The 461373-nt window shown below is 62.9% G+C and carries 399 protein-coding genes, 5 tRNA genes and 3 pseudogenes (1 of these 407 only partly in view); 219 read left to right on the top strand and 188 right to left on the bottom strand.

Annotated features, from left to right (window positions below):
• Window positions 1-10: 10 nt before the first annotated feature.
• Window positions 11-667 carry a peptide-methionine (S)-S-oxide reductase MsrA gene (msrA, locus tag ACSQ84_RS23510; RefSeq protein WP_436214102.1) on the bottom strand — a complete coding sequence of 219 codons (657 nt, stop codon included), beginning with the start codon at window positions 665-667 and terminating at the stop codon, window positions 11-13.
• Between the two features lie 151 nt (window positions 668-818).
• Window positions 819-1136 (bottom strand): hypothetical protein, encoded by a 318-nt coding sequence (locus ACSQ84_RS23515; RefSeq protein ID WP_436214103.1) that lies wholly within the window; start codon window positions 1134-1136, stop codon window positions 819-821.
• Window positions 1137-1480: 344 nt separating this feature from the next.
• Between ACSQ84_RS23515 and rpsT the strand changes: the two genes are divergently transcribed.
• The 7 genes from rpsT to ACSQ84_RS23550 all read left to right on the top strand — a co-directional run bounded on the left by rpsT (window position 1481) and on the right by ACSQ84_RS23550 (window position 11856).
• Window positions 1481-1747 (top strand): 30S ribosomal protein S20, encoded by a 267-nt coding sequence (gene rpsT / locus ACSQ84_RS23520; protein WP_436214104.1) that lies wholly within the window; start codon window positions 1481-1483, stop codon window positions 1745-1747.
• A gap of 1247 nt (window positions 1748-2994) precedes the next feature.
• Window positions 2995-4425: a chromosomal replication initiator protein DnaA gene (gene dnaA, locus ACSQ84_RS23525; RefSeq protein WP_436214105.1), complete on the top strand. Its 1431-nt coding sequence runs from the start codon at window positions 2995-2997 to the stop codon at window positions 4423-4425.
• Window positions 4426-4664: 239 nt separating this feature from the next.
• A complete protein-coding gene (gene dnaN, locus ACSQ84_RS23530; RefSeq protein ID WP_436214106.1) occupies window positions 4665-5783 on the top strand; it encodes a DNA polymerase III subunit beta in 1119 nt (372 codons plus the stop codon).
• A gap of 51 nt (window positions 5784-5834) precedes the next feature.
• Window positions 5835-6122, top strand: a complete 288-nt coding sequence (locus tag ACSQ84_RS23535; RefSeq protein WP_436214107.1) for a GIY-YIG nuclease family protein — start codon at window positions 5835-5837, stop codon at window positions 6120-6122.
• An 85-nt stretch (window positions 6123-6207) separates the two neighbouring features.
• Entirely contained in the window at window positions 6208-7347 is a 1140-nt protein-coding gene (gene recF, locus ACSQ84_RS23540; RefSeq protein WP_436214108.1) for a DNA replication/repair protein RecF, read from the top strand.
• A gap of 112 nt (window positions 7348-7459) precedes the next feature.
• Window positions 7460-9664: a hypothetical protein gene (locus ACSQ84_RS23545; RefSeq protein WP_436214109.1), complete on the top strand. Its 2205-nt coding sequence runs from the start codon at window positions 7460-7462 to the stop codon at window positions 9662-9664.
• 32 nt (window positions 9665-9696) lie between these two features.
• Window positions 9697-11856 (top strand): hypothetical protein, encoded by a 2160-nt coding sequence (locus tag ACSQ84_RS23550; RefSeq protein WP_436214110.1) that lies wholly within the window; start codon window positions 9697-9699, stop codon window positions 11854-11856.
• Between the two features lie 6 nt (window positions 11857-11862).
• On the opposite strand, the gene ACSQ84_RS23555 is transcribed toward ACSQ84_RS23550, so the two are convergent.
• The gene (locus tag ACSQ84_RS23555) at window positions 11863-13758 is read right to left on the bottom strand and encodes an acyltransferase family protein (RefSeq protein WP_436214111.1); all 1896 of its coding nucleotides are present in this window, start codon (window positions 13756-13758) and stop codon (window positions 11863-11865) included.
• Between the two features lie 332 nt (window positions 13759-14090).
• Between ACSQ84_RS23555 and gyrB the strand changes: the two genes are divergently transcribed.
• From gyrB to ACSQ84_RS23580, 5 genes are all read left to right on the top strand, one after another.
• The gene (gyrB, locus tag ACSQ84_RS23560; RefSeq protein WP_436214112.1) at window positions 14091-16526 is read left to right on the top strand and encodes a DNA topoisomerase (ATP-hydrolyzing) subunit B; all 2436 of its coding nucleotides are present in this window, start codon (window positions 14091-14093) and stop codon (window positions 16524-16526) included.
• Window positions 16527-16540: 14 nt separating this feature from the next.
• Entirely contained in the window at window positions 16541-17839 is a 1299-nt protein-coding gene (murA, locus tag ACSQ84_RS23565; protein ID WP_436214113.1) for a UDP-N-acetylglucosamine 1-carboxyvinyltransferase, read from the top strand.
• Window positions 17840-17988: 149 nt separating this feature from the next.
• Window positions 17989-19392 (top strand): MATE family efflux transporter, encoded by a 1404-nt coding sequence (locus ACSQ84_RS23570; RefSeq protein WP_436214114.1) that lies wholly within the window; start codon window positions 17989-17991, stop codon window positions 19390-19392.
• Window positions 19389-19862 carry a DUF2867 domain-containing protein gene (locus ACSQ84_RS23575; protein ID WP_436214115.1) on the top strand — a complete coding sequence of 158 codons (474 nt, stop codon included), beginning with the start codon at window positions 19389-19391 and terminating at the stop codon, window positions 19860-19862. Before ACSQ84_RS23570 ends, ACSQ84_RS23575 begins: the two co-directional genes overlap by 4 nt.
• Window positions 19863-19945: 83 nt before the next feature.
• A complete protein-coding gene (locus tag ACSQ84_RS23580; protein WP_436214116.1) occupies window positions 19946-21265 on the top strand; it encodes an SMI1/KNR4 family protein in 1320 nt (439 codons plus the stop codon).
• Here ACSQ84_RS23580 and ACSQ84_RS23585 read toward each other — a convergent pair.
• Window positions 21237-22361, bottom strand: a complete 1125-nt coding sequence (locus ACSQ84_RS23585) for an FUSC family protein (protein WP_436214117.1) — start codon at window positions 22359-22361, stop codon at window positions 21237-21239. The two genes, ACSQ84_RS23580 and ACSQ84_RS23585, sit on opposite strands and share 29 nt — an antisense overlap.
• A gap of 131 nt (window positions 22362-22492) precedes the next feature.
• Here ACSQ84_RS23585 and ACSQ84_RS23590 point away from each other — a divergent pair, with 131 nt between their 5' ends.
• Window positions 22493-23863, top strand: coding sequence for an MmgE/PrpD family protein (locus tag ACSQ84_RS23590; protein WP_436214118.1), 1371 nt, complete (start codon window positions 22493-22495; stop codon window positions 23861-23863).
• A 12-nt stretch (window positions 23864-23875) separates the two neighbouring features.
• Here the strand turns inward: ACSQ84_RS23590 and ACSQ84_RS23595 are convergent.
• Window positions 23876-24107 (bottom strand): annotated as a pseudogene (locus ACSQ84_RS23595) (hypothetical protein); the annotation flags it as partial.
• Between the two features lie 150 nt (window positions 24108-24257).
• The gene (locus ACSQ84_RS23600; protein ID WP_436214119.1) at window positions 24258-26006 is read right to left on the bottom strand and encodes an ATP-binding protein; all 1749 of its coding nucleotides are present in this window, start codon (window positions 26004-26006) and stop codon (window positions 24258-24260) included.
• Between the two features lie 456 nt (window positions 26007-26462).
• Between ACSQ84_RS23600 and ACSQ84_RS23605 the strand changes: the two genes are divergently transcribed.
• The 6 genes from ACSQ84_RS23605 to ACSQ84_RS23630 all read left to right on the top strand — a co-directional run bounded on the left by ACSQ84_RS23605 (window position 26463) and on the right by ACSQ84_RS23630 (window position 33524).
• Complete coding sequence (locus ACSQ84_RS23605; protein WP_436214120.1) at window positions 26463-27380, top strand: pirin family protein; 918 nt, start codon at window positions 26463-26465, stop codon at window positions 27378-27380.
• A 70-nt stretch (window positions 27381-27450) separates the two neighbouring features.
• Window positions 27451-28365 (top strand): phosphoribosylaminoimidazolesuccinocarboxamide synthase, encoded by a 915-nt coding sequence (locus ACSQ84_RS23610; protein WP_436214121.1) that lies wholly within the window; start codon window positions 27451-27453, stop codon window positions 28363-28365.
• 178 nt (window positions 28366-28543) lie between these two features.
• Window positions 28544-29350: a crotonase/enoyl-CoA hydratase family protein gene (locus tag ACSQ84_RS23615; protein WP_436214122.1), complete on the top strand. Its 807-nt coding sequence runs from the start codon at window positions 28544-28546 to the stop codon at window positions 29348-29350.
• Window positions 29351-29449: 99 nt separating this feature from the next.
• On the top strand, window positions 29450-31651 hold the full coding sequence (locus tag ACSQ84_RS23620; protein ID WP_436214123.1) for an SLC26A/SulP transporter family protein: 2202 nt from the start codon (window positions 29450-29452) through the stop codon (window positions 31649-31651).
• Between the two features lie 43 nt (window positions 31652-31694).
• Window positions 31695-32729, top strand: a complete 1035-nt coding sequence (locus tag ACSQ84_RS23625) for an alpha/beta fold hydrolase (protein WP_436214124.1) — start codon at window positions 31695-31697, stop codon at window positions 32727-32729.
• A 456-nt stretch (window positions 32730-33185) separates the two neighbouring features.
• Window positions 33186-33524 carry a hypothetical protein gene (locus ACSQ84_RS23630; protein ID WP_436214125.1) on the top strand — a complete coding sequence of 113 codons (339 nt, stop codon included), beginning with the start codon at window positions 33186-33188 and terminating at the stop codon, window positions 33522-33524.
• A gap of 101 nt (window positions 33525-33625) precedes the next feature.
• On the opposite strand, the gene ACSQ84_RS23635 is transcribed toward ACSQ84_RS23630, so the two are convergent.
• On the bottom strand, window positions 33626-34117 hold the full coding sequence (locus ACSQ84_RS23635) for a winged helix-turn-helix transcriptional regulator (protein ID WP_436214126.1): 492 nt from the start codon (window positions 34115-34117) through the stop codon (window positions 33626-33628).
• 125 nt (window positions 34118-34242) lie between these two features.
• Here ACSQ84_RS23635 and ACSQ84_RS23640 point away from each other — a divergent pair, with 125 nt between their 5' ends.
• From ACSQ84_RS23640 to ACSQ84_RS23655, 4 genes are read left to right on the top strand one after another with little or no spacing between them, the layout of a single operon-like run.
• Window positions 34243-34959: a hypothetical protein gene (locus tag ACSQ84_RS23640; RefSeq protein ID WP_436214127.1), complete on the top strand. Its 717-nt coding sequence runs from the start codon at window positions 34243-34245 to the stop codon at window positions 34957-34959.
• A 40-nt stretch (window positions 34960-34999) separates the two neighbouring features.
• The gene (locus ACSQ84_RS23645) at window positions 35000-35491 is read left to right on the top strand and encodes a (2Fe-2S)-binding protein (RefSeq protein ID WP_436214128.1); all 492 of its coding nucleotides are present in this window, start codon (window positions 35000-35002) and stop codon (window positions 35489-35491) included.
• Complete coding sequence (locus ACSQ84_RS23650; RefSeq protein ID WP_436214129.1) at window positions 35488-37860, top strand: xanthine dehydrogenase family protein molybdopterin-binding subunit; 2373 nt, start codon at window positions 35488-35490, stop codon at window positions 37858-37860. The genes ACSQ84_RS23645 and ACSQ84_RS23650 overlap by 4 nt, the downstream gene beginning before the upstream one ends.
• Window positions 37857-38711: an FAD binding domain-containing protein gene (locus tag ACSQ84_RS23655; RefSeq protein ID WP_436214130.1), complete on the top strand. Its 855-nt coding sequence runs from the start codon at window positions 37857-37859 to the stop codon at window positions 38709-38711. The genes ACSQ84_RS23650 and ACSQ84_RS23655 overlap by 4 nt, the downstream gene beginning before the upstream one ends.
• On the opposite strand, the gene ACSQ84_RS23660 is transcribed toward ACSQ84_RS23655, so the two are convergent.
• From ACSQ84_RS23660 to ACSQ84_RS23685, 6 genes are all read right to left on the bottom strand, one after another.
• Window positions 38691-39239, bottom strand: a complete 549-nt coding sequence (locus ACSQ84_RS23660) for a winged helix-turn-helix transcriptional regulator (protein WP_436214131.1) — start codon at window positions 39237-39239, stop codon at window positions 38691-38693. The two genes, ACSQ84_RS23655 and ACSQ84_RS23660, sit on opposite strands and share 21 nt — an antisense overlap.
• A 616-nt stretch (window positions 39240-39855) precedes the next feature.
• Window positions 39856-39996, bottom strand: a complete 141-nt coding sequence (locus tag ACSQ84_RS23665) for a hypothetical protein (protein ID WP_436214132.1) — start codon at window positions 39994-39996, stop codon at window positions 39856-39858.
• A 163-nt stretch (window positions 39997-40159) separates the two neighbouring features.
• Entirely contained in the window at window positions 40160-41155 is a 996-nt protein-coding gene (locus ACSQ84_RS23670; RefSeq protein ID WP_436214133.1) for a tripartite tricarboxylate transporter substrate binding protein, read from the bottom strand.
• A 230-nt stretch (window positions 41156-41385) separates the two neighbouring features.
• Window positions 41386-42678, bottom strand: a complete 1293-nt coding sequence (locus ACSQ84_RS23675) for a CaiB/BaiF CoA transferase family protein (RefSeq protein WP_436214134.1) — start codon at window positions 42676-42678, stop codon at window positions 41386-41388.
• Window position 42679: 1 nt separating this feature from the next.
• Window positions 42680-43477, bottom strand: a complete 798-nt coding sequence (locus tag ACSQ84_RS23680; RefSeq protein WP_436214135.1) for an enoyl-CoA hydratase/isomerase family protein — start codon at window positions 43475-43477, stop codon at window positions 42680-42682.
• Between the two features lie 100 nt (window positions 43478-43577).
• On the bottom strand, window positions 43578-44567 hold the full coding sequence (locus ACSQ84_RS23685) for a fumarylacetoacetate hydrolase family protein (RefSeq protein ID WP_436214136.1): 990 nt from the start codon (window positions 44565-44567) through the stop codon (window positions 43578-43580).
• A 525-nt stretch (window positions 44568-45092) separates the two neighbouring features.
• Here ACSQ84_RS23685 and ACSQ84_RS23690 point away from each other — a divergent pair.
• Both ACSQ84_RS23690 and ACSQ84_RS23695 read left to right on the top strand, forming a co-directional pair.
• Window positions 45093-45551 (top strand): (2Fe-2S)-binding protein, encoded by a 459-nt coding sequence (locus ACSQ84_RS23690; RefSeq protein WP_436214137.1) that lies wholly within the window; start codon window positions 45093-45095, stop codon window positions 45549-45551.
• Between the two features lies 1 nt (window position 45552).
• Window positions 45553-47802, top strand: coding sequence for a molybdopterin cofactor-binding domain-containing protein (locus ACSQ84_RS23695; protein ID WP_436214138.1), 2250 nt, complete (start codon window positions 45553-45555; stop codon window positions 47800-47802).
• A gap of 1092 nt (window positions 47803-48894) precedes the next feature.
• Here ACSQ84_RS23695 and phaC read toward each other — a convergent pair.
• From phaC to aceE, 16 genes are all read right to left on the bottom strand, one after another.
• Entirely contained in the window at window positions 48895-50613 is a 1719-nt protein-coding gene (gene phaC / locus ACSQ84_RS23700; protein ID WP_436214139.1) for a class I poly(R)-hydroxyalkanoic acid synthase, read from the bottom strand.
• A 156-nt stretch (window positions 50614-50769) separates the two neighbouring features.
• Window positions 50770-52146, bottom strand: coding sequence for a sigma-54-dependent transcriptional regulator (locus ACSQ84_RS23705; RefSeq protein ID WP_436214140.1), 1377 nt, complete (start codon window positions 52144-52146; stop codon window positions 50770-50772).
• The gene (locus tag ACSQ84_RS23710) at window positions 52136-53974 is read right to left on the bottom strand and encodes a sensor histidine kinase (RefSeq protein WP_436214141.1); all 1839 of its coding nucleotides are present in this window, start codon (window positions 53972-53974) and stop codon (window positions 52136-52138) included. Before ACSQ84_RS23710 ends, ACSQ84_RS23705 begins: the two co-directional genes overlap by 11 nt.
• A 49-nt stretch (window positions 53975-54023) precedes the next feature.
• Window positions 54024-55028 (bottom strand): cytochrome d ubiquinol oxidase subunit II, encoded by a 1005-nt coding sequence (locus tag ACSQ84_RS23715; RefSeq protein ID WP_436214142.1) that lies wholly within the window; start codon window positions 55026-55028, stop codon window positions 54024-54026.
• Complete coding sequence (locus tag ACSQ84_RS23720) at window positions 55025-56416, bottom strand: cytochrome ubiquinol oxidase subunit I (RefSeq protein ID WP_436214143.1); 1392 nt, start codon at window positions 56414-56416, stop codon at window positions 55025-55027. Before ACSQ84_RS23720 ends, ACSQ84_RS23715 begins: the two co-directional genes overlap by 4 nt.
• A gap of 89 nt (window positions 56417-56505) precedes the next feature.
• Window positions 56506-57828: an NAD(P)/FAD-dependent oxidoreductase gene (locus tag ACSQ84_RS23725; protein ID WP_436214144.1), complete on the bottom strand. Its 1323-nt coding sequence runs from the start codon at window positions 57826-57828 to the stop codon at window positions 56506-56508.
• Window positions 57829-57878: 50 nt separating this feature from the next.
• A complete protein-coding gene (locus ACSQ84_RS23730; protein ID WP_436214145.1) occupies window positions 57879-60161 on the bottom strand; it encodes an NADP-dependent malic enzyme in 2283 nt (760 codons plus the stop codon).
• Window positions 60162-60234: 73 nt separating this feature from the next.
• Complete coding sequence (gene phaP / locus ACSQ84_RS23735) at window positions 60235-60657, bottom strand: TIGR01841 family phasin (protein WP_436214146.1); 423 nt, start codon at window positions 60655-60657, stop codon at window positions 60235-60237.
• A gap of 11 nt (window positions 60658-60668) precedes the next feature.
• On the bottom strand, window positions 60669-61091 hold the full coding sequence (locus ACSQ84_RS23740) for an acyl-CoA thioesterase (protein WP_436214147.1): 423 nt from the start codon (window positions 61089-61091) through the stop codon (window positions 60669-60671).
• Between the two features lie 9 nt (window positions 61092-61100).
• Window positions 61101-61826 (bottom strand): acetoacetyl-CoA reductase, encoded by a 726-nt coding sequence (phbB, locus tag ACSQ84_RS23745; protein WP_436214148.1) that lies wholly within the window; start codon window positions 61824-61826, stop codon window positions 61101-61103.
• 126 nt (window positions 61827-61952) lie between these two features.
• Window positions 61953-63125 carry an acetyl-CoA C-acetyltransferase gene (locus ACSQ84_RS23750; protein ID WP_436214149.1) on the bottom strand — a complete coding sequence of 391 codons (1173 nt, stop codon included), beginning with the start codon at window positions 63123-63125 and terminating at the stop codon, window positions 61953-61955.
• Window positions 63126-63169: 44 nt separating this feature from the next.
• On the bottom strand, window positions 63170-64537 hold the full coding sequence (locus ACSQ84_RS23755) for a dicarboxylate/amino acid:cation symporter (protein WP_436214150.1): 1368 nt from the start codon (window positions 64535-64537) through the stop codon (window positions 63170-63172).
• A gap of 28 nt (window positions 64538-64565) precedes the next feature.
• The gene (locus ACSQ84_RS23760; protein WP_436214493.1) at window positions 64566-65540 is read right to left on the bottom strand and encodes a TAXI family TRAP transporter solute-binding subunit; all 975 of its coding nucleotides are present in this window, start codon (window positions 65538-65540) and stop codon (window positions 64566-64568) included.
• Between the two features lie 17 nt (window positions 65541-65557).
• Window positions 65558-67306, bottom strand: a complete 1749-nt coding sequence (lpdA, locus tag ACSQ84_RS23765; RefSeq protein WP_436214151.1) for a dihydrolipoyl dehydrogenase — start codon at window positions 67304-67306, stop codon at window positions 65558-65560.
• Between the two features lie 16 nt (window positions 67307-67322).
• The gene (locus ACSQ84_RS23770) at window positions 67323-68888 is read right to left on the bottom strand and encodes a dihydrolipoyllysine-residue acetyltransferase (RefSeq protein ID WP_436214152.1); all 1566 of its coding nucleotides are present in this window, start codon (window positions 68886-68888) and stop codon (window positions 67323-67325) included.
• Between the two features lie 24 nt (window positions 68889-68912).
• Window positions 68913-71600 carry a pyruvate dehydrogenase (acetyl-transferring), homodimeric type gene (aceE, locus tag ACSQ84_RS23775; RefSeq protein WP_436214153.1) on the bottom strand — a complete coding sequence of 896 codons (2688 nt, stop codon included), beginning with the start codon at window positions 71598-71600 and terminating at the stop codon, window positions 68913-68915.
• A 557-nt stretch (window positions 71601-72157) separates the two neighbouring features.
• Here aceE and lipA point away from each other — a divergent pair.
• Complete coding sequence (lipA, locus tag ACSQ84_RS23780) at window positions 72158-73174, top strand: lipoyl synthase (RefSeq protein ID WP_436214154.1); 1017 nt, start codon at window positions 72158-72160, stop codon at window positions 73172-73174.
• 163 nt (window positions 73175-73337) lie between these two features.
• On the opposite strand, the gene ACSQ84_RS23785 is transcribed toward lipA, so the two are convergent.
• From ACSQ84_RS23785 to ACSQ84_RS23805, 5 genes are all read right to left on the bottom strand, one after another.
• Window positions 73338-74306 (bottom strand): Bug family tripartite tricarboxylate transporter substrate binding protein, encoded by a 969-nt coding sequence (locus ACSQ84_RS23785; RefSeq protein ID WP_436214155.1) that lies wholly within the window; start codon window positions 74304-74306, stop codon window positions 73338-73340.
• A 61-nt stretch (window positions 74307-74367) separates the two neighbouring features.
• Window positions 74368-75573: a CaiB/BaiF CoA transferase family protein gene (locus ACSQ84_RS23790; RefSeq protein WP_436214156.1), complete on the bottom strand. Its 1206-nt coding sequence runs from the start codon at window positions 75571-75573 to the stop codon at window positions 74368-74370.
• A gap of 12 nt (window positions 75574-75585) precedes the next feature.
• Window positions 75586-77784 carry an acyl-CoA dehydrogenase family protein gene (locus tag ACSQ84_RS23795; RefSeq protein WP_436214157.1) on the bottom strand — a complete coding sequence of 733 codons (2199 nt, stop codon included), beginning with the start codon at window positions 77782-77784 and terminating at the stop codon, window positions 75586-75588.
• A gap of 44 nt (window positions 77785-77828) precedes the next feature.
• A complete protein-coding gene (locus tag ACSQ84_RS23800) occupies window positions 77829-78611 on the bottom strand; it encodes an enoyl-CoA hydratase/isomerase family protein (RefSeq protein WP_436214158.1) in 783 nt (260 codons plus the stop codon).
• Window positions 78612-78688: 77 nt separating this feature from the next.
• Window positions 78689-79555 (bottom strand): FadR/GntR family transcriptional regulator, encoded by an 867-nt coding sequence (locus tag ACSQ84_RS23805; RefSeq protein WP_436214159.1) that lies wholly within the window; start codon window positions 79553-79555, stop codon window positions 78689-78691.
• 81 nt (window positions 79556-79636) lie between these two features.
• On the opposite strand from ACSQ84_RS23805, the gene ACSQ84_RS23810 reads away from it, so the two are divergent.
• Window positions 79637-80776 carry an acyl-CoA dehydrogenase family protein gene (locus tag ACSQ84_RS23810; protein WP_436214160.1) on the top strand — a complete coding sequence of 380 codons (1140 nt, stop codon included), beginning with the start codon at window positions 79637-79639 and terminating at the stop codon, window positions 80774-80776.
• 50 nt (window positions 80777-80826) lie between these two features.
• Here the strand turns inward: ACSQ84_RS23810 and ACSQ84_RS23815 are convergent, their stop codons facing one another.
• Window positions 80827-81462 (bottom strand): TetR family transcriptional regulator, encoded by a 636-nt coding sequence (locus ACSQ84_RS23815; RefSeq protein WP_436214161.1) that lies wholly within the window; start codon window positions 81460-81462, stop codon window positions 80827-80829.
• 239 nt (window positions 81463-81701) lie between these two features.
• Here ACSQ84_RS23815 and ACSQ84_RS23820 point away from each other — a divergent pair, with 239 nt between their 5' ends.
• The 7 genes from ACSQ84_RS23820 to ACSQ84_RS23850 are packed head-to-tail and all read left to right on the top strand — an operon-like array spanning window position 81702 to window position 89713.
• Complete coding sequence (locus ACSQ84_RS23820; protein ID WP_436214162.1) at window positions 81702-83015, top strand: phytoene desaturase family protein; 1314 nt, start codon at window positions 81702-81704, stop codon at window positions 83013-83015.
• 2 nt (window positions 83016-83017) lie between these two features.
• The gene (locus ACSQ84_RS23825; protein WP_436214163.1) at window positions 83018-83872 is read left to right on the top strand and encodes an ABC transporter ATP-binding protein; all 855 of its coding nucleotides are present in this window, start codon (window positions 83018-83020) and stop codon (window positions 83870-83872) included.
• Window positions 83869-84663: an ABC transporter ATP-binding protein gene (locus tag ACSQ84_RS23830; protein WP_436214164.1), complete on the top strand. Its 795-nt coding sequence runs from the start codon at window positions 83869-83871 to the stop codon at window positions 84661-84663. Before ACSQ84_RS23825 ends, ACSQ84_RS23830 begins: the two co-directional genes overlap by 4 nt.
• Complete coding sequence (locus ACSQ84_RS23835; RefSeq protein WP_436214165.1) at window positions 84663-86597, top strand: AMP-dependent synthetase/ligase; 1935 nt, start codon at window positions 84663-84665, stop codon at window positions 86595-86597. Before ACSQ84_RS23830 ends, ACSQ84_RS23835 begins: the two co-directional genes overlap by 1 nt.
• Window positions 86597-87469: a branched-chain amino acid ABC transporter permease gene (locus ACSQ84_RS23840; protein ID WP_436214166.1), complete on the top strand. Its 873-nt coding sequence runs from the start codon at window positions 86597-86599 to the stop codon at window positions 87467-87469. Before ACSQ84_RS23835 ends, ACSQ84_RS23840 begins: the two co-directional genes overlap by 1 nt.
• Before the next feature lie 4 nt (window positions 87470-87473).
• Window positions 87474-88520, top strand: coding sequence for a branched-chain amino acid ABC transporter permease (locus tag ACSQ84_RS23845; RefSeq protein WP_436214167.1), 1047 nt, complete (start codon window positions 87474-87476; stop codon window positions 88518-88520).
• Between the two features lie 32 nt (window positions 88521-88552).
• On the top strand, window positions 88553-89713 hold the full coding sequence (locus ACSQ84_RS23850) for an ABC transporter substrate-binding protein (protein ID WP_436214168.1): 1161 nt from the start codon (window positions 88553-88555) through the stop codon (window positions 89711-89713).
• Window positions 89714-89921: 208 nt separating this feature from the next.
• On the opposite strand, the gene ACSQ84_RS23855 is transcribed toward ACSQ84_RS23850, so the two are convergent.
• From ACSQ84_RS23855 to ACSQ84_RS23880, 6 genes are all read right to left on the bottom strand, one after another.
• Window positions 89922-91115: an acyl-CoA dehydrogenase family protein gene (locus ACSQ84_RS23855; protein WP_436214169.1), complete on the bottom strand. Its 1194-nt coding sequence runs from the start codon at window positions 91113-91115 to the stop codon at window positions 89922-89924.
• Window positions 91112-92050, bottom strand: coding sequence for an alpha/beta hydrolase (locus ACSQ84_RS23860; protein WP_436214170.1), 939 nt, complete (start codon window positions 92048-92050; stop codon window positions 91112-91114). The genes ACSQ84_RS23855 and ACSQ84_RS23860 overlap by 4 nt, the downstream gene beginning before the upstream one ends.
• Before the next feature lies 1 nt (window position 92051).
• The gene (locus ACSQ84_RS23865; RefSeq protein WP_436214171.1) at window positions 92052-92810 is read right to left on the bottom strand and encodes an SDR family NAD(P)-dependent oxidoreductase; all 759 of its coding nucleotides are present in this window, start codon (window positions 92808-92810) and stop codon (window positions 92052-92054) included.
• 3 nt (window positions 92811-92813) lie between these two features.
• Window positions 92814-93608, bottom strand: a complete 795-nt coding sequence (locus ACSQ84_RS23870) for an enoyl-CoA hydratase/isomerase family protein (RefSeq protein WP_436214172.1) — start codon at window positions 93606-93608, stop codon at window positions 92814-92816.
• A 79-nt stretch (window positions 93609-93687) separates the two neighbouring features.
• Window positions 93688-94182, bottom strand: coding sequence for an aromatic-ring-hydroxylating dioxygenase subunit beta (locus ACSQ84_RS23875; protein ID WP_436214173.1), 495 nt, complete (start codon window positions 94180-94182; stop codon window positions 93688-93690).
• Complete coding sequence (locus ACSQ84_RS23880) at window positions 94182-95441, bottom strand: aromatic ring-hydroxylating oxygenase subunit alpha (protein WP_436214174.1); 1260 nt, start codon at window positions 95439-95441, stop codon at window positions 94182-94184. The genes ACSQ84_RS23875 and ACSQ84_RS23880 overlap by 1 nt, the downstream gene beginning before the upstream one ends.
• Window positions 95442-95618: 177 nt before the next feature.
• Here ACSQ84_RS23880 and ACSQ84_RS23885 point away from each other — a divergent pair, with 177 nt between their 5' ends.
• Window positions 95619-96806: an enoyl-CoA hydratase-related protein gene (locus ACSQ84_RS23885; protein ID WP_436214175.1), complete on the top strand. Its 1188-nt coding sequence runs from the start codon at window positions 95619-95621 to the stop codon at window positions 96804-96806.
• Between the two features lie 436 nt (window positions 96807-97242).
• On the opposite strand, the gene ACSQ84_RS23890 is transcribed toward ACSQ84_RS23885, so the two are convergent.
• Entirely contained in the window at window positions 97243-112611 is a 15369-nt protein-coding gene (locus tag ACSQ84_RS23890; RefSeq protein ID WP_436214176.1) for a cadherin domain-containing protein, read from the bottom strand.
• Between ACSQ84_RS23890 and ACSQ84_RS23895 the strand changes: the two genes are divergently transcribed.
• Window positions 112606-112989, top strand: coding sequence for a hypothetical protein (locus ACSQ84_RS23895; protein ID WP_436214177.1), 384 nt, complete (start codon window positions 112606-112608; stop codon window positions 112987-112989). The two genes, ACSQ84_RS23890 and ACSQ84_RS23895, sit on opposite strands and share 6 nt — an antisense overlap.
• 1130 nt (window positions 112990-114119) lie before the next feature.
• On the opposite strand, the gene ACSQ84_RS23900 is transcribed toward ACSQ84_RS23895, so the two are convergent.
• The 4 genes from ACSQ84_RS23900 to ACSQ84_RS23915 all read right to left on the bottom strand — a co-directional run bounded on the left by ACSQ84_RS23900 (window position 114120) and on the right by ACSQ84_RS23915 (window position 119604).
• Window positions 114120-115463, bottom strand: coding sequence for a hypothetical protein (locus tag ACSQ84_RS23900; protein WP_436214178.1), 1344 nt, complete (start codon window positions 115461-115463; stop codon window positions 114120-114122).
• A 291-nt stretch (window positions 115464-115754) separates the two neighbouring features.
• Window positions 115755-117356, bottom strand: coding sequence for a toll/interleukin-1 receptor domain-containing protein (locus ACSQ84_RS23905; protein ID WP_436214179.1), 1602 nt, complete (start codon window positions 117354-117356; stop codon window positions 115755-115757).
• A gap of 237 nt (window positions 117357-117593) precedes the next feature.
• Window positions 117594-119087, bottom strand: coding sequence for an NAD-dependent succinate-semialdehyde dehydrogenase (locus ACSQ84_RS23910; protein ID WP_436214180.1), 1494 nt, complete (start codon window positions 119085-119087; stop codon window positions 117594-117596).
• 196 nt (window positions 119088-119283) lie between these two features.
• On the bottom strand, window positions 119284-119604 hold the full coding sequence (locus ACSQ84_RS23915) for a hypothetical protein (RefSeq protein WP_436214181.1): 321 nt from the start codon (window positions 119602-119604) through the stop codon (window positions 119284-119286).
• 334 nt (window positions 119605-119938) lie between these two features.
• Between ACSQ84_RS23915 and ACSQ84_RS23920 the strand changes: the two genes are divergently transcribed.
• On the top strand, window positions 119939-121132 hold the full coding sequence (locus ACSQ84_RS23920) for a serine hydrolase domain-containing protein (protein WP_436214182.1): 1194 nt from the start codon (window positions 119939-119941) through the stop codon (window positions 121130-121132).
• 160 nt (window positions 121133-121292) lie between these two features.
• The gene (locus tag ACSQ84_RS23925; RefSeq protein WP_436214183.1) at window positions 121293-122987 is read left to right on the top strand and encodes an AMP-binding protein; all 1695 of its coding nucleotides are present in this window, start codon (window positions 121293-121295) and stop codon (window positions 122985-122987) included.
• A gap of 166 nt (window positions 122988-123153) precedes the next feature.
• Here the strand turns inward: ACSQ84_RS23925 and ACSQ84_RS23930 are convergent, their stop codons facing one another.
• Complete coding sequence (locus ACSQ84_RS23930; RefSeq protein WP_436214184.1) at window positions 123154-125208, bottom strand: tetratricopeptide repeat protein; 2055 nt, start codon at window positions 125206-125208, stop codon at window positions 123154-123156.
• 1121 nt (window positions 125209-126329) lie between these two features.
• Window positions 126330-127331 (bottom strand): adenosine kinase, encoded by a 1002-nt coding sequence (locus ACSQ84_RS23935; protein WP_436214185.1) that lies wholly within the window; start codon window positions 127329-127331, stop codon window positions 126330-126332.
• Between the two features lie 238 nt (window positions 127332-127569).
• Here ACSQ84_RS23935 and ACSQ84_RS23940 point away from each other — a divergent pair, with 238 nt between their 5' ends.
• The 3 genes from ACSQ84_RS23940 to ACSQ84_RS23950 all read left to right on the top strand — a co-directional run bounded on the left by ACSQ84_RS23940 (window position 127570) and on the right by ACSQ84_RS23950 (window position 131321).
• Window positions 127570-128046: a cupin domain-containing protein gene (locus tag ACSQ84_RS23940; RefSeq protein WP_436214186.1), complete on the top strand. Its 477-nt coding sequence runs from the start codon at window positions 127570-127572 to the stop codon at window positions 128044-128046.
• Window positions 128047-128190: 144 nt separating this feature from the next.
• The gene (locus ACSQ84_RS23945) at window positions 128191-128958 is read left to right on the top strand and encodes a Crp/Fnr family transcriptional regulator (protein ID WP_436214187.1); all 768 of its coding nucleotides are present in this window, start codon (window positions 128191-128193) and stop codon (window positions 128956-128958) included.
• A gap of 566 nt (window positions 128959-129524) precedes the next feature.
• Entirely contained in the window at window positions 129525-131321 is a 1797-nt protein-coding gene (locus ACSQ84_RS23950) for a cation:proton antiporter domain-containing protein (protein ID WP_436214188.1), read from the top strand.
• A gap of 53 nt (window positions 131322-131374) precedes the next feature.
• On the opposite strand, the gene ACSQ84_RS23955 is transcribed toward ACSQ84_RS23950, so the two are convergent.
• Window positions 131375-131800: a YybH family protein gene (locus ACSQ84_RS23955; protein WP_436214189.1), complete on the bottom strand. Its 426-nt coding sequence runs from the start codon at window positions 131798-131800 to the stop codon at window positions 131375-131377.
• Between the two features lie 132 nt (window positions 131801-131932).
• On the opposite strand from ACSQ84_RS23955, the gene ACSQ84_RS23960 reads away from it, so the two are divergent.
• From ACSQ84_RS23960 to ACSQ84_RS24045, 18 genes are all read left to right on the top strand, one after another.
• Entirely contained in the window at window positions 131933-132841 is a 909-nt protein-coding gene (locus ACSQ84_RS23960) for a LysR family transcriptional regulator (RefSeq protein ID WP_436214190.1), read from the top strand.
• A gap of 117 nt (window positions 132842-132958) precedes the next feature.
• Entirely contained in the window at window positions 132959-134518 is a 1560-nt protein-coding gene (murJ, locus tag ACSQ84_RS23965; protein ID WP_436214191.1) for a murein biosynthesis integral membrane protein MurJ, read from the top strand.
• Between the two features lie 53 nt (window positions 134519-134571).
• Window positions 134572-135624, top strand: coding sequence for a tryptophan--tRNA ligase (gene trpS / locus ACSQ84_RS23970; protein ID WP_436214192.1), 1053 nt, complete (start codon window positions 134572-134574; stop codon window positions 135622-135624).
• A 124-nt stretch (window positions 135625-135748) separates the two neighbouring features.
• Window positions 135749-136243, top strand: coding sequence for a universal stress protein (locus tag ACSQ84_RS23975; RefSeq protein ID WP_436214193.1), 495 nt, complete (start codon window positions 135749-135751; stop codon window positions 136241-136243).
• Between the two features lie 146 nt (window positions 136244-136389).
• On the top strand, window positions 136390-138039 hold the full coding sequence (locus tag ACSQ84_RS23980; protein WP_436214194.1) for a patatin-like phospholipase family protein: 1650 nt from the start codon (window positions 136390-136392) through the stop codon (window positions 138037-138039).
• A 409-nt stretch (window positions 138040-138448) separates the two neighbouring features.
• Complete coding sequence (locus ACSQ84_RS23985; RefSeq protein WP_436214195.1) at window positions 138449-139018, top strand: NifU family protein; 570 nt, start codon at window positions 138449-138451, stop codon at window positions 139016-139018.
• 223 nt (window positions 139019-139241) lie between these two features.
• Entirely contained in the window at window positions 139242-139937 is a 696-nt protein-coding gene (tsaB, locus tag ACSQ84_RS23990; protein ID WP_436214196.1) for a tRNA (adenosine(37)-N6)-threonylcarbamoyltransferase complex dimerization subunit type 1 TsaB, read from the top strand.
• The gene (gene rimI, locus ACSQ84_RS23995; protein ID WP_436214197.1) at window positions 139937-140428 is read left to right on the top strand and encodes a ribosomal protein S18-alanine N-acetyltransferase; all 492 of its coding nucleotides are present in this window, start codon (window positions 139937-139939) and stop codon (window positions 140426-140428) included. The genes tsaB and rimI overlap by 1 nt, the downstream gene beginning before the upstream one ends.
• A 50-nt stretch (window positions 140429-140478) precedes the next feature.
• Window positions 140479-140928 carry a Fur family transcriptional regulator gene (locus ACSQ84_RS24000; RefSeq protein WP_436214198.1) on the top strand — a complete coding sequence of 150 codons (450 nt, stop codon included), beginning with the start codon at window positions 140479-140481 and terminating at the stop codon, window positions 140926-140928.
• 5 nt (window positions 140929-140933) lie between these two features.
• Window positions 140934-141602, top strand: a complete 669-nt coding sequence (locus ACSQ84_RS24005) for an HAD family hydrolase (protein WP_436214199.1) — start codon at window positions 140934-140936, stop codon at window positions 141600-141602.
• A 105-nt stretch (window positions 141603-141707) separates the two neighbouring features.
• Window positions 141708-143126, top strand: a complete 1419-nt coding sequence (gene miaB, locus ACSQ84_RS24010) for a tRNA (N6-isopentenyl adenosine(37)-C2)-methylthiotransferase MiaB (RefSeq protein ID WP_436214200.1) — start codon at window positions 141708-141710, stop codon at window positions 143124-143126.
• A 64-nt stretch (window positions 143127-143190) separates the two neighbouring features.
• Complete coding sequence (locus tag ACSQ84_RS24015) at window positions 143191-144186, top strand: PhoH family protein (protein ID WP_436214201.1); 996 nt, start codon at window positions 143191-143193, stop codon at window positions 144184-144186.
• An 83-nt stretch (window positions 144187-144269) separates the two neighbouring features.
• The gene (ybeY, locus tag ACSQ84_RS24020) at window positions 144270-144794 is read left to right on the top strand and encodes an rRNA maturation RNase YbeY (protein WP_436214202.1); all 525 of its coding nucleotides are present in this window, start codon (window positions 144270-144272) and stop codon (window positions 144792-144794) included.
• 1 nt (window position 144795) lies between these two features.
• On the top strand, window positions 144796-145914 hold the full coding sequence (locus tag ACSQ84_RS24025) for a hemolysin family protein (protein WP_436214203.1): 1119 nt from the start codon (window positions 144796-144798) through the stop codon (window positions 145912-145914).
• The gene (gene lnt, locus ACSQ84_RS24030; RefSeq protein WP_436214204.1) at window positions 145911-147521 is read left to right on the top strand and encodes an apolipoprotein N-acyltransferase; all 1611 of its coding nucleotides are present in this window, start codon (window positions 145911-145913) and stop codon (window positions 147519-147521) included. The genes ACSQ84_RS24025 and lnt overlap by 4 nt, the downstream gene beginning before the upstream one ends.
• Before the next feature lie 244 nt (window positions 147522-147765).
• Window positions 147766-148182 (top strand): helix-turn-helix domain-containing protein, encoded by a 417-nt coding sequence (locus ACSQ84_RS24035; protein WP_436214205.1) that lies wholly within the window; start codon window positions 147766-147768, stop codon window positions 148180-148182.
• Window positions 148183-148275: 93 nt separating this feature from the next.
• Window positions 148276-149406 carry a M20 family metallopeptidase gene (locus tag ACSQ84_RS24040; protein WP_436214206.1) on the top strand — a complete coding sequence of 377 codons (1131 nt, stop codon included), beginning with the start codon at window positions 148276-148278 and terminating at the stop codon, window positions 149404-149406.
• The gene (locus ACSQ84_RS24045) at window positions 149403-150143 is read left to right on the top strand and encodes a tRNA (guanine(46)-N(7))-methyltransferase TrmB (protein ID WP_436214207.1); all 741 of its coding nucleotides are present in this window, start codon (window positions 149403-149405) and stop codon (window positions 150141-150143) included. Before ACSQ84_RS24040 ends, ACSQ84_RS24045 begins: the two co-directional genes overlap by 4 nt.
• A 30-nt stretch (window positions 150144-150173) precedes the next feature.
• Here ACSQ84_RS24045 and ACSQ84_RS24050 read toward each other — a convergent pair whose 3' ends face one another.
• Complete coding sequence (locus ACSQ84_RS24050) at window positions 150174-151256, bottom strand: DUF2336 domain-containing protein (RefSeq protein ID WP_436214208.1); 1083 nt, start codon at window positions 151254-151256, stop codon at window positions 150174-150176.
• Between the two features lie 335 nt (window positions 151257-151591).
• Between ACSQ84_RS24050 and rimP the strand changes: the two genes are divergently transcribed.
• The 9 genes from rimP to ACSQ84_RS24095 all read left to right on the top strand — a co-directional run bounded on the left by rimP (window position 151592) and on the right by ACSQ84_RS24095 (window position 162788).
• Entirely contained in the window at window positions 151592-152356 is a 765-nt protein-coding gene (rimP, locus tag ACSQ84_RS24055; protein ID WP_436214209.1) for a ribosome maturation factor RimP, read from the top strand.
• 3 nt (window positions 152357-152359) lie between these two features.
• The gene (nusA, locus tag ACSQ84_RS24060; RefSeq protein ID WP_436214210.1) at window positions 152360-153973 is read left to right on the top strand and encodes a transcription termination factor NusA; all 1614 of its coding nucleotides are present in this window, start codon (window positions 152360-152362) and stop codon (window positions 153971-153973) included.
• 15 nt (window positions 153974-153988) lie between these two features.
• On the top strand, window positions 153989-154672 hold the full coding sequence (locus ACSQ84_RS24065) for an RNA-binding protein (RefSeq protein ID WP_436214211.1): 684 nt from the start codon (window positions 153989-153991) through the stop codon (window positions 154670-154672).
• Between the two features lie 72 nt (window positions 154673-154744).
• On the top strand, window positions 154745-157384 hold the full coding sequence (gene infB, locus ACSQ84_RS24070) for a translation initiation factor IF-2 (protein WP_436214212.1): 2640 nt from the start codon (window positions 154745-154747) through the stop codon (window positions 157382-157384).
• A gap of 145 nt (window positions 157385-157529) precedes the next feature.
• Entirely contained in the window at window positions 157530-157943 is a 414-nt protein-coding gene (gene rbfA / locus ACSQ84_RS24075) for a 30S ribosome-binding factor RbfA (protein ID WP_436214213.1), read from the top strand.
• Between the two features lie 107 nt (window positions 157944-158050).
• Window positions 158051-159094, top strand: coding sequence for a tRNA pseudouridine(55) synthase TruB (gene truB / locus ACSQ84_RS24080; protein ID WP_436214494.1), 1044 nt, complete (start codon window positions 158051-158053; stop codon window positions 159092-159094).
• Window positions 159095-159096: 2 nt separating this feature from the next.
• The gene (rpsO, locus tag ACSQ84_RS24085) at window positions 159097-159366 is read left to right on the top strand and encodes a 30S ribosomal protein S15 (protein WP_074272228.1); all 270 of its coding nucleotides are present in this window, start codon (window positions 159097-159099) and stop codon (window positions 159364-159366) included.
• 317 nt (window positions 159367-159683) lie between these two features.
• The gene (gene pnp / locus ACSQ84_RS24090; protein ID WP_436214214.1) at window positions 159684-161843 is read left to right on the top strand and encodes a polyribonucleotide nucleotidyltransferase; all 2160 of its coding nucleotides are present in this window, start codon (window positions 159684-159686) and stop codon (window positions 161841-161843) included.
• Window positions 161844-162041: 198 nt separating this feature from the next.
• On the top strand, window positions 162042-162788 hold the full coding sequence (locus ACSQ84_RS24095) for a superoxide dismutase (RefSeq protein WP_436214215.1): 747 nt from the start codon (window positions 162042-162044) through the stop codon (window positions 162786-162788).
• Between the two features lie 76 nt (window positions 162789-162864).
• On the opposite strand, the gene katG is transcribed toward ACSQ84_RS24095, so the two are convergent.
• A complete protein-coding gene (katG, locus tag ACSQ84_RS24100) occupies window positions 162865-165003 on the bottom strand; it encodes a catalase/peroxidase HPI (protein WP_436214216.1) in 2139 nt (712 codons plus the stop codon).
• A 99-nt stretch (window positions 165004-165102) separates the two neighbouring features.
• On the opposite strand from katG, the gene ACSQ84_RS24105 reads away from it, so the two are divergent.
• The 4 genes from ACSQ84_RS24105 to ACSQ84_RS24120 all read left to right on the top strand — a co-directional run bounded on the left by ACSQ84_RS24105 (window position 165103) and on the right by ACSQ84_RS24120 (window position 168102).
• Window positions 165103-166050: a LysR substrate-binding domain-containing protein gene (locus tag ACSQ84_RS24105; protein WP_436214217.1), complete on the top strand. Its 948-nt coding sequence runs from the start codon at window positions 165103-165105 to the stop codon at window positions 166048-166050.
• Window positions 166047-166508 (top strand): GNAT family N-acetyltransferase, encoded by a 462-nt coding sequence (locus ACSQ84_RS24110; protein WP_436214218.1) that lies wholly within the window; start codon window positions 166047-166049, stop codon window positions 166506-166508. The genes ACSQ84_RS24105 and ACSQ84_RS24110 overlap by 4 nt, the downstream gene beginning before the upstream one ends.
• Before the next feature lie 89 nt (window positions 166509-166597).
• Window positions 166598-167437 carry a hypothetical protein gene (locus ACSQ84_RS24115; protein ID WP_436214219.1) on the top strand — a complete coding sequence of 280 codons (840 nt, stop codon included), beginning with the start codon at window positions 166598-166600 and terminating at the stop codon, window positions 167435-167437.
• Between the two features lie 68 nt (window positions 167438-167505).
• A complete protein-coding gene (locus ACSQ84_RS24120) occupies window positions 167506-168102 on the top strand; it encodes a glutathione S-transferase family protein (RefSeq protein WP_436214220.1) in 597 nt (198 codons plus the stop codon).
• Window positions 168103-168212: 110 nt separating this feature from the next.
• Here ACSQ84_RS24120 and fabB read toward each other — a convergent pair whose 3' ends face one another.
• Together fabB and fabA are read right to left on the bottom strand one after the other, a co-directional pair.
• The gene (gene fabB / locus ACSQ84_RS24125; RefSeq protein ID WP_436214221.1) at window positions 168213-169436 is read right to left on the bottom strand and encodes a beta-ketoacyl-ACP synthase I; all 1224 of its coding nucleotides are present in this window, start codon (window positions 169434-169436) and stop codon (window positions 168213-168215) included.
• Window positions 169437-169513: 77 nt separating this feature from the next.
• On the bottom strand, window positions 169514-170041 hold the full coding sequence (fabA, locus tag ACSQ84_RS24130) for a 3-hydroxyacyl-[acyl-carrier-protein] dehydratase FabA (RefSeq protein WP_436214222.1): 528 nt from the start codon (window positions 170039-170041) through the stop codon (window positions 169514-169516).
• Window positions 170042-170382: 341 nt separating this feature from the next.
• On the opposite strand from fabA, the gene irrA reads away from it, so the two are divergent.
• Window positions 170383-170874 (top strand): iron response transcriptional regulator IrrA, encoded by a 492-nt coding sequence (gene irrA / locus ACSQ84_RS24135; RefSeq protein WP_436214223.1) that lies wholly within the window; start codon window positions 170383-170385, stop codon window positions 170872-170874.
• A gap of 166 nt (window positions 170875-171040) precedes the next feature.
• On the opposite strand, the gene ACSQ84_RS24140 is transcribed toward irrA, so the two are convergent.
• Entirely contained in the window at window positions 171041-171568 is a 528-nt protein-coding gene (locus ACSQ84_RS24140) for an SH3 domain-containing protein (protein WP_436214224.1), read from the bottom strand.
• 447 nt (window positions 171569-172015) lie between these two features.
• Between ACSQ84_RS24140 and ACSQ84_RS24145 the strand changes: the two genes are divergently transcribed.
• Both ACSQ84_RS24145 and ACSQ84_RS24150 read left to right on the top strand, forming a co-directional pair.
• Window positions 172016-173017 (top strand): 2-hydroxyacid dehydrogenase, encoded by a 1002-nt coding sequence (locus tag ACSQ84_RS24145; protein ID WP_436214225.1) that lies wholly within the window; start codon window positions 172016-172018, stop codon window positions 173015-173017.
• A gap of 19 nt (window positions 173018-173036) precedes the next feature.
• Window positions 173037-173717 (top strand): uridine kinase, encoded by a 681-nt coding sequence (locus tag ACSQ84_RS24150; protein ID WP_436214226.1) that lies wholly within the window; start codon window positions 173037-173039, stop codon window positions 173715-173717.
• A gap of 120 nt (window positions 173718-173837) precedes the next feature.
• Here the strand turns inward: ACSQ84_RS24150 and ACSQ84_RS24155 are convergent, their stop codons facing one another.
• Complete coding sequence (locus ACSQ84_RS24155) at window positions 173838-174767, bottom strand: LysR family transcriptional regulator (RefSeq protein WP_436214227.1); 930 nt, start codon at window positions 174765-174767, stop codon at window positions 173838-173840.
• Between the two features lie 123 nt (window positions 174768-174890).
• On the opposite strand from ACSQ84_RS24155, the gene ACSQ84_RS24160 reads away from it, so the two are divergent.
• The 3 genes from ACSQ84_RS24160 (at window position 174891) to ACSQ84_RS24170 (ending at window position 176793) form a co-directional block, all read left to right on the top strand.
• On the top strand, window positions 174891-175883 hold the full coding sequence (locus ACSQ84_RS24160; protein ID WP_436214228.1) for an aldo/keto reductase: 993 nt from the start codon (window positions 174891-174893) through the stop codon (window positions 175881-175883).
• A gap of 153 nt (window positions 175884-176036) precedes the next feature.
• The gene (locus tag ACSQ84_RS24165; protein ID WP_436214229.1) at window positions 176037-176243 is read left to right on the top strand and encodes a hypothetical protein; all 207 of its coding nucleotides are present in this window, start codon (window positions 176037-176039) and stop codon (window positions 176241-176243) included.
• Window positions 176244-176319: 76 nt separating this feature from the next.
• Window positions 176320-176793: a hypothetical protein gene (locus ACSQ84_RS24170; protein ID WP_436214230.1), complete on the top strand. Its 474-nt coding sequence runs from the start codon at window positions 176320-176322 to the stop codon at window positions 176791-176793.
• Between the two features lie 18 nt (window positions 176794-176811).
• Here the strand turns inward: ACSQ84_RS24170 and ACSQ84_RS24175 are convergent, their stop codons facing one another.
• Window positions 176812-177612 (bottom strand): HesA/MoeB/ThiF family protein, encoded by an 801-nt coding sequence (locus ACSQ84_RS24175; RefSeq protein ID WP_436214231.1) that lies wholly within the window; start codon window positions 177610-177612, stop codon window positions 176812-176814.
• Window positions 177613-177854: 242 nt separating this feature from the next.
• Here ACSQ84_RS24175 and ACSQ84_RS24180 point away from each other — a divergent pair, with 242 nt between their 5' ends.
• The gene (locus tag ACSQ84_RS24180; RefSeq protein ID WP_436214232.1) at window positions 177855-179228 is read left to right on the top strand and encodes a serine protease; all 1374 of its coding nucleotides are present in this window, start codon (window positions 177855-177857) and stop codon (window positions 179226-179228) included.
• Between the two features lie 43 nt (window positions 179229-179271).
• Here the strand turns inward: ACSQ84_RS24180 and ACSQ84_RS24185 are convergent, their stop codons facing one another.
• Window positions 179272-181374 (bottom strand): HAMP domain-containing methyl-accepting chemotaxis protein, encoded by a 2103-nt coding sequence (locus tag ACSQ84_RS24185; RefSeq protein ID WP_436214233.1) that lies wholly within the window; start codon window positions 181372-181374, stop codon window positions 179272-179274.
• 483 nt (window positions 181375-181857) lie between these two features.
• Between ACSQ84_RS24185 and ACSQ84_RS24190 the strand changes: the two genes are divergently transcribed.
• A complete protein-coding gene (locus tag ACSQ84_RS24190; RefSeq protein WP_436214234.1) occupies window positions 181858-182595 on the top strand; it encodes an AAA family ATPase in 738 nt (245 codons plus the stop codon).
• A 160-nt stretch (window positions 182596-182755) separates the two neighbouring features.
• On the opposite strand, the gene mutM is transcribed toward ACSQ84_RS24190, so the two are convergent.
• On the bottom strand, window positions 182756-183649 hold the full coding sequence (gene mutM / locus ACSQ84_RS24195) for a bifunctional DNA-formamidopyrimidine glycosylase/DNA-(apurinic or apyrimidinic site) lyase (protein WP_436214235.1): 894 nt from the start codon (window positions 183647-183649) through the stop codon (window positions 182756-182758).
• Between the two features lie 79 nt (window positions 183650-183728).
• Between mutM and ubiE the strand changes: the two genes are divergently transcribed.
• From ubiE to trxA (ACSQ84_RS24250), 11 genes are all read left to right on the top strand, one after another.
• The gene (gene ubiE, locus ACSQ84_RS24200; protein ID WP_436214236.1) at window positions 183729-184490 is read left to right on the top strand and encodes a bifunctional demethylmenaquinone methyltransferase/2-methoxy-6-polyprenyl-1,4-benzoquinol methylase UbiE; all 762 of its coding nucleotides are present in this window, start codon (window positions 183729-183731) and stop codon (window positions 184488-184490) included.
• Entirely contained in the window at window positions 184487-186061 is a 1575-nt protein-coding gene (gene ubiB / locus ACSQ84_RS24205; protein ID WP_436214237.1) for a 2-polyprenylphenol 6-hydroxylase, read from the top strand. Before ubiE ends, ubiB begins: the two co-directional genes overlap by 4 nt.
• Before the next feature lie 55 nt (window positions 186062-186116).
• Window positions 186117-187565, top strand: a complete 1449-nt coding sequence (coaBC, locus tag ACSQ84_RS24210) for a bifunctional phosphopantothenoylcysteine decarboxylase/phosphopantothenate--cysteine ligase CoaBC (RefSeq protein ID WP_436214238.1) — start codon at window positions 186117-186119, stop codon at window positions 187563-187565.
• The gene (gene dut, locus ACSQ84_RS24215; RefSeq protein WP_436214239.1) at window positions 187562-188020 is read left to right on the top strand and encodes a dUTP diphosphatase; all 459 of its coding nucleotides are present in this window, start codon (window positions 187562-187564) and stop codon (window positions 188018-188020) included. Before coaBC ends, dut begins: the two co-directional genes overlap by 4 nt.
• Window positions 188021-188172: 152 nt before the next feature.
• Entirely contained in the window at window positions 188173-190689 is a 2517-nt protein-coding gene (locus ACSQ84_RS24220) for an ATP-binding protein (protein ID WP_436214240.1), read from the top strand.
• A complete protein-coding gene (gene tsaE, locus ACSQ84_RS24225) occupies window positions 190686-192206 on the top strand; it encodes a tRNA (adenosine(37)-N6)-threonylcarbamoyltransferase complex ATPase subunit type 1 TsaE (protein WP_436214241.1) in 1521 nt (506 codons plus the stop codon). The genes ACSQ84_RS24220 and tsaE overlap by 4 nt, the downstream gene beginning before the upstream one ends.
• An 87-nt stretch (window positions 192207-192293) precedes the next feature.
• The gene (locus tag ACSQ84_RS24230) at window positions 192294-192617 is read left to right on the top strand and encodes a PilZ domain-containing protein (RefSeq protein WP_436214242.1); all 324 of its coding nucleotides are present in this window, start codon (window positions 192294-192296) and stop codon (window positions 192615-192617) included.
• 124 nt (window positions 192618-192741) lie between these two features.
• Window positions 192742-193464 (top strand): nucleotidyltransferase family protein, encoded by a 723-nt coding sequence (locus ACSQ84_RS24235; RefSeq protein WP_436214243.1) that lies wholly within the window; start codon window positions 192742-192744, stop codon window positions 193462-193464.
• A 187-nt stretch (window positions 193465-193651) separates the two neighbouring features.
• On the top strand, window positions 193652-196792 hold the full coding sequence (gene addB / locus ACSQ84_RS24240) for a double-strand break repair protein AddB (RefSeq protein WP_436214244.1): 3141 nt from the start codon (window positions 193652-193654) through the stop codon (window positions 196790-196792).
• Complete coding sequence (addA, locus tag ACSQ84_RS24245; protein ID WP_436214245.1) at window positions 196786-200298, top strand: double-strand break repair helicase AddA; 3513 nt, start codon at window positions 196786-196788, stop codon at window positions 200296-200298. Before addB ends, addA begins: the two co-directional genes overlap by 7 nt.
• 68 nt (window positions 200299-200366) lie before the next feature.
• Window positions 200367-200687 carry a thioredoxin gene (trxA, locus tag ACSQ84_RS24250; RefSeq protein WP_436214246.1) on the top strand — a complete coding sequence of 107 codons (321 nt, stop codon included), beginning with the start codon at window positions 200367-200369 and terminating at the stop codon, window positions 200685-200687.
• 161 nt (window positions 200688-200848) lie between these two features.
• Here trxA (ACSQ84_RS24250) and ACSQ84_RS24255 read toward each other — a convergent pair whose 3' ends face one another.
• From ACSQ84_RS24255 to cmk, 11 genes are all read right to left on the bottom strand, one after another.
• Entirely contained in the window at window positions 200849-201589 is a 741-nt protein-coding gene (locus ACSQ84_RS24255) for a metallophosphoesterase family protein (protein WP_436214247.1), read from the bottom strand.
• Window positions 201590-201597: 8 nt separating this feature from the next.
• The gene (locus tag ACSQ84_RS24260; protein WP_436214248.1) at window positions 201598-202959 is read right to left on the bottom strand and encodes a bifunctional folylpolyglutamate synthase/dihydrofolate synthase; all 1362 of its coding nucleotides are present in this window, start codon (window positions 202957-202959) and stop codon (window positions 201598-201600) included.
• Entirely contained in the window at window positions 202956-203897 is a 942-nt protein-coding gene (gene accD, locus ACSQ84_RS24265) for an acetyl-CoA carboxylase, carboxyltransferase subunit beta (RefSeq protein WP_436214249.1), read from the bottom strand. Before accD ends, ACSQ84_RS24260 begins: the two co-directional genes overlap by 4 nt.
• A 102-nt stretch (window positions 203898-203999) precedes the next feature.
• Window positions 204000-204836: a tryptophan synthase subunit alpha gene (gene trpA / locus ACSQ84_RS24270; RefSeq protein ID WP_436214250.1), complete on the bottom strand. Its 837-nt coding sequence runs from the start codon at window positions 204834-204836 to the stop codon at window positions 204000-204002.
• A gap of 226 nt (window positions 204837-205062) precedes the next feature.
• Window positions 205063-206292, bottom strand: coding sequence for a tryptophan synthase subunit beta (gene trpB, locus ACSQ84_RS24275; protein ID WP_436214251.1), 1230 nt, complete (start codon window positions 206290-206292; stop codon window positions 205063-205065).
• Window positions 206289-206948, bottom strand: a complete 660-nt coding sequence (locus ACSQ84_RS24280) for a phosphoribosylanthranilate isomerase (protein WP_436214252.1) — start codon at window positions 206946-206948, stop codon at window positions 206289-206291. The genes trpB and ACSQ84_RS24280 overlap by 4 nt, the downstream gene beginning before the upstream one ends.
• A gap of 64 nt (window positions 206949-207012) precedes the next feature.
• Window positions 207013-207405, bottom strand: a complete 393-nt coding sequence (locus ACSQ84_RS24285) for a lipopolysaccharide assembly protein LapA domain-containing protein (protein ID WP_436214253.1) — start codon at window positions 207403-207405, stop codon at window positions 207013-207015.
• 193 nt (window positions 207406-207598) lie between these two features.
• Entirely contained in the window at window positions 207599-207904 is a 306-nt protein-coding gene (locus tag ACSQ84_RS24290; protein ID WP_074820867.1) for an integration host factor subunit beta, read from the bottom strand.
• Between the two features lie 171 nt (window positions 207905-208075).
• Window positions 208076-209056 (bottom strand): signal peptide peptidase SppA, encoded by a 981-nt coding sequence (gene sppA / locus ACSQ84_RS24295; protein WP_436214254.1) that lies wholly within the window; start codon window positions 209054-209056, stop codon window positions 208076-208078.
• A gap of 294 nt (window positions 209057-209350) precedes the next feature.
• Window positions 209351-211051 (bottom strand): 30S ribosomal protein S1, encoded by a 1701-nt coding sequence (gene rpsA / locus ACSQ84_RS24300; RefSeq protein ID WP_192736228.1) that lies wholly within the window; start codon window positions 211049-211051, stop codon window positions 209351-209353.
• 458 nt (window positions 211052-211509) lie between these two features.
• A complete protein-coding gene (cmk, locus tag ACSQ84_RS24305; RefSeq protein ID WP_436214495.1) occupies window positions 211510-212139 on the bottom strand; it encodes a (d)CMP kinase in 630 nt (209 codons plus the stop codon).
• A gap of 251 nt (window positions 212140-212390) precedes the next feature.
• On the opposite strand from cmk, the gene ACSQ84_RS24310 reads away from it, so the two are divergent.
• Window positions 212391-213380 (top strand): Bug family tripartite tricarboxylate transporter substrate binding protein, encoded by a 990-nt coding sequence (locus tag ACSQ84_RS24310; protein ID WP_436214255.1) that lies wholly within the window; start codon window positions 212391-212393, stop codon window positions 213378-213380.
• A gap of 18 nt (window positions 213381-213398) precedes the next feature.
• Here the strand turns inward: ACSQ84_RS24310 and aroA are convergent, their stop codons facing one another.
• Window positions 213399-214736 carry a 3-phosphoshikimate 1-carboxyvinyltransferase gene (aroA, locus tag ACSQ84_RS24315; RefSeq protein WP_436214256.1) on the bottom strand — a complete coding sequence of 446 codons (1338 nt, stop codon included), beginning with the start codon at window positions 214734-214736 and terminating at the stop codon, window positions 213399-213401.
• A gap of 146 nt (window positions 214737-214882) precedes the next feature.
• On the opposite strand from aroA, the gene ACSQ84_RS24320 reads away from it, so the two are divergent.
• From ACSQ84_RS24320 to ACSQ84_RS24330, 3 genes are all read left to right on the top strand, one after another.
• Window positions 214883-215302, top strand: coding sequence for a TIGR02300 family protein (locus ACSQ84_RS24320; RefSeq protein ID WP_436214257.1), 420 nt, complete (start codon window positions 214883-214885; stop codon window positions 215300-215302).
• 65 nt (window positions 215303-215367) lie between these two features.
• A tRNA-Ala gene (locus ACSQ84_RS24325) sits at window positions 215368-215443 on the top strand.
• A 149-nt stretch (window positions 215444-215592) separates the two neighbouring features.
• Entirely contained in the window at window positions 215593-215832 is a 240-nt protein-coding gene (locus ACSQ84_RS24330) for a GIY-YIG nuclease family protein (protein ID WP_436214258.1), read from the top strand.
• A gap of 11 nt (window positions 215833-215843) precedes the next feature.
• On the opposite strand, the gene ACSQ84_RS24335 is transcribed toward ACSQ84_RS24330, so the two are convergent.
• Window positions 215844-216299, bottom strand: a complete 456-nt coding sequence (locus tag ACSQ84_RS24335; RefSeq protein ID WP_436214259.1) for a MarR family winged helix-turn-helix transcriptional regulator — start codon at window positions 216297-216299, stop codon at window positions 215844-215846.
• A gap of 167 nt (window positions 216300-216466) precedes the next feature.
• Between ACSQ84_RS24335 and ACSQ84_RS24340 the strand changes: the two genes are divergently transcribed.
• The 8 genes from ACSQ84_RS24340 to ACSQ84_RS24375 all read left to right on the top strand — a co-directional run bounded on the left by ACSQ84_RS24340 (window position 216467) and on the right by ACSQ84_RS24375 (window position 223775).
• The gene (locus ACSQ84_RS24340; RefSeq protein WP_436214260.1) at window positions 216467-216892 is read left to right on the top strand and encodes an organic hydroperoxide resistance protein; all 426 of its coding nucleotides are present in this window, start codon (window positions 216467-216469) and stop codon (window positions 216890-216892) included.
• Window positions 216893-217057: 165 nt separating this feature from the next.
• Window positions 217058-218263, top strand: coding sequence for a CaiB/BaiF CoA transferase family protein (locus tag ACSQ84_RS24345; RefSeq protein ID WP_436214261.1), 1206 nt, complete (start codon window positions 217058-217060; stop codon window positions 218261-218263).
• A gap of 246 nt (window positions 218264-218509) precedes the next feature.
• Window positions 218510-219823 carry a sn-glycerol-3-phosphate ABC transporter substrate-binding protein UgpB gene (gene ugpB / locus ACSQ84_RS24350; RefSeq protein ID WP_436214262.1) on the top strand — a complete coding sequence of 438 codons (1314 nt, stop codon included), beginning with the start codon at window positions 218510-218512 and terminating at the stop codon, window positions 219821-219823.
• A 139-nt stretch (window positions 219824-219962) separates the two neighbouring features.
• Complete coding sequence (gene ugpA, locus ACSQ84_RS24355) at window positions 219963-220847, top strand: sn-glycerol-3-phosphate ABC transporter permease UgpA (RefSeq protein WP_436214263.1); 885 nt, start codon at window positions 219963-219965, stop codon at window positions 220845-220847.
• A complete protein-coding gene (gene ugpE / locus ACSQ84_RS24360; RefSeq protein WP_436214264.1) occupies window positions 220847-221695 on the top strand; it encodes a sn-glycerol-3-phosphate ABC transporter permease UgpE in 849 nt (282 codons plus the stop codon). Before ugpA ends, ugpE begins: the two co-directional genes overlap by 1 nt.
• 7 nt (window positions 221696-221702) lie before the next feature.
• Window positions 221703-222794 carry a sn-glycerol-3-phosphate import ATP-binding protein UgpC gene (locus ACSQ84_RS24365; RefSeq protein ID WP_436214265.1) on the top strand — a complete coding sequence of 364 codons (1092 nt, stop codon included), beginning with the start codon at window positions 221703-221705 and terminating at the stop codon, window positions 222792-222794.
• A 238-nt stretch (window positions 222795-223032) separates the two neighbouring features.
• Window positions 223033-223458 (top strand): Hsp20 family protein, encoded by a 426-nt coding sequence (locus tag ACSQ84_RS24370; protein WP_436214266.1) that lies wholly within the window; start codon window positions 223033-223035, stop codon window positions 223456-223458.
• Window positions 223459-223508: 50 nt separating this feature from the next.
• Window positions 223509-223775, top strand: coding sequence for a DUF1150 family protein (locus ACSQ84_RS24375; protein ID WP_436214267.1), 267 nt, complete (start codon window positions 223509-223511; stop codon window positions 223773-223775).
• A gap of 195 nt (window positions 223776-223970) precedes the next feature.
• Here the strand turns inward: ACSQ84_RS24375 and ACSQ84_RS24380 are convergent, their stop codons facing one another.
• Window positions 223971-225698 carry a tetratricopeptide repeat protein gene (locus tag ACSQ84_RS24380; protein WP_436214268.1) on the bottom strand — a complete coding sequence of 576 codons (1728 nt, stop codon included), beginning with the start codon at window positions 225696-225698 and terminating at the stop codon, window positions 223971-223973.
• Window positions 225699-225812: 114 nt separating this feature from the next.
• Between ACSQ84_RS24380 and ACSQ84_RS24385 the strand changes: the two genes are divergently transcribed.
• Window positions 225813-226349, top strand: a complete 537-nt coding sequence (locus ACSQ84_RS24385; protein ID WP_436214269.1) for a GNAT family N-acetyltransferase — start codon at window positions 225813-225815, stop codon at window positions 226347-226349.
• 16 nt (window positions 226350-226365) lie between these two features.
• On the opposite strand, the gene ptsN is transcribed toward ACSQ84_RS24385, so the two are convergent.
• The 8 genes from ptsN to ACSQ84_RS24425 form a co-directional block, all read right to left on the bottom strand.
• Window positions 226366-226827 (bottom strand): PTS IIA-like nitrogen regulatory protein PtsN, encoded by a 462-nt coding sequence (ptsN, locus tag ACSQ84_RS24390; protein WP_436214270.1) that lies wholly within the window; start codon window positions 226825-226827, stop codon window positions 226366-226368.
• 230 nt (window positions 226828-227057) lie between these two features.
• Window positions 227058-227660, bottom strand: coding sequence for a ribosome hibernation-promoting factor, HPF/YfiA family (gene hpf / locus ACSQ84_RS24395; RefSeq protein ID WP_436214271.1), 603 nt, complete (start codon window positions 227658-227660; stop codon window positions 227058-227060).
• Window positions 227661-227731: 71 nt separating this feature from the next.
• Window positions 227732-229405: an RNA polymerase factor sigma-54 gene (gene rpoN / locus ACSQ84_RS24400; protein ID WP_436214272.1), complete on the bottom strand. Its 1674-nt coding sequence runs from the start codon at window positions 229403-229405 to the stop codon at window positions 227732-227734.
• A gap of 93 nt (window positions 229406-229498) precedes the next feature.
• On the bottom strand, window positions 229499-230527 hold the full coding sequence (gene lptB, locus ACSQ84_RS24405) for an LPS export ABC transporter ATP-binding protein (protein ID WP_436214273.1): 1029 nt from the start codon (window positions 230525-230527) through the stop codon (window positions 229499-229501).
• A gap of 190 nt (window positions 230528-230717) precedes the next feature.
• Window positions 230718-231365: an LptA/OstA family protein gene (locus tag ACSQ84_RS24410; RefSeq protein WP_436214274.1), complete on the bottom strand. Its 648-nt coding sequence runs from the start codon at window positions 231363-231365 to the stop codon at window positions 230718-230720.
• Window positions 231366-231490: 125 nt separating this feature from the next.
• On the bottom strand, window positions 231491-232192 hold the full coding sequence (locus ACSQ84_RS24415) for an LptA/OstA family protein (protein ID WP_436214275.1): 702 nt from the start codon (window positions 232190-232192) through the stop codon (window positions 231491-231493).
• The gene (gene lptC / locus ACSQ84_RS24420) at window positions 232189-232929 is read right to left on the bottom strand and encodes an LPS export ABC transporter periplasmic protein LptC (RefSeq protein WP_436214276.1); all 741 of its coding nucleotides are present in this window, start codon (window positions 232927-232929) and stop codon (window positions 232189-232191) included. The genes ACSQ84_RS24415 and lptC overlap by 4 nt, the downstream gene beginning before the upstream one ends.
• Before the next feature lie 166 nt (window positions 232930-233095).
• Window positions 233096-233710 (bottom strand): ribonuclease D, encoded by a 615-nt coding sequence (locus ACSQ84_RS24425; protein WP_436214277.1) that lies wholly within the window; start codon window positions 233708-233710, stop codon window positions 233096-233098.
• A gap of 165 nt (window positions 233711-233875) precedes the next feature.
• Between ACSQ84_RS24425 and ACSQ84_RS24430 the strand changes: the two genes are divergently transcribed.
• Window positions 233876-234634: an NYN domain-containing protein gene (locus ACSQ84_RS24430; RefSeq protein ID WP_436214278.1), complete on the top strand. Its 759-nt coding sequence runs from the start codon at window positions 233876-233878 to the stop codon at window positions 234632-234634.
• A gap of 220 nt (window positions 234635-234854) precedes the next feature.
• Here ACSQ84_RS24430 and ACSQ84_RS24435 read toward each other — a convergent pair whose 3' ends face one another.
• From ACSQ84_RS24435 to ACSQ84_RS24455, 5 genes are all read right to left on the bottom strand, one after another.
• On the bottom strand, window positions 234855-235706 hold the full coding sequence (locus tag ACSQ84_RS24435) for an ABC transporter permease (protein ID WP_436214279.1): 852 nt from the start codon (window positions 235704-235706) through the stop codon (window positions 234855-234857).
• Complete coding sequence (locus tag ACSQ84_RS24440) at window positions 235699-236589, bottom strand: ABC transporter permease (RefSeq protein WP_436214280.1); 891 nt, start codon at window positions 236587-236589, stop codon at window positions 235699-235701. The genes ACSQ84_RS24435 and ACSQ84_RS24440 overlap by 8 nt, the downstream gene beginning before the upstream one ends.
• 27 nt (window positions 236590-236616) lie before the next feature.
• On the bottom strand, window positions 236617-237678 hold the full coding sequence (locus ACSQ84_RS24445) for an extracellular solute-binding protein (protein ID WP_436214281.1): 1062 nt from the start codon (window positions 237676-237678) through the stop codon (window positions 236617-236619).
• Between the two features lie 21 nt (window positions 237679-237699).
• Window positions 237700-238812, bottom strand: a complete 1113-nt coding sequence (locus tag ACSQ84_RS24450) for an ABC transporter ATP-binding protein (RefSeq protein WP_436214282.1) — start codon at window positions 238810-238812, stop codon at window positions 237700-237702.
• 128 nt (window positions 238813-238940) lie between these two features.
• Complete coding sequence (locus ACSQ84_RS24455) at window positions 238941-239699, bottom strand: GntR family transcriptional regulator (protein ID WP_436214283.1); 759 nt, start codon at window positions 239697-239699, stop codon at window positions 238941-238943.
• A 150-nt stretch (window positions 239700-239849) separates the two neighbouring features.
• On the opposite strand from ACSQ84_RS24455, the gene ACSQ84_RS24460 reads away from it, so the two are divergent.
• Together ACSQ84_RS24460 and ACSQ84_RS24465 are read left to right on the top strand one after the other, a co-directional pair.
• A complete protein-coding gene (locus tag ACSQ84_RS24460) occupies window positions 239850-240794 on the top strand; it encodes a polysaccharide deacetylase family protein (protein WP_436214284.1) in 945 nt (314 codons plus the stop codon).
• Complete coding sequence (locus ACSQ84_RS24465) at window positions 240791-241528, top strand: maleate cis-trans isomerase family protein (protein WP_436214285.1); 738 nt, start codon at window positions 240791-240793, stop codon at window positions 241526-241528. The genes ACSQ84_RS24460 and ACSQ84_RS24465 overlap by 4 nt, the downstream gene beginning before the upstream one ends.
• 135 nt (window positions 241529-241663) lie before the next feature.
• Here ACSQ84_RS24465 and ACSQ84_RS24470 read toward each other — a convergent pair whose 3' ends face one another.
• From ACSQ84_RS24470 to ACSQ84_RS24500, 7 genes are all read right to left on the bottom strand, one after another.
• Window positions 241664-241960 carry a copper-binding protein gene (locus ACSQ84_RS24470; protein ID WP_436214496.1) on the bottom strand — a complete coding sequence of 99 codons (297 nt, stop codon included), beginning with the start codon at window positions 241958-241960 and terminating at the stop codon, window positions 241664-241666.
• A gap of 46 nt (window positions 241961-242006) precedes the next feature.
• Complete coding sequence (locus ACSQ84_RS24475; RefSeq protein ID WP_436214286.1) at window positions 242007-242465, bottom strand: cupredoxin domain-containing protein; 459 nt, start codon at window positions 242463-242465, stop codon at window positions 242007-242009.
• A gap of 35 nt (window positions 242466-242500) precedes the next feature.
• On the bottom strand, window positions 242501-243862 hold the full coding sequence (locus ACSQ84_RS24480) for a multicopper oxidase domain-containing protein (RefSeq protein WP_436214287.1): 1362 nt from the start codon (window positions 243860-243862) through the stop codon (window positions 242501-242503).
• Between the two features lie 12 nt (window positions 243863-243874).
• Window positions 243875-245311 carry a TolC family protein gene (locus ACSQ84_RS24485; RefSeq protein WP_436214288.1) on the bottom strand — a complete coding sequence of 479 codons (1437 nt, stop codon included), beginning with the start codon at window positions 245309-245311 and terminating at the stop codon, window positions 243875-243877.
• Complete coding sequence (locus tag ACSQ84_RS24490; RefSeq protein ID WP_436214289.1) at window positions 245308-245601, bottom strand: hypothetical protein; 294 nt, start codon at window positions 245599-245601, stop codon at window positions 245308-245310. The genes ACSQ84_RS24485 and ACSQ84_RS24490 overlap by 4 nt, the downstream gene beginning before the upstream one ends.
• A 76-nt stretch (window positions 245602-245677) precedes the next feature.
• Window positions 245678-246070 carry a hypothetical protein gene (locus ACSQ84_RS24495; protein ID WP_436214290.1) on the bottom strand — a complete coding sequence of 131 codons (393 nt, stop codon included), beginning with the start codon at window positions 246068-246070 and terminating at the stop codon, window positions 245678-245680.
• Window positions 246071-246300: 230 nt separating this feature from the next.
• A tRNA-Leu gene (locus ACSQ84_RS24500) sits at window positions 246301-246387 on the bottom strand.
• Between the two features lie 148 nt (window positions 246388-246535).
• Between ACSQ84_RS24500 and ACSQ84_RS24505 the strand changes: the two genes are divergently transcribed.
• Window positions 246536-247504, top strand: coding sequence for a complex I NDUFA9 subunit family protein (locus tag ACSQ84_RS24505; protein WP_436214291.1), 969 nt, complete (start codon window positions 246536-246538; stop codon window positions 247502-247504).
• Between the two features lie 138 nt (window positions 247505-247642).
• Here ACSQ84_RS24505 and ACSQ84_RS24510 read toward each other — a convergent pair whose 3' ends face one another.
• On the bottom strand, window positions 247643-248449 hold the full coding sequence (locus tag ACSQ84_RS24510) for an undecaprenyl-diphosphate phosphatase (RefSeq protein WP_436214292.1): 807 nt from the start codon (window positions 248447-248449) through the stop codon (window positions 247643-247645).
• Between the two features lie 373 nt (window positions 248450-248822).
• Between ACSQ84_RS24510 and ACSQ84_RS24515 the strand changes: the two genes are divergently transcribed.
• From ACSQ84_RS24515 to ACSQ84_RS24525, 3 genes and pseudogenes are all read left to right on the top strand, one after another.
• Entirely contained in the window at window positions 248823-249515 is a 693-nt protein-coding gene (locus ACSQ84_RS24515) for a glutathione S-transferase family protein (RefSeq protein ID WP_436214293.1), read from the top strand.
• Window positions 249464-250648: a tRNA epoxyqueuosine(34) reductase QueG gene (gene queG / locus ACSQ84_RS24520; RefSeq protein ID WP_436214294.1), complete on the top strand. Its 1185-nt coding sequence runs from the start codon at window positions 249464-249466 to the stop codon at window positions 250646-250648. Before ACSQ84_RS24515 ends, queG begins: the two co-directional genes overlap by 52 nt.
• A 181-nt stretch (window positions 250649-250829) precedes the next feature.
• Window positions 250830-251024, top strand: a pseudogene (locus ACSQ84_RS24525) (acyl-CoA thioesterase domain-containing protein); the annotation flags it as partial.
• A 120-nt stretch (window positions 251025-251144) separates the two neighbouring features.
• Here ACSQ84_RS24525 and ACSQ84_RS24530 read toward each other — a convergent pair.
• Both ACSQ84_RS24530 and ACSQ84_RS24535 read right to left on the bottom strand, forming a co-directional pair.
• On the bottom strand, window positions 251145-251615 hold the full coding sequence (locus ACSQ84_RS24530) for a nuclear transport factor 2 family protein (RefSeq protein WP_436214295.1): 471 nt from the start codon (window positions 251613-251615) through the stop codon (window positions 251145-251147).
• 137 nt (window positions 251616-251752) lie between these two features.
• The gene (locus tag ACSQ84_RS24535; protein ID WP_436214296.1) at window positions 251753-252544 is read right to left on the bottom strand and encodes an alpha/beta hydrolase; all 792 of its coding nucleotides are present in this window, start codon (window positions 252542-252544) and stop codon (window positions 251753-251755) included.
• Between the two features lie 241 nt (window positions 252545-252785).
• Here ACSQ84_RS24535 and infC point away from each other — a divergent pair, with 241 nt between their 5' ends.
• Complete coding sequence (gene infC, locus ACSQ84_RS24540; RefSeq protein ID WP_436214497.1) at window positions 252786-253325, top strand: translation initiation factor IF-3; 540 nt, start codon at window positions 252786-252788, stop codon at window positions 253323-253325.
• Window positions 253326-253441: 116 nt separating this feature from the next.
• Here the strand turns inward: infC and ACSQ84_RS24545 are convergent, their stop codons facing one another.
• Entirely contained in the window at window positions 253442-254431 is a 990-nt protein-coding gene (locus tag ACSQ84_RS24545; RefSeq protein ID WP_436214297.1) for a Gfo/Idh/MocA family protein, read from the bottom strand.
• Between the two features lie 76 nt (window positions 254432-254507).
• The gene (locus tag ACSQ84_RS24550; protein WP_436214298.1) at window positions 254508-254927 is read right to left on the bottom strand and encodes a hypothetical protein; all 420 of its coding nucleotides are present in this window, start codon (window positions 254925-254927) and stop codon (window positions 254508-254510) included.
• 267 nt (window positions 254928-255194) lie between these two features.
• On the opposite strand from ACSQ84_RS24550, the gene rpmI reads away from it, so the two are divergent.
• Both rpmI and rplT read left to right on the top strand, forming a co-directional pair.
• The gene (gene rpmI, locus ACSQ84_RS24555) at window positions 255195-255395 is read left to right on the top strand and encodes a 50S ribosomal protein L35 (protein ID WP_213735776.1); all 201 of its coding nucleotides are present in this window, start codon (window positions 255195-255197) and stop codon (window positions 255393-255395) included.
• A gap of 80 nt (window positions 255396-255475) precedes the next feature.
• A complete protein-coding gene (rplT, locus tag ACSQ84_RS24560) occupies window positions 255476-255835 on the top strand; it encodes a 50S ribosomal protein L20 (RefSeq protein WP_192736192.1) in 360 nt (119 codons plus the stop codon).
• A gap of 25 nt (window positions 255836-255860) precedes the next feature.
• Here the strand turns inward: rplT and ACSQ84_RS24565 are convergent, their stop codons facing one another.
• Window positions 255861-256157, bottom strand: coding sequence for a hypothetical protein (locus tag ACSQ84_RS24565; RefSeq protein WP_436214498.1), 297 nt, complete (start codon window positions 256155-256157; stop codon window positions 255861-255863).
• A gap of 250 nt (window positions 256158-256407) precedes the next feature.
• Here ACSQ84_RS24565 and pheS point away from each other — a divergent pair, with 250 nt between their 5' ends.
• From pheS to ACSQ84_RS24585, 4 genes are all read left to right on the top strand, one after another.
• Complete coding sequence (gene pheS, locus ACSQ84_RS24570; RefSeq protein ID WP_436214299.1) at window positions 256408-257490, top strand: phenylalanine--tRNA ligase subunit alpha; 1083 nt, start codon at window positions 256408-256410, stop codon at window positions 257488-257490.
• Window positions 257491-257663: 173 nt separating this feature from the next.
• Window positions 257664-258110 carry an endonuclease domain-containing protein gene (locus tag ACSQ84_RS24575; protein ID WP_436214300.1) on the top strand — a complete coding sequence of 149 codons (447 nt, stop codon included), beginning with the start codon at window positions 257664-257666 and terminating at the stop codon, window positions 258108-258110.
• A complete protein-coding gene (gene pheT, locus ACSQ84_RS24580) occupies window positions 258107-260515 on the top strand; it encodes a phenylalanine--tRNA ligase subunit beta (RefSeq protein WP_436214301.1) in 2409 nt (802 codons plus the stop codon). Before ACSQ84_RS24575 ends, pheT begins: the two co-directional genes overlap by 4 nt.
• 73 nt (window positions 260516-260588) lie before the next feature.
• Window positions 260589-261359, top strand: a complete 771-nt coding sequence (locus tag ACSQ84_RS24585; protein WP_436214302.1) for a sulfite exporter TauE/SafE family protein — start codon at window positions 260589-260591, stop codon at window positions 261357-261359.
• A gap of 131 nt (window positions 261360-261490) precedes the next feature.
• On the opposite strand, the gene ACSQ84_RS24590 is transcribed toward ACSQ84_RS24585, so the two are convergent.
• Both ACSQ84_RS24590 and ACSQ84_RS24595 read right to left on the bottom strand, forming a co-directional pair.
• On the bottom strand, window positions 261491-262165 hold the full coding sequence (locus tag ACSQ84_RS24590; protein WP_436214303.1) for an ATP-binding protein: 675 nt from the start codon (window positions 262163-262165) through the stop codon (window positions 261491-261493).
• Window positions 262165-263574, bottom strand: a complete 1410-nt coding sequence (locus ACSQ84_RS24595; RefSeq protein ID WP_436214304.1) for a flavin monoamine oxidase family protein — start codon at window positions 263572-263574, stop codon at window positions 262165-262167. The genes ACSQ84_RS24590 and ACSQ84_RS24595 overlap by 1 nt, the downstream gene beginning before the upstream one ends.
• A gap of 185 nt (window positions 263575-263759) precedes the next feature.
• Here ACSQ84_RS24595 and ACSQ84_RS24600 point away from each other — a divergent pair, with 185 nt between their 5' ends.
• Window positions 263760-264755, top strand: a complete 996-nt coding sequence (locus ACSQ84_RS24600; RefSeq protein ID WP_436214305.1) for a YiiX/YebB-like N1pC/P60 family cysteine hydrolase — start codon at window positions 263760-263762, stop codon at window positions 264753-264755.
• A gap of 3 nt (window positions 264756-264758) precedes the next feature.
• On the opposite strand, the gene ACSQ84_RS24605 is transcribed toward ACSQ84_RS24600, so the two are convergent.
• Window positions 264759-266825: a TonB-dependent receptor gene (locus ACSQ84_RS24605; RefSeq protein WP_436214306.1), complete on the bottom strand. Its 2067-nt coding sequence runs from the start codon at window positions 266823-266825 to the stop codon at window positions 264759-264761.
• 279 nt (window positions 266826-267104) lie between these two features.
• Between ACSQ84_RS24605 and nikR the strand changes: the two genes are divergently transcribed.
• A complete protein-coding gene (nikR, locus tag ACSQ84_RS24610) occupies window positions 267105-267545 on the top strand; it encodes a nickel-responsive transcriptional regulator NikR (protein ID WP_436214307.1) in 441 nt (146 codons plus the stop codon).
• A gap of 151 nt (window positions 267546-267696) precedes the next feature.
• Here the strand turns inward: nikR and ACSQ84_RS24615 are convergent, their stop codons facing one another.
• Entirely contained in the window at window positions 267697-268644 is a 948-nt protein-coding gene (locus ACSQ84_RS24615) for a hydroxymethylglutaryl-CoA lyase (RefSeq protein ID WP_436214308.1), read from the bottom strand.
• A 7-nt stretch (window positions 268645-268651) separates the two neighbouring features.
• Window positions 268652-269815 carry a CaiB/BaiF CoA transferase family protein gene (locus ACSQ84_RS24620; protein WP_436214309.1) on the bottom strand — a complete coding sequence of 388 codons (1164 nt, stop codon included), beginning with the start codon at window positions 269813-269815 and terminating at the stop codon, window positions 268652-268654.
• A gap of 207 nt (window positions 269816-270022) precedes the next feature.
• Between ACSQ84_RS24620 and ACSQ84_RS24625 the strand changes: the two genes are divergently transcribed.
• Window positions 270023-270775 carry a sulfate transporter family protein gene (locus ACSQ84_RS24625; protein WP_436214310.1) on the top strand — a complete coding sequence of 251 codons (753 nt, stop codon included), beginning with the start codon at window positions 270023-270025 and terminating at the stop codon, window positions 270773-270775.
• Window positions 270776-270928: 153 nt separating this feature from the next.
• On the opposite strand, the gene nth is transcribed toward ACSQ84_RS24625, so the two are convergent.
• Entirely contained in the window at window positions 270929-271717 is a 789-nt protein-coding gene (nth, locus tag ACSQ84_RS24630; RefSeq protein WP_436214311.1) for an endonuclease III, read from the bottom strand.
• 22 nt (window positions 271718-271739) lie between these two features.
• Between nth and ACSQ84_RS24635 the strand changes: the two genes are divergently transcribed.
• From ACSQ84_RS24635 to gpmI, 4 genes are all read left to right on the top strand, one after another.
• Entirely contained in the window at window positions 271740-272261 is a 522-nt protein-coding gene (locus ACSQ84_RS24635; RefSeq protein WP_436214312.1) for a DUF2244 domain-containing protein, read from the top strand.
• A 55-nt stretch (window positions 272262-272316) separates the two neighbouring features.
• On the top strand, window positions 272317-273213 hold the full coding sequence (locus ACSQ84_RS24640) for a methylated-DNA--[protein]-cysteine S-methyltransferase (RefSeq protein ID WP_436214499.1): 897 nt from the start codon (window positions 272317-272319) through the stop codon (window positions 273211-273213).
• A 63-nt stretch (window positions 273214-273276) separates the two neighbouring features.
• Window positions 273277-273900, top strand: coding sequence for a DUF1772 domain-containing protein (locus tag ACSQ84_RS24645; protein ID WP_436214313.1), 624 nt, complete (start codon window positions 273277-273279; stop codon window positions 273898-273900).
• An 18-nt stretch (window positions 273901-273918) separates the two neighbouring features.
• Window positions 273919-275451 (top strand): 2,3-bisphosphoglycerate-independent phosphoglycerate mutase, encoded by a 1533-nt coding sequence (gene gpmI, locus ACSQ84_RS24650; protein WP_436214314.1) that lies wholly within the window; start codon window positions 273919-273921, stop codon window positions 275449-275451.
• 198 nt (window positions 275452-275649) lie between these two features.
• Here the strand turns inward: gpmI and ACSQ84_RS24655 are convergent, their stop codons facing one another.
• The 8 genes from ACSQ84_RS24655 to dnaK all read right to left on the bottom strand — a co-directional run bounded on the left by ACSQ84_RS24655 (window position 275650) and on the right by dnaK (window position 282529).
• Window positions 275650-276054, bottom strand: a complete 405-nt coding sequence (locus ACSQ84_RS24655; RefSeq protein ID WP_436214315.1) for a barstar family protein — start codon at window positions 276052-276054, stop codon at window positions 275650-275652.
• A gap of 21 nt (window positions 276055-276075) precedes the next feature.
• A complete protein-coding gene (gene dapB / locus ACSQ84_RS24660) occupies window positions 276076-276891 on the bottom strand; it encodes a 4-hydroxy-tetrahydrodipicolinate reductase (RefSeq protein ID WP_436214316.1) in 816 nt (271 codons plus the stop codon).
• Between the two features lie 64 nt (window positions 276892-276955).
• Window positions 276956-277261, bottom strand: a complete 306-nt coding sequence (locus ACSQ84_RS24665) for a DUF1330 domain-containing protein (RefSeq protein ID WP_436214317.1) — start codon at window positions 277259-277261, stop codon at window positions 276956-276958.
• Between the two features lie 39 nt (window positions 277262-277300).
• Complete coding sequence (gene pyrF / locus ACSQ84_RS24670; protein WP_436214318.1) at window positions 277301-278011, bottom strand: orotidine-5'-phosphate decarboxylase; 711 nt, start codon at window positions 278009-278011, stop codon at window positions 277301-277303.
• A gap of 6 nt (window positions 278012-278017) precedes the next feature.
• On the bottom strand, window positions 278018-278596 hold the full coding sequence (locus ACSQ84_RS24675) for an NADPH-dependent FMN reductase (RefSeq protein WP_436214319.1): 579 nt from the start codon (window positions 278594-278596) through the stop codon (window positions 278018-278020).
• Window positions 278597-278650: 54 nt separating this feature from the next.
• Window positions 278651-279253, bottom strand: a complete 603-nt coding sequence (locus ACSQ84_RS24680; RefSeq protein WP_436214320.1) for a class I SAM-dependent methyltransferase — start codon at window positions 279251-279253, stop codon at window positions 278651-278653.
• 94 nt (window positions 279254-279347) lie between these two features.
• Entirely contained in the window at window positions 279348-280487 is a 1140-nt protein-coding gene (gene dnaJ / locus ACSQ84_RS24685) for a molecular chaperone DnaJ (protein ID WP_436214321.1), read from the bottom strand.
• Between the two features lie 140 nt (window positions 280488-280627).
• Window positions 280628-282529, bottom strand: coding sequence for a molecular chaperone DnaK (gene dnaK, locus ACSQ84_RS24690; RefSeq protein WP_436214322.1), 1902 nt, complete (start codon window positions 282527-282529; stop codon window positions 280628-280630).
• Between the two features lie 568 nt (window positions 282530-283097).
• Between dnaK and ACSQ84_RS24695 the strand changes: the two genes are divergently transcribed.
• The 4 genes from ACSQ84_RS24695 to ACSQ84_RS24710 all read left to right on the top strand — a co-directional run bounded on the left by ACSQ84_RS24695 (window position 283098) and on the right by ACSQ84_RS24710 (window position 286482).
• Window positions 283098-284033, top strand: a complete 936-nt coding sequence (locus ACSQ84_RS24695; RefSeq protein ID WP_436214323.1) for a hypothetical protein — start codon at window positions 283098-283100, stop codon at window positions 284031-284033.
• Between the two features lie 344 nt (window positions 284034-284377).
• Window positions 284378-285103, top strand: coding sequence for a bifunctional nicotinamidase/pyrazinamidase (gene pncA, locus ACSQ84_RS24700; protein ID WP_436214324.1), 726 nt, complete (start codon window positions 284378-284380; stop codon window positions 285101-285103).
• A 25-nt stretch (window positions 285104-285128) separates the two neighbouring features.
• Complete coding sequence (locus ACSQ84_RS24705; protein WP_436214325.1) at window positions 285129-285983, top strand: helix-turn-helix domain-containing protein; 855 nt, start codon at window positions 285129-285131, stop codon at window positions 285981-285983.
• A gap of 70 nt (window positions 285984-286053) precedes the next feature.
• Window positions 286054-286482 carry a VOC family protein gene (locus ACSQ84_RS24710; protein WP_436214326.1) on the top strand — a complete coding sequence of 143 codons (429 nt, stop codon included), beginning with the start codon at window positions 286054-286056 and terminating at the stop codon, window positions 286480-286482.
• A 21-nt stretch (window positions 286483-286503) separates the two neighbouring features.
• On the opposite strand, the gene grpE is transcribed toward ACSQ84_RS24710, so the two are convergent.
• A complete protein-coding gene (grpE, locus tag ACSQ84_RS24715) occupies window positions 286504-287103 on the bottom strand; it encodes a nucleotide exchange factor GrpE (protein WP_436214327.1) in 600 nt (199 codons plus the stop codon).
• Between the two features lie 191 nt (window positions 287104-287294).
• Window positions 287295-288383 (bottom strand): heat-inducible transcriptional repressor HrcA, encoded by a 1089-nt coding sequence (hrcA, locus tag ACSQ84_RS24720; RefSeq protein WP_436214328.1) that lies wholly within the window; start codon window positions 288381-288383, stop codon window positions 287295-287297.
• A 159-nt stretch (window positions 288384-288542) separates the two neighbouring features.
• Between hrcA and rph the strand changes: the two genes are divergently transcribed.
• Genes rph through hemW form a run of 3 tightly spaced genes read left to right on the top strand, consistent with a single transcriptional unit; the run spans window position 288543 to window position 291059 of the window.
• Window positions 288543-289256: a ribonuclease PH gene (gene rph / locus ACSQ84_RS24725; RefSeq protein ID WP_436214329.1), complete on the top strand. Its 714-nt coding sequence runs from the start codon at window positions 288543-288545 to the stop codon at window positions 289254-289256.
• An 11-nt stretch (window positions 289257-289267) separates the two neighbouring features.
• The gene (rdgB, locus tag ACSQ84_RS24730; RefSeq protein ID WP_436214330.1) at window positions 289268-289897 is read left to right on the top strand and encodes an RdgB/HAM1 family non-canonical purine NTP pyrophosphatase; all 630 of its coding nucleotides are present in this window, start codon (window positions 289268-289270) and stop codon (window positions 289895-289897) included.
• Window positions 289890-291059 carry a radical SAM family heme chaperone HemW gene (gene hemW / locus ACSQ84_RS24735; protein ID WP_436214331.1) on the top strand — a complete coding sequence of 390 codons (1170 nt, stop codon included), beginning with the start codon at window positions 289890-289892 and terminating at the stop codon, window positions 291057-291059. Before rdgB ends, hemW begins: the two co-directional genes overlap by 8 nt.
• Window positions 291060-291202: 143 nt before the next feature.
• On the opposite strand, the gene ACSQ84_RS24740 is transcribed toward hemW, so the two are convergent.
• Window positions 291203-292417, bottom strand: coding sequence for a penicillin-binding protein activator (locus ACSQ84_RS24740; RefSeq protein ID WP_436214332.1), 1215 nt, complete (start codon window positions 292415-292417; stop codon window positions 291203-291205).
• Between the two features lie 232 nt (window positions 292418-292649).
• On the opposite strand from ACSQ84_RS24740, the gene rsmI reads away from it, so the two are divergent.
• The 4 genes from rsmI to ACSQ84_RS24760 all read left to right on the top strand — a co-directional run bounded on the left by rsmI (window position 292650) and on the right by ACSQ84_RS24760 (window position 296023).
• Window positions 292650-293609: a 16S rRNA (cytidine(1402)-2'-O)-methyltransferase gene (rsmI, locus tag ACSQ84_RS24745; protein WP_436214333.1), complete on the top strand. Its 960-nt coding sequence runs from the start codon at window positions 292650-292652 to the stop codon at window positions 293607-293609.
• The gene (locus tag ACSQ84_RS24750) at window positions 293596-294009 is read left to right on the top strand and encodes a YraN family protein (RefSeq protein ID WP_436214334.1); all 414 of its coding nucleotides are present in this window, start codon (window positions 293596-293598) and stop codon (window positions 294007-294009) included. Before rsmI ends, ACSQ84_RS24750 begins: the two co-directional genes overlap by 14 nt.
• Window positions 294010-294103: 94 nt before the next feature.
• Window positions 294104-295048, top strand: a complete 945-nt coding sequence (gshB, locus tag ACSQ84_RS24755) for a glutathione synthase (RefSeq protein WP_436214335.1) — start codon at window positions 294104-294106, stop codon at window positions 295046-295048.
• Between the two features lie 33 nt (window positions 295049-295081).
• Window positions 295082-296023, top strand: coding sequence for a patatin-like phospholipase family protein (locus ACSQ84_RS24760; RefSeq protein ID WP_436214500.1), 942 nt, complete (start codon window positions 295082-295084; stop codon window positions 296021-296023).
• 45 nt (window positions 296024-296068) lie between these two features.
• Here ACSQ84_RS24760 and ACSQ84_RS24765 read toward each other — a convergent pair whose 3' ends face one another.
• The gene (locus ACSQ84_RS24765) at window positions 296069-296530 is read right to left on the bottom strand and encodes a hypothetical protein (protein ID WP_436214336.1); all 462 of its coding nucleotides are present in this window, start codon (window positions 296528-296530) and stop codon (window positions 296069-296071) included.
• Between the two features lie 262 nt (window positions 296531-296792).
• Here ACSQ84_RS24765 and ACSQ84_RS24770 point away from each other — a divergent pair.
• The 4 genes and pseudogenes from ACSQ84_RS24770 to ACSQ84_RS24785 all read left to right on the top strand — a co-directional run.
• Window positions 296793-297032: pseudogene (locus ACSQ84_RS24770) on the top strand (glutathione synthase); the annotation flags it as partial.
• Between the two features lie 169 nt (window positions 297033-297201).
• Window positions 297202-298185, top strand: a complete 984-nt coding sequence (locus ACSQ84_RS24775) for an MBL fold metallo-hydrolase (protein WP_436214337.1) — start codon at window positions 297202-297204, stop codon at window positions 298183-298185.
• 153 nt (window positions 298186-298338) lie between these two features.
• Window positions 298339-298839, top strand: a complete 501-nt coding sequence (locus tag ACSQ84_RS24780; protein WP_436214338.1) for a hypothetical protein — start codon at window positions 298339-298341, stop codon at window positions 298837-298839.
• 179 nt (window positions 298840-299018) lie between these two features.
• Window positions 299019-299330 (top strand): hypothetical protein, encoded by a 312-nt coding sequence (locus ACSQ84_RS24785; protein WP_436214339.1) that lies wholly within the window; start codon window positions 299019-299021, stop codon window positions 299328-299330.
• A gap of 117 nt (window positions 299331-299447) precedes the next feature.
• Here the strand turns inward: ACSQ84_RS24785 and rhuM are convergent, their stop codons facing one another.
• Window positions 299448-300497 (bottom strand): RhuM family protein, encoded by a 1050-nt coding sequence (gene rhuM, locus ACSQ84_RS24790; protein WP_436214340.1) that lies wholly within the window; start codon window positions 300495-300497, stop codon window positions 299448-299450.
• Between the two features lie 158 nt (window positions 300498-300655).
• Between rhuM and ACSQ84_RS24795 the strand changes: the two genes are divergently transcribed.
• The 3 genes from ACSQ84_RS24795 to ACSQ84_RS24805 all read left to right on the top strand — a co-directional run bounded on the left by ACSQ84_RS24795 (window position 300656) and on the right by ACSQ84_RS24805 (window position 306125).
• The gene (locus tag ACSQ84_RS24795) at window positions 300656-302194 is read left to right on the top strand and encodes a YifB family Mg chelatase-like AAA ATPase (RefSeq protein ID WP_436214341.1); all 1539 of its coding nucleotides are present in this window, start codon (window positions 300656-300658) and stop codon (window positions 302192-302194) included.
• A 1006-nt stretch (window positions 302195-303200) separates the two neighbouring features.
• Window positions 303201-303668: a hypothetical protein gene (locus tag ACSQ84_RS24800; protein WP_436214342.1), complete on the top strand. Its 468-nt coding sequence runs from the start codon at window positions 303201-303203 to the stop codon at window positions 303666-303668.
• A gap of 207 nt (window positions 303669-303875) precedes the next feature.
• Complete coding sequence (locus ACSQ84_RS24805) at window positions 303876-306125, top strand: ATP-binding protein (protein WP_436214343.1); 2250 nt, start codon at window positions 303876-303878, stop codon at window positions 306123-306125.
• Window positions 306126-306262: 137 nt separating this feature from the next.
• Here ACSQ84_RS24805 and coaA read toward each other — a convergent pair whose 3' ends face one another.
• The 7 genes from coaA to hisB all read right to left on the bottom strand — a co-directional run bounded on the left by coaA (window position 306263) and on the right by hisB (window position 311155).
• Complete coding sequence (gene coaA / locus ACSQ84_RS24810; protein WP_436214344.1) at window positions 306263-307219, bottom strand: type I pantothenate kinase; 957 nt, start codon at window positions 307217-307219, stop codon at window positions 306263-306265.
• A gap of 15 nt (window positions 307220-307234) precedes the next feature.
• A complete protein-coding gene (locus tag ACSQ84_RS24815; protein ID WP_436214345.1) occupies window positions 307235-307558 on the bottom strand; it encodes a phosphoribosyl-ATP diphosphatase in 324 nt (107 codons plus the stop codon).
• A 95-nt stretch (window positions 307559-307653) separates the two neighbouring features.
• Window positions 307654-308430 (bottom strand): imidazole glycerol phosphate synthase subunit HisF, encoded by a 777-nt coding sequence (gene hisF, locus ACSQ84_RS24820; RefSeq protein WP_212207580.1) that lies wholly within the window; start codon window positions 308428-308430, stop codon window positions 307654-307656.
• A 99-nt stretch (window positions 308431-308529) separates the two neighbouring features.
• The gene (gene hisA / locus ACSQ84_RS24825) at window positions 308530-309279 is read right to left on the bottom strand and encodes a 1-(5-phosphoribosyl)-5-[(5-phosphoribosylamino)methylideneamino]imidazole-4-carboxamide isomerase (RefSeq protein ID WP_436214346.1); all 750 of its coding nucleotides are present in this window, start codon (window positions 309277-309279) and stop codon (window positions 308530-308532) included.
• Complete coding sequence (gene hisH, locus ACSQ84_RS24830) at window positions 309267-309917, bottom strand: imidazole glycerol phosphate synthase subunit HisH (RefSeq protein WP_436214347.1); 651 nt, start codon at window positions 309915-309917, stop codon at window positions 309267-309269. Before hisH ends, hisA begins: the two co-directional genes overlap by 13 nt.
• Window positions 309914-310444, bottom strand: coding sequence for a DUF2628 domain-containing protein (locus ACSQ84_RS24835; protein WP_436214348.1), 531 nt, complete (start codon window positions 310442-310444; stop codon window positions 309914-309916). Before ACSQ84_RS24835 ends, hisH begins: the two co-directional genes overlap by 4 nt.
• Window positions 310445-310561: 117 nt before the next feature.
• Entirely contained in the window at window positions 310562-311155 is a 594-nt protein-coding gene (gene hisB, locus ACSQ84_RS24840) for an imidazoleglycerol-phosphate dehydratase HisB (protein ID WP_436214349.1), read from the bottom strand.
• Window positions 311156-311333: 178 nt separating this feature from the next.
• On the opposite strand from hisB, the gene hslV reads away from it, so the two are divergent.
• From hslV to ACSQ84_RS24865, 5 genes are all read left to right on the top strand, one after another.
• Window positions 311334-311891 carry an ATP-dependent protease subunit HslV gene (gene hslV / locus ACSQ84_RS24845; protein ID WP_211995304.1) on the top strand — a complete coding sequence of 186 codons (558 nt, stop codon included), beginning with the start codon at window positions 311334-311336 and terminating at the stop codon, window positions 311889-311891.
• A gap of 3 nt (window positions 311892-311894) precedes the next feature.
• Window positions 311895-312377 carry a GNAT family N-acetyltransferase gene (locus ACSQ84_RS24850; protein WP_436214350.1) on the top strand — a complete coding sequence of 161 codons (483 nt, stop codon included), beginning with the start codon at window positions 311895-311897 and terminating at the stop codon, window positions 312375-312377.
• Window positions 312374-312985 carry a DUF2585 domain-containing protein gene (locus ACSQ84_RS24855; protein ID WP_436214351.1) on the top strand — a complete coding sequence of 204 codons (612 nt, stop codon included), beginning with the start codon at window positions 312374-312376 and terminating at the stop codon, window positions 312983-312985. Before ACSQ84_RS24850 ends, ACSQ84_RS24855 begins: the two co-directional genes overlap by 4 nt.
• Window positions 312986-313034: 49 nt before the next feature.
• Complete coding sequence (hslU, locus tag ACSQ84_RS24860; RefSeq protein WP_436214352.1) at window positions 313035-314336, top strand: ATP-dependent protease ATPase subunit HslU; 1302 nt, start codon at window positions 313035-313037, stop codon at window positions 314334-314336.
• A 144-nt stretch (window positions 314337-314480) separates the two neighbouring features.
• Entirely contained in the window at window positions 314481-315602 is a 1122-nt protein-coding gene (locus tag ACSQ84_RS24865; RefSeq protein WP_436214353.1) for a hypothetical protein, read from the top strand.
• On the opposite strand, the gene ACSQ84_RS24870 is transcribed toward ACSQ84_RS24865, so the two are convergent.
• Genes ACSQ84_RS24870 through ACSQ84_RS24880 form a run of 3 tightly spaced genes read right to left on the bottom strand, consistent with a single transcriptional unit; the run spans window position 315599 to window position 318424 of the window.
• The gene (locus ACSQ84_RS24870; RefSeq protein ID WP_436214354.1) at window positions 315599-316159 is read right to left on the bottom strand and encodes a Smr/MutS family protein; all 561 of its coding nucleotides are present in this window, start codon (window positions 316157-316159) and stop codon (window positions 315599-315601) included. The two genes, ACSQ84_RS24865 and ACSQ84_RS24870, sit on opposite strands and share 4 nt — an antisense overlap.
• Before the next feature lie 35 nt (window positions 316160-316194).
• The gene (gene mltA / locus ACSQ84_RS24875) at window positions 316195-317742 is read right to left on the bottom strand and encodes a murein transglycosylase A (RefSeq protein WP_436214355.1); all 1548 of its coding nucleotides are present in this window, start codon (window positions 317740-317742) and stop codon (window positions 316195-316197) included.
• Window positions 317720-318424 carry a Tim44/TimA family putative adaptor protein gene (locus ACSQ84_RS24880; protein ID WP_436214356.1) on the bottom strand — a complete coding sequence of 235 codons (705 nt, stop codon included), beginning with the start codon at window positions 318422-318424 and terminating at the stop codon, window positions 317720-317722. Before ACSQ84_RS24880 ends, mltA begins: the two co-directional genes overlap by 23 nt.
• A 448-nt stretch (window positions 318425-318872) precedes the next feature.
• Between ACSQ84_RS24880 and secB the strand changes: the two genes are divergently transcribed.
• Both secB and ACSQ84_RS24890 read left to right on the top strand, forming a co-directional pair.
• Window positions 318873-319361: a protein-export chaperone SecB gene (gene secB / locus ACSQ84_RS24885; RefSeq protein ID WP_436214357.1), complete on the top strand. Its 489-nt coding sequence runs from the start codon at window positions 318873-318875 to the stop codon at window positions 319359-319361.
• A gap of 303 nt (window positions 319362-319664) precedes the next feature.
• A complete protein-coding gene (locus ACSQ84_RS24890) occupies window positions 319665-319832 on the top strand; it encodes a class IIb bacteriocin, lactobin A/cerein 7B family (protein WP_436214358.1) in 168 nt (55 codons plus the stop codon).
• A gap of 67 nt (window positions 319833-319899) precedes the next feature.
• Here the strand turns inward: ACSQ84_RS24890 and dnaQ are convergent, their stop codons facing one another.
• The 4 genes from dnaQ to ACSQ84_RS24910 all read right to left on the bottom strand — a co-directional run bounded on the left by dnaQ (window position 319900) and on the right by ACSQ84_RS24910 (window position 322778).
• On the bottom strand, window positions 319900-320598 hold the full coding sequence (gene dnaQ, locus ACSQ84_RS24895) for a DNA polymerase III subunit epsilon (protein ID WP_436214359.1): 699 nt from the start codon (window positions 320596-320598) through the stop codon (window positions 319900-319902).
• 93 nt (window positions 320599-320691) lie between these two features.
• Window positions 320692-321291: a dephospho-CoA kinase gene (coaE, locus tag ACSQ84_RS24900; RefSeq protein ID WP_436214360.1), complete on the bottom strand. Its 600-nt coding sequence runs from the start codon at window positions 321289-321291 to the stop codon at window positions 320692-320694.
• A gap of 27 nt (window positions 321292-321318) precedes the next feature.
• Window positions 321319-321927 carry a Maf family protein gene (locus tag ACSQ84_RS24905; RefSeq protein WP_436214501.1) on the bottom strand — a complete coding sequence of 203 codons (609 nt, stop codon included), beginning with the start codon at window positions 321925-321927 and terminating at the stop codon, window positions 321319-321321.
• A gap of 11 nt (window positions 321928-321938) precedes the next feature.
• Window positions 321939-322778, bottom strand: coding sequence for a pyruvate, water dikinase regulatory protein (locus ACSQ84_RS24910; RefSeq protein ID WP_436214361.1), 840 nt, complete (start codon window positions 322776-322778; stop codon window positions 321939-321941).
• A gap of 445 nt (window positions 322779-323223) precedes the next feature.
• Between ACSQ84_RS24910 and hemJ the strand changes: the two genes are divergently transcribed.
• From hemJ to ACSQ84_RS24945, 7 genes are all read left to right on the top strand, one after another.
• On the top strand, window positions 323224-323646 hold the full coding sequence (hemJ, locus tag ACSQ84_RS24915) for a protoporphyrinogen oxidase HemJ (RefSeq protein WP_436214362.1): 423 nt from the start codon (window positions 323224-323226) through the stop codon (window positions 323644-323646).
• Between the two features lie 253 nt (window positions 323647-323899).
• Entirely contained in the window at window positions 323900-325165 is a 1266-nt protein-coding gene (rho, locus tag ACSQ84_RS24920; RefSeq protein WP_074821153.1) for a transcription termination factor Rho, read from the top strand.
• A gap of 323 nt (window positions 325166-325488) precedes the next feature.
• The gene (gene mnmE / locus ACSQ84_RS24925; RefSeq protein ID WP_436214363.1) at window positions 325489-326820 is read left to right on the top strand and encodes a tRNA uridine-5-carboxymethylaminomethyl(34) synthesis GTPase MnmE; all 1332 of its coding nucleotides are present in this window, start codon (window positions 325489-325491) and stop codon (window positions 326818-326820) included.
• Window positions 326821-326976: 156 nt separating this feature from the next.
• On the top strand, window positions 326977-328860 hold the full coding sequence (gene mnmG / locus ACSQ84_RS24930) for a tRNA uridine-5-carboxymethylaminomethyl(34) synthesis enzyme MnmG (RefSeq protein ID WP_436214364.1): 1884 nt from the start codon (window positions 326977-326979) through the stop codon (window positions 328858-328860).
• A 520-nt stretch (window positions 328861-329380) separates the two neighbouring features.
• Window positions 329381-330049 carry a 16S rRNA (guanine(527)-N(7))-methyltransferase RsmG gene (gene rsmG, locus ACSQ84_RS24935; RefSeq protein ID WP_436214365.1) on the top strand — a complete coding sequence of 223 codons (669 nt, stop codon included), beginning with the start codon at window positions 329381-329383 and terminating at the stop codon, window positions 330047-330049.
• A complete protein-coding gene (locus tag ACSQ84_RS24940) occupies window positions 330036-330887 on the top strand; it encodes a ParA family protein (protein ID WP_436214366.1) in 852 nt (283 codons plus the stop codon). Before rsmG ends, ACSQ84_RS24940 begins: the two co-directional genes overlap by 14 nt.
• Before the next feature lie 145 nt (window positions 330888-331032).
• A complete protein-coding gene (locus ACSQ84_RS24945) occupies window positions 331033-331914 on the top strand; it encodes a ParB/RepB/Spo0J family partition protein (RefSeq protein WP_436214367.1) in 882 nt (293 codons plus the stop codon).
• 150 nt (window positions 331915-332064) lie between these two features.
• Here the strand turns inward: ACSQ84_RS24945 and holA are convergent, their stop codons facing one another.
• From holA to leuS, 3 genes are all read right to left on the bottom strand, one after another.
• Window positions 332065-333093 (bottom strand): DNA polymerase III subunit delta, encoded by a 1029-nt coding sequence (gene holA, locus ACSQ84_RS24950; protein ID WP_436214368.1) that lies wholly within the window; start codon window positions 333091-333093, stop codon window positions 332065-332067.
• Window positions 333094-333267: 174 nt separating this feature from the next.
• A complete protein-coding gene (lptE, locus tag ACSQ84_RS24955; RefSeq protein WP_436214369.1) occupies window positions 333268-333819 on the bottom strand; it encodes an LPS assembly lipoprotein LptE in 552 nt (183 codons plus the stop codon).
• The gene (gene leuS / locus ACSQ84_RS24960) at window positions 333806-336445 is read right to left on the bottom strand and encodes a leucine--tRNA ligase (RefSeq protein WP_436214370.1); all 2640 of its coding nucleotides are present in this window, start codon (window positions 336443-336445) and stop codon (window positions 333806-333808) included. Before leuS ends, lptE begins: the two co-directional genes overlap by 14 nt.
• 287 nt (window positions 336446-336732) lie before the next feature.
• Here leuS and ACSQ84_RS24965 point away from each other — a divergent pair, with 287 nt between their 5' ends.
• Entirely contained in the window at window positions 336733-337722 is a 990-nt protein-coding gene (locus ACSQ84_RS24965; protein WP_436214502.1) for a GGDEF domain-containing protein, read from the top strand.
• Window positions 337723-337935: 213 nt separating this feature from the next.
• On the opposite strand, the gene ACSQ84_RS24970 is transcribed toward ACSQ84_RS24965, so the two are convergent.
• A complete protein-coding gene (locus ACSQ84_RS24970; protein ID WP_436214371.1) occupies window positions 337936-339627 on the bottom strand; it encodes a diguanylate cyclase domain-containing protein in 1692 nt (563 codons plus the stop codon).
• 106 nt (window positions 339628-339733) lie between these two features.
• On the opposite strand from ACSQ84_RS24970, the gene ACSQ84_RS24975 reads away from it, so the two are divergent.
• The gene (locus ACSQ84_RS24975; protein ID WP_436214503.1) at window positions 339734-340423 is read left to right on the top strand and encodes a YggS family pyridoxal phosphate-dependent enzyme; all 690 of its coding nucleotides are present in this window, start codon (window positions 339734-339736) and stop codon (window positions 340421-340423) included.
• 157 nt (window positions 340424-340580) lie between these two features.
• On the opposite strand, the gene ACSQ84_RS24980 is transcribed toward ACSQ84_RS24975, so the two are convergent.
• Both ACSQ84_RS24980 and ACSQ84_RS24985 read right to left on the bottom strand, forming a co-directional pair.
• The gene (locus ACSQ84_RS24980; protein WP_436214372.1) at window positions 340581-341366 is read right to left on the bottom strand and encodes a 2-keto-4-pentenoate hydratase; all 786 of its coding nucleotides are present in this window, start codon (window positions 341364-341366) and stop codon (window positions 340581-340583) included.
• 24 nt (window positions 341367-341390) lie between these two features.
• Complete coding sequence (locus ACSQ84_RS24985; RefSeq protein WP_436214373.1) at window positions 341391-341960, bottom strand: L,D-transpeptidase family protein; 570 nt, start codon at window positions 341958-341960, stop codon at window positions 341391-341393.
• 270 nt (window positions 341961-342230) lie between these two features.
• Here ACSQ84_RS24985 and ACSQ84_RS24990 point away from each other — a divergent pair, with 270 nt between their 5' ends.
• Both ACSQ84_RS24990 and ACSQ84_RS24995 read left to right on the top strand, forming a co-directional pair.
• Window positions 342231-342917 carry a response regulator transcription factor gene (locus ACSQ84_RS24990; RefSeq protein WP_436214374.1) on the top strand — a complete coding sequence of 229 codons (687 nt, stop codon included), beginning with the start codon at window positions 342231-342233 and terminating at the stop codon, window positions 342915-342917.
• A gap of 48 nt (window positions 342918-342965) precedes the next feature.
• Complete coding sequence (locus ACSQ84_RS24995) at window positions 342966-343406, top strand: Crp/Fnr family transcriptional regulator (RefSeq protein ID WP_436214375.1); 441 nt, start codon at window positions 342966-342968, stop codon at window positions 343404-343406.
• A gap of 110 nt (window positions 343407-343516) precedes the next feature.
• Here the strand turns inward: ACSQ84_RS24995 and ACSQ84_RS25000 are convergent, their stop codons facing one another.
• The 5 genes from ACSQ84_RS25000 to ACSQ84_RS25020 all read right to left on the bottom strand — a co-directional run bounded on the left by ACSQ84_RS25000 (window position 343517) and on the right by ACSQ84_RS25020 (window position 350045).
• Entirely contained in the window at window positions 343517-344332 is an 816-nt protein-coding gene (locus ACSQ84_RS25000) for an exodeoxyribonuclease III (RefSeq protein WP_436214504.1), read from the bottom strand.
• A gap of 123 nt (window positions 344333-344455) precedes the next feature.
• Complete coding sequence (locus ACSQ84_RS25005) at window positions 344456-345289, bottom strand: outer membrane lipoprotein carrier protein LolA (protein WP_436214376.1); 834 nt, start codon at window positions 345287-345289, stop codon at window positions 344456-344458.
• A gap of 174 nt (window positions 345290-345463) precedes the next feature.
• Complete coding sequence (locus tag ACSQ84_RS25010; protein ID WP_436214377.1) at window positions 345464-347914, bottom strand: DNA translocase FtsK; 2451 nt, start codon at window positions 347912-347914, stop codon at window positions 345464-345466.
• 12 nt (window positions 347915-347926) lie between these two features.
• Complete coding sequence (locus ACSQ84_RS25015) at window positions 347927-349153, bottom strand: aminotransferase class I/II-fold pyridoxal phosphate-dependent enzyme (protein WP_436214378.1); 1227 nt, start codon at window positions 349151-349153, stop codon at window positions 347927-347929.
• 484 nt (window positions 349154-349637) lie between these two features.
• Window positions 349638-350045, bottom strand: coding sequence for a GFA family protein (locus tag ACSQ84_RS25020; protein WP_436214379.1), 408 nt, complete (start codon window positions 350043-350045; stop codon window positions 349638-349640).
• Window positions 350046-350200: 155 nt separating this feature from the next.
• Between ACSQ84_RS25020 and ACSQ84_RS25025 the strand changes: the two genes are divergently transcribed.
• A complete protein-coding gene (locus ACSQ84_RS25025) occupies window positions 350201-350686 on the top strand; it encodes a DUF4240 domain-containing protein (protein WP_436214380.1) in 486 nt (161 codons plus the stop codon).
• Window positions 350687-350752: 66 nt separating this feature from the next.
• On the opposite strand, the gene ACSQ84_RS25030 is transcribed toward ACSQ84_RS25025, so the two are convergent.
• From ACSQ84_RS25030 to ACSQ84_RS25050, 5 genes are all read right to left on the bottom strand, one after another.
• A complete protein-coding gene (locus tag ACSQ84_RS25030; protein WP_436214381.1) occupies window positions 350753-351568 on the bottom strand; it encodes a DUF3658 domain-containing protein in 816 nt (271 codons plus the stop codon).
• A gap of 188 nt (window positions 351569-351756) precedes the next feature.
• Entirely contained in the window at window positions 351757-353217 is a 1461-nt protein-coding gene (locus tag ACSQ84_RS25035; protein WP_436214382.1) for an ammonium transporter, read from the bottom strand.
• Between the two features lie 36 nt (window positions 353218-353253).
• The gene (locus ACSQ84_RS25040) at window positions 353254-353592 is read right to left on the bottom strand and encodes a P-II family nitrogen regulator (protein ID WP_007598642.1); all 339 of its coding nucleotides are present in this window, start codon (window positions 353590-353592) and stop codon (window positions 353254-353256) included.
• A gap of 312 nt (window positions 353593-353904) precedes the next feature.
• Complete coding sequence (locus ACSQ84_RS25045; RefSeq protein WP_436214505.1) at window positions 353905-355158, bottom strand: ammonium transporter; 1254 nt, start codon at window positions 355156-355158, stop codon at window positions 353905-353907.
• A gap of 144 nt (window positions 355159-355302) precedes the next feature.
• Entirely contained in the window at window positions 355303-355641 is a 339-nt protein-coding gene (locus tag ACSQ84_RS25050; protein ID WP_436214383.1) for a P-II family nitrogen regulator, read from the bottom strand.
• Window positions 355642-355941: 300 nt separating this feature from the next.
• Here ACSQ84_RS25050 and ACSQ84_RS25055 point away from each other — a divergent pair, with 300 nt between their 5' ends.
• A complete protein-coding gene (locus ACSQ84_RS25055) occupies window positions 355942-356850 on the top strand; it encodes a DUF4339 domain-containing protein (RefSeq protein ID WP_436214384.1) in 909 nt (302 codons plus the stop codon).
• 25 nt (window positions 356851-356875) lie between these two features.
• Here the strand turns inward: ACSQ84_RS25055 and tesB are convergent, their stop codons facing one another.
• Entirely contained in the window at window positions 356876-357739 is an 864-nt protein-coding gene (gene tesB, locus ACSQ84_RS25060) for an acyl-CoA thioesterase II (protein WP_436214385.1), read from the bottom strand.
• A 180-nt stretch (window positions 357740-357919) separates the two neighbouring features.
• Here tesB and ACSQ84_RS25065 point away from each other — a divergent pair, with 180 nt between their 5' ends.
• Window positions 357920-359140 (top strand): ubiquinone biosynthesis hydroxylase, encoded by a 1221-nt coding sequence (locus ACSQ84_RS25065; protein WP_436214386.1) that lies wholly within the window; start codon window positions 357920-357922, stop codon window positions 359138-359140.
• Between the two features lie 149 nt (window positions 359141-359289).
• Here the strand turns inward: ACSQ84_RS25065 and ACSQ84_RS25070 are convergent, their stop codons facing one another.
• Together ACSQ84_RS25070 and ACSQ84_RS25075 are read right to left on the bottom strand one after the other, a co-directional pair.
• Entirely contained in the window at window positions 359290-359484 is a 195-nt protein-coding gene (locus ACSQ84_RS25070) for a Trm112 family protein (RefSeq protein WP_192740625.1), read from the bottom strand.
• A 43-nt stretch (window positions 359485-359527) separates the two neighbouring features.
• Window positions 359528-360067: a TetR/AcrR family transcriptional regulator gene (locus ACSQ84_RS25075; protein ID WP_436214387.1), complete on the bottom strand. Its 540-nt coding sequence runs from the start codon at window positions 360065-360067 to the stop codon at window positions 359528-359530.
• A gap of 92 nt (window positions 360068-360159) precedes the next feature.
• Between ACSQ84_RS25075 and ACSQ84_RS25080 the strand changes: the two genes are divergently transcribed.
• On the top strand, window positions 360160-360510 hold the full coding sequence (locus ACSQ84_RS25080) for a hypothetical protein (RefSeq protein WP_436214388.1): 351 nt from the start codon (window positions 360160-360162) through the stop codon (window positions 360508-360510).
• Between the two features lie 296 nt (window positions 360511-360806).
• Complete coding sequence (locus ACSQ84_RS25085; RefSeq protein WP_436214389.1) at window positions 360807-363308, top strand: bifunctional diguanylate cyclase/phosphodiesterase; 2502 nt, start codon at window positions 360807-360809, stop codon at window positions 363306-363308.
• 53 nt (window positions 363309-363361) lie between these two features.
• On the opposite strand, the gene ACSQ84_RS25090 is transcribed toward ACSQ84_RS25085, so the two are convergent.
• Window positions 363362-364036 carry an LON peptidase substrate-binding domain-containing protein gene (locus tag ACSQ84_RS25090; RefSeq protein ID WP_436214390.1) on the bottom strand — a complete coding sequence of 225 codons (675 nt, stop codon included), beginning with the start codon at window positions 364034-364036 and terminating at the stop codon, window positions 363362-363364.
• Between the two features lie 30 nt (window positions 364037-364066).
• On the bottom strand, window positions 364067-364990 hold the full coding sequence (trxA, locus tag ACSQ84_RS25095) for a thioredoxin (RefSeq protein ID WP_436214391.1): 924 nt from the start codon (window positions 364988-364990) through the stop codon (window positions 364067-364069).
• Between the two features lie 454 nt (window positions 364991-365444).
• On the opposite strand from trxA (ACSQ84_RS25095), the gene ACSQ84_RS25100 reads away from it, so the two are divergent.
• The 8 genes from ACSQ84_RS25100 (at window position 365445) to ACSQ84_RS25135 (ending at window position 376531) form a co-directional block, all read left to right on the top strand.
• Window positions 365445-365519 (top strand) — tRNA-Gly (locus ACSQ84_RS25100).
• A gap of 403 nt (window positions 365520-365922) precedes the next feature.
• Window positions 365923-367707 (top strand): restriction endonuclease subunit S, encoded by a 1785-nt coding sequence (locus tag ACSQ84_RS25105; protein WP_436214392.1) that lies wholly within the window; start codon window positions 365923-365925, stop codon window positions 367705-367707.
• Complete coding sequence (locus tag ACSQ84_RS25110) at window positions 367694-369376, top strand: AAA family ATPase (RefSeq protein ID WP_436214393.1); 1683 nt, start codon at window positions 367694-367696, stop codon at window positions 369374-369376. The genes ACSQ84_RS25105 and ACSQ84_RS25110 overlap by 14 nt, the downstream gene beginning before the upstream one ends.
• The gene (locus tag ACSQ84_RS25115) at window positions 369373-370185 is read left to right on the top strand and encodes a hypothetical protein (RefSeq protein WP_436214394.1); all 813 of its coding nucleotides are present in this window, start codon (window positions 369373-369375) and stop codon (window positions 370183-370185) included. Before ACSQ84_RS25110 ends, ACSQ84_RS25115 begins: the two co-directional genes overlap by 4 nt.
• Window positions 370182-371651: an N-6 DNA methylase gene (locus tag ACSQ84_RS25120; protein WP_436214395.1), complete on the top strand. Its 1470-nt coding sequence runs from the start codon at window positions 370182-370184 to the stop codon at window positions 371649-371651. The genes ACSQ84_RS25115 and ACSQ84_RS25120 overlap by 4 nt, the downstream gene beginning before the upstream one ends.
• 551 nt (window positions 371652-372202) lie before the next feature.
• Complete coding sequence (locus ACSQ84_RS25125) at window positions 372203-373489, top strand: DUF2157 domain-containing protein (RefSeq protein ID WP_436214396.1); 1287 nt, start codon at window positions 372203-372205, stop codon at window positions 373487-373489.
• Window positions 373489-374100 (top strand): GDYXXLXY domain-containing protein, encoded by a 612-nt coding sequence (locus tag ACSQ84_RS25130; protein WP_436214397.1) that lies wholly within the window; start codon window positions 373489-373491, stop codon window positions 374098-374100. Before ACSQ84_RS25125 ends, ACSQ84_RS25130 begins: the two co-directional genes overlap by 1 nt.
• Before the next feature lie 103 nt (window positions 374101-374203).
• A complete protein-coding gene (locus ACSQ84_RS25135; protein ID WP_436214398.1) occupies window positions 374204-376531 on the top strand; it encodes a DUF2235 domain-containing protein in 2328 nt (775 codons plus the stop codon).
• A 5-nt stretch (window positions 376532-376536) separates the two neighbouring features.
• On the opposite strand, the gene ACSQ84_RS25140 is transcribed toward ACSQ84_RS25135, so the two are convergent.
• Window positions 376537-376773, bottom strand: a complete 237-nt coding sequence (locus ACSQ84_RS25140; RefSeq protein ID WP_436214399.1) for a hypothetical protein — start codon at window positions 376771-376773, stop codon at window positions 376537-376539.
• A gap of 129 nt (window positions 376774-376902) precedes the next feature.
• Here ACSQ84_RS25140 and ACSQ84_RS25145 point away from each other — a divergent pair, with 129 nt between their 5' ends.
• Together ACSQ84_RS25145 and ACSQ84_RS25150 are read left to right on the top strand one after the other, a co-directional pair.
• Window positions 376903-378165 carry a PQQ-dependent sugar dehydrogenase gene (locus ACSQ84_RS25145; protein ID WP_436214400.1) on the top strand — a complete coding sequence of 421 codons (1263 nt, stop codon included), beginning with the start codon at window positions 376903-376905 and terminating at the stop codon, window positions 378163-378165.
• A 266-nt stretch (window positions 378166-378431) separates the two neighbouring features.
• Window positions 378432-378983, top strand: a complete 552-nt coding sequence (locus tag ACSQ84_RS25150; RefSeq protein WP_436214401.1) for a c-type cytochrome — start codon at window positions 378432-378434, stop codon at window positions 378981-378983.
• Between the two features lie 195 nt (window positions 378984-379178).
• Here the strand turns inward: ACSQ84_RS25150 and panE are convergent, their stop codons facing one another.
• The 3 genes from panE to ACSQ84_RS25165 all read right to left on the bottom strand — a co-directional run bounded on the left by panE (window position 379179) and on the right by ACSQ84_RS25165 (window position 381573).
• Window positions 379179-380099: a 2-dehydropantoate 2-reductase gene (gene panE, locus ACSQ84_RS25155; protein WP_436214402.1), complete on the bottom strand. Its 921-nt coding sequence runs from the start codon at window positions 380097-380099 to the stop codon at window positions 379179-379181.
• Between the two features lie 132 nt (window positions 380100-380231).
• Window positions 380232-380837, bottom strand: a complete 606-nt coding sequence (locus tag ACSQ84_RS25160) for a 2-hydroxychromene-2-carboxylate isomerase (RefSeq protein WP_436214403.1) — start codon at window positions 380835-380837, stop codon at window positions 380232-380234.
• Window positions 380838-380964: 127 nt separating this feature from the next.
• A complete protein-coding gene (locus tag ACSQ84_RS25165) occupies window positions 380965-381573 on the bottom strand; it encodes a DUF2239 family protein (RefSeq protein ID WP_436214404.1) in 609 nt (202 codons plus the stop codon).
• Window positions 381574-381725: 152 nt separating this feature from the next.
• Here ACSQ84_RS25165 and ACSQ84_RS25170 point away from each other — a divergent pair, with 152 nt between their 5' ends.
• A complete protein-coding gene (locus ACSQ84_RS25170) occupies window positions 381726-382391 on the top strand; it encodes a glutathione S-transferase family protein (protein WP_436214405.1) in 666 nt (221 codons plus the stop codon).
• Between the two features lie 190 nt (window positions 382392-382581).
• Here ACSQ84_RS25170 and ACSQ84_RS25175 read toward each other — a convergent pair whose 3' ends face one another.
• The 3 genes from ACSQ84_RS25175 to ggt form a co-directional block, all read right to left on the bottom strand.
• Complete coding sequence (locus ACSQ84_RS25175) at window positions 382582-383925, bottom strand: serine hydrolase domain-containing protein (protein ID WP_436214406.1); 1344 nt, start codon at window positions 383923-383925, stop codon at window positions 382582-382584.
• Between the two features lie 72 nt (window positions 383926-383997).
• A complete protein-coding gene (locus ACSQ84_RS25180) occupies window positions 383998-384894 on the bottom strand; it encodes an SDR family oxidoreductase (protein WP_436214407.1) in 897 nt (298 codons plus the stop codon).
• A gap of 137 nt (window positions 384895-385031) precedes the next feature.
• Window positions 385032-386777: a gamma-glutamyltransferase gene (gene ggt, locus ACSQ84_RS25185; RefSeq protein WP_436214408.1), complete on the bottom strand. Its 1746-nt coding sequence runs from the start codon at window positions 386775-386777 to the stop codon at window positions 385032-385034.
• A 129-nt stretch (window positions 386778-386906) separates the two neighbouring features.
• Here ggt and ACSQ84_RS25190 point away from each other — a divergent pair, with 129 nt between their 5' ends.
• Window positions 386907-388325 carry an MFS transporter gene (locus ACSQ84_RS25190; RefSeq protein ID WP_436214409.1) on the top strand — a complete coding sequence of 473 codons (1419 nt, stop codon included), beginning with the start codon at window positions 386907-386909 and terminating at the stop codon, window positions 388323-388325.
• A 132-nt stretch (window positions 388326-388457) separates the two neighbouring features.
• Here the strand turns inward: ACSQ84_RS25190 and purH are convergent, their stop codons facing one another.
• The 3 genes from purH to ACSQ84_RS25205 all read right to left on the bottom strand — a co-directional run bounded on the left by purH (window position 388458) and on the right by ACSQ84_RS25205 (window position 393483).
• On the bottom strand, window positions 388458-390050 hold the full coding sequence (gene purH, locus ACSQ84_RS25195; protein ID WP_436214410.1) for a bifunctional phosphoribosylaminoimidazolecarboxamide formyltransferase/IMP cyclohydrolase: 1593 nt from the start codon (window positions 390048-390050) through the stop codon (window positions 388458-388460).
• 215 nt (window positions 390051-390265) lie between these two features.
• A complete protein-coding gene (locus ACSQ84_RS25200) occupies window positions 390266-392020 on the bottom strand; it encodes a heparinase II/III family protein (RefSeq protein ID WP_436214411.1) in 1755 nt (584 codons plus the stop codon).
• 116 nt (window positions 392021-392136) lie between these two features.
• Window positions 392137-393483 (bottom strand): RsmB/NOP family class I SAM-dependent RNA methyltransferase, encoded by a 1347-nt coding sequence (locus ACSQ84_RS25205; protein WP_436214412.1) that lies wholly within the window; start codon window positions 393481-393483, stop codon window positions 392137-392139.
• A gap of 231 nt (window positions 393484-393714) precedes the next feature.
• On the opposite strand from ACSQ84_RS25205, the gene ACSQ84_RS25210 reads away from it, so the two are divergent.
• The gene (locus ACSQ84_RS25210; protein WP_436214413.1) at window positions 393715-393918 is read left to right on the top strand and encodes a DUF1674 domain-containing protein; all 204 of its coding nucleotides are present in this window, start codon (window positions 393715-393717) and stop codon (window positions 393916-393918) included.
• Window positions 393919-393962: 44 nt separating this feature from the next.
• A complete protein-coding gene (locus tag ACSQ84_RS25215; RefSeq protein WP_436214414.1) occupies window positions 393963-394562 on the top strand; it encodes a thermonuclease family protein in 600 nt (199 codons plus the stop codon).
• Between the two features lie 146 nt (window positions 394563-394708).
• On the opposite strand, the gene ACSQ84_RS25220 is transcribed toward ACSQ84_RS25215, so the two are convergent.
• The gene (locus ACSQ84_RS25220; RefSeq protein WP_436214415.1) at window positions 394709-395221 is read right to left on the bottom strand and encodes a L,D-transpeptidase; all 513 of its coding nucleotides are present in this window, start codon (window positions 395219-395221) and stop codon (window positions 394709-394711) included.
• Window positions 395222-395655: 434 nt separating this feature from the next.
• Here ACSQ84_RS25220 and ACSQ84_RS25225 point away from each other — a divergent pair, with 434 nt between their 5' ends.
• Both ACSQ84_RS25225 and ACSQ84_RS25230 read left to right on the top strand, forming a co-directional pair.
• Window positions 395656-396486 carry a DUF6600 domain-containing protein gene (locus ACSQ84_RS25225; protein ID WP_436214416.1) on the top strand — a complete coding sequence of 277 codons (831 nt, stop codon included), beginning with the start codon at window positions 395656-395658 and terminating at the stop codon, window positions 396484-396486.
• A 13-nt stretch (window positions 396487-396499) separates the two neighbouring features.
• Complete coding sequence (locus ACSQ84_RS25230; protein WP_436214417.1) at window positions 396500-397987, top strand: DUF6600 domain-containing protein; 1488 nt, start codon at window positions 396500-396502, stop codon at window positions 397985-397987.
• Between the two features lie 261 nt (window positions 397988-398248).
• Here the strand turns inward: ACSQ84_RS25230 and acs are convergent, their stop codons facing one another.
• Window positions 398249-400201 carry an acetate--CoA ligase gene (acs, locus tag ACSQ84_RS25235; protein WP_436214418.1) on the bottom strand — a complete coding sequence of 651 codons (1953 nt, stop codon included), beginning with the start codon at window positions 400199-400201 and terminating at the stop codon, window positions 398249-398251.
• A 382-nt stretch (window positions 400202-400583) separates the two neighbouring features.
• Here acs and ACSQ84_RS25240 point away from each other — a divergent pair, with 382 nt between their 5' ends.
• Window positions 400584-401771, top strand: a complete 1188-nt coding sequence (locus ACSQ84_RS25240; RefSeq protein ID WP_436214419.1) for a DNA topoisomerase IB — start codon at window positions 400584-400586, stop codon at window positions 401769-401771.
• 144 nt (window positions 401772-401915) lie between these two features.
• Here ACSQ84_RS25240 and ACSQ84_RS25245 read toward each other — a convergent pair whose 3' ends face one another.
• The 4 genes from ACSQ84_RS25245 to tsaD all read right to left on the bottom strand — a co-directional run bounded on the left by ACSQ84_RS25245 (window position 401916) and on the right by tsaD (window position 405948).
• A complete protein-coding gene (locus ACSQ84_RS25245; protein WP_436214420.1) occupies window positions 401916-403253 on the bottom strand; it encodes a GGDEF domain-containing protein in 1338 nt (445 codons plus the stop codon).
• 221 nt (window positions 403254-403474) lie between these two features.
• Window positions 403475-403888, bottom strand: coding sequence for an EVE domain-containing protein (locus ACSQ84_RS25250; protein WP_436214421.1), 414 nt, complete (start codon window positions 403886-403888; stop codon window positions 403475-403477).
• 2 nt (window positions 403889-403890) lie between these two features.
• Window positions 403891-404871 (bottom strand): NAD(P)H-dependent glycerol-3-phosphate dehydrogenase, encoded by a 981-nt coding sequence (locus ACSQ84_RS25255; RefSeq protein WP_436214422.1) that lies wholly within the window; start codon window positions 404869-404871, stop codon window positions 403891-403893.
• A gap of 3 nt (window positions 404872-404874) precedes the next feature.
• Window positions 404875-405948: a tRNA (adenosine(37)-N6)-threonylcarbamoyltransferase complex transferase subunit TsaD gene (tsaD, locus tag ACSQ84_RS25260; protein ID WP_436214506.1), complete on the bottom strand. Its 1074-nt coding sequence runs from the start codon at window positions 405946-405948 to the stop codon at window positions 404875-404877.
• A gap of 144 nt (window positions 405949-406092) precedes the next feature.
• Here tsaD and ACSQ84_RS25265 point away from each other — a divergent pair, with 144 nt between their 5' ends.
• From ACSQ84_RS25265 to ACSQ84_RS25290, 6 genes are all read left to right on the top strand, one after another.
• Window positions 406093-406839: a uroporphyrinogen-III synthase gene (locus ACSQ84_RS25265; protein WP_436214423.1), complete on the top strand. Its 747-nt coding sequence runs from the start codon at window positions 406093-406095 to the stop codon at window positions 406837-406839.
• Window positions 406840-406893: 54 nt separating this feature from the next.
• Window positions 406894-408132, top strand: coding sequence for a COG4223 family protein (locus tag ACSQ84_RS25270; protein ID WP_436214424.1), 1239 nt, complete (start codon window positions 406894-406896; stop codon window positions 408130-408132).
• An 8-nt stretch (window positions 408133-408140) separates the two neighbouring features.
• Window positions 408141-409898, top strand: coding sequence for a heme biosynthesis protein HemY (locus ACSQ84_RS25275; RefSeq protein ID WP_436214425.1), 1758 nt, complete (start codon window positions 408141-408143; stop codon window positions 409896-409898).
• Window positions 409899-409993: 95 nt separating this feature from the next.
• Window positions 409994-410069: transfer RNA gene (locus ACSQ84_RS25280), tRNA-Thr, on the top strand.
• A gap of 353 nt (window positions 410070-410422) precedes the next feature.
• Window positions 410423-411163: a hypothetical protein gene (locus ACSQ84_RS25285; protein WP_436214426.1), complete on the top strand. Its 741-nt coding sequence runs from the start codon at window positions 410423-410425 to the stop codon at window positions 411161-411163.
• A 91-nt stretch (window positions 411164-411254) separates the two neighbouring features.
• The gene (locus ACSQ84_RS25290; RefSeq protein ID WP_436214427.1) at window positions 411255-411728 is read left to right on the top strand and encodes a hypothetical protein; all 474 of its coding nucleotides are present in this window, start codon (window positions 411255-411257) and stop codon (window positions 411726-411728) included.
• A 93-nt stretch (window positions 411729-411821) separates the two neighbouring features.
• Here the strand turns inward: ACSQ84_RS25290 and ACSQ84_RS25295 are convergent, their stop codons facing one another.
• Window positions 411822-412379, bottom strand: a complete 558-nt coding sequence (locus tag ACSQ84_RS25295) for a hypothetical protein (protein ID WP_436214428.1) — start codon at window positions 412377-412379, stop codon at window positions 411822-411824.
• Here ACSQ84_RS25295 and ACSQ84_RS25300 point away from each other — a divergent pair.
• Window positions 412366-412581 (top strand): hypothetical protein, encoded by a 216-nt coding sequence (locus ACSQ84_RS25300; protein WP_436214429.1) that lies wholly within the window; start codon window positions 412366-412368, stop codon window positions 412579-412581. The genes ACSQ84_RS25295 and ACSQ84_RS25300 overlap by 14 nt on opposite strands.
• On the opposite strand, the gene ACSQ84_RS25305 is transcribed toward ACSQ84_RS25300, so the two are convergent.
• A complete protein-coding gene (locus tag ACSQ84_RS25305) occupies window positions 412572-413594 on the bottom strand; it encodes a polysaccharide deacetylase family protein (protein WP_436214430.1) in 1023 nt (340 codons plus the stop codon). The two genes, ACSQ84_RS25300 and ACSQ84_RS25305, sit on opposite strands and share 10 nt — an antisense overlap.
• A gap of 211 nt (window positions 413595-413805) precedes the next feature.
• On the opposite strand from ACSQ84_RS25305, the gene ACSQ84_RS25310 reads away from it, so the two are divergent.
• On the top strand, window positions 413806-414087 hold the full coding sequence (locus ACSQ84_RS25310; protein ID WP_436214431.1) for a hypothetical protein: 282 nt from the start codon (window positions 413806-413808) through the stop codon (window positions 414085-414087).
• Between the two features lie 185 nt (window positions 414088-414272).
• The gene (locus tag ACSQ84_RS25315; protein ID WP_436214432.1) at window positions 414273-414488 is read left to right on the top strand and encodes a hypothetical protein; all 216 of its coding nucleotides are present in this window, start codon (window positions 414273-414275) and stop codon (window positions 414486-414488) included.
• A 122-nt stretch (window positions 414489-414610) separates the two neighbouring features.
• On the opposite strand, the gene ACSQ84_RS25320 is transcribed toward ACSQ84_RS25315, so the two are convergent.
• Complete coding sequence (locus ACSQ84_RS25320; RefSeq protein ID WP_436214433.1) at window positions 414611-416299, bottom strand: MFS transporter; 1689 nt, start codon at window positions 416297-416299, stop codon at window positions 414611-414613.
• A 150-nt stretch (window positions 416300-416449) separates the two neighbouring features.
• On the opposite strand from ACSQ84_RS25320, the gene ACSQ84_RS25325 reads away from it, so the two are divergent.
• From ACSQ84_RS25325 to ACSQ84_RS25355, 7 genes are all read left to right on the top strand, one after another.
• Window positions 416450-417823 carry a hydrolase gene (locus tag ACSQ84_RS25325; protein ID WP_436214434.1) on the top strand — a complete coding sequence of 458 codons (1374 nt, stop codon included), beginning with the start codon at window positions 416450-416452 and terminating at the stop codon, window positions 417821-417823.
• 140 nt (window positions 417824-417963) lie between these two features.
• Entirely contained in the window at window positions 417964-419364 is a 1401-nt protein-coding gene (locus ACSQ84_RS25330; protein WP_436214435.1) for a cytochrome P450, read from the top strand.
• Between the two features lie 54 nt (window positions 419365-419418).
• Window positions 419419-420831 carry an adenylate/guanylate cyclase domain-containing protein gene (locus ACSQ84_RS25335; RefSeq protein WP_436214436.1) on the top strand — a complete coding sequence of 471 codons (1413 nt, stop codon included), beginning with the start codon at window positions 419419-419421 and terminating at the stop codon, window positions 420829-420831.
• Window positions 420832-421057: 226 nt separating this feature from the next.
• Complete coding sequence (locus tag ACSQ84_RS25340) at window positions 421058-421585, top strand: TerB family tellurite resistance protein (protein ID WP_436214437.1); 528 nt, start codon at window positions 421058-421060, stop codon at window positions 421583-421585.
• A gap of 219 nt (window positions 421586-421804) precedes the next feature.
• Complete coding sequence (locus ACSQ84_RS25345; RefSeq protein ID WP_436214438.1) at window positions 421805-422584, top strand: SDR family NAD(P)-dependent oxidoreductase; 780 nt, start codon at window positions 421805-421807, stop codon at window positions 422582-422584.
• 142 nt (window positions 422585-422726) lie between these two features.
• Window positions 422727-423530, top strand: a complete 804-nt coding sequence (locus ACSQ84_RS25350) for a glutamine amidotransferase (protein WP_436214439.1) — start codon at window positions 422727-422729, stop codon at window positions 423528-423530.
• Window positions 423531-423634: 104 nt separating this feature from the next.
• Window positions 423635-424444: an enoyl-CoA hydratase gene (locus tag ACSQ84_RS25355; RefSeq protein ID WP_436214440.1), complete on the top strand. Its 810-nt coding sequence runs from the start codon at window positions 423635-423637 to the stop codon at window positions 424442-424444.
• 203 nt (window positions 424445-424647) lie between these two features.
• Here ACSQ84_RS25355 and ACSQ84_RS25360 read toward each other — a convergent pair.
• Window positions 424648-424723, bottom strand: a tRNA-Ala gene (locus ACSQ84_RS25360).
• 247 nt (window positions 424724-424970) lie between these two features.
• Here ACSQ84_RS25360 and ACSQ84_RS25365 point away from each other — a divergent pair.
• From ACSQ84_RS25365 to folD, 3 genes are read left to right on the top strand one after another with little or no spacing between them, the layout of a single operon-like run.
• Window positions 424971-425261, top strand: a complete 291-nt coding sequence (locus tag ACSQ84_RS25365; RefSeq protein WP_436214441.1) for a YggT family protein — start codon at window positions 424971-424973, stop codon at window positions 425259-425261.
• A gap of 19 nt (window positions 425262-425280) precedes the next feature.
• The gene (locus ACSQ84_RS25370; protein ID WP_436214507.1) at window positions 425281-425622 is read left to right on the top strand and encodes a DUF167 domain-containing protein; all 342 of its coding nucleotides are present in this window, start codon (window positions 425281-425283) and stop codon (window positions 425620-425622) included.
• A gap of 1 nt (window position 425623) precedes the next feature.
• Window positions 425624-426508 (top strand): bifunctional methylenetetrahydrofolate dehydrogenase/methenyltetrahydrofolate cyclohydrolase FolD, encoded by an 885-nt coding sequence (gene folD, locus ACSQ84_RS25375; protein WP_436214442.1) that lies wholly within the window; start codon window positions 425624-425626, stop codon window positions 426506-426508.
• 205 nt (window positions 426509-426713) lie between these two features.
• On the opposite strand, the gene ppa is transcribed toward folD, so the two are convergent.
• Both ppa and ACSQ84_RS25385 read right to left on the bottom strand, forming a co-directional pair.
• On the bottom strand, window positions 426714-427244 hold the full coding sequence (ppa, locus tag ACSQ84_RS25380) for an inorganic diphosphatase (protein ID WP_436214443.1): 531 nt from the start codon (window positions 427242-427244) through the stop codon (window positions 426714-426716).
• A 249-nt stretch (window positions 427245-427493) separates the two neighbouring features.
• Complete coding sequence (locus ACSQ84_RS25385; RefSeq protein ID WP_192739389.1) at window positions 427494-428003, bottom strand: GNAT family N-acetyltransferase; 510 nt, start codon at window positions 428001-428003, stop codon at window positions 427494-427496.
• A gap of 312 nt (window positions 428004-428315) precedes the next feature.
• Between ACSQ84_RS25385 and ACSQ84_RS25390 the strand changes: the two genes are divergently transcribed.
• From ACSQ84_RS25390 to ACSQ84_RS25410, 5 genes are read left to right on the top strand one after another with little or no spacing between them, the layout of a single operon-like run.
• Window positions 428316-429215 (top strand): dienelactone hydrolase family protein, encoded by a 900-nt coding sequence (locus tag ACSQ84_RS25390; protein WP_436214444.1) that lies wholly within the window; start codon window positions 428316-428318, stop codon window positions 429213-429215.
• Window positions 429212-429679, top strand: a complete 468-nt coding sequence (locus tag ACSQ84_RS25395) for a DUF2269 family protein (RefSeq protein ID WP_436214445.1) — start codon at window positions 429212-429214, stop codon at window positions 429677-429679. Before ACSQ84_RS25390 ends, ACSQ84_RS25395 begins: the two co-directional genes overlap by 4 nt.
• Before the next feature lie 8 nt (window positions 429680-429687).
• Complete coding sequence (locus ACSQ84_RS25400; protein WP_436214446.1) at window positions 429688-431019, top strand: SDR family oxidoreductase; 1332 nt, start codon at window positions 429688-429690, stop codon at window positions 431017-431019.
• The gene (locus ACSQ84_RS25405) at window positions 431016-431423 is read left to right on the top strand and encodes a thiol-disulfide oxidoreductase DCC family protein (protein WP_436214447.1); all 408 of its coding nucleotides are present in this window, start codon (window positions 431016-431018) and stop codon (window positions 431421-431423) included. Before ACSQ84_RS25400 ends, ACSQ84_RS25405 begins: the two co-directional genes overlap by 4 nt.
• A 6-nt stretch (window positions 431424-431429) precedes the next feature.
• A complete protein-coding gene (locus tag ACSQ84_RS25410) occupies window positions 431430-432584 on the top strand; it encodes a serine hydrolase domain-containing protein (protein ID WP_436214448.1) in 1155 nt (384 codons plus the stop codon).
• A 125-nt stretch (window positions 432585-432709) separates the two neighbouring features.
• On the opposite strand, the gene ACSQ84_RS25415 is transcribed toward ACSQ84_RS25410, so the two are convergent.
• Window positions 432710-433957: a flavin monoamine oxidase family protein gene (locus ACSQ84_RS25415; RefSeq protein ID WP_436214449.1), complete on the bottom strand. Its 1248-nt coding sequence runs from the start codon at window positions 433955-433957 to the stop codon at window positions 432710-432712.
• Window positions 433958-434175: 218 nt separating this feature from the next.
• Here ACSQ84_RS25415 and ACSQ84_RS25420 point away from each other — a divergent pair, with 218 nt between their 5' ends.
• The gene (locus ACSQ84_RS25420; RefSeq protein ID WP_436214450.1) at window positions 434176-436056 is read left to right on the top strand and encodes a hypothetical protein; all 1881 of its coding nucleotides are present in this window, start codon (window positions 434176-434178) and stop codon (window positions 436054-436056) included.
• A 34-nt stretch (window positions 436057-436090) separates the two neighbouring features.
• On the opposite strand, the gene typA is transcribed toward ACSQ84_RS25420, so the two are convergent.
• The 4 genes from typA to ACSQ84_RS25440 form a co-directional block, all read right to left on the bottom strand.
• Window positions 436091-437914 (bottom strand): translational GTPase TypA, encoded by a 1824-nt coding sequence (gene typA / locus ACSQ84_RS25425; protein WP_436214451.1) that lies wholly within the window; start codon window positions 437912-437914, stop codon window positions 436091-436093.
• A 220-nt stretch (window positions 437915-438134) separates the two neighbouring features.
• Window positions 438135-438383, bottom strand: coding sequence for a hypothetical protein (locus tag ACSQ84_RS25430; protein WP_436214452.1), 249 nt, complete (start codon window positions 438381-438383; stop codon window positions 438135-438137).
• Between the two features lie 29 nt (window positions 438384-438412).
• Complete coding sequence (locus tag ACSQ84_RS25435; RefSeq protein WP_436214453.1) at window positions 438413-439963, bottom strand: alkaline phosphatase D family protein; 1551 nt, start codon at window positions 439961-439963, stop codon at window positions 438413-438415.
• Between the two features lie 86 nt (window positions 439964-440049).
• Window positions 440050-441465 (bottom strand): TAXI family TRAP transporter solute-binding subunit, encoded by a 1416-nt coding sequence (locus tag ACSQ84_RS25440; protein ID WP_436214508.1) that lies wholly within the window; start codon window positions 441463-441465, stop codon window positions 440050-440052.
• A gap of 216 nt (window positions 441466-441681) precedes the next feature.
• Here ACSQ84_RS25440 and ACSQ84_RS25445 point away from each other — a divergent pair, with 216 nt between their 5' ends.
• Together ACSQ84_RS25445 and ACSQ84_RS25450 are read left to right on the top strand one after the other, a co-directional pair.
• Entirely contained in the window at window positions 441682-441987 is a 306-nt protein-coding gene (locus ACSQ84_RS25445) for a 4a-hydroxytetrahydrobiopterin dehydratase (protein ID WP_436214454.1), read from the top strand.
• Window positions 441988-442137: 150 nt separating this feature from the next.
• Window positions 442138-442518 (top strand): YkvA family protein, encoded by a 381-nt coding sequence (locus ACSQ84_RS25450; RefSeq protein ID WP_436214455.1) that lies wholly within the window; start codon window positions 442138-442140, stop codon window positions 442516-442518.
• A gap of 63 nt (window positions 442519-442581) precedes the next feature.
• Here ACSQ84_RS25450 and ACSQ84_RS25455 read toward each other — a convergent pair whose 3' ends face one another.
• The 3 genes from ACSQ84_RS25455 to ACSQ84_RS25465 all read right to left on the bottom strand — a co-directional run bounded on the left by ACSQ84_RS25455 (window position 442582) and on the right by ACSQ84_RS25465 (window position 446136).
• Complete coding sequence (locus ACSQ84_RS25455) at window positions 442582-443757, bottom strand: TAXI family TRAP transporter solute-binding subunit (protein ID WP_436214456.1); 1176 nt, start codon at window positions 443755-443757, stop codon at window positions 442582-442584.
• Between the two features lie 85 nt (window positions 443758-443842).
• Complete coding sequence (locus tag ACSQ84_RS25460) at window positions 443843-444784, bottom strand: hypothetical protein (protein ID WP_436214457.1); 942 nt, start codon at window positions 444782-444784, stop codon at window positions 443843-443845.
• Window positions 444785-445161: 377 nt separating this feature from the next.
• Window positions 445162-446136 carry an NADPH:quinone oxidoreductase family protein gene (locus tag ACSQ84_RS25465; protein ID WP_436214458.1) on the bottom strand — a complete coding sequence of 325 codons (975 nt, stop codon included), beginning with the start codon at window positions 446134-446136 and terminating at the stop codon, window positions 445162-445164.
• Window positions 446137-446301: 165 nt separating this feature from the next.
• Between ACSQ84_RS25465 and ACSQ84_RS25470 the strand changes: the two genes are divergently transcribed.
• From ACSQ84_RS25470 to ACSQ84_RS25500, 7 genes are all read left to right on the top strand, one after another.
• Window positions 446302-447141 carry an SDR family oxidoreductase gene (locus tag ACSQ84_RS25470; RefSeq protein WP_436214459.1) on the top strand — a complete coding sequence of 280 codons (840 nt, stop codon included), beginning with the start codon at window positions 446302-446304 and terminating at the stop codon, window positions 447139-447141.
• Between the two features lie 161 nt (window positions 447142-447302).
• Entirely contained in the window at window positions 447303-447959 is a 657-nt protein-coding gene (locus ACSQ84_RS25475) for an invasion associated locus B family protein (protein WP_436214460.1), read from the top strand.
• A gap of 275 nt (window positions 447960-448234) precedes the next feature.
• Window positions 448235-449452 (top strand): 23S rRNA (adenine(2503)-C(2))-methyltransferase RlmN, encoded by a 1218-nt coding sequence (rlmN, locus tag ACSQ84_RS25480; RefSeq protein WP_436214461.1) that lies wholly within the window; start codon window positions 448235-448237, stop codon window positions 449450-449452.
• 145 nt (window positions 449453-449597) lie between these two features.
• The gene (locus ACSQ84_RS25485; protein ID WP_436214462.1) at window positions 449598-450089 is read left to right on the top strand and encodes a hypothetical protein; all 492 of its coding nucleotides are present in this window, start codon (window positions 449598-449600) and stop codon (window positions 450087-450089) included.
• 39 nt (window positions 450090-450128) lie between these two features.
• Window positions 450129-450884 (top strand): phosphatase PAP2 family protein, encoded by a 756-nt coding sequence (locus tag ACSQ84_RS25490; RefSeq protein ID WP_436214463.1) that lies wholly within the window; start codon window positions 450129-450131, stop codon window positions 450882-450884.
• A 118-nt stretch (window positions 450885-451002) separates the two neighbouring features.
• Entirely contained in the window at window positions 451003-452340 is a 1338-nt protein-coding gene (argG, locus tag ACSQ84_RS25495) for an argininosuccinate synthase (RefSeq protein ID WP_436214464.1), read from the top strand.
• 150 nt (window positions 452341-452490) lie between these two features.
• The gene (locus ACSQ84_RS25500) at window positions 452491-454251 is read left to right on the top strand and encodes an alkaline phosphatase (protein ID WP_436214509.1); all 1761 of its coding nucleotides are present in this window, start codon (window positions 452491-452493) and stop codon (window positions 454249-454251) included.
• A 20-nt stretch (window positions 454252-454271) separates the two neighbouring features.
• Here ACSQ84_RS25500 and ACSQ84_RS25505 read toward each other — a convergent pair whose 3' ends face one another.
• Window positions 454272-454892 (bottom strand): TetR/AcrR family transcriptional regulator, encoded by a 621-nt coding sequence (locus ACSQ84_RS25505; protein WP_436214465.1) that lies wholly within the window; start codon window positions 454890-454892, stop codon window positions 454272-454274.
• A 233-nt stretch (window positions 454893-455125) separates the two neighbouring features.
• Between ACSQ84_RS25505 and ACSQ84_RS25510 the strand changes: the two genes are divergently transcribed.
• The gene (locus ACSQ84_RS25510; RefSeq protein ID WP_436214466.1) at window positions 455126-456082 is read left to right on the top strand and encodes a homocysteine S-methyltransferase family protein; all 957 of its coding nucleotides are present in this window, start codon (window positions 455126-455128) and stop codon (window positions 456080-456082) included.
• Window positions 456083-456139: 57 nt separating this feature from the next.
• Here the strand turns inward: ACSQ84_RS25510 and ACSQ84_RS25515 are convergent, their stop codons facing one another.
• Window positions 456140-457129, bottom strand: coding sequence for an OmpA family protein (locus ACSQ84_RS25515; protein ID WP_436214467.1), 990 nt, complete (start codon window positions 457127-457129; stop codon window positions 456140-456142).
• Window positions 457130-457491: 362 nt separating this feature from the next.
• Between ACSQ84_RS25515 and ACSQ84_RS25520 the strand changes: the two genes are divergently transcribed.
• Complete coding sequence (locus ACSQ84_RS25520; protein WP_436214468.1) at window positions 457492-458337, top strand: hypothetical protein; 846 nt, start codon at window positions 457492-457494, stop codon at window positions 458335-458337.
• A gap of 183 nt (window positions 458338-458520) precedes the next feature.
• On the opposite strand, the gene ACSQ84_RS25525 is transcribed toward ACSQ84_RS25520, so the two are convergent.
• From ACSQ84_RS25525 to ACSQ84_RS25540, 4 genes are all read right to left on the bottom strand, one after another.
• The gene (locus tag ACSQ84_RS25525) at window positions 458521-458757 is read right to left on the bottom strand and encodes a hypothetical protein (protein WP_436214469.1); all 237 of its coding nucleotides are present in this window, start codon (window positions 458755-458757) and stop codon (window positions 458521-458523) included.
• A 55-nt stretch (window positions 458758-458812) separates the two neighbouring features.
• Entirely contained in the window at window positions 458813-459199 is a 387-nt protein-coding gene (locus ACSQ84_RS25530) for a VOC family protein (RefSeq protein ID WP_436214470.1), read from the bottom strand.
• A 32-nt stretch (window positions 459200-459231) separates the two neighbouring features.
• Window positions 459232-460059: an FkbM family methyltransferase gene (locus ACSQ84_RS25535; protein WP_436214471.1), complete on the bottom strand. Its 828-nt coding sequence runs from the start codon at window positions 460057-460059 to the stop codon at window positions 459232-459234.
• Window positions 460060-460263: 204 nt separating this feature from the next.
• Window positions 460264-461373 carry the 3' portion of an ABC transporter ATP-binding protein/permease gene (locus ACSQ84_RS25540; protein ID WP_436214472.1) on the bottom strand. 906 nt of this gene lie beyond the right edge of the window, so the window shows 1110 of its 2016 coding nt (coding positions 907-2016); its start codon lies beyond the right edge, outside the window; the stop codon is at window positions 460264-460266.

Genomic DNA, 461373 nt, shown 5'->3' on the forward strand with positions numbered 1-461373 from the left:
TAAGAAAGAATCAGGCGCTCACGCCGACGCCGATCGGGCACGACACGCCGGTGCCGCCGAGCCCGCAATAGCCGGCCGGATTCTTGGCGAGGTATTGCTGGTGATAGTCCTCGGCGAAATAGAATTCGCCTGATGGTGCGATCTCGGTGGTGATGGCGCCAAGACCCTTGGCGGCGAGCGCCTTCTGGTACACCGCCTTCGACGCATCGGCGGCTTTGCGCTGCGCGTCGCTGAGCGTGTAGATCGCGGAGCGATACTGGGTGCCGACATCGTTGCCCTGGCGCATGCCCTGCGTCGGGTTGTGACTTTCCCAGAACGTCTTCAGCAGCGCGTCGTAGGAAATCTTGTTCGGATCGAACACGACCAGCACCACTTCGGTGTGACCGGTGCGGCCCGAGCAAACTTCCTCGTAGGTCGGATTGGGCGTGTGGCCGCCGGCGTAACCGACCGCGGTTGAAAAGATGCCCTCGCCGAGTTCCCAGAACTTGCGCTCGGCGCCCCAGAAACAGCCGAGCGCGAACACCGCTTGCTCGAGCCCTGCGGGAAAAGGCGGCTGCAGCCTGCGGCCGTTGACGAAATGAATGGTGGCGGTCGGGATCGGCGCGGCGCGGCCCGGCAGCGCTTCGGCGGCGCTCGGCAGCGCGGTGGTCTTGCGCATGAACAACATGGATGACCTCCAGGCGAACATCGGCAGACGCGCCAACAGTGGCGGCCGGCTGACTGCAGTATAGGGCCTTACGCCGGTTGAAGCAGCCCCGTTACGCGAGCTCTCGTTCGCAAGCATTGATTGCGTAAGCCGGCCTTACCGGATCCGCCTGTCAGTCCCGCGAATAGCCGATCAGCGGTTTGCGCGGCCGGAACAGGATCATCAACAGAATGCCCACCACGCCCAGCACTGCGAAAACCGGCTGGTCCAGCAAAACCTTGATGACGCTGTTCCAGAGCCAGGGTGCGGCGCCCTCCACCGAGGTGCGAAACGCCAGCTGGCTGGACTGGTGGATGTCGTTCCAGAACTGCCCGAACCGGGTGAAACGCAGGGTCTGGTCGGCCACGTAGCGCGCGCCGTCATAGACCATGAAGATGAATCCGCCGGCCAGGAGCAGCAGGCCGATAAGCCGGAACAAACCGCGGATCATGCGTCACCTTATATCTGTCGCGCCCGAAAGACCGTCAGCCCAATACCGGGGCCCTCCAATAAATTCAACCTCATCAGCACCTTATGCGCCATTTTTGGCCGGATTCTCCGATTTCTGGAGGGTCCGGAAAGCGTTGACGGTACCGGACTCGCCCTCTATAAGACCCCCAATGGCGGCGGGCGCAATCCCGCCGCCGCTGTTCTTTGAGCCGCGCCGCGGTGGGAGCATTGGCTCCCGAGCATGGCGACCTCAAGGACACCCTGAAACACACCAGCGCAATTTGAACGGCCGGCGCGCTCAAGCCCGACCACCCGAGCGATGACAGCCGAAGGATAGTTGAGAACATGGCCAATACCACTTCCGCCAAAAAGGCGACCCGCAAGATTGCCCGCCGCACCATCATCAACAAGTCGCGCCGCACCCAGATGCGCGGTGCGGTTCGCACCGTCGAGGAAGCCATCAAGAGCGGCGACCGCGATGCGGCGCTGAAGGCGATGAAGAACGCCGAGCCGGAACTGATGCAAGCCGCCCAGCGCAATATCATTCACAAGAACAACGCGAGCCGGAAGGTGTCACGCCTGACGCACCAGATCGCCAAGCTTGCGAAATGAACTGACGGCAAAAGCAATTCGTCAAGAAAGCCCGGCCCTGGCCGGGCTTTTTCTTTTTCCAAGTTCAATTGTCCCGTTGCTGCACAGCTGAGCGCGTGTCATATTTCCTCGCGCCCCGTACTTTTACGTGGTGAAGCTTGTTGCACCGGCAATGCTGTGCGCACACGCGAGACGCGCAGACGTACAGCTGTGTAAACCGGCGGAGACGCGCGTCTTCAAGCTGCAAGCGCGTCGCGAGAGTTACCCTGAAAAACAATCGCAAAAAACTTCGCTTCGCTAATCACTTATCAACATAGCGAGCGCAAGCGGTTCGAAAATCGGTCCGCTAACGAAGATAAGTAAAAATTTTATGAAAATTTTTTAAGCGCGTGACGCGAATTGTCACGATCGCCGGCGCGCGCGAATCTGTACACGGATTCAGACGCTTGCTTTCGAGCTAGGCGATGGCAGCGTTGCAACACCAGCGAAGACTCGTTCATTCACGTTGATTCAACGGATTGTCAGAAACTGCGCTTGGTGTACATCTAAGTGCGTTCGCGACACCCGAGGCTCTCCAGATCAGCGCGGTTTGAGACCCAAGGGTGGACGTGCAAATCGGCGGCGGTGTGCGCGTTAGCGACGCTTTCCAAGCGATGCTGGGTTGGTAGCTCATAGCAATATGAGAACGGTCGTTCTGTGTCTAAATTTCTCAGGCGTGGCGTGCGGGTTTCGCGTGTTGACGACTAGAGAGATAAGGCAAGTTTCGGCAACCGACTTTCGGCAACCGCAGGCTGGAACGCGTAGCTCGTGAACGTGTTGATGACGACAGACTTGGGTTGACAGAACTGGGTTACGCGGCGGCGCAGGCGCCGGGCATTCGATGTCCGGTAGCGGCAGACTGACTTTGAAAACACTTGCGACATGACAACTCGCCGCGCGTTCTCGCGGCGGGAGGGGGAGGCTGTATGCTTTACGGAATCATCGCGGCAATCGACGTGAGCATCTCACGTGAGATCGTATCGGTTACTCTGGAAATCATTTCCAACCACTCCATTGTGCGAACTCCGGACAGACCGTCGAGTACGCGCTGACCTCACAGGAACCTTCTTCTCCAGCTGAAATCTGACCAGCGGTGTTCGCGCCGAACGGTTGATCTATGCTCGGAGTTGAAGCCCCGTTTGAGGTCGCGCTTTGCAGCACCCCTGTTGGCAGGAACCCTGCAAAGCGATTCCACGGAAACATAACTCTTTCAGAAAAGTTCTCAGGCAATGACAAATACGGAACAGGATCGCTGGTCGCGCGTGAAGGGACGGTTGCGGACGACGGTGGGCGAGGACGTCTATACGAGCTGGTTCGCGCGCATGGACCTGGAAGGCGTGCAGGACGAAAGCGTCCATCTGTCGGTTCCAACCCGGTTCCTCAAGAGCTGGATCCAGGCGCATTACGCCGATCGCGTGCTCACCTGCTGGCAAGCCGAGATGCCGGAAGTGCACCGCATCGACCTCACCGTGCGCTCGGCCATGCGCTGCGCGGCACCGGTCAAGGAGACGCCGGTGCCCGCCGATCAGCGCCGCGCCGAGCGCGCCGATGGCCGCCCCGCGCCCGAACTGCGCGCCACCGCGACAGCGCCGGTGTCGGCGAGCCATGATGCGCTCGGCGGCTCGCCGCTCGACCCGCGCCTCACCTTTGCAAGCTTCGTCATCGGCCGCTCCAACACGCTGGCGCATGCGGCGGCGCGCCAGGTCGCCGAAGGACGCCGCGGCGATGCCGTGATGTTCAACCCGCTTTATATTCACGCCGGCGTCGGCCTCGGCAAAACCCATCTGCTGCAGGCCGTCACATGGGCCGGCAATTCGGGCAACGAGCGCAAGGTGCTCTATCTCACCGCCGAGAAGTTCATGTACGGCTTCGTCGCGGCATTGAAGACGCAGACGGCGCTGGCCTTCAAGGAAGCGCTGCGCGGCATCGACGTGCTTGTCATCGACGATCTGCAGTTCCTACAGGGCAAATCGACCCAGGCCGAGTTCTGCCACACGCTGAACGCGCTGATCGATGCCGGCCGCCAGGTCGTGATCGCCGCCGATCGCCCGCCCTCCGATCTCGAGAGCCTCGACGATCGCGTGCGCTCGCGGCTGGCCGGCGGCCTCGTCGTGGAGATGGGTTCGCTCGGCGAAGAGCTGCGGCTTGGCATCCTCAAATCGCGCGTCGCCGCGGCCCGCGCCCACCATGCGAGCTTCGACGTACCGGAGCCGGTGCTGGATTATCTCGCCCGCACCATCACCCATAATGGCAGGGATCTCGAAGGCGCCATCAACCGGCTGCTCGCGCACTCCAAGCTCAACGCCCAGCCGGTGACGCTGGAAATGGCCGAGCGCGAAGTCCGCGACCTGATCCGCCCGCAGGAACCGAAGCGGATCAAGATCGAGGACATCCAGCGGGTGGTCGCCCGGCAATACAATGTCAGCCGCTCGGACTTGCTGTCCTCCCGGCGTACCGCCAATGTGGTTCGCCCGCGCCAGGTCGCGATGTACCTGGCCAAGACGCTGACGCTGCGGTCGCTGCCCGAGATCGGCCGCCGGTTCGGCGGACGCGACCACACCACGGTACTGCACGCCGTGCGCAAGATCGAGGCACTGGTGTCCCGGGATACCGCGCTGTCGGAAGAGGTCGAATCGCTGAAGCGCCAATTACAGGAATGAATTCTTCTTCTCCCTGCCTTCTGAGGGGGTAGGGAGAAAGTTTTCCTCCCGCAATAAATGGGGAACGCCGCCGCGCTCCCTGCCACTTCCCCTTGCACTTGGGCCCCATCCGCGCCACCTTGCGGTCCCCCCGAGGGTTTGATCAAGTCCATCTTGAGCCGGCTTTTCGGGTTCAATTGCCGCGGCGCGCCTTCTGGGCCGCCCGGCTTTTCCATCTTAGGGATCAGGCGGGTATTGCAATGAAGGTCACCGTCGAACGCGCGCAACTCCTGAAATCGCTGGGCCACGTCCATCGCGTGGTCGAGCGCCGCAACACCATCCCGATCCTCGGCAACGTGCTGATCCGCGCCGAAAACGCCAAGCTGTCGCTGAAGGCGACCGACCTCGATCTCGAGGTGACCGAGACGCTGGCGGCGGAAACCGGAACCGCTGGCTCGACCACCGTGCCGGCCCACATGTTCTACGACATCGTCCGCAAATTGCCCGATGGCGCGCAGATCGTGCTGGAGGCCGACGGCGACCGTTCGGTGCTGGCGATCCGCGCCGGCCGTTCGCGCTTCACCCTGCAGACGCTGCCGGAAAGCGACTTTCCCGATCTGGCCGCCGGCGACATGACGCACGCGTTCTCGCTGCCCGCGGCCGACGTCAAGCGCCTGATCGACCGCACCCAGTTTGCGATCTCGACCGAAGAGACCCGCTATTACCTCAACGGCATCTATCTGCACTCGGCCGGCACCGCCAAAGCCGCGACCTTGCGCGGGGTGGCGACCGACGGACACCGGCTGGCGCAGATCGATCTGGCGTTGCCGAGCGGCGCCGTCGGCATGCCCGGCGTGATCGTGCCGCGCAAGACCGTCGGCGAGGTGCAGCGGCTGATCGAGGACAATGAAGCCGAAGTCTCGATCGAATTGTCACAGGGCAAGATCCGCTTCACGCTCGGCAATGTGGTGCTGACCTCGAAACTGATCGACGGCACCTTCCCGGATTACGGCCGCGTCATTCCGCAGAACAACGACAAGGAACTGATCGTCGACAAGAAGGATTTCGAGGCCGCGGTCGACCGCGTCTCGACCATTTCGAGCGAGCGCGGCCGCGCGGTGAAGCTGGCGTTGTCGGCCGGCAAGCTGGTGCTGTCGGTCACCAACCCGGATTCCGGCAGCGCCACCGAAGAGCTCGAAGTCGAATACGCCTCCGACGCGCTCGATATCGGATTCAACTCGCGCTATCTGCTGGATATCGCCGCCCAGATCGAGGGCGAAGTCGCCGTGCTCCGCCTCGCCGACCCCGGTTCCCCGACGCTGGTGCAGGACAAGGACAACAAGGGCGCGCTCTACGTGCTGATGCCGATGCGGGTGTGAGGAATTAGCTGTCATTGCCGGGCTTGACCCGGCAATCCATCGACTTCGAAAATGACCTATTGGGTGTACATTCTCGCAAGTAAGCCCGGTGGAACGCTATATGTTGGCGTGACAAATAATCTAGTGCGGCGCGCTTACGAGCATCGAGAGAGCTTGGCAGATGGCTTCACCAAGAAGTACGGCATCAAAACATTGGTATATTTTGAGCCGCACGAAGCAATTGCCACCGCACTTCAGCGCGAGAAGAACATCAAACATTGGTCGCGCGAGTGGAAAATCGACCTGATCATCGCGAGCAATCCCGACTGGCGAGACCTGTACGAGGATATTGTCCGCTAGCGCGGATGATGGATTGCCGGGAGCGCAGACAAGTTTACGTAGTCTGCGCCAGGCAGACTACTACGCCCGGCAATGACAGCGGAACATGACCCCTTCCCGCATCCACAAGCTGACGCTGACGCATTTTCGCAATTATCGGGCGGGAAGTGTGCAGACGCGCGGTGACGTCGTGGTGCTGGTGGGGCCGAACGGTGCCGGCAAGACCAATTGCCTCGAGGCGATCTCGTTTCTGTCGCCAGGACGCGGCTTGCGGCGCGCCACGCTGGAGGATGTCGCCGACAACCAGGGCGACGGTTCCTGGGCCGTCTCCGCCGAAGTCGAAGGTGCACTCGGGCTTGCCACCCTCGGCACCGGGATCGACGCGCCGGGAAATGAAAACAGCGCGAGCGGCCGGCGCTGCCGGATCGACCGCGAACCGGTCAGCTCGGCGACGGCGTTCGGCGATCACTTGCGCATGGTGTGGCTGACGCCGGCGATGGACGGGCTGTTTCTGGGAGCGGCCTCCGAACGGCGGCGCTTCTTCGACCGGCTGGTGCTGGCGATTGACAGCGAGCATTCCAGCCGGGTGTCGGCGCTGGAGCGTTCGCTGCGCTCGCGCAACCGGCTGCTCGAAGTGCGCAACTACGACGACCATTGGTGCGATGCCATCGAGCGCGAAACCGCCGAACTTGCGGTCGCGGTCGCCGCCACCCGCGGCCAGACCGTGACCAAGCTGGCGGCGATGCTGCGCGCGCGCGGCGCAGCTTCCGCGTTTCCGTCGGCGCAGATCATGCTCGACGGCTGGATGGAAAATGCGCTGGTCAATGAACCCGCCACGGCCGTGGAGGACCGCTACCGCGAGATCCTGCGCGCGAGCCGCCCGCGTGACGCCGCGGCCGGCCGCACGCTGGACGGGCCGCACCTCACCGACCTGCAGGTGGTCTACGCGCCGAAAAACATGCCGGCGCGCGATGCCTCCACCGGCGAGCAGAAGGCGCTGCTGATCGGACTGGTGCTGGCGCATGCCACGCTGGTCGCCGAGATGACCGGCATCGTGCCGCTGTTGCTGCTCGACGAGGTCATTGCGCATCTCGATCCCGCCAGGCGCAAGGCGCTGTTCGACGAGCTGGCAAAACTCGGCGCCCAGGTTTGGATGACCGGCGCCGATCCGGCGGCATTCGCCGATATCGGCGCATCCGGCGAGGTTTTCGACGTGGATTCCGGCCACGTCACCCGCCGCGCCTGAGCGCCGGTTGAACCTCAACGCCCACCCGCGCGACTAGACTCCAGCAATCGCGCCATCGGCGCGGCCATCGCTGCTGCGCGAATCGAGCGTCGGCAAATACCCGGAGATAGCCATGTTTGGAATGACGCGCGGGACGCTGGTCCCGGCACGGAAACATCTGTTTGCCCTCACCCTCGCGGTGATCGCCAGCGTGCCGGTCGCGGCCAGCGCCGATGACGCCGATGACGTCATCGTCGATATCCGCGCGCTGCCGCCGCTCGAAGGCGCCGTGGAACAACCGGCCGAGACCAAAACCCATCACGGCATAACCTATCGATTGACCTACGACGTTCCGGCATCCGTCGCGGTCACGGCGGCGGCGACGAAGAAATCGCTGGCCGCCGACGGCTGGGTGCAATATGCGCGCCCGCTCGAAAAGAGCTCCTCGTTAACCTTCAAGAAGGGACGGCACGGACTGGGTGTGCAGGTCTCATCAGGCAAGCCCAATCAATCCAGCATCTCCTATGATGGCTTCCTCAAAATTTATGCGAACGTGCCGTTCCCGCCGGATGCTGTCGACATCTTCTACGACGAGCGGCGGCCCTATCTCGGCTGCATCGCTCCGACCGGGTTCGACGCAACGCTCGACTTCTTCCGCAAGGAGATGGCAGCGATCGGCTGGAGGCCGCTTGAAGCCGCGGAGGCAGCCGAGCGCTGGCCGAACGCGCAGCTCAGCGAGACGGTCGAGAATGGCGTGCGCGCCTATTACACCCACGACGACGGCAATGGCTTCCGTCAGCAGCGGCCGGTCATGCTGACACTGCAGCGCCGCGATGACGGACGGACCGGCGTGGAGATCCGGGTCGCGCCATTTGCGATGCCGGAAAGGCTCGAAGCCGCTGACGACATGGCCGGCCTGCCGAAACCGAAGGCAACCCAGACCGCGCGCGGCTCCGGCGATTCCAACTGGCCCGTTCGCAGCCTGGACGTCGCCGTCATTGGCGAGCTTCCCGCAACGCTGGCCTTTTATCGTGGTGTATTCGCGGCGCGGAACTGGACGGAAGAGACGCGCGGCGCCGTCATCACCCCAGACAACGTCACGCTGAATTTTTCCTCCGACTATCTGACAGGCACGCTGAAGCTCAGCCGCAAATTCGATCTGACGATGGTCAGCCTCAATGCGCGAATGACGGAAGCCGCGGTGGCGGCGCAGGCCAAGGCCCAGAAGGAAGCCAGCGCGAAGTTTTCCAGCGATGCGGCGGCAATGGCAAAAGCGTTCATCGCGGCCGGAGAAGCGCGGATCGCGGCCCAGGCCGCCAAGCTGTCCGATGCGCCGCTGCGCGCCGCTGCCGACAATTCGAAGCCCGTGCCGCTGCCCGAGAACGCCGAAGAGGTGAGATTCGAAGGCGCCGACGGCCGGCTCGATTTCTACTCCGCCTCGACGGTGAGAGCGGTCGCAGCGTTCTATCGTGACGCGCTGAAGGCCCAGGATTGGAAAGAACGGCCCTCGATCATCAACGGTCCGCGCATGGTCGTGATGGACTTTTCCAAAGGCGGCAAGGCGATGTCGCTCACCGTCATGCAGATGGGCCCGAGCGTAAAGGTCATGGCCTCCGGAACGGCTCTGATGATGGCCGACGCCAAGATGGCCGCCAAGCCAGGCGCGGCAACCGCCGCTCAGGCCCTCAATGCACCGTCGGCCAAAACGACCGATCGACCCCTCGAGGCCGACCCGGACTCCGCCTTGCCGCTGCCAAAGGACCGCTCGATGACATCGATGGGAACCGGCAAGATGCCCGGCAGCGATGCGCCGTTCCGCCGCGACCTCGAAGCCAGCATTCCTGCCGAACTCGGGTCGGTGCTCGCCTTCTATCGCAGCGAACTCGGCAAGCGTGGCTGGAAGGAACAGGCCGAAGGGGCGGTCGTCAAACCGGACCAGGTGCGGCTGGCGTTTGCCTCCTCCGACGGACCCGCGACGCTGAAGCTCGGCCGCCGCAATGGCGAGACCTCCGTCAATCTCTCGCAGAAATATCCGGCCGCGGCCGCCAAAGCCGAAATCATCCCGAAGCCGGGGCAGGCCAAACTGGTGTTCGGCAACATGGGCGACGGCGAAGCCACCGTCACGATCAACAAGCGGACCATCAAGGTCGCCGGTGGCGCCGGTGGACCGCAATCGCCGAGCCGGCCGATGCTCGAACTGCCGCCGGGCAAATACCAATATTCGGTGAAGCTCGCCGGCCGTCTGGCCAGGAGCGAAAGCGTCGAAGTCACCGCGAACGATGCCTGGGGCTTCATGATTGCGCCGAGCGGCGAGGCACTGTCGCTGCAGATCTATTGATCAAAGCATTTTAGAAGGAAGTGGAGATCGCCATGTTTGGAGCGACGCGCGGGATGCTGGTCCCGGCACGGAAACACCTGTTTGCTTTCACCCTCGCGGTGATCGCCAGCGTGCCGGTTGCTGCCGGTGCCAATCCCGAGATGGTCGATGTCCGCACCCTGCCGCGGCTCGAGGGCGCCGTGGAACAAACGGCCCTTGCCGTGACCCATCTTACCAAAGCCTATCAAGTGACCTACGACGTTCCGATCGGCTTCGCGGCGGCCGCCGCTGCGGCGACGCAATTGCTGGCCGCGGACGGCTGGGTGCAATATGCGCGCCCGCTCGAGAACGACAAGTTCTCGTCGAAGTTCAAGAAGGGACGGCAAGGACTGGTTGTGTCGGTCCCGCCAAGCCAGCAGCCCAATCAATCCAGCGTGATTTATAGCGCCAACACAGCTCATGTGAACGTGCCGTTCCCGCCCGATGCTACCGACATCATGTTTGACGAGTGGCGGCCTTATCTCGGCTGCATCGCCCCGACTGCGCTGGACGCCACGCTCAGCTTCTTCCGCAAGGAGATGGCAGCGAGCGGCTGGAAGCCGCTCAAAGCTGCGGAGGCTGCCGCGCGCTGGCCGAACGCGCAGCTCAGCGAGACGATCGAGAATGGCGTGCGCGTCTATTACAGCCATGATTTCGACAATGGCTTCCATCGGCAGCCGCCGGTCATGCTGACGCTGCTGCGCCGCGACGACGGCAAAACCGGCGTGGAGATCCGGGTCGCACCATTTGCGATGCCGGAAACGATTGAAGCCGGTGACGATGCGGCCGACCTGCCGATGCCGAAGAACGTCATGGCAGCGCGGAGTTCGGGCGATTCCAATTCGGCCCGGCGAGAGCTGGACGTGGCGGTGGTTGCTGAAATTCCTGCAATGGTGGCCTTCTATCGTCGCGAACTTGCGGCGCGAAACTGGACCGAAACCAGCGGCGCTGTCGTCACGGCTGCTAGCGCTATGCTGCACTTTTTCTCGGCCGAGCAAACCGCCACGCTGGATTTCAGCCGCCGATATGATCTGACGGTGATCAATTTCGTGACCCACATGACGGGAAGCGTCCTCGCCGCGCGCGCCAAGGCCAAAAAGGAAGCCAGCGGTGCGGCGGAAAAAGAAATCATCGCGGCCGGCGAAGCACGGCGCGTGGCCCAGGCCGCCAGACTGTCGGATGCGCCGCTGCAGGCACTGGCCGACAATTCAAAGCCCATGCCGCTGCCGGAGAACGCCGAGAAGATCGAGTTCGACGGCGACATCGGCAGGCTGACATTCGAGTCGAGCTCCAGCGTCAAGGTGCTCGCGGCGTTCCACAGCGACTCGCTGAAGTCGCAGGGCTGGAAGGAAGGGCATTCGGTCATCCACCAGCCCATGATGGCCGTGATGGAATTTTCCAAGGGCGCCAAGTCAATTTCATTCACCGTCCTACGGATGGGTCTGAAGGTGAGGGTTGACGCCTATGGAACCGGCCTTGAGATGGCAAACGCCAAACCCGGCGCGGGCGGTCGGGTCACTGGCGGCGCAGTCACCAAGGCGGCTGTGCAGGATCTCGAAAATGACCCTGACGCGCCCTTTCCTGTGCCAAAGCAGCACAGCGCGATGAACACATCGGCGAGCGGAAAGCTGCCGGGCAGCGACGCCGTGTACCGCAGGCAACTTGACGCCAGCATTCCCGCGGAACTGAGTACCGTGCTCGCCTTCTACCGTAGCGAGCTCCGCAAGCGCGGATGGAAGGAACTGGCAGCGCGCGCCGTGGTGCAGGCGGACCGCGTCGAGCTGGCATTCACCTCTCCCGACGGGCCGGCGTTGTTGAAGCTTGGCCGCAGCAACGACGAGACGTCGGTCATCCTCGCGCAGAAATATCCGGCCGTCGCCGCGAAAGCGGACTTTGTACCGAAGCCGGGTCAGGCCAAGCTGATGCTCGGCAATGTGGGTGAGAGCGAAGCGGCCGTCACCATCAACAAGCAGACGATCAAGCTCGCCGCCGGCGCAGGTGGACTGCAATCGCCCAGGCCCCCGGTCCTCGAACTGCCGCCCGGCAAGTACCGATATTCGATGAAGGTCGCGGGTCGCCCCGCCCGAAACGATACGATCGAGGTGACCGCCGACGACGGCTGGGGCCTGATCATTCTCCCGAGCGGTGAGGCAATGTCGATGCAGATGTATTGATACGACCTAATGCGGCGGGCTCGCGGGCGCTTGCGCCCCGAGCACGCGGTCGATGACGGACTCGATCAGGTAGGCGGAGCCCTTCTCGGTGAGGTGGATCTGATCGCTCGCCGAAATATCCCCGGCGCTGTCGCCGACGCGCGTCAGGCACCCCTGCGCGTTGCACATGGCATCCCTGGCGGAGATGAATTCCACGCCCGCCGGGACAAGCGTTTCGCGCAATGCCGCCGCACTGCGGTCGGGCTCGGCGCGATCCGAGCGCTCCGGAATGAGCTGGCGCTGCAGCATGAAATGGCGAAGCACTTCATTGGGCAGGCCGCGTTTCCACCACGGCACCGAACCAAGCACGACCACGCGCGCGCCGGTTTGCTGCTTCAGTGCCCTCGCGGTTGCCGCAACCTTGTCGAGATGCACCTCCCAGGCGCCGTGCAGCACCACGACATCGGGCCTGATCTGGCGGGCAAGCCCGATCACCTTGTCGTTGATGGCGCGGCAGTTCGGCGTGCTCGCGATATCGGCGTTGAGAACGGGAATGCAGGAGCTCGAGGTGAACTGCGCGATGGCGAAATTCCTGGTCTCCTGCGCCTTGCGCAGGCCCGGAATCAGCGCCGCCGCGGTCGAGTCACCCCAAACCATCACGAGCGGCCGGCGATCGCCGTCGACGCAGGCCTCGGCAAACGCCATCTCGCGGCTGAGGTCGAGCAGGCACTGGTGGAGCCGCCAGCGCGCATTCTGCCTCGGCACATCGGCCATGGCCCGGATTTCCGCCGGCAACCGAAAATCGAAGCCGCGCCCCTGAACGATGATCGCACCCGCCGCGGCGACCACCGCCATCGCGGCGCTGAGGCCAACCACCTTGCCGATCATCCTGCCATGACCCGCCCGGCCGAAGCGCAACGGGATCTCGACGAACCGGTAAGTGGCCCACGCCAGCACAAAACTCAGCCCAACGATCAGGCCGCGTTCCAGCAATGTCAGCGGCGCGAATTTGATGATGGCGAAGAACACCAGCAGCGGCCAATGCCAGAGATAGAGCGGGTAGCTGATCAGGCCGATCCAGACCGGCATTCGGTGGGCGAGCACGACGCGATTAACCCAGGCGGCGGGCGCGGACAGGAGCAGCGCCGCGCCGGCGACCGGCAACACCGCCCACCAGCCGGGAAAGGCGCTGGCGCTGTCGAGGACGCCGGCCGCCACCACAATCAGCACGACGCCGATGCCGGCGCGCAGATTACTCGGCCCGCCGGCCTGGCTGATCCGGCTCCACCCGCACGCCAGCGCCGCACCGGTGAGCAATTCAAAAGCCCGGGTAAACGGCAAATAGAAGGTCACAACCGGATCGGCGCCGATCAGCGCCACATTGAGCAGGAACGAACCGATGCCGAGCACGGACGCCACAGCCAGCAGGTTCAGCCGCAGCCGGGCGGCAAGCATCAGGAGCAGCGGCCAGGCCAGGTAGAACTGCTCCTCGATGCCGAGCGACCACAGGTGCAGCAGCGGTTTCCTGGCGGATTCGACGTCGAAATAGCCGGACTGCAGCAGCAGCGCGATGTTGGCTGAGAACGCCGCGCTGGCAAACGCATCGCTGCCGAGTTGCGCAAACGCCGCCGGCAACATCCAGAACCAGCCGAGAACCAGCGTGGCGCCGAGCACGACGATGAGCGCCGGGAAGATGCGCCGGATCCGCCTGTTGTAGAAGCCGAGCAGGCTGAAACGCTCGAGCGCGAGTTCGCGCGTGATAATGCCGGTGATCAGAAAGCCCGAGATCACGAAGAAGACGTCGACGCCGATGAATCCGCCCGGCAACGCCCGCGGAAAGGCGTGAAAGATCAGAACCAGCATCACGGCGACGGCGCGGAGGCCGTCGATATCGGGCCGATATTGAGACGAAGGCAGGGACAAGGGCGGGACAATCCGGGAATCGCGACGAACGGCCGGCCACGAACGCGCCGGCTTTCGTCCTTCTCTAGCAGGTCCGTCGCAACCTGCCATTTCGCCGCCACGGCGTCTCAAAAACGGGCACCTCGAAGGCCGGAATCATCCCTCGAATCGCCCTTTTCGGGCGCCTTGGAATCGGCCTTCCAGCGCCTTGAAAGAGCGCTAAAAAACACCATTTATTCAATAGCTTGTGGACCGAGACTTTGCGCTAGGCGCATGGCCTCTTTCATGGCACAAATAGATCAATCAGCGCCTCATATTGCGCAGCTGATTCGGGACACCCTCGAAGGCCTCACATGACCGAACCTGCCCGGCAGACACCTGCCGACACTGAGCATCCCATTCCCATCGAATATGGCGCGGAATCGATCCGGGTTTTGAAGGGCCTCGACGCCGTCCGCAAGCGGCCGGGCATGTATATCGGCGACACCGATGACGGTTCCGGCCTGCATCACATGGTGTACGAGGTCGTCGACAATGCGATCGACGAAGCGCTTGCCGGTCATGCCAGCGCGGTCGAAGTCGTGCTCAACGCCGACGGCTCGGTGACGGTGCGCGACGACGGCCGCGGCATTCCGGTCGACATCCACAAGGGCGAAGGCATTTCCGCGGCCGAGGTCATCATGACCCAGTTGCACGCCGGCGGAAAATTCGACCAGAACTCCTACAAGGTTTCCGGCGGCCTGCACGGCGTCGGCGTCTCCGTGGTCAACGCGCTGTCGAGCAAGCTGCAGCTGCGGGTCTGGCGCGACGGCAAGGAACACTACATCGAATTCGCCCATGGCGACGCGGTTGCGCCGCTCGCAATCGTCGGCGAGGCCAACGGCAAGCGCGGCACCGAGGTGACGTTCTTTGCGTCATCCGAAACCTTCACCAATGTCGAATATGATTTCCCGACGCTGGAGCATCGCCTGCGCGAGCTCGCGTTCCTGAATTCCGGCGTCAATATCGTGCTGTCCGACATGCGTCACGCGGTCGAAAAGCGCGAGGTGATGCAATATATCGGCGGCGTCGAGGAATTCGTCAAATATCTCGACCGCAACAAGAAGGCGATCGTGCCCGCCCCGATCATGGTGCGCGCGGAATTGAACGACATCGGCGTCGAGGCCGCGCTGTGGTGGAACGACAGCTACCACGAGAACGTCCTGTGCTTCACCAACAACATCCCGCAGCGTGACGGCGGCACCCATCTGGCCGGCTTCCGCGGCGCGCTGACGCGCCAGGTCAACGGCTATGCCGAGGCCAATGCGAAGAAGGAAAAGATCGCGCTGACCGGCGACGATTGCCGCGAGGGCCTCACCGCGGTGCTGTCGGTGAAAGTGCCGGATCCGAAATTCTCGTCGCAGACCAAGGACAAGCTGGTGTCCTCGGAAGTGCGCCCGGTGGTCGAGAACGTGCTCAACGAAGCGCTGGCGGCATGGTTCGAGGAACACCCGTCCGAAGCCAAGGTCATCGTCGGCAAGGTGATCCAGGCCGCCGCCGCGCGCGAAGCCGCGCGCAAGGCACGCGAACTGACCCGAAAGAGTCCGCTCGGCAATTCTTCGTTGCCCGGCAAGCTCTCCGACTGCCAGGAAAAGGACCCCGCCAAATCAGAACTGTTCATCGTCGAGGGCGACTCGGCCGGCGGCAGCGCCAAGATGGGCCGCAACCGCGAATTCCAGGCGGTTTTGCCGCTGCGCGGCAAGATCCTCAACGTCGAGCGCGTTCGCATGGACAAGATGCTGTCCAGCGAACAGATCGGGATACTGATTGCAGCGCTCGGCACCGGTATCAGTGACGATTTCAGCGCCGACAAGCTGCGCTACCACAAGATCATCCTGATGACGGACGCCGACGTCGACGGCTCGCATATCCGCACCCTGCTGCTGACTTTCTTCTATCGCCAGATGCGCGAGTTGATCGACCGCGGCCACCTCTATATTGCACAGCCGCCGCTCTACAAGGTAACGCGCGGCAAGTCCGAGCAGTATCTAAAGGACGAGCGCGCGCTGGAGGATTATCTGATCTCAACCGGCCTCGACGATTGCGTCTTCAAGCCGGCCGCGGGCTCGGAACGCGCCGGCCGCGACCTGCTGTCATTGGTGGAGGACGCCCGCGTCATCCGCGGCGTCCTGCACAATCTGCACAGCCGCTACAACCGCAAGGTGATCGAGCAAGCCGCGATCGCCGGCGTTTTGAGCCCGAAGATCACAAGCGACATCGGCACCGCCAATGCCGCCGCCGATTACATCGCCAAGCGGCTCGATGCCCTGGCCGACGAAGTCGAGCGCGGCTGGAGTGGGCGTTTCACGGAAGGTGAAGGGTTCCTGTTCGAACGCACTATCCGCGGCGTCAAGGACGTCGCCATCATCGACGACGCGCTGCTCGGCTCCGCCGACGCCCGCAAGCTCGACGATTACGCGGCACGGCTGCAGGAGGCCTATCCGAAGCCGGGCCTATTGCGCCGCAAGGATGCCGAGATCGCGATTCACGGGCCGGTCAGCCTGTTCGAGGCGGTGACCGACGGCGGCCGCAAGGGCGTGGCACTGCAGCGCTACAAAGGCCTCGGCGAGATGAACCCGGAACAGCTCTGGGAAACCACGCTCGATGCCAACGAGCGCTCGCTGCTGCAGGTCAAGGTCAAGGAGGTCGACGAGGCCGACGACATCTTCACCAAGCTGATGGGCGACGTGGTCGAACCGCGCCGCGAATTCATCCAGGATAATTCGCTCAGCGCCAACGTTGACGTCTAGGACACGGAGTTCCAGTGGCGCCGATTCAATACATCGTTGAAGGCGGCCACCGGCTTGCGGGCACGATCGAGCCGTCCGGCAACAAGAATGCCGCGCTGCCGATCATCGCGGCGGCGCTGCTGACCGACCACCCGGTCACGCTGGAGAATGTTCCCCGGATTCGCGACACCGAGACGCTGGTCGAATTGATCCGCTCGGTCGGCGCCTCGGCCGAATGGGAGCAGCGCAACACGCTGAAGATCCACGCCAGGGAAATTCGCGCCGCCGATCTCGATCCCGAGCTTTGCGCGCGGATCCGCGCCTCGATCCTGCTCGCAGGCCCGCTGCTCGCCCGTTGCGGCGAGGTGGCGCTGCCGCCGCCCGGCGGCGACGTCATCGGCCGCCGCCGCCTTGACACGCATTTTCTGGCCTTCGAACAGCTTGGTGCCACCGTCACGGCGACGCACCGGCTGGAGTTCCGCGCCTCGCGGCTGAAGGGCGCCGACGTCTTCCTCGACGAGCCCAGCGTCACCGCGACCGAAAACGCATTGGTCGCCGCGGTTGCCGCCCATGGCACCACGTACCTGCGCAACGCCGCCTCCGAGCCGCATGTGCAGGACCTCGCCAATTTCCTGGTCGCGCTCGGCGCCAGGATCGAGGGCATCGGCACCAACACCATCATCATCCACGGACCGGCGACGCTGGGCGGGACCAGCTACGCGATCCAGCCCGACCATATCGAGGTCGGCTCGCTGATCGGGCTCGCCGCCGTGACGCGCTCGCCGTTGCGGATCGCGCGCGCCGGCGTCGAGCACCTGCGCTCGATCCGGATGGGCTTTGAGCGGCTCGGCATCGTCTGCGGCGTCGAGGGCGACGATCTCGTGGTGCCGTCCGGCCAGACCATGAAGATCCACGACGATTTCGGCGGCCATGTGCCGAAGCTCGAAGACCAGCCCTGGCCGGCCTTTCCCGCCGACCTGATGTCGATCGCCATCGTCACCGCCACGCAATGCGACGGCGTGATCCTGATGTTCGAGAAGATGTTCGAATCGCGGATGTTCTTTGTCGACAAGCTGATCTCGATGGGCGCCCGTATCGTGCTGTGCGATCCGCACCGGGCCATCGTGGCGGGCCCGAGCCGGCTGCGCGGCGCGTTGATGACGTCGCCCGATATCCGCGCCGGCATGGCGATGCTGCTGGCCGCAGTGGCCGCGGAAGGCACCTCCACCATCAACAATGCCGACCAGATCGAACGCGGCTATGAGCGGATCGAGGAACGGCTCAATGCGCTCGGTGCCAAAATTACGCGGGTGCCCGCGCGCGACAGCGGTTAGTTAGAGCGTTTTCGAGCGAAGTGGACACCGGTTCGCGTCAAGAAAACGCGTCAGAACAGGAATCTAGAGCAACGGCTCCGATTCAATCAGAACGGTTGCTCTAGGCCACCGTCGCTTTTTCGGCCCCTCGCCGGTGTTAGTCTCAATTCATGACCTCGTGCGACAAAATCGACGCAAACCAGCTCGCGCCCGCCTCGGCTGCGCGGACGCGCAGCCATCTGGCTGAAGAGTTCGCCGAAACGCTGAAGCTCGCGGTTCCGCTGGCGTTGACCCAGCTCGGGCAGATCGCGATGATGACGACCGATCTGGCGTATATCGGCCGGCTCGGTGGCGAAACGGTCGCGGCGGCCGCCCTCGCGCATACGGTCTTCTTCGTGATCTTCACGTTCGGCCTCGGCCTGGTGTCGGCGGTCTCACCGCTGGCCGCGCAGGCGTTCGGCGCGCGCGACCCGCGCATGGTACGGCGCGCGCTGCGCGTCGGCCTGTGGGCGGCGGTGTTGATCTCGGCGCCGCTGATGATCTTGCCATTGCGCGGCGAGGCGATCCTGATTGCGCTTGGCCAGGCGCCGGCCGCCGCAAAGCTTGCGCAACAATATCTGTTCGGCCTCGCCTGGGGCATTCTGCCGGCGCTGTGGTTTATCGCGATACGCGGCTTCATGAGTGCCGTGAACCGGCCGGAGCCGGTGCTGTGGATCACGCTGGCGGCGATCCCGGCCAATGCGCTGCTGGTCTATCCGCTGCTCTACGGGAAATGGGGCTTGCCCGAACTCGGGCTGTTCGGCGCAGGCCTTGCGACCAGCCTCGTCAACCTCGGAACGTTCCTCGCCGGGCTGTGGTTCACCGCGCGCCGCCGGCCGTTCCGAAAATATCACGTGCTCGGCCGCATCTGGCGGATCGACTGGCCGTTGATGGGCAAGCTCATCGTCATCGGCGCGCCGATCTCGATGGCGTTTCTGCTCGAATACGGATTGTTCGGCGCGGCCGGCCTGCTGATGGGCCTGATCAGCACCACGGCGCTCGCCGCGCACCAGATCGCCCTGCAGATCGCGGCGATCCTCTACATGGTGCCGTTCGGGATCAGCATGGCCGCCACCGTCCGGGTCGGTCATGCGGTCGGACGCCGCGACAGCGACGCCGTCAGGCGCGCAGGCTATGTCGCGTTACTGCTCGGCACGGCATTCATGGCGGCGATGACGCTCGCCGTGATCATGGGCCGGTTCACGATCGCCGAATTGTTCCTCGGCGAGGCCCATGATGCCACGGCGACGCTGACGGCAACGCTGCTGCTGGTCGGGACCACCTTTTTCGTCACCGACGGCATTCAGACCGTCGCCAACGGCGCGCTGCGCGGGATGAACGACACGCGCATACCACTGTTGTTCGCGACCATCAGCTACTGGCTGGTCGGCTTTACCTGCGCCTGGGCGCTCGGGTTTCGGACATCGCTCGGAGCCGGCGGCGTCTGGGTCGGATTGTCTGTTGGCACCGTCGTGTTCGCGGTTCTGCTGATCTTGCGCTTCCGCCTGCTGGCGAACAGACTGGCGGAGCGATGACCGTCCGTGAAGTTGCCCCCGCCATCGACCCGAGCACGCTGCTGGCCGGCGCGCAGTTCATCGACGCCTTCCGTATTGAAGTGAACGATCGCTCTCTCAATGCGCGGCAGGCAGCCGAGCGCATGATGGCGCGGCAACCGCGATGGGCCGACGCGCTGCTGGCCCTTCGCAATATTCTGATGTCGCCATTTGGTCTCAAGACGTCAGGCGCGGGATCGGCCGCGCCCGGCCAGATGATCGGGATATTCCCGATCGTGAGCGAAGGGCCCGACCGGCTGGTTGCCGGCTTCAACGACAAGCACCTGGATTTTCGCGTCGTCGTCGATGTCGCGACGTCAGGCGCCGCGAAGGAGGTCACCGCGACGACGCTGGTGCTGACGCATAACTGGCTGGGGCGGACCTATCTGGCCGTCATCATGCCGTTTCACCGGCTGATCGTCCGCAGCCTGCTGCGCCAGGTCGCGGCCTGAGGCTGCCCCACAGTTTTTCATGAACCCGTTTCCTGGAGTGTGCGACTGAGCCGTAGGGCCCATTCCTGCGTTTCGGAGATCCGATGTATCTTGCAAAGTTCTTCCATCGCCCACCCGGTGATGACGACCGCGAGCTGCTGCTGATTCCCGGCAACGAGCCGATCGTGATCGGCATTTATATGGACGAGAAGCGCGAGATCCAGCGCGACGATTTTCTGCGCGAAGAATTTTCCAACCTCCAAACCGCCATTACGGCGTTCCGCCGCCATGCCGCCGAGCTCGTCGCATCCGGCTATGTCGAGACCACGCACACGAAATATACGCTGCGCAATCTGCTGCCGGACCCGCAACCCAAGCCCAATTGGCAAAAGGGCCTCGACGATCTGATGCTGGCGGCGCTCAGCGCGCCGCTCGAAGCGCAGGAAAAGCTGCTTGAGGCGCTTGGTGACACACAAGCGGCGGACCAGCCGCTTTATCTCTGGCTCGCCGCCCATCATGGCTATGCTGACGATCGGAACAATGACGATGTCATTGCGCTGGCCGAATGCGGCCGCGACACGCTCGCGGCCCACCGCGCCGCCAAGACGGCGCATTACGCCTGGTCGATCTACGAACCCGAACTCACCGCGCGGATATTTGAAGTGCTGAGCTGGGCTCAGCTGCGCGCCGACAATCCTGCCGCTGCGCTGGAAGCCATCGAAGAGGCCTGCAAGGCATCGACAAGCCAGGACCGCGGCGTGCTGCGTGCGACGATCCTGTGCGATGATTTCCCGGAACGGCAGGAAGAAGCCTTCGATGCCGCCTACAAATGTCACGCATACGGCGGCTACGAAGAAATCATCGAGATGCCGGCCTATGCCGACTACGTCGCGCGGCGAAAGCGCATATCGACATCCGACAAGGCCTGGCGCTGGCACACCAAAAACCCCGCGAGCGAAGACGATCTGCGCAAAGTGGAGGAAGCGCTTGGCACCAGGCTGCCCAAGGATTATCGCGAATTCCTCGCGAAACGCGGCGAGAGCGAATTGCAGGTCCGGCTGCCGAAAGATTCAGCCGAATTGTGCTTCTACCGGCCGGCGGAACTGGCGACCCAGCGCGAGAATCTGTTCGACTTCATCGCGCGCGACGAGAAGGACGAGGCCGACGCCTACTTCCGCGAGGCGTACGGCGTGGCCGCGAGCGACCTGCTGCCGATCGCCGAACCCGCGCATTACAGCCGCTGCCTCGTAATCAACCTTGGGCAGGGTGAGCGCTTTGGCTGGTGCTTCCAGTGGGACCATGACGGCGCCTGGGAGCTGGAGCACGCCGCACCCAGCTTCGACGCTGCATTAAAGGCGCTGACCGACGGCATCGCGAAGCGCGATGCGACCGTACTCAAATTTCTGGGCGTGTATCTCGATTGACCACCGGCGGTGTGGCGGACCACTCCGCGACGCAGCGATCGAGATCGCCGAGGTTTTGGCGCATCTGTTCCAGCGAAAATCCGAGTGCGAAGAAGCGCTCGGCGGAGTCCCCCGGCAGGGTACGGGTCAGGCCATCGCGGCGCACGGCGGCGACTTCCTCCGCGTAGCCCTGCAGCGCAAATTGCACCGGATCGATCACCGGCGGGCTGGCGCCGCTCTGCAACGCGGCCGCCGACGCGCGCAAATGGGCAACGATCGCCTCGCGCACGCCGGACAATGGCGTATCCAGCCGCGCCTGCACGTTCGCAGGCAATGCCACCAAACACTCCCGTCCGATCATCACGACGTCATGACGCAGCCGCAGGATGGTCCGCAGCAGCGGGCCGGTGTCCGGTCCTGATGACAAACGCGCGGCGCGTTCGCGCTCGGCTTCCTGCCCCATCGCGTGCAGGGCCGTCACCGCAGCACCGATGCCGTCCTGAATCCGGTGCGAGGCCTCGTTGTCGAGGCCATGCGTCAGCCCAGCCAGCAATTCAGAGAATGCGCCCGCGATCAGTTCGATCAGTCGCGCCGCATTGGCGCGGATCTGATGATGGGCCCGCGACGGCAATACCAGAAAGGAAGCGGCCAGCCCGGTCGACGCGCCGACGGCGACCTCGATCAGGCGATCGATCACGGAATTGAGCGGACTGGTGTGGTGCATCTCCGGAATCAGCAAAACGATCACGCCCGTCACGGTCGCCGCGGTCAAAGTGGGATTGAGCGATCCGAGATAGGCCAGCGGCGCCACCGTCAGCACCAGCAACCCCAGCAGGGCAGCTTCGCTCGAATGCGGAATCAGCACCGCGATGGCTCCGCCATATACGGCGCCGCCGATCGTCCCCAGCATATAGTCCGTGGTCGCCTTCAGCGACCGGCCGACGCTCATCTGGGTGACGATGAGCGACGTCAGAACGGCCCATAGCGGCAGCGTCAGATGCAAGGCGGTTGCGATGGCGTAAGCGGCAACCGCCGCGACCGTTACCCGGACGGCGAGCGCCAGCTGCGGTCGCCGTGACCGCAAACGGCCGGCCATGCGCTTCAGGAAACCCGCCATGCGCTCCATTCCGCAACCTGCAGACGATACCGCCGATAAATGAGTTTTGGCATAGCTGTTGCCCGCGACCCGAGACGGCTTGAAACGCCGATACAGCCCGCCTACCCTGCGCGCCAAATCGAGGAAACACGATGGCCAACGAAACCGCAACGCTCGCCGCCTATGTCGCCAATCTGAAATTCGAGGATATCCCGCCAGAGGTATTGGCGCGCGCCAAGGTGCTGACGCTCGACTTCCTCGGCAGCGCGATCCGGGCGCGGCGCGATGCGGAATCCACCCCCTCGCTGCTCAAGATGCTGGAAGCGCTGGCGCTGGACGGCAAGGGCGAATCTACCGTGTTCGGCGACAGCAAGACCTGGACCCCCGCGGTCGCCGCTTTGCTCAACGGCGCGCTCGGCCACTCCCTCGACTTCGATGATACCCATGCGGATTCCTCGCTGCATCCGAGCGCGCCCGTGGTGCCGGCGGCGTTTGCGGTCGGCGAGATGGTCGGCGCTTCCGGCCGCGACGTACTCACCGCAATCGTGGCCGGCTATGAAGTGTGCTGCCGGCTCGGCAACGCGCTCGATCCCACTTCGCATTACGCCCGCGGCTTCCATCCGACCGCGACCGCAGGCACCTACGGCGCGGCGGCCGCCGCCGGAAAACTGTTCGGCCTGTCGCGAGACCAGATCGTGTCGGCGTTCGGCGTCTCCGGCAGCCAGGCCGCGGGCTCGCTGCAGTTTCTGGTCAATGGCGCCTGGAACAAGCGCTATCAGGTCGGCGCCGCCGCGATGAACGGCGTGATCGCGGCGACCCTGGCGCGCAATGATTTCGTCGGCTCCAGCGAATCGGTCGAAGGCAAGCACGGGCTGCTCGTCGGCTACAGCGACAACGCGCATCCGGACAAGGCGATCGCCGGGCTCGGCAAGACCTATGAGACGCTCAGGATCGGCGTAAAACCCTATCCGAGCTGCCGCTACACCCATGCCGCACTCGATGCGCTGATCGCGATGCGCAGGGAGCACAATCTGACGCCGGACCAGATCAAGCGCGTCGAGATCGGCCTGCACCGCAACGGCATCACGCTGACCGGCGATGCCGCCACCAAGCGGCACCCGACCTCGATCGTCGGCGGGCAATTCTCGATGTTCTTCACCGGCGCGCTGGCGCTCGACCAGGGCCGTTTCGGCTGGGACGACTATGAGCGGCTCGGCGACGCCGCGGTCAATGCGCTGGCCGACAAGTTCGACGTGGTGCAGGACGACCGCCTCGAGATCGGCCGCACCCATCCGTTCGGCGCGCGCGTCTCGATCACCACCGACGATGCCGTGCATGAGCGGCTCTATGCCGATCCCTCCGGAGAGCCGGATTCATTCCCCGACGCGCAAGCGATGCAGCAAAAATTCCTCACGCTGGCCCGCCCGGTGCTGAATGGCCGCGCGGATCAGCTCGCCGATGCGATCCTCTCGCTGGAGCGATTCGACCGCGTCGCGAAGGCCACGCAGTTGGGAAGGCAATAGGACGCGCCGGCTTCAATTGCCGCCCGCCAGTCGCGCCTGGTCGCCGGTCGCCGCTACGACATCGGCGGCGAGCCTGAACACACCGTCAGCCTCCGGCAGCCAATTCGGCGACCGGCCGAGCCGCACGATGACGAGCTTTTCGCGCGCTCGCCAACATCTGGCGCGATCCCTCCGCATTGCCTGACGCGTCGAACTCGATGGTGACGTTGCGCATGCCGAGGGGTGCGAACAATTCCAGACGCGCCGCGCAAGGCGATGTCGAGGGTAGAAAGCAGCATCGGCCGGCCCGGAAGCGCGGTCAGCCGCGCATGCTGCTTTTAGTGCAGATCGCCGCGCGATTCTATTTTTGTAGACTAACCGTCGCCACACCATTAGCGCAGCCGCAAGCCCCAGCTCAGGCGGCGAGTGCCGCGCGTATCATGTGGGCAAGATCTGACTTCCGATATGGCTTGACCAGCAACAGCACGCCGGCGTCGAGATGGCCATGGTGGATGATGGACTCGTTTGAATAGCCCGATGTATACAACACCTTCAGCGAAGCCCTTCGTTGCAACGCGGCGTTCGCGAGTTGCCGGCCGTTCATCAAACCCGGCATGATCAAGTCGGTAAACAACAAATCGATTTTTTGAGAACTGTCGATAACGACCAGCGCCTCTGCCGCATTGACTGCGGCCACCGTGAGGTATCCGAGACTCTTGATCTGGCCCACGACGAACGTTCGCACCAGATTGTCGTCCTCGACAACCAGGATGGTCTCGTGGCCGCCTTCGATACTTGAAACGCTGACCGGCTCGACGGCCTTTGCGACGCCTATCACCGGAGGCAGATAGATCTTCACCGTCGTGCCGTGGCTCTCTTCGCTGTAGATGCCGATATGGCCATTGGATTGTTTGACGAACCCGTAGACCATGCTGAGTCCGAGGCCAGACCCCTTGTCGACATCCTTGGTGGTGAAAAAGGGTTCGAACACATTGTTCAGAATATCGGCGGGAATGCCGTGCCCTGAATCGGTCACCGCGATCATGACGTATGCACCGGCCGCGACATCGCCGTTGATGCTGGCGTAATCCTCGTCGAGGACGACATTGCTGGTCTCGATGGTGAGCTTGCCGCCATCCGGCATCGCGTCGCGCGCATTGAGCGCAAGGTTGAGGATCGCATTGGTGAGCTGACTTGGATCGATCAGCGCATGCGCGGCATCGCCCGCCAGCGTCATGGAAACCTCGACATGCTCGCCCAGCGTCGGTCGCAGCAAATTGGTTGCTTCCATCACCAGTTTGTTGACGTCGATCTCCCGGGGATGCAGCGGCTGCTTGCGCGCGAATGCCAGCAGGCGCTGGGTCAGATCAGCGCCGCGCGCCGTGGCATCATCAATCATTTTCGTGATGGCCAGGAGTTCCGGCCGATCCGCGACGCCTTCCGCCAGGATTTCGACGGTTCCGGTAATGACGGTGAGGATGTTGTTCAGGTCATGCGCGACGCCGCCGGTCAATTGACCAACCGCCTCCATTTTCTGGGCCTGGCGGAGCTGCAGGTCCGCGACGTTCTTATCGCGGAATAGACGATCCTTTTCCTCGACGAGGACCTTCATCCGGTCGACGCTGACCTGCAGCGCGGCGCCTCTGGCGGCGGTTGAGACCGCCTCGGCCAGCACGTTGGCGAAACCAGTCAGGAAATTGATGTCATACTGGTCGTAATCGTGCTGCCGATTGTTGTCGATCTCCAGGACACCGTAAGGCCCGCCGTCGCTACCCTTGATAATGACGTCCAGGGTCGAAACGATGCCGTGGGCGGCATAGAACGGCGGCAGGTCGAAACCGAGGTCCTTTTGCAAATCGTCGCAAATTGACGGCTCACCGGTGGAGAAGGCCCGTCCCTGCGGTGAACTCATGTCGGCGCGACAAGCGGCACAGCCGACAACGCCATCCTGCCAGCCATAGCCGGCAACGATGAGAAGATCGTTCTGCTCAACGCGGTAACGACACACCTTGCTGAAGGGCACGCTGAGGCCCTCGGCGGAGACCCGCGCCGCTTCCGTCAAAATCTTCATCAGATCGCGCTCGCGAAGCGCGAAGCTGCCAAATTGCGCAATCGCCGCCTGCTGACGAAGCAGCTTCTCGACTTGTGCGGCGGTGCCGGTCACCGGCGCATCGCCCAGCACTCCGGGATGAAACCGGCAATCTTCTGGCAGGCGGGGATTGCTTCCAATTCGGTTATCGTCATGTTTCCAGCAATCGAGGTCCTCTCAACACGCAAATGCCATCCGGCGCGGAGACTGCGACCCAGCCGAAGCGTTGAATAGAGGGAAAGTCCACCGAAAAGCACTCTGGCGAAATCGCAACGAAAGCAACCGACCTTGGAATCGCCGCCTGAGGTTGCACCATTGATCGAGTTCGTGTCTGGTCAATTTTGACCACAAATGGACAATCCGTACCCCGGCGCAGTAGCTACACGCGCCAAGACGGCGTGGAAGGGTGACGATCTTCGTCAACCCGGTCTCGTGCCCAATTGCGCACGCGGGACCCGGACCACGCCAGTGTGTTTGGACGACGTGCGATAATTGCTATTATATCGCCTTCAAAACCCGCGGAGTTTTTCCATGAGCTGGCAACCCTCCAACGATCCCGTGCTCGGCGACGCCGGATCCTGCGACGCGCTTGAACTGATCATCGTGCCGCGCACCCGCGATCTCGGCGATGGATTCGCGGTGCGGCGCGCGTTGCCGCATGGCAAGCGGCAGATGGTCGGTCCCTTTATCTTCTTCGATCATTTCGGCCCGATGCAGTTCATGTCAGGCAAGGGCATGGACGTGCGCCCGCATCCGCATATCGGGCTTGCGACCGTCACCTATCTTTTCGACGGCAGCATCATGCACCGCGACAGCGAGGGCAACATTCAGGAAATCCAGCCCGGCGCGATGAACCTGATGACCGCCGGCCGCGGCATCGCGCATTCCGAACGCACGCCGGACGTGCAGCGGCGCGACGGCCAGAAGATGCTGGGCCTGCAAAGCTGGATCGCGCTGCCGGCGGGCTCGGAGGAAATCGCGCCCTCGTTCCAGCACTACGCCGCCGAAAACCTGCCGACCGTGAGCGACGGCGGCTTCACCGCGCGCATCATTGCGGGCAGCGGCTTTGGCGTGAAATCGCCGGTCACGATGGTATCGCCGTGGTTCTATACCGAGGTGACGGCCACCGCCGGCACCAGCGTGCCACTCGATCCTGACCATGAAGAGCGCGCGATCTATCTGGTCGACGGCGAAATCGAAATCGCCAACGAGCGCTATGAAGCGCCGCGCCTCCTGATCTTCCGGCCCGGCGACCGCATCACCGTGAAAGCGATCCAGCCGACGCGGATGATGTTCCTCGGCGGCGACGCGCTGGAAGGCCCGCGCCATATCTGGTGGAATTTCGTCTCCTCCAGCAAGGAGCGGATCGAACAGGCCAAACAGGACTGGAAAACCGGCCGTTTTGCCCATGTTCCCGAGGAACACGAGTTCATTCCGCTGCCGGAGTGAGCTATCCCTGCGGTACCAAAGTTCTGCCGCACGCGTTTCACCCGCGGGCGCTTATTGAAAGCATGACACCATGAACGCGATGCTGGCCAGCGACTTGCCCCTGCCACGGATCGGGCGCGGCAAAGTGCGCGATATCTACGCCGTCGGCGACGACCGCGTGCTGCTGCTCACCACCGACCGCATCAGCGCGTTCGACGTCGTGATGGCCGAAACCATTCCGATGAAGGGCGCGGTGCTGACCCAGATCAGCGCCTGGTGGTTTCGGCAGCTCGCTGACGTGGTGCCGCATCACATGATCAGCGCCGATGCCGATGAGATCATCGCGCAGGTGCCGGCGCTGAAAGCCCACCGCGCCGACATCGCGGGCCGCGCGATGCTGTGCCGGCGCACCACCGTCTTCCCGGTCGAATGCGTGATCCGCGGCTACATCTCCGGCTCGGCCTGGAAGGAATATGCTTCGTCCGGCACGCTGGCCGGCGAGAAGCTCGCGGCAGGCCTGGTCGAAAGCCAGAAGCTGGAACCTGCGATTTTCAGCCCCGCCACCAAGGCCGAGACCGGTCATGACGAGAACATCACGGTGGCGCGCGTGCGCGAAATTCTGGGCGCCGACGTCGCGCAGACGCTGGAGCGCATGGCGCGCACGGTCTACGATTTCGGCGAGCAGGTCAGCCGCAAGCAGGGCATCATCATCGCCGATACCAAATTCGAATTCGGCCGCGACGGCGACGGCCGCATCATCCTGATCGACGAGGTGATGACGCCCGATAGTTCGCGGTTCTGGGCCGTGGACGTCTACAAACCCGGCCAGCCGCAGCCGAGCTTCGACAAGCAGCCGCTGCGCGACTACCTCGACGCCGAGCGCCGCGCCGGCCGCTGGAACGGCGACGCCCCGCCCCCGCCGCTGCCGGCGAGCGTGGTGGATGCCACCAGCAAGAGGTACCTTGAAGCGTATCGGCGCGTGACCGGTACTGAGCTGAAGATCTGATGACCACTCGTAGGGTGGGCAAAGCGCAGCGTGCCCACCATTCAGCGCAGCGATCGTGGATGCATGGTGGGCACGGCGCAAGCGCGCCTTTGCCCACCCTCACTACGCACCATTGGTGCGGCAATAGTCCGGCAATGCTAGGCTCGTCCCATAAAATCAACATGGGAGGACGCCTGACATGACCGAGACCGATAGCGTGCTGGTCGAACGCGATGGGCCGGTGACCATCGTTTCCATCAACCGTCCGCATTGCCGCAACGCCGTCGACGGCGCGACCGCGCGCAGGCTCTACGATGCGTTTCTGGCATTCGACGCCGACGAAGCGGCGTCGGTTGCGGTGTTCGCCGGCACCGGCGGCTACTTCTGCGCCGGCGCCGACCTCAAGGCGGTCGCGGCGGGCGATCCCAACAAGAAGCGCGAGATCGGCGGCCATGGTTCGATTGCCCCGATGGGCCCGAGCCGGCTGCGGCTGTCGAAACCCGTGATCGCCGCGGTCGAGGGTTTTGCGGTCGCCGGCGGCATGGAACTGGCGCTGTGGGCGGACATGCGGGTGGTCGCCGAGGACGCCACCTTCGGCGTCTTCTGCCGCCGTTTCGGCGTGCCGCTGATCGACCTCGGCACCATCCGCCTGCCGCGGCTGATCGGGCATTCCCAGGCCATCGACCTGATCCTGACCGGGCGCCCGGTCGGCGGGCCGGAGGCGCTGCGCATGGGTCTTGCCAATCGTCTGGTGCGAAGAGGCGAAGCCGTTGCGCAGGCCATTGCGCTGGCCAGGGAAATCGCGGCCTTCCCGCAGACCTGCATGCGCGCCGACCGGCTGTCGGCGCTGCGGCAATGGGACCTTGAAGAGGAAGAAGCCATCGCCAACGAGATGCGCGGCGGGCTGCAGGTGATCGCCTCGGGCGAGACACTCTCAGGCGCTGCACGATTTGCGTCCGGCGCCGGCCGCCATGGCGCATTCGGCGGCGATTTGGGCAACGACTGACTTCCGCACCACGCCGCCGCGCGCCCCGTCACAAAATTGATGTTGTCGTTCCGCGCGGCGGTCTCTACCACTGGCAGGGGTGCCGGGGGTAAGTGGGGCGTGGTCAGTCGATCTCTAGGAGTCGAGCCGAAGTTCATTCGGAAGGTCTTCAATGACATTCTCGGCGGCAGCGCCGCCAGTGTCCTGACGATTACGTTTGGCCTGTCGTACGCGCTGCTGATTTTTACCGGCCCGCTGGCGCCATACCTGGCCTACGGCCTTGCCGCAACCTTCATTTCCTCGGCTATCCTCGCCGCCGTTATCGCATGGGGAAGCTCATTCCCGTTCGCGATCGCGGCCCCCGAAAGTTCGACGGCGGCGATGACCGGAATATTGGCCGCGTCGCTGGTCGAACACATCGTCGCAAGCGACCCCTCGGCATCGCTGCTGGCCCCGGCGCTGATGACGCTTGGCCTTTCAGCCATTGTCACCGGCATCGTGCTGTGCGGCTTCGGGGTGACGCGGATGGGCCGCGCGATCCGCTACGTGCCCTATCCCGTCGTGGGCGGATTCCTCGGCGCGACGGCCTGCCTCATCATATTGGGAGCGATCCGCGTCATCACCGGCCATCGCCTTCAACTGACGACGCTCGATCAGTTCGCCAACATCCTGAACCTGTCCGAGCTGGCGGCGGCCTGCGCGATGGCGCTGGCCCTGTATCTGACCTGGCATCGCACCCGCACATCGTTTGGCCTGCCGGCCATTCTGGTCGGAGGCGTGATCGCCGGGCATATCGCTTTCTGGCTGGCTGGCTTCACCACGGCACAGGCCCAGGCCTCGGGATGGACATTTCAACCGCCGCCTGACATCAGCATCATGTTGCCGTGGAACACGGCCGATATCGCCCGCTATCCCTGGCATGCCGTGCCGGATCTGCTCGGCAACCTGGTCGCGGTCATTTTCGTCACGGCATCGAGTACGCTGTTCAACACCGCGGGTATCGAGGTTGCGGCGCATCGCGAAGCCAATCTCGAGCGGGAATTGAACGTCACCGGCCTTGCCAACATCCTGTCGGGCGCATTCGGCGGTTATACCGGCTGCATCTCGGTCAGCCGCACGATCCTCAATTTCAATGGTGGCGGGACCGGCCGGCTTTCCGGCCTGACGGTGGCCGCGATCTCGGCATCGATGCTCGCCGTTGCTCCAATGCTGCTCGGCTATATGCCGAAATTCGTGCTCGGCGGTCTGCTGATCTATCTGGGCGCCGATCAGCTGCACAAGTGGATCATCGAATCGCGGCGGCGTCTGACCAAGACCGAGTATGTGTCGTTGCTGGCGATCATTGTCATCATCCTGCAGTGGGGTTTTGTCGCCGGCGTTCTGATCGGCGTCGTGATCGGCTGCGCGACGTTCGCGTTCACGGCCGCACGAATCGATTCGATCAAGTTCAGCTTTGACGGCTCCGAGTATCGCAGTTCGCTGGACCGCTCGCGAAACGATCAGGCGGTTCTGATGGCGCATGGCGGACAAATCCAGGGCCTCAACCTGCAAAGCTATCTGTTCTTTGGCTCCGCCAACCGGCTTTACCAGCACGTCAAGGAGTTGCTCGCGCGGCGTCCGGAATGCCGCTATCTGGTGTTCGATTTCAAGCTGGTCACCGGGTTCGATTCATCGGCGGCCTACAGCTTTGCCCAAATCAAGCGCAGCGCCGACGAACGGCACATCGAACTGGTGCTGGTTCATCTGCCCAGGCTTGCCGAGAAGGCGCTGCGGTCCAGCGGCTTCATCTCCGGCCGGGTCCGTATCGTGCCCGAACTCGATCATGCGCTGGAGCAATGCGAGAACGAGATCATTGCGAAGCACCAGGGCCACGAGCAGGAGGAAGCCAACTTGCGTGACTGGTTCACGCAGATTCTCGGAACCCCGCGCGATGCTGTCGCGCTGATGCATCGCTGCGAACGTGTCGAGATCGATGCCGGAGAGATCATTGTCAGCGCGGGTGACGCCGCCGATTCCATGCATTTCATCCTGGACGGACGCGTTGGCGTCATGATTCCGGCGGAGGAAGGCCGTACCACGCGGGTACGAAGTCTTGGCCGCTACACGACGATCGGCGAAATGGGCCTTGTGTCGCAGGCGCAACGCAGCGCTACGATTCAGGCCGAGGTCGCGAGTGTCCTGTACGTCCTGAGCGCGCATCAGTTCGAGGCACTCAAGATCGACGATCCCTCGCTCAGCCAGAAGCTGCTGACCTATTTCGTGTCGGTCATGGCCGAACGGCTTACTTTTGCCAACCGCACCATTGCAGTGTTACGGCGATAGGACGCTGCATTTTGCAGCTCCCTTTACTTCCGGATTAGCGCATATGACCGCACAGGCTGACGCGAAGACGTTCTCCACCACCAACTACCGCCTGCAAAGCGGCGTCGTGATGCCTGAGGTCACGATCGCCTATGCGACGCTTGGCACGCTGGCGCCCGATCGCAGCAATGCCGTGCTGATCACGCACGGCAACACCAGCGGCCCGCAGATCATCGATCCCGGCGGCTCGACCGGCGAAGGCAGCTGGAACGAGTTGGTTGGCCCCGGCAAGGCGGTCGATACCAACCGCTACTTCGTGATCTGCCCGAACATGCTGGGCTCGTCCTACGGCTCGACCAATGCCAGGAGTATCGACCCCGCAACCGGCAAGCCTTACGGGCCGCGATTTCCCGACATCAATGTCAGCGACATCGTCGGCACGCAGCGGCTGCTGCTCGACCATCTCGGCATCGATAGACTGGTTGCGATCGTCGGGCCGTCCTATGGCGGCTTCCAGGCCCTGCAATGGGCCGTCAACTATCCCGGTGCGATGAAGGGCATCGCCGCCGTCGTGACCTCGCCGCTGGTGCCGCGCGAGCGATCCGAGGGGAACGTCGCGCGCCTGCTCGGAACGCTGTCAAAGGATCCGAACTGGAACGGCGGCGACTATTACGATCGTGGCGGCGTGCTGGAAACGATGACCCAGATCCGCATGGCGACGCTGAAGACGTATGGCATCGAGTCCCGTCTGAAGTTGACGATGTCCGACGCTGCGGAGATCGAGGCCGCGATCCGCGACGAGGCGGCGCGATGGGCTGACGGATTCGACGCCAATTCGCTGATCATACTTGCAAAAGCGCTGCGCGGCTTCGACGTGACGGCGCAATTCGGCCGGATCAAATCGAAGGTTCTCTTTGTGCTGTCGCGGACAGACAAATTGTTTCCGCCTGATATCGCGCCCGGTGTGATGCAGGGGCTGCAGGCGGCCGGCGTCGATGCCGATTATTTCTTGCTCGACAGCGAACTCGGCCATTCGGCTTCAGGCCTAGACGCCGATAAATGGGCGCCGCGGCTGAAGCAGTTCATGGAGAGCCTCTGATTGTCACAGAGCTGACCATCGTCGTCCCGGCCTCCGAGCCGGGACCCATACGCCGTGCCGTTGATGGTTACGGGAAGTGCAAGCAGCCTTTGTTGAAACGTTCCGCTCCTGCAACAGACGACCGGGATTATGAGCCCCGGCGTTCGCCGGGGCTCTAACGATGAGGGGTCACCGCCCGTCTCAAGAGGAAACAGGAAAATCGATCTGAGAACGACCACGTGTCGCAGTTGTTGCGTTTTACCGTTGCATGACCAATTGCCCGCTCCGCAGATCAGCACTGGCGCACTTGCCCTTGGCTGGACAAGTGATGGTCGTCCGCGCGTTTTCCTACCTGCCTCATCACCGCGACGATATCATCGGTTGGTAATCTACAGTCCCGCATCCAGCGAACCAAGCTGCGATTAAGCGAGATAGAAACTAGAGATTGGGGACTCGAAATATAGATCAATTGCGGTCATGCAGGTCACGGTCCTGATCGTATTCGCGGCCGGCATGCTGGCGACGAGATTAGCACCACGCCACGAGCTCGACCGCTCGATCCATGCCGGTTTGTTGGCTACGGCCGCGAGCAGCGTTACGATCTTGTTCGTCTCGCTGTTCAGCCCGACTTTCTTGCCGTTTCTCTGCGCGATGAGCGTGTTCCTCCTCGGCATGGGCATTGTCAGTCCCCTCGTGCACTGCCCAGGCGCTCTCTCCGTTCGGCGAGAACGCCGGTGCGGCCTCGGCACTGCTCGGTTTTTGGCAGATGATAAACGCCGCCGCCGGTGTTTGGCTGGCCGCCACGGTGTCGCATGAGGCAATGTTCGCGCTAGGCGTAGCGTTGACGATCTTCTCGCTGGCTGCTCTTGACCTGTACGCGCTGAACCCGCGTCTTGATTAGCAGCAAATCGAAATCATCATTTGTCGAACTTGGTCACTCGCCATCTCACCAGGTCGTCTGCGCCAGGGCCGGCCTGCGGTCGGACATCCCGCAGCCGAACCGCTTCGCCTGACTTCTCCTCGACCAGCGCGAGTTTCACCATCCGTCCGCTGTTCTTGTTGATAAATTTGAGTGGCGGTCCCGCGTCACCCGTAATCGCCCACTTGTCCCCCACCTGAGCAAGCGCCTGGATCACTAGGATGATGTCCGTGCCCTTGCGCGTCAGGATGTATTCGTAGCGATCGGGCCCGGTCTGGTACTTCCGCCGCTCGATCAGGCCGTTCTCTTCCAGATGCCTGAGGCGGTCGGACAGCGTGGCATGGGTGACGCTGGTCGACTTGCGCAATTCTTCATATTTGCTCAGGCCCAACCCGAGATCGCGCAGGATCAACACGGCCCAGCGGTCGCCGATGGCGTGCAGCACGCCAGCGATCGAGCACACCATACCGTCAAAACCCTTGGACCGCATAGGCTTCGTCCTTGCAACTCACTCTAATTATTAGAGTAAATCGATCGTGCGCGCAAATCAACACGAAGTGCTTGCTTTGTCGTAACTCTTATTATTAGAGTGACTACATAACAGGGGAAATGGCCATGACACAACTGCTCGATCTCGTCCTTCATGCCCATGGCCACGCACAATGGAAAACGGCCAGGACGATCGAAGGCGATATGTCGATCACCGGCCTGCTATGGACAAGAAAAGGCTGGCCCGATGCGCTCAAGCAGGTCCGCGTTACGGCTGATACCGGTAGCCAGCGGACTTACTATCAGCCGTTTACGAATCCGGACTGGCGCAGCGTCTATGGACCCGAGGCTGTCGCAATCGAGACGTCGGACGGCAAGTCAATCAAGAGCAGGGTAAATCCGCGCGCTTCGTTTCAAGGCCACGCGGCTGAGACGGCCTGGGACGATCTGCATCTCGCCTATTTCAGCGGCTACGCGATCTGGAATTATCTCAATACCCCGTTTCTCTTCTTGTTACCGGGCTTCAAGACCGAAGAGATCGAGCCATGGGACGAACACGGCGAGTTGCGACGGCGGCTAAAGGTGACATTTCCGGATTCAGTCGCGACGCATTGCCCCGAACAGGTGTTTCATATCAACGGTGAAGGGCTGATCTCGAGGCTTGACTATAGCGGGGTCGTATCCGGCGGAATCCCGATCGCGCACTACACCTCCGAATATCAGGATTTTGATGGCGTCAGGATCGCGACCAAGCGGCGCGCCTATCGTCGGCGAGCGGATGGCACCGCGATCACCGAGGGCGTTGTGGTCGCGATCGATATTGCCGACATCCGGTTCTCATAAAGAAGTACGGCGGCCAACGTGCCGTAATCAGGAGGAATGCATGCCCGAACCCGACAGCCGTCACGCGGTAACCCTGGAGATCAACGGCACCCGCAAGACCGTCGTCGTGGAAGCGCGAAAATTGCTGGTCCACCTTATCAGGGAGGATCTTGGCCTCACCGGGACGCATGTCGGTTGCGATACTTCGCAGTGCGGCGCCTGCACCGTGGAGATCGACGGACAGGCAATCAAATCCTGCACCGTGCTGGCCGTGATGGCAGACGGTGCGTCGATCACGACGATCGAGGGCCTGACCGGCGCAGGGGCCGAACTCAGCCCGGTCCAGGCGGCGTTCCATGAGCATCACGCGCTGCAATGCGGCTTCTGCACGCCGGGTATGGTGATGAGCGTGCGCCAGCTATTGAAGGATCAGCCCAATCCGAGCGAGCACGATATCCGCCACGGCCTTGCCGGCAACATCTGCCGCTGCACCGGCTATCACAACATCGTGCGCGCCGTCGAAAGCCTGGCATCGAAAGGCGACCAGCCATGAACGATACGTCTGCGATCCGCCATATCGGCCAGCCGCTCAGGCGACGCGAGGATCTCAAGTTTCTCGCCGGCAAGGGTCGATACGTTGATGACGTCAGGTTGCCGGACATGCTGCATATGGCGGTCCTGCGGTCGCCACACGCCCACGCCGAGATCAGAAGCATTGATCTGTCGGCAGCTAAAGTCGCGCCGGGTGTTCGCCTCGTCCTGTCCGGAGAGGCACTCGCCGGCAAGATCGGCCCGATCGTGCCGAACTGGGTCATTCCTGGCAGCAAGGTGCCATTTCGCCCCGTAGTCGCGACTGAACGCGTTCGCTTTGTGGGCGAGTGCGTGGCGCTGGTGGTGGCGGAGACGCTGGCCGAAGCCTACGACGCCATCGGCCTGATCGAGGTCGATTACGAGGTGCTGCCCGCGGTGACCGACGAAGAGGTTGCGATCAGAGAAGACGCGCCGCAGCTACATGATAACGTGCCCGGCAACATCACGACGATCTACAAGGTGCGCGGCGGCGACTACCAGAACGCCGCCCGCGAGGCCGATCATGTCATCGGCCTGCGCGTCGTCAACAACCGCCTGATCCCCACCTGCATGGAAACGCGCGCGATCGTTGCCTCGCCGGAGCCGGACGGCACCTTGACGGTTTATATCGGCAGTCAGGTTCCCCACATGCACCGGCGCTGGATCGCCGAGACGGTCGGCATTCCCGAGCATCAATTGCGGGTGGTCGCACCTGATATCGGGGGCGGTTTTGGCGCCAAGATGCATCTGTATCCGGAGGACCTGCTCTGCCCCTATCTCGCGCGCGAACTCGACGCACCGGTCAAATGGTGGGAAAGCCGCTCCGAGAGCCATCAATCGACCAGCCATGGTCGCGCCCATACAGAAAGCATCGAGGTCGCGTTCAGGAACGACGGCAAGATCCTCGGCCTGAAGGTCGACACGCTAGGCAATGTCGGCGCCTATCTCTCCAACATGGCAAGCGGCGGTCCGACCGTGAATACGATCAACTTCGGGACCGGCACTTACAAGATCGACAATTATGAAGCGACTTCCCGCGTCGTCGTTACCAATACTGTACCGGTTGATGCCTATCGCGGTTACGGCCGGCCGGAAGGCGCTTACATCGCCGAGCGCGCGATCGATGCGGTGGCCCGCCATCTCAAACTCGACCAGGTCGAAGTGCGGCGGAAGAATTTCGTTCAACCAGCAGAATTTCCCTATCGGCCTTACGGCAGCATGGGCGTGATGTACGACAGCGGCAACTATCAGGGACTGCTTGAAAAGGCGCTCGCGGCATTCGACTATGACGGACGCCGCAGCGAATGCGAAGCCTTGCGCGGAAGCGGCATCTACCGAGGCGTTGGAGTCGCCGCTTATACGCATATGTGCGGGATGGCACCTTCGCGCCGATTGGCCCTCAGCGGATTTGACCGCGGCGGCTGGGAAAGCGCGCGGGTCAGCATCGATTCCAGCGGACGAGCCACGATCTATTCGGGCTCGATGAGCCAGGGACAAGGCCATATCACGTCGTTGTCGCAGATCGCTGCCGACGTGTTGCAGATTCCAATTGAAAGCATCGACATCGTACAGGGCGACACGCGCCAAGTACAGGCCGGCCATGGCACCTTCAATTCCCGCTCGATGGCGGTCGGCGGATCCAGTGTGCACGTGTCCTCGCAGCGCATCGTCGCCAAGGCTAGGAAGATCGCGGCGGGCATGTTGGAGGTGGACGAAAAGGACGTTTCCTATACGGCCGGCGCGTTCAGCGTGCCCGGCACCGATATCGCGCCGGTGACCTTCTCGAAGGTGGCCCGCATGGCGTATGTCGGGCATAAGCTGCCCGATGGCGTAGCGCCGGGCCTCGATGAGACGGTATTTTACGATCCGACCGGCATGGGTTCGCCGTCAGGCATCCATCTCGCCTATGTCGAGGTCGATCCGGAGACCGGGATCGTCGACATCCTCGACTATGTCGCAGTCGATGACGTCGGCACGCTGATCAACCCTCGCCTTGCGGCCGGCCAGATCCATGGCGGCGTCGTGCAGGGCATCGCGCAGGCGCTCTATGAAGAAGTCAGCTACGATCTCGACAACGGGCAGCTTCTCACCGGCTCGCTGCTCGATTATGCCGTTCCGCGCGCCGAGCATGTGCCGAACATCCGATCGCTATTCCAGGAAACCCCCTCGCCGACCAACCCAATCGGCGTCAAGGGCATCGGCGAGAGTGGCTCGATTGCCGCCCCGCCCTGCATGGTTCACGCCGTGCTCGACGCGCTGTCACCGTTCGGTATCAAACATCTGGACATGCCGCTGACGCCGCCACGCGTCTGGGCGGCGGTGCAACAAGCACGCACGGGAGCCTCCCAATGATCCCGGCAGCCTTCGATTATGTCCGCGCGTCTTCGCTCGCCCAGGCGATCGATCTGTTGCGCGACGATCCAGACGGAGCAAAGCTCCTGGCCGGTGGCCATACCTTGCTGCCGGCGCTGAAGCTGCGGCTGGCATCGCCCGAACTCCTGATCGATATCGGCGGCATCGCCGAGCTCAAGGGAATCGAAATCAGCGAGACCGGCATCAGGATCGGCGCACTGACGACACATACCGAACTGTTTGCTTCCGAGCCGCTGAACAGGGAGTTGCCGGTCTTTCGCCAAGCGGCCAGCCTCATTGCCGATCCCCAGGTACGTAACCGCGGCACGATCGGCGGCTCGCTCGCCAACGCCGATCCCGCGGCTGACTGGCCGGCGGTTGTGGTGGCGCTGCAGGCAGAGATCGAGATCGCAGGCCCGAATGGCCTCCGAAGGGTGGCGGCACGAGACTTCTTCGTCGAAATCTTTTCGACCGTGCTGGAACCAGACGAAATTCTCGCCGGCATCAACATTTCAAGGCCGAAGCCCGGCATGCGCTTCATCTACCGAAAGATCCGACATCCCGCGAGCGGTTTTGCCGTCGTGGGAATCGCGGTCGGGGTGCGGTTGCAGCGGGGTGTGGTTGCCGAGATTTCCATCGGCGTTACTGGTGCAGCGAACCACGCCTTCGCCGACCAGCACGCCTCCAGTTTCCTGACCGGCAAGACGCTTACGCGGGACACTATCGACCAAGCGGCAAAATTGCTGAGTGAAACCACAGAGTGCCTCTCGGATCGCTACGCTTCGGCGGAATACCGCGCGAATCTGATCCGGGTCGAGATCAGGAGAGCGCTATTTGCGCTTTCGTCGTGAGACGTGGGCCCTCGCATTGGCCCCCGTACGCTCGGCAGTATCGCCCCCAAATCGCTTGCGATTGAACGGAACAGCACCTGCGCCAGCAACGATCTCCACGTCCTCGAGCCGCAACGGCTTGCCGCCGCTCGTCCGCAACTTCGGATATACGATCGGGCGCCCGGCAGTGCGGTCGCGGAACACAACCTGCGGCCCGCCCGGCTCCGCGAGCCAGTCGTCACCCCATTTCTTCAATGCGAGATAGGCCGGAAAGAAATCACGTCCCTTCTCGGTCAGAAGGTACTCATAACGACCGGCGTGCTCGGGCAGCGGCACCCGCGTCATGATACCTGCATCGACGAATCTCTTCAGCCGAGTGCTCAAAATGTTGGGCGCCACGCCGACGTAGTACTCGAACTCGTCAAAGCGCTTCACTCCGTAATACGCTTCGCGCAGGATAAGGATCGACCAGCGGTCGCCCACAACCTCCATGGCTCGTGCCATGGAGCATTCCTTGTTTGCGAGACGACTTTGCTTCACATCGGACATAGCTACCTTTCTGCTCCGAAATCTGCTCATACCATATTGCGCTGGATTCGTGCATGTCCAGCATCACCATCCGGTGGCCAAAAAACAACGTGGTCAGGGGCCACGGCGGCCTCGATCGCGGGTCCAAAGGGCCGCCAACGCTCGCCCACCAGTCAGCGAAGTTGGATCGATTTTGCAGGTGCCGAGCCGTGCCGGCTGGTATTGACCTTGATACCCGGCCTGAGCATGTCGATCTCCAGATCAATGATGTTGGCCGCCTGACGCATGATGTTCCCTCGGTCCGATCTTCACCTGCCTGTTTCAAGACCGGCACCAGCGCTTGGGCCAATACATAGCCCTGGGTGCTGCCGCCGGAAGTAACATCTGCACGGGCAGCACTTCTCCAGGAACGCACGGCAGTTCCTGACGCAGAGATCGTTGGCCAAGGCGGGATCAGTAGCGTCCTTTGGGAAGCCGCCTGTAAAATATCGAACCCCGCCCGCCTGATGATGCTTCGAATAGAGGCCGCCGGATATTGCGGATATGGACCGGTGCCTCCGGTCGAGTTCCGCTATCCGGATCGCCTGAGCCGCAAACTTGGCCCGGCAAACTTATGAAGGTATCGCGCCGCTTGCCTTCAGCTGAAGGGCCGCGAATCGATCGTTCGTACGGAGAGTTCGTAACTTGCATCGACGACAATCATCGAGGCTTTCGCGCCGAGGCCCTGCTTGAGACCGTTGAGGAAATGCTTATCGTGTTCATCGTGCTTGTACAGCACCGCAATTTTCCGTTTGGGCGGTGGGCGACAGATTGTGGCTGTAAACCCTTCCTTCGTTGGGAATATCCCATGGTCCAGTGAAGGTTCTTCAGATCGTTCCGTTTTCGAGTCACCCGCCAGAGCGCTCATTGTGAGACATGGTCGTGCTTTCGAAGGCGCTACTCTACTGCGGCTTAAGCGATAGCGATCCAAGGACGGTCAGGTACTTCTTGTGTTCGCTTTTGAAGAATAGCATTGCTTGAGAAACGTCCATCGGCGCGACACGCCGCGACGCGTTTGCTTTGACCCTCGCGAGATTTTCGTCACTCGCGCTCCAAACGTTTAACGAATCGTTCAAGCGCGCGACGACATCGTCCGGAGTACCCGGCGGCGCAAACAACGCCGACCAGACACTGTATTCGAACTTACCGACTTTCGCACTATCGCCAATAATCGGAACGGTCGGTAAAGCCGGATTGCGCTCCGCGCTCGCGATGCCGATCGCGTTGACCTGCCCTGTCTGAATGAGACTTAGCGTACCCCCGCCAAGCGGCGCAAACGCGAGGTCGATGTGACCGCCTAGCATGTCTGCAAGCACGGGCGCGGCACCCTTGTACGGTACCTCCAGAAATTTTGTCCCCGTCCGCGCCTGGAAATCTGCGCCCACGACCTGTGGCGAAGACCCGGCGCCCCAATGCGCAAGAACCAATTCCTTGCTGCCCGGCTTAAGCGCATAGTCGACTAACTCGTCGATCGTTTTGAACGGATGCGCCTTGCTCGACAACAGGACGAAGTCAGACTCGCCGACGACGCCTATTAGCTTAAATTTCTCGGGTTCGTACTTCGCGGATGAAATGGTAGCAGGCGCTGTCATGAAGTCCGAGCCCGTGGTACCGAGCAGCGTATAGCCATCCGCCGGAGCCTTTAGCACAGCCGTTACGGCAATCGAACCGTTGGCTCCGGGGATATTTTCAGTGACTATTGTTTTGCCGAGATGCCGCTCCAGTACCACATTCGCAGCGCGAATCGAAACATCAGCTGGACCGCCAGCCGGAAATGCTACCTTCACAGTGAGGAGCTTTGTCGGGTAGCTTTGTGCAATCGACGGTTCTGTCGTCAAAGATAAAAGCAGCGCCTGCCACAATAATATACAAGCGGTGTTCCGAAATTGTATTGTCATGTGAGTTCCCAGATTTCTCAACTGCCTCATGAAATTGCGGGCCCGCTTTGTCAATTCAGTGGGCTATGAAACCGCAATGAAGAATGCAACGAACGTGATGACAGTTATGCTCCAGCCGACAATTATAATTGTCCACGATTGCGGCGCGATCTGATCGTGTTTGAGTTCTGAGATTTCATCCATATACTTGTGAACCTTATCCAACGAACCGCCACTTTTCGAAAAACGTCTTAGGTTTTACTCCTGCCTGGTGCTGCCTGTTCATCCTTTTTTGGCACCGCGGCTACGACCGATGTTTCCGGAGAGAGGGCGGCGCGCGGATGCGAAACAAGGACTCCAGCATCACTCAGGCGCTTCAATTCCGCGTCGCTGACGCCGAGCTCACCGAATACCGCCTTGTTATGCTCGCCCTGGAAAGCGGGTGCACCGATCGGCGTCAACTCTTCCGCCGAAAAATGCCATGGCCGGCCCGGCAACCGATATTCGCCACCGCAGCGGTCCGGGACCCGTTGGACGGCACCCCAATAATCGCTCCATTCGGACGCCGTGAGCTCTTTGATTGAACGGATCTCGCCCATGGCGATCTTGGCCTCGTCGAATTGGGCGTCGAGGGTCGCCATATCAGAGAAGGTCAGGATCCAGGACTGGATGATCTGGTGCAGCACGCCGAAATTCAGGCGGCGCGCGGCCGCAGTGGAGAACCGTGGATCGTCCATCAGATCGACGCGGCGCATGGCGCGCAGCCACGACGGAAAGGTCCGGCTGCCGATTATGCTGGTCGCGACCGTGAAATGTTCACCTTGCGGCCCGGTAAAGAACGGGCAATCGGTTGCTCCGAGCACCGCGGGCTCCGCCCCGATATCGTCATCGGAGAGATCGACATGCGCGCGTTCGTTGACCGCGAGCAGCGTCGCTGCCATCGCGACATCGATATACTGGCCTTGCCCCGTCTTTTGCCGGCTGTTGAGGGCCGCGAGGATCGCGATCACAGCCTGCAATCCGGCGTAAACGTCGGCATGCGACAGGCTGTCGGTACGCGGCTCCGTCAGCGCGCTGCCATAATGATGGACGCTATTTGCGGTAAAACCCGCCTCGGCCTGCACGGTTGGTGCATAGGCCATCCGGCTGCGCCAAGGACCGCCTTGGCCATAGCCGGTGATCGAAGCGTAGATCAGACGCGGGTTGCGCTTCGACAGCGTTGCGTAATCCAGCCCGAAGAAACCCAGCGTGCCCGCCCGAAAGTTTTCGACCACAATATCGGCACTGTCGCAGAGCTTCAGCGCCAGCTCATAGGCGCCGGGGATATTGAGGTTGATGCTAACGTTGCGTTTGCCGGCATTTTGCTGGGCGTAGTAACCCGACATGCCGTCGGTCGATGGAAACGCGAAGCGCGAAACATCAGGGCTTGGCGGTTCGATCTTGATGACCTCGGCTCCGAGGTCCTGCAAGGTCCGTGCGCACAGCGGACCAGCCAGCACGCGGGAGAAATCGACGACGCGAATTCCACTCAAGGGCCCGCTCATGTCAGCGCCCCGCGAACTTCGCGAGACCCGGGCCGTTCTTGCGGAATGACGCAAGACCGGTCTTGAGATCTTCCGACGCCCAAATCGGCGCCTGTACTCTTGCCATCGCCTCGTCCGCGGCCACCACGCCTTGGTTGACGGCGATATGCGCGAGCTCCTTGGTCGCGGCATGCGCCACCGTCGGTCCCTGCGCAAACTCCTCCGCGATGGCCATCGTGGCCGTCTCCAGCGACTCTTCCGGAACTGTGAGATTGATCAATCCCCACTTCTCCAGCGTCGGCGCATCGTAGCGCCGCGCCAGCATCGACATTTCCTTGGCACGCTGTGCGCCGATCCGCTGCACCTGCCGCTGGATCCCACCCAGCAACGGATGTAGCCCAAGCGTCGCCTCGACCGAGCCGATCTTCGCCGAAGCGGCCGCGATGATGTAATCGCACGATAGCGCAAGCTCGAGACCGCCACCCAGGCAAACGCCGTGAACACTGGCGATTAACGGGATTGGCAGCAGCTCCATGAAGCGCAGGAACTCGACACCGTTCAGCCGCCGATTTTCATTGCTCTGATCTGCGCTGTCCGCCTCCACCCGCTTCTCGAAGATGTCCAGATCTGCGCCGGCGGAGAAATGCCGCAGTCCGCTACGGATGACGATGGCGCGGCTGCCCGCCTTTTGCGCTGCCTCCACCTGCTCCACGATCGCGTTGAGGAGTTTGGGGCCGAGCAGGTTGTACGGCCGATAAACCATTGTCAAAACGGAAATATTGCCGCGCTGTTCGCGCGTCACCAATGCATCCTCGGACAAAGCTGCCTCCTCTTTTTCCAGCGGCTCTTGCGACCGCATCATCTGATTTACGAAACGCAGGCTACACCATGGCTTGCGTTTCGCAAGTCATAGATTTGCGTCAAGAAGTTTGACGCTCGACCCAGTTCTTCAAGACGCCTATATTCTCGACTTCGAGCTCGACGCTATCCCCGTTCTCGAGATACCAGCCAAGTTCGAGGCCGCAGCCATTGCCCACGGTACCGGAGCCGATGAACTCACCCGGCATCAACGTCTCATCCCGGGAGATATGGGCGATGATTTCCTCGAACGAAAACAGCATGCCTTCGCTCGTGCCCTGCGAACGAATCTCGCCGTTGACGCGGGCTTCCATCTTGAGCTTGTAGGGATCGCCGATTTCGTCGGGTGTTACGATCCAGGGCCCGAGCACGTTGCCGCCATCAAAGCTCTTGCCTTTGGCGGGTCCCAACCGGCCTTCCATCTCCATGCGCTGGGCATCGCGGGCCGAAAAATCGTTGAAAATCGTGTAGCCGAATATGTGGTCGCTCGCCTTCGCTACCGGAATATTTGAACCCCTCCTCCTGGTGACGATGCCGTATTCCAGTTCGTAGTCCATCACCTGGCTGTAACGCGGCCATTTGACCGTCGTGTTGGGACCCTTCACGCTGAAACGATTGGTAATGTAGTAGATCGGTTGCTTGCGATACACCTCGGGCAGCTCGGGCAGCGGTGCCGCCTGCAGGCGCGCGAGCTCAGCCGCATCGCCGGCATTTCGCGCCTTTAGCTTGAGATGCCCGATCGGGCCTTGAACGATATGCACCGGAAACGACATGCCGTCGCGCATCTGGCGCGGCTCCGGCAACGGCGCGAGAATTTCGGATTCCGCAACTGCGGACCACAAATCCTGATCTTTCCCATAGCGATCAAACAGGTTGGATGCTTCGTCGAGCGCAGCGTCGCCGTGATCCACAAGGTCAAGCATCGAGCTGAACGCCGGATTTTGTTTGCCGGCCCGCTGCGATGCGGTAGCGAGATCAAACAACAAGCGGCCGCCGCCATGAACTAGCGCGATCTTATTTTGACCACCGGAACGATAGGTAGCTAGTTTCAAGGCCCGCCTCCCACGCCAAATGAGCATCTGACCGGAGCATAGACAATAACTTGTGTTTTGCAAGTCATCATTCTGCCCGGTGCTTGTATGCCGCTTGCTGACGATCTCTCGAACCACGTCGTCTGTCTTGTGAATGACGTGGTGAAACATCGACATTTGCGATGGACCGCATTGGAGTTCGGACGTTCTCGCGATTCATGCGGCACAGAATACCCATGATAGAGTTTGTGCGGGGGAAAAGGCCGATGATATCTGCATGGTGCGCGGCGAGATCTTCGCGATCGACTTCGACGAGGCCCACGTCGTCCGCCCAAACCAGCTCCGATCTCGATAAATCCAGAATGTCAGAACGTTAATGACTAGCAAAACAATAGTCATATCTGGTAATAGCCGAAGAAGCGAAGAACGACTCACAGGGAAATGACCGCGCGTCATTCCAGCGGGACTTCTGCCGACAGTGTTGGGGACTTCTGAAGAGCAGAACTGGCGCCAATCGTCCCTTTCACAACTGCTGGAGCATTCGCAATGCAATTGACTGTCAATGGCAAGCAATATGATTTGGACATCGAGCCGGATATTCCGCTTCTTTGGGTGCTTCGTGATGAACTTGGCATTACGGGACCGAAGTATGGTTGCGGCGCCGGCCTGTGCGGTGCGTGCACCGTGCACGTCGACGGCACCGCGGTCCGCTCCTGCTCTATCGGCGCTGGAGAGGTTCGTGGCAGCGTGACGACAATCGAGGGGCTCGGAACACCGAAAACGCCGCATGTAGTTCAGCAGGCCTGGATCGGGCACCAGGTTGCGCAGTGCGGCTATTGTCAGCCCGGCCAAATGATGACCGCAGCTGCCTTTCTCTCAAAGAATCCCACTCCGACCGATTCCGACATTGCCGATGCGATGAGTGGAAATCTATGTCGATGCGGCACCTACACCCGCATCGGGCTCGCCGTCAAAACCGCAGCTCAAATGATGAAGGGGAAATGACGTGGCTCGGATCGCAAAGATTGCACGACGCACATTTCTGATCGGATCCGCGGCTATCGCTGGTGGCATTGCATTCGGCTACTACCGCTTCCGCAAGGAGCCTCCTAATCCGTTGCTGAAAGGTCTTGAGCCGGGCGAAGCCGCCATCACGCCCTACGTCCGGGTAGATGCAAAAGGCGTCACTCTCATTACTCCGCGAGCCGACAAGGGCCAGGGATCTTATTCCATGCAAGCCCATCTGCTTGCCGAAGAACTCGATGTGGATCCGAATGCGGTCCGCATCGATCCTGGTCCGCCAAGTGCCGTCTACTTTAACTCTCGAATCATGGACGACGGTCTGCCCTTTGCGGCACTCGATGATGGTTTCCTGGCACGCAGTGCGCGTAGTGGCGGAGAAGTATTAAGCCGTATGCTAGGTATGCAGATTACGGGCGGTTCCTCCACTGTACCCGACGGCTTTCATAAACTCCGCATGGCGGGGGCCGTTGCGCGCGAGACCTTGAAGGAAGTAGCCGCCAAGAGATCGGGAACAAGCCGGTCGCAACTGCAAACGAAGAACGGGCGGGTCATCCTGCCCAATGGGAAATCGTTTGCTTACGCGGAACTAGCCGTGGAGGCAGCTCAGCTTGAGCCTATTACTGATGTCACGCTCCGATCGGAGCAGGAGTGGCGCTACATCGGCAAGAGCATGCGCAGGATCGACATCGTAGCGAAGTCTACTGGGACGCAGCAGTATGGGATTGACATTCGTTTGGAGCGGATGCTGTACGCAACCGTGCGCGCAAATCCCGGTATGGGAGGCACGATCAAGCGATATGATGCCTTTACAGCGGAAAAGATGAGGGGCGTGAAGAAGATCGTCCCAGTCACAGATGGCGTAGGCGTCATCGCCGACAATACGTGGAGAGCCTTTCAGGCCGCGGCAGCGATCAAGATCGAGTGGAACGATCCCGCTTATCCAGCCAACTCGCCTGAAATGTGGAAGGCTCTGGAGGGATCGTTCGCCAAAGACATGCAGGACAGCAGGCTTCGTAACGACGGAGACGTCGAGAAAGCATTGACTGCCGCATCCAAGCCGATAGAGGCAGAGTATCGAACACCGTATGTAGCTCACGCACCGCTCGAACCCATGAATGCGGTCGTGCTCTATACGAAGGAGCGGATCGACATCTGGACTGGAACGCAGATCCCGCTATTCCTCCAGATGCATGCTTCAAAGCTCGCCCAGCTGCCGGAAGACAAGGTTTATGTGCACGTTCAGGCGATTGGCGGAAGCTTTGGAGCACGGCTCGACGATACGTATGCACTGCAGGCCATTGAGCTTGCGGTTGCGATGCAAGGCGTTCCAGTCAAAATGACTTGGGGCCGCGAAGAAAACATGACGCATGAATATCCACGTCCGATGCAGCTCTCGCGCGCAAGGGGAACGGTTCGCGACGGTAAGGTCGAGAGCATGAGTGTGGACATCGCGGGCCAATCGGTGGTGGCCTCCTGGTTCAACCGCCTCCAATCGCCTGTCCCTCCCGGTCCCGATCCTACGATGGTCAATGGCGTTTGGGATCAACCTTTCGCAATACCGAACTATCGGGTGACAAGTTACCGCGCGAAAGAAATGGTACCCGTCAGCCCCTGGCGGTCTGTTGGAGCCTCGGCGAATGGGTTCCACCATGCTTCCTTCTTGGACGAATTGATCCACGCCGCCGGCGCTGACCCGATGTCAGAACTTGTTCGCCTCTGCAATCATGAGACCTCGAAGGCGGTCCTGGAGACTTTGCGGAATATTTCCTCATGGAAAGGGCCGCGAATCGATAGCAGGCGCGCTCGCGGGGTAGCCCTGACGTTATCATTTGGCGTACCGATGGCCCAAGTCATTGAAGTGAGCGATACGGCGCAAGGCATCGGCATCGACAAAGTATACGCCGTTTGCGACGTGGGGCGTGTTCTCGATCCGATCAATTTCGAGGCGCAAATCCAGGGAGGCATCATCTGGGGCCTGGGCCACGCAATGAATTGCGAGCTGACCTACGACAAGTTCGCGCTGGTCCAGACGAACTTTCACATGTTCGAGGGAATGAGATTCCATCAGGCACCGGAAATCATCGTCAAGGGATTGCAGCTTGGCAATGAAGTGCGCGGAATTGGCGAACCTCCCGTTCCGCCTGCAGCACCGGCGCTCGCGAACGCCATTTTTGCTCTCACAGGAAAGCGCGTGCGCGAACTGCCCTTGAACAAGAGCGTCAAATTCGCGTGACAAAATAGTAGGAGAAAGCCTCTCGGCTGTACTCACCGGATCGCTGGAGGCAGTTAACGGCCTCCAACCCCCACAGAGCATAGCCTGCGGTTTCCGGCAATACACTCGTCGACAGAAGGTTCGGTGATCACGCAGTCACGGCTCGGCTGCGGGCGACGATTTCGTCATGCGTCAGCTGCTGCCGGCTGTCATGAATTCCCTGAGGAGCGCGTCGCGATTGCCCGGCGCGCGGGACTCCGAGCCGGGCTGGAGAAAATTGCGATGCAGCTTACGGAATTCTCGCAATCCGAACCGTGGTCTTTTTTGGCGTCGACATAGGGCTTGAGGTCTCGCCGGCGGCAAGCCGGCGTGCAATGTCTTTGGATGTAGTGAACGCAACGCGGGACGATGACGTACTTGTGTGCACGACAGGGGCCAACGAGGATTCACTCAAAGTGCACCCTCCGCTCTTTTGCCAAGCCGAACGTGTTGACCTCTTCCTTGCGTCCCTTGAGCGCGCGCTCATCAGGATCGCAGGCTAGATCGCCTACCTGCGAGCAGGTGGCCAAGCCTAAGTATATTGCCACCAATCGGTGAGGCGTCACTGACATACGCGATGGACCTTTGTGAGGACCGAAAGAGGATCTGAAAATCTGACGTCGGTGCGGGGCCGGCACCCAACTCAAATCATGTGCGACGTCGGCACGCCGGTCTTTGTGTAACTGCTGACACGGTGGCAGTCGGGTATTGTCGAAGTATCGTTGCATGGCCGCTTTGCGCCACGAGCGGCCGTTCCGCAACTACTGATTTTTCGATTCTCCACTCGCCGGCATCGCCAATAATGGCTTGCTGAGCTGCAATCACATCACCTGAAACGCCGGCCCGCCGCTAACACCGCAGCGCGCTCAGTTCGCCCGGTCAAGCTGGATGCTGCTAGATTGTCTTCGATCGCCAGGTGCACACGTCGTGTACACGCCGCCTTCTAACGCTTTGAAAAACTTTAATTCTCGCTCCAATCAATCATGGGCCAGTTTGGGCAAACTGCAGCCAGCTAGACGCAAGCCGATAAAAACTATTTGGTTACGCGAATATCCACGCTCAGTATTGATCCTGTCAGTCGGCCTTTTCCCTCACATATCGGCCGGGCGCAGATTCACCGGGAGGGTAGAGGTTGCTGCCGAGTTGCGCGCGCGCCGGCAGTTGCTCTTCCGCCCGCGGCTTGAGCCAGCCGATCCAGTCGTTCCACCAGCTGCCGGGCTTTTCATCGGCACCGGCCAGCCATGTCGCCGGGTCGTCGCACCGATCGGTCGATACCCAATAGCTTCGCTTGTTCTTCGACGCCGGATTGATCACACCGGCGATATGTCCGCTCGCGCCGAGAACAAAGCGAGTGTCACCGCGGAACAGGCCCGTCGTCCGATAGGCGGACCGCCACGGCACGATATGGTCCTCGACGGTCGCCAGAACATAGGCAGGCAGGTCGACCCGCCCCAAATCGACTGACGTGTTGCACACCGTCAACCTGTTCGGGTGCCGGAGATTGTTCTCCAGGTACATGTTCCTGATGTACCAGCAGTACATCGGTCCCGGCAGATTCGTCACGTCGGCATTCCAGAACAGGAGATCGAAACGCTCGGGCGACTTCCCCTTCAGGTAATTGTTGACCACGTTCGGCCATATCAGCTCTTTCGAGCGCAGGGTCTGGAAGACGAACCCGAGTTCAGAACCGCGGTAGATGCCTCCATTCCCAATGGTCTGCTCACGCTGTCGCACGCTATCCTCGTCCACAAATACGCCGAGGTCACCCGGCTCGCGGAAATCGAGCATGGTCGTCAGCAGTGTCACGCTGGCGACCGATTCGTCACCTCGCGTCCGCAGGATAGCGAGGGCAGACGACAGGATCGTTCCGCCAACGCACCAACCGACCACGTTGACCTTGTCAGCACCGGAAACCGATCGGGCGATCTCGACGGCGCGCATGGCGCCATGCTCGACGTAATCATCCCATCCAAAATGCCCGCAAGAGGCATCCGGGTTGCGCCAGGAAACGATGAAGACCGTCATGCCGTTCTCGACCGCGAACCGGACAAAGGAATTGGCCGGCTGAAGGTCAAGAATATAGAACTTGTTGATGCAGGGCGGCACGATCAGCAATGGCCGCACGGCCACCTGCTCGGTCGCCGGTTCATATTGAATCAGTTGAAACAGGTCGTTCTCGAATACGACGGCGCCCCTGGACGTCGCGACGTCTTTCCCGACCTCGAAAGCGCCCTCGTCCGTGATCGTCAGGCTGCCCCTGCCCAGATCCGACATCAAATTGTCCAGGCCTGCCTTGAGGCTTTGGCCTTCGGTGTCCGTCGCGAGCTTGATGACGTCGGGATTGGTGGCAAGAAAATTGGTCGGACTCATCGCTTCGACGAGTTGGCGCGTGAAGAAACGCAGCCGATGCTTCTCCTTTTCGTCCAGATCCAGCGCTTCGACGAAGTCGGTGCAATAGCGCGAATTCAGCAGATAGCATTGCTTCAGCAGACTATGGAGCGGATTGTCCCGCCATTCCGTGGCGTTGAACCTGCGATCGCCGCGCGCCGGCTCGACGCTGCCTTCGCCCTGCACGCCTGCAGCCGATTTGATGACCTGTTCCGTGAGTTGGTACAGGCGCATCAGGTGGTCAGCCTGCAATTCGGCGATGCGCCCCGATGAATTCAGCGTTGCGCCGAGGCCCGCGCCGTCACGATCGCCATTCGGTGTCCATCCTAGCGACCGCCACAGGCTCGCACCCGCTTTCATGAATCCTTCGACAAACTCGTCAGGCATATTGAATGGCCGATTCATCGCTTCCCTCGCAAGATTGAATGGTTCGTTCGTTTCCGGTTGCGGGCCGCTTCTATCCGGCGCCCTTTTGTTCTCGTGCCATCGCCGCTCGCCATGTCAGGCCAAAGGCACGGGTTCGGTCAGCGTGCTCGCCCGTCGCAATGGTTCGCCGGGGTCTCAGGATCCAGCGCGAACGGTTGAGCCTTCCCTGATCCCGTCAACGTTGACGGAAAGGCGTTTGATCTTGTCGTACAACGTCTGCTTCGGGATGCCCAAAAGCGTTGCCGTCGCCTGAACGTCGCCCTGCTTGCGCCGCAGCGCGTCCTCGATGATCGACCGCTCGATGTTCTCCAACTGTCGAGGCAGCGACACATCCGATGCACCCAACCCGGGCTTGTTGATGACCTTGCCGTCGAGCACGCCAAGTACGAAGCGATCGGCGACGTTACGGAGCTCCCGTACGTTTCCCGGCCACGAATAGGCCAGCAAGACGGACAGCGTCTGCTCGTCCAGTATCGGCGCGTCGCGCTCGAACCGTCTGGCGGCGTCCAGCGTGAAGTGCTCGAACAGCAGGGGAATGTCTTCGCGGCGCTCGCGAAGCGGCGGCAGTTCGATGAATGCGACGCCAAGGCGATAGTAGAGATCGGCGCGAAACAACCGCTTCTCGCTCAACTCGAGTAAATTCGTCTTGCTCGCCGCAACGACGCGGCAATCCACCGAGATCGGCTTGTTCGTTCCGACGCGTTCGATCGATCGATCCTGCAGCGACCTCAGCAACTTCACCTGCACGCTCAGCGGCATGCTCTCGATTTCGTCGAGGAACAGCGTTCCGCCATTCGCATATTCGATCTTTCCGATACGCTGACGGGTGGCGCCGGTGAACGCTCCTACCTCATGGCCGAACAACTCACTCTCGACCAGCGATTCGGGGAGGCCGCCGCAGTTCACCGCGACATAATGGCCGCCGCGTCGCCCGCTGTGATTGTGGAGACAGCGCGCAACCACATCCTTTCCGGTTCCAGTTTCGCCATAGATCGTGACGTCGACATTGGTCGCGGCCAATGTGGATACAAGCCTGCGCACTTCCAATATCTGCGGCGACCGGCCCAGCAGGCTCGCCTCGATGCCCTGGCGATCCGCAAGGACGGATCGCAACGCGCGCACTTCCAGGGTCAACCGTCTCTTTTCGACCGCCCTGCGCACCACGGAGACGAGCTGCTCCGACGAGCACGGCTTCTCGATGAAGTCGTAGGCGCCGTTTCGCATCGCCTGCACGGCCATGGAAATATCGCCGTGGCCGGTGATCAGGATCACCGGCAGATCCTGATCCAACCTGTGCAGATCGGATTGCCATTCAAGGCCGCTCTTGCCACGCAGACGTACGTCGCAGACCACGACGAACGGCATGTCGGCACGGACCGACACGCTGGCGGCCTCGACCGAGGCGAACCCCGAGACGGAAAACCCGGCAAGTTCAAGCGCCTGAACGCCGCCGATCCGGACATCGTTGTCGTCTTCGACGTAGATCACGCCGATCGATTGGTCATCGCTCATGCGAAACCTCTGATGTGCCAGCCAATGGAAGGGTCACTACAAATTCGGCGCCGCATGGCGTCAGGTTTCGTGCGCGCAGTTCGCCGCCAAAGGAGTGCGCGATGTGGTTGGAGAGCATAAGACCAAGACCGAGCCCTTTGCCCGCAGGCTTGGTCGTCACAAACGGTTCGAACATGCGCTGCAGGACATCGGGCGCGATTGCAGGACCGCTGTTGCTGATAACGATGCGGCAGCGCGCGGTCTGCCCCTCTTCCCGGCGCGCACGGATCAGGATCGACTTCCGGTCCGTGCTCTCCACGGCGTCCAGCGCATTCGCCACGATGTTGCACAACAGCTGCTCAAGCCGCGTCTGATCGGCGACGACGCAGATAGTCGCGTCAACGTCGGTCACGACGGTCACTCCCCCTTCCTTGACGCGCCCGGCGAGTATCTTGAGCGATTCGGCCACGGCATGTTCGACGGAGACCGCGTCAAGCGGGCTGCTTGACTTGTATGCGAAGACCCGCAGTTGGCCGGTCAAACGTCCGAGCCGGCGTATCAATTCGCCAATTCGAGTGAGATTTCCGCGGGCATCGCCGATCGACCCGCGGTCGACGAGCAGAACGGCATTGTCGGCGGCCGTCTGCAGGGCGGCCAGAGGCTGGTTGAGTTCATGCACGATTCCGGCCGACATCTGGCCGAGGGCGGCGAGCTTGCCGGCATGGACCAAATCATCCTGCGCGGCCCGCAGTTCGGCGGTTCGTTCCTGCACCCTGATCTCGAGCATGTCGTTTGCCGCCTGCAACGCCGCCTGGTTGGCCAGGCGTTGCTTGATCGCTCGCCTGCGCTGCTCGACCAGACCGGCCGCCAGCAACGCAACGATGCAGGCGAGGCCCGACATCGCGCCGATGATCAGCGCGGTCTGCCGCGTCGGCGCCTCATCGTCGAGCAGGACCAGCTTCCACAGACCGCGGTTGATTGGCCGTTCGCTGAGGGTGTAGGCCGCGCCGTTTTCTGCGGCGATGCGTGCAGCGCCATCCGAGAACTGGGCGACGAAGGTCCATCCGAGCGGCGTCAGTTCGTGGTTGCCGTACGGTTTGGATCGCGAAATCTCATCGCGCATCTGATGCGACACCGGCGCCATCGGACGAAAGCGCCACGCGTCGCGGGACGAGAGTATCGCGACCCGGCGTTCGTCGAGCAAAAGGATATCGCTCTCAACGTCGCGCCATCCATGCTCGAACGATTCCAGGTTGACCTTGACGGTGGCAACACCCCTCGTCTCCCCGCCGTCCTTCAGGGCATAGGAGAGATAGTAGCCGGCGCGCGCGCTGGTAATGCCGACGCCGAAGAACGTCCCTCGACCTTTCGAAAGAGCCTCGCTGACATAGGGACGGTACGACAGGTTTTGGCCAAACGGCGTGCCCGGCTGCTCGAAATCAGCCGCGGCCAGCGTATCGCCGGAGACGCCGAGGACGTAGAGATTTTCGGCTCCCGCAAGCAGATTGATCGACTTCAAGTACTGGCTGACGGTTTGCCGCAGTGCGGGATCGCCGGGCGCGCCGAGCAGCCGGAAGACACTGGGGGACGTCTCGAGCAAGGACGGCAGGTATTCAAATCTTGAAAGATGACCGTCGAGCCGGACGGCCTCCACGGCCAGCCGCTGCTGGGCGGCGGCGCGCAAATACTCCAGTCCGCGCTGAAAAGCCACTGCATATCCGAGCCACGAAGCGGCCATGACCAGCGCGACTGCAATTGCTCCGCGCACAAGCCAACGCGTCGAACCAGGCGCCACCGAACTGATTTCGGAACTCCCCTTGATGTTCACCAGCGATGGAAGGTCCGTCATCTCGGCAACCAGACAAATCCGAGGAGCGCCAGCCACGACGGACGACCGCTCATGCATAGTCTAACTCTATGGTCTTGCCCCGGAATACGCGATAGGAAAATCCGGTGTAGGCGATAATGACAGGCAACGTGACGCAAACCCCGATCAGGATAATTTTGAGCGACTCGGGGCTGCTGGCGGCTTGCCAGACGGTGAGCCTGTCGATCACCACGAAGGGATAGATGCTGTAGCTGAGGCCGAGGAAGCTCAGGAAGAAGACCAGCACCAGCAATGCGAAGGGCAGCCAGCACAGGCTGCCGCGCACGGCCGGCGACCCGAGCAGGAGGCGCGCCGCCAACAGTGCAATGCCCGTCGTGATCGGGATCGACACCACCGCAATCATCGCCGGCAATGTAAACCATCTGACACGAACGGTCTCGCTGATCCACGGCGTTGCCATCGAGATCAGTATCAAGCCCACGACCATCGGCGGCCAGGCAATCTTGCTCCACTCGATCGCCTTTTCCTGAAGTTCGCCGTCCGTCTTCATCACCAGCCATGTCGCGCCGAGCAGCGCGTATGCCATCGGCAGCGCCACCGCAATGGCGCCCGCAAAGATCGGATAGTTCCAGCCCTCGCCGAAGCCGCTGATGTAGCGGCCGAGCATCCAGCCCTGACACACGGACGCGAGCATCGATCCGGCGATGAACAGGCGATCCCACATCGCCTTCCGGCTGGCCTTGCCCTTGACCCTGAAATCAAAGGCCGCGCCGCGCAGGATCAGGCCAACCAGCATGAGGGCTGTCGGCAGATACAGTTCGGACAGCACCAATCCATGCGCCTTGGGGAAGGCAATCAGGAGCAGGCCGACGCCAAGAACCAGCCAGGTTTCGTTGGCATCCCAGAACGGACCGATGGATGCAACCATGGTATTCCGCTCTTCGGGCGTCGCCCGATGCATCAGCATGCCGACCCCGAGATCGTATCCGTCGCTCACGACGTAGATGAGCAGCGACATCCCCATCAGGCCGATGAAGATCAGCGGGAGCAGTTCGTCGAACGACATTGAGATCATACGAATTCCTCCTGGCGCTGATACTCCCGCGGGCCCTCCGCCAAGCCCTCCGATGCGAACATGCCCGGCTTCTTTTCTGACGTTTCCGACATGTGCTTCAGTACGCCGACATAAGCGACGAGCAGCGCCAGATAGACCGCAATGTAGATGCTGAGCGTCACGGCAATGCTCGACGAAGGCACACGAGAGGCGACGTCGCTGGTTCGAATGAGGCCGGCAACGATGAAGGGCTGGCGCCCGATCTCCGTGACGTACCATCCCGCGATGGTCGCGACCCAACCTGAAAAGGTCATCGCGGCAAACAGCTTGAGCATTGGCCGTGGCATTCGGGCGAAATCCCATCGATCGCGCCAATGCCTCCACAGACCGATCCAGGCGACAAGCAGCATCAGGATGCCGGTCCCGACCATGATCCGGAAACACCAGAACACCGGAAAGACCGGCGGATGAGCCGATGGAAACTCGTTCAGTCCCTTGATCTCGCCGTCAGCATCATGCCGCAGGATCAGGCTCGCAAGTTTCGGCACGCCCAGCTCGAATCGGTTCGATCTCGTCGCATCGTCTGGGATCGCGAACAGAAGAAGCGGCGCCCCGCGCGTTGTTTCCCAAACGCCTTCCATCGCCGCGACCTTCTGCGGCTGATGCTTGAGCGTATTGAGCCCGTGAAGATCACCCGCCACTATTTGCGCCGGCATAGCCAGGGAGGCGAGTATCAGCCCGGTCCGCAATACGCGTGACGCGCTGGCCATCGCGACCCCCTTGAGAATTTGCCAGGCGCTGATCCCGATGAGCAGGAACGCGCAGGTCAGCGCGGATGCCAGCATCATGTGGACGAAGCGATACGGGAAGGACGGATTGAAGATGATTTCCAGCCAGTTTCGCGCGTGAAACTGGCCATCGATTATTTCGTATCCCGCCGGCGTCTGCATCCAGGAATTGAGAGCAAGGATCCAGAATGCGCTCAGCATCGTACCGAAGGCGACCAGAAAGGTCGATCCAAGGTGAATCATCTCACCGACCCGACGGTGGCCGAACAGCATCACGCCGAGAAAGCCAGCTTCCAGAAAGAAGGCGGTCAGCACTTCATAGCCGAGCAGCGGGCCGGCGATATTGCCGACGCGCTCCATGTAGCCCGGCCAGTTGGTGCCGAACTGGAAGCTCATGGTGACGCCGCTGACGACCCCGAGCGCGAATGTCAGGGCGAATATCTTGGTCCAGAGCCGGTAGGCGCGCAGCCAATCCACTTTCTGCTGCGGGTCGGTCGCGCGCAGGTGCTTTAGCCGAAAGAACAGCAGAACCCAGCCCAGCGCGATCGAAATCGAGGGAAACAGAATGTGGAACGTGATATTGGCGGCGAACTGGATGCGCGCAAGGACCACGACGTCCATCAGCTTTCCCTCCAGGTTCGGCGCAGTGCCTCACCGCCAAACAAGTGCACAACGGCCGACAAAGCATCCATCCCAATCATGCCCTGCAATCAATGGAGCTTCACGTGCGGCTCGGTGCGGCGGGTAATCAGGCGGGCCAGCGTGTCGAGCGCAACCTTCACCGAACCATGCAGCGCGTGCTCGTGCATCTTGTAGAGCGACAGGTACATCATCCTTGCGAAGATGCCTGCGAATACAAGGTTGCCGCCAACGAGCGCCCCCATCATCGAGCCGACAGTGCTGAATTCGCCGAGCGACACCAGTGATCCGAAGTCCCGATACCGATAGTCCTTGAGCGGTTTGCCCTGCAGATATTGCGGAATCTGTGAATAGAGGTGGGAGGCCTGCTGATGAGCCGCCTGTGCGCGAGGCGGTACATTGCCGCGCTTGCCCCATGAGCAGGCCGCGCAGTCGCCGATTGCAAAGATGCCGTCGTCGCGCGTTGTTTGCAGCGTCGGCCGAACGACGAGCTGATTGATGCGGTTGGTTTCGAGTCCGGCGATATCCTTCAGAACGTCGGGCGCCTTGACTCCCGCAGCCCAGACGATCAATTCGGCGGGGATCGTCCGGCCGTCCGTCAGGTTCACACGGTCGGCGCCGACCTCGGAGACCTTGGCGCCCACCAGCAGATTGACACCGAGCCTGACGAGCAACTTTTCCGTCTCTTTCGAAACCCGTTCGGGCAAGGCGGGCAGCACCCGTTCGGCGGCTTCAATCAGCGTAATCCTGATGTCCTTCTGGGGATCGACCTGATCGAGGCCATACGCCACCACTTCACGCGTCGTTCTGTGGAGCTCGGCCGCAAGTTCAACGCCGGTCGCGCCGGCGCCGATGATTGCGACTTTCAACTGGTGCGCTCCCAGCGGCGACGATTGGGCGTGCGCACGGATGCACGCATTGACCATTCTTTCGTGGAATCGACGTGCGTCCGACTGCGATTCGAGCTTGATCGCATGCTCGACGACGCCAGGCGTGCCAAAGTCGTTGTTCTGGCTTCCGACTGCGATGACAAGGACATCATAGCCAAAGGTCCGCTTCGGCGTGACCTCGCGGCCCTCAGCGTCGAAATACGGCGCCACCTGCACCTGACGGCGATCCCGATCGATCCCGGTCATCTCCCCGATCCGGTAACGAAAGCCGTGCCAGTAGGATTGCGCAAGATAGTCGACCTCGTGAGCTGATATATCCATGCTCCCCGCGGCAATCTCGTGGAGCTTCGGCTTCCACACATGCGTGCGGTTTCGCTCGATCAGCGTGATGTCCAGCTTTCCCTTGCGCCCGTATTTGTCGCCGAGACGCGTCGCCAGCTCCAATCCGCCGGCTCCGCCTCCGACGATCACGATTCGGGATTTTCCCAACTGCGGTTCGCTCATGATGGCCTCAACCGATCGAGTTCACAGCTCGTCTAACCGCGTCTTGCCGATCAAGCCCGCTCCGAAACGGCGTCTGCGACCGCGACGGCAGCCATGTTCACGATGCGCCGCACCGTGGACGATGGTGTGAGGATATGGGCCGGCTTTGCTGCCCCGAGCAGAATGCCTCCTACGGTCAGCCCCTGTCCCGCCGCCATCCGCAACAAATTGTAGGAGATATTGGCGGCATCGAGATTCGGCATCACCAGCACATTCGCCGGACCCACGAAGCCGGAATCGGAAAACTCGTGATCAAGTACCGACTGCGACAGCGCGGCATCCCCGCGCATCTCGCCTTCCACCGCCAGGTCGGGCGATCGCTCGCGAATGATCGCACGTGCCTCCCGCATCTTGTGCGCTTCCGGGACCGCGGAGCTTCCGAAGCTCGAATGCGACAACAGCGCCACCCTCGGCGTGATGCCGAACCGCCTGACCTCGGCCGCCGCCAGCAATGCAATATCGGCCACCTGCTCGGCGGTCGGATTGAGATTGCAGTGCGTGTCGCAAATGAACAGCTGATGCTTTGGGAGAATGAGCATCTGCATCACGGCGAGCGTGCGCACGCCGTCCCGGGTCCCGATCACGTGGCGAATGGCGGTGAGGTGACTGGCGGTCCTTCCGATGACCCCGCACAGCATCGCATCGCCGATACCCCTCTCGAGCAGGATCGACGCGAGCACCGTCGCGTCGCTTCGCGTTTCCGAGAGGGCCAGCGCGGCCGACACGCCATCGCGCTTTCTGCGCGCATGATACACTTCCGCGCACTTGGAATAGACCTGCGTGTCGTGCGGATCGATGATCTCGCAGTCGCTGCCTGGCTTGAGCCGGAGACCGAAGGCCTTGATCCGCTCCTCGATCGTCGAAGGCCGGCCGAGAAGCAGCGGTCTGCCAATCTGCTCATCGACGATAACTTGTGCTGCGCGCAGCACACGCTCGTCCTCGCCTTCGGCCAGAAGCAGGGACTTGCCGCTTCCCTTCGCCACCGAGAAGACCGGCTGCATCGCGTTGCCGGACTGGTAGACGAACCGGCCGAGCTTCTGACGATAGGCCTCCATATCGGCGATCGGACGCCTGGCGACACCGGTGTCGGCTGCGGCCTTGGCCACCGCCGGCGCGATCACTTCGATCAGCCGCGGGTCGAACGGCTTGGGAATGAGATAGTCGCGGCCAAAACGCAACCCTTCTCCCTTATAAGCGACGGCGACCACCTCGGGCACCTCCGTCATCGCCAGATCCGCGAGTGCGCGCACCGTCGCGAGCTTCATCTCCTCATTGATCGTGGTCGCCCCGCAATCCAGCGCGCCCCTGAAGATGAACGGAAAGCACAGCACATTGTTGATCTGGTTGGGGTAGTCCGAACGTCCCGTCCCGATGATCGCATCGGGACGGACCGCCAGCGCGTCCTCCGGCATGATTTCGGGTATCGGGTTGGCCATGGCGAAGATCAGGGGATCTCGCGCCATCTTCTTGACCATGTCAGGCGTGAGCACGTTGCCGGCCGACAAACCGAGGAAAATGTCCGCATACTGGATGATCTGGTCCAGCTTTCGCGCGTCCGTCGTTACGGCGTAGCGCGCCTTATTGTCGTCCATGCCTTCGGTGCGACCGGCATACACCACGCCCTTCGCATCGGTCACGATGATATTATCGTGTCGCAGCCCGAGACTGACAATGAGATCGAGACACGCAAGCGCCGCTGCACCGGCGCCGGAGCAAACCAGCTTGACGTCAGCGATGTCCTTTTTCACCAGCTTCAGCCCGTTGAGGATCGCCGCCGCTGCGATGATCGCGGTACCATGCTGGTCGTCGTGAAAGACGGGAATTTTCATTCGGGCGCGGAGCTTCTGTTCGATGTAGAAGCATTCCGGCGCCTTGATGTCCTCCAGGTTGATGCCGCCGAAGGTCGGCTCCATCCTGACGATCGTTTCGATCAGCGCGTCAGGATCGTTCTCGGCGAGTTCGATATCAAATACGTCGATTCCGGCGAACTTCTTGAACAGGCACGCCTTGCCTTCCATGACCGGCTTGCTCGCCAGCGGGCCAATATTGCCGAGACCAAGCACGGCGGTACCGTTGGTGATGACGGCCACGAGGTTGCTGCGCGCCGTCAGTTCATCGGCCTGCAAGGGATCCTTGGCGATGACCAGGCAAGGTTCCGCCACGCCGGGTGAATACGCCAGCGCCAGATCGCGCTGCGTTGCCATGGACGTCGTGGGCACGACGGAGATCTTCCCCGGCGTCGGCAGGCGATGATATTCGAGTGCGGCTTCCCTCAGTCCCTGATCCTGATCCATCATATTCCCCGATTCTACCCTTGGTTAGAGAGGCGGATGCGCCCCTCTCCTGCTCTTGCTCGGCCGGCGGCCTTCAGGTGCTTCCGCCACGGGTGCGCATCGCGGCCATCCCTTCCTCGAAGCGCCGGCGCATGATTTCGATTGTCTGCTTCTGAGACTCGGTCGCGGTCTCGGCGAGCTGGCGCATGTTGGCGAGAGCCTTCTCGAATCCCTGCCGGGCGATTTCAGCGCGCCGCCCCGCAACGGTTTCGTTGCCTGCCTCGGCGGCGATCGCCTTCATGGTTTCCTGGAAGACCTCCGTCTGCCGCGCCATCAGGTTTCGCCAGCTCTCATACGCCGAACGATTGACCTCGGTGAGCGCGTCGATGTTCTTCTTCTCCATGTCGATCAACGACATCATGTCGACGCCGCTGATCTGGCAGGATTCGATGAGCTTGGCGAAATCGAACCCGGGGAGGCCCCAATCTGCGTTCGGCGTTGATTTGTTGTTAGACATGTCCGTCTCCTTCATGAGTGAGTGGTGCGGTGTTGATTTGTGGCAGCGGCGTCGGTCACGTCTGCGATCGGCGCAGGTCGTCCTTCGGCATCGAGCGCGACGAACGTAAAGATGCCTTCGGTCACCTTCACACGGTCCCCCAGGCGGCGGCGCAGCGCCCAGGCTTCCAGGCGGATCGCCAGCGATGTCCGCCCCACACGCTCGGCCGCGGCGTAAACGCAGAGAACGTCTCCGACATGGACCGGCTTGATGAAATGCATCGCCTCGATCGCAACCGTCGCGACACGCCCCTGCGCACGCTGGCCGGCATGGATGCCACCCGCGATATCCATTTGGGAAAGCACCCAGCCGCCGAAGATATCGCCACTCGGATTTGCATCCGCAGGCATGGCGAGCGTTCGCGTCGTCAGATCCCCTTGTGGCTGCGTCGACATGGCAGTGCCTCAGACCATGCTCTGGCCGCCGTTTGCGGATATCGTCGAGCCCGTGATGAAGCCGGCATCGTCCGATGCCAGGAACAGCACCGTTCGCGCGATCTCGTGCGGCTCGCCCAAACGGCCGACCGGGATCAGGGGAAGAATGTTCTTGGCCACGACCTCGGGGTTGATCGCCTTGACCATCTCGGTGGCGATGTACCCGGGACAGATGGTGTTGACGGTGATGCCGGAGCGAGCTCCCTCCTGGGCCAGTGCCTTCACGAAGCCCATGTCACCCGCCTTGGCGGCGGAGTAGTTGACCTGGCCCATCTGGCCCTTCTGGCCGTTGATCGAGGAGATGCAGATCACGCGGCCGAACTTGCGCTCGCGCATTCCTTCCCACACCGGCCTCGTCATGTTGAACAGCGAGTTGAGGTTGGTGTTGATGACCGCATACCATTGGTCCGGCGTCATCTTGTGGAACATGCCGTCCTTGGTGATACCGGCGTTGTTGACCAGTACATCCACCGGGCCCAGATCGGCCTCGACCTGCCTGAGCCCTGCGACACAGGCGTCGTAGCTCGACACGTCCCATTTGTAGACGTTGATGCCGGTCTCGCTCTTGAACTTCGCAGCCGCCTCATCGTTGCCGGCATAGCTCGCCGCCACCTTGTAGCCGGCCGCCTTGAGCGCGATCGAGATCGCCTCACCTATGCCTCGTGTACCGCCCGTCACCACCGCAACTCTGGACATGGTCTCCTCCTGATTTTGATCGATTGAACTTGTATTTGCCGGCTCTCGGGGAGCCGTTGTCGTTCGCGGGCGGCCCGGTGCCGTCCGCGCCTCGCTCCGGCCGGAACGACCGGCCCGTCCGCCGGTCTAGCGCTCGACCGTCAGGGCGACGCCCATGCCGCCGCCGATGCACAGCGTGGCAAGCCCCTTCTTCGCGCCGCGCTTCTGCATCTCGAACAGCAGCGTCGTCAGAACGCGCGCGCCGGATGCGCCGATCGGATGCCCGATCGCGATGGCGCCACCGTTCACGTTCACGATCGACGGATCCCAACCCATGTCCTTATTGACCGCGAGGGCCTGCGCCGCGAAAGCCTCGTTGGCCTCGACGAGATCGAGATCCCTGACTTTCCAGCCGGCCTTTTCCAGCGCCTTGCGCGACGCCGGAATTGGGCCGGACCCCATCACCGCGGGATCGACGCCCGCGGTCGCCCAGGAGACGATCTTCGCAAGCGGCGTGAGGCCGCGTTTGCTGGCTTCGTCGGCGCTCATCAACACCAGCGCGGCCGCGCCGTCGTTGAGACCGGAGGCGTTGCCGGCAGTTACCGTGCCCTCCTTGTTGAAGGCGGGTTTCAGTTTCGCCAGCGCGTCCTGGGTCGTGCCCGGGCGGATATACTCGTCCTGATCGACGACGACGTCGCCCTTCCTGGTCTTGACGGTGACGGGAATGATCTCGTCCTTGAACCGGCCGGCCTTCTGCGCGTCCTCGGCCTTGTTCTGCGAACTGGTGGCGAACGCGTCCTGCTCCTCCCGGGAGATCTGCCACTTGGCAGCGATGTTCTCCGCGGTGACTCCCATGTGATAACCGTGGAATGCATCCAGCAGGCCGTCCTTCAGCATGGAGTCGACGAACTTGATGTCGCCCATCTTGGTGCCATTGCGCATGTGCGACAGATGCGGCGCCATCGACATGGACTCCATGCCGCCGGCGACGATGATTTTCGCATCGTCGTTGGCGATCTGCTGCAAGCCGAGCGCCACCGAGCGCAGGCCCGAACCGCAAAGCTGATTCATGCCCCAAGCCGTCTTCTCCTGCGGAATACCGGCCGCCATGGCGGCCTGCCGCGCAGGATTTTGCCCCTCACCGCCAGATAGTACCTGGCCCAGGATCACTTCATCGACATCTTCCGGGGCGACCTTGGCTCGTTCGAGCGCGCCTTTGATGGCAATGGCCCCCAATTCATGGGCAGAGATCGAGCCGAGCGCTCCGTTGAACGCACCGACCGGCGTTCGGGCAGCAGACACAATTACTACTTCAGTCATGATCAACTCCTCGTTTAGCGTTTCCTGCGCTTCCGTTTTCAAGGTCAAGCGACGACCGGTCGAGGCGCGCCTGCCTCCATCTCGTCATCGGCAATCTTCACGGACTCCGGATCGTCCGCTTCTGCATCGCGCTCCTGGTTTAGACGTTGATGGAGCACCTTTTCATCGAGCGCTCCTTCCCATTTGGCGACAACGACTGTCGCAACGCCATTTCCTATGAGATTGGTGAGCGCGCGCGCCTCCGACATGAAGCGGTCAATGCCAAGGATCAAGGCGATGCTCGCGACCGGAATCGTCCCGACGGATGCAAGTGTTGCGGCCAGAACGATGAAGCCGGATCCCGTGACACCGGCGGCGCCCTTGGATGTCAGGAGCAGAACACCGATGATGCCGAGCTCTTGCCAGATCGTCAGGTCCGTACCGGTCGCCTGCGCCAGGAAGATCGCGGCCATCGTCAAGTAAATACAAGTGCCATCGAGATTGAACGAATAGCCGGTCGGAATGACTAAACCGACGACCGACTTTTCACAGCCAAGATTTTCCATCTTGGCGATCATGCGCGGCAGCACTGTTTCCGACGACGAAGTGCCAAGCACGATCAGCAATTCTTCCTTGATATAACGGATGAACTTGAAGATCGAAAAGTTGCAAAGGGCAGCAACTGCGCCGAGCACGACGAAGACGAACAATAAGCATGTTGCGTAAAACGCTAACATGAAGTTCCCTAGGGAAATCAGCGTCGCAACACCATACTTGCCGATCGTGAACGCCATTGCGCCGAACGCTCCGATCGGCGCCACTTTCATGATGTAGCCCACGATCTTGAAGAACACATGGCTCACGACGTCGATCAGCCGCAGCACGCCCTCGCCGTGTTGACCGAGAGCCTGCAGCCCAAATGCAAACAGGATCGCAAAGAACAACACCTGCAAGATTTCGCCCTGGGCAAAAGCGCCGACGACCGTCGACGGGATAATGGCCATCAGAAACTGGATCGTGCCCTGCTCCTGCGCCCTCGCGGTGAAGGCTGCGATCGATTTTGTGTCAACGGTCGACAGATCGATGTTCATCCCGACGCCAGGCTTCCACAAATTGATCACCACAAGTCCGATGATCAGCGCAGCCGTCGTCAGCACTTCAAAATAGATCAATGCCTTCAAACCAACACGTCCGACCTTCTTCATGTCGCGCATGCTCGCAATTCCATGCACAACCGTGAAGAAGATGATCGGGGCGATGATCATCTTGATGCATTTGATGAACGCATCGCCGAGCGGCTTCATCTGTTCGCCGATCTGAGGATAAAAATGCCCCAGCAATATGCCAACGGTGATTGCGGCCAGAACCTGCACATAGAGGTGCTGATACCATTTTACGGAATGGTGACCGTCCGTCGTTGTTGCTGTTGCCATGTCTGATTCCCTCCCTAGAAACTGTTTCTCAGTCCGACTGCACGACCCCGGGCGTAACCCTGCTGCGATACCAACTGACCGCGCCACCATGTAGCGGAATGAAATTGTTGCGCGCGATGTTCGAGGGGATCGTTTCCGCCGCCGCCGGATGAAATTCGATCATCCGCTCGTTATTGGCGAACACCGTGTCGACGATGGCCGTGACCAGATCGTTCGGCAGATCCTTGTGCGCAACGGCAAAGTTGAACAGACCGACTGTGTCGTACCGGCGCCGCAAAGTAGGATACGAACCCGCCGCGACGACGGATGCGGAGAGTTCCGGCATCGCCAGGCGCAGCGTTGCGATCTCCTGCCGCGTGAGAGGGAGATAACGCACCTTCGCCTTTCGCTCGATATCGATAAGGAACGGAGCCGGCACGCCGGCGCCAACCGCGAGCGCATCGATGCTTCGCGCCAACGACTTCTCCGCGAGCTCCGTCCAATCGCCGTGAACTAAGGTGGCCTCGATCTTCAGCGCCTTGAGGAACTCGGGAAAGTAGGTGGCGGTGGTGCCGCCCTCGGGTCCGACACCGATACGCTTGCCGGCGAAATCGGCAAACGATTGAATCCGCGAGTCACTGAGCACCTGAAACTGAAACGGTGTGTCATACATCGCGAACATGGCGCGCATGTTTCGGTATTGCCGCCCATCGGTCCAGGCAGCGCCGGCGTTCCAGGCTTGCAACGCCACGCCTTGTGTGACGAAGGCCAGCTGAATTTCACCGGTCTCGAGCAGCTTGATATTCTCAATCGGGCCACCGGTCGGCCGTGCCACTACCGCGATGCCGAGTTCTTGCGTGAGCAATCGGGCCAGCCCTTCGCCATAGGCGTAATAGGTGCCGCCTTCCGACGCGGTGCCGAGAGTCAGCACCTGGGGCCAATGAGCCTCCGTCGCCGACGCCAACTTGGGCGTAAGCAGAACAAATGCGAGAAGGATGAGAATTCGCCACGCTCTTGAAACCATGACTGTCTTCCTCAGCGTTACTTTTTCTTTTGTGGCGGAAGGTCCGTGCAATGACCCTCGAACATCTCGGCCGCCATACCGATGGACTCTCCGAGTGTCGGGTGTGGATGAATTGTCTTGCCGATATCCGCCGGCTCGCAGCCCATCTCGATGGCGAGGCAGATTTCGCTGATCAGGTCGCCGGCATGCGTCCCGACGATGCCGCCGCCGATGATGCGGTGCGTCGTGGCGTCGAACAGCAGCTTCGTAAACCCCTCGTCGCGGCCGTTGGCGATGGCGCGACCGGAGGCCGCCCATGGAAACACCGCCTTGCCGACCTTGATGCCCTCCGCCTTGCACTGCTCCTCGGTCTTGCCGGCCCAGGCAACTTCGGGATCGGTGTAGGCGACGGAAGGAATTTGCCGCGCGTCGAAATACGACTTCTCGCCATGCGCGACTTCTGCGGCCACATGGGCTTCATGCACGGCCTTGTGCGCCAGCATCGGCTGGCCAACGACGTCTCCGATCGCGAAGATATGTGCCACGTTGGTGCGCATCTGCTTGTCGACATCGATGAAACCTCGCTCGGTCACCGCGATACCGGCTTTTTCAGCGCCGATCTTCTTGCCATTCGGACTTCGACCGACCGACACGAGAACGAGGTCATAGAGCTGCGGCTCAGCAGGCGCCTGCTCGCATTCGAACTTCACCTCGATCCCGGCGTCCGTCGCCTTCGCGCCCACCGTCCTGGTCTTCAACATGACCTTGTCGAAACGGCCCGCGTTCATCTTCTCCCAGACCTTGACCAGATCGCGGTCGGCGCCCTGCATCAGGCCGTCGAGCATCTCGACGACGTCGATACGTGTGCCGAGCGTCGAATAGACCGTCGCCATTTCGAGACCGATGATGCCGCCGCCGATCACCAGCATGCGCTTGGGGATCGACTTCAGCTGCAGCGCGCCGGTCGAATCGACGATGCGCGGATCGTCGGGCAGGAACGGCAGTTTCACGGCCTGGCTGCCGGCAGCAATGATGGCGTTGGCGAACTTGACCGTCTTCTTGCCCGCGGCCGAGACTATCTCGAGATGGTGCGGGTCGAGGAAGGCGCCGACGCCGGTCACGACCTCGACCTTGCGGGCCTTCGCCATGCCGGCAAGGCCGCCCGTCAGCTTCTTGACCACACCGTCCTTGAACGCGCGCAGCTTGCCGAGGTCGATCTGCGGCGCGCCAAAGGAAATGCCGTGATCGGGAAGATGTTTGACCTCGTCGACCACGGAGGCCGTGTGCAGCAGCGCCTTGCTCGGGATGCAGCCGACGTTGAGGCACACGCCTCCGAGCGTATCGTAGCGCTCGACCAGCACCGTCTTCATGCCGAGATCGGCGGCGCGGAAGGCGGCCGAATAGCCACCGGGACCGGCGCCCAGCACCAGCACGTCGCATTCGATGTCGGCTTTGCCGGAATGGGATGCCGCGGCAGGCGCAACTGGTGGCGTTGCGGCCGCGGACGGCTGCGATGCCGGCGCGGGCGTCGGCGCAGCGGCGGCGCCTGTGGCCTCCAGCACGAGGATGGTCGAGCCTTCGCTCACCTTGTCGTCGACCTTGACCTTGACCTCCTTCACGACTCCGGCGTGAGACGATGGAATCTCCATCGACGCCTTGTCGGACTCGACCATGATCAGGCTGGTGTCGACCGCGACGGTCTCGCCGAGCTTCACCAAGACCTCGATGACAGCGACGTCCTTGAAGTCACCGATATCGGGGACCTTCACTTCGATTTTCTGAGCCATGCTGCTTCCCCCGATCTCAGAACAGCACGCGCCGCAAGTCGGCGAGCACGCTGGCGAAGTAGACGTTGAAGCGCGCGGCCGCCGCTCCGTCGATGACACGGTGGTCCCAGGACAGCGACAGCGGCAGCGTCAGCCGCCAGTTGGCTGCCTTGCCGTCGGAGGAATGCTGCTTCCAGTAACCTTTGCAGACGCCCATGATGGCGACTTCGGGTGCGTTGATGATCGGCGTGAAATAGATACCGCCGATGCCGCCGAGCGAGGAGATCGAAAAGGTCCCACCCTGCATCTGGTCGGGCTTGATCTTGCCTTCGCGCGCGACCTTGGCGAGGGCGTTCATCTCCTTGGCGATTTCCGGCAGCGATTTCTTGTCGGCGTCGCGGATCACAGGCACCATCAGGCCGTTCGGCGTGTCCGCGGCAAAGCCGATGTGCCAGTAATTCTTGTAGACGAGCGCGTCGCCGTCGAGGCTCGCATTGAATTCCGGGAATTTTTGCAGCGTCGCTACCGCCGCCTTCACCATGAACGGCAAGAGCGAGAGTTTTACGCCACTCTTCTCCAGCTCCTTGTTCATCGTCACTCGGAATTGTTCGAGATCGGTGATGTCAGCCTCGTCGTGGGTCGTTACGTGCGGGATGACGACCCAGTTGCGATGCAGATTGGCCGCGGAGATCTTCTTGATGCGGCCGAGCTCCTTGCGCTCGATCGGCCCATACTTCGCAAAATCGACCTTGGGCCAGGGCAGAAGGTCGATGCCGCCGACGCCGCCTCCGCTTGCGGCCGCTGCTTGCGGTTTGGCCGACGCCGCTCCGCCTTTGGCAAAGGCCTCGACGTCTTCGCGCAGAATACGGCCGTGATTGCCCGAGCCCTTGACCTTGCCGAGATCGACAACCAGTTCGCGCGCCAGCTTGCGCACGGCCGGACCGGCATAGGCGAGCGCGAAGCTTCTTTCGTCAAGGGCGCCGACCACCGCCGCTCCAGCGGCGGTGGCCGACGAGGACGCAGGCGGCGACACGGGAGAAATGCCGGCCTGCAAGGGTGTTGCTCCAGTTGCGAGCGATAGGATGATCGCGCCCTCGCTGACCTTGTCGCCAGTCTTGACCTTGATCTCGCGCACGGTGCCCGAGAGAGGCGCCGGCACTTCCATCGTCGCCTTGTCCGACTCCAGCGCGATCAGCGGATCCTCGGCCTTCACGCTGTCGCCGGCCTTCACGAAGATTTCGATGACCGGAACGTCCTTGAAGTCGCCGATATCGGGGACTCGCACCTCGGCAACACCCGCCGGTGCGTTGACCGGCGACGGCGGAGCGCTGACGACCGGGCGCGCCTCGGCCAGTTCAGCACCGGCGCCGTCAAATTGCACAACCACCGTGCCTTCGCTGACCTTGTCGCCAACCTTCACGACCACCGACTTCACCACACCATCGCGCGGCGACGGCACTTCCATGGTCGCCTTGTCAGACTCGAGCGCAACCAGCGGATCTTCGGCCTTCACCTTGTCGCCCGGCTTGATGAAGACCTCGATCACCGGGACGTCCTTGAAGTCACCGATATCGGGAACCTTGATGTCGATCAGACCACTCATCGCTCTGTCCTCGGCTCCACTCGCTCACACGGTCCAGGGCGCAGCACGCCCGGCGTCGATTTTGTATTTGGCGATGGCTTCGGCCACGATCGCAGGCTTGATCACGCCTTCGTCGGCCAGTGCCTTGAGTGCCGCGACGGCGACGTAATGCCGGTCGACCTCGAAGAATTCTCGCAGCTTCACGCGATAGTCGCTGCGGCCAAAACCGTCCGTGCCCAGCACGACGTAGCGACGGCCGGCCGCCTGGACATATTCCCGGATCTGATCGGGGTAATTGCGCATGTAGTCGGTAGAGACCACGACCGGCCCTGGATGTCCGTCCAGCTGCGTCTCGACCCAGCTCTTGCGGCGCGGTTCGGTCGGGTGCAGCAGGTTCCAGCGTTCCGACGCCATGCCGTCACGGCGCAGCTCGTTGAAGCTGGTCGCGCTCCAGATGTCGGCGGTGACGCCGAAGTCCGCCTTGAGCAGATCGGCGGCCGCGATCACCTCGCGCAGGATCGTGCCTGAGCCGACGAGCTGGACGCGAAGTCCCTTCTTCGCCGTCTCGCCACCGCTCTTCAGCAGATAGAGCCCCTTGAGAATCCCCTCCTCCGCCCCCTTGCCGGCGTCGGCGAGCGAGGGATGCTGATAATTCTCGTTCATCAGGGTAATGTAGTAATAGACGTCCTCCTGCACCTCGTACATGCGCCGCATGCCTTCGCGGACGATCGTCACGACCTCATAGGCAAAGGTCGGGTCGTACGACACACAGTTCGGGATCGTGGCGGCGAGGACGTGGCTGTGACCATCCTCGTGCTGCAACCCTTCGCCGTTCAGCGTGGTGCGGCCGGCGGTGCCACCGAGCAGGAAGCCGCGGGCACGCATATCGCCGGCGAGCCAGGCGAGGTCGCCGACGCGCTGCAGGCCGAACATCGAATAGTAGATGTAGAACGGAATCATCGGCACGTTGTTCGTACTGTAAGACGTCGCCGCGACGATCCAGCTCGACATCGCGCCGCCTTCGTTGATGCCCTCCTGCAGCACCTGCCCGGTTTTGTCCTCGCGGTAGTACATCAGCTGATCGGCATCCTGCGGCCGGTAGAGCTGGCCGACCGATGAATAGATGCCGAGCTGGCGGAACATGCCCTCCATGCCGAAGGTACGGGATTCGTCCGGCACGATCGGCACAATGTGCTTGCCGATCGCCTTGTCGCGCACGAGGGTACCGAGCATCTGCACGAACGCCATCGTCGTCGAGATTTCGCGGTCGCCCGTCGCATCGAGCAGCCGCTGGAACGTGGACAGCGGCGGAATTGGCAGAGATGCTGACTTGCGCCGGCGCTGCGGCAGGCTTCCGCCGAGCTTTTCGCGCTGCGCGCGGAAATACTTCATCTCCGGGCTGTCTTCCGGCAGGCGAAGGAAAGGCACCTTCGCCAGTTCATCGTCGGCGACCGGCACCTGGAAGCGATCACGGAAGCCGCGCAGCGCATCCTGCGTCATCTTCTTGGCCTGATGCGCGATCATCTGGCCTTCGCCGGACTCGCCCATGCCATAGCCCTTGACGGTCTTCGGCAGGATCACCGTCGGTTGGCCCTTGTGGTTCACCGCCGCTGCGTAGGCCGCGAACACTTTTTCCGGATCATGGCCGCCCCGCGCGAGCTTCCAGATCTCGTCGTCGCTCATATCGGCGACGAGCTGCTTCAACTCATCGTACTTGCCGAAGAAATGTTCGCGGATGTAGGCGCCGCTCTTGCTCTTGTAATCCTGGTACTCGCCGTCAACGCACTCCTCCATGCGCTTCAGCAGCAATCCGCTCTTGTCCTTTTCGAGCAGCCGATCCCAGCCCGAGCCCCACAGCACCTTGATGACGTTCCAGCCCGCGCCGCGGAAAACGCTTTCGAGTTCCTGGACGATCTTGCCGTTACCGCGAACGGGCCCGTCGAGCCGCTGGAGGTTGCAGTTGATGACGAAGATCAGATTGTCGAGATTTTCACGGCCGGCGAGCGAAATCGCGCCGAGCGATTCCGGCTCGTCCGTTTCGCCGTCGCCCATGAAGGCCCAGACCTTGCGATTCGATGTCTCCGCCAGCTTGTGGTTCTGGAGATACTTCAGGAACCGCGCCTGATAGATCGCCACCAAGGGCCCCAGTCCCATCGACACTGTCGGGAACTGCCAGAAGTCCGGCATCAGCCACGGGTGAGGATAGCTCGACAAGCCCTTGCCGCCGGTCTCCTGCCTGAAACCGAGAAGTTGCTCCTCGCTCAGCCGTCCTTCGAGAAAGGCGCGCGCGTAGATGCCGGGAGAGCAATGACCCTGCACGAAGATCAGATCGCCGCCATGGCTATCCGTCGGTGCATGCCAGAAGTGGCCGAAGCCGATATCGTAGAGCGTGGCAGCCGACTGGAAACTTGCGATATGTCCGCCTAGCTCCGAGCTGTCCTTGTTGGCGCGCAGCACGATCGCAAGAGCGTTCCACCGGATGATCGAGCGAAGCTTGTGCTCGATCGCACGATCGCCCGGAAGCGCCGGCTGCTGATCCGGCGGGATCGTGTTGCAATAGGGCGTCGTCAGCGATTGCGCTATCTGAAGCTTGGCACGGCGCGCGGCATCAATAACCGCGTTGACGACGAACTCGGCCCGGTCATTGCCGCGATGGCCCCGGACTGCCGACAAGGCATCCAGCCACTCCCGGGTTTCCAGCGGATCCAGATCATGCGCGTCCGCAACCTTCATTACGCTCTCCATTGCATGCCAAGCCGAAGACAGGCGTCCACGTTCATTGCGCTCCGCGTGCTGCGGAAAACGCGCAATGCCACACAAGCGATATCGCCCGCGGCTCTAGGTGATGAGTTGAATACTGGCTGGCATCTGAACGTCCCTCACGTCGTCTGTTCTTGAGCTGTCGCTTGCTTTGCGGATAGCTGCTTTTGCAGATACCCGTGCAGCATTCGTGCCAGACCACGAAGGCCAAGACGGTTCGCGCGCATGTCGTTCATTTTGCTGGAAATTGCGATGCAAGCCGTCGCATCGCGCGATGCGATCGGTCCGGATTTGTCTGACGCTCCGGAAAACCGGCCTAACGGGTTACCCGAAATGTCGGACCGGTGCGGCGGCTGATGCCAATGCAAGGCTCGAAGTCGGAACCTGCCGATGCGCGCGCGGCGAGAGCGCCCGCACAACGCCGCGCCCGATCACGAAGGGGTCGCTGCTCGAGGAAAAAGAATCGAATTGACGAAGTTCGCTTGGATAGCTGAATGTCCGCGACTTGGCGCATTCACGAGGCTGACCAAATGACAGTCGTGCTTGATCTCCTCAACAACGATCCGAGAACGAAGTTGCGGCCCGACATGCCGCGTCACCCGGAAAAGGCCAATCGTCCCGACACGCCCATGCAGAGCAAGCCTGCGTGGATCCGCGTGAAGGCTCCCGGCTCCGCCGAATGGGCCGAGACGAGGCGGATCGTGCGCGAGAACAAACTCGTGACCGTCTGCGAGGAAGCCCGCTGTCCCAACATTGGCGAGTGCTGGGCGAAGAAGCACGCGACATTCATGATCATGGGCGATACGTGCACGCGCGCCTGCGCGTTCTGCAACGTGCGCACCGGCCTGCCCGGACCGCTCGACGCCCATGAACCGGTCAAGGTCGCCGAAGCGGTGGCCAAGCTCGGACTGGAGCATGTGGCCATCACCTCGGTCGATCGCGACGACCTTTCCGACGGCGGCGCGGCGCATTTCGCTGCGACGATTGCGGCCATCCGCGCGACAAGTCCGGCTACGACGATCGAGATCCTGACCCCGGATTTTCTGCGCAAAACGGGCGCGCTCGAAACCGTCATTGCGGCGAAGCCCGACGTGTTCAACCACAATCTGGAGACGGTGCCGTCGAAGTATCTGACAGTGCGGCCCGGCGCGCGCTATTTCCATTCTGTGCGGCTGCTGCAGCGCGTGAAGGAACTCGACGCACAGATATTCACCAAGTCCGGAATCATGGTCGGCCTCGGCGAAGAGCGCAGCGAAGTCCAGCAATTGATGGACGACCTTCGTTCCGCCGACGTCGACTTCCTGACCATCGGCCAGTATCTCCAGCCCACGCGCAAGCACCACGCTGTCATGCGCTTCGTGCCCCCTGACGAATTCGAGGCCTATGAGAAGGTCGCTTACGCCAAGGGCTTTCTGCTGGTGTCAGCCACGCCGCTGACACGCTCCTCGCACCACGCCGGAGACGACTTCCGCAAGCTACGCGAGCGCGGACGGGGATTGGCTCCAGCCGGCGCCGCAGCCCCTCTAGGTCCAGTCAGCGAAAGGTAACTCGATCTAAGATCGCGCATCTCAACGGCCGCTTTGCGCCACAAGCGGCCAGTCCCCGTCTTTGATTTTCGCGTTATAGCTGAAAGGAGCAAGTTGCCCAGTTGCGCTTTGGACGGCAGATCTGTGGTATCTGAGAATGGTTAGAGGCCGCGCGTTCCAGCAGTTACTCGGTCTTGACATTGCGCTCCTCGATCACCTTGCGCCAAGCGGGAATTTCAGCTGCTATGATGGCGGACAGTTCGGCTGGAGTACTGGTCGCGGCCTCGACGCCGTAGGCCAAAAAGCGGTCGCGCAATTGCGGCATCGCCAGCGTCGTCTTGATGGCAGCATTGAGTTTGCCGACGATCTCGGGCGGCGTGCCGGCGGGAGCCAACAGCCCGAACCAGGTTTCGACTGAATACCCTTTCAAGACGTTCCCGATGGGCGCGGCATCAGGAGCAACGGCGGAGCGCTCAGGCGACGAGACGCCGAGCAGCTTCACCTTGCCGGAGCGGATATGCTCGTTCAGCGTATCGGATGTTGTCGTGAGCAGAATGTCGACCTCACCGACGAAGATCGCGAGTGTCGTCGGTGCCTGGCCGCGGTACGGGACGTGGACCATCTGCAGTCCGGCCTGATTGAGGAAGCGCTCGGTGCTGAGATGTCCGAGCGAACCGGGTCCAGCGGTTGCATACAGCATCGGCTTGCCCTGCGCCTTGGCGTAGGCGATCAGGCCAGCGGCATCGTTCACCGGCACTTTTTCACTCGCAACCAGAACCAGCGGCGCCTTGGAGACGAGCGAGACCGGTGCAAAGCTCCTCAACGGATCGAAATCGACACCCTTCTGAAGCAGTGGGGCGATTGAGATCGGGCCGTTGTTTGCAAACAAAAGCGTGTAGCCGTCCGGATCCGCCCGGGCAGCTTCGTTAGCGCCAGTCGTACCCGCCGCGCCCCCGCGATTGTCGATGATGAGCGGCTGGCCGAGAATCTTCGCCATCGGCTCCTGCAGCGCGCGCGCCATAATGTCGGTCGAACCGCCGGCGGGATATGGCACGATGAGCCGGATCGGCCGCGACGGGTAATTGTCCGCGGCGGCAGTTCCGGCAAGGACCACAAGCCCGAGCGCAAGAGCGAAGAAATGAAATCGTTTCACGTCGATCCTCCCATCAGGTCGTCTTTTTTGCCTTCAGTGCAGTCTTTTTCTCCGGCCGGCTCTATTCCGCTGCCGACCTAGCGATTTTTCCGAACGCGCCGGAAACAGTCAGTTTTGCGATTTCATCCGCGGACAGTCCGAGCACGCGTGCGAGCACGTCGTCGCGGTGCGACCCTATGGACGGAATTTGCCGCCCGATCGCACTATGCGCACCCGACATTCGCCACGGGGCGTTGACGCCCTTGAATTCGCCGGCAGCATCGGCGATCGGCGCGAATGTGCCGCGACCAGCGAGATCGGGATCGTCCAACGCTTCGGCCGGGTCGCGAAAGCGCGCGCAGGGAATGCCAGCCCGATCGAGCATGGCAAGGCATTCGTCCATCGTGTGCTGCAGGGTCCATTTTTCGATGACCTGCATCATTGCGGTCCAGTTCGCGCCGCGCGCCGGCACCGATGCGAAACGAGGGTCGGATGAAAGCTCCGGCAGGCCGGTCAGGTCGCGAAGGGCCGCGAAGTTGCGCGCCGACACCGGCGCGATCAGGATGTCGCCATCCCCAGTGCGCACGGGCCCATAAGTCGGACGCGGCATCGGCTTGGAGAATTGCGCTTCCTGCAGCTCATACACCAGGAGATTCAGCATGCAGTCCATCAGGGTGACATCGATGCGCTGCCCTTCGCCGGTGCGCGAGCGCTGCACCATTGCCGTCTGAATTGCCGAGAAGCCGAAAATGCCGCCGAGAATATCGGCGACGAACACCGCCCCCGCCGCCGGCCGGTCGCGGTCGCCGGCGTATCGCATCAGCGCGCGGTCGAAGCCGCTCTCGGCATGAACGATCATCGCATAGGCGGCGCGCTCGGCCTGCGGGCCGGTCTGGCCGTAGCCGGAGATCGAGCAGTAGATCAGTCTCGGATTGATCTTTCGCAGCGTCTCATATCCGAGACCCAGACGCTCCATCACACCGGGTCGAAAATTCTCGACCAGGATGTCGGTGCTTTCGACCATGCGATGTACGAGCTTGATCGCATCCGGCGACTTCAGGTCGAGCGCGATGCTCCGCTTGCCGGCATTGAGCTGGCCGAAATAGGTGCTGTGACCCTCACGCACGGGCGCGCGCAGGCGCATCTCGTCGCCTTCCGGCGGCTCGATCTTGATCACTTCCGCGCCGACATCGGCCAGCAGCCGCGCGCAATAGGGCCCGGCCAGCATGATGGAGAAATCCAGCACCCGCACGCCCTCGAGGGGCGATGTCGATGTTCGGTCCTGCATAGTGCCTACCTCCTATCGCGGCAGCCCGAGCCCGCGCTGGGCGATCAGGCTGCGCTGTATCTCGTTGGTCCCGATGCTGATCACCCACATCAGCGAATGCCGCAGGTTCTGCTCGAACCTGCCATTGTCGATCGCGCCCGGCATCTGCTCGGAAACGGCGGCGCGCATCCCGAGAATGTCGAGGGCCGCTTCGCCAAAACGTTCCATCAGTTCACCGGAATAGACCTTGCTGATCGCGCCATATTCCGGCGGCGTCACACCATCTGCCGCAAGTTCGGCGCAGCGCATCATCAGTTGCCGGCCCACCTCGATTTCGCAGGCCAGCGTCGCCATCTTATCGCGCACGATCGGATCCTGAGCGGGCGGCGGCCGATCGCCCTCGGTCGTCATCACATGCCGGCGTAGTTGTTCGAAGGCGCGGGCCACCTTCAGCACGATGCCACCTCCGACCAGACCGCGCTCAAAGGCGAGCGCGCCCGTCAGGACTTTCCAGCCGCCATTGACTTCGCCGACGATGTTTTCCAGGGGAATGCGAACGTCGTCGTAGAAGATGTTGGCAAACGTGCCGTCATACATCGTGCGCGACGGCTGGACCGTAATGCCCGGCGCATTCATCGGAACGATGAACATGCTGACGCCGGCGTGCGGCGGCTTGGCATTCTTGTCGGTTCGCGCCGCGAGGAACATGTATTTGCCCCACCAGGTCGTGGTCCAGATCTTCTGGCCGTTGATGACCCAGTGCTCGCCGTCCCGCACCGCGCTGGTACGCAGCGCGGCGAGGTCGGAGCCGGCCTGGGGCTCGCTGTAGCCCATGCCGTGCATGGCCTCACCCCGCAGGATTTCCGGCAGATATTTTTGCTGCTGCTCACGCGTGCCGAATATCATCAAGGCGTTGGCCTGGATCGACGCGCCGATCCGCGGTGCCTCGGCCTGCTCCATCGTCTCCATGAATGCGACCTGCTCCAACGGAGAACGGCCCTGCCCGCCAAATCGCTTCGGCCATGCGAGGCCGATCCATCCGGTCTTGCCGATACCGCGCGCGAAGTCAGCATCGAACTCACGCTTTTCGAATGGCTGCTCGTCGAACCGGGCCTTCCTGTCTCCTGACCAGTTCTGATCGAGCCATCGCCGCACCTCCGCGCGCAACTCATTTCCGGACGGACCGAGATCGTATTGCGGCAACGGCGCGCCGCCGCGATCAAGCAAATACGAAGCCAGCAGCCGCCGCGCCTCAGGCGCCCCGCCGAGTGCGATCGTGTCGAGGTGCACGCGCTTGAAATGGTGCGAGGCCTCGTGATCTTCGGCATAGCCGATGGCGCCGAAAATATGCTGGGTCTCCAGCGACACGCGCCGCAGCGCGTCACCACCGAAGGCAGCCGCGCAGTCGGCGAAATAGCGCCAGTTGCCGTCGCCAGTGTCATGCAGCCTGGCCGCATGATCCAGGATGAGGCTGACACCTTCAAGCGCAATGACGCAGTTCGCGAGCTTGTGCTGGATGGCCTGGAATTTTCCGATCGGTTGTCCGAACTGGTGACGCTCCTTGGCGTAATCCACGGCCAGATCGAACGCGCGCCGCGCGGCGCCGTGTGCCCTCGCCAGCAATGCGATCTGGGCCTTGAGACGGAGATCGCCGAGGTCGATCGCCTCCAGCGGAAGCAGCGTCAGCGGCGCCGAGTCCAGCTTCACCTCACAGAGACCCCAGGCGCCAATGGCACGCGTCGGCGCGATGGCAATGCCTGAAGCATCCAGTTGAATGAGGGCAAGTTGGAATTCGTCGACGGCGACAAGAAGATGTGTGGCACTGGCAGCCTCGACGAAACGAAGCACACCTGTTCCGCACGAGCCGTCAATTCGGATCGATCCTGCACCCGCATCAGGATCGCGGGCGCCGAAGGAGAAAGCAGCCACCGCTGTGCCGACATGCAGCTTTTCCAACAGATCCACCGCGGCGTCGGCCCGCGAGCCCGAGAGCGCTAGGTTGGCCAGCGCGGTGGGCCACATCGGCGCCGGACATGCGGCGCGGCCAATTTCCGCCATCGCGACCAGGATTTCGCGAAGGCCGCCCTCGTCACGCCCAGAGCCAAGCGCAGCCACCCCCTGCCCGACGAGCTTGCGCCAGATTGCAGAGATATTGTCCGGAGACGGCCGTTTCTCGCCGCCGCCTCCGGCCCAATGCGCCTCGAGAAACCCGCGCAGGGAATCCCGAAGCATCGCGGCGGTATCGTCGCTCGGAGGCCCGTTCGCATCCATGAGAACTATGCCTGACCGAATTTCGGCTTGCGCTTCTCCTTGAACGACATGGTCGCCTCTTTGTGGTCGGCGGTCGCGAACGTCACCTGTTCGAGCGCCATCGAGGCCTCGAGCATCATGTTCACGCGGTCCTTGACGATCTGGTTGATCGACAGCTTCGTCCAGCGAATGGCCCAGGTCGGACCGTTGGCGAGCTCAATCGCGATTTCACGCGCCATATTCAGCACCTCCGCGCGCGGCACGACATGATTGACCAGCCCGATCCGCTCGGCCTCCTTGCCTTTCATCAAGGTGCCGCGGATCAGATACTCCTTGGCCTTGTTGATGCCGATCAGCAGCGGCCAGATCACGGTGCCGCCGTCGCCGGCGACCAATCCGACGCGCGAGACGTGGGTGTCGCCGATGCGGGCGTCTTCCGCCATCACCGTGATGTCGCAAAGCAACGCGTGGGTTGCGGCGAGGCCGATGGCATCGCCGTTGATCGCCGCGATGATCGGCTTGTCGAGTTCGAGCTGGCGGGTCACGCCACGGCGGCTGATCATGGGGTCGTGGACCTCCCCCTCCTCGAGGACGTCGCCGCCCGGCCGCTCCGACATCGCCTTCACGTCACCACCGACGCTGAAGAAGTCGCCCGCGCCGGTCAGCACCACGACGTTGACGGCATGATCGTCGGCCAAATCGTCCCAGATGGTCCGCAATTCACGGATCAGCTTCTGATTGATCGCGTTGCGTGCTTGCGGCCGGTTCAAAGTCACGGTCGCGACCTTGTCCGCGACCTCGACCGTCATGCATTCGTATCTGGCGTATTGGGACACATTTTCCTCCGTTGTTATAATTGTTCGAGCGTGGATCGAGCCACCCTCTGCTATCTGCGCATACCGGGCTGCACCTCCGCCAACGCGACGTGAAGCGCCATCGCGCCGGGATCCTGCTCCAGCATCCGCTGCACGGCTTCCAGATGGGTACGCATCAGGCGCGTCGCCGTCGCAACGTTCCGTTCACCCAGCGCCGCCAGGAATTGCCGTCGCTTTTCCGCCAGCCGTGCCATCGCGACGCCGCTCGACGAGACCTTGGCGTAGACGAACCGCATGTGAATCTCCGTGACCGAATCCATGATCATGGCGATCACCTTGTTTCCGGTCGACGCCGCGAGCAGCTTGTAGAATTCGCGCGAGCATTCGACGCGGTCCAGCAGCCGCCCTTCCCGCGTCGCATCCTCGGTGCGCCGAATGTTGGCCTCGAGCGCGTCGAGATCAGCCTTGCGCGCGTTGGCACAGGCCAGCCGCACCACGAGATCGAGAACGTGAACGCGTGCTTCCGACAATTCCCGGACGGAAATCGTGCCGAGCGACAGCATATCCCGCATGACGCCGTTCATGCGGCTGGTATCGCCCTCCTGAATAAAGGCTCCGCCCTTGACGCCCTTCTGCAGCCGAAGCACGCCCGCCATCTCGAGGCTGCGCAAGGCCTCGCGCAGGACGTTACGGCTGACGCCGAGTTGCTGAGCCAGATCGCGTTCGGGCGGAAGCTTGTCGCCGGGCTTGAGGACGCCGAGCGCGAGTTGCTCGCGGATTCGCTCGCAGATTTCCTCGAACGCACGTCGTGTGTGGATCGGGCGAAATGTCGGCGCAGGCGGCGCTCCAGCCGCGCGGTGATCGGGAACCCTGTCGCGCCGGGTGGGCGATGGGAGTCTGGGGCGGGTGGGCGTGCGAGGGCTTGACTTGGTGCTCATGTGGTGAATTATTAAATGGATCACCCATTCAATGGAAGCCCCTTTTTAGGCTTCCGGCAAAAAAGATGACCAAGGATCAACATGAGCTTCACCGGGGAGCAGATCGCGTTCCGCGACACCGTGCGGAAGATGGTCGCCAAGCACGTCGCACCGGTCGCGGCCGAGATCGACGAGACTGACCGCTTCCCGCTCGAACTCGTGAAGTTGTTCGGTGAGATGGGGTTGATGCAGCTCTGGGTGCCGGAACGCTACGGCGGTCCGAACGGCAACCTGACCTTGGCCTGCATCGCACGTGAGGAGATTTCCAGGGTCTCGCCGGCCTGCGCCTCGATCGCGGCCCTCAACACCATGTTCATCATGCCGCTGCTTCACTTCGGCTCCGAGGAGCAGCGCACCAAATACCTCCCGATCATCGCCAAAGGCGGGGTCGTCACGGCGATCGCGATATCCGAGCCTCAGGCCGGCTCCGACGTCACCGCGATCAACACGCGCGCACGAAAGGACGGCGACAGCTACGTCCTCAACGGCCGCAAGCAATGGTGCAGCTACGGCGTTGTCGCCGACTACATCGTGGTCATGGCCCGGACCAGCGACTCCCCGGGCGCCGACGGGATCAGCGCCTTCATCGTCGAGCCGAAGACGATGTCAGGGATCTCGTTCGGACGCCACGAGCGCAAGATGGGATTCCGCGGCGCGCCGAACACGCCGATCTTCTTCGACAATGTCCGCGTGCCTGCGGAGAATTTGGTCGGGGAAGAAAGCAAGGGTTTCCGGGCGTCGATGCGCGCGCTCGACCTCAATCGTCCGACCATCGGCGCCCAGTCCGTCGGCCTGGCGCAGGGGGCGCTCGACGCGTGCGTCGCCTACGCCAAGGAACGCAAGCAGTTCAAGAAGTCGATCTCGGAGTTCCAGGGCGTGCAGTTCATGCTGGCCGACATGGCCATGCAGATCGAGGCTGCGCGTGCCCTCGTCTATGAATGCGCCCGGGCCGGGGATGCCGGCGACTGGAAACGCCTCAACGTGCTCGCCAGCATGGCCAAATGCGTCGGCAGCGACATGGCCATGAAGGTGACAACCGACGCCGTCCAGATCTTCGGCGGCTACGGCTACACCATGGACTATCCGGTCGAGCGCATGATGCGCGACGCCAAGCTGACCCAGATCTTCGAAGGCACCAACCAGATCCAGCGCGTGGTCATCGCGCGCGAGCTGCTTCGATAAGCCGTCAAATGACCGACCAGACCAAAACTCATGCAACTACGCCGCTGCGGTCAGACCTTCTCGCGCCGGTGCGCTGCGGCGGGATTCGTCGCGGTACCGGACACAAACCCGTGCAAAAATAACTCGACCGCCATGTCGGCGAATTCCTGCGGCCCAATCCCTCCTTTGGGATCGTACCAGGTGTAGGTGTAGTTGATGATGCCGAACAGGATCATCGTGTAGATCTTCTTGGTGCGTTTGACGATCTTGCCTTCGGCATCGAGCCTGACCAAAAGATCGGTGACGATGTCGACGAGCTGGCGCTCGAGGTCCTTGATGGCCCGCTGCTCGTCCTCGTTCAGGAATGAGAGATCGTGAATTAGCACGCGCTGCTCATGCGGCGATTTCGCATTGACCTCGACGATCGCGCGGATGACGTTTTGAAATTGCGTCAGCGTCGGACCGCCGCCCGCCACGGCGGTTTCGACATGCTCGATCATTTCCCGAATATGGGCATCCAGGATCGCGAACAGGATCGCTTCCTTGGAGTCGAAATAATGATAGAGCGCACCGCGCGACAGCTTGCAGGCGTCCGCAAGGTCGGCGATCGAGGCGCGCATATAGCCCTGCGCCGAAAACAGCCGGGCGGCATTGGTCAATATGCCGAGGTGGATGCCGTCGTAATTCTCAGAGCGTGTTCGCGCCATCGGATGTTGTCCGCTTCAATCCAGCTTAGCTCGTATTCCCAAGGGCATGCTTAGCTGATTCAGCAGCCTTTTTTCAGATATCTGGCCTTCGATCCCGCCGTGGTTCGGCCAAGGAGCCCCAAATCCATCCGTCCGCCCTTATCGCAAAAAATTGTTTGAACGGCCAGTCGGATTATAATAGGATGATCCAAATCAAGGACAGCCCGGATCAACCGGGCAGCGCGCTTTTGGGAGGTGAAATGACGGTCGTTCGTGCTGATGCTGTCGTGATCGGGGCCGGTGCCGGTGGGCTTTGCGCCGCGGCGCGGCTCGCCCATGCCGGGCTCCATACCATCGTGGTAGACGACAAGGAGCGGATCGGCGGACGGGCCTCAACCGAACAGATCGACGGCTTTACGGTCAATATCGGCGCGATCGCGATCGAACTCGGCGGTGTCTTCGAGGAGACCTTCAACACCGTCGGCGCGCCGCTCGATATCCGCACCCCCGAACCCGCCAGTTCCTTCTTTATCGACGGCAAGCTGATCGACGTCGGCCGCGGCGGCTGGTCGCTGCTGCTGGGGCAACTGACCAAGCAAGCCTCGCGCATCCTGGAGAAGTTCGCCGACGCCCGCTCCGGCAACCTTCCCGACGGGCGGCAATCGACCGAGGACTGGCTCAAGACCTACACCAGCAATGCCTCGGTGCACGCCATCTTCCGCAATCTCTGCGCGGCGATCTTCGCCTGCAACGCCAATGAGCTGCCGGCGCGCGCCTTCCTGACCTATTTCACCAGCAAGGGCGCATTCAAGCGCTTCGGCTTCTGTCCGCAGGGCACGATCGGCGTCTGGAATGCGCTCGGAACAGCCATCAAACGCAACGGCGATATCTGGCTGTCGACGCCGGCGGTGCAGATACACACGACCGGAGGCCGCGTCGACGGCGTCACCGTCATGCGCGACGGCCAAAGGGTACGGATCGAGACCGACCTCGTCATCAGCAATGCCGGTCCCAAGACCACCGTTGCGCTCGGCGGCGAAGCCGCCTTCCCGCCCGCCTATGTCGAGCAGGTGCGCACGCGGCTACGTCCCGCCGCCAACATCGTTATCAATATCGCAAGCCGCGAGCCGCTGATCTCTCATCCCGGCATCGTGACCTTCGGCAAGACCCGCCGGCTCTGCAACATGGCGAACCTCACCGCGACCTGTCCCGAACTGGCGCCATCCGGCTGGCATCTCTATGTCGCCTATGCCGTCCCAATCCCGGCGCTCGGCGATTTCGACAGCGATGCCGAGGTCGAGCTGGCGCTGACCGACCTGCGCGAGCAATTCCCGAATTTTGCGCAAGCCAAAATCCTGTCGATCCGGGTCATGCGCGACGACTGGCCGGCACAACGCAGCTGCGCCGGCTACGACCTGCCGCGCGAGACCGGCATCGATGGCCTGTGGTGCGTCGGCGACGCCGTCAAGCAATATGGCAATGGCGGCACGCAAGCCTGCGCCGAAACCGCGAAAATCGTCACCGACGCGATCCTGGCGCAGCGGCAGCGCATGCCGCAGCCCAGCCGGGCCTGAAGATGCCGACAACGATCCCGACGCAGGCGAATACCAGCGGCGCGCAGGCAGCACCCGATCCGTCATGCCTGCTCGAATTCCGCAACATCCGCATCGTCTACGACAACGCCATCGAGGCGATCCGCGACGTCAGCATTGCGGTTCCCGAAGGCGGCATCGTCGCCCTGCTCGGCTCCAATGGCGCCGGCAAATCGACATTGCTGAAGGCGATGTCCGGCATTCTCTACACCGAGGAAGGCGTGATCGAGAACGGCACCATCCGCTTCCGAAACGAGGAAGTCCATCGCCTCGCGCCCGATGAGCTGGTACGGCGCGGCATCGTGCAGGTTCCCGAAGGCCGCCGGGTGTTTCCGGCGCTGACCATCGACGAAAATCTGCAGATGGGCGGCTACACCAAAACCGCAGCGGAAGCGCGCGACCGCCGTGAAAAAGTGTTCGCGCTGTTCCCGCGCCTGTTCGAACGGCGCGACCAGATCGCCGGCTACATGTCCGGCGGCGAGCAGCAGATGCTGGCGATCGGCCGCGCCCTGATGACGGATCCCGTGCTGCTGGCGCTCGACGAGCCGTCCTTGGGCCTCGCGCCGCTGATCATCGACCGCATCTATGAGGTGATCGCAAAACTGCGCGACGAGATGAAGATGACGGTGCTGCTGGTCGAGCAGAACGCGCAGCGCGCGCTCGATATCGCCGACTACGCCTACATCCTTGAGACCGGGCGCGTCGTGCTCGACGGCACGGCGCAGAAGCTGGCGTCGAACGAGGACGTGCAGGAATTCTATCTCGGCATCTCAAATTCGGGGCGCAAGAGCCTGCGCGACGTCAAGCACTACAAGCGGCGCAAGCGGTGGCTGTCATGACCGCCCTGCTCAGTGTCGAACATCTCAGCAAGCGTTTTGGCGGCTTGCAGGCCGTCGCCGATGTCTGCCTCGATGTGACCTCAGGCGAAATCTGCAGTGTGATCGGCCCCAACGGCGCCGGCAAGACCACGCTGTTCAACATGATATCCGGCGTGCTGCGGCCGAGCGGCGGCCGCATCCTGTTCGACGGCGTCGATCTCGCAACCGTCTCCCCCTCGCGCTTCGCCGCAATCGGGATCGGGCGGACCTTTCAGAATCTCGCGCTGTTCAAGCATGGCACCGTGGTCGAGAACATCCTGACCGGCCGGCACACCCATCTGCGCTCCAACGTGCTCGATGCCGTGATCTTCTTCGGCCGCACCCGCCGTGAGGAGATCGAGGCCCGCCAACGGGTCGAGCACATCGTTGAATTCCTCGAAATCGAGCACATCCGCGACGCCGTCGTCGGCACGCTGTCCTACGGCCAGCAAAAGCGCGTCGAACTGGCGCGGGCATTGGCTTGCGAGCCGAAACTGCTGCTGCTCGATGAAATGGTCTCGGGAATGAACCAGGAAGAGACCGAGGACATCGCCCGCTTTGTGCTCGATATCCGCGACGACCTCGGCATCACCGTATTGATGATCGAGCACGAGATGCGGATCGTGATGGATATTTCCGACCGCGTCCATGTGCTGAATTTCGGCCGCAAGATCGCCGAGGGAACGCCCGCCGAAGTGCGGCGCGATCCGGCCGTCACGGAAGCCTATCTTGGCGGCCACCGCACTGACGCCGCTGCACAGGTGGGCGCGTAATGTCGGTGATCGAAAGCCTGCGAACCGAACATGCCGCGACGCCATCAAGTCCGGCACGAGAGTCATCCGCACACGATGCCGGATCGCTGCGGACCGTCCTGAAGACTGCCGCGATCACCATCCCGCAGCTGCTGCGGCAGCGCGCCCTGATGCACGGCGATGCGCTCGCGCTGCGCGAAAAGGAATACGGCATCTGGAATCCCTATTCCTGGAGCCATTACTACGAAACGTCGCGCGCGGTGGCGCTTGGCCTGCTCGCGCTCGGTATCAAGCCGGGCGACCGTGTCGCCATCGCCGGAGAGAACACGCCGGAATGGTTCTACGCCGATCTCGGCGTTCAGATGATCGGCGCGGTCGCGGTCGGCATCTATCCGACCAACCCCTGGGTCGAGCTGCAATATATCGTCCGCCACTCCGGCGCGCGGGTCGTCGTTACCGGCGATCAGGAACAGACCGACAAGGTGCTGGACGCGCTGGCCAACAATGACTGCCTGCCGGCGCTGGAGGCCGTCGTTTGCATCGACATGAAGGGCCTTCGGCAATACCGGCAATCGCAGCTGATGTCGTTCGAAGCGCTTTGCCAACGTGGCAGGGCCTACGCGCAGGAAATCCCCGACGCCAACGCGACGCTCGATCGCCTGATTTCACAGGCCTCGCCCGACGACGTCTCGATCCTGGTCTATACGTCGGGCACCACAGGCCCGCCCAAGGGCGCGATGCTGACACACCGCAACCTGGTCTATGCCGCCTACATCTACGCCGAAGCCGTCGAGGTCGCCGACAAGCCGTTCGAGGCGGTGAGCTATTTGCCGCTATGCCACGTGGCCGAGCGCTGCTATGGCGAGGTAACGCATCTGGTGCTCGGCGGCGCCGTCAGCTTTGCCGAATCGATCGACACCGTAGCCCTCAATATCCGCGAGATCGCGCCCACGTTCTTCGTCGGCGTTCCCCGGATCTACGAAAAGCTGCAGCAGGGTTTCCTATTCCGGCTCGGCGAGAGCGGCCAGCTACGCCAGCGCTTCGTCAAAGCCTGCATGGCCTGGGGCCGCAAACTGTCGGACCGTCGGCAGAACGGGACCGCGAACTTGTTCGATCGCCTCAGCTACGCGCTGCTCTACATCCTGCTGTTCCGCAACATCCAGCGCCATCTCGGGCTCGCCCGCAGCCGTCACCGCCTCTGTGCCGGCGCATCGATTTCGCCGGAGACGCTGCGCTTCTTCGACATCGTCGGCCGCCCGGTCTCGCAGGGCTATGGATTGACCGAAAGCGGCGGCGTCGCCTTCATCCAGACCGAAAGCCATCACCGGCTCGGCGGCTGCGGCCTGCCGCTACCCCACACCGAATGGAAGCTCGACAGCGACGGCGAGATCCTGCTGCGCAATCCCGGCGTCTTCAAAGGCTATTTCCTCGACGAAAAGGCTTCCACCGCAACCCTCGATGCTGCCGGCTGGCTGCGCTCCGGCGACATCGTCGAAATCATGGACAATGGCGAAATCACCGTGGTCGATCGCAAGAAGGCGATCATCATCACTGCCGGCGGCAAGAACATCGCGCCCTCGGAGATCGAGAACGCGCTCAAGGATAGCGAGTTCATCAAGGAAGCCATCGTCGTCGGTGAGGCCAAGAAATATCTCGGCGCCATCATCCAGGTCGACTTCGACAATGTCGGGCGCTGGGCCCGCGACAAGGCCCTGCCCTACACCAATTACAAGTCGCTGTCGCAACTCCCCGAAGTGCATGACCTCGTCGAACGCATCGTGGGCGAGACCAACAAGCGTTTTGCGCGCGTCGAGAATATCCGTCGCTTCGCCATCCTGGAGAAAGAGCTCGACCACGACGACGGCGAGCTGACGGCCACCCAAAAGGTTCGCCGCACCATGATCGAGAAGAAGTTCGCGCGGGAACTTTCCATCATCTACCAGGCGGAGGGCTGATGCAGTATCTGATCCAGCTGCTGATATCCGGCCTAGCGATCGGCGCCATCTATGGCCTGATCGCGATGGGCTTTGCGGTGATCTACAAATCCACCGGCCTGGTCAATTTCGCGCAGGGCGAAATGACCATGATCACGGCCTATATCGCCTGGACCATTTCGACCACGGTCAGCGGCAATGTCTTCGTGGTTGCCGTCTGCGCCATCCTCGCCGCCGTCGTGCTCGGCCTCGTGATCGAGCGCGTGGTGATGCGGCCGATGCTGGGCGAACCGGTGTTCGCCACCGTCATGGTGACGATCGGTCTTGCCGTGATCCTGCGCTCGTCGATCAATTTCATCTGGGACGCCTATCCGCACGATCTCGACATCGGCGTTGGCCGCACCATCCTTCGGATCGGCTCGATCGGCGTCCGCACCGGGCAGATCGCCGTCATCGTCACGCTTCTGGCCCTGCTCGCCGCGATCTGGGCGTTCTTTCGCTACAGCAAGATCGGGGTCGCAATGCGCGCGGTGGCCGCCGACGACCGCACAGCGCTCCTGATGGGCATCAGCGCCACCAGAGTCCATGCAATGGCCTGGGCCGCCTCCTCCGTGATCGCAGGAATCGGCGGTGTGTTCTTTGCGCTGTCCTATGATCTTTCGCCGGCGATGTTCCAGCTCGGCCTGAAGGCGTTTCCGGCCACCATCCTGGGCGGCCTCGACGCCGTCCTTGGATCCGGCCTTGGCGGCCTTCTGATCGGCATCACCGAAAATCTCGCGGGTGGCTATATCGGCTCCGGCATGAAGGAAGTCGCGGGCTTTGCGATGATCATCGTGGTGCTGATGGTCCGCCCGTTCGGCATCTTCGGCGATCGCGACATCGAGAGGGTCTGAGGCGATGCGCACCGGCGATTTCAAGCAGACCTATGGCGAACTCGTCACCCTCGTCGATTCCCCGCCGGTATGGCTGTGGTCGGCGGTTCTGGTCACGGGCCTGATCGCTGCACCCTTCGTACTGAACTCCTACGCGCTGTCCTTTCTGATCATCATTTTGATCACGGTGGTCGGCACGCTCGGACTGAACATCCTGACCGGCTATACCGGGCTGATCTCGCTCGGCCATGTCGGCTTCCTCGTTACCGGCGCCTATGCCTATGCGGTGCTGGTTTCCAAATATCAAATGCACCCGCTGGTCGGCTTTCTTGGCGCCGGGGTGGTGCCGGCGCTCGCCAGCCTCATCGTCGGAGCGCCGTCGCTGCGGCTGAAGGGACTTTATCTCGCGATCACCACGCTGGCGTTCTCCTTCATCATCAACACCGTGATCCTGGAAGCGCGCTGGCTGACCAACGGCGCCCGCGGCATATCGGTGCAGCGGCCGGAGATCTTTGGCCTCAGCTTCGACAGCGACGCCGCCTTCACCTGGCTCTGCCTCGGCTTTGCGATTCTCACGCTGCTGGCCACGCTCAACATCCGCCGCAGCCGCGTCGGCCGTGCCTTTGTCGCGATCCGCGATAACGACACCGCAGCCCGGGTCATGGGCATCAATCTGCACGCCTACAAGCTGTTCGCCTTTGTCACCTCGGCCTTCATCACTGGCCTGTCGGGCGCGCTGTACGGCATTTATCTGTCGTTCGTCAGCGTCGAAGGCTTTCCGTTCCTGCTCTCGATCGAGGCGTTGGCGATCCTGATCGTCGGCGGGCTCGGCTCGGCGCTCGGCGCCGTGCTCGGTACCGTCCTGATCGTGCTGCTGCCGGAAGTGACGCGGCTCTTGTTCAGCCTGTTCAGCGCCCAGATGGACGCGATGTTTACGACCGGCGCGCAGGAACTCAAGAGCATGCTCTACGGGCTCGTCATCATCCTGTTCCTGCGCTTCCAGCCGCGCGGCCTCGTCGGCGCCTGGCACGACATCCGGCGGATGTGGGTGAACTGGCCGCTTCGTTACTAACCAGAAAAGCAATCGAACAGGAGGAGGAAATCATGATCAAATATCTGGCGACGGCTTCGCTGTTGCTCGCGGGGGCGTATCTCACGGGTGGCCATGCCCTGGCTGCAGACCCCGGCGTCACCGATACCGAGATCGTCATCGGTGACGTCGAACCCCTGACGGGACCGCCCGCCTTGCTTGGCGTGGCTCACACCATCGGAGTAAAGATTGCCATTGGCGAAATCAATGCCGCCGGCGGTATCAACGGTCGCAAGATAAAGTACATTCTCGAAGACGACGGTTACGTCACCGCACGAACGATTCAAGGACTCCGCAAAGTTATCGACGTCGACAAGGCCTTCGCGCTGCTCGGGATCTCCGGTTCCGGGCAGTCGATTGCGGCGATGCCGGTGCTCGAAAAGTCGGGAATTCCGACGGTCATCAGCGTCGGGCCGGTCAAGCCCCTTTGGGAACCACCGCGCAAGAATGTCTTCATCGTCGGACAGGCCTATGAAGAAGGCATCCAGGCACTGGTCAAATACCTTGCGCAGAAGAATAGCGGCAAGAAATGGGGTCTCATCACCCAGGATGACGACTACGGAATTGCCGTTCGCGACGGCTTTGACGCCGTCGTCAAAGACAAGAAATTAAACGTCGTTTACAGCGGCAACTACAAGAAAGGACAGCAGGACTTTTCCTCTGAAATGCTCCGGCTGAAGGATTCCGGCGCCGAGGTGTTTCTTGCCGGCGGAATCATTGGCGAAAACGTGGCCATGATCAAGGAAATGGAGAAACTCGGCGTGAAGCCGACCGTCGGCATCTTCTGGCCAGGCCGCGTCGAGGTCGTGCTCAAATTGATGGGGCCCGCCAGCGATGGAATTTATGCCGTCGATTACGTCGAGCCGTTCGCCGGTCCCGCTGGAAAGGCCTTCCTCGAAAAGGCAAAGCCTCTGCTCCAGGAGGCCGAATTCAAGGGCATCAACCGTTACACGATGGCGGGCTACGGCGCGGCCCGGACACTGTTCGGTGCGATCGGCCGCTGTGGCAAGGACGTCAGCTGGGCCTGCACCATTGCCGAGCTTGAGAAAACCAAGAACCTCGAGACCGGCGTTATGGCGCCGATCAGCTTCGGCCCCGGCGTCCGTTTCTCGAACCAGAAGCTGCAAATCATGCAGGCCGAATTCTCGACGCTGAGCTTCAAGCCGGTGGACTAGCGATGGCAGTGGCACTTCCCCCCTCCCCTTGTGGCAGAGGGTGGCACGGACGCGCGCAGCGCGCTTCGTGACGGGTGAGGGGTATGTCTCCGCGGATACAAATCTCTCGGCGGATAGATACCCCTCATCCGCCTTCGCTGTGCGAAGGCACCTTCTCCCACAAGGGGAGAAGGAAGAAGCGAGCGCAGCTCGCCGTTCCGAACCTGCCTCACATCCTTTTAGCAACCTCTTCCAGCATCACCTCAGTCGCCCCGCCGCCGATGGTCAGCACCCGCGCATCGCGCACCATCCGCTCGATCGGGGTACCGCGCATGAAGCCGGTGCCGCCATGCAGTTGCAGGCAGCCATGCACGACCTCGTGCAGCACTTCCGGCGACAGCGCCTTCACCATCGACACTTCGCGCGGACAGGGCTTACCGGCCTCCACAAGTTCCGCCGCGTGATAGGCCAGCGCCCGGGCCGCCGCGGCCTTGGTCGCGAGCGAGGCGAGCTTGAGCCGCACCGCCTGCTGGTTCCACAAGGGACCGCCGAACGCCTGACGCGTCTTCACATAATTGGTCGTGAGTTCGATCGCCTTGGCGGATTCGCCGGCGCAGATGCCGCCGATGCAGATCCGCTCATTCTCGAAGGTTTCCATGATGCCGTAGAAGCCACGATTCTCCTCACCGAGCAGGTTTGCGGCGGGGATGCGAACATCCTGAAAACCGATCTCGGCGGTGTCCGAGCAAAGCCAGCCGTGCTTGTCGAGTTTTGTCACGGAAATACCCGGCGTCGTCCGCTCGACGATGAACAGCGAAATGCCGCGGCTGCCCTTGGCCGCTGGATCGGTGCGCGCGGCGACGATCAGGATGTCGCCATAGACCGCATTGGTGATGAACATCTTTGAGCCGTTGATCACCCAGCTATCGCCGTCGCGGCGAGCCCGCGTCTTCAGCCCGGCAACATCGGACCCCGCATCGGGCTCGGTCACCGCGATCGAACAGATCGTCTCGCCGCGGATGATCGCGGGAAGATATTTCTGCTTTTGCTCCGGCGTGCCGCGCAGGGTGATGTGGACCGCCGACATGTCGGTATGAACAAGCACCGAGGAAGTGAATCCGCCAAAGGTCGAACGTCCGAGTTCTTCGGCCCACACCATCGACGCCAGCGGGCCCATATCGGTGCCACCATATTCGGCCGCGTGGCGCATGCCGAGAAAGCCGAGCGCGCCCATGCGGCGATAGATTTCGCGCGGGATCTTGCCGTCGCGCTCCCATTGCTCGCCGTACGGCACCACTTCCTTCTCGACAAAGCGGCGAACCTGCTCGCGCAGCATTCGCAGCTCATCTGACAGTTGCGGCTGTTCCGAAAAATGGAATCCGCTGTCGGAGTGGCTGCGCGGATCGGCGGGCCTGACGTTCATGATGATGCCCTCTCGGTCTTGATATGAAGGTGTAGATTAAGAAATCCGGCGATCGATGCGATGGCTCGATGCGCCTCGGGAAGCTCGGCTCCGAACATCTGGAAGACATGGATCATACCGTCCCAGACCTCCAGATGAACATCGACACCTGCGGCGCGCGCCAGATCCGCCAGCATGACGGAATCGTCCAGCACCGTTTCGCGGTCGCCGACCTGGATCAATAGCGGCGGCAAGCCCTTGAGGTCGGCATAGAGCGGCGATACCAGGGGATCACAGGGATCGGCCTGCCCGCCCAGATAATTTTTTGCCAGCGCCAGGATCATCGGACGCTGATGGATCGGGTCGGCTTCGGCCCGGCTGACGTAACTCGCGCCGGTGGCCGCCAGATCGGTCCATGGCGACATCAGCACCGCCGATACCGGCAACGGGAGGCCGCGTTCGCGCAAGGCCAGCATGGCTGCGAGCACGAGATTGCCGCCGGCGGAATCTCCGGCAAAGACGACGCTATCTGGTTTCAGCCCTTGATCAAGCATCCAGCCATAGGCCGCAAGCGCATCGTCCAGCGCGGCTGGAAAGCGGTGTTCCGGCGCAAGGCGATAGTTGATGGCGAGCACGCGGCAGCCGCCGGCGAGTGCGATCTGCGCCAGCAGCTCGCGATGCGAGGCCACCGAACCGATGCGAAAGCCGCCGCCATGGAAATAGAGAATGGCCTTGTCTTCTGGTGCATCGGCCGGAATAATCCATTCGCCGTCGACGCCACCGGCGGAGACGCGTTCGTATTTCACGGGTGCGGTGCTGCCTCCGAAGGCCGCATCCCAATCGCTGCGCATCCGGGCCACGGTCGTATCACGGTTCCAGTTTCGGTAGACCGCACGGATACGCGCGATCGCAAGATCGATCGGCGCCGTCGCGATATCGTCGCCTGCGCGCGTCATCTCAGCCGCCCACTCCCATGCCGCCCGATACGCCGATGGTCTCGCCGGTGATGTACGCTGCCTGGTCGGACGCCAGGAACAAGACGGCGGCAGCTATTTCTTCGGGCTCGCCAAGCCGCCGCAACAGCGTGGCGTCAGTCATCGCGCGCAAGATCTTGTCGCCGCCTTGGGCGACGGCCGCCTCCAGCATCGGCGTGCGGATCGGTCCCGGCGCAATGGCATTGGCGGTAATTCCGAAGCGCGCATTCTCGCGCGCAATGCTTTTGGTGAAGGCGATCACGCCGCCCTTGGCGGCGGAATAGACCGCGCCACCTTTGGAGCCTAGCCGGCCCGCTTCCGAGGTGACGTTGATGATGCGCCCGAACCCGACCGTCTGCATCGCCGGCAACGCGGCGTGGGTGCAGGCAAAGGCCGAGACCAGATTGACCGCGAGCAACCTCGCCCAATCTTCCGGCGTCGTATCGGTGAAGAACGCATGCTGGTCGACGCCGGCATTGTTGACGACGATATCGAACGGCCCGCGCTGCGCCACGATCGCCTGCACCATGCCGGTGTCGCCGACATCAAGGCGGACCGCGGTCGCGCCGACCTGCCCGGCAAGACCGGATGCCGTTTCGATATCGAGGTCAGCGATCACAACGTGAGCACCGGCATCGGCAAAACCTCGCACGATCGCCGCACCAATACCCTTCGCGCCGCCCGAGACGAAGGCGCGGCGGCCATCGAGCCGCCCGAAAGCGCGCGTGGCTGTGGCCGACACTGACTAGCGTCCCGTGAAGACGGGCTTGCGCCGTTCGATGACGGCGGCGAGCCCTTCGCGCGCATCGGCCATCCCTGACAGTTCGGACACGGTTCGTGCTTCCTCCGACAGGCACTGCTCGATGCTGGTACCGGTCCCGGCCCAGACCAGCCGCTTGGTCGCGGCCAGCGCCTTCGGTGCACCGGCTGCCAGTTCCCGCGCCATGGCGAGCGAGGCCTCGGCCAGTTCGGCATCCGGAACGACTTTGGTGACGATGCCCATGGACAGCGCCTCGGGCGCCGAAATCACCGGATTGGTGAGAAGGATCGACATCGCCCGGCGCAAGCCGACCAAGCGCGACAGCGTCACGGATACCCCCGCATCAGGCGCCATCGCGACCCGCGTCGCGCCCGCGAGGAATTTTGCGGATTCGCCGGCAATAACGATATCGGAGGCACAGACGAGACCGAAGCCACCGCCGCCTGCGGCAAAGCCCTGCACGGAGGTAATCACCGGCGCTTCCAGCCGCAGCAACCCCGTCACCGCGTTCTGCAGATACGCCGTGGCCTGCCTGATATAGTCGGGCAGCTTTTCGCCCTTCGATGCAAACGCTCTGATATCGCCGCCCGCGCAAAAATTCGTGCCCTCGCCGCTCAGCAGAAGCACGCGCAGATCGGCCTGGCCGTGGCAGACCATGATGGCGTCGCACAGCGCGCTGAGAAGTTCGGCGCTCATACCGTTGGCGGCGTCGGGACGGTTGAGGCGCAGCCGCGCGATGCCGTCGGCGATATCAAGCAGAACAGGACCTTTATCGATCATGGCAAGTTTCCGCCTCTAGATTCTTGTTTTGACGCGTTTTCTTCACGCGAACCGGGAGTCCACTTCGCTTGAAAACGCTCTAGATCAGGAACGAAAGCGTAAACAGCGCTTTCTCATTGTTGACCAGGATCACCTTCTTGTAGGCCATTCGCAGTTCGCCATCGACATAGCGCAGCCGGTATTCGTTGCGGGCGGCCCAAACTGTGTCGTCACGCAGGCTGGATTCGAACACCATGCTGTTGCTGGCGACCGCGATATCGCCGCCGGGTTGGTCGTCCAGCAGTTCGATGTTGGACACCAACCGCCGCAGCCGCGATTGCGGCGTCTGGGTGTGGCGTTTTCCCGTCAGCAATTGCTTGATGCGCAGCGAAATGCGCGAACGGTTGTCGTAAATGATCGACATTTCCTTTTCGGGATCGACGTCGTCGCCGTTGGCCGGCACCCAGTAGACGCCGTCGTCGGTCCACAGCGCCTCCCAGGCTTCATACTGGTGCTCGTCCTGTAGCCGCGCTTCCTTGTAGATGAAGGCCGTTACGGCTGATATCAACGTGGCACTGCTTTCGCGCGACAGCATCACACCGCCTCCATCAGGCTGCGATAGTGGCGCCAGATGCCGCGCGACGGGATTTCATCGGTGACGTGACCGACCTTGAAGCCGAGATCGTCCAGGCGTTCGCGCTTCTCGCCTCGGCCGAGGAAAATCCATTCGGGATTGCGCGCCAGCACGCCGCGATGGCAGCGCTCGTACATTTCGGAATCATCCGCGAGCAGCAACCCGGCCGGGCCGACCGAGCCCATGGTTTGCTGGCGCAGACGGCGGTTCATGTCGGGCGCGCCCTTGAACTGCAAGGCCGTGACATGCTGCACGCTGTCATCGACCGCCAGCGGCTGGATTACGAACATCTGGATCTCGGCAATGAACAGGTTCGGGAAGATCATCACATGCGGTGTGCCGTCGATCATGATCTCGCGCGCTTTCTTGTCGCCATGGGCGGCCTTCATCCGCGCCGTGTAATCCGGCAGCCGTTCCTCCGTCGTGCCAAACCAGCTCATCGGCGCGTCGCGCTTGCGGAATTCCGGACGCAGATCGATCTCGGTATGACCGTTGCCATAGTCGCGCGTCACCGCGGTCGAGGCGCCGCCATAGAGCTTGCCGATCGCGCTGTCGGCGACACCGAAGATCGAGGAATGCACGAAGGCTGGATGATAGCCGTCGCATTCATTTTCCAGAATGAATTTCCAGTTGGCTTTTACGCGGTGCTTGAGGAAGCCCGCGGTGACCTCGACCTCGCCCTCCGGCGAGAAGCGGACCAGGCGGTCGATGGTCTCGGCCGCACCGCCGAGATGCTCTTCCAGCGTCGGGCCTTCGGCCGCGAACGAGCCGAACACGAAACCGCGATAGGACTGCACCCGCGTCACGCGGCCGAGCGCAAGCTTCGATTTGTCCTGTCCTTCATAGCCGTCGGGGAAAGCGTAACCGACCAGACGGCCGTCATTGGCGAAGGTCCAGGAATGGAACGGGCATGTAAAGGAGCGCGCGTTGCCCTTGGCATACGAGCAGACCTGGTTGCCGCGGTGCGAGCAGCGATTGAGCAGCAGGTTGATCTTGCCCCGCTCGTCGCGGGTCATGATCACGGATTGCGGACCGATCGACTTGACGACGTAGTCGTTCGCGTTCGGCACCTCGCTCTCGTGCCCGACATAGACCCAGGTGCAATACCAGATGTTCTGCAATTCGGCTTCGAAGACGGTGGGATCGGTGTAGAGCGAGCCGTGCACCCGGTCGGGACGGATCAATTCGCCCCACTGTGACGCGCGCCGCACCACGTTCATCGCTGCATCTCCCATTGCATCTTTCGCGGCCGGCCCGGGCTCTCTTGCGGAGACGGACGGCTTCGGCTAAAAATAATCCGACTGACCGTTCTAATAATAGCATCGGCTGTGGGAGGCTTCAAGCGGATTTTCCGATTCAGCCGCCAAAACAGCGAATTCGATAGGAGGATCATCGGGATGGACGAAGTCACCCCTGCCGGTCTCGCCCGCGCGCTCTACGCAGCACTTGCCGCCGGCGACCGCGCGCAGCTCGACGCGCTGCTGCATCCGGAGTTCACCGGCCGTACCGCCGAGGGCATGCCGTTCGGCATCGGCGGCGATCATGACGGACCCGCCGCGATACCGCGAAACGGCTGGGGCGCGATCGCCCGGCATTTCGAAGCGCGCGCCGAGCCGGAACGATTTCTCGATCTCGCCGACGGCCGCCTGCTGGTAACCGGCCGATATCGCGGCCGCGGCAAGCAAGGTGGCGCCGCGCTCGATGCTGCCTTCGCGCATCTGATTGCAATCGATCAGGGACGGATCAAGTCGCTTGAGCAATATACCGACACCGCGCGCTGGCATGACGCCGCCAGCCGGCTCCGAACCGTGCTGCTCGATTTCACAGAAGGTGTCGCGACCTTGCGGCTGAACCGTCCTGACAACGGCAACGCGATCGACGAAAACATGGCCGCCGATCTCGCCGAGGTTGCAACGCAGATTGCGGAAAGGCCAGATGTCCGCGCCGTCCTGATCGCCGGCAACGGGCCGAACTTTACTGTCGGTGGCGACCTTGGCCTGTTCGCAGGAACGGCGCGCGACCAACTGCCGAACCGGCTGCGGCGCATGATCGACAGCTACCACCTGGCAATCGAGAGGCTGAGCAGCATCGACGCGCCGGTGGTCGCCGCGGTGCGCGGCGGCACTGGTGGCGGTGGATTGGGGCTGCTTTATGCCGCGGACATTGTCGTGGCGGCCGACGATGCGCGGTTCGCGCTCGGCTATGGCGCGCTCGGCCTGACGGCCGATGGTGGCAATACCTGGTTCTTGCCGCGCATGGTCGGGATGCGGCGCGCGCAAGAACTCTTCCTGTTGAACCGCCGCCTCACCGCGCAGGAAGCCCTCGACTTCGGATTGGTGTCGCGTCTGGCGCCCGACGATCAAGTGGAGAACGAGGCTGCCTCCCTGGCCACAAGGCTTGCGGCCGGCCCGACCCGGGCGTTCGGCGCCGTACGCCGGATGCTGCGTCAGTCGTTCGAGACGGGACTGGCCGATCAGCTCGACGCCGAAAAGAATTCGATCGTCATCGCCAGCAATACCGACGACGCGCAGGAAGGAATTTCCGCCTTCGTAGCCAAGCGACGGCCGAATTTTCGTGGCGGTTGAACCAATCAAGCTGACGCAAACTCATTCTCACGGCGGTCGTTCAGGCCTCTCCGCCAAGCCCCATAACTGGCCATCTCGCGACCGGCCGCTTTGCGCCAGAAGCGGCCGTTCCGTAACCACTGCTTCTGCGATTCCCCTCGCCGGCCTCGCCAATAGTGTGGCTTGCTGAGATGCAATCGCATCACCCGAAATATCGGGCCGCCGCGGACGCTGCGCCGCGTTCAGTTCGGCCTGCCCAAGCTGGTTGTCGCTAGATTTTCTTTGATCTCCGGGTGCTCACATCGGGCACACGCCGTCCTCTAACCAATTGAAAAGCTTAAACTCTCGCTCCAATCCATCATGGGCGAGCTTGAGCCAACTCCAGCCTACACCTTCCAATGAAATCCACGATCGTGCGTTTCGAAGCAACCGCGATGTACGAGGAACTGCTCAGCGATCAATTGAGAAGGAAGTCGCTCGCAAACGTAATGTGGCCTGGCATGATGCCTTCGAGCCAGACCTCGGAAGTACCGAACTGTACCAGCACGCCGCCCTCGGTATATTCTGTGATCGTGATGTTTTGCGCGGCGTTCGCCGCGGTAATGCCGGTACCTCGCATGTCGATCAGATCGCTGCCATCGGTGAAGTCGTCGACCTGAAGGTTACCGCTGGCAGCATTGAAGATCAGCGTATCCTGGCCTGCCCCCGTCGTGATCCAGTTGGTTCCGCCCTGACCGTCGAAGATATCGTTGCCGTCCTCGCCCTGGAGCACATCATCCCCGGCGCCGCCAAGCAGCGTATCGTTGCCGGCGCCACCGAACAGCACATCATTGCCGCTGTTGCCGGTGATGACATTGTTCAGACCATTGCCGCTGGCGGTTAACGCAGCCGCAGTCGTCGCCTTTACATTCTCGACATCGGCTCCGAGCGTGTAGCTTGCGAGTGACGTTCGTACTTCGTCGACCCCCTCGCTGAGGCCTTCGTTGACAACGTCGCTGGCTGAATCGACGATGTAGATATCGTTGCCGGTTCCACCGGCCATGGTGTCGTTGCCGGTACCGCCATCCAAGGTATCGTTACCGCCAAGGCCATTCAGCGTATCGTTGCCGCCAAGACCGTTCAGGATGTCTTCCTCGCTGCTGCCGTTCAACGTGTTTGCCGAGGAGGTGCCGTTCAGGGTGCTTCCGAAGACGTTGGTTAGGTTCAATGTGAAAGCCTTGTCAAAAGTCAGCCCGCCCTGGTCGGTAACCCGTACCGTCACGCCATGCGATGTCGCGGCCTCGTAGTCGAGCAGCGCGTCATTGACGACCGTGATCTGGCCCGAGGTCGCATTGATCGCGAACCGTCCACCGGCAGTGTCGGTCAGCGAGTAGCTCAGAATCGCCCCCGTATCCGGATCGACGCCGCTTACCGTGCCCACAACCGCACCGTTCGTCGCGGTCTCCGCGATTGTGCCGCCCGTCAGCGTCGCGTTGGTCGGGGCGTTGTTGGCCGTGTCGGCCACGTCGATCACTGCGATCGCAAATGCCTTGTCGAAGGTCAGCCCAGCCTGATCGGCGGTGCGCACCGTCACGCCGTACGATGTGGCAGTCTCGTAGTCGAGCAGCGTGCCGTTGGCCACTGAGATCTGGCCCGTACTCGTGTTGATCGCGAACCGTCCGCCGGCGTTGTCGGTCAGAGAGTACGTGAAGGTCGCCCCGGCATCTGGATCGATCCCCGCTACCGTTCCGACCACCGTGCCATTGGCCGAATTCTCCGCAACCGAACCGCCTGTCAGCGTGGCGTTGCTCGGGGCTTCGTTGACGTCGGTGAGGTTCAGGGTGAAGACCCTGTCGAAGGTCAATCCGCCCTGGTCGGTAACGCGAACCGTCACTCCATGCGACGTGGCAGCCTCGTAGTTGAGCAGCGCGCCGTTCGCCACCGTGATCTGTCCGGTGGTCGCGTTGATCGCGAACCGCCCACCGGCATTGTCGGTCAGCGAGTAGCCGAGCACCGCGCCCGCATCCGGATCGACACCGGTGACGGTACCGACCGACGTTCCGTTCGCCGCGTTCTCCGCAATCGATCCGCCGCTCAGCGTCGCGTTGGTGGGCGCGTTGTTGCCGGCCGACGGATCGAAAATGAAGTCGTCAGCGAAGGTGATATTGCCAGGCATGATTCCCGCGAGCCAGACCTCGGAGGTGCCGAATTGTACCAGCACGCCGCCCTCGGCAAACTCCGTGAGCGTGATGTTTTGCGCGGCGGTCGCGAGGGTGATGCCGGTGCCGCGCATGTCGATCTTGTCGCTGCTGTTGCTGAAATCATCGACTTGCAGGCTGCCGCTGCCGGCCTTGAAGATGATTGTATCCAGACCGGTTCCGGTCGTGATCCAGTTGGTTCCGCCTTGACCGTCGAAGATATCGTTGCCGCCCTCGCCCTGGAGCACGTCATCCCCGACGCCGCCAAGCAGCGTATCGTTGCCGGCGCCGCCGAACAGCACGTCGTTGCCGCTGTTGCCGGTGATGATGTTGTCCAGGCCATTGCCATTGCCGGTCAACGCCGTCGCCGTGGTCGCCGTGAGGTTCTCGACATTGGCCGCGAGCGTGATGCTCGCCAGCGCGGTGCGCACCTCGTCGATGCCCTGGTTGAGGGCTTCAGTAACGACGTCGCTGGCGGAGTCGACGATGTAGATGTCGTTGCCGGCGCCGCCGGCCATGGTGTCGTTGCCCGTGCCGCCGTCCAGGGTATCGTTGCCCGCAAGACCGTTCAGGGTATCGTTGCCGCCGAGGCCATTGAGGATGTCCTCCTCGGCGCTGCCGTTCAGGGTGTTCGCCGAGGAAGTCCCGTTCTGCGTGCTGCCGGCGACGTTGGTCAGGTTCAGGGTGAACGCCTTGTCGAAGGTCAGCGTGCCCTGGTCGGTAACGCGCACCGTCACGCCATGCGACGTCGCTGTCTCGTAGTCGAGCAGCGCGCCGTTGGCGACCGTGATCTGGCCCGTGGTCGAATTGATGGCAAACCGGCCGCCGGCATTGTTTGTCAGCGAATAGGTCATGGTCGCACTGGCATCGGGATCGGTTCCCGCGATCGTCCCGACAACCGTGCCGTTCGCCGCATTCTCGGCGACGGAGCCGCCGGTCAACGTCGCATTGCTCGGCGCTTCGTTGACGTTGGTGACACCAAGCGTGAAGGCCTTGTCAAAGGTCAGGCCGCTCTGGTCCGTGACCCGCACGGTCACACCATGCGAGGTGGCGCTCTCGAAGTTCAGCAGCGTACCGTTCGCCACCGTGATTTGACCGCTGGTCGAATTGATCGCGAACCGCCCACCGGCGTCGTTGGTCATTGAGTACGTCAAGGTAGCACCGGCGTCGGGATCGACACCCGCCACCGTTCCGACCGCCGCGCCGTTGGCGGCGTTCTCGGCGATCGTGCCGCCAGTCAACGTCGCGTTGGTCGGGGCTTGATTGACAGCGTCGGCTACATCGGTCACCGCAATCGTGAGTGCCTTGCCGAAGGTCAACCCGGCCTGGTCGGTGACGCGCACCGTCACACCATGCGAGGTCGCAGTCTCGAAGTCGAGCAGCGCGCCGTTCGCCACCGTGATTTGACCGGTGGTCGAATTGACTGCGAACCGCCCACCGGCGTTGTCGGTCAGGGAGTACGTCAAGGTCGAACCCGCGTCGGCATCGACACCCGCCACCGTTCCGACCACCGCTCCGTTCGCCGAATTCTCGGCGATCGTGCCACCCGTCAGTGTCGCGTCGGTTGGCGCCTCGTTGTCGTTGATGACGCTGAGCGCGAAGGCCTTGTCAAGGGTCAACCCGGCCTGGTCGGTGACGCGCACCGTCACACCATGTGACGTTGCGCTCTCGAAATTCAGCAGCGTCCCATCCGCCACCGTGATTTGGCCAGTGGTCGAATTGACCGCGAACCGCCCACCGGCGTTGTCGGTCAGGGAGTACGTCAGGCTCGAACCCGCATCGGGATCAACACCCGCCACCGTTCCGACCACCGCGCCGTTCGCCGAATTCTCGGCGATCGAACCGCCCGTCAGGGTCGCGTTGGTCGGGGTTTCGTTGATGTTGGTAACGGCAAGCGTGATGACCTTGTCGAACGTCAGCCCGGCCTGGTCGGTGACGCGCACGGTCACATCGTGCGTGGTGGCGCTCTCGTAGTTCAGCAACGTGCCGTTCGCGACCGTGATCTGGCCGGTGGTCGCGTTGACGGCGAACCGGCCGCCGGCATTGTCGGTCAGGGAGTACGTCAAGGTTGCGCCGGCGTCGGGATCGACACCGGTCACGGTTCCGACCACCGCACCGTTGGCCGCGTTCTCGGCGATCGTGCCGCCCGTCAGCGTCGCATTGGTCGGGGTTTCGTTGACATTGGTAAGGTTCAGCGTGAAGGCCTTGTCGAAGGTCAGGCCGCCCTGATCCGTGACCCGCACCGTCACCCCATGTGAGGTCGCGCCCTCGTAATTCAGCAGCGTGCCATTCGCCACCGTAATCTGGCCAGTGGTTGCATTGATCGCGAACCGGCCACCGGCATTGTCGGTCAGCGAATAGCTCAGAACAGCCCCCGCATCCGGATCGATACCCGTGACCGTACCGACCGATGTTCCGTTCGCCGCGTTCTCCACAGTCGAACCGCCGCTCAACGTCGCGTTGGTCGGGGCGTTATTGACCGCATCGGCTACGTCAGTCACCGCGATCGTAAATGCCTTGTCGAAGGTCAACCCGGCCTGGTCAGTGACGCGCACTGTTACGCCGTGCGAAGTCGCGGTCTCGAAGTCGAGCAGCGTGCCGTTCGCCACCGTGATCTGCCCGGTGGTCGCGTTGACGGCGAACCGGCCGCCGGCATTGTCAGTCAGGGAGTATGTCAGCGTCGCGCCCACGTCGGGATCGACGCCCGCCACCGTTCCGACCACTGAACCATTCGCCGAATTCTCGGCGATCGTTCCGCCCGCCAGCGTGGCATTGCTCGGCGCCTCGTTGACGTTGGTCACGTTCAGGGTAAAGGCCTTGTCAAAGGTCAGCCCAGCCTGATCGGTGACCCGCACCGTCACGTCATGCGTGGCGGCGCTCTCGTAGTTCAGCAACGTGCCGTTCGCCACGGTGATTTGACCGGTGGTCGAATTGACCGCAAACCGTCCGCCGGCGTTGTCGGTCAGGGAATACGTCAAGGTCGCGCCTGTGTCGGGATCTACGCCCGCAACAGTTCCGACCACGGCGCCATTCGCCGTGTTCTCGGCGATCGTACCGCCTGTCAAAGTGCTGTTACCTGGCGCCTCGTTAACGTTGGTCAGGTTCAGGGTCAAAGCCTTGTCGAAGGTGAGCCCGCCCTGGTCGGTAACCCGCACCGTTACACCATGCGAGGCAGCGCCCTCGTAGTTCAGCAGGGTGCCGTTAGCCACCGTGATCTGGCCCGTGGTCGAATTGATCGCGAACCGCCCCCCGGCATTGTCGGTCAGTGCGTAAGTTAGGACCGCTCCTGCGTCGGGATCGACACCCGTCACCGTGCCAACCACTGCGCCATTCGCTGAATTCTCGGCGATGGTGCCGCCGGTCAACGTTGCATTGGTCGGCGCTTGATTGCCGGCCTCGTTAACGTCGGTCACCGGGACCGTGAACGTCTTGTCGAAGCTGAGCCCGTCCTGATCGACCACACGGACGGTCACGCCATGCGAAGTCGCCGCCTCGTAGTCGAGCAGCGTCCCATTGGCCACGGTGAGTTGACCTGTGGTCGAGTTGATCGCGAAGCGTCCCCCCGCATTGTCGGTCAGCGAATAGGTCAGCGCCGCACCGGCATCCGGATCGACGCCGGTCACTGTTCCGACCACCGCGCCGTTCGCCGAATTTTCCGCGATCGATCCGCCGACCAGCGTTGCGTTGGTTGGGGCTTCGTTGATGTTGTAAACGGCCAGACTGAAGGTTTTATCGAAGCTGAGATCGCCCGGATCGGTGACGCGCACCGTCACATTATGTGAGGTGGCGCTTTCGTAGTTGAACAACGCTGCGTTTGCGACCGTGATCTGGCCCGTGGTGGCGTTGATCCCGAACCGGCCGCCGGCATTATCGATCAGCGAATAGGTGAACGTCCCGGTGCCGTCAGGATCGACACCGGTGATCGTACCTACCCACGTTCCATTGACGGTAGTCTCTTCAATCCCGCCGCCAAGCAAGGTTGCGTTGGTGGGGGCCTGGTTGCTGGTCCGATTGCCGATTGCCGTCCGGTTCCAGACCGTCCGATCGCTGAAAACAATTTCCTCGATACCGTAAGTGCCGCTGGAACTGAACTGGTCCGTGACCGTGATGTCCGCGCCGGTGGCGTTCACATGAATCACGAGATTGTTGCCGGATTTCAGCAACGTGATCTGCGATGGGGTCAGGTCGCGCAGTTTTAGCGTGTCGATTTCGTTCCAGCTATCGACCTCGTTGATGACGTCGTTGCCGTCGCCGGTGTGGTAAATGTAGATGTCGTCGCCGAAACCGCCGGCGATGGTGTCATTACCGGCCTTGGAATCCAAGGTCTCGGCAAGAGAGGTTCCCGTGATGGTCTCCGCTGCGGCCGTCCCGTTGATCAAGTGGGCATCGGCAGCGGCGGCCTGGGCGTGCGACAGGATCGCGGCATAGTTCCAGACGCTATTGTCCGAGAAACGGATCTGGTCCGCGCTGTACTCGGCGCCGATCAGCCGGCCCTGAAGCACGACTGTGCCGTCACTGCTGGGATCGTTGGTGGTAATAATCAGATCGTTCTCGTTAGCCGCCCTGGTTACCCGCACATCGGCAGCGAGAATATTGGCAAGATGCAGCGTATCGACATCCTCGACCAGGCCGCCATCCTGAATGATCTTGGTCTCCGGCGCACGCCAGAACGCATAGGTGTCGTTTCCGGCGCCACCGATCAGGGTATCGTTGCCACGGCCGCCGTCGAGGGTATCGTCGCCGAGACCCGTACTGATGACTTCATTTGCCTGGAAGCCAATAACGGTATCGTTTCCATTCGTCGAGTTCTGCGCCAGATACCGGGTGCCCAGGCTGCCGCCCTGCCAGGATCCGGAGTCACCGCCGAAAGTTATGGAAGTGAACGCGACCGCCTCGAAACCATAGGCCGCACCGGCGACAACCAGCTTGTCCGTCGTTCCGGCAATCGAGAATACCGTGTCGATGACCCGCTGATTATTGACGTCGAGATGGCTGGTCCGGGACAGAACGATATCCGTCGACGAGACCGTGTTGTTGAACTGAATGCGATCGACGATATTCTGGAAAATTCCGTCGAACGCATCATAGATCGTGTCGATACCATAACCACGCCCGAACACATAGATATCCGCGCCGGTATGGCCATGAAGCTCGTCATTGCCGGCGCCGCCATCCATCAAATCCGCTCGGTTCGGAAAGCCGTGGATAATGTCGTTGCCGGAGGTCGATGCCAGAAATCCGGCGATGAGCGACGTCGGAGTCCAGACCGTGCCGTCCACGAACCGAAATTCGTCGATCGTGTTTGTGACATCGAATTCCCAATTGATGGTCAGACGTTCCCCAGTTGGGACGTACGTCATGAAAAGCTGATAGCCTGCAGCTTCGTTGCCATAGGGCCCGATATGTGAAAGCGCGAAGTCCTGCGAGCTTATGCCGATCCCGAACTCAACGGTGTCGAAGCTGGTGATAGAGTATTCCGAGATGGTGTCGTTGCCATCTCCCACGTTCCAGACGTAGGTATCGTTGCCGCTATTTCCCATCAGAAGGTCGTCACCCTTCTTACCCAGGATGCGTTCGTCGTTTGCCGTACCGGTCAACGTCTCCGCGGCATCGGTTCCCTGGATCAGGTTACCGGGATTGACCAGTTGATCGATTTGCGCGCGGTTCAGTACCGTGCCATCGGCAAATTCAAACCGGTCAATGCCCTGTGAAACGTCGTCGCGGATCGCGTATTGGCGGTAGATCCTGATGCTGTCGGAGGTTCCTGCGATTTCCACCAGCAGGCTGCCAGCCTGTGGCGGCGGCACCAGCACATCGGGATTCTCCGTGTTGCGCGTAAACACCAGATCAACCGGCCTGATGCCCGCACCAAAACGCAGCGTATCAACGCCGTTACTGCCGTATATATAGCTGTAGCTGTCGATGATCCGGTCATCACCGTCGCCGAGATTGAAAACGTAGGTATCATCACCGGCCTCGCCATAGAGATCGTCATTGCCGGTTCCGCCGATCAGGGTGTCATCGCCTTCCCGCGCGAACAGCCGATCGTTGCCGGCACCTCCCGACACAACATTTCCTGAATTGTCGCCGGAGAGAACGTCATTGCCGTTGCCACCGGTGGCAACGCGGGCGGCGAGATCCGCAGCCGTCCAAACGGTGCCATCGGCGAACCGCACCTGCTCGATCACGTGCTCAAAATTGTCCCACCTGTCGTTCGCCAGCTGGTTCTGAATGCGTACGGAATCGCCGGTCGACCCGACCGTGAGAATGATGTCGGATTCGTAAAAGTCGGTGGCCAGCGTCGGATCACTTGAATCGAAACGTATCCCGTTATTGCTGAAGGGATCCTCAAGAACAACGCTCACATCCGAGGCGGCAATGCCGACGCCAAAGCTGATCGCGTCGCCGACGGCATTGACCTCCACGCTCGGCGCGGTCGCATACCGGCTGGTTATCGTGTCATGACCGAAGCCGCCGCTGAAGAAATAGGTGTCCGGACCTTCGCGACCCTGGAACGTGTCGTTGCCGCCAAATCCAATGAGGATGTCGGGACCGAGCGCTCCAGTCAAACTATCGCTACCCTCGGTGCCCAGAACGATCGTTCCGGGATTCGGACCGCGAATGGCCAGGTTCAGGATCGTCGTGGTGGCCGCACCCTGCGCATCGGTTGCGGTCAGCGCAACGCGATAGACGTGGACCCCCTCATTGTCGCCGACTGAACCATAATCCGGCGTTCCCGAAAACGTTCGCGTCCGCGGATCGAAGGAGAGCCATGACGGAAAAGCGGCACCGTCCGCCATCTGCGCCGTGAGGCTCACCCCGCCACCGTCATCGGCGAAGGTGTCGGATGGAACGGTGAAGCTGAAGAAATCTTCGCGATCAACAGCTACCCCGGCGAGCGCGTGCATGATAACCGGCGCGTCGTTGACGCCGTTGATGAGGACGAACATGTCACGATAGACGCTGGCGCCCGAATTATCGGTAGCGACAATGCGAATAGCGATCATCCCGACGTCCTTGCCATCGGGCGTACCGGACAAAGTTCGCGTTGCCGGATTGAACACAAGCCAATCCGGAAGGGCCGAGCCGTCGCTCATCTGGGCAACCAGGGTCAATGCGCCGCCCGCGTCGACGTCGGTAAACAGTCCCGCTGGAATCGCGTAGCTGAACACGCTGTCTTCGTTGGTGACGAAGCTCTCCAGCGCGTCGTTGGCGACCGGCGCATCGTTGACGTTGTTGACCTTCAACGTGAAGTTTGCCGCGGCCGTCAGACCGCGGATGTCGGTTGCGGTGACGCGGACCGTGAGCTGGGCCACGTTCGCGTTCGCCGGTGTACCCGAGAACACGCCAGTGACCGGATCGAGCGTAAGCCAGCTTGGCAACGCGGCGCCGCTGGAAAGCTTGGCCGTATAACGCAAGTGGTCGCCGGCCGTGTCGCTGAAGGCGTTCACCGGTATCTGGAACGAGTATGCCAGATCCTCGGTCGCATTCTGGATGCCTATCGCGGTACCTACAGTCGGCGCGGTATTCCCTGTCGTTCCGACGAAAATGCCGAAATGCGTCGTGGTGGATGCTGTTCCATCCGACGCCGTAATCACGACATCGAGCGGTCCCCTGTTGGCGGTAGAGGGAGTACCGGAAAAGGTACGGGTCGCGGCATTGAAGGTAAGCCAGGACGGCAGGGCTGCACCGCTGCCGAGCGCGGCCGTATAGGTCAACGTCTGCGTCGTAACGCCTGGCAAGCCGTTATCCGGATCGATAAACTGGTTGGCCGCGAACTGGTACGAGAAGGCCGATCCGACCGTCGCCGCCCTGTTGGGGATCAGCGTGGCCAGGATCGGAGCGTCGTTGACGTTGGTCACGTTGATCGTGAAGTCGCTATTGACGCTGTCACCGGATGCATCGAACGCGGTGAGCCGCACCTGAACCGGTGTACCGACATCGGCATTGGCCGGCGTTCCCGAGAACGCAAAGCCGTCGAAGCGAAGCCAGGCCGGCAACGCCGCGCCGCTGACCTGTGTCGCCTTCAACGTGATGGTGTCGCCGACATCGCTGTCCGCGAACATGTTGGCGGGAACCACAAAATTGAACGCAGCATTCTGCGCCACGGTTTTCGTGGTGACCGGCGTCACCACGGTCGGTGCGTGATTACCCGCAGCCGCCGCGATATCGGCCGTAAACAGAACCGTGCCATCGGCAAGCTGAACCTGGCCGATCTTGGCGCCGCCGCCGGCGAAGTGGTTCTGAACCGTAATCTTGTCGGTCGTGCCCCGAATCGAGATGACGAGATCGTTGGGGTTGGTTCCGCGCGCCAGATCAATATCCGCGGCCCCGATCCCGGCGCCGAACTCGATCCGATCAAGCCCCACTGCCGTGCCGCTGTCGGCTATCGTGTCCTGGCCATCCCCACGATTGAAGACATAGACATCGGCGCCGTCGCGGCCGTCGATGGTATCGTTTCCGGTGCCGCCGGTGATTCGGTCGGCCACCGTCGAACCCTTGATCGTATCGGCCCCCGACGTCTGCGCCAGTGCCATCAGCTTCTGGTCGAAATCGACACGGCCCCAAACGGTGCCATCGGCGAACGTCACGGATTCGATGCCGGTTGTGCCGCCGGCGGCAAGTTGCGCCTTGATGGTGACGGTTTCTCCGCCGCCGATATCGACGACAAGGTCGGTCGGGTCGACCGATCCCTCGCGCAGCGTCACCTGAGCTGTCGTGATGCCGCTGCCAAGCACAAGGCGATCATTGCCATTGTTCGCGAGCTCGACGATCGTGTCCTGGCCGTCCCCGCGATTGAACAGATAGCTGTCGCCACCCGCACCGCCCGTCAGCGTATCATTGCCAAGACCGCCGGCCAGCGTCTCACCGAAGATGGTGCCGGTGATCGCGTCGGCTCCGGTCGTCGTCTTCGCGGCAAGGAACGCGTTGGCGAGATCGGTCTTCGACCATACCGTGCCATCCGCGAACACGACCTTGTCGACGCCGCTGGTCGCATCCGAGAACACGCCCTTGAGCGTCACGATGTCGCCCGCCGATAGCGTCAGAATGGCATCGTTGGCGTCGACCGCCGAGCGGGTGACGGCAACGTTGCCGGTCCGGATGCCCGTGCCGAATTCGAGGCGATCGTTGCTGCCGCCGGAATCGGTGAGGGTATCCTGACCACCGCCCGTGCTGAACGAATACCGGTCGTTGCCGCTGCCACCGGCCAGCGCATCGTTGCCCGCTCCGCCATTGACGATATCGTCGCTGCCGTCGAAGCCATTGATGGTGTCGTTGCCGCTGGTTGCGGCCTGCGACATGACCCGCGCCCTGATGTCGGCGGTCGACCAGACGGTGCCGTCCTCGAATTGAACCGTGTCGATACCTTGAAAGCCGTTGCCGAACTGGCCCGTGACATCCAGGCGATCGGTCCCCGATGTAAAGGTGATGCCGAGATCGAGACCGCCGGCGCCGGCGCGCGAAAACACGACCTCTGCCGGCGTATAGCCGTTGAGAACGAGATCGTCGCTCCCGGAATGGAAAAACGGGCGCGGGCTGGTGACGCGATCCTGTCCGTCTCCCTTCAGGAAGACATAGGTATTGCCCTGATCGTCGCCGGTCAGGGTGTCGTTGCCGCGCCCGCCGTAGACCAGGCTGGTGCCGCCGCTGGCCGCGGTCGGGCCTGCATTATCAGTGCCGCTGGTCGCGCCGGACAACGCATCCAGAATCTGTGTCGCCGATACCGCGACCCCGTCGATCACAACGCTGGACAGCATTCCCGAACCGAGGAAATCTTTGACCGTGATCTGATCGGCCGGATTGACGGTAAAGCCAACGACGAGATCGCGCCCGTTAAGCGCGTAATGCACGTCGCTCTGGGTAATTCCGCCGCCGAGAACCAGCGTTTCGACTTCACCCAGGGTTCGTTCGCTCGCCGCCTGAATGGTATCCTGGCCATCTCCGCGGTTGAATACATAGGTGTCGTTGCCGGCGCCCCCGGTCAGCGCGTCGTCGCCGGTGCCACCGGTCAGCGTATCGTTGCCGGCGTGGCCGTACAGCCGGTCATTGTCGGCGCCGCCATTGAGCTGGTCGTTGCCGCCCTCGCCGTACAGGATATCCGCGCCCGCATCGCCGGTGACGACGTCGTTGCCGGTCCCGGCGTATATGATGTCGTTGCCGATGCCGCCGCCGATGGTATCGATCCCGGCGCCGCCGAGCAGGATGTCATTGCCGGCGTCGCCGGTCACGAGATCATCGCCATCGCCGGCATTGACGAGATCGTCGCCGTCGTTGCCATGCACTGTATCGGCGCCGGCGTCCGCCGTGATCGTGTCCGCGGCTGTCGTACCGGTCAGGGTCTCCGCCGCGGTGGTGCCATTGACCGCATTCGTCGCCGTCTGCGCGCGATTGGCGATCGCGTTGATCTGGTTAAACGCCAGCAGCGTTCCATCCCCGAATGCGAAATTCTCGATGGAGGCAAGGTTGGCGTCGTAAAGATCGCGATGGTTCTGGATGGTGATTTTGTCGGTGGATCCAAGCCGCGACAGAATCAGATCGTAGGTGCCGGGAGCCGACCAGGCAATCGAGAAATCCGCGAGGTTATAGCTCGAGAAGGCAAGCCTATCGCGATGCGAATCGCCATCGGGAGTGGGATAGCTCGGGATAATGAAGGTCGTATCCCTCACGACGTCCTGTCCGAACGACGCCCCGAACTGATAGGTGACTTGACCGCTGCCGAACAGCGTATCGTTGCCCGCACCACCATCCAGAACGTCGGCGCCACGATTGCCTATGATCGTGTCGTTGCCCATCCCGCCGTTGATGGTGTCGGCGCCGGCGGTTCCGATGACCACATCGTCACCACCGGTGGAGAGCGCAGCCAGATAGCGCTGGTCGATATCCGTGCGGGTCCACACGGTCCCGTCGGTAAATGCTAATCTATCCAACCCTAGATTGCTTTCGGAGGCAGCAAAATACGAGTCGACCGTGATAGTGCCGCCATTCGTTCCGGCAACGTTAACGACCAGTTGCCCTTGGGCGTTCATCGAGAAAGTGACGTCCGACGCTGTGATACCTGTCCCGAACGCAATCCGGGTGAGATCGCCGTCTTTCTCGAACGCGCTGGAAGTTATGCGATCGTTGCCGTCACCGCGATTCCAGACGTAACCATCGTTGCCCGAATTGGCGTGGAAGATATCGTTGCCGGCGCCGCCCCGCATGATCTCGTCGTTCGGCGATCCCAGGATCACGTCGTCACCGGGCGTACTGGCATGATCGATATAGAATTTGAGCAGGTCTTCGCGGCTCCACACCACGCCGTTGTCAAACACCAGTTGCTGCGGTCCGATCGTGTCGGCGTTGGCGAAGGGATCGCCGAACGATGCATAGGCGGACGCATTGCGGAACGTGATCTGATCGAGGGTGCCGGCGATCTTGATCACCAGGTCGCCATAGAGATTGCCGGCCTCGGGGTCGTTGTAGACCACGCGCTGGATGACGATATCGGAGGGCAGGATTCCGGACCCGAGCTTCAACGTATCGGTATTGGATGCGGCTTCGATGATGTCCTGGCCGTCGCCGCGATCGAAAATGTAGGTGTCGTTGCCGTTGATGAGGTTGTCGATCACGATGTGATCGTTGCCGCGGCCACCGGTGATGACGTCGTCGCCGGCATCGTTGAGAATGGCATCGTCGCCGTCGCCGCCGTTCAGCCAGTCATTGCCGCCGCCGCCGAGAATCGTATCGTTGCCGGCTCCGCCATTCAGGATGTCGTTGCCCTCGCCGCCGCTGACGACGTCGACGCCGCCGCCGGCATTGATGACGTCGTCCCCGTCCAGCCCGTAGATATCCTCGTCGATGTCGATGCCGTCGAGGGTATCGGCATCGGCCGTACCCGTGATGGTGGTCGCAGCGGTTCCACCAGCTTCCTCCGGCACCACCGAGATATCGGGCTCATCGGCGGAGTTTTCCGGCGTAAACGTTCCGCTGACGCTCTCGAAGGTCCAGAGCGCCTGCTCTTCGGCTGACAGCGTGGACCAGTTCTTGATCAGGATCGTATCGCCATCGCCATAGGTGACGAGCAGATCATAGTTGCCGCCGTCGCCGGCCACCTGCTGCTTGCTGATCGACGAGACATCGAGGCCGTCGACGAAGCGGATCACCGCTCCTTCGGGTGACAGATCCTCGATGACGTCGTGACCGTCGCCGACGGCGAAGACATAGGTGTCGCGACCTTCGCCGCCCAGCAGATCGTCGTTGCCCTGATAACCGCGAATGAGGTCCTTGCCGCCGCCGCCCGCGAGATCATTGTCCTCGGAATTGCCGGCACGTACCAGTGGCGCCTCTTCGTCATCGCCGGCCATCGCTCTGGCAGTATTCTGATTCGCTTCGGGAGGCGCGACGATTCCGATTTCGGCCAGCCGCGTGCGAACGGTATCCAGCGACACGCCTTGCCAGGAATCCAGTTGGCCGTTCTTGTTGGTGCCGCTATCCAATCCGCGCCCGTAGCTGAAATGCTGGATCCGGATGCCATAATCGCCCTGCTTCCAGTTGTTGATGACGATGGTCTGGTCGTAGCCATCGGTCAGGGGATTGAGCGTGATCGTAAGGGTCCGGGTACCGTCCGCCGCGAGACTGCCGAGATCGTAGCGTTCGCCATAGACACCGATGATCGTCTGGTTGTAACCGGTGTTCCAACTTCCAGCGAACTTGCCGAGCGCGCCGAAAACGATCGGCGCGAAACTGGCTCCCACCACCGGGCCCATCGGGACCGCGTTCACCCCCGGGGCACTGCCGGTAAGTCCGGTCAAATATTTCACCGCAACGCCAACTTGACCGCCATACCAGACATTCACCCGATCATCGGTCGCAACCGCCGGGTACGTCTGGCTGCTGTTCATCAGATAGATTGGCTTGACGTTGCCATTGCTGACGAGATCGAACTTGTCGAAGTCGAACGACGCTCCCCCGGATAGTTGATGACCGTTGACTTTAATGATGGTGTTGGGACGCTCCTTTTCTTCGAAATCGGAGACTGTGCTCAGCGTTTGCCGCTGCGGTCCGGTCGCGCCTTCCGTCAAAAACTCGACTGTCATGAAGGCGCCCTTGTCCGTCACTTCCGGAAGTTCGGGCGCTGCTGCGGTATCCTTGATGCGATAAACTTCGTTGGAGCCCAGCTTCATTGCCAGGGTTATTCCAAGTTTCTGTGCGACCGCTGTATACTTGGCGACATCGTCCGCTTTGGCGAACTCGATGCGCTCCACACCGATCAGGGTATCGACAACCGTACTTCCGATGTGCACTTCGGCAACGGTCTGACCGGCAAGCACGGGGACGCGTTTTGCGACTAGCTCGAGCCGATAGCCTTCAAACTCGTCACCATATACCGCCGTGTCCTTGTCCGGACCGCCAATAAACGTAACGTTGCCCTGAAGCTGAACCGTCAATGGTTTGGCGATGTAGCGGTCTTCGCCAATCCCGCCAACGATCACGTCGTTACCGCCGCCCGACATCAGTATGTCGCCGCCGTCGCCACCGATGATGTAGTCCTTCACCGTCGATCCGGTGAGTGTATCGACACCCTCTCCGCCGACGATCACATGGGACTTATCGGCAAGATCGCCCGAGGCCGTGTAAGTCAAGCCGCCATTTACTGAACCCGCTTGCACGACAAGCACCTGCCAAGAAGGCAACGTAAGGGTACCGTTCGTGAGTGCAGCGACTGGGTCCTGGTCTCCTGGAATCCCAAGTGCTTTTCTAACAACAAGATCGGCGGCGGCCGGCACAAGCGCGGTCGACGGCTGAAAGCGCGCGGCCTTCCAGATTGCCACGTCAATCTCGCGTACTCCGAACGCTTGCCCCGTTATCGGATCCTTGAGAGCTGCCGGAGCGTTGGGATCGAGGTCGCCGCGATTTACAAGAATGCGTCCCGACGTCGCGGGATCTTCACCAAATACGTTGAGACCCTTGCTTCCAACGACGGGACCGCTCCCGGCTTTCGTCAAGGCGTCGCGAACGACCTGAAGGCCAAGCTTGACGACGCCTGAATGAAACGAAAAGCTATCTGCTGTGCCCGAAATGTCTTTCCCAACGGCACCGGCGGACAGCCAGGAACCAAACCGGGTGTGAAACTGAGTATAAAAATTCAGATCGGACACCAGCGCACGAAGCATGATTCCAGGATCGGGATCCGTGGAGGTATTGTCACGAGTCTGAGTGTTAAGTGGACCCGTGATTGCGGGAGTATTCAAGAACGCGCCACGCAATGATGCGTCCTTCGTAAGAAGGCCGTCGACGCCTCCGATCGGTCGGGAAATCCAACCAGTCTCATCATTCGTGGCAATAGTCCCGGAGTTAGTTCGGAGCAGGAGCGCGTGAAGGCTCATACTATGCTTCGCGAGGGCCTCAGCCCAGACGGACCCTCCACCTACATTGAAGGATACATCCAGAGGTTCGAAATGGTTTATCCCGTACTTCCCGGCCATCCAGCCAAAAGGTCCATCCTGTAGAAATGCGCGAAGCACCTCATCGACCAATCCGTACGACTTAATGTTTTGATAATTGTTACCAACCTGAGTATCCCGCGCTGCCTTGGCTGCGTCATAACGCGCTTTATCTGCCACGTAGGTGGGATCACTTAGATCAGGACCATTTGGACCGCTGGGTGGAACTGGCGGGCCCCCCTGCAATAACGTGACCTGGGCAGCAGTAAGGGAACTCGGAATGAACGTCGCCAACTCGCTGGTCGCTTTGAACGGCGCTGGTGCGTATACGAAGGCAGGCTGCCCATATTTTGCCGCCATCAGTCCGGCAAGACCACCGCCCAGCGAATGACCGGTGAATACGAGTTTTGAAACATCGAATCCGGGGCGGCTCATGATCTGATCTACGAACGCGATCGCAGCACTCAGTTGGGCAGATGGGGCATTTGCTTGCGCCAACGGGTAATTAGCGTCGTCAAAATCGCCGTTAAGCGGCGCTGCGAAATCCGTTCCTCGGAAAGCGATGACGGTCTTCCCATCAACGGTCCATTCCTCGGCATAAAAGCCGTTGGATGGGATGTCGGAGACGGCTCCGCGGCTCGCGCCCGGGACGATGCTCGGAATGTTCAGCGCCGAGTTCGCCGGCCCGCGCTGGTAGACGGCGTCACTGATCAACGCATATTTGGTTTCGTCTTTCATTGCATCCTCGCAAGTTCATGCGTCAGGGGGAAATCGTTCTTGAGCCAGAGATATTCGTCGCGTTCGACGATCACGGCGCCAGGAGCCATGCTTTTTGCTCCCGGCCAGATTCCGATCAATTTGCCGTCGATAAAGATGCGATGATCAGACGCCCGTATTTCTCCAATCGGCGGTTGGAAGTAGTAGCCAAACATGTCGCGGTAGCAGTAAGCAAATCCCTGGTCAGCGCCGTTCGCCGTGTCGGCATGAAGGTCGAACGAGCCTTGAATCTTCATTCGGTCGGTTGCCCACGGAAAACCTGTCTCAACGCGAACCGGGATTCGCAACCCCTGACCGGACGCCAACAATTCCGGATTGCGCTCGATATGGCCCACCCCTGAATTGCGGTTAACCCCCTTGCCTTCATAGAAGGTTGCGAGACCGCGCGGCTCCTCGCGATCAAGGACTCCCCGCCGCCTGGCCTCGGCTAGAAATCTTTTCCAGTATTGCGTGGCGTCCGGATTTTCCTCGAACACGATCGGTCGCACGGTCGACCACGCAAGCAGCCAGTAATGGGGACGGCCCGGCGGCCATTGCGCGCGGATCAATTCTTGCAGATCGGAGGGGATGGGGACCCGGAGAAAGGAATAACAAGACATGCGCAACAACAGTTTGCTGCGCGGATCTTCCTTTGGGAAAAACCCTTCCCCGCGGAAATAGCTCCATCCGTTGATGTGATCGTCCCGCCGATCTCCGATCGGGACAATGTTGTCCTTCCACCTGGTTTCGCGCCACGCCTTGTAATCGGCTTCGGTTGCTTCGGTAATAGTCGCGCGATGGAATTTCAGTTTTGAGACCGGCTGCTCGTAGGCGCGCTCGTGCAGATAGGCGACCAGAAACTCGAGATTGCCGGCATCCGGCGCCCAGAACACGACGGGAAGAAAATCGGCAGGAACCGGCTCCTTGACGATATCGCGGTCGCAAACGTTAGGGCTTTGAACCAGCACGCCCTCTCCGTTCTTTGTACGGACACCATAAATATAGGGCGCCCAGATCGCTTGGGCGCTACGCCCCTCCCCTGGAATCCGCCTCGTCTGCGAGCCGCAGGCGATGATGATTTCGATGTTGATCGGCTCATCACCGTGGGAAAGCTCAACATTAAAGCGGTAAAACCAACTGAACTTGATGCCTTCAGACGTAGCAGGCTGGCAGCTTGCCAGGGCCGTCGCCAAGACCAGCGTCACGATGACAAGCATCGCGCGCTTACACGTCGATTCCACGGTATGCAGAAATCCGCAACGATTGCTGCCCCGCAGCGCCCGGCGCCACGCTGCAATCAAGATGCCGCCCACCATCGCCATTGAGGAACCGCCTCAAGGGAAGCCTCAGTAACTGCCCACCAGTCAACTCAGCACCCAAGCGCAAACTTTGGCCGCTCGTATCAAAGTTGTAAAGTGATATCCCACATCCAGCACAAGAATCATGTGAGGATTGAAACCTGTCGCAAAAACGTAATCGATTTGGAACAAAAACTGTCTTTCATCGAATTCGAAGGATTCTATTTCTCATCAACGCAAGAGAAATCCCCGGAACCATTGTTCGAGTATGACGAAGAGCGTCGACAGATGAGCTTTCACGTAGACGAAGATCCTTCACGCCCTCCGCCCGCGGTCCTTCAAAGCGCTGCCGAAAAGTAACGAAAACCGCCGCATCACGCTTGACCACGTATGAAGGCCGAGACAGTGCAGGCGCCTATTGGCGGAGTTCTTTGACGACGATGTCATCCAGCTGAATACATGGCGCCCCGTCACCCAGGCAGGGGTCATCGCTCCGGATTTTGTATTCAAGCACATAGCGGCGGTTCTGGCAGGTTGCGAAAACCATTCAGGGCACCATCCCGGCACTCCAGCTTCAGCGCATACGTGTCCGGCGCCGGAATCGAGAACGCCGAGATCAAGCGGCATGCGCATCGCACTGACCAGTTTCAGCCCGTCCCCGGCGACGGCCCAGCTTCGGTGCTCGCCGAGGTCGATCCGGACCGCGTCGGCGCGGTCGCCGAAGAATTCGTAGAATGCCTGAAACAGCGGCCGCCAAACGTGATTGAACCAGCTCTTGCAGAAGCGCCGGCGCAGCCTGGTCATTTCGGCGGCGTCCTTCAGCGGCTCCTTGCCGTCGCGCGTGAACACGACGAACGGGCGCAGGCGGACGGATGCAGCATCGTCGAGCCTGACCACGGCACGCATCGCGAGATGCCAATGCGCGTTGAGCACCTTGCTGAAACCGACCACCTGCTTATAGGTCTGGCGGCCCTTGGCGTTGGTGTAGATCACGCGGTCGTCCGGAAGCAAATCCTTCGGGAAGAACATCACTGTCCCGGCTGACGCTTCGTACCGAAGCAGGCCGCGGGCGGCCAAATGCCCCTCGAACGCCTCGCGCAGCATCCGGACGGCTGCGTTGCTGGCGTCGCGCCGGTGCGGGCCGATAGGGTCGGTAAGTGCCCCTTGCAGAAAATCGGAAAACGGGACGCTCGCGCGCAGCGTCAAGGTGAATTCTGCGGGCAGATGCTCCTGAAGCTCGTGAGCAGCCGCGAAGCCTAGCAGGAGGCGATTGTGCCATGCGACCGGGTGCGGAACGCTCTTGACCGCCTCCTCGAATTTCCGGTTCTCGCCCTCGTATTCGTAGAACGAGATCTCCTCCGGAAGCCGCACGATCGGCGGGATGCTGGTGAGCAGCGATTCTTCGCCGCGTTCGACTACGACGTCGGAGCGGATGGACGCCTGCCGCCAGCGATCGAACTCGGGAGTTAGATCGGTGACGACGCGGGGGACGCCAACCTTCGTCAGGGTGTCGACCAGGTCGGCGAGCTTGGCACCCCACCCGCTGGTGAAGTCGATGGTGTTGAGCTGGTGGATCTGGATCGGCAGATCGCCGAACGCGACGTCGTCGATCCTCACCGGAATGATGAACTCGGGATCGTTCAGCAGTTTCCTGACGGTGTCGGCCACGGATATCTCGTTTCGGACCCCGCTGCGGTCGGGATGGCAGCTTGCCTTTGAGACCACGAAAACGACCTTGAGGGCCTTTTTGCGGATCGCGTCCTCAATGCTGATCCAGAACGGCGTTCCGCCAGCGAGGTCGAAGATGTCGGCCCAGACCTTGTAGCCGTATCCGGTCAGCCTCGTTCCCAGCCAGCGGACGAACTCGTTGTCGTCTGGCGTCGCGTGGCTGATGAAGATGACGTCACGCTCGGACATGGCTGGAACTTCCGTTTTCAGGCTCAAGTCCGGGCAACCGGCGTTTCGGGACCGCCGACGGCGCGCATGGTCAAAAGAGGAAGAATCTGTCGAATCAGGTCCCGCGATTGGCTCGCAATAGAAAACAATTCTCAGCGAACCGCAACGTTCGGTAGCAATATTGGCCAAAGACCCACCGACTCACTCTTAGACCGCCATCGACTCGGTGTTAATGTGCCGGCATAAGGGGCGAAGTGATCAAATCCCCGCCATCATCACGTATTTGATCTCGACATATTCTTCCATGCCGTGATGCGAGCCTTCGCGGCCGAGGCCCGACTCCTTGACGCCGCCGAAGGGGGCGACTTCGGTGGTGATGAGCCCGGTGTTGACGCCGACCATGCCGGACTCCAGCGCTTCGGCGACCCGCCAGACCCGGCCGAGGTCGCGCGAATAGAAGTATGACGCGAGACCGAACGGCGAGGCGTTGCACATCGCGATCACGTCGGCCTCGTCCTTGAAGCGGAACACCGGCGCCAGCGGGCCAAACGTTTCTTCATGAGCCACCAGCGCGTTGGGCTGGACGTTGGCGAGCACGGTCGGCTCGAAGAAGCTGCCGCCGAGCGCATGGCGCTTGCCGCCGGTGACGATTTTGGCGCCGCCCTTGACCGCATCCGCGATGTGCTTTTCGACCTTGTCGATCGCCGCCATGTTGATCAGCGGGCCCTGCACCACGCCTTGCTCGGTGCCGTCGCCGATCTTCATCGCCGCGACCTTGGCCGAGAGCTTTTCGACGAACTGGTCGTAGATCTTGTCCTGGGCGTAGATGCGGTTGGCGCAGACGCAGGTCTGGCCCATGTTGCGGTATTTCGAGACCATGGCGCCTTCGACGGCGGCATCGATATCGGCGTCGTCGAACACCACGAATGGCGCGTTGCCGCCGAGCTCCAGCCCGAGCTTCTTCACGCCGACCGCGGCCTGCTGATACAGGATCTTGCCGACTTCGGTCGACCCGGTGAAGCCGATGAAGCGCACCGCGGGGTGCTCGCACAGCACCTTGCCGATCGCCGAGGAGTTGCCGGTGAGAATATTGAACACCCCCTTCGGCACGCCGGCCTTCTCGGCCAGCGCCACCAGTGCCAGCGCCGTCAGCGGCGTTTCATTGGCGGGCTTGAGGACGACCGTGCAGCCGGCGGCCAGCGCCGGCGAGACTTTGCGGGTGATCATCGAGCACGGGAAATTCCAAGGCGTGATCGCGCCGCAGACGCCGATCGGCTGCTTGATCGCGAGCAGCCGCGCATCCGCGCGCTGGGTCGGGATGGTTTCGCCATAGACGCGGCGGGCTTCCTCGGCGAAGAATTCGACGTAAGCGCCGCCGATATCGACTTCGCCCAGCGCTTCCGCCAGCGGCTTGCCCTGCTCCGAGGTCAGGATCAGCGCAAGGTCCTCGCGGTTGGCGACGATCAGGTCGAACCATTTGCGCAGGATGTTGGAACGCGCCTTGGCGGTGAGTTTGGCCCAGGCCGGGAACGCGCGCTCGGCGGCTTCGACGGCTTGCGTTGTCTCCGCGGTGCTCATGACCGGTATTTTTGCCAGCTCAACGCCGTTGACTGGGTTGGTCACCGGCTTTGACGCCGTCCCGGTCCAGGCACCATCGATGTAGCACTGCTCGCGCAGCAGCGAGGGGTCCTTCAGGCGGTCGCGCAGAGAGGGGGCGGATTGCGAAGCGCGTGCGGCGACGGGCGGGTTCATGGCGTACTCCTCGGATTTTTTGGGGTATTAATCCGAGTATAGGCCCAATCCACCGGCAATGCATCGGCTGCAAACGCGCGGCTGGTGATCCGTCATTCCGGGGCGCGAAGCGAACCCGGAATCTCGAGGTTCCCCGATCCGCAATTGCGCATCTGAGGTTCGCTGCTTCGCATCGCCCCGGAACGACGGCGGGCTCTCAAGCCGCGCCGCTCATATAGGTTTCGCGGCGGCCGATCATGCGCTCCGCGGCGGCCTTGGCGTCGGCCCGCGATGAGGTCGCACAGGTGCGGTATTCGAGATCGGGCAGCTTTGTCGTAGCGCGGCGCGAGAACCATGATTTGGAACCGACCGCGAGCTGCGCCAACGCCTGGGCGACGTTGTCGACCGCCTCGAACGAATGCAGCGCGCCGGTACCGGCGTAGCGGACTTCATAGAGGCCGGGAGAAATCGGCGCCTCGATGTTCTCGCCGCGTCCGACGCGGGGATATCGTTTCCATTCACTCCAGGTCGAGATCATCGCGGCATCCTCGCAACGGGAAAGCTACAACCATTTTCATCAAATCATCCAGTCCGTAGGCAGCGTTTCTGCTGGAATCTGAATGTCTTACTTCAAAGAATCAGGGCCGGAAATCATTATCGAATCAACTTATCGTTTGCGCCGGGAGCGGTCACCGCTGCTGCCGCTCGTCCACCGCAAATTGTGGCGGAGTGTTGCAGTTTTGTGTCCGCCGCCTCTCCCGTGATTCCCCGATGCGCAGCATCGAACCTCAGAACATGGACGATCTCCTTGCCGGATCACGCCGGCGGGAGGAAGATCGCGGCACTCCATAAAAACAAGCGGGAGGTGACCTATGCAAAGCAAAGCCCAGATCGACCAGATTCTGCGTCAGAAATCTGACGCCCAGGAGATCCCCGGTGTGGTCGCGATGGCGGCGACCGGCAGCGAGGTGATCTATCAGGGCGCGTTCGGCAAACGCGACCTGTCGAAGGACGATCCGATGACCGCCGACAGCGTGTTCTGGATCGCCTCGATGACCAAGGCGATCACGTGCGCTGCCGGCATGCAGCTCGTCGAGCAGGGTAAACTCTCGCTGGACGAGCCGATCGGCAAGCTGCTGCCGGATTTGGCCAGCCCGCAAGTGCTGGAAGGTTTTGACGCCAGCGGCGAACCAAAACTGCGCCCGGCGAAGAAGCCGATCACCTTGCGCCATCTCATGACCCACACCGCCGGCTACTGCTACGACGTGTGGAACGGCGACATGGGGAAGTACATGGAGAAGACCGGAACCCCGGCCATCTTCAGCTGCCTGAACGCCGCGCTGGAGGGGCCGATCATGTCCGATCCCGGCACGCGCTGGGAATATGGCATCAACATCGATTTCGTCGGCAAGGCGGTGGAAGCGGCCAGCGGCCAGCGTCTCGATGCCTATCTGCGCGACCACATGTTCACGCCGCTGGGCATGAGCGACACCGGCTTCAAGATCACGGACTCCCAGCGCCAGCGGCTGGTCGGCATGCATGCGCGCGGCGAGGACGGATCGCTGGCGCCGATCCCGTTCGAGCTTGAACAGAATCCGGAATTTCATATGGGCGGCGGCGGTCTCTACAGCACGGCGGCCGACTACATCAGGTTCACCCAGATGATCCTCAATAAGGGCAAGGGCAACGGCAACCAGGTGCTGAAGCCGGAGACCGTCGAGCTGATGGGCCAGAACCACATCGGCGATCTCACGATGGGCAAGATGACGACAATGGCGCCGATGTACACCAACGATGTCGATCTCTACCCCGACATCGTGAAGAAGTGGGGGCTCAGCTTCCTGATCACCACCGCCAAGACGCCGGAGGGCCGCAGCGCCGGCAGTCTCGCCTGGGCCGGCCTCGCCAACACCTATTTCTGGATCGACCCGGCGCGCAACGTCTCCGGCGTGATCCTGATGCAGCTGTTGCCGTTCGTCGACGCAAAATGCCTGGAAGCGTTCGCGGGCTTCGAGCGCGGCATCTATGCCGGCCTCGATGCCGGTAGCGGCCAGAAGGCGGCCTGATCGCGAATTTGCCGGCACTCTGTCCGACCTACCCACAAATCGTCATCCCCCGCGCATGCGGGGGATTCAGCACGCCGCGGCCGCTCCGTGCTATCACTGACCCCTCTGGAATACTGGATCCCCCGCATGCGCGGGGAATGACAACCTCGGGTGTGGCAGGATGACGGATATTGCGAGCAGTTACGTTTGCGGCACCGCCGATGCGCCGTTGCTGGGCGACACCATCGGGCAAAGCCTCGATCATGCGGTGCGGCGCTGGGGCGAGCGCGAGGCGGTGGTTTCGCCGAGCCACAATGTGCGCTGGACGTGGAAGGAATTCGCCGAACGCGTCGATGCGCTGGCGGCCGGCTTTCTCGCGCTCGGGCTGGAACGCGGCGCGCGGATCGGCGTCTGGTCGCTGAACCGGCCGGAATGGACGCTGACGCAGTTTGCCGCCGCCAAGGCCGGCATCATTCTCGTCACCATCAACCCGGCCTATCGCCTCAGCGAACTCGAATTCGCGCTGGCCAAGGTCGGCTGCGCCGCAATCGTGACCGCCACCGCGTTCAAGACCTCGAACTACATGGAGATGCTGAACACGCTGCTGCCCGAACTTGCCACATCGACGCCGGGCGAATTGCGCGCGGCGCGGCTGCCGCAACTCCGCGCAGTGATCCAGATCGGCGGGCCGCCATCGCCCGGCACGATCGCATTCGAGGACGTGGCGCGGATGGGCGGCGCGCAGCATCGCAAGACGCTGGCGGAACTGGCCAGGACGCTGCAGTTCGACGACCCGGTCAATATTCAATTCACCAGCGGCACCACAGGCTCGCCCAAGGGCGTCACGCTGACGCACCACAATATTCTCAACAACGGCTATTTCGTCGGCCGCGCCATGCGCCTGACCGAACAGGACCGCATCTGCATTCCGGTGCCGCTGTATCATTGCTTCGGCATGGTGATGGGCAACCTCGCCGCGGTGACGCTCGGCGCCACCATGGTCTATCCCGGCGAAGGCTTCGATCCGCTGGCGACCTTGCAGACCATCGAGCAGGAGCGATGCACCGCGCTCTATGGCGTGCCGACCATGTTCATCGCCGAACTCGACCATCCGGAGTTCTCGCGCTTCAATTTGAAGTCGCTGCGCACCGGCATCATGGCCGGCGCGCCCTGCCCGGTCGAAGTGATGAAGCGCGTCAACAACGAGATGAACATGGGCGAGGTCACGATCGCCTATGGCATGACCGAAACCAGCCCGGTGAGCTTCCAGAGTTCGACGGACGACCCGCTGCAACGCCGCGTCTCCACGGTCGGGCTCATTCATCCCCACGTCGAGGTCAAGGTCGTCGATCTCGAGGGCCGCGTCGTGCCGCGCGGCCAGCGCGGCGAACTTTGCACCCGCGGCTACAGCATCATGCTGGGCTATTGGGACGAGGCCGAGAAGACATCAGACGTGCTCGACGCCAATGGCTGGATGCACACCGGCGACATCGCGATTATCGACGCCGAGGGCTATTGCAACATCGTCGGCCGCATCAAGGACATGGTGATCCGCGGCGGCGAGAACCTTTATCCGCGCGAGATCGAGGAGTTCCTCTATCGCCATCCCAAGATCCAGGACGTGCAGATCTTCGGCGTCGCCGACGAGCGCTATGGCGAGGAGCTGTGCGCCTGGGTTCGGGTCAGGCCCGGCGAGACGCTGACCGCCGAGGAGATTCGCGCGTTCTGCCAAGGCCAGATCGCCCACAACAAGATCCCGCGCTATGTCGAGTTCGTCGACGAATTTCCGATGACGGTGACGGGGAAGATTCAGAAGTTTTTGATGCGCGATGCGGTCGAGGCGCGGCTGGGATTGAAGGCGGCGAAGACGGCGTGAATTGGAGAGCGTTACTGTACCCTCTGGGCACCGTGGCCCGCTCCACTCACAGCTGTCGTCACCCGCGAAGGCGGGTGATCCAGTACGCCGCGGCTTCTCGGTTCGATCATTGACGTCTCTGGAATACTGGGTCGCCCGGTCAAGCCGGGCGATGACAGGCGAGAACTCACAGACACGTGCCGCTGCCTCCCGTATTGCCGCAGGGGATGCGCTTGGAAAGCTGCTGAACCTTTTGCTTGGCGCTGGCCTGCGCGTTGGTTTCGAAAACGCTCCGTGGCACGAGTTCGATCGCACGGCGATAATCGACCGCGGCCTTTTCGGTATCGTTCTGCGCCTCGTGAACGCGCGCCCGCGCATACAGGCTCTCGATGGTTTCGCGGCGCTCGATCGCCTCGTCGAGATCCTTCAGGGCCTTGGGATATTCGCGCAGCGCCGACCACACGCTGCCGCGCAGCGTCAGCGCCGCCGCATCCGCCGGGCGCGCCTTGAGGACGAGATCGAGATCCGACAGCGCGTTGCGTACCTCGCCCTTGCCAAGGTAGGCGCGGGCGCGCAGCGTGCGCGCCATGGTGTCGTCCGCCGCCTTTCCCACCACGGAATCGAGCGCGACGATCGCGCGATCGAACTGGCCCGACGTGATCAGGGCAAGTCCGCGGCCGACGACAGCCGTCTGGTTGGAAGGATTTCGCTCCAGCACGGCGTTGATATCCGCCAGCCCCTCGGCCGCGCTGCCCTTCAGCAGCAGCACCAGGCCGCGGGCGGCCTTTGCCAGATCGTAGACGCGCGCCAATGCCAGCGCCTGGTCGAAGTCGGTCAGGGCCTTGTCGAGCTGATTGAGGGACATGTGGGTGATGCCACGCTCATAGAACGCGGGGCTGAGCTTGGGGTCGATCGCGATCGCGCGATCGAAATCGGCCAGCGCGGCCAGGACTTTTCCGAGCTGCCGATGGATGACGCCGCGGCTGTAATGGGCTTGCGCGCTGTCGGGGTTGATCTTGAGTGCCGCTTCGACGTCGACCATGCCCTGCTCGGGCTGCCGCATCACAGCCGACATCGTTCCGCGCTGCGCCAGCGTCGTCGCATCATTGGGCCGAAGTTTGATCAACTCATCGAGGTCGGCGCGGGCCTCGGCGAATTGTCCGAGCCTGCTGCGGGCGGTGGAGCGGAGCTGCAGCGCCGCCTGATCGCGCGGATTGGTCGACAGCACATGGTTCAGCAGCGCGACCGCGTCGCTGAATTTTGCCTGGGCGAGGAGCTGCCGCGCCCGGTCGATCGATTGTTTGCCGGCGGCGGCGCCCGGCTGCGCGCCCTGCGGCAGCGGCGGGGCAATCTGGTCAGCCATCTCGGACGTCGACGGCGATGCTGACGGCGCCGGCAGCGCCTTCGGCTTGTCCTTGTCGGTGCCTTTGTCGCTACCTTGGGCCTTCGCCAGTTCGGCCTGCATCGCCAGTGTGGATTGGCGCAGTTGTTTTGCCGCGGCACTGTCCGGCGCCACCGCAAGCACCGCATCGAGATCGGCCAGCGCGCGGCTGTAATCGCCCTTGGAACTGTAGAGCTGGGCCCGCGCGAACTGGGGCGCCATGTCGTTTTTCGGACCCTGAGCTATGGCGCGCGAGAAATCCTCGATGGCGCGATCGATCTCGCCCTTGCGGCGCCAGGTCTGGCCGCGCCAATAGAACGCCGCCGGCACATTGACGTTGATCGCAATCGCCGCGTTCAGGTCGGTGAGCGCCTTGTCGAGCTGACCGCTCTCCGAGTGCGCGCGGCCGCGGCTGACATAGGCCGGCGCAAAATCCTGGCGTGCGGCGATGGCCTCGTTGAAATCGCCGATCGCGTCCGGCCAGTTGCGCTGCTGGGCGCGAAGATTGCCGCGCGTGAGAAATGCGAGCGCATTCTTCGGTTCGAGTTCGAGCGCGCGATCGAAATCGGCCTTCGCCAGATCAAGCTTGCTCGATCGCTGATAGGCGACGCCCCGCTGCAGCAGCGCCTGGACCGAATTGGAATCGAGTTTCAGCGCCGCTTCGGCATCCGCCAGGGCCAGATCGGTTTTCGACGTATTGAGATAAAGCCGCGACCGGCCGAGATGCGCCTTGACGCGGTCTTCCGGCGGCCGCGCCGCATCGTCGATGATGGAGGCGCACGCCGCTTCCACCTTTGCCGGCGGCCCGCTGTTGCAGTCGGCCAGATCATCCGCACGGGCCGGGCCCTGCGGCTGGCACAATGCGGCCGCCGCGATGGCCAGAAACCAAATGCGGGAAGCGACTTGCTTTTGTTGGGGAGGAACCAGAGCCGACCTCCGTGCCGCAATACCAGCCAATGGGTGAACAAAAATATCGGGTTGGGGATGGAAAGGCAATTCGGGGGTGTTTCCGTCATGAATGGCGGTTGGCCTTCGAACATGAAGCCTTGGAACATGAACTTTTATCCAGCGCCATGCGCTATCTCAGATCCGTCATCCTGAGGTGCGCGCACTTGCGCGCCTCGAAGGACGACGGCCCGGTCTGTGGCCGCTTCATCCTTCGAGGCTCGCCCAGCGGTGCAAGTGCACCGCAAGGCTCGCACCTCCCGAGCGAACGCAAGCGCGTTCGCCCGGGGATGACGGATAGACGTACGTTCGCCATCCCGCGGCGCGAAGCGCCCGAGTTGTACATTTAGTCTCGCGCCTTGCGTGAACAGAGGGCGCGGGGAATGCCGGATGCGCGCTGCACCCGCGGTCTCATGTGCGAATTGTGCAAAGAAAGCTGCACATGAGCATACAGGTTCAGCGGAGAACATCCGACATTCCCTGCGCAATGGCTTTACGGCTTATACGTGATCTCCCCGGAGAACGGCTCTTTTGCCTCCGTTGCGCCCTGAGAAGCAGTTGCCTCCAGGTGCGTTGACGCCAGCACCGCGACGTCAGGACCACACGACTTCACCGTACGCGACACCCGTCTTCGCCAAAAGGCTCCGCCGGGCAAGGTGCCTTTCGTCAAGGGCACCTCCGCGTCCACCGCGACCCGTCCCTCGTTGTGACGATGGCCAACGCCCCTCTGAGTGGGACGGGATGGGTGAGGATGTATGGGTGAGTCGGGGGTAGCGTCAAGAGAAATTTCCGCAAATCGGAAATTTTGTCACGAGCGCATCGAGGTGCAGAAGGCGACGCTAATTAAAAATGCTGCGCTGCCTGGCACTAGCTGCAATAGAACCCACGCTCAACCTTCGTCATGGCCGGGCTTGTTGTGCGGACCGGGGACATGGGTAACACCGGCCATCCACGAATTGCTTCGATGCTGAAAGACGTGGATGCCCGGGTCAAGCCCGGGCATGACGGGTTGAGAGGTCACGGCCTCCTTGAAAAACTTAAACCGGCAACCCGTTCTGCTGCGCCAATTCCTTCAGCGACACCTGCGGCCTCGCCCCAATGTGCTGGATCACTTCCGCCGCCGCGAGGGCGCCGAGGCGGCCGGCGTTTTCATGGCCGGCGTTGCGGACCAGGCCGAACAGGAAGCCGGCGGCGAACAGGTCGCCGGCGCCGGTGGTGTCGACGAGTTTTTGGATCGGGAAGGCCGGCACCGCGACGACGCCGTCCCTGGAGGCCACGACGCAGCCCTTCTCGCTACGGGTGACGACACCGAGCTTGGTGTCGGCGCGCAGCTGTTTCAGCGCGGTGTCGAAATCCGAGGTCTGGTACAGCGAGTGCAGTTCGGCCTCGTTGGCGAACACCAGATCGACGGTGCCCTTGCGCATCAGGTCGAGAAACTCGTCGCGGTAGCGATCGACGCAGAATGAATCCGACAGGGTGAGCGCGACCTGGCGGCCGGCGCCGTGCGCGATGGTCGCGGCCTTGACGAAGGCTTCCTTGGCGTTTTTGGGATCCCAGAGATAGCCTTCGAGATAGATGATGGCAGAGGCCGCGATCTGCGCCGCGTCGATATCATCGGGCATCAATTCCTGCGCCGCGCCGAGATAGGTGTTCATGGTGCGCTCGCCGTCCGGCGTCACCAGGATGTAGGAGCAGCCGGTGGCGGGGCCGCCCGAGGCAGCCCGGGTTTCGAACGCGACGCCGGCGGCGCGGATGTCATGGCTGTAGAGCTTGCCGATCTGGTCTTCGCGAACCTTCCCGACATAGGCGGCGCGGGCGCCGAAATTGGCGATGCCGACGATGGTGTTGGCGGCCGATCCCCCGGACATTTCGGTGGCCGGGCCCATATCGGCGTAGATCGCCGTGGCGCGCGCTTCGTCGATCAGCGCCATGCCGCCCTTGGTCATGCCGTGACGGTTGAGAAAACCCTCGTCAGTCTGCGCAAAAACATCGAAAATCGCATTGCCGATTGCGAGAACGTCATATTTTGCGTCAGCCATCTCACCGTCCTGTTGTGCCATCATGAAGGGCTGGGGCTATCACGGCTGGCCCGAGGCGGGAACCCATAAATGGCGTGAAACCATAAATTTGGATTGGCCGAAGTCCGCTTCGAAATCAAAGCGGCCTGTTCCCGACAGATGAGGAACTGCTCACGTGCCCGATGAGTTTTGTCGGTCAGCGCGTCCCCGCGGGCAGGCACCACGTCGGGGAACGAGTGTGCCAGGCAGGACCGAAGCAATGACAGATCCAGAACCGAAGCAATTCGTGCTCGCAGGCGTCGCCATGAAGCGACTGGTTTCCGGCGAACAGACGGGGCACCAGTTTTGTCTGTTTGAAAACAGCAGCGGCGGGCAAACGACGACGCCCATCCATGTTCATGCTGACGACGACGAGACTGTCTACGTCATCGAAGGACAGTTGACCGCGATTGTGGATGGCGAGAGTCGGACACTCGCGCCAGGCGAGAGCCTGTTTCTAAAGCGCGGCATCCCGCACCAGCTCATGAACCCCGGCAATCAGCCGGCGCGCTACATCCTGATCGGCACGCCGAGCATATTCGAGCGGTTTCTCGCCGAAGCGGGCCGTGAACTGCGGAAGGGAGAGGTGGCCGGGCCGCCGACTGCTGCCGATATCGAGCGGCTGAGCGCGGCCGCGCCAAGGTTTGGAATTACGCTTTTGCAAGGCTGGCCAGCGAGAGGGTCATGGGCTTTGTGACAGCGGCCCGGATCGGCCACTGTCCGCCGGGAGCGCAGGTAAGTCAGGCTGACGCCGGAACCAAGGCCGCCTCGCGCCCGTTATTCCCGGTTAAGGGCCAAGCCACTGCATGTGCCCGCGCGACAACCACGAGAGGCTCGCGCCATGGAGGAGCCGGTTCAATCCTACCGAAATCGATTGTTGGAGTTGTTGGATCCGGGCGATCTGGATCGCCTTCGACCGCACCTCAAACCGGTGATCTTCGATTATCGCCAATCGCTGTACGAAGCGAACTCGCCTATTTCTGCCGTCTATTTTCCGATTGATGGCGTTGCGTCACTTGTCAATACGATGGCCAATGGCTCGGCGGCCGAGGTAGGCACCGTCGGTAACGAGGGCATCGTTGGCCTTCCGGTCATTTTTGGCGATCGTCACGCGCCGACCAGCGCCTACATTCAGGTGCCGGGCTCCGGATTGCGCCTGCAAGCGGACGTGCTGAGCTCCGAAATCGATCGCAGCGCCACCATGCGGATTGTCATGCTTCATTACGCGCACGCCTTCTTCAATCAGGTCGCGCAATCAGCCGCGTGCAATCACTTCCATACCGTCGAGCAGCGATGTTGCCGCTGGCTATTGATGACACATGATCGCGTGCAGTCGGAGCGATTTCTCCTGACGCAGGAATTCCTGGGGATGATGCTGGGCGTCCGGCGCACCAGCGTGACGACCGCCGCCGGCAAGTTGAGGCGCCGTAAATTGATCGACTATCGTCGCGGGCAGGTGACGATCCTGAATCGAACCGGGATCGAAGACACCGCGTGCGAGTGCTATCGCGTCAGCAAGCGGGAATTCGACCGCCTGCTCGGCTATCCGCTGGGTCGCAGCGCGGGTCAAATCGATGATGCGACCTCAAAAAAAGTCAGCCAGCGCTAGGAACCTTGCCTGACCGATCCGCATAGTCGGTAAAGGCAGGAGGGCGAGTAATGCGTACCCACCGTACAGTATTGGCTGGTTTAGCCACGGCGCTGGCTGTTGCAATTGCCGCAGCGGTTCTGACGACGTTGCACAATGTCGACACCCGTAGCGCCAGCATCGAGGCGCCGCCCGGAGCGATGGGATTGGCTCGCCCCCATCCCCCGTCGCCACCGGCTCCCGCCAGCCAGAATTGATGGGCAATCGTGGCAGCCCAAATCCGGATGGAATCCGAGCCGGGTCGGCCGGCGCGCTGATGCGTTGACCTTCCGGCCGCCTTGCGCGCGCAGTCCTCCGCCAATTCAAAGCAATTCGGGACGTCGAGCGCAGCTGGCTGGTCAATACGACCGCGCCCTCCACCGGCTATCGATGCCGGCTTTCATCGCCTCCGGCGGCTTTCATCGCCTCCGGCGGCTTTCATCGCCTCCGGCGGCTTGCACCTCCGCCGGCGGCTTGCACATGCAGTGCCCATTTGATCCAGTATGGCGGGCGCATTGGTCAAGCGCAGGGGATGCAGAGGATCATGAGTGGCAGCGCCGTTCAACATCGATGCCTATAGCGACGCCCTCGTCGTGTTGGGGACGGCTGGCATTGTCGTGCCCATGGTGCGCCGCTGGGGGCTCAGCCCGGTGCTTGGCTTTCTGGCCGCGGGCGCGCTGCTCGGCCCGTTGGGACTGGGCTCGCTGATCCACCTGTTCCCGTTTTTGTACTGGCTTACCGTCGTCGATGCCAAGAACGTGGCCGGCATTGCCGAACTCGGCGTTGTCTTCCTGCTCTTTCTCATTGGCCTGGAACTGTCCTACGAGCGTTTGAAGGCGCTGCGGCGCCTGGTGTTCGGCCTCGGAAGCCTGCAATTCATCCTGACGACGGCGGTGATCGCCGCCATTGCGGCGCTGTTCGGCAACCCATCCGCCGTAGCGATCATCCTCGGCGCTTGCCTTGCCTTGTCCTCGACCGCGATCGTCATCGAGGTGCTTTCCAACCAGGGCCGGCTGGCCACGACGGCAGGCCGGACCAGCTTTGCCATTCTGCTGGCGCAAGACCTCGCGGTGATTCCGGTGCTGGTCTTCGTCTCCATCCTGGGCAGCGGCTCGGCCAGCTCGGTCATGTCCAGCCTCGCACTCGCGCTGGTGAATGCGACGCTCGCCGTCGCCGCGATGGTCATCCTCGGCCGGCTGCTGCTGAGGCCGCTGTTCCGGCTGGTCGCCGCCACCGGCGCCAGCGAACTGTTCGTGGCGGCTACCCTGTTCGTCATTATCGGCACCGGCGTCGCAGCCGCCATGGCCGGCCTTTCCATGGCGCTGGGCGCCTTCATCGCGGGTTTGTTGCTCGCCGAAACCGAGTTCCGCAAGGCCATTGAAACAACCATCGGTCCTTTCAAGGGACTGCTGCTGGGTGTGTTTTTCTTCACCGTCGGCATGAACATCGATGTTCGCGAGCTCGCACGCGAGCCGTTCTGGCTTCCGGCCTCTGTGATCGGCTTGATTGCCATCAAGTCCATCCTGCTCACCGGCCTCGCCCGGATCTTTCGGCTGTCGTGGCCCGCGGCGATCGAAACCGGTCTGCTGCTGGGCCCTGGCGGCGAGTTCGCGTTCGTCGGCATCGGCCTCGCCACCTCGCTCGGCCTGATTGCCGCCAATGTGTCGAGCTTCGCCCTCGCGGTGACGTCCATCACGATGGCGCTGATTCCGGTCCTGGCTCTGGTCGCCCGGCGGCTGGCGCCAAAATTTCGCGAGCCCAAAGCGCTCGATCCGGAACTGAGCGTTGCGCCGAGTGGAGGCGCCGGCCACGCCATCGTCATCGGGCACGGCAGGGTCGGTGAAGTCGTCTGCTCCTTGCTGAGCCGGCACAATTGTACCTACATCGCCGTCGACAACGACGCCGATGCGGTACCAGTCCAGCGAAGGAGCGGGGCCGAGGTCTATTACGGCGACGCGACAGACCCGGAATTTCTGAAGAGCTGCGGCGTGATGGACGCCAAAGCCGTCATCGTGACGGTAGCCGCCAAGGCCGCGATCGACGAAATTGTCCGGCAGGTCCGCGCGCTGAGATCGGATATCGTCATCGTCTCGCGCGCCCGCGATGCCGACCATGCCCGCCACCTCTACGCGATCGGCGTGACCGACGCTGTCCCGGAGACCATCGAGGCCAGCCTGCAATTGTCAGAGGCGGCGCTGATCGGACTGGAACAGGCGATCGGGCCGGTCATTGCCTCGATCCACGAGAAGCGTGATGAATTCCGCCGCGAGCTGCAGCAGGCGGCGGCGCAAAGTCCTGCCGAAACCACACGTGCGGTTCGCCCGAAAAACTTTCCGTCGCATTAGCGCCTGGTCCGGCCTGCATCCGCTGCCGCGGGCCAGGAGACGCGTCGTGCCGGCTACTCGGTTGGCGGCGGCGCTTTCACGGCCCATTCCGGATCGGCGCCGGAAGGATGATCGATGAAAAAGACCCAGGTGCCGTCAGGCAGTTTCCGGTGCACTTCCATCCCCTGATGATGCACCTCGATCGGCTTGCCGTTCTTGTCCTGGCCGCGGATCAGCCATTGCGAACGCGTCATCGCGAAATCGCCTGATATGGTGGCGTGGTGCGTCACCACGTCCATGTGCGGCTTCATATCGATGTAGGCCGCCATGGTTTTGCGGATGCCGTCGGCGCCGCGCGCGATCCTGGCGCTGCCGTGAACCTGATCCACCTCGACGATCGAGGAATCCGGATGATACATCGCGGTGGCGGCCTCGACGTCCCCGGCATTGAAGGCCCGCGCCAGCCAAAGATTACACAGTTCGGGGGAAGGAGCTCCCATGGCGATCTCCTGTTGCTACCTGTTGCGGTCCGGATCAATTTGGGTATGGCAGTCGCGCAAGGAAGCCCGGCGAACCCGCAAGCCTAGCTTGCGTTAGATGCAAGGACGATCTCAGGCACCGGAGTTGCAGGGATGCCCGACGTTTTCTCGGCGGATGATCTGCGGCTGGTTCGCGCCATCAGCACGGCAGGGACGCTGACCGGCGCCGCGCGGGCGTTGAAGGTGGATCATTCCACCGCGTTTCGCCGCCTCTGCGCCATCGAGGCTCGCCTCGACGCAAAACTGTTCGAAAGAGCGCGCCAGGGCTATACGCCGACGCAGGCGGGCGAGATGGCGATCGCGGCGGGGACGCGCATCCTTGCCGAACTGGTCGATCTGGAGCGGCGGCTGGCGGGCGAGGATTTGCGTCCCTCCGGCATCGTGCGGCTGACAACGACGGACACGCTGATCGATGTGATCGCGCCTGTGCTGGCGGCGCTGCGGACCGAGCATCCCGGCATCATCGTCGAATTGATCGCGGCCAATACGTTCTTCACGCTCACCAGGCGCGAGGCCGACATCGCGCTTCGGCCTGCCATAGCGGCTCCCGAGGGGCTGGCCGGACGGCGGCTCGCAACGGTGTCGACCGCACCCTATGCCTCGGCGGCTTACCTCGCGCGATGCGGAAAGAAGCCGCTGCGCGACTATGACTGGCTCGGTTTCGAGGACAGCCTCGGCCATCTGCGCTCGGCGCGCTGGGTGTCCGCGAACGTCCCAGACGAGCGGATCGTGTTGCGGGCGAACTCGCTGCTGGCGCTTCGGTCCGCGGCGGCGGCCGGCCTTGGCGTCGCGGCCCTGCCTTGCTATCTCGCCGATCCCGCGGCCGAGCTTCGCCGCGTCACGACGCCATTGCCCGACATGGAAGGATCGCTGTGGCTGCTCACCCATCCGGATCTGCGCAAGGTCGCGCGGATCCGCACTGTGCTCGATTTCATGGCCGACGCGCTTTTGAGGCAGCGCGGCCTGATTGAGGGCAAGCGATCGCGACCGCGCCGGGGATAGCGCTTCGCTCGAAAACGCGCGGCGCCAACCGGCGATGCGTTCGATCGTTTCTGTTTGAGCATGACCGCTCCGGAAAACCGGTGCCCACTTTTCCGGATCATGCTCTATAGAAACGGCATGATCCGCTCCTTCCTCACGGTATCCTCGGGAACGCTGGCCTCGCGCCTGCTCGGATTCGTGCGCGATTCCCTGGTCGCGGCGCTGCTCGGCGCCGGCGCTGTCGCCGACGCATTTCTCGCTGCCTTTCAATTGGTCAATGTCATCAGGCGCCTGCTTTCCGAAGGCGGGCTGAATGCGGCGCTGGTGCCGGCATGGCTGCGCGTGCGCGAGACCCATGGCGCGGCGGCGGCTGCTGCCTACGCCGGCCGCGTGCTTGGCACCGTCACGGCGGCCTTGTTCGTCGCCACGTTGTTGCTCGGGCTGCTGATGCCGCTGGTGATCATGGCGCTGGCGCCGGGGTTTTCCGGCCGCGAGACGCTGCAGCTCGCGGTCGACAATGCGCGCCTGATGCTGCCTTATCTCGCCTTTGCCGGCCCGGTGACCGTGATGATGGCGCTGTTGAACGCGCAAGGCCGCTTTGCGCTGACGGCGTTCTCGCCTCTGCTGTTCAATATCGCCTTGATCGCTGTCATGGCTGCGCTGCTGGCATCGCGCTCCAGTGCGGTGTTCGCGGCGCAGATGCTGGCCGCCACCGTCGGCGTCGCCGGTCTCTTGCAACTCTCCGTTCTGGTAATGCGCCGTGGCAGCAACATCGCAACGCCGCTGCGGATTTCGTTCGATGCAGAAATCCGCGGCTTTCTCGCCAAGGCGGTCCCCGGCATGATCGCGAGCAGCACGCCGCAGTTATTGATGGTGGCCGGCGCGATCGTCGCCTCGTCATCGCCCTCGGCGGTATCGTGGCTGTATTTCGCCAACCGCCTGGTCGAACTGCCGCTCGGCATCGTCGGCGTCGCCATGGGCACGGTCTTGATTCCCCAGATGACGCGCGCCTTGCGCAGCGGCGATCCGGCCGCGGTCGCACATGCGGAATCCCGCGGCCTCGAACTCGCGGTCGGACTGGCGCTGCCGGCGATGCTGGGGCTGATCGTGCTCAGCGAGCCTGTGGTGCGGACGCTGTTCGAGCATGGCGCCTTCACATCAGCCGATACCGCCGCGACATCGCGCGCGCTGATGTGGCTGGCGCTCGGGCTGCCCGCCAATGTGCTGGTGAAGGCGCTGTCGCCGGCGTTCTTCGCGCGCGAGGACACGCTGACGCCGCTGCTCGCGGCGCTCAAGGGCATCGTCCTTGCCATCGTCCTTTCCGTCCTGCTCGGCCACTGGTTCGGCGCCGGCGGCATCGCCGCCAGTCTGGCAATCGGGGCGTGGAGCACGGCCTTGAGCCTGATCCGCCGGGGCGGCCAGACATTCGGGTTCTCGATCGATGCCGCCGCGCGGCGGCGGCTGCCTGGCATCCTCGGCGCCGCCTTGGCGATGGGCGCGACGTTGTGGCTGGCGACGCGGTTTGCACCCGCATTCACCGGGGATACACACCGCCTCCTGCAAGCCATCGCCCTGCTCTTGCTTATTGTCGCCGGGATAGCGGTTTACGGCCTGTTTCTGCGGCTTTTCGGCATCACCGGCTGGCGCGAAACGGTTCACGCGATCCGGCAGAACCGGCCCGGCGACTTGCGCGACTAAGGCTTGCGTGGCAAACGAGCGCGCCAAACCGACAATTCGCAGGAAGCATTACCATGGCCATGGTTGAACGGGTTTTTTCGGGCGTGCAGCCGACCGGCAATCTGCATCTCGGCAATTACCTCGGCGCGTTCGTCAACTTCGTGAAGCTGCAGGAAACCCACAACTGCATCTATTGCGTCGTCGACATGCACGCGATCACGATGGGCATGGACGTCTGGGGCGGCCCGGCCGAACTCGTGCGCTGCACCCGTGAAGTAACCGCGGCCTTTATCGCCAGCGGCATCGATCCGAAGAAGCACATCGTGTTCAACCAGAGCCAGGTCTCCGGTCACGCCGAGCTTGCCTGGATCTTCAATTGCGTGGCGCGGATGGGCTGGCTCAACCGCATGACGCAGTTCAAGGACAAGGCCGGCAAGGATCGCGAAGCGGCGTCGATCGGGCTTTACGACTATCCAGTGCTGATGGCGGCCGACATCCTGGTCTATCGCGCCACCCACGTGCCTGTCGGCGAGGACCAGAAGCAGCATCTGGAGCTGTCGCGCGACATCGCGCAGAAGTTCAACAACGACTTCGGCGACTCGATCCGTGGCCATGGCTTCCACGACGGATTGTTTTTTCCGCTGCCGGAGCCGGTGATCACCGGACCGGCGACCCGGGTGATGAGCCTGCGCGACGGCACCAAGAAGATGTCGAAATCGGATCCGTCGGACAATTCGCGAATCAATCTGACCGACGATGCCGACACCATCGCGGCGAAGATCCGCAAGGCCAAGACCGATCCGGAACCGCTGCCGTCCGAGGAAAAAGGGCTCGAGCCGCGGCCCGAGGCCGATAATCTCGTCGGCATCTACGCGGCGCTGTCGGACCGCAGCAAGGCGAGCGTGCTGGCCGAGTTCGGCGGCGGGCAGTTCTCCAGCTTCAAGAACGCGCTGGTGGAACTTTGCGTCACCAAACTCGCGCCGATCGCCTCGGAAATGAAACGGCTGGTCGCTGATCCCGGCCATGTCGATTCAGTTCTGATCGATGGTGCGGAGCGCGCCGAGGCGATCGCCGCCGAAACCATGAAGACGGCCAAGGACATCGTCGGCTTTATCCGCAAGCGCTGATGGCTGCACCCTCCCCTGGAGGGTAAGAGTTGGTCGCCTCACATTTGCGGAACAGCGACGGCGCTTGTCTGATGCGGCTGCGCCGTGGCAGCATGCGTCGGTTTGGCGCAGCACCGGGACATGCATGACCACCCAGCGACGAAGCTACGAGACGGGTCACAAGCCAAAATGTCTTGTCATCGTTGACGACACCGCGGAGTGGGACCGCGCGGTTTACTATGCCAGCCGCTGGGCGATCCGGGTCGGCGGCGGCGTGGTGATGCTGCGCATCATCGAGCTCGAGGACCAGAACCAGCAATGGCTGGGGGTCGCCGACCTCATGCGCGCCGAAGCCGAGGACGCCGCCAACGAGGCGCTCGACCGCGCCTCCGGTCGCGCCAACGGCATTGCCGCGATCACGCCCGAGCGGGTGATTCGCGAGGGCGATCCGACCGCGCAGATCCTCGACGTCATCGACAAGGACGTCGACATCGCAGTGCTGGTGCTGGCGGCCAATCCAGGCCCCGAAGGCCCCGGCCCGCTGGTCAGCATGATGGCACAGGCCGCAGGTTCGTTCCCGATCCCGGTCACCATCGTTTCCGGCCACCTGAGCGACGCCGAGATAGACGCACTTTCCTGAACCGCGTTGGCTTTCGACGCGTTTTCGCATCGCCGGCGATGCAGAGCGCCACCGGGCCGAGCGACGGCGGCGCGTGATATGCTTCTTGCACAACGTGTGGTTTTGTGTAGCCTGACCCCATTCGTTAACTCATTTGGCGGGCCAACGTGCCTTCGATCCAGGTCGCATTTCAGGGTGGCGGCGCGCGTTTTGTCGAAATGTTGCCGATCGCGCACGCGCTGGCGAAAGCACACGACGATGGCATCATCAACATTACCCGCGTTGCCGGCTCTTCAGCCGGGTCCATTTGCGCTGCGCTGATCGCCTGCCATGCCGATTTCGACGTTACCCGCGATTTCATCCGAAGAGAGGGGGCAGGGCGCGCCAAATCGATGCGCCGCTGGTGTTCCAGCTTTGGCGCCGAGAGCCCGAACGCGAACCGCCTGAGAGCAATGGTCGCGATCTGGATGGCCTATCGCGGCAAGGCGCTTCTTCACCCCAAGGTGCTCGTAACCTTCTTGAACGAGTTGTTCATAAAAGCCGCTCCCGCCTCCTCGAGGCAGATCGAAACGATTAACGCTGCGGGTGGCATCCAGCTTTTGGTCACAGGATCCGACCTGTCACTGAGTCGCGGCGTCATCTTCGAATCCGGCAACCTCATCGAACGGATAATGCACTCGGCGGCGATACCGTTCGCGTTTCGGACTTTTTTGGACGTCGTCACGTCGCCGTATGTCGACGGCGGGCTGTGCGAAAACCTGCCCGTCGAGCAATTACTGGCGCAAGAGGATTTTGATGGTCCGGTGTTCTGTGTATCCATAGGCGACGAGGAGCCGCAGCCTTACGTGCCGACCGGCGCCAAGGATTATTGCCTTCAACTCATCTCGGCATCGATGAATCATAACGTCGATCGCTCCAGGCGGCTGGTCGGATTGAGCAATCAGATCGAGGAGAAATCCGGGATCGACACGTTCGCCTTCGAGGCGGCCATCGGGAAGTTGGACGATGAAGATTGGTACGCCGCCGCCTTCGACAGAACGATGGACAAGATTCACAAGATCGCTCAGCTGTACGAGATGGTCGGCGTCGCCGCTCCTTCGAAGCTCTCGGGCCGCTTGTCGGCTTCCAAGATGATGCATTCGCTGTTCAAGGTGTTCGAGACGGCACTGGGGACGTCAGAATGGGAATACATCAAGAGCGGCTTCGTTGTTCGTGCCGAATGTTTGCATCGGCTGCGTCCCAGCCAGATACGATCGGCCGATTACGTCGTTCGTATCGCGACCATCAGGGCCAGGGGCGACAACCTCGTCTGCTTCAATTCTTCAGCCCATTTGAATGATCAATCCTCCATCATTCCGACGGCGTGGACATGTTTCAACGAGACTCAGAGCCGGGATCTGCGCGTGCAGGCGATCCCCGTGAAGAATCCGGCTGACCCTTCCGGCGGGTCGATCGGCGTGCTGATATTCTTCGAGAATCCGCTGTCGTCGGTGGCCAAAGGCGACATTCTGACGATCAAATCACATTTCCTGCTGGAAAACGCCATGGGCGGCCTGAACACGAACGGAGGCGACTATATCTCGGTGTCGAACCCGCATTCGATCCCGGTTGCGACTGTGGAGACCGTCCTGGTGTATCCGGCCTCCTTCGGAACAATCTCCGCCACGGCCGACGGTATTTTCGCACCTATATCAGCCGCCGAGGTGCAGGCCCAATACCTCGTGAATTTGCCCAATTACCACGCCGTGGGCGTGAGCGCCCAACGTCTGGCACCGGGTAGTGTTTTCAGGGCTAATTTCTTTAGGAATGTGGGGTAAAGTCTGTCTTGCGGTGCCGCGATGTGTTATTAAATTCGTCAACTGAACAATGGTCGGAGCATGGCGATGTGCGTCGGAGTCGATAGCGTGCTGCTCTGAAGAGCTGCGACGTGATGAATGAAACAAGAGGCGCCGTGCTGCAAGCAGCAGGCGCTTTTTTGTTTGTCGTGGCTTGTTTTGCGGTGGCGCACCGCGACCCCTGATCCATTCCACGGATATTCGCCCCGTGGACGGCCTCAGGTGCGACCCGAACGGCTGCCCTGCGGCCTTGATCGTGCACTTGCCATCGCCATCTGTAGATTGTTGTTTTGACGCGTTTTCTTGACGCGAACCGGTAGCCACTTCGCTTGAAAACGCTTTAGAGTAAACCCACGCGCCGGCCTTGAACCGGCGACGCCGGAGAGATCAGATGTTCATTCAGACCGAAGCGACCCCCAACCCCGCCACCCTGAAATTCATTCCGGGCCGAGCTGTGCTCGACACCGGCACGATGGAATTCGCCAGCCGCGAGGCGGCCTCCCGCTCGCCGCTGGCCGAACGGCTGTTCGGCGTGGAGGGCGTCAAAAGCGTGTTTTACGGTGCCGACTTCGTCACCGTGACCAAGGACGACAGCGACTGGCAGCACCTCAAGCCGGCGATCCTCGGCGCCATCATGGAACATTATATGTCCGGCGCGCCGCTTTTGGCCGATGGCAGTGCCGGCAATGACGAGGCGCTCGACGAGGAAGACGAGTTCTTCAACGAGGCTGACGCCGACACGGTCGCGACCATCAAGGACCTGATCGAGACGCGGGTGCGGCCCGCCGTCGCCAATGATGGCGGCGACATCACCTTCCGCGGCTTCAAGGACGGCGTCGTCTATCTCAACATGAAGGGCTCCTGCGCCGGCTGCCCGTCGTCGACGGCAACCCTGCAGCACGGCATCCAGAACCTCTTGAAGCATTTCGTGCCCGACGTGGTCGAAGTCCGGCCGGTGTGATCCGAAAATGTAGGGTGGGTAGAGCCAACGGGTCGCGCGAATGCGCGCCCGATGACAGGCTCCGCGAAACCCACCATCTTTGTCTGCACGCCGGCGGTGGGTTACGCTTCGCTAACCCACCCTACGAAGTCTCCACCTCATACCCGGCCAGCAGCAGGATAAGCCGTGGGCACGGCGCCAAGAGCGCCTTTGCCCACCCTACGAAGCTGCTATACATCAGCCCATGCTGATCCTCGCCATCGATACCGCGCTTGATGCCTGCGCCGCGGCCGTGCTCGACACCGACGCGGCCAGGATCATTGCGCAGGAATCGCAGCCGATGAAGCGCGGCCATGCCGAAGCCCTGATGCCGCTGATCGCGCGGGTGATGAAAGCCTCCGCCATCGCCTTCACCTCGCTGGATCGGATCGCCGTGACCAAGGGACCCGGCAGCTTCACCGGTTTGCGTGTCGGCCTCTCGGCCGCCCGAGGCATTGCGCTGGCGGCCGGAAAGCCGGTGGTCGGATTGACGACGCTGACCGCTTACGCCGCCCCCTTCGTCGGTGAGAACAGCGAACATCCGATCGTCTCCGCAATCGACGCGCGCCACGACCATGTGTATTTCCAGGTCGTCAGCGGCGACGGCAGTTCGCTGGTCAAACCGAAAGTGGCGCCGATATCGGAAGCACTGGAAGCAGCGCGTTTCGGCAAGGCGCATCTGGTCGGCAATGCCGCCAAAATTCTCGCCGACCGCTGGCCATCAGATGCGCCGCCGCCATTCAAGGTCGACGCGCAGCCGGCGCCCGATATTAGTTGGGTGGCATGGCTCGGAGCCGCCGTCAGCCCGGAGATGTCGCCGGCCAGTCCGTATTATCTGCGCGCGCCCGATGCCAAGCCTCCAAAGGACCCGCTGCCGCAAGCCTCGCAGCCCGCATCATAATGGCCGTAACATCCTGGATTTCCGAATGGTGGCGCGGCGGCACTGCCGTGGTCGAACCAGCGACGCAGCGCGACGCCGCGCGGCTGGCGCAATTGCATGGCGCCTCGTTTCACCGTGGCTGGGGTGAGGGCGAGTTCGAGGCGATGCTGACCGAACGCAACACGCTGGTGCACCGGCTGCGGCAGGGGCGCAAGGTGATCGGGTTTGCGGTCTCGCGCATGGCCGCGGACGAAGCCGAAATTTTGTCGATCGCGATCGATGCCGGCGAGCGCGGCCGCGGCCTGTCGCGCAACCTGCTGCTGACCCATCTTGGCCATCTCGCCGGCCGCGGCGTGCGTTCCGTCTTCCTGGAAGTCGAAGAAAACAACCAGCCGGCGCGACGGCTGTATGAATGGGCCGGATTCGGTGTCGTTGGGCGCCGCGAGCGCTATTATCAGCAGCCCGGCGGGGAGCAATTGAATGCACTTCTGATGCGCCGTGACTTGTCGTAAACTGGTCCAGGTGGCAAAAGACCCCGCCCTGCTCTCTAAGGCCCGACACCATGCCCGTCCTGAAATCCTCGCCTGCGCACAAGAATACCGGTATCGAGGCCCGCTGCGCCGCCACCGGCATGCGCATGACTGAGCAGCGCCGCGTCATCGCGCGGGTGCTGGCGGATTCGGTGGATCATCCCGACGTCGAGGAACTCTACCGGCGCTGCGTCGAGGTCGACGACAAGATCTCGATTTCGACCGTGTACCGCACCGTCAAACTGTTCGAGGACGCCGGCATCATCGAGCGGCACGATTTCCGCGAGGGCCGGGCGCGCTACGAGCAGATGCCCGACAGCCATCACGACCACCTCATCAACCTGCGCGACGGCAAGGTGATCGAATTCACCTCCGAAGAAATCGAGAAGCTGCAGGCCGAAATCGCCCGCCAGCTCGGTTACAAGCTGGTCGATCACCGGCTTGAATTATATTGCGTGCCGCTGGACGAAGATAAGTCGTAACCAATTTGATTCCACAGCTCATCATTTTCGATTGCGACGGCGTGCTGGTCGACAGCGAAGTCATTTCATGCCGCGCGCACGCGGAGACGCTGACGCGCCACGGCTATCCGATCACGGCCGATCAGGTGCTGAGGCGATTCCTCGGGGTTTCCGATCGTGAAGCGCGCCTGGTCATCGAGGCCGAACTCGGTTGCAGTCTGCCGGACGATTTCGAAGCGCAGATGAAGCAAACCGCGCTGCAACGATATGCTGACGAACTCGGAGCCATTCCCCATATCGGCGAAGCGATTGCTGCAATCAATCTTCCGAAATGCGTGGCGTCTAGCGGAACGCCGGAGAAAATTCGCCACGGTCTGACCTGCGCCGGACTCTACGATCTCTTGGTGCCGCATATTTTTTCCGCCACGCAGGTCAAGCGCGGCAAGCCCGCGCCCGACCTGTTTCTGTTCGCTGCCGAACAGATGGATGTCCCGCCGGCGCGATGCATCGTGATCGAGGACAGCGTTCCCGGCGTCACCGGCGGCCGGGCCGCCGGGATGACCGTGCTCGGCTTTCACGGCGGCAGCCATTGCGGCGCAGGTCATGCCGAATTGCTGCGCGCGGCAGGCGCCAGCGTCACTTTCGACGATATGCGGCAATTGCCTGAACTAATTGCGCGGATTGGGGCCGAATAGGCCCGGAATGGCCGGCGCAAGTCGCTGGATTTTCGACCCTTTAGGCTATATTTGACCCCCAGACCGAGCGCCGCATGGGCGCCACTTAACCCCCACTCAGGTTCCATGAAGCCGCCGCGCAAGCTGCACATCAAGTCATATGGCTGCCAGATGAACGTCTACGATGCCCAGCGCATGGTGGACACGCTGGCCCCGGAGGGCTTTGTCGAGACGGCCAGCGCCGAGGATGCGGATCTGGTGATCCTCAACACCTGCCACATCCGCGAGAAGGCCTCCGAAAAGGTCTACTCCGAACTCGGGCGCTTGCGGGTCGCCAAGGATGAAGCCGCGCGCCAGGGCCGTGAGATGCGCATCGCGGTCGCCGGCTGCGTCGCGCAGGCCGAGGGCGAGGAGATCATTCGCCGCGCGCCGACCGTCGACGTCGTGGTCGGTCCGCAGAGCTATCATCACCTGCCGCAGCTACTCGCCCGCGCCAAAAGCCATGGCCGCGCGCTGGAGACCGAATTCCCGGTCGAGGACAAGTTCGGCTTTCTGCCGCCGCCGAAGCCCGCCGCGATCCGCGCGCGCGGCATCTCTTCCTTTGTCACGGTGCAGGAAGGCTGCGACAAGTTCTGCACCTTCTGCGTGGTGCCTTACACGCGCGGCGCGGAAGTCTCGCGCCCGGTGGCCAAAATCATCGACGACGTGATGCGGCTTGCCGACAATGGCGTGCGCGAAATCACGCTGATCGGGCAAAACGTCAACGCCTATCACGGCGAGGGTCCGGACGGACGAAGCTGGCCGCTCGGCCGGCTGCTCAACCGTTTGGCCGAGATTCCAGGGATCGTGCGGCTGCGCTACTCGACCAGCCACCCCCGCGACGTCGATGATTCGCTTGTAGAGGCGCATCGCAACCTGCCCGAATTGATGCCGTTCGTGCACCTTCCGGTGCAATCCGGCTCCGACCGCATTCTGGCTGCGATGAACCGCAAGCATACCGCCGATGATTACCGCCGCGTCATCGCCCGATTTCGCGAGAGTCGCCAAGATATTGCATTTTCATCGGATTTTATTGTCGGCTTTCCCGGCGAAACCGAGGAAGAATTTGCCGCCACCCTCGCGCTTGTCACGCAAATCGGATACGCTGGGGCTTATTCGTTCAAATATTCGCCGCGGCCCGGCACGCCGGCGGCGGACATGCGGGAGACGGTGTCAGCGGCAGAGATGGACGAGCGATTGGGGCGGCTTCAGGAATTGATCGACAGCCAGCAGTCGGCCTTCAACAAGGCCATGATTGGCAAGACTGTCGATGTGCTGTTCGAACGCGCGGCCCGCAATCCCGGCCAAATCGTCGGCCGCACCGCCTACCTGCAGCCCGCGCATGTGATGGCGTCACCTGATATCATCGGACAAGTGCTGCCGGTCACCATCGGCAGCCTGGAACGCTACAGCCTGCTCGGCGAACTCGCCGGCCCCTCCGTGCGGCCCGCACCATCAACACTTCCGCCAATGACCGATTCTTCTCAAATGACCACGGGAGCCTGAACCCTTGCCAAAAAGCGCATCGGATTCATCTTCACTTGCTCCCAGCCGCAAATTTGATCGCGACATGCAAATTCCGCCCGAAACCCAGGTCGTCATCGACTTCGATGACAACCGCGCCGCGTCCGCGCTGGTCGGCCCCTATGGGCAGAACCTGGCGCTGATCGAGCGCCGGCTCGGCGTCGTGGTCGATTCGCGCGGCAATCACATCACCATCGCCGGATCGCGCGACGGCTGCGACGCCGCGCGGCGCGTGCTGGAAGCGCTCTACGCCCAGGCGGTGCAGGGCCAGGATCTGGCGCAAGGCGATGTCGAAGGCGCCATCCGCGCCGTGATCGCGCAGGGTTCGTTGTTCGAATTCGACGCCAAGACGGCGAAAAACGCGTTCGAGACCATCAATCTGCGCAAGCGCCCGGTGCGGGCGCGCACCGCCGCGCAGGATTCCTATATCCGCGCGCTGAAGCGCTGCGAAATGGTGTTCGGCGTCGGCCCGGCCGGCACCGGCAAAACCTGGCTTGCGGTGGCGCATGCGGCGCAATTGTTCGAGCGCAAGGAAGTCGATCGCATCATCCTGTCGCGGCCCGCAGTCGAAGCCGGCGAACGGCTCGGCTTCCTGCCCGGCGACCTGCGCGAAAAAGTCGATCCGTATCTGCGGCCGATCTACGACGCGCTGTACGACCTGATGGATGCGCGGGTGGTCGAGCGCGCGCTGCAGGGCGGCGAAATCGAGATCGCGCCGCTCGCCTTCATGCGCGGCCGCACGCTGACCAATGCCATCGTCATCCTGGACGAGGCGCAAAACACCACGTCGATGCAGATGAAGATGTTCCTGACCCGGCTTGGCGAAAACAGCCGCATGATCATCACCGGCGATCCCTCGCAGGTCGACCTGCCGAATGGCCAGACCTCGGGGCTTGCGGAAGCGGTCAGGCTGCTCGACGGCGTTGAGGGGATCGCGCAGGTGAAGTTCACCGCCGAGGACGTCATCCGCCATGAACTGGTGGCACGGATCGTCGCCGCCTATGAGGGATTGCCGCAAAAGCCGGCAAGCGGCCGATCTTGATAGCAAGATACTCGGCTTTGGGCTTGCAGCAGGCGGGCCCAGGCCGCAACCCAAACGCTGGACTGCAAAACCCTGGAACGAAATTGTCTTCCGCCCTCCCCATCACCGAAGTCCTCGTGGTCGCCGATTGCTGGCAGACCGAGCCCGACGCCGAGGCGGTGATCCACCGCGCCATCAACGCGGCGGCCGAAGTCGCCGCGGCCGAAGTCGGCGAAGCCGAACTCGCCGTCATGCTGACCGACGATTCCGGGATTCGGACGCTGAACAGCAATTGGCGCGGCATCGACAAGCCGACCAATGTGCTATCGTTTCCGGCGCTGCAGCCGACCGGTGCCGGAACGCCCGACGATGCACCGCGCATGCTCGGCGATATCGCCATCGCCTATGAGACGACGCGGAAAGAAGCTGACGACGAACAAAAACCGTTCGATCATCATCTCAGCCATCTTGCGGTGCATGGGTTCCTGCATCTGATCGGCTACGACCACGAAAACGACGACGACGCCGAAGCCATGGAGAGTCTCGAACGGGAGATTCTGGCGCAGCTCGGCATTCCGGATCCGTATCCGGATCGAGATCCGCAGGCGGACCGGGATCGGATGGACTGACATGCCGGACTCCGACCCTACCCATGACAATCCGCGCAATACGCGCAACCTTCCGGCCGTGGTGCAGGAAGGCGAGGTGCTGCGCCCGACCGCCGAGAACTGGCTGACCCGTGCGATCCGCACGCTGTTCGGCTGGAAGCCGGGGTCGGTCCGCGCCGATCTGCAGGTCGTGCTCGACGCCTCGACGCCGGACGAGGTGGGCTTTTCCGCGATCGAGCGCACCATGTTGCGCAATATCCTGGGCCTGCACGAACGGCGCATCGCCGACGTGATGGTGCATCGCGCCGACATCATTGCGGTCAAGCGCGACATTCCGCTCGGCGAATTGATGAGCCTGTTCGAGAGCGCGGCGCATTCCCGCCTCGTCGTCTACAACGAGACTCTCGACGACCCCGAAGGCATCGTGCACATCCGCGACCTGCTGGCGTTCATGACCGCGAAGGCGCGCATCGGCGACACCACCAAGGCCAAGCGCAAGAAGCCATTTCCCGCAGGCCTCGATCTGCGCGCCGTAGATCTGGCGATGCCGCTGGCGGACGCCAACATCATCCGCAAGCTGCTGTTCGTGCCGCCATCGATGCGGGCGATCGACCTTCTGGCGCAGATGCAGGCCGCACGCATCCATCTGGCGCTGGTGGTCGACGAATATGGCGGCACCGACGGCCTGGTGTCGATCGAAGACATCGTCGAACAGATCGTCGGCGAGATCGACGACGAACATGACAGCGACGAGCCGCCGGCGATCGTGCTGCAGGCGGACAATTCATTCATCGCCGATGCCCGCGCCAGCCTCGAGGACGCCCGCACGGTGATCGGCGAGGATTTCATCACCGGCGAGGCCGGCGAAGAGGTCGCGACCCTTGGCGGCTATCTGGTGTCGCAGGTCGGCCGCCTGCCGGTGCGCGGCGAAGTCATTTCAGGCCCTGGCCAGTACGAGATCGAAGTACTCGACGCCGATCCGCGGCGGGTCAAGCGTCTGCGCATCGCCGTCCGCAAGGAACGGCCTGCGCCGCGCACGCAGCGCGAGAGCCGCCGCCGCGAAGCTTCGCCCGACCCCAACGCACCGCAGGCCAATGACAACGCGCCGCCATCGTCCAGCGATGGAGCCGGTTCGCAGTGATTCCCGCCAGCAGACTTCGCACCGCCGGTCTTGCGATCATCCTGGCCTGGGGCTGGAAGCGCGCCGCCGTTGCGCTGGTGGCCGGCGCGTTGTCGGCACTGGCGATGGCGCCGTTCAATGCATGGCCGGTGCTGTTCCTGACCTTTCCGGTCGCGGTCTGGCTGATCGATGGCGCCGGTGCGGGGCGCTGGCGCGGTGTGCCGGCGGCAGCGATGTCGGGCTTCTGGTTCGGGCTCGGCTATTTCGTCGTTGGACTTTACTGGATCGGTTACGCTTTCCTGGTCGATGCGCCGACGTTCGCCTGGCTGATGCCGTTCGCGGTGCTGGGCTTGCCGGCCTATCTTGCGCTGTTCACCGCGGCAGGCTTTGCGCTGGCGCGCCTGCTGTGGACCCGCGATGCCTCGCGCCTGCTCGCGCTGGCGATCAGCCTGACGATAACAGAGTGGCTGCGCGGCTACCTGCTGTCGGGATTTCCCTGGAATTCGTTCGGCTACGCGCTGTCCGAGCCGCTGGCGCTGGCCCAGACGGCCTCGCTGATCGGGTTGTGGGGCATGACGTTCCTGACGGTGGCGATCTTCGCCAGCCCGGCGGTCCTGATCGATGGCACCTCGCGCGGGCGAAAGCCGTGGATCGCGCCCGTGGCGGCGCTCGGCATGCTCGCTGTCATGGCCATCTTCGGCGCGGTCAGACTGTCGATGCAGCCGACGCAGCTGACCAGGCTCAAGCTGCGCATCATGCAGCCCAACCTGCAGCAGGACGTCAAATTCAATTACGGCGCCAAAGCGCAGGTGATGCAGAAATACCTGACACTTTCCGACCGCGCCTCCGGGCCGCAATCGACCGGCGTGCGCGATGTTCAGATCCTGGTCTGGCCGGAATCGGCGTTTCCGTTCTTCCTGACCCGCGAAGCCGATGCGATGGCGCAGATCGCCGAGCTGCTGCCCAAGGGCACCGTGCTGATCACGGGCTCGGTGCGCGCCCCCGACCTGCCGTCCGGCGCGCGAATCACGCGCGCCTACAACTCGATATATGCGATCGACCATGACGGCAGCGTGCTGTCGGTCTACGACAAGCTGCATCTGGTGCCGTTCGGCGAGTATCTGCCGTTCCAGGCGTGGATGGAAAAACTCGGCTTCGTGCAGTTGACGCGGGTCCAGGGCGGCTTCATTCCGGGCACCCGCCGCCGCGCCATGGAAATACCGAACGCCCCGCGCGCGCTGCCCCTGATCTGCTACGAGGCGATATTCCCCGGGGATATAACGACAGGTGACGAGCGCCCGGGCTGGATCATTAACCTCACCAATGACGGCTGGTTTGGAATTTCGACCGGGCCCTATCAGCATCTGCAGCAGGCACGCCTGCGCGCCATCGAAGAAGGCCTGCCTGTTGTTCGTGCAGCCAACACCGGCATTTCGGCCGTCATCGATCCGTCGGGACGTATTGTCGCACGGCTTGGCCTTGGCATTGAAGGCGTGTTGGATGCCAACCTGCCAACGGCTTTGCCACCGACGATTTACGCGCGTCTTAGAGATATTCCAGCGGCCATGATGGTGGCCGTTGCACTGCTGCTGGTCATCCGGCGCCGCTTTGCAAGGCGAAAGGCCTGAGCTTGCATGTTGGTTGTGCGCTCGCCGGGAAAAACGCGACCGCGCCAATCCACTAACTAGTTGACAGACCGGCCGTGCAATTCGCATTCTGGGTTCCGCAACCAAAAACAAAAACCAGTCAGTTCATTGCTCAAATTGTCCGCAGTTCGACCCGATCCTCCGAGCAGGATTTGACGGTACCGGCGCCTGAGGCATACTCCGCTTATGCCTCATTCCCCGGCGCGAAATCCCAGGAGTGTTGGAGATGTCCACCAAAGCGCCAGACCCTGTTGACAAATATGTCGGCAGCCGCGTCCGCATGCGGCGCATCATGCTGGGCATGAGCCAGGAGAAACTCGGCGACGCGCTGGGCCTCACCTTCCAGCAGGTTCAGAAATACGAAAAGGGCACCAACCGGGTCGGCGCCAGCCGCCTGCAGCAGATTTCGGACATCTTGCAGGTCCCGGTTTCGTTCCTGTTCGACGGCGGCCCGCGCGGCACGGTCAATGCCGACGGCTTCAGTGAAGGCGCTTCGCCGGCCTACGTTTCCGATTTTCTCGCCACCTCCGAAGGCCTGGCGCTGACCCGCGCCTTCACGCGCATCAGCGATGCCAAGATGCGCCGCAGTATTGTCGAACTGGTCGAGCAGATCGCCGCGCGCGAAGGCCCCGACCCGCGCTGATTTCCGCTGCCATAACCGGATGTTCCGATTGACGCGCCCGCCGGCGCGAGCGCATGACATTGGCTGAAATCCCGTGAAGGCTAAACTGCACCGATGACAGATGCGACTAACCCCTTTGATTCCAGCGCGATCCTCGATGGCATCCGCCGCTGGGTGGAAATCGAAACGCCGACCGAGCTGCCCGCACAGGTCAACAAGCTCGCCGACCTCGTTGCCTCCGGCTATCAGGGCCTGCCTGCGACGGTGGAGCGGGTTGCGGGAAAGGACGGCTGTGGCGATCATCTGGTCGCGCGTTCGTCATGGGGACAGGACGCGCCGGGCATCCTGGTGCTGAGCCATCTCGATACCGTGCATCCGCTGGGTTTCATCGAGCGGCTGCCGTTCAGGATCGATGGCGACAGCGCCTTCGGCCCCGGCATCTACGACATGAAGGGCGGCGCCTATCTCGCCTACCACGCCTTTCGCCAGATTTGTGCTGACAGCGCGCGCTCGCCGCTGGGCGTGACCCAGATGTTCGTCTCCGATGAAGAAATCGGCAGCCCGACGTCGCGGGCGCTGATCGAGGCCGAGGGGCGCAAGGCGAAATATGTGCTGGTGACCGAACCCGCGCGCGACGGCGGCAAGATCGTCACCGGGCGCAAGGGCGTCGCGCGCTTCGAGGTGTTCATCAAGGGCGTGCCGTCGCATGCCGGCACCCGGCCTGAGGATGGCCGCAGCGCCATCCGCGAACTCGGCAACGTCATTCAGGCGTTGCAGGCGCTGAACGATCTCGGGCGCGGCATCTCCGTCAATGTCGGCGTCGTCAGGGGCGGCACCAAGCCGAACGTGATCGCGGAGGAGGCCTATGCTGAGGTCGACATGCGCGTGCGGACGATGGCCGATTCCGAGGATTTGGTGCCAAGGATCCTCGGCCTGAAATCGCGCACCGAGGGCGTCAACGTCCGCGTCGTCGGCGAGTTGAACCGCCCGCCCTACGAAAAGAGCAATGCCGGCGCGGCATTGTATGAACACGCCAAAACGCTGGCGGCGGACATCGGCTTCGATCTGGTGGACACCTTCACCGGCGGGGGCAGCGACGGCAATTTCACCGCGCCCCACACCGCCACCCTCGACGGACTCGGGGTTGACGGCAAGGGCGCGCATACCCATTACGAGCAGATGTACATCTCCTCGATCGAGCCGCGGGCGCGGCTGCTGCACCGGCTGTACCAGACGCTGCGATGACGGCTTCGCGCGAAATCGGCGATCGCGACGCGCTGCCGGATGACGGCGGCGTCGCGCATTCGCATGGCTCGTTCTTCGGCCGCCGCAAGGGCCACAAGCTGCGCATCCATCAGGCTGACCTGATCGATCATCTGCTGCCGCGTCTGGCGCTGGATATCAGCGCGCCCGCGCCTGATCATCTCACGGAGCTCTTCGAGTCGAAGCCTGATGAAGTCAGGCTGGAAATCGGATTTGGCGGCGGCGAACATCTGATCGCCGAAGCGCAGGCGCTTCCGAATGTCGGGTTCATCGGCTGCGAACCCTATGTCAACGGCATGGCCAAAATCCTGACGCAGATCGAAGCCCACAACCTCGGCAATATCAGGCTCTATGCCGGCGACGCCGCCGAACTGCTGGCATGGGCGCCGCCGCGATCGATGGCGCGGATCGATTTGATCCATCCCGATCCCTGGCCGAAGCGCCGGCACTGGAAGCGGCGCTTCGTGCAGGACGCCACGGTGGCCGCGATGGCGCGCATTCTCAAACCCGATGGCGAATTTCGCTTCGTCAGCGACATCGACGATTACTGCGCCTGGACGCTGGCGCATCTCCTGCGGTCGCCGGATTTTTTCTGGCTGGCCGAGCGCGCCGCCGACTGGCGCGAGCCGTGGGTCGGCTACACGATGACGCGGTACGGCCGCAAGGCCGAGCGCGAGGGGCGTGTGGCCGCGTATTTGCGGTTTCGGCGGGTTGGTTGAATTTCTCGGCCGTCATTCGACGGTCGCGACTCAAACCGTCGGGCGGGTCTTCCAGAAACCGACGACGCGCTCGGCGGTCGTGGGCATCAGACGGGCGAAATTCACGCGCGCGCTTTCGATGTCGGCCGGCGACGCCGTGCGGTTCGGCCCTAGCCGGAGCAGGATCAAGGCGCGCACGGTGGCCCATTCGAGGCCGACCGCCTTGCCGGCGATCAGGATCGGATCGTAGCGGTCGCCGGCAATCAGGCGGTCGAGGGTGGCGATCTTCACGCCGGTCATCGCCGACAGCGCGGCAACGGATTCCTCGTACTTGTTGGCCTTGGCAAAGTTGAGCAGCGCGCTTTCGACCAGCTGGCCGTCGCGGTGCAGGGACAGGATCGTGCGCTGCGCCGCCTCGAAATCGCGGCCGCTATCGGTGCGTTCGGCAACGCCGGAGATTTCGTTGATCGCCCGCTTGATCGCCACCTGGCGAGCCGGCTTGACCGTCTCGAACAGGCGGCGGCGGATCACATCGATCGTCCCAGTCAGCAGGTCCTTCAGTTGTTCGGTGGAGAGATCGTCGCGCTGGCCGATCTTGAGCGTCAGCACGCCGTCCTGGCCGGCGCGCTTGATCAAGGTCGAATAGCCGTTTGACGAGAACGCCGCGCCTGCATTGCCCGCGGTGCGCCTGACGACGTCGCGATCGCCGCGACGCACGATGACATCGGTGAGGTCGGGCGACAGCGTCGACCGTTCCGACATCGCCAGCAGATGGCCCTGCCCCTTTGCGCTCGCGATTTCGACCAGCATCTGTTCGTCGATGACGGGCGAGCGGCGCAGCAGCGGACCGGCGATGGCAATTTCGTCCTCATGGGCGAGCTGTCCGACCAGCCCGCGCGGCGCGTTGACGAGCAGCGACAGCCGTTCGGCGAGTTCGGCCCGCGCGGCAAGATCGGCATGGGGGACCAGGCTGCTCAATACGCCGTCGAACAGATCGACGTGATCGGCGCCGAAACTGGCGGCCCCCTGCAGGAATAATTCACTGACCCGGCGCGCGGCATCGGCGCGGCGCTTGGGATCGCCGCCGCTGACGATTTCGTCCAGTCCTGGGATCAGCGTTGTCGCTGGCGTCATAAACCTATCCAAACCGGCCGAATTGGCTGGTTTTCGGCAATCTAGGCGGCGTTCGTGAATGAAGGGTTAGGCTTTGGCCCCCTCGGACAGGACTCAAAATCTGCCTTAACGGGGCGTGCAGGCCTTGCCGGATTGCGGAAAAACCGCTATATCCGCCGCAACTTATGGTTCTCATACGATCGCGTATTGAGAGTGGGCCCTGCGGGACCCGCTCTTTTTTATTACCTGAACGAGCCCAGTCCTTAAACGGCCTCAGGCACGGTTCAGGGAACCGGCCGGATCCGGGTTAGATCCGGTCTAACCCCATGCAAGTAAAGACGCTTTTGACCCTGGACATGACCGATCCAACTGCTGTTTCAGAGGATCTTGACCTGCTCGCCGAGCCGCGGCTCGTGGTCGAGCCGGGCGTCGCTGCGCGGGTTTCCGCCGTGGCCGGACCGGTGTTGCAGGGCATGGGCTACCGGCTGGTGCGGATCAAGATATCCGCAGAGGCCGGCTGCACGGTCCAGATCATGGCCGAACGGCCCGACGGCACCATGCAGATCGAGGATTGCGAGGCGATTTCACGCGCGTTGTCGCCGGTGCTCGACGTCGCCGATCCGATCGAGCGCGCCTATCGGCTGGAGATTTCATCGCCGGGCATCGATCGTCCGCTGGTGCGCCGCTCGGATTTCGAACGCTATGTCGGCCATCTCGTGAAGGTCGAGATGGCAGTCGCCCATCTGGGCCGCAAGCGGTTTCGTGGTACGCTAAGGGGTGTCGAAGGCGATGCGGTGCGGCTGCATCGCGATGACGTCCGCGCGGACGAAGATGCCGACGTGCTGCTGGTCATGGAAGACATCGCCGACGCCCGGCTGGTGCTGACCGACGAGCTGATCGCCGAATCGATGCGGCGCGGCAAGGCCGCCGAGCGCGAGCTGCGCCAGAATCTCGGGCTCGAACCGCCGCCGCCACCGCACGCCAAAAAAAGCGACCCGGCCAAGAGCAACAAGCCGAAGTCAAAACCGCAGAAGAAGCCTTTACCGAAGAATACCAAGAAACATCGCCTCGCCGCGCAAGGTTTGCCCGGCGGCGAATTCGATCCCACCGAAGGAGACTGAGCCATGGCAGCTGTCAGCGCCAATAAACTCGAACTGCTGCAGATCGCAGACGCGGTCGCCCGCGAAAAGTCGATCGACCGCGGCATCGTGATCGCGGCGATGGAAGACGCCATCGCGAAGGCGGCCCGCGCCCGCTACGGCAGCGAGACCGACGTTCACGCCGAGATCGACGCCAAGAAGGGCGAGCTTCGGCTGTCGCGCCACATGCTGGTGGTCGACGTGGTCGAGAATTCGTCGAACCAGATTTCGCTGGCCGACGCGCAGCGCGCCAATCCCGGCGCCCAGGTCGGCGACACCATCGCCGACACGCTGCCGCCGCTGGAATATGGCCGCATCGCCGCGCAGTCGGCCAAGCAGGTGATCGTGCAGAAGGTGCGCGAGGCCGAGCGCGACCGGCAATACCAGGAATTCAAGGACCGCATCGGCGATATCGTCAACGGCATCGTCAAGCGCGTCGAATATGGCAGCGTGATCGTCGATCTCGGCCGCGGCGAGGCCATCGTGCGCCGCGACGAGATGCTGCCGCGCGAAGTGTTCCGCAACGGCGACCGCGTCCGCGCCTACATCTTCGACGTCCGCCGTGAAACCCGCGGGCCGCAGATCTTCCTGTCCCGCACCCATCCGCAATTCATGGCGAAACTGTTCGCGCAGGAAGTGCCGGAAATCTATGACGGCATCGTCGAGATCAAGGCGGTGGCTCGCGATCCCGGCTCACGGGCGAAAATCGGGGTTATTTCGCGGGATTCCTCGGTCGATCCGGTCGGCGCCTGCGTCGGCATGCGCGGTTCGCGCGTGCAGGCCGTGGTCAACGAATTGCAGGGCGAGAAGATCGACATCATTCCGTGGTCGCCCGATATTGCGACCTTCGTCGTCAACGCTCTGGCGCCCGCCGAGGTCGCCAAGGTCGTGATCGACGAGGATCGCGAGCGCATCGAGGTTGTGGTCCCCGACACCAATAACCAACTATCGCTTGCGATTGGCCGTCGTGGCCAGAATGTGCGGCTCGCCTCGCAGCTGACCGGCTGGGATATCGACATCCTCACCGAGCAGGAAGAATCCGAGCGCCGCCAGGCCGATTTCGAGAACTCGACGCGGGTGTTCATGGAAGCGCTGAACGTCGACGAAGTGGTCGGCCAGCTGCTGGCGTCGGAAGGCTTTACCTCGGTCGAGGAACTCGCGCTGGTCGATGTCAAGGAACTCGCCGGCATCGAGGGTTTTGACGACGAAACCGCCAACGAACTGCAGAGCCGTGCAAAAGAATACCTGGAGCAGCTCGAGACCGAGCTGGAAAACAAACGCAAGGAACTCGGTGTGGATGACGCTTTGAAGACAGTGCCCGGCGTGACCTCGAAAATGCTGGTCAAGTTCGGCGAGAACGACATCAAGACCGTCGAGGATCTGGCCGGTTGCGCCACCGACGATCTGGTTGGCTGGACCGAGCGCAAGGAAGGTGGCGAGCCGACCAAGTTCCCCGGCATTCTCGACGCCAACGAAATCTCGCGCGAGGACGCGGAAGCCATGATCATGCAGGCCCGCGTCATCGCCGGCTGGATCACCGAGGCCGATCTTGCCAAGCAGTCCGAGGTGGCGGAAGCCACCGAAGACCAGACGGCGTAAGGAGATGCCCCGCGCATGCTCGCCATGGCTGACCCCGATCTCGACAACGGACCGCGGACCGAAAGGTCCGCGACGATGCGGATGTGCGCGGTCACCCGTGAGGTGCGCCCGATCGACGAACTGATCCGGTTCGTGGTCTCGCCGCAGGGCGAGGTCGTCCCGGATCTGAAGCGCAAGCTTCCCGGCCGAGGCCTGTGGATCTCGGCGTCGCGCCGGACCGTTGCGGAAGCGGTGCGGCGTAACCAATTTAGCAGGGGTTTCAAGCGCGAAATCCGGGCCGCCGCGACCCTCCCCGCCGACACCGAGGCCTTGCTGGTTCGCAGTGCGACCGAGGCGCTGGCAATGGTCGCCAAGGCCGGCCAAATCGTCTCCGGTTTCAGCAAGGTCGAGGGCGCGCTCCGAGACGGGCAGGCCCAGGCCCTGATCCACGCTACCGACGGCGCAGCCGACGGAATCCGCAAATTGGACGCGATCGTGCGCCAAAAGCGCGCAAATGCGGATGAATCGCCGGAAATTCCGATCGTCAATGTTCTGACGTCGGCAGAATTGGATTTGGCACTGGGGCGGTCAAATGTGATACATGCAGCCCTGCTCGCGGGCCCGGCGAGCAAGACGTTCCTGTCGCGCTGCCAGACCTTGGTCCGATACCGGATGGCCGATGACGACAAGACCGCCGAGGCGGCCAGAAATTCTGACTAACACGACGTGCTTGCAAGACTTGCTTTAACGACTGTGCGAATGCGCACAACGCAACAAGATTAGGACTGCTGAATGGTTGATACCAAAACGCCTGGCGACAAGACTTTGAGTGTCCCGACCAAGACCTTGACGCTCAAGCCGCGCGTCGAGACGGGCACCGTACGCCAGAGCTTCAGCCATGGCCGGACCAAGCAGGTCGTGGTCGAGAAGCGCGGCAAGCGCCGCATCGGCGGCGACGCGCCCGCCGGCGAAACGCATGCGCCCGAGCCGGTCGTCGCCAAGCCGGCGCCGGTCGTCGCCAAAGCGCCGAGCCGCCCCTCGGCGCCAGCCTCGCCGCGCGCCGGTTCCGGCGTGGTGTTGCGCACGCTGACCGAGGATGAACGCTCCGCACGCGCCAGCGCGCTGGCCGATGCCAAGGTCCGTGACATCGAGGAACGCCGCCTGGCGGAAGAAGAAGCCAAGCGCCGCAGCAGCAAGGAAGGCATCGAACAGGCCGAACGCGAAGCCGCCGAAGCGCGCCGCAAGGCCGAGGAAGAACGCCACCGCCTGGAAGAGGAAGCCAAGCGCAAGGCCGAACTCGAAGCCAAGAAGCGATTTGGCGAGGCCGAAGCCAAGACGACGACGACCGCACCCGGCGCCACCGCCCGTCCCGCGACCCGCCCCGCCACAACGGCGGCGACGCCGCCCGCGCGTGCGCCCGGCGTTGCCGCCGACGGCTCCGATGAGGATGAAGCCCCGCGCCAGGTGCGCCGTGGCCCCGGCGGCGTCATGCGCCCCGCAGTCCCGCCGAAGACGACCCACAAGCCGGGTCCGCAAAAAGAGCGCGGCCGCCTGACGCTGGTCACCGCGCTCAACGCCGACGACGTACGCGAACGTTCGATCGCCTCGTTCCGCCGCCGCACCCAGCGCCTGAAGGGACACGCCGCCAACGAGCCGAAGGAAAAGCTGGTCCGCGAAGTGGTGATCCCGGAAGCCATCAATATCCAGGAGCTCGCCAACCGCATGTCGGAACGCGCGGTCGACGTCATCCGCCTGCTGATGAAGCAGGGCGCGATGCACAAGATCACCGACGTGATCGACGCCGACACCGCGCAGCTGATCGCCGAGGAATTGGGCCACACCGTCAAGCGCGTGGCCGCGTCCGACGTCGAAGAGGGCCTGTTCGACATCGTCGACGATTCCAGCGACACCGAGCCGCGCTCGCCGGTCGTGACCGTGATGGGCCACGTCGATCACGGCAAGACCTCGCTGCTCGACGCGCTTCGCCACGCCAACGTGGTTTCCGGCGAAGCCGGCGGCATCACCCAGCATATCGGCGCCTACCAGGTGACCTCGCCGGAAAGCGGCAAGAAGATCACCTTCATCGATACGCCCGGCCACGCCGCGTTCACCGCGATGCGTGCGCGCGGCGCCAAGGTCACCGATATCGTGATCCTGGTGGTGGCGGCCGATGACGGCGTCATGCCGCAGACGATCGAGGCGATCAACCACGCCAAGGCGGCGAAGGTTCCGATGATCATCGCGATCAACAAGATCGACAAGCCCGACGCCAAGCCGGAGCGCGTTCGCACCGAATTGCTGCAGCACGAGGTTCAAGTCGAATCGTTCGGCGGCGACGTCGTCGACGTCGAGGTATCCGCCAAGAACAAGACCAATCTCGACAAGCTCTTGGAAATGATCGCGCTGCAGGCCGAGTTGCTCGACCTCAAGACCAACGCGGAACGTCCCGCCGAAGGCACCGTGATCGAAGCCCGGCTCGACCGCGGCCGCGGTCCGGTTGCGACCGTGCTGGTGCAGCGCGGAACGCTGCGCATCGGCGACATCATCGTGGCCGGCGCCGAAATGGGTCGCGTTCGCGCCCTCATCAACGATCAGGGCGTCAACATCGACGAGGCCGGGCCTTCGGTGCCGGTCGAGGTGCTTGGCTTTAACGGCCCGCCGGAAGCCGGCGACCGCCTCGCCGTGGTCGAGAACGAAGCCCGCGCCCGTCAGGTCACGAGCTACCGTGCCCACCAGAAGCGCGAAAACGCGGCTGCCTCGATTTCCGGCATGCGCGGTTCGCTCGAACAGATGATGTCGCAGCTCAAGACGTCGGGCCGCAAGGAATTCCCGCTCATCATCAAGGCCGACGTGCAGGGTTCGCTCGAAGCCATTTTGGGATCGCTGGAAAAACTCGGCACCGACGAAGTTGCCGCCCGTATCCTGCATGCGGGCGTCGGCGGCATCTCCGAATCCGACGTGACGCTGGCGGAAGGTTTCAACGCCGCCATCATCGGCTTCTCGGTCCGAGCCAACAAGGAAGCGGCAGCTGCGGCCAAGCGCAACGGCATCGAAATCCGCTACTACAACATCATCTACGACCTGGTCGACGACATCAAAAAAGCGATGTCCGGCCTGCTCGCGCCGACGCTGCGCGAAACCATGCTGGGCAATGCGCAGATCCTGGAAGTGTTCAACATTTCCAAGGTCGGCAAGGTCGCCGGCTGCCGCGTCACCGACGGCACCGTGGAACGCGGCGCCAATGTGCGCCTCATCCGCGACAACGTCGTTGTGCATGAAGGCAAGCTCTCGACGCTGAAGCGCTTCAAGGATGAAGTGAAGGAAGTGCAGTCCGGCCAGGAATGCGGCATGGCGTTCGAGAATTACGGCGACATGCGCCCCGGCGACGTCATCGAGTGTTATCGCGTGGAGACGATCCAGCGCTCTCTGTAAGTCCAAATCTTACGAGCGCATGGAATTTTGAACTGAACCGTCATGCCCCGCGAAGGCGGGGCATCCAGTAAGCAATGCAATTAATTTTGGACACGGAATACTGGATCACCCGCTTTCGCGGGTGACGACAATTGGGATTTCGACAATGCCCCGTCATCAAAGCAAGAGTTCCGCCCCCGGCGGCTCGCAACGTCAATTGCGGGTCGGCGAGACCGTGCGCCATGCGGTCGCCGATATTCTGTCGCAGGGTAACGTGCATGACCCCGATCTCGAGGGTCACATCATCACGGTTCCGGAGGTGCGCATGTCACCGGACCTGAAGCTTGCAACCGTCTATGTGATGCCGCTCGGCGGACGCGACACCGATGTCGTGCTCGCGGCGCTCGCGCGCAACAAGAAGTTTCTGCGCGGCGAGATCGCACATCGCGTTAACCTGAAATTTTCTCCTGATCTTCGCTTCCGCGTCGACGAGCGATTCGATGAAGCGGAACGGATCGAGAAATTACTGAGAACACCTGCGGTGCAAAGAGACCTCGCACCCGATTCGGACGACAACTGATGATTGTGACCCCGATTTTGACCAGCGCAAACAGCGTGATCGATTCGCAAAATGCCGAATCGCACGACGCCGAAAAAAATATTTTTAGCGAAACGCGCAACGACGAGATGCCGCGCAACGACGATGCTCGTCGCGGCAACAACGATCCGCGCCAGAAGCATCAGGGCAAGCAGCAGCGCCAGAACAATCAGCCGCGCCGCGACAAGCGCGATGTTCATGGCTGGGTGATTCTCGACAAGCCGATCGGGATGACCTCGACGCACGCCGTCGCGGTGCTCAAGCGGCTGTTCCAGGCCAAGCGCGCCGGCCATGCCGGCACCCTCGATCCGCTCGCCTCCGGCGGCTTGCCGATCGCACTGGGCGAGGCCACCAAGACGGTCCCGTTCGTGATGGACGGCCGCAAGCGCTACCGCTTCACGGTCAGCTGGGGCGAGGAGCGCGATACCGACGATACCGAGGGCCGGGCGACCAGAACCAGCGACCTCAGGCCTTCCGCCGAGGCGATCCGGGCCCTGCTGCCGCAGTTCACCGGCTCGATCGAGCAGATCCCGCCGCAATATTCGGCGATCAAGGTCCAGGGCGAACGGGCCTATGACCTGGCCAGAGACGGCGAAACCGTCGAACTAAAGCCGCGGCCGGTCGAAATTCACGAATTAACCCTTGTAGAGCATGGAGATAACGGCCAGTCCGTGTTCGAGGCCGAGTGCGGCAAGGGAACCTATGTTCGGGCGCTGGCCCGCGATATCGGCCGGATTTTGGGCTGTTTCGGCCATATCAGTGCCTTGCGGCGGACCTTGGTCGGTCCATTCCGCGAAGCGGACATGATTCCGCTGGAACAGTTGGAGGCTTTGTGTAATAGAGCCGCGTCGGGCGAGGGCAGCCTCGCCGACGCGCTTTTGCCCGTTGAGACCGCGCTGGACGACATCCCGGCACTGGCCGTCACACGGGCTGATGCGGCAAGGCTCCACCGGGGCCAGGCCGTTTTGTTGCGCGGACGGGATGCGCCCAATTGTAGCGGCACAGTCTATGTCACGGTGGCAGGCCGGCTTCTGGCCCTCGCCGAAATTGGCAATGGCGAACTCATCCCCAAGCGTGTGTTCAACCTGACCGGACTGACTGCCAGTTCCGGTCGTAACAACGAGAAAGTTTGACGATGTCGATTACCGCAGAACGCAAAGCGGAAGTCATCAAGACGAATGCCAACAAGGCCGGCGACACCGGCTCGCCCGAGGTCCAGGTCGCGATCCTGTCGGAACGCATCAACAACCTCACCGGGCACTTCAAATCCCACGTGAAGGACAATCATTCGCGCCGGGGTCTTTTGAAGATGGTCGCCACACGCCGTTCCCTGCTCGATTACATCAAGCGGAAGGACGAGGCGCGTTACAAGGCGCTGCTCGAAAAGCACAACATTCGTCGTTGATATAGCAAGAGTACGCGCGCCTGTTGCGCGCGCTTTCGCATGGTCTTCCGGAAAAAACCCGGACTCCGGATTTTCGGAGACGATCATGCGCAAGGGCATGAAGAAACGCATGCCCCAACAGACGTCCAGCAGCAATCCGGCCGCTGGGCAGGGCAAGGTGCCCGGACTACCGAGAGGATGGACGCCATCCGAAATATAAAGACCATGGCAGGATCGCCGGGTGCTGATCACTTGTTGCGATCAGTGTCTCGCAATCTTGCGCATGGTCTTTGTGCTTCAGGCGTCCCTGCTTTCGCGAAACCATGAAAGAAATCGAAATGTTCAATACTCATTCAGTCGAGATCGACTGGGGTGGACGTCCCCTCAAGCTCGAGACCGGAAAGATCGCGCGTCAGGCCGACGGCGCCGTGCTCGCGACCTATGGCGAGACCATCGTGCTCGCCACCGTCGTCGCTGCCAAGAATCCACGCGAAGGCGTCGACTTCCTGCCGCTGACGGTGGACTACCAGGAAAAGACCTACGCTGCCGGCCGCATTCCCGGCGGCTATTTCAAACGCGAAGGCCGTCCGACCGAAAAGGAGACCCTGGTCTCCCGCCTGATCGACCGCCCGATCCGCCCGCTGTTCGTCGACGGCTGGCGCAACGAAACCCAGGTCATCGTCACCGTGCTGTCGCATGACATGGAGAACGATCCCGACATACTGGCGCTGGTCGCCGCCTCCGCGGCGCTGACGATCTCCGGCGCGCCGTTCAAGGGCCCGATCGGTGCGGCCCGGGTCGGCTTCGCCAACGACGAATACGTGCTCAACCCGACGCTCGACGAAATGCTCGAGACCCAGCTTGATCTCGTCGTCGCCGGCACCGCCGACGCCGTGCTGATGGTGGAATCGGAAGCCAAGGAACTCAACGAAGACATCATGCTCGGTGCTGTGATGTTCGGACACCGGCACTTCCAGCCGGTGATCAAGGCGATCATCGAACTGGCCGAAAAGGCCGCCAAGGAGCCGCGCGAAGTCAAGGTCGTCGACGAGAGCGAGCTTGAGAAGGAAATGCTCGGCCTGATCGAGCAGGAGCTGCGCTCGGCCTACGCGATCCCGATCAAGCAGGAACGCTACGCCGCGGTCGGCAAGGCCAAGGAAAAGGTGATGGCTCACTACTTCCCGGAAGGGCAGGAGCCGAAATACGACAAGCTGCGCATCGCCGGCGTGTTCAAGGAACTCGAATCCAAGATCGTTCGCTGGAACATCCTCGACACCGGCAAGCGCATCGACGGCCGCGATTCCAAGACCGTGCGCAACATCATCGCCGAAGTCGGCGTGCTGCCCCGCGCTCACGGTTCGGCACTGTTCACCCGCGGTGAAACCCAGGCGATGGTCGTGACCACGCTCGGCACCGGCGAGGACGAGCAGTACATCGACTCGCTGTCAGGGACCTACAAGGAGCAGTTCCTGCTGCACTACAACTTCCCTCCCTACTCGGTCGGTGAAACCGGACGCCTCGGCGGCACCAAGCGCCGCGAAATCGGCCACGGCAAGCTTGCCTGGCGCGCGATCCATCCGGTCCTGCCGCCGCACCACGAATTCCCCTACACGGTGCGGGTGGTTTCCGAGATCACCGAATCCAACGGATCGTCGTCGATGGCGTCGGTCTGCGGCGCCTCGCTGGCGCTGATGGATGCCGGCGTTCCCCTGAAGCGGCCGACCGCGGGTATCGCGATGGGCCTGATCCTGGAAGGTTCGCGGTTTGCGGTGCTGTCCGACATTCTCGGTGACGAGGATCATCTCGGCGACATGGACTTCAAGGTGGCCGGCACCGACCAGGGCATCACCTCGCTGCAGATGGACATCAAGATCGAGGGCATCACCGAGGAGATCATGAAGGTCGCACTCGGCCAAGCCAGGGATGGGCGTATCCACATCCTCGGCGAAATGTCGAAGGCACTCACCAACGCCCGCGCCGAGCTCGGCGAATACGCGCCGCGCATCGAGACCTTCAAGATCCCGACCGACAAGATCCGTGAAGTGATCGGCACCGGCGGCAAGGTGATACGTGAGATCGTCGAGAAGACCGGCGCCAAGGTCAACATCGAGGACGACGGCACCGTCAAGGTCGCCTCCAACGACGGCGAGGCGATGAAGGCCGCGATCAAGTGGATCAAGTCGATCGCCTCCGATCCGGAGATCGGCCAGATCTACGAAGGCACCGTGGTCAAGGTGATGGAGTTCGGCGCGTTCGTGAACTTCTTCGGCGCCAAGGACGGCCTCGTCCACATCAGCCAGCTCGCTTCGGCGCGCGTGCAGAAGACCTCCGACGTCGTCAAGGAAGGCGACAAGGTCAAGGTCAAGCTGCTCGGCTTCGACGATCGCGGCAAGACGCGGCTGTCGATGAAGGTGGTCGATCAGGCAACCGGTGAAGACCTCGAAGCCAAGCAGAAGGCGGCGGAAGCCGCCGCGCCGCGCGAAGCGGCCGGCGAGTAGGCGCCTCGACATCGAGAACCAAAAGGGCGGCTGAAAGGCCGCCCTTTTTATTTGCCGCAGATGTGATCGTGCGCTCTTACGTCGCAGCGCCGAACCGATTTAATATGAAACCGGAATGGGGCTGACTTCGCAGCTGGACGTTGGACCCGTTACGATCGTCCGAACCGAGCACAGGCTCGTCACGCAGGGAGAGACTACATGTCCGCACTATCGCGCCGTCATTTTTTCAGCGCCGCCGCCGGCCTCGTTGCCGTCGCCGCCGCACCGCGTGTCGTCTTTGCTCAGGCCGCCGCGCCTGTGGCTGCCCCGGCCGCGGCAGGTCCGTTCACGCTGCCGCCACTCGGCTACGCCTTCAACGCGCTGGAGCCGCATATCGACGCCAAGACCATGGAAATCCATCACGATCGTCATCATGCCGCTTACGTCAACAACATGAATACTTTCGCGAAGACCAATACCCAGCTCGGCACGAGCAAGATCACGGATATCCTCGGCAATCTGAACGCCCTGAACGACGACATCAAATTCGGTGTGCGCAACAATCTCGGCGGCCACGCCAACCACACCATGTTCTGGGAGATCATGGCGCCGGGCGGCGGCAAGCCGGAAGGCGAAGTGCTGGCCGCGATCGACAAGGACCTCGGCGGCCTGGAAAAATTCCAGAACGACTTTAACGCCGCCGGCGGACGCCAGTTCGGCTCGGGCTGGGTGTTCGTGACCGTCAACAAGGACGGCAAGCTCGCGATCGAGACCCGCCCGAACCAGGACAATCCGATCATGGACGGCAAGCGCGCGCTGCTCGGCAACGACGTCTGGGAGCACGCCTATTATCTCAACTACCAGAACCGTCGCGCCGATTATCTCAAGGCGTGGTGGAACACGGTGAACTGGGCCAAGGTCGCCGAGCGCTACGCGGCGGCCAAGGCCGGCACGCTCGGCGTCTGATCGCGTTTTATCGGACGTGAAAAAGGGCGGCCGATACGGCCGCCCTTTTGATTTTTGGAGTTACATCCGCGCAAACTTAGAAGCGATCGGCGTTCATCACCTTGGTCCAGGCCGCCACGAAATCCCCGACGAACTTCTCCTTCGAATCCGCGCAGGCATAGACCTCGGCGAAGGCGCGCAGCTGCGAATGCGAACCGAAGATCAGATCGACGCTGGTGGCGGTCCACTTGACCGCCTTCGTCTTGGAGTCGCGACCCTCGTACACATTGTCGCCCGACGGCTGCCACTGCGTGCCCATGCTGAGCAGGTTGACGAAGAAATCGTTCGTCAATGTTCCCACCTTGCTGGTGAATACGCCGTGCTTTGATCCACCGGCATTCGCGCCGAGGACACGCAGGCCGCCGACGAGCGCGGTCAGCTCGGGTCCCGTCAACCGCAGCAATTGCGCGCGGTCAATCAGCGCTTCCACGGGCGCCAGGAACTGATGCTTCTTGCCACTGATATAGTTGCGGAAGCCGTCGGCACGCGGTTCGAGCGGAGCAAAGGAGGCAACGTCGGTTTGATCCTGCGACGCATCCATCCGCCCGGGCGTGAACGGCACCTTGACGTCGAGGCCGGCGTCCTTTGCGGCTTTTTCGATTGCTGCGCAGCCGCCGAGAACGATCAGATCGGCCAGCGAAACCTTCTTGCCGAACTCCTTCTGGATCGCCTCCAACTTCTGCAGCACCGTCGCCAGCTCCGCCGGCTGATTGACATCCCAATCCTTCTGCGGGCTGAGACGAATCCGCGCGCCATTGGCGCCGCCACGCTTGTCGGAGCCGCGGAAGGTCGAGGCCGACGCCCATGCGGTCGAAACAAGCTGGGACACCGACAGACCCGAGCCGAGAATCTTCGTCTTCAGCGCAGCGACGTCCTGCTCGCCGATCAGTGGATGATCCACCGCCGGGATCGGGTCCTGCCAGATCAGCGTCTCCTTCGGCACGAGCGGGCCGAGATAGCGCGCGATCGGGCCCATGTCACGGTGCGTGAGCTTGAACCAGGCCCGCGCGAACGCGTCCGCGAACTGGTCCGGGTGCTCATAGAAGCGCCGCGAAATCTTCTCATAGGCCGGATCGAAGCGCAGCGACAGGTCGGTGGTCAGCATGGTCGGCACATGCTTCTTCGACTTGTCGTAGGCGTCCGGGATGCTGGCTTCGGCACCTTTGGCCTTCCACTGCTTCGCACCGGCCGGGCTCTGCGTCAGCTCCCATTCGTTCTCGAACAGGTTCTTGAAGAACAGATTGCTCCACTTCGTCGGCGTCTGCACCCAGGTGACTTCCGGACCGCCGGTGATGGCGTCGGGCCCGACGCCGGTGCCGTACTTGCTCTTCCAGCCGAGGCCCTGATCCTCAAGCGCGCCGCTTTCCGGGTCCGCGCCCACCAGCGACGGATCGCCGGCGCCGTGGGTCTTGCCGAAGGAGTGGCCGCCGGCAATCAGGGCGACGGTTTCTTCGTCGTTCATCGCCATGCGGAAGAACGTTTCGCGGATGTCCTTGGCCGCTGCGAGCGGATCCGGATTGCCGTTCGGACCTTCCGGATTGACGTAGATGAGGCCCATCTGGACGGCGCCGAGCGGTTCAGCGAGCTGGCGTTCGCCGCTGTAGCGTTCGTCGCCGAGCCACGTGCCCTCAGGGCCCCAGAACAGCTCCTCGGGCTCCCAGACGTCAGCGCGGCCGCCGGCAAAGCCGAACGTCTTGAAGCCCATCGATTCGAGCGCGACGTTGCCGGCGAGAATCATCAGGTCGGCCCACGAGAGTTTGCGGCCGTATTTCTGCTTGATCGGCCACAGCAGCCGGCGCGCCTTGTCGAGGTTGGCGTTGTCAGGCCAGCTGTTCAGTGGCGCGAAGCGCTGCTGACCGGCCCCGGCGCCACCGCGGCCGTCCGTAATGCGATAGGTGCCGGCGCTGTGCCACGCCATGCGGATCATCAGACCGCCATAGTGACCGAAATCGGCCGGCCACCACTCCTGCGACTCTGTCATCAGGCCGTGCAGGTCCTTGATCACGGCATTGAGGTCGAGGGTCTTGAACTCCTTGGCGTAATCGAACGTTTTGTCCATCGGATCGGACAAGTCGGAATTGCGGTGGAGAACCGAAACGTCCAGCGCATCGGGCCACCAGTCGCGATTCTTCCGTCCGCGCGCACCCGGAAACGGGCATTTGGTTACATCATCCATGGTCGACTCCTGGGGTCTTCGTTCAGATTGGAGGCAATCTAAGCGCCGCCTCCCATCAGGTAAAGTTGATTTTAATGATCGACATGATAAGTTAATCTGATGATTCAGGTGTCGCTCAGACAGCTTCGCTACTTCGATGCGCTGGCCCGTCACGGTCATTTCGGGCGCGCGGCGGAAGCCTGTTCGATCTCGCAGCCGGCGCTGTCGATGCAGATCAAGGAGATGGAGGCAGCGCTCGGCGGCGTGCTGCTGGAACGGAGCGCGCGGCAGGTCACGCTAACGAAGTTCGGCGAAGAGATCGTCCAGCGTGTCCGCGATATCCTGCGCTCGGTCGATGAACTCGGCGACTTCGCGCGCGCGTCGCAGGACCGGCTGGCGGGACGGCTGCGCATCGGCATGATCCCGACGATCGCGCCCTACCTGTTGCCCAAGGTGATCGAGAATCTCGCGCGCATTCATCCGGAACTCGACATTCACGTGCGCGAAACACTGACGCCGAAGCTGATCAAGGAAGTGGTGGAAGGCCGGCTCGATACGGCGATCGTCGCATTGCCGATATCGGAGCCGTCGCTGACCGAGGTCGCGTGCTTTTCCGAAAACTTCCTGCTGGTGCGGCCGGGCGAGGATGAGGGAACGCCGGTGCCGAGCCACGAGACGCTGCGCGAAATGCGATTGCTGCTGCTCGAAGAGGGACATTGTTTCCGCGACCAGGCGCTGTCGTTCTGCAACCTGCAGTCGCCGCCGCGCGAGGTGCTGGACGCAAGTTCGCTGTCCACACTCGTTCAGATGGTCGGCGCCGGCATCGGCGTCACCTTGATTCCGGAAATGGCGGTCGCGGTGGAAACCCGCTCGGCGCCGGTCTCGCTCGCCCGGTTCAGCGATCCGCAGCCGTCGCGAACCATCGGCATGGTCTGGCGCAGGACAAGCCCGCTGGCCGCACAGTTGCAGCAGATCTCGGAAGTGGTTTGCCTCGCCGCCGACGCGTTGCGCGAACAGCGCAAGGCGAAACCCTCGTCGAAGCGACCAGCCACAGGTCCCACCCGATGACACCGGTAATCCGTCCCGCTCTTGCAGAAGAATATGACGAAGTCGCCCGCGTCTGGATGAACAGCTGGGCCTCGACCGGGATCGAAGCGGCCAGCGATGCGCTGCTGGAAAAACTGCGCGCGCGGGTTCGCACCGATGTGACGAACGGCTGGAGCCTCTATGTCGCCGACGACCGCGGTAGATTGGCGGCGATGCTGGCGTTGCAGTTGCCTGATTGCAATCTCGACCAGCTATTCGTGGCGCCGGAGTATCAGGGCAAGAGCATTGGCCGCATGCTGATGGCCTTCACGCGCGAACATCTGCCCAACGAGATCTGGCTGCGTTGCGCGCGCGAAAATGAAAAGGCCTGGCGTTGGTATGAGCGCGAAGGCTTTGTGTTCGAGCGAGAAGCAGTCTCGCCGATGACCGGGCATATGATGAAATACTATCGCTGGAAGAAGGAAGGCGCAGCACGATAGACAAGCCGCGACGAAACAACTTGCGGATGCTCGCGGTGCGCTCTAGTTAGACGCATCCGTGCACGCCCATCTTCCCTTCCCGAGTCTTCATGATCCGCGCCCTCGCCGTTGCACTCACGCTGTCCTGTTTTATCGCTTCGGCATGGGCACAAGCCCAGCCCGCGCCGCCAGCAGCAGTGCCTGCCGGAACATCCGCGCCCAAGCCTGTCGCCAAGAAGCCGGCGACGAAGGCCAAGACCAGCGCGAAGCCAGCCGCGCCGACAGAAAGCGGGCCGTGCCGAATCGGCGTCATTCCGGTGGTCGGCGATCAGTTCGCGGTTCAGAAAATCGGCCTGACGATATTCAACATCGAGTATGCGGATGTATCGATCGAAGCCTGGGGCCTGAACGATCTCGTGGTCGCGCGCGTTCGCGCCGCCGCGGGTTCCGGCACAGGCGTGAGGCGAATAGCGTACCCGAAGGAAGCGTTTGCGTCCTACGACCATCCTGCCCCGGCGCTGTTTCGAAATCCCGAGAGCGAGCTAATCACCATCGTGCGGCAAGTCACGGCGAACGCTGGTTGCGAGAGTTATATGACCGTCACCAAGTTTACCGGCAAGTTGGAGGGCACCAACCAGACCCTGCGCGGCATCGGTGTGTACAATCGAAGCATCGGCAGCCTGATCGGCCACACCCGTCTGTTCGCCAACGTCCAGGTGACGATGTTTGACGGACAAACCTACGCGATCCGCAAACAACCTTTTAACCTTGATCTTGGAACGGCGCTGGCGAGCGGCTTTGGGGTTGAGAACCCGTTGACTAAACTCGACAACGCCGTGTTTCCGGAACCGGCGACGGGCGCGGCGAGCAGCGCGGCATTGCGGGATGGTACGCGGGCATTGCTTGTCGCGCGTCTCGACAAAATTCTGCCACCTCTGCTTGGGCATTAACGCAAGTTATTGCGCGACTGACCGGTCTGCGCACACATACACGGATCAATCCACAACGGGACTTCGCCATGATGCAGCTCTATTGGTCGCCACGTTCGCGCTCGTTCTCCTCGCTGTGGCTGATGGAGGAGACCGGCCAGCCCTATGAACGCGTATTGACCGATATTTCGACCGGCGCGCAGCGCAGGGCCGAATATCTTGCGATCAATCCGATGGGCAAGGTGCCGGCGCTCAGGGATGGCGAAGCGACGCTGGCCGAGGCCGCCGCGATCGCCGCCTATGTCGCCGAGCGCTATCCCGAAGCCAGGCTGGCGCCGCCGCTCGGCGATCCGCTGCGGGCGAAATATCTCTATTGGCTGTTCTTCGGCCCCGGCTGTATCGAGCCGGCGATCGTGCAGCTCGCAACCAAGCTCGAGATGAATCCGGTCGCCGCCGGCTGGGGTGACTCGCAGCGGGTGATGGACGTGCTCGACGTCGCGCTGGAAAAGGGGCCGTGGATCCTCGGCGAAGCGTTCTCGGCCGCCGATATCGTGATCGGCTCCGGGCTGAACTTTGCCGTCCGTCTGTTCAAGATCATCCCGTCGCGGCCGTCGTTCGACGCCTATCTCGATCGATGCGCGGCGCGCCCGGCATTCCAGCGCGCGGAGAAAATCGCGGCGGGGTGAACCGTAGGGTGGGCAAAGGCGCGCCTTCGCGCCGTGCCCACCACGTTTCGATAGAACATTGTGTTAGATGGTGGGCACGCTCCGCTTTGCCCACCTACGGTGCTTAAATCTCACGCATCCAACCGCTTGAACACCAGCGTGGCGTTGGTGCCGCCGAAGCCGAACGAGTTCGACAGCACGGTGCCGAGCTTGGCGTTATCGATGCGCTTGCGCACGATCGGCATGTCGGCGAACACCGGGTCGAGTTCGCTGATATTGGCGCTCTCGCACACAAATCCGTTGTTCATCATCAGCAGCGAATAGATCGCTTCCTGGACGCCGGTGGCGCCGAGCGAATGTCCGGTCAGTGCCTTGGTCGCCGAGATCGGCGGGCATTTTTCGCCCGTGCCGAACACCCTGCGGATCGCCTCGATCTCCGGCGGATCGCCGGCGGGCGTCGAGGTCGCATGCGGATTGATATAGTCGATCGGCGTCTTCACGCTCTCCATCGCCATCCGCATGCAGCGCTCGGCGCCTTCGCCCGAAGGGGCCACCATGTCGTAGCCGTCAGACGTCGCGCCATAGCCGACCACTTCGCCGTAGATGCGCGCGCCGCGGGCCTTGGCATGTTCGAGCTCTTCCAGCACCACCACCCCGGCGCCGCCCGCGATGACGAAGCCGTCGCGGCTGACGTCATAGGGACGCGACGCGGTCGCGGGCGTGGCGTTGTATTTCGAGGACATCGCGCCCATGGCGTCGAAAAGCACCGACAGCGACCAGTCGAGTTCTTCGCAGCCGCCGGCGAAGATCACATCCTGCTTGCCGATCTGGATCGTCTCATAGGCATTGCCGATGCAATGGTTCGACGTGGCGCAGGCCGACGAGATCGAATAGTTCACGCCCTTGATCTTGAACCAGGTCGCCAGCGTGGCTGAAGCCGTCGACGACATCGCCTTCGGCACTGCGAACGGGCCGACACGCTTCGGGCCCTTGGTGCGCGTAATATCGGCCGCCTCGACGATGGTGCGCGCGGATGGTCCGCCGGACCCCATGATGATGCCGGTGCGGACGTCGGAAACTTCGGTCGGACTGAGGCCGGAATCCTGGATCGCCTGCTCCATCGCGACGTGATTCCACGCCGCGCCCTCGCCGAGGAAGCGCATCGCGCGCCGGTCGACGACGTCGGCGGGATTGAGGCTCGGAGCGCCCTGCACCTGGGAGCGGAAGCCGAGTTCGGCATATTTCTCCGCGCGCGTGATCCCGGACTTCGCCTCGTGAAGGCTCGCAAGCACTTCCTGGGTGTTATTTCCGATGGATGAGACAATACCCATCCCGGTGATGACAACCCGCCTCATGATCGCCTCGTCCTGTCGTTTGCGTTTATGTGATGGCTGCCGCCAGCCGGATGCCGCCGCATGGAAGAGCCGGTGACTTACGCTCCCGGCAATGTGGCACCCTGCTTCAACAGCCCCACCCTCAGATCCTTCGCGCGATAGATAATCTCGCCATCGGCCGAAAGCCAGCCATCGGCGATACCCAACCAGAGCTTCATGCGCATCACGCGCTTGATATCGACGTTGTACACAATCTTGCGGACGTTCGGCATCACCTGACCGGAGAATTTCAGCTCACCGAGGCCCAACGCCCGGCCACGGCCCTCGCCGCCGGTCCAGCCGAGATAAAAGCCGACCATTTGCCACAGCGCGTCGAGGCCGAGGCAGCCCGGCATCACGGGATCGCCTTTGAAATGGCAGCCGAAGAACCAGAGATCCGGATTGACGTCGAGTTCGGCGCGAACGATGCCCTTGCCGTATTCCCCGCCGGTTTCGGAAATCTCAGTGATGCGATCGAACATCAGCATCGGCGGCAGCGGCAATTGCGCATTGCCCGGGCCGAACAGCTCGCCGCGGCCGCACGCCAGCAAATCCTCGTATTCGTAACCGCCGCGGCGATTCAGCATCGTTTCAGCCTCTCTCAAATGTCCCGCAAAAGTATCCTGGTCACGCTTTCGAGCGGACCGGACCCGTCCCCGTGGAAGACAGCCTGTTTCCCGCAAATTGGCGCTGCTTAGGGCGCGATCGGCATTGCCTCTGCCGAATACGCATATGTGGTCCGCGCGTTCTGTAACATAGGCCTTGGCGGGCGGCAAAGCGCTGGATAAGGGCTAAAACGCCATATCGCAGCGTGGGTTCCGATTTACCTTGGGATCGTTCTAGTTGCGAAAAACTTGCATCTAAAGGATTTCCTTTTATATTGAGCAAGAATATTGCCCAAGTTCGTCAGCGTGGTACCGAAGTGGAAATGAACGAGCAGGTCTCGACCGTGAACGACGACGCCATTGATCCGGCTGCCCGTGCTGCCGGACACCAACCGGCGTTGACCGGTTGTCCTTGGCATGACGTCAATGAAATGCTGCAAGCTGCCGGCCTGCGGCCGACCCGCCAGCGCATGGCGCTCGGCTGGCTGCTGTTCGGCAAGGGCGCGCGGCATCTGACCGCTGAAATGCTCTACGAGGAAGCGACGCTGGCCAAGGTGCCGGTCTCGCTCGCCACCGTCTACAACACCCTCAACCAGCTCACCGATGCCGGCCTGCTGCGCCAGGTCAGCGTTGACGGCACCAAGACCTATTTCGACACCAACGTGACGGCGCATCATCACTTCTATCTCGAGAACAATCACGAGCTGGTCGACATTCCCGATCCGCATCTGGTGCTCTCGCGGATGCCCGACGTGCCCGAAGGCTACGAGATCGCCCGCGTCGACATGGTCGTGCGGCTGCGCAAGAAGCGCTGATATCTGTCGCCCCTGCGAACGCAGGGGCCCATAACCACAAATGTTTGTTTTGGATTCGTAGGGTGGGCAAAGGCGCGCTTGCGCCGTGCCCACCATCTATCCGGGATATGATCGAAATTGGTGGGCACGCTTCGCTTTGCCCACCCTACGGCAGAGCTAGCCTAACTCAATCCACCTTCTCGTCGGCGTAGACGCCCCACAGCCGCTGCTGCTCGATCCAGCCGTCAAAGCCGTTGCCGACCACGCGGCACCAGCCGGCCGCGCATTTCTTGACCTGGGCGACGACGCCGGCCTGCAGGCGCGCGGCGACCGCGCTCGACGGATCGGCGCGATCGTAGAGCGGCGCGAGTTCGTCCTTGGCCTTCATGGTGACGACGGCGGTGCGGCGGCCCGACAGCAGGGAGTGATAGACCCAGCCTTCGGCGCCTTCGGAATCGCGCACCCGGCGCCAGTTCTCGAATTCAGCGGTGATTTCGACCGGCAGGCCGGAACGGGTGTAAACCCAGGCGACGTCATTGTCCTTGGTCGGACCGGCCCTGACATTCACATGATCGGATTTAAGGCTGACATAACGCGGCAGCGGGAGGCCACTGGTGGTGGAGCCTGCTTCCTTGGCCGAAAAACCTGTGCTGACCGACGCGCCCAGCATGCACGCTGCCAGCACCGCCATTGAACAGAAACGCCCCAACGCCATCAACTCGTCTCCTGCCGATAACCCCTCAACTCGAATTCTTCGAGTTGAAACAATCCGCTCAACGCTCGAAACCCAAGGCCCTTAAACTCAAGACCCTTAAACTTGGGTCTCCCTGTGCCCGCCATAGTCGCAACCCGGATTGTCGTTCCCGAGAGGTTCTTGTCTTGGCCCGGCCTTCTGCTAGAGAGGACGGAACGCTTGAGACCAGAACGCTCAAATTTCCCCAACGTTACCCTTGACCCTTCCCTCGGCAGTTCCGAGGTAAGGATGGGGAACCCAAGGAAGCTCCAAGGAAAAACCATCAAGGAAGCCACCAAGGAAACGACCAGGTAGCCGTTCGAACCGCGCAGCCATTGCAGTGTCGAACAACCAGGTTAATGAGGCCTCAACGGCGAAGCATCTGCCTTGCTAAAGGTTGGGCGAGCGGTTGCCTTATGAGAGCAGGACATGTCGGTTAAGAAAAAGCCTCTCGTCGTTGTCACCCGCAAGCTCCCGGACTCGATCGAGACCCGGATGCGCGAACTGTTCGACGCGCGGTTGAATCTCGACGATACGCCGATGTCGCCGGAACAGATCGCCGAGGCGGTCCGCACCGCCGACGTGCTGGTGCCGACCGTGACCGATCTGGTCAACGAGGAAATTCTGAAACAACCCGACTGCAAGCTGCGGATGATCGCCAATTTCGGCAATGGCGTCGACAATATCGACGTCACGGCGGCGCATGCGCGCGGCATCACCGTGACCAACACGCCGAAGGTTTTGACCGAAGACACCGCCGACATGACCATGGCGCTGATCCTGGCGGTGCCGCGGCGGCTGATCGAGGGTGCCTCGATCCTCACCGACGGCAAGAACTGGCCGGGCTGGTCGCCGACCTGGATGCTCGGACACCGGATCGGCGGCAAGCGCCTCGGCATTATCGGCATGGGCCGCATCGGCCAGGCGGTGGCGCGCCGGGCGCGCGCCTTCGGCCTGCAGATCCACTATCACAACCGCCGCCCCGTCGCGCCAATGATCGCCGACGAATTGGGCGCGACCTATTGGGAAAGCCTCGATCAGATGCTGGCGCGGATGGACATCATCTCGGTGAACTGTCCGCACACGCCGGCGACGTATCATCTGTTGTCGGCGCGGCGCTTGAAACTGATCCGCAAAGAGGCCTACATCGTCAACACCGCGCGCGGCGAGGTGATCGACGAGGACACGCTGATCAAGCTGATCGAAGCCGGTGACATCGGCGGCGCGGGCCTCGACGTCTACGAGCACGAACCGGCCGTCAATCCAAAACTGGTGCGGCTGGCCAAGGCCGGCAAGGTCACGCTGCTGCCGCATATGGGCTCGGCCACGATCGAAGGCCGCGTCGAGATGGGCGAGAAGGTGATCATCAACATCCGGACCTTCCTCGACAACCACAAGCCGCCGGACCGCGTGCTGCCCAGCATGCTGTGAAGGGCTGGTGAAGGCAGACGTGAGCGGAGCCCACGCGACCCTGCTAAACCGTCTCGCTGCTGCCATCGTCGCATTGCATCCGGGGCGGATCATCCGCGTTGCAATCGACGGCGTCGATGGCGCGGGAAAAACGACGCTGGCGGACGCCGTTGCCCCGCTCGTGGCGGCACAAGGGCGCCCGACGATCCGCGCCTCGGTCGACGATTTTCATCAGCCGCGCGCGCTCCGTTATGCGCGAGGCCGGCATTCACCTGACGGCTTTTATCTCGACTCGTATGACTACGATTCATTTCGAACGCTGCTGCTCGATCCCTTGAGCCAAGGCGGCTCTGGCCGATACGCCGCAAAGCGTTTTGATCTCGACAATGATCGACCTTTCGACCTGGTGATGCAGCAGGCGGAACCTGCTTCCGCGCTCATCATCGACGGCATTTTCCTCCATCGTTCCGGGCTTCGGTCGTATTGGGACCTCTCGATCTTCCTGAAGGTCGATTTTGAGATTTCGGTGCCGCGCGGCGCGCAACGTGGTCCATCTTCTGACGTGGCCGATGCGGCTTCGAACCAGCGTTATGTCGACGGCCAGAAGCGATATCTGGGTGAGTGCGACCCGGAACGACGCGCCGATATCGTCATCGGCTACAACGACCTGCGGGGACCAATAATACTGAAGTGGGTCGGCTCGGCGCACCCGTCATCCTGAGGTGCGAGCCTTGCGGTGCACTTGCACCGCTGGGCGAACCTCGAAGGATGGGCCACAGGCGCACTCATCCTTCGAGGCGCGCAAGGGCGCGCACCTCAGGATGACGGGGGACAGCGCGAGTTAGCTCGCTACGTCCCCTTTGCCCTTCCGTTTCTCCTGCTTCCGCCATTCCGCGACAAAGCTCACGAAGGCGCCGAGCGCGGGCGGCGGCTGGCGGCGGCTCGGGTAATACAGAAACGGTCCGGGAAACGGCGCGCACCAGTCGTCGAGCACGCTGACGAGTTCGCCTGACATCACCGCCTCGCGAACGTAACCCTCAAATGTCGGCCAAAAGCCGACGCCATCGAGCGCCGCGCGCAGCGCCAGCCCCAGATGTGTTGCGATCAGCTTTCCCGGCGGCGAGACCTTGACGACACGACCAGCCTTCTCGAACTCCCATTCCGGTATCGCACCGCTGCCGAAGCGGATGCGGATGCTGGCGTGATCGAGCAGATCCTTGGGATGCTTCGGCCGGCCGTGCTGCGCAACATATTGCGGCGAAGCCACCACCGCGTAGCGCTGAGGCGGGCCGAGCGAGACCGCGATCATGTCCTGCGCCAAATGCTCGCCAAAGCGCACGCCGGCATCGAAGCCTTCGGCGACGATATCGACGAATGCGCTGTCGCCGACAATCTCGAGATCGATCTGCGGATACGCCTTGAGGAACGGCGCAACCATCGGCGCCAGCACCAGATCGATCACCGGCGGCGGCGCGTTGATCCGCAGGCGGCCGGACGGCACACCGCGCAGCCCGCGCACCTGATCCAGCCCGTCGCGGACATCCGACATCGCCGGTCCGACCCGGGCCAGCAGCAGCTCGCCGGCTTCGGTCAGCGCGACGCTGCGCGTGGTGCGGTTCATCAGGCGGACGCCGAGACGCTCCTCCATGTCGCGCAGCCGCTGGCTGAGGCTGGAGACGGAGACACGTTGCTCGATCGCGGCGCGCCGGAAATTCCTGGTGCGCGCCACGGCAACGAAGGCATCGAGATCGCGGAGATCAAAATCCTGCATTGTTCGATATATTGAACAAGCCATTTAATATTGTCCAGCTTATCGGCGTAATCGGTATGCGCCATATCCAGCCTCGTCCAACCCGGCGCGGGAAGACCCGCCGCCAATACGAGGAGCACCACCATGGAACATCGCAAACTCGGCACCACCGGCCCCACCGTCGGCGCCATCGGCCTCGGCTGCATGGGCATGTCGGACTTTTATGGCCCTGCCGACGGCAACGAGAGCATCGCCACCATCCACGCCGCGCTGGATGCCGGCATCACGCTGCTCGACACCGGCGATTTCTATGGTGTCGGCCATAACGAACTGTTGATCCGAGAGGCCTTGGCCGGCCGTAGCCGCGACAATCTGCAGATCAGCGTCAAATTCGGCGGCTTGCGTGATCCCGCACGTGGTTTCATCGGAATGGACTGCCGCCCCGCGGCGGTGAAGAATTTTCTTAGCTATTCGCTGGTCCGGCTCGGCGTCGATCACATCGACGTCTACCGGCCGGCGCGGCTCGATCCAGCGGTGCCGATCGAAGACACGGTCGGCGCCATCGCCGACATGATCAAGGCCGGCTACGTCAAGCATATCGGCCTGTCCGAAGTCGGCTCCGACACCATCCGCCGCGCCCATGCCGTGCATCCGATCGCCGATCTGCAGATCGAATATTCGCTGATCTCGCGCGGCATCGAGGACGACATCCTGTCGACCTGCCGCGAACTCGGCATCGGCATCACGGCCTATGGCGTGCTGTCGCGCGGCCTGATCAGCGGGCACTGGTCGAAAGATAAATCCGGCGCGGATTTCCGGCAGATGACCCCGCGTTTCCAGGGCGCCAATCTCGATGCCAATCTGGCGCTGGTCGAACCGCTGCGCGCGGTTGCCGCCGATCTCGGCGCATCGGTGGCGCAGGTCGCAATTGCCTGGGTCGCGGCGCAGGGCGCCGATATCGTGCCGCTGGTCGGCGCGCGGCGCCGCGACCGCCTCACAGAGGCGCTCGGCGCGCTCGATGTGAAGCTGTCAGCGGCGCATCTCGCCGCGCTCGCCGCCGCATTTCCGCCGGGCGCCGCCGCCGGCACGCGCTATGCCGCGGAGCAAATGGCACATTTGGACAGCGAGCGGCACTGACGGCGTGAACGCGATCGCACGACCTCCTCGCGCCCGCTCGAGCGGCGCGAGGAGGCTCCGTGAGGGAAATCACGGTACTTCGTCCCGGCCGTGCCTAGCGTCCTGTGGCAGCCGAAGCGGATGGCCCCTTCGTCTCGCGACAGGAGAAGACAGATGAAGAAATCCGAAAAGAACGTGACTCAAATCGAGCCCGCGAAGCTCGAAGCGCCGGTCCGGCTCACCCCGGAGCAACTCGAAATCGTCGCAGCCGGTTTCGCGAAGCAAATACTTGTCGTCAAAGACCCGATTGGCGGCACGATCCTTACCGGCGCGATCTCGCCGCGGCTGCCCACGCTGCCCACGAAGACGTTCCAGTACTGAACCGGACTGGCGACGAGACGGCGTTCGGCGCGTCGCGCGCCGGACGTCGTCCCGGAAGCCTTTTCATTCCCCGGGGGTGACGCAGCTCACCCGGCACGCGCGATTAGAGGGTTTCATGTCCAACGAATCAAAGAAACAGATCGACTGCCCAAGCTCTCAGGCTACCACCGAAGGCGCCCGGATCTTTGGCGTGATGACAGGCACGCCGGAGGACCACAGGGTCGGCTATCTCACCGAGGCCCTGCCGGTTTCCGAGAAGCTGCTTGCCCTTGCCGGAGATGCCAAGCCCACGGAACTGTTTCGCATCGCGGCCCCCTGCGCCGGCGCCAGCGGCGGCTGCAAGCATTTCAAGGGCAACAACTGCAGCCTGGCCAAACGGATCGTCGAAGGCGTTCCGGCCGTGGTCAACGCGCTGCCCGCGTGCCAGATCCGCTCGACGTGCCGCTGGTTTCGTCAGGAAGGCAAAGAAGCCTGCTTCCGCTGCCCGATCGTCATGACAGACAAATCAAATGCCTCTGATTACGAGAAGCAGATCGCCGACGCCGACTAACCGGCAAAGGGCGGACGCTTACTGGTGCCCGCTCAGGTCCGTGATGGTGGGCGCATCGCCATTGAGCGGGTTCGCGGGATCGCGCCGGTAGCGCAGGGTTTCGAAACGCATCGCGCGGGCGTCCACCATCACCAGCCGCCCGACCAGGCTGTCGCCAAAACCGACAACTTCGCGGATCGCTTCCAGCGCCATCATCGAGCCCAGCATGCCTGCGAGCGCGCCCATCACGCCGGCCTCGGCGCAGGCCGGCACCGTGCCCGGCGGCGGCGGTTCGGGGAATAGACAGCGATAGGTTGGATTGAACTGGCCGTCGGCGTCCCGTTCGTGGGCGCGGATCGTGGTCAGCGATCCGTCGAATTGGCCGAGCGCCGCTGTTATCAGCGGCTTGGCCGCGAGGAAGCAGGCGTCGGAAACCAGATAGCGGGTTTCGAAATTGTCAGAGCCGTCGAGTACCAGATCATAGCCGCCGATCAGCGACATGGCGTTGCCGGCATCGAGCCGCACGGCGTGCGCTTCGAAATTGACATGGGGATTGAGCGCGTGGATCTGCTGCGCGGCGCTGTCGACCTTGCGCTTGCCGATATCGGGCGTGGTGTGGATGATCTGGCGCTGCAGATTGGACAGCGAGACAATATCGTCATCGACCACGCCGAGCGTGCCGATGCCGGCGGCGGCGAGATACATCAGGACCGGCGCGCCGAGGCCGCCGGCGCCGATCACCAGCGCGGACGCCTCCTTGAGCGCGGTCTGGCCGGGTCCGCCGACCTCGCGCAGCACGATATGGCGGGCATAGCGTTCGAGTTCGTCGGCGGTCAGCATCGTGTTGTTGAATCCTTTTCCACATCACGCCTTTCAAACCCTCATGGTGAGGAGCGCGAAGCGCGTCTCGAACCATGAGGTCACAGTTGGGCCCTCATCCTTCGAGATGCGGCCGACGCCGCTCCTCAGGATGAGGGAGACTGAACCGGGGCGCTGTTGTTGCCGACCAAGCAGATGTGCTTAATTGACCCGAGGTCAATGATCGCTCCAGTATTCTTTCCCGTATTAGTTTGGGATTTGTCATGAGATCGGTGTTTTCCGCAACATGGATGCTCTCGGCCGCAATTTTCGCGGGCCTGGGAACATCCGCTCAGGCCCAGTTGACGCCGCCCTCCACGGCGGGCGCCAGGCCGAAACCGGTCACGACGGTACCGATCCGCCCCGCCCTGCAGAAGCCGGAGGAGACCGCCAATGCGATGGCGCAAGCCGAACGGCTGGCGCTGCAGTCCGATCTCGCCTGGATCGGCCGGTACAATGGAGCGATCACCGGCGACGTCAGCGAGCGCATGGTCAAGGCGATCAAGGAATTCCAGAAGAGCCGCGGGGCCAAGGAAACCGGCGTGCTCAATTCGCAAGAGCGCGGCATCCTCGCCGACACCGCCAGGAAGCGGCAGGAAAATGTCGGCTGGAAGGTCGTCACCGATCCCTTCGCCGGCGTGCGGCTCGGCATTCCCTCAAAACTGGTGCCGCAGCAAGCCAGCGACGCCAGCGGCACCAAATGGACTTCGCCGACCGGAACGGTGCAGATCCAACTGACGCGGCGCAAGGAAGCGGGTCCGACCACGGCGAAGCTCGCCGAGAAGGAAAAGAAGGAAGCCCAGCGCAGCATCGATTACACGGTGGTGAAGCCGGACTTCTTCGTGCTGTCCGGCCTGCAAGGCCTGAAGAAATTCTATCTGCGCGGCACCTTCAAGGGCGACGAGGTCCGCATCCTCACCATCCTCTACGATCAGGCCGTCGAGAACACCGTGGAGCCGGTGGTGATCGCGATGTCGAGCGCGTTCAACGCGTTTCCGACCGGCGCACAGGTCGCGGGGCCGCCGCCGCGCAAGGCCGTTGAGTATGGCACCGGTGTCGTCGTCAGCGATGACGGCGCGATCGTGACCGATCGCCAGATCACCGACGGCTGCGTCGCGGTCGCGATCGCAGGCTTCGGCAATGCCGATCGCGTCGCCGAGGACAAGGCGCACGATCTTGCGTTGCTGCGCATCTATGGCGCGCGCGGACTGAAGCCGCTCAGTATCGCCAATCCGGCCTCGAAGACGGCGCTCGATCTGACCGGCATTGCCGATCCTCAGAACCAGGGCGGCGGCGGCGCGGTCAGCAGCGTCAAGGCCTCGGTCGCGCAGCTCGGCGGCAGCAGCGACGTCGCGTTGTCGCCGCCGCCGGCGCTCGGCTTTTCCGGCGCGGCGGCGCTTGATGGCGACGGCAAGTTCGCCGGGATCGCGCTGCTGAAACCGGTGGTCGTCGCAGGACCGGCCAACGGTGGATCTCAGGCGGTGCTGGTGACGTCGGACTCCGTGCGCGATTTCCTCAAGGCCAATGGCGTCAATGGCGCGAACGGATCGCCGGATGCAAAAGCGTCGGTGGTGCGCGTGATCTGCGTGCGGAAGTAAACCAGCCTCCCCGCATCTGCGGAGGGGCCAATCGGCTATCGGATCAAGCCGCCTTGATGTTGCTGAGGAAGGTTTCGACGTGACCGCGCATCGTCTCCGACTGCCTCGACAATTCGCTGGAGGCCTGCAGCACCTGATGCGCGGCAGCACCGGTGTCGCCGGCGGCTTGCTGAACGCCACTCACATTCGACGCGATTTCGCCGGTGCCGAGCGCCGCCTGCTGCACGTTGCGGGCGATCTCCTGGGTCGCCGAGCCCTGCTCTTCCACGGCACCCGCGATTGCGGAGGCGATCTCGCTCATTTCATTGATGGTCGCGGAGATCCCCTTTATCGCGGCGACCGCTTCGCTGGATGAAGCCTGGATCGACGAGACCTGCGCGCCGATCTGGTCCGTTGCCTTCGCGGTTTGTTCGGCGAGGCTCTTGACCTCGGATGCCACCACCGCAAACCCCCGCCCGGCCTCACCGGCGCGCGCCGCTTCGATCGTGGCATTGAGCGCCAGCAAATTGGTCTGGCTGGCGATTTCGCTGATCAGCTTGACGACGTCGCCGATGCTGGCGGCGTCCTTGAACAGGCCCTGTACCGTCGCATTGGTGCGATCGGCCTCGCCCACGGCCTTCCGCGCGATGGTGGCCGATTGCGCGACCTGACGGCTGATCTCGGTCACCGAACTGGCCAGCTCCTCCGACGCGGCCGCGACGGTTTGCACGTTCGTCGAAGCTTCTTCGGTGGCGGCGGCGACCGCGGTCGCCTGGTTGCTGGTCTCTTCCGCCGTCGCCGTCATCGACGACGCGGTCGCCTGCAGTTCGGTCGAGGCTGACGCCACCGACCTCAGCACCGTCGATATGTTGGCATCGAAGGTCTCGGTCAGTTCATTGACCCGCGCCGCCCGCGCCACGCGCGCGCTGATAGCCTCGGCTTCCTTCTCGGCAAGCTCCCTCGCCTTGATCATGTTCTCCTTGAAGATCAGGACCGCGCGCGCCATCAGGCCGATTTCGTCCTTCTTGTCGGTCGCCGGTATGGCGACCGAGTGATCGCCGCCGGCCAGCTGACCCATGGCGCCGACCATGGTGAGAATCGGCGGCACGATCGAACGGTTGGTCAGATACACGACGGTCGCCGCGACGCCGACGCCGACACCGAGCAGCACCCAGAGCAGCGTCATCAGGAAACTGGTTTCGGCGAGAACCGTTGCGCCGTCACGTTTCAGATTGTCCTGCTGACGCGCAACCATCCCGCCGGAACGCGATCCGGCGGCGTCCTTTGTTCCGGCGAAGATATCGAGGAGCTTGTTGGCGCGGGGAGCCGCCTCGTTGGTCAGAAACCACTGCGCCATGTTCCAACGGTCAGAGGCCCGGATCTCGAACATCTTCTGCGGCAGCGGCGCGAACTTGGCACGTGCCGCCACGAGTTCATCGAACGCCTTCTGCTGGTCGCTCGTCATCTCCGCGCGCCGCTTCGAGAGCGCGTCGAATTTTTGCTGGTTGAGCGCCCACAGATCCTCGAAGTCTTTCTTGAAAGCCATGTCCGCGGTCAAAAGATAGGCGCGGATCGCACCGATCGCCATCGCCATACTGCCGCGCATGTCGGCAAAACCGATCAGCAGGCTCTTGCGCGCATCCGTCGAAGCAATGCCGCCCTCTTCGTCGATGATCGACGTCGCCTTTTGCAGCATGGTTTTGGCCAGCGGGGCCGCCTCGGTGGCGAGAATCTTTGCGGCGGGCTGCTCGTCGAGGGTGTGGGCAATCGCTTCGGCCTTGTCCTGCGCGCTGCGCAATTCATCGAGCAACGGCTTGGCCTGCTTCCAGTCCGCCTTGTTCTGTTCGGCGGTCCAGTGGCTCGAGAGATTGTCCATCGCGGAGCCGTGGCGCTGAATGTCTTTCCAGAGCGTCACGCGCTCGGCCTTGAACGCATCGTTGCCGGTGATCAGCCAGCCGCGCAGCGAGGCCAGCGAGGCGTACACCCCGGCCACCACGTCGCTTGCGGCCATCGCGGTTGGAACCCGCAGGTTGACGTTCCGGTCGGTGGATTCGTTGACCGCGCCGACCTTGACGATGGTGACGCCGACCACGCATGCCAGCAGTGCGCAGAGCACGCTGAAGCCCAGGATCAAACGGCCGCGTATATTCAAATCTAGAAATGCCATGGTGAAGCCTCTTCAAGTGCAGGCGGAAAGCTACCGGCAGCACATCAGGTTGGGCGTTAACCATGAAGAATGGAGAAACGGGCGGCCCGTACTAGTACGCAAATTCCCTGCGGCAAACTACGGACTTTCGCAACAAAAGGACGGACTCTAAACCACAGCGCGACCGCATAGATATTTGCAACGAACCATGTTGCACCGATGCGTTGCGTCAACCCGAACTTCACTTCCGCGCGTGCGAGCCCGCGCGCGATGTCGGCGGGTGGAAGCATTTCAGCGCAACCTGTGCCAGTAATCATACGGAATAGCCACAATTCTATAATCGGGCATCATTGCATTGTTACTGATTCGGACAACCGCGATCCCCTCAAGGCCTTTGGATCGGGCAGGGCAAGTCTGAGCGAGCTTGGCTCGGCACCGCAGAATGCGATGCGACTTGTGTGGCGTAACCACCGACCTCCTGAAAAGCTATCCAAAGGATTTGCAATGCAAACGATCGTATTGGCCACCCAAAAGGGTGGCTCGGGCAAAAGCACGCTTGCCATTGGCCTCGCGCTTGCCGCCATCCAGGCCGGACACACCGTTCGCCTGATCGAAACCGACTCGCAAGGCACGCTTTCGAACTGGCAGGCCCGCCGGCCCTATGCCGAACCCATTGTCGAACCGGTTTATGTCGCCGGCGACGTCGACCAACGCCTGCAGTCGCTGGACCGCGATGGCGTGACACTGACGATCATTGACACATCGGGCGGCGTCAGCGCCGCAACGACTACGGCGATCCGTCACGCCGATCTGTGCCTGATCCCGGCGCGCCCGACCGTGGCCGACATCGAGGCCACCGCTTCGACGCTCGGCGTCGTCAGGGCCTGGAACAAGCCGTTCGCCTTCATCCTCAATCAGACGCCGATCCGCGGCCAGCGCCTCACCACCGCGGCGAATGCGCTCAGCGAGGAAGCGGCGCTCGACATATCCGGCGTTGTCGCAACGCCCTTCATCGTCATGCGCAACGATCATCAGGACGCGCTGAGCGCGGGTCTTGCGGTCAACGAATATGCGCCTGGCAGCAAATCGGCCGAGGAAATCCGCGGCCTCTGGCAATGGGTCGAAGCCAAGCTGAATGCCGGCGCGACAGTTCAGGAAGTGCTCGTCGGCGAATTGCTCGAAGCGCCGCTTGCCACGATGTTTGTCGAGACGCCTGCTGAAGCGGCAGCGTTCGTCGCCTGATCACACGATCGGCTTGACGCCAACAGCAGCGGCGCGCTCCTTCAGAAGGAGGGGCGCGTTGTCGCGTTTTACCTGGAGCAGGGTCGCGGACACAAAATAGCGAAAACAACCCCATGCACAGAAAGGATGGGTTTGATTTCGCAGCACTTTTGCTGAGTGATTATTTCTGGCACTTCGGGCACCAGAAGGTCGAGCGGCCGTTCTGGACGAAGCGCCGCACGATGCCGCCGCAACGGGGTGTCTGGCATTTTTCGCCTTCGCGGTCGTAGACCTGGAACCGGTGTTGGAAATAGCCGAGTTCGCCCGAGGTCTGGCGATGATCGCTGATCGAGGAGCCGCCGGCCTTGATCGCCTGGTTCAGAACATCGTGGATCGAGCCCACCAGGCGTTTGGCGTGGTCGGTGGGCTCTGCCTTTCTGGTCGCCAGCGTCGCGGCGAGGCGCCGCGGCGACAGGTGGGCGCGATAGAGCGCTTCGCAAACATAGATGTTGCCAAGTCCCGCCACCACGCGCTGATCGAGCAAGGCGGCCTTGAGGCTGGTTTTCTTGTTGAAGCAGGCGGCCGCCAGCATCGCCGCGTCGAATTCGTTGCCGAGCGGCTCGGGACCGAGCCCTTTCAGCAGCGGCTCCTGGTCCAGCGCGTGGCGGGCGATGATCTTCATGTAGCCGAAGCGGCGCGGGTCGTTGAACACCACCGACGCGCCCGATGACATGTGGAACACGACGTGATCATGCGTGCGTTCTTCGCTGCGCGGATGGTGGAATTGGCCGGGCGTGTTCTTGCTTGCGTTGCTGCCGCCATTTTCCAGCACGCGAAACGAGCCGGACATGCCCAGATGCATCAGCAGCACGTCGCCGGAAGTCAGGTCGGCCATCAGATATTTGGCGCGGCGGCCGAGGCCGGTCACGGTCTGCCCTTCCAGCCGCGCGATAAAGTCTTTTTGAAAGGGAAACCGCAAATCCTTCCGCCGGGCTTCCGCCTTGACGATTTTTGCCCCCTCCATGACGGGTTGCAGGCCGCGGCGGACGGTCTCAACTTCGGGCAATTCGGGCATGCAGGCATTCACCTTATGAAGGTGACGTGATAGCGCCATTGCGCCGGGAGCGCTATGGTCCGGGTGTGGAGATGGATTGATGGATCGGCCGGACCAAACGACGCATTTTGGCTTCAGGGACGTCCCCCTGGGGGACAAGCAGACGCTGGTGAACGACGTGTTTCACAGCGTGGCGTCGCGCTATGATTTGATGAACGATCTGATGTCGGCGGGCCTGCACCGGGTCTGGAAGAACATCATGATCAACCAGCTCAATCCGCCGAAGAGCGACGCGCCGTTCGCGCTGCTCGACGTCGCCGGCGGCACCGGCGACATCGCCTTTCGTGCGGCCAGGGCGGCAGGCCACGGCTTCCGCGCCACGGTCTGCGACATCAACACCGACATGCTCGGCGTCGGCCGCAACCGCGCCATGGCGCGGCATCTCGACCAGCAGGTTTCGTTCGTCGAGGGCAACGCCGAGGCGTTGTCGTTTCCGGATCGCGCGTTCGATGGCTACACCATCGCGTTCGGCATCCGCAACGTGCCGCGGATCGATGCCGCGCTAAAGGAAGCCTACCGCGTGCTGAGACCCGGCAGCCGGTTTTTGTGCCTGGAGTTCTCCACCGTCGATGTGCCCGGGCTCGATCGGCTCTATGACTTTTTCTCGTTCAAGGTGATCCCGCCGCTCGGCCGCGCCGTGACCGGGGACGCCGAATCCTATCAGTATCTCGTTGAATCGATCCGGAAGTTTCCCAGGCCCAACGCCTTTGCCGAGATGATCGGTGCCGCCGGCTTTTCGCGGGTGAAGTGGGAAACCCTCTCCGGCGGCATCGTGGCGCTGCATTCGGGCTGGCGTTTGTGATCTCTGCGGTGACCCACATCGCGCGGCTTGTCCGCGCCGGTTTCGTGTTCGCGCGCGAGGGCGTATTCGGCGTCGTCGATCCGGGCCTGGTGCCGCCGCCCGGCCAGCTCGCGCTCAAGCTGGCGCGGATCATCGAGCGGCCGGGCGCCAAATCCGGCCCGCGGTTGTCGCGGGCGCTGACCCGGCTCGGGCCTGCTTACCTCAAGCTCGGACAGTTTCTGGCGACGCGGCCCGACGTGGTCGGCGTCGCGATGGCGCGCGATCTGGAAGCCTTGCAGGACCGGCTGCCGCCGTTCGCGCAAAGCGAGGCGGAGGCCGTCATTGCGGCTTCGCTGGAACGCCCTGTGGCGCAGGCATTTGCGAGCCTGGGCCCGGCGGTCGCTGCAGCATCGATCGCCCAGGTGCATCGCGGCGAGGTCACGCGCGATGGCGTTCGCAAGTCGGTCGCCGTCAAGGTGCTGCGCCCCAATGTCGCCACGCGGTTCCGCCGCGACCTCGCCGATTTCTTCTTTGTCGCGCACAACGCCGAGGCGCATTCCGCCGAAGCGCGCCGGCTGCGGCTGATCGAGGTCATCAACACGATGTCGCGCTCGGTCGCGATCGAGATGGATCTGCGGCTGGAAGCGGCCGCGATGTCCGAGATGGCGGAGAATACCCGCGACGATCCGGATTTCCGCGTGCCGGCGGTGGACTGGGACCGCACCACCCACAACGTGCTGACGATGGAATGGATCGACGGCATCGCGCTCAACGACCACGCGCGCCTCGCGCAATCGCAGGTCGACCTGCCCGATCTCGGGCGCAAGGTAATCCAGAGTTTTCTGCGCCACGCGCTGCGCGACGGCTTCTTCCATGCCGACATGCATCCCGGCAATCTGTTCCTCGACGAGACCGGCCGCCTGGTCGCGGTCGATTTCGGCATCATGGGCCGGCTTGGGCTGAAGGAGCGGCGTTTCCTCGCCGAGATTCTGCTCGGCTTCATCACGCGCGACTATCGCCGCGTCGCCGAGGTGCATTTCGAGGCCGGCTATGTGCCGGGCCATCACTCGGTCGAGAATTTCGCGCAGGCGATCCGCGCCATCGGCGAGCCGATCCACAACCGCATCGCCGAAGAAATCTCGATGGCGAAGCTGCTGACCCTGCTGCTCGAGGTCACCGGGTTGTTCGACATGCAGACCCGCCCCGAACTGATCCTGCTGCAGAAGACCATGGTGGTGGTCGAGGGGGTCGCGCGGGGCTTCGACCCGAAACTCGACATCTGGAAGGTCGCCGATCCCGTGGTGCGCGAATGGATCGAGCGCAATCTCGGCCCGATCGGACGCATTCAGGGTGCGGTATCCGGTGCGGGCGATCTCGGCCGCGTGCTGGCGGGCCTGCCGGCCATTGCCACGCGCTCGGTGACGGTGCTGGAGCAGCTGGAGAAGATGACCCGGGAGGGCGTCACGCTGTCGCCAGAGAGCATTGCGGCGCTGGGCCGGGCGGAGGGACGCAAGAGCCGCTGGCGCACCGTCGCGCTCTGGATTATTGCGGCGACGTTCATCGGGATATTGGTGGCTGTCCGGCAAATTTGATTGCAATGCATGCACCCTGTGCTAGCATTGACATCAGCACCTTCTGGAGCCTGCCATGGCCAGTCTCACCATTCGAAAGCTCGACGAGACCGTAAAAGCCTATCTACGGCTCCGATCGGCCGGCAACGGCCGCTCGGTGGAGGAAGAAGTCCGCGTCATCCTCGGCGAGCTCATCCAGGGCCGACCTGAACTGCCCACCTCGCCCTCTGCCGCCGCTGCAGCGCCTGCGGAGGCCCCTGCGCGGGCTCCGGGCCGCACCGATGCGTCCGGCCATGCCCTCGTTACCCTGATCATCGGCGGCGGCATCGCCGCCTACAAGTCCCTGGACCTGATCCGGCGGCTGAAGGAGCGGCGCATCGAGGTCCGCTGCGTGCTGACCAAGGCCGCGCAGCAATTTGTGACACCGCTGGCGGCCAGCGCGCTGGCGCATGAGCGCGTCTATACGGATCTGTTCGACGCCGAGAGCGAGTTCGACGCCGGGCATATCCGGCTGGCCCGCGACTGCGACCTGATCGTGGTGGCGCCGGCGACCGCCGACCTGATGGCGAAGATGGCGCACGGCCATGCCGACGACCTCGCCAGCGCCATTTTGCTGGCGACCAACCGGCCGATCCTGCTGGCGCCGGCGATGAACCCCTTGATGTGGAACAACGCCGCCACCCGCCGCAACGTGCTGCAGCTGCGGCGCGACGGCGTCACCACGATCGGGCCCAACGCCGGCGAGATGGCGGAGGCCAACGAGGCCGGCGTCGGACGGATGGCCGAGGCTTTGGAAATTGCCGCGGCCGCCGTCGACATATTGCGGCCGCCGCAGCCGCGGCCGCTGGCGGGAAAGCGCGTGCTGATCACGGCGGGGCCGACCCATGAGCCGATCGATCCCGTGCGCTACATCGCCAACCGCTCGTCCGGCAAGCAAGGCTTTGCAATCGCCGCCGCAGCCCAGGCCGCGGGCGCCGACGTGACGCTGGTCTCCGGCCCGGTGGATTTGCGCGATCCCGCCGGCGTAACCGTGATCCGGGTGGAATCGGCGCGCGACATGCTGCACCGGGTCGAGGCAGCCTTGCCGGCGGATATCGCGATCTTCGCCGCCGCCGTCGCCGACTGGCGCGTCGCCAATGAAGGCGAACAGAAACTGAAAAAGACATCGGCCGGCATGCCGCCGCTGCAGCTGGTCGAAAACCCTGACATCCTGGCGACGATTTCAAAACTCGGCGATAAGCGTCCGCCGCTGGTAATCGGATTTGCCGCCGAGACCGAGCATCTGATCGACAACGCCAAAGCCAAGATCGCGCGCAAGGGCTGCGACTGGATCGTCGCCAACGACGTGTCGCCGGCAACCGGCGTGATGGGCGGCGACCGCAACACCGTGCATCTGCTGCAGCGCGACGGCGCCAGAGTCGGCGGCGACGATATAGAAGTGGAGTCTTGGCCGGTCATGACCAAGGAACAGGTCGCGACCGAACTGGTGGCGCGGATCGCAAAATCACTGGAGAAGAAATCGTGAGCGCAACCGTCAAGGTCGACATCCGGCAATTGCCGCACGCCGAGGGCCTCGCGCTGCCGGCCTATCAGAGCGCGGACGCGGCGGGGCTGGATCTGCTGGCCGCGGTGCCGGCGGAAACGCCGTTGATCCTGCCGCCGGGCAAATACGCAATGGTGCCGACCGGGCTGACCATCGCATTGCCAACGGGATTTGAAGCGCAGGTACGGCCGCGCTCGGGGCTGGCGGCCAAACACGGCGTCACGGTCCTGAATACGCCCGGCACGGTCGATGCGGACTATCGCGGCGAGATCAACGTGATCCTGATCAACCACGGTGAGGCGCCATTTTCGATCCGCCGCGGCGAGCGCATCGCGCAAATGGTGATCGCGCCGGTGGTTCAGGCGCAACTGATCCAGGTCGACACGCTTTCGACCACCGACCGCGGCGCTGGCGGATTCGGCTCGACCGGGCGCTGACAGCGAACGGCAATTCGTTCATTTTTGCACAGGCGGATTCACGTTCACGGTCTGGACTCTTACCGATGGAGTCACGTTGGGGATACTCTCACTCGATTCGTGCACGGCTGATGTTAGCGCCGGGCCTGAAGTCGTGCGTTCTGGGGCAAATCATGTCGGGCGTAGTCGCGGCGATGCGTCGAAACCTGCTGTCGTGCACCTCACTGGCACGTCACGGCATGATCGCGCTCGCCTCTGCTTTGGTGATGTCGGAACCCGCGTTGGCGGGCGATGTGTCGCTGTCCGAGGCGATTTCGGCCTGGATCGAGCTCAATCACCAGGAATTCGCGGTGCTGACGACCGCATTGTCGCTGCTCGGCTTCACCGTCGTGGCGGCGATCCTGATGATGCACACCCGCGTCAAGGCGACTCGCACCGAGGTCCGGTTGCGTTCCGACATCGCGGAACTGCAGATGCAGGCCGACCGGCTGCGGGCGCTGCTGTTTGCCGAACCGCAAGTTCTGATTTCCTGGGCCGCCGGCGACAGCCGGCCCCAGATCAGCGGCGATACCGCGCTGCTGATCTCGCAGGATTCGTTGCAAAACTCGCCGCAGCGGATCCTCGCGTTTGGAACCTGGTTGCCGCCGGAACCGGCGTTGCAGATGGACCATGCGGTCGATGCGCTGCGCGAGGCCGGCGAAGGCTTTCTGCTCAACCTCTCGACGTCGAACGGCCGCGCGATCGAGGCGATGGGCCGTGCCATCGGCGGCCAGGCCATTGTCCGGATTCGCGAACTCGGCGGGCTGCGCCGCGAACTTGCCGAATCCAATCTGCGCTACAGGACGCTGCAGGAAGAAACCGAGCTGCTGCGCGATTTCGCCGCCGCCGCACCCTGGCCGATCTGGGCCAAGAACGCCGAGGGCAATCTGCGCTACGCCAATACGGCCTATGTGCGGGCGACCGAGGGAACCAGCGTCGCGGACGTCATCCGTCGCAACCTCGAACTTTTGGAAACCGACCAGCGCACCGAGATGAGCCGGACGTTGAACGACAATTCCAGTTTTGGCGCGCGGCTGCCGATCGTGGTCGGCGGCGAACGGCGCATCTATGACGTGCAGGCGCTGAAACTGGGTAGCGGCAGCGCCGGCATCGCGATCGACGCCAGCGAGGCGACCGCGTTGCGCGCCGCGCTGGAGCGGATGGCGGAGGCGCATCGCCGCACCCTCGACCAATTGTCGTCCGGGGTCGCGGTATTCGACGCCCAGCGCCGCCTCGCCTTCTATAACGAATCCTACCGCCGGCTGTGGGGCCTCGATCAGGCCTTCCTTGACGGCCAGCCCGACGATTCCAGCGTGCTCGACCGGCTGCGCGCCGCGCGCAAACTCCCCGAGCAGCCGGACTTCCGGGCCTGGAAGGCCAAGCTGCACGAGGCCTATCGCGCGGTCGAGCCGGAGACCTACACCTGGTTTTTGCCCGACGGCCGCGCGGTCAGCGTCGTCACCACGCCGAACCTCGAAGGCGGCGTCACCTATCTGTTCGACAATGTCACCGAAAGCCTCGATCTGGCACGGCGGTTCGACGGGCTGACACGGGTCCAGCACGAGACGCTGAGCAATCTTGCCGAAGCGGTCGCGGTGTTCGGCAGCAACGGCCGCGTCGAATTGTTCAATCCTGCCTTCGCCAAGATCTGGAAACTGTCGGAAGAGCAGCTGCGCGAACAGCCCCATATCGAGACCGTGGAATCCTGGTGCAGGCCGCTGTTCGACGACGATCCGACCTGGCGCGCGCTGCGCGAGGCGATCACCGCGATCGGCAACCGGGCGCCGGTCGCGCTGAAGCTCGAGCGCAAGGACGGCAGCGTGCTGACCTGCATGACCATGCCGCTGCCCGACGGCGCCACCATGCTGACCTTCCAGGACATCACCGATACCGAGAATGTCGAGCGCGCGCTGCGCGAACGCAACGAGGCACTCGAGGCCGCCGACCAGATGAAGGTCGATTTCGTCCACCACGTGTCTTACGAACTGCGCGCGCCGCTCACCACCATCATCGGCTTCGCCCATTTCCTCAGCGACCCCTCGACCGGTCCGCTGACAGCCAAGCAGGCCGAGTATCTCGACTACGTCACCAAATCGACCAACGCGCTGCTGGCGCTGACCAACAACATCCTCGATCTCGCCACCATCGATGCCGGCGCCATGAAGCTCGAACTCGGCCCGGTCAACATCGCCAAAGCCATCGAGCAGGCCAGGGAAGGCATTCAGGACCGGCTCGCCACCGACCGCATCGAACTCAAGGTCGACATCGATCCCAGCATCGGCGACTTCACCGGCGACGAGCGCCGCGTGGTGCAAGTGCTCTATAACTTGCTGGCCAATGCCGTCGGCTTCTCGCCGCACGACGCGGCCGTCACCATCAGCGCGCGGCGCAACGAGCATCGCGTCATCTTCACGGTCACCGATTCCGGTCCGGGGATCCCGCCCGACGTCAAGGACAAGGTGTTTGACTGGTTCGAGAGCCATTCCAACGGCTCGCGGCACCGCGGCGCGGGGCTTGGCCTGTCGCTGGTGCGCTCGTTCGTCGAACTGCACGGCGGCAAGGTGCGCGTCGATTCGGAACTCGGCCAGGGCACGGCGGTCACCTGCGACTTTCCGATCGACCAGAACGCCCATCGCAACGCCGCCGAATGACCGGGCCAGCGACATTCTCAGTGGCGCTGGCGAACGAGATCGCGACCGCGCAATTGATGGCCGATCTGGCGCTGCTGGTCGGACCCGGCGACGTGATCACGCTGTCGGGCGATCTCGGCGCCGGCAAGACATCCGCGGCGCGGGCGATGATTCGCTACCTCGCCGGCGACGAGGCGCTGGAAGTGCCGAGCCCGACCTTCACGCTGGCGCAAAGCTACGATTCTCCGTTTCCGATCGTTCACGCCGATCTCTACCGCATCAACGATTCCAGCGAATTGGAGGAGATCGGGCTATCGCCTTTGCCCGAGGGCACGCTGGCGTTGATCGAATGGCCGGAGCGCGCGGCTGACGCGCTGCCGCACGACCGCATCGACATCGCTTTCAGCCATCGCCCCGCGCTTGGCTCCAGCGCGCGCGCCGCCGAGTTTACCGGTTACGGCAAGGCGTCGGCGCGGGTCGAACGGCTCAAGGCGCTGCGCCAATTTCTCGAGACCGCGGGCTTTCTGGATGCACGGCGCGAGCGCATGCCCGGCGATGCCTCGACGCGCTCCTATGCGCGGCTGCATCAGGGCGGTACGTCGTCCATTCTAATGAACTCGCCGAAGCGGCCGGACGGCCCGGCGATCTATGACGGCAAATCCTACAGCGCCGCCGTGCATCTGGCCGAGGACGTCAAGCCGTTCGTCGCCATCGCCAACGGCTTGCGCGAGCGCGGCTTCTCGGCGCCGGCGATCCGCCACCAGGACCTCGATGCCGGTTTCCTGATCACCGAGGATTTTGGCCACGCCGGTGTTGTCGAGGGCGACCCGCCGCAGCCGATCGTGGAACGCTATGAGGCTGCGACCGATGTGCTGGCGGCGCTGCATCGCGAGACGCTGCCGGACATCCTCCTGCTGACGCTGCAATCCACCTACGCGATTCCCGTGTTCGATACCGAGGCGCTGCTGGTCGAGATGGGGTTGATGCTCGAATGGTATTTGCCCGATCGTGGCATCGCGCCAGGCCAGGAGCTTCGCAACGAATTCGTCGCGATGTGGCGACAGCTGCTGAAGAAGCCGGCCGCCGCGCCGCGGACCTGGGTGATCCGGGATTTCCATTCCCCCAACATCATCTGGCTCAACGATCGTTCCGGCATCCTGCGGGTCGGCATCATTGATTTCCAGGACGCCGTGCTCGGGCCGGCCGCCTACGACCTGGTATCGCTGCTGCAGGACGCGCGGATCGACGTGCCCGAAGCGCTCGAACTGACGTTGCTGACACGCTACATCAAGGCGCGGCGTGCGGCCGACAGCAACTTCGATCCCGCCGGTTTCGCCGAGCTCTACGCCATCATGTCGGCGCAGCGGAACACCCGCCTGCTCGGCACTTTCGCGCGGCTCAACCGGCGCGACGGCAAGCCGCAATATCTGCCGCATCAGCCGCGGATCTGGACCTATCTCAATCGTTCATTGGCCCACCCGGCCCTGGCGGGCCTTCGCGAGTGGTACGCTGCCAACGTGCCGCCGCTGGAATCTTGATTTACCACTTGTTAGCCAAGCCGGCTTTAATCTGGGGAAGGCTATGCTCCGCGTGCGAGCGGCCGTCTTGGGAGCGGGAATACGGCGATGGCGACATCTGAGCGGCGCAAGGGAGATCGCGTCACCTTCGAGCGCGGCTATCCGGCGCAGATGATGGGCATCGACGGCACCTGGCGGCGTGAATGCGTCATGGAAGACGTCTCCGAGACCGGCGCCAAGCTGACGGTGGAAGGCTCCGTCGAGGGTCTGCACCTGAAGGAATTCTTCCTGTTGCTGTCGTCGACGGGACTGGCGTACCGCCGCTGCGAACTGTCCTGGGTCAATGGCGACCAGATCGGGGTCAATTTCCTGAAGCAGGGCGACAAGAAGAAAAAGGCCGGCAAGCGCGGCGCGGAGACCGCCGAAGCATGAGCCGCGCCGCACCAGCGTCGTCTTACAGCCGTCATCTGCAATGACTATGGGCTCACAGTCGCTGGATCAGCCGAATCACCGTGATATGATCCGCAGCGCTGATCCGTTTCGAGAAATTCCAGGAATGTCCGTCACGCCCAAGAAAGCCATGGTCCTCGCCGCCGGTCTCGGCCTGCGGATGCGCCCCCTGACCGACCACATGCCAAAGCCCCTGGTGCGCGTGATGGGCCAGCCGCTGCTCGATCACGTGCTGGACAAGCTCGCCGCCGCCGGTGTCGGCGAAGCCGTGGTCAACGTGCATTATCTGCCCGACCAGATCATCGAGCATACCGCCTCCCGAACCCACCCCCGCATTACCATCTCCGACGAGCGCGACCAGGTGCTCGGCACCGGCGGCGCCGTCGTGAAGGCTTTGCCTTTGCTCGGCAACGAGCCGTTCTTCCATCTCAATGCCGACACCATGTGGATCGACGGCGTGCGGCCCAACCTGACACGGCTGGCCGAGACCTTCGATCCCGAGCGCATGGATATCCTGCTGCTGATGGCGCCGACCACCAGCAGCATCGGTTATGGCGGCCGCGGCGACTACGGCATGCTGCCTGACGGCGCGCTGCGCAAGCGGCGCGAGCATCAGGTGGTGCCGTTCGTCTATGCCGGCGCCGCGATCATGTCGCCGTCGCTGTTTATAGATGCGCCCGCGGGCGAGTTCTCGCTGACCAAGATGTTCGACCGCGCCAATGAGCAGGAGCGGCTGTTCGGCCTGCGGCTCGACGGCGTCTGGATGCATGTCGGAACCCCCGAGGCGGTACAGGCCGCCGAAGAGGCGTTTCTGGAGAGCGTGGCGTAGGGCTCTAGCGGCATTAGCGGATGTCATGCCCCGCGAAGGCGGGGCACCCAGTACGCCGTGGCCTCTCGATTGAACCACTGGCGTCTCTGGAATACTGGATCACCCGCCTTCGCGGGTGATGACACCGGAACCCATGACCATCGCGCCATCACTCCCTATATTGCCCTGACCTCGAATCAGGCAGCCCATGCGCGTTTTCAGCGTTCCCGTTTCCGTGCCGCTTCTGCGAACCGTCATCGCCGCGCTGGTGGATGGCCGGCTGGTCGAGGGATTCGAAGCGCGCCACAATCCGTTGAACCTGGCGCAGGCGACGCTCTATCTGCCGACCCGGCGCGCCGGCCGCATGGCGCGGGAGATCTTTCTCGATGTGCTGAAGGCCGATGCGGCGATCCTGCCGCGCATCGTGGCGCTTGGCGATATCGACGAGGATGAACTCGCCTTCGCCGAGGAGAGCGACTATGGCGGCGCGGCGCCGCTCGACCTGCCGCCCAAACTTGGTGAACTCGAGCGCCGGCTGACGCTTGCCCATCTCGTGGCGGCATGGGCCAAGACGCCGGTGACGGCGCCGCTGGTGGTCGGCGGCCCGGCATCCACCCTGGCACTCGCCGGCGATCTGGCGCGGCTGATCGACGACATGGTGACGCGCGGCGTCGACTGGAGCGCGCTCGACGGCCTGGTGCCGGACCAGCTCGACAAATATTGGCAGCACTCGCTGGAGTTCCTGCGGATCGCGCGCGAGGCGTGGCCGGCCTATCTTGCCGAAATCAGGAAGATCGAACCGGCGACGCGGCGCGATCTGCTGATCGACGCGGAAGCCGCGCGGCTGACGAAATATCCCGGTGGACCGGTGATCGCGGCGGGCTCCACCGGCTCGATGCCGGCGACCGCAAAATTCCTGCACGCGGTGGCAAAACTGCCGCACGGCGCCGTCGTGCTGCCGGGACTCGATACCGATCTCGATGAAGCGGCGTGGCAATCCATCGGCGGCATCCGCGACGCGCAGGGTCGATTCACCACGCCGCCTGCCTCGAATCATCCGCAATACGCGATGCATGCGTTGCTCGATCGCCTCGGCATCAAACGCGGCGACGTTGAAATCCTGGGCGATCCCGCCCCCGATGGGCGCGAAGTGCTGGTCTCCGAAACGATGCGGCCGTCGGGCGCGACCGCGCAGTGGCATGACCGGCTGCAGCGGCCGGAGATCGCGGCAAGGATCGCGGCCGGCATGCAGGATCTCGCCGTGGTCGAGGCGCCCAATCCGGAGATGGAGGCGTTGGCGATTGCGGTCGCCATGCGCGAGGCGCGGCACCTCGGCAAATCCGCCGCGCTGGTGACGCCGGACCGCGCGTTGGCACGGCGGGTGACCGCGGCGCTCGGCCGCTGGAATCTCGCATTCGATGATTCCGGCGGTGACGCGCTGATGGAAACTTCCGCCGGCATTTTCGCGCGATTGGCGGCTGAAGCGGCCGCGAAGGGACTGGAGCCGCCGACGCTGCTGGCGATGCTGAAACATCCGCTGCTTCGGCTCGGCGGCCCGCACGGCAAGCTGAAGCGCGGCATCGAGGTGCTTGAACTGGCGCTGTTGCGCGGCACCCGGCCGCAAGCGGGAACCAGCGGCCTGGCGCGCGATTTCTCACGCTTCCGCGACGAACTTCGGAAATTGCGCGGCGGTGAGGCGTCGTCGCTGCATGCGCTCGAGCCGCGAAGCAGGCTTCGCGACGAATCGCTCGATCAGGTTCAGTCATTGATCGATTCGTTGCAGGCGGCGCTTGCGCCGCTGGAAAGCATCGCGCCGTCGAAGCCGTATGATTTCGCCGAGCTGGCGCAACGGCATCGCGAGGTGCTGTCAGCGCTCTCGAGCGATCAGAACGGCGTGGCCGTGGCGTTCGAGGGGCAACAGGGCCTGGTGCTCGCGGCAGCGTTTGACGATCTGCTCGCCGACCAGAAGCAAAGCGGGCTGACGGTCCAGCTTGGCGATTATCCGGAGGTGTTCCAGACCGCGTTCGCCGACCGCATGGTGCGGCGCCCGGAGTCGGAAAATGCCCAGCTGCATATTTACGGCCAGCTCGAAGCGCGGCTGACCGAATCCGATCGCGTGATTCTGGGCGGGCTGGTCGAAGGCGTCTGGCCGCCGGCGCCGCGCGTCGATCCATGGCTGAGCCGGCCGATGCGCCACCAGCTCGGCCTCGATCTGCCGGAGCGGCGCATCGGCCTGTCAGCACATGACTTTGCGCAATTGCTCGGCCACGCCGATGTCATCCTGACCCATTCCGCCAAGGTCGGCGGCGCGCCGGCCGTCGCCTCACGCTTTCTGCACCGGCTGGAAGCGGTGGCGGGCGAGGAACGCTGGGGCGCCGCAACGGCGGCGGGCGAAAAATATGTCCGTTTCGCCGGCGAACTCGACCAGCCCTACAAGATCGAACCGATCCGGCAACCCGCGCCAAAGCCGCCGCGCGAGACGCGTCCGACCCGGTTGTCAGTGACGGCGATCGAGGACTGGCTGCGCGACCCCTACACGATCTATGCCCGGTATATTCTGCGCCTCGATCCGCTCGATCCCGTCGACATGCCGCTGTCGGCCGCCGACCGCGGCTCGGCGATCCATGACGCGCTCGGCGAGTTCACGCAGACCCATGCCAATGAATTGCCCGACGATCCCGTGCGCGCCTTGCGCGACATCGGTCGCAAGTTTTTTGAGCCCCTGATGGAACGGCCCGAAGCCCGGGCGCTGTGGTGGCCGCGGTTTCAGCGTATCGCACAATGGTTTGCGGACTGGGAAACCGTGCGGCGCGGCAACGTCGCCGCGATCGACGCCGAGACCCGGGGCGAGATCAAGATTCAACTCGACAATGATCGTACCTTCACGCTATCGGCCCGCGCTGACCGGATCGAACGCCGCAATGACGGCACCTACGCCATCCTCGATTACAAGACCGGACAACCGCCGACAGGAAAGCAGGTCCGCATGGGCCTGTCGCCGCAGCTCACGCTGGAAGCGGCGATCCTGCGCGAGGGCGGTTTTCCCGGCATCGATGCGGGCGCATCGGTCAGCCAGCTCGCCTATGTCAGGCTCAGCGGTAACAATCCGCCAGGCGAGCAGAAGACACTCGAACTGAAGATCAGGAACGAGACGCCGCAGCATCCGGATGCAGCCGCCGACTATGCCCGGGAGGAGCTGGAAAAGCTGATCCGCAAATTCGAGGACGAAAACCAGGCCTATACCTCGCTGAACCTGTCGATGTGGGCGAGCCGCTACGGCGCCTATGACGATCTTGCCCGCATCAAGGAATGGTCGGCGGCCGGCGGCCTGGAGATCCCGGAATGGTGAAAGCCCTGCGCCCGATTCCCGATGCGGTGCGCGCCACCCAGGCGCGCGCGTCCGATCCCGGCGCCTCCACGTTCGTGTCGGCGAATGCCGGCTCCGGCAAGACGCATGTGCTGGTGCAGCGGGTCATCCGGCTGCTGCTTGCCGACGTCCCGCCGGAAAAGATCCTCTGCATCACCTTCACCAAGGCCGCCGCGGCCAACATGGCCGAGCGGGTGTTCACGACCCTCGGGCATTGGGTCACGCTCGGCGACGATGCGCTGAACGATGCGATCCGCGAAGCCGGCATCGGGCATCCAACGGCCAGACTGCGACAATCGGCGCGCAAGCTGTTCGCCTGCGCGCTGGAAACGCCGGGCGGGCTCAAGGTCCAGACCATCCACGCGCTGTGCACGCGGCTGCTGCAGCAATTTCCGTTCGAGGCCAACGTGCCGGCGCGCTTCGCCGTGCTCGATGACCGCGACCAGAACGAGATGATGGAGCGCGCCAATCTGGCGGTCTTGCTGGAAGCCTCGCGCGATCCCGACAGCGCCGCGGGCCGTGCGCTCAATACCGCGATGGCGAGCGCCGCCGACGTCACGCTCAAGGACGTGGTGCGCGAGGCGTGCCTGAGCCGCGATCAGTTTTTGGCCTGGACCAAGGCGGCCGGCAGCTCGGAGGCCGCGGCGCGCGAGATGTCCGCGGCACTTGGCGTCACCGCGGCCGACCGGATCGAGGATGTCGAGCGCGACATCGTCGACGGTCCGAACCTGCCGAGATCGCGATGGCAGGAGATCGCGGGCATTCTCGATACCGCCAACAAGACCGATCAGGATCAGGCCGCCCGGCTTCGTGAGGCGCTGATGACTACCGGCGCCGCGCAGGTCGACACCTATCTCGGCATATTCCTCACCGACGAACGCGCACCGCGAAAAGCGGTGGTGACCAGGAAATTCGTCGACAACAATATGGCGATCGGCCGCCTGTTCGAGTCCGAGGCGCTTCGTCTTGCGCCCTTGATCGAAAAGCGTCGCGCAATCCTTGTCCGCGACCGCACCGAGGCGCTGCTGTACATCGCGACCGCCGCGGCGGCGAACTATGAGCGCGAGAAGCTGGAGCGCGGCCTGCTCGACTATGACGACCTGATCGACAAGACGCTGGCGATGCTGGACCGCGTCTCCTCCGGCTGGGTGCATTACAAGCTCGACCGCGGCGTCGATCACGTGCTGATCGACGAGGCGCAGGACACCAGCCCGCGGCAGTGGGACATCGTCGCGCACATCATCTCGGAATTCACTTCCGGCGCCGGGGCGCGCGACGGCGTCGTACGCACGGTGTTTGCGGTCGGCGACGAAAAGCAGTCGATCTTCTCGTTCCAGGGCGCGGACCCGCACCAGTTCGCCGCGCGACGCCAGCAGTTGAAGACAAAATTCGAGGACGCCGGGCTGAAATTCGATCCGGTCTCCTTTACCTATTCGTTCCGCTCGGGACCGGTGATCCTGCAATCGGTCGATCATGTATTCCGCGATGAGGCGATCTATCGCAGCATCCATGCGGAAAATGCCTATCCCGTGCACTCCTGGCTCGAAGACGCCGGCCCCAGCACCATCGATCTCTGGGATCTGGCGATAGCTGACGACAAGCAGGACATCGAAGGCTGGCGCGCGCCGTTCGATGGCGTCTCGGTCACGAGCCCCGAGGTCAAGCTATCCAAACGCATCCAGGCCGAGATCAAGGCGCTGGTGCAGGGCGGCACGATGACGGGCCATGCCGGCAGCCGGCGGCGCCTGAGCTATGGCGACGTGCTGGTGCTGGTGCGCCGGCGCGGCAATTTGTTCGACGCCGTCATCCAGGCGCTGAAGCACGCCAACATCCCGGTCGCCGGCGCCGACCGCTTGAAGCTCACCGAGCACATCGCGATCATCGACCTGATGAACCTCGCCGACGCGCTGCTGCTGCCGCAGGACGATCTGGCGCTCGCGGTGGCCCTGAAAAGCCCGCTGTTCGGGCTCACCGACGACGATTTGTTCAAGCTGGCGCGCGACCGCAAGGGGTCCTTGCGCGAGGCGTTGAATATCCACGCCGCAACCGACCCACGGATCGAACACACGCGTGAACGCCTCGATCAATGCGAACGCCGTGGCCTGCACGAGACGCCGTTCAGCTTCTATGCCTGGCTGCTTGGCGGCGACGGCGGCAGGCGGCGAATTCTCAAACGTCTGGGCCATGAAGCCAACGACGCGCTCGACGAATTTCTTGAACTCGCGCTTTCCTATGAACGCAAGGCACCGGCCTCGCTGCAGGGGTTTATGGCATGGCTCCGCACCGCCGACCTCGAAGTGAAGCGCGATATGGAAATCTCGCGCGACGAGGTGCGCGTGATGACGGTGCACGGCGCCAAGGGACTGGAAGCCTCGGTGGTGTTCCTGGCCGACACCACGACGTCCCCTCAAGACACGCAGCGGCTGAGGCTCATTCATTTGCCGCGCGGCGACAGCGGCAAGGTCGTGGTCTGGGCCGGCAAGAAGGCGGATGACCCGGTCGGCGTCGCCAACGCGCGCATCGCCATGTTGGATGAGACCGAAGATGAATACCGCCGCCTGCTCTATGTGGCGATGACGCGCGCGGCCGACCGCCTGATCGTCGGTGGCTGCAAGCCCGGCAACGTGAACAATGTGAGGACGAACTCCTGGTACGACCTTATTGCCAAGGGCCTCGCCAATTCCGGATTGCGGCTTGAGGAAATCGAGACGCCGGCCGGCGCTGTAAAGCGGTACGTGGGCCCCGAGGATGCCGCGCCCACGCCGGAGGCGGCGTCCGCGCGGATAGTTGAGGCGGCGACCGAGCTGCCGCCATGGCTGCTCGCACCGGTCGCGGCCGAACCGCGGACCGAAAGCCTGCTGCGTCCCTCCGATCCCGCTGACGGCGATGGCCATCCGGTCCGCTCAGGCGAATCGATCCTGCTCCGCGCCAAGGCGCTCAAGCGCGGCACGCTGGTGCACCGACTGCTGCAGTCGCTGCCCGATATCGCCGCAGAGCGCCGCCGCGAGGCCGCGCTGTCGTATCTGGCGCGAAACGCCGACGGCTGGACCGAGGACGAACGGCTCACGCTGGCGGAAAAGGCGCTGGGGCTGATTGCGGATGCGCGCTTTGCGCAGGCTTTTGCGCCCGGCAGCCGGGCCGAGGTCTCGATCGTCGGTCGGCTCGACTGGCCCGAGCAGTCGCCGGCGCTGGTTTCCGGGCAGATCGACCGGCTGGTGGTGACCGAGCGGGAAGTCTTGATCGTGGACTACAAGACCAACCACGCCCCGTCCAGGCTGGTTGCCGAGGCTCCGCGCGGCTATGTCCGCCAGCTCGCGCTGTACCGGGCGGTGCTGGCAAAACTTTATCCCCAGCTGCCGGTCCGGGCCGCGCTGCTTTGGACCGAAACGCCTGATTTGATGGAGATTCCTGCCCCCGCGCTGGACGCGGCACTGGCATCCTATCATCTCGGCGTGACCGCGCTTGACCCGGCAAGATCGCGTTCATAGGTTTGCCGATATCCTGACGGGCGCGATTCTCATCCGCGCCGCTGTTTCCAACCGAACGAGGTATTCCCATGGCCGTTGGCAAGGTTTCTGACGCCGATTTCGAAGCCGAAGTGCTCAACGCGACCGGGCCGGTGGTCGTCGATTTCTGGGCTGAATGGTGCGGCCCCTGCCGCATGATCGCACCTGCGCTCGACGAGATTTCCGGCGCCATGGGCGACAAGGTCAAGATCGTGAAGCTGAACGTCGACGAGAGCCCGAAGACGGCCTCGAAATACGGCGTGATGTCGATCCCGACCCTGATGATCTTCAAGGGCGGCGAGATGGCCTCGCGCCAGGTCGGCGCCGCGCCGAAGGCGAAGCTGCAGCAGTGGATATCAGCTGCGGTCTGATTTGCTTAGATCGATATTTTTTCCGAAGCGGCCGGCGAATAGCCGGCCGTTTTGTTTTGAGCCCGTAGCCCGGATGGAGCGAAGCGTAATCCGGGAGAGTCGTACCGCGGATACCGAACCCCGGATTGCGCTTCGCTCCATCCGGGCTACGAACTACGAACTTATCTGATCCACCCCGTCGCCAGCGCCGACGCCAGTTCCGACTGGCCGTTCTGTCGCGCCAGCGCCGCCATCGCCTCGTGGTCGTAGGGCACATGGCGGAACGTCACGTGCCAATGGCCGTCGGCCAATTCGAGGATCGCGTAGCGCGCATCCGGCGTGCCGGCTTCGATGACATGCGGAAACGGATGGGTGTCGCGATAGCCGGGCGAGCCGACACTGCCGGGATTGACGATCAGGCGCCCGTCGCGAAGCCGGACGGCGCGCGCGATGTGGGTATGTGCGCACAGGATCAGCGGCTGCGTAATTCCAGCGGCCTGCTTCTCGATCGCATCGAGCGAGGCCATGCAAACGGCGCCGTCCGGCATCACGGTCTCCAGCCAATAGACCTCGTCATGCGCCGGCGTCGCGTGGCAGAGAAACACAAGGTCGCGGTAGACGCGCGTCGGCGGCACCGCGCGCAGCCAGTCGAGATGAGCCTGGTCGAGTTGCGCATGCGCCCGGCGATCCCACGACCCCATCTTTTCCGGGGGGCGGTCAAGCAGATAGCGATCATGATTGCCGAGCACGTGCACCGCATCGAGCGCCATCAAGGCGTCCATCGTCAACCGCGCATCAAGCGGTCCGCTCGCCATGTCGCCGAGATTGACGATCTCTTCGACGCCCTGCGCGCGGATATCGGCAATCACGGCTTCCAGCGCGAGATAGTTTCCGTGCACGTCGGCAATCGCAGCAAAACGCATCAATCAACCTATCCCGGCGGCGTGCCGTTGGCGGCCAGCACGTGGCCGGCGAGGTAGAGCGAGCCCGTAATCAGAATACGCGGCGGGATTTCATAGGCAAGGCTCGCCAGCGTACGCAGCGCCGCTTCGACACTGGCGGCGTTTTCCACGCGCATACCGAGGGCGCGGGCGGCATCCGCCAGCCGGTCGAGCGGCATCGACGCCGCCATTGCCATCACGCTTGCCTTGTCGCGACCGGGTATCGGCACCGCCATGATATGGCGCGTCAGCCCGGCGAAATTGGCGAGGAACGCGCCCGCATCCTTGTTCGCCATCATGCCTGTGATGACGACCAGCGGCCGCGACACCCGCTCTTCGAGATCGCCCAGTGCCGCGGCGGCGACCCGCCCGCCTTCGGCATTGTGCCCGCCATCGAGCCAGATCTCGCAGCCCGGCGGTCCCTGCTCGACCAGCGTACCCGAAACCAGCCGCTGCATCCGCGCCGGCCATTCGGCGTTGACGATGCCGGCCTCGAAATGGGGCATGCCGATCTTGAACGCGTCGAGCGCACGCAAGGTCGCGATCGCAAGCCCGGCATTGTCGAACTGATGCCGGCCGAACAGTTTTGGCGCCACCAGATCCATCAGGCCGCGATCGTCCTGATAGACCAGCCGGCCGCGCTCGACGCTGACATGCCATTGCTGGCCGGCCGCATGCAGCGGCGCGCGCATGCGGATGGCCTGCGCCTCGATCACCGCCATCGCTTCCGGCGCCTGCTCGGCGCAAACCACCGGCGCTGTGCGTTTGATGATCGCGGCCTTCTCACCGGCAATCTCGGTCAGCGAATTGCCGAGGAATTCCGTATGGTCCATGCTGACCGGCGCGATCACGCTCGCGAGCGGCGCGTCGACCACATTGGTGGCGTCGAGCCGGCCGCCGAGGCCGACTTCCAGCAGTACGACATCGGCCGGATGCTGCGCGAACAGACAAAACGCCGCCGCGGTCTCAATCTCGAATATCGTGATCGGATCGCCATCGTTGGCCCGTTCGCAATGCTCCAGCACGGCGCACAATCCATCGTCGTCCACCAGCACGCCGCCGCCGCTGCGGCCCAGACGAAAACATTCGTTGAGCCGCACCAGATAGGGCGAGGTATAGACGTGGACGCGCAGGCCTGCGGCTTCCAGGATCGCGCGCAGGTAAGCAATGGTCGAACCCTTGCCGTTGGTGCCGGCGACATGGATCACCGGCGGCAGCTTGCTTTCGGGGTGATCGAGCCGCGCCAGCAGCGCGTGCATGCGATCGAGGCTGAGATCGATGCGTTTGGGATGGAGCGCCGACAGCCGCGCGATCAATTCGTCGAGCTGCGGTTTGGCGGCGGGTTTGTTCACGCGTGAGGTGCGGCCTGCACCGCTTCCGGCGCCGAGACGATCTGGGCCGGATCGGTAACCTGCAGCACCGCTTTCGAGGCGCCATCAAGCGCCGGCGATTTCGTCAGCAGCCGGCACAGCCGCGCCAAGGTGGGGCGCATTTCATGGCGATGCACCACCATGTCGATCATGCCATGGTCGCGCAGATACTCGGCGCGCTGAAAACCTTCCGGCAGTTTTTCGCGAATGGTCTGTTCGATGACGCGCGCCCCGGCGAATCCGATCAGCGCGCCGGGCTCGGCGATCTGCACGTCGCCCAGCATCGCGTAGGACGCGGTAACCCCGCCGGTGGTCGGATTGGTCAGCACCACGATGTAGGGCAGTTTTGCTTCGCGCAGCATCTGCACGCCGACCGTCGTTCGCGGCATCTGCATCAGCGATAAAATGCCTTCCTGCATCCGTGCGCCGCCGGAGGCGGCGAACACGATGAACGGGGATTTCTTTTCGACCGCAAGCTCGAGCCCGCGCACGATCGCCTCCCCGGCGGCCATGCCGAGCGAACCGCCCATGAAATCGAAATCCTGCACCGCGACGACAACGCCGGCGCCTTCGAGCTTGCCGTAGCCGACCTTGATGGCGTCGTTCAACCCGGTTTTTGCGCGGGCATCCTTGATCCGGTCGGCATATTTGCGCTCGTCGCGAAATTTCAGCGGATCGGCGGTCACCTCAGGCAGCGCGATGTCGTACCAGGTCTCGTTGTCGAAGATCGATTTCAGCCGCGCCACCGCGCCCATGCGCATGTGGTAGTTCGAGCCGGGAATCACGAACTGGTTGGCCTCGACGTCCTTGTAGAACACCAGCTGCCCGGAATCCGGGCACTTGATCCACAAATTCTCCGGCGTCTCGCGGCGCAGGATGCTGCGGATCTTCGGCCGGACGACGTTGGTGAGCCAATTCATGTTTCGCTCCGAAATGCGGTTGAACGCATCGACTGGGATATATGGCGGCCCGGACAAGGCCCGGCAAGCCGCAGGCAGCGCCTCATTCTACGCAATTATAGCTTATTCTGCGGCCTGTTTGGCGCCCCGCACGCCCTGCGCCAGCGCGGCAACCAGATCGGCAACGGCCGGAACGGTTTTGGCGGTCGCGCGGCCCTCGGCGTCGAGGCTGCCGCTAAGGGCATCGACCAGCGCGGTGCCGACCACGGCGCCATTGGCATTCTCGGCGATCGCGCGCGCGGCATCCGGCGTCCTGATGCCGAAGCCGACGCAGACCGGCAACTTGGTATGCCGCTTGATTCGGGCCACGGCTTCGCCGACCACCCCGGAATCGGCGCTACCGCTGCCGGTGATGCCCGTGATCGCGACGTAATAGACAAAGCCCGAGGTGTTCGCGAGCACCGCCGGCAGGCGCTTGTCGTCGGTGGTCGGCGTCGCCAGCCGGATGAAATTCAGCCCGGCCTTCATCGCCGGCAGGCACAGTTCGTCGTCTTCTTCCGGCGGCAGATCGACGATGATCAGGCCATCGACGCCGGCGGTCCTGGCGTCGGCGAGGAACTTGTCGACGCCGTAGATGTAGATCGGATTGTAATACCCCATCAGCACCAGCGGCGTGGTGTCGTCATCCTTGCGGAAGCCGCGCACCATCTCCAGCGTCTTCTTCAGCGTCATGCCGGCCTTCAGCGCGCGCAGACCCGCGGCCTGGATCGACGGCCCGTCCGCCATCGGATCGGTAAAGGGCATGCCGATCTCGATCATGTCGGCACCGGCCTTCGGCAGCGCCTTGAGGATGTCGAGCGAGGTTTGCGGATCGGGATCGCCGGCCATCAGGAAGGTGACGAAAGCCGAGCGGCCCTCTTTGGCGAGTTCGGCGAAGCGGGCATCGATACGGGTGGTCATGCTGCGGCGCTCGCTGTGCTCTTACCGAAAACTTCGCCCGCGGAGACACCCCCACCCCAACCCTCCCCCGCAAGCGGGAGAGGGGGCGCAGCGCGGCGCGGCGATGGTCTTTTCAAAACAACGGGAAATCGATGATTTGTAAGAGAACCGCGTGCGGCAGCGGCGGTGCGTTCCCTCTCCCGCTTGCGGGGGAGGGCTCTCTCCACGGGCTCGATGCAAGCGATCATCACTGCTTCTCACCCTTCAAAATTTCGGCGACCTGCGGGATATCCTTGTCGCCGCGGCCGGAGAGATTGACGACCATCAGGTGATCCCTGGGCCGCTTCGGCGCCAGGTCCATCACCTTGGCGATGGCATGCGCGGATTCCAGCGCGGGGATGATGCCTTCCTGGCGCGACAGCAACTGGAACGCGGCGAGCGCCTCGTCGTCGGTGGCGCTGAGGTAGGTGACCCGTCCGGTTTCATAGAGCCAGGAATGCTCCGGCCCGATGCCGGGATAGTCCAGCCCGGCCGAGATCGAATGGGCGTCCTGGATCTGGCCGTCATCGTCCATCAGCAAATAAGTACGGTTGCCGTGCAGCACGCCGGCCCGGCCGCCCGCGATCGAAGCCGCGTGCAGCTGCGTCAGGCCGTGACCGGCAGCCTCTACGCCGAAAATCTCGACCGAGGGATCGTCAAGGAACGGATGAAACAGCCCCATCGCGTTGGAGCCGCCGCCGATGCAGGCGATGAGCGAATCCGGCAACCGGCCCTCGGCCTCCTGCATCTGCGCGCGGGTCTCCTCGCCGATGACGGACTGGAAGTCGCGCACCATCATCGGATAGGGATGCGGGCCCGCCACCGTGCCGATACAATAGAAGGTGTTGTGCACGTTGGTGACCCAGTCGCGCAGCGCTTCGTTCATCGCATCCTTGAGCGTGCGGGTTCCGGATTGAACCGGAATAACCTTGGCGCCCAGCATCTCCATGCGGAACACGTTCGGCGCCTGACGCGCGACGTCGACCGCGCCCATATAGACGATGCATTCCAGCCCGAACCGCGCGCACAGCGTCGCGGTGGCGACGCCGTGCTGGCCGGCGCCGGTCTCGGCGATGATGCGCTTCTTGCCCATGCGGCGCGCGACCATGATCTGGCCGAGCACGTTGTTCACCTTGTGCGAACCGGTGTGGTTGAGTTCCTCGCGCTTGAAATAAACCTTCGCGCCGCCGAGATGCTCGGTCAGGCGCTCGGCGAAATACAGCGGCGATGGCCGGCCGACATAGTCCTTGAGATAGCCGTTCATCTCGGCCTGGAACGACGGGTCGGCCTTGGCGGCGGCGTAAGCCCTTTCCAGGTCGAGGATCAGCGGCATCAGTGTTTCCGCGACAAAGCGTCCGCCGAAATTACCGAAATGCCCGCGCTCGTCGGGACCGCTGCGGAAGGAGTTTGGCAGCGAACTTGGTGAGGCTGGATTCATCGGACCATCAATTCTTCGGTGGCGCGCGCGGCGCGGATAAAGTCGCGGATCATCTCGGGATCCTTGACGCCGGGCGAACGCTCGACGCCCGAGGACACGTCGACGCCGCCGGCGCGGGTGACGCGAACGGCTTCCGCAATGTTGGCGGCGTTAAGCCCGCCCGAGACCATGAACGGCAGTTTGAGATCGAGCTTTTCAAGTAGCTGCCAGTCGAACACCGCGCCAAGCCCGCCCGGGCGGGTGGCCTCTTTTGGCGCCCGGGCATCGAACAGCATGCGGTCGGCGACATCGGCATAGCCCGCGAGCGGCAGCAGATCGGCCGCGGTCTCGACCGGCAACGCCTTCATCAGCGGCAGGCCGAATTTCTGCCTGATGTCGCGCAGCCGCGCGGTGGTTTCCTTGCCGTGCAGTTGCATAATGTCCGGCCGCAGCGTCTCGACGATGTTTTCGAGCGTCGCGTCGTCGGCATCGACAGTGAGCGCGACCTTGACGGCGCGGCCCTTGGCCTGCTGGCCGAGCTCGCGCGCGGTCTCGAGGCTGAGATGCCGCGGCGACGGGGGGAAGAACACGAAACCCACCATGTCAGCGCCAGCCCCGAGCGCGACGTCGAGCGTCTCGCGCGTGGAGAGGCCGCAAATTTTGACGAGCAGGGACATGGGCTCTCAGGCGCGGCTTTCAAGCCGCCAAATACGGGTTGCAACGGAGCTGATTGGGCGGGTTCTACAACGTCGCGCCCTGCTTGTCTCGCCCGGCGGCCCCGTAAATGCCGCGTTGCGCCGGTGCCGCAAGCTGCGGCATGCCGGCCCGGGAGACCGCCGCGGCGGCGCGCAGATCGGCTGTTTCCGACCGCGCCCGGCGAGCATCGGCCTCGTGCCGCCGCGCCGCGCGGCGCCAGTGGCGCTGGCGGAACCAGGTCGCCATGCCGCCCGCCGCGACCCCCAAAATCGCCACGGCAATGATCACGACGAACAGTGGCATCGACACTGCGAGCGACGGGTTGACGGAGTTGAACGGATCGAACGACACCGTCACGAAATGGCGGTTGGCGACCGCGAAGACGATGAAGAGGAGCCCTAAGGGAATGACGACCAGCGCCGTGATGAATTTTCGCATGACCATCTCTCGCGGTGCGGATTGTCGAAACAACTAACATCGGCGGGCAGGTGTCCCGCAACACGGCATCCGATCGTCAGAACCCGGTGGCGTCTTTTACTTGACGCGTTTTCTACCGCAGATAAGTCTACGCAATCTGCGTAAACTTTGATTGCCATGCGAACCGGGTCCACTTCGCTTGAAAACGCTATGGTTACGCGCCGGCCTCGGGCGCACCGCCCTCGCGGTTCAGCCGCTCGCGCATTTCCTTGCCCGTCTTGAAAAACGGGACGCTCTTCTGGTCGACCGGCACATGCGCGCCGGTGCGTGGATTGCGCCCTGCGCGGGCTGGACGATGCTTGACCGAGAAGGCGCCGAAACCGCGGAGCTCGACACGGTCGCCGCGCGCCAGGGCGGCGACGATCTCATCGAGAATCGCGTTCACGATGTTCTCCACATCCCGCTGATAAAGGTGCGGGTTGTGCTCGGCGATGCGCTGAACAAGTTCGGATTTGATCATCGAGACTGGGGTCCACTGTCATGCGGACTTCCATTTCCGTGAAAATGCCTTGCACTGTCAAGACGCTAAATCAATTTTGGGCGATGCGAAATGACGTGACAAATCGCCCGGAAGGGGTTTGTCACAATACCCGCAATGCGGGAGGACCACGCCAAAGCTCGCCTGCGCGGCTCAATTGGAGGCCGCGGGCCGCCACAACGCCAGCATGCCGTCCAGTGCCAGCTGATCGACGGCCCCGGTGACGCCAGCCTGCTCGATCTGACGCGCCACCGCACCAAGTCCGAGCGCATCGAAGGTGATGGACGCGGCCGCACGCAGGAACGTCATGTCGCCGAACCGCGGGGTCAGCTTGAAATCACGCACCGGCAGGTCGCTCTTGATCTTCTTTTCGGCGACCAGCCATGCGACCGCGGTTTTCTCGTCGCCGAGTTGATCGACCAGCTTCAGCTCGACCGCCTGGCGGCCGGTGAACACGCGCCCGTCCGCGACTTTTTCGAGCAACGCCTCGTCCATGCCGCGCCGCGCCTTCACGAGTTCACGGAACCATGCATAAGAATCCTTCACCAGCGCGTCGAGCGCCGCCCGCGCTTCCGGGCTGGTCGGTTCAAACCCGTTGGGCGCAGCCTTGAGCGGCGAGGATTTCACTTCCTCGACCTTGACGCCGACGGTCTTCATCAATTCGGTGAAATTCGGAAATTGAAAGAGCACGCCGATCGAGCCGACCAAAGAGCTCTGCTGGGCGATGATGTGATCGGCCGCAAGCGCGCCAATGTAACCGCCCGAGGCGGCCAGGCCCTCGACCACCACGACCAGCGGCTTCTTGGCCTTGAGCCGCACCAGCGCATCGTAGAGTTGCTCGGAGCCGGCGGTGGTGCCGCCCGGCGAATTGATATGCACGATGACGGCCGCGGCCGACGATTTCTCCAGCCGCTCCAGCGCCTCGACGCGCTGCAGATCGCTGCGGATCAGACCTTCGATATTGACGCGAGCAATCGAGCCCGACACCGCCAGCGACGAGCGGCCGGCGGGTGTCGCGAGCACCCCGACGGCGACGACCGCAGCAAGCACGACCACGGCCGCCACCAGGCGCCAGAAGGTCAGCTTGCGGCGTATCCTGCGGCGATCGACGATCACGTCCGAATCGAGCGACATCGAATTTCTCCTGAGGTCAGCAGCGCGTTTTGCCTTCGCAGCGTCACCAGCGCGTTATCCAATTACATCAATTGCGATGCAATATGAAGAAAACAAGGCTCCTGCGCTTGTCGTCCCCGCGAACGCGGGGACCCATACCGCGTGATTTGTCGGGATGGCAGGCTGGCAGATACCTTCCGCGAAACTTCAGACGGTGGCTATGGGTCCCGGCTCAAGGCCGGGACGACAGTGGAGCAACAAAAAAGGCCCCGGTCGAAACCGGGGCCTGGTGTACTTAGGACAGGGAAGCTGTGCTTACTTGTCGCGGTTCTTGAGCGCGGTGCCGAGGATGTCGCCCAGCGTCGCTCCCGAATCGGAGGAGCCGTACTGCGCGATGGCTTCCTTCTCTTCGGCAACTTCCAGCGCCTTGATCGAGACCTGCACCTTGCGGGCCTTCTTGTCGAACTGGATCACGCGGGCATCGACCTTCTCGCCGACGGCGAAACGCTCGGCGCGCTGGTCGTTGCGATCGCGGGCGAGTTCCGACCGCTTGATGAAGGTGGAGAAATCGGTACCCGAGATCTTCACCTCGATACCGGCTTCCTTCACTTCGAGCACTTCGCAGGTCACGACCGCGCCCTTCTTGACGTCGCCCGGCTCTGCGAAGGGGTCGCCTTCGAGCTGCTTGACGCCGAGCGAGATGCGCTCCTTTTCGACATCGACGTCGAGCACCACGGCCTTGACCATGTCGCCCTTCTTGAAGTTGTCGATCACCTGTTCGCCCGGAAGCTTCCAGTCGAGGTCGGACAGATGAACCATGCCGTCGACGTCGCCGTCGAGACCCAGGAACAGCCCGAACTCGGTCTTGTTCTTGACTTCGCCTTCGACGGTCGCACCGACCGGGAACTTCTCGACGAAAACTTCCCAGGGATTGCGCATGGTCTGCTTGAGGCCGAGCGAGATGCGGCGCTTGACCGAATCCACTTCGAGAACCTGCACTTCGACTTCCTGCGAGGTCGAAACGATCTTGCCGGGGTGCATGTTCTTCTTGGTCCACGACATTTCCGAGACGTGGATCAGGCCTTCGATGCCCGGCTCCAGTTCGACGAACGCGCCGTAGTCGGTGATGTTGGTGACGCGGCCGGTGAAGCGTGCATTGAGCGGATACTTCGCCTCGATGCCCTGCCACGGATCGTCCAGCAGCTGCTTCATGCCGAGCGAGATACGGTGGGTCTCGTGGTTGATCTTGATGATCTTGACCTTGACGGTCTGGCCGATGGTGAGCACCTCGGTCGGGTGATTGACCCGGCGCCAGGCGATATCGGTGACGTGGAGCAGGCCGTCGATGCCGCCGAGATCAACGAACGCACCGTAATCGGTGATGTTCTTGACCACGCCGTCGATCACCTGACCCTCTTCGAGATTCTGCACCAGCTCCTGGCGCTGCTCGGCGCGGGTCTCTTCGAGAACCGTGCGGCGCGACACCACGATGTTGCCGCGGCGGCGATCCATCTTGAGGATCTGGAACGGCTGCGAATTGTTCATCAGCGGCGCGACGTCGCGGATCGGGCGGATGTCGACCTGCGAACGGGGCAGGAAGGCCACCGCGCCGTCGAGATCGACGGTGAAGCCGCCCTTGACCTGGTTGAAGATGACGCCGTGAACCTTCTCGTTGTTGTTGAAGGCCTTCTCAAGCTTGCCCCAGCTTTCCTCGCGGCGCGCCTTGTCGCGCGACAGCACGGCTTCGCCGAGCGCATTCTCGATCCGGTCGAGGAACACCTCGACTTCGTCGCCAACCTTGAGTTCGCTGTCGCGGCCGGGCCCTGCGAATTCACGCAGCGCCACGCGGCCTTCCGTCTTCAGGCCGACGTCGATGACGGCCATGTCCTTTTCAATTGCAACTACCTTGCCCTTGATGACGGAGCTTTCCTGCAAATTGCCGCCGGCGAAGGACTCGTCCAGCATCGCAGCGAAATCGTCGCGGGTAGGATTATAAGAAGCAGCAGTCGAAGCCATTTGTTCTCCAGATGCGGGTATCGCCGGCCATTCGGGTTAAGGGCGTATCGCGCGTGAAGTGTCAGGGGTCCGCAAACCCTAACGACCGCCGTTTGCGGGAAATCGCAAATAGCGGGCCGGCAGCATGCCTGCACGTTCGGTACGTTGATTTATCCGGAGCCTGAAACGAGCGTATCGACTTCAAGAACCTGGAGCGGGCTTTCCTCCAATGACGGCAGCCGTTTAGTTTGAATGCGTTCAAACCGCCTGCCGGCCCGCTCGGACAGCCCTGATCTCATCGATGGCGGCCACGGATGGCCGGGGATATAGCCCCAAGGGCCACTTTCGGCAAGCGGAAATGCCCGATTTTGCGGGGCTTGGGGGCCGCTGGTGGGCTGAATGTCAGCCCCAATCGCCGGACTTCGGAGCGCCTTCGCCGGGACCTGCGCCGGAACCCGACCTCAAGCGTTCCGCCGCGCTTAAAGTTTGGCCCGTACGGCCTCGACGATCGCGATCGCGGCGCGAACGCCGCCTTCGATGTCGAGATTGGAATTATCCAGGATATGCGCGTCGGGTGCCGCCTTCAGGGGGGCCGCGGCGCGATTGCGATCCCGCTCGTCGCGCTTGAGAATATCGGCCAGCACCAGCGCCTCATCCGCCGCTTCGCCGCGCGCAAGGGCTTCCAGGGTGCGGCGGCGGGCCCGCACCTGCGGGTCGGCGACGACGAAAATCTTCACTTCCGCATTCGGGCAAATCACGGTGCCGATATCGCGCCCGTCAAGCACCGCGCCGGGCGGATCGGCCGCGAACTGGCGCTGAAAACTGATTAAGGCTTCCCGCACCGTGGGAATGGCCGAAACCACCGAAGCGGCCTCGCCGATCCGTTGCGACTTCAACTCGGGATGGCCGAAGTCTTCCGGATCGAGCGCCATCGCGGCGGCCACCGCGCGCGCTTCATCGGTGAGTTCAAAACCCTGGTCCAGCAGCAGCTTGGCCACGGCGCGGTAGATCACGCCGGTGTCGAGGTGGCGATAGCCGTAATGGTGCGCGAGCCGCTTGCCGAGCGTGCCCTTGCCGGACGCTGCCGGTCCGTCGATGGCGATGATCATGGGCGCCATGTGCGACAGAGCGGCACCGATGGTCAAGACCGTGCGTCGGAGGCTATCGGTCCGCCACCCCCGGAAATGATCGCGTCGTCACCGGAAAACGTGAATTCCGCAGGGCGAACAGATCCACCCGGATGCGTCCAAATGTTCCTCGCCCACGCCGCTGCCCGCCTCTATCCTGAACCCAGCCGGGACATGCCATTCACTGGGCCTGCGGATCCCGATCAAAAAACGATCACCACCGGAGGGACACGATGAGCGCCATTTCACGACGTCATTTCATTGGCAGCGCCGCGGCCGCCTCGGCGTTTCAGCTGATCGGGAGTTCGGCCGGTGCACAGACCGACTGGCCGACCAAGTCGATCAAGATCATCGCCGGCTATCCGGCCGGCGGGCAGACCGATCTGTTCGCGCGCACCTATGGCGAATATATCCGCGCCACGACCGGCCAGAATGTGGTGGTGGAAAACAAGGCCGGCGCCTCCGGATCGGTTGCGGCGGCCGAAGCCAAGCGCGCCGCGCCCGATGGCTATACGCTGATGTTCACGATCTCGACGACCATGATCATGAACCGGGTTCTGATCAAGGACATCCCTTACGACACCGACAAGGATTTCACGATCGTCTCGATCATGCCGGCGGGCAGCCTGCCGTTCGTCGCCGCCGAAAAGACCGGCGCGAAAACGCTCGCGCAATTTGTCGCCTACGCAAAGAAGGCCGAGAAGATCAACATCGGCACCTATGGCGCCGGCTCATACGCGCACATGGCGGTCGCCGAAATGAACAAGCAATACGGCCTCAAGATGGAAGCGGTTCACTATCGCGGCGAAGCGCCGATGTGGACCGATCTGGCCGGTGGATTCATCGACGGCGCCCACGGCAGCTATTCCGCCGCCGTGTCCGTACTGCAGAGCGGCCGCGGCCATGCCGTCGCCGTCTCGCGCAAGCGCATGTCGGTATTGCCGGATGTGCCCTCTTTCACGGAGCAGGGCGCGACGTCGCCGATCTTCAAGCTGACCGGCTTCCAGTGCTGCGCGGTGCCCAAAGCCACGCCGGTGGAAATCGTTCAGAAGCTGTCAAAGCTCCTCGTCGACGGCAGCAAGACCGAGAAGGTGCGGCAGCTCATGAAATCATTGGGCGTTGACGATACCGCGATGACCTTCGAGGAGACGCAGAAACTATACAAGGAAGAATCGCCGATCTGGCTGGAGGCGGTGACGAGCCTCGGGCTTGCGCCGTCCTGAACCGCGCAAGCGCCCGCCTTACGAAAACACCGCCCCGAGCCCGCGCATCATCGGAATGAAATCCGGAAAGCTGGTGGCGATGAACGAGGTGTCGTCGACCTTGACCGGTTTGTCGGCGGCAAGCCCCATCACCAGCGCCGACATCGCGATGCGGTGATCCATGTGGGTGGCGACGAGGCCGCCGCCGGGGACGTGGCCGCGGCCCTCGACGATGAGATCGTCGCCCGCGACCTCCACCTTGACGCCGTTGACGCGCAGCATGTCGGCGGTCGCCTCCAGCCGGTCGGATTCCTTGACGCGCAGCTCCTGCAGGCCGCGCATGATGGTGGTGCCTTCGGCAAACGACGCCGCCACCGCCAGCACCAGATATTCGTCGATCATCGAGGGCGCGCGCTCCGGCGGCACTTCGACACCGCGCAGTTTTGAGGCCCTCACGCGCAAGGTGGCCATCGGCTCGCCGGCATCGCCGCGCACTTCGCTCTCCTCGATGTGAGCTCCCATCTCGCGCAAGGTCGTGAACAGGCCGGTGCGCAGCGGATTGGTCATGACGTCGGAGAATACGATGTCGGAACCCTCGACAATCAGCGCCGCCACGATCGGAAACGCCGCGGATGAGGGATCGGCGGGCACCACGACATCGGCGCCGTGCAGCTCGGGCTGGCCGGTGAGCGCGACCTTCCGGCCATGGCTGCCCTCCCGGGTCGAGACGATCTGCGCACCGAAATGCTTCAGCATCAATTCGGTATGGTCGCGGCTCGCCTCCTGCTCGATCACGGTGGTGACCCCGGGCGCGGCGAGGCCCGCCAACAGCACCGCCGATTTGATCTGGGCGGACGCCACCGGGGTCCGGTACAGGATCGGCACGGGATCGCGGGCGCCATGCAGCGTCAGCGGCAGGCGGCCGCCCTCCCTGGCCTCACCAGTCTTGGCGCCCATCAATTCCAGGGGATCGAGAATCCGCCGCATCGGCCGCGAGCGCAGCGAGGCGTCGCCATCGAAAACCGCCGAAATCGGGCAGCCGGCAACCGCCCCCATCACCAGCCGGCAACCAGTGCCGGAATTGCCGAAATCGAGCGGAGCGGCGGGTTGGGCGAAGCCTGCCACCCCGACGCCCCTCACCTGCCAGGCAAACGACCCTGATCGTTCGACCTTGGCGCCCAGCGCCTGCATCGATTTCGCCGTATTGAGCACGTCTTCGCCCTCAAGCAGGCCGGAAATCGTGGTCTGGCCGACCGAAAGCGCCCCGAGGATCAGGGCCCGGTGCGAAATCGACTTGTCGCCGGGAACGCGGACTTTGCCGGTCAGGGGGCCGCTGGAGCGGGATTCCAGCGGGGTCGGGTGGGGTGAATGGGTCAAGATTGTGTCCTCTTGCGCGGGGCGGCAGGTATCACATAGGCAACACCGCGTCACGCTGCCGTCTCATACGCACAAACCGCTATTGACAGCGGCCTAGCAACTAGCCAAGTGAAGCACCGTTTTTCAGAAATTCCCAGGATTCACACGTGGCCAAATCCGATCTCGGAACCAAACGCATTTGCCCGACGACGGGTAAGAAGTTCTATGACCTGAACAAGACGCCCGTCATCTCGCCCTATACCGGTGAGGTCGTGCCGATTGCGCCGATTGCGCCGCCCCGGGCCGCCCGCGGTGATGCTGCACGCGCAGCCGCGGCTTCTGCGAGCGCCGCGGCCGATGCGCCGGAACCCGCCGAGGTCGAAGAGGTCTCGCTCGAGGAGGCGGATGCCGAGGAAAACAGCGGCAAGGTCAAGGCCGTCGTTCCCGAGTCGGAAGACGATATCGAGGTCGACGAGACCATCGAAGGCGACGATGACGACGATTCGACCTTCATTCCCGACGAGGAAGAAGGCGACGAGGACGTCACCGACATCATTGGCGACGTCGGCAGCGACGAAGAGACTTGAGATCGGCCCTGAACTGTGGTTCAGGGTCATGCCCGCACGTCGCCCAAGGCGCGCGGTCAGGTTAAGGGGCCATAGCTCAGCTGGGAGAGCGCTTGCATGGCATGCAAGAGGTCGGCGGTTCGATCCCGCCTGGCTCCACCACGCTTCGCCCTTCGGGCTACGCGTGGCGCAGCCACGACGGAGCCTGAAGGGCGAAGCGTGGTGCCCGGCATAGCCCGAAGGGCGAAGACGGGCTGGAGAGAATGACTGATATCACCTAGCGTTCGCGCCAACCAAGCGCGCGAGTTCACATGTGGTACGTCTACATTCTCCGCAGCATTGATTTCCCCGATCAGGAATACATCGGCGCGACGTCTGATTTGAAACGGCGGATGCCCGAGCACAATGCCGGTAAATCCGCCCACACCGCCAAATTCAAGCCTTGGCAATTGCTCTGGTATTGCGCTTTTCCGGATAAGTACAACGCGCTGGAATTCGAAAAATACCTGAAATCCCATTCCGGTCGGGCCTTCGCCAAGAAGCGCCTCTAACCTTCGCCCCCCTACTCCCCCAACGCCGCGTTCAGCTTGTCGCGCAGCGTGATCAGTTCATTCTTCATCGCCACCAGTTCGCCCACCGAACACGTCGAACTCGCCAGGATCGCCTGCGGCACCGTCCTGGCTTTTTCGCGAAGCGCGAGCCCTTTCGGCGTCAATGCGATCAGCACCTGGCGCTCGTCTTCGGTGCTGCGCGTGCGTTTGACGAGGTCGGCGGCCTCCATCCGCTTGAGCAACGGGGTCAGGGTGCCGGAATCCAGAAGCAGCTTTTCCCCGATATCCTTGACCGGCACGCCGTCGCGCTCCCACAGCACCATCATCACCAGATATTGCGGGTAGGTCACCTCGAGCTTGTCGAGCAGCGGCTTGTAGACGCGGTTGAACGCGTGCGCCGTGGAATACACCGCAAAACAGATTTGATTGCCTAGGAGCAGCGGATCCACCGCCGGTTTCCTGACCATGTGCGCGCCTCGCCATCCGGATCTCGCCCGCGGTTTCATGTAGGGGCAAGGGCCAACCAGATCAATTGCATACAATTAAATTGCGGCTCAGACAATATTTCTATTGCGCACAATCTAATTGCATGCAATAGAACTCCCACCGAAAACCACCCCAAAGGGAGACGATGATGTCCGTGAATGTGCTCTACAAGACCAGCGCCAAGGCAACCGGTGGCCGGGATGGCCACGCCGCGACCCTCGATGGCGCGCTCGACGTCAAGCTTGCCACGCCGAAGGAACTCGGCGGCGGCGGTGGCGCCGGCAACAATCCCGAACAGCTGTTCGCGGCCGGCTATGCCGCCTGCTTCATCGGCGCGATGAAATTCGTCGCCTCGCAAGGCGGCCCGAAGGTCCCCGCCGACGCGTCGGTGACCTCCACCGTCGGCATCGGTCCGCGCGCGGCCGGCGGCTTTGGCCTCGACATCGATCTTGCCGTCTCGCTGCCCGGCCTTGCCCGCGCCGACGCCGAAGCGTTGGTCGAGAAGGCCCACCAGGTTTGCCCGTATTCCAACGCCACCCGCGGCAATGTGGATGTGCGCCTGACCGTGGTGTAACGACCCGCTGTGTAACCATGGCGTTGAACGGCCCGCTGCATCAGGCAGCGGGCCGTTTCCGTGCGCCTTCTGTCCTTGCATGCACCTGCGCGCGCCGGGCCATTGCCGCGGCGCCCGAAGACCGCTAGCTCAGGAATTCCATTTCCTGAGCGAAGGTTTTTCTCCATGAGTTCTGCAGCGGCTCCCGGCGCGATGACCGGCCTGCGCGTGATCGATCTGACGCGCGTGCTCGGCGGCCCCTATTGCACGCAAATTCTCGCCGACCACGGCGCCGATGTGATCAAGGTCGAGCCGCCCGCCGGCGACGAGGTGCGCGACTGGGGCCCTCCGTTCCACGAGGAGGATGCGGCCTATTTCGTCGGCATCAACCGCAACAAGCGCTCGATCGGGCTCGACCTCGCCTCCGACGGCGGCCGCATCGTGCTGTTGAAGATGCTGGAGACCGCCGACGTCCTGATCGAGAATTTCAAGCCGGGCACGCTCGACAAATGGGGCATCGGCAACGACGTGCTGCGCGCGAAATTCCCAAAACTCGTGCATTGCCGGATTTCCGGCTTTGGCGGCGACGGCCCGCGCGGCGGCAATCCCGGCTATGACGCGATCATCCAGGCGATGACCGGCATGATCGCCGCGACCGGCTCGCCGCAAAGCGGCCCAATGCGGATCGGCGTCCCGCTCGTCGACATCACCACCGGGCTCTATGCCGCGATCGGCATCCTGATGGCGCTGTCGGAGCGGCAGCGCTCGGGTCTCGGCCAGTTCCTCGAGACCACGTTGTATGAAACCGGGCTCGCGATCATGCACCCGCACACCGCGAATTATTTCATGCACGGCAAGCCGCCGAACCTGACCGGCAACGAGCATCCCAATCTGGTGCCTTATGCGATCTTTCCGACCCGCACCGACAACATCTTCATCGGCGTCGGCAATGACGGCACCTTCCGCAAGCTCGCCAGGGAAATCGGCAAGCCCGAACTCGGCACCGATCCGCGCTTTGCCCGCAACAAGGACCGCATCGCCAACCGCGACGCGCTGCGCGCCGAACTCGCCGCGGTGTTCAGCCAGCACGATGCCGGGCCGCTCTGCGACCGGCTGCTGGCGGCTGGCCTGCCTGCCGGTCCGGTGCAGTCGATCGACCAGGCGCTGACCGCTCCCCACACGCTGCATCGCGGCGATGTCATCGAGAAGGACTGGTACAAGGGCGTCGCCTCGCCGATTCGCCTGGAGCGAACCAAACCCAGTCTGCGCCGAACCCCGCCGAAGTTCAGCCAGCACTCCGCCGAGGTGCTGGGCGAGTTCGGCTATTCCAATAGCGAGGTCGAGGCCCTGGTCGCCAAGGGCGTGGTCTGCGGGTCGGAGCGGAAGCGGTAACCGCTGTCGCCCCTGCGAACGCATGCGAACGCGGGGACCCGATCCTAGCCTTTCGATAGATCACGCGGCATGGGCCTGTTCGCAGGGGCCACGGCACCGTTTGGTTCGTCGGCCTTCGCCTATTTTCCGGCTTCCCTTGGCGCCCGCTTCCCCAATACCCTGCTTTCGCTTATACGGTCATTTGTACGTCATCCGGCGCTGCTATCGCGCGAAACGAAGATGACGACCCAAACCTGGAGGAATTACATGGCATTTCGACAATTCGGCGCGGCGGCGACAATTACTGTCGCGCTTGCGCTCGCCACACCTGCCCACGCCGTGACCGAGCTGCAGTGGTGGCACGCGATGACCGGCGCCAACAACGACGTCGTCAACAAGCTTGCGGCAGATTTCAACGCCAGCCAGTCGGACTACAAGGTGACGCCGTCCTTCAAGGGCGGCTATGCCGACACCATGAACGCCGGCATCGCCGCGTTCCGCGCCGGCACCGCACCGCACATCATTCAGGTGTTCGAAGTGGGCACCGCGACCATGATGAGCGCCACCGGCGCCATCAAGCCGGTCTATCAGCTGATGAAGGACGCGGGCGAACCGTTCGATCCCAAGGCCTACCTGCCGACCATCACGGGCTACTACTCGACCTCCAAGGGCGACATGCTGTCGTTTCCCTTCAACTCGTCGTCGACGGTGATGTGGATCAACAAGGATGAGCTGAAGAAGGCCGGCATCGCCGAGATCCCGAAAACCTGGCCGGAAGTGTTCGCTGCCGCCAAGAAACTGAAGGCAGCCGGTCATGAGACCTGCGGCTTTTCCAATGCCTGGGCGTCTTGGGTCCATATCGAGCAATTTTCCGCCTGGCACAACGTGCCGATCGGCAGCAAGGCGAACGGGCTCGACGGTTTCGACACCGAGCTGAAGTTCAACTCGCCGCTGCACGTCAAGCACCTGCAGAACCTGGTCGACCTGCAGAAAGACAAAACCTACGATTACGCCGGCCGTGCCAACGGCGGCGAAGCCCGGTTCGCCTCGGGCGAGTGCGCGATCTTCCTGACGTCTTCGGGCTATTACGGGACCGCGAAAAGCACCGCCAAGTTCGACTTCACCTCGGTGCCGATGCCCTATTACCCCGACGTCGCCGGCGCTCCGCAGAACTCGATCATCGGCGGCGCATCGCTGTGGGTGATGGGCGGCAAGAAGCCCGAGGAGTACAAAGGCGTCGCAAAATTCTTCGCGTTCTTGTCCGACACCAACCGGCAGGCCAAGCTGCACCAGGAATCCGGCTACCTGCCGATCACCAAGGCGGCCTATGAAAAGACCAAGGCCGATGGCTTCTACGAGAAGAATCCCATCCTGCAGACGCCGCTGAAGGAACTCACTAACAAGGAGCCGACCGAGAATTCGCGCGGGCTGCGCTTTGGCAACATGGTGCAGATGCGCGAACTCTGGTCCGAGGAGATCGAGGCGGCCCTCGCGGGCAAGAAGACCGCGCAGGAAGCACTCGACGCGGCCGTGGCGCGCGGCAATGCCATGTTGCGGACGTTTGAAAAGACGGCAAAATAAGCTTTCGATAAATGACCTTCTATAAATAGACCTGCGATAAGGCTCCCTTTCCGGTTTGGAGAGGGAGCCTTCCTTCGATACCCAAAGCCCATCACCGATTCGAGCCGGCTGGCCGGCCGAACTGGACAAGACGCCCTGAATGGAAAAGTCCGCGGTCTTCAACAGCAGCAAGCTGCTTCCCTACGCACTGCTGGCGCCGCAGCTCGTCATCACATTCGTATTCTTCTACTGGCCAGCCAGCCAGGCGGTCTTGCAATCGTTCAAGCGTGAGGATGCCTTTGGCCTTGTTTCCGAATTCGTCGGCCTGGAGAATTACCAGGCGCTGTTTGCACAGCCCGAATATTACAAGGCGATGCTGACGACACTGGTGTTCTCGACGCTGGTCGCGGGGCTGTCGCTCTCGATCGCGCTGTTGTTCGCAAGCCAGGCCGACAAGAACCTCAAGGCAGCGCCGGCCTACAAGACCTTCATGATCTGGCCCTACGCGGTGGCGCCGGCGGTGGCCGGCGTACTGTGGTTCTTCATCTTCCACCCATCGCTCGGCACCCTGGCGCGGCCGCTCCGGGGGATGGGCCTCGAATGGAATCCGCTCCTGAACGGCAACCACGCCATGGCCCTGGTGGTGATGTCTGCGGTGTGGAAGCAAATCGCCTACAATTTCCTGTTCTTTCTCGCCGGACTGCAGTCGATCCCCAAGAGCGTGATCGAGGCCGGCGCGATCGACGGCGCCGGCCCGATGCGGCGGTTCTGGACCATCGTGTTCCCGCTGCTGTCGCCGACCACATTCTTCCTGCTGGTCGTGAACGTGGTCTACGTGTTCTTCGATACGTTCGGCATCATCGACGCGGTGACCGGCGGCGGCCCGGCCGGCGCGACCACGACCATGGTCTACAAGGTCTACGCCGACGGCCGGCTTGGCGGCGATCTCGGAGGCTCGGCGGCGCAATCGGTGGTGCTGATGGTCATCGTCATCGCGCTGACCGCGGTCCAGTTCCGTTATGTCGAGCGCAAGGTGCAGTACTGATGGTCGAGCATCGCCCGTGGAACGACATCATCGCCTACGCCATCCTCACCCTTGGCGTGTTCATTGTCGCGTTTCCGGTTTATGTCGCCATGATCGCCTCGACCCATGACGCGGCGACCGTGGTCGGTGGGCGGATGCCGATGTCGCCAGGCGGCCAGGCGCTCGAAAATTACTACCGCGCCGTCTTTATCGGCGGCTCCCGCACCGCGCCCGAACCGGTCGGCCGTCTGCTGCTCAATTCGTTCATCTCCGCGATCGGCATCGCGGTCGGCAAGATCTGCATTTCGATCCTGTCCGCCTATGCGGTGGTATATTTCCGCTTTCCGTTCCGCAAAACCGCGTTCTGGATCATCTTCGTCACCCTGATGCTGCCGGTCGAGGTCCGCATCTATCCGACCTACAAGGTGGTGGCCGACCTGCGCATGCTCGACACCTATGCCGGATTGATTCTGCCGTTGATCGCCTCGGCGACCGGCACGCTGCTGTTTCGGCAGTTCTTCATGACGGTGCCGGACGAGTTGCTGGAAGCCTCGCGCATCGACGGCGCCGGACCCTTCCGGTTTTTCTGGGATACGCTGCTGCCGCTGTCGATAACGACGATCTCCGCATTGTTCGTGATTCAGTTTATCTATGGCTGGAATCAATATCTGTGGCCGCTGCTGATCACCACGCAGGATTCGATGCAGACGATTGTCACCGGCATCAAGAAGATGCTGACGACGACCGACGAGCTGGCCGAATGGCAGCTGGCGATGGCAACTGCCGTCCTCGCCATGCTGCCGCCGGTGGCGGTGGTCATATTCATGCAACGGCTGTTCGTGCGCGGCCTGGTCGAGACCGAGAAGTAGGACTGAGATGGCCGACGTAGTTCTCCGCGACGTTCGTAAAACCTACGCCGGTGGCTTCGAGGCCATCAAGGGCATCGACTTCAAAGTCGGCGACGGCCAGTTCTGCGTGCTGGTCGGCCCCTCCGGCTGCGGCAAGTCCACCTTGCTGCGCATGGTCGCAGGCCTCGAGACAATAACGGGCGGCGAGATCGATATCGGCGGCCGTATCGTCAACCAGATCGAGCCGGCCGACCGCGACATCGCGATGGTGTTTCAGAACTACGCGCTCTACCCGCATATGAGCGTCTACAACAACATGGCCTACGGCCTGCGCAACCGGCGCATGCCGGAGCCCGAGATCGACACAAGGGTGCAGGAAGCCGCCCGCATTCTCGAACTCAGCACCATGCTCGATCGCAAGCCGAAGCAGCTCTCCGGCGGCCAGCGCCAGCGCGTCGCGATGGGCCGCGCCATCGTGCGCCAGCCAAAAGTGTTTCTGTTCGACGAGCCGCTGTCGAACCTCGATGCCAAGCTGCGCATCGCGATGCGGGTCGAGATCCGCAAGCTGCAGCGCCGCCTCTCGACCACCGCGATCTACGTCACCCACGACCAGCTCGAGGCGATGACGCTGGCCGACATCCTGGTGGTAATGAACGGCGGCCAGGTCGAGCAGATCGGCAACCCGCTCGACGTCTACCAGAAGCCCGCCACCACCTTCGTCGCCTCCTTCATCGGCGCGCCGCCGATGAACCTGATGCCGCTGCGGTCCGATGAACTCAAATCGCAATTGGCCGGCGACAGCCGCCTGACGGAAGCCGGCATCCTCGGCGTTCGTCCCGAAGACTTCGTCATCTCGAATGAGGCCGTCGGCGGCGGTGTGGCACTTGGCCTCACCGTCGAGGCGATCGAGCGCGTCGGGGCCGAAACCTTTATTTACGGCACCCGGCAGCACGAGACGCAGGCCGTGGCTGCCAACCCCGGTGAACTGCCGCCCGGAGAGGTGATCGTGCGGATTCCCGGCGCCATCGCCCCCGGCATCGGGGAACGAATCCGGGCGGTGGCGCCCCCCGACAAGCTGCATCTATTTACCGCCGACGGCCGCAAGCGGGTCGGTGGATGACCCGTCATTCCGGAATGGTCCGAAGGATCATATCCGGAACCTCGAGATTCCCGGGTTCGGTTCGTGCCCCGGAATGACATTTGGATAGGCCGCCGCGGCCGATTTACGATGGTTCCTGAGGCGCTTGAACCCTCCTCAAATCACCCCCATATTGCCCTTTGACAGGGCAGCAAACCCGCCAGCCGGTCGAATGGGGTGCCGCAAGGGCCCCTCAAAGTCGCTTCGAGAGGACTTTGTAATGTCTCGTGTTCCATCGTTATCCAGTCCGTTCCTGTTGGGATTCGACGAAATTGAGCGTGCGCTCGATCGCGTCGTCAAAGGCGCCGACGGCTATCCTCCCTACAACATCGAGCGCTGCGACCGCAGCAACGGGCAACCCGAACGCTTGCGCATCACGCTGGCGGTCGCCGGGTTTACCCGTGACCAACTCGATGTGACCATTGAGGAAAACCAGCTCGTGATTCGGGGCCGCCAGCAGGACGACAAGGCCCGGCAATACATCCATCGCGGCATCGCCGCGCGCCACTTCCAGCGCACTTTCGTGCTGGCGGAGGGGATGCACGTGCTGGGCGCGGATTTGAAAAACGGGCTGTTGTCGATCGATCTTGCCAGGCCGGAACCTGAAAGGGTCGTTAAGACAATTGCTATCAATGAACACGAATAATGGAACGAGGAGCGGACTCGACCGCTTAGTCTCATAGAGGAGTCGAGACCATGAGTGATGTGAGTGTGACGTTCGAATCAGAAAAGGTTTCCGTTGAGGCGCTGGCCCATCTCGGTGAAGGGCATATCGCCTACGTGAAACAAATCCGTTCCGAGGACGTACCGGGACTGTTTCCGCAGGCGCCGATGATCGCGCCGGGACTGAAACTGTTCGCGCTGCATGCCGCCGACGGTACGCCGATCATGCTGACCGACAGCCGCGAGGCGGCGATCGCCAATGCATGGAGCAACGAACTGCAGGCCGTCAGTGTGCACTGACGCAGCACTTGCTGCTGTCACTGAGCCGACGCATGTCGGCTGCCGAAAGCAGTCGGTCGATGGTGAGGTGCATCTGAATTCTAGATGCGGGCGTTTGTTCTCGGCTTGACCGCAGACAGACGCCCGTTATTCGCCGATAGCATTCTCACGCGTAACGGGCGCTTCCACGCCTGGCACCAATACTGAGCTGAGGCCTTAGAGCTTTAGGCGGAACAGTTCTGCGACCGCGGCCCTGTATTCGATTCCATCCTTTGAACATAGCTCGGCGGCAGCCTTCAGATCCACCGACGCCTCGGCAAGCTCTTTTCTCAGCAGATGCCATTCCCCTATGTAGAAATGGGCAAGACAGCGATCCGTCGTTTTGACCGCCGCCTTGAACATTTCGCTAGGTGTGCGTTGGCCGAGGTAAAGCTCGATAAACGCGTACGGCCACGTCCTGAACGAAAGCCCGACACGCCGAGCCTTGTCAGCTAGCTCGGCATCAGCCGACCCGCCCGCGTCACCTGCCCGCGCGCGTGCAAGATAGCGGAACAATATCCCGTAAACATCGGTCTTTGACTCGAGTGCATCGGAAGCAGATTTGAAGTCCCCCATAACGAAGCGCGCCAGACCCGCAACATTTGCGTATCCGGGATTGTTTCGATTGGCCTCGGCCAACTTGTCGTGGTCGGCCACAGCCAGTGCGTACTCGCCCCTTCGTTCATATGCCCGTGCACGGTACCAGTAGATGTTGCTAAGCTTCGGATCGATCGCCAGTGCGCTGGTCGCGTCGGCGATAGCCAGTTCGTCTTCGCCTTTGCGCCAATGGGCGTAACCACGACTGTCAAAGGCGCGTGCGTCCTTTGGATCAATTTCAATCGCTTTGGTGGCATCGGCAATGGATCGATCAAAATCCTGCTTTCGCGCGAAGGCCTGGGCGCGGCTGACCAAGGCACCGGCCAATTTCGGATCGAGTTCAATCGCTCGGGCGTTGTCAGCGAAGGCCCGCTCCGTGTCACCCTTTTGGTGATAAGCGCTGGCGCGGTTGACATAGGCTTGAGCCAATTTCGGATCGATCGCGATCGCCTGGGTGGCGTCCGCGATAGCTCGCTCAAACTCTCCCTTCCGCAGAAACGCATGGGCGCGATGATCGTAAGCCGTGGCAAGTCTGGGATTGATCTCAATCGCTTTGCTGGCGTCCGCGATCGCCGAATCAATAAGTGCCTTTTGCAGATAGTGGTTTGACCGATTGACGTGGAGGTCGGCGGATTTCGGATTGATCTCGATCGCCTTTGTCAGGTCAGCGACTGCCTTATCGTATTCCCCTTTGATCGCGTGGATGTGAGCCCTGCTAGTGTACGCGCCAACCGATTTCGGGTCCAACTCGATCGCCATTGCAAGGTCGGCAACGGCAAGGTCCTGATCGCCTTTGCCCTGGTAGGCCATTCCGCGCACGGAATAGGGGTTGGAGAACTTTGGGTTGATCTCGATCGCCTTGGTGGCTTCGGCAATAGCTCTATCGAAATCTCGTCGAATTATACAAAGCATACCGCGGTTGCTGTAGGCCCTGAAGTTCTTGGGATCGACATTGATCGCCTCATTGGTGTCCGCGAGAGCCCTTTCGTAATCGCCCTTGCTGATGTAGCAACTACCACGTCGCATATACGCTTCAGCATTTTTCGGATTGAGTACGATGGCCGTGTTCGCATCGGCGATCGCACGATCATAATCCTGCTTGCGCCAATAGGCAGTCGCGCGACGCGCGAGAACGGCCGAGCGGATCTCCTGGTCAAGCTTCTCCGTCTTGATCAGGCGCGTGCAAGCCGGAACAGCCACCTCGGCATCCTCGGCATCGCAAATCTTCATGTCCCGGTCGGTTTTGCCGTGAGCAACACAGGGTGTGAATAGCAACGTCAAGGCAATGAACAGCGTCTTCAATGTCATTTGGCGATTTACCAGAAATGTCTCTGCCCAGATTGGCGGTCCTTGCCATGATTTTCAATCTAAAAGAGAATGCGCGCGAACAGGAGCTTGCACGAAGGTGCGGACGGGAAATGCATGCGTGATCGGGATTTACTGTCTGTAACCGCGGCTGAGGCCTCGAAGGGTGAGCCGCTCGGCAACGCCCTGCTTGTGCTCAACAACGAACATGCGCGGGAATTGTCCTGGCTCGAACCGGAGCGGCTGCAGCATCTCGTCGAACAGGCGTTCCTGGTGCGGCGAATAGGCAGCCTCGACGCCTTCCTGCTGGCCTTCGATCAGAACGCCCAATACGACAGCCCGAATTTCCTCTGGTTCCGCTCCCGCTATCCCCGCTTTGTGTACGTAGACCGGATTGTGGTGGCACCCACCGCGCGCGGGCGCGGTCTTGCGCGCAGGCTTTACGACGACCTGTTCAGGCAGGCTTTTGAAGCGGGCCACGATCGCGTCGTCTGCGAGGTCAACAGGCAACCGCCGAATCCGGCGTCGGACGCGTTTCACACAGCCCTGGGATTTGACGAGGTCGGTACCGGCACTGTTTATGACGGCAACCGCACGGTCCGGTATTTGTCGTGTGCGCTGCCGCAACCGCCTGCCGTCAGCACAGCGGGCTGATTCGAAGGCCGGGCTATTACGCCGCACTGGCCGGCGGCAGCGCCAGTACCGAATAGATCGCCTGGGCGTCGCGGGAGGCGCGCAGTTTCTTGGCGACGTCCTGATCGCGCAGCAGGCGGGCAATCCGCGCCAGCGCCTTCAGGTGATCGGCGCCGGCGCCTTCCGGCGCCAGCAGCAGAAACACCAGGTCGACCGGCTGGCCGTCCATCGCTTCGAAATCGATCGGGCGTTCAAGCCGGGCGAAAAACCCGAACAGCTTTTCGAGCTTGGGCAGCTTGCCGTGCGGAATCGCGACGCCGTAGCCAACGGCGGTGGTTCCCAGCTTCTCGCGCTGCAGCAGCACTTCGAAAATCGAGCGCTCGTTCTGCCCGGTCAGGGTCGCCGCACGCGCCGCCAATTCCTGCAACGCCTGCTTTTTGCTGATGACCTTCAACGCGGGGAGTATCGCCTCCGGTGCGACCAGATCGGTAATCGTCATGGGGCGTTCCGAGGTGAATTAGACCGTCTGGGTGTGAACAAGGTTCTGGATTCGGGGCGTCAAGAAGATGAGACGGGAGGCGGGCTTAGGTCCGGGTCCCGATGTGAGGGCTTCTACTCCAACGCATGACCGGTGCCAACTCCTGCGGGCAAGTTCCTGCACGCTATCCCAAGGGGCGGCGCACCTGAGCGCCGCTTTGGCTTGGACGTCAACGCTGCCGGGCATAACCGTCATGGGGTGACCGCCGGGGGGTCGACCCACCCGACATTGCCGTCGGGGCGCCGGTAGATGATGTTCACCCGGCCGCTGCTGCCGTGCTGAAACACGACGCAGGCAGCGCCGGTCAGATCCAGCTCCATGACCGCCTCGCTGACCGACAGCCGCTTCAGCGACTTGGTCGCCTCCGCGATGATGACGGGGCTATATTCGGTGACCTCCTCGTCGCCCTCCGGGGCCTCGATGATATAGCTCGGCGCGTCGAGTATCGGCGGGCCCATCCCGGCCAGCGCCTCGGTGGCCGCCGCGTAGGTCTTGCGGGCCGAGCGGTCCTTCAGCCGGCTCTTGTAGCGGCGCAGGCGCTTTTCGATCATCACCAGCGCCTGGTCGGCGCTGACATAGGCGTCGGTGGCGTTCGAATCGGCTTCCAGGGTAATGCCGGAATCGAGGTGCAGCGAGCAGTCGGTGCGGAAGCCGAAGCCATCCTTGCTCAGCGTGATGTGGCCGGAATAATTGCCGTCGAAATATTTTCGCAGGACCTCATCGGTGCGCTCGCTGACGCGCGAACGAAGCGCTTCGCCGACGCTGATGCTTTTCCCGGAGATTCGAAGGGTCATTTGATGCCTCGCTTGATGCCACGTTCACTCCGTCGGGAAGCCGACACTATCGCGATTTGGCGCGAACGCAATCAGGCCGGAGCCGTATCACGGGACCGGTCGGAAGAAGCGGCAGGGGCTGAAAGCGCGTTACCGAGCATGCTTTGTTTGTCACGGCGGCGTTGCACCGAGGAGGGAATTCGCATCGCTTCGCGATACTTCGCGACGGTGCGGCGGGCTATATCAATCCCCGACTCGCGCAATCGTTCCACGATCGTATCGTCGGAGAGGATCGCGACCGGGGCTTCCGCGTCGATCAACTGCTTGATGTGATGGCGGACCGCTTCCGCCGAATGGGCCTCGCCGCCGTCGGCCGAGGCGATCGAGGCGGTGAAGAAATATTTTAGTTCAAAGCTGCCGCGGTTGGTCGCCATATATTTGTTGGCGGTCACCCGCGACACCGTCGATTCGTGCATCTGGATCGCATCCGCCACCGCCTTGAGGTTAAGCGGCCGGAGATGCGCCACACCGTGGGTGAAGAAGCCGTCCTGCTGGCGCACGATTTCGGTTGCGACCTTGAGGATGGTGCGCGCGCGCTGATCGAGCGCGCGGACCAACCAGGTCGCATTCTGCAGGCAGTCGGTGAAATAGGATTTATCGCCGTCTTTCCGGATCGTCTTCGACAGCTCGGTGTAATAGACCTGATTGACCAGCACACGCGGCAACGTGTCGCTGTTGAGTTCGACATGCCAGCCGCCATCCGGACCCGGCCGCACGTAGACGTCGGGCACCATGGTCTGGGTGCGCGCCGAGCCGAACTTCAGACCGGGTTTGGGATCGAGCCGGCGAATCTCGCCGATCATGTCGGTGATGTCCTCGTCGTCGACACCGCACAGTTTGCGCAACGCGGCGATATCGCGCTTGGCCAGCAAATCCAGATGCTCGACCAGCGCCTGCATCGCGGGATCATAGCGATTGAGTTCGCGGAGCTGGATCGCGAGGCATTCGCTCAAATTGCGCGCGCAAACGCCGGGCGGGTCGAACTTCTGCAGCACGGCGACAACCGCATCGACTTCGGCCTGGGAGGCGCCGAGCCGCTCGGCGGCCTGTCCCAGATCCGGCGGCAGATAACCGGCATCGTCGACCAGATCGATCAGATATTGTCCGATCATGCGCTGCACCGGCCCGGGGAAAGCCACTGCCAGTTGCTCGGCGAGATGGCTGCCCAAGGTGATTTCGGCGGCGACAAAGGCCTCCAGATTGTAATCGTCGTCGTTCGACGCGCCGCCGCCCCATTCGGTGTAGGCGGTCGGCGCGGCATCCTGCGCCGCGCGGGCCGCCGCTTCCGCGGGCTCCTCGGAAAACACGTTGTCGAGCGGGGTATCCAGCGTCTGCTCGATTTCCGTGCGGCTGCCGAGATCGCGGTTCAGCCAGTCTTCCTGGCCGGCCTCGAACTGGCCGGGCTCAAAATTGTCGCCGGAGCCGCTGCCGCCCATATCGCCCGGCTCGGCGCCGCCCTCGTCGCCATAGCTCTGGGAATCGCCGGAATTAGAGAATTCTGCCTGTTCCGAGACGGGCTCACCCCTGACCGGCGCCTCGGGGCCGTCATTGGCGCGCTCCAGCAGCGGATTGCGCTCCAGTTCCTCCTCGACGAAGGCCGAGAGGTCGAGGTTCGACAGTTGCAGCAGCTTGATCGCCTGCATCAGCTGCGGCGTCATTACCAGCGACTGCGACTGGCGGAATTCTAATCTCTGCGTCAGGGCCATGGAGGCGAGAACCGATCCACTGAAAGTTGGTCCGATTCTTGCTTATCTTACTCCAAAGCTGATGTACACGGCTTGACGTCCGCTAAAAAAGGGCTACAGGCGGAATTCCTCGCCAAGGTAAAGACGGCGTACATCCGGATCGTTGACGATTTCGTCCGGGCTGCCCTCTGTCAAGATCTCCCCGGCATAGACGATATAGGCGCGGTCGGTCAGGCCGAGCGTTTCACGCACATTGTGGTCGGTGATCAGGACGCCGATACCGCGATTGGTGAGGTGGCGGACCAGATCCTGAATGTCGCCGACGGCGATCGGATCGATGCCGGCGAAGGGCTCGTCGAGCAGCATGTAATTTGGACGGGTCGCCAGCGCGCGCGCGATCTCGACGCGGCGACGCTCACCGCCGGACAGCGCGATCGACGGCGATTTACGCAGGCGCGTGATGTTGAATTCATCGAGCAGCGCATCGAGTTCGGCTTCGCGCTTCTTCTTCGACGGTTCGACCACCTCGAGCACCGCGCGAATATTCTGCTCCACCGTGAGGCCGCGGAAGATCGAGGCTTCCTGCGGCAGGTAGCCGATGCCGAGTCGCGCGCGCTGGTACATCGGCAGCTTGGTGACGTCGTGGCCGTCGAGTTCGATGGCGCCGCGATCAGCCTTGATCAGCCCGGTGATCATGTAGAACACCGTGGTCTTGCCGGCGCCGTTCGGCCCCAGCAGACCCACCGCCTCACCGCGGCGCACATAGATGCTGACGCCGCGCACGACCTGGCGGGAGCCAAAGCTCTTTTCCACGCTATGCACAGCCAGATAGCCCTGCCGCTGGATCGGGCGCGGCGCGGCCGCGCCATTGGTCTTTTGAGATTGGTGTTTGGAAGATTGCTGCCTGGGAGCTGGCGCGCGCGGTTCCGCGCGCGGCGGCTCCACGGCAAGCTCGGGCGGCTCCGGCAATTCCAGCCCGTTCAGCGGGACGGCGCGCGCCATCGGGGGCGCATCGCGCACCGGGCTTGTCAGCATGTCGCCAAAGGAATCGCCGAGCGCGGTGATGTCCTCGTGCGAACGCGCAAATCCTGCCGGCCCGCGTTTCGCGGGGCGTCGACGGAACATGCCAAGTAAATCCACCATCCCGCTTCGCTTAGCCTTTCACGGCGCTCCCCGCGACACCCGCCGGCGAATCGATCCGCCCGCAAAGCATGAATGATTGGATATTCCCTGCCCAGTGGAACACCCTGCCGCACCCGGCCAGTAGATACAGGCTCGGAACCCCAGCTTCAACCACGGGCGCGCAAAATAATATTTAAGGCTTTGATTTGTCTTATTTTTTGCCCGGGAGCTGCAAGGGCATCGTCGGCTTCGCGCCGCCCGGCGCAGCCCCCGGCCCGCAGCCCTGTGAGCCCTGCTCGACCAGGACATGCACCTTGTTGGTATCGGATTCGACCCGCGACACGCCGGTGGTCATGTCGACCTTCAGGCGGTCGCCACGCATCACGTTACTGCACTGAGACAGCACGACGCTACCGGTCATGGTGATGAGGTTGGCCCGGGTATCGAAGATGGCAGTCTCACCGGTCACTACCTGGTCCTTTTGCGTGACGACGACGCTGCCTCTGGCCTCCAGCCGGCGAATCGACGAACTGCCGCCCGGTCCCGGGGTCGCAGACTGGATCGGCGCGGATTTAGCCGCCTTCGCTTTGGCAGTGGTGGGCGTCGCCGGCGCCGCCGAACCTGAATCGTAAAACACCACCAGCGTTTTCGACGTCATCGTGGTGTCGCCCTGCACGACCTTCACATTGCCGGCGAACGTGGCTTCCTTTTTCTTGTCGCGCATTTCCAGCGACGCAGCTTCGATCTGAATCGGCTGATCGCGATTCTGCGAAAAGCCCTGCATCGCATTTGGCGCCGACGCCGAGCTTTGCGCAAATGCTTCGCTGGGTGCGATCAGCGCAAGCGCGAGTACCGCCATAGTCAAACTGCGCGAGGAAAGCACCATCACAAAATCATTTCGTGCTGGCAGATTTGCCGGAGGACTGATCGATGCTTTCGGACCCCGCGCATCAGCCATACGGGCTCAAAGCAAGCGCTGACTGATTACTTCTTGCCCGGAATCAGCATGGGCAGGCCTGGCTTCGCGCCGCCCGGTGCCGGCGCTGGCGCAGCGCCCGGGCCGCAGCCTTGCGACCCCTGGTCGAACATGCCCTGCACCTTGCCGCTGTCGGATTCGACCCGCGACACGCCGGTGGTCATGTCGACCTTGAGGCGGTCGCCGCGCAGCACGTTCTTGCATTGGGTCAGCACGATGCCGCCGGTCATGGTGATGAGGTTGGCCCTGGTGTCGAAGATGGCGGTCTCGCCAGTCACCACCTGGTCCTTTTGCGTGACGACGACGCTGCCCCTGGCTTCCAGCCGGCGGATCGACGAACTGCCGCCCGGCCCCGGGGTCGCGGACTGCATCGGCGCGGATTTGGCGGCCTTCGCATTGGCGGGCGGCGGCGTGGCCGGCGCCGCCGGACCTGAATCGTAAAACACGACAAGCGTCTTCGACGTCATGGTGGTGTCGCCCTGCACGACCTTCACATTGCCGGCGAAGGTGGCTTCCTTTTTCTTGTCGCGCATTTCCAGCGACGCCGCCTCGATCTGGATCGGTTGATCGCGATTCTGCGAAAAGCCCTGCATGGCGTTGGGCACGCCCGACACCGCGCCTTGCGCCAATGCTGCGCCGGGCGCCATCAGCACGAGCGCGAACGCCGCAATGGCCAGACGGCGCGGGAAAAACTTCTTCATGAAAATCATTTCACGTTGGAAGATTTGCCGGAGACCGATCGCGTCTTCGGCGCCGGAGCGGCGGGTTCGGGCGCCGGCGGCTCCGGCGCGGCGTCGTCGCCGAGTTTGTCCAGGTTCATCACGACATTGCCCTCGAACCGCACCACCTCGCCGCTGTTGAGAATTCTGAGCTTGTCGGCGGTCAGCGTCCCGTTCAGCAATTTGACGTCGACATGTTCATCCGAGGTTACCGTGCCCTTGTTGATGTCGACATAGGCCTGCGACATCCGCGCTTCGTAGCCGGTGGAGGACTGCAGGAAGATATCCTTCCGCAGATCGAGCAATTGCTGCTTGCTGTCGTAATAGCCGGTGCGGGCATCCATCGTCACCGTGCTTCTGTCTTCCATCATCACCTTGGCGCGCAACGTTTTCAGCTCCATGTGATCCGGATCGGTCAGATCCTGGATCGCGGCCTTGGCCCAGACTTCGTACGGCCGCTGGTCGGCCGAAAAGCCGGCGAGATGCGGCGATTCCATCGTGATCTTGGTGCCGGAGACGACCAGATTGCCGATGTCGACCGGGAGCTTCGGCAACAGCATCCGGAACGGATTGAAGATCGACACCGCAACGATGGCCGCCATTGCCAGCACCACCGCGGCCGGCACCGCGACCCGCAGCATGCGCACCATCCGGCTGTGGCGCGCCGCGCTGGCAAAGCGCGCCTCCATGCCGGCACCGTGGGCCGCTAGGTTCTGTGTCGAGTTCACCGCTGCTCCAGAGCGCGAGGTTTGCCCGCTATTGTAGCCGGGATTGCCGCACGATGCAGCCCGGACCTCGCTTTACCGGTGTGACCGAAACGAGGCGTAAACAGCCCTTGAACAGCCCTCAGGACCCATTTGAAGCAGCTTGGGGCTGCTTCAAATAGTCTCGGCTTCAGGAATGCGCGAAAATGTCCTCGGCCTCCCAGCCGCCGAGGTCGAGCCTGGCCCGGGTCGGCAGGAAGTCGAAGCAGGCCTGCGCCAGTTCGGTGCGGCCCTCGCGCGCAAGCATGGTGTCGAGCCGCTCGCGCAGGCCATGCAGGTGCAGCACGTCGGAGGCCGCATAGGCGAGCTGCGCCTCGCTGAGGCTGACTGAACCCCAGTCGCTCGACTGCTGCTGCTTCGACAGGTCGATGTTGAGCACCTCGCGCACCAGGTCCTTCAGGCCGTGCCGATCCGTGTAGGTGCGGCTCAGCCGCGAGGCGATCTTGGTGCAGTAGACCGGCTGCGGCATCACGCCGAAGGCATTGTAGAGCGCGGCGAGATCGAAGCGGGCGAAGTGGAAGATCTTGGTGATGTTGGGATTGGCGAGCAGCGCCTTCAGGTTCGGCGCGTCGCTATGACCCATCGGAATCTGGATCACATCGGCGCTGCCGTCGCCATTCGACATCTGCACCACGCAGAGCCGGTCGCGGTGCGGATTGAGCCCCATGGTCTCGGTGTCGATCGCAACCGAATCGGTGTAGCGGGAAAGATCCGGCAGATCGCCGCGATGCAGGCGGATGGTCATGGCGTGGGGAACCTCTTCGAATCGGCAGAGCCCAAAATCCTAAAGTAACGTCGAAGTCGCCGACAAACGAGGGCCCGGCGCGCCAAATCGCGTACTTTACGGGGGTCTTTTCCAGATCGGCTGAGTTGCGTCAATATGGGCCGCGACCACAAAAAGGGGGATGCGATGAAAGCCGAACAGCAGCGATTGCCGCGTTTTGCCGTGCTGATCGATGCCGATAACACCTCACCGCTGATTGCCGGCGGCCTGTTCGAGGAAGTCGCGAAATTCGGCGAGGCCAGCGTGCGCCGAATCTACGGCGACTTTTCCGGCCCGCACCTGAAATCGTGGTCCGAGATCCTGCAAAAGCACGCCATCGATCCGTACCAGCAGTTTGCCTACACCAAGGGCAAGAACGCCTCCGACATCGCGCTGGTCATCGATGCCATGGACCTGCTGCATAGCGGACGGTTCGATGGTTTTTGCCTGGTGTCATCCGACAGCGATTTCACGCGGCTTGCCTCACGCATGCGCGAGCAGGGCGCCGACGTCTACGGGTTCGGCGCCCAGAAGACACCCGAGAGTTTTCGGCAGGCCTGCCGCAGGTTCATCTACACCGAGAATCTGTTGCCGGCGGCGGCGACGACCTCCAACACGGAGACGCCGTCCAGACCGGTCGCTTTGCAGCCCCGGAGTGCCGCGATCCCTATTTTGAAAAAGGCCATTTCGCAGATCGAAAGCGAGGATGGATGGGTCCTGCTGGGACGGGTCGGCGATCAGCTTTCAAACCTGTTTTCCGATTTTGACGTTCGCTCCTACGGCCACAGCAAGCTCAGCGATCTCGTGCGCAAGACGGAAGCCTTCGACGTTGAAAGGATCGACAGTGCGCATCTGCGGATCAGGGCCAAGGCCGACAGCAGCGGGGCGAAGGGCAAGGCGAAGTAGCGTCGCCCCATCGCGCATGACTTGGCAGGGCCCGGAGACAAAAATCGCGAAAACAACCCCATGCAAAGAAAGCAACCCATTGTAAAGTCGCCGGTTTTCCGACCCGGATTCGGTTTGAAAAAACAGGCAATCCAATAATCTTGACCCGATGGGATAGGACGTGGAGAACCCGCAAAACGGATCGCAAGTGATCCTCCTCATTCGACTTCGGTGAAGTCAGTCACCGTACATATCGCGAAAGTCCGGTCAGCCGCTCCATGAGGATCAACAGCCCGACCGTGGCGGCGATCAGCACCCCGGACGCAGCTGCGGCGCGAACATCGAGCAGGTTCTCGATCAGGTCCCACAAGCGGACCGGCAGCACCTCGGAGTGAGCGTCGGCGAGAAACAGCGAGATCGCGACGTTATCGAAGGACGCCATGAAGGCGATGAAGGCGCCGGCCGCGATGCCGCCCCGCGCCAGCGGAAAAATGACCCTCGAAAAGGTGAACCATTCGCCGGCGCCCAGGCTGCGTGAGCACTCCTCGAGGACCGGCTCGATTTGAGCGAGGCTTGCCAATGTCGTCCGCAGCACGAATGGGAAGCAGATGACGGTATGTCCGACGATGAGTGTCATCAGCGAAACCCCGACGTTCATCAGATTGAAGGTGAGTAGCAGGCCCAGCCCGAGGGCCAGCGAGGGCAATAACAGCGGGGACATCAGCATGGTGTCAGCAGCACGGGCCCAGCCGGCCTTGCTGGCGGTGATGGCAAGCGCGGCGGCGGTCGCCAGCACGGTCCCTGCGAACGTCGCCGCAGCTGCGACCTTCAGGCTTACCAACGTGGCGGCGGTGATTTCCGGCGAAGCGAAAAATAACGCGTGATACCACTGGAGCGAGAATCCCGGCGGTGGAAATCGCAGCGTGGCCGCCGAGGTGAATGAGGCGATCAATACAATCACAGTCGGCAGCGCCAGCAACACCATGGCAATCCCGCCGAAGCCTCCAATGACCAAGGCATAGCTCCATCGATCCAGTTCGCGCCACATCTTCGTGCGCGCAGGCATGTCGGTCGGTCGCATTGGGTCAGACATGGAGATGTCTCGTCGCGAGGCGGCCGAGCGTGTTCAGCATGGCGACCACCGCCAGAACCGAAACCAGAAGCATCAGCGAAATTGCCGCTGCGAACGGCCAGTTCTGACCCTGCATGCCTTGCTGATAGATGTAGAGCGGTGTGAACAAGAGCCGGCCTCCACCGACAATCGATTGCGTCACCAACGCGCTACAAGCTGCGGCGAACACCAGAAGCAGGCCCGCGATCACGCCCGGCAGACTGAGGGGCAACACGACCTGGAACAGGGTTCGCCATCTGCCAGCTCCGAGCGCGATCGAGGCCTCCTTCAGGCGTGGATCGATCGCCGCAAGTGCCGAAATGATCGGCAGGGTCATGATCGGCAGTTCGATCTGCGCCAGCGCCAGCACAAGCAGAGGCTCGGTATAGAGCAGCGCGACCGGCGCATTGGCCAACCCCATTGCAACCAGGGCTTCATTGATGAGGCCCTGCCGACCGAGGATGACCACCCAGGCGAAGGTCCGCACCACCGCGCTGGTCAGCAGTGGCAGGATAATCAGAAAGATCAGCAGCTTCTGAAATCGTGGAGATGACGCCACGAACAGCAGCGCCAGAGGGTAGCCGAGCAGCAACGCGACGATTGCCGTTTCCAACCCGAGCAGCAGGGTTCTGCCGAGCACAGGCAGGCTCAGGCCGTCGGTGAAGAAGCGCTCGTAGTTCGCCAAAGTGGCGCCACCCTCTCCGCTGACGCTGGCGACCAACAACATGACAATGGGCAGCAGAACGAACAGGAAGAAAAAAATCAGGAGCGGTAGCGCGAGCCATGACTTGCCGAACCGCAATCGAGGCGGCGCAAGGACCGGCAAGGCCTTGCTGTCTTCAAACGGCGTGCTGGCTACGCTCATGGTCATCGCATTGTGTCTGTTGTGTCGTCAGATGCGGATGTCCTTGCTGAAGCGTTCGATCAGGGCGCTGCGCTGCGGATTGAGCGTCTTCCAGTCGATCAGCGTGAGCTTGGCAAGCTCCTCGTTGTTCCCTGCGATTTTCTGCAGTTCGGCGCCGAACGCGACGGATTTGTTGGTCGGCGCGAGGAAGTTCGGCGAGGCTGCCATTTGCGCCTGCACCTCGTTCGAGAGCGCCGTGTCGATGTAGGTATAGGCAAGATCGCGGTTCTTGCTGTTCTCGATGACATGCAGCGAGTTGCGTACCAACGCCCAGCCGGAATCAGGCTTGGCGATGGCAACCGGGACGCCGCGCTGGACCAGCGGCAGAATCGCATTCAGATAGTTGAAGCTGATATCGATCTGGCCTTGCTGGAACAAGGTCGCCAGAGCGCCGGGGTTGGGGGCGACTGCACCGACAAACGGCAACAGCTTCTTCACCGCCTCAAACCCCGGCTCCATGTTCTTCTCGCTGCCGCCGTGCAGCTTGGCGATCTCGACCATCCACGCGGCGCCCAGGCTGCTGCCCAGCCCCGTGATGCCGACGCGGCCTTTATATTCCGGCTTCCACAGATCGAGCCACGAGATCGGCGGCGTCTTGATGGCAACGGGATTGTAGACGATGCCCATCACCTGCGCCGAGACGAAGGCGCCGCGCCCATTCGGATCGATGAAGCGGTCCGGAAGATTGGAGAGGTTCTTCACTTCTGCTTTCGGCAGCTGTGCGAAGATGCCGAGATCGAGTGCCGCCAGGTAGGGCCCTTCGTCCATCAGCACGACGTCGAAGGGAGGGTTCGCCTTGGATGCCGAGATCTTCGTCACCGCATCGAGTGCCAAAACGGGCTGCAATGCGACGGTCGCGCCACTCGCCTTGCTGAAGGCAGGCAGGAGGATTTGTCGTTGCGCGACTTCCCAGGTGCCGGGATAGGTCGTGGCGATCATGCTGCCGGCGGCCCGCGCCGCACCGGACATGCCGGACAGCAGGGAGGGCGTCAGCATCGCCGCCGCACCGGAACCGAGCAATTGACGGCGGGAAAGATTGCGAGTGGTCATGACACCTCCAGATGTGCGCCGTCAGTCAATGTAGACGGGGCATAGGGTGGGATCGGAAAGCTTCAGGTGGACGCTTTGGCCGGGCGTGACAGCGGGCCCGGCACCGCGCATTTGCAGGACCTTCAATGGTGTGCCGTCCGGCATCGCCACGTCGTAGGCAATGGTCGCTCCCAGGGGCATCACCGATTGCACGACGGCAGGTAACGAGGCATTGGGCGTCGGCTCGGATGCGATGCGCAGATTTTCTGGCCGAATCGACACTTGAACGCGTCCGGCGCGGCCACATGGCTTCGCGAACGGCAGGATCCGCCGGGCGCCCGCGTCGATCACAATCTCCGGCTCGCCCGCCCCCCGCAACAGCTCGCCCGGCAACAAATTGGTGTGACCGACGAAGCCGCTGACGAAGCGGCTGGCAGGCCGATCATAGATTTCTTGCGGCGTGCCGAACTGTTCCAGGCGGCCGGCATTGAAGACGGCGATCCGATCGGCAAGGCTAAGCGCCTCTTCCTGATCGTGCGTGACCATGATCGCGGTCAGCCCGGCATCGCGCTGGATACGCTTGAGTTCAATTTGCATGTCGAGGCGCAGATTCTTGTCGAGCGCGCCGAATGGCTCGTCCAGCAGCAGGATCGAGGGATCGACCGCGAGCGCACGTGCCAGCGCAACGCGCTGTTGCTGTCCGCCGGAAAGCTGCTTCGGATAGCGGTCCGCCATCGTCGTCATCCGCACGAAGCGAAGCATTTCGGCGACCCGGACTTCGCGCTGGACTCGTGATTGTCCGCGGGCGCTCAAGCCGTATCCGACATTGCGGGCCACGTTCATGTGCGGGAACAGCGCATAATTCTGAAAGACGATACCGACGCCGCGCTCGTCGGGACCAAGCGCACCAACCGAAGCACCGGCGATCCGGACCTCGCCCTGGCTCGGCTTGATGAAACCGGCGACGATTCTCAAAAGAGTCGTCTTCCCGCAGCCTGACGGTCCGAGGAATGCGACGAGTTCACCGGGCTCGATCGACAGCGATACGTTGTCGATCGCAATCGCCTCGCCGAAACGGTGCGAGACAGCGCTCAATTCGAGCGCGGCCCCGCGTCCCCGGACCACGGCTTGTGATGGAGGGCGATCGACACCCATGGATGGTCATCCCTTGAGGAAAAGCCGGATCACATGCGGCAAACAATCCACCAGATTGTAAACAAACAAAAGGACATATTGTAGACATTTGTGATCGCGTTTTAGGCAACCGGCGTGTGGCGCACCGGTCAAGCCTTTTTCCGCGCCGACTTGCGTTTCGACACGGGGACAATGCCAAGATCCTGAAAGATCGTGGCAATTCCGGCATCGCCTTCGGAGCCGTCGAGCCTCAGGCGCGCCTGCATCTCGGCCAAATGCTCCTCCATCGCCCGTATGGCCCCGGCCTTGTCACGGGCGAGAATTCTCTCGGCGATGCGGGGATGGGCGTTGGGACAATGATCTTCGGCCCCTGGCGGCTCGAATTGCGCGATGATGAGCGACGTGCGCAATGCCAGCTCTTCCATGAATTTGGCCAGCACCGGATTGCCGCTGAGACGCGCGACTTCAACGTGAAAGCCGGCGCTGAAATTAAGGCCATCCCACCGGTCGTCGTGGCTATGAGATTGCTCCGCGGCCACGAGATGCTGAAGTTCTTGCGCCGTTGCCTCACTCAAATTGTCGATGGTGCGGGCGATTGCCGCGCCTTCCAATGTCTTGCGGGCATCGAAGATAGCCCGCGCCTCGTCCGCCGATGGCTGCGAGACGAAGGCGCCGCGATTGGGGATATGCGTTACCAGATTGCGCGAGCCTAGGTGGGAGAGCGCCTGACGGATATGCATCCGGTTCGTGCCGAATGCCGAAGCCAACTCCGTTTCGCCGAGTTTCATGCCGGGACGCAGGCGCTTCAGGCTGATGGCCTTCAGGATGCCCTGAACAACGGGGTCCTGATCCAGGCTGCCGTGGTCGGCATCAATCGAATCCTTTCGTGCCCGCATGCTTTCGTCCAATTCGCTATCGAATCCTGCACGTGACATTCGCACAGCGCGGTGACAACCGTGCGCACAATATATAGGCAACAATATGTAGGAAATATTGTTTACAATATTCGCGAGAGCCGACTACGATTTGTGACACCCGAGGCCTCGCTGGAGACGATCATGAGACAGCGCGATCTAATCGGTTATGGCGGCCGCCCGCCGGCCGTCGTCTGGCCGAACGGAGCGCGGGTTGCCGTTTCCCTGGTGGTCAATTTCGAGGAGGGCGCCGAACTGGCGGTTGGCGATGGCGACGATATCAACGAACGCCTCGGCGAAGTCGTCAGCGTTGTCGAGCCAGGACGGCGCGACCTCGGGCAGGAAGAGATGTTTGCCTATGGGATGCGAGCGGGCCTATGGCGCTTTCTCGAGGCCTTTGACCATCACAAACGCCCGGTGACCTTCTACATGTGCGGCCGCGCCGTCGAGCGCCTGCCCCAACTCGCCGCAGACGTCGTCAACCGTGGACATGAGCCCGCCTGCCACGGCTGGCTGTGGCGGCCGCATGCGGATTTCACCGATCGCGCCGAGGAGAAGGCATCTCTCATCCGCTGCATCGATGTCATCAGAAAGGTGACGGGCGAACGGCCGCTCGGCTTTTGCTGTCGCGGAAGCCAGAGTATTCACACGCGCGACCTGCTATCCGAACTCGGCTTTCTCTACGACTCCAACGGCTTCGACGACGATCTGCCCTATGCCGCTCCCGCCGCGCCCACGGAAATGCTGGTGGTGCCCTATTCGTTCGACTGCAACGACATGAAGTTCTTCCATCCAAACGGCTTCGTCGAACCCGATCAGTTCGTCCGATACGCGCAGGCTGCGTTGTCGACGTTGCTGGACGAAGCCGAGCGTGGCCGAAGCAGCCTGCTCAACATCGGCTTTCATCTTCGTATCTGCGGGCGCCCGGCCCGCTTCGCGGCAGTCAAAGAAATTCTGAAGCTGCTCGACGAGCTCGGCCCTCGTGTCTGGGTGGCGCGTCGCATCGATATCGCCCGCCATTGGCTGGCAAATGCCAATGCCGCGGATCATGTCGGTATCGGAGCCGAAGTCGGGCGCGTCCAGGCATGACCGTTCAGCGCTTCGCGCAGGCGCCCCGCGCAATAGGGCTAATCCTGCCCTCATCCAATCGGGTGGTCGAGCGGGTCACCCACGACGTTCTGAACTTTATCCCGGGCATCGATGCCTGCTTCGCCCGCATCCCTTATTTTGGAAACGGGCAAGGCCAGCCCCCCGATCGTTATGACGAAAAGCCATTCATGGCCGCCGCCGAACTTCTCGGTCATGCCGGCGTCGATGTCATCTGCTGGAACGCCACGCGCGGCTCGGCCCTCGGCTTCTCGCACGATCGCAAACTATGCGCTCAACTTGCGCAACAGACGGGCCTGCCGGTCGTCACAACGGCACTTTCGGCTCTCGACGCGTTCCAGCATTTCAACACTCGCCGGATTGCCCTGGTCACGCACGGCACGCCGGAGCAAGGCGCCATATTCAAGGCGAATTTTGCCGAACAGGGAATCGAGACCAACGCGGAACTGCATCTGGGCCTTACCGACAATCTCGCGGCGGCCGCGGCGCGATTTGAGCCCGTGATCGACTTCGCCCGAGAGAGCGCTGCGCGGGCCAATGTCGATGCCGTACTGATCTGGAGCACCAATTTGCCGGGACATGCCTATGCAGCCGACCTGGAAGTGCAGACAGGTATTCCCGTCCTCGATTCCGCGGCCATTGGAGTCTGGGCGGCACTACGCGCCCTGGGAATAGACCGGCGCCCCGTCAGAGGGCTGGGGCGGCTCTTCGTCTAAATTTCGTCGTCACAACTTCTCCAGCGTGTGAAGTAAACGCGCCACGTGGCCGCCTGCTCATCTTGAGCAGCAAGGATAGTGCGCAGTTTGTGCGCGGCGCTGAAGCGTGTTGCCGCAGCGCGGCATTCGCAGGCTCTATTTGGCTTTCTGCATCTTGGTCACGGTGTAAGCGCCACCGGCGTTCTCCGCCTCGAACTCGACATTGTCGCCGACCTTGACCTGCTTGAGCATGGCGGGGTCCTTGACCCGAAAGACCATCGTCATTCCCTCGTCCATGCCGAGGCTCTTGATCGGCCCGTGCTTGAGGGTGACCTTGCCGGCGGATTCGTCGATCTTCTTGACCTCGCCCTTAACGGCGGTCGCGCCTTGCGCATGCACGGGCGGTGCCATCAGGCCCAACACGAAAATCGCCGCTGCCAGCGTCTGAATCATTTTCTTCATTGTCGTCTCCTTTTTCCGAATGCTTGCAGTCTTCGTCTCACTTCACGATCACCCGGCCGGTCATGCCGTATTCTCGATGGTTTGGGATCAGGCAGGAATACTCGAATGTGCCGGACTTGCTGAACCGCCAGAGAATCTCGGCCGATTTGTTCGGGGCGAGGCGGACCGCGTTGGGCTCGTCGTGCTCCATATGCGGGTGCTTCTTCATGTCCTCCGCGTGTTTTAGATTCTCTTCGGTGGTCGCAAGCAGAAACTCGTGATCTTCCTTTCCGACGTTGCGGATCACGAAGCGGATCTGTTCCCCACGCTTCACCTCGATGCGGTACGGCTTGTACTCCATCTCGCTCATCTGAACCTCGATGGTGCGCGACGGCTTTTTGGGATTGCCGGGTTCTCCCGCGGAATACGATTGGTGGCCGTGCTTCTTGTGGGCAAGAGCCGGCCCGGCGGCGACGAGCGCACACAGCGCGAGGCCGGTTATCGTGAATCTGTTCATCAAGTTCTCCTGTTGTGACGGTTCGGAAAAGCAGCTCAGGTCTTGCCGCGCTTGCCATGCGCGTGTGGCGCCTGCGGTTTTTTATTGGAGGGCGTATCCTGCCGTGCGGGGGCAGCCGCAGGCGCATCTACTTCCCAGGCGACGGTGCCTTGCGGAAACTTGTACGGGCCGGGATCGGTGTAATTATCGCGCGCCATCCCCTCGCGGATCTTCATGACCGTGAACATGCCGCCCATCTCGATCGGGCCGAACTGGCCGGTGCCGGTCATCATTGGCAGCGTGTTGTCCGGGGCGGGCATCTCCATGGTGCCCATCGACATGCCGGTCGAGCCCATCACCATGGCGTCGGGCGCGAGTTTGCCGACGGCCTTGGCGAGATCCTTCCTCGACACGCCGATCATGTTGCGCACGTCGTGACCCATGGCGTTCATGGTGTGGTGCGACTTGTGGCAATGGAACGCCCAGTCGCCGGGGTTATCCGCCAGCACGTCGAACGCCCGGATGGCGCCGACCGGCACGTCGGTGGTGGTCTCCGGCCATTGCGCGCTTTCCGGAATCCAGCCGCCATCGGTGCATGAGACCACGAACTTGTGACCATGCAGATGGATCGGATGGTTGGTCATCGTGAGATTGCCGATCCGCACGCGGACCTTGTCGCCAAGGCGCACCGGCAGCGGATCGATGCCGGGGAATACGCGGCTGTTCCAGGTCCACATGTTGAAGTCGGTCATCTCGTTGACCTTCGGCAAGTAAGTGCCGGGATCGATCAGGTAGCTGCTCATCACGAAGACGAAGTCGCGGTCGACCGGCCGGAACGACTGATCGCGCGGATGCACGACGAACATGCCCATCATGCCCATCGCCATCTGCACCATCTCGTCGGAATGCGGGTGGTACATGAACGTTCCGCTGTGCTTGAGCTGGAACTCGTAGACGAAGGTCTTGCCCGGCGGGATGTGCGGCTGGGTGAGGCCGCCCACGCCATCCATCCCGCTCGGCAAAATCATGCCGTGCCAGTGCACGGTGGTGGCTTCAGGCAGGCGGTTGGTGACGAAGATGCGGACCTTGTCGCCCTCGACCGCCTCGATGGTCGGCCCCGGGGCCTGGCCGTTATAGCCCCACAGATTGGCCTTCATGCCTTCGGCGAATTCGCGCACCACCGGCTCGGCGACGAGATGGAATTCTTTCCAGTCGCCGTTCATGCGCCACGGCAGCGACCAGCCGTTCAGCGTCACCACCGGCCGGTAATCGGGACCCGAGGTCGGATGCAACGGCGGCTGCATCACCGCCTTGTCCATCGTCGGTGCCTCGGGAATGGCGGCGGCCTGCACGCGGCCGGTGACGGCGCTGGCGCCGACCAGGGCAGCGGTGCCGAGAAATCCCCTGCGTGAATACATCGTCACTCTCCTCTAGTGTCCGCCGGCCGCCGGCGCGGCCGCGGCTGTCGTCGTTGGCGTTTGGCTTGTCGCGCCGGATCCACCACCATTGACCGCGGTCTGCAGGTCGGATTGCGCCAGCCAGAATTGCCGCTTGGCGTCGATTGCAGCGCGCAGCGAGGCCAGGCGCTGCCGCGCTTCGGTCAACAGCGCGAACACGTCGATCTGCATGCTGGAGAAGCGAAGCTGCATCTCCTCGGTGATGATCTGGCGCAGCGGCAGGATCTCGCGCTGATAGTGGCTGGCAATGTCGTAGCGCGAGCGGTAGACCCGGTAGGCGTCGCGCGCCTCCGAACGCACATCCACCGCTTTTTCGGTCAGGCGGTTGAATGCCTGGTTGTAGATTTCGGCGGCTTGCCGGACGCGGACCTCGCCGCCATCGAAGATCGGAATCTGGAACGCAAGCTCGAAACCCCGTTCCCGGAATGGCGCGCCTTCTGGCTCCCGGGTTTTCTTGTCGATCCCCGCAAGATCGAGCAGCGTGACGAATCGTGTTGCCTCTGTGAGCTTGAGCGACTTTGCAAGAAGACCCAACTCGATGCGGGCCCTCTGCAGATCGATACGATGTGCAACGGCATTCACCTCGACGAGCGGCAGCGACAGGGCCCGGCGCGGCAAGGCCGGCATTTTCTCTGGCAGCCGGAACCCGAGATCGCCGTCCCATAGTCCAAGCAGGCGGATCAGCCGTTCGCGGGCGCTCGCCGCATCCTGACGAAATGCCGCCAGATCGGCCGTGACCTCGGCGTAAAAAACCTGCTCGCGGGCCTGGTCAAGCTTGTTGAGCGAGCCGGTCTCGCCGAGCTTCAGGGCAAGCTGCGCGGTGGATTCGGCGGTGGACTTCGCATCGGTAAACAGGACGACCAGTTCGTTGGCCCCGACGGCACGATAATAGGCACGCCTGACCTCGGCCGCGAGCCGCAGCGTTTCCTCGGCCGCGCGCAGCTGAGCCTTGTGGAAGCGCTGGCGGGCGATCTCCGAGCGGAACGGCAGGGTCGCCAGCGCCAGAATGTCGCCGACGACCTGACGCTCGATCTCGTACCCGCCGTTGCCTGTGATGCGAGAAATCGCGAACGTCGGATTGGGCGGCAGACTTTCCTCGACAAACTCGGCTTCTGCCAAAGCCAGTTCGTTGTATGCCGCCTGCAGGCCGCGATTGTTGAGAAGCGCGACCTGGACGGCGGTGTCCACGGTCAGGGCCCGGCGAAGCAGGCCCTGGACGGCGCCTCTCGCCCGGTCCGCGTCGTCGGCGGTGCGAATCGACACCACGTCTTTGTTGATGGTCTCGCTGGCAACGGCGGCGACGACGTTCATGCCGCGATCGGGCGAGAACGATGCGCAGCCGGAGAGCGCCATGCCAACGGTCAGCAGCAGGCCAGCCACAGGCGCTCGGGTCGCGAGGTGAATACTCATTGCGACTCCTGCTTGGTCTTTGGCGTCACATTCTCGTTGCGCTCGCGCCAGGACGTGGGCGCCGCCGGGCGCAGGCTGGAGTAGGGCGCGATGGTCGAGCGGTACTCGACGCCTTTGACGCGCACGGCGGGATCGGAAGGATCAGCCGCGGCAAGCCGCGCGCTCTGCGGCATGCAGGCCGAGACCGCGGCGGCGAGGGCGAACAGGGTCGCACCGATCCGAAGGTGAGCGGTAAGGCGGCATCCACCCACCCCAATGGAGGCGGGCTTCCCCGAAAGTTGCGAAGACATGAATGCGTCCTGATCTGTCGATGGAGCACAGGCGCGCGTGCGATTGCCGCGCGCCGCTGGCCGTCGTTAAGTCAGGTCAGACGTTCGGCGGACGGTCGAGCAGCGGCGGCGTCGTGCCGCGCAGCCTGCGTACGTTCTCGGAGACGCGGATCGACCCCGGGGACATCGGTTTTGCGATCGCCGGCAGGTCCGCTGTGATCGCGGAAAGGCAGTGCATCGCGCAGCAGGGGCCCGGTGAAGTCGTGCCGTCATGCTGGTGCTTGACGCCATCGGCCTGCCCGGCCGCGTCCGCGCTGCCGTGTTGGTGCGACGTGCCATGCTGCGACGTGCCATGGCTGGCAAAGTCGTGCCCGGAATGGTCGTGATCATGCAGGGCGGCTGTCGCCGCGATCTCAGCCGGCAGCCATGCCGCGGGGCCGCCGAGCGCAAGGGCCGCCCCTGGCGCCAGCACGCAAAAGAGATAGAGCAAGGCGACAAGCCACCCGGCTCTGGCTCGATTCGATCTGGTGAGGCGCACGAACATCGGCGCGAACCCTATCGCCAAGCATCGGTTCCGCCAAGTGGCTTTGGCGCCCAAAATGCAAGCCGCGTCGCATCGTCGACCCTTGGCCGATGATCTCGTACGCGCTGTGTCCCGGTTTGTGGACCGGTCAGCGGACCAAGAGTCCGCCTTTCAGCGATATCATGGGCATGGGCAAATGGTGCCCAGGAAAGGACTCGAACCTTCACGGCCGTTAAGCCACTGGCACCTGAAGCCAGCGCGTCTACCAATTCCGCCACCTGGGCCCGGGCGGGTTAGTAAGGATGCGTCGCGCGCTTGTCAAATTGATGAATTGGGACCCAAATACGCTGTACAGCGACGCCCGCTTGGCGTATCGCGAATCCGCTAAATATGCCCACTATCTCTCGAATTTGACCCCCAGGATTGGACACCATGGCATCGAACTCGGAAACGCTCGTCACGGTCTTCGGCGGATCGGGCTTTCTGGGGCGAAACGCGATCCGGGCGCTGGCCAAGCGCGAATACCGCATCCGGGTGGCGGTGCGGCGGCCGGAACTGGCCGGGCACCTGCAGCCGCTCGGCAGGGTCGGCCAGATCCACGCCGTGCAGGCCAATTTGCGTTATCCGGCCTCGGTCGAGGCGGCAATGCGGGGCGCGCAGGTCGCGATCAACCTGGTCGGCATCCTGGCCGAGGGCGGCGCGCAATCCTTTGACGCCGTGCAGGCCAGGGGCGCGGAAACCATCGCCAAGGCGGCAGCGGCCGTCGGCGGCCAGATGGTGCATGTCTCCGCGATCGGGGCTGACGAGAACTCGCCCTCGGGCTATGGCCGCTCCAAGGCCGCCGGGGAAAAGGCCGTGCTGGCAGCCTTGCCCGCCGCCACCATCCTGCGGCCGTCGCTGATGTTCGGGCCCGACGATCAATTCACCAACCGCTTTGCCGCGCTCGCCCGCATCTTGCCGGCGCTGCCGCTGATCGGCGGTGGCGCGACGCGGATGCAGCCGGCCTATGTCGGCGACGTCGCGACCGCGGTGGCCGAGGTGGTCGATGGCAACGCAAAGCCCGGCGCTATCTATGAGCTCGGCGGGCCGGAAGTGCTGACCATGCGCGAGATCATGGAAGTCATTCTCAAGATCACCGAACGCCGGCGCATGCTGATCTCGCTGCCGTTCGGGCTTGCCAAATTCAAGGCGCAGTTCCTGCAATTCGCACCGGGCGCACTGAAGCTGACGCCGGACCAGGTGGAGATGTTGCGCACCGACAATGTGGTGTCGGACGAAGCAAAGGCCGCAGGCCTGACGCTGGAAGGGCTCGGCATCGCGCCGGATTCGATGGCAGCGATCGCCCCGCAATATCTCTGGCGCTTCCGCGCCGCCGGGCAATTCCAAAGGAAGAGCGCGTAGTTCGTCGTCCCTGCGAACGCAGGGACCTATACTCCGCGGCCGATGTTGTTGAAAAAGAAAGACAACGACCAGCGCGCAAAACCAATATCCGCCGGTGTTTATGGGTCCCTGCGTTCGCAGGGACGACGTGTGGATGGATTACAGTCCCAGCGCCAGCGCGATCAGGCCGAGCGTGCCGATGATGATGCGCCACCACGCGAAAAACGTGAAGCCGTGGCGCGTGACGTAGGTCAGGAAGGTCTTCACCACGATCATCGCGGTGATGAAGGAAACCACGAAGCCGATCGCGATGATGCCGATATGGTCGGTCGTCATCTCGCCGCGGTTTTTATAAAAGTCATAGGCGAACGCGCCGATCATGGTCGGGATCGCCAGGAAGAACGAAAACTCCGCCGCCGAGCGCTTGTCGCCGCCGAGCAGCATCGCTGCCACGATGCTGGCGCCGGAGCGTGATACGCCGGGAATCATCGCCACGCACTGCGCGATGCCGATCCACAGATACATCATCAGCGGATACCGCGTGGCATCGTCCTCGTGCGGTTTGAGATGGAGCTGATCGACCCAGATCAGAACCGCGCCACCGACGATCAGCGAGAAACACACCACCCAGGGATTGAACAGCAGTTCCTTGATGTACTTGCCGCCAACCAGGCCGATCAGCACCGCCGGCAGGAACGCAACCAGCACCCCGATGACGAAGCGCCGGTCATCGGGATTGGAGAACATCCCGAGCGCCACCCGCCACAATTTGGCGAAATAAAGCGCCACGATGGCGAGAATCGCGCCGAGCTGAATCAACACGACAAAACTCTGCCAGAAATTGCCCTCACCAAGACCAAAGAAGCGCTGCGCCAGCAACAAATGGCCCGTCGAGGACACCGGCAGGAATTCCGTGACACCCTCGATGATGCCAAGAATCACCGCCCGCACTGCATCTGACATCATGATTGGGTCCGTTCCGATTGAAAGCAGCGGAAAAAGCCGGGCCCTTCTCGCCTATTCGAACCTGTCTCGCAATCGCAAAAAAACAGCAAACACTGGTTGCCTCGTGCGCAGGCTCGGCTATAGCGTTTTCGACCGAACCGAGGTCTCGCGCGAGGAAAACGCATCAAAACAAAAGATTGCGGCCTCCGTTCTGATTTCATTCGCGACCCGAATAGGCTCTAGTGTCTCCATTCGATCGACGCAGCCTTGAAGGGATTGAGGATTTCTTAAGCGACGCGAACTAACCCCAGGGACTCCTAACCCCAAGGACATCCAAATCAGGACTTGCCGCCCAGGGATGTCCAAATCCAGGGGCTTGTGAATCAAGGACTTCATGTACACGCTGCACCATCATCCGTTCTGCCCGCATTCGCGCTTCATTCGCCTGGTGCTCGGCGAACACGGCCTCGATTTGCGGCTGGTGGAGGAACGGGTCTGGGAGCGGCGCGAGGCGTTTCTCGCGCTCAATCCCGCGGGCACGACGCCGGTGCTGATTGCCGAAGGTTATCCCGCGATACCCGGCGTCGGCATCATCGCCGAATATCTCGACGAGGTGCATGGTCCGAGCGCCAATGAACGGCGGTTGCTGCCGGTCTCGATGGCCGAGCGTATCGAGGTGCGCCGGCTGATGGCGTGGTTCAACGACAAATTCTTCGAGGAGGCCTCCAATCCGCTGGTGACCGAACGCATCTACAAGCGTTTCATGAGTGAAGAGAATGGCGGGGGTGCGCCGGCAGCCGACGTGATCCGCGCGGCCAAGGTCAATGTGCGCTATCATCTGGCCTATATCGGCTGGCTGGCGCAGACCCGGAACTTTCTTGCCGGCGACCGGCTGACCTACGCGGACCTCGCCGCCGCGGCACATCTTTCGGCGATCGATTATTTAGGCGACGTGCCATGGAGCGAGGACGACGCAGCAAAGGCGTGGTACGCGCGGGTGAAATCCCGCCCGTCGTTCCGTCCGCTGCTGAGCGAGTGGCTGGCGGGCGTGCCGGCGTCGCAGAGCTACGTGGACCTCGACTTCTGAACAAGGCCGTCAAGCTCTCCGGCGCCGACCTCAAGGCCGCGCTGGCTCGTGAAGCACGCACGCTGGGCTTCGATTGCATCGGCGTCACCGATCCCGAAGCGATCGCGCCGGCCGGCAAGCATTTTTACGAATTCCTCGAAGCCGGCGCCCACGGCGACATGGACTGGCTCGCCGCCAGCCCCGAACGCCGCACCGATCCGCGCGGGCTGTGGCCCGGCGTGCGCTCGGTGATCATGCTTGGCGTCAATTACGGGCCGGACGAAAATCCGCTGCACATTCTCGAAAAGCGCAGCTGCGGCGCGATCTCGGCCTATGCGCAAGGCGATGATTATCACGACGTCATCAAGAAGCGCCTGAAGGCATTGGCGCGATGGCTGGTCGCGATGTCGGGCGACGAGGTCAAAGTGTTCGTCGATACCGCGGCCGTGATGGAAAAGCCGCTGGCCCAGGCGGCTGGATTGGGCTGGCAGGGCAAGCACACCAATCTGGTGTCGCGCGAGTTCGGCTCATGGCTGTTTCTCGGCGCGATCTACACCGCCTCCGACCTGCCGCGCGACGAGGCGGACGACGATCATTGCGGCTCCTGCCGCGCCTGCCAGGACATCTGCCCGACCGCGGCATTCCCGGCGCCCTACCAGCTCGATGCGCGGCGCTGCATTTCCTATCTCACGATCGAGAACAAAGGCCCGATCCCGCACGAATTCCGCAAAGCGATCGGCAACCGCATCTATGGCTGCGACGATTGCCTCGCCGTGTGTCCCTGGAACAAGTTCGCGCAGGAAGGGCGCGAAACGAAACTCGCGGCCCGCGCGGAATTGCGGGCGCCAGAACTTTCGCAACTGGCTAGGCTCGACGACGGCGCGTTTCGCGCGCTGTTTGCCAAATCGCCGGTCAAGCGCATCGGCCGCGACCGCTTCATCCGCAATGTGCTGATTGCGATCGGCAACTCCGGCGATGCATTGCTGGCGCATGAGGCCGAACGATTGCTCGACGACGCAAGCGCGCTGGTGCGTGGCGCCGCGGTCTGGGCGCTGTCGCAATTGGTGGAGCGGGAGAAATTTAAGTCCCTCGCAGCGGGCGCGATGGGTGCGGAAGCGGACTTCTCGGTGCGTGAGGAGTGGCGCCGCGCGTAACCTCTCATCTGTCATGCCCCGCGAAGGCGGGGCATCCAGTATTCCAGAGGCCACTGAATTCAAATTAGTATGTCCCGGCGTACTGGATTGCCCGCCTTCGCGGGCAATGACAGCGGGGTTGATTTCGTCGCACGGTTTCCGTCATGTTCGCCGGCCATGACAAATCAGCCCTTCTTCGCCAAACGCGGCGATGCCGCTGTATCTGCATCGCCTGCCGGTGACGCGCTGGATCGGCTTTGACGTGGTCAACCACCACGCCAGCGACGGCATCGCGATCGGCGAGTGCTGGCTCTACGACGAGAAAGGCCCGATTGGCACGTCGACGGTGGCGGCATTGGCGAAGAAGAAACCGATGACGAGCGTCCCGCCGCCGTAGTTACTCCCGTCGTTCCGGGGCATCGCGCAGCGATGAACCCGGAACCTCGAGATTCCCCGATGCGCAATTGCGCATCTGAGGTTCGATGCTTTGCATCGCCCCGGAATGACGACGACGTCGTCACTCCACCAAATGCCGCGCCATCTCCGGTCGCGCCCTAAGCGCGGCGCCCTGTTTGGCGACGATCCTGGCGATCCGCTCCGGCGCAAAGTTCAGCTGGACGAACGCCGGCGCGGTGTTGGCGACCTCGTGGTATTCGCAAATCTTGTCGTCGCGCAGCCGCATGATGGCGACGCCCTCGAACATCGCCCGCGCGCCCTTGGCCTCCGGCAGCGTCGAGCGGTAGCTGAACGTATAGCGCGCATAAAGCGTCTGGCCGTCGCTGACGGGGCTGTGCATGTCCCAGCGAAAATCAGTGGCGGTGCGGTAGAACCAGTCGTCGATCAGCTCGGCGATTTTGGCGCGGCCGGCGAACGCGCCATAGAACACGTCGTGATAGACGCCGTCCTCCGTGAACAGTTCGGCGAATGCCTTGCCGTTATGCTGTTCGACACCATCGCAGAACGCGCGCAGCAGTTCGGATGTGTTCATGGCGTTTGTCTCCCTTTCTTGTTCACGGCCCATCCTTCGAGGCTCGCCGAAGTGGCTCGCACCTCAGGATGACGCAATACCCGTAGTCGTCACCCTGAGGTGCGCGCACTTGCGCGCCTCGAAGGGTGAATGCTTGCTCAGATCTCCGCTACCGCGGCGATGATGCGGGCGATGTCCTGTGGCCGCGACAGGCGGTGATCGCCGTCCTGGATCATGGTCAGCACCACGTCCTCGCTCGGCAGCCGGTGCGCCAGCGCGAATGCGTGCTGCCACGGCACATCAGGATCCTGCGCGCCCTGCAGGATGCGCACGGGGCAGCCGACCTCGATGGCGTTGCCGAGCAGCAGGTGGTTGCGGCCGTCCTCGATCAGCCCGCGCGTGATCGGATAGGGCGCGCCATCGCCATAGGGCGACGGCCGCATCCAGACGCCCTTGGTCTGGATCTCCTGCTGGATCTCGGGCGTAAACTGGTTCCACATCAATTGCTCGGTGAAATCAGGCGCGGGCGCGATCAGCACCAGTCCCGCCAGCGATGCCGGGCTCGCTTCGCGCCTGGCGATCTCGCGCGCCAGCAGCAGCGCGATCCAGCCCCCCATCGACGAGCCGATCACGATTTGAGGGCCGCGACAAAACCGCGCGAACACGGCCACGCTCTCTTCCAGCCAGCGCCCGATGGTGCCGTCGATGAAGGCGCCGCCGGATTCGCCATGGCCGGAATAGTCAAACCGGACGCAGGCGCGGCCGTGTTCGGCGGCCCAGGCATCCAGCGCCAGCGCCTTGGTGCCCTGCATGTCGGAGTTGAAACCGCCGAGCCAGATCAGGCCGGGTGCGGCCCCAGCGCGCACCCGGACTGCGATTTTGCGCTGGCCGTCACCGCTGCCCACCTCGATAAGGGCCGGTTCCTGATCGTTTGTCGCTGAATTGCTCATGGATTCGCTACTCTTGCCCGCTGCTTTGTCGGCGAGCGCGGGTCGTCGGTCAATCTCATCGGTCAAAGCGCACGCAATTTGACGCCTGTCCTTGCGGATCGTGCGGTTGCGCTTTATTTGGCGGGCGTGACCAAAATGCCTCGCATTTGACGGTTTTCGAGCGCAGATAGCGAGTTCGCTTGCTCAGCGCCGCGTATTGCTTCAAAATATCGACTTCCTTCACAGCATTGGAGAATTACCCATTCGCCGTCCCAACAGAGCCCCGCCCGCCGCAACCAAAGACGGGCCGCGCACCAACGATGAAATCCGCAACGCACAGATCCAGCTGATCGACCAGAACGGCCTCAACCACGGCACGGTCGAAACCGTGCTGGCCGTCAAGATGGCCGTCGAAGCCGGCATGGATCTTGTCGAGATTTCGCCGAACAATAATCCTCCCGTTTGCAAGATCATGGACTACGGGAAGTTCAAATATTCCGCGCAGAAAAAAGCCGCTGAAGCGCGTAAGAAGCAGAAGATCGTCGAGATCAAGGAGATCAAGCTGCGGCCGATGATCGACGATCACGATTACGACGTGAAGATGCGCGCGATGCAGCGGTTCTTCGAGGAAGGCGACAAGGTCAAGATCACCTTGCGCTACCGCGGCCGCGAAATGGCCCACCAGGAGATCGGCACCAAGTTATTGGACAAGGTCAAGGCCGACGTCGCCGAGTTCGCCAAGGTCGAGCAGGACGCGAGATTCGAAGGCCGTCAGGTCGTCATGGTGCTGGCGCCGCGCTAACGCGTCATTCGAATCGGTCTATCGACAGCCAAACACGCCCTCGGACCTGATCCGGGGGCGTTTTCAATTGCTGGAGCGATATCGGTGATGGCTTGGAGCAGCCGATGTCCTGGGCGTCACGCCGAAACCTCGACGTCCCTGCGTTCGCGGCCCGAAATCATCGCGGCCTCGATGCACGCGATGATGTGCCGGCCATAATCGCCGGTAACGGGCACATCCGTGTCGTGGGGGATCGCCGCCGCCATCGCCTGCCATTCCCTGACAACGGCGTTCTGCATCCACAGCGGATCATGCGAATTCGGAACGTCGGTCCATTTTCCGCCTTGTCCGATGGCAACGCCGCGCTCGAAGTCGATCCGCAGCGTGCCGCGCTCGCAAACGAGGTCGATATCGAAGGTTCCGCCGCCGTCTCGGAAGCCGATGCTGGCCACTTGCCCAAACCGGCCGTCGGCAAAGCGCAACAGCATCATGACGCTGTCATCGGCCTTTTGATCGTGAAACGACGTGCCGACTGCCGCTGACACCGACCCGATGCGGCCGTTCATCAGCCACACCAACTGATCCAGCGCGTGGATCCCGGCGGTCATCAGCATGCCGCCGCCAGTGGCGGGATCGAGATGCCAGCCCCGGCGATTCTGCTCCATCCAGATTTTCTGGAGCGAACTCGACCCCGTCACGGGCCTGCCAAGTTCACCGCGATCCAGGATCTCGCGCGCCACCAGGCAGGGCCAAACGAAATGCATGATATGCCCGACCATCAGCTTGCGCCGGCTGGCCTCGGCTGCCGCAATGATACGGCTGCATTCGGCGACCGATAGCGCCATCGGCTTTTCCAGCAAGACGTGCTTGCCGGCTTGGAGCGCAGCCACCGCCAGCTCGCCATGCAGGTGATGCGGTGCCGTGATCGCGACGGCGTCGACCGAGCTGTCGCCCAGCATCGCGCGCCAATCGCCGTATGGTTTGCCGCCATGTTCCGCGGCGAAAACTTCAGCGAGCGTCTGTTCCTCCGCGCACACCGCGACGACGCTGATATCCGGAATTTGCGCAATCGCGCGCGCGTGAAAGGCGCCGAAAAATCCGGCGCCCAGAATACCGACTCCCAGCATCAGGCGTCCCTTGATTTAAGCCGCGCGACGCGCGCGTGTCATCAAGCTACAGCCAATGCGGCGGCTACGGCAAAAATCAGCTGCGGGTGGCCTGCCAGGTGCCGCTGCAGCGATCGCCGGTGATAATGCCGCTCCATGAGCCTGCGCCGCTGGTGCCGGCGAGCCGGCCGCCGCCGCTGGCCTTGGACGCGCCAACCGACACGTTGACGGCAACCGCGCCGCCACGGCTGACCGAGCCGGAGACCCTGCCGCCGCCTGCCGATGACACCCGGGTTCCCATCACCTGGAAGGGGACGCTATAGCCGGAACTGCAATTGCCCCGCGTGGTGGCGAACACCACGTTCCAGGTGCCGTTGTAGCCGCCCGAGGCTCTCGCGGCGTCGGCGTTGGAGGGCACGCTGGCCGCGGCGAGTGCCGCGAACACGGGGAGCCAGCGCAGGGCCGAAAACTGGGAAAAGGTGGGGAAGCGGGAAATGAAACGATGAAATCTGGTCATTTTGGTCCTGTTCGGGGCTGAGACGGTGATGACATCAACGATTACGTCACAGCACAGGGTTTACCGGTTCAACGTTGCAAACATGCGTCTGGTCTGCCATAAGCCCAGCCTTCATCGCCCGGCTGATTAAGGGCTGCCGTGTCGATGACCCCAGTGCGGGTAGTTTCGTTTTCGAAAATACCTGAGCACTTTCAACGCTCTAACGAGCATTTTAAGCCGCAAAAGCGCCCCTCGGGGCGCGTTTTCCTGTGGCCATAGGAGAGCCAAATGCCCAAGCTGAAGACCAAGTCAGGCGCTAAAAAGCGCTTCAAGGTGACTGCCACCGGCAAAGTGCTGGCCGCCCAGCGCGGCAAGCGCCACGGCATGATCAAGCGGACGAAGAAGCAGATTCGCCAGCTCCGCGGCACCCGCGTGCTGTTCAAGACCGACGGCGACAACATCAAGAAATATTTCTTGCCGAACGCCTGATCGCGTCCGCGTTTCGCTTTAGCCGAGCCGCGTCCGCGCGGCGATTTTGTCACCCAATTTTCATCTGAAGGAGACCCGTCATGTCTCGCGTCAAACGCGGTGTGACCTCTCACGCCAAGCACAAGAAAGTCTACAAGGCCGCCAAGGGCTTTTCCGGCCGCCGCAAGAACACCATCCGCGCCGCGAAGGCCGCGGTCGAAAAGGCCGGGCAATATGCCTTCCGCGACCGCAAGCGCAAGAAGCGCACGTTCCGCGCGCTCTGGATCCAGCGCATCAATGCCGCGGTTCGTCCGTTCGGCATGACCTACAGCGTCTTTATCAACGGCCTGTCGAAGTCGGGCATCACGGTGGACCGCAAGGTGCTGTCGGATCTCGCCATCACCGAGCCGGCGGCGTTCCAGGCGATCGCTGAAAAGGCCAAGGCTGCGCTCGCAGCCTGAGGATCAAGGCACTCGACTTGAGACGTTAGCGAGCCCGTGTAGGGCTCGCGGCTTTCAGCGCCCGCTGCGAGTAACGCTGGGCGACCTTCGCCCGGCAGAACGCCGCGAACGAAATGTACATCGTACCTTCCTCGCCGCTGTACTTGCGGTCGCAGGCGTCTTTCGCGCGCTGATAGGCTTTTTTCTGCTGCGCCTTGAGGCGGGTGAGGAAGTCACCTTCGCATCTTTGTTCAACGGCGTCGGTGAGCCCGACGTCGCCGGTGGCTCCGCCTGAGCAGGCCGAGGCTATCTGCATGGCGCGATTGCAGCTCGCCGCCTTCATCGCGGTCAAGACGTCGTCTCTCGACGTCGCCGGACAATCCTCGGCGGCGGCGGGTGCGGCAAACGATAGAACGAGGGCCAGAACGGCCACCCCAGGTCCAGAACGCATCGTGTGCTCCTTTTCGAACTCACCTTGAGTAAAGCGCGCGGGATCGAGGGTTCAAAGCCCCGGTCTCATAACAGGCTTTTTGCTTGACGTTTTGGCCCGGGAGCGGCGACAACCGGCGGCCTTTTGCGAAAGAGATTTGACCGTGTCCGACCTCACCACACTCGAACAGACCATCCTCTCCGATATCGCCGGCGCCGCCGACGAAACCGCGCTCGAAGCGGTGCGCGTCGCCGCGCTCGGCAAGAAAGGTTCGATCTCGGCGCTGCTGGCAACGCTCGGCAAAATGTCGCCGGATGAGCGCAAGACGCAGGGCGCGGCGATCAATCTCGCCAAGGACAAGGTCACGCAGGCACTGACCGCGCGCCGCGATATCCTGAAATCGGCCGCGCTCGACGCCCGCCTCGCGTCCGAGACCATCGACGTCACGCTGCCGCTACGCGATGGCCTCGCCGAGCAGGGCCGCATCCATCCGCTGAGCCAGGTATTCGAAGAGGTCAATGTCATCTTCGCCGATATGGGCTTTGCGATCGCCGAAGGTCCTGACATCGAGACCGACGACTACAATTTCACCAAGCTGAATTTCCCCGAAGGCCATCCGGCGCGGGAGATGCACGACACGTTCTTCTTCAACCCGAAGCAAGACGGCTCGCGCATGCTGTTGCGCACCCACACCTCGCCGGTGCAGGTGCGCACCATGCTGGGCCAGAAGCCTCCGATCCGCATCATCTGCCCGGGCCGTACCTATCGCATCGATTCCGACGCGACGCATACGCCGCAGTTCCATCAGGTTGAGGGCCTCGTCATCGACAAGGGCTCGCACCTCGGCCACCTCAAATGGATCCTGCACGAGTTCTGCAAGGCGTTCTTCGAAGTCGATCACATCAACATGCGATTCCGCCCGTCGTTCTTCCCGTTCACCGAGCCCTCGCTCGAGGTCGACATCCAGTGCCGCCGCGACAAGGGTGAAATCCGGTTCGGCGAAGGCGAGGACTGGCTGGAGATTCTCGGCTGCGGCATGGTGCATCCGAACGTGCTGCGCGCCTGCGGCATCGACCCCGACGTCTATCAGGGCTTTGCCTGGGGCATGGGCATCGACCGCATCGCGATGCTGAAGTACGGCATGTCCGACCTGCGGCAGCTGTTCGACAGCGACGTGCGCTGGCTCAACCATTACGGCTTCAAGCCGCTCGACGTCCCGACACTGGCGGGAGGATTGAGCACGTGAGTCTCGTCAGGACTGCCGTTGCGGAGAGAGCCCCCACCCTAACCCTCCCCCGCAAGCGGGAGAGGGAACGGACTGAAATCGGGACCGAGACTGCAACAAAACGACAGGTCGGACTCCCTCTCCCGCTTGCGGGGGAGGGTTGGGGTGGGGGTCTCTCCACACGGGAGGTGACGATGGCAGACGAGAAATCTCCGACATGGAAAGTATCTTCGAAGCTCCGGACGCACGCGCGCGAACTCCGAAAGAATTCCACCGACGCTGAACGAATCCTGTGGTCCGAACTCCGCGACCACAAGCTGAACGGCATAGGCTTCCGGCGCCAGGTGCCGATCAAAAACTACATCGCCGACTTCGCCTGTCATTCGGCAAAACTGGTGGTCGAGCTCGACGGCGGGCAACATTTTTCAGATCAAGCCGAGCAGGCTGACGCCGTTCGATCGGCAGTAATTGAGGCCAGGGGTTTCCAGGTGCTTCGATTCAGCAACCATGACGTGATGACGAATCGCGTCGGAGTACTCGAAACAATTGCCACTGCGATTGCGGAGAGAGCCCCCACCCCAACCCTCCCCCGCAAGCGGGAGAGGGAGCGGACCATCCGCGTGGAGAATAAGCAGCCATGAAGTTCACGCTCTCCTGGCTGAAGGAACATCTCGACACCGACGAGCCCCTGGAAAAGCTTGCCGACAAGCTCACCATGATCGGGCTCGAGGTCGAGCAGATCGACGACAAGGCCAAGGCGCTGGCGCCGTTCTCGATTGCGCGGGTGATCTCGGCCGAGCAGCATCCGAATGCGGATCGCCTGCGCGTCTGCATGGTTGATACGGGCGACGGCGGTGCACCGGTGCAGGTGGTCTGCGGCGCGCCGAATGCGCGCACCGGGCTGATCAGCGTGTTCTCGCCGCCCGGCACGTTCATCCCCGGCAAGAACATCACGCTCGGCGTCGGCACCATCAGAGGCGTCGAGAGCCGCGGCATGCTGTGCTCGGCGGCTGAGTTGCAGATTTCCGAAGACCATGACGGCATCATGGAACTGCCGGCCGACGCGCCTATCGGTGCGCCCTACGCGCAATGGGCCGGTCTCGGCGATCCCGTGATCGAAATCAACCTGACGCCGAACCGGCAGGACTGCACCGGCGTGCACGGCATCGCCCGCGATCTTTCCGCCGCCGACATGGGCAAGCTCAAAGACCCCGGCATCAAGCCGATCAAGGGCGAATTCCCCTGCCCGGTGCAGCTGACGGTGGAAGACACCACGCTGTGCCCGGGCTTCGCACTCCGGCTGGTGCGCGGTGTCAAGAACGGCCCGTCGCCGGAATGGCTGCAGAAGCGCCTGACGTCGATCGGGCTGCGTCCGATCAACGCGCTGGTCGACATCACCAACTTCATGACCTACGACCGCGCCCGGCCGCTGCATGTGTTCGACGCCAAAAAAGTGACGGGCAATCTCACCGTACGCCGCGCCCGCGACGGCGAGAGCCTGCTGGCGCTCGACGGCCGCACCTACACGCTCGATCCCGGCATCTGCGTGATCGCGGATGAGCATGGCGTGGAGTCGCTGGCCGGCATCATGGGCGGCGAAGCCTCCGGCTGCGACGAGAACACGACCGACGTGCTGATCGAATCGGCGCTGTGGAACGAGATCAACATCGCGCAGACCGGCCGCAAGCTCGGCGTCAGTTCGGATGCGCGCTACCGCTTCGAGCGCGGTGTCGATCCGGCCTTCATGGTGCCGGGGCTCGAGCTCGCCACCAAAATGGTGATGGAACTGTGCGGCGGCACGCCGTCGGAGAACGTCGTCGTCGGCAATCCCTTCGGCGAAGACCGCGTGATCGATTTCCCGCTGAGCGAGGTCAAGCGGCTCGCGGCAATCGACGTGCCGCTGGTCGAGCTGAAGCGCATCCTCGGCCATCTCGGTTTCATGGTCGCCGGCAGCGGTCCGATCGTGAAGATCGCGGTGCCGTCCTGGCGCACCGATATCGGAGGCAAGGCCGATATCGTCGAGGAGATCGTGCGCATCGTCGGCGTCGACAAGGTGCCGATGACGCCGTTCGAGCGCGGCGACGCGCCGCGCAAGCCGGTGCTCACCACGATCCAGCTCCGCACCCGCCGCGCCAAGCGTGCGCTGGCGGCGCGTGGGATGGTCGAGGCCGTGACATGGTCGTTCATTTCAAAACCCGCGGCCGAATTGTTCGGCGGCGGCCAGGCCGAACTCGTGCTCGCCAACCCGATTGCGTCCGATCTGTCCGACATGCGCCCAAGCCTGCTGCCCGGCCTGATCGCCGCCGCGCAGGCCAATGCCAATCGCGGCTCATCCGACGTCGCGCTGTTCGAGGTCGGCCAGTTGTTTCGGGGCGACAAGCCTGAAGACCAGCTGATCGCGGCCTCGGGCGTGCGTCACGGCCTCGCGTCGTCAAAAGGCATGGGGCGGCACTGGTCCGGTTCGACGGAGGCCGACGCGCTCGACGCCAAGGCCGATGCGTTCGCGGTGCTCGCCGCCGCCGGCGCGCCGATGCAGGCGCTGCAGATCGTGCCGGGCGGCGCGAGCTGGCTGCATCCGGGACGTTCCGGCACCATCCAGATCGGCCCGCAAAACGTGCTCGGCTATTTCGGCGAGTTGCATCCGCGCACGCTGGAGGCGCTCGGCGCCGACGGCCCGCTGATCGCGTTCGAAGTGATCCTCGATCGCGTACCCGACGCCAAGCAGAAGCCGACCCGCGCCAAGCCGGTGCTTGAACTCTCCGCGTTCCAGCCGGTGTCGCGCGATTTTGCCTTCATCGTCGATCGCGCCGTCAAGGCCGGCGACATCGTGCGCGCCGCGCAGGGTGTCGACAAGAAGCTGATCACTGCTGTCACCGTGTTCGACGTCTATGAAGGCAAGGGCATCGACGATAGCAAAAAGTCGGTCGCGATTGCCGTGACCATCCAGCCGCGCGAGAAGACGCTCACCGACCAGGAGATCGACGCGGTGGCGGCAAAGATCGTGGCCGAGGTGACCAAAAAGACCGGCGGCACGTTGCGCGCGTGATGCCGACAGGCGTGAGTGGCTTTCGGACATCACGCCCAAGAAAACGTCCAAGAAGACGTTCGAGAAATAGAACATGAGTCTCGAAAGCCTCATCCCCGCCAGCGTCAACCTCAACGCCGCGATCGCGATCTGCGCGATCGCGTTCGTATCGGGAACGGCGCGCGGCTTTTCCGGGTTTGGATCCGCGCTGATCTTCATGCCGCTGGCGAGCAGCATGGCGGCGCCGCAGCTGGTCGCGGCGCTGCTGCTGATCATCGATTTCATCGCAGCCGCACCGCTGATTCCGAACGCGTGGAAGCAGGCCGACCGCAGGGCAACCGCCGTGATGGTGTTCGGTGCCCTGATCGGCGTGCCGATCGGCACTTATTTCCTGAGCCGGCTGGAACCGGTGACCACACGCTGGATCATTTCCGCCTTCGTGTTTGCGCTTCTGCTGTTGCTGCTCTCGGGTTGGCGCTATCGGGGCAAGGACCACGCCACGATTTCCGTCGGAATCGGCGGCGTATCCGGCTTTTGCAGCGGATTGGCGCAGACCGGCGGGCCGCCGATCGTCGGCTACTGGCTCGGCCGCCCGATCGCATCCGTCACCGCGCGCGCCAACATCCTGCTGTTCTTCGGCGCCTCGGACTTCTTCTCGGTCGTCAGTTACGGCCTGACCGGACTGATCACGATGGATGCGCTCAAATTTTCGCTGGTGGTCGGGCCGACTTACGCCATCGGCGTCTGGTTCGGCGCCTCGCTGTTCGGCCGCGCCAGCGAAGCACTGTTCCGCGCGACTTGCTACGCGCTGATCGCGATGGCCGTCATCGTCGGCCTGCCGGCGCTGGATGGCATCCTGCGGTAGATCACCAGATCGTAGAGTGGGCAAAGGCGCTCTTGCGCCGTGCCCACCATCTTCGTGCGCCCGTGATTGTGGTGGGCACGCGGTGCCTGTCATCGGGCGCTCATGCGCGCGACCCGGTGGCTTTGCCTACCCTACGATTTCGCCAGCACCAGATCGCAATAGGCGTAGCCATCGCGTTCGACGCGCTCGCCGGTGCTGACGGCCAGGCGATGTGAAAACAGCGGCCCCGCCACCACGCAGGTGTGAAATTCGCCGTTCTCGCCGCAGGGATCGACGCCGTCCGGCAGGTCAGCCAGCAGCTGCGCATCGAACTTGCGGCCGGCGAACTCTGCCGAGAGCTTCTTCATGTCGACCGTCGCAAGATACGCCTCCTGCCCGCTGGCCATCATCGCCTGCGCCAGTTCGAGCGTCGGCCGGTCCCAGAGCGGAAAGATTGGCGTGATGCCGGTGCCGGCGAGTTTCGCTTCGCGATAGGCGCGGATATCGCGCAAGTATAAATCGCCAAATATCATGTGCGTGATGCCGTCAGCGACGGCTTGCGCGACAGCCTCGCCCATGCGGGTCTCATAGATTTCGTTCGGGCAGGGATAGGGGATCGGCACGATCCGCTGCGGCAGGCCAGCGGCTTCGCACTGCGCCTGCAGGATCTCCTGACGCACGCCGTGGATCGAAACACGGCCAAATGTATCCGTCACCGTCGTCAGCGCCCCCACGACATCGAATTCGCCCGCGCGCAGTATCTCGTGCAGCGCAAAGGCGCTGTCCTTGCCGCTCGACCAGGAAATAACCGCCTTCGGTCGCGCCATCAGGTGGACTGCGAGGATGGCATTGCGGCCTTTTGCGGTGCACGCCGCCGCGGCTTCGGCGCCGCCGGTTCGGGATCTCTTAGTGCGCCGATCCTGCGCAACGCCGCTTCGGCGGCGCGCTCGCCGCTTTCCCAGGCGCCGTCGATCGTGCCCCACAAGGTTTCATGCGTGGCTTCACCGGCGAGATACATGCAGCCGAACGGCTCGGTCAGGACTTTTCGCGACGCCTGCGCACCCGGCGCGGCCGCGGACATCGCGCCGAGCGCGAATGGCGCGGTGTTCCAGCGCGTCGCGCTGGATTTCTTCACCGCCGCCGCGACTTCGCTGCCGTACAGCTTGGTCAACCACTCCACTGCAAACGCGATCATCGCCTTTTCGCCCTGGGCGGAGAGATCGCGGCCGAACGAGCCGGCAACGTCGATCGAACACAGCGATGACGAGCCCATGTTGGCGTACAGCAATGCGGTGCGCGTCAAATTGCTCTGCTCGATGATGATGTCATCGCGGGCGAGCCCGAGCGGATTGCCCGGCATCTGCAGCGCGATGCGGTCAAAGCTGCCGAGGCTTAATTTGGCGGCGGCGTCCAGCGTGCGCTTGGGAATGTCGGGCGTGAACTTGATATTGCCCGCGGCCAGCACGTTGCTCGAAACTGTCACGACGGCGGCGCGCGCGACGATCTTGCCGGACGGCGTTTCCACCGCAACGTCGCGGCTGCTCCAGGAAATCCGGTTCGCCGGCGTCGACAGCGACAGCGGCACCTGCTCGCCGAGTTTGTTGATCAGCGTGCCCAACCCCTGGCGGCAGGCGATCGCGGTGTTGCGATCCTGCGCGCGCGCCTTGTCGACGACCGAGACGTCTTTCAGGTCCTTGCCGGAGAAATTAGCGCCGAGCACGAACTCCGCGGTACCGGCCCAGTCGCCGAGATCCTTCGGCAGCACCGAGGCGCAGGAGACGTCGAAGCGGCGCGAGGCCTCGTCGATGGCGCGGTTGGCGCGCACCAAGGCTGCCAGAAACTCTTCGGTCTCGCCGGCGCGGGCGTTGCGGCGGCCGATGCGGATTTTCTGGCCCGAGGGCGCGGTGGTGATCTCGAGCCCCGCGGCACGCGCCAGCTTGATCATCGGATTGGTCTCGGGATTGTGCATCCAGCGGGCGCCGCGATCGAACGGCACGTCGAAGGTCGACACATCGGTTTGACAGCGGCCGCCGATCTGACTCGACGCCTCCACCACGATCACCTTGCGGTTCGCCGCCATGATCCGCCGCGCCGCAGCAATACCGGCGGCGCCGGCGCCGATCACGACAATGTCAGCCTCGCGCGGCAGTGGCGCGGCCCCTGCGCGTCCACCGAAAACCGGCAGCGCCGCCAGGCCCGCGGACGCCGAGAGGAAATCGCGGCGGGTCATTGTCATGTCATGGTTTCCGGGGCCTTGAAGCAACGAGAACAGCTAGCGAACTCTGCCGCATCTCACCGTACGCGGCAACACTCATGGTAAATCAATCATGATTGATCCGTTTCACGCATGAACTAAATTGAAACCGCTTGCGACCATGCTAAGGGAGCAAAAATGCGGTCAAAGAACCGCGGGGGGATTTCATGGGCGTAATGCTCGATACCGTCGGTCAGCTGATTGCGGCCTACCTGCAGAAGGAGGTCCCGGGCTATGAGCCGTTCACGCCCAGCGATCCCGAGCATCTGCGCGGTGTCATCGAGGCGGGCGATGTGCTGCTCGTCGAAGGCAACAACCGCATTTCCGGCATCATCAAATACCTCACGCAATCGACCTGGTCGCATGCCGCGCTCTATGTTGGGCCGATCGACGGCGCGACAGAGCCCGACGGTGAACCTCACGTCCTGATCGAGGCCAATATCGGCGAGGGCGTGACCTCGGCCCCGCTGTCGAAATACTATCCCTATCACACCCGCCTTTGCCGTCCCGTCGGCCTGTCCTATGAGGACCGCATCACGGTGTGCCGCTACGCCATCAACCGGATCGGCTTCGGCTACGACACCAAGAACATCGTCGACCTGGCGCGATATCTCTTCCCGCTGCCGGTGCCGCAGCGCTGGCGACGGCGCCTGATCGCGTTCGGTTCCGGCGATCCCACCAAGATCATCTGCTCGGCGCTGATCGCACAGGCGTTCGACGCCGTGCGTTACCCGATCCTGCCCAAGATCACCCGCGCCGCCTCGCGAAAAGCCCGGCGCGAGATTCTCCACATTCGCGATTCGTCGCTCTACATGCCGCGCGATTTCGATATCTCGCCCTATTTCGAAGTCGTCAAACCCACCATCGTGCACGGCTTCGACTATCTGGGCCTGCATTGGGCCGACAAGCAGAAGCCGCTCCAGGAGGTAGCCGGCGAATTCGGTGTGTTTCCAGAAGTCGAGTCGCCGTCGCTTGTTCCTGAGGAGATTGACGAAACGACGCCGCTTCCGGTTTCGGCTGAAGAAATGACCGAGGTCACCGTGCAACCGACCATGGTCGAGCGCGTGACCGTGTCGGAGCATTTCCTCGCCGTCGAATATGTCGCGGTTCGCGCGCCAGAACGCCGCGCCCGTCGGCGCCACGGGGTGTTTGAGGCGGCGTAGGTTCTAAAATTTCCCCGCCAGCGTCAGTCTCATCGCCAGCGGCTCCGCCGGATGCACGTGGCGGTCGGCGACACCGCCGATCGGCTCGCCCGGCAACCGCGACAGATAATGATATTCGATCTGGTTGGTCTTCGCGTTGAACAGATTGAGCACGTCGAGCTGCAGGCGCATGCCGTTGTCGAACCGGTAGCCGGCGCGCGCGTTGAAGATCAGCGATGACTGCGAACGCACGCTGTCGTCCTCGATGAGCGGACGCGGGCCGAAATAGCGTCCCTTCAGCGCGCCGAACCAACCTGTCTCATGGCCAAAAGTGATCGCACCACTCGCAATCCAGGCCGGTGCGCCGGGGATCCGATCGCCCGCGACATCGAAATCGGTAAAGCGGGCGCTTGTATACGCAACATCCAGATCGAACGTCAGCCACGGCACCGGCTTGTACTTGTTGGTCCACTCCACGCCAAGGCGGCGGCTGGGCCGGCTGGCCTCAGTGGTGCCGGCATCGCCGACGAACAGCAGTTCGGAATCGAAGTCGAGTACAAAGACCGCGACCGAGCTTGTGAGTCCGTCAATCGCCTTGGTGCGGACGCCGAGTTCGGCGCCCTTCGAGCGAACCAGCAACGGCACGCGGTCCTGCGGCGTTATCTTGTCGATGGGATCGAGCGTGATCGTCGCGCCGCGGATGTCGTTGCTGTGCAGGCCGTAACCGGCATTTGCGTAAAACTCAGTCTTGTACCAGGGCCCAAGCACGATGCCGGCCTTCGGGCTCGCCATCGAAGCCTGCGCATTGCCGGAGTTTTCCGGCGTGTCGCTCAGGACACTTCCGGCAAAGACATCCTCGCGAATGCCGACGGTGGTGCGCAGCCAGTCCGTCCAGCGCGTCGTGCTGTCGATCCAGACGCCGACATTGCCCTCTCTTACGCGGTCCTCGCGCACGGTCGAGAGCCAGCCTCGCTGCTGCGTCTTGAACAGGCCGACATGGACGTCGTCATAGCGGCTTTGCAGGCCGACGCGGGTTTGCGTCTCCAATCCGCCGAGGCGCCAATCGAAGGCGTGCCGTGCATCGAAGCCGCCGAGGGTGCGGCGGTCCAGCTGGTTGAACTGATCGCCTTGAACGGGGTCGTCGAGAAGGTAAGTGAAATTGTTGTAGAGCTGCAGGCCGGAACGGACGGCATAGGCGCTGATCCTGCTCTGCCCGTATTCGCTCGAATGCGCGAAATTGCCGGACAGGCTGAAGCGGCTGGCCAAACCGCCGTCGGTCGGATCGAGCGAGCCGAACCGGCCGATCACGCCCGGGCCGATAGTGCCCTGGTCGATGGCGCGCTGCGGCACCTGGTCGGTCGCATTCCAGCCGTTGGAATAAGCCATCGCCGTCAGCGTCAAGCCGTCGGTCGCGGTACCCTGGCTGTAGCGCATGACGCCGTTGATCTTGCGCACATCGTCCGGCACGTCCCACGGACCGTTGTACTTGACCGCTTCGATGGCCGAGAGCAGCGTACCCGCACCGACCGGGACTGAACCGGCGGCCAGCCCGCGCCGATACCCGAAGCTGCCAATGGTGAGCTCGGCCAGATTTTTCGGCAGCTTGGTGAGGTAGTCGATTTCGACGGCGCCGGCGGAGCTGAAGTCGCCCACATCGGCAAAGTACGGACCCTTGCGGACATACAGCGACTGAATCAGCTCCGGGATCAAGAAGTTGATATCCGCGTAGCCCTGTCCGTGGCCATGCGTCGGCATGTTGACGGGCATGCCGTCCACCTTGATGGAGAGATCAGTCCCATGGTCGAGATTGAAGCCGCGCAAAAAATATTGATTGGCTTTGCCCTCGCCGGAATGCTGGGTGACAATCAGCCCGGGCACGGCCTCCAGCGCCTCGCCGGGCCGCAGATACGGAACGGCATTCACTTCCGTGCCGTCAATGCGCATGGCGCTGGCGGCGGTGGGCTGCGGGGCTGCGGCGCCCTCGGATGAAATACCCCGCGTCACGCCGCTGGCGCCCGCATTGGTCGGCTGGGTCGCTTGAACGGCGAGTGCGCCGCGCGTGCCCCACTCCCGCCGAGACGACGGTTTCATTCGTTTCGGCGGCGGCGCTTCGGGCTGCGTTACCGTAACCGGCGGAAGCAGGCCTACCGCAGCAACGGTCTGCGCATTCACCGGAGCCGCCACGGGGACAAGCAATGCGGCGGCGGCAAATATCCGCCAGGAAGCAACACGCAACGCCCATGCCCCCGCTTGATAGCTGTTACAGTCGGGCGACCACACCGGCTCGACCGAACCCGGCCAGTCACGCCAGCAAGTCCGGTATGATGATATAACCGAATTATCATACTGGCAAAAGTACGGAATTCCCAGATGCAACGGATCACGATCACGATCGAAGACGATTTGCTGGCAGACATCGATGCCGCGGCCAAGGCGCGCGGCTACCAGAACCGCTCCGAGATCATCCGCGACCTCGCGCGCGCCGGCCTGCAGCAAAGCGCCGAGGATGCGGCACCGTCAGGGCAATGCGTGGCCGCGCTGGTCTATGTCTACGACCACGCCGCGCGCGATTTGTCGAAGCGGCTGGTGCAGAATTTTCACGGCCACCATGATTTGTCGCTGGCGACACTGCATGTCCATCTCGACGACGACAGCTGCATGGAGGTGACGGCACTGAAGGGCGCATCCGGCGAGGTCAGGCATTTCGCCGATCACATCATCGCCGAGCGTGGCGTGCGCTACGGGCGCGTGGTGATGATTCCAACTGCGCCGGACAAGAAGCCGCGCAAGCGTGCGCACAGGCACGGTTGAGACTAACCTCGCCCCGCTTGCGGGGAGATGTCGGATCGCCCTTGCGATCCGGGTGAGGGGGCACAGGTCCATCAATTGGCACAGGCGTTCGCGGATAGAGCGCCCCTCACCCCAACCCTCTCCCCGCAAGCGCGGGGTGAGGGAGTAGAAATCACGCCGCCTTCGCCGCCGTGCCGCACGGCAATCCGGCACGCGCCATCCCGCCATAGAGCTGCTCGTCGGGCATTTCCGATTTCAGGATGGAGCGCACCGCGACCAGTTTCTCGATATCGATGCCGGTCGAAAATCCCTTGCTCTCGCACAGAAACACGAGATCCTCGAACACGACATTGCCCGTCGCCCCCGGCGCGAACGGGCAGCCGCCGAGACCGCCCAGCGATCCGTCCAGCACGCGCGCGCCGGCATCGAGCGCGGCGGAGGCGTTGGCGATTCCCATGCCGCGGGTATCGTGCAGATGAATGCAGACCGGCTTTGAGCCCGCGATTTTCACCACGGCCGCCGTCAGTTCGCCGACCTGCTTCGGGCCGGCATAGCCGACGGTATCGGCGACCGCGACCATGTCGACGCCGGCCTCGAACAGCTTTTCCGCAATCCTGATCACTTCGTTCGGATCGACGGCGCCGACGATCGAACAGCCCAGCGCCATTGAGATCGCGGCGTTCACGACCGGCTTGTGCGCGGTGGCGTCGCGCAGTTCGCAGAGCCGCCTGACGTTGGCGATCGCGGATTCGCGGGAGCGGTTGGCATTGGCCTGGCTGTGCTCTTCGGTCGCCGAGACCACCGTTGCCACTTCGGCCACGCCTGATTCCAGCGCCTCGTTGACGCCGCGCTCGTTCAGCGTCAGCGCGATTCCATAGGCGCCGGGCAGCGATGCGATGGTCGCGATGATGTCGCGTACGTCGGTGAATTGCGGAAAGGTTTTGGCAGGCAGAAACGAGCCGACCTCGAAATGCCGCACCCCGGCGGCGTATTCGTCGCGGATCCAGCGCTGTTTGGCGGCGGTGGACGGGAATTTCTTCACCAGCTGCAGCCCGTCGCGCAACCCCACCTCGCGCAGAATGATCTTGTTGTCGGGATAGACGTCCTGAAGGCGGGTCATGGCAGCCTCACGCAGCGTTGTCGGTTGAAGTTTGTTTGTCCAGTTCGGCGCGGACGGACTCGGTGTCGGCACCAAGCACCGGTACTTTCAGGCCTTCGCCGATATTGCTGCCGTTCCATTCCACGGGCAATGCGGGAACACGGAACGACGCGCCATCGGCGTTGAAATTGTTCACGAGCCCGCCGGGGCGCAGCACGTGTGGGTCTTGCAGCAAATCTTCCGGGCGATTGATCGGCGAGAAGCAGATGTTGAGCGCATCGAGCTTGGCAGACAGATCGGCCACGTTCCAACCTTTGATTACCTCGGCCACGCGCGGAATGATCCGGTCCCGCGCCATGATCCGCTCCGTGGTGTTGCGCAAGGCCGGATCATCAAGGAATTCCTGCAAGCCGAACTCGCGGCAGAAACTTTGCCAATGGCCCTCGGTGACGACGCCGATGAAGATACGCTCGCCGCCGGCGGTGTCGAAGATGTCATAGATCGGCCACGCATGTTCGCGCTCCGGCATCGAGCGCGGCTTGCGGCCGGTCATTTCATATTCGACCATGTGCTGCGCGACGAGAAACAGGCAGTTCTCGAACAGTCCGATCCTGATATCGGCGCCATCTTTCTTGCCGCCGCGCTTCTGGTAAAGCGCGGCGAGAATCGCGATCACGCCGAACATGCCGCCCATGATGTCGTTGGCGGACGAGCCGACGCGTTGCGGCTTGTCGCGCGTGCCGGTCATGGCGGCGAGGCCCGACATCATCTGCACGACCTCGTCGAGCGCGGGACGATGCTCGTAGGGGCCGGACAGAAATCCCTTGTGGCCGGCGACGATCAGATGCGGATGCCTGCGGCGCAGTTCTTCGGCGCCGAGACTCTGCTTTTCGAGCGCGCCATCGCGAAAATTTTCCAGGAACACGTCGGCGCTGGCGAGCAGCCGGTCCATGGTCTCGCGATCTTCGACCCTGGCGAGATCGAGCACCACGCTCCGCTTGCCGCGGTTGAACAGCGGGAAGAACGAGACGCCCATGCCGCCCAGGCTGCGGGTCTTGTCGCCGACCGGCGGCTCGACCTTGATCACCTCGGCGCCGAGCTGCGCCAGGATCATGCCGCAGGTCGGGCCCATCACCATATGGGTCATTTCGACGACCCTCACGCCCTCAAGCGGCAGTCCCGTCCCGGTCATGGCTTCTCCCTTGCGCCGTCTTTCGCGGTGCAGATTAGGCCTTCAGGACTTGCCGGGAAAACATAATCTGCCCGATGGTGCCGTCACGGCTGCATAACGCAAATGCGTGGGCGGGATCGCTGACGGCTTGTCCTGCCCCGGTCTTGCCGAAGCCCGATTGCATCTCTACCTCTCGCGAGGGTTTTTCGAGTGAGATAGAGGCCATCTATGCTGGACGCCGCCATCAAGGCGCTTTCCCAAATCCTGTCGCCGCCGATGCGCACCATTCTGTGGCGTTCGATCGGGCTGGCGCTGGTGTTGATCACGGTGCTGGCAGTTGGACTGCAGCGGCTGCTGAGCTGGTTCGCCGAATATGGCGAAGGCTGGGCGGAAGGGCTGCTCGGCCCGGGCTTTCACACGCCGCTGAACATCCTGGCCTGGATCGTCTCGATCGCGGCCGGGCTTGGCGTCGTGCTCGGCGGCATCTTCCTGATGCCTGCGATCACCTCGCTGGTTGCCAGCGTGTTCGTCGACGACGTCGCCGACCATGTCGAGCGCAAGCATTATCCGGCCGAAAAGCCCGGCTCCGCGCTGCCGCTTGGCGTCGCGATCCCCGAGGGCGTCAAGACGGCGCTGCTGACCATCCTGGTCTATTTGATCGCGCTGCCTTTTGTACTGTTCGCGGGCGCCGGTCTTCTGATCTTCTTCTTCGCCACCGCCTGGCTATTGGGCCGGGAATATTTCGAACTCGCGGCGATGCGTTTCCGCCCGCCCGCGGAAGCCAAGGCGATGCGCAAGGACAATGCGGCGACCGTGTTCACGGCGGGGCTGATCATCGCCGCCTTCGTGTCGATCCCGATCGTCAACCTGGCGACGCCCCTGTTTGGCATGGCCTTCATGGTTCACATGCACAAGCGATTGAGCGGCCCGCGGCCCGAGCTGATCGAGCCGGGGCGGCGCACGGGAATGCCGGTGGTGTGAGCCGCTTTTCTCCCTCGCCCCGCTCTTGCGGGGAGAGGGTCGGGGTGAGGGGCCTCTCTCCGAGCAAAGATTGCCGAGGGACCTGTACCCCCTCACCCGGATCGCAAGTGCGATCCGACCTCTCCCCGCAAGCGGGGCGAGGTAAGAAAGCCCTCACACCGTCTTCTCCGGCCAACGGCAGAGGTCATTGATCAAACACACCTCGCAGCGTGGCTTGCGTGCCAGGCAGGTGTAGCGGCCGTGCAGGATCAGCCAGTGATGCGCGTGCAGCATGAACTCGGACGGGATCATCTTCTCCAGCCCGAGTTCGACCTCGAGCACGTTGTTGCCGGGCGCCAGGCCGGTGCGATTGCCGACGCGGAACACGTGGGTATCCACCGCCATGGTGTGCTCGCCGAAGGCCATGTTGAGCACGACATTCGCGGTCTTGCGGCCGGCGCCGGGCAGCGACTCGATCTCGGCGCGGGTGCGCGGCACCTCGCCGCCGAATTCCGTAATCAGCTTCTGCGAGAGCGCGATGACGTTCTTGGCCTTGTTGCGATAAAGCCCGACGGTCTTGATGTAGTCGCGCACGGTGTCCTCGCCGAGCGCGAGCATCTTTTGCGGCGTGTCGGCCACCGCAAACAGCGCCCGCGTCGCGCGGTTGACTCCGGCATCGGTCGCCTGCGCCGACAGCACCACGGCGACCAGCAGCGTATAGGAGTTGAGATGTTCGAGCTCGCCCTTCGGCTCCGGATTGGCTTTGCGAAAGCGGCTGAAGAGCTCATGGACTTCGGCTGCCGTCCAGGGCCTTGGCTTCGGTGACTTCTTGGTCGCGGGCTTGAGCGGTGTTTTGGCTGGCTTCGGCGCCGCGGCGTTCTTTGCCGGTTTCCTTGCTGTTTTCCGGGGCACGGGTGGAATACTTGTTTTTTTGGCAGCTTTAGCGCGGATGATTTTGGCCATGATCCGGGTATACTGATCCGCGATGACCGCAAGCAACGACTTTGATCGGGACGTTGACCAGCCGAAGCTGTTTTCGGCACGGCTGACGCCGCATCGCTCGCTCAACCGCACCGGCTTCCTGGTGCTGATGGGATTTCTCTGTGCGGTCAGCTTTGTCGCGGGCGTCGCGTTCCTGTTGATGGGCGCCTGGCCGGTGTTCGGGTTCTTCGGGCTTGATGTGCTCGTGATCTACTGGGCGTTCCGCGTCAATTTCCGCAGCGCCAATGCGTCGGAGGAAATCACGGTGACGCCGTCGGAGTTGCGGGTGCGCCGGATCAGCCATCGCGGCCATGTGGTGGAATGGGTGCTCAATCCGCTCTGGGTGCGGCTTGACCAGACCGGCGACCCCGAATTCGGCATCGAGCGGCTTTATCTGGTCTCGCGCGGCCGCCGCGTCTCGGTCGGGCATTTTTTGGGACCCGACGAAAAGGCAAGCTTTGCCAAGGCTTTACTGGCCGCGCTGCAAGCCGCCAAACGCGGCATTACCTACAACCCAATAACGTGATCACTCGTCGGAAATCGGGTGGTTTGGAGGTCGGATGAGCCCTAAATCTGATCCCATGATGACACTCGCGATACATGACCAGCGCCTCACCAAGCCGGGCCCCCAGAACGCCGCGCTGCGCGACTATGATTCGGTGCGCCGCGCCATCGCTTTCATCTCGGAACACTGGCGCGCGCAGCCGACCATCGAAGCGATGGCGGAAGCGGCTTCCGTGACCCCGGATGAATTGCACCATCTGTTCCGCCGCTGGGCAGGGCTGACGCCAAAGGCCTTCATGCAGGCGCTCACGCTCGATCACGCCAAGGGCTTGTTGCGCGATTCGGCCAGCGTGCTCGACGCGGCGCTCGATTCCGGGCTGTCGGGTCCGGGCCGGCTGCACGATCTGTTCGTGACACATGAGGCGATGTCGCCGGGCGAATGGAAGAACGGCGGCGCCGGCATGACGCTGCGCTACGGCTTCCATCCCTCGCCATTCGGCACGGCCATTGTGATCGCCAGCGGCCGCGGCCTTGCGGGGCTCGCCTTCGCCGATCCCGGCGGGGAGCCGGCCGCCTTCGCCGACATGAAGCGGCGCTGGCCGAACGCGACCTATATCGAGGACCGCGACGGCACGGCCGATCTCGCGCAGCGCATCTTCGACACCAGGATGTGGCGTCCGGACCAGCCGCTGCGCGTGGTGCTGATCGGCACCGACTTCGAGGTCCGCGTCTGGGAAACCTTGCTGAAGATCCCGATGGGACGCGCGGTCTGCTATTCCGACATCGCCAACAAGATCAAAAATCCAAAGGCGTCTCGCGCCGTCGGTGCCGCGGTCGGCCGCAACCCGGTGTCGTTCGTGGTACCCTGCCATCGCGCGCTCGGCAAAGGCGGCGCGCTGACCGGCTATCACTGGGGCATCACCCGCAAGCAGGCGATGCTGGGCTGGGAAGCCGGCCAGGTGGGCTTGAATTAGATTCGTGGGCTTGAACTAGATTCGCAGGATCGGTAGAGCCTACGGCTTCACCGGGCTGCGGCAATGCAATTCCTGCGGCTATCCTGTCTTGCACTTTCGGTTCTCGCGGCTGCGCTGGTCGCCGGATTCTTCTACGCCTACCATTGCTCGGTGATGCCGGGCCTCGCGGCCACCGACGCCGTATCGGCGATCAAGGCGATGCAGGGCATCAACGCGGTGGTTCGCAACGCGGTTTTCGCGTTCAGCTTTTTCGGCACGTTGGGGTTCGGAGCGCTCGCTGCCCTGCTGCTGATCGGCGCCGGCGGCTGGCCGCTGGCGCTGGCCCTGCTCGGCACCGCCATCTATGGCCTCGGCGCATTCATGGTGACGCTGCTTTACAGCGTGCCGCTGAACGAAGGTCTCGCAACCGTGGTACCGGCCACGGAGAACGCCGCCGCGATCTGGCGGGCCTATCTTGAACCCTGGATGTTCTGGAATGCGCTGCGCATGGTCATGTCCGTGCTGGCGCTGGCGGCGTTCACGGCAAGTCTCGTCATGCTGATCGCGCGCCAGGCGCTCGCGTCTCGGCGTAACCCCCGATTACCGATGGCTGATATGTCGTCTTCGCAGAGCGCCCGGCAGGGAACCGTGGAGGGCATGCCTCGATTGACGATCGCATATCGATCGCTCACAACCACGCTGGGGTAAACAGCGAGAGGCCCGTCAATGCAGAACCGTCGTCCCGTGATGCTAGCGATCTTGGATGGTTGGGGCTGGCGCGAGGATCCGGCCGACAATGCTGTTCGTCAGGCCAAAACACCGAACTTCGATCGGCTGTGGAACACGGGTCCGCGCGCATTCCTGAGGACGTCGGGACGGGATGTCGGGCTGCCCGAGGGGCAGATGGGTAATTCCGAAGTAGGGCACCTGAATATCGGCGCGGGCCGCGTGGTGATGCAGGACCTGCCGCGGATCAACGACGCCATTGCAACCGGCGAAATCAGGTCCGCAACGGCCCTCACCGCGCTGATCCAGTCATTGAAGCAGAGCGGCGGCACCTGTCATCTGATCGGCCTGGTTTCGCCAGGCGGCGTGCATTCGCATCAGGACCACGCCGCGGCGCTGGCCGCCATCCTCACCGAGCATGGCGTGCCGGCGGTCGTACACGCCCTCACGGACGGACGCGATACGCCGCCGAGATCGGGGGCCGATGATTTGAAGCGGCTGGCTGCGGCGCTACCGCCACAGGTTTCGATCGCCACTGTTGTCGGGCGATACTATGCGATGGACCGCGACAAACGCTGGGACCGCGTCGCCAAGGCCTATGGCGCAATCGTCGAGGCCGAAGGTCCGCATTTTGCCGACGCGCAATCGGCAATGTCAGATGCCTATGCGCATGATGTCACCGACGAGTTCGTCGTGCCGTCGGTGATCGGCAATTACGCCGGCATCCGGGATGGCGACGGCGTGCTCTCTTTCAACTTTCGCGCCGATCGCGTCCGCGAGATCCTGGGTGCGATGCTCGATCCGTCGTTTGCCGGTTTCCCGCGCAAACGCAGCGTCCGGTTCGCCGCCGCCGTCGGCATGACGCAGTACAGCGCGGATCTGGACAGGATGATGCAAACGATATTTTCGCCGCAGGCGTTTCCGAACATCCTGGGCGAAGTCACCGCAGCGGCAAACCGGACACAATTGCGGATGGCCGAAACGGAAAAATATCCCCACGTCACCTATTTTCTCAACGGTGGACGGGAAGAACCTTTTGCCGGCGAGGACCGCATCATGGTGCCGTCGCCCAAGGTCGCGACCTATGACCTGCAACCGGAAATGTCGGCTCCCGAGCTGACGGCGAAGGCTGTGGAGGCGATCGACTCGGGCAAGTACGATTTGATCGTCCTGAACTACGCCAATCCGGACATGGTTGGCCACTCGGGCAATCTGGCGGCTGCGATCAAAGCGGTCGAAACCGTGGACACCGCACTCGGGAAAATCTCGGAGGCGATCGAGCGATCCGGCGGCGCCCTGCTGGTGACCGCCGATCACGGCAACTGCGAAATGATGCGCGACCCCACCACCGGCGGTCCGCATACCGCGCACACGACGAACCCGGTGCCCCTGCTGCTGCAGGGCGGCGGCGACGTGACATTGGCGGAAGGCCGGCTGGCCGATATTGCGCCGACGCTGCTCGACCTGATGCAATTGCCGAAGCCGGCTGACATGACCGGCATGTCATTGCTGCGCCCGAACAAGCAAGGCTGAGCGTTGTTGGGTTGACCTAACAACCGCTTTCCAATCGCGTCATCCTGAGGTGCGCGCTCTCGCGCGCCTCGAAGGACGGAAAGCGCCCGTGGCCCATCCTTCGAGGCTCGCTACGCTCGCACCTCTGGATGAGGTCAGTGGACTTCGAATTTGCCGCGTCTTCAAATTCTTGGACGTCCGTCAGTCCCAGCACATCGGTTAGCTCAATACCAACTCGACTGCATCTTCGGCCTGTCTGCCGCTCGGTCCATGGTCGCGAATAATGTCCGTCAAAATCTCGAAAAGGGTTTGTCCCTTCCCCTGTTGTGCAAGCAAAAGGTCACTTTTGACGCGCTCACGATTATCCGGATGGCATCTCGTGAGTTTGTGCTCGACGTATCGGACGGTCTCTGGATATCCCAACTCTAGTTGAGACCGATCTGAATTCTTCCACCTTACGATGAACCCCCCGTCAGGCGTTCCGAAACCGCCCCGCAAGATGTCGTTGAAGGCATCCAGATTTCTTCCCCATTCAAAGCCGGGAATCAGAACGTCGCCAATGTGGTCGTAAAACGCTTCAAGATTATCAAACTTGCTTCCGTCTATTTCATAGACCTTTTTCATCAGCGAGCTTCTGCTTCTAAACTAGAAGTCGCCGAGGCCCAGTACATCGGCCATGGAATACAGGCCGGGCGTCTTGCCCTGCGCCCACAACGCCGCCTTGACAGCGCCTTGCGCGAACATGGTGCGGTCCTCGGCGCGATGCGTCAGCTCGATACGCTCCATGGCGCCTGCAAAGATCACGCTGTGTTCGCCGGTGACGGTGCCGCCGCGCAGCGACGCAAAACCGATATCGCCGGCCTTGCGCGCGCCGGTAATGCCGTCGCGTCCGCGCGCCGAATGCAGATGCAGGTCGATACCGCGGCCCGCGGCGGCGGCCTCACCCAGCATCAGGGCGGTCCCCGACGGCGCATCGACCTTGGCCTTGTGATGCATCTCCAGAATTTCGATATCGAAATCCGCATCGAGCGATTGCGCGACCCGCTTCACCACGGCCGCCAGCAGATTGACGCCAAGGCTCATATTGCCCGACTGCACGACGATGGCGCGGGACGTCACGCTCTTGATCACGGCCATATCGGATTCCGACAGTCCGGTGGTTCCGACCACGTGCACCAGCTTGCGTTCGGCGGCGATCGCCACATTGGCGATGGTGGCGGCGGGAACCGTGAAATCGAGAATGCCGTCGGCGCTCGCCGAGAGCGCCCACAGATCGGCCGAGAGTTTGATGCCGTTTTGGGGCAGGCCGGCGAGGACGCCGGCGTCCTTGCCCAGCAGTTCAGAACCGGGCGCCTCCAGCGCGCCGGCAAGAACCGCACCTTTCGTCTCCGAAATGACGCGCGTCAGCGTGCGACCCATCCGGCCGCCGGCACCAGCTACGATCAAACGCATGTCGGCCATGGCTTCACCTCTTCACGGGGTATAGCCGGGATAGGGCCGGTCCGGCAACCGATCGGGGCCGGCCTCACCCGGGTTGCGGGCCGTCATAGCCTTCGATGATGACGAGATCGCCTTCCGAATGCGGGCTGCGGAGCGCGACCAGGCGGGCGTATTCCGGCGAATTGTAGCAGGCCAAAGCGGTCTCGTAGTCCTTGAATTCGAGCACCACGTTGCGCGACCGCGACGTGCCTTCCCGGGTTTCATGCGTGCCGCCCCGCACCAGGAATTTGGCGCCGTATTTCGCGAACACCGGACCGTTTTGCGCGATGTAATCCTTGTAGCCGTCCATGTTGTGAATATCGATGCGTGCGATCCAGTAGCCTTTTGCCATCTTCGGTTTCCTTCTTGCGTTGGTCTTCTTGCGGTGCTCTCAGCCCAGCGCCTGCGCGATTTCTTTTTGAATGGCATCCGCGGCAACTTTGGGGTCGGCGGCTTCGGTGACCGGCCGCCCCACCACCAGGTAATCCGCCCCGGCGGCAATCGCGCGCGCCGGCGTCATGATGCGCTTCTGGTCGCCGGTTGCAGCTCCCGCCGGCCGGATGCCCGGCGTCACCAGATCCATCTGGTGGCCGACGATCTTGCGCAAACTCGCCGCCTCTTCCGGCGAACTCACCAGCCCGTCGACGCCGAGCACCTGCGCCTGCTGGGCCCGCGCCTCGACCAGGTCCGAAACGTTGAGCCGATAGCCGGCGGCATGCAGGTCGCCATCGTCATAGGAGGTCAGCACGGTGACGGCGAGGATTTTGAGGCTAGAGCCCGCGCGCGCTTCCACCGCCGCCTTCATGGTCTGCGGATAGGCGTGCACGGTCAGGAATGTCGCGCCCAATTTGGCGATGCTCTCGACACCGCGCGCAACGGTGTTGCCGATATCGTGCAGCTTGAGATCGACGAACACTTTCTTGCCCGTGCCCGACAGTTGACGGGCCAGCGGCAAGCCGCCGGCATAGGCCAGCTGATAGCCGATCTTGTAGAACGTTACGCTGTCACCGAGCCGCGCCACCATCGCTTCCGCCTCGGCGACGCCGGGCAGATCGAGCGCCACAATCAACCGGTCTTTCGGAGCGATACTGGCAGGCTGCATGTCACCTCACATCATGCGTTGGGAATGGTCGATCAACTGCCGCACCAGCGCTTTGAGCGCTTCGCTGTCGGCCTGATGTTTCAAGCGGTCCATCTCGTCATAGGCCTGGTCCGCGAACGACAATGCGAGCTGGTTCGGAACCACGCTGGCATGGCAGGCCGTCAAAATCAGCCGCAACGCCGCCAGCGCCCGCGTGCCGCCGAGCCGGCCGCCCGAGGCCGATGCGATCGCAAATACGGCGCCGCAAAACACCTGGCCGCGGGTTTCGTGCGGGTCCTGCACCCGGCTGATCCAGTCGATGGTGTTCTTGACCAGCGCCGGCACCGAGGAATTATATTCCGGCGTCACGATCAGGACGCCGTGATGGGCACCGATCATGCGCTTCAGATTGACCGCGTGCTTGGGCACGCCGGACTTCGCCTGCAGGTCGCCGTCATAGATCGGCAGCGGGAAATCCGACAGCGAGATGCGGGTGACTTCGGCGCCGGATAGCGCGAGTTCATGCGCGGCGGCCGCCGCCAGCCTCGCATTGAGCGAGCCGGATCGAAGCGATCCCGGGATCACGAGGATTTTCAGCGCGGACATATTTTATAAATCGCGGTTCGGGCCAATCCCGCCGCGCAGACGCGCCGGGCGATCTCAGCCCTTGCGATACACCCAGACCCGGGCGGGCGGAAGGTTCATCCAGATCCGCTCGGAAGCTTCTGTGGACACGCCGGGCAGCGATTTCGGGATCGGCGGCGCGACCGAATAGGTGAACTGCACGAAGGGCGCACCCGGTGCCAGCGCCGCAAAGGCGTCGCGGATCAGTTTCAGGCGCGTCAGCATCGGTTTTGTGACCAGCGGCAGGCCGGAGACCACGGCCGAGGCCGGCTTGTCGAGAACCTTCAAGAGGGAGTCGCGGAGTTTGTAGGCGTCGCCCTGCACCACCTTGGCGTGGGGATAGCGGTCGCGCAGCAGCGCGCAGAAGCCCGGATTATATTCGACCAGCACGAGACGCTTCTGATCGACACCATGTTCGATCAGCGCGTTGGTGATCGCGCCGGTGCCGGGGCCAAGTTCGACGACCGGCCCTTCGGAATCGACATCGACATATTGCGCCATGGTCCGCGCGAGCAGTTTGCTCGACGGCATCACCGCGCCCATGTGCAGCGGCTTTTCGATCCATGAACGGAGAAAGCGAACCTCGTCGTCAAGACGGAGAGGTTTCTTCAACGCACGCGCGGACGATTGCAGAGGCATGTCGCTACCAGGCGGGGCCCGCAATTATGCGGGGAATGTCAGAAAACAGTCATAAAGACGTATAGGTCGCGGCCGTTACGGTCAAGCAAAAGGCTCACTGCGGAGCAGCGCGGGTACCGAAGAAGTCCTTGACCTTAGTAAAGAAACCGGCCGCCTCCGGCTGGGTTGCACCGGACGACAGCTTTTCGAACTCGGCCAGCAATTCCTGCTGCTTCTTGGTCAGATTCTGCGGTGTTTCGACCATGACCTGGACATACATGTCGCCGGTCTGGCGCGAGCGGAGCACCGGCATGCCTTTTGATGCAATGCGGAATCGGCGTCCCGACTGCGTCCCCGACGGCACTTTTACCTTGGTCTTGCCCTTGTCGATGGTCGGCACCTCGAATTCGCCGCCGAGGGCGGCCGCCACCATCGAAATCGGGACCCGGCAATGCAGGTCGGCGCCGTCGCGCTGGAAGAATTCGTGGGTCGCCAGCGACAGGAAAATATAGAGATCGCCGGGCGGTCCGCCGCGGACGCCGGCCTCGCCCTCGCCGGCCAGGCGGATACGGGTGCCGTCCTCGACGCCTTGCGGAATGTTGACCGACAGGTTGCGCTCGCGCGTCACCCGGCCTGAGCCGATGCAGGACGGACAGGGATCCTCGATCATCTGGCCGCGGCCCTGGCAGCCCGGACAGGTCCGCTCCAGCGTGAAGAAGCCCTGGGCCTGCCGCACCCGGCCCTGGCCGCCGCACATCGAACAGGTCTTCGGCTTGGTGCCGGCCTTGGCACCGGTGCCGGAGCAGGATTCGCAGGTGACCGAAACCGGAATCTCGATCTGCGCGGTCTTGCCGAGGAAGGCTTCCTCCAGCGTGATTTCCATATTGTAGCGCAGGTCGGCGCCGCGCTCGCGTCCGCCGCCACCGCGTCCGCGTTGTCCGGCCATGCCGAACAGATCCTCGAAAATATCCGAAAATGACGAGGCGAAGCCGGCGCCGAATCCGGGCCCGCCGCCGCCCATGCCCTGCTCGAACGCCGCATGGCCGTAGCGGTCATAGGCGGCGCGCTTGTCGCCGTCCTTGAGCACTTCATAGGCTTCGTTGATTTCCTTGAACTTCACTTCGCTGGACGCATCGCCCGGATTCTTGTCCGGATGAAATTTCATCGCGAGCTTGCGGAACGCCGCCTTGAGCTTGGACTCGTCCGCGCTCCGTTCGACTTCCAGGGTTTCGTAATAGCAGCGCTTGGTGGACATCCGTCAGATCCGTCCGAATTTCGTCTTCATGCCGCAAGGGTGCATTTTTGAGGATGCCGCCTTGCGCTTAACGAAAAATGACCCCCACCCATCGAGACGCCGCGCGCTCTTTGGTGTGAGGGTCATGATCGAAAGCCCGCTTATGCCGACTTCTTGTTGTTCTTGTCGTCGTCGACTTCGGTGAACTCCGCGTCGACGACGTCATCCTTGGCCGCATCCTTCTTGGCGTCGGCCTCGGCCTGCTGCTTGTACATGGCCTCACCGAGCTTCATCGAAGCCTGCGCCAGCGTGTTGGTCTTGGCCTTGATCGCCTCGGCATCGTCGCCCTTCAGCGCTTCCTTGAGGTCGCTGACGGCGTCCTCGATGGCGCGGCGCTCGCTCTCCTCGACCTTCGAGCCGTGTTCGGCCAGCGCCTTCTCGGTGGAATGCACCAGAGAGTCGGCATGGTTCTTGGCATCGACCGCCTCGCGGCGCTTCTTGTCCTCGGCCGCATTGGCCTCGGCGTCCTTGACCATCTTCTGGATGTCGGCATCCGACAGGCCGCCGGAGGCCTGAATCCGGATCTGCTGTTCCTTGCCGGTCGCCTTGTCCTTGGCCGACACGTTGACGATGCCGTTGGCGTCGATGTCGAACGTCACCTCGATCTGCGGCATGCCGCGCGGCGACGGCGGAATGCCCATCAGGTCGAACTGGCCGAGCACCTTGTTGTCGGCCGCCATTTCACGCTCGCCCTGGAAGACGCGGATGGTGACGGCGTTCTGGTTGTCCTCGGCGGTCGAGAACACCTGGCTCTTCTTGGTCGGGATCGTGGTGTTGCGGTCGATGATGCGGGTGAACACGCCACCCAGCGTCTCGATGCCGAGCGACAGCGGGGTCACGTCGAGCAGCAGCACGTCCTTGACGTCGCCCTGCAGCACGCCGGCCTGGATCGCCGCACCGATGGCGACGACTTCGTCCGGGTTGACGCCCTTGTGCGGCTCCTTGCCGAACAACTGCTTCACCACTTCCTGAACCTTCGGCATCCGCGTCATGCCGCCGACCAGCACCACTTCGCCGATCTCGGCGGCGGTGAGGCCCGCATCCTTCAGCGCCTTGCGGCACGGCTCGATGGTCTTCTGGACGAGATCGTCGACCAGCGCCTCGAACTTCGAGCGGGTCAGCTTCATCGTCAGATGCTTCGGACCGGTCTGATCGGCCGTGATGAACGGCAGGTTGATTTCGGTCTGCGTGGTCGATGACAATTCGATCTTGGCCTTTTCGGCGGCCTCTTTCAGGCGCTGCAAGGCAAGCTTGTCGTTGCGCAGGTTGATGCCCTGCTCCTTCTGGAACTCATCGGCCAGATAGCTGACGAGCCGCATGTCGAAGTCTTCACCACCCAGGAACGTGTCGCCGTTGGTGGACTTCACCTCGAACACGCCGTCACCGATCTCGAGGATCGAGACGTCGAAGGTGCCGCCGCCGAGATCGTACACCGCGATGGTGCCGGTCTTGGTCTTGTCGAGGCCATAGGCCAGCGCGGCCGCGGTCGGCTCGTTGATGATGCGCAGCACTTCAAGGCCGGCGATCTTGCCGGCGTCCTTGGTGGCCTGACGTTGCGCGTCGTTGAAATAGGCGGGAACGGTGATGACGGCCTGCTCGACCTTCTGGCCGAGATGCGCTTCCGCGGTCTCTTTCATCTTCTGCAGGATGAAAGCGGAGACCTGCGAGGGCGAGTAGGTCTTGCTGTCGGCTTCGACCCAGGCGTCGCCGTTCGATGCTTTCACGATTTTATAGGGGACGAGCTTCTTGTCCTTCTCGACCATCGGGTCGTCATAGCGGCGGCCGACGAGGCGCTTGACCGCGAAGAAGGTGCGCTCGGGATTGGTCACCGCCTGACGCTTGGCAGGCTGGCCGACGAGGCGCTCGCCATCATCGCTGAAAGCGACGATCGACGGGGTCGTGCGCATGCCCTCTGCGTTCTCGATGACTTTAGCTGTCTTGCCATCCATTACGGCAACGCACGAATTGGTGGTGCCGAGATCGATCCCAATGACCTTTCCCATGGTCCTTATACCCTTCTTTTTGCGGCAGGTTGGCTGGGCCCTGACGGCGCACCTAACCGAACCCCCAACGATCAATTACTCGCGATATTGCGACGGTGAGCCTCATATAGGAGGGGGGGTCCTGCCCGCAAGGACCGAGCGCAACCTTAGGGCCTGAAAATGCTGACGTTTGAAAGATTGTGTCAGATCAAGGCGGGTCCAGGTTCAGGCCCTGAGCCGTGTTAACAAATGGGCAAGCAGGTGAGGACGCACTCATCATCTCACCATCCGGAAAACGCCTCGCCCCTCGCCAGCCATGATCGCGAGCGACGCGGTATTTGGCCGCTGCGCGGACCTGACCGACCGTCCGGCACGCCGCCGAAAGGGCCTAAAAATGTTTTGATAGCGGCGATATCGCGCGAAAAATCCGGCATTTCGGAACGCGATGAGGGAACGGATGCCCGCCCCGCCCTGTTGCAGGGACATCAAAACCGCTAAAAGCGGGCCGACCAAACGCGGCCCTCAAACCCCTTGAGGACTGCGCGGGCCGACCATCGAACGGCCTCAATGCAAACCCGGTAGACCCTTCATGAAGCCTGCTCGATACCTCGCTGCGGTTGCCCTTTACATCGCCGCTACCTGCGCTGCGTTCGCCGCCGACCCGGTTTTTCCGCCGGGCGCCAGGGTCGGCATGACGCCGCTGGTCGGCCTGGTCAAAGCCAAAGCATTCGTCGGCTTCGAGACCGAGGATCAGGGCGTCAAAGTGCTGGTGGCGGACCTGCCGGCCGAGGCCTATGGCGAGGTCGCCAACGCTTTCAAGGCCAATCCCGGCGGCACCGGCGGCATCAAGCCGGAGAGCATCGAGACCTCGGCAGGGCTCGCCTATTACACCGCTGAGAACGCCAAGGATGGCGCCGCCAATGTCCGGCGTTACTCGATGATCCTGCCGGGTCCGACCTTCTCCGGCTACGTCGCCGTGCAGGTGCCGGAGAATGCCTCCAGGATCTACACCGACGACGCCATACGCCAGATGTTCGCATCAGCCGTGATCCGAAACGAAGTTCCGGTCGATGAGCAACTCGGCCTGATGCCGTTCAAGATGAGCGAACTCAGCAATTTCAAGACCGTCCGCACGCTGGCGCCGGGCGCCGCGCTGATCCTGGCCGATGGTGACGAAAAGAGCGGTTTCGAAACCGCGCCCTTCATGATCGTCGGCCTGGTCGGATCCGCGCCCGCGCAGCCCGACGACCGCGGACGTTTCTCCCAGCAGATGGCCACCACGATCCCCGGCGTGCGCGATGGGCGGATCACGATGTCCGAACCGGTCCGTATCGACGGCATGCCCGGATATGAGACCCGCATCGATGCCGTCAGTGGCAAGGACAATACGCCGGTGACCATCGTGCAATGGTTGCGGTTCGGCAGCCAGAATTCGCTGCGCATCATCGGCAGTTCGCCGCGCGACGGTTGGACCGGCGCATTCACGCGTTTCCGCGCCGTACGTGACGGGATTCGCCCGCGCTAAAGCGGCGCGCAGGCAACGCCGGCCCAGAATCTCATCTTCGTCGTCCCTGCGAACGCAGGGACCCATAGCCACCGAATGCAGTTGTCTTGGGATGGCGTTTGCCACGCTGGCTTATCGGTAGATCACGCGGTATGGGTCCCTGCGAACACGTTCGCAGGGACGACGGCGAGCTTTTCTTGATCAACTGGCCTGCAGCATGTGGCAGCGATTGTCTCGCTGCGCCAGGTATTGCGTGCCGCCGCCCGGTGCTGAAGATTCAGTCGCAGGCCGCCGCGTAAAGCTGCTTTACGCTCTGCCTGCGACCTGATTTGCTGGTGTTGACCTCTTTGACAGGGAGATGCACCATGTTCGAGCGCAGGCGAATTCTCACGGGCTTCGGCACGATTCTCGGCACGGCGGCAATGGCGAGCATTCTTCCAAAGACAGCGTCGGCCGCGTCGATCAAACCCGACAATGCATCGGCGTTGCTGGTGATCGACGTTCAGAACTGCTTCCTGCCGGGCGGCAGTCTTGCGGTGAAAGACGGCGATCAGGTCGTTCCCGTCATCAACCGCATCGCCAAGAGCTTTGCCAATGTCGTGCTGACGCAGGACTGGCACACACCAGGTCACATCTCGTTCGCGACGACGCATTCGGGCAAGAAGCCGTTCGAGACGATCGACCTGCCCTACGGCAAGCAGGTGCTGTGGCCCGATCACTGCGTGCAGGGCACCGAAGGCGCGGCGCTGTCAAAAGACCTCTCGATCGCGCATGCCGGCCTCGTCATCCGCAAGGGCTCCAGCAAGGACGTCGACAGCTATTCGGCCTTCACGGAAGCCGACGGCAAGACCACGACGGGGCTTGCCGCCTATTTGAAGGCACGCCAAGTGGAGCGCGTGTTCCTCGCCGGCCTCGCCACCGACTTTTGCGTGGCATGGAGCGCGCTCGATGCCCGCAAGGCCGGCTTTGAGACCTATGTCGTCGAAGACGCCTGCCGGGGCATCGACACCCAGGGCTCGCTGGCGAAAGCCTGGGCCGATATGAGCGCAGCCGGCGTCAAGCGCATCCAGTCCAGCGAGATCGCCATTTGAAGCGTCCTCTCGCGAGAGAGCAGCAATGTCGGATTTAGGCGCGCCGCTCGCGTTCGAGATGATCCGCCGTGCGCCCTCACAGCGCACGGCAGGCCTGATCGTCGGAATGACGGGCTACCGCGAGCATGCGCTTGGCCGGTTTTCGCAACGCGAAGCCGCGCATTTGATCGTACCGCTGATCATCAGCCTCGGCAGTCCGTTCCTGATCGCGCTGGGCCGGGAGCCCAACGCGGCCGACCGGCAGCCAAGCTTCGCCGCGGGCCTCTACGCCGGGCCGGTACATATCGAATCCGATGGCGGAGCCGAATGCGTGCAGGTGGATTTTACGCCGCTCGGCGCCTATCGCTTCTTTGGTGGTAACGTCGTCGACCTGGCCGCGCGCATGGTCGATATCGGCGACGTGCTCGGCCGCGTAGGCCGGCAACTGCGCGAGAGAATGGGCGCGACAGCTTGCTGGCAACGCCGCTTCGACCTGCTCGAGGACTTCATCGCCGGCCGCGCCAATCATCTGCCGTCACCGGAGATCGCCTTCGCCTATCGCCGGCTGGCGCTTACCGCCGGCGGTGCGCGGATCACGGCGCTGGCCGGTGAAATCGGTTGGAGCCGCAAACATCTGGTCGAACGCTTCCGATCCGAACTTGGCCTCGCACCCAAATCGGTCGCGCGCATGATGCGCTTTCACCGCGCCTGCCGGCTGGCGCGCAGCGGGTCAGCTCCCGGCTGGGCCGGGATTGCCGCCGACAGCGGCTATGCCGATCAGGCCCATCTGGTTCGCGAATTCACCGAACTGGCCGGGGAACCGCCAACGGTCTGGGCGCGGCGTCTGGCGCTGATCGACAGCCGGCTGACGCGCCCGAATGAAGCAATTTCGCACTGGTAACAAATCTTCAAGCCGACGCCGCGCTGGGTCCCCATAGTGACGCGGTGCAGCCGACAGCAGGAGTTTGACCATGACGAAGAGCAACGACGCGCAGCGCATCTACCCGACGATGCGCTGCCGGGATGCCGAGGCGATGATCCGCTGGTTGAAGGATGTGCTGGGTTTCACCGAGCATGTCGTTTACCGCACCGACGGCGTGGTACAGCACGCGCAACTGGCCTGCGGCGCGTCGCTGCTGATGCTCGGTCAGGCCCGCGACGATGAATACGGCAGATTAGTCGGCGACCTCAGCGGCCGCCGCACCGACGCGCTTTATGTCGCCGTCGGCGATCCCGATGCGTTGCACGTCAGGGTGAAGGCCTCAGGCGCCAAAATCGAAATGGAATTGCACAACACCGACTACGGCAGCCGCGATTTCGCCTGCCGGGATCCGGAAGGCAATCTCTGGAGCTTTGGCACCTACTGGCCGAAAGCGCATGAGAAGCCGATGGATGCGTAAGCCGAAGCGGTCGCGTCCGGCTCAGTCCGTGACGTCGGCGGCAGGCGCGGCTTTCGCGCCGCCCTTGGAGACGCCGACCAGCGCCGGGCGCAGCACGCGCTCGCCGATCGTGTAGCCGGCCTGCACCACCTGCACCACGGTGCCCGACGGCACCGACGTATCAGGGACTTCGTACATCGCCTGCTGGAAGTTCGGATTGAACTTCTCGCCGGACGGATCGAATTTCTTGACGCCGTTTTTCTCCAGCGTGTTGAGCAGCGACCGCTCGGTCAATTCGACGCCTTCGATGAACGCCTTCAGCGCCGGGTCGGCCGAGGCCTTCATTTCCTCCGGAACCGCGTCCAGCGCGCGCTGCAGATTGTCGGCGATGTCGAGAATGTCGCGCGCGAAGCCGGTGATGCCGTAGATGCGGGCATCCGCCACTTCACGGCTGGTGCGCTTGCGCAGGTTTTCCATCTCCGCCAGCGTGCGCAGCATCTTGTCACGCGCTTCAGCCGCTTCCTTCGTCAACGCCTCGACCGATCCCTCCTCGGGATCGTCGGGCATGATGTAGGGCTTTGAGACCACGGGCTCGCCGCTCTGGGCCGCCGCGTCGTCATCCGGCCGGTTGGGATCGGTCATAAGTCTGCCTTCTCAAAAGAACCGTCTGGTTAATTGGGGATTTGCTGCCCGGGATATCGTGCTTTAGCGAGCGAAAATCAAGCGTTCCATCGCCTTTTCGAGCGAAGCATGTTCCGGACTTGATCCGGGTGGATACCGGTTCGCGCCAGGAAAACGTCTCAAAAACAAGAGAGTTGGCGTTTCGCGCCGGATTAACCACCCAGCATGCGGCTGACGATCCGCGCGGCATAGTCCACCGTCGGAATCACCCTTGCATAGTTGAGCCGCGTCGGCCCGATCACGCCGAGCACCCCGACGATGCGGCCCGCCGCGTCGCTATAGGGCGCGATGATGGTGGAGGAACCCGACAGCGAGAACAGCTTGTTCTCCGATCCTATGAAGATCCGCACGCCCTCGGCGCGTTCGGCGCGGCCGAGCAAATCGATGACGCCGCGCTTGGTCTCGAGGTCGTCGAACAGCGACTTCACGCGCTCCAGATCTTCCAGCGCGTGCAGATCCTCGAGCAGATTGGCATGCCCGCGCACGATCAACTGGCGGTCGTCGCTTTCGCCGCCGGACCAGCTCGCGATGCCGGCCGCAATGATCTTCTGCGTCAGCTGATCGAGTTCGGCGCGGCTTTGCGTCAGCGCGGTTTCGAGTTCGAGGCGCGATTCCGCCAGCGTGCGGCCGCGAATCCGCGAATTGAGGAAATTGCTGGCTTCCGTCAGCGCCGATGAGGGAACGCCGGGCGGCAGGGTCAGCACGCGGTTTTCGACCTGGCCGTCCTCGCCGACCAGCACCACCAGCGCGCGTTCCGGCTCCAGCCGCACGAATTCGATGTGCTTCAGCCGCGAATTGGATTTGGCGGTCAGCACCACCGCGGCCGCGCGCGTCAAACCCGACAGCCGCGTCAGGGCTTCGCCGAGCGCCGCCTCGACCGATTGCGCGCGGCCGACGGAGGCAAGCTGGGTCTGGATCGACTGCCGTTCGTCCTCGGTGAGGTCGCCGACCTGCATCAGGGCGTCGACGAAGAAGCGTAAGCCCAGTTCGGTGGGCAGACGGCCGGCCGAGGTATGCGGCGCGTAGATCAGGCCGAGCCGTTCGAGGTCCGACATCACGTTGCGCACCGAGGCCGGCGACAGCGGCATCGCGATCAGGCGCGAGATGTTGCGCGAGCCGACCGGCTCGCCGGTTGCAAGATAGCTCTCGACGATTTGACGAAAAATGTCGCGCGAACGCTCGTTGAGCTGGGCCAGCCCGGCATTCGGCGCGATCAGGCCAATCGGATCGTGGTGGGCCACCAGTCACTCCCTCACTAGGCCTCTAATCTGTCTATCCGGAGGCCCGGTGACAAGCACGCATTACACCCCAAAGAGGTGGCCAAGGCCCTTGCCGCTGCCCGCTCCCCCTCCTACAAGCACCGCGAACGATCTTTGCCCTGATTTCCCGGAGGATTCCCCATGCGGCCAAGCCGCCGTGCGCCCGATGAGCTGCGCCCCGTGTCGCTGGAACGCGGCGTCGTCAAATACGCCGAAGGTTCCTGCATGGTGAAATTCGGCGATACCCATGTGCTGGTCACGGCCACGCTGGAGGAACGCCTGCCGCCATGGCTCAAGGGCCAGGGCCGCGGCTGGGTCACCGCCGAATACGGCATGCTGCCGCGCGCCACGCTGGAACGCACCCGCCGCGAGGCCGCGGCCGGCAAGCAGGGCGGCCGCACCGTCGAGATCCAGCGCCTGATCGGGCGCTCGTTGCGTGCGGCTGTCGACCTCGAAGCGCTCGGCGAGCGCCAGATCACGATCGATTGCGACGTGATCCAGGCCGATGGCGGCACCCGTACCGCCGCGATCACCGGCGCATGGGTGGCGCTGGCCGACTGCATCTCCTGGATGAAGAACCGCAACATGCTGAAAGCCAATGTGTTGCGCGACAATATCGCGGCGATCTCCTGCGGCATCTATCAGGGCACACCGGTGCTCGATCTCGACTACGCCGAGGATTCCGAGGCCGACACCGACGCCAATTTCGTGATGACCGGCGACGGCCGCATCATCGAGGTGCAGGGCACCGCCGAAAAGACGCCGTTCTCGGAAGGTGAGTTCCTGGCGCTGATGACGCTGGCGCGCAAGGGCGTCGCGCGCCTGGTGGACTTGCAAAAGATGGCCGTCGCGTAGTCTGATCCAGCATGCACCGTCGAATCACAGGCCGCCTCGTGATCGCGACCCACAATCCCGGCAAGCTTGCCGAGATGCGCGAATTGCTGGCGCCGCATGGCGTCGAGGCGATCTCTGCGGGCGAGCTCGGCCTCGATGAGCCCGAGGAGATCGGCGAGACGTTTCGGGCCAACGCCGCGATCAAGGCGATCGCGGCCGCGAAAGCCGCGCAACTCCCGGCGTTCGCAGATGATTCCGGCCTGGTCGTCGATGCGCTGGACGGTGCGCCCGGGATTTATTCGGCGCGCTGGGCCGGGCCGAACAAGGATTTCATGGCAGCGATGACGCGGGTCGAGCGCCTGCTGCAGGAGCGCGGCGCCACGACGCCGGACAAGCGCAAGGCGCATTTCGTCTCGGCATTATGCGTCGCCTGGCCCGACGGCCACCTCGAAGAGGTCGAGGCGCGGGTCGATGGAACTTTGGTGTGGCCGCCGCGCGGCACCGAGGGTTTCGGTTACGACCCGTCGTTCCTCCCCGATGGCCACGGCCGCACCTTCGGCGAGATGGCCAGCATCGAAAAACACGGCCTGCCGCCGCTGGGGCTCGGCCTTTCGCACCGCGCCCGCGCCTTCGTCAAACTGGCGGAGAACTGCCTTGGCTAGCTTTGAACACTCCCCGGGCAAAGCGGCTTTCGGCGTTTACGTGCACTGGCCGTTCTGCCTGTCGAAATGCCCGTATTGCGACTTCAACAGCCATGTCCGCCACGCCCCGATTGATGAAGCGCGGTTCGTCAGTGCCTTTGCGCGCGAGATCGAAACCTCCGCCGAGCGCGCGCCGGGACGGGAGGTCACCTCGATCTTTCTCGGCGGCGGCACGCCGTCGCTGATGGCGCCGCAGACCGTGGGCTCCATTCTCGATGCGATCGGCAAGCACTGGCGCGTCGCTGGCGATGTCGAAGTGACATTGGAGGCCAATCCGACCAGCGTCGAGGCGACGCGGTTTCGCGGCTATCGCGCGGCCGGCGTCAACCGGGTGTCGCTCGGCGTGCAGGCGCTGGATGACGTTTCATTGAAGGCGTTGGGCCGGCTGCACAGCGCGCGCGAAGCGCTCGATGCGGTGGCGATCGCGCGGCAATCGTTCGATCGTTACTCGTTCGACCTGATCTATGCCCGTCCCGACCAGACGCCGCAGATGTGGGCCGATGAATTGAAGCTGGCGATTTCGGAAGCCGCCGAACATCTGTCGCTCTATCAGCTCACCATCGAGGAGGGCACTCCGTTTTTCGGATTGCACGCGGCCGGAAAACTGAAGACGCCGGATGAGGCCGTCGCCCGCGCACTGTACGACGTGACGCAGGACGTCTGTGCCGCGCAGGGCCTTCCTTCTTACGAGATTTCCAACCACGCGCGGCCGGGCGCGGAGTGCAAACATAATCTCGTTTACTGGCGCGGCGAGGAATATGCCGGCATCGGTCCGGGCGCGCATGGCCGCCTCGATATCGATGGCGCGAGGCACGCAATCGCGACCGAAAAACGTCCCGAAGCCTGGCTGATGCGGGTCGAGGCCAACGGCCACGGCTTCATCACCGACGACGTCCTCAACTCCGAAGAGCGTGCCGACGAATTTTTGCTGATGGGATTGCGGCTTGCGGAAGGCATCGATCCCAAGCGCTACGCCGCGCTGTCGGGCCGGACGCTCGATCCCGGCCGGATCGCCGTGCTGCGCGAAGAAGGCGCGATTATTGTCGATGCCGACGGAAGGCTGCGGGTGACGCAGGCCGGTTTCCCCGTGCTCGACGCGGTGGTAGCGGATCTGGCGGCGTAGATTTATTTCAGCATGTCGTCCCTGCGAACGCAGGGACCCATACGCCGCGGCCTCTCATTCGGGCAAAATGGGAGATACCATCTTCTTCTATCAAATTCCGCCGGTGGTTATGGACCCCTGCGTTCGAAGGGACGACGATAAACCTAAGCGCCAAAACTCTTCGGCGAACCTGCAACCGGCGTGCTGCCGCCTTGCGCCACCTTCATGACGGCAAGCCCGCGTTCATTGGTGCCGTCGGAGCGGAACCTGAACAGCCCGTCGATGCCGGCAAAGCCGGACGGGTTGGCCAGCGTTTCCGCCGCGAAGCGCTGCGCGCCTTGCGTGCGCGACAATGCGGCGACCAGCGCCACCGCGTCATAGGCGAGCGTCGCGGTGCGTACCGGCTCGCCGCCATATTTGGTGCGGTAGCGGCCGGCGAAACTGCGAAACCCCGAAGGATCCGGTGCCGCATAGAGACCGCCCTGCAGCGCCGGGCTCGCAAACACGCGCGGATTGTCCCACAGGCCCGTGCCTAGCAACTGGATGTTGCGCAAATTCACGCCCGCCGCGGCAAGTGCGTCGGCCGTCGCCACCACCGAATCGCCGTCATCGGCGATGAACAGCGCATCGGCCTGGCCGAGCGACTGCGCCACGGTGCGCACCGCGGCCGAGCGATCGGCGCCATATTTCTCGAACGCGACGATGCGGCCCTTGCGTGCCGCGGCCTGCTTGAAGGCGGCTTCCACCACATTGCCATAGGCGTTGTCGGGCAGCAGCGCGGCGTAAGATTTCTTTCCGATGCCTGCCGAGTAATCGACGATGCGGTTGACGTCGGATTCGGGCAGGAAGCTCAGCAGATAAACGCCGCGTCCGGCCACGCTGGAATCGGTCGAGAACGCGATCACCGAGATGCCGCGCGTGCGGGTCTGCTGCGCGACCGCGGGAACCGACTGCGCAAACAGCGGGCCGAGGATGATTTCCGCGCCTTCGCTCAGCGCCTGCTGGGTTCCCTGGCTGGCGCCCTGCGGGCTGCCGCCATCGTCCTTGATCAGAAGCTGGATGTTGGGGTTCTGGAACTCGGCCAGCGCCATTTCGGCGGCGTTTTTCATCGACTGCGCGGCGACGCCGGCATTGCCGGCAGCCGAGAGCGGGAGGATCAGGCCGACCTTGACCTGCCCGGTGCCGACCGCAAGCGGCTGCTGCTGCGGGCCCGCGGGCCCGGCCTCGGGCTGCGGCGAGCCGAACGGGTTGGAAAACTGGCCAAAACTCTGCTGCACGCTGGAGCACGCGCCGAGCAGCGGCGCGCCGAGAATAAGGCCGACCGCCGTCCGCCGGGTTGCCCCTGACGGCTGAGGTTTGCGATTGAGCGGGCCCACCATCGTATCTCTTCTCTTGACCGACCGCGATCGGCCAGCTCCAACCGCCGGAATAAAGGCGGAAGGATTCAGGCATATTGTCGGCGAATAGTTAACCAAAACAAAAGGATTATGGCTACGCGGCCGCGTTGCCGGCTGCGGATTCCTGCCTCCTTGCCGTCGTGCTGAGCCAGCGTTCGCCTCCCCAACCCACCGCGCTGTGGCGCTGGCGCCAACACCCCTTTAGATTGGCATTATGCGCGCAAAAACCAGCTCCAACTACGGGTCTGAAGCCGAACCGGGTTCGGCAGCGAGGTCATTTTCGATCGGCGGCCATGTCCTGACCGCCCCAAAGCCGGTTCCCGGGCTCTATCTGGTGGCCACCCCGATCGGCCATCTCGGCGACATCACGCTGCGCGCGCTGGAAACCCTGGCCGGGGTCGACATCATCGCCTGCGAGGACACCCGCATCACCCGCCGCCTGACCGAACGCTACGCGATCACGGCGCAGCTCAAGCAATATCACGAGCACAACGCCGTGATGGCGCGGCCAAAGATCCTGGAAAAGCTGGCGCAGGGCGCCTCGATCGCGCTGGTTTCGGACGCCGGTACGCCTTTGATCTCCGATCCCGGCTTCAAGCTGGTGCGCGAGGTCTGCGCCGCCGGCCACGCCGTGATCGCGGTGCCGGGCGCCTCTTCGGTACTGACGGCGCTTTCGGTGGCCGCACTGCCGACCGACCGGTTTTTCTTCGAGGGGTTTTTGCCGGCCAGGCAGCAGGCCCGCCGTACGCGGCTGTCGGAACTTGCCCGGATCGATGCCACGCTTGTCATGTTCGAATCCGGCAACCGCATCGCGGACACGCTCGGCGATCTCGCCGGGATCATGGCGGAGCGCGACGCCGCGATCTGCCGCGAATTGACCAAACTGCACGAAGAGATTTCCCGCGCCCCGGTCGCCGAGTTGGCAAAGGCCGCCGATACGCTGGAGACGCGGGGCGAGTTCGTGCTGGTCGTCGGCCCGCCCCGGGCGGACGCCCGGGTCATGAGCGAGGCTGATCTCGACGACCTCTTGCGGTCATCGCTGGCGCGCGACAGCGTCAAGGATGCGGTCGCGCATGCCGTCGAATTGTCTGGCCGGCCGCGCCGCGAGGTCTATGCCCGCGCGCTCGAGCTTGCGAAAGAACTCAAGGCTGGAGCGGACGATGGCGAAGACTGACGGCGCCACGCCGCCCGACGCGCCCGCAAAACTCGCCGCGCCGGAGCGGGTCGCGGCGTTCCAGACCGGGCTCTCGGCCGAGACCCGCGCCGCCGCCTTCCTGATGGCCAAGGGCTACCGCATCCTCGCCAAACGTTTCAAAACCCCCTATGGCGAGATCGATATCGTCGCCAAAAAGCGCAATCTGATCGCCTTCATCGAGGTCAAGGCGCGGGCCCGCCTCGACGACGCCGCCTATGCGGTGACGCCGCGCCAGCAGGCGCGCATCATCGACGCCGCGCAGGGCTGGCTGATGGCGCATCCCGAGCATGCCGAATTCGAGCTGCGATTCGACGCCGTCCTGATTGCGCCGCGGCGTCTGCCACGCCATCTGTTAGCGGCATTCGACGCCAGCAGCTGATTTTGTCTGACGCGTTTTCTTGACGCGAACCGGTACCCACTTCGCTTGAAAACGCTATGATAAAGATCTCCCTCAAGAAAGCCGGACCCACCTCATGAAACTGAATGTCGCCGTCCAGATGGATCCCATCGCGCGTATCAACATCCGCGGCGATTCGACCTTTGCCCTGATGCTGGAAGCGCAAAAGCGCGGCCACGGACTTTCCTATTTCACACCGGATCAGCTCTCGCTGCGCGGCGAGGAGCTGGTGGCGCCGCTCCGGGTGGTGACCGTGCGCGACGAGGCCGGCAATCATTTCACGCTCGGCGAGCCCAAGCGCGCGCCGCTGAACGCATTCGACGTCATCCTGCTGCGGCAGGAGCCGCCGTTCGATATCGCCTACATCACCTCGACGCATTTGCTGGAACGGATCCATCCCAAGACGCTGGTCGTCAACGATCCCGCCAGCGTGCGCAACGCGCCGGAAAAGATGTTCGTGCTGAACTTTCCGCAGCTGATGCCGCCGACGCTGATCTCGCGCGACCTTGACGAAATCAATTCGTTCCGCGACGAGCATGGCGCGGTGGTGATGAAGCCGCTGCACGGCCACGGCGGCGCGGCGGTGTTTCGCGTGATGCCGCAGGACATGAATTTCGGCTCGCTGTTCGACATGTTCTCGGTCACCTTCCGCGAGCCCTGGGTGATCCAGCGCTTCCTGCCCGAGGTCAAGCACGGCGACAAGCGCATCATCCTGGTCGACGGCGAATTCGCCGGCGCGGTCAACCGCGTGCCGGCCGCCGACGATCTGCGCTCCAACATGGTGCGCGGCGGTGCCGCCAAGGCGACCGACCTTACCCCGCGCGAGCGCGAGATCTGCGCCACGCTGGGACCGGCGCTGCGCGAGCGCGGCCTTTTGTTCGTCGGCATCGACGTGATCGACGGCAACCTCACCGAAATCAACGTGACCTGCCCGACCGGCATCCGCGCCATTGCGGGACTCAACGGCCCGGACGTCGCTGCAAGGATTTGGGACACCATTGAGGCGAAGCGGGCCGGTTAGATTGCTGCACGTCGGACGTGATACACACCCTTGATGCAGCCTTCCAATAAAATGCTGACAAACACATCCATACCCCGTCTGCTGGGGGAGCGTGCGCGCACCGGCTCCGTGCGCGGGAAGCGCCTAGATGCAAATCACATTGCGTTGGTCATCGAATGTGGAGGAATGCGCGGCATAGTTGCCGGTGGGTTTCTCAAGGTGCTCTGCGAGCATGGAATGGTCGATGCGTTTGATTCCGTTCACGGCGCATCAGCCGGTGCCTGCGCTGCAGCCTACTTCTTGTCGAATCAGCCTGAGGCAGGATCACTGATCTTCAAGGAAGACATTTGCACTCGTGAGATTGTCAGTCCATTCAGAGTTTTCTCGTACCCTGCGATGGTTGACACGGACTTCATCGTTGATGAGGTCATAAATAAGGTGCGCGCGCTTAACGATAAAGCGATCCTTGGAGTTCGAGGGTTGTTGCATGTGGTGACCAGCGAGGTAGAGAGTGGCCAAGCCATCGTCCATGATTCCTTCGCTACGCGAGCGGAGCTTCTTCAAGCTCTCAAAGCTTCGTTACGAGTACCTGGACTGCGGGAGCCCGGCATCAAGATTAACGGAACGAGACACTTGGACGGAGGACTACTTTCTCCTATTCCACTTTTTTCGGCCATCAAGGCAGGCGCAACACATATCCTGGTTCTCGCCACCCAAACCGAACCCCACTATGGCCCGACTGGAATGACCACCGTGGTTGAAGCCAACGTTCTCGGTTGGAAATATGGACGTCAATTCGGAAACGCTTACGCCGTCGCCAATCGCAATTGTCGATTGTCAGTTGACCATCCCGGAGTCGTTCTCAGGAGCGATGTCGTTATGCGCAGAGGCGCGGCAACCGAATGCTCCTGGTACACGATAGACCGAGCAGTCCTCGTGAGGGCTGAGGCAGAAGCTATTCAAGCTGCCGAAGAGTATTTGACTGCTGACAGGTGAGTTGTCAGGCACCTGACGATCGCCTCGACAAGAGATCGTTGCCTATTAAGGCAGATAGCGCGAGAGCGCGAATGCCAGCCAAACCAACGAGACGATCGAGATCATGGCGTAAAGGCCGATGCCTGACTGGAATCTACTAGTATCGCCCGTTTCTACGATCCCTCCAAAGAGCTTGCCGCCATATTCCTTCTCGATCTCGGCGCAACGCAAAGCGCAATTTTGAAGGTGCTTCCAATAGTGAGGCACAGCAAGAGCAAACAGGATCGACAAGATTATCGCAATCCAGGGAATACACCGAGCAATAGAGGACGGCGACGGCAAAATCGGGTTCTTCAACTCCAATGCCGCGAGTGCACCAAGTAACGCGACGAGCAGGGCATTTACCGTCGCATAGTGCTTTGCGACCGTATAGCCGATCTCGACCCCATGAAAATATGCTGCGCAAGCTTCCTTGTATTCAATGTAGGCAAACTGGTCTCGCGCTGTATTGTTTGGATCGTCTGCCATCCATCCCCCAGTCGAAAAAACTGCTTTAGGTAAAATAAGGACTTGCCAGGTAGCAAGGCTTAAGAGCCTGTCGAAATTATCAGGCTCGATATCTAGTGGGGTTTGGGCCCGGCGTCACGGCAAAATCTTAGGCGAGGCGGGCCAACGTGTAGTTTTCTCAACCGATTGCAAAACTGACACAGCTCTACCATTCCCTCCAACCCCCTTGCCAATGGCTGGAGCAGCCTGTGGCTACGGACGAATTCGCCCATGCCGTCGAACGCGCGGCGGTGCCGCCAAGGCCACCGACCTTACTCCGCGCGAGCGCGAGATCTGCGCCACGCTGGGCCCGGCGCTGCGCGAGCGCGGCCTTTTGTTCGTCGGCATCGACGTGATCGACGGCAACCTCACCGAGATCAACGTGACATGCCCGACCGGCATCCGCGCCATCGCGGGGCTCAACGGCCCGGACGTCGCTGCAAAGATTTGGGACACCATTGAGGCGAAGCGGGCCAGGAAATAATCTTCCGGGAAATTTTCTTCGGGCGCCACGCGTCTGCACATTTCTGAAGCCCGGCCGCCCCGCGCCTGATCCCACTTGCCAATTTTCGGAAGCGGGAGCAGCCTGTAGCTGCGGATGAATTTGTCCGGGCGACAACTCTCAATGCAATAAAAACAGTGGAGGAAGACCCATGACGATCGACGTTTCGCGACGGTCCCTGCTTGCGCTCGGCGCAGGCCTCGGTGTGGGGCTCGGCGCCTCGACCCTGCTCGGCGGCAGCGCGCTGGCCAAGGCGCCCAAGCTCGGCACCCAAACGCCTTACTGGCATCGCTTCGTTATCGGTGACGCCGAAGTAACCGTGGTTTCCGACGGCCCGCTGCCGCTCGGCCCGCCAAAAGGCACCTTCGTCGGCGTGCCCGATGAAGAAGTTCGCAAGATGCTGTCCGACAACTTCCTCGACCCTGACAATGTCGTGCTCGAGCAGAACTCGCCGATCGTGAACAATGGCGACAAGCTGATCCTGTTCGATACCGGCATGGGCACCATGAAAGCATTCGGGCCGACCACCGGCCGCCAGCAGACGAGCATGGCGGAAGCCGGTATTAAGCCCGCGGATATCGACGCGGTCGTATGTTCGCACGCCCATATCGATCACATCGGCGGCCTGGTCGGCGCCGACGACAAGCCGCTATTCCCCAATGCCCAAGTCTACATCACCCAGAGCGATTTCGATTTCTGGACCGATGAAGGCAAGCTCGGCGGCCCCATGAAGGATTTCGTGATTCACGCCCGCAAGAATCTGATGCCGGTGCGCGACCGCATCGTCTTCATCAAGGACGGCCAGGAATTCCTGCCCGGCGTGCAGGCGATCGCGGCACCCGGCCATACCGTCGGCCACACCATTTTCATGGTGACGTCGAAAGGCAAATCCTTTGCCTTCCTCGGCGATCTCACGCACCACGCCGTACTACTCCTGGAGAAGCCGCGGATGCAGTTCTCCTACGACACGGATCCGAAGCAGGCGGCGGACACGCGGGTGAAGCTGCTCGACACCATCGCGGCCAACAAGACCCCGGTGATGTCCTATCACTTCGCCTGGCCGGGCTATGGCCACATCGCCAAGACCGGCGATGGTTTCCATTATTATCCAGAGCCGATGAAAATGCTGCTCTGAGAACAGGTTTCGAAAGCCCGCCCCGTCCTTGATGCGGGGCGGGCTTTTGACGCACGATTGTCCCCGGACATTTGCCAAAATTAACTATTTGTTAACCATAAACTTGCGATCTCTTGGGTGTGGCGGAAAGCACATCACAGGGGAGCTTACGCAATGCCAGAGAGCAGAATTGCCCAAGCGCGATTGAGGAATCCGGCAAGCGTCCATCAACTTCATGAACTGGTCGCCCCCTCCACCGCGCGCCGGGTCAGCGGGCTTATGGAAAAGCTCAACACTCGCGAGCAGGCGGGCCAACGTACTTCGGATGCGGACCCCGCGTTGCCGGACTACCTGCAGGCGCTGGAACTCGTCAGCGGCGCCGCCCAAACCATGCAATCGATGGAAGAACAGTCCGCCAGGATTCAGACCAAGGCGTTCGAGCTGATGCAGCAGGCGCGAACAGACCGGCAGGAAGCGCACGAGCGGATTGCCAACTTGGCGAGCCAACTCACCGCAAGCGAAGCGAGGGCCGAGGAGCTTGAACGACAACTCGCCGAGGCCGAATTGCGTGCACAGACCGCCGAGCAGTGGCTGAGCCGCTTCATGGAGACGGTGAACGAGGCGTTCGCGGTGCGAAAGAGCCGGCTCGCCAACGCCAACCCGACAGCCGCATAGACGGCCGAGCGACTAATCGCACGGATATTCGACGAAGAAGGCCGCCAGGTGAGGCGGCCTTAATTGATCTGCCCGACGACCGGAACTTCAGCGCGTGAGCGACCACTAGGGCCGAGCCACCAGATAGCGTAAGGGGTGATCAGCGAATCCGCCCCCTGAGCATGATTTGGGAGAGCCCCATGACCGACCAACCCAACCCCAAGCCGGGCGACCTTGTCTATGAGGACACCGGGGCCGCAGCCCCGCTGGTCTATTTCGACATCGTCGGCGCCTACGGCACCATGAACGGCTCGGTCGAGATCGAACTCGCCACCCGCATCCTGATTCCCAAAACGGACGGTTCCACCGAGGTGAAGTTCATTTCCTCCGGCCGCCTGCGCTGCAGCCGGAACGCCGCCCTCAATCTGCGCAACGGCCTCGATGCCGCGCTGAAAATGCTGGAGCAGCCGGCGGCCAGTGCGGCAGCGATTGCGGCGAGTAAGTTGAATTGAGGTCTTTGTCTTTTTTCGTCAAGCGAGTTGGAGTGGCTCATTTGCCGCAAAGGATGCATCGTATCCTGTGCTCGCGGGCATCTAACAAATCTTGAGTTTTCAAATCGCTTTCTCAAATCACGATGGTTTGTTTTTTCGACCGCCCTTGGCTTTGGGCAGAAGCTTCTCCTGCTGTTTCAGCAACGCCAACGCCGCGTCCGCATCGGCGTGTCGAACGGCACGGCGCTTCTCGTTAAATTCTCTGTATTGTCCAAGGGCGTGCGCTTTGGCTTCGGTCGATTTAACAGACCCTCCACCGCGAAGGACCTTTCTACCAAGAGACTGTAACTGCGAACCCAGTAGAGCCTCAATCTCGGCCATTGTGCTAATGCGGCCAAGGTCCAATTGGTCTTCAAAAATGTCCAGCAATATAGTTGTCAATCGGTTTAGCTCTTTGATCTCACCTTCCACCAAATAATTCTTGGCCACCTCAACATCTGCTTTCGCGACCCTTTCGCCCTTCCATGTTCGCAAGCCCATATGCTCGTGGTCAGCATTCGCGCGACTCATGATCATTTCCGCTGGGGTATGGGTCGTTACGGCCCACAAGAACTTCGCCTGCGTGTGTGCGTAAAATTCCGTCCACTTGGGGGACTTTGGGTCGTAATCGCTGCACATCGAACAGATGTTGCGAAGCTCGCGATAAACATTGGCTTCGTCGGAACGAATATCGCGAATGATCTCGCGCAGCTCTGCTACACGGTCCCGCGCCTCCGGCGCTTTAAGCTGATCCGCATCAACGACAAACCCTTTGGTTGCAAATTGAACCAGCTTATCGGTGGCCCATCTACGGAATAGGGTCGCTTGCGTAGAAGAAACTCGATAGCCGACCGAAATAATCATATCGAGGCTGTAAAGCGTTGAGGGGCGGCCGATGGATAATTGCACTTTTTGCAAAGAAGTGTCTTCGGCGAGTTCCCCCTCCTCGATTATGTTATTGATATGTCTGGATATTGTCGACACATCACGGCCGAATAACTCGGCAATCTGACCTTGGGTCATCCACAGCGTATCGCCATCGTACCGCAGTTCGATGCGGATACCTTTTTCGGTTCCATAGATTAGAAACCGGTCGCCGGTAGTTGCGTCTTCAACCAAATGCACTGGTTCAGTGGGAAGAGGATTCATGGCAGACACCTAAACATGAGTTCCTTTAAGCTGTTTCGGGAAGTTATTTTTAACTCCGTCGACTGAGCCGCAGATTCCGGCACACCCTCTCATTGTTCTCGTAATGTTCTTGCACATTTTTGCCGGTTCCGCTACCCTCGGTAGAGACAGGGGTCGGCATGGTCCAACGCGTTTCTACCGTAGCCTTTGAGGGGATCGAGACCCGCGCGGTCGACGTGCAGGTGCAGGTCGCGCCCGGGCTGCCGGCGTTCGCGATCGTCGGGTTGCCCGACAAGGCGGTGTCCGAGGCCAGAGAGCGGGTGCGCTCGGCGCTGATCGCCTCGGGGCTGGCGCTGCCGGCCCGCCGGATCATCGTCAACCTGGCGCCCGCCGACGTGCCCAAGGAAGGCAGCCATTACGACCTGCCGATCGCGCTCGGCCTGATGGCCGCGATCGGCGCGATCCCGCCCGACGCGCTTGCAGGTTTTACGGTGCTCGGCGAACTCGGGCTTGACGGATCGATCGCGCCGGTCGCGGGCGTACTGCCGGCGGCGATCGGCGCCAACTCGCGCGAGGAAGGCCTGATTTGCCCCGCCGCGTGCGGATCGGAAGCAGCCTGGGCGAGTCCGGATATCCAGATCATCGCCGCAAAATCGCTGATCCAGATCGCCAACCACTTCAAGGGCACGCAACTATTATCGCGGCCGCAGCCGAAAGTGCACGAGCGCGAGGAAACACTGCTCGACCTCCGAGACATCAAGGGCCAGGAGAGTGCAAAACGCGCGCTGGAGATCGCGGCCGCCGGCGGGCATCACCTCCTGATGATCGGTTCCCCGGGCGCCGGCAAGTCGATGCTGGCGGCGCGGCTGCCCTCGATCCTGCCGCCGCTGTCGCCGTCGGAACTCTTGGAAGTCTCGATGATCGCCTCCGTCGCCGGTGAAATCCGCGACGGCGCGCTGACGGCGCGGCGGCCGTTCAGGGCGCCGCATCATTCCGCCAGCATGGCGGCACTCACGGGCGGCGGCATGCGCGCCAGACCAGGCGAGATCTCGCTGGCGCATCAGGGCGTGCTGTTCCTCGACGAATTGCCGGAGTTCGATCCGCGCGTGCTGGACTCGCTGCGCCAGCCGCTGGAAAACGGCGAGGTCGCGGTGTCCAGGGCCAATCACCGCGTCACCTATCCGGCGCGCTTCATGCTGGTGGCGGCGATGAACCCGTGCCGCTGCGGCCACGCCTATGAGCCCGGCTATTCCTGCAAGCGCGGCCGGATCGACCGCTGCACATCGGACTATCAGGTGCGCATCTCCGGGCCGATGATGGACCGCATCGACCTGCGCATCGAAGTGCCGGCGGTGACCGCTGCCGACCTGATCCTGCCGCCACCGAGCGAAGGCTCCGCTGAAGTGGCTGCGCGCGTCGCCGCCGCGCGTGATGTTCAGCTCGCGCGTTACGCCGCCGCCGGCATGCCGCATGTCCGCACAAATGCGGAGGCGCCGGCGTCGCTGCTCGAGACCATCGCGCAGCCGGATGTACAGGGCCAAAAGCTGCTGCGCGACGCTGCGGAAACCATGAAACTCACCGCGCGCGGCTATCACCGCGTGCTCCGCGTTGCGCGCACGCTGGCCGACCTCGACGGCGCGGACAAGATCGGCCGGCTGCATCTGGCCGAAGCGTTGTCGTATCGTGCGCTGGCCGAGGACGCGCGGCGCGCGGCGTGACGGAGCGGGATGGGCCCTTGCGCCGAGGAATCAAAAAGCCGAAACAATCTGCGTTGCGGTTGTTGCCCCAGGACTGCGCCGGACACGCAGTCATGACTTGGTCACTCTGGCACCACGTAAGCCGTCCCGGCGGGCCGCTTTTTGATTTGGCCGCGGCAAATTGGGCGCGACGGGCAAATAACTTCTGATTTGCGGAATTCAGGTCAAGCCAAAAATTATATAGAATGAAAAATATTTCGCTTTTCCAGAACGACAAATCAGGCTACATCTTCACCCATCCCGTCCCGCCAGAGGGGCGTATCATGATCGTCACGATCGTTGGGACGGGTCGCGGTGGACGCTGGCAGTGCCGATAACGAACGGCGCGAGAGCGTACGGCAAAGGCGTGTGGTCCTGACGTCGCGGTGCTGGCGTCAATGCACCTGGAGGCAATAGCTTCTCAGGGCGCAACGGAGGCAAAAGAGCCGTTCTCCGGGGAGAGCTCGTTATAAGCCGTAAAGCCATTGCGCAGGGAATGTCGGATGTTCTCCGCTGCCCTGTATGCTCGTGTGCGCACTTCCTTGTGCACATTGCACACGAGATCGCGGGTGCAGCGCGCATCCGGCATTCCCTGCGCCCTCCTTGTTTGAGAGGGCGACGACTACTTGCAAAACTCGCGCAGATCGTGCCGCGAGAACGCGACGGTGCGTCCCCGTCATCCTGAGGTGCGAGCCTCTTCGGCGAGCCTCGAAGGATGAATCGGCCACAGACGGGCCGTCGTCCTTCGAGGCGCGCAAGAGGCGCGCACCTCAGGATGACGGATTGAGCTAAGCGGGCGACCCAGTATCCAGAGACGCCGATGATTGAACCGACAGGCCGCGGCGTACTGGGTCTCCCGCTCCAGTGCGCAATTGCGCACAAGGCGGGGGACGACAGCAGGGCTCATAAACCCCGTAGTAACGAGTTTTCTTTACCCTCTGCCAACCATAAGCCCCCTGTCGCGGGCTTGTGTCGAGTGGGTAGTGTCATGTTGCGTTTTGGGATTCTGGCCTCGGTGGTTCCGCTGGCCGTGGTGGCCGTGTTCGCACGCGGCGAATTCTCGACCGGTCCGCGCCCCTGCATCGAGATCGCAGGCGCTTCGGTCCAGATTGCGGCGCTGTCCTGGCAGGCCGAACGTCATGTCAGTTTCACCAACGATCCGAGCCGCGCGACCGTGCGGGTCCAGATCTCCGACAGCGCGGAAGCGGCGGACTTTACCGCCATCGACGACATCGACACGTCAGAGGCCGGTGCCTGCGAGAGCAGCGCGCCGCTGCAGCTGGTCGCGATTTCCACGACGCCTTCGCCGTCCGAGCCCATCATCTATCTCTCCACCGACGGTCCGGCCGATTACCGGATCTTCGTGCGCTCGAAGAGTTTTTCGGCGCGCGATGCCGCCGCCCTCATTGTCGGCGCCCGCGGCGTCCAGCATCGCCTCGCGGCCGCCTCGCTGTGAGTTTTTGAAGTTGGATCTTTGCGAGAATTCGGTTCCCGATTTTTTCGGGCCTAGCGCCATTAACCTTTCATCAACCCTGTTTTTATCGCGCCTGCCAATGGCCGCCGACCTCAAGCACTTTGCAAGGTCGGCAACGCATCGTCTCCCCTGCGCACCGGGCGAATCGAGCCGCCTCAATTCGAGCAAACAATCTCAGGGTAACTGACGATGGGGCGAATTTACCGGATCAAACTATACCTCCGCCGCTTCGACCGCCGTCACCCCTGGATCGGTTTCACGCTCCGCTCGTTCATTGTGTTTTCCGCCACCTTCGGCGGCGCCTACGGCTTCATTGCCGCAAGCCGCTCGGAAGCGTCCGGCTATAATCCACACACCTTTGCGATCGGCATCGCCTTCCTGTTCGCGATTGCCTGCGTGGCCCTCGCCGCCCTGAGCGTCCGGTTTCGCTTCCTGCGCAAGAGGATGCGCAAGATCGCCCTGCACAACGAGACGATGGCGGATCGGAACTGGGAACTGCAGGAGGCCGAGCAGCGCACCCGCCGCCTGTTCGAATCGCAGGGCGACCTGATCATCCTGCGCGACACCAATGGCTGCATCACCTTCGTCAACGATGCCTATTGCGAACTGGCGCAGGCGCCGCGCGAGGCCCTGATCGGCAGCAACGCCACGCTCGAGATTCTGGAGCAGGGCGATAGCATCCTGGAATGGAACGGCACGCGCATCCATGACCAGAAGATTGCCGGCCCCGAGGGTCCGCGATGGATCGCCTGGCGTGAAGCGCTGGTCCGCAACGATGCTGACGGGCCGTCAGAAATGCAGAGCGTCGGCCGCGACGTCACCAACCGCACCGAGAGCGAGCGCGCGCTGGCCGAGGCCCGCGATCAGGCCGATGCCGCCAGCCGCGCCAAGTCGCGCTTCCTCGCCATGGCGAGCCACGAAATCCGCACGCCGCTGAACGGCATCATCGGCATGAGCGGCCTGCTGCTCGATACGCCGCTGACGCCGGAACAAACCACCTACGTCAAGGCAGTGAAGACCTCCGGCGACGCGTTGCTGTCGCTGATCGAGGAACTGCTCGACTATTCCAAGATCGAGGCCGGCAAGATCGACCTCGAACATCGCGCCTTCGCGCTCCCGGAACTGATCGAAGGCATCACCGAATTGCTGGCGCCGCGCGCGCAGGCCCGCAAGCTCGAGATCGCCGCCTATATCGACGAGCGCCTGCCCCTGGAAGTGGTCGGCGACGCGGCGCGGTTGCGCCAGGTACTGCTCAATCTCGCCGGCAACGCAATCAAGTTCACCTCGACCGGCGGCGTCGCATTGATCGTCGAGCCCGGCAGTCGTCCGGGTGAAGTCAGCTTTCTGTTGCGCGACACCGGCATCGGCATCGCGCCCGAGGCGCAGGAGCGCATCTTCCGCGAATTCGAGCAGGCCGACGACCGCATCGCGCGCAGCTATGGCGGCACAGGCCTTGGCCTCAGCATCAGTGACCGCATCGTCAAGCGCATGGGCGGCCGCATCAAGCTGGAGAGCGAGCCCGGTAGCGGTTCGACGTTTGAAGTTACGATTCCGCTGCCGGCTTCCGAGGCCGGCGCGCCGAAGACGTTTGCCGCACCGGACCTGACCGGCCAGTCGATCATGCTGGTGTCGCCGCAAAACATCGAGGCCTCGCTGACCGCGCGGCGGCTGCAGCGCTGGGGCGGCCAGACCTGCATGGTTTCCGACGCCGAAGTCGCCCAGGCGTTGCTGCCCGAGCGTTCCTGGCACGCCATCCTGATCGATCACGCGCTCGGCACCAAAGCCATCGAAGCGTTCGGCGAGGCCGCGCGCCTGCACGCCACGCAACGCATCGTGATGTTCACGCCGGCGACACGGCAGGAACTGCAGCCCTCTGCGACCTCCGCTTTCACCGGCTATCTGGTCAAGCCGCTGCGGGCCGCCTCGCTCGCGGCGCGGCTGACGGCCACGCCCGAGATATCGGCCCCGAGCGTCGTCAACGATGCCATGGCGGACCTGGGTGAGCCTGTCGCGACGCCGGCGCCGACAAGCAAGGGGCTTTCGATTCTGGTCGCGGAAGATAACGAGATCAATGCGCTGTTGATGCGTTCCTTGCTCGGCCGGCTGGGGCATCAGGCGGTCATCACCACCAATGGCGAAGAGGCACTGGAATCCTGGCTGTCGGCGAGATCAGCAGGCAGCCCCTATGATCTTGTGCTGATGGACATCCAGATGCCCGACCTCAACGGCATCGAAACCACCAAGCGGATGCGCATCTTGGAAGCCGGCCTGCCCGGACGGCGGACGCCGATCCTGGCGCTGACCGCCAACACGCTGGTGGAAGATCGCTACGCCTGTTTCGAGGCCGGCATGGACGGCTTCCTGATCAAGCCGCTCGACCGCGAGAAGCTCGCCGAGGCGATCGCGGGCCTCGCCGCCTCAAGTCACATTGCGGCTTAAATTCGTAGGGTGGGCAAAGCCACCGGGTCGCGCGAATGCGCGCCCGATGACAGGCTCCGCGTGCCCACCATCAAGAGCAAGGTCGTAATGGTGGGCACGGCGCAACGCGCCTTTGCCCACCCTCTACGAAACCATCGCTACAGCCGCCGCAGCGCGACGGTCTCGACGACGTGATCGGCGCCCTTCTTGAGGATCAGCGTCGCGCGCGGCCGGGTCGGCAGGATGTTGTCTTCGAGATTGGCCAGGTTGGTACGTTCCCAGATCGCCAGCGCGGTTGCCGTCGCCTCCTCGTCGGAGAGCGGCGCGTAGCGATGGAAGTAGGACCGCGGATCGGTAAACGCCGTGTCCCTCAGCGCAAGGAAACGCCGCACGTACCATTGCCGCAGCACCGGCTCGTCGGCGTCGATATAAACCGAGAAATCGAAGAAGTCGGAGACGACAGGCACCGCTTTGCCGTCGCGCGGCAGGCGACCGGTCTGCAACACGTTGACGCCCTCGACGATCAGGATGTCGGGACGGTCGACCTCGATCCACTGGTTCGGAACGATGTCGTAGGTCAAATGCGAATAGACCGGCGCGCGCACCGGCCGGCGGCCGGCCTTGATGTCGCTGAGGAACGACAGCAGCATCGGCAGATCGTAGCTCTCGGGAAAGCCCTTTTTCTGCATCAGGCCGAGCCGTTCGAGCACCGCGTTCGGAAACAGAAAACCGTCGGTCGTCACCATTTCGACCTTGGGCCGCGGCGACCAGCGCGCCAGCAGCGCCTGCAGCACGCGCGCCGTAGTGGATTTGCCGACCGCGACCGAGCCGGCGACGCCGATGATATAGGGCACCTTGCGGTCGCGGATGCCGAGGAACTGGCGCTGCGCCTGATAGAGCCGCAGCGTCGCGTCGACATAGATCGACAGCAGCCGCGACAGCGGCAGGAAGATGTCCTCCACCTCCTGCAAATCGAGGCGGTCATGCAGCGAACGCAGCCGTTCGAACTCGCCCGGCTCCAGCGTCATCGGCGTGTCGTCGCGCAGCCGCGCCCACTGCTCGCGCGTGAAGATCCGGTAGGGGTTGTATTGCTGGTCGGTCGCCCGAATGTCCATGGCGTCGCCTCTTGCTTAATCGCGCTTGCGCGCGGCTTTTTCTTCCAGTCCGGACTGGCTGGTGCGTTGCCCGAGCGCAGTCTCGACTTCTTCCAGCGTCACGCCGCGCGCCTTGAGCAGCACCAGCAAATGAAACAGCAGGTCGGCGCTTTCGGCGATCAGGTGATTGCGATCGTTCTCGACCGCGGCGATCACGGTCTCGACCGCTTCCTCGCCCAGTTTCTTGGCGCAGTGCTCCGCGCCCTTGTCGAGCAACTTGCGGGTGTAGGACGCCTCGCCTCCCGCGGCGGCGCGGGCGTCGATGGTGGCGGCCAGATCATGAATGGTGAAACGCGGCATCAACAGCACTCAACAATTGCGCCGGCTGAAGGCCCGCGCCATCCCAAAACTGGTCCTAGCAAGAGCGGACTTAGCACTTTTGTGACGGGGAGTCGTCAGGGATCGAGGCGCATCGGGAGCCCGGCGCGCACCATGTGTTCCTTGGCTTGGCGAATGGTAAATTCGCCGAAGTGGAATATCGAGGCCGCCAGGACGGCCGTGGCGTGGCCCTGGCGGATGCCGTCCACGAGGTGGTCGAGGTTACCGACGCCGCCGGACGCGATTACCGGTACGGGAACACTGTCGGCGATAGCCTGCGTCAGCGGCAGGTCGAACCCCTGTCTGGTGCCGTCCCGGTCCATCGAGGTCAGCAGGATTTCGCCGGCGCCAAGCGAGACCACTTCCTGGGCATACTCGATGGCGTCGATGCCGGTCGAATTGCGCCCGCCATGGGTGAAAATTTCCCAGCGGTCCGAGCCGCCGGCGCGCTTGACCCGCTTGGCGTCGATCGCGACCACGATGCACTGCTCGCCGAACTTTTCGGCTCCCTGCTTGACGAATTCGCGGTTGGAGACCGCCGCACTGTTGATCGAGACCTTGTCGGCGCCGGATCGCAGCAGCGTCTTGATGTCATCGATGGTGCGGACCCCGCCGCCTACCGTCAGCGGCATGAAGCAGGCCTCCGCGGTCCGCCGGACAACGTCGAGCATGGTGCCGCGGTTTTCGTGGGTGGCGGTGATGTCGAGGAAACAAAGCTCGTCCGCGCCGGCGGCGTCATACGCAATCGCCGCTTCGACGGGATCGCCGGCGTCGCGCAGATCGACGAAGTTGACGCCCTTGACCACGCGGCCGTCCTTGACGTCGAGGCAGGGGATCACGCGGACCTTGAACATCGCAAAGCTCCCAAAGCGTTTTCAAGCGAAGCGGGCACCGGTTCGCGTGAAGAAAACGCGTCACTACAAAGAAGTAGGGCCATGGTCCTGACCATGGCTTTACGCCGCGCTGCGCGCGTTGCGGATCAGCGCCAGCGCGGCAGCAGGATCGAGCCGGCCGTCATAAAGCGCGCGGCCCGCAATCGCGCCAGCGAGCTTTTTGGCGCGCGGCTCGAGCAGCGCCTTGACGTCCTCGATCGAGGCAAAGCCACCGGAAGCGATGACGGGAATGGAAATGCTCTCGGCCAGCGCAATCGTCGCATCGAGATTGAGGCCCTTCAGCAAGCCATCGCGGGCAATGTCCGTAAAGATGATCGCGGCGACGCCGGCGTCCTCGAACCGCTGCGCGATTTCGAGCACGGTCACTTGCGAGGTCTCGGCCCAGCCTTCGACCGCGACCTTGCCGTCGCGGGCGTCGAGACCGACCGCGACGCGGCCGGGGAATTTCTTCGCGGCACTCTTCACCAGTTCGGGATCGCGCACCGCCGCGGTGCCGATGATCACCCGCGCAATGCCCTTGTCGAGCCAGGCCTCGATGGTCTTGAGGTCGCGAATGCCGCCGCCGAGCTGCACCGGCATGGTGACCGCCTTCAGCATGCCTTCGACGGCCAGCGCGTTCATTGGCTTGCCGGCAAAGGCGCCGTCGAGATCGACGACATGCAGATACTCAAACCCCTGATCGGCGAAGGCGCGCGCCTGCGCCGCGGGCTCGAGGTTGAACACGGTCGCCCGCGCCATGTCGCCCTGTTCGAGGCGCACGCACTGGCCGTTCTTCAGATCGACAGCGGGAAAAAGGATCACGGCTTCCATTTCAAAAAGTTCGAGATCAGACCCAGCCCGAAACGCTGGCTCTTTTCCGGGTGGAATTGCGTCCCGATCGCGGTGTCCTTGCCGACCATCGCCGTCACCGGCCCGCCGTACTCGGCCCGCAGCAGCACATCCGCTTCATTGGAGGCGTTGAGATGATAGGAGTGCACGAAATAGGCGTGACGGCCCTTCGGCCCGAGCGGCAGGCGCTCCAGCACCGGATGCTCGCGGACCATGTCGAGCGTATTCCAGCCCATGTGCGGAATTTTCAGATTTTCCTCGCGCGGCGAAATTTTTTCGACGTCGCCCGCAATCCAGTTGAAGCCGTCGGTGGTGACGTGCTCCTTGCCGCGGGTCGCCATCAGCTGCATGCCGACGCAGATGCCGAAGAACGGCCGCGCCTTGGAACGCACGGCTTCCGTCATCGCCTCGAGCATGCCGTCGACTGCATCCAGACCCCGGCGGCAATCGGCGAAGGCGCCGACGCCAGGCAACACGATGCGATCGGCGCGAAACACCGCCTCGGGATCGCGCGTCACCATGATCTTCGGTGGATTTTCCATGCTGCGCGCGGCGCGCTCGAACGCCTTCGCCGCCGAGTGCAGATTGCCGGAGCCGTAATCGATGATCGCAACGCTCATCGTGATCCTCCCGGCTCGGGAAACAGGCCGATGATGCCGCCCTGCGGCATCGGCGGCGGCTTCGAGAATGGCTGGCCCGGCACGTGGCGGGTCGGCGGCGGCCCGCCGCGCTCGACCGCCCATTGGTCGTTGGTGAGGCCGCGTTGCCTTGCGGTCCAGCGATCGAAGAAGCGCTGCTCGGCGGCTTCCTCGTCGTCGGCCACCACGATATCGAGCTGGCGCCATTTGCGCCGCGACAGCGTCCAGCGCCGCAGGCTGGCCGCCTCAAAGCCCATCAGAACCGCAATCAGGAAATTGGCGAACAGGACCGTGCCGCCGCCGGCGCCGAGCGCCCTCAGGCCGAACGCGATCGCGACGGTCAACGCGATCCAGCCGATCAGCGCCAGCCACAGACGGTGCCAGACCAGCCACGGCACACTCGCCACCGCGGCCCAGAAATGAAAGCCGTCGCGCACGAACGCAAACCTGTCGGTCGCCGCGAGATCGGCGCCGCTATTGACCGGGGCATGCACTGTGTAGACCGGCATCGTCACTCTCCGCCGCGAACCAGATCGAGATGATTGGTCAGCCCGATCAGCCTTTTAGTTCAAGCATGGACCCTTTCGGAAACAGCAGTTCCCGCTTTTCCGGATCATGCTCCCAAATCAGCCGCCAAGCTGACCCTTGGTCGATGGCACTTCGCCAGCGGTTTTTGGATCGATCGCAACCGCCGTACGCAACGCCCTAGCCAGACCCTTGAAGCAGGATTCGGCGATATGATGGCTGTTCTCGCCATATAAGGTCTCGACATGCAAAGTCACGCCGGCGTTGGTCGTAAACGCGTTGAACCATTCGCGAACCAGTTCGGTGTCGAATTCGCCGATCTTGTCGCGCGGAAAATCCACCTTGAACACCAGCACCGGCCGGCCCGAAATGTCGATCACGACCCGCGACAGCGTCTCGTCCATCGGCATATGGATCGAGGCGTAGCGAGTGATTCCGGCCATGGTGCCGAGCGCCTGCTTGACGGCCTGACCGAGCGCGATCCCGACGTCCTCGGTGGTGTGGTGATGGTCGACATGGAGATCGCCGTCCGCCTTGACCGTGATGTCGATGCGCGAATGCCGGGCCAGGAGGTCGAGCATATGGTCGAAGAAGCCGATACCGGTCGAAACCCTGGATTCGCCGGTGCCATCGAGGTTTACCGCCACCTCGATGTCGGTCTCCTTGGTCTTGCGCTTGATGCTCGCTGTGCGCATGAAATGGCTTTCCCTTGCCTCTTCCCGGCCGAAAACGCGGCCCTTTTAACAGGCCGAAGTCGCCTTCGCCACTGCGGGATCGTGCTTAAAAGGCTCAACTTCCTCCTATAGTGACCAAATCCGGCCGATTGTAACGGTGCGCTCGAACCCCTAAATCTGGTCGGACACGAGGTATTCCATGCAAGCATCCCCCAATGAGCCGTCGGTCTGGCACGGCACCACGATCTTAACCGTCCGCAAGGGCGGCAGGGTGGTGATCGGCGGCGACGGCCAGGTCTCGATCGGCCAGACCGTGATCAAATCCAACGCCAAAAAGGTCCGCAAACTCGGCAAGGGCGACGTCATCGGCGGCTTTGCCGGCGCCACGGCTGATGCTTTCACCCTGTTCGAGCGGCTGGAGAGCAAACTGGAGCAGTATCCGGGTCAATTGACCCGCGCCGCGGTCGAACTTGCCAAGGACTGGCGCACCGATCGCTATCTGCGCCGCCTCGAGGCGATGATGATCGTCGCCGACAAGGACGTCTCGCTGGTGCTGACCGGCACCGGTGACGTCCTGGAGCCGGAGGCCGGCGTGATGGCGATCGGCTCCGGCGGCAACTATGCGCTGGCCGCCGCCCGTGCGCTGATCGATACCGACAAGGACGCCGAGGCGATCGTTCGCCGCGGGCTGGATATCGCCGCCGATATCTGCGTCTACACCAACCGCAACGTGACCATCGAAGCGCTGGGCGGCTGATCGATGACAGCCTACGTCTTTCGCCCGATGACCTCGGCGGATCTGCCGCTGCTCCGGCAATGGCTGGCGCATCCGCATGTCCGGCAATGGTGGGGCGATCCGGACGAGCAATATGCGCTGGTCAGCGGCGATCTCGACGAGCCGGCGATGGACCAATTTGTCGTTTCGACAAACGGCACTGATTTCGGCTACATCCAGTGCTATGATCTTACCGCGTGGAATTCGGGCTTCGGCAGCCATCCCAAGGGGACCCGTGGTATCGATCTCTTTATTGGTGAACCCGGCATGATCGAGCGCGGCCATGGCTCGGCGCTGATTCGTGCCTTCGGCGACGCGCGGCTGGCGCTCGGCGCGCCGCGCCTGGTCACCGATCCCGATCCCGCCAACCACCGCGCGGTGCGCAGCTACGAGAAAGCGGGATTCGAAAAAGTCCACATGGTCGATACACCAGATGGACCCGCGCTGCTGATGGTCCGCAACCCATGACTACCGACAACGCCGCAGTAAAACTTCCTATCGCCAACAGTGTTGCGGCCTGGCACTGGCTGTTGATGGCCGCCGGCATCCTGGTGCTGCAGGCCTCGATCCTCTACGCGATGGGCCGCCTGCCGATTTGCGCCTGCGGCTACGTCAAACTCTGGCACGGCGTGGTGCAGAGCTCGGGAAATTCGCAGCACATCGCCGACTGGTACACGCTGTCGCACATTCTGCACGGCATCCTGTTTTATGGTGCCACCATCCTGGTGTTTCCGCGCCTCGCCTGGCCGGGCCGTCTGATGCTCGCGATGCTGGTCGAGGGTGCCTGGGAACTGGTCGAGAATTCGGACTGGATCATCGATCGCTACCGCGCCGGCACCATCTCGCTGGATTATTTCGGCGACACCATCGTCAATTCGATCTCCGACAGTCTTGCCATGGTCGGCGGCTTCCTGCTGGCGAAACAGCTCCCGGTCGCGGCCACCGTGGCGCTGGCGCTGGTGTTCGAAATCGTGCTGGCGCTGCACATCCGCGACAATCTGGCGCTGAACATCATCATGCTGCTCTACCCCCTCGAGGCGATCAAGCAGTGGCAGGCGGGCCCGCCGTTTATCTAGGCGATGGCATCGCCTTGCCGAGAACGAAATTTCACCCTAGCTAAAGCCAATGACCAACTTTTCTCCCCGCGAAATCGTCTCCGAACTCGACCGCTTCATAGTCGGCCAGACCGACGCCAAGCGCGCCGTCTCGATCGCACTGCGCAACCGCTGGCGGCGGCTGCAGCTCACCGGCAATTTGCGTGAGGAAGTGCTGCCGAAAAACATCCTGATGATCGGGCCGACCGGCGTCGGCAAGACCGAGATCGCGCGGCGGTTGGCGAAACTTGCCGGCGCGCCCTTCATCAAGGTTGAAGCCACCAAGTTTACCGAGGTCGGCTATGTCGGCCGCGACGTCGAGCAGATCATCCGCGACCTCGTCGAAGTCGCGATCTCGCAGACCCGCGAGCGCAAACGGAAGGACGTGCAGGCCCGCGCCCAGCTCGCGGCCGAGGAACGCGTGCTCGATGCGCTGGTCGGGCCGGCTTCCAGCCCCGCCACCCGCGAGTCCTTCCGCAAGAAGCTGCGCGCCGGCGAACTCAACGACAAGGAAATCGAAATCGAGACATCGTCGTCCGGCGGCATGCCGATGTTCGAAATCCCGGGCATGCCCGGCGCCCAGCTGGGGGCGATATCGATCGGTGATATCTTCGGCAAGATGGGTGGACGGACCAAGACGCGGCGCCTGACCGTCCAAAACTCGCACGAGACGCTGGTCAACGAGGAATCCGACAAGCTGCTGGACAGCGATCAGCTGGTGCTGGAAGCGATCAACGCGGTCGAGAACAACGGCATCGTGTTCCTCGACGAGATCGACAAGATCTGCGTGCGCGACGGCCGCACCGGCGGCGACGTCTCGCGCGAAGGCGTGCAGCGCGACCTGCTGCCGCTGATCGAAGGCACCACGGTCTCAACCAAGCACGGCGCTGTCAAAACCGACCACATCCTGTTCATTGCGTCGGGCGCATTCCATATTGCCAAGCCGTCGGACCTGCTGCCGGAGTTGCAGGGCCGCCTCCCGATCCGCGTCGAGTTGGAAGCGTTGACCCGCGACGACATGCGCCGCATCCTGACCGAGCCCGAGGCGTCCCTGATCAAACAGTATGTCGCGCTGATGCAGACCGAAGGCGTCACGCTCGACATCACCGACAGCGCCATCGACGCGCTGGCGGATGTCGCGGTCGCCGTCAATTCCACCGTGGAAAATATCGGCGCGCGGCGGCTGCAGACCGTGATGGAGCGCGTGCTCGACGAGATTTCCTTTGCCGCCCCGGACCGCCATGGCGAGACCATCAAGGTCGATGCCGACTACGTGCAAAAGCATGTCGGCGATCTCGCCAAGAACGCGGATCTGAGCCGGTTTATTTTGTAGGTATTGCGGCTAAGGTCGTCGTCCCTGCGAACGCAGGTACCCATAATCCCGGTCGTCCGTTGTTGAAACAAGCCATCGCCCAGTGTGCTAGACCACGACGGCCGCGGCGTATGGGTCCCGGCTCAAGGCCGGGACGACGATGAGATGAATTTGCGTGTCTGGGAAAACCCCTGGCGCTTGATGCTGGCCATCAATGCCGCCGTGTTGTTCGGGGTATTCCTGCACAAGATCGCACTGCCGCCGTTCGTCCCTTACATCCATCTGCTGGTCGATTATCATTTCGGCTTCACCAAGCGCGCGCTGATCGGCGCGGTCGTGGCGCTGTTCACCGCCAAAGTCCCGGTGTGGCTGGTGTTCGCGCTCGGCGGCGCGGTCTGGCTCATCACCGCGGGCCTGTTCGTACGACTGTTCAGGCGGACGTTCGGTTTCGACGCGCATTTGCCGCTGTTCGCGTTTATGGCCGGCTCGCCGCTCTTCCTGAAGAATTTCATGCACACGCTCGGACATTTCGACATCTATGGATGCCTGTTCGCGATCATCCTGCTGCTGATTCCGGCGCGCTCGTTGTTATACGTACTGCTCGCCACGCTGTTCTCGATGATCCTGGTGCTGATCCACCACATTCATCTGTTGATGTATGTGCCAACGATCGCTGCCATTGTGGTGCTGCGCTATTACCTCGCGCGGGTCGCGAATCGATCGGACATGGTCATCGGCATCGCCGCGCTTGCGGCCACCGGCTTGTTGTTCATTGCCGCACAGTTTCTTGGGACGATGGCGGTGCCCGAGGCTGATTTCGTCGGCTACCTGCAGAGCCGCATGGCCGATCCGACCCGTACCGGCCTGCTGGGCTTTGCCTATATCTGGTACCAGCCGCTATCGAAGGAAATCGCCGACACCTGGGGGCGCCTGCCGCATAATCTTCTGGGGCTTCCTGTTTTCGCGCTGTTGATCTGGTTGCACACGCCGCTGTGGCGCTACTTTTCGAATTCGATCGCGGCCCTCTCGGTCAGCGCACATCGCCGCATCGTCATCGCGGCGATCGCAATCATCAGCCTCGGCTATCTCGTCGTGTTCGCGATGGTGTTCGATTATTCGCGATGGATTTCGAACTGGGCGGTGTGCCTGTTCCTGATCCTGCATGCGGTGAAGATGCTGCCCGCCTCGCGCGAGGTGGCGCCGATTTCGGCAGGCGATCGAAAGACCCTGATCTTCGGCTGGATCATCACGTTGATTCCACGCGTCGGAATCATACGGCCGTTCTAGGACCTGATGCGTCGTACCCGCACATACAGCGCGCCCTCGCCGCCGTGGCCGATATGGGCTTCCTCGAATCCAACCACCAGCGACCGAAACTCTGGCAGCCCCAGCCATTGCGGCACCTGACGGCGCAACACGCCGCGCTCGGCCTCCGAGCCGCCCACCTTGCCCTTGCCGGTGATGACGAGCACGAAGGTGAGGCCGTTGCTATGCGCGCGCTGCAGGAACGTCAGCAGCGTGCGGTGAGCGCGGGTTTGCGTCATGCCATGCAAATCGAGCCGGGCATCGATTTCTTTCCGGCCCCGTGAAAGCTGCGAGCGCTCGCGGCGTCCGATCGGCGCCAGCGGCGGCGGCTCCGGCCGCGCCGGCGGAATGATTCGCGGCGAAGGCATCGCCTTCGGTGACGCAACGGGCTTGGCCGGGACACCGGCGTCCGCTTCCGGTGCGGCGGTTGGCGGCTTTGCGGCGCGGTGCCGCTTGCGCAGCGGCTTGACCTGCTTGGCCACGCTTTCCCACAACGCGCGCTCCTCGTCGCTGAGGCTGCGCTTGCGCCGCGGCGGCATTGGTATTTCGGGGATCGAATTCGACGGCCGGCGTATCATGGACGGTGGCGAACGCGGCGGCTGTGACGCTGGCGGGGCGTTTCCGAAACCGGTTTGACATCATTGGGCCGGGCCGCTGGCAGCGGTACCGGTTTTGCGACGGCCGCTTGCGCGCTGGCCGCGGTCGGGGGCTGCGTTGCAGCGGCGGGAGCGGCGTTCTTCGGATCCTTGAGCGGGTCGACTTGCGGAAACAGCTTTGCGATTTTCTCCGACGGCCGCGCGTCCGGTATGGGCATCTTGCGGCCACGCGCGGAAGGATCGAGGCCCTTCGGCAGCAACATGACAAAGCGCATATTGTGGCGGAAGCGGCCAGCGGTCTTGCCGGCTTCGGCGCCGGCGCCGAGATAGAGATCGGCGCGGGCCGGCCCGACGATCGCAGACCCCGTGTCTTGCGCGATCATCAGCCGGCGAAACGGCGTTTTGGAGATTTCGGTTTCAATCGGCAGTTCACCCTCGATGAAGAACGGCGTGCCGTAGACATGCAGCGCCTTGTCGACCGCAATCGAGCGGCCCGGCGTCAGCGGCACGCCCTGGGCGCCGACCGCTTCGTCCTTGTCGGAAAGATTGACCTCGCGGAAGAAAACGTAGGACCTGTTCTGCCGTCGCAACTCGTTGGCGCCATCAGGGTTCGCCGTCATCCACTCCCGGATCTTCTGCATCGACATCTGATCCTTCGGGATGATGTTGCGTTCGATCAGGATGCGGCCGACCGGCGTATAGGGATAACCATTATGCGCATCGTAGTTGATGCGAACGGTCGAGCCGTCGTCGAGGCTGACCCGCGCCGAACCCTGGATCTGGGAGAACAGTAGATCGGTCTGGTCCTTCAGCCAGCAGATTTCGAGGCCGCGGCCTTCAATCGCACCGTCCTCGATCTCGGCGCGATCGTAATAGGGCACCAGCTTGCGGCGGCCGATCTTGCGAAACACCTTGCCGCCGTTGGGCAAACCAGCCGAGTTCTGCGTCGTGCCGCGGACGAACAGATTGGACGGCCGCCGATAGACCGGCACCTTGTAGACCTCATTCTCCGTCCGCGAACCGTCAACGATCGGCTCGTAATAGCCGGTGACAAAGCCCTCGGGCTCACCGAGCCGCGATATCCGCAACGGCAGAAAATATTCTTCGAAGAAAGCCTTTGCCTTCGCACCGTCGGATAGTTCCAGTCCTCTTGCGACACGGCAGGGATCGCGCAGCGAGGTGCCCAGCGCTTTCGATTCGGACGGCGGTTTGGTTTGCGCTGCTATCGGTTTGCAACTGTCGCGAAAGGTCTTGTAGGCGGCGAGATGATCATCCTCCTTCCAGCCCGTAATGTCGGTCCAGGCGACCGGTGCGTATTGGGCGCCGATGATCTGGAGCGGCAACTCCAGCTCGGGATATGGAAGATGTCGTGAGAATATCGGATCCGGCGGCGGCTGCGAATGCGAGCGGGCGCGACGCGCGGCAAATGCGTCCAGAGGAGCCAGCGACAACGCGACAGCGATCGCGGCCAGCAACCTTGCAATACCGGCAAGGCCGTGCGCGTTAGCCGGCGCTTCCGGTGCCAACCAGCTTCCAGTTCGGATCGCGGGAACTCGTGTCGCGGGCAAATGTCCAGACATCGGTGATATCGGCGACCTTATCCGGCGTTCCATCGACAATGGCGCCGGTCTTATCGCGGGTGACCGAGATCATCTGCGACACGAACCGCACCGTCAGCTGCGCCGCCTTGTCGCGTGCTTCCGCACCCACCAGTTCGGCCTTGTCGATTGAAACAAACCGCGTTTCGGTTTTCTGCTCGTGCTTCTCGCGATCCTTGATCACGGTATCGAAGCTCTCATAGACCTCGCTCGACAACAGATCCTTGAGCGCGCGGCGGTCGCCATTGGCAAACGCCAGCACGATCATCTCATAGGCGCTGCGGGCGCCGGAGAGGAAATGACGGGGATCGAACGAGGAATCCTGCGCGACAAGTGCATCGAGGCCCTGCGCCAGCGGCGTGCCCGGCTCGGCAATGCCCTTCCAGCGGTCGGACGGCGGCGTGACATCAGCGGTCGGAGCCAACGGTGCCTGATCGATCACGGTACCGGGCATCGGCACGACGTTGTTGTCCTGCGTACGCTGCACGACGTTCGGCGCGGCGCGATCATAGGGCGGCCGTTCGCTCCCGGTGCGCTGTCCGAGGACGCTGCGCAGGCGCAGGAAGATGAAGACGGCCAGCGCCAGGAAGATGATGGTATAAATGTCCACGTCGTATCGCTTTCTGGTTCTAACGCCGGCAACGGGGTCCGGCGGTCGAGCGTTCCCTGATGACCTTGGGGGAACGGCAGAGATTACGTCACCGATTGAGACTGCAGCATGTAGGCATGAAACTTTGCCCGGCCAATGGCGCGTTTTGGCGCGGGTGAATTGTAGCGCGTTTTGGCCGCGAGGGGAAATCCGATCATGCCCGGAAATCACGCATATTCAAATATTTAGGAAGAACCCAAGGAAACTGGGTGGCACCGGGCGGGACCGGCCGCGGGCTATTAGCCATATCTGCCACAAATGGCGGATTGCCGGACCCGCCTTCCGCCCGTCGTCCTTGTGGAATAAGGCGGTGCTATGATAGCCACTCGCTCGGCAGAGGCATTTCCGGCCTCCGAGCGAATTCAGACAAACCCGGGCTCCGCTCGCCAGCGTTTCAGGAGAGAGTTTCATGACCAACGGTAACGGCGCGCCCACCGAGCAGGCCCCTGCGCAGCTCAACGTATTGGCACAGTATACCAAGGACCTGTCGTTCGAGAATCCGAACGCCCCCGGTTCGCTGGCGCCTCAGCAGCAGCAGCCGGCCATCAACATCCAGATCAACGTCGGCGCCAATAATCTTTCCGAGAGCGAGTTCGAAGTGACGCTTTCGGTCGAGGGCAAGGCGGAAAACGCCGGCAAGGTCATGTTCTCGTTCGACCTTGCCTATGCGGGAGTGTTCCGCATCGTCAACGTGCCGAAGGAAAACCTGCATCCGCTGGTCATGATCGAATGCCCGCGGCTGTTGTTCCCGTTCGCCCGCGAAATCATCGCCACCGCGGTGCGTGACGGCGGGTTCCCGCCGCTGATGCTCGATCCGGTCGATTTCGTCGGCCTGTACCGCCAGAACATGGAGCGGCAGGCGGCGGCGCAGGCCGCTTCGGGCGCGAAACCCAGCTAAGCGTAAAGGCGCGCAGCGGCTAAACGCCGCTATCGCGCTTGGGCGTCCCCGAAAATCGTTGCAGATCGGCTTGTCGCGCAGCGTGGCGACAATGGCGCGGTGCGGTTCGCGTCGGTGATTCGGCGTGCGAGCGGCCTGTCGCGGGACCTCCGGCAGAAGCTCTACATCGATGAATCTTCAAGCGTTCCGCCGCTGTAGCGGCTCGCTTACCGTGACTCAAATCACTTCGCTCGGTGGTAGCGTCAGTAGATTTCCTCCATCAACCCGCTCGCGGTGAGCCGGTTGAAGCATTGGAGAATGAAAATGAACATGCCAATCGCAGAGACGAAGGAAACCAAACTCAGCGTCCTCACCGACAATGAGCTTGATGACGTGAACGGTGGCTTCATCTGGTTCATCGCGGCTGGAGCCTATGTGTTCGGCGTCGGCGCGGTCGCCGGCTACTATACCACCAAGGCGATCATCAAATAAGCTACCGGCTGAGCATCCTGAGCGCCGCTTCCACGTGGAAAGATTCCACCGGAGGCGGCGCTACTCTCTAGGCTGCGCCCAGAAACTCGTTCCAGATCGGCTTGTCGCCCAATGTGGCGACGAAGGCCCGGTGCGCTTCGCGGTCGGCGTCGGTGATTCGCGGCAGGAGCGGCGTCTCGCGCTGCCGCCGCGGCATATCGCCGGTGCGTTCTGCCCGTGACTCGCGGGTCTCCGAAGCCAGGATCAGCTGCGACTGCCGCGCGCCGATCAGGTCGATATAGACTTCGGCCAGAAGTTCGGCGTCGAGCAGCGCGCCATGCTTGGTGCGGCGGGAATTATCGATCGAATAACGCGAACAGAGATCATCGAGCCGATTCGACACGCCCGGGTGCTTGCGGCGCGCCAGCAGCAGCGTATCGACCAGCCGGTCGCGGGAAATCGCCTGCCGCTTGATGCGGTCAAGCTCGGCATTGATGAAGGAGATGTCGAACGAGGCGTTATGGATCACCAGCGGCGCGTCGGCGATGAATTCCAGGAACTCCTCGACCACTTCCGTGAACAGTGGCTTGCTGGACAGGAACTCGGCGGACAGGCCGTGCACCGCGAACGCTTCGGCCGGCATGTCGCGCTCGGGATTGATGTAGCGGTGAAACGTCTGGCCGGTCGGCATGCGGTTGTAGATCTCGATGCAGCCGATCTCGACCAGCCGGTCGCCGCGCAGCGGATCGAGGCCGGTGGTTTCGGTATCGAGAACGATTTCGCGCATGGATTTTCTCTAAAGCGTTTTCGAGCGAAGTGGGTACCGGTTCGCGTAAAGAAAACGCGTCAAACAAAGGACCGGGCCGGGAAGTCAGGCGAATCAGGTCCGCCGCTGCGGCATCTTAACAACCTCGGCCAGAATGTCGCGGATGCGGGCACGTACGGGGTCGAGACCGTGGGAGGTATCCACCACGAAATCCGCGCGCTTGCGCTTTTCGGCATCCGGCAGCTGCCGGGCCAGAATGGCGTCGAGCCTCGCTTCGTCCATCGTGCCCCGCGCCAGCACGCGCTCGCGCTGAATTTCGGGCGTGGTCGTCACCACCACGACGGCATCGACGCGCTTCTCGCCGCCGGTCTCGTAAAGCAGCGGAACGTCCACGACGACAACGGGCGCGCCCGCCGCTTCCGCATCTTCAAAGAACTTTTTTCGCGAGGCGCCGAGCATCGGATGGACGATCTGCTCGAGCTGCTTCATCGCGGCGGGATCGTGCACCACTTGCGCCGACAGCCGCGCGCGGTCGACCTTGCCGTCAACGGTGGTGCCGGGGAACGCCGCTTCGATCGCGGGCGCAGCCTCGCCTTGATAGATTTTGTGAACCTCCGCATCCGCGTCGTAGACGGGAACGCCCGCTTCCGCGAACAATTTGGCGGTGGTGGATTTTCCCATTCCAATCGAGCCGGTCAGTCCAACGATCAGCATTGACGGCGCCGTTTCCTGTTGCGGATATCAAACACAGAGCAACCGCTCGCTGCGCAGAAATGCCAGCAGCGGCAGCAGCGGCAGGCCGAGGATGGTAAAATGGTCGCCTTCGATGCGCTCGAACAAATGCACCCCGAGCCCCTCCAGCTGATAGGCGCCGACGCTGGTCGTCACCGCTGCTCCGGCCTGGTCCAGATAGGCTTCGATCTCGCCCGCGCTCAGGGATCGCATGGTCATACTGGCAATACTGACATCGGCAAACAATATCTTGCCGTCGCGGGCAACGGCAAATGCCGAGTGCAGTTCGTGGCGCTTGCCGGCAAGCATAGTGAGTTGCTCCGTGGCCGCGGCGCGGCCGGCGGGTTTGCTGAAAAGCTGGTTTCCCAGTGCGAGCGTTTGGTCGGCGCCAACGACGTGCCGGCCGGGCTTTTGCCGCGAGACCCGTAACGCCTTTTCCCGTGCCAGCAACTTGCCGATTTCGCCAGGAGCCGAGAGCCCGGAACTCTGCTGCACGGCGCGCTCGTCGATATCGGCCGGGACGGCCTCAAAGGGAATGCCGGCGTTGGCCAACAGCATCTGCCGCGCGCGGCTCTGCGAGGCCAGGATCAACGGGTCTTTTCCAAGCCAGATGCTCATGGCTGAAAGCGTCATTCCGGAAGCCGTTGCCGCTGTCGGTCGGTGAAGAGTTTCAGGATAGCAGCCGCGGTTTCCTCGATCGACCGCCGCGTCACGTCGAGTTGCGCCCAGCCGAACTTGGCGCTGAGCCGCCGCGCATACGCCACTTCGTCGGCGACGGATTGGCGATCGATGTAATCGTCGTTGCCGGACTCGGCGCCCATGCTCAGAAGCCGGTTTTGCCGAACCTGGATCAAGCGCTCCGGCGTCGCGTGGAGGCTGACCACCAGTGGCTTCTTCAGCGTCTCCAGCTGATGCGGCGCCGGAATGCCCGGCACCAGCGGGACATTCGCGGTGCGGATGCCGCGGTTGGCAAGATAGATCGAGGTCGGCGTCTTCGAGGTGCGGGACACACCGACCAATACAATATCGGCGTCTTCGAGGCCTTCCACATGCTGGCCGTCGTCATGGATCATCGTGTAGTTCAGTGCGTCAATGCGCTTGAAATATTCCGCATTGAGCACGTGCTGGGCGCCGACGCGGCCCGTGGTGGCGGCACCGAGATAGGCCTCGAACATCTGCATCACCGGTCCGATGATCGACAGGCTCGGGATGTTGATGTCCTTGCATTTGGTCTCGAGCCGGCCAACCAGATCCTTTTCCAGCAGCGTGAACAGCACGATGCCCGGTGCCTCCTCGATCTCGTCGAGCACACGATCGAGCTGCTTCTGGCTGCGCACCAGCGGATAGACATGTTCGACCGCCGTGACGTTGGCGTATTGCGCGGCGACCGCGCGCGCCACCGTGATCAGCGTCTCGCCGGTCGAATCGGAGACCAGATGAAGGTGAAAATAATTGCCGGTCGTGGGCACCAAAACCCCTGTGTATTCTGTGAATCCCTGTGGACCTTAGCCCACCAAATCGGCCCTGGACCGCCCCGCCCGGGATAACCCGGCTTTTTCTACACAGGGCTCCCGAAAGGATAAGTCAGCGCGCGAAGCGGAACGATAGTGAGAATATGTGGATTTGTCTCTTCATAAGCTGCTGACAAAACGGCGCAAGCGCTTGATGCGAGGGGCGTTATTTTGATCGATCCAATCGTCTCGCGGAGATGGTGATAGATGTGAACAAGCCGGGACAACTGCGGGACGGTTTGTTGTGAGTCCAATTCACCGCTACTTAGACTCAAACCTAAGATTCTAAAATTATTAGTTTAGAGAAGCGGTGCGTTGAGGATATGACTCCGTCCCACGCTGGCAGCGCTTCTCTCGCAACGTTGCGGTGACGCCGTTCCAGCTGCGGGCAGGGCGAAGCGCGATGTACGAGTGGGTCAAGGCACTGCATGTGATTGCGGTCATTTCCTGGATGGCCGGCATGCTCTATCTGCCGCGACTGTTCGTTTATCATTGCGACGCTGAGGTCGGATCAAAGCAGTCCGAGACCTTCAAGCTGATGGAGCGCCGGCTGCTGAAGGCCATCATCAACCCGGCGATGGGCATCACCTGGCTGGCCGGGTTATATCTCGCCTGGAGCGGCCATTGGTACGTGTCCGGCTGGTTTCACGCTAAATTCGCGCTGGTGATCGTCCTGTCGGGCGTTCACGGCTTTTTTTCCCGTTGGGTGAAGGATTTTGCCGTCGACCGGAATACGCGAAGCCAGAAATTCTACCGCATTATCAACGAGGTACCGACTGTTCTGATGATCGGGATCGTGATCCTGGTCGTGGTGAAGCCGTTCTAGCCGGGCTTTCGCCGCGAGAGTCGCGTCGACGCTGCTTGCGAAGCGCCGGGCGATTTTCTATATTAGCCAAATCCCACCCCACGCAGGCGGATGTGGTTGTGCTCCGGTCTCCTTGTCGAGCCGGCCACCGCATCAGGTTTGAAGCCTCACCGGCGCTTTCCTCGCTTAGACCTGCGGACCTTCCGTTTTTCGTGTCCGCTTTTCCTAAAAGCCTAGCACCCCTCCTCTAGTTATTCTCCACAGGACCACCCCAATGCGGGAAATGAAACTCCAAGACCTCAAAGCAAAAACGCCGGCCGAGCTCGTCTCGTTCGCGGAAGAGAACGGGGTCGAAAATGCCAGCACCATGCGCAAGCAGGAGCTGATGTTCGCTATTCTCAAGCAGCTCGCGATCCAGGAAACCGACATTATCGGTGAGGGCGTCGTTGAGGTGCTCTCCGACGGTTTCGGCTTTTTGCGCTCGCCCGACGCCAATTACCTGCCGGGCCCGGACGACATCTACGTCTCGCCCTCGCAGATCCGCCGCTTCGGGCTTCGCACCGGCGACACCATCGAAGGCCATATCCGCAGTCCGAAGGAGGGCGAACGGTACTTTGCCCTTCTGAAGGTCAATACGCTCAACTTCGAAGATCCCGAGAAGTCAAAACACAAGGTCAATTTCGACAATCTGACGCCGCTGTTTCCGGACCAGCGCTTCCGCCTCGAACTCGAGGATCCGACGCGAAAAGACCTTTCTGCAAGGGTTATCGACATCGTCGCCCCGATCGGAAAAGGCCAGCGCGCCCTCATCGTGGCGCCGCCGCGCACCGGCAAAACGGTGCTGATGCAGAACATCGCACACTCGATCACCGCCAATCATCCGGAATGCTATCTGATCGTGCTTCTGATCGACGAACGTCCGGAAGAAGTCACGGACATGCAGCGCTCGGTGAAGGGCGAGGTGGTGTCATCGACCTTCGACGAGCCGGCGGTGCGTCACGTCCAGGTCGCCGAGATGGTGATCGAAAAGGCCAAGCGGCTGGTCGAACACGGTCGCGACGTGGTGATCCTGCTCGACTCGATCACGCGCCTGGGCCGCGCCTACAACACCGTGGTGCCGTCCTCCGGCAAGGTGTTGACCGGCGGTGTCGATGCCAACGCGCTGCAGCGGCCAAAGCGGTTCTTCGGCGCCGCGCGTAACATCGAGGAGGGCGGTTCGCTCACGATCATCGCGACCGCGCTGGTCGATACCGGCAGCCGAATGGACGAAGTCATCTTCGAAGAATTCAAGGGCACCGGTAACTCCGAACTGATCCTGGACCGCAAGGTCTCGGACAAGCGGACCTTCCCGGCGATCGACATCTCGCGCTCAGGTACCCGCAAGGAAGAGCTCATCACCGATCCGCAGCTGCTCAAGAAAATGTACGTGCTGCGCCGGATCCTCAATCCGATGGGCACCATGGATGCGATCGACTTCCTGCTCGACAAGCTCCGCAACACCAAGAACAACTCGGAATTCTTCGATTCGATGAACACCTGATCCGTCAGGCCGGGTTTAGGGAAGGGCGCCTCGTGCAGGCGGGGCGCCTTTTGCGTGGCCGTTATGCTGCAGCAATTGTTGCAGCAAGCTGCAGCATAGGTCAGGGGTTGGCCCAGGCGTCGAGATTTATCAAGTATCTGATATTGCTTTGATATTATAGCGGGCGAGCGGAAAAGACGGCTGATCCGTGGGATTTCGCAGCAAATTTTCTGCACAATTGCTGCAGCAGGCTCGCCCTCGGTAGGTCGTTCAACCCAGATCGGGTGTTGGCTCGTAAGCGCAAATTGCATTGCCTTTCCGAGTTCGCCTGCACAAGTAAGCGAATGTATCCGCGGGATCAGACCATTTTTGCGCTGTCGTCGGGCCGCGCGCCCAGCGCCATCGCCGTTGTGCGGGTGTCGGGTCCGGGAGCCGGCCCGGCGCTGACCGCCTTGGGCGGCAAGATCCCGCCGGCGCGGGCGGCGACCCGGATGCTGCTGCGGGACGCCAGCGGTCAGCCATTGGACGATTCCGTGGTGCTCTGGTTTCCCGGACCGGCCAGCGCCACCGGCGAGGACGTCGCCGAATTTCATGTTCACGGTGGCCGGGCGGTGCTGGCCGCGATATTTGCGGCGCTGGCTGCCCAGGAAAATATGCGGCCCGCCGAGCCTGGTGAATTCACCAGGCGGGCGTTCGAGAACGGCAAGCTCGATCTCACCGAGGCCGAGGGTCTCGACGATCTCATTCACGCCGACACCGATCGGCAACGCCGCCGGGCGCTGCGTCAATTGAAGGGCCTGCTCGGCGACAAGGCGCGCGATTGGCGCGCACGAATCATCGAGGCCTCCGCGCTGATCGAGGCCGGCATCGATTTTTCGGACGAAGGCGACGTGCCCGCGGAATTAATCGCGCCGGCGCTGGCAAAGATCAAAACGCTCCGAGACGAAATCGAAGAAGTCCTTGCGGCACAGGGCCAAAGCGAACGCCTGCGCGACGGCCTCGTGGTGGCGATCGCCGGCCCGCCGAATGTCGGCAAGTCGACTCTGATGAATCAACTGGCGCGGCGCGAGGTTGCGATCGTATCGCCGCATGCCGGCACCACGCGCGACGTCATTGAGGTGCAGCTCGATCTCGACGGCTATCCGGTGACGGTGATCGACACCGCCGGCATTCGCGAGACCGACGACCCCGTGGAGCAGGAGGGTGTGCGGCGTGCACGGGCCCGCGCAGCGGAAGCGGATTTGGTGCTGTGGCTCGCCGACGGCCCGGACGCGAGAATGGGTCACGACGGTAGCGCACCGGTCTGGCGGCTGCGCAACAAGATCGATCTTGATCCGACTGATCGGCCAATGGCCGACGGTCCGGGCGGCGCGACCTTTGCGATTTCGGCCAGGAGTGGTGAGGGACTTCCCGAATTGATCGCGGCCCTGGTCCAATTCGCGCAGGATTATTTCGGGGCCAGCGAGGGCGGGTTGATCAGCCGGACCCGGCAGCGGCAGTTGCTGCAACAAGCGGCGGCCGCGTTGCGGCGCAGTATTGATGTGGTCGGGGACGGGGAGGAGCTGGCAGCCGAAGAACTGCGTGTCGCCGCGCATCACCTTGGGCGCCTGCTGGGGCGTGTCGACGTCGAGGATATTCTTGACGTGATCTTCCGGGAATTCTGTGTAGGAAAGTAATATTTCTTTACTTTAGTTCTTGGTTCATATCTTCGGCAAATTGTTTCACGTGAAACGGTTTCCGATGGATCAGTGGAACCGCTGTTTCACGTGAAACAACCATTGTGGTCAAATTCTCCGCTTCCGAGATTTCCGACTCCGCGATAGAAGTCCGCCATGCTTTCGCGCCAAAATTCCTTCGACGTCATCGTCATCGGCGGCGGCCATGCCGGCTGCGAAGCTGCGAGCGCAGCTGCCCGGATGGGCGCGAAGACCGCGCTGGTCACCCACAGCTTTGCGACTGTCGGCGCCATGTCTTGCAATCCCGCCATCGGCGGCTTGGGCAAGGGCCATCTGGTTCGCGAGGTCGATGCCCTGGACGGTTTGATGGGCCGGGTTGCCGATGCCGGCGGCATTCAATTCCGGATGCTGAACCGCCGCAAAGGTCCGGCCGTCCGTGGACCGCGCGCCCAGGCGGACCGCAAGCTGTACGCCGCGGCGATGCAGGCGGCCATTACCGAGACCGTCAATCTCAGCGTGGTCGAGGGTGAGGCGGACGACCTGATTGTCCAAAACGGCCGCGTCACCGGGATTCGTCTCGGTGACGGCCGCGAACTCGCTTGCGGCGCCGTCGTCATCACCACCGGGACCTTCCTACGTGGGCTCATCCATTTGGGCGAAAAAAACTGGCCTGCGGGTCGGGTCGGCGAGGCGCCGGCGATGGGGCTTTCAGCTTCGTTCGAACGCGCCGGCTTTACGCTTGGCCGTCTCAAGACGGGTACGCCGCCGCGGCTCGATGGCACCACCATCGACTGGTCGGCGGTCGAAATGCAGCCCGGCGACGAACCGCCGGAGCCGTTCTCGGTCATGACTGATCGGATTACGACGCCACAGATCCAGTGCGGGATCACCCGGACGACGCCGGCGACCCACGACGTGATCCGGGCCAACGTGCACCGCTCGCCGATGTATTCCGGCCAGATCAAGAGCAGCGGTCCGCGCTATTGCCCCTCGATCGAAGACAAGATCGTCCGCTTCGGCGACCGCGACGGCCATCAGATCTTCCTGGAGCCGGAGGGCCTGGAAGACCCGACCGTCTATCCCAACGGCATTTCGACCTCGCTGCCGGAGGAGGTTCAGCTCGCCATCCTCGAGACCATTCCAGGTCTCGAGCGGGTCAAGATGGTCCGGCCCGGCTACGCCATCGAATACGATCATGTCGACCCCAGGGAGTTGGAGCCGACGTTGCAGGCCAAGCGGCTGCCGGGACTATTCCTGGCCGGGCAGATCAACGGCACCACGGGGTATGAAGAGGCGGCCGCACAAGGAATTGTTGCGGGTCTCAATGCGGCACTGTCCGCCAGCGACGCTGCGCCGGTCGTTTTCGACCGCGCTGACGGCTATCTCGGCGTGATGATCGACGATCTCGTAACCCGGGGCATCACCGAACCCTATCGCATGTTCACCTCGCGGGCGGAGTATCGTCTAACCCTGCGAGCCGACAATGCCGACCAGCGCCTGACCGATAAGGGGATCGCACTGGGCTGCGTAGGGCAGGCGCGGTCGCTGCGCCACGGGGCCAAGATGGCCGCGCTGGAGGCTGCGAAGTTGTTGGCGAAGTCTCTCACGATCACCCCGAATGAGGCCGGCAAACACGGCCTGGCGCTCAACCGGGACGGTCACCGCCGCTCGGCGTTTGAGCTCCTCGCCTATCCGGAGATCGAGTGGACCGCGCTGCAGGGAATCTGGCCGGAGTTGTCAGCCATCGACCCATCGATCGCCGTCCACCTCGAGATCGACGCCAAATACGACGTCTATCTCAAGCGCCAGACCGCCGATGTTGACGCCTTCCGGCGTGACGAAGGTCTGGTCCTCACCGATATCGATTATTCTGACGTGCCGGGTCTTTCCAATGAGGCCCGCTCCAAGCTTGAGGCGGCGCGGCCGCGCACGGTGGGGCAGGCGGGTCGGCTGGATGGTTTGACCCCGGCCGCGCTCGGTATCCTGGCGGCCTATCTGCGGCGCGAAGCCCGGCGGAAGACTTCGAAGGCGACGGCCTAAAACGTTTCACGTGAAACGGGGCGTCATTGCGAGCCAACGAGTCGCGCGAACGCGCTGCCGCAGATGTTGTCTTAATGGACACTCGTCATTCAGACTTAAGACAGTCTTTTTGGGAGGACTTGGGGGACACTCGGCTTGCCCGGCCTTGGCCGGAGCGGTGGCAGACCGAGGCCGAGTTCCAACAGCATCGCGAGAAGGTGGCAGACTGCCTCCAAGACGACTTCGGTCATCTAAACCCTCGCGAAGGGAGTTACCACGCCTGTAGATAGGTCAATGACCGAGGAGAGGAGCTCAGTCACTTTCAGGAGACGATCCCAACATCCCTGGTCGAGGAGAACCCTACTCATCTACCTGAACGGAAGCGTTCGTTTCTAGTTTGGACACCTCCCCGGATTTTCCAATCGAAGGATAGTCCAACCGCGATGCGAGCCATGGATTGCTTCGCTCCGCTCGCAGTGACAACTTTAGCGCCGACCGGCATCCTTGGCGAATCGGTCAGGTGCCCCAACAACCGCGATCGATGATGACCTCCGACAAAGCCGCCGCCCTCGCCCTCACCCCCGTTTCACGTGAAACAGAGGCCCGGCTGGATCGCTATGTCGAGCTGCTCCGGGAATGGCAGGCCAAGACCAACCTCGTCGCGCCGTCGACGCTTCCAAATCTCTGGACCCGCCACATCTCCGACTCGCTGCAACTTCTCAGCCTGGCCCCAACGGCAACGAGGTGGGTCGATCTCGGCAGCGGCGGCGGTTTTCCGGGGGTGGTGCTGGCTTGTGCTTTGGCGGAAACGCCGGGCGCCAATATCCAGTTGGTCGAACGCAACGCCAAGAAAGCCGCGTTCCTGCGCGAAGCCATTCGTGTGACATCGGCGGCCGGGACCGTGCATCTCGCTGACATCGGGGATATCGTGGATAGAATCACCGGTCCCGTCGATTGCGTCACTGCGCGGGCGCTGGCTCCGTTACATCAGCTCATCGGTTTCGCGGAACCGCTGGTCGGAAAGGGCGCAAAAGCGTTATTTCTCAAGGGCCAAGATGTAGAGGCTGAATTGACCGAAGCCACTAAATATTGGAATATTAGGCCGCAACTCCACTCCAGCCGCACGGGCGGACATGGCTGGATCGTCGAACTCGACCGCATCGAGCGACGCAACGCTTCCGCGATGGGCACCGGGCATGACCGTGATTGATCAAACATATCAAGAGGATAAGGCGCCTGCTCCGGCAGGCCATCCGCGCATATTGTCGCTCGCCAACCAGAAGGGCGGCGTCGGCAAAACTACTACCGCGATCAATCTTGGCACGGCACTCGCTGCGATTGGCGAGCGCGTGTTGATCGTCGACCTCGATCCCCAGGGCAACGCCTCCACCGGCCTCGGCATCGATCGCCGCAGCCGCAACTGCTCGACCTATGACGTGCTGATCGGCGAAGCCCCGCTGCGCGAGGCCGTGGTTGTGACCGCCGTCCCCCGTCTGCATATCGCGGCTTCCACCATGGATTTATCGGGTCTCGAGCTGGAGCTGGGATCGACGCCCGGCCGCGCCTTCCGGCTGCGCGACGCCATCGCCGCGCTGAATAACAACGCGGCGCCCGAATCCGATTACACCTATGTGCTGATCGACTGCCCGCCGTCGCTCAACCTTCTCACCGTCAATGCGATGGCCGCCTCCGACGCGATCCTGGTGCCGCTGCAATGCGAGTTCTTCGCGCTCGAAGGTCTGTCGCAATTGCTGCAGACAGTAGAGCAGGTGCGCTCGACGCTGAATCCCAATCTGTCGATCCACGGTATCGTGCTGACCATGTTCGACTCGCGCAACAATTTGTCGAACCAGGTCGTCGCCGACGTCCGGCAGTTCATGGGCGCCAAGGTCTACAACACCATGATCCCACGCAACGTGCGCATTTCAGAGGCGCCGTCCTACGGCAAGCCGGTCCTGGTTTACGATCTCAAATGCGTCGGCAGCGATGCGTATCTCAAGCTCGCCACCGAAGTGATCCAGCGCGAGCGCGAGCTCAGGACGCATTAGCATTGATTCGTAGGATGGGTAGAGCGCAGCGAAACCCATCGCGGCACGCGATCGAGATGATGGGTTTCGCTGCGCTCTACCCATCCTACAAGAAAAACAGTTTCTGATTTCCGGAGTATGTTGCGTGAATCCAAGGGAGCTGGCGATGGCCGACGAAGCGCGTTCGCGACTGGGCCGCGGTCTTGCAAGTCTGATCGGCGATGTCGGCGGCGAGGCCGCTCATGTCGAACGCCCGCGCAATCAGCGCAAGGTGCCGATCGAATTTTTAAAACCCAATCCGCGCAACCCGCGCCGGACCTTTGCCGATGCCGAACTCGGCGAGTTAGCTGCTTCGGTCAAACAGCATGGCGTGATCCAGCCGATCGTGGTGCGTCCGGTCAAGGGCGTAGCTGATCGCTACGAGATCATCGCCGGTGAACGGCGCTGGCGGGCCTCGCAGCTGGCCGGCCTGCATGAAGTGCCGATCGTGCCGGTCGACGTCAGCGACAGCGACGCGCTCGAGATCATGATCATCGAGAACGTGCAGCGCGAAGACCTCAACGCGATGGAAGAGGCGCAGGGCTATCACGCGCTCGCGGACGAATTCAAACACAGCCAGGAAGACATCGCCAAGATTGTCGGCAAGAGTCGCAGCCACGTCGCCAACATGATGCGACTGACCAAGCTGCCGTCAGAAGTGCAGGCCTATATCGCCAAGGGCGAATTGTCGGCCGGGCATGCGCGTGCACTGATTGGCGTGCCGGATCCACTCACGGCCGCAAAGCGCATCGTCGCCGAAGGCCTCAACGTCCGCCAGGCCGAAGCGCTGGCGCACGACGAAGGCGTGCCGGAGCGCAAGCCGCAGAAGGCCCGCAGCGGCGGCAAGACCAAGGACCCCGATACGCTCGCACTGGAGAAACGCGTTAGCGACGCGTTGGGTCTTGCCGTGACCGTCAACCACCGCGATCCCGGCGGCACCGTCCAGATCAGCTACCGCAACCTCGAACAGCTCGATGAAGTGATGCGGCGGCTGGCGAAGGGGGGGTGAACGTCGCGTTAAAATTTTTTGTCGTCCCTGCGAACGCAGGGACCCATAGCCACCAGCAGTCATTGGTTTGTACGCTGGTTGCTATCCTTCATGTCAAACAACGAAGGCCGCGGCGTATGGGTCCCTGCGTTCGCAGGGACGACGTGAGATTTATCCCCGCCGCTTCGCATTCACCGCGATCGACAGCAGCGCGCGTTGCCCGATCGCTGCGGCCAGCGTGGCCTGTTTGCGCATGTCGAGGGCGGCGGTTGCGAGCTGCTCGATAATCGTGGCAAGCCGCGGGGCACTGAAATTTCGCAACGCGACTTCAACCGCGCCCTTGCGCGAAAAATGCAGCCGCGGATAGCCGCTCTCCAGCAAGGTCGAAACCGGCGTGCCGTCGGCCACCGCGAGCGCCGATTTGTGCAGCCATGCGGCCTGGCGCTGCGCTGCCGAAATGATCACGCCGGGATAGGTGCCGGCGATCATCGCTTTGGCGAATTCGCTTTCGACCAGATCAGGTTTTCCCGCAAACGCGCCGTCGACGATCGGATCGAGCTTCAGCTCGGACGCGTCGGCGACAACCGCCATCACATCGTCGATCGAGACCTCGCCCTTGCCGTGGGCGTAGAGCGCCAGCTTGCGCAATTCGTTGCGCGAGGCCTGGCGGTCGCCGCCGAGCAGGGCGGTCAACACCGCGCGGGCGTCGGGCGCGATCCGCAGGCTGGAAGGCCGCAATTCGTCGTCGATCAGTTTGGCGAGATCGCGCTCGGTGTCGGGATAGCAGGCGATCGCGACCGCGGTCTTCGCGCGTTCGCAGGCCTTGCGCAGCGGCGATTCCGGCCGCAACTCGCCGGCCTCGATCACGATGCGGCAATCCTTCAACGGTATCTCCGCCAGCGTGTCGATACCGCCGGCAAAACTGCGCGAGCCGGCACGCACGCGGATGGCGCGGCGGCCGCCGAACAGCGGCACCGTCATCGCTTCATCGACCAGCCGCGACGGCTCGGCGGACAGTTCGTCGCCGTCCAGCCGCACCATCGAGAACGGATCGTTGGGATCGTCGACCGCGGACGCCAGCAACGCATCGGCGCGCTCACGCACCAGGCCGGCGTCGGGGCCGTACAGCAGGATGATGGGACGGCCGGAATCGGGCCGGGCGAGAAACGCGTCGATTTCTTTTCCGCGAAGCGCGACCATCGAAGTTTGTATCCATCCGAATTGCGTCATCCCTGCGTAACGGCTTACGCCGTTATCGCAGGAGGTGCGAGCCTCTTCGGCGAGCCTCGAAGGATGATTACGGGCGATGATGCGGCGATCCTTCGAGGCGCGCAAGTGCGCGCACCTCAGGATGACGTCGAGCGTATGGTGCGATCAGCTGCCGGCGACGAAGAACGACGCCAGCCGGGTCTGGATATTCTCCGCGATCTCGTTGGCGGAACGGTCCTCGGCGTCGCGGAAGGCGCGGGCGCGGGCGAAACGCTGCATCTGGCCCGGGATGTCGTAGGACACGCGGGAGAAGGTCGAGCCCGTCAGCACGGACTTGTTGGTAGCCAGATCAATCAGATTGTACTGCGCGTCGATGCCGTAATTCTCGCTCGACGGCAGCGCAGTGTTCGGATCGAGCATCAGCGACGAGCGGGTGGTGGAGAACCGCAGCACCAGCCGATGGGTCGGTGGCATGCCGGTCGCATTGCCATAAAGCTTGAACGCCAACGCGTTGCGGATTTCGACCTGGATGCGGGCCTCGCGGGAGGCGTTGTTCTTGTCGACCGGCGGGACTTCCACGCCCATCAGCTTTTCGCGCAGGGCGGGCGAGCCGTCGGCGCGTTCGGCATACATCGGCTGAAAACAGCCGGCCGTCAGCGCCGCCAGAGCGGCGACGGCCAGCAGCCGAGCGGCGATCCGGGTCCTAGCCAACGACATTCACGATCCTCATGGGCACAACGATCACCTTGCGGACGACCTTGCCGCCCAGCGCTAGTTTTACCGCATCAAGGGCCAAAACGGCAGCCTCAATTTCCGGATTTTGGGCGCCCCGTGGCACGGTTACATCACCCCGTTTTTTGCCGTTGACCTGAACCACCAGCGTCACCGTGTCTTCAACCAGCAAATCGCGTTCGATTTGGGGCCAATTGGCCTCCGAAATCAGCCCGGATTGTCCCAATACCGTCCAGCACTCCTCGGCCAAATGGGGCATCATGGGCGCGAACAGTTGAACGAGGATGATCGCAGCCTCGCGGACCGACCAGGCCAGATCCGGCGCCGGCTGTCCCTCGCGCCCGAGCACCTCGGCCAGCGCATTGGTGAATTCGCGGATATGGGCGAGGCAGACGTTGAAATGCAGCCGCTCGATGCCGTTCGACACCTTGTCCAGCGCGCCATGGGCCGCCTTGCGTAAGGCCAGCGCGTCGTCGCTGAACGAGGCCGGCCGGGCGGCCGGCGCCGCTTTGGCGATTTCAGCCGATTCGTTGACCAGCCGCCACAGCCGCTGCACGAAGCGAGAGGCGCCCTGCACGCGCTCGTCGCTCCAGATCACGTCGCGGTCGGGCGGCGAGTCCGACAGCATGAACCAGCGCGCGACGTCGGCGCCATAGGTCGCGATAATGTCGTCGGGGTCGACGGTGTTCTTCTTCGACTTCGACATCTTCTCGATCGCGCCGATCGCGATCTCTTCACCCGTCGTCAGCAGCAGGGCGCGCTTGCCATTACCGCCGGTCTCGACCTTCACTTCGGCGGGCGTGACGAAAGAGCCGTCGGCCTTCTGGTAGGTCTCATGCACCACCATGCCCTGCGTGAACATGCCGGCGAACGGCTCGTCCATGCCGATGTGGCCGGTCGCCTTCATCGCGCGGGTGAAGAAGCGGCTGTACAACAGATGCAGGATCGCGTGTTCGACGCCGCCGATATACTGGTCGATTGGCAGCATGCGATTGACCACGTCGGGTGTGGTCGGCGCTTTCTCGTTCCAGGGATCGGTGAAGCGCGCGAAGTACCAGGACGAGTCGACAAACGTGTCCATGGTGTCGGTTTCGCGCTGCGCCTTGCCGCCGCATTTCGGGCAGGTGACGTGCTTCCAGGTCGGATGGTGGTCGAGCGCATTGCCGGGCTTGTCGAACGTGACGTCCTCCGGCAGCACCACCGGCAGGTCGCTGTCGGGCACCGGCACCACGTCGCATTTCGGACAATGGATCACCGGGATCGGGCAGCCCCAATAGCGCTGGCGCGAAATGCCCCAGTCGCGCAGGCGGAAATTTACTTGCCGCTCGCCGACCGGCAGGTTGCCGCGCAGTTCACCTTCGAGCCGCTTTGCCACCTCTTCCTTGGCCTGCTCGATGGTCATCCCATCGAGGAAGCGGGAATTGATCATGCGGCCGTCACCGTCATAGGCGGTGTCGGTGATGACAAAGCTGTTCGGGTCCTGGCCCTCGGGGCACACGACGGGCGTGTTGCCGAGCGCGTATTTATTCACGAAGTCGAGGTCGCGCTGGTCGTGCGCGGGGCAGCCGAAGATGGCGCCGGTGCCGTATTCCATCAGCACGAAGTTGGCGACATAGACCGGCAGCTTCCAGTCCGGGTCGAACGGATGTAGCGCGCGGATGCCGGTATCAAAACCCTGCTTTTCGGCGGTGTCGATGATTTCCTGCGCGGTGCCGATGCGTTTGACCTCGGCGATGAACTCCGCGAGTTTCGGGTTCTTCGCCGCCGCCGCTGTCGCCAGCGGGTGGTCGGCCGCGATCGCCATGAACCTGGCGCCGAACAGCGTGTCAGGCCGCGTCGTGAAAATCTTCAGCTCGGACTCACCGGCCGGCGTCGAACCTTCAGGCAGGGTTGTGGGATCGAGCGCGAAGCGCACCAGCAGACCTTCGGAGCGGCCGATCCAGTTGCGCTGCATCAGCCGCACCTTGTCGGGCCAGCGGTCCAGCCCGTCCAAGGCGTCCAGCAGTTCCTGCGAGTACTTCGTGATCTTGAAGACCCACTGGTTCATTTCGCGCTGCTCGACCACGGCACCGGAGCGCCAGCCGCGGCCGTCGATCACCTGCTCGTTGGCGAGCACGGTCATGTCGACCGGATCCCAGTTGATCTTGCGCTTCTCGCGTTCGGCCAGACCCGCAGCCAGAAAATCCAGAAACAGCTTCTGCTGGTGCCTGTAATAGGAGGGATCGCAGGTCGCGAATTCGCGTGACCAGTCCAGTGACAGCCCGATCGACTGCAACTGCTTCCGCATCGCGGCGATGTTGTCGTAGGTCCATGCCTTGGGCGCGACCTTGCGCTCGATCGCGGCGTTCTCGGCCGGCAGCCCGAACGCATCCCAGCCCATCGGGTGCAGCACGTTGAAGCCCTTGGCGCGCATGAACCGTGCCAGCACGTCGCCCAGCGTGTAGTTGCGGACATGCCCGATATGGATGCGCCCGGACGGGTAGGGGAACATCTCGAGGACGTAATATTTCGGCCGGGAATCGTCGTTTTTGGAGGCGAAGATCGCCTTCTGGTCCCACTGGCGTTGCCAGCGCGGCTCGGAGTCACGGGCGTTGTAGCGTTCGGAGGTCATGGAATCGCGTGGTTCTTACGGGGTTTTTCGGCCGCTGAGGGACGGCGGACTAGGCCACAGAATCGACTGCGGGGTCAACGGGTTGGAGCGTATTGGCCGAGCCTCCGATAGCGGGCGGAAAGCCCATGTATCCGGATCGGTTGAGGCGGGTTTAACGAATTCATGGGAATCTGCCTGCGAAAAAGACCATCAAATCATAGGGCTGGGAACCAAATAGCGTGACGGCGGCGTTCGACGAGCTGGATTTCGAGTACGCGACGTCCATTGCTGAAAAGGCGATGCAGTCGATGGCCGAGCAGTGCGTGCCGCCGACGCCGAACAATTTCCAGGTCTGGTTCAATTATACGCTTGGCTCGCCGCCGGTGCTGAAGCGGGCGATCGATATCCTGATCGGCAACAAGCGCAAATTCGACGCCCACACCAATCGCGAAATTTACGACAGCTATATGGGGTCCAAAGCCTCCGACGACGCGGTGGCCTATGATGTCTCTCAGCAACTGCATTCGGTGATGGCGTCGGCCAAGCAGTTCCTGACCACGGCGATCGCCGACAACCGCACACAGATGGCCGCCATCAACGACGTCACCGAGCAGACCGAGGCCGGCGTCGACCCCAAGCAGCTGATCGAGAGCCTGATGGGCGAACTCGCCAAGGCGACGACGCGTGCCACCAAGCTCGAAGTCGGCTTTGTCGAGAAATCCCGCGAACTGGCGACGATCCGCGATTCCCTGGTCAAGTCCGAGGAGCGGGCCAAGACGGACACCCTGACCGGCCTGCCGAACCGCCGGGCGCTGGAGGAGTTCTTTCGCAAGGCCCAGGTCGCCGCGATGGAACAGGACGATCCCCTCAGCGCCTTGCTGATCGATATCGATCACTTCAAGCGCTTCAACGACGAGTTCGGCCACGGGGTCGGCGACCAGGTGCTTCGCCTGATGGCGAAGGTGCTGCGCGACGGCGTGCGGGACATCGATCTGCCGGCGCGATACGGCGGCGAGGAGCTGATCGTCATCCTGCCCAACGCGGGGCTGACAACGGCTACCGCGATTGCGGAACGCATCCGGCGTTTGGTTGCGGAGTGCCACATCTCCCGCCGCTCGACCGGAGAAGCGCTTCCCGGCATCACCATTTCCCTCGGGGTGGCGCAATTTCAGGGCGGCGAATCGATGGCCGATCTGATCGAGCGCTGCGACCGCGCGCTCTATCAGGCCAAGAAGACCGGGCGCAACCGTGTCGTCACCGAGACCGATCTCGAGCCTGAGCAGCAGGCGACGGGCTAGAGCGGGACGAGATCAGGTTGGGCCGTGACGCCGGATCCTTTGCGCGCCCAGGCCCAAACAGAAAAACTGCTGCGAATTCAGGCTCATGCTATCTTTGCATGGGGTTGTTTTCGCGATTTTTGTGACCGGGCCCTGCGCTCCACCGGCCGTGGCGCGTCGCCGACGCGCGTGAACGAGCCGGTGGAGGCGCTGGTTGCGTCCGGGACACGCGGCTTACCCCGCCAGCGCCATCCCGGCCTCATCCACGATCAGCGCAAAACCATGCTCGACCACGGTATTGCGGCCGCGATGCTTGGCGGCGTAGAGGGCGGCATCGGCCGCCTCGATCAGGTCGCCCGGGCGCTGCATATCATTCGGCAGCGTGCCGGCGACGCCGATGCTCACGGTGACGATCTGATGGTTGCTGGCGTGGTGGGGTATTCCGAGGTCCTGAACTGCCACGCGCACCATTTCGCCGATCGCCAGCGCCTTCAGCGAGTCGGTGTTCGGCAACAGCAGGCAGAATTCCTCGCCGCCGTAGCGGCCGGCAAAGCCCATGGAGTCGGCGGCGATACCGGCCAGCGCTTCGCCAAGCCTGGTAAGGCAGGCGTCGCCTTCGGGGTGGCCATAGGTGTCGTTATAGAGCTTGAAGTGATCGACATCGATCATCAGCAGCGACAACTCGCTGTTGTATTGCAGCGCCTTCATCCACTCGAAATCCAGACGGCTCTGGAAGCCGCGGCGGTTGCCAAGGCCCGACAGCATGTCGATCGACGCCATCACGGTGAGGCGATCGTTGGTGGCGACGAGTTCGCGCTCGCGCTGGCTGAGCTGGGCGGCCATCGCGTTGAAGGCGCGCGCCAGCGGCATGAATTCCGAAGGCAGCTTGTTGCGCGCGACGCGCGCCGACCAGTCGCCCTCACCGAACCGCTTGGCCATGCCGGTCATCACCTCGATCGGGTTGATGATCAGCTTTTCCGCGCCGATCAGCGCGCCCAGCAGCACGAACAGGCAGACGAATCCCAATTGAAGATAGGCGGTGCGGATCTCGCGATTGATCGCTTCCGTCACCTTGGTTTCGTCGATGCTGACGATCAGGCGGGATTGCGTGCCGGAAATGCGGGAGAAACTGATCGTGCGATTCGAGCCGTCGGAGGCGGTGAACGAAAGCGAGCCGGTCGGTGCGTCGGAACTCAAGGCCCTCTCCGCGGCCGCGGCCATCAGCGGCACGGAATCCAGCGGCTTGCCGATCATGCTGGTCCGATCGGCGGGCGCGGCGAGGACGACGCCGGCGCTGTCGACCAGCAGCGACGAAATTCCCGGCCGCCCGCCGAGATTGGTCATGATCTTCGACAACCAGTCGATATTGATGCCGGCAACGACGACCGCATCTTCCTCGGGATTGATGGCAGACACCGGATAGGCTGCCATCATCATCGGCCGGCCGTTTGTCCTGCCGAACAGATAATCGCTGAAGACGAAGTCGCGACTTGACTGCGCCTTCTTGAAATATTCGCGGTCGCCGATCTGCAGTCCGACCTGAACGTTCAAGGTCGAGCACTGCACCAGGCCGTCCCTGGAAGCGATCATGATGCTGCGGATCCAGGGCAGGTTGCTCGGCAGGCTGGCGCGCAGGATTTCGCAACTACGCCCGATGCCGCTGGAGGCGCGGATGTAGGCCGCCGATTTCAGCATCGTCTCGACGGAGGACACCACTTCGCGCTGGGTATCGGCGCTGTGCTGGGCGATGTTGAGGAATTCTTCGGTGGCAAGGGCGATTTGTCTGGAACGGGTATGTTCGAGCGAACGAACGCGTTCCAGCATCAAGGGTGCCACCAGGATCAACGCCAGCAGCGCCAGCCGCGTGCGGATTCCCAGAAGCTTCTTGAGTTTCACCCTGTTGCGGTTGAAAGTAACGCCAGACATCCTTCTGCCCACCCCGCGTGACAGGGTAAAGCGAAGGGTTCAAAAAGCCTTTCCCGAACTTGGTAAAATTCAAGGAAATCCCGCAAATTTACGAGCTGTGATCGACATGACGCCTCCGACAACCACCTTGCTAACAGAACATTTACCGAGCGGTCTTGCCGCGGTGGAGCAGGACATCGCGCGCGCCTGCAAGGAAGCGCGCCGTGATCGTGCGACGGTACAATTGATCGCGGTGTCCAAGACGTTCGACGCGCCGGCGATTTCACCCATTATCGATGCCGGACAGCGCGTATTCGGCGAGAATCGCGTGCAGGAAGCCAAGGCGAAATGGCCTGGGTTAATGTCCGCTTACCAGGGGCTGGTGCTGCATCTGATCGGGCCGCTGCAATCCAACAAGGCGAAAGAGGCCGTCGCGCTGTTCGACGCCATTCACTCGGTCGACCGCCCGAGCATTTGCGAATCGTTAGCCAAGGAAATCAATTCCCAGAAAAAACAGCCGGAATTGTTCGTCCAGCTCAACACCGGCGAGGAGCCGCAGAAAGCCGGCGTCGCACCCGCCGAGGCCGATGCGTTCATTGCGGGCTGCCGGGAGAAGTATGGGCTTTCGATTTCGGGATTGATGTGCATTCCGCCGGTCAACGAGGCGCCGGCGCCGCATTTCGCACTGACTGCCAAGATCGCCGCGCGCAACGGTCTGAAGAATCTATCGATGGGCATGAGCGCCGATTTTGCGATCGCGATCCAGTTCGGCGCCACGCATATCCGCGTCGGCTCGGCGATTTTCGGGCATCGGTAATTTTGTCGTCCCGGCCAAGCGAAGCGCGAGCCCGGACCCATACGCCCCGGCTTCTCGGTTGTGCACGGTCGGAGTTGATCCTCTTCGTAAGCAATGAATAGCGGTGGCTATGGGTCCCGGCTCAAGGCCGGGACGACACCGAGTGTGGAGCGGCCGCCTACTCGAACCGCACCGACACTTTCCCGAGCACACCGAAATCAACCGCACAGAAATCGCCGGCCTTGATCGGCAGCGGCGGATGGCAGGTGCCTGTGGTGACGACACGGCCCGCCTTTAGTGTCACGCCGAGCTGGCGCAATTCGTTGGCGAGCCAGGTCAGCGCCAGCCGGGGATCGCCCAGCACGTTCTTGCCGTGACCGATGAATTGTTGGCCCCGCAGCGTGGTGACAGGCCGTTCCTCGACCAGATCGCGCGTGCGCCAGTCCGCCGTCGTGGCCGGGCCGAGCACGAACAGATGCGCGCAGGCGTTGTCGGCGATGATCTGGGCGTCGCCGGCGCTGACGAAATCCGAAAAGCGCGAATCCGGAATCTCGATCGCCGGATGCAGCGTGTCGACGGCATCGAGCACCTGGCTCACGGTGTAGGGCGTCGATCGCGACGGCAAATCCGTCCGCATGCGAAACGCGAATTCCGGCTCGGCAACGCGCATCTCGTTGCCGGCCATCGACGCCGTGCCGCCGTCGGCAATCACGGTCTCGGCGAGAATGCGTCCGGCCATCGGACCCTCGACATTGATGTGTTTCTGCCCGGCCTCGCTGGTGGCGGCGATCTTCCAGCCGAACAGGTGGGTCGTCGAAAATCGTTCGATCGCGGCCTGGATCGCATACGCCTCGATGCGGTCCTGTGGCCGCAGCGAGGCCTCGATCGCGTCAAGCTTGGTGCCGGCGCGCCAATGGTCGTGCAACGTCTGCGACGCAGACGCAATCTGATGTCTGTCCAGCATAATCCCCGAATCCCGAAATGAAGTTCATCCGATAATAATTTTGGTTTGTGGCCCCATCCGCCGCAACAAGCGCAGCATCGCAGATTTCGTCATCGAAACGCAGCCTGCTGTCGCGGAGAAATTGGCGCGCGCCAGATGCAGGAACACGGCGCTGCCGCGGCCGGCGATGCGTGGGCCGCTGTTGTGATCGATCTCGACGATGAAGTCGTAGAGGTGATCGTCGCGGGTGAGGCGGTCGCCGGCCTGGTCGCGGGCGAGCCGTATCGGCTGGTTGTAGTGGCGGTCCTTCGGTTCCTCGCACCAGCCGTCCTCGGGCCGGATCGGCCGGACCGGCAGAAAGGTTTGGGGGCGGGTGTGGCGGTCGGCGCGCCACCATAGTTGCAATGGCTGATAGATGCCCCGCGGGGTGCCGCCATCGCCTTCGCGCTTGTTGGCGAGGATGCCGCCGCGGCCAAGTGCCACCGGCACGCTCCAGCCGTCCGCCGTTAGCCAGCCCCGGCGCGGGTCGCCGGCGGCGCGGTGAACCCTGACCGCCGAGAGCGGCCGATCACGCGCTTCTGTCCCATAAGTGATTGAAAAATTGGTGTTTCCCATGCCAAACGCCCGAATCCTGGGGTTGCCTCCCCGGCCGCAATTGCTCTATTTGACGCGCATTACAGGACATTCATCCAACAGCCCCCCGAATATGGGATACACTGCGGTTCGCCTTGTGAAATTGTAACAATCTTCCTACCTGATTCCGGACAACTCCCCCGATGGCCGCGGTTCGCCTGCGAACCAGGCTCATCATCGACCCATTCGACCAAGACCGGCTTGAGACGCTTTCCGCTTGTGTCCGCCGCCTGCCTCAAGAGGATCGTACCTATGGCCACTGCCCGCAAGATCCTGATCGTGGATGACGATACCGATCTGCGCGATACCCTGGTCGAGCAATTGTCGCTGCATGAGGAGTTCGAGGCCTCTGCGGTCGATACCGGCGCCAAGGGCGCCAGCGCCGCCAAGGCCAATTCCCCCGATCTCGTGCTGATGGATGTCGGACTGCCCGATACCGACGGCCGGGAAGTGGTCCGCTCCCTGCGCAAGGGCGGCTTCAAGGCGCCGATCATCATGCTGACCGGCCATGACACCGATTCGGATACCATTTTGGGCCTCGAATCCGGCGCCAATGACTACGTGGCAAAGCCGTTCCGCTTCGCGGTGCTGCTGGCCCGGATCCGGGCGCAACTGCGCCAGCACGAGGCCAGCGAGGACGCGGTGTTCTCCGTCGGCCCCTACAGCTTCCGCCCCGGTTCCAAGATGCTGACCGGCGCCAACGCCCGAAAGGTGCGGCTGACCGAGAAGGAAACCGCGATTCTGCGCTTCCTGTACCGCGCCGGCCAGATGCCGGTCTCGCGCGAGACGCTGTTGCAGGAAGTCTGGGGCTATAATTCCGGCGTCACCACCCACACCCTGGAAACCCACATCTACCGCCTCAGGCAGAAGATCGAAAAAGACGCGGCCAATCCGGAGATCCTGGTGACGGAAGCCGGTGGCTACAAGCTGGTGCCGTGATACGATTCGGCCCACGAATCGTACCTCCTTGGGCATCACCGGTTCCGTATGTCGATCGAAGATGATGTAGCCCTGCTCGAGCGCGTCCCGACACTGCGCCTGTTGGGGACGACGGCGCTGCGCATGCTGGCGATCGGCTCGGAGCAGCGCGAATTCGGCCGCGGCGACCAGTTGTTCAACGCCGGCGACGAGGCGGATGCCGGCTATATCGTGCAGCGCGGCGCGTTCCGGATCGAGGACGGCGGCGCCGAAATCATCGCGGGCCCCGGCGCCCTGATCGGCGAGCTCGCGTTGATCGTGGCGATGAAGCGGCCGTCGAGCGCGATTGCGATCGAAAACTCCACCGTGATCCGTGTGGCGCGCAGCCTGTTTCAGCGCGTGCTCGAAAGCGACCCGGCCGCGGCGCGGGCGCTGCGCGACGAACTCGCCACCCGCACCAGCCAGCTGGCCAGCGATATCCTGATGGCCGGCGCCAAGCTCAGCACCTGATCTCTGGATTATTGTTTGACGCGTTTTCTATCGCAGATAAGTCTACGCAATCTGCGTAAACTTGATTGCTACGCGAACCGGCACCCACTTCGCTCGAAAACGCTCTGACCTCACACCTCCAGCGTCACCGTGACCGGCACGTGATCCGACGGCCGCTCCCAGCCGCGGGCATCGCGGGTGATGCGGAAATCGCTGACGCCGTCCTTCAGCGCGCGCGAAACCCAGATGTGGTCGAGCCGGCGGCCGCGGTCGCCGACGGTCCAGTCGGCGGCGCGATAGCTCCACCACGTATAGACCTTCTCCGACAGTGGAATGCGCATCCGAGCGACGTCGAACCATTCGCCATGGGTCTGCGCTGCCAGCAGCTTCTCGCATTCGATCGGGGTGTGCGAGACCACCTTCAAGAGCTGCTTGTGCGACCACACGTCGTTCTCGTGCGGCGCGACGTTGAGGTCGCCGACCAGGATGTGCCGGTCGTCGCCGCGCGGATGCAGCGGCTCGCAGGCTTTCAGCTCGTCGAGAAATTGCAGCTTGTGATCGAATTTCGGATTGAGCGCCGGATCGGGAATATCCCCGCCGGCGGGCACATAGAAATTATGCAGCACCAGCGGCTTGGCGAGCTGGGCTTTTTCGCCGAAAGCCACCGAGATGTGCCGCGAATCGATCTTGTCGCAGAACGTGCGGATATCCGTGGTCTCGAACGGCAGCTTCGAGACGATGGCGACGCCGTGATAGCCCTTCTGACCATTGAGCGCGACATGCTCGTAGCCGAGGCGCTTGAAGCGCTTCAGCGGAAAGGCGTCGTCGATGCATTTGGTTTCCTGCAGGCAGAGCACGTCCGGCCGCACCGATTTGAGGAATTTGGCGACGATGTCGATGCGCAGGCGCACCGAGTTGATATTCCACGTGGTCAGGGAAAAACGCATGCGAACGGTGTAGCAGTCTTTCCTCTCCGTCATGGCCGGGCTTGTCCCGGCCATCCACGTCTTTCTTCTGCATGAAAGTGGTGGGCGCGGCGCCAAACGCGCCTTTGCCTACCCTGCGCACCACTAGCCGGGCGGGACGGAATAATTAGTGAAATCGATCTTGAACAGGCCGGGATCGACCTTCTTCGAGGTATCGAGATTATAGACCGCGACCGTGGTGTCGTAGCCCTGCGGGTCGGTCACGGTCCATTGTTTGAGCTGGCCGTCCTTGGTGCCGACCATCAGCATCAACCGGCTGGTGCCGATCAGCGCCTGCTTCTCCTCGATGGTGACGCTGATGAAGACGTCATCGGCGGTGACGCTAACGACGTTGGTGTCCTTCAGCAGGTCGATTCGGTCCGACAGCAGGAACCGCAGCGGGGTTTGCGACAGCGGATAGATGTCCTGGGTCGCGAGCTTCTTGTCGCGCACGGCGAGCGAGGATCCGTCGGCGACGATCGCGATCTGGCTCGGCGCGTCATATTCGAAGCGCACCTTGCCCGGTTTCTGGATCACGAAGTCGCCCTTGGTCTTGCTGCCGTCCGGCCCGACCTGGACGAAATTCCCGACCAGCGTCTGCAGCGACGACAGATACGAGCTCACCCTGGCGGCCTGCGCCTTCTGGTTGGCATCGAAGGTGGCGAATATATTGGCAGGCACATTACGGTTCGGATCGGGAATCACCGGGTTCGGCGGCGCCTGGGTCGTCCCTGCCTTCGGTGCTGCCTGGGTCGCCCCTGTCGTCGGCGGACCCCTTTGCACATCCTGCGCGCTCAACTGTACGCCACCGTCGCGGGCCTTGGGTGCGGGCTTGGGAATCGGCACATTCTGCGAAAAGCCTGATGTCGCCGCACCGGCGACGGCGATCACGAGCGCCAGTCCGTAACGGGTGCCGCGATGGATAAAGTGCTGTGTCATCAGATATTTCGAATCTCTATTCAACGCGGGTGACTTAGGGAGGCTTGCCGCTGCCGGTGGTTCTATCGTGCTTTCGGACCAGGGAGATATCGTTTTTCCGTGAGAATTATTACGCTAAATTAAATTCGTCAGCTGTGGCTCTTGTTTGACGCCTGGGCTTCACGCGAAATCGGTTCAGAAACGGCCCTCTTCCTCCTCGACCAGAATTTCGCGTTTGCCGGCGTGGTTGGCCTGGCCGACGATGCCTTCGAGTTCCATGCGCTCCATCAATGAGGCGGCGCGGTTGTAGCCGATTTGCAGCCGGCGTTGAATGTAGGAGGTCGAGGCCTTGCGGTCGCGCTTGACGATCGCCACCGCCTGCGAGAACAAATCGCCGCCGCCGTCGCCGCCCATGCCGGTGGAATCGAATACCGCGCCGTCCTCGTCGGTCGGCTCCTCCGCGGTGACCGCTTCCAGATATTCCGGCTGGCCCTGCGTCTTGAGATGGCGCACCACCTTTTCGACTTCCTCGTCGGAGACGAACGGTCCGTGCACGCGGCTGATACGTCCGCCGCCGGCCATGTAGAGCATGTCGCCCTGGCCGAGCAGTTGCTCGGCACCCATTTCGCCGAGGATGGTGCGGCTGTCGATCTTCGAGGTGACCTGAAACGAAATACGGGTCGGGAAGTTCGCCTTGATGGTGCCGGTGATGACGTCGACCGACGGCCGCTGCGTGGCGAGGATCACGTGCAAGCCGGCCGCGCGCGCCATCTGCGCCAGCCGCTGCACCGCGCCTTCGATGTCCTTGCCGGCGACCATCATCAGGTCGGCCATTTCGTCGACGATGATGACGATGTAGGGCAGCTGCTCGAGGTCGAGCTTTTCTTCCTCGTAGATCGCCTTGCCGGTTTCCTTGTCGAAGCCGGTGTGCACGGTGCGCGAGATTTCCTCGCCCTTGCCCTTGGCTTCCAGCAGGCGCTGGTTGTAGCCGTCGATATTACGGACGCCGAGCTTGGACATTTTCTTGTAGCGCTCTTCCATCTCGCGCACCGCCCATTTCAGTGCGACCACGGCCTTCTTGGGGTCGGTCACGACGGGGGTCAGCAGATGCGGGATGCCGTCATAGACGGACAGTTCGAGCATTTTGGGATCGACCATGATCAGCCGGCACTGATCCGGCCGCAGCCGGTAGACCAGGCTGAGGATCATGGTGTTGATGGCGACCGACTTGCCGGAGCCGGTGGTGCCGGCAATCAGCATGTGCGGCGTACGCGCGAGGTCGATGATGATGGATTCGCCGCCGATATTCTTGCCGAGGCAGAGCGGCAGCTTGGCGTGCGAGTCGTCCTTCAGCGCAAGCAGTTCGCGCAAATAGACCTTTTCGCGATGCGCGTTCGGCAATTCGATGCCGATGGCGTTGCGGCCGGCAACCACGGCGACGCGCGCCGACAGCGCGCTCATCGAGCGGGCGATATCGTCGGCAAGGCCGATGACGCGCGAGGATTTGATGCCGGGCGCGGGTTCCAGTTCGTACAGCGTCACCACCGGACCCGGATTGGCCTTGACGATTTCGCCGCGGACGCCGAAGTCGCCGAGCACGCCTTCCAGCGCGCGCGAATTGGCCTCGAGCTCGCTCTTGCTGAGCGGCTGGCGATCGGACGCCTTCGGCGCGGTCAGCACCGAGACCGACGGCAGTTCGAACTTGTCGGAGGATTTGCGTGGCGATGCCTTTGGCGCGGCCTTCTTGCGCGGGGCGCGGGCGACCGGCGCTTCTTCTTCCTCGTCTTCTTCCTCTTCCTCGTGGCCGTAGTCTTCGTCCGCCTGCGGCGCCAGCGATGGCGCCTGGCGGCCGCCGAGACTGGGCTCCTGCCGTTCGAACGAGGCGGCGCGGGGTTGTGGCGCGCTGGCGACCAGCGAACGATAGGCGGTGCTCAGCAGCCAGCCGAGCCGCGCCTTCGCGCTCATCACGGCATGATAGACCCAGCCGAGCGACACCGAGCTGCGATCGTCCTCTTCGACGAACGGCACGTCATCATCCTCGATCGGCGTCAGCTCTTCGTCGTCGCGCGGACGCGACCCCCAGCCGCTCGCAAACAGGAAGGAGGCGGACATCGCGGCAAACAGGATCAGACCTAGCACCAGCCGATAGATGAAACCGGCGGGGCCGAATATCACGGCCGGCGCGCGCACCAGCGCATCGCCAACGACGCCGCCAAGCCCGGTCGGCAGCGGCCAGGCGCCGCCATGCGGCCAGCAGCTGGCAAAGCCTGCCGCAATGATCGTGCAGAGGATCCAGCAGCCCAGCCGCAACGCTTCGCGGTCGAAGGTGCGATGGGTCAGCATGCGCCAACCCCACACCGCGACGGGCAGGATCAGCATGATGGCGCCGAGCCCGAGGATTTGCATCAGCAGATCGGCGCCGATCGCGCCGGGATAGCCGAGAACATTGCGGATCGCGCGCGAGGTCGCGTGGCTGAGGCTCGGGTCCTGCACTGACCACGTCATCAGCGCGGCGGCAGCGACGCCGGACAGCGCGATCAGGCACAGGCCTGCGACCTCTCGCAGGCGCCGCGCCAGCGCGTCGCGGATCGAGGCCGGCAGATGGCCGACCAGGGGAATGACACGTTCGATCGCTGGCATGCTCATGGGGCCCTGCGATTAAGCCAAAGTTTCGACCAGCCGATGCAATGCCTCGGCCGTTGATTCACTGTCCGATACCAGCGCCAGGCGGATATAGCCGGCGCCGGGATTGCTGCCGTCGTTCTGCGGCCGCGACAAATAAGTTCCGGGGATCACACGCACGCCCGCATCCCTGTAGAGTCGCACCGTTGCGGCCTCGTCGCCGCCACGGTCCGACACATCGAGCCAGACACAAAAGCCGCCGGGGGGCCTGGCGTAGCCGTAGCGGCTGCCGAGGATCTGGTCGGCGAGATCGAACTTGATGCGGTAGAGCCGGCGATTTTCCTCGACATGCGCCTCGTCGCTATAGGCGGCGACCGCGACGTGTTGCAGCGGCACCGGCACCTGCGGAGCCGCGACATTGCGCAGCTCGTGAAACACGCTGAGGAATTTCCTGTCGCCGGCGGCAAAGCCGACGCGCATGCCCGGCAGGTTCGAACGCTTCGACAGCGACTGGAACGCGACGACGTTGGTGAAATCAGGTCCGGCGCATTCCAGCACACTGCCCGGCGCCTGCCTGGTGTAGATTTCCGAATAGCACTCGTCGCTCAGGATCATGAAGCCGAATCGGTCAGCGAGTTGCGTCAAACGGGTGAAGTACTCGCGCGAGGCGACCGCGCCCTGCGGATTGGCCGGCGAGGCAATGAACATCGCCACGGTGCGCGCCAGCGTCGCCTCGTCGAGCGTATCGAGATCCGGCAGGAAGCCGTTGGCGAGCGTGGTCGGCAGGTAGATCGGTTCGCAATTGGCGGCGCGCGCGCCGGCGCCATAGGCCGGATAGAACGGATTGGGCATCAGGATCGCCGGCCTGCCCTTGCGCGGGCCGACATAGCGCGCGGCCGTGATCGCGGCGAAAAACAATCCCTCGCGGCTGCCGTTCAGCACCAGCACTTCGCTCTCGGGATCGACGGCGCGCGGCAGTTGGAACCTGGCCGAGAGCCAGTTCGCGACCGCCCGGCGGAACGGCTCGATGCCCTTGGCGATCGGGTAGCGCCCGAAATCGGCGGTATGCTTGGCCAGCACCGGCCCGACAAAGGTCGGAACCGGGTGCTGCGGTTCGCCTAATGACAGTGCAATCAACGGCTTACCGGGCTGATAGGGCGCCAAAAGCTCGGCCGTCCGCAAAAACGGCGAACGCTCGGCCTGACCGGCAGCGGTGACACTGCCGGCGCCCTGCGCCACGCCGGAAGAGGCGGTCATTGCCATGTCTGAAACGCCAGCACTTTCAATTGCGGTCGGGGACGGATGGATCGACCGGGAACGGATCAAACCACCATAGATACGGCGAGGTTAAGACGCGATTAACCATCGGCGCCAGCGTCGATTTTGAGTGGATTTTGGCTGTGCTCGGCGACGATGCGACTGTCATACCCGCGAAGGCGGGTATCCAGTACGCTGGGGCCCATCGATTCTATCACTGAAGTCTCTCGAATACTGGATCGTCCGCCTTCGCGGACGATGACAGGCAAATGCGTTCTCGCGGCGCATTGCGCCCGAGCTTTGCCTGGAAATTCCTTGCCTCGCATAATAAGGCGCGCCCGTCGGGCCAGTTTGTGGCGCTCAAGCCGTCATTGCGAGCGCAAGCGAAGCAATCCATGCCTCGGCTTGGAGCAAGTTGGATTGCTTCGCGGAGCCTGTCATCGGGCGCGCGTTCGCGCGACCCGTTGGCTCGCGATGACGATTCCCGCGCCTACCGCTGCGGCAGCCGCTCGAAGCTCGGCATGCCCTCAGGCACGTGGTGGTAGGGTTGCTTGTCGACGGTGTAGATCGCGATCTGCGGGCCGCCGAACATTGCGGGATCGTCGAGTGTGCCGACCTTGACGACGACGCCCGGCAAACCCGGCGGCCGTGTCACGACATGGGTGCCGCATTCGGCGCAGAATTCCCGCGTCACGGCGCGTTCCAGATCGGTGCGCTTGAACTGTTTCGGGGTTTCCTTGGTGTATTTGAAACCGGCGATCGGCATCACCAGGAACATGTTGGTCGAGCCGCCGGTGATGTACTGGCATTCGCGGCAATGGCACTGCGCCTTCATCATCGGCTCGCCCTCGGCCTCATAACGCACTTTGCCGCAATAGCATCCGCCTTCGAGTTTCATGACGTTCTCCCGGTTTTCGTTTTGGTCAATTCTGCGCCCCGTGCCGGATTTGGCAATGCTTTTTTAGCCCTGGTTTCTGTTCCATCGTGATTTCAGCCATTCCCGGATTAGTTTGCGCACGAACGCCGGAAGGCGAGCGCTGGCAGGAGCATGTGATGGACGAAGAGGGTTTCTGGAAAGTCGTACAGCGCGCACACGATCTTTCAGGCGGCGATATGGATCAAAAATGCGATGCGCTGCGGCAACTGATCTCGGCGCTATCAAAGGACGAGGCGCTCGAGTTCGCCCAGCATTTCGACGCCATGATGCACGAGGCTTACAACTGGCCTCTGTGGGGCGCAGCTTACGTCATCGATGGCGGGTGCAGCGACGATGCCTTTACCGATTTCCGTACGGCGCTGATTTCCCGCGGGCCCCAGGCATTCGAGCGCGCGCTCGCCGATCCGGACTCGCTGGCGGACGAAGATTTCGAAGAATCGGACTGGTTCTATGAAGGCTATCAATACGCCGTCACCGATGGCGTCGATGCGGTTGCCGGCAGCCTTCCGCAAAGGATCGCGCCGGCTCAACCATCCGGAACCGAGTGGCAGGAGGACAAGGTGTATGACCTGTATCCGAAACTCGCCGCGAAATTTGGGTAAAGCGTACTCGTTTTCCCGAATGGTGCGCGGTCGTCCGCGCCGCACTCTGGCGGTCACAACTAATGCCTACCGCGTCCGCGACAACCTCACTTGGCCGCGGTGCATCTCTTCTCGGCTGCGCTTCTCAAGAATTTCGAGCTGACCGCGCTCTACGAGCAACATCAGGCGTTGCTTCAACCACTCAAAATCAATGTTGACAATTTCGTCGTCGAGTTCGGAAGCCATGGCTGTCCCGATGATCCGCGATACGAGCTGCCAATCGTCGGTTATCAGCTCCATCAGCTGCGAGTCAAAATAAGCGGCTTCCGCCGATACCAGAATGCCATTCTCGATTACACGAAGCGGTGCATTTTCAGAGATCAGCTGCCGCCACACGTCGAGGTACTGCTCGCGCCTGTTGGTCGGCAATGGCATGGCGAGGTCCCAAAGCTTGTTAAGGCGAATGTTATCGTCGCGCAGATAGGCGAGACAGGGGGCCAAGACGGGCAGTCGCGGTGGGCCGCGCTCCGGGGAGGGAGAAATCAATACTTCGCTTAAATCAATGATGTCGAATGGGGCATCACCCCACTGCCATAGCCAATTCAGAAAGCCGCAATATTCATGTGGAGACCGCCGGCTCAGCCATACGATCTTTCGATGGCCGGGAAACAGGGCATCGTCCCAATCTCGTTCAGAGGGGGCGCGGTCTTCAGGCTTGGTCCGACCGAGTTCTTTTTCGAGCCATATCGCGCGCGCTGAGGGATCAGACGGGTCGATCGGACCAAAGTTCAAACCATGCCATGTCGTAACGACCTGATCTTTCCGGCCGGCTTTCCTCAGTGCCCGGACGAGGTTCCCCGCGCCTGAAAGCGTGAAAACGAAATGAACGATGGTCTGCGTCATCATCGATCCTCAACGGGCGGACCGTGATGACACCTTCAAAATCGCGCGTCCAGCCTCGGCATGCATTGCTAGAAAAAAGAAAGGGGCTCCAACTTGCGCTGGAGCCCCTCAACGGTCAGGGCATTGCCGGGTATGTGCCCGAACCGGAGTTGTGGACGCGACCCTGGTGGACCGCGTCCCGGGAGAACTCACATGTTGTAGGCGCGCTCGGTGTGCTCGGTGACGTCGAGGCCTTCACGCTCGGTCTCGACGTTGACGCGCAGGCCGACGATGACATCGACGACCTTGAACAGGATCGCAGAACCGATGCCCGACCACACCAGCGTGGTGCAGACGCCCCAGAGTTGCGAGGTCATCTGGGCTGCGAAGTCGTACTCCGCGATTTTGCCGATGGTGTAGTCCATGACGCCGGTACCGCCGAGCGCCGGGTTCACCAGGATGCCGGTGCCGAGCGCGCCGACGATGCCGCCGACACAGTGGACGCCGAACACATCGAGCGAGTCGTCATAGCCAAGCGCATTCTTCACCACGGTGCAGAAGAACAGGCAGACGATTCCGACCACGAGACCGAGCACGATCGCGCCCATCGGACCGGAGTAACCGGCCGCCGGCGTCACCGCCACCAGGCCCGCCACCGCGCCCGACAACGCGCCGAGCACCGAGGGGTGACCCTTGACGATCCATTCCGCGAACATCCAGGCCATCGCCGCCGCTGCGGTTGCAACGAAGGAGTTGGTCATGGCGAGCGCGGCGCCGCCGGAGGCTTCGAGGTTCGATCCGGCGTTGAAGCCGAACCAGCCGACCCAGAGCAGCGCGGCGCCGATCATGGTCATGGTCAGCGAGTGCGGAGCCATCAGCTCCTTGCCGTAGCCGACCCGCTTGCCGATCAGCAGCGCGCCGACCAGACCGGCGATGCCGGCGTTGATATGCACCACGGTGCCGCCCGCAAAGTCGATCGCGCCCTTCTTGAAGATCCAGCCCTGGTCATCCCCGAACGCGGTCTTCGCCGCATCGAAGGCGGCTTGCGCAGCCGCCTTGTCGGTTGCGGCTTCGAAGGTCTTGAGCGCCGCAGAGATCGCGTCCGGTCCGGCCCAGTACCAAACCATGTGCGCGATCGGCAGATAGATCAGCGTGACCCAGAGCGGCACGAACAGCGCGACGGCCGCGAACTTCATCCGTTCGGCGAACGCGCCGACGATGAGGGCCGGGGTGATGCACGCGAAGGTCATCTGGAAGCAGATATAGATCAGCTCCGTGATGTTGACGTCGGCGGAGAAGGTCGCCACCTGAGCATCGAGAATCGTCTTGCCTTCGGGCGCGATCTTCAGGAACGCCTTGGAGAAGCCGCCGATGAAGTCCGAACCGCCGGTGAAGGCGAGGCTGTAGCCGTAGACCGCCCAGAGCAGGGTGACGATGCAGACGGTGTAGAAAACCTGCATCAATACCGAGAGCATGTTCTTGGAGCGGACCAGACCACCATAGAACAGCGCCAGGCCGGGAATCGTCATCAACAGCACCAGCACCGTCGACGTCAGCATCCAGGCGTTGTCGCCCTTGTTGACAGTAGGCTCCGCGTAAGCGGCGGTCGCGGCCAACAGGCCGACTGCGAGGGCCGTCAATCCCGCGCTATAGGGACGCTTGAACGTCATTTGTTTTACTCCTGAGTGGTATGATTGAGCGCGAAATCAGAGGGCCGCGGCATCCGCCTCACCGGTGCGGATGCGAACCGCATGGTCGAGGTTGATGACGAAGATCTTGCCGTCGCCGATTTGTCCGGTTTTGGCTGCCGTGGTGATGGCGTCGATGGTCTTGTCGACCTGGTCCGAAGCCACAGCGACTTCGATCTTGATCTTGGGCAGGAAGCTCACCGCGTATTCAGCGCCGCGATAGATTTCCGTGTGGCCCTTCTGCCGACCATAGCCTTTGACTTCCGTCACCGTGAGACCGTGAACGCCAATGGCGGTCAGGGCGTCCCGGACTTCTTCGAGTTTGAATGGCTTGATGATCGCCATAACAATTTTCATGGGTCCTATCCCCGCTTGGCCCGGTTCAGACAGACCGGGCGTTCTCGACTGAGGTTCACCACGCGGAGAGGTTCACTTCGCGGGCACAGCCATGACCCCTAGAATCAAATGCCGTGCCAGAACGGTGGAATTCCCTAACGGTTTATGAATCCGGGGCTTTTCGGCGTTTTCCAAGGGGGAACCAAACTGCGCTATTCCGCCGCGCTCAAAACACAGGCAGGCATGCTCAAAACGTGAGCACGCCAGACTCCGGACATAATCCTGCCCAGCGCTAGGGCAGCAGGGCGGTATCGCAGTAGAGGGCAGGAAATCTTATTGCAGCGCCTCGCCATGCTGCGAAATATCGAGGCCTTCGAGCTCCTGCTGCAGTGACACCCGCAGAGGCACGAATGCACTCACCAGCTTGAGCAGCACGTAGGTCACGCCGCCCGACCACACCAGGGTGGCGGCGATGCCGTAGAGCTGGATCAATACCTGTTGCGGGTTGTTTTCGATCAGCCCGGCGGTGCCGCCGATGGCGGAGGTGGCGAACACGCCGGCCAGCAGGGTGCCGGTCATGCCGCCGACGCCGTGGACGCCGAACACGTCGAGTGAGTCGTCGTAATTGAAGCGGTGCTTCAGCCAGGTGCAGGCCCAGAAGCACACCAGACCCGCCACCACGCCGATGACGATGCCGTGCCAGGGCGCGACGAAACCGGAGGCCGGCGTAATCGTGCCGAGGCCGGCGATCGCGCCAGAGATCATGCCGAGCACCGAGGGCTTGCGCCGCGTCGCCCATTCGATCGCGCCCCAGGTCAGCGCGCCGGCGCAGGCCGCCAGATGCGTTGCGGTGATCGCCATCACGGCGCGCGGACTGGCCGCCAGCGCCGAGCCGCCGTTGAAGCCGAACCAGCCAACCCACAACAATCCAGTGCCGATGACGGCGAGCGACAGATCGAACGGGGAAAGATTGTCGCTGCCATAGCCGTGACGCCGTCCCATCACCGTGGCGGCAACCAGGCCGCCGATGCCGGCGGACAGATGCACCACCAGACCACCGGCAAAATCCAGCACGCCCATGGTCGCGAGGAAACCGCCGCCCCACACCCAATGCGCCAGCGGCACATAGACGAACATGAACCAGCCGATCGCGAACAACAGATAGGCCGAGAACCGCATCCGGTCGGCCACCGCGCCCGCCACCAGCGCCACGGTGATGATCGCAAACGTCATCTGGTACAGCATGAACAGCGCTTCCGGAATCGTCTTGGCCGCCGGATTGACGCTGTCCATCGTCACGCCGATGAGAAACCAGCGGTCCAGCGTGCCGATCCAGGGACCGTCGCCGACGAACGCCAGCGAATAGCCGAAACACACCCAGAGTATCGAGATGATCGCGACCGCAGCCAGGCTCTGCGCCATCGTCGCCAGAACATTCTTCTTGCGCACCATGCCGGAATAGAACAGCGCCAGGCCCGGTATCGTCATCATCAGGACGAGCGCGGTGGCGACGATCATCCACGCGGTGTCGGCGGCGTTGATGGTCGATGTCTGCGCAACGGCCGGCGTCGCCGGCGAAAAGCTCATCGCAAGAATGCTGAGCGCAGCGAGCTTCGCTGCACGATACGAATGTGCCCCCATGGAATTTCCCCGGCCTGTTGTCGTTGTGTTGGCTTTTTTGGCTCGCGCGTCAGGCGTCGTTGCCAGCGCGCGTTGAACTGCAATGAAAACTCAGAGCGCGTCGCTGTCGGTCTCGCCGGTGCGAATGCGCAAGGCGTGATCGATCGGCGTCACGAAGATCTTGCCGTCGCCGATCTGTCCGGTGCGCGCATGCGCGGTGATGACCTCGACCGCCTTTTCCGCAATGTCCGAGGCAACCGCGATTTCGATGCGCAGCTTGGGCAGGAAGTTCACGACATATTCGGCGCCGCGATAGATTTCGGTGTGGCCCTTCTGGCGGCCGTAACCCTTGACCTCGGTGACGGTCATGCCGTGGACGCCGATGGCCGTCAGTCCCTGGCGCACCTCGTCAAGCTTGAATGGTTTGATGATCGCGACGACGAGTTTCATGGTCAGGCCTTCATGTCTCTTGGAATGCTCTTTGGATGGTCGTTTTGGACGTTCTTTTAGGCGATCTGTTGGACGGTCTGTTGGCATGTTCGGCAGGCTGGCTGCTCAGCGCTTCGCTGCCAAATCCAAATCTGGCATCTTTCTATGCAAATGGCACAAAAAAGTTGCAGGTTTAAGGGGAAAACATTTCGCACCGGGTGACCTCGGTCACTGTACAGGGAATATGATCCTCCGACAGAATGGGTTTTTCGCCAGCCGCCCCGCCGGCTTCCCCCGTTTCCACGACCAAAGGGATTAAAAATGTCGAACCGATCGTGGTTTTATGCATCGAACGGCCAGCAACAGGGGCCATTTCCGGAAGCCCAGCTGCGAGATCTGATCACAAGGGGGACGGTCCGCGCCGATACGCTGGTCTGGTCCGAAGGCATGTCGGGCTGGCAGCGTGCGGGCGAAATTCCCGGCCTGATGCCGGCGGGCAGCGCGCCGCCCTCGGTGACGCAACCGGGCGGCCCGCCGCCGATGGCCGGCGGCGGTGGCGGTTACGGAGGCGGCTATAGTGGCGGCCCGCTGTCGATCGATTTCGGCATCCTGGAGTTTGTCTGGCGCAGCCTCGTGATGGTGATCGGGATGCTGCTGGTCATCCCCGCGCCGTGGGTCCTGGTCTGGTATCTCAACTGGATCGTGCCGTGCGTAAAGGTGCCGGGCCGGCCGAACCTCAGCTTCACGGGCAACCCGATGACGATCGTTCCCTGGTATTTCGGGATTGTCGTGCTCGCGGTCGCCTTTGCCCTGGTCGGCAATGAGTGGCTCAGCAATCTGGTGAACGTCGTTCAGTTTGTTCTCTACTGGCTTTTCCTGAAATGGTTCATCGCGAACCTTGCGTCCGACGGCGAGCCGCTCGGGCTCAGCTTCTCCGGTTCGATCTGGGCGTTTCTGGGATACTCGATCCTCGGGGTGCTCGCCATCTTCACGATCATCGGCTGGGCGTGGGTTTACGCGGCCATGATGCGATGGGTTTGCCGCAATATCCAGGGCACGCGGCGCGAAGTCGTATTCCTCGGCACTGGCTTGGAGTTCCTGTGGCGCGTGATCGTGGCTGCCATCGCGTCGATCCTCATCATCCCGATTCCATGGGTGTATCGATGGATGTGGCAATGGCTGGCGTCGCAGACCGTGTTGGCCGAGCGCGGCAGCGAGGCCAAAGGGTAAGGCGCAAGGCCTTCGCCCGGAAACGCTATGTCCGGCGCTGGCGTATGGACCCTTCCTGCGCCACTGACGCCACCAGCGTGCCGTCGGGCTTGAAAATGAGGCCGCGGGCCAGCCCGCGGCCGCCCTGTGCGCTCGGTGAATCCTGCGCGTAGAGCAGCCATTCGTCGGCGCGGAACGGCCGGTGAAACCACATCGCATGATCGAGGCTGGCCGGCATCAGATTGCTGTCGAACAGCGTGCGGCCGTAGCGCGCCATCACAGCATCGAGCAGTGAGAAATCTGACGCATAGGCCAGCGCGCACATATGCAGCGCCGGATCGTCGGGGAGTTTTGCCGCGGTTCGGATCCAGACATTGATGCGGCCATCGTCGATGGTCTCGCCGAAATAGCGGCCGAGCTCGACCGGGCGCAGTTCGATCGGCCGGTCCATCTCGTAATAACGCTGGATGAACTCCGGCATCTCCTTGAACACCGGCTGTTTTGCGACTTCTTCGGCGGAGAGTTTTTCCGGCGGCGGCACGTCCGGCATCCTGTCCTGGTGGTTGAACGCACCTTCTTCCTCGGCATGGAACGAGACCATGATCGAGAAGATCGCGTTGCCATGCTGAATGGCGGTGACGCGCCGGGTCGAATAGCTCTTGCCGTCGCGTAAGCGCTCGACCTGGTAGATGATCGGAACATGCGGATCGCCCGGCAGGATGAAATAGCAATGCAGCGAATGCGGCAGCCGGCCCTCGACGGTGCGGCACGCCGCCACCATCGCCTGTCCGATCACCTGGCCGCCGAACACCCGCTGCCAGGCGGTTTTCGGGCTGTTGCCGCGAAACAAATTCACCTCGATCGGTTCGATATCGAGGATCGAAATCAGGTCGGTCACGCTTGCGGACATGGCGGCGCTTTCGGTTGGAGTTTTTGTCATTCCGGGGCACGCGCAGCGTGAACCCGGAATCTCGAGATTCCGGGTTCGATGCTGCGCATCGCCCCGGAATGACGGATAAAGCTCTTGTTTCTCAACTCTGTTTCACCCAGCTATACTCCAGGTGCAAGAGTGTGAATTAAGCAGGTCCCGATGCCGGCACAGCGAAGTATTGTCATCTGCGGCGGCGCCTTTGCGGGGCTGGCGCTGGCGCTGGCGCTGCGTCAGGGCCTCGGCCGCGATATTCCGGTGATCGTGGCCGATCCGGCGCTGGCCTCGCGGCCGAGCCGCGATCCGCGCGCCACTGCGATCGTCGCCGCCTGCCGGCGGCTGTTCGAGGCGCTCGGCGTCTGGGGCCAGATCGCGCCCACCGCGCAGCCCATTCTCGACATGGTCGTCACCGATTCCAAGCTGGAAGACGCCACCCGCCCGGTGTTTTTGACGTTCGCCGGCAATGTCGAGCCCGGCGAGCCGTTCGCGCATATGGTGGAGAACCGCTATCTGATCGATGCACTGGTGACGCGCGCCGAGGCCGAGGGCATCGATTTGCGGGCGACCGCGGTTGCCTCGTTCGATTCCCGCACCGACGGCATCGACGTGACGCTGGCGGACGGCCATCGCATTGACGCGAGCTTGCTGGTCGCCGCCGACGGCGCGCGCTCAAAGCTGCGCGAGCGTGCGGGCATCGCGACCCATGGCTGGGACTATGATCAATCCGGCATCGTCGTCACGGTCGGCCATGAGCGCGATCATCACGGCCGCGCCGAAGAACATTTTCTGCCCGCGGGGCCGTTCGCGATCCTGCCGCTGACCGGAAAGCGCTCGTCGCTGGTGTGGACCGAGAACCGCACTGAAGCTGCGCGCATCACAGCACTCGGCGAAGACGAATTTCACGGCGAACTCGAGCAGCGTTTTGGTCTGCATCTCGGCGAGGTCAAGGCGCTCGACCAGCCGCGCGCGTTTCCGCTCGGCTATTTCGTCGCGCGCTCTTTCATCGCCGAACGGCTGGCGCTGATCGGTGACGCCGCGCATGTGATTCACCCGATCGCGGGCCAGGGCCTCAATATGGGCCTGAAGGATGTCGCCGCCCTGGCCGAAGTCGTGGTCGACGCCGCGCGGCTCGGCATGGATCTCGGCCAGGTCGACGTGCTGGAGCGTTACCAGCGCTGGCGGCGGTTCGACACCATGGCGATGGGGCTTGCCACCAACTCGCTGAACTTCCTGTTCTCCAACGAATCGCAAGTGCTGCGCACCGTGCGCGATATCGGATTGGGCCTGGTCGATCGCGCGCCGCCGCTGAAAAGCCTGTTCATCCGCCAGGCCGCGGGATTGTCAGGCGAAGTACCGCGGCTGTTGAAGGGCGAAGCGCTGTAGACTCTCGCGTCGTCCCTGCGCACGAACGCAGGGACCCATAGCCACCGAACGTGATCATTACAGAAAGTGTCAGCCACCTCGCTCCAACCGATAGCACAACGCGGTATGGGTCCCGGATCGCGCTTCGCTAGTCCGGGACGACAGCGGAGTCAATCGATCTTCCTGGCCTCTTCCGGCAGCATGATCGGGATGCCGTCGCGGATCGGGTAGGCGAGTTTGGCCGAGCGCGAGATCAGTTCCTGCCGGGAGGCGTCGAATTCCAGCGGGCCCTTGGTGATCGGGCACACCAGGATTTCCAGCAATTTCGGATCGACGGTGCTGTCGAGGCGTTCGGTCGAATTCATTTGGTGTCTCCAGTCTGGCCGGTTCCTTAGCACAGCAAAGCTGTCATCGCGAGTTGGCCATCCGCAGCATCTCATCGAGCAGGGCCTGTTGCTGCGCTTTCGGCAGCGGCTGGTCCGACAGCGCAAAACCGAGAAACGCCCAGTACAGGATCTGCGCGCGGGCGCGGGCCACCGCTGCGGGCAGTCCGGACTGCGTCAGTAGGCGCTCGACATAGCCGAGCCTGCGGCGGTCGATCGCCTGCACCGCGGTCCGCGCCGCGGGATCGACGCTGGCCCAGGTGCGGACTGCATTTTCCAGCGCCAGCCTTGCGCCGAATACCCGGCGCAGCAGCACCTCGAGCGGATTTTTGTCGGCCGAGACGGCCTCGACGCCCGCGATGATCTGTTCAGCCGCAATCTCGCGCCATCGCTTGAGGATCGCGGCGTGGAACGCGCTGATATCGGCGAAATGCCAGTAGAAGCTCCCGCGCGACACCCCCATCGCCTTCGCCAGCGGTTCCGCCTTCAGCGCCGTGAAGCCGCTTTTCGCCAGCGTTTTCAGGCCCTGGTCGAGCCAGTCCTGTGCCGAGAGTTGATCGACCATGTTCCTGTCCTGCGCATCCCACCATACACTACTGTATTGACAACCGCCAGGCCGCGGTGCATAACCATACAGTACTGTATGGAGGCTTTTCGATGCGCGATATCATTTTGCAATGCGCCGGGATTGCCGGCATAGCGGTGTCGATCGTTCACGGCGTGCTTGGCGAGACCAAAGTCTTTGCCAAAGCGACGATCCAGCCGGAAAGCCTGCGCACGCTGATCCGGCTGGTGTGGCAGGCCGGCACGGTCGCGTGGATCGGCGGCGCGGTGTTGCTGATCGCAGCGCCATCGATGGGTTCGGAAAGCGCGCGGCACTGGATCGTCGTCACCGTCATCGCGATCTACAGCTTCGCCGCCGTCGCCAACGCATGGTGGTCGCGGGGCCGCGCGATCGGCTGGAAGGCGCTCGGCGTCGTCGTCGTGCTGGCGGTCGCGGGGTATTAGCCGCCGCGCCCAATCGCCGCTGAGTATGCTCGCTGCGAGGTCTACATCGATCCTCGGCTCAGTAAATACGGCCGTTCCAGCTTCGACTGCTGTCGAAGCCATTTCCAACACGTCCATTTTGCGGCGATCATCTCGCGATGCGCGTATAACTACGGAAGCTCGCGTAAAAGTACGGAAGCTATTGTAGGAATCGCATTTACGACCGGATAACCACGCCTTCGGAACCTGCAAAAAAGTTAGCCAGTTAGCAATTCGTATCCGTGTATTCGTGAGCAGAACAACCATGGCGGAATAACATGTTTCGCGTTCTTACTTGCCTTACGGTCGAACACGACTGGCGCTTGGTTTTGCTTGCCGGCATCGTTTGCTTCGTTGCAAGCGTTGTAGCCATCCATATCTTCCATCGCGCAATCTCGTCGCATGCCAGGACGCGGCTGATCTGGATTGCTATCGCCGGCGCCGCGATCGGGTACGGGATTTGGGCGACGCACTTCATCGCGATGCTCGCCTACGAGCCCGGTGTCACGACCGGATACGGCGTGGCCTTGACGGCACTGTCGCTCGCCGCGGCAATGATACTGACGTCCGGCGGGTTCGGTTTCTCCGCCAATGCGCCCGGCCGGTGGCGCGCGCCCATCGGCGGCGGAATTATCGGCGCGGGAATTGCCAGCATGCATTATCTCGGCATGTGGGCGCTTGAAGTCCCCGGCCGCGTCACCTGGTCGCTTGATCTCGTGTTCGCTTCCATCATTATCGGCATGATGTTCGGTTATGCGGCGCTCGCGTTCGCGGTCCGCCACAAGGATATATGGGGAACTCTTGTCGCCGCGCTTTTCCTGACGCTCGCTATTGTCTCGCATCACTTCACGGCCATGGGCGCAGTGGAGATCGTCCCTGATCCGACGCGGGCGCCTGATGCGATGTCACTTTCTCCCGCCTTTCTCGCCGTTGCGATTGCAGGCGTCGCTCTGTCAGTGCTCGGGATGAGCCTGGTCGGCGTGCTGGCGGATCGCCGCCTCGCCAACCGGACGCGCAAATTCGAGGAGATCATCGATCAGCTCTCGCTCGCGCGGCAACAGGTCGAAGGCTCCCAAAGAGATTTGCAGGAGCAGAAGCTCAGGCTGGATTCGGCGATCAATAACATGGGCGAGGGTCTCTGCATGTTCGATGCGGAGAAGCGGCTTGTCGTCTGCAACGATCGATACGCGAAAATGTATCACCTGCCGCCGGAACTGTTGCGGGCGGGAACACCACACCGCGAAATCATCGAGCATCGCGTCAGCAACGGCATCCTCAAGGGTGGCACCAATGACAGCACCGCACAGCAGGTGCTGTCGGCCCTCAATGCGCTGCCGTCCAACGTCCCTGCAAGTCGCATCGACGAGCTTGCCGATGGTCGATTGATCTGCGTTACGAGGCAACCGATGCCTGGCGGCGGCTGGGTGGCGACGCACCAAGACGTCACCGAGCAGCGCCGGTCCGAGGCCAAGATCACGCATATGGCCCATCATGACGCGCTGACCGACCTGCCAAACCGCGTGCTGCTGAGGAAGCGACTGGAACTCGCCCTCTCCATCACGCGCAGGGGAGGCGCCGATCTGGCGGTGCTCATGCTCGATCTCGACCGCTTCAAGGAGGTCAACGACACGCTGGGGCATCCAACGGGAGACGCGCTGTTGCAGGCCGTTGCCGCGCGGCTGCTGGGGTGCGTCAGGGAAACGGCGATGGTCGCGCGGCTGGGCGGCGACGAGTTCGCTGTCATTGAGTGCGTGGAAAATCCGCTGGTGGAGGCCGTAGCGCTCGCCGAACGAATCAAGGCCGCGCTTTGCGAACCTTTCAATCTTGGCGATCATCGGGTCACCGTCGGAACGAGCATCGGCATTGCCGTTGCGCCACGCGACGGAACCGATTCCGATGAGATCCTCAAGAAAGCGGACCTCGCATTGTATTCCGCCAAGAACGGCGGACGCGGCTCCTTCCGTTTCTTCGAGCCGGAACTTGACGAACTCATGCATGCCCGCCGCAACCTCGAACGGGACATGCGCAGCGCGATTACCAATAATGAGTTCGAACTGCGCTACCAGCCGATCGTCAACTTCAAGACCGGCAAGATCAGCGGCTTCGAGGCGCTGTTGCGTTGGCATCATCCCGAGCGCGGCCTGGTCATGCCGGGCGATTTCATCCCGCTCGCGGAAGAAACCGGCTTGATCGTGCCTATCGGAGAGTGGGTCCTGCGGACAGCGTGCGCGGAGGCCGTAAAATGGCCCGCCAATCTCAAGATCGCGGTAAACCTGTCACCCGCTCAGTTCAGAAGCAAAGACCTGGTTCGGATCATTGTCAGCGCCCTGGCGAGTTCGGAAATTGCGCCACAAAGGCTTGAGCTCGAGGTAACCGAAACGGCCATCATGCACGATAGCGAGGCCGTATTCGCTGCCCTGGGTCAACTGCACGAACTGGGCGTGCGGGTTGCGCTGGATGACTTCGGCACGGGTTACTCATCCCTGAGCTTCTTGCAAAAGTTCCCATTCGACAAAATCAAGATCGACCGTTGCTTCGTCAGCGAGCTGACGAGCGCAAAGAAAGAATCCCGGGTCATCGCGCGTGCGGTGGTCCGATTTGCCGTTAGCCTCGGCAAGACCACGACGGCCGAAGGCGTGGAAACCAGGGAACAATGGGGTATCCTCTGCGGCGAGGCCTGCGTCGAATCGCAAGGCTACTATTTCAGTCCGCCGATCACGGGCGCCGAAGCTGCGCAGATGGTGCGCTCGCGGGTCAAAGCGTCCGCGACCGCCGCGTAAGGTTACCCCTGAGTTGGTCGATTAGTCGTGCGCCTTGCATCAAGCGGCAGTCGCTACTGCAATCCCGTATCGCCGCTGGTGCGCTTCTTGGCGAGGTCCATCTCGGTCACCGCGATCAGGATTTCCGCGCGCGTTTTCAGGTCCGGCGCTTCCAGCATCGCCTGCTTTTCAGCGGGGCCATAGGGCGACATCATCGCCAGCGCGTTGACCAGCGCCTCGTTGGGCGCGCTTTCGATGCCTTCCCAATCGACCTTCAGATTATTGGCGTTGAGGAAATCGGTCAGCACCTCCAATAGCGCCTCGCGGTCGACGGCCTCCTCGCCTTTGCGCGCGGTGAAGTCGTCGGTGAAGGGGAAGAAATCCACCTTGCACTGCCGGTAGGCGGTCAGCACCGTCAGTTCCTCGACCACCCGAAAGCGCGCGATGCCGGTGAGTTCGAGGATGTAGCGGCCGTCGCCGGATTCGGCGAGCTGGGTGATGCGGCCGACGCAGCCGACCTTGAACAGCGCCGGCCGGGCCTCGTCCTTGCTGTGGGAAATATCCGGCTGGATCATCCCGATCAGGCGGTGGCCGTCGCGCAAGGCGTCGTCAACCATCGCCAGGTAACGCGGCTCGAAAATATTAAGCGGCATCTGGCCGCGCGGCAGCAGCAGCGCGCCCGGCAGCGGAAACACCGGGATGATCTCGGGAAGCTCGCCGGGTCCGAGGTATTCGGCATTGATCGGCATTTGCGGTCCCGGTTTTATTGCATGGGTTTGCTACGAAAACAGAATGACCGACAACCGCTTGCGTCCGTCGACGGTGGCTTCGTCGGTGCCGCCCCAGGCTTCGAAGAACTGCACCAGCTGCTTGCGCGCACCGTCCTCGTTCCACTTGCGATCGCGCTTGACGATTTCGAGCAACTGATTGGTCGCCTCCGCACGATTGCCCTGTGCGTTGAGCGCGGTCGCCAGATCGAACCGGGCCTGATGATCAAGCGGGTTGGCGGCGACTTTCTGTTCCAGCTCGGTAACCGGGCCGACCGCCTGGGCCTGCTCGGCGAGATCGATCGAGACCTGCACGGCCTTGACCGCCGGGTCGCTGCGCTTGGATTCCGGCACCATGGCAATGGTCTGTTTGGCCTGCTCGATGGCGCCCGATGTCACGTAGCATTTCGCAAGACCCGCCAGGGCTGCGATATTGGTGGAATCGATCGACAGCACCTCGGCATAGATCTGCGCCGCGGCCGCCGCATCGCCTTCCGCCAGCACGGCTTCAGCCTCTTGCAGGATCTCGGCGATGTTCGGCTCGCCCGGTGCGGCCACGCCCTTGGTGAGCTTGTCGATGAAGGCGGTGACCTGGCTCTCCGGCACCGCGCCCATGAAGCCGTCGGCGGGCTGGCCGTTGACGAAGGCGATCACGGCCGGGATCGACTGGATTCCCATCTGGCCGGGGATCTGCGGATGCTGGTCGATGTTCATCTTGACCAGCTTGACCTTGCCCTTGGCGGCGCGGACCGCCTTTTCGATGATCGGCGTCAGCTGCCGGCAGGGGCCGCACCACTCCGCCCAGAAGTCGATCAGCACCGGCTGGCGCTTCGATTCCTCGATGACGTCCTTCACGAAGGTCTGGGTGGTGGTGTCCTTGATCAGATCGGGTACGGGCTGCGGCGCCGGGCTGCCGCCCTGCTCAATTATCGTCACGGTGTATCCTCGCCTGATGTCTTGAGAATTGGTCTTGAAAACTGTCCTGAGATTGAGGCCCTTCTAGCACGGAAGGGGACGAAGTTCTCATCCGCTAGATGGCGGTCTGGCGACAAAATTCAATCGGCCCCGTCAGCTACGAGGCTTGACCCGAGGGGGTGGGCTGCCTCCCATCCCGGGGTCACGGCAGGCGCGACGAATTGACCGGAAGGCGGATCGGCGCGTCCGGGTCAAAATCGCCGCGCGATATCAGGCCATTTGACCCAAAAGTCCGTGCTTTCGAAGCCAGGGAACCGATTAGTGCGGTTTGGGGGTTGTTTCGGACCGATTCGCGGCGATTTGTTCAGAAAATCGGATTATCCGGGTCGTTCAGGCCGTGTGGGACTGTTGCATTCGCCGCCTGCATTTGGCATAGCTCTGCCGTTGCCGGCGAGCGATCGCCGACATCTCGGATGCGGGTGTAGCTCAGTGGTAGAGCACGACCTTGCCAAGGTCGGGGTCGAGGGTTCGAGCCCCTTCGCCCGCTCCAAGATTCTCTTGGCATATGAATAACTTGTGAGAGGCCGCCGCCCGGCGGCTCTTGCAGATTTCGTCTGGGGGAGCGTCGAGCGCTGGGATCTGGGTGGCCGCTATCCGCTTAGGCCGCGTGAAGCCGACGCCTTAGGCCACGTTTGCAGCGACCTCCCCCTTGCATCCAATCAGCTGCACTCAAAACCCGAATTTAGAATGTGAGCTCCTCATCGGATCGCGTTGGAGTCGGACCGGAGGGTAGTGCACAATCCGCTTGATGATTCTGCCGCAATCAGGGGGCGGCGACACCTCATGGAAGCCTTATCTTATGAGCGAGCTTCGATCCGAGACTCATTTGTGTCCGGCACATTTTCTGTCGCAGGCAGCTTTCGCTCAAGATCGAATTGCAGCCGACGCTTCTCATGTCGATTGTTTTAGAATCTGAGCAAAAGGGTCAGTTGGTGAGCTCGTTCGAAATCCCCTCCAATTGGACATTGGTGCAGCTAAGCAGCGTTGTTCAAGCGATAGCAAAGCATGATCCCTCAGAAGAGCCGGATCGAAAGATTACATACTACGATATTGGCTCAATAGACGGGGATAGCGGACGTATAGTTGCCCCGAAAATTCTTCTAGGGGCTCAAGCACCTTCGAGAGCGCGTCAACTGGTAAAAAAGGGTGACATTCTCTTCTCAACAGTACGCCCGTACCTGAAGGCAATTGCCCAAGTGACGGAAGCGACAGCGATCGCGTCCACCGGGTTTTGCGTATTGCGACCGGAAACAATTATTCTATCGGATTATTTATTTTTTCTTGTTCGCAGCAATTTATTTCTCCAAGGGATCCTGCCGCTCCAACGCGGCGTCAGTTATCCGGCCGTTCGATCTAGCGACATACTCGCGCAAACGGTTCCTTTGCCTCCAGTTGCCGAGCAGGCTCGCATCGTTCAAAAACTTACGGAGCTATTTTCAGAACTCGATGTCGCAGCCAGTAGTCTCCGCGCGGCCAACGAGAAACTTAGGGAATATCGGATATCGCTGCTCAACTCGGCCGTCGATGGAACACTGAGTGCGAATTGGAGGGCCGAAAACTCCAAGAAAAACTTGCAGAGCGGAGAATATTTGATCGCCCATATCCTGGGCAACGAACTGACGGCCCCAACAAACGCGAAGCGCGAAGGAAAGCTTGAGGGCGTAGCAGCGCAGGGCACTCCCAATAGCAAACACCTGAGTTCGTTGCCCGACGGTTGGGTGTGGACTCGCGTTGATATCGTCGGCGAGGTCCAGCTAGGGCGTCAGCGTGCGCCCCGTTACCACAGCGGAAGAAATATGGTTCCATATCTGCGGGTAGCAAATGTATTCGAGGGACGCATCGACATTACCGACATTATGAAGATGCATTTCTCGAAGAAGGAGTTTGAGCAGTACAGACTCGCAAGTGGAGACGTTCTCCTAAACGAAGGACAGAGCTTAGAGCTGGTCGGCCGCTCAGCCATTTATAAAGATGAGTTGCCTCAGGCTTGCTTCACCAACACGCTCATTCGGTTCAGACCACGCAAGGGCGTAGAATCGTCTTTTGCTCATATAGTATTTCTTCACTATTTGCATTCGGGTCGCTTCCGTAAAATCGCGAAGATAACTACAAATATTGCGCACCTTGGCGCGACGCGTTTCCGTGAGGTAGAATTTCCTCTGCCCGGCACCGCGGAGCAGAAGCAGATAGCCATCCTGTATGAGCGATCCCTCAAAGAAATTGAGAAGCAGAGCACGCGCATCTGCGCCAGTTTGAAACTTTCTTTCGATCAGAGAGAAGCTATTTTAGCTTCGGCCTTTTCTGGTGAGCTAACTGAACAGATCTCGGAAGATGGTGTAGCAAGCCTCGAATATGATGCATTGGCCAGCGAGCGCAAAACCAGGATTGCCACTCCACGCCGCGTAAAATCTAGTTCAGCAAAAACGAGGCAAACCGCGATGTCTGGAAGAATCGTTGACGTGCTAACGGAAGCGAAAAGCTGGCTTTCCGCACAGGAGGTATTTGATCGATGCGGCGTCAAAGACGGTGTCAAGACGGATGAAATCGAGAAGTTATATCTCGAACTGCGAGGGCTAGAAAAAAGCGGACAGCTACTTGTAGAAGCCGTAGTCGACAAGTCGGGTCGAAAACTTCATGATCGTCTGAGGTTGAAGAGAGATCGTCATGCGGCTGGATAAACTGACCATCGGGAGCGCGATAGACGGCCCGAACCAGCAATTCAAAAACCTTAAGAACGTATCTATTGATTTTGACCAGGACCAATGGGTCACAGTCGTAATAGGTTGGAACGGTACGGGAAAATCGAACGTACTTGAGGCCCTAGCAATCATTTTCCGCGACCTCATTGGCAGGAAACGGGCGCCTGAATTTGCTTATCAACTTTCTTATCGAATTGGCCGCGGCCCTCACACAAGGTGTATCCAAATCGACGCGAACCCCGATCGCGTTAAAGACCCCTACATCATCGATATTTTGTCTGAAGTCACAGGTCCGCAAAAAATTAGCGATGCACCTAATGATACTCAGAGAGTCAAGCTGAACGCATTTCTCGCCGATGATCGAAACTTGCCCCGCTACATATTTTGCTATTATTCTGGCGAAAGCACCCGAATGCAGGAAGTGTTTCGTCCTTATTTAGAAGGCTATGATAGCAAGCTAAGAAATGGTGAAGATCCCGGCCTAAAGCGCCTGTTCTATGCCATGCCCGTTCATAGCCAATTCGTCCTCCTGGCATTTTTGATCCAGCAGACACCTTCGGTTCAGGAGTTTCTTGACCATCATCTTGGTCTCGATCCCGAAGAAGGAATTGAATCTGTCTTGTTTGTTATTCGTCAGCCGCCATGGACCTCAAGAGCGGCGGATGGCGATAGGCGCTTTTGGAATGCGCGAGGTATTGTTCGGGACTTTCTCGCGAAGCTGTTCGACATATCACTAGCGCCTATTCGGGTGAAGCGACGCGTTCCCACGTCGTTGTGGAATGAAAAAGAACTCGAATTTCAATACCTGTATGTCAAGGATCTGCAAGCCTTGCGGAGCTTGGTTGGCGAGTCGTCACCAGCGGAATTCTTCCGCGATTTGGAAAGCACTTATGTCTCCGAGTTGATAGACGAAGTGCGAATTCGCGTGCGTCTTAAGAAGAACGATGGAAGTGTCACGTTTCGCGAGTTAAGCGAAGGTGAACAGCAGTTGCTCACCGTATTGGGTCTTTTGAGGTTCACCGCCGAAAACGAAAGTCTGCTTCTGCTAGATGAGCCCGATACCCATCTTAACCCACGCTGGTGTGTGGACTACCTTAGCTACCTAAAGACGTTCGTTGGCAGCAGCGTTTCGAGTCAGGAGAGCAGTCATATCGTTCTCACGACTCATAATCCGCTTGCTGTCGCAGAGTTGGTAAAGGAACAGGTCCAAATACTTCGGATTGAGGCGAACGAAACGGCGCGTACCGTTGTCGCGTGCTATCCAGAAATGGATCCGCGCGGCATGGGATACGGCGCCATTGTGACCAGTGACATGTTTGGTATTGCCTCGTCGCTAGATAAGCCCACCCAACTGCTCCTAGAGGCGCAACGTTCGCTTGCAGGTAAGGATGCCTTGACTGCCGACGAGCAAGTCAGGTTAGACTCGCTCAATGCTGAATTGGATCGGCTTGGATTTCGCTTCTTTTATCCTGATGACGAATACTCAAGATATCTAAGGCTCCGCAACGAGGCATTGCAGCAGCGCTTTCAAACGGAAATGTCGCAAGATCTTATAGGCAAAGCGGCGGCGATGACTCGTGACGATAAGGAAGAGCTCGCGTCGCGACTGGTTAACTCAATCATCAGAGATGACGACTCAAAAGAATGAGATACATAGATCTCGACAGGCTAGTCTTGCCCGAAAACTGGCTGCAAGAGGCTAGCGATGCCGCAACAGCGGTTTCGGCGGGTGGAAGCGTCGATCAGAACGCTGCTATCTGGCGTAAACTTAAGAATGGCTTGGCTGCTCTATCAAACGATAAATGCTGGTACTGCGAAACACCGGTTGATCGTTCTGACAATGCTGTCGATCATTTCCGTCCTAAGGGCCGAGTAAGAGACGCCGCACAGCCCCACCAGGGATATCGTTGGTTAGCCTACGATCGCTCTAACTATCGTTATGCTTGTACCTTTTGTAATAGTAGGCGCAAGGATATCGCGGCAGGCACAGCTGGCGGAAAGGCTGACCGATTTCCTTTGGTCGACGAAGCTAGGCGCCTTTACGCGCCCGGGCCGTTGCACCAAGAGCACCCACTTTTACTAGACCCTTGCGAGTTATACGATTGGGAACTGATCGGATGCATGCAGGAAAACGGCAAGCCGTTTGCAACAGCAGCCAACGGTCTGTCACGTCAAAGGGCCGAGGCCTCAATTGAGATTTACCATCTTCAGTACGAACCAACCTGCAAACGAAGGCACGGTGCGGCGGTTCAATTGATGGCAGATGTGGATCAGGCCAAGCGGCTATTCGCCCAGTCGCAACTAGATTCTGATTACGAAATCGAATTCAAAGTCATTGGGAAAAAAATAAAGAGGGCTATTTCACGGGATGCAATCTTTAGCGGGGAAATGATCTTTCTGCTAAAGGGGCAGCGCCACTCAGACCACCCTTGGATACAGAATTTGCTCGAAGCATGAAATCAACAACGCTTGTTCAGAAGTTCTGGCGATTCTGTGATACCTTGCGTGACGACGGAGTCGGGCACGGAGATTATCTTGAGCAGCTTACTTTTTTACTGTTTTTGAAGTTGGCGGACGAGTATGCGAATTCTCCGCTCAACCGGAGGACAATTATCCCGCAGGGCTACGATTGGCAAAGTTTGAAGTCGAAATCAGGCGCAGACCTGAAATCGCAGTATGTTTCTACGTTGCAGCGTTTAGCCAAGCAGCCGGGAATGTTGGGTGCAATTTTCTATAGGGCAGAGAATAAAATTCAGGATCCGGCCAAGCTATCGCGACTGGTCGATATGATCGATGCTCAGGAATGGATATCTCTGGACTCGGATCTCAAGGGGGATCTTTATGAGGGGCTTCTGGAGAAGAATTCTGAAGATACCAAAAGCGGTGCTGGACAGTACTTTACACCGCGTCCCTTAATTCAAGCGATCGTTGCATGCGTTCAACCGAGGCCAATGCAGACGGTTGCTGACCCTGCGTGCGGAACTGGAGGGTTTTTCCTTGGTGTTCATGAGTGGCTAACTAGACCAGGCCAACAATTGACGAAAGTACAGCGCAAATTTCTGAGTTATGACACGTTCTTTGGAAACGAGATCGTACCGAGCACACGTCGGCTTTGCCTCATGAATCTATATCTTCATGACATAGGCGATATTGATGGGGAGACAAGCATCGCTAACTCGGACGCGCTGATTCTACCTTCAAAGGTCCAATACGATTATGTCCTTGCGAATCCGCCGTTCGGAAAAAAGAGCAGCATGCTGAGTGTGAAGGAGACGAGCGATAATAATCGAGATACGTTGTCCTATAAGAGGTCAGATTTCTGGGCGTCGACTTCGAACAAGCAATTAAATTTTGTTCAGCACATTTTTTCCATGTTGAAGCCGGGTGGCAAGGCCGCAGTGGTGATACCCGACAACGTCTTGTACGAAGGAGGGGCTGCAGAGGATATTCGACGTTCGCTCCTAAAGAAGGCAGAAGTGCACACCCTGCTTAGACTGCCTACAGGAATTTTCTACGCTAATGGCCTTAAGGCCAACGTACTTTTTTTCGACAAGAGACCCAGAGCAGGATCGGACCGCACGAAAGGCTTGTGGGTTTATGATCTACGCAGCGGAAAGCAATTTACGCTAAAAAATAATCCTATGAAGCGCATCGACTTGAGCGATTTTGTAAAGTGCTATTCTCCGGAGGACCGCGCTAAGCGGAAGGAAAGCGATCTTTTTCGATTCTTCAGTCATGAAAGCTTGATCGCTCGCGAATCTGTAAGCCTTGATGTCTCTTGGGCACGGCAATCCAGCGAGGTGACTCCCCTGAAGACCCCCGACAAGTTAGCCACTGAAATCATTAAACACATCGAAACCGCGCTAAGCTCCTTCAAAAAGCTGTCGGTCGATCTAAAGCCAACGAGAAGACGATCGCGCTAGACGACGATGTTGAGGATCGGTATTGGGCTTCGACCGCGCTGACTACAATCGGTCCTTGCGAGGTCAGGCGTCCTCGACTTCCATGCGACCGCTGGGCGGAGCGGCAGTCTTGTCGTAGCGAAGCCGCTCGACGCCCTGCTGGGTGAACCGTTTACGGTTGAGGCTCTTCTTTCTGCTCCTGGGGGAGTGTAATCCGACGTTTTCCACGCGAACTCGTCCGAACTCCCTAGGACATATCTTCAAGTAGGATCAGAGGCTTGGGAAAGCCTGAGCTTTTCTTATGGTTGCTAACTGGAACCAAAGAGCTTAACCTTGCCAAGGTCGGGGTCGAGGGTTCGAGCCCCTTCGCCCGCTCCAAGATTTTCTGGCACGCCAAAGCAATGATCCAACGACAAGCCGCCGCCAGGCGGCTTTGTCGTTTTTGGCCTCTCGGACGAATTCCGCGGCGCGCTGTTAAATACCGAACCTGAATGCCATGCTCGGTTACCAAGCATAGCCGCGTCATCTTGTGCCGCGCCGCAAGGATCATCTACTGCAAGCGAGGCTGACACTTGTTCGAACGCGGATACCGGCAGCGCCTTGAGGCGGATCTTGTCAAATGGGTCACCGAGGGCGTGATCTCGGGCGACGTCGCGCATTCAATCCGCAAAGCACGCTTTGGCGAGGAGGCGGTGTCGCGCCTGCCCGCCATTTTCGCGATGCTTGGCGCCCTGATGCTGGCGGCCAGCGTCAGCGCCTTTGTCGCGGCGAACTGGCAGGCGATTCCGCGCCTGGTCAGGCTGGGCGGCATTCTCGCGCTGATCGCGGCCTGTTTCCCGATTGCCCTGGTTCTCGGCCGGCGCGCCATACCATGGGGCGACGATGCCGCCGCCACTTTTGGCACGCTTTGTTTTGGCGCGGGCGTCGCCCTTGTCGGCCAGATGTATCATCTGCCGGGCGACTGGCCGGCGGGTGCGATGCTGGTTGCGATCGGCGCCGTGATCGCGGCCGCGCTGACCGGCAAGAGCGGTCCGCTGGTGATTGGCTTTGCGGCGATGGCGGCATGGTCGTTCGGAAGGTTCGAGGAGGAGCACTGGCGCGACATTCATTGGCCGTTTTTCCTGCTGTTCGTTCCGGCATGTGCACTGGCGCTGGGACGCGAAAATCGCCTGGTGGCGCACGCCGCCGTCCTGGCGCTCAGCGTCTGGCTGGGCACACTGATCTCGACGCCGGCGTATCGCCTGGTCGATGGCGGCATTGCGTTCTCGGTGGCCTACTTGGCAATCGGGCTGCTGGCGCTGGACCGGGACTGGCCCGCCGAGTTCCGGGCGCTGTTGCCATGGGGCGCCTGGGCGTTCGGCATCTTGCTCTGCTTTGAAATGGAATTCGTTCTGCGCGAGTCACGCGTTCTCACGCATGTCTTCGATGCCCACATCGGCTTTGCCTATGTCGCGGCGCTGGCCGCACTCGCGGCTCTCGCCGTGCTGCCGCAGAACCGGGACAAGGGACGTCTTATGATCATCGCGGCATGCGCGATTGCCTTGACGATCCCGCCGATGATAATGGGCGGTTCCGCAATTCCCAGCCGCATGCTGGCTCCCGTCGCGGTGCTCGTCAGCGCGGTGACCTTGATCGCAGGCGGCCTTCTGGTCGGCATCAGAACATTTGTGATCGTCGGCTACGCGGTGTTCGGCGTTGCGATCCTGGTGCTGCTGTGGCGCACGGTCGGTACGTTGCTCGACCAATCCCTGTTCTTCCTCGCCGCCGGTGTCGTGTTGCTGGGCCTTGCCCTGGGCGCCCGCCGGTTGGCGGGCTGGACCCGGCGCGCCGATCAGATGTCACCGGGAGGAGCGGTCTGATGGGTACGGTCGACACTCTGATCGCACGCGTGCCGTCGCTTGCGCGCTATATCCTTGCCGCGCTGCTGCTGTGCGGACTGATCCTTGCGATGGTCTATCAACGCGCGGCGATATTGCGAAACGGCCAGGAGGTACGGCTTGAGATCGTGCCCGTCGACCCGCGCGACCTGTTTCGCGGCGATTATGTCGTGCTCGATTATCGAATCTCGTCGATTGACTTGCCGAAGGATGCGACGAGTGAGTTCAGACAGGCACAGAAAGTATTCGTCACCCTGCGGCCCGACGAGACCGGCAAGGCGAGGGCGGTCGCCATCTCAGCCGAACGGCCGGCTATATCGGGAGCTGATATCGTTATTGCGGGCACGGTGACCGCGGCGTCGGTCTGTCCGTTCAATGAGAGCGGGCTGAGGGTTTGCACACCCGGACTCCGCGCCGTGCTCGTGAAATACGGCCTCGAGAAGTATTTCGTGCCGCAGGGCGAGGGCAAGATCATCGAGACTACGGAAAAATCGCGGCTGGAGGTGGTTGCAGCCGTCACGCCGTCCGGACAGTCGGCGATCAAGCGCCTGCTGATCGACGGCAAGCCGGTTCACGACGAGCCGCTGTACTGACGGGCGGCTCGCCGCCCGTGGCAGGCTTTTCTATTCGAAGAGAGCATGCCATGCTCTGACATCTTGGGTTGCGCATTCATTTCATGCCGCGGCGGGCAGTCCTATGGGCCGACGAATCATCCTGCTGTCCGACGGCACCGGCAATTCCTCGGCGAAAGTCTGGCGAACCAATGTCTGGCGCACCTTCGAGGCGCTGGATTTGTCCGGCAACGACCAGGTTGCAATCTACGACGACGGCGTCGGCAGCTCCTCGTTCAAGCCGATGGCGATTCTCGGCGGCGCGTTCGGTCTCGGCCTGCGCCGCAACGTCATCGCGCTGTACAAATTCGCCTGCCGCAACTATCGCGACGAGGACGACGAACTGTTCGGCTTTGGCTTCAGCCGCGGCGCCTTCACGATCCGGATCGTGATGGGGCTGATCGACAACCAGGGGCTGGTCAAGGCCGACAACGAAGCCGAGCTGCATAGCCTGGCGAGCGCGGCCTACCGCGCCTATCGGCGGGATCGCTATCACCATCTGAAATTCGAAGCGCCCTACCAATGGCTCCGCAACAAGTTCGGCCCGCATTACCCTCCCAAAGAGGTTCGCAGGAACGTCAAGATCAGATTCATCGGCGTCTGGGACACCGTGGCCGCCTACGGCATGCCGGTCGATGAAATGACCCGCGGCATTCATCAATACCTTTGGCCGATCGAACTGCCGAACAAGCGGCTTGCCGACAGCGTCATGCGCGCCTGCCAGGCGCTGGCGCTCGACGAGGAACGCACCACCTTCCACCCGCAGCTCTGGGACGAAACCGCCGGCATCCATATTGGCGCAGCGCCGGCCGAGCCCGGCGCGAGGCGCTTCATCAAGGACGAACGCATCAGCCAGGTCTGGTTCTCAGGCGTGCACACCAATGTCGGCGGCGGCTATCCCGACGATGCGCTGGCCTACATCCCGTTCGTCTGGATGATCACCGAAGCGCGGCGCCGCGGGCTCAAATTCAAGTCGGATTACGCGGGCCAGCCGCCCAACCCTGACCAGATGATTGCCGATCCCGACACCTTCAAGAACGCGGTCTCGAAACGCGACAAGGACGGACGGCTGTACGATCCGCGCAAGGGCATTGGCGGCTATTACCGCTACGGCCCGCGCAAACTGGTGCCGGCCTTCTATCCGAAGAAACTGGAAGACGACGAGGTCGATGTCGTCAGGGCCAAGATTCACGAAACCGTCTTCCGGCGCATCGCGAACAACGCCCATGCCTACGCTCCGGTGGGCCTGCCGCCGTATTACGACGTCGTCAAGGACGACGGCGAGATCGTCGCGCCCGACAAGTTCAGCATCGCGCCCGCCACACAACCGTTCGAGACCAGCGCCGCCGCGGCGCAGCGCGCGCTGGCGCAGGAGCATGTCTGGAACGAGGTCTGGAAACGCCGCATCGCCTATTTCGCCACCGTCGGCGCGACGCTGTGGCTGCTGATCTTCCCGCTGGTCTCCAGCGCGCAACGCTACGACGAATTCACCAGTCCGATCCGTTGGGTCTCCGACTTCGTGCGCTTCATCGGCAGCTTTCTGCCAGGCGCCGCATCGACCTGGATCGACGGTTATGCGCGCGCGCCGGTCTGGTTCCTGGTGATGACGGGCCTGGTGACAGGTCTGCTGATTCTATCCCGGCGGATCGCGGGCCGCACCTCGCGCCTGATGGCCTCGATCTGGCGAAAGTCGCCGGAAGCGCCAACGGGCCTTCCGGACAACTGGATCTACGATCTGCGCGACAGCCCGCTTTACATGCGCTTCCACGACGATTTGAAACGCAAGATCGCGCCGGCGTTGTTCGCGGTGGCGTTCGTCTATCTCGGACTGGCGGTTGTCAGCCATCTTGCTTACGACGGTCTCGACGTCGCCGGATACACCTGCGTGCATCGCGACGCCGATCCAAAGCCCGCGGTGCTCGCGGTCAACCAGACCGCGCGCGTCGAATTCAAGACGTCTGAACTATGCAAGGCGACGGGCATCCTGCTGCAGCATCGCGGCCGTTACTATGTGACCATTCAACCGGGCGCCAAAACCGGCGAAAACAAGCAATGGTTCAATGGCATCGCTCGCATCGGCACGCCGGTCGGCGGCTTCTCCGCCAAGGAGCGGCCGCAATGGTACGAGCGCGTCTATCTTTCGCTGTTCCTGCCGCTGCGACGGGAATTGGGCAAGGACTGGTTCCGCATTGTGCTGCGTTTCGGCAATGTCGGCGGCGAAGAAAGTTCCTACGAGCCCGATCCCTACGACGACATCATCCAGTTCAATATCGCGCCGACGATCGCACCCGACGGCAAGGAAGAGTTGTTCGTCTTCGTCAATGACGCCGTGATCGGCATTCCCGGTCTCTATGATCTGCTCTACCGCAACAACCGCGGCACCGCCGTGCTGACCGTGAAGCGCACCCGGTAGGACTTTTAGCCCGCCGCGATCAGCCCTGTCCCACCGAGAACCAACACACGCACGATCTGCCTCTTCTGTGGAAGCCCGCCCACCGGGACGCGCATCGTTCGGTCCAGCGCCGCGGTCGCTTCAAACGAATATTGCGATGCAACGCGCTCTTCAATGACTTTCAGACCAAAGCCGGACGAAGAAGATTTTTTCGCAAACGATTTTCGTCTGGCAGGGTAGCGCAGCCTGCGCTTCTCGCGCACAATGAATGTGCTAGCATTCTACGCTCTGACCTACCTACCTCTTCACCTCACCCGTCCAAGTTCGCCTCTCAAACGCTCAAAATAATAACAGGCGCAGCCGCACATCAAGGCTGCATAGGGAGTGACGCGATGCAATCGGCTTTCAATCGATCCATTCTTGCGCTCACGGCGATCCTCGTTGTCGCGGCGGCCGGCCAGGCCAACGCGCAACAGAAGGCGCTGAAAAAATATGAATCCGGCACCAAGGAATTCTGGACCAACCCGCCGCCGGACTGGTTTCTCGGCGACGAGACCGAGGCGCAGAAGGGTCAGGCGCCGCCTTCCGGCCCGCCGACCGGCGCGACGGACGCCGAACTCGCCAAATTGATTCCGAAGATCAAACTGCCCGCAGGCTTCAAGATCGAGGTCTACGCCTCGGGCGTGCTGGCGGCGCGGCAGATGGCCTGGGGCGACAAGGGCACGCTGTTCGTCGGCTCGTTCGGCCTCGGCAACGTCTATGCGATCAAGGACAATGGCGGCAAGAAAGAGGTCAAGACCATCCTCAAGGGCCTCAACATGCCCACCGGCCTCGCGTTCCTTGACGGTGCGCTCTACGTCATCGCGGTCGACAAGCTGATCCGCTACGACAACGCCGAAGCCAATCTCGACAATCTCGGCAGCGGCAAGGTGGTGTATGATGACATGCCGTCCTACGCCGCGCATGGCTGGAAATATATCGCGGTCGACAAGGAAGGCTGGTTCTACCTGCCGTTCGGACCTCCCTTCAACATCGGCATTCCGCCGACCAGCGTCTCGCAGATCCGCCGCGTCGATCCCAAGACCGGCAACGCGGAAATCTGGGCGCTCGGCGTCCGCAACAGCGTCGGCGGCGACGTCGATCCGCGCACCGGTCGGCTGTGGTTCACGGAAAATGCCCGCGACTGGATCAGCGACGACATGCCGAGCGACAAGCTCAACATGATCTCGAAGATCGGCGAGCATTTCGGCTACCCCTATTGTCACCAGGGCGACATGCCGGACCCGAAATTCGCGATGGGACACAAGTGCTCGGAATTCACCCCGCCGGTGCTCAAGCTCGGCGCGCATGTGGCGCCGCTCGGCATGAAGTTCTACACCGGCGATCAATTTCCGCCTGAGTACAAGAACAACATCTTCATCGCCGAACACGGCTCCTGGAATCGGGCCAAGTACCAGGGCGCCCGGATCAAGCGCGTCACCGTCGATGCCGACGGCAAGAACCCCAAGTCGGAAATCTTTGCCGACGGCTGGCTCGAAGGCGACCAGGGCTATCTCGGCCGTCCAGCCGATATCATCCTGGCCAAGGACGGTTCGATGCTGATCGCCGACGACTGGGCCGGCGCGATCTATCGCATCAGCTACGCGAAGAAGTAAGGCTTGGGTGATCGGAGGCTGCGGCTGCTCGGGAACGAGTGGCCGCAGCTTCGCGTTTTGAGGACTTCGGTCGAATACCCAAACCGTCATTCCGGGATGCGCCCCTTGGCGCAGGCCCGGAATCCATACTCATTATCGTGGTTATGGATTCCGGGTTCGCGTTTCCCGCGCCCTCAGATGCGCAATTGCGCATCGGGGAATGACGACCGAGAATAGGAATGCCGATCATGCGTTGTCGATCCGTTTTCAATGGATTTTGTGGCGCCGTGTTATCCGCACTCGCCGGGATCTCGGCGCACGCCGCCGATATCGCCGCCGGCAAGGCGAAGGCCGAACTGTGCGCCGGCTGTCACGGCGAGAACGGCATTTCGCAGATCGAGAACATTCCTTCGCTGGCGGCGCAGCCGGACATGTTCATCCAGTGGCAATTGGTGTTCTACCGCGCCGGTGCCCGCAAGAACGAGCAGATGCAGCCGATCGTCGAGCAGCTCGACAACGAGGACATCCGCAATCTCGGCGCCTATTTCGCGCAGCTTGCGCCGCCGAAGGCGCCGCCCGACGCCAATCCGGATCTGTCGAAGAAAGGCGCGCAGGCGGCTGCGGGCCGGCGTTGCGCGTCGTGTCATCTCGACGATTACGCCGGCACCAAGGCGGTCGCCCGCGTCGCCGGGCAGCGCCAGGATTATCTCTTGAAGGCGCTGCACGACTACAAATCAGGCGTGCGGTCCGGCGGCGGGATGGCAGCGATGGCCAGTGTCGCCTATTCCCTCAGCGAAGAAGAGATCGAAGCGCTGGCGCATTATCTGGCGCATTTGTAGTTGCTGTCGTCCCGGCCTTGAGCACAGATGCGCAATTGCGCATCGGGGGACCCATAACCACAGGCTTGAGTTAGTGAGAGGTGATTGGCTCCAGCGCAAAATAGCGAGATCACGCGGTATGGGTCCCGGATCGCGCTCGCTGGGCTCGCTTGTCCGGGACGACGCAATATGAACCGCGCCCGCTCGCGAGAGCAATTACTCCCGCTGCTTTTCATAGGCCTTGAGATGGGTATAGGCGATGCGCAGTTTCGGCACCGGGATTTTCGCGGCATCGGCGCGGGCGACGAGATCGCCGATGACGTGATCAGCCTCGACCGGCAGGCCCGCCTTGACGTCGCGGAACATCGACGCCGTCATCGGCGAACCTTCGGCGGTCAACAGACCACGCGTGCGCTGGAAGAACGGTCCGCCCGGCGCAAAGCCTTCCGCGGTCGCGACTGCGCTGCATTCATCGAGCATGCCGAGCAGAAAATCCTTGCCGCCGGTCACCGCCAGGATGTTGCCGACCGACGTGCGCATCAGGCAGGTCGAGGCTGCGAGGGAGGCGAGGAACACCCACTTCTCCCACATGTCCTGCATGATGTGTTCACTGGCGGCAGCGCCAATATTGCCGCTGGTGAAGATTTCCGAGATCGCGCGGACGCGGTCCGACATCGTGCCATCACGTTCGCCGAAATTGAGCGACTGCATCGGCGCCAGCTGCACCACCTCGCGCGCCTCGTTGAGCGTCGCGGCAATCGCACACAGCCCGCCGAGAACCCGTTCGGGCCCAAATCGTTTGTCGAGCACGTTCAGATGCAGCATGCCGTTGAGCAGCGGAATGATCGCGGTATTCGGTCCAACCGCCGGCGCAAACGATTTGATGGCATCCTCGAGGTCGAACGCCTTGCAACTCAGCAGCACAACGTCGAATTTTTCGTGGAGCTTGTCGGCCTGCACCGTCGGCGGGCTCTTCAGCGTGACATCGCCGGCAGGGCTTTTAATGACGAGGCCGGCGGAGGCCAGTTCTGCGGCGCGTTTCGGCCGCACCAGAAACGTCACGTCGCGTCCGGCCTGCAGCAGCCTGCCGCCGAAATATCCGCCGATGGCGCCGGCGCCGACCACGAGAATGCGCATGGTTTGGTCTCCTGTACAGAATTCACTTTGTCATGCCCGGACTTGATCCGAGCAACCACGTCTTTATTCGGATGGCAGCAATGAAGACGTGGATGGCCGGGTTGTCCCGGTCAAGACGCGCTTCGCTATGCGTCATTTCCGGGAAATCATCTCCTCGACGTCGCGCAACTGCTCCTTGCCGAAGAACATCTCGTTGCCGACAAAGAACGTCGGCGCGCCGAACGCGCCGCGCTCGACCGCGCTTTGCGTGTTCTCGATCAGTTTTGCCTTCACATTGACATCCTGCGAGCGGGCCAGAAGCTTGGCTGCATCGAGGCCGGAAGCGGTGAACGCCTTCGCCGCGACTTCCGGATCGTCCATCTTTTTCGGCTCGACCCACATGTGGTGAAACGCGGCCTCGACATATCTTTCAAACACGCCCTCGAACTGCGCGGCGACCGCGGCGCGCATCAGGTTCAGCGTGTTGACGGGAAAGTGCGGATTCCAGGTATACGGCTTGACGCCAAAGCGCTTGATGAAGCGTTCGGTCTCGATCGCGAGGAACTCGCGCTTGTTCTTGACGCCGGCAAGCGTCTCGGCCGGCGACCTGTTGTTGGTGGCCTTGAAGATGCCGCCGAGCAGCACCGGGACATATTCGAATTTCGCGCCGGTGCGCTTTTCGATCGCCGGGATCGCCTCATGGCTGAGGAAGGCGTTGGGGCTGCCGAAATCGAACAGGAACTGCGGATTTGGACTCAACGGCGGTCTCCCTGAATGCTTTCCATATTGTGGCCCAAGCCATGCCGGTCCACAATATTATGATGGCCATAATATTGCGGACCCTGATCTGCGCAGAAGCGTTGCGGCGGGTTCGAGGGTGTCGCGGCTAGGCCGGCTCGGCGCGATCGCTGAAGGCGAGCTCGACGACGTGGTCGCGGATATCGTCGGGCCAGCCGGCGATGAGACCGACGAAGCGCCGCCGATCATCGGCGAACAACGCGCGCGACGCTTCCTCGAAGCCGGCGAGATTGCCGGCCATCACCGACATGAAACGATAGGCGGCATCCCTCGCTGCGCGGGCGCGATCCGCATCGCCATTGGCACGGCGCGCTTGTTCCACCAGCTTGCGCAATGCCACGGATGCGCCGCCAGGCTGCGTGCCAAGCCAATCCCAATGGCGCGGCAACAACGTCACCTCGCGCGCGACGACGCCGAGCTTGGGGCGGCCTCGTCCCCGTGGTCCCGCTGCCGTCTCATCGGTTTCGACATCCGGAGGCGCAGCGGGTTGCGGCAAGCGGGCAATGATGTCGGGCTCGGTCCCGCGCAGATCGAGATCGATCGGGCTGCCGGTCGCGTCGCTGAATATGATGATCGGCGGCGCGGCGGGCCTGCGGGAGGCCTGCATGACCGCGATCGCGACCTCTGCGAGCGGGCCCGTCGCCAGGCGTTGCGGGCCGATGAAGGCGGTGAAGTGGGGGCGGGACGTGTCAGCCATTGGAGAAACTCGGGTTTTCGATAGGTCTATATTTACCCGGATAAATTTGATTGTCAATATCATCCGGGTAAATACCCGCGTCGCTTCCAGGCCATCTCGACTTTCCCGTGCCCGGCTGGCACCAACGCGGCGATAAATTTTGGGGAGCGGCCATGCTGACGGTGCATCATCTCAACAATTCCCGTTCGCAGCGTGTGCTGTGGCTGCTCGAAGAACTCAGCGTGCCCTACGAGATCGTCCGCTATCAGCGCCAGGGCGACATGCGGGCGCCGCCAGAGCTGCGCGCCATTCACCCGCTCGGCAAATCGCCCGTCATCACCGACGACGGCAACACCATCGCGGAATCCGGCGCGATCGCCGAATACATCATCGGCACCTATGGCAATGGCAAACTGATCCCGCCGCCGAATACGCCGGAGCGGCTGCGCTACACCTACTGGCTGCACTATGCGGAGGGCTCGGCGATGTCGCCGCTGCTGCTCAAGCTGTTGTTCACGCTGATGCCGAAGCGCGCACCGGCCCTGTTGCGGCCGCTGGTGCGCAAGGTCAGCAATACGGCGCTGACCACGCTGGTCAATCCGCAGCTCAGGCAGCACATGGATTACTGGGAAGGCGAACTGGCCAAAACCGAATGGTTCGCCGGCAGCGAATTCTCCGGCGCCGACATCCAGATGAGCTTTCCGCTGGAAGCCGCCGCGGCGCGCGGCGGGCTGGAGGTCGGACACCCCAGGGCAATGGCGTTCCTCGAACGCATCCACGCCCGCCCGGCCTATGCCCGCGCGCTGGAGAAGGGCGGGCCGTATGTGGTGGGGCGGTAGCAGTTCTTTTTAACCTCTCCCGCTCTTGCGGGGGTCGAGACGAGCGAAGCTCGCTCTTAGGTCGACGCGCGCGGCAGCGCAATTGCGCGCCAGAGCGCGGCGGGTGGGGGCTCTCTCCAATCGAAGAGTGTTACCCGCGGCGACACCCCCACCCCGCCCTCCCCCGCAAGAGCGGGAGAGGGGGAAGAAATCAAGGCGCCACCGCCGCGATCACTTCCTTCACCAATCGCGCGAGCCCCCTGATATCGCCGGTCGGATCCACGCTGTCGCCGAGGCGCACGATCACCAGGCGTTGCGACGGCATGATCACAATGCGCTGGCCGAGATCGCCTGAGGCAAAGAACGCGTCGCGGGGAATCCCAAGCCGCACGCGTCCTTTGGCGCGTTCATGCTCGCTGCGGTTGGTCCAGAACCCGGCGCCATAGTCGGTGTCGAGCGTGGCCGCGGCCGAGAAATCCACCCAGTCCTCGTGCAGCAGGCGTTTGCCGCCGACAATGCCGTCATTGAGATACAGCAGTCCGAACCGCGCCCAATCCCGTGCGCTCGCCAGCATATAGCTCGATCCCTGCATCGTGCCTGACGCGTCGAATTCGAGCGTCACCTTGCGCATGCCGAGAGGATTGAACAATTCGCGCCATGCAAACGCCAGGCTCTGCTCCGGACCGCCCGTGGCATCGCGGATGATCCGCGCCAACAATTGCGTCGTCGGGCTGGAATAGGCCCAGCGCGTGCCCGGCGGGGCCACGACCGCCGCGTTGACCGCCGCGCCGGCAATATCGTCCTGCAGATAGATCATCTGGCTGGACGGATCGAATCCGCTGTTGGCTTCGTCGAGCGCCAGCCCCGTGGTCATGCGCAGCAGGTGTTCGACCTCGATCTCGCGCCTGAGATCGCCGCGCCATTCCGGTATTGGTGCCGGCATTGACGGCGTCACGAGGCCTTGTTGCGTGAGGATGCCGATCAAGGCATTGACCACCGACTTGGTCAGGGAAAAGCCGAGCAGCGGCGTATCGACTGCAATGCCTGCGGCATAACGTTCGGCGATCACCTTGCCGTCATGTACCACGACCACCGCCTTGGTGCGCCGGAACGGCGGCTCGGCCGGCTCCTCGAAGGCGTGGTCGAGCGCGGCCCTCAGCGCGGGAGTGGCCGGCGCCACGACGTCGGGGCCGGCAATTTCGTCCAGCAGTGGCGGCGTCTTCGGTATCTTCAGCGCGTCCACGTCGCTCTTTGGGATGTAGGGCTCTCTGGCGTGTTTCAGTACACAGCCGAACCCTTCGTGAAACAACGCCCGGCTGCCCAACACACCCGCTACCGACGCATCGACCGTCCGCGCCGCGCGATCGACCTGGAATCGCACCAGCCAGCGCAAGCGCCGCAGGCCGTCGCGCGCGACGGTCTCCGAGAACACGGTTTGTGGATCGAGCCCAGAGACGAAGGTCTTTGAGCAGACATTATGCGCGATCACGCCGGTGGCGACGCGAACGGCGCGATCGGGACGGTAGATGACGCAGGCGCTCACCAATAGGGTCATCAGCACCCCGACAGCAGTCCAACTTCGCCAGCCCACCCGATTCTCCGCAGTCCGCCAAAGGGCAGGCGTTGTTTAGCGCGACGGCTGCGCCGCGCCAACCGAAGGCAGCGCCTGCACCGTGACGCCAGGCGGCGGGACGTCGTCATCGGGCACGAAGAAGTCCGACATCAAAGCCACGGATTTGTCGACGCGGTAGGGCTCGAAGTCGCGCACGCCGCTGGCATAGAGCACCTTGTCGTCGATGCAGAACTGCCCAGTGAATTCCCGCGAGGGTTTGGTGAAGATGACGTAGGCCGCATCGCCCATGATTTCGGGCGTGCGGCTGGCGCGCATCATGGCGTCGCCGCCGAGCAGATTGCCGACCGCGGCGGTCGCGATCGTGGTGCGCGGCCACAGCGCGTTGACGGCGACGCCCGCGGATTTCAATTCACCTGACAGCCCGAGCACGCACATGCTCATGCCGAATTTGGCCATTGTATAGGCGGTGGAATGCTCGAACCATTTCGTCTTCATGTCGAGCGGCGGCGACAGCATCAGGATGTGCGGGTTGGCGGCCTTCTTCAGGTGCGGAATGCAATATTTCGATACCAGGAAGGTGCCTCGGGTATTGATGCCCATCATCAGGTCGAAACGCTTCATGTCGGTCATCTGCGAATTGGTCAGGCTGATGGCGCTGGCATTGTTGACGCAGATGTCGATGCCGCCGAACTCGGCGACGGTCTTGTCGATTGCCGCGATCACCTGGGCCTCGTCGCGGATATCGCACAGCACCGGCAACGCCTTGCCGCCGGCCGCACGCACTTCGTCGGCGGCGGTGTAAATCGTGCCCTTGAGTTTCGGGTGCGGCTCCGCGGTCTTGGCGGCGATCGCGACGTTGGCGCCGTCACGCGCAGCGCGCAGCGCAATCGCAAGCCCGATGCCCCGGCTGCCACCGGATACGAACAGCGTCTTGCCTTTGAGGGATGTCATGATGGAAGGACTCCAGGTTAGGGGCGCGGAGGTAAGGGACGCAATTTCGTTTGGTGCAAACACTTCAGTATCCGAGATACAGAGCGATCCTACGCCGATGGCGTGGTCGTGCAAATCCGCAATCCCGACCTTGAAATCTATTGCCCCGCCGCTTCCGCGCCGCGCGTGCGCGGATCGGGCGCGCCGAGCAGGCCGCTTGGCGTAACCGCGATCGAATTGGCCGAGGTCTGGCCAAGCGGCACGATGACGTGATGCCCCCTGGCCTTCAGCGCGTCGAGCGTCTCCTGCGGAAAGCCGCGTTCCGCCCGCACTTCATCGGGCATCCACTGATGATGCACGCGTGGCGCCGCCACCGCGGCGGCGACATCCATCTTGTAATCAAGCGCGTTCACGACAACCTGCAGCACCGCCGAGATGATGCGGCTGCCGCCCGGCGTTCCCGTCACCAGCACCGGCCTGCCGTCCTTCAGCACGATGGTCGGCGACATCGAGGACAACGGCCGCTTGCCGGGGCCAGGCAGATTGGCCTCGAATCCCACCAGCCCGAAGGCGTTGGAAGCGCCGGGTGCGGCGGTGAAATCGTCGAGCTCGTTGTTGAGCAGTACGCCGGTGCCGTCGGCGACCAGCCCGACGCCATAGGGGAAATTCAGCGTGTAAGTATTGCTGACGGCGTTGCCGCGGGCATCGACCACCGAATAATGCGTGGTGTTGCTGCCTTCGCGTTGTGGCGCAATCTTCACCACATCGGCCGACGGCGTTGCGCGGTCGGGATCGATGCTGGCGCGTTGCCGCGCGGCGTAATCCTTGGCGAGCAGGACCTGCATCGGCGCGTTGACGAAATCCGGATCGCCGAGATAGCGGGCGCGGTCGGCATATGCGCGCTTCATCGCCTCGATCATGACATGCAGCGAGGGGGCTGAGCCCTGCTTCATGTCGGAGATCGGAAAGCCTTCGAGGATGTTCAGCGTTTCCAGCAACACGGTGCCGCCGGACGACGGCAGCGGCATCGAGACGATGTCGTAGCCGCGATAATTGCCGCGCACCGGCGCACGGATCAGCGCCTGGTACGATTTCAGATCGTCCGGCGTCATGATACCGCCGGCGTCGCTGACCGCCTTCGCCAGTTTCGCGGCGACCGGTCCGTCATAGAAGCCGCGCGGGCCCTGCTCGGCGATTGCGGTCAGCGTGGCGGCGAGATCAGCCTGGATCAGCCGGTCGCCGTCACGCAAAGGCGAGCCGTCCGCTTGCGAGAAAGACTTGGCGGAATTCGGCCAGCGCGCCATCCGGCGGTACATATCGGACAGCGTGTCGGCCATGTCGTCGGCGACAATAAAACCGTCGCGCGCCAGATCAATTGACGGTTTGATGATCTGTGCCAGGGTGAATTTGCCGGAGCCGTACTTTTCCAGCGCCAGCGCCAGGCCCGCCACGCTGCCGGGCACGCCGATGCCGAGCGCGGAATTGCGCGATTTGTCGGTGTCGGGCTTGCCGTCGGCGCCGAGATACATGTCGCGCGTGGCAGCCGATGGCGCGGTCTCGCGATAATCGATCGCGATATCCTCGTTGCGCTCGGCGGAATGAATCACCATGAAGCCGCCGCCGCCGATATTCCCGGCACGCGGATAGGTCACGGCCAGCGCAAAGCCGGTTGCGACCGCGGCATCGATTGCATTGCCGCCCTGCCGCAGGATGTCGGCGCCAACGCGGGCTGCGAGTTTTTCCTGCGCCACCACCATGCCGTGTTGGGCGGACACGGCACGGACCGTGGAAAGGTCCGGCGGCGTATAGAGGCGGCGCTCCTGCGCGATGCCCGTTGCGCTGTATACGACGACAAGCGCAGCGGCCACGAATGCCTTGCGCCAACTATTCGAGCAGAAAGTCATCCAAATCCGCCGCAGTTAGAGCCGTGTGTGACGCCTGGCAACCGCACAAGCATGATCGTCGCATGCTATATGGGTTCGGATTCGACGGGCAAAACGCCTTATTGTGATCGATCAAGGAAATTCCTGGCTATGACGGCGATGACACCTGCGGCGGCTGGCGCTGATATCCCGAAGAAATATCCACCTCGCGCCGCTGTCGTCAGCTGGATCTTCTTCGATTGGGCGGCCCAGCCCTATTTCACGCTGATCACGACCTTCGTGTTTGCGCCGTATTTCGCAGGCTTCGTCGCGCCGAATCCGGCGACCGGGCAGGCGCTGTGGGGATTTGCCACCGCGGCCGCCGGGCTGATGATTGCGCTGATGTCGCCGATATTGGGTGCGATTGCCGACGCCAGCGGTCGCCGCAAGCCGTGGATCGCGGGATTTGGCCTGCTCCTGGTAATCGGCTCGAGCCTGATGTGGTTCGGCAAGCCCGGCGATCCCAGCATCATCCCGACGCTGCTGCTTTGTTATGCGATCGCGAGCGTCGGCGTCGAGTTCGCCACCGTCTTCAACAACGCGATGATGCCCACCTTGGTGCCGCCGGACAGGATCGGACGGCTGTCCGGCACCGGCTGGGCCACCGGCTATGTCGGCGGCATCCTCAGCCTGATCCTGGTGCTCGGTTTTCTTGCCGCCAACCCGCAGACCGGACGCACGTTGTTCGGCTTCATGCCGCTGTTCGGCCTCGATCCGGTGACGCATGCGGGCGACCGCATCACCGGGCCGCTAACGGCGCTCTGGTTCATCCTGTTCGCGCTGCCGATGTTCTTGCTGACGCCGGATTATCCGGCAAAACTTCCGGTGCGCGCGGCGTTGCGCGAAGGCTTGACCGAGCTCAAGCAAACGCTCAGCGAGTTGCCGAAGCGCAAATCGCTGGCGACATTTTTGCTCGCCAACATGATCTATACCGATGGCCTGGTGTCGCTGTTTGCCTTCGGTGGCATCTATGCGGCCGGCACCTTCGGCTGGCACACGATCCAGATCGGCACCTTCGGTATTGTCGCGGCGATCGCCGGCGTGTTCGGGGCGTGGCTCGGCGGCAAGCTCGACGACCGGCTGGGGCCGAAGCGCGTGATCGCGACCAGCCTGCTGGTGCTGCTGCTGGCGCTCGCCGCCATCCTGCTGGTCGACAAGGATTCGATCCTGTTTGTGAAGGTCGACCCGCCGGTGCCTGGCGGGCCGCTGTTCTCGGGCGCCGCCGAGCGCGCCTATCTCATCCTCGGATGCCTGATCGGCGGCGCCGGCGGTCCGCTGCAGGCGGCGTCGCGCACGCTCCTCATTCGTCTCGCGCCGCAAGATCGCATCGCGCAATGCTTTGGGCTGTTCGCGCTGACCGGAAAGGTCACCTCGTTCGTCGGCCCGCTCTTGATCGGGATCGTCACGGCCGTGACCGCAAGCCAGAAGGCCGGTATGGCGCTGCTGGTGGTGTTTTTCGTCGCGGGACTGGCGCTGTTGTGGCGGGTGAGGGAGTCGCCCGTCTCCCTCAACACGTCGTCCCGGCCTTGAGCTCAGACGCGCAATTGCGCATCGGGGGACCCATAGCCACAGCTGTTTTTGCTTGCGAAGTATCAACTCCGACCGCTCAAAATCGAGAGGCCGCGGTGTATGGGCCCCGGCTCAAGGCCGGGGCGACAGCGACTAATGCCGGAAATGCCGCACGCCGGTGAACACCATGGCGATGCCGTGATCGTCGGCGGCCTTGATCACTTCGTCGTCGCGCATCGAGCCGCCAGGCTGGATCACCGCGGTAGCACCGGCTTCGATACAGGCCAGCATGCCATCGGCGAACGGGAAGAACGCATCTGACGCCACCACGGAGCCCTTGGTCAGCGGCTCGGCGAGCTTCATTTCCGCGGCGGCATCCAGCGCCTTGCGCGCAGCGATGCGCGCCGAATCCACCCGGCTCATCTGCCCCGCGCCGATGCCGACGGTGGCGAGATCCTTTGCGTAGATAATCGTGTTCGACTTGACGTGCTTGGCGACGCGGAAGGCGAATTTGAGATCGCGCAGTTCGGCGTCCGACGGCGCGCGCCTGGTCGCGACCTTCAGCGCCATGTCCTCGATCACGGCGTTGTCGCGGCTTTGCACCAACAGGCCGCCGGCGACCGTTTTGGCGGTAAGGCCTGGCTTGCGCGGATCGGGCAGTCGGCCGACCAGCAATAGCCGCAGATTCTTCTTTGCGGCGACGACAGCAATGGCTTCTTCGGTAGCGTCGGGTGCGATGATGACCTCGGTGAAGATTTCGGTGATCGCGCGTGCAGCTTCGGCGTCGAGCGTGCGGTTGACCGCGACGATGCCGCCGAAGGCGGAGGTGGAATCGCAGGCCAGCGCCTTCTTGTAAGCACCGAGCAGGTCGGCGCCTTCGGCGACGCCGCAGGGATTGGCGTGCTTGACGATGACGCAGGCCGCGGTACGCTTCGGGTCGAACTCGGCCACGCATTCAAAGGCCGCATCGGTATCGTTGATGTTGTTGTACGACAGCTCCTTGCCCTGGAGCTGGCGCAAGGTCGATACGCCGGGGCGCTTGTCGGGCGTCGCATAGAACGCTGCGGTCTGGTGCGGGTTCTCGCCGTAGCGCAGCGACTGAATCAGCCGGCCGCCGAAGGCGCGGAAATCCGGCGCGTCGTCATTCAGTTGAAGCGCAAACCAGTTCGAGATCGCGGCGTCGTAGGCGGCGGTGCGGGCATAGGCTTTTGCGGCGAGGCGGCGGCGTAACTTCAATGTGGTCGCGCCGTTGTTGGCGGCGAGTTCATCGAGCACGGCCTGATAATCGGAGGCTTCGACCACGACGGCGACGTCGTCATGATTCTTCGCCGCGGCGCGGATCATCGCGGGGCCGCCGATGTCGATGTTCTCGATGCAGTCCTCGTATCCGGCGCCCTTGTCGACGGTCGCCTCGAACGGATAGAGGTTGACCACCAGCAGATCGATCGGCGCGATGCCGTGCGCCTTCATCGCATCAGTGTGTTCCTTGTTGTCGCGGATCGCGAGCAGGCCGCCATGCACCTTCGGATGCAGCGTCTTTACCCGGCCGTCCATCATCTCGGGAAATCCCGTGAGCTCGGAAACGTCGCTGACCTTCAATCCCGCGGCCGCGATCGCTTTTGCCGTGCCGCCGGTGGAGACGAGGTCGACGCCGTGGCCGGCCAGCGCGCGGGCGAATTCAATCAGGCCCGTTTTGTCGGAAACGGACAACAGGGCGCGGGTTACACGGCGCGGATGGTCGGTCATGGTAGGTTTCCTGGCTGGTAAGCCAGCCCGGTAGCATGGTTTTGCCGGTCATGAAACCGCGACCGAAGCCGGGATTCGGGAAATTGCAGGGGATACTGGCATGCCAATAATCCTGCCTGCTTCCTCGTCATTGCGAGCGCAGCGAAGCAATCCATACTTCCTTTGCGGCTCCGTGGATTGCTTCGCGGCGCTCGCAATGACGGTGGTAGATACCCCTACAACGGTAATTCCGGCTCGCGTCTGGCGTTGCGCCTTGCGTTGGTGGCCGCCGCCGAGGTCGAGGACCGCACAAAGCTCCAGCGGATCGAGGTGGCTTGCCGCGAATCCTGCCGGATCACGATCTGGGCGGTGCGGCGGGGGCCGTCATTGCCGGCCAGGAACACGCTGTCCTCGAGGTCGACCTTGTCGTCGAGCGCCTCGAAGGTCCAGACGTCGCGGTTGGGCAGCACCAGCATGACGCCGCGGGCGTCGGAAAGCCGGCTTGCTTTCACCGACGGATGCAAGTGAAACCGCAACGCAAAATCGGTGCCGCTGCCCTTGATGCGCGAGCCGGGTGCCGGCGACAGCGTGTCCTCGCCGTCGAGCCGTGCGCCGTCGGGCGCCATCATCAGGACGCGGCGGTGCACGACGCCAAATCGCGGCAGATAGCCGTCATGCGACGTGGTCAGGAGGTCGCCGTTCTCCACCGCTTCGCGATAGCTCTCCACATTGACCGGGCCGCTGGTCACCGGCGCGCCCTGCAACAGCCGCTTCATCGCCGAGAGTTCGACGAACTGGCACGACGACGTCTCGTGATAGGTCAGCGTCGAATGCGCCGCGGTGCTGCGCGCAAAGGCCCGCCAATTGTCGCGGCCGGTCGAGGGCATCCCGCAATTGATGACGATCCGGCTCGGCCCGGAGGATAATTCGAACGCCAGGCAGCCGGCATGCGCGTCCTGGCTGATATTCGGCGGCGGCGGCGGCCCGGTGTCCATGATCACCGTTGTGGTGCCGGCGTCGAGGCGCTGGAAGCCGGTATGCGGCATGTGCGCCATCGGCACGCCATGGGTGTCGTCATAGGCCAGCAGCGTCGCCACCAGGTCGGATGGCGCGTTGCTCATGCCGTTGAACAGCGCAAAGCTGCCGTCGCCATGGCGGAAGAAGCGCAGCATCGGCATCATGCGGTCGATCGCGTTGAGCAGCGCCGGCGGCGGCGCGATGTTGCGCGCGGCAAAGGTCTGGCGCAGCGGCAGCATGTCGCTAAGCAATTCGACCAGCGCGCCGGGGTTGCGCGAGATGTGCCCGCCGTCGGGCAGGATCTGCCGCGCCAGTTCGTCGGACAGCCGCCGGCTGGCGGAGCGGATATGTTTGGCCTGGTTGGCGAGGCACAGCGAGGCGTAGCAAAGCGCGATCAGGACCTGCACCCGCGGCACGCCGTCGGCGATGTCGAGCATGGTGTAGCGCAGATAGCGGATCTCGCGGGCCAGCCCGCGCAGATATTTGCGATAGAACTTGCCGTCGGTGTCGCCGAGCACCAGCGGCGCCTGCGACAACAGCGAGATGACGCGGCGCGCCAGCACGTCGGCGCGGCGCTCGAGCGGCCGCCGGCGGCCCGGATTCGAAATCCAGTCGTCGACCAGCGAGCGGGCGTTGGCGCGGGTCAGCGCGGTATCGGCGGCGCGCAGATGGCGCAGCCAGCCGAAGCCGAGCAGCGCCACTTCCCAATCTTCCGACGGCGGTTCGAGATCGAAGATCGAGCGGCCGTGGCAGGTCACGATCTTGCCGGCGAACACGAAGCGGCCGGCATAGATTTCGGCGGCGCGGGTGGCGTCGGCGGTGCGCAAATCGTGCGGCGCGATGATCAGGCGGTCGGCGCGGCCCGGCCACAGCCGCGACAGCCCCACGGTACTGCCGCTCGCACGCGCCATCACGCTCCGCGCAAAGCGGCTCGCGACCAGCGTCGTAATACGTCTGCGTTGAGCGACCGACACGCCTGACCTTGATGGGAGGAGATCTTGTGGCGAATCCTTTTAATCCGGAAACGCGCCCAAGACACCATCTTGAAAGCGCGCGAATCAGGCGCGGGTTGAGAAATTCCGGTGCAAAATCAGGATTTAACCAGCCGCGCGGCGTAAAATCCGTCCAGTCCGCCTAGCCGCGGGTCGTCGTGGGGCAGATGGCAGGGCAGGGTGCGCAAATCGCCATCGGCGGTGATGATCTCGGCCAGGCCCGCGACTTCGCCGGCGTCCACCGGCGCGCGGCGCACGCCTGATTCGGTCGCCAGCAGCGCCGCGACGGCCTGCTCGCCCTCTTCCGGTTCCAGCGAACAGGTGCAATAGACCAGCGTCCCGCCCGGCTTGAGCAACGCGACAGCCTTTTTCAGCAACCGGATCTGCAGCGCCGACAGCGCGGCGATGTCGGCTTCCTGGCGCAGCCAGGCCACGTCGGGATGACGGCGGATGGTGCCGGTCGACGTGCAGGGCGCGTCCACCAGCACGCCGTCGAAGGTGCCGTCGCCGCCGGGCCATTCGGCGCCATCGGCCACAACCTCAGTGGCCTGCAACGATAGCCGCGAAAGATTGTCGCGCAACCGCGCCATCCGCGGCGCCGAACGATCGACCGCGGTGACGCGCGCGCCGGCGTGCGCAAGCTGCGCGGTCTTGCCGCCGGGCGCGGCGCAGAGATCGACGATGGCCTTATCCTTGATGTCGCCGAACAGCCGCGCCGGCAGCGCGGCGGCGGCGTCCTGTACCCACCATTGCCCCTCGGTGAAGCCGGGCAGCATCGTCACGGAACCCTGCAACAGCGTGCGCACGGTCCCTGTCGCGAGGGTTTCGCCGTGCAGGCGCGTCGCCCATTGCGGCGCGTCCGACTTCACGGTGATGTCGAGCGAGGGTTCATGGCCGATCGCGAGCGCCATCTGCCGCGCCGTGGTTTCACCGTAGGCTGCGGCCCAGCGCGCCGACAGCCACGCCGGAATGTCCAGCGTCTGCGCCTTGACCTCATCGATCAGCGGCTGGCCTTCGCGCGCGCAACGGCGCAGCACGGCATTGACGAGGCCGGCATATTTCGCGGCGCGTCGGTCGGATTGCACCAGCCGCACCGACAGGTCGACGGCGGCATGATCGGGCACGTCCATCCAGAGGATTTGCGCAGCGCCGATCAGAAGCGCGCTTTGCGCGCGCGGCGCGTCGGTTGGAACGCCGCGATCGAGCAGGCGCGACAGCAAATGACCGAGCGTGCCGAGCCGCCGCAGGATCGTGGCGACCAGCCGGCGCATCAGCGCGCGATCGCGATCGGCGAGCGATTTCAATCCGGGATGGGCGCCGGCGCCGTCGAGTTGCTCGTCGAGGGTGCGGTGCTTGTGCAGCACGCCGTCGAGAATGTCGGCCGCGATGCGCCGCGCCGCGAGACCGGGAACTTCGGCAGGAACTGCAAATCTTGAAGGTGGCATGGCGAAGGAATGTCTCGGAAGGTGCTGAACAGGGTTTCGGCGCATGCCATTGAAGCCAAGAACTTGGAAGCGAAGAACTTGGAAATGAAAAACTCGTTTGGCATGCGAATATGCCAAATGTAAGAATCGCACGGTCGATTTCAGGACTGGATTTCACGATTGTGATGCCAGCGCTGCGTTCATCCCTGTGCTACGAGATCGGCCGCAGGAAAGTTTTGCCGGAAGTTTGTCATGACCGACGATCCCTCATCACCGTCCGCACCACGCAAGCCGTTGACACCGGCCGCCCAACGCGCGCTCGCCGAGGCCGAGGAACGCCGTAAAGCGGCAGAGGCCAACGCGACGCCGGCACAGAAGGAGCTTCAGGGTCCGAAAGGCCCGGAGCCGACCCGGTACGGCGACTGGGAGCGCAAAGGGATTGCTTCAGATTTCTGAGGCCTAATGGCCCCGGAAGGCCGACTCAGCTCAGATTTGGGAATATGTCCCCATACGAGAGAATAAATACTTACAGGGCGCGCCGTGGGCGTGCTCCGAGGAGCCTTTGGCGGCGCTGGTTCTCTGCCGCGTTACCATGGGTATTCGTGATCGGAGTTGCTGCGGGGACGATGCTGCCGGTGCGGCAGTGGGTACACTGGCCGTTTCCGCGTACGGCTGACAGCCAGGCGGCACGCGACGCCGAGACGATCTTGAAGCGCGCTGGAAATCGCGACGTGCGTCATCCCGTCGATGTAATCCGCACCGTCGACGGCGACACGTTCGAGGCGCGGGTGCATCTGGAGCCCGGCCTCGATCTGAACACGCGGGTCCGCCTGCGCGGCATCGATGCGCCGGAGTTGAAGGCGTCCTGTCCGCAGGAATTGCAGATGGCCGAAAAGGCGAGCGACGCGCTGCGCGGCTTGCTCGGCGAAGGCGCGGTCACGATCTCAAATATCGGGCCGGACAAATATAGCGGCCGGGTCGTGGCTGACGTGGCGACCAAAAAGACCGCCAGCGTTTCGACCGCGCTGATCGCGGCCGGCCATGCGCGCAGTTATGGCGGCGGCCACCGCAATAGCTGGTGCGCGGACGCTGCCAAGTAAAAAGAGCCGCGCGGTTGCGCGGCTCTTTTTATCCTGCTTGTCATTCCGGGGCGCGAAGCGAACCCGGAATCTCGAGATTCCCCGATGTGCAATTGCACATCTGAGGTTCGATGCTACGCATCGCCCCGGAATGACGGAGACTGAAATCAGCGCGTGACCGTCACTTGCGTGCCGACCGAAACCCGCTGGTACAAATCAGTGATATCGGCGTTGAGCATGCGGATGCAGCCATACGAGACAAAACCGCCGACCGAGCCCGGCGCGTTGGTGCCGTGGATGGCGTATTCGCCGCCGGCCAGCGTCATTGCCGCGACGCCCATCGGGTTGCTCGGCGAGCCGCCGGGAATGACGTTGGGCATGTTCGGCCGGTCGCGCTTCACCTCGGCAGGCGGTGACCAGGCCGGGTTTTGATACTTGCCGTCGATGCGGGTGGTGCCGGCCCATTGCTTGCCGGCGCGGCCGACGCCGACCGGATAGCGCATGGCGCGGCCCTGTTCGAGAATGAGATAAAGCCGGCGCTCGTTGGTCTTCACCACGATGGTACCCGGCGTGTAATCGCCGCGGACCCCGACCATTTCCGGCCGCGCCTCGGCCGCCGACGACATCAAAACGCCCACCCCGATGGTGGCGGCCAGAGCCACCGCAATCCTCATCGACATCAATTTCTCCCGCCCGCTCGCCCCGTCAGGGGCTCCTCAAATACTTACGCAAACCTCCCAGGGAAAAACCAAGGGAAATGCCGGTTTGCCGTCTCGCCCACGTATTTTTAACCGCGTGTCTTAACCGGATCGTTTCCAGCCCGGCCGTCAGACCCGTTTCGAAGGGAGCACCAAAGGAAATGTTCGAAACAAAGTAAATGACTTGAAAACAACACTCGTCAGGAAACGCCCCCGGCGAGCGGCCGCCGCTCTGACGCTTGGGTGAGGCCGCCAAGGTCCGGGCGGCGGGGAAGTGCCCAAAGGCGCGACAACAGGCTGCCCGACGGTATCGGCCCCCGAACATGACGAAAAATTAAACCGGATAGCCCGAACGCGACGCCGTGACGACGCGGCTACTGACTGTTGGCCCATTCTGGGGTGCAGGAGTTCGTTTCATGCGCGCATTCGCCGAGATTGTTTTGCTGCGCCGAGGCGTTCGCGCCGGTGGCGGTCGCCTCGCAGCGATGCTGGCCGCATTGCTGCTGAGCCTGTTCGCGTTTTCGGCAAGCGCCGTGGCGCAACCCTCCAACGACATCAGGGAGGCCGTTCGCGACGAACCGGTGCAGGCAGAAGTCCGCACCGTGTTGTCGCAGTATGGACGTTTCGTGCAGCACGCTCGCTTTGGCGAGGTGTGGGTGCCGACGGTCACGCCGCAAGGTTGGCATCCCTATCCGCCCTGCCAATGGGTGAAGACAAGGCAGTACGGCTGGTACTACGACGACAAGACGCCGTGGGGCCAGATCGTGCATCATTATGGCCGCTGGTTCTGGGATCAGCAGATCGGTTGGGCCTGGGATCCCGGTTCGGAATTCAGTCCCGGATGGGTGGTGTGGCGGTCGAGCCCCGAATGGACGGGCTGGGCGCCGATGCCGCCGGACCAGGCTTTGCAGACCATTTCGTCCGATCAGTTCGACAACAGCGATCAGTGGATTTTCGTCGAGACCGCGAAGTTCAACGCGGGTTGCAACGCGGCGCAGACCGCTCCGGTCGAACGCATTCCGGTGCTGCTGCGCCAGACCAAATGGATCACCGCGGTGGAATTCGTCGACGGCATCGTCGTCATCGTGCTGCCGCCTTATCTGATCGGGCCGTTCGTCCATGTGCATATCGGCTTCGAGCCATGGCCGGCCTGGTTCATGGTCCAGATGATGAAGAACTCCAATTTCGTGTGGCAAAAGACGTTGAACAATGTCGCGCAGGTCTGCGCGCCCTCGAACGCGAAGTGAGGGAGCGATCATCATGACCATTGCCCGGAAAATCTCGATCGACACCAGAACGATGCTCACGGCGATATTCGCCGCAGGGCTAGCCGCCCTCGTGTTCTCCGCATCGACGCCATCAGCGTTCGCGCAAGGGCCTGCGCAGAACTCTGCCCAAGAATCTGCTCAAGACTCTGCCAACGTCGTGCCGCAGCAAAGCATTGCGAAGGTGCAGGACGATGTTCGCGGCGTGCTCACGCCATACGGCCGCTTCGTCCAGCACGCCAAATACGGAGAGGTGTGGATTCCCACAGTGACGCCGCAGGGATGGCGTCCGTATCCGCCCTGCAACTGGGTCAACACCCGCAAATATGGCTGGTATTACGACGACAAGACGCCGTGGGGCGCGATCGTGCATCACTATGGACGCTGGGTGTCGGACGCCCAGATGGGATGGATATGGACGCCAGGTGCGGAGTTCAGCCCGGGTTGGGTGGTCTGGCGGACGTCGCCGGAATGGGTCGGCTGGGCGCCGAAGCTGCCGGACCAAGACGTGCAGACGGTTTCCGCCGCCGACTTCAACAGCGCCGCCCACTGGACATTTGTCGAGACGCAGAAGTTTGCGCAAGGCTGCAACGGCGCGGCGCCGCCGCAGCAGATTCCGGTGCTGCTGACGCAGACGACCTACGTCACCGACATCCGGCTTGTGTATGGCATCACGGTCATCGTGTTGCCGGGATACGTGGTCGGCCCGTGGATCGACATCGACATCTTCTTCTCGCCGTGGCCGGCCTGGTTTCTGGCGCAGAATTTGATCGATTGGAATTTCATCTGGAACAACCTCGCCGTCATGCCCGCGATGGCCCCGGACTGCCCGCAAGCAGGCCCAAAGCAGGGCGGCGCACCGAAGCCGCTGCCGGTCCACAACCCGGTGTCGCCGTTGCTGCCGCGTCCTGACAAGCCGGTCGACCATGCTCCGCCTGTGGTCGTTGTGGTCCCACCGCCGCCGATATGCCCGCGCGGCACGGTCATGGATCATGGCGTATGCCGGTTGCCGGACTTCTGCCGCCCGGGAATGGTGCGGGTTGGTAATCTGTGCGTCTTTCCGACGAGACCCGATCCGCTGCCGAAGCCGCCGGTGATCGACAATCCCTGCGCCCATCTCAGCGGCATCGAGCTGCGGCGCTGCCTCCACGTCCACCGGCCCCACGGCGCGGGCGGCAAACCGCCGGTGTTGGGTCCGGTTACGGGTACCGGCGACGGCCGGCCGGCGGGCCATCAAACGCCACCGACCGGTGGTCAGCCCGGACACAACCCCAATGTGCGGATCAAGGAGCCGGTGCAGCTGCCGAACCGTCTGCCGCCGACCACTTCAGCGCCGATGCGACCGCACCCCAATCCGGCGGTCATGGCACCAAGCGGTGGCCTCAACAAGACGACCGTCGGCGCTGCGCCGCGGGTGTCGAACATCACCGCGCCCCGCCCGCTGCCGGTCACCGTGCCGGAGAAGAAGATATTCACAAGGTGAGGGTCGCAGAGGAAACAGAAGGGCTCCGGATAGACCGGAGCCCTTCTTATTGACCGCAGCATGAAAGCCTCCCCACAGACGTTATCCTGAGGAGCGAGCGAAGCGAGCCTCGAAGGATGGCCACGGGCCGTCTATCCTTCGAGGCGCGCAAGCCAGCGGCGCAGTTGCGCCGCCGAGCGCACCTACGGGTGAACGCAATTGCGTTCATCCCGGGGATGACGGAGATAGGCGAGTTGGCGCTTCAGCCCAACTCGCCACGCCCTACGCCCCCGCGCCCTTCTTGTTCTGCCGGTTATGCACGAGATCGACGACCACGGCGGGATCGGCCAGTGTCGAGGTATCGCCGAGGCTCGACGGTTCGTCTTCGGCGATCTTGCGCAGGATGCGGCGCATGATCTTGCCGGAGCGGGTCTTGGGCAGGCCCGGCGCGAACTGGATCAGATCCGGCGAGGCGATCGGGCCGATTTCCTTGCGCACCCACGCCACCAGTTCCTTGCGCAGCGCTTCGGTCGGCTCCTTGCCGTTCATCAGCGTCACGTAGGCGTAGATGCCCTGGCCCTTGATGTCGTGGGGATAGCCGACCACGGCGGCTTCCGAGACCGCCTCATGCGCCACCAGCGAGCTTTCGACCTCGGCGGTGCCCATGCGATGGCCGGATACGTTGATGACGTCGTCGACGCGGCCGGTGATCCAGTAATAGCCGTCGGCGTCGCGGCGGCAGCCGTCGCCGGTGAAGTACTTGTTCTTGTAGGTCGAGAAATAGGTCTGCTCGAACCGGGCGTGGTCGCCATAGACCGTGCGCATCATGCCCGGCCAGGATTTGGCGATGCAGAGATTGCCCGAGGTCTCGCCCTCCAGCACCTTGCCGTCGGCATCGACGATCTCGGGCACCACGCCGAAGAACGGCCGCGTCGCCGAGCCCGGCTTGAGTTTGGTCGCGCCCGGCAGCGGCGTGATCAGGATGCCGCCGGTCTCGGTCTGCCACCAGGTATCGACGATCGGGCAGCGCTCGTCGCCGACCACGCGGTAATACCACTCCCAGGCTTCCGGATTGATCGGTTCGCCGACCGAGCCGAGCAAACGCAAACTCTTGCGCGAGGTCTTCTTCACCGGCTCGTCGCCGCCCTGCATCAGCGCCCGGATCGCGGTCGGCGCGGTGTAGAAGATGTTGACCTTGTGCTTGTCGATGACGTTCCAGAACCGCGAATTGTCCGGATAGTTCGGCACGCCCTCGAACATCAGCGTGGTGGCGCCGTTGGCCAGCGGCCCATAGAGGATGTAGCTGTGGCCGGTGACCCAGCCGACGTCGGCGGTGCACCAGTAAATGTCGCCGTCGTGATAGTCGAACACGTATTGATGCGTCATCGACGCGAAGACGAGATAGCCGCCCGAGGTGTGCAGCACGCCCTTGGGCTGGCCGGTGGAGCCGGACGTATAGAGGATGAACAGCGGATCTTCCGCGTGCATCGGTTCGCACGGGCATTCCGTCGTCACCATCGCGGCGGCTTCGTGATACCAGAAGTCGCGCGTCGGGTTCATCTCGACCGCGCCGCCGGTGCGCTTGACCACGACGACCCAGTCGACGCCGCCGCTCTTGGCAATCGCGGCATCGACATTGGCCTTCAGCGGCACCTTCTTGCCGCCGCGCAGGCCCTCGTCGGCGGTAATGACGATCTTGGACTGGCAATCGGTGATGCGCTGGGCGAGGCTGTCAGGCGAGAAACCGCCGAACACCACCGAATGAATGGCGCCGATCCGCGCGCAGGCCAGCATCGCATAGGCGGCTTCCGGGATCATCGGCAGGTAGATGGTGACGCGGTCGCCCTTCCCGACATTCCTGGTGCGCAGGATGTTGGCCATCTTGCAGACTTCGTCGTGCAGCTGGCGGTAGGTGATGTGCTTGGACTCGTTGGGATCGTCGCCTTCCCAGATGATCGCGGTCTGGTCGCCGCGCGTGGCCAGATGCCGGTCGATGCAGTTCCAGGCGACGTTCAGGACGCCGTCCTCGAACCATTTGATCGAAATGTTACCGGGGGCGAAGGAGGCGTTCTCGACCTTGTGGAACGGTTTGATCCAGCCGATCCGCTTGCCCTGTTCCGCCCAGAAGGCGTTGGCGTCGGCGACCGAGCTCGCATACATCTCGCGGTACTTGGCATCGTCGACGAAAGCGCGCTTGGCCCAATCCGCCGACACGTCGTAAATCTTCTCGGACATCTTCCCCTCCACTGATTGCGGGCCCTACCCGTAAGCGGCCGCAAGCCGTCTTGATTGCTAAGATGATTAGGCGTCGCAGGGGGTCCGGACAAGGCGGAACCATCTGCGACCTTGGTCGGTTCCCGCGCCTCCGCCCGCCTTCGCCCGCCTCGGACCGGCCCGTCCAGCCATCACTTTCGCGTTTTGACCCGACCGAAAATCAACGTTATCGCGCGAATGGCTCCCATGACCGGTATCTAATAACCGACAACGGTGGAATCCGGACTCGCAAAGGGGTTCGTTACCCCCTAAATGGCCCTTCCGGGGCGACTGGCCCCGCCGGAACCAAGCCACAACAAGCGGCATTACCGGACAGAACAGGCGGAGCAGGACAACGACGGCCATGATGGATCAGGTGAATTTCGAGGCTACGCGGCCCGGTTCCGCTGATCCTGCCGTCGCATTGGCGGAAGCGCTTGGCCAATTGCCCAAGGTGCCGCTCAAGGCGCCCGCCAAAATCGTTTCCCCAAAGCACAAGCTTTTGCTCAAGACGCTTGAGCCGAGGATTACGGTTGAATCGCTGGCGCAGGAACTCGGCCTCAAGCTCGGCGACCAGAACGAATTGACCATCCGTCGCATCAAGCGCGGCAAGACCTATTCATTTGTTCGTGCCAACGGCACGGCGGTCCGTCACGCCGGCACGATTCGTCGCCTGAATTCGATGGCGGTGCCGCCGGCCTATCAGCAAGTGCGTTATTCGCCCGATCCGACCTCGCATCTGCAGGCCGTCGGCGTCGATGCCGCCGGCCGGCTGCAATACCGCTACCACGCCGATTGGGAAAAGGTCCGCGAGCACCGCAAGGCCCATCGCCTGGCGCGCCTGGTTGCGGCATTGCCAAAAATCCGGCGTAACGTCTCGATGCATCTGTCCGGCGATGCGCCGACGCGCGAGTTCGCGCTCTCGGCTGTCATCGAGCTGATCGCGCGCACCGCGATCCGGCCCGGCAACGAATCCTACGCGCGGCTGAACGGCACCCGCGGCGCCACCACGCTGCTGAAGTCCAACGTCACCCTGGAAGACGACACTCTGGTCCTGACCTTCAAGGCCAAGGGCGGCAAAGCCGTGCGCAAGGAATGCGACGCGGCCAAGCTGGTCCGCGCGATCGGCATCCTGCGCGGCGTGCCGGGCAAGCGCATGTTCCAGTACCGCGACAATTCCGGCACCGTTCGCACCGTCTCGACCACGACGGTGAATGGGTTCCTGCGCGAGATCGCCGGCATCAAGATTTCGCTGAAGGATTTTCGTACCCTGATGGCGTCGGCCGTGGTGCTGGAGTCGCTGTCGCGGATTTCTCCGGCGGCCAGCGCCCGCGGCCGCAAGAAACAGGTGCTGGAGGCGGTTCGGGCCGCCGCCGACGAACTGTCGAACACGCCGGCGATCTGCCGCAAGAGCTACGTCCACGACACCATCGTCACCGCCTTCGAGGACGGCATCCTCGAGCGTTTTGCCGCGACGATGAAGGGCTACCGCTCGCAGTCGAAGCGCGAAGCGCTGCTGGCGCAAGTGGTGACGGCGGCGGCTGCCGCGTAATAGTCCCTCATGCTGAGGAGGCGCTCTTGCGCCGTCTCGAACCATGAGGCCACCGACGGTGCCTGCGGCCATCCTTCGAGACGCGGCCAAGGGGCCGCTCCCTCGGTAAGCGCAAAGCGCTTATCCGGGGATGAGGACTGTTGATTACTGACGGCCCATCTTGGAAGCTATCTTCCGTTCATCCGCGCCGACGGCCTGAGCGTCACGCGCACTTTCGCCGGTCGCATGCGCGTTCGACAGAAACACAATATTCCTTCCGCCGCGCTTGGCGTCGTAGAGCGCGTCGTCAGCCCATTTGGCGACCATCTCCGGGGCGGCGCCTTCATGCGCGAACGCGACGCCGAGGCTGATCGTCACCACGCTGGAAGAATCGCTCGCGGAATGGATTCCGGGATTGACGATGCCGAGCTCTTCCACCGTGCTGCGGATGCGCTGCGCGATGGTCCAGGCCAGGTCGGGTGTGGCATGCGCGAGCACGACGAGGAATTCCTCGCCGCCATAGCGGAACACCGCATCTACGCCCAACCGGACCGATTCCTCGATGGTATCCGCCACCCGCCTGATGCACGCGTCGCCGGCGGCGTGGCCTGCGGTATCGTTCAAGTGCTTGAACAGGTCGATATCGGCCATGATGAAGGCGATACTGGCTTTCGGAACGGTCGGATCGCGCCAGAGCCGGTCGATCAGGTCGGTCGCCGAACGGCGGTTGCCAAGCCCGGTGAGCGGGTCGCGCGTCGCCAGCATTTCCAACTGACGGTTGGCGCGCCTCAGCGCGTCGCTGCGATACTCGTTGCGCAAGGCTAGCAGAAACGCCTTTTTGCCAAGGATCGACTGGGTTTTCCGCGCGATCGTCGCCGCATAGATTCCCATCGCGTAAAACACCGACGTCCCGACAGCTTCCTTGAGTTCGATCGCGGGATTGAAAATCTCAAAGCCGAAGAAGATCACGGTGGAGCAGACCATCAGGGCCAGCGACCATGCATACTCGATATTGAAAACCACGATCGCGATCGTGGTTACGTACATGATGCAGATCAGGAAGCGCTCATAGTTGCTGCCGCCGGCCGCGATGGCGAGGACGCCGTAAGCGATCATGACGCTGCTCATCAGCAGCACGATCGTCAGGCCTTCGATGCCGGCGCTGCGAGGCTTGCGCCACACCAGATAGGCACAGCCGTGCATCGCCGGAACCAGCAGCCCGCTGATAAGGATGGTGAGCAGCAGGAAGTCGGGCGCAAGAAGGTAGCTGATCGGCACGAAGGCCATGCTGATCAGCGCCACCCAGATCATCCAGGCGCGCGCAATCTTGCTGCGCTGGGGCCACTCTTTGTGGCGAAACGCGCGAACCATCTCGGGCGAAAAATGGATGTCGCGGGTGCGCTGTGACAGCAGTCGCTCGGTCTCGGCTTCGAGCGCCGGCGTCACGACCACGTCCGCCGCGTCGACCGACGTCGCGTTCAGGCTGCTGGCACCCGATCTCAAGGCGTAGTTCTCCCGTCCCTTTGCTTGCCGCACGGCCCGGAGTAAGCGCCCCAAATGCTAAATTTCTCCTGCAAAAGGGCGCGGGGAGTAATACGGGGACGGGGGCGATTACGGTATTATATTACTCCAAATCGAGGGTTCCCTTTCTTTGCATGGGGTTGTTTTCGCAATTTTGTGACGGACCCGCGGGTTCCGTCCGAACGCGCCGGCGCCGCGAGGCGCTACAACCCGCCCATCTTGCAGACCATCTTCCATTCGTCCGGGGTGACCGGCTGGACCGATAGGCGCGAATATTTCACCAGCGCCATCGCGGCCAGCTTCTTGTCGGCCTTGATCGCCGCCATCGTCACCGGGGTCTTCAAGGGCTTGTCGGCCTTGATGTCGACGCAGACGAACTTTTCCGTCTTGTCGGTCGGATCGGGATAGGCCTCCTTGATGACCTCCGCGATGCCGACGATCTCCTTGCCCTCGTTGGAGTGATAGAAGAACGCGCGGTCGCCCTTCTTCATCGCCACGAGATTCTGCCGCGCGGTGAAATTGCGCACGCCGGTCCAGGCTTCGCCCTTGGCGCCTTTCGCAACCTGCATATCCCACGACCACACCGAGGGCTCGGACTTCACCAGCCAGTACGCCATCGCTACTCCTCCGCCTTGAACGGCCGCGTCAGCAGGCCTTCGATCGCCGCGTCGATCGTCACCTTGCCGGCCAGGATCGCCGCGACCGCATTTGATACCGGCATATCGACATTTTGCGAAGCCGCCAGTTCGGTCAGCACCGGCGCGGTGAATGCGCCTTCGGCAAGCTTGTCGCGCGCCGGTTGCTCGCCGCGCCCGAGCGCGATGCCGAGCGCGAAATTGCGCGATTGCGGGCTTGAGCAGCTCAGGATCAGATCGCCCAGGCCGGAAAGCCCGGCCAGCGTTTCGGCGCGCGCGCCGCAGGCGCGGCCGAGCCGCGCCAACTCGCTGAAGCCGCGCGTGGTCAAGGCGGCCAACGCCGAGGCGCCGAGCTTGCGCCCCTCCACGATGCCGGCCGCGATCGCCAGCACGTTCTTCGCCGCGCCGCCGATCTCGACGCCGCGAATGTCCGTGGTGTGGTAGGGCCGGAAGGTCGAGGAGCCGAGTGCCTGCACCAGCGCGCTTGCCAGCGCTTCGTCCTTGGCCGCCAGCGTCACCGCGGTCGGCAGCCCGCGCGCCACGTCGTCGGCAAAGCTCGGCCCGGACAGGATCGCCGGTATCGCATCGGGCGCGGCCTCGGCGATCACTTCCGTCATGAATTTATGCGTGCCGCGCTCGATGCCCTTGGCTGCGGCGATAACCGGCGTTGCCTTCTTCAGGTGCGGAGCCAGCGCGGTCGCTGCCTCGCGCAAATTCTGCGCGGGCGTAGCGATCAGGATAATGCGGGCGCCGGCCGCGGCCGCGATCCGGTTGGTGATTTCGATGCGCTGGTCGAGGCGCATGCCCGGCAGCCGCGGATTGGCATGCGCCATCTTCATTTGCGCGGCGTTTTCGGCGTTGCGTGCATAGAGGGTCACATCGCGGCCCGCGCGCGCGGCGACGGCCGCCAGCGCCGTGCCCCAGGCGCCCGCGCCGATCACCGCGACGGTGTTTTCAGACGACATCTTCTAAAATCCCGCCCTGGTGTTGGCGTAGCCCGCGGGCGCCGCGGCGTTGGCGTCGAGCAGCCAGCGCGCGCGGGGCGGCGCATCCATGGTATCGGTCAGCCCGAGCGCCATTCGCTCGGCGCCGGCCCATGCGATCATCGCGCCGTTATCGGTGCAGAGCGCCGGCGGCGGAATGATCAGCGTGGTCTGCGCCTTCGCCGCCACATCCTGCAAGGCGTCGCGGATCGCGTGGTTGGCGGCGACGCCGCCGGCCGCGACCAGCGCGCGGGGCGGCCCGAATTGCTCGTAGAATAACCGAAGACCGACGCTCAATCGGTCGGCGGTGGATTCCAGCACCGCGGCCTGGAAGCTGGCGCAGAGATCGCTGACGTCCTGCGGCTCCAGCGGCGCCATCCGGCTGGCCTCGTTGCGCACCGCGGTCTTCAGTCCCGACAGCGAGAAATTCGCATCCGGCCGCCCCAGCATCGGGCGCGGAAATGCAAACCGCTTTGGATCGCCGCCGGCGGCCGCGCGCTCGACCTCAGGTCCGCCGGGATAGGGCAATGACAACATCTTTGCGACCTTGTCGAACGCCTCGCCCATGGCGTCGTCGACGGTGGTGCCGAGCCGGACATATTTGCCGACGCCGACCACCGCAACGATCTGGGTGTGGCCGCCCGAGGCCAGAAACAGGCAATAGGGAAACGCCAGCGCGCAAGTCAGCCGCGGCGTCAGCGCATGGGCCTCGAGATGGTTGACCGCGATCAGCGGCGTATCGTGCACCATCGCAATTGCCTTGGCCGTGGTGAGGCCGACGATCACCCCGCCGATCAGGCCCGGACCCGCGGCGGCCGCGACCGCGGACAATTGGGCGAAGCCGATGCCGGCTTGCTTCATCGCGCCATCGACGATGCCGTCGAGCAGGTCGACATGGGCGCGCGCCGCGATCTCCGGAACTACGCCGCCGAAACGGGCGTGCTCGTCGGTCTGCGAGCGCACAATGTTGGACAATATCCTGCCGCTGCCGTCGCTCGCCCGCTCGATCACCGCGGCCGCGGTTTCGTCGCAGGTGGTCTCGATACCCAGCACCAGCATCGGCGTGTCGTTATCCAATTTGATCCCTTGCGCGACCGGTCAAAACAACGCTTCCGTAACCCGGTAGCATTACGAGGTCTCTGGGTGCAATCGCCGGTTAAGGCCGAGCCATTTTGCGCCAAGACATTTTTGGAGATCTGAGGCATGGCCGTACTCGTCACGCGCCCGCATCCGGACGACGAGGCGACTGCTGCCGCCCTTCGCGCCAGGGGTTTTGAGGTGCTTCGGGCGCCGATGCTGCGGTTCGAGGCGGTCCCGTTCCATGACGATGCCGATGCCCGTTACGGTGCCATCATCGTCACGTCAGCCAATGCGCTACGCGCTATCGCGCCTCATCTTGCCGGCAGCCGGTTGTTGCAACTGCCGCTGTTCGCGGTCGGCGAACACACCGCCTCCGCCGCCCGTGACGCAGGCTTTGGCGAGGTCATTGCGGCCAGAGGTGACGCCGGTGCCTTGCGCGGTCTGGTGCTGGGAGCTGTGAAATCGAAGCAGCTGAAGAAGGCTAGCACGCTGCTCTATCTGGCCGGTGCCGATCTGGCGCGCGATCTCGCCGGCGAATTGGGCGAGAAGGGTTTTACCGTCGTGACGCACACCACCTACCGGATGATCCCGGCGTCCATCCTGCCGCGGGAGGTATGCGACGCTTTCGTGGCGAACCGGATCGAGGCGGTGTTGCATTACTCACGCCGCAGCGCGCGCGCCTTTCTGGACGCGGCGCGGTCGGGCGGCGTCGAAATATCGGCGCTGGCGCTGCCCCAATGCTGCATTTCCGCTACCGTTGCAGCGGTACTCCGCGATGCCGGCGCGACGCAGGTGACTTCGGCCGCTCAGCCTGATGAAAATGCCTTGTTCGAGGCGTTGAGCCGTGCTTTGCGGACCCGATTGGCCTAAGTGGGCCCGATTCTGATAGGTTCAGGGCAACTCACCGTTAAGGGAACCGCTGCGATGGTCGACGACAAGCCCGAAAATCAGGGATCACTGCCCGAATCGGAGCGGCCCAGGCGCGAGCCGCCGACGATCGACCTCGAGGCCAGCGAAGTGACCAGCGAAACCAAAGCAAGCGATGCCGCGCCGCCCGAACCTTCGCCCGAGTCTGCGGCGTCCGATGCCGCGGCGCCTGAAGCTGCGAGCGAGCCGGCCGCAGCGGAGCCTGTGTCGCAACCGATGCCGGCACCCGCGCCGGTATCTCCCTGGATCGTTGCGCCCGTCTCCGGCGCGGTGGCGGCCGCGCTTGTGATCGGCGTCGGCTGGATGCTGGGTTGGCCCGCGGTCCAGCCGGCGGCCGCGCCTCCCGCCGCGCAACTCAACGCCGCCGCGATCGACGGTCTCACCGGCCGCGTCGCCGGCCTCGAAGCCAAACTCGGCAAGCCCGCCGTGCCCGATCCCGCTTCCCTGGCGCGGATGGATACGCTGGAAAAATCGCTCGCCGCGCTGCGTGGCGAGCTTGCAACCGCGCGCACCCAGAACGAAAAACTTGCTTCCGCCGTCAATGAGGTGAAATCAGCCCCGCGCGCTGACGGCACGCCGGCCCCTGATCTCTCCGGGATCAACGAACAGATCGCGAAGCTTGAGAATGCCGTGCGGGCACAGGCCGCGGAGTTCGCGCAGCAAGTCAGCAAGACTGCCGACGCCAAGCCGGCCGACGCAAAACCTGCCGACGATCTGCCGCTGCGCCGGGTGGTGGCGGCAGCTCTGCTCGATGTCCTCGTTCGAACCGGCGATCCCTATCCGGCGGCGCTGACCACGGCGAAGTCGCTGGCGCCCAACGCCGACGCCCTGAAGCCGCTCGAGCCATTCGCGGCAACCGGCGTGCCGAACCCCGGCAAATTGTCGAGCGAATTGCTGACGCTGGTGCCGAAATTGTCGCCGGCGGTGCCCCAGGACAACGCCACGACCGGCATGGGCATCGTCGAGCGGCTGCAGGCGGGCGCCGCCAAGCTGGTCCGCATCGAACGCGCCGACGCCACCGGCAATGATCGCGGTGCCGTGGTGGCGCGCGCGACCGCGGCGGCGCTGCGCAACGATGTCAATGAAGCGCGGCGCGAATTGAAAGCGCTGACGCCGGCCGATCGCGCGGCGGCGCAAGCCTGGCTCGACAAGGCCGATGCGCGCGATGCGGCGCTGTCGGCTTCCCGTCAGTTCGCAGCTGACGCCATGAACGTGTTGGCCAAACCGGCGCAGTAGGGAATTCGATGGTCCGGATCATTCTGTTTCTGCTGTTGATCGCGCTCGGTGCAGCGGGCGCGGCCTGGGTTGCCGAGCAGACCGGCGAGGTCGTGCTGTCGTCGGGCAATCTGAAGGTCGCGACCACGCTGCCGGTATTCGTGCTGGGACTCGGTATTGTCGTGGTCGCCGCCATGATGATCTGGGCGATCCTGCGCGGTCTGTGGCGCACGCCGGCGCGGCTTCGCAAGAACAGGCGCGAGAAGCGCCAGGCCCGCGGCCGGCACGCCATTACGCAGGGATTGCTGGCCATCGGTCACGGCGATTCGACCAGCGCCCGCGCGCATGCCGAAGTGGCGCGGCGCCATGCGGCGCAGGATCCGCTGGCGCTGTTGCTACACGCGCAATCGGCGCAGCTCGATGGCGATCGCGAAGGCGCGCAGCGCGCCTTCCGCGCCATGGCCGAGCGTGAAGATACGCGGCTGCTCGGCCTGCGCGGCCTGTTCATCGAGGCGCAGCGCGCCGACGATCCCGTTGCGGCCGTGATGGTCGCCGAGGAAGCGCTGAAACTTTCGCCGTCATCGTCATGGGCGTCGCATGCCGTGCTCGGATTCTGCTGCGCCAAGGGCGACTGGAACGGCGCACTCAGCATTCTCGACAACAACCAATCCTCCGGGCTGATCGACAAGGCGACCTATCGCCGTCACCGCGGCGTGCTGCTAACGGCGCGCGCGCTCGAACTGGAGAAGGTCGATCGCGACCTCGCGCGCGAGAGCGCGATGGAAGCGGTCAAGCTGGCGCCGACGCTGGTGCCGGCCGCGGTGCTCGCGAGTAAATTCGAAAGCGAGGCGCATCAGGTGCGGCGTTCGATGCGCCTGGTCGAAACCGCATGGCTGGCGCAGCCGCATCCTGACCTCGCCGATGCCTATGCCCATGTGAAGCTCGGCGATTCCGCGCGCCAGCGGCTGGTGCGGGTCGAAACGCTGGCAGCGAAAGTGCCCGGTCACATCGAGGGTGCGCTGGCGATCGCGCGCGCTGGGATCGACGCCTCCGAATTTGCCAAGGCGCGCGACGCGCTGGCGCCGTTCGTCGCCGCACCGACGCAGCGGGTGGCGCTATTGATGGCGGAGATCGAGCGCACCGAACATGGCGACAGCGGCCGCGCACGGGCGTGGACCCTTCGCGCGGTGCGCGCGCTGCATGATCCGGCCTGGACCGCGGATGGCTATGTCAGCGACCGCTGGCGGCCGGTCTCGCCGGTCACGGGCCGGCTTGACGCCTTCCAGTGGCAGACGCCGGTCGCGGCCTTGCCGTCCGACAAGGGCCCTGCCATCGAATCCTCGCCGTTTGAAGAGGCGATGTTGGCGACGCCGCGCCGGGCCGTCGTGCTCGAACCGCCGACCCCAGTTCTGGTCGAAAGCAAGCCAGCGGAACCGCCCGCTCGTGCCGCGCCTGAGCCTGCTGCCCCGCCCGAACCTGCAGCCGCAGCCGCCCAGGACAACGCGCCGCCGCCTCCGGCCGTCGAGCCGGAACCGGCCCCCGCTGCGGAGCCAGCGCCGCCAGCCCAACAACCCGCGCCGGCCGTTGCCGCGCCGCTGTTCCGCGCCCGCCAGGACATTCCAAAGGCGGTTCCGGCGCCGATCCCGGCCGTGATTCCCATTGTCCGGGCGCCGGATGACCCGGGAACCGACGATGACGGCCCTCCGGACGAATTCGCCCAGCGAATCGCTCCCAAGGCCCAGGCCGGCGGCTGGCGGGGATTTTTGTCACGCTGGGGCGGGGAGTAGGTTCGGGGGGCCGCGTTTTTCTTGCCAAGCCGGGCGCTGCCCGATATCAGGTGGCACGCGTTTTCGGCCCGGTTGCCGAACGCTGCGTCTGGTCCGCCGCAATAGCTCAGTTGGTAGAGCACGTCATTCGTAATGACGGGGTCACAGGTTCGAGTCCTGTTTGCGGCACCAGCACTTTCATAGAAACCAAAACCGGCCAGGGCGAAGCAATCGCCGCGTAGCGGGATATTCCGCGCCAATGCTGCGCCATTAATCCTCCATTAACCATGTCGGCGCAGCATTCGTGCGTCCCTTCTGGAAACGAGTGTGCGGCGAGAAGCCGTTACCGCTGTCCCGGTGACGCTTTTGCCTTTCCCAACCGTGGAGTGGAGCCATGTCTGGACCAGGCAAGGTGCAACTGGGGGTAAATTTGCTTTCCGCATTCACATCGACAATTGCCGTTGCTTTGGTCTTGGGCTTGCCAATGGCGGTAGCTATAATCTGGCTGTGCTCCTGATTTCTTCGCCTGGCCAGAGGGCAAGGGCGTGTTTGACTGGTGGAAATCGACCAGGCCTTCGCCGAAATCCGCCGACAAGGCGCGCGTTGTCGGACCGCACGCCATCCTTGAAGAACTGCGCAGCCGCGTTCCCCGCTATATCGACGATGTCGACAACGGCAGGCTGATCTATCCGGCCTGCAAGCGGGCACTTTCGGATATCGATGGCGACGTCCGCTCGGTCTGGGATCACACCCGGCTGGAAGCGGTGCGATATCTGACGATGGTGCCAAGCCCGCAATTCGAGTTACTGACCAACGCGGACCGCCAGATCGAAATGATGAACGCTTACTTGTTTCAGCGCCCTCACGACGACACCGTGATCGATTTCACCGGAACTGCGACGACCGATTTTGCGATTGCCATTTTGGCCGGTCTCAACTGGCTGACCCATTGCGCCAAATTGTCCGGCGTTGAGGTAGCTAAGCAGTCCGGCACCATTCGCAATTTCAGAAAGGTCGTCACCTTGGCGCACCGCTGGTGGCTGACCGACGGCGCCGGCGAACGCGCCAGCCAATTGCTGGCGAATGGAGAGCAGCCGCCACTGATGTTCTATTTGATATGGAACGACTATACGCAACTCGCCAAACACATCGCGGCAGCGACGGTCTTTGGATCGTCGATCAACCGCGCCGCAAAGCTGGTGGCACTTCCCGCCGACCTCATTCCGCGTTTTGAGGCCGCGCAAGATCCGCTGGAATTGGCCGACGGCGCAGCACGGCGCCGGTAGTGGTTGGGGCGCGCTGTTTGCGTGACCTATCTCACATAACGATCCATGGCCCTCGCCTAGTTTCCCCGCCACCAAAAACGGGAGACACAACATGCGCAAATTCATTCTGACCGCAGGGTTCGTTTTGGCGTCTGCTGCCGCGCAGGCCGGGGATAAGAGAGGCCTTTCGCTGGCTGGCAGCGACGTGCAGGCGACCACCACGGCACCCGCCGTCAAGGCCACGACAAATTCGCAGACCGCCGAAGCCGCGCGCGTTGCGGAAGTCCCGCAAGCGGCCGAAGCGCCAAAGGCGGACGCGCCGAGGACCGAGGCGCCGAAATATGTCGAGCGTCCGGCGATCGTCGAACCCAAGCCCGAACGCAACGAGCCAGGATACAAGGATGGGCCCCGGTATAAAGACGAACCGCGCTATCGGGACGAACCGAAATACAAGGACGAACCCCGATACACGGACCAGCGTCGGTCGTATGCCGATGGGCCGCGGTACGACAAGCCCCGCAAGACGCGCTACTGGACCGAACGGCGCATCATCAACGCGCTGCATCGGCACGGCATCTACTGGTAATCCGAGAAAGCAGGACGCGCCCCTGGAGCGATCCGGGGCGCGTTTTCGATGTCCGGAACGCCGCGCCGGCCGAACCAAAGTCTGCGATCAGGGTTATTTGCTGCGCGGACGTTCGGCCCAATAGGTGCGGCCGTTGGTGTTCGGATCGGTATTGTCGCTCGAAGAAAAGGCGAAGATCGAATAATTGCCTTTCCAGTGCGCGTACCTTCCCATCCCCAGCACCGCGACTTCATAGAGGGAGGTATGTGCGGGGCCGAGCAACTTGCCGTCCTCGTAGAGCAGGACATCGGAACGGGTCTTGTTCTCTTTCGTCTCGTCGGCGACATCGCCGAAGAAATAGTCGGGCGCGATCGCCGCGATTTTGGAGTCGAGCAGCGGCATGAACGGCCGCCGGATTTCCTTCTTGGTCGACCTGCCCGAGATATCGTGGAGAGAGAAAGCCGGATTGTAGCTCACGGACGCCCAATACATCAGCGCAAAATACAGCGCGCTGGCGACCAGAAAGATCCTCACCCACGGCAATCGCGATACCGCTGGATCCTCGTCCGTGGCCGGACCGGCCGGATGACTCAAATGCCTGCGGCCATAGTCGGCGGTAATGACGACCAGGACAGCAAGCGCGGTCAGGAATACGGTCGTGGCCAACAGCATGCGCGTCCTCGCAGAGGCCAATTGTTACCGCCACGGCCATCGCTGGAAAACCCCAAACGGCGCGTTCACGGGCTTTTTCTTTACGGCCGCGCCGCTGCGGCGAGGCGTGGGGTACGCGCCAACGCAAAACGCGCCCGCGGAAAGTATCCGGGGCGCGTTGTTGTTGTTGACTGAGGTCGGCGCCGCGCGTGCCTATTCCTGAAGCGTCTGCACCACGCTGGCGATCGGACGGCTGGCGACTGTCGGGACCTTGAGGTCCTTGACCAGCATCGCATCATACTCGGCCAGGGTCTCGAGCTGCACCTTGGCCTTCATCAGCACGACCTTGTATCCGCCGGCCTTGAGGCGGCGCAGCAGCGTCGGCAAGGCGGTCGCCGTGTGCTTCTGCAGATCGTGCATCAGGACGACGCCCTTGCCCTGCTTGTCCAGCTTGGTCATGACGTTCTGGATCACCTGGTCGGGACCGCTCGATTTGAAGTCGTTGGAATCGACGTCGACCGAGAACATCGAGATGTTTCGCGTGCCGAGATAGGTCAGCGCGGGTTGGGTGTGTCCGAGCCCGGGAAAGCGGAAGAACGGCGCGGGTGCAGCGCCGATCGCCATCTTCACGGCGCTAAAGCCCTTCTCGATCTCCTCCTTGACCTGCGCCTCCGTCATCTTCTTGCTGTCGAGATGCGCGTGCGACCAGGTGTGCGAGCCGACGGTGTGGCCTGCTACGAAAACCTGGCGGAGGATTTCCGGATGATAGGTCGTGTGCTTGCCGACCGGAAAGAAAACCGCCTTGGTGCATTCGTCGGCGAGCGCCTTGAGCACCGCAGGCGTGGTCGGCCACGGACCGTCGTCGAAGGTCAGCACGACCTCCTTCTCGGCGAGGAAATCGAATTGCTTGTATTGCAGGAAGCCAAAACCCGGTCCACCCGTGGTGTCGATGATGACGGTACGGCTGACGCCGAGCGCATCCGGATTGGCGCAAACCGTTTTCGCAGCCACGGGCGCCGGAGGCGGTGTCGGCGCGGCCGGCTTCGCAATCGCAGCCGTGACCTCGACGTCATCCTTCGGCTTGGTCGCTGCGGCCGGCATCGGCTCGGCCTTGCGGGCGGCGACAGTTTGAGGGGCTGCCGCATCGGCACGCGGCGAGGACGTCCAGAACCAAACACCGGCGATCACAACCGCCGAAACAACAGTGGCCAGCATCAGGCCTAACGCATTACGCATCGCTAAACTTTCCACATCACGCAGGGGACACACACGCAACGGGCCATTAATGCGAATAAGGTCTTAACGCCTCCCCAACACGGCGCCGGGAGCCCAAGAAAATTAGAGGCTTATCTCTGTGTGATGAACGTCACAGCGGCGGCGACGGGCGGGGTGCATGGTCGGTCATCAACAACGGGCCCCGCATCCGCGGCGCCAATGGGAGCCGAAAATGACCGCCTGCTTCATCAACACCGTTCGCAACGTCAGCGTCGTGCTGGCCGTTGCCGCCTCGCTTTCCGCCGCTACCTCGACCGCGAGCCATGCCTTCAGCGCCGAAGCCCAGTCGATGTGCTCGGGCGATGCGTTCCGTCTCTGCAGCTCTGAAATTCCGAACATTCCGAAGATCACCGCCTGCATGATCAGCAAGCGCGCCAGCCTTTCCAGCGGCTGCCGTACCGTGATGGATCGCGATCTGGCCGCGCAGCGGTCCAACAAGGTCGCCGCGCAATAATCCCATTCGCCTCGGCTCTCCAAAAGCGCTTGCGTCGATCCGACGCAGGCGTTTTTTTGGTTTCCCGGCCGCCGATTTCGCGCACGAAACCGTTTCTACCCAGATCGGGTCCCGGGCTGGCTTTCGCCTGAAAACGCGATAGAAGGCGTGGACCCGCGTTCATTGCTGCGTGAAGGCAAACCAAGATGACCAGATTTCTATTCGTTATTCCCTTGCTTCTGATGACATCGGCGGCTTCGGCGGAGCAGAAGCAGGGCCATGACGCCTGCGCCCGCGACGTCTCGCGGTTCTGCCGCGCCCAGATGAATGACGGCGACCAGATCGTGCTGGCGTGCCTGCAGCAGAACCGCTCCCGCATCAGCAAGCCCTGTCAGCAAACGCTGGCGGCCCACGGGCGGTAATCTACGCTGTCGTCTTTCCGGGGCATCGCGAAGCGATGAGCCCGGATTCCATAACCACGATCGTGAGTATGGATTCCGGGCCCGCGCCAAGTGGCGCATCCCGGAATGACGAAAGGTGAGACCTACGTACTACTCCCCGCCACGGTCGCGACCGGCAACACCTCGTTGGCCGCGCGATCGGGCGTATCTTCCTTCCAGCGCACCGACCCGAATGGCCGCTCCAGCATGCGGCGCACGCGGATCGGCTCGGGGCCGAGATGGAAGTCGATTGCACGCTGGTGCAGCGCGCGTTCGGATTGGGTCGCGCGGTTGCGCTGGCGCAGATAATCCAGCCAGGTCGGACAGTGATAGCGTTCGGTCCACAATTCGGGATCGGCGATGTCGCGCGCGATCGACCAGCCATAGGCGCCGTTGCGCTGGCGGCTGAGCTGCACTTCCTGCATCACGTTGTGGAACAGGCGGGCGTTGTCCTGCGCCACGCGATATTCGATCTCGACCACCAAGGGGCCGCTGCGCCCGGTCAGCGACAGCCGCACTTCGGGATCGGCCAGCACTTCGGTGGCGGCTTCGTTGCGCGCGCCGACCGGCGGCATCCGCAGCCAAATGCCGAGGATCGGCGAGAGCAGCATCAGGCCCGCGGAAACCAGCAATGCGGCTTCGACGCCGGCGTAGTCGGTGAGGTGCCCCCAGCCCCAGCTGCCGACCGCGATGCCGCCGGCGATCGCGGCCTGGAACGCCGCCAGCGAGCGGCCGGCGACCCAGCGCGGCGCCGAGAGCTGCACGCCGATGTTGAACAAGGCGACCGCCAGCATCCACACCCCGCCGGCGAGCACGAGGGCCGCTGCGGTCAGCACCGCGCTCTTGCTGAACGCCACCGCGGCAATCGCGCCAGCCATCGAGATCGCGCAGGCGCGCACCGCCGCTTCGCCGCTCAGCCGCTTGCGCACTTCGGTGATATTGAGGGCCCCGATCACGGCGCCCATGCCGAAGGCGCCCAACATGATGCCGTAGGTTTGCGCGCCGCCATGCAAGAGATCGCGCGCGACCAGTGGCATCAGCGCCGAGACCGAACCGCCGATCAGGCCGGTGACCAATGTGCGTATCAGCACGATGCGGATTGACGGCGAGTTGGCGATATAGCGCACGCCGGAGACCATGGCGCGGTTGAGACGCTCGCGCGGCAGCCGCGACGGCTCATGAGTCCGGTTCCACAAAAACAGCACGACGATGAGCGGCAGATACAGCACGACGTTGACCGCAAACGCCGCGACCGCACCCGCGGTCGCGACCACGATACCGCCGACCGCCGGTCCAAAGCTTCGTGCGATGTTGTAGCTGATGCCGTTGAGCGCGACTGCCTGCGGCAACGTCTCCGCCGGCACCTGCTCGCTGACCGAGGCCTGCCAGGCCGGTCCGAACAGCGCCATGCCGCTGCCGACGACAAAACACAGCGCCAGCAGCACATTTGGCGTGACGAGGTCGAACCACGCCAGCACCGTCAGTGCGGTGGCGCCGACCAGTGCGATCGACAGCGAGACCAGCGCCACGATGCGCCGGTCGTGCATGTCGGCGATGGCGCCGGCCGGCATCGATATCAACATGATCGGGAGCATCAGCGCGGTCTGCACCAGCGCGACCTTGTCGGCCGAGGACGTCATCTGCGTCATCGCCCAGGCCGCGCCGACGCCCTGGATCAACAGGCCGAGGTTGGAGACCAGGCTCGCGAGCCAGATCCGCCGGAACACCGCGTGCCGCAGCGGCGCCGCAATGCTGTCGGTAGCAAAACGCGAGCGCTTCGGCTGGTCGGTCATGGTCCGTTCCGCCTGGCCTTCTGTCACCGGTTTGATTCCATTTGATTTTAAAGTGATGCCTGCGAAAACCCTGCCCTGTCCAGTAGTTACGCCGTCATCGGGGGTGCTAGGACACAGCTAAAGCATTGAAAAGTAATGAGAGGATACAAAATGACCCTGTCGCGGCGATCGATCCTGAAAAGTGCCGGCGCGCTGCCTTTGCTGGCTGGCCCCTTTGGATTTGAGGCCTTGGCGCAGACCGCGCCGGCCGTGCCTGCCGCCGCGGAGGTTCCGCCGATCCTGTTTGTGCACGGCAATGGCGATCATGCGGCGCTCTGGCTCACCTCGCTGTGGCGGATGGAATCGAACGGCGTGCCGCACGAACGGATGTTCGCAATCAATTTCACCGATCCGCTGGCGCGCAGCGACGACAAGGTGGAACAGCCGAACCGTTCCTCGACCGAGGACCAGCGCCGCGAGCTCGCTGACGCCATCAAGGAATTAAAGCGCCGCACCGGCGCGCCGCGGGTGGCGTTGGTCGGCAATTCGCGCGGCGGCAATTCGATCCGCAACGTCATCAAGAACGGCGGCGGCGGCGATGTCAGCCATGCCGTGCTGTGCGGCGTTCCCAACCACGGCGTCTACGACTGGGACGAAGGCCTCGGCGGCGAGTTCAACGGCCGCGGGCCGTTTCTGCGCGGCCTGAACCAGGGCGAAAGCGAAGTCACGGATGGCACGGCGTTTCTCACGCTGCGCAGCGACGGCATCGACAAGTTTGCGCAAGCCGACGGACGTTTCGTCGGCAAGCCGGGCATGCCGACCGGTGTGACCGCAGAAGGTCCGGCGCTGAAGGGCGCAACCAATCTGGTGCTGGGGGCCCTCGATCATCGCGAGACCGCCTACCATCCGCGCGCGTTCCGCGAGATCTACAAATTCATCGCCGGCCGCGAACCGTCGCGTCTCGACATCGTGCCGCAAGCGCAGGTCAAGCTGAGCGGGCTGGTGACGGGCACGCCGACCGGCGTGCAGACCAATCGTCCGGTATCCGGCGCGTCGGTGGACATCTATCGCGTCTCTGCCGACACCGGCGAGCGCATCGGCGGGCCGGTTCATTCATCGCAGACCGGCGCCGACGGCCGCTGGGGTCCGGCGCAGGTCGATCCCAGCTGGTATCTGGAAATCGTGCTGACCTCGCCGCACTCCACCATCACGCATTTCTACCGCTCGCCGTTCCCGCGCTCCTCCGACATCGTGCATTTGCGCGCCGCGCGGCCGCTCGGGTCGGCTGATGCCGGCGCCGGCGCGGTGGTGCTGATGTCGCGGCCGCGGGGCTATTTCGGCCTGCCGCGCGACGTGGTGCTGCTCGACGGCAAGGAGCCCAAGGACGTCAAACCGGGAGTGCCGACCGATTCGGTCACCACCTTGCGACTGCCGGCCGGGGAGGCCGGCCGCCCCGTGGTGGCGCTGTTCAACCAGGAGCGGATTGTGGCGCGGGCCTGGCCGGCGTCGGAAAACCGGATTGCGGTGGCCGAGCTGACTTATTAGCTGTTGGTGGTGCCGGCGCCTTTGTAGTGCCGGGATCGAAGAGATAGATTGGATCGTAGCCCGCATGAGCGCAGCGATATGCGGGGCTTTGGCACCATCCCGGATATCGCCTCGCTCATCCGGCTATGAAAGTGGCGCCCATGAGCATCGCCGAAGCCTACGACATGCCGGTCGCGCGCCCGCTGGTGCCGCCGAGCCCGCCGCGTGCGCCCGACGACATGACCATGCTGGGGCGGATGAAGGCGATCCGCGAGAACGTGATCGGCAGCTGGGGCCAGCGCGCCTATGAAGAGGATATCGTGTGCGGCCGGTTTTTCCGGCGCAGCACCTTCATTCTCAACACGCCGGATGCCATCCGGCATGTACTGGTCGACAATTACGAGAATTATACCCGCACGCCGGCCAGCTTCCGGGTGCTGCGGCCGCTGGTCGGCAACGGATTGCTGACCGCCGAGGGGCGTGCATGGAAACACCAGCGCCGAACGCTGGCGCCGGCGTTTACGCCGCGCGCGGTGACAACGCTGGTTCCGCACATGCTGGCCGCGACCGACGATACCATCGCCAAGCTCAGGGGCGTCAGCGACGCGCCGGTGGACCTGCGCCAGGTGATGCAGCGGATGACGCTGGAGATTGCCGGGCGCACGATGTTCTCGGTCGGGATGGACCGTCACGGCGCCGCCTTGCGCGATTTCGTGATGGAGTATGGCGAACGGCTGGCCAAGCCGCACTTCCTCGACCTGCTGCTGCCGCTGAACTGGCCGAGCCCGCAGGATTTCGCCCGCGCCCGTTTCCGCAAGCGCTGGACGGCTTTCGTGGCCGTGCTGATGGCCGAGCGCCGCGCCGCCGGCAAGCACGACGGCGCGCCGCGCGACCTGTTCGACCTGATGGGCGCCGCGCGCGATCCGGAAACCGGAGAGGCCTTCACCGATGAGCAGCTCGGCGACCAGATCGCGACCATGATTCTCGCCGGCCACGAGACCACTGCCACCGCGCTGTTCTGGTCGCTCTATCTACTGGCGCTCGACCCCGCGACCCAGGAGCAAGTGGCGGCCGAGGTGCGGGGCGCGAGCGTCAATGGTGCGCTCGCCACCGTAAACGGGGCGGTTGATATCGAGCGGCTGAAATTCACCCGCGCAGTGGTCGACGAAACCATGCGGCTTTATCCGCCGGCGTTCCTGATCATACGCGCAGCCGCTGGGCCGGATACGATCGCCGGCATGCCCGTGAAGAAGAAGGACGTCGTGCTGATCGCGCCGTGGCTGTTGCACCGGCACGAAAAACTCTGGCGCGACCCGAACGCGTTCGTGCCCTCGCGCTTCATGACGCCGACGCCGCCCGATCGCTTCGCCTATCTGCCGTTCGGCGTCGGCGCGCGTGTCTGCGTCGGCGCGCATTTCGCGTTGGTCGAGGCGGTACTGGCGCTGGCGAAGTTGATCGGCGCGTTTCGTGTCAGCTTGGTCGACACGGCGCCGGTGATGCCGGTCGGCGTGGTGACGACGCAGCCGGACCGCTCGCCGCTGTTTGCCATCGCGCCGCGCTAGAGCTGTTTCATGGCCTGCCTTGGAGGCGGGCCCAATCTGCACTAGGCTGGGATCATGAGTGACGTCAAAGCGCAATTTTCCATACTCAACCAGACCGCCGATCCCGCGGTGGCGGATGCGATCCGGCTTGCGGTCGAGAACGGTCAGGATCATGAGCTCAACCGCATCAACGTGCTGGATTTTGCGAAGCGCAATGGACTTGACGAAGAGCGGGTGATTTCGGGCTTTCTGCACGCCGCGCGGCTTGGCTTGTTCGACCTGACCTGGAACGTATTGTGTCCCGGTTGCGGCGGCGTGCTCGGCGCCCACAGCACGTTGAAATCGCTGCGTCCGGATGACTACCATTGTGGTCTTTGCGCCTGCGGGTATGAGGCCTCGGTCGACGAGCAGGTCGAGGTGGCCTTTACCGTCAGCCCGCGCGTTCGGCGCATCGCCGCGCATGATCCCAATACGCTGCCGGTCTGGGAATACTACAAACAGGTGTTCTGGAGTTCGGGCATCGATTTCAATGAGGCCGATATCGCGACGCTGGCCGACGAGGTGACGCTGGATACCCTCGAACTGCCGGCGGGCGAGAAGGCGGTGCTGTCGCTGCAATTGCCGAAAGAATTCGTCATCGTGTTCGAACCGGTGACGCATTCGGCGGAGTTTATCGACGTTCAGGGCGAGCCGACCAAGGAGCGTCAGCAGCTGTCGCTGGTCTACAGCAAGACCCCGACGCCAACCGGTGGAACCAGGACGATGCGTCCGGGCCCGTTGCGGCTGTCGCTTGAAAATCAGGCCGATGTGCGGACGTTGCCTTCGGTCTTTATCGCGGGCGATGTGATGCATCATCTGATCGGCAAGCGGAAGCCGTTTCTCACGGCCAAGCGGATGCTGTCGAACCAGACTTTCCGCGACGTGTTCAAGGCCGACAATCTCAGCGTCGATCAACGCCTCAAGATCACGTCGTTGACCTTCCTGTTCACCGATCTGAAGGGATCGACCGCTCTGTACGAGCGGGTCGGCGATCTCGCCGCGTTTGACCTGGTGCGCGCGCATTTCCACGCGCTGCTGGAAATTATTTCGTCGGAAAAGGGCGCCGTCGTCAAAACCATTGGCGATGCCGTGATGGCAACGTTCATCAAGCCTGAACATGCGATCGTCGCCGGCTTGCGCATGCGCGCCGCGATGGACGCACTCAATGTCGCGCGGGGCACCGAGGACCTCATCGTCAAGATCGGCATTCACGAAGGCCCGTGCCTCGCCGTCATGCTCAACGAGCGGCAGGATTATTTCGGCCAGACCGTCAATATCGCCGCCCGGGTGCAGAGCCTGTCGACCTCGCAGGAGATTCACATCACCGGTCCGGTGATCGATTCGCCGGCGGTTGCCGCCATCCTCGAGCGAGAGGCGATCAAGCCGATTCAGAAACAGGCGGCGCTGCGCGGCATCGCCGACAAGATGGTGGTGTACGAAATACCGTGATGTGACTCCATCATTCCGGGGCGATGCCCAGCATCGAACCCGGAATCTCGAGATTCCCCGATGCGCAATTGCGCATCTGAGGTCTGGTGCTTACGCACCATCCCGGAATGACGGATTCATAATTGATTGCCTAAACGTAATGCTTACCCAGTTCCCCCGCGCATTGCGCAGCCTGATTTTCCACGCCATATAACGGCTATCAAGTTTTCATTCGATAGAGGTGTCGATGCTCGACGGACTTCGCCAATTCATCGCCGACATTGTCTCCCCCGATGCCGACCAGGATCGGGCGTTCGACGATACCGGGTCTCGTCTGGCGGCGACGGCGCTGCTGGTTCATGTCGTCTCGCTCGACGGCGAGCCGACGGCGCTCGAGAAGCGCAGATTGCACAGCCTGATCGAAAGCCGCTTTGGGCTCGATCCCGGCACCGCGGACCGTTTGATCGCGTCGGCGACGCGGGTCGAGGGCGACGCGGTCGATCTCTATCATTTCACCAGCGTCATCATGCGGTCGGTGAATGAAGAGGGCAGGCTCAAGATCGTCGAGATGATGTGGGAAATGGTCTATGCTGACGGCGAGGTCACCGAGTTCGAGGACAACGTGCTGTGGCGCGCCGCGGATTTGCTGGGCATCTCGTCGCGTGACCGGATCGAACTCAAGCACCGTGTCGCGGCGCGGCGAGGCGAGTCTCAAGGCAAGCCTCATAGCGAGCCTCTCACGGACGCATCGAAGCCGGCCAACGCGACGGCGTAAGCTGGCATGCATGACCAATCCCAGATGACGAAATTTTAATGTGGGCTTGGCCCACTCTTCAGGGTGCGATAGACGCTGAATATATTGGATTTCGATTCGCCATGCGCTTGCCCTTGCATGGCGACATGTTCATGGGGTGGCTTGCGCCCCACCATAAGCCTATGCTCTCGTTCTGCCGTTGGGCGGCATTTCCGTAATTCAATTTAAGAGCATTCGATCGTGACTGAGCGTGTGGCGCTGATTACCGGTGCATCGGCTGGCATCGGCACTGAACTGGCGCGCGTTTTTGCTTCCAGGGGTCATCGTGTGGCACTGGTGGCGCGGCGCGAGGATCGGCTAACGGCGTTGGCGGCCGAGATCGTGGCGGGCGGCGGCCCGGCGCCGATCGTGATTCCCTGTGATCTCACCCAAACGGGTGCAGGCGACAAGATCGCCGACGCACTGACGGCGGCCGGCGTCGAAGTGGAGTATGTCGTCAACAATGCGGGCTTCGGTGTGTTCGGCAAGGCGATCCAGCGCGATCGCGCCGATCAGCTCGACATTATCACGGTCAATATCCGCGCGCTCACGGATCTGTCGCTGCGATTTGCCGATCAGCTGATCCGCCATCGCGGCGGCCTGCTCAATATCGGTTCGATCGCGGGCTTTCTGCCGGGCCCGGGCATGGCGGTTTATTACGCATCCAAGGCCTATGTATTGTCGTTCACCGAAGCGATGCGGGCGGAACTGGAGCCGCATGGCGTGCGTGTGACCGTGGTGTGTCCCGGCCCCGTGCCGTCGGAATTTCAGGCGCGCGCCGGCTTCGCGCCCGGATACGATTCGGCGATCCTCAATGTCCTGCCCGCCGATGTCGCCAAACAAGCCTATGACGGATTAATGGCCAACAAGCGCGCGGTGTTGCCCGGTCTTGGCATCAAGATCGTGCCGTTTCTGCTCCGGCTGTTTCCGCGCTCTTTCATCCTGGCGGCGGTTTGCCGTTTCCAGCTGCGCAAGCGCTGAAATGGCGGCGTGATCCGCCTCACAGACGCGCTGGCCCGCGATTTGCTTACAAATATTTGCAAATATCCGCAGGCCCGCATGAACTCACCTGAAATTAATACTCACTTAGGTATGGTTTTGGTTTGAGGCCCCGAGCACGTCGATGTCGTTCCGGTCGCGAAAAGATGGCGTAAGCGTCCTGCCCTTTCCGGGCCGCAGCGCGCTGGCCGCCGTGCAGACCGCCAAACCCCTGCTGCCGGTCCTGATCGTCCTGCACCAGGAGACCTCGACGCCGGGCCGGATCGGCAACGCGCTGCGCGCGCTGGGACACACCCTCGACATTCGTCGCCCGCGGTTTGGCGACCCGTTGCCTGAAACGCTGGATTTGCATGCCGGCGCGGTCATCTTCGGCGGCCCGATGAGCGCCAATGACAGCGATGAATATGTGCGCCGGGAAATCGACTGGATCGCGGTGCCGCTGCGCGAGCAGCGGCCGTTCCTCGGCATCTGCCTCGGCGCCCAGATGCTTGCCAAACAATTGGGCGCGCCGGTGGCACCCCATCCGCAAGGCCATACCCAGATTGGCTATTATCCGATCCGCCCGACCGAAGCCGGCCACGCGGTCTGCCCGAACTGGCCGGATCAGGTTTACCACTGGCACCGCGAGGGGTTCGAACTGCCTGCCGGCGCCGACTTGCTGGCGGAGGGCGACGACTTTCCGGTGCAGGCGTTCCAATCCGGCCACGCCTTCGGCTTCCAGTTTCACCCCGACGTGACCTACGCGATGATGCATCGCTGGACCACGCGCGGTTGCGATAAAATGGATTCGCCCGGCGCGCGGCTGCCGCATCTCCACTTCGCCGATCGCGCGGTGCATGACGTCGCTGAGCGCGCATGGCTGAAGCAGTTCATCGGCAGCTGGCTCAAGCGCATGCCGATGTCGATCATGTCGGAAGCCGCGGAATAGCCGCCACGCGGAATTTCCCCGCGTCTCCGAACCGACTGTCAAAATCATCAGATGTGCTAGTATTGCTTCCCTGAAGTCTGGGTAACGGACGATGGGAGGTCGCGGTGGACTATCAGCATATTCTCTACGAGGTCAGCGACAAGATCGCGACCATCACGCTCAACCGGCCGGACCGCATGAACGCGTGGACCGCGATCATGGAGCGCGACGTGCGCCATGCGATGGAAACCGCTGCCGCCGACGACAATGTGCGCGTCATCGTGCTGACAGGCGCGGGGCGCGCGTTCTGCGCCGGTGCCGATATGGAAGGGTTGAAAGGCATCGATCCCAACGAGGTCAGGCGCGGCGAGAACACGCCGTTCGACATGAACCGGCGCGCCGACTGGCAGACGCGCTACGCCTACTATCCGGCGATTCCAAAGCCCGTGATAGGCATGCTGAACGGCGCCACCGCCGGCATCGGCCTCGTCCACGCGCTGTATTGCGATCTGCGCTTTGCCGCCGACAACACCGTGTTCACGACCGCGTTCTCGCGCCGCGGGCTGATCGCCGAACATGGCATCAGCTGGATGCTGCCGCGAATCGTCGGCCACGCCAACGCGCTCGACTTGCTGATGTCCTCGCGGCGCGTTTCCAGCGAGGAAGCGCTGCGCATCGGCCTCGTCAACCGGCTTTACCCGCCGGATCAGTTGCGTGAGCAGACCTTGGCCTATGCGCGCGATCTGGCCGACTTCGTTTCGCCGAGCGCCATTGCGGTGATCAAGCGCCAGCTCTACGAAGTGCCGTTCCAGACGCTGGCAGAGGCCACCATCGACGCCAACCGGGAAATGCAGATCGCGCTGAGGGGCAGCGACTTCAAAGAGGGCGTGGCGAGCTTTATGGAGAAACGGCCGCCGCGGTTTACGGGGAAGTGAGGTTTTGATCCCGTAGCCCGGATGAGCGCAGCGATATCCGGGTTACACGCAGGTCCCGCATGTCGCTACGCTCATGCGGGCTACGTACTGTTGGAGGGGAAGTTAGATCAGCCCGTCTTCGCCCTTCGGGCTATGCCGGGCACCACGCTTCGCCCTTCAGGCTCCGTCGTGGCTGCGCCACGCGTAGCCCGAAGGGCGAAGCGTGGTGGAGCCAGGCGGGATCGAACCGCCGACCTCGTCATTGCGAACGACGCGCTCTCCCAGCTGAGCTATGGCCCCATCGCGGCCGCCCAAACTGAGAACGGGAGGCCGACAATCGGCGCCATTTACAGTCCGGCCCAAGGTCAAGTCAAGAACGGTTAAAGTGCCGTTCCATAGCGTTTTCGAGCGAAGTGGACGCCGATTCGCGTCAGGGAAACGCGTCAAAACACCGGGCTCTTAGGGTCTTTTTGATGGGAACTTCCCTTGTTTGCGGGGGGATGAACCGATATCTAGCAGGTTACCCCACCTGCGAGCCCCCTCCATCATGCGCGCTATCCTCGACATCATCAACATTGTCCTTGACCTCTACATCTGGCTGTTGATCGCCTCGGCCATCCTGTCCTGGCTGATCGCCTTCAATGTCGTGAACACGCGCAACCAGTTCGTCTCCGCGGTGGCCGAATTCCTGTACCGGATCACCGAACCGGTGCTGGCGCCGATCCGCCGGATGTTGCCCAGTCTGGGCGGCCTCGACATCTCCCCGATCATCCTGATCCTGATCATCCTGTTTATCCAGCGCGTGATCGCCTACTACATCTATCCCAACGTCATCTGATCGAGGGCGGCGCGAATTGATCGATGCTTCGAGGGTTCCTTGGCGTTACTCCACCGAGGGCATCAGTGTCGCGCTGCGGGTCACGCCGCGCGGCGGTCGCGACGACATCGACGGGATTGAGACGCTCGCCAACGGGCGTTCCGTGGTCAAGGTGCGGGTTCGCGCCATTGCCGATGGTGGCGAGGCCAACCGTGCGGTCATGGACCTGCTGGCGAAGGCGCTCGGCGTACCCAAGGCCAGGGTGAAAATCCTGTCCGGCGCGACATCGCGCCTCAAGCAGGTCGCCGTTAGCGGCGATCCCAAATCGCTTGGCGACACTTTGCGCAGACTGACCGCCGCCAAACCAGGTACGAAGGATTGAGATGACCGCCCGCATCATCGATGGAAAGATCATTGCAGCCGAGCTGCGCACCCGCGTCGCCGGCGAGGTCGCACGGATCAGGGCCGAGAGCGGCCTGACGCCGGGGCTCGCGGTAGTGCTGGTCGGCAGCGACCCGGCCAGCCAGGTCTACGTCCGCAGCAAGCACAAGCAGACCCAGGAAGCCGGCATGGCGTCGTTCGAGCATGTGTTGCCCGAAGACGTCGCGCAGACGGATTTGCTGGCGCTGATCACGCAACTCAACCGCGACCCCATGGTGCATGGCATCCTCGTGCAATTACCGCTGCCGAAATCGCTGCACACCGAAACCATCATCAATGCGATCGATCCCGCCAAGGATGTCGACGGGCTGCATCCCAGCAATGCCGGGCGCCTCGCCGGCGGTTTTGCTGCGCTGTCGCCGTGCACGCCGCTCGGCTGCATTATTCTCACCAAGAGCGTGCACGCTTCGCTCGAAGGCATGAACGCCATCGTGATCGGCCGTTCCAACCTGGTCGGCCGTCCCCTGGTGCAATTGCTGCTCAATGAAAATGCCACGGTGACGATCGCCCATTCGCGCTCGCGCGACCTGGCGCAATTATGCGCCCGCGCCGATCTGGTCTACGCGGCCGTCGGAAAACCCGAAATGGTACGCGGCGACTGGATCAAGCCCGGCGCCACCGTGATCGATGTCGGCATCAACCGCCTGCCGGCCGCCGACGGCAAGACCCGTCTGGTCGGCGACGTCGCCTATGCCGAAGCGCTCCATGTCGCCGGCGCGATCACGCCGGTGCCGGGCGGCGTCGGGCAAATGACGGTGGCGTGCCTCCTGGTCAACACGCTGCGCGCGGCCTGCGCGATTCACGGGCTGCCGAAGCCGGCGGTTTAGCTCCTCACTCGCCCCGCGCTTGCGGGGAGAGGGCTGGGTGAGGGGCTCTCTCCACGAGCACTGAAGACATGGTGAGGACGATACCCCCTCACCCGGATCACATCGCAGATGTGATCCGACCTCTCCCGCAAGCGGGGCGAGGTTAAGAAAGAACTGACGGGCCCTCAGATGTGCAGTTGCACATCGGGGAATTATCTCTACGCCGTCACTTCGCCTGCGCCCGCGCGATACCTTCCATGATCAGCTTCTGGGCGTCGTTGGCGTCGCCCCAGCGCAGCACCTTGACCCATTTGCCGGGTTCGAGATCCTTGTAGTGCTCGAAGAAGTGCTGGATCTGCTGCAGCGTGATGTCGGGAAGATCGCTGTAGTTCTTCACCTTGTCGTAGCGCTGGGTCAGTTTCGACGTCGGCACCGCGATGATCTTCTCGTCGCCGCCGGCTTCGTCTTCCATCATGAGCACGCCGACCGGGCGCACGCTCATCACGGCGCCGGGAACGATCGCGCGGGTATTGGCCACCAGCACGTCGCAGGGATCACCATCGCCAGACAGCGTGTGCGGGATGAAGCCGTAATTGCCGGGATAGCGCATCGCCGTATAGAGGAAGCGATCGACCACCAGCGTGCCGGCCTCCTTGTCCATCTCATATTTGATCGGCTCACCGCCAACCGGCACTTCGATGACGACGTTGACATCGTGCGGCGGGTTCTTGCCGATTGAAATGGCGTCGATACGCATGGAGGGCTCCGTGGTTGCTGGCGCAGTCGCGTTCGACTGGCTGGATTGGCATGCCTGGCAAATGCGCCAAACGCGTGTTGCGCGCTGGATGCCCGGCGTATCCATCGCATAAAGGCGGCTTTAGAAATGATGGGTGGCCGGGTCAAGCCATACTGAAGGCGAGTGGAGCCTGTCAGTGATCGGGACGCATTGCGCGGACCTTCGTCGGTCGCGACGATCAAGCCGAAAACGGGCGGTTTCAGGCCGGGCTCAGTTGGTCCAGGCGAAAGCGACCTTGTCGAGCGACTTGGGCCCGAACTTCTCCGAGGAGCGGGCGACCATGCGGCCGCCGAGCGCGCGATAGAACTCCGTCGCCGGATCGTTGTCGGAGAGCGCCCAGATCACCATGCTCTTGAGGCCGCTCTGCAGGAGATCACGGCGGGCAGAGGTGAAGAGGCGGCGGCCGAAGCCGAGGCCCTGGAATTCCGGGCGCAGATAGAGTTCGTAGATTTCGCCTTCGAAATGCAGGCTGCGGGCGCGGTTGCGGCCGTAATTGGCGTAGCCCGCGACCTTGTCGCCGAACACCAGCACGCTGACGCGGCTGCCCTTGCGGATCGCGCTGTCCCACCATTGCGGTCCACGACGGTTGATCAGCTTTTCAAGCTCGGCGCCGGGAATGATGCCCTGATAGGCCGAGCGCCAGGCTTCGTCATGGGTGGACGCCACCGCGGCTGCATCCGCAGCTTTGGCCGGCCGAACCTCGATCAGGGTTGTGCTCATGGTCCTAATCAAAGCAAGTCGCCGCGTCGGCTTCAAGGTCCATCGTTAATTATCGGTTAACCTGTGGATTTTCTGCATCAGTTTACCGCCTGGTTGTACCGAAAGAGGACAGGAAGCTGCCTTTACCGGCACTTAGCTGATGGGAGGCAGGGCAAAACCGTGCTCTGAATGATCCCGAGACCGCTGCCAAGGAATCCGGATCACGGAAAAATGCGCTGGACCTGATTCGCCGCCGGTATTCTGTTGTCGCGTTCAACTCTCCTTCCCTGGGCATCTTCAACGCTGCCTTCCAAGCCTGCGTCTGGCCAATTCATGCATCCGGCTAACGTGTTAATCGCTGCGGTCGTGCTTGCCGCGCTCGGTGCAAGCACCGGCGCGGCGCAACCAGGCCTTGGTGCGCAGCGCGCCGAGGGCGAGCCCAATCGGTTACAGCAATGGCTGGTGCCGTCGCCTGACTTCGGTCCGCCACAGCGCGCGGTGCTGTTTCGCCCGCCGGGTGATGGCCCGTTTCCACTCGCGTTGATTGCGCATGCCACTACCCAGAATGTATTGCGTCGCGCGCAAATGCCGCAGCCGGAATACCGCGCGCTGGCCGCGTGGCTGGTGGCGCGGGGTTTTGCGGTGCTGGTTCCGGAACGCCCGGGCCATGGCGCCACGGGCGGCAAATACCTCGAAGATCAAGGCGGCTGCGACGAGGCTGATTACGCCAAGTCAGGGCGCGCCACCGCGGATGTGATGGCGGCTGCGATGGGTTTTATGCGCAGGCAACCTTTCATTCGCACCGACGGCATGGTCGTCATCGGACACTCGGCAGGCGGTTGGGGCGCACTGGCGCTGGCCGATGAAGACCCGAAGCACATCGCCGCGATCATTACCTTTGCGCCCGGACGTGGCGGCCATGCCAATGATTTTCCCGATCAGGTCTGCGCGCCGCACACGCTGATCGCGGCAGCGGCCGAATTCGGCAAAACCGCGCGCGTCCCTGTCACATGGCTTGTGGCGGCCAATGACAGCTATTTTTCGCCTGCTCTGTCGCGGCGACTGGCGGACGCGTTTCGTAACGCCGGCGGCAAGGCCGATTTTCGTGTGCTGGGGGCCTATGGCAGCGAAGGGCACTGGCTGCCGGAAACCGAAGCTGGTGTAACAAGCGCTGCCGCTGAACTCGATCGCGCCTTGAAGCCCCGCTCGCCCAATCCGGTCAAAAAGCGATGACGCTGTATTTCGCGATCAAATACCTGCACGTGCTGGGCGCGATCGTCATTTTGGGCACCGGCAGCGGCATCGCGTTCTTCATGCTGATGGCGCATCGCAGCGGCGACGCCGCCTTCATCGCGCGCACTGCGGGCACCGTCGTGATCGCCGACATGCTGTTCACGCTGACGGCGGTGCTGCTGCAGCCCATCACCGGCGGCCTTTTGATGATGCTGTCATCGACCGCACTCACTGAGCTTTGGATCTGGGCCTCGCTCGGGCTCTATGCGGTGGCGGGGCTGTTCTGGGTGCCCGTGATCTTCATGCAGATCGAGATGCGCGACCTGGCACGAAGCGCGGTAGCTGAGAATGCGAAACTGCCGCCGCGTTATTTCGCGCTATTCCGCCGCTGGTTTCTGTTCGGTATTCCCGGCTTTGGTTCGGTCATGGCGATCCTGTGGCTGATGATCACGAAGCCGGTTTAGGTGGGAAAATGGATACGGAAGTAGCTCCGCGTAAAATCCTCGTCCTAGGCGCCTCCGGCTTGCTCGGGCGTTTCATTACCGACGATTTGCGCCTGCGCGGGTTTACAGTGATTGGGGTCGCGCGGCATTTCGAACCGTCACAGAAAATCAGCGCGTTCGACCTCGAGCTTCCGATCATGTCGATGGACGCCGCCTTGCTGGCGCGGCTGATCCGCGAGCGCGGGATCGATGTCGTGGTCAACTGCCTTGGCGTGTTGCAGGACGGCCCCGGCAGCGACACCCGTGCCGTGCATCGCGATTTCGTCGAACGGTTGCTGGCCGCGATCCGAGACAGCGGCCGTGCGGTACGCCTTGCCCATATCTCGATTCCCGGGACGGCTGATGAAGACCGCACCGCTTTCAGCACGACCAAGCGCGAGGCGGAGCGGCTGATCGCCGCGTCCGGCATCCCTTACGCGATCCTGCGGCCGGGATTTGTCGTGGCGCCGGCGGCCTATGGCGGCAGCGCCATGCTGCGCGCGCTGGCGGCATTTCCACTGCAATTGCCCGGCGACGAATCGGCGACGCCGTTCCAGCCGGTGGCGGTGGAAGATATCGCCGCGACCATCGCCTGGCTCGTCGCGCGCGACATCGATGACATCTCGGCGAGCGCCGTGATTTGGGACCTAATGCAGCCGCAACCGATCACGCTGGGCAATGTGATCGATCAATTCCGCTGGTCGCTCGGCACTTCGCGCATGCCGCGGATCACGCTGCCCGGCTTCCTGCTCAATCTCGGCGCTAAGGCAGGCGATTTCGCCAACAAACTGGGCTGGATGCCGCCGATGCGCTCCACCGCGATCGCGGAACTGCGCCGCGGCGTCACCGGCGATCCCGCAGGCTGGATGGCGGCAACCGGCATCGTTCCGAAGACGCTGGCGCAAGTGGTAGGCAGACATGCCGCCACCATCCAGGACAAATGGTTTGCACGATTGTTCCTGGTCAAGGCGCCGGTGATCGCGAGCTTGGCGGTATTCTGGATCGTGTCGGGTTTCATCTCGCTGGTGATCTCGTTTTCCGCCGCCGCCGATATTTTGCGCGCGCACGATTTTCCGCCGTGGCTGGTCGCGCCGATGACTGCTATCACCAGCCTGATGGATATGAGTGTCGGCGTGTTGATCGCCTTCCGCCGCACCGCCGCCGTTGGACTGATCGCCGGCATCGCCGTCGCACTGGGCTATATGGTCGGCGCGGCGATCCTGACGCCGTCTCTCTGGATCGAACCGCTCGGTGCGCTGGTCAAGACGGGGCCGGCGATCGTGCTGATGTTTGTCGCATTGCTCACTTTGGATAACAGATGACGGCATGGCCGGACGATGACGTGATCCTCTACGACGGCGTCTGCGTCTTCTGCTCACGCTGGGTCCGCTTCGTTGCCACGCGCGACATCGAGCGCCGCTTTCGCTTCACCCCGATCCAGTCCGGCTACGGCACGCGGCTGGCGCAGGCCTTCGGCATCAACCCGGATGATCCCGATACCAACGCCGTCGTCCACGGCGGCGTGGCATACTTCAAATCCGACGCCGCGCTGACCGTGCTCGGCGCCCTGCCGGGCTGGGGCTGGACGCGCGCGCTGTTTTGGGTGCCGAAGCCGCTACGCGACGCCGTCTATAATCTCGTCGCGCGTCACCGCTACCGGATTTTCGGCAAGTATGAGCAATGTTTTGTGCCCGATGCGGATATGCGCGCACGGGTGATGGAGTAGACCCGCATGACCGGCGCCATTGCACATCCGAAACACCACTTCCCGGTAGGTGAGGATTTTCTGCTGCTGTCGCCGACCGAGCAGGCCTACGCCTATCGCAATGTGGATCGGATGTTCGTCACGCGCGCGATCCGCCGCGGAACGAGCGTTCTTCCACTACAGCGCGGCGAGGAGATCGCACCCCATTATCAAGCGGACGGACAAACGCATGGCGTCGACGCCTATATCGGCCGCGCGAACATCGCCGGATTGCTCGTCATCAAGGATGAAAAAATCGTTCTGGAACGCTATGCGCTCGGGCTGGAGGCGAACGTTCGCTGGTCCTCGATGTCGATGATCAAGTCGCTGACGTCGACCCTGATCGGCGCCGCTTTGCAGCAAGGTGCCGTCGGCAGTCTCGATGATACGGTCTCGAAATATATCCCCGCGTTGCGCGGCTGTGCCTACGACTCCGTCACCGTTCGCCACCTGGTCACGATGTCCTCCGGCGTGCGCTGGACTGAGGATTACACCGACCGGAATTCACACGTGAACCGCTACAGCAAATCGCTCGGCGACAGGGTCCCCGGCGGCGTACTGGCGCTGATGCGCAGGCTGAAAGCCGAACACCGGCCTGGCCATCACTTCAACTACAACAGCGGCGACACCTACCTGCTTGGCAGCCTGTTGTCGGCGGCTACTGGAAAAACGCTGGCCGACTATATGTCGGAGACGATCTGGTCGCGCCTCGGCATGGAGTTCGACGCGTTCTATACGCTGGAGTCCGAAGGCGGCCAGGAGATCGGCGGCAGCCGCGCAGGGATAGCATTGCGGGACTTTGGACGTTTCGGTGTGTTCCTGCTGCGCAACGGCGTAATCGACGGCACATCAGTGCTTCCCGCCGACTGGATCGACGACGCTGGGCAATCCGCGTTCGTCCTCGACCCCGAAACCAATCGCTACGGCGCGCGGGGATACGGCTACAGCTGGTGGATCGATCCCGATGGTTCCATGGTCGCCCTCGGCTTCGCCGGCCAGGCGCTCTACGTCAACCGGAAAGCGGGGGTCGTCATCGTCACCCTGTCATGCCAGCCGCAGCCGCCCTATGCGGCGAGCTATCGGATTGACCTCAAGGCCGAGCAGCATTTGTTCAAGGATGCGGTGCTGGCGGCGTTGCGGTGATTGAACGCGCGTTACACTAGACCAGCGCTCGTTCATCCGTCATTGCGAGCGAAGCGAAGCAATCCATTCTTTCCTTGTCGACGCATGGATTGCTTCGCTGCGCTCGCAATGACGGAGATTGAAAGCTATAGCATGCCTAGAGCGGCCATCACCTCTTTCGCCGCCCGCTCTCCCGAATCCCTCGCCCCATGCGCGGTCGAGAAGAAGTTCGGCGAGGTTGCCTCTCCCGCAAAGAACAAGCGGCCGTCGACGGGGGCTGCCAGCACCGCGCGCTTCCCGGCGTGGCCGGGCAATGCGTGGGAATAGGAGCCGCGCGCGAAGGGGTCGTGGGACCAGCGCGATTCCGCCAGCGGCCGCAGCTTGCGGCGGAAATCATTGCCGAGGAAGCCGGCAATTTCGTCGATCGCCTGGGCGGCCAGCGCTCCGTTGCCGGCCTCTTCCAGCCCAAGCGCAAAGCGTCCGCCGAAGAAACCTTCGATGCAGGCTTGACCGAACGGGCGCAAATGATAGGTCCCCATCGCGCTGCGCATGGTGGGGCCGCGCAAATTGCCGTCCTCCGGCAGCGCCTCAGGCTCGTCGAGCGCCAGCATCACCTTTTCGTCGACGCCGAGCGGCAACCCGCGCGCCGCGTCGACCTTTTCCGGCAATGCAGGAGAAAAGCGGATCGTTTCGTCGGCGATCAGATTGGTCGGCACGGTGACGATCACCTTGCCCGCCTCCAACGTGCCGAGCGAGGTTTCGATGCGCACGCGCCTGGCCGAATGATCGATCAGCGTCACCGCGCAATTCAACGCCAGCGGGCAGGGCGCACCATAGGCCGCCATCAGCGCGCCATAGCCGTGCCGCACCCGCCAATTGACTCCGGTGTCTTCGTAGGCCTGGACGTCGATGACCGAAACGCGGTCGAGCTCGCTTCCGTTGATGTAGGTCGAGATCGCATCGATCATCGGATTCCAGCGATTGCCAGGCTCAAGATAGAGGTTGGCGGCGCTGTCGCGGCCGCTTGTTGCGGCCTCCTCCAGGCGATCGAAGAATGCGTCGAGCGCTTCGATGAACTCAGCGCGCTCGCGCGGCGGGAATATGTCGCCGAAGCTCTGTTCGCGCCAGGGCGGGTGGCTTTTGTCGATTTCAATATTCAGCTGCGCGGCGATGGCGACAAAGGAATTCTTGTCTGCCGAATGCAGCCAGCCGCAACCGACGTCGAACAAGATACCGGGCGCCGGCGCAATGGTGTATCCGCGGCCGCCGATGCGGTCGCGCGCTTCCAGCACGATGCAGGAAAGGTTGAATTGCTTCAGCGCATGGGCGGCGCCGAGGCCAGCAGCGCCGGCGCCGATGATGGCAACATCGACTTCAGAGGGAAGGGTCGTCATGCCCAAGCCTCTAGCACGTTCGCCGAGGGGCCTGAAGCCGGTCCCGCAACGCGGCCGGCCCTTGGAAGGCAGGGGAGGTGTGCGGTTTGCGCATCGATCGCGGCCACGACCGACAAGCGATGCGAAATTCCAGGAAAAGCAAACGCCTTGCGTTTCCTCCTGTGGTTGTATTGAATAGAGCATTCTCCCAGGCGCCATTTATAATATGGATTTCAGCCATGGTCGAATTCGATCCCGCCGCGGGGCAGAAGCGAACTGCGATCCTTGTCGTCCACGGCATCGGCAGCCAGCGTGCGCTGGAAACGGTGCGCGGGGTGATCCGGGGCGTCTGGCTCGACGACAAAAACCCGGCCGACAAAGGCAGGCGGATCTGGTCGCACCCCGAAAAGGACGGTGCCGATATCGACTTGACGGTGATGACGACGAGCGCGGTGCCGGAGTCCGCCGATGGACGCCTGGTCGATTTCCACGAATTGTATTGGGCTCACCTGATGAGTGAGACCAAAGCCGTCGCGGTGCTGCTCTGGCTGTACGAGCTTTGCCGCAAGGGCCCGATCATGAAGTACGGCATGAACGGGCTTTGGTGGGCCGCCGCGATCTTCCTGTGCCTGATGAATCTCTCCTTCGCGGTGCTGGTGTTGAAGGGCATTCTGCTGTTTTCGCAAAATGTCGCGCAGGTCATGCTGGTCGCGCCGTTCCTCCTGCTGTTCGCCAGCCTGCTGTTGGGCCTCGTCGTCGCGGTCAGGTGGAAGGCTTTCCGCCTCATCAGGCTGCTGGCGCTTTTTTGCGTTGTCGGAATTCTCGTCATTGCGAGCTACTTCCTCGTCGAGAAGTTTGCGCCCGGCAATCGCGATGTTCCTGACGGGGCGGAACTCTTCACGCTGGTCGCATTGCCGACGCTGATTGCGTGGCTCGCGAGCTTCATGCTCATGGGCCGTCAGGGGTTGCGTGCATTTTTCCGCGCCATTGCGATTTCGGTGGTCGTGTTTGGCATCTTTGTCTGCACCGACCGGTACTGGCATCCGGACACCCCCTTTGCCGTCACGATGGTCAAATCCTGGGTGTGGGGGCTGAACTCGCCGTGGAGCGTTGCTTCAGCGGCGGCCGTGATCGGGCTTTATCTGATCGTCAATGCCGCGTTCCTGCAGTCCTATCTCGGCGATGCCGCGCGCTATTTCCGGAATTCACCGGGCAACGTCGCGGTGCGCCGGGCGATCAGGAAGGAGGCCGTGGATACGCTGGCGAGTCTCCACGCGTCAGGCCAGTACGACCGCATCGTCATCGTCGCGCACAGTCTTGGAACCGTCGTCGCCTACGACATGCTGCGCGCCTATTTCAGCCGGATCTGCAATGAGCTGCCGCCTGCCGATGAACTGGGCCCGGATTTTGATGCCATCGATGCCGCCAAATGGCAGCCGGAAGACGCCAAGGCGACCATCGCGGACAAGAAGGCGTTGCGCAGAATGGCGCGCGCCACGATCGCCAACATCGCTGCTGCGGCGGCGCAGCACAGCTCCGGGCAGCAAAGACCAAAGACATGGCTGGTCACCGACTTCGTCACGCTGGGAAGCGCGCTGACCCACGCCTATTTCCTGATGTGCCACGGCAAGGCCGAGGCGGACCTGAAGGCAGAAGGGAGGGTGAATACCGAGCACGATTTGAAGGAAGATTTCGCCCGGCGCGTTGGCGAAAGAGAGTTTCCGACCTGTCCGCCGAAACGGCTCGATCGAGACGGCTTGCTCGCCTTCACCAACCCGAAGACGCACAAGAAGCAGATTCACAACGGCGCGCTGTTCGGATTGACCCGGTGGAGCAACATCTATTTTCCCAGGCGTCAGCTGTTCTGGGGCGACGCCATCGGCGGCGCGCTATCGCCGATCTTCGGCTATCATATCGTCGATCTCGCGGTCTCGACCAAAAAGGCCGGGGGTGACGACTTCTTCACCCACACGGCGTATTGGGACGTCCGTCGCGCGCCCGACACTTGTCAGGCGCCGCACATCGTGACGCTGCGCAAGGCGATCGATCTGGCCGATACCGGCGCCGCCATCGACCTGGTCGATGAAGGCGACGATCCGGCCGCACACGACGGGAACTGACGCGGTCGCTGGCGCGACCGGTTTACTCCGCCGCTTAAGCCACCGCTTCCTTGGCCTTTTCCGCGCGCTTGCGGTCGTTGGCGTCGAGGTGGCGCTTGCGCAGGCGAATCGACTTCGGCGTGATCTCGACCAGCTCGTCGTCCTCGATATAGGCCAGCGCCTTTTCCAGCGTCATCCGGATCGGAGGGGTCAGGCGCACCGCCTCGTCCTTCGAGGTGGTACGGATGTTGGTGAGCTGCTTGCCCTTGAGGATGTTGATCTCGAGGTCGTTGTCGCGGGTGTGCTCGCCGACGATCATGCCCTTGTAGACCTTCCAGCCCGGCTCGATCATCATCGGGCCGCGGTCTTCCAGCTTGAACATGGCATAGGCCACCGCCTCGCCCTGATCGTTGGAGATCAAGACGCCGTTACGGCGGCCCTGAATGTCGCCCTTGTAGGGCAGATAATCGTGGAACAGGCGGTTCATGATCGCCGTTCCCTTGGTGTCGGTCATCAACTCGCCCTGGTAGCCGATCAGCCCGCGGGTCGGCGCGTAGAACACCAGGCGCAGACGATTGCCGCCGGAAGGCCGCATCTCGATCATTTCGGCCTTGCGCTCGCTCATCTTCTGCACCACGACGCCGGAGAACTCCTCGTCGACGTCGACGACGACTTCCTCGACCGGCTCCAGCAGCTGGCCGTTCTCGTCCTTGGTCAGCACGACGCGGGGACGCGACACCGACAGCTCAAAGCCTTCGCGGCGCATGGTCTCGATCAGGATCGCGAGCTGCAATTCGCCGCGACCGGAAACTTCCATGGAATCCTTGTCGGCGGCCTCGACCACGCGCAGCGCGACGTTGCCCTCGGCCTCGCGCAACAGGCGGTCGCGGATCAGGCGGCTCGTCACCTTGTCGCCTTCGGTGCCGGCGAGCGGCGAATTGTTGACGATGAACGACATCGACACCGTCGGCGGATCGATCGGCTGCGCCTGGATCGGAGTGTCGACGCTCGGATCGCAGAAGGTATCGGCGACCGTGCCCTTGGGCAGGCCCGCGATCGCGACGATGTCGCCGGCTTCGGCCAGCTCGACCGGCTGCCGTTCGAGACCGCGGAAAGCGAGGATCTTGGTGACGCGGCCGGTTTCCACCAGCTTGCCGTCGCGTGAGATGACCTTCACGGACTGGTTCGGCTTCACCGAGCCCGACGCGATACGCCCGGTGATGATGCGGCCGAGATAGGGGTTGGCTTCGAGAATGGTGCCGAGCAGGCGGAACGGGCCTTCCTCGACCACCGGCGGCGCGACATGCTTGATGACGAGGTCGAACAGCGGCTTCATGCCGACGTCATGGGAGGCGTCCGGGGTGGTGCCCATCCAGCCGTTCTTGCCCGATCCGTACAGGATCGGAAAATCGAGCTGGTCATCGGTGGCGTCGAGCGCTGCGAACAGGTCGAACACTTCGTTGAGGACTTCGGTGATGCGCGCGTCAGGGCGATCGACCTTGTTGATGGCGACGATCGGCTTCAGGCCGAGCTTCAGGGCCTTGCCGACCACGAATTTGGTCTGCGGCATCGGACCTTCGGCGGCGTCCACCAGCACGATCACGCCGTCGACCATCGAGAGGATGCGTTCTACCTCGCCGCCGAAATCGGCGTGGCCCGGGGTGTCGACGATGTTGATCTGGGTGTCTTCCCAATGCACCGACGTGCACTTGGCGAGAATGGTGATGCCGCGCTCGCGCTCGAGATCGTTGGAATCCATCGCGCGCTCGACCTGACGCTGGTTGTCGCGATAGGTGCCGGATTGCTGCAGCAGCTTGTCGACGAGAGTGGTCTTGCCGTGGTCGACGTGGGCGATAATGGCGATATTGCGAAGGTTCATAGCTGTTCTTCTGGTTCGGACAATGGCTGGAGCACGATCTCGCCGGAAAACCGGGACCCACTTTTCCGGATCACGCTCATAAACCTGAAATGCGACAGGGCGACGGCCTGGACCTTGGCCCTAAAAAGGAAGCCCGGCCAAAAGACCGGGCAGTACCTTACGCGTTGCGGCGCAATATATTCAGAAAACGCCAAAAAACAATGGTTTGTTTGGCACTTGGTTAGCCGTTTTTCGGGCTAATTGCCTTGTTCCGGGTCGGGATAGACCCCCGTAAGACGTCCTCAAGATGGTCTTTGACGGCCTCATGGCACAGGCAGGACCGGATTTTCAGCGCCGAGCGGCTGGAGATGCTCATCCGGGATTGGAAGCCTGCGATGGTCGCCCGACCGCCCGGGTGGTTCAGCCCGGAGCCGGTTCTGACGGAATCAGAACCAGCTCCGGCTTCTTGTTTTTGACGTGTTTTCTTCACGCGAACCGGTTCCCACTTCGCTCGAAACGCTACGTCCGTTTCGGATCGAGCGTCGTCGACCAAAGTGCGACGTCGGCGCGGTCGCGCAAGGTCACGATCATCTGTCCGGAGGCGCCGTCGATCTTGACGTGACCGAAGAACTGCATGCCGGCGGATGGCGGCAGGTTCTGTTGGCCCGGCCCCGGCGCCTTGATGAACTTCACCTCCGGGCCAAACGTGTTGTCGAGTTCGTTCGGACCGAACGTGCCGGCATGCAACGGACCGGCGACGAATTCCCAGAACGGATCGAAATCCTGGAATTGGGCCTTGTCGGGATTGTAATAATGCGCAGCGGCGTAGTGGACATCAGCGGTCAGCCATACCGTGTTGACGACGCCAGAGGTCTTGATGAAACGCAGGATGTCGGCGATCTCGAGTTCGCGGCCATGCGGCGGGCCATCGCCTTGCGCGAACGCTTCCGAGCCCTTCTTCTTGGCTGCATCGTCATAGACGATGATGCTGAGCGGCATGTCGGAGGCGATCACCTTCCAGGTGGCGCGCGAATTCAACAGCCCGCGCTTCAGCCAGGCTAATTGATCGGGGCCGAGGAAATAGCTCTCGGGACCGTAGCTGGTTTGCAGGTTGGGCCCATTGGGACTGCGATAGCTGCGTTCGTCCAGCATGAAGACGTCGAGATGCGGGCCGTAATGGAGCGTGCGATAGAGCCGGCCCGGCTCGACGATGCTTTCCCGCATCGGATACATTTCGTGGAACGCACGGCCTGCGCGGGCGGCGAGCAGGCCGATGTCGCGCTCCTTGTAGGCCGCGGGAAGTTGCTTCGACAGCGACCAGTTGTTGGTAACTTCGTGGTCGTCCCATTGCACGAAGACCGGCACCTCGGCGTTGAAGGCGCGGACATGCTCGTCCATGAAATTGTATTTGTGGGCGGCACGGAATTCGTCGAGCGTCTCGGCCACCTTGGCTTTTTCCTCGATGGTGACGTTCTTCCACACCTTGCCATCGGCCAGCTTGACCTCGGACCTGATCGGGCCGTCGGCATAGACGGTATCGCCGGAATGCAGCAGGAAATCCGGGCGGTGCTTGCGCATGGTGGCGAAGGTGACCATGCCGCCGTCGTCGGGGTTGATGCCCCAGCCTTGTCCTGCGACGTCGCCGCCCCAGACGAAGCTGACGTCGCGGCGATCGGCCGGCGCGGTGCGGAAGCGGCCAACGATCGCTTCGCTCTGGATGTCGATATGCGACAGGTCGCGAAACCGCACGCGATAGAAAATCTCCTGACCCGCGGGCAGGTTTTCCAGCAGCATCTTTGCCGTGAAATCGCTCTCGGGAAGCGCTGCGATCGGCGGCAGCGCCCTCGCATGGGCAAACGATTCCGATGTCGCGACCTCGACCAGCATCTGCGAGGGGCGGTCCCCGCGCGCCCACACCACGCCGCCATCGGCGCCGACGTCGCCTGACTGCACGCCATGGGTGATCACCGGGCGGTCGGCGGCGCGGCTGAGATAAGGCATTGCGATGATGCCAAGGCCAGTCGCCGCGGAGCAGGCGAAAAACTTTCGACGGGAAATTCGTGTGGTCACGTGGATCGCCCCCGGTCTGTCGCGAGATAGCCCAAGCAGACCTAGAAAAATTCCATGACGACCGGATTACAGGAATGAATGCCCGCTCAGCCGCCGGCGGCCCGGAACTGCGCGCCCGCCCGAAGCAGGTTCTGCGGCATGCTCATCAGCAGCGCCTTGCGGTCGGCGACGGCGTTGTGGAACTGCTCGAGCGCGATGTTGAAGGTGGTCAACGCGCCTTCCTCGACGGCGCCGTGTTCGAAACACTCCAACATATGGCGCAGGATGGCGTCAGCCTCCGACTGCATCCGGTCGAGTTCCTCCGTCGAATCGCAGTTGCGTGCCGCGGCGAGCATGTCCAGCAGCCGGTCGCGCTGCGAATTGCTGGCAATGCGCTCGTCTTTTTTCAGGTAGCCCGCGAACCAGGCGCCGGCGGAGCCCATCGCCGACAACCCCATCAGGCCCCACCAGATGAAATCGCCGTAGCGTTCGAAGAAGGTTTTTTCCTCGCCGTCGACAAAGGCGGCCGCGCCGGGATGCACGGGGATGGTGGCGTCCTTGTCGGTGTCCGGCGTCTCGATCTTGGCCGCCAGCGGGTATTCGTTCTTCAGCGTCTGCCGGATCGCGAACAACTGCCGGGTAAAGACGGCGATGGTGGAGTCGGATACGCCCTTCCGCGCCACGATGTGATGCGCGAAGCTGATGGTCTTGACTTCCTCTTCCGGCTTGGCCGGCGCGCCGCCAAAAGTGCCGGCGGGAATCTCTGAAGCCTCGTAGGCCGGGTGGTTCTGCGCAATCGCTTCCGCCGAATCGATCGCGAGGAAGGTCGGCGTGCCGCCGTCGCGCATCGAAGCTGCGATCGCATCGGAAGTGATCTTGCTGTTGACCGGACCCGCCGCGAGATAGGCATCCGCCTTCTGGTTGCGGATGGCGTCGACTGCTTCGTTGACCGGGAACTGGATGATCGCGACCTTGCCCGGATCGACGCCATATTGCTGCAGGATCACCTTGAGCAAATTGACATTGGCCTCGGTGCGGCCGACGACGCCGACGCGATGTCCGGCGAGCTGCGTGATTTTGGTGATCCTGGGCGCGGCTTTTTTGCCTTTGGCCTTTCCGGCGGGCGGCACCCAAAGCACCGTGACGTTCTTGCGCAGCGTCGCCACGGCCTGCGCGTTCTTCGGCACGTCGAGGTCGCCCCTGATAATGGCGAGATCGGCCTTGCCGTCGCCGAGCAGCTTGGCGCTCGCCTGCGCGCTGTCGGTCTGCGTCGGGCGCAACCGGACCAGGCTGTGCTGCTGGTTGTTGAAGGCCTGCGCCAGCGCCTGGACCACTTTGAGGTCGTCGCTGCCGGCTGGGCCGACCGCGATCCGCAGCGTCACCGGGCGGGTCGCAATGTGATAACCGGCCGCCAAAACGCCAATGATCGCGAGCACGCCGCCCAGCATGACGAACGCCAGCCGCCGCCGCGCCGAACGGGGCGAGGGATGCAGGGCTTCGGCAGGATGAGGGCCGTCGGTCATCAATTCCTGAACAATCGTTTGCGGTTCGATCTTCGGTGCCAACGCGCTTGCACCGACCACTCTAGCAAATTCCTCGCCGGCCCGTGGTTACATCTCCGTCATGGTTACCGGCGGCCAAGCGGCCATTGGACGCGCCTTTCGGTCTTAATTTGGGCAGGGATCCCGCGGCGGCCATTCGGTGTTAGGGTAAAGTCGGGGCGCAACGCGGAGGCGATCATGGTGGAACGGCTGTCGGCAGAAGCGCGAAAATCGGCGCTGGCGGAACTTTCCGGCTGGTCGGAGACGCCGGGCCGCGAGGCGATCGCCCGAACTTTTACCTTCAGAGATTTCAATGAGGCGTTCGGGTTTATGTCCCGCGCGGCTTTGGTGGCCGAAAAGAATGACCATCACCCGGAATGGCGCAACGTCTACAAGACCGTCGAGGTGGTGCTGGCGACCCATGACGCCGGCGGCGTCACCAAGCTGGACATCCAGCTCGCAAAGGCCATGAACGCGATCGCCAGGCAGTTCGGCCTGGTTTGACCTCATTCGTCTCGGCCACTGCCGGTCTTGCAGCGGCGGCCCGACATCCCCAATTCTGTCCCCGTAGCGTTTTCGAGCGCGAAGAAAACGCGTCAACCAGAAGTCCGGAGCCGCGGCGATCCGCCCCGCCGGACTGGAGGGAGCGCCATCATGACGTCCGACCACAGCGTGGGTTTTGACCCGGCCGACCGGCTGGCGCAGGACCGTGACAGCGTGCGGCGGCGCTTCTGGATCAAGCTAAAACGGGTGGTGGCAAGGCTTCCTTTCGCCGAGGACCTGCTCGCGGCTTATTATTGCGCGTTCGACAAACAGACGCCGCGTCACGTGCAGGCGGCGCTGCTCGGCGCCCTCGCCTATTTCGTCCTGCCGTTCGATTTCGTTTCCGACGTGCTGCCGGTGCTCGGCTTCACCGACGACGCGGCGATACTGGCCGCCGCCATCCGCATGGTTGCCAGCCATATCACGCCGGACCATCGAGACGCCGCGCGCGCCGCGCTGAAGCGTGGCGTGGAGCAGGACGAGGCGGAATAGTCCCGCGTCGCGACGTCCGTCACCGGGTCTCGCCTGCAGCGAGCCCGATGACGGTTCGAGGCTTTATTTCCGGGACCCGGAGCGAACTTGCGCCCGCGCGTTCCGTTCGGTTTCCCAGACCTGGAACTGCTTGAACAATGTCTCGCGGTCGGCATCGGTCTTGATGTTCGCCGCGGTAGTTGGGCTCTGCTTCAGGAATTCATCGAACCGGGTACGCGCGACCGCTTCGACGTTGTGGGATTTGAGCCATTGCTCGGCCACCGGCAGCCGTTGCCAGTCGGGCAGCGGCGCCGACAGCGAGACTTCCTTCCACTTCGGATGAAAGGGCGGGTTCTGGAAGGTGGGAAACTTGGTAAAAAACGCGTCCACGAACTGCGACAGCTTGCGGTAGCGTTCGGTGTTCGGCGCCCAATTATAGGCTGCGAGCACCGCCGGCACCGCGATGGTGTCGACTCGATCGTCGCCCGAAATCAGGTTGGGATAATCCTTCGATGACAGGCTGGCGGGCAGATAATCCTTTTGCAGCGGCTTCTCGTAATTGACGGTCACCAGGTGGAAGCGGTCGTCCTTGAAAGTGCTGACGGACTTGTACGGCTTGCCGCCGCACACGATCACGGCGTCGATTTCGCCGGCCTTCAATTTCTCCAGCGCGATACGTTGCTCGACATAGACCACCTTCGGCTTCATCCCGAGCCGCTCGAACACGGTCAGTGCCGTGATGAAGGTGCCGCCATTGGGAAGGTCGACGCTGACGGTCTTGCCTTCAAGGTCCCTCAAGCTGCGGACCGATTTCGACGCGATCACGTGCATTTCTTCATTGTAGAGCTTGGTCACGTAGGTGAACTGCTTCTTGATATCCTTCGCAAAGCCCTTCCGTTCGAGGTAATCGAGCGTGTCGGAGCGGACGATGCCGAGATCGACGCCCTGCAGGAACAGGATGTCCGCCACACTCTGCACGGAGCCGCGCCCGACGATGGGCAGTACGCGCAACTTGTTGCCATCGTCGAGCACGGAAGCGAGGTCGGCGCCGAACTGCACATAGGTTCCGCCGATCGTCCCCGACATCAGCGTCACGGTGTTCGAGTTCAGGCTCTGCTTGGTGGCAACCGAGCCGAACTGGAAAATAGCCTTCAGGCTTTCGCTGACCTTGGCCGGATCGGATTCGGTTTGCTCGGCGCGGGCCGTCAGGCCACACGCCATCATGATGGCAAAAACTGCCATTCCAAATAGACGTCGCATTTTGTTGTTCCCCTGCGTGATGCCCGATGATGCGTGATGCGTGATCGTGAGTAATGCGGGCCGGTGATGACTGGTTCGAAGATGCCTAGTTCTGGATCTGGCTGAGACGGCGCTTGGCGTCGGACGAGCCGAACTGAGCGGCCTTCTGGTACCAAAGCCGCGCCATCGCCGGATCGGGCGTGATGCTGCGCATGTCCTGTTTGCCCAGCACCTGCGGGTCATAGGTCCCCGCCAGCATCAGCGCGGCGTCGGCCTCCTGCGCATCGGCCGCACGCTCGAGCAACAACCGGGCGGAGGTGATGTCGCCGATCGCAAGCAGGCCCTTCGCGCGCTTCAACAGTGCCGCCAGTTCATCCGGATCGACGCGTCGTGCCGCTTGTGCAGGTTCGGGGGCCGCGGGCTCAATCGCTACAACCCCGGTCTTGATGGCGCTCTGGTAGGCCGCGGCGATTTCTTCGCGTGACGGCAAAGCAGAAGCCAGCGCAACGGGCTGGATAGGGCGGTCGGTTGCCGCTTCCGGCGTTGCCGGCGGTGGTTCGGGAGGCTGGGCCGCGACGCGCGGTGCCGCGGCGTCCTGCAGTGCGGCGCCTGACGGGGCGGGCGCTGTGCTGGCCAACGAAGCCTTGGCGTTGACGATGACAGCGCGTGTCGAATCGAAGGAAAGCAGCGCGACACCGGCGGCCACGATGGACAACGCGAGCGCACCGGTCACGATGCGCGATGCGCGCGCTCTTCGTTTCTTGCCGCCAGCGAAGGAGTACTCGGGCGGTTCTTGATAACCGGAGTGATCTTCGTAGCCCTCTTCTGCTCGATAGCGATCATCCTGTCGGTGGCGCGCATCCTGCTGGCTCGCGAGAAAAAGCGGGACCGGGTCGTCTGCCGGATGATCTTTCTGAACGAGCGGGTCGTGCTTGCGTGCTTCTGGCCGCCGAAATTGATGCGCCTCATACAATCCGGGATCATCGATCGCTTCGTTGAATCGTGCGAACGGATCTGCTGATTGAACCTGCCTTGTACTCTCCACCATGGTGATGCTTCCCCGCTACCAAAACGCAACACGGGTAGCCGGCATCTTTTTCTTGTTGTTATCGGTGTCCGGGAACCCGTTTACTGGGCGGGCAATTCGCATGGCGAATGGGTTGAAAAAACGACGCCGGATCGCTCGAATCGGGAGACATTTTGTTTTGATTGCGGCGACTTGCCGTAATCCAGAGATTTAAAATTGCATATCGTTAACGCGCAATCGCCTTGAACGAAGGCGTTTCGGCATCGCGCGTCGAGCAATCCGCAAGCGCCAATCACAAAAACGGGCCGCGTTGCGTGCGGCCCGTTCGCTGTTCTGCCCGACGATGATCGCTCGAGCAGATGAGGCGTTGAATGAAACGCGATCGCCGTCGCGCAGCATCACGGATGCAGGATCACCTTGCCCATCGCCTTGCGGCCGGCGAGCACTTTCAGCGCTTCGGCGGTTTGCGCCAGCGGGAAGGTGCGGTCGACATGCGAGGAGATCTTGCCTTCCGCGGTCCACTTCACCAGCTTTTCCAGATTGGCGCGGTTCTTCTCCGGGTTGAGCCGGGCCCAGGCGCCCCAGAACACGCCGCGAATATCGCAGCCCTTGAGCAGCGCCAGATTGAGCGGCATCTTTGGTATGTCGCCGGCGGCGAATCCGATCACCAGGAAGCGGCCTTCCCAGGCGATCGAGCGCAGCGAGGCCTCGGCGTAGGTGCCACCAACCGGATCGAAGATGATGTCGACGCCCTTGCCGCCGGTGAGGCGCCGCAAGCCTTCCTTGAGATCCTCCGTGCTGTAATTCAGGCCCAGCTCGGCGCCGTGTTGTTTCGCAAATTCGAGTTTTTCATCCGACGAGGCGCAGGCGATCACCTTCAGGCCCATTAGCTTGCCGAGCTCGCAGGCGGCAAGACCGGTGCCGCCGGCAGCGCCAAGCACGGCCATGGTTTCGCCCGGCTTCAGGCTGGCGCGATCTTCCAGCGCGTGCAGCGCGGTGCCGTAGATGATGAAGATGCCGGCGGCGCGATCGAAATCCAGATCGTCGGGAATTTTCACGATCGAATTGGCCGGCAACGCGATCTTTTCGCGCGCGCCATTGTGACCGCAGGAGGCCGCCACGCGGTCGCCGACCTTCAGGTCAGTGACGCCGGCGCCGACGCTTTCGATCACGCCCGCGACCTCGGCGGCCGGCGAGAACGGGAACGGCGGCTTGATCTGGTACTTGCCCTGGATCATCAGGATGTCGAAGAAATTCAGCGCCGCCGATTTGATCGCGATCACGGCTTCGCCGGGGCCAGCGACCGGATCCGGCACATCGGCCAGCACGAGGTCGTCGGGTTGGCAATATTGCGAGCAGAGAATGGCTTTCATGGACACACCTGATTTTCGGAAGCACAAAGGCTGGAAACGCTAAGTGCTTCTTGCCGGATTTGCACGCGGGCTACAATCCGATTCGGATGCATGAGAGAGCCGTCATTCCGGGGCGCGCGTCAGCGCGAACCCGGAATGACGGCAACTAAATAATGGAGTGAAACAATGTTTGAAAAAGGCCTGCTGGCGGGAAAACGCATTTTGATCACCGGCGGCGGCTCCGGGCTTGGCGCAGCGATGGGGCGGCGCTTTATCGAGCTCGGCGCGGAACTCGTCATCTGCGGCCGCCGGCTCCAATTGCTGGACGCCACAGCGGCACAGATGCGCGGAGAACTCGGCGGCAAGGTCTCGGTGATCGGTTGCGATATCCGCGACGGCGCGGCGGTCGATGCGATGATGGATCAGGTCTGGCGCGAGGCGCCGATCGACGTTCTGGTCAACAATGCTGCCGCGACCTTCCTCGCGCAGACCGAACATTTGTCGTTCCGCGCGGCGGATGCGATCCTGGGGCCCACGCTGCACGGCACGATGTATTGCACGCTCGCGGCCGGCAAGCGCTGGATCGAGGGCAACCATGAAGGCGTGGTGCTGAGCATCCTGTCGACCTCGACCATCACTGGCCGCGCCTTCACCGTGCCGTCGGCGATGGCGAAGTCCGCGGTGCTGGCGATGACCAGGAGTCTGGCGGTGGAGTGGGGGCCGAAGGGCGTTCGCACGGTGGCGATTGCGCCCGGTGCGTTTCCGACGCCGGGCGCGTCGGGTCAGCTTCGCCCTGAGGGCCGCGACGAGGGCTGGGCGCAGCGCAATCCGCTCGGCCGCGCCGGCGAGCACGGCGAACTCGCCAACCTTGCGAGCTTCCTGATCTCCGACCAGGCCGGCTACATCAATGGCGAGATGGTGGTGCAGGATGGCGGCGCGCATTTGCGCAGTTCCGGCGCCGAGGACCTGCTGCAGTGGACCGACGCACAGTGGCAGAAACAGCGCGAGGGCCGTATCAAAGGCTAACCCCGCGCGGCGCGCGGGAGGTGCCAAAAAGGCCGTGGGTGCCACGGCGGCAACGCCCGTAACTGCCTTCCCAAAAAGGCATTTTCCGGCTATCCATCGTTGGCGTCACGACGCGTTGTCGGGCCATCTTCCAGTCACAATGATGAGGGAACCAGTCGTCCGTGCGGCAGATACTGACATCCCTTGTTCTGAGTGCGTTGCTGTGCGGGGCCTCCAGCCTTGCGCAGGCGCAGAGCGCTGCCCCGAAGGGGGCCAAAGAGGCGGCCAAGCCCGCCGCACCGGACAGGCCCGCGGCAACGGAAAAGCCGGCCGCAGCAGCGAAGTCTGCCGCCAAACCGGAGGCTGCCGCGGCGGCCGCCGCCGGCGGCGCGGAGCCGACCCTGATCGGCCAGTTCGGAACCTGGGGCGCCTATACCGCGACGCCGAACGGCAAGAAGGTATGTTTCGCGCTGGCAAAGCCGTCGTCGTCGAAGACCAATCCGCCTAACCGTCCGCGCGATCCGGCCTACGCCTTCGTCTCGACGCGCCCGGCGGAAAAAGTCACCAACGAGGTCTCGATCATGATCGGCTATGCGCTGAAGCCGGGTTCGGAATCCACGCTCGAGGTCGGCGGCGCGTCCTATGCGATGTATACCCAGGGCGACGGGCTCTGGATCAAGAACGCGGCGGAAGAAGATCGGATGGTCGATGCCATGCGCAAGGCGGCGGATGTCACCGTCAAGGGCGTTTCGGCCAAGGGCACCGAGACCACGGACATCTTCTCGCTGAAGGGTCTGTCGCAGGCGCTCGACAAATTGGCGCAGGATTGCCGGCGTTAAGCGGTTTTGAGCCGAAAATGGCGTTGTTTGTGGGCCCCGGAGGGCCTATTTGAGTGCTACTTGTAGGGTGGGCAAAGGCGCATCGCGCCGTGCCCACCATTAACGCTTGCGGTGGGCACGCTTCGCTTTGCCCACCCTACGTACCCCGCTCTCCCCTCATGGTGAGGAGGCGCGTCAGCGCCGTCTCGAACCACGAGGCCCGGCTTTCATCCTTCGAGACGCGGCGAAGACGCCGCTCCTCAGGATGAGGGAGAAATTTTTCGGAACAGAACAAGATGACCGTCGCTTCAATCGGGAGCAGTTCCTCGGCTCAGGCTCCCCTCGAGAAAATTCCGCTCGAAACCTATGTGCCGCCGGCCAAGCCGTCGCTGATCGGGTTGTCGCGTGCGGAAATCGCCGACCGGCTCGGCGAGATCGGTGTGGCGCCTGCGCAGCGCAAGATGCGCACGCAGCAGCTCTGGCACTGGATGTATGTCCGCGGCGCCAAAGACTTCGACGCGATGACCAGCATCTCCAAGGAAATGCGCGCGCAACTGGTGCAGCATTTCACCGTCGACCGTCCGGAAGTGGTCGCCGAGCAGGTCTCCAACGACGGCACCCGCAAATGGCTGCTGCGGCTGCCGAGCGGCAATTCCCTCGAGAAGGCGCATGAAGTTGAGTGCGTCTACATCCCCGAGACCGATCGCGGCACGCTGTGCGTCTCCTCGCAGGTCGGCTGCACGCTGACCTGTTCGTTCTGCCACACCGGCACGCAGCGCTTGGTGCGCAACCTCACCGCCGGTGAAATCGTCGGCCAGATCATGGTGGCGCGCGACCGCCTCAATGACTGGGCCGACCGCGAGACCCCGACCGGCAGCCGCCTCGTCACCAATGTGGTGATGATGGGCATGGGTGAGCCGCTGTATAATTTCGACGCGGTGCGCGATGCGCTCTTGATCGTCGCCGACAATGAAGGCATCGGCATTTCCCGCCGCCGCATCACGCTGTCGACCTCCGGCGTGGTGCCCAACATCGTGCGCGCCGGCGACGAGATGGGCGTCATGCTGGCGATCTCGCTGCATGCGGTGCGCGACGAATTGCGCAACGAATTGGTGCCGCTCAACCGCAAATATCCGATTGCCGAATTGCTGCAGGCCTGCCGCGATTATCCGGGCTCGTCGAATGCGCGGCGCATCACCTTCGAATATGTGATGCTCAAGGGCGTCAACGATTCCATGGATGACGCCAAACTGCTGGTAAAAATGCTCAAGGGCATTCCGGCCAAGATTAACCTCATTCCGTTCAATCCGTGGCCCGGCACCAAGTACGAATGCTCGGACTGGGACCAGATCGAAAAATTCTCCGAGTATATTTTCAACGCCGGCTACTCCTCGCCGGTGCGCACGCCGCGCGGCCGCGACATCCTCGCCGCCTGCGGCCAGTTGAAATCGGAGACCGAAAAATTGTCCGCCCGCGAGCGCCAGGCGCTGCGCGCGATGGCGATGACGGATTAAGGCTGTTGCTAAACCCGTCATTGCCTGCGGCAAACGCAAAGCGTTTGCCGCAAGGGAGCGCGGCGACGAAGCAATCCACACTATTGACGAGGATGCATGGATTGCTTCGCTTCGCTCGCAATGACGACAAGATAGGTTTGATGCAATGGCGCTGATCGGCCGCCTCTTCGTGGTCCTGTTCGCATTCCTGTTCGCCTGTCTGGCGGCGGGGGTGATCGTGGTCGGCGCGGTGCTGTATCCCGAATTCAGCGATCTCGGCGCAGGGCCGATCGATCAGGGCGCGATCAATGTCGTGCTGGGGTTCGGCTTCATCTTCATCTCGGGCTTTGCGCTGCTGCCGGCGCTGATCGTGGTTCTGATCACCGAAGCGTTTTATGTCCGCAGCGTGCTGGCCTATGCGGTCGGCGGCGCGATCGTAGGCTGCGCCTGCTATCTCGGTCTGGTCCCGTTCGATCCCGAGACGATGCGCTTTGATGGCATCATCCGCCGCCATCTCGAAATCATGACCGGGGCCGGCATCGTCGCAGGTCTGGTCTACTGGATGATCGCAGGCCGCACCGCGGGCGCGTGGCGCGAGCCGCCAAAACCCTCGCGGCCGCCACCGCCGCTGCCCGCGCATTCGCGGCCGCATCGTTGAGTCTTCCCATCCGCCATCCCCTCGGCTAAACCCCGCGCCATGAACCGGACCGGACTTCTCATCGCGCTTGGGCTGGCGCTCATCATCGGACTGCTGTTCGGAATTTTCCCCGAACTCGATCTCAAGCTGGCGGCGGTGTTTTACGACCCCGAGACCACGTCGTTTCCGCTGAAGCGCAGCGTGCTCGCCGCCATCGCCCGCGACGCCGCGATGTGGATCGCATGGGCGCTCGCACTGCCGTCGCTTGCGGCGATCGTGGTCAAGCTGGTGCGGCCGGACCGGCCGATGTTCATTCCCGCGCGTGCCGCGGTATTCCTGCTCAGCACCATCCTGCTATCCGCCGTCGTCCTCACCAACCTCACCTTCAAGAGCTATTGGGGCCGGCCGCGGCCGGTGGTGGTGACGCAGTTCAACGGGCCCCAGGAATTCGTGCCGTATTGGGATCCGCGCGGCACGTGCGGGCGCAACTGCTCGTTCTTCTCCGGCGAGGGCGCCACCGCGTTCTGGACCTACGCGCCCGCGGCGCTGGCGCCGCCGGCGTGGCGGCCTTTGGCCTATGCGGCGGCGACCCTGTTCGGGATCGTCACCAGCGTGCTGCGGATGGCATTCGGCGGGCATTTCTTCACCGATGTGGCGGCCGCCGGCCTGGTCAGCTTTCTGGTGATCTGGCTGGCCCATGGCTGGCTGTACCGCTGGCCGTCGACCCGGGTCTCCGATGCGTCGGTCGAGGCCGCGCTGGCACGATGGGCCCGGCCCTGGAACCGCCTGGCGAAGCGCTCGCGCCAGCCGGGTTAATCTGACCCCGGCCGGTTGCCATTTGGGCTATTAAAGGCGTGCCCATCAGCGCAAAGTTTGTTATTCGCGCAGCTAAAGCCGCACACGACATCCGCCATTTCGACCGATTGGAAGCACGATGAGTACGATCCTGAAGAGCCTGCCCAAAGGGGAAAAAGTCGGCATCGCTTTTTCGGGCGGTCTCGACACCTCGGCGGCGCTGGTGTGGATGAAGCAAAAGGGCGCCCGCACCTTTGCCTATACCGCCAATCTCGCGCAGCCGGACGAGGCCGATTACGACGAAATTCCGCGCAAGGCGCTGGAATTCGGCGCCGAGAAAGCCCGGCTGGTGGATTGCCGCACGCAACTGGTCCACGAAGGCATTGCCGCGATCCAGTCCGGCGCCTTCCACGTCTCCACCGGCGGCAACACCTATTTCAACACCACGCCGCTCGGTCGCGCGGTCACCGGCACGATGCTGGTTGCGGCGATGAAGGAGGACGGCGTCAACATCTGGGGCGATGGCTCCACCTACAAGGGCAACGACATCGAGCGGTTCTATCGCTACGGCCTTTTGACCAATCCCAATCTTCGGATTTACAAGCCCTGGCTCGACCAGCAGTTCATCGACGAATTGGGCGGCCGCGCGGAAATGTCGGCGTTCATGACCGCGAATGGATTTGCCTACAAGATGAGCGCCGAAAAGGCCTACTCGACCGACAGCAATATTTTGGGCGCAACCCATGAGGCCAAGGATCTCGAAAGCCTCGACAGCGGCATCAAGATCGTCAATCCGATCATGGGCGTGCCGTTCTGGCGCGACGATTGTATCGTCAAGGCCGAAAAGGTCGTCGTGCGTTTTGCGGAGGGCCAGCCCGTTGCGCTGAACGGCCAGACCTTTGCGGATCCGGTCGCGCTGTTCCTCGAGGCCAACGCCATCGGCGGCCGGCACGGCCTTGGCATGAGCGACCAGATCGAGAACCGGATCATCGAGGCCAAGAGCCGCGGCATCTATGAGGCGCCCGGCATGGCGCTGCTGCACATCGCCTATGAGCGCCTGGTCACCGGCATCCACAACGAAGACATGATCGAGCAGTATCGCATCAGCGGCATACGCCTCGGCCGGTTGCTCTACCAGGGCCGGTGGTTCGATTCGCAGGCGTTGATGCTGCGCGAAACCGCCCAGCGTTGGGTGGCGCGCGCCGTCACCGGCGAGGTGACGCTCGAATTGCGCCGTGGCAACGACTACTCGCTGCTGAACACCGAGAGCCCGAACCTGACTTATAAGCCGGAACGGCTGAGCATGGAGAAGGTGGAGGATGCGGCGTTCACGCCGGCAGACCGCATCGGCCAGTTGACCATGCGCAACCTCGACATCACGGATACCCGCGCCAAGCTGAAGCTTTATTCAGACACCGGCTTGCTATCGAGCGGCGATGGTTCCGAAATCTTCAAGCTCGGTAACGACAAGGACTGAACGGCCGGAGGCCGGGCTCTTTTCGCCACCTCTGCATCGCTGCGGGCGGCCGTTACATAGGTGTCATTCGGGCTGGATAGAATTGATCGCCTTCACTTCTGCGCAAGCAGCGGCTTGTCGCTGTTCCGCAGGCAAGCACGCGCGGAGCCGATTTTGATCAAGCCAATCACCGTCATCACCCTCGCCGTCCTGCTCTCGGCATCGCCGGCTGTTGCCCAAACCGTCTATCCGATCGACCGCGCCGAAATCCTCTCCGGCGCGCAGTTCGATTTCAAGGTTGAATTCCCCGACAGGGTCGACCAGGCGAAACTGAAGGTAACCGTCAACGGCCAGGACTACGCCGCCGTGTTCGGCCGGGCCGCAACGTTCATCGAGCGCGAAGACGGCAGGGACCAATCCGCGCTGCTGCTTCGCGATGTCGAACTGGCAAAGCCCGGGCCGGTCGTCGTCGAGGTCAGTGACGGCACCAAGAGCCGCAAGGTGACGTGGACGGTCTACGACACCGGGCCACGCAAGGCCAAGAACGTCATCCTGTTCATCGGCGATGGGATGTCGCCTGCGCATCGCGTCGCGGCGCGGCTGCTTTCCAAGGGCATTGCGGAGGGCAAGAGCCTCGGCAAGCTTGCGATGGACGACATGCCGCATACGGCGCTGGTGGCGACCGCCGGCTCGGATTCGATCATCACCGATTCGGCAAACTCGGCCAGCGCCTATTCCACCGGCCACAAGAGCGCGGTCAATGCGATGGGCGTCTATGCCGACCGCACCAGAGACGCGCTCGACGATCCCAAGGTCGAGACCATCGCGAGCCTGGCCAAGCGCCGGCTTAAGATGAGCATCGGTATCGTGACCACCACCGAAGTCGAGGACGCCACGCCGGCGGCGATGGTGGCGCATACGCGCCGCCGGGCTGCCTATGACGAGATTGTCGAGCAGCTTTTCGCGGCGAGGCCCGAGGTGTTGCTGGGTGGCGGCAGCGCGAACTTCCTGCCGAAGTCGGCGGCCGGATCCAAGCGCAAGGACGAGATCGACTATATCGCCCGGTTCCGCGACGCCGGCTACGCCATGGCGACGACCGCAGGCGAACTCAATGCGCTGGCGGCCAAACCCGAGACGCGCCAGTTGCTCGGGCTGTTCGCCACGAGAAATATGGACGGGGCGCTGGATCGCAAATTCCTCAAGGGCGGCGGCGTCAAGAAATTTCCCGAGCAGCCAGACCTGACCGAGCAGCTCCAGGCCGCGCTGAACGTGCTGTCGAAAAACGAGGCCGGCTTCTTCCTGATGGTGGAATCCGGATTGATCGACAAATACGCGCATGCCCTCGACTTCGACCGCGCCGTCTACGACACCATCATGCTCGACAATGCGGTGCGCCTCGCCCGCGACTGGGCGAGCAAGCGCGGCGACGACACCCTGATCCTGGTCACACCGGACCATAACCACCCCAACGCTCTTGTCGGCACCATCAATCACGACATGAACACGACGTCGGAGGCGCCGATGCGCGAGCGCGTCGGCGTCTACGACAAGGCCGGCTTCCCGAATTACCCGGCGCCCGATGCCGACGGCTATCCGTCGCGCGTCGACGTCAGCCGGCGGCTCGCCATCTTCTCGGCCAGCCTGCCCGACCATTACGAGACCTTCCGCCCCAAACTCGACGGCCCGAACGACCCGACCATGAAGGGAGACGACGACGGAACCTTCAAGGCCAACGAAAAGTACAAGGGCGTTCCCGGCGCCGTGCTGCGGCCCGGCAATCTGCCGGCGATGATGAACGCCAGCGTGCATTCCGGCGAAGACGTCATCCTGACCGCGACCGGGCCCGGCAGCGAACGGGTCAGGGGTTCGATGGACAATACGGAGGTCTTCCGCGTGATGGTCGACGCGCTGGGGCTCGCCGCGGCGAAATAGATTCTGATGATCGGCGCGCGTCAGGAAGGCGATGGAGCCGAGAAAATCAGCTTCACGCAGCTTCGGAAGATCAGGATCTGGCGTTCCAGCCGGCCCGGATCGTTCAGCGTTTTCGACATGATGATCGCACCGTCGACAATGCAGGACACCATGTCGGCGAGATCGTCGAGATCGACCGGCTCCCTCGGTGGATGGACCGCGGCGATCCCGCCGAGGATGTGGCGGAAGCGCGCGTTCCAGTCGCGCACCGACTGTGCGGTGGGATCGCGCACCTCGCGGTCGAACAGCCGCTCCTGATAACAGATGCTTGCAATCAGGCAGCCGGGATGCCCGTTCGGCAGATCGGCCATCACTTCGGCGAGCAGCTTCAGCGAAATCAGGAACGCTTGCAGCGGATCGTCCGACAGCTGCCGGCCGCGCGCGAAGACGTCGTCGAACAGCTGGTCGTTGGTTTTGACGTAGCGGCGCAGCATTTCGCGCGCGAGCGCATTCTTGTCCTTGAAATGATAGAAGAAGCCGCTCTTGGTGAGGCCGGCCTCCGCGATCACCTCGTCGATCGACGTGGCGCCAAACCCCTTGGCGAGCACGGCGGCTTCAGCAATCTCGAGAATTCGCTCGCGGGTCGCTTCGCCTTTTCCCATTCGGTGTCTCCAAAAACTGTACTCGCGGTACGGTTTGGTCTGCGTGCAGCAGCGCCGCGGATTCGTGTCCGCCGTACAACCCTCTGATTCCGTAGCATTTTACGGCCGGGGATGCAGCTGCACCACGAGCCGTCTAGGAAGCCGCGACACAATGCAGCACCAGTTCGGCCAGACCGAACCGCGCCACGTGAGACCTACCATCAGAGCCATTTGCCGATTACGGAGATATTGCAGTGACAAAATATCGATACGACCTGCCGCAGCGCCGCGGGGGCATTTTCCTCACCGACGGCGGCATGGAAACGACGCTGATCTTCCACGAAGGGATTGAACTGCCGCATTTCGCCGCCTTCGTGCTGCTCGACAGACCGGAAGGCCCGGACTCGCTGAAGCGATACTACCAGGCCTACATGGCGGTCGCACGCGACCATGGCGTTGGCTTTGTGCTGGACAGCCCGACATGGCGCGCCAATCCCGATTGGGGCGCCCTGCTTGGCTACGATGCGGCCGCACTCAGGGCGATCAATATTCGCGCGATCAAGCTGCTCGCGGAGCTGCGCGCCGATTGGGAAAAGCCGACGACGCCTTGCGTCGTCAGCGGCGCCATCGGCCCGCGCGGCGACGGCTACAAGGCCGGCAACATGGATGCGGCCGAAGCCGAGATTTATCACGGCGCGCAGATCGCGGCCTTCGTCGAAGGCGGCGCCGATATGGTGACAGCCTACACGCTCACGAACATCAATGAAGCGATCGGCATCGCGCGCGCTGCCAGAGCGCAACAGATTCCGGCGGTGATTTCGTTCACGGTGGAAACCGACGGCCGTCTGGTCAACGGCGAAACGCTGCGCGAAGCGATCGAGGCGGTGGATCGCGCGACCCAGGCTTCGGTCGAATACTTCCTGGTCAATTGCGCGCATCCGACGCATTTCGAACACGCGCTGAAAGCGGACGAGGCCTGGGTCAAGCGCATCCACGGCATCAGAGCCAACGCGTCGACCAAAAGCCATGCTGAACTGGATGAGTCCACAACGCTCGACGCAGGCGATCCGCAGGATCTCGGCCGGCGCTATCTGAATCTCCGGCGCTCATTTCCGGCGATGCGCATTCTGGGCGGCTGTTGCGGTACCGACCATCGTCATGTGGCGGCGATCTGCGACGCCTGTCTGCCGCCGCGGGCGCTCAGCGCCTGACGCAAAACAAAATGGCCGGGATTGCTCCCGGCCATTTTCTTATCGTGCCGATCGACCTCAGCGCCGCGGCGGCGCGGTGCCGGGCGGCGGCGGCGGCAGCGAGGCCTGGCCGCCGTTGAGCAGCGGCGTGATGTTGCGGATGGTGACGCGCCGGTTGATCTCGCTCGGTCCGTCGACCGGGTCCTTCGGATACTGCTCGCCATAACCCTGCGAGGTCAGGTTCTCCGCCGGCACGTTGAACTGCTGCGTCAGCAGCGTTGCGGCGGATTCCGCGCGGCGGTCAGACAGCGAGAGATTATCGATGTCGGAGCCCACCTTGTCGGTGTGCCCTTCGATCAGGAACACCGCGCGCGGGTTGGCCTGGATCGCCCGATTGAGGCCGTCGGCAATCGCCTGCAGCTTCGCCGCCTGGTCCGGCGGGATCTCCCATGAACCGGTCGCGAAGTTGATGCTGTTGATGTCGATACTCGGCATCTGCATCCGGACATTGGGGCTGTAGCGGATTTCGTCGAGCGAGTAGCGCCGGTCGATCCGTTGCACCGGCGGCGCCACCATCGTGTCATAGATCACTTCCGGAGACGCCTCCTCCGCGCTGACGATGTAGCGGTCGTAGGGCATGCTGACCACTGGCGGCGGCAGGTCGACATAGAAGCCGCCGACCGCGCGCGGATCGCGGTAGCTGTTGTCGATGATGATGACCTCGCGGCCGCGCTCGTCGCGGCGGATCCGGCGCAGCAGTCGCCCGTCATTGCCGACCACGGTGATGATCCGGCTGCCGTCCGGCCGGATTACGACGGTGCGGGTTTCGCCGCCGACGGTCTCGGTCTGGATGTCACGCGCACCATAACGGAAGCGATAGAGATCGTTGCCGCGCACGTATTGCTGCCCGCTCGGGTCGCGGATGATGATCCGGTCCGGCTCGGTGTAGATGGTGCGTCCGCCTTCGATGGTTTCGCGTCGCTGGTTGCGGTAATCGGCGATGGACGCGCCGACCACGGCGCCTGCCACGACGCCCGCGCCAATGGCGCCAATAGCGAGTGGCGTCATGTTTTCCCGCCGTGGCGGTGGCGGTGGCGGCAGTTGCGTTGTGATCGTCGGTGCGGCCCGGAACGCCGGTGCAACCGTCGGCGGCGCGAATTGCGCCCTGTTGGGCGGTGGTGTTGCGGCTGCCGAGCCGGGGACGACACTTGGTGCCGCGGCACCGGCGGGAGGCGCGGGCGGAACGGCCGGGCGTCCCTGCGGGCCGGGCGGCGGAGGCGTAGGCGCGCCAGCCGCCGGCGCTCCGGCTGACGGAGGTGCGCCGGCAGGCGGTGTCCTTCCGGCAGCGGGCGGCGTGCCCGGTGCGGCCGGAGTTGCACCCGGTGTGGCCGGGGGAGTTGTTGGCGTGGCGGCAGCCGGCGGTGCCCCGGGTGGCTGACCAGGGCGCGGTGGCTGGCCACCCGGAGGTGTCGGCGTGGCGCCGCCAGCGGCTGGCGGTGCACCAGGACGCGGCGAAGGCGTTCCGGGTGCTGCGCCAGCAGGCGGTGTCGCAGGCGTTCCAGCAGCCGGAGGCGCGGTCGGCGATGGTGTCGCGGTCGGCGTGGCCGTCGGCCCTGCACCGGGCGTCCCCGGCACACGCTTGGTATCAGCCGGCGGCTGGCCGGCGCGCGGCGGCGCGCCAGGAGTTGTGCCGGCAGGCGGCGGCGATGCGGTCGGCGCCGGCGTGGTGGTTGCCGCCGGTGGGGGCGGTGTGCGGGCGGGCGGAGCTGCCGTCGGCGCTGGCGGAGGTGTCGGACGCGGGGGCGGCGCTGCGGCGGGCGGAGGCGTTTGCTTCGGCGCGGCTGCCGGTGGCGGCGCTGCAGGCGGTGTCGGCCGCGGCGGGGGAGCGGCTGCGGGTGGCGGCGGTGGTGTCGGCCGCGGCGGGGGAGCGGCTGCGGGTGGCGGCGGCGGTGTTGGGCGCGGTGGAGGGGCCGCAGCAGGAGGCGGAGCCGGCGGTGCGGGACGCGGCGGAGGAGCCGCAGCAGGCGGCGGAGCTGGCGGTGGCGTCGGGCGCGGAGGCGGCGCTGCGGCCGGTGGCGGCGTGGGCGGTGCCGGTGGCCTGGCAGCCGGCGGCGGCGCGCCCTTTGGCGGCGCCTTGGGCTTTCCGTCCGGACCGAGCTCTTCCCTCGCCTGTGCGACGACGAGTGGCGCGGTCTGCGCGTGCGAAGCTGATGTCGCGATCTGCGCCACCGTCAGAGCGGTCGTGGCAAGCAGCACGATGCGAAGGTTTGTCATGATGTTCTTGGTCCCTGGAAAGGTTCTGGCGGCAGAGGAAGCCGTTTCGGCGGGTCGATCAACGGCCCATCGTTAGGCCGGATTGTGGCGGGCAGGAAAGCGCGGATGCTTTTTATTTCGAGGACGCAATAGGTTACATGCGCAATTGTTCATTGCGTATTCAGACGACGCTTTCAAATCCAAAGTCAAATTGCTCCCTGTGGCCGATCTGTGGCCGGGTTGGGTGTTGAGGGCCCGTTCGGCCCGCGCACCGGGAATTCGTCGGGCAACTTGCCCGGCAATTCCTGCGGCGGCGACGGAGCACCGGGCTCACGCGCCGGTGGCGGCACCTCGGGGCGGGGACTGCCTGGCGGATATTCGCGGGGCGGCTCGGTTGGCGTTCCCGGTGTCGGGGGCGGGATTTCGGGAGGTTCGATCGGCATCCCGCGATAACGGAACTGGTGCCCGGAGGTTCCCCATGAAACCTGAAGGGGCCGGTCATTCCGGCGCGTGGGAGACCGCCTCGATGTTATGCCCGTCGGGGTCGAGCACGAACGCGCCGTAATAATTCGGATGATAGTGAGCGCGAATTCCAGGCGCGCCATTGTCGCGCCCGCCGGCCGCAATGGCGGCTCTGTAAAAGGCGTCGACGGTGGCGCGGTCCTTGGCGAGGATTGCGACATGCAGCGGCTTGTTCATTCCGCCCTCGCCGCCGATCCAGAAATCCGGCTTGCCATTGGCGCCAAAGCCGGCCGCGGGATCATGGCCGGTCTGCTCCTGCGTCACCTCCATCACCAGCACGTAGTCGAGCGGCGCCAGCGCCTTCACATAGAACGCCTTGGCGCGTTCATAATCCGAAACCGGAAAACCGATATGGTCGATCATCGAACTCTCCCGTCGTGTGAAAAATGGTCGGTTCAGCCTCGCAGCAGCAGCGTATTGCTGCGCGTCTTGCCGGTCTCGGCATAGCCGCACGCACGCATGCCGGCGATGCAGTCATTCTGCCACTCGTTCGATGACAGATGTTCGATCACCACCGCCCGCGGCCACAGCGACTGCGGCGCCTCGTTGAAGAAGCCGGTCAATACCCGGTCCTCAAAGCCTTCGACGTCGATCTTCAGCGCATCGACATGCGAGACGCCGGCTTCATCGAGAATGCGCTGCAGCCGCAGCGACGGCACCTTGATCGCCTTGCTCGAGGCCTGATCCGACACGATGTGGCTGGCGCCGAGATTGTCGCCATCGGTCTCGATCATCAGTTCGCCATCGGCAGGACCGGCAGCGGCGGCGACCAGCCTGGTTTGAGCAAAGCCGGATGCGGCATTGTTGAAGGCGAGCCTCGCATGCGTGACCGGATGCGGCTCGATCGCGATCACCTTGCCGCTGGTGCCGACATGGCGCGCCAACGCCAGGGCGTAGGTCCCGACATTGGCGCCGACATCGACGAACACGCCGCCGGATGGGGTATGCGTGCGCAAAAAATCCAGCTCCTCGATGTTGTAATCGGGATTGAACAGCGCGCCGCGCTCGGTGGCGCTGGCCTGGTGATAGAAGCGAAACGATGCTCCCTGGTATCTCACGTCCACCGGTCCCGCGCGCAGCACATTGACCAGTCGCGACAGCATCGGCCGGAACGCGCCGCGCTTCAGCCGCGAGCGGTGCGCCAGCGCAATGATCGCGGCCTGTGCGGCATTCGGTGCGAACGCGCCGAACGGCGCGGGCGTGGGGTCGTTGTCGGGCTTCAAACGGATATCCTCGGTGGAAAGCGGCGCATGCATAGCGACTTTTAGCGAGGACTCCAACTCTCGTCGTCCCGGCCTTGAGCCGGGACCCATAACCACCAGCGTTCATTTGTTTGCGCGCCGATCGTTATCTTCCTTTTCTAATAACACCGGCCGCGGCGTCTGGGTCCCGGCTCAAGGCCGGGACGACAGCTAGTATCACGCCAGCTATTTCGATGTCCTGCGGCGACGCAGGAAGTGGCTGAGCAGGCGTTTGCCCTTGCGCGGGATCAGGTCGATGTCGCTGACGAGCTTGGCGCCGCCCTTGCGCCGTTCCAGCACGATCTTGCGGCTGTGGAAGGCTTCCAGCTCGGCGCGGTGGCCCACGCTGACGATGGTGGCCTTGGGCAATTCGCGTGTGACCATCTCCATCATCTGGTCCTGGCTCTTTTCGTCGAGCGCGGAGGTCGCCTCGTCCAGCACCACGATGTCGGGGTTGTGCAGCAAGAGCCGCGCGAACGCCAGCCGCTGCTTTTCGCCGCCGGACAGGGTCTGGTCCCAGGGTGCCTCTTCCTCGATCTTGTCCTTGAGATGGCTGAGGCCAACCTTATCCAGCGCTTCGCCGATCGCTTCCACCGTCCAGTCGTCGGCGGCTCCCGGATATGCTACGGCGCGCCGCAGCGTGCCCGACGGCACGTATGGCCTTTGCGGCAGCATGAACAGTCGTCGGTCGGGATGGAAATTGATGCTGCCGTCGCCCCATGGCCACAGCCCCGCGATCGCCCGCACCAATGTGCTCTTGCCGGTGCCGGATTCGCCGGTCACCAGCAACCGTTCGCCCGGTTCGATCACCACTTCGGCCTCGTCAACGACAGCGGTGCCGTCGTCCAGCGTTACCGAAAGGTCGTTGAGGCTGAGCATGGCCTCGCCTTCGGTTTCGCCGCGCTTGATGCGGCCGAAGCCATCGCCGCGCTCGGCGCGCTCCAGGCCGTCGAGCGACATCATCAGCGAGGCGATGCGGCGCGCGCAGGCGTTCCAGTCGGCAAGGCGTGGATAATTGTCGACCAGCCAGCCGAACGCGGTCTGCACGATGGTGAAGGCGGAGGCGGCCTGCATCACCTGCCCAAGCGACATGCTGCCGTCGAGAAATTTCGGCGCACACAACAAGATTGGCACCACAGGCGCAATCAGGCCCGACCCCTGCGACACCACTGTGGTGCGCATGTGCTGGCCCGCAAGCCGCGCCCATTGCCGCAGCACGTTTGTAAAGTTCTTGTCGATGCCGTCGCGTTCTTCCTGCTCGCCGCCCAGCAGCGCGATGCTTTCGCCGTTTTCGCG

Source organism: Bradyrhizobium sp. LjRoot220 (assembly GCF_964252915.1).
Lineage (GTDB): Bacteria > Pseudomonadota > Alphaproteobacteria > Rhizobiales > Xanthobacteraceae > Bradyrhizobium.

Coding starts and splice junctions, on each gene's coding strand:
- msrA (WP_436214102.1), bottom strand. CDS start 667: ATGTTGTTCATGCGCAAGACCACCGCGCTGCCGAGCGCCGCCGAAGCG.
- ACSQ84_RS23515 (WP_436214103.1), bottom strand. CDS start 1,136: ATGATCCGCGGTTTGTTCCGGCTTATCGGCCTGCTGCTCCTGGCCGGC.
- rpsT (WP_436214104.1), top strand. CDS start 1,481: ATGGCCAATACCACTTCCGCCAAAAAGGCGACCCGCAAGATTGCCCGC.
- dnaA (WP_436214105.1), top strand. CDS start 2,995: ATGACAAATACGGAACAGGATCGCTGGTCGCGCGTGAAGGGACGGTTG.
- dnaN (WP_436214106.1), top strand. CDS start 4,665: ATGAAGGTCACCGTCGAACGCGCGCAACTCCTGAAATCGCTGGGCCAC.
- ACSQ84_RS23535 (WP_436214107.1), top strand. CDS start 5,835: ATGACCTATTGGGTGTACATTCTCGCAAGTAAGCCCGGTGGAACGCTA.
- recF (WP_436214108.1), top strand. CDS start 6,208: ATGACCCCTTCCCGCATCCACAAGCTGACGCTGACGCATTTTCGCAAT.
- ACSQ84_RS23545 (WP_436214109.1), top strand. CDS start 7,460: ATGTTTGGAATGACGCGCGGGACGCTGGTCCCGGCACGGAAACATCTG.
- ACSQ84_RS23550 (WP_436214110.1), top strand. CDS start 9,697: ATGTTTGGAGCGACGCGCGGGATGCTGGTCCCGGCACGGAAACACCTG.
- gyrB (WP_436214112.1), top strand. CDS start 14,091: ATGACCGAACCTGCCCGGCAGACACCTGCCGACACTGAGCATCCCATT.
- ACSQ84_RS23570 (WP_436214114.1), top strand. CDS start 17,989: ATGACCTCGTGCGACAAAATCGACGCAAACCAGCTCGCGCCCGCCTCG.
- ACSQ84_RS23575 (WP_436214115.1), top strand. CDS start 19,389: ATGACCGTCCGTGAAGTTGCCCCCGCCATCGACCCGAGCACGCTGCTG.
- ACSQ84_RS23580 (WP_436214116.1), top strand. CDS start 19,946: ATGTATCTTGCAAAGTTCTTCCATCGCCCACCCGGTGATGACGACCGC.
- ACSQ84_RS23585 (WP_436214117.1), bottom strand. CDS start 22,361: ATGGCGGGTTTCCTGAAGCGCATGGCCGGCCGTTTGCGGTCACGGCGA.
- ACSQ84_RS23590 (WP_436214118.1), top strand. CDS start 22,493: ATGGCCAACGAAACCGCAACGCTCGCCGCCTATGTCGCCAATCTGAAA.
- ACSQ84_RS23605 (WP_436214120.1), top strand. CDS start 26,463: ATGAGCTGGCAACCCTCCAACGATCCCGTGCTCGGCGACGCCGGATCC.
- ACSQ84_RS23610 (WP_436214121.1), top strand. CDS start 27,451: ATGAACGCGATGCTGGCCAGCGACTTGCCCCTGCCACGGATCGGGCGC.
- ACSQ84_RS23615 (WP_436214122.1), top strand. CDS start 28,544: ATGACCGAGACCGATAGCGTGCTGGTCGAACGCGATGGGCCGGTGACC.
- ACSQ84_RS23625 (WP_436214124.1), top strand. CDS start 31,695: ATGACCGCACAGGCTGACGCGAAGACGTTCTCCACCACCAACTACCGC.
- ACSQ84_RS23630 (WP_436214125.1), top strand. CDS start 33,186: ATGCAGGTCACGGTCCTGATCGTATTCGCGGCCGGCATGCTGGCGACG.
- ACSQ84_RS23635 (WP_436214126.1), bottom strand. CDS start 34,117: ATGCGGTCCAAGGGTTTTGACGGTATGGTGTGCTCGATCGCTGGCGTG.
- ACSQ84_RS23640 (WP_436214127.1), top strand. CDS start 34,243: ATGACACAACTGCTCGATCTCGTCCTTCATGCCCATGGCCACGCACAA.
- ACSQ84_RS23645 (WP_436214128.1), top strand. CDS start 35,000: ATGCCCGAACCCGACAGCCGTCACGCGGTAACCCTGGAGATCAACGGC.
- ACSQ84_RS23650 (WP_436214129.1), top strand. CDS start 35,488: ATGAACGATACGTCTGCGATCCGCCATATCGGCCAGCCGCTCAGGCGA.
- ACSQ84_RS23655 (WP_436214130.1), top strand. CDS start 37,857: ATGATCCCGGCAGCCTTCGATTATGTCCGCGCGTCTTCGCTCGCCCAG.
- ACSQ84_RS23660 (WP_436214131.1), bottom strand. CDS start 39,239: ATGTCCGATGTGAAGCAAAGTCGTCTCGCAAACAAGGAATGCTCCATG.
- ACSQ84_RS23670 (WP_436214133.1), bottom strand. CDS start 41,155: ATGACAATACAATTTCGGAACACCGCTTGTATATTATTGTGGCAGGCG.
- ACSQ84_RS23675 (WP_436214134.1), bottom strand. CDS start 42,678: ATGAGCGGGCCCTTGAGTGGAATTCGCGTCGTCGATTTCTCCCGCGTG.
- ACSQ84_RS23690 (WP_436214137.1), top strand. CDS start 45,093: ATGCAATTGACTGTCAATGGCAAGCAATATGATTTGGACATCGAGCCG.
- phaC (WP_436214139.1), bottom strand. CDS start 50,613: ATGAATCGGCCATTCAATATGCCTGACGAGTTTGTCGAAGGATTCATG.
- ACSQ84_RS23705 (WP_436214140.1), bottom strand. CDS start 52,146: ATGAGCGATGACCAATCGATCGGCGTGATCTACGTCGAAGACGACAAC.
- ACSQ84_RS23710 (WP_436214141.1), bottom strand. CDS start 53,974: ATGACGGACCTTCCATCGCTGGTGAACATCAAGGGGAGTTCCGAAATC.
- ACSQ84_RS23715 (WP_436214142.1), bottom strand. CDS start 55,028: ATGATCTCAATGTCGTTCGACGAACTGCTCCCGCTGATCTTCATCGGC.
- ACSQ84_RS23720 (WP_436214143.1), bottom strand. CDS start 56,416: ATGGACGTCGTGGTCCTTGCGCGCATCCAGTTCGCCGCCAATATCACG.
- ACSQ84_RS23725 (WP_436214144.1), bottom strand. CDS start 57,828: ATGAGCGAACCGCAGTTGGGAAAATCCCGAATCGTGATCGTCGGAGGC.
- ACSQ84_RS23730 (WP_436214145.1), bottom strand. CDS start 60,161: ATGGATCAGGATCAGGGACTGAGGGAAGCCGCACTCGAATATCATCGC.
- phaP (WP_436214146.1), bottom strand. CDS start 60,657: ATGTCTAACAACAAATCAACGCCGAACGCAGATTGGGGCCTCCCCGGG.
- ACSQ84_RS23740 (WP_436214147.1), bottom strand. CDS start 61,091: ATGTCGACGCAGCCACAAGGGGATCTGACGACGCGAACGCTCGCCATG.
- phbB (WP_436214148.1), bottom strand. CDS start 61,826: ATGTCCAGAGTTGCGGTGGTGACGGGCGGTACACGAGGCATAGGTGAG.
- ACSQ84_RS23750 (WP_436214149.1), bottom strand. CDS start 63,125: ATGACTGAAGTAGTAATTGTGTCTGCTGCCCGAACGCCGGTCGGTGCG.
- ACSQ84_RS23755 (WP_436214150.1), bottom strand. CDS start 64,537: ATGGCAACAGCAACAACGACGGACGGTCACCATTCCGTAAAATGGTAT.
- ACSQ84_RS23760 (WP_436214493.1), bottom strand. CDS start 65,540: ATGGTTTCAAGAGCGTGGCGAATTCTCATCCTTCTCGCATTTGTTCTG.
- lpdA (WP_436214151.1), bottom strand. CDS start 67,306: ATGGCTCAGAAAATCGAAGTGAAGGTCCCCGATATCGGTGACTTCAAG.
- ACSQ84_RS23770 (WP_436214152.1), bottom strand. CDS start 68,888: ATGAGTGGTCTGATCGACATCAAGGTTCCCGATATCGGTGACTTCAAG.
- aceE (WP_436214153.1), bottom strand. CDS start 71,600: ATGAAGGTTGCGGACGCGCATGATCTGGATCCGCTGGAAACCCGGGAG.
- lipA (WP_436214154.1), top strand. CDS start 72,158: ATGACAGTCGTGCTTGATCTCCTCAACAACGATCCGAGAACGAAGTTG.
- ACSQ84_RS23790 (WP_436214156.1), bottom strand. CDS start 75,573: ATGCAGGACCGAACATCGACATCGCCCCTCGAGGGCGTGCGGGTGCTG.
- ACSQ84_RS23795 (WP_436214157.1), bottom strand. CDS start 77,784: ATGCTTCGGGATTCCCTGCGCGGGTTTCTCGAGGCGCATTGGGCCGGA.
- ACSQ84_RS23800 (WP_436214158.1), bottom strand. CDS start 78,611: ATGACGGTCGAGGTCGCGGACAAGGTCGCGACCGTGACTTTGAACCGG.
- ACSQ84_RS23805 (WP_436214159.1), bottom strand. CDS start 79,555: ATGAGCACCAAGTCAAGCCCTCGCACGCCCACCCGCCCCAGACTCCCA.
- ACSQ84_RS23810 (WP_436214160.1), top strand. CDS start 79,637: ATGAGCTTCACCGGGGAGCAGATCGCGTTCCGCGACACCGTGCGGAAG.
- ACSQ84_RS23815 (WP_436214161.1), bottom strand. CDS start 81,462: ATGGCGCGAACACGCTCTGAGAATTACGACGGCATCCACCTCGGCATA.
- ACSQ84_RS23820 (WP_436214162.1), top strand. CDS start 81,702: ATGACGGTCGTTCGTGCTGATGCTGTCGTGATCGGGGCCGGTGCCGGT.
- ACSQ84_RS23825 (WP_436214163.1), top strand. CDS start 83,018: ATGCCGACAACGATCCCGACGCAGGCGAATACCAGCGGCGCGCAGGCA.
- ACSQ84_RS23830 (WP_436214164.1), top strand. CDS start 83,869: ATGACCGCCCTGCTCAGTGTCGAACATCTCAGCAAGCGTTTTGGCGGC.
- ACSQ84_RS23835 (WP_436214165.1), top strand. CDS start 84,663: ATGTCGGTGATCGAAAGCCTGCGAACCGAACATGCCGCGACGCCATCA.
- ACSQ84_RS23840 (WP_436214166.1), top strand. CDS start 86,597: ATGCAGTATCTGATCCAGCTGCTGATATCCGGCCTAGCGATCGGCGCC.
- ACSQ84_RS23845 (WP_436214167.1), top strand. CDS start 87,474: ATGCGCACCGGCGATTTCAAGCAGACCTATGGCGAACTCGTCACCCTC.
- ACSQ84_RS23850 (WP_436214168.1), top strand. CDS start 88,553: ATGATCAAATATCTGGCGACGGCTTCGCTGTTGCTCGCGGGGGCGTAT.
- ACSQ84_RS23855 (WP_436214169.1), bottom strand. CDS start 91,115: ATGAACGTCAGGCCCGCCGATCCGCGCAGCCACTCCGACAGCGGATTC.
- ACSQ84_RS23860 (WP_436214170.1), bottom strand. CDS start 92,050: ATGACGCGCGCAGGCGACGATATCGCGACGGCGCCGATCGATCTTGCG.
- ACSQ84_RS23870 (WP_436214172.1), bottom strand. CDS start 93,608: ATGATCGATAAAGGTCCTGTTCTGCTTGATATCGCCGACGGCATCGCG.
- ACSQ84_RS23875 (WP_436214173.1), bottom strand. CDS start 94,182: ATGCTGTCGCGCGAAAGCAGTGCCACGTTGATATCAGCCGTAACGGCC.
- ACSQ84_RS23880 (WP_436214174.1), bottom strand. CDS start 95,441: ATGAACGTGGTGCGGCGCGCGTCACAGTGGGGCGAATTGATCCGTCCC.
- ACSQ84_RS23885 (WP_436214175.1), top strand. CDS start 95,619: ATGGACGAAGTCACCCCTGCCGGTCTCGCCCGCGCGCTCTACGCAGCA.
- ACSQ84_RS23900 (WP_436214178.1), bottom strand. CDS start 115,463: ATGGCGATGGTGGGCGGCATCTTGATTGCAGCGTGGCGCCGGGCGCTG.
- ACSQ84_RS23905 (WP_436214179.1), bottom strand. CDS start 117,356: ATGTCCGAGCGTGACGTCATCTTCATCAGCCACGCGACGCCAGACGAC.
- ACSQ84_RS23910 (WP_436214180.1), bottom strand. CDS start 119,087: ATGAACCCGCCCGTCGCCGCACGCGCTTCGCAATCCGCCCCCTCTCTG.
- ACSQ84_RS23915 (WP_436214181.1), bottom strand. CDS start 119,604: ATGATCTCGACCTGGAGTGAATGGAAACGATATCCCCGCGTCGGACGC.
- ACSQ84_RS23920 (WP_436214182.1), top strand. CDS start 119,939: ATGCAAAGCAAAGCCCAGATCGACCAGATTCTGCGTCAGAAATCTGAC.
- ACSQ84_RS23925 (WP_436214183.1), top strand. CDS start 121,293: ATGACGGATATTGCGAGCAGTTACGTTTGCGGCACCGCCGATGCGCCG.
- ACSQ84_RS23935 (WP_436214185.1), bottom strand. CDS start 127,331: ATGGCTGACGCAAAATATGACGTTCTCGCAATCGGCAATGCGATTTTC.
- ACSQ84_RS23940 (WP_436214186.1), top strand. CDS start 127,570: ATGACAGATCCAGAACCGAAGCAATTCGTGCTCGCAGGCGTCGCCATG.
- ACSQ84_RS23945 (WP_436214187.1), top strand. CDS start 128,191: ATGGAGGAGCCGGTTCAATCCTACCGAAATCGATTGTTGGAGTTGTTG.
- ACSQ84_RS23955 (WP_436214189.1), bottom strand. CDS start 131,800: ATGGGAGCTCCTTCCCCCGAACTGTGTAATCTTTGGCTGGCGCGGGCC.
- ACSQ84_RS23960 (WP_436214190.1), top strand. CDS start 131,933: ATGCCCGACGTTTTCTCGGCGGATGATCTGCGGCTGGTTCGCGCCATC.
- murJ (WP_436214191.1), top strand. CDS start 132,959: ATGATCCGCTCCTTCCTCACGGTATCCTCGGGAACGCTGGCCTCGCGC.
- trpS (WP_436214192.1), top strand. CDS start 134,572: ATGGCCATGGTTGAACGGGTTTTTTCGGGCGTGCAGCCGACCGGCAAT.
- ACSQ84_RS23975 (WP_436214193.1), top strand. CDS start 135,749: ATGACCACCCAGCGACGAAGCTACGAGACGGGTCACAAGCCAAAATGT.
- ACSQ84_RS23985 (WP_436214195.1), top strand. CDS start 138,449: ATGTTCATTCAGACCGAAGCGACCCCCAACCCCGCCACCCTGAAATTC.
- tsaB (WP_436214196.1), top strand. CDS start 139,242: ATGCTGATCCTCGCCATCGATACCGCGCTTGATGCCTGCGCCGCGGCC.
- rimI (WP_436214197.1), top strand. CDS start 139,937: ATGGCCGTAACATCCTGGATTTCCGAATGGTGGCGCGGCGGCACTGCC.
- ACSQ84_RS24000 (WP_436214198.1), top strand. CDS start 140,479: ATGCCCGTCCTGAAATCCTCGCCTGCGCACAAGAATACCGGTATCGAG.
- miaB (WP_436214200.1), top strand. CDS start 141,708: ATGAAGCCGCCGCGCAAGCTGCACATCAAGTCATATGGCTGCCAGATG.
- ACSQ84_RS24015 (WP_436214201.1), top strand. CDS start 143,191: ATGCAAATTCCGCCCGAAACCCAGGTCGTCATCGACTTCGATGACAAC.
- ACSQ84_RS24025 (WP_436214203.1), top strand. CDS start 144,796: ATGCCGGACTCCGACCCTACCCATGACAATCCGCGCAATACGCGCAAC.
- ACSQ84_RS24035 (WP_436214205.1), top strand. CDS start 147,766: ATGTCCACCAAAGCGCCAGACCCTGTTGACAAATATGTCGGCAGCCGC.
- ACSQ84_RS24040 (WP_436214206.1), top strand. CDS start 148,276: ATGACAGATGCGACTAACCCCTTTGATTCCAGCGCGATCCTCGATGGC.
- ACSQ84_RS24045 (WP_436214207.1), top strand. CDS start 149,403: ATGACGGCTTCGCGCGAAATCGGCGATCGCGACGCGCTGCCGGATGAC.
- ACSQ84_RS24050 (WP_436214208.1), bottom strand. CDS start 151,256: ATGACGCCAGCGACAACGCTGATCCCAGGACTGGACGAAATCGTCAGC.
- rimP (WP_436214209.1), top strand. CDS start 151,592: ATGACCGATCCAACTGCTGTTTCAGAGGATCTTGACCTGCTCGCCGAG.
- nusA (WP_436214210.1), top strand. CDS start 152,360: ATGGCAGCTGTCAGCGCCAATAAACTCGAACTGCTGCAGATCGCAGAC.
- ACSQ84_RS24065 (WP_436214211.1), top strand. CDS start 153,989: ATGCTCGCCATGGCTGACCCCGATCTCGACAACGGACCGCGGACCGAA.
- infB (WP_436214212.1), top strand. CDS start 154,745: ATGGTTGATACCAAAACGCCTGGCGACAAGACTTTGAGTGTCCCGACC.
- rbfA (WP_436214213.1), top strand. CDS start 157,530: ATGCCCCGTCATCAAAGCAAGAGTTCCGCCCCCGGCGGCTCGCAACGT.
- truB (WP_436214494.1), top strand. CDS start 158,051: ATGCCGCGCAACGACGATGCTCGTCGCGGCAACAACGATCCGCGCCAG.
- rpsO (WP_074272228.1), top strand. CDS start 159,097: ATGTCGATTACCGCAGAACGCAAAGCGGAAGTCATCAAGACGAATGCC.
- pnp (WP_436214214.1), top strand. CDS start 159,684: ATGTTCAATACTCATTCAGTCGAGATCGACTGGGGTGGACGTCCCCTC.
- ACSQ84_RS24095 (WP_436214215.1), top strand. CDS start 162,042: ATGTCCGCACTATCGCGCCGTCATTTTTTCAGCGCCGCCGCCGGCCTC.
- katG (WP_436214216.1), bottom strand. CDS start 165,003: ATGGATGATGTAACCAAATGCCCGTTTCCGGGTGCGCGCGGACGGAAG.
- ACSQ84_RS24105 (WP_436214217.1), top strand. CDS start 165,103: ATGATTCAGGTGTCGCTCAGACAGCTTCGCTACTTCGATGCGCTGGCC.
- ACSQ84_RS24110 (WP_436214218.1), top strand. CDS start 166,047: ATGACACCGGTAATCCGTCCCGCTCTTGCAGAAGAATATGACGAAGTC.
- ACSQ84_RS24115 (WP_436214219.1), top strand. CDS start 166,598: ATGATCCGCGCCCTCGCCGTTGCACTCACGCTGTCCTGTTTTATCGCT.
- ACSQ84_RS24120 (WP_436214220.1), top strand. CDS start 167,506: ATGATGCAGCTCTATTGGTCGCCACGTTCGCGCTCGTTCTCCTCGCTG.
- fabB (WP_436214221.1), bottom strand. CDS start 169,436: ATGAGGCGGGTTGTCATCACCGGGATGGGTATTGTCTCATCCATCGGA.
- fabA (WP_436214222.1), bottom strand. CDS start 170,041: ATGCTGAATCGCCGCGGCGGTTACGAATACGAGGATTTGCTGGCGTGC.
- irrA (WP_436214223.1), top strand. CDS start 170,383: ATGAACGAGCAGGTCTCGACCGTGAACGACGACGCCATTGATCCGGCT.
- ACSQ84_RS24140 (WP_436214224.1), bottom strand. CDS start 171,568: ATGGCGTTGGGGCGTTTCTGTTCAATGGCGGTGCTGGCAGCGTGCATG.
- ACSQ84_RS24145 (WP_436214225.1), top strand. CDS start 172,016: ATGTCGGTTAAGAAAAAGCCTCTCGTCGTTGTCACCCGCAAGCTCCCG.
- ACSQ84_RS24155 (WP_436214227.1), bottom strand. CDS start 174,767: ATGCAGGATTTTGATCTCCGCGATCTCGATGCCTTCGTTGCCGTGGCG.
- ACSQ84_RS24160 (WP_436214228.1), top strand. CDS start 174,891: ATGGAACATCGCAAACTCGGCACCACCGGCCCCACCGTCGGCGCCATC.
- ACSQ84_RS24165 (WP_436214229.1), top strand. CDS start 176,037: ATGAAGAAATCCGAAAAGAACGTGACTCAAATCGAGCCCGCGAAGCTC.
- ACSQ84_RS24175 (WP_436214231.1), bottom strand. CDS start 177,612: ATGCTGACCGCCGACGAACTCGAACGCTATGCCCGCCATATCGTGCTG.
- ACSQ84_RS24180 (WP_436214232.1), top strand. CDS start 177,855: ATGAGATCGGTGTTTTCCGCAACATGGATGCTCTCGGCCGCAATTTTC.
- ACSQ84_RS24185 (WP_436214233.1), bottom strand. CDS start 181,374: ATGGCATTTCTAGATTTGAATATACGCGGCCGTTTGATCCTGGGCTTC.
- ACSQ84_RS24190 (WP_436214234.1), top strand. CDS start 181,858: ATGCAAACGATCGTATTGGCCACCCAAAAGGGTGGCTCGGGCAAAAGC.
- mutM (WP_436214235.1), bottom strand. CDS start 183,649: ATGCCCGAATTGCCCGAAGTTGAGACCGTCCGCCGCGGCCTGCAACCC.
- ubiE (WP_436214236.1), top strand. CDS start 183,729: ATGGATCGGCCGGACCAAACGACGCATTTTGGCTTCAGGGACGTCCCC.
- coaBC (WP_436214238.1), top strand. CDS start 186,117: ATGGCCAGTCTCACCATTCGAAAGCTCGACGAGACCGTAAAAGCCTAT.
- ACSQ84_RS24220 (WP_436214240.1), top strand. CDS start 188,173: ATGTCGGGCGTAGTCGCGGCGATGCGTCGAAACCTGCTGTCGTGCACC.
- tsaE (WP_436214241.1), top strand. CDS start 190,686: ATGACCGGGCCAGCGACATTCTCAGTGGCGCTGGCGAACGAGATCGCG.
- ACSQ84_RS24230 (WP_436214242.1), top strand. CDS start 192,294: ATGGCGACATCTGAGCGGCGCAAGGGAGATCGCGTCACCTTCGAGCGC.
- ACSQ84_RS24235 (WP_436214243.1), top strand. CDS start 192,742: ATGTCCGTCACGCCCAAGAAAGCCATGGTCCTCGCCGCCGGTCTCGGC.
- addB (WP_436214244.1), top strand. CDS start 193,652: ATGCGCGTTTTCAGCGTTCCCGTTTCCGTGCCGCTTCTGCGAACCGTC.
- addA (WP_436214245.1), top strand. CDS start 196,786: ATGGTGAAAGCCCTGCGCCCGATTCCCGATGCGGTGCGCGCCACCCAG.
- trxA (WP_436214246.1), top strand. CDS start 200,367: ATGGCCGTTGGCAAGGTTTCTGACGCCGATTTCGAAGCCGAAGTGCTC.
- ACSQ84_RS24255 (WP_436214247.1), bottom strand. CDS start 201,589: ATGCGTTTTGCTGCGATTGCCGACGTGCACGGAAACTATCTCGCGCTG.
- accD (WP_436214249.1), bottom strand. CDS start 203,897: ATGAATTGGCTCACCAACGTCGTCCGGCCGAAGATCCGCAGCATCCTG.
- trpA (WP_436214250.1), bottom strand. CDS start 204,836: ATGACCACCCGTATCGATGCCCGCTTCGCCGAACTCGCCAAAGAGGGC.
- trpB (WP_436214251.1), bottom strand. CDS start 206,292: ATGAATCCAGCCTCACCAAGTTCGCTGCCAAACTCCTTCCGCAGCGGT.
- ACSQ84_RS24280 (WP_436214252.1), bottom strand. CDS start 206,948: ATGTCCCTGCTCGTCAAAATTTGCGGCCTCTCCACGCGCGAGACGCTC.
- ACSQ84_RS24285 (WP_436214253.1), bottom strand. CDS start 207,405: ATGCGAAAATTCATCACGGCGCTGGTCGTCATTCCCTTAGGGCTCCTC.
- ACSQ84_RS24290 (WP_074820867.1), bottom strand. CDS start 207,904: ATGATCAAATCCGAACTTGTTCAGCGCATCGCCGAGCACAACCCGCAC.
- sppA (WP_436214254.1), bottom strand. CDS start 209,056: ATGTCGCTCGATTCGGACGTGATCGTCGATCGCCGCAGGATACGCCGC.
- rpsA (WP_192736228.1), bottom strand. CDS start 211,051: ATGGCTTCGACTGCTGCTTCTTATAATCCTACCCGCGACGATTTCGCT.
- cmk (WP_436214495.1), bottom strand. CDS start 212,139: ATGATCATCGCCATCGACGGACCGGCAGCGTCCGGCAAGGGCACGCTC.
- ACSQ84_RS24310 (WP_436214255.1), top strand. CDS start 212,391: ATGAGCGCCATTTCACGACGTCATTTCATTGGCAGCGCCGCGGCCGCC.
- ACSQ84_RS24330 (WP_436214258.1), top strand. CDS start 215,593: ATGTGGTACGTCTACATTCTCCGCAGCATTGATTTCCCCGATCAGGAA.
- ACSQ84_RS24335 (WP_436214259.1), bottom strand. CDS start 216,299: ATGGTCAGGAAACCGGCGGTGGATCCGCTGCTCCTAGGCAATCAAATC.
- ACSQ84_RS24340 (WP_436214260.1), top strand. CDS start 216,467: ATGTCCGTGAATGTGCTCTACAAGACCAGCGCCAAGGCAACCGGTGGC.
- ACSQ84_RS24345 (WP_436214261.1), top strand. CDS start 217,058: ATGAGTTCTGCAGCGGCTCCCGGCGCGATGACCGGCCTGCGCGTGATC.
- ugpB (WP_436214262.1), top strand. CDS start 218,510: ATGGCATTTCGACAATTCGGCGCGGCGGCGACAATTACTGTCGCGCTT.
- ugpA (WP_436214263.1), top strand. CDS start 219,963: ATGGAAAAGTCCGCGGTCTTCAACAGCAGCAAGCTGCTTCCCTACGCA.
- ugpE (WP_436214264.1), top strand. CDS start 220,847: ATGGTCGAGCATCGCCCGTGGAACGACATCATCGCCTACGCCATCCTC.
- ACSQ84_RS24365 (WP_436214265.1), top strand. CDS start 221,703: ATGGCCGACGTAGTTCTCCGCGACGTTCGTAAAACCTACGCCGGTGGC.
- ACSQ84_RS24370 (WP_436214266.1), top strand. CDS start 223,033: ATGTCTCGTGTTCCATCGTTATCCAGTCCGTTCCTGTTGGGATTCGAC.
- ACSQ84_RS24375 (WP_436214267.1), top strand. CDS start 223,509: ATGAGTGATGTGAGTGTGACGTTCGAATCAGAAAAGGTTTCCGTTGAG.
- ACSQ84_RS24380 (WP_436214268.1), bottom strand. CDS start 225,698: ATGACATTGAAGACGCTGTTCATTGCCTTGACGTTGCTATTCACACCC.
- ACSQ84_RS24385 (WP_436214269.1), top strand. CDS start 225,813: ATGCGTGATCGGGATTTACTGTCTGTAACCGCGGCTGAGGCCTCGAAG.
- ptsN (WP_436214270.1), bottom strand. CDS start 226,827: ATGACGATTACCGATCTGGTCGCACCGGAGGCGATACTCCCCGCGTTG.
- hpf (WP_436214271.1), bottom strand. CDS start 227,660: ATGACCCTTCGAATCTCCGGGAAAAGCATCAGCGTCGGCGAAGCGCTT.
- rpoN (WP_436214272.1), bottom strand. CDS start 229,405: ATGGCCCTGACGCAGAGATTAGAATTCCGCCAGTCGCAGTCGCTGGTA.
- lptB (WP_436214273.1), bottom strand. CDS start 230,527: ATGGTGGATTTACTTGGCATGTTCCGTCGACGCCCCGCGAAACGCGGG.
- ACSQ84_RS24410 (WP_436214274.1), bottom strand. CDS start 231,365: ATGGCGGTACTCGCGCTTGCGCTGATCGCACCCAGCGAAGCATTTGCG.
- ACSQ84_RS24415 (WP_436214275.1), bottom strand. CDS start 232,192: ATGATTTTCATGAAGAAGTTTTTCCCGCGCCGTCTGGCCATTGCGGCG.
- ACSQ84_RS24425 (WP_436214277.1), bottom strand. CDS start 233,710: ATGACCATCCGCCTGCATCGCGGCGATCTGCCGGATCTTTCCCGCTAC.
- ACSQ84_RS24430 (WP_436214278.1), top strand. CDS start 233,876: ATGAAAGCCGAACAGCAGCGATTGCCGCGTTTTGCCGTGCTGATCGAT.
- ACSQ84_RS24435 (WP_436214279.1), bottom strand. CDS start 235,706: ATGTCTGACCCAATGCGACCGACCGACATGCCTGCGCGCACGAAGATG.
- ACSQ84_RS24440 (WP_436214280.1), bottom strand. CDS start 236,589: ATGAGCGTAGCCAGCACGCCGTTTGAAGACAGCAAGGCCTTGCCGGTC.
- ACSQ84_RS24445 (WP_436214281.1), bottom strand. CDS start 237,678: ATGACCACTCGCAATCTTTCCCGCCGTCAATTGCTCGGTTCCGGTGCG.
- ACSQ84_RS24450 (WP_436214282.1), bottom strand. CDS start 238,812: ATGGGTGTCGATCGCCCTCCATCACAAGCCGTGGTCCGGGGACGCGGG.
- ACSQ84_RS24460 (WP_436214284.1), top strand. CDS start 239,850: ATGAGACAGCGCGATCTAATCGGTTATGGCGGCCGCCCGCCGGCCGTC.
- ACSQ84_RS24465 (WP_436214285.1), top strand. CDS start 240,791: ATGACCGTTCAGCGCTTCGCGCAGGCGCCCCGCGCAATAGGGCTAATC.
- ACSQ84_RS24470 (WP_436214496.1), bottom strand. CDS start 241,960: ATGATTCAGACGCTGGCAGCGGCGATTTTCGTGTTGGGCCTGATGGCA.
- ACSQ84_RS24475 (WP_436214286.1), bottom strand. CDS start 242,465: ATGAACAGATTCACGATAACCGGCCTCGCGCTGTGTGCGCTCGTCGCC.
- ACSQ84_RS24480 (WP_436214287.1), bottom strand. CDS start 243,862: ATGTATTCACGCAGGGGATTTCTCGGCACCGCTGCCCTGGTCGGCGCC.
- ACSQ84_RS24485 (WP_436214288.1), bottom strand. CDS start 245,311: ATGAGTATTCACCTCGCGACCCGAGCGCCTGTGGCTGGCCTGCTGCTG.
- ACSQ84_RS24490 (WP_436214289.1), bottom strand. CDS start 245,601: ATGTCTTCGCAACTTTCGGGGAAGCCCGCCTCCATTGGGGTGGGTGGA.
- ACSQ84_RS24505 (WP_436214291.1), top strand. CDS start 246,536: ATGGCATCGAACTCGGAAACGCTCGTCACGGTCTTCGGCGGATCGGGC.
- ACSQ84_RS24510 (WP_436214292.1), bottom strand. CDS start 248,449: ATGATGTCAGATGCAGTGCGGGCGGTGATTCTTGGCATCATCGAGGGT.
- ACSQ84_RS24515 (WP_436214293.1), top strand. CDS start 248,823: ATGTACACGCTGCACCATCATCCGTTCTGCCCGCATTCGCGCTTCATT.
- ACSQ84_RS24530 (WP_436214295.1), bottom strand. CDS start 251,615: ATGAACACATCCGAACTGCTGCGCGCGTTCTGCGATGGTGTCGAACAG.
- ACSQ84_RS24535 (WP_436214296.1), bottom strand. CDS start 252,544: ATGAGCAATTCAGCGACAAACGATCAGGAACCGGCCCTTATCGAGGTG.
- ACSQ84_RS24545 (WP_436214297.1), bottom strand. CDS start 254,431: ATGCTGGGAGTCGGTATTCTGGGCGCCGGATTTTTCGGCGCCTTTCAC.
- ACSQ84_RS24550 (WP_436214298.1), bottom strand. CDS start 254,927: ATGACCAGATTTCATCGTTTCATTTCCCGCTTCCCCACCTTTTCCCAG.
- rpmI (WP_213735776.1), top strand. CDS start 255,195: ATGCCCAAGCTGAAGACCAAGTCAGGCGCTAAAAAGCGCTTCAAGGTG.
- rplT (WP_192736192.1), top strand. CDS start 255,476: ATGTCTCGCGTCAAACGCGGTGTGACCTCTCACGCCAAGCACAAGAAA.
- ACSQ84_RS24565 (WP_436214498.1), bottom strand. CDS start 256,157: ATGAAGGCGGCGAGCTGCAATCGCGCCATGCAGATAGCCTCGGCCTGC.
- ACSQ84_RS24575 (WP_436214300.1), top strand. CDS start 257,664: ATGGCAGACGAGAAATCTCCGACATGGAAAGTATCTTCGAAGCTCCGG.
- pheT (WP_436214301.1), top strand. CDS start 258,107: ATGAAGTTCACGCTCTCCTGGCTGAAGGAACATCTCGACACCGACGAG.
- ACSQ84_RS24585 (WP_436214302.1), top strand. CDS start 260,589: ATGAGTCTCGAAAGCCTCATCCCCGCCAGCGTCAACCTCAACGCCGCG.
- ACSQ84_RS24590 (WP_436214303.1), bottom strand. CDS start 262,165: ATGGCGCGACCGAAGGCGGTTATTTCCTGGTCGAGCGGCAAGGACAGC.
- ACSQ84_RS24595 (WP_436214304.1), bottom strand. CDS start 263,574: ATGACAATGACCCGCCGCGATTTCCTCTCGGCGTCCGCGGGCCTGGCG.
- ACSQ84_RS24600 (WP_436214305.1), top strand. CDS start 263,760: ATGGGCGTAATGCTCGATACCGTCGGTCAGCTGATTGCGGCCTACCTG.
- ACSQ84_RS24605 (WP_436214306.1), bottom strand. CDS start 266,825: ATGAAACCGTCGTCTCGGCGGGAGTGGGGCACGCGCGGCGCACTCGCC.
- nikR (WP_436214307.1), top strand. CDS start 267,105: ATGCAACGGATCACGATCACGATCGAAGACGATTTGCTGGCAGACATC.
- ACSQ84_RS24615 (WP_436214308.1), bottom strand. CDS start 268,644: ATGACCCGCCTTCAGGACGTCTATCCCGACAACAAGATCATTCTGCGC.
- ACSQ84_RS24620 (WP_436214309.1), bottom strand. CDS start 269,815: ATGACCGGGACGGGACTGCCGCTTGAGGGCGTGAGGGTCGTCGAAATG.
- ACSQ84_RS24625 (WP_436214310.1), top strand. CDS start 270,023: ATGCTGGACGCCGCCATCAAGGCGCTTTCCCAAATCCTGTCGCCGCCG.
- nth (WP_436214311.1), bottom strand. CDS start 271,717: ATGGCCAAAATCATCCGCGCTAAAGCTGCCAAAAAAACAAGTATTCCA.
- ACSQ84_RS24635 (WP_436214312.1), top strand. CDS start 271,740: ATGACCGCAAGCAACGACTTTGATCGGGACGTTGACCAGCCGAAGCTG.
- ACSQ84_RS24640 (WP_436214499.1), top strand. CDS start 272,317: ATGATGACACTCGCGATACATGACCAGCGCCTCACCAAGCCGGGCCCC.
- ACSQ84_RS24645 (WP_436214313.1), top strand. CDS start 273,277: ATGCAATTCCTGCGGCTATCCTGTCTTGCACTTTCGGTTCTCGCGGCT.
- gpmI (WP_436214314.1), top strand. CDS start 273,919: ATGCAGAACCGTCGTCCCGTGATGCTAGCGATCTTGGATGGTTGGGGC.
- ACSQ84_RS24655 (WP_436214315.1), bottom strand. CDS start 276,054: ATGAAAAAGGTCTATGAAATAGACGGAAGCAAGTTTGATAATCTTGAA.
- dapB (WP_436214316.1), bottom strand. CDS start 276,891: ATGGCCGACATGCGTTTGATCGTAGCTGGTGCCGGCGGCCGGATGGGT.
- ACSQ84_RS24665 (WP_436214317.1), bottom strand. CDS start 277,261: ATGGCAAAAGGCTACTGGATCGCACGCATCGATATTCACAACATGGAC.
- pyrF (WP_436214318.1), bottom strand. CDS start 278,011: ATGCAGCCTGCCAGTATCGCTCCGAAAGACCGGTTGATTGTGGCGCTC.
- ACSQ84_RS24675 (WP_436214319.1), bottom strand. CDS start 278,596: ATGTCCGCGCTGAAAATCCTCGTGATCCCGGGATCGCTTCGATCCGGC.
- ACSQ84_RS24680 (WP_436214320.1), bottom strand. CDS start 279,253: ATGCCTCTGCAATCGTCCGCGCGTGCGTTGAAGAAACCTCTCCGTCTT.
- dnaJ (WP_436214321.1), bottom strand. CDS start 280,487: ATGTCCACCAAGCGCTGCTATTACGAAACCCTGGAAGTCGAACGGAGC.
- dnaK (WP_436214322.1), bottom strand. CDS start 282,529: ATGGGAAAGGTCATTGGGATCGATCTCGGCACCACCAATTCGTGCGTT.
- ACSQ84_RS24695 (WP_436214323.1), top strand. CDS start 283,098: ATGAAGCCTGCTCGATACCTCGCTGCGGTTGCCCTTTACATCGCCGCT.
- pncA (WP_436214324.1), top strand. CDS start 284,378: ATGTTCGAGCGCAGGCGAATTCTCACGGGCTTCGGCACGATTCTCGGC.
- ACSQ84_RS24705 (WP_436214325.1), top strand. CDS start 285,129: ATGTCGGATTTAGGCGCGCCGCTCGCGTTCGAGATGATCCGCCGTGCG.
- ACSQ84_RS24710 (WP_436214326.1), top strand. CDS start 286,054: ATGACGAAGAGCAACGACGCGCAGCGCATCTACCCGACGATGCGCTGC.
- grpE (WP_436214327.1), bottom strand. CDS start 287,103: ATGACCGATCCCAACCGGCCGGATGACGACGCGGCGGCCCAGAGCGGC.
- rph (WP_436214329.1), top strand. CDS start 288,543: ATGCGGCCAAGCCGCCGTGCGCCCGATGAGCTGCGCCCCGTGTCGCTG.
- rdgB (WP_436214330.1), top strand. CDS start 289,268: ATGCACCGTCGAATCACAGGCCGCCTCGTGATCGCGACCCACAATCCC.
- ACSQ84_RS24740 (WP_436214332.1), bottom strand. CDS start 292,417: ATGGTGGGCCCGCTCAATCGCAAACCTCAGCCGTCAGGGGCAACCCGG.
- rsmI (WP_436214333.1), top strand. CDS start 292,650: ATGCGCGCAAAAACCAGCTCCAACTACGGGTCTGAAGCCGAACCGGGT.
- ACSQ84_RS24750 (WP_436214334.1), top strand. CDS start 293,596: ATGGCGAAGACTGACGGCGCCACGCCGCCCGACGCGCCCGCAAAACTC.
- gshB (WP_436214335.1), top strand. CDS start 294,104: ATGAAACTGAATGTCGCCGTCCAGATGGATCCCATCGCGCGTATCAAC.
- ACSQ84_RS24760 (WP_436214500.1), top strand. CDS start 295,082: ATGCAGCCTTCCAATAAAATGCTGACAAACACATCCATACCCCGTCTG.
- ACSQ84_RS24765 (WP_436214336.1), bottom strand. CDS start 296,530: ATGGCAGACGATCCAAACAATACAGCGCGAGACCAGTTTGCCTACATT.
- ACSQ84_RS24775 (WP_436214337.1), top strand. CDS start 297,202: ATGACGATCGACGTTTCGCGACGGTCCCTGCTTGCGCTCGGCGCAGGC.
- ACSQ84_RS24780 (WP_436214338.1), top strand. CDS start 298,339: ATGCCAGAGAGCAGAATTGCCCAAGCGCGATTGAGGAATCCGGCAAGC.
- ACSQ84_RS24785 (WP_436214339.1), top strand. CDS start 299,019: ATGACCGACCAACCCAACCCCAAGCCGGGCGACCTTGTCTATGAGGAC.
- rhuM (WP_436214340.1), bottom strand. CDS start 300,497: ATGAATCCTCTTCCCACTGAACCAGTGCATTTGGTTGAAGACGCAACT.
- ACSQ84_RS24795 (WP_436214341.1), top strand. CDS start 300,656: ATGGTCCAACGCGTTTCTACCGTAGCCTTTGAGGGGATCGAGACCCGC.
- ACSQ84_RS24800 (WP_436214342.1), top strand. CDS start 303,201: ATGTTGCGTTTTGGGATTCTGGCCTCGGTGGTTCCGCTGGCCGTGGTG.
- ACSQ84_RS24805 (WP_436214343.1), top strand. CDS start 303,876: ATGGGGCGAATTTACCGGATCAAACTATACCTCCGCCGCTTCGACCGC.
- coaA (WP_436214344.1), bottom strand. CDS start 307,219: ATGGACATTCGGGCGACCGACCAGCAATACAACCCCTACCGGATCTTC.
- ACSQ84_RS24815 (WP_436214345.1), bottom strand. CDS start 307,558: ATGCCGCGTTTCACCATTCATGATCTGGCCGCCACCATCGACGCCCGC.
- hisF (WP_212207580.1), bottom strand. CDS start 308,430: ATGTTCAAGGTCCGCGTGATCCCCTGCCTCGACGTCAAGGACGGCCGC.
- hisA (WP_436214346.1), bottom strand. CDS start 309,279: ATGGAAGCCGTGATCCTTTTTCCCGCTGTCGATCTGAAGAACGGCCAG.
- hisH (WP_436214347.1), bottom strand. CDS start 309,917: ATGAGCGTTGCGATCATCGATTACGGCTCCGGCAATCTGCACTCGGCG.
- ACSQ84_RS24835 (WP_436214348.1), bottom strand. CDS start 310,444: ATGCCGGTCTACACAGTGCATGCCCCGGTCAATAGCGGCGCCGATCTC.
- hisB (WP_436214349.1), bottom strand. CDS start 311,155: ATGCGCACAGCGAGCATCAAGCGCAAGACCAAGGAGACCGACATCGAG.
- hslV (WP_211995304.1), top strand. CDS start 311,334: ATGCAAGCATCCCCCAATGAGCCGTCGGTCTGGCACGGCACCACGATC.
- ACSQ84_RS24850 (WP_436214350.1), top strand. CDS start 311,895: ATGACAGCCTACGTCTTTCGCCCGATGACCTCGGCGGATCTGCCGCTG.
- ACSQ84_RS24855 (WP_436214351.1), top strand. CDS start 312,374: ATGACTACCGACAACGCCGCAGTAAAACTTCCTATCGCCAACAGTGTT.
- hslU (WP_436214352.1), top strand. CDS start 313,035: ATGACCAACTTTTCTCCCCGCGAAATCGTCTCCGAACTCGACCGCTTC.
- ACSQ84_RS24865 (WP_436214353.1), top strand. CDS start 314,481: ATGAATTTGCGTGTCTGGGAAAACCCCTGGCGCTTGATGCTGGCCATC.
- ACSQ84_RS24870 (WP_436214354.1), bottom strand. CDS start 316,159: ATGCCGCCGCGGCGCAAGCGCAGCCTCAGCGACGAGGAGCGCGCGTTG.
- secB (WP_436214357.1), top strand. CDS start 318,873: ATGACCAACGGTAACGGCGCGCCCACCGAGCAGGCCCCTGCGCAGCTC.
- ACSQ84_RS24890 (WP_436214358.1), top strand. CDS start 319,665: ATGAACATGCCAATCGCAGAGACGAAGGAAACCAAACTCAGCGTCCTC.
- dnaQ (WP_436214359.1), bottom strand. CDS start 320,598: ATGCGCGAAATCGTTCTCGATACCGAAACCACCGGCCTCGATCCGCTG.
- coaE (WP_436214360.1), bottom strand. CDS start 321,291: ATGCTGATCGTTGGACTGACCGGCTCGATTGGAATGGGAAAATCCACC.
- ACSQ84_RS24905 (WP_436214501.1), bottom strand. CDS start 321,927: ATGAGCATCTGGCTTGGAAAAGACCCGTTGATCCTGGCCTCGCAGAGC.
- hemJ (WP_436214362.1), top strand. CDS start 323,224: ATGTACGAGTGGGTCAAGGCACTGCATGTGATTGCGGTCATTTCCTGG.
- rho (WP_074821153.1), top strand. CDS start 323,900: ATGCGGGAAATGAAACTCCAAGACCTCAAAGCAAAAACGCCGGCCGAG.
- mnmE (WP_436214363.1), top strand. CDS start 325,489: ATGTATCCGCGGGATCAGACCATTTTTGCGCTGTCGTCGGGCCGCGCG.
- mnmG (WP_436214364.1), top strand. CDS start 326,977: ATGCTTTCGCGCCAAAATTCCTTCGACGTCATCGTCATCGGCGGCGGC.
- rsmG (WP_436214365.1), top strand. CDS start 329,381: ATGATGACCTCCGACAAAGCCGCCGCCCTCGCCCTCACCCCCGTTTCA.
- ACSQ84_RS24940 (WP_436214366.1), top strand. CDS start 330,036: ATGACCGTGATTGATCAAACATATCAAGAGGATAAGGCGCCTGCTCCG.
- ACSQ84_RS24945 (WP_436214367.1), top strand. CDS start 331,033: ATGGCCGACGAAGCGCGTTCGCGACTGGGCCGCGGTCTTGCAAGTCTG.
- holA (WP_436214368.1), bottom strand. CDS start 333,093: ATGGTCGCGCTTCGCGGAAAAGAAATCGACGCGTTTCTCGCCCGGCCC.
- lptE (WP_436214369.1), bottom strand. CDS start 333,819: ATGTCGTTGGCTAGGACCCGGATCGCCGCTCGGCTGCTGGCCGTCGCC.
- leuS (WP_436214370.1), bottom strand. CDS start 336,445: ATGACCTCCGAACGCTACAACGCCCGTGACTCCGAGCCGCGCTGGCAA.
- ACSQ84_RS24965 (WP_436214502.1), top strand. CDS start 336,733: ATGGCCGAGCAGTGCGTGCCGCCGACGCCGAACAATTTCCAGGTCTGG.
- ACSQ84_RS24970 (WP_436214371.1), bottom strand. CDS start 339,627: ATGTCTGGCGTTACTTTCAACCGCAACAGGGTGAAACTCAAGAAGCTT.
- ACSQ84_RS24975 (WP_436214503.1), top strand. CDS start 339,734: ATGACGCCTCCGACAACCACCTTGCTAACAGAACATTTACCGAGCGGT.
- ACSQ84_RS24980 (WP_436214372.1), bottom strand. CDS start 341,366: ATGCTGGACAGACATCAGATTGCGTCTGCGTCGCAGACGTTGCACGAC.
- ACSQ84_RS24985 (WP_436214373.1), bottom strand. CDS start 341,960: ATGGGAAACACCAATTTTTCAATCACTTATGGGACAGAAGCGCGTGAT.
- ACSQ84_RS24990 (WP_436214374.1), top strand. CDS start 342,231: ATGGCCACTGCCCGCAAGATCCTGATCGTGGATGACGATACCGATCTG.
- ACSQ84_RS24995 (WP_436214375.1), top strand. CDS start 342,966: ATGTCGATCGAAGATGATGTAGCCCTGCTCGAGCGCGTCCCGACACTG.
- ACSQ84_RS25000 (WP_436214504.1), bottom strand. CDS start 344,332: ATGCGTTTTTCCCTGACCACGTGGAATATCAACTCGGTGCGCCTGCGC.
- ACSQ84_RS25005 (WP_436214376.1), bottom strand. CDS start 345,289: ATGACACAGCACTTTATCCATCGCGGCACCCGTTACGGACTGGCGCTC.
- ACSQ84_RS25010 (WP_436214377.1), bottom strand. CDS start 347,914: ATGAGCATGCCAGCGATCGAACGTGTCATTCCCCTGGTCGGCCATCTG.
- ACSQ84_RS25015 (WP_436214378.1), bottom strand. CDS start 349,153: ATGGCAATGACCGCCTCTTCCGGCGTGGCGCAGGGCGCCGGCAGTGTC.
- ACSQ84_RS25020 (WP_436214379.1), bottom strand. CDS start 350,045: ATGAAACTCGAAGGCGGATGCTATTGCGGCAAAGTGCGTTATGAGGCC.
- ACSQ84_RS25025 (WP_436214380.1), top strand. CDS start 350,201: ATGGACGAAGAGGGTTTCTGGAAAGTCGTACAGCGCGCACACGATCTT.
- ACSQ84_RS25030 (WP_436214381.1), bottom strand. CDS start 351,568: ATGACGCAGACCATCGTTCATTTCGTTTTCACGCTTTCAGGCGCGGGG.
- ACSQ84_RS25035 (WP_436214382.1), bottom strand. CDS start 353,217: ATGACGTTCAAGCGTCCCTATAGCGCGGGATTGACGGCCCTCGCAGTC.
- ACSQ84_RS25040 (WP_007598642.1), bottom strand. CDS start 353,592: ATGAAAATTGTTATGGCGATCATCAAGCCATTCAAACTCGAAGAAGTC.
- ACSQ84_RS25045 (WP_436214505.1), bottom strand. CDS start 355,158: ATGAGCTTTTCGCCGGCGACGCCGGCCGTTGCGCAGACATCGACCATC.
- ACSQ84_RS25050 (WP_436214383.1), bottom strand. CDS start 355,641: ATGAAACTCGTCGTCGCGATCATCAAACCATTCAAGCTTGACGAGGTG.
- ACSQ84_RS25055 (WP_436214384.1), top strand. CDS start 355,942: ATGTCGAACCGATCGTGGTTTTATGCATCGAACGGCCAGCAACAGGGG.
- tesB (WP_436214385.1), bottom strand. CDS start 357,739: ATGTCCGCAAGCGTGACCGACCTGATTTCGATCCTCGATATCGAACCG.
- ACSQ84_RS25065 (WP_436214386.1), top strand. CDS start 357,920: ATGCCGGCACAGCGAAGTATTGTCATCTGCGGCGGCGCCTTTGCGGGG.
- ACSQ84_RS25070 (WP_192740625.1), bottom strand. CDS start 359,484: ATGAATTCGACCGAACGCCTCGACAGCACCGTCGATCCGAAATTGCTG.
- ACSQ84_RS25075 (WP_436214387.1), bottom strand. CDS start 360,067: ATGGTCGATCAACTCTCGGCACAGGACTGGCTCGACCAGGGCCTGAAA.
- ACSQ84_RS25080 (WP_436214388.1), top strand. CDS start 360,160: ATGCGCGATATCATTTTGCAATGCGCCGGGATTGCCGGCATAGCGGTG.
- ACSQ84_RS25085 (WP_436214389.1), top strand. CDS start 360,807: ATGTTTCGCGTTCTTACTTGCCTTACGGTCGAACACGACTGGCGCTTG.
- ACSQ84_RS25090 (WP_436214390.1), bottom strand. CDS start 364,036: ATGCCGATCAATGCCGAATACCTCGGACCCGGCGAGCTTCCCGAGATC.
- ACSQ84_RS25105 (WP_436214392.1), top strand. CDS start 365,923: ATGTCGATTGTTTTAGAATCTGAGCAAAAGGGTCAGTTGGTGAGCTCG.
- ACSQ84_RS25110 (WP_436214393.1), top strand. CDS start 367,694: ATGCGGCTGGATAAACTGACCATCGGGAGCGCGATAGACGGCCCGAAC.
- ACSQ84_RS25115 (WP_436214394.1), top strand. CDS start 369,373: ATGAGATACATAGATCTCGACAGGCTAGTCTTGCCCGAAAACTGGCTG.
- ACSQ84_RS25120 (WP_436214395.1), top strand. CDS start 370,182: ATGAAATCAACAACGCTTGTTCAGAAGTTCTGGCGATTCTGTGATACC.
- ACSQ84_RS25130 (WP_436214397.1), top strand. CDS start 373,489: ATGGGTACGGTCGACACTCTGATCGCACGCGTGCCGTCGCTTGCGCGC.
- ACSQ84_RS25135 (WP_436214398.1), top strand. CDS start 374,204: ATGGGCCGACGAATCATCCTGCTGTCCGACGGCACCGGCAATTCCTCG.
- ACSQ84_RS25145 (WP_436214400.1), top strand. CDS start 376,903: ATGCAATCGGCTTTCAATCGATCCATTCTTGCGCTCACGGCGATCCTC.
- panE (WP_436214402.1), bottom strand. CDS start 380,099: ATGCGCATTCTCGTGGTCGGCGCCGGCGCCATCGGCGGATATTTCGGC.
- ACSQ84_RS25165 (WP_436214404.1), bottom strand. CDS start 381,573: ATGGCTGACACGTCCCGCCCCCACTTCACCGCCTTCATCGGCCCGCAA.
- ACSQ84_RS25170 (WP_436214405.1), top strand. CDS start 381,726: ATGCTGACGGTGCATCATCTCAACAATTCCCGTTCGCAGCGTGTGCTG.
- ACSQ84_RS25175 (WP_436214406.1), bottom strand. CDS start 383,925: ATGACCCTATTGGTGAGCGCCTGCGTCATCTACCGTCCCGATCGCGCC.
- ACSQ84_RS25180 (WP_436214407.1), bottom strand. CDS start 384,894: ATGACATCCCTCAAAGGCAAGACGCTGTTCGTATCCGGTGGCAGCCGG.
- ggt (WP_436214408.1), bottom strand. CDS start 386,777: ATGACTTTCTGCTCGAATAGTTGGCGCAAGGCATTCGTGGCCGCTGCG.
- ACSQ84_RS25190 (WP_436214409.1), top strand. CDS start 386,907: ATGACGGCGATGACACCTGCGGCGGCTGGCGCTGATATCCCGAAGAAA.
- purH (WP_436214410.1), bottom strand. CDS start 390,050: ATGACCGACCATCCGCGCCGTGTAACCCGCGCCCTGTTGTCCGTTTCC.
- ACSQ84_RS25205 (WP_436214412.1), bottom strand. CDS start 393,483: ATGCCACCTTCAAGATTTGCAGTTCCTGCCGAAGTTCCCGGTCTCGCG.
- ACSQ84_RS25210 (WP_436214413.1), top strand. CDS start 393,715: ATGACCGACGATCCCTCATCACCGTCCGCACCACGCAAGCCGTTGACA.
- ACSQ84_RS25215 (WP_436214414.1), top strand. CDS start 393,963: ATGTCCCCATACGAGAGAATAAATACTTACAGGGCGCGCCGTGGGCGT.
- ACSQ84_RS25220 (WP_436214415.1), bottom strand. CDS start 395,221: ATGTCGATGAGGATTGCGGTGGCTCTGGCCGCCACCATCGGGGTGGGC.
- ACSQ84_RS25225 (WP_436214416.1), top strand. CDS start 395,656: ATGCGCGCATTCGCCGAGATTGTTTTGCTGCGCCGAGGCGTTCGCGCC.
- ACSQ84_RS25230 (WP_436214417.1), top strand. CDS start 396,500: ATGACCATTGCCCGGAAAATCTCGATCGACACCAGAACGATGCTCACG.
- acs (WP_436214418.1), bottom strand. CDS start 400,201: ATGTCCGAGAAGATTTACGACGTGTCGGCGGATTGGGCCAAGCGCGCT.
- ACSQ84_RS25240 (WP_436214419.1), top strand. CDS start 400,584: ATGATGGATCAGGTGAATTTCGAGGCTACGCGGCCCGGTTCCGCTGAT.
- ACSQ84_RS25250 (WP_436214421.1), bottom strand. CDS start 403,888: ATGGCGTACTGGCTGGTGAAGTCCGAGCCCTCGGTGTGGTCGTGGGAT.
- ACSQ84_RS25255 (WP_436214422.1), bottom strand. CDS start 404,871: ATGTCGTCTGAAAACACCGTCGCGGTGATCGGCGCGGGCGCCTGGGGC.
- tsaD (WP_436214506.1), bottom strand. CDS start 405,948: ATGCTGGTGCTGGGTATCGAGACCACCTGCGACGAAACCGCGGCCGCG.
- ACSQ84_RS25265 (WP_436214423.1), top strand. CDS start 406,093: ATGGCCGTACTCGTCACGCGCCCGCATCCGGACGACGAGGCGACTGCT.
- ACSQ84_RS25270 (WP_436214424.1), top strand. CDS start 406,894: ATGGTCGACGACAAGCCCGAAAATCAGGGATCACTGCCCGAATCGGAG.
- ACSQ84_RS25275 (WP_436214425.1), top strand. CDS start 408,141: ATGGTCCGGATCATTCTGTTTCTGCTGTTGATCGCGCTCGGTGCAGCG.
- ACSQ84_RS25290 (WP_436214427.1), top strand. CDS start 411,255: ATGCGCAAATTCATTCTGACCGCAGGGTTCGTTTTGGCGTCTGCTGCC.
- ACSQ84_RS25295 (WP_436214428.1), bottom strand. CDS start 412,379: ATGCTGTTGGCCACGACCGTATTCCTGACCGCGCTTGCTGTCCTGGTC.
- ACSQ84_RS25305 (WP_436214430.1), bottom strand. CDS start 413,594: ATGCGTAATGCGTTAGGCCTGATGCTGGCCACTGTTGTTTCGGCGGTT.
- ACSQ84_RS25310 (WP_436214431.1), top strand. CDS start 413,806: ATGACCGCCTGCTTCATCAACACCGTTCGCAACGTCAGCGTCGTGCTG.
- ACSQ84_RS25315 (WP_436214432.1), top strand. CDS start 414,273: ATGACCAGATTTCTATTCGTTATTCCCTTGCTTCTGATGACATCGGCG.
- ACSQ84_RS25320 (WP_436214433.1), bottom strand. CDS start 416,299: ATGACCGACCAGCCGAAGCGCTCGCGTTTTGCTACCGACAGCATTGCG.
- ACSQ84_RS25325 (WP_436214434.1), top strand. CDS start 416,450: ATGACCCTGTCGCGGCGATCGATCCTGAAAAGTGCCGGCGCGCTGCCT.
- ACSQ84_RS25330 (WP_436214435.1), top strand. CDS start 417,964: ATGAGCATCGCCGAAGCCTACGACATGCCGGTCGCGCGCCCGCTGGTG.
- ACSQ84_RS25335 (WP_436214436.1), top strand. CDS start 419,419: ATGAGTGACGTCAAAGCGCAATTTTCCATACTCAACCAGACCGCCGAT.
- ACSQ84_RS25340 (WP_436214437.1), top strand. CDS start 421,058: ATGCTCGACGGACTTCGCCAATTCATCGCCGACATTGTCTCCCCCGAT.
- ACSQ84_RS25350 (WP_436214439.1), top strand. CDS start 422,727: ATGTCGTTCCGGTCGCGAAAAGATGGCGTAAGCGTCCTGCCCTTTCCG.
- ACSQ84_RS25365 (WP_436214441.1), top strand. CDS start 424,971: ATGCGCGCTATCCTCGACATCATCAACATTGTCCTTGACCTCTACATC.
- folD (WP_436214442.1), top strand. CDS start 425,624: ATGACCGCCCGCATCATCGATGGAAAGATCATTGCAGCCGAGCTGCGC.
- ppa (WP_436214443.1), bottom strand. CDS start 427,244: ATGCGTATCGACGCCATTTCAATCGGCAAGAACCCGCCGCACGATGTC.
- ACSQ84_RS25385 (WP_192739389.1), bottom strand. CDS start 428,003: ATGAGCACAACCCTGATCGAGGTTCGGCCGGCCAAAGCTGCGGATGCA.
- ACSQ84_RS25390 (WP_436214444.1), top strand. CDS start 428,316: ATGCATCCGGCTAACGTGTTAATCGCTGCGGTCGTGCTTGCCGCGCTC.
- ACSQ84_RS25395 (WP_436214445.1), top strand. CDS start 429,212: ATGACGCTGTATTTCGCGATCAAATACCTGCACGTGCTGGGCGCGATC.
- ACSQ84_RS25400 (WP_436214446.1), top strand. CDS start 429,688: ATGGATACGGAAGTAGCTCCGCGTAAAATCCTCGTCCTAGGCGCCTCC.
- ACSQ84_RS25405 (WP_436214447.1), top strand. CDS start 431,016: ATGACGGCATGGCCGGACGATGACGTGATCCTCTACGACGGCGTCTGC.
- ACSQ84_RS25410 (WP_436214448.1), top strand. CDS start 431,430: ATGACCGGCGCCATTGCACATCCGAAACACCACTTCCCGGTAGGTGAG.
- ACSQ84_RS25415 (WP_436214449.1), bottom strand. CDS start 433,957: ATGACGACCCTTCCCTCTGAAGTCGATGTTGCCATCATCGGCGCCGGC.
- ACSQ84_RS25420 (WP_436214450.1), top strand. CDS start 434,176: ATGGTCGAATTCGATCCCGCCGCGGGGCAGAAGCGAACTGCGATCCTT.
- typA (WP_436214451.1), bottom strand. CDS start 437,914: ATGAACCTTCGCAATATCGCCATTATCGCCCACGTCGACCACGGCAAG.
- ACSQ84_RS25440 (WP_436214508.1), bottom strand. CDS start 441,465: ATGACCGACGGCCCTCATCCTGCCGAAGCCCTGCATCCCTCGCCCCGT.
- ACSQ84_RS25445 (WP_436214454.1), top strand. CDS start 441,682: ATGGTGGAACGGCTGTCGGCAGAAGCGCGAAAATCGGCGCTGGCGGAA.
- ACSQ84_RS25450 (WP_436214455.1), top strand. CDS start 442,138: ATGACGTCCGACCACAGCGTGGGTTTTGACCCGGCCGACCGGCTGGCG.
- ACSQ84_RS25455 (WP_436214456.1), bottom strand. CDS start 443,757: ATGCGACGTCTATTTGGAATGGCAGTTTTTGCCATCATGATGGCGTGT.
- ACSQ84_RS25460 (WP_436214457.1), bottom strand. CDS start 444,784: ATGGTGGAGAGTACAAGGCAGGTTCAATCAGCAGATCCGTTCGCACGA.
- ACSQ84_RS25465 (WP_436214458.1), bottom strand. CDS start 446,136: ATGAAAGCCATTCTCTGCTCGCAATATTGCCAACCCGACGACCTCGTG.
- ACSQ84_RS25470 (WP_436214459.1), top strand. CDS start 446,302: ATGTTTGAAAAAGGCCTGCTGGCGGGAAAACGCATTTTGATCACCGGC.
- rlmN (WP_436214461.1), top strand. CDS start 448,235: ATGACCGTCGCTTCAATCGGGAGCAGTTCCTCGGCTCAGGCTCCCCTC.
- ACSQ84_RS25485 (WP_436214462.1), top strand. CDS start 449,598: ATGGCGCTGATCGGCCGCCTCTTCGTGGTCCTGTTCGCATTCCTGTTC.
- ACSQ84_RS25490 (WP_436214463.1), top strand. CDS start 450,129: ATGAACCGGACCGGACTTCTCATCGCGCTTGGGCTGGCGCTCATCATC.
- argG (WP_436214464.1), top strand. CDS start 451,003: ATGAGTACGATCCTGAAGAGCCTGCCCAAAGGGGAAAAAGTCGGCATC.
- ACSQ84_RS25505 (WP_436214465.1), bottom strand. CDS start 454,892: ATGGGAAAAGGCGAAGCGACCCGCGAGCGAATTCTCGAGATTGCTGAA.
- ACSQ84_RS25515 (WP_436214467.1), bottom strand. CDS start 457,129: ATGACGCCACTCGCTATTGGCGCCATTGGCGCGGGCGTCGTGGCAGGC.
- ACSQ84_RS25525 (WP_436214469.1), bottom strand. CDS start 458,757: ATGCCGATCGAACCTCCCGAAATCCCGCCCCCGACACCGGGAACGCCA.
- ACSQ84_RS25530 (WP_436214470.1), bottom strand. CDS start 459,199: ATGATCGACCATATCGGTTTTCCGGTTTCGGATTATGAACGCGCCAAG.